Annotated in this window: 411 protein-coding genes, 3 pseudogenes and 4 riboswitches (1 of these 418 only partly in view); of the genes and pseudogenes, 230 read left to right on the top strand and 184 right to left on the bottom strand. The window is 61.4% G+C overall.

From position 1 onward, the window contains the following. From R8871_RS18105 to pyrF, 4 genes are all read left to right on the top strand, one after another. Positions 1-223, top strand: the 3' portion of a protein-coding gene (locus tag R8871_RS18105; RefSeq protein WP_175051666.1) for a type II toxin-antitoxin system Phd/YefM family antitoxin. 53 nt of this gene lie to the left of the window's left edge; 223 of the gene's 276 nt are visible here — the last part of the coding sequence; its start codon lies off the left edge, out of view; the stop codon is at positions 221-223. Between the two features lie 8 nt (positions 224-231). After that, positions 232-573: a type II toxin-antitoxin system RelE/ParE family toxin gene (locus R8871_RS18100; protein WP_175051665.1), complete on the top strand. Its 342-nt coding sequence runs from the start codon at positions 232-234 to the stop codon at positions 571-573. Positions 574-921: 348 nt separating this feature from the next. Next, on the top strand, positions 922-1,191 hold the full coding sequence (locus R8871_RS18095; protein WP_175051664.1) for a DUF1488 family protein: 270 nt from the start codon (positions 922-924) through the stop codon (positions 1,189-1,191). 528 nt (positions 1,192-1,719) lie between these two features. Beyond that, entirely contained in the window at positions 1,720-2,448 is a 729-nt protein-coding gene (gene pyrF, locus R8871_RS18090) for an orotidine-5'-phosphate decarboxylase (RefSeq protein WP_175051663.1), read from the top strand. Positions 2,449-2,771: 323 nt separating this feature from the next. Here the strand turns inward: pyrF and R8871_RS18085 are convergent, their stop codons facing one another. The 3 genes from R8871_RS18085 to R8871_RS18075 all read right to left on the bottom strand — a co-directional run bounded on the left by R8871_RS18085 (position 2,772) and on the right by R8871_RS18075 (position 5,230). Then, a complete protein-coding gene (locus R8871_RS18085; RefSeq protein WP_175051812.1) occupies positions 2,772-3,347 on the bottom strand; it encodes a helix-turn-helix domain-containing protein in 576 nt (191 codons plus the stop codon). Between the two features lie 240 nt (positions 3,348-3,587). Further along, positions 3,588-4,217, bottom strand: coding sequence for an NAD(P)-dependent oxidoreductase (locus R8871_RS18080; protein WP_175051662.1), 630 nt, complete (start codon positions 4,215-4,217; stop codon positions 3,588-3,590). A gap of 140 nt (positions 4,218-4,357) precedes the next feature. Further along, positions 4,358-5,230, bottom strand: coding sequence for an NmrA family NAD(P)-binding protein (locus R8871_RS18075; RefSeq protein ID WP_175051661.1), 873 nt, complete (start codon positions 5,228-5,230; stop codon positions 4,358-4,360). 238 nt (positions 5,231-5,468) lie between these two features. Between R8871_RS18075 and R8871_RS18070 the strand changes: the two genes are divergently transcribed. Then, entirely contained in the window at positions 5,469-6,374 is a 906-nt protein-coding gene (locus tag R8871_RS18070; protein ID WP_175051660.1) for a LysR family transcriptional regulator, read from the top strand. 286 nt (positions 6,375-6,660) lie between these two features. Here R8871_RS18070 and aroE read toward each other — a convergent pair whose 3' ends face one another. From aroE to R8871_RS18045, 5 genes are read right to left on the bottom strand one after another with little or no spacing between them, the layout of a single operon-like run. Next, entirely contained in the window at positions 6,661-7,494 is an 834-nt protein-coding gene (aroE, locus tag R8871_RS18065; protein WP_175051659.1) for a shikimate dehydrogenase, read from the bottom strand. Continuing rightward, entirely contained in the window at positions 7,494-8,714 is a 1,221-nt protein-coding gene (locus R8871_RS18060; protein ID WP_175051658.1) for a CaiB/BaiF CoA transferase family protein, read from the bottom strand. Before R8871_RS18060 ends, aroE begins: the two co-directional genes overlap by 1 nt. Next, positions 8,714-9,172, bottom strand: a complete 459-nt coding sequence (locus tag R8871_RS18055) for a MaoC family dehydratase (RefSeq protein WP_175051657.1) — start codon at positions 9,170-9,172, stop codon at positions 8,714-8,716. Before R8871_RS18055 ends, R8871_RS18060 begins: the two co-directional genes overlap by 1 nt. A 1-nt stretch (position 9,173) precedes the next feature. After that, positions 9,174-9,566: a VOC family protein gene (locus R8871_RS18050; protein WP_175051656.1), complete on the bottom strand. Its 393-nt coding sequence runs from the start codon at positions 9,564-9,566 to the stop codon at positions 9,174-9,176. After that, positions 9,563-10,513, bottom strand: a complete 951-nt coding sequence (locus R8871_RS18045; RefSeq protein ID WP_175051655.1) for a ketopantoate reductase family protein — start codon at positions 10,511-10,513, stop codon at positions 9,563-9,565. The genes R8871_RS18050 and R8871_RS18045 overlap by 4 nt, the downstream gene beginning before the upstream one ends. A 95-nt stretch (positions 10,514-10,608) precedes the next feature. Between R8871_RS18045 and R8871_RS18040 the strand changes: the two genes are divergently transcribed. Continuing rightward, entirely contained in the window at positions 10,609-11,514 is a 906-nt protein-coding gene (locus R8871_RS18040) for a LysR family transcriptional regulator (RefSeq protein WP_175051654.1), read from the top strand. 320 nt (positions 11,515-11,834) lie between these two features. Here the strand turns inward: R8871_RS18040 and R8871_RS18035 are convergent, their stop codons facing one another. Continuing rightward, positions 11,835-12,281 (bottom strand): VOC family protein, encoded by a 447-nt coding sequence (locus tag R8871_RS18035; protein ID WP_175051653.1) that lies wholly within the window; start codon positions 12,279-12,281, stop codon positions 11,835-11,837. A gap of 118 nt (positions 12,282-12,399) precedes the next feature. Between R8871_RS18035 and R8871_RS18030 the strand changes: the two genes are divergently transcribed. The 3 genes from R8871_RS18030 (at position 12,400) to R8871_RS18015 (ending at position 16,622) form a co-directional block, all read left to right on the top strand. Next, the gene (locus tag R8871_RS18030; protein ID WP_175051652.1) at positions 12,400-12,960 is read left to right on the top strand and encodes a TetR/AcrR family transcriptional regulator; all 561 of its coding nucleotides are present in this window, start codon (positions 12,400-12,402) and stop codon (positions 12,958-12,960) included. Between the two features lie 494 nt (positions 12,961-13,454). After that, on the top strand, positions 13,455-14,792 hold the full coding sequence (locus R8871_RS38465; RefSeq protein ID WP_246287614.1) for a methyl-accepting chemotaxis protein: 1,338 nt from the start codon (positions 13,455-13,457) through the stop codon (positions 14,790-14,792). Between the two features lie 306 nt (positions 14,793-15,098). Next, a complete protein-coding gene (locus R8871_RS18015) occupies positions 15,099-16,622 on the top strand; it encodes a sensor domain-containing diguanylate cyclase (protein WP_407673165.1) in 1,524 nt (507 codons plus the stop codon). 134 nt (positions 16,623-16,756) lie between these two features. On the opposite strand, the gene R8871_RS18010 is transcribed toward R8871_RS18015, so the two are convergent. Next, on the bottom strand, positions 16,757-17,047 hold the full coding sequence (locus R8871_RS18010) for a hypothetical protein (protein ID WP_246287613.1): 291 nt from the start codon (positions 17,045-17,047) through the stop codon (positions 16,757-16,759). Between the two features lie 223 nt (positions 17,048-17,270). Further along, a complete protein-coding gene (locus R8871_RS18005; protein WP_175051651.1) occupies positions 17,271-17,651 on the bottom strand; it encodes a response regulator in 381 nt (126 codons plus the stop codon). Positions 17,652-17,778: 127 nt separating this feature from the next. Here R8871_RS18005 and R8871_RS18000 point away from each other — a divergent pair, with 127 nt between their 5' ends. After that, a complete protein-coding gene (locus tag R8871_RS18000) occupies positions 17,779-18,900 on the top strand; it encodes a sensor histidine kinase (protein WP_175051650.1) in 1,122 nt (373 codons plus the stop codon). 380 nt (positions 18,901-19,280) lie between these two features. Then, positions 19,281-20,138, top strand: a complete 858-nt coding sequence (locus tag R8871_RS17995) for a DMT family transporter (RefSeq protein WP_246287612.1) — start codon at positions 19,281-19,283, stop codon at positions 20,136-20,138. 610 nt (positions 20,139-20,748) lie between these two features. Here the strand turns inward: R8871_RS17995 and R8871_RS17990 are convergent. The 4 genes from R8871_RS17990 to R8871_RS17975 all read right to left on the bottom strand — a co-directional run bounded on the left by R8871_RS17990 (position 20,749) and on the right by R8871_RS17975 (position 25,406). Next, positions 20,749-21,171 (bottom strand): NUDIX domain-containing protein, encoded by a 423-nt coding sequence (locus tag R8871_RS17990; RefSeq protein ID WP_175051808.1) that lies wholly within the window; start codon positions 21,169-21,171, stop codon positions 20,749-20,751. 1,647 nt (positions 21,172-22,818) lie between these two features. Further along, positions 22,819-23,820, bottom strand: coding sequence for an NADP-dependent oxidoreductase (locus R8871_RS17985; RefSeq protein WP_175051807.1), 1,002 nt, complete (start codon positions 23,818-23,820; stop codon positions 22,819-22,821). A gap of 49 nt (positions 23,821-23,869) precedes the next feature. After that, positions 23,870-24,679, bottom strand: a complete 810-nt coding sequence (locus tag R8871_RS17980; RefSeq protein ID WP_175051649.1) for an oxidoreductase — start codon at positions 24,677-24,679, stop codon at positions 23,870-23,872. 118 nt (positions 24,680-24,797) lie between these two features. Further along, positions 24,798-25,406, bottom strand: a complete 609-nt coding sequence (locus R8871_RS17975) for a TetR/AcrR family transcriptional regulator (RefSeq protein ID WP_175051648.1) — start codon at positions 25,404-25,406, stop codon at positions 24,798-24,800. 397 nt (positions 25,407-25,803) lie between these two features. Between R8871_RS17975 and R8871_RS17970 the strand changes: the two genes are divergently transcribed. Together R8871_RS17970 and R8871_RS17965 are read left to right on the top strand one after the other, a co-directional pair. Continuing rightward, on the top strand, positions 25,804-26,247 hold the full coding sequence (locus tag R8871_RS17970) for an SMI1/KNR4 family protein (protein WP_175051647.1): 444 nt from the start codon (positions 25,804-25,806) through the stop codon (positions 26,245-26,247). A 545-nt stretch (positions 26,248-26,792) separates the two neighbouring features. Beyond that, on the top strand, positions 26,793-27,299 hold the full coding sequence (locus R8871_RS17965) for a DUF4822 domain-containing protein (protein ID WP_217468903.1): 507 nt from the start codon (positions 26,793-26,795) through the stop codon (positions 27,297-27,299). 615 nt (positions 27,300-27,914) lie between these two features. Here the strand turns inward: R8871_RS17965 and R8871_RS17960 are convergent. From R8871_RS17960 to R8871_RS17950, 3 genes are read right to left on the bottom strand one after another with little or no spacing between them, the layout of a single operon-like run. Further along, positions 27,915-28,340 carry a YeeE/YedE family protein gene (locus tag R8871_RS17960; protein WP_175051646.1) on the bottom strand — a complete coding sequence of 142 codons (426 nt, stop codon included), beginning with the start codon at positions 28,338-28,340 and terminating at the stop codon, positions 27,915-27,917. Between the two features lies 1 nt (position 28,341). Further along, positions 28,342-28,776, bottom strand: a complete 435-nt coding sequence (locus R8871_RS17955) for a YeeE/YedE family protein (protein WP_175051645.1) — start codon at positions 28,774-28,776, stop codon at positions 28,342-28,344. Then, a complete protein-coding gene (locus R8871_RS17950) occupies positions 28,773-29,108 on the bottom strand; it encodes an ArsR/SmtB family transcription factor (protein WP_175051644.1) in 336 nt (111 codons plus the stop codon). Before R8871_RS17950 ends, R8871_RS17955 begins: the two co-directional genes overlap by 4 nt. Before the next feature lie 88 nt (positions 29,109-29,196). On the opposite strand from R8871_RS17950, the gene R8871_RS17945 reads away from it, so the two are divergent. From R8871_RS17945 to R8871_RS17925, 5 genes are all read left to right on the top strand, one after another. Further along, positions 29,197-30,057, top strand: a complete 861-nt coding sequence (locus R8871_RS17945) for an MBL fold metallo-hydrolase (protein ID WP_175051643.1) — start codon at positions 29,197-29,199, stop codon at positions 30,055-30,057. A gap of 434 nt (positions 30,058-30,491) precedes the next feature. Next, the gene (locus tag R8871_RS17940; protein WP_175051642.1) at positions 30,492-30,944 is read left to right on the top strand and encodes a DUF2000 domain-containing protein; all 453 of its coding nucleotides are present in this window, start codon (positions 30,492-30,494) and stop codon (positions 30,942-30,944) included. After that, positions 30,941-31,675 carry an enoyl-CoA hydratase-related protein gene (locus R8871_RS17935; protein ID WP_175051641.1) on the top strand — a complete coding sequence of 245 codons (735 nt, stop codon included), beginning with the start codon at positions 30,941-30,943 and terminating at the stop codon, positions 31,673-31,675. Before R8871_RS17940 ends, R8871_RS17935 begins: the two co-directional genes overlap by 4 nt. After that, on the top strand, positions 31,668-32,390 hold the full coding sequence (locus tag R8871_RS17930; RefSeq protein ID WP_175051640.1) for an NAD(P)H-dependent oxidoreductase: 723 nt from the start codon (positions 31,668-31,670) through the stop codon (positions 32,388-32,390). Before R8871_RS17935 ends, R8871_RS17930 begins: the two co-directional genes overlap by 8 nt. Then, positions 32,387-33,220, top strand: a complete 834-nt coding sequence (locus tag R8871_RS17925; RefSeq protein WP_175051639.1) for an AraC family transcriptional regulator — start codon at positions 32,387-32,389, stop codon at positions 33,218-33,220. Before R8871_RS17930 ends, R8871_RS17925 begins: the two co-directional genes overlap by 4 nt. Before the next feature lie 397 nt (positions 33,221-33,617). On the opposite strand, the gene R8871_RS17920 is transcribed toward R8871_RS17925, so the two are convergent. The 8 genes and pseudogenes from R8871_RS17920 to R8871_RS17885 form a co-directional block, all read right to left on the bottom strand. Continuing rightward, entirely contained in the window at positions 33,618-34,556 is a 939-nt protein-coding gene (locus tag R8871_RS17920) for an alpha/beta fold hydrolase (protein WP_175051638.1), read from the bottom strand. A 48-nt stretch (positions 34,557-34,604) separates the two neighbouring features. Further along, positions 34,605-34,739, bottom strand: a pseudogene (locus R8871_RS17915) (MarR family transcriptional regulator); the annotation flags it as partial. Positions 34,740-34,953: 214 nt separating this feature from the next. Further along, the gene (locus R8871_RS17910; RefSeq protein ID WP_175051637.1) at positions 34,954-36,183 is read right to left on the bottom strand and encodes a tyrosine-type recombinase/integrase; all 1,230 of its coding nucleotides are present in this window, start codon (positions 36,181-36,183) and stop codon (positions 34,954-34,956) included. Continuing rightward, entirely contained in the window at positions 36,128-37,216 is a 1,089-nt protein-coding gene (locus R8871_RS17905; protein ID WP_175051636.1) for a fatty acid desaturase, read from the bottom strand. Before R8871_RS17905 ends, R8871_RS17910 begins: the two co-directional genes overlap by 56 nt. A 212-nt stretch (positions 37,217-37,428) precedes the next feature. After that, the gene (locus tag R8871_RS17900; protein WP_175051635.1) at positions 37,429-38,205 is read right to left on the bottom strand and encodes a CDP-diacylglycerol diphosphatase; all 777 of its coding nucleotides are present in this window, start codon (positions 38,203-38,205) and stop codon (positions 37,429-37,431) included. 103 nt (positions 38,206-38,308) lie between these two features. Beyond that, a complete protein-coding gene (gene iaaH / locus R8871_RS17895) occupies positions 38,309-39,763 on the bottom strand; it encodes an indoleacetamide hydrolase (protein ID WP_175051634.1) in 1,455 nt (484 codons plus the stop codon). Between the two features lie 174 nt (positions 39,764-39,937). Then, complete coding sequence (locus R8871_RS17890; protein ID WP_093636067.1) at positions 39,938-40,153, bottom strand: transcriptional regulator; 216 nt, start codon at positions 40,151-40,153, stop codon at positions 39,938-39,940. Between the two features lie 476 nt (positions 40,154-40,629). Then, on the bottom strand, positions 40,630-41,289 hold the full coding sequence (locus R8871_RS17885; protein WP_054035960.1) for an NADPH-dependent FMN reductase: 660 nt from the start codon (positions 41,287-41,289) through the stop codon (positions 40,630-40,632). Positions 41,290-41,763: 474 nt separating this feature from the next. Between R8871_RS17885 and R8871_RS17880 the strand changes: the two genes are divergently transcribed. From R8871_RS17880 to R8871_RS17870, 3 genes are all read left to right on the top strand, one after another. Beyond that, positions 41,764-42,444, top strand: a complete 681-nt coding sequence (locus R8871_RS17880) for a J domain-containing protein (protein WP_175051633.1) — start codon at positions 41,764-41,766, stop codon at positions 42,442-42,444. 300 nt (positions 42,445-42,744) lie between these two features. Continuing rightward, the gene (locus tag R8871_RS17875; RefSeq protein WP_175051632.1) at positions 42,745-42,945 is read left to right on the top strand and encodes a hypothetical protein; all 201 of its coding nucleotides are present in this window, start codon (positions 42,745-42,747) and stop codon (positions 42,943-42,945) included. A 211-nt stretch (positions 42,946-43,156) separates the two neighbouring features. Next, positions 43,157-43,678 (top strand): arsenate reductase/protein-tyrosine-phosphatase family protein, encoded by a 522-nt coding sequence (locus R8871_RS17870; RefSeq protein WP_175051631.1) that lies wholly within the window; start codon positions 43,157-43,159, stop codon positions 43,676-43,678. Positions 43,679-43,757: 79 nt separating this feature from the next. On the opposite strand, the gene R8871_RS17865 is transcribed toward R8871_RS17870, so the two are convergent. Together R8871_RS17865 and R8871_RS17860 are read right to left on the bottom strand one after the other, a co-directional pair. Beyond that, positions 43,758-44,084, bottom strand: coding sequence for an H-NS histone family protein (locus R8871_RS17865; protein WP_093636065.1), 327 nt, complete (start codon positions 44,082-44,084; stop codon positions 43,758-43,760). 137 nt (positions 44,085-44,221) lie between these two features. After that, positions 44,222-44,407, bottom strand: a complete 186-nt coding sequence (locus tag R8871_RS17860) for a hypothetical protein (RefSeq protein ID WP_175051630.1) — start codon at positions 44,405-44,407, stop codon at positions 44,222-44,224. Between the two features lie 464 nt (positions 44,408-44,871). Between R8871_RS17860 and R8871_RS17855 the strand changes: the two genes are divergently transcribed. From R8871_RS17855 to R8871_RS17830, 6 genes are all read left to right on the top strand, one after another. Beyond that, a complete protein-coding gene (locus R8871_RS17855; protein WP_175051629.1) occupies positions 44,872-45,180 on the top strand; it encodes a hypothetical protein in 309 nt (102 codons plus the stop codon). Between the two features lie 301 nt (positions 45,181-45,481). After that, positions 45,482-46,729 carry an MFS transporter gene (locus R8871_RS17850; RefSeq protein WP_175051628.1) on the top strand — a complete coding sequence of 416 codons (1,248 nt, stop codon included), beginning with the start codon at positions 45,482-45,484 and terminating at the stop codon, positions 46,727-46,729. A 170-nt stretch (positions 46,730-46,899) separates the two neighbouring features. Next, the gene (locus tag R8871_RS17845) at positions 46,900-47,652 is read left to right on the top strand and encodes an SDR family NAD(P)-dependent oxidoreductase (protein WP_175051627.1); all 753 of its coding nucleotides are present in this window, start codon (positions 46,900-46,902) and stop codon (positions 47,650-47,652) included. 109 nt (positions 47,653-47,761) lie between these two features. Further along, positions 47,762-49,090 (top strand): MFS transporter, encoded by a 1,329-nt coding sequence (locus R8871_RS17840; protein WP_175051626.1) that lies wholly within the window; start codon positions 47,762-47,764, stop codon positions 49,088-49,090. A gap of 49 nt (positions 49,091-49,139) precedes the next feature. After that, positions 49,140-50,318 (top strand): L-rhamnonate dehydratase, encoded by a 1,179-nt coding sequence (gene rhmD / locus R8871_RS17835; protein ID WP_054035971.1) that lies wholly within the window; start codon positions 49,140-49,142, stop codon positions 50,316-50,318. An 84-nt stretch (positions 50,319-50,402) separates the two neighbouring features. Further along, entirely contained in the window at positions 50,403-51,185 is a 783-nt protein-coding gene (locus tag R8871_RS17830) for an SDR family NAD(P)-dependent oxidoreductase (RefSeq protein ID WP_175051625.1), read from the top strand. A gap of 15 nt (positions 51,186-51,200) precedes the next feature. Here R8871_RS17830 and R8871_RS17825 read toward each other — a convergent pair whose 3' ends face one another. Continuing rightward, positions 51,201-52,199 carry a LysR family transcriptional regulator gene (locus R8871_RS17825; protein WP_175051624.1) on the bottom strand — a complete coding sequence of 333 codons (999 nt, stop codon included), beginning with the start codon at positions 52,197-52,199 and terminating at the stop codon, positions 51,201-51,203. Positions 52,200-52,339: 140 nt separating this feature from the next. Here R8871_RS17825 and rhaM point away from each other — a divergent pair, with 140 nt between their 5' ends. The 7 genes from rhaM to R8871_RS17790 all read left to right on the top strand — a co-directional run bounded on the left by rhaM (position 52,340) and on the right by R8871_RS17790 (position 58,989). Further along, complete coding sequence (rhaM, locus tag R8871_RS17820) at positions 52,340-52,663, top strand: L-rhamnose mutarotase (protein ID WP_054035975.1); 324 nt, start codon at positions 52,340-52,342, stop codon at positions 52,661-52,663. A 31-nt stretch (positions 52,664-52,694) separates the two neighbouring features. After that, positions 52,695-53,588: an amidohydrolase family protein gene (locus R8871_RS17815; protein ID WP_175051623.1), complete on the top strand. Its 894-nt coding sequence runs from the start codon at positions 52,695-52,697 to the stop codon at positions 53,586-53,588. Positions 53,589-53,641: 53 nt separating this feature from the next. Continuing rightward, positions 53,642-55,171, top strand: coding sequence for a sugar ABC transporter ATP-binding protein (locus R8871_RS17810; protein ID WP_175051622.1), 1,530 nt, complete (start codon positions 53,642-53,644; stop codon positions 55,169-55,171). Further along, positions 55,168-56,226 (top strand): ABC transporter permease, encoded by a 1,059-nt coding sequence (locus R8871_RS17805; protein ID WP_175051621.1) that lies wholly within the window; start codon positions 55,168-55,170, stop codon positions 56,224-56,226. The genes R8871_RS17810 and R8871_RS17805 overlap by 4 nt, the downstream gene beginning before the upstream one ends. Then, positions 56,219-57,235, top strand: a complete 1,017-nt coding sequence (locus R8871_RS17800; RefSeq protein WP_175051620.1) for an ABC transporter permease — start codon at positions 56,219-56,221, stop codon at positions 57,233-57,235. Before R8871_RS17805 ends, R8871_RS17800 begins: the two co-directional genes overlap by 8 nt. 94 nt (positions 57,236-57,329) lie before the next feature. After that, a complete protein-coding gene (gene rhaS / locus R8871_RS17795; RefSeq protein WP_175051619.1) occupies positions 57,330-58,337 on the top strand; it encodes a rhamnose ABC transporter substrate-binding protein in 1,008 nt (335 codons plus the stop codon). Positions 58,338-58,629: 292 nt separating this feature from the next. Continuing rightward, positions 58,630-58,989, top strand: coding sequence for a host attachment protein (locus tag R8871_RS17790; protein ID WP_244179394.1), 360 nt, complete (start codon positions 58,630-58,632; stop codon positions 58,987-58,989). 72 nt (positions 58,990-59,061) lie between these two features. Here the strand turns inward: R8871_RS17790 and R8871_RS17785 are convergent, their stop codons facing one another. Beyond that, positions 59,062-59,400: a DUF6566 family protein gene (locus R8871_RS17785; protein ID WP_246287611.1), complete on the bottom strand. Its 339-nt coding sequence runs from the start codon at positions 59,398-59,400 to the stop codon at positions 59,062-59,064. Positions 59,401-59,629: 229 nt separating this feature from the next. Between R8871_RS17785 and R8871_RS17780 the strand changes: the two genes are divergently transcribed. Continuing rightward, complete coding sequence (locus tag R8871_RS17780) at positions 59,630-59,881, top strand: hypothetical protein (RefSeq protein ID WP_175051618.1); 252 nt, start codon at positions 59,630-59,632, stop codon at positions 59,879-59,881. A 28-nt stretch (positions 59,882-59,909) separates the two neighbouring features. Next, a complete protein-coding gene (locus R8871_RS17775) occupies positions 59,910-60,110 on the top strand; it encodes a hypothetical protein (protein ID WP_171928835.1) in 201 nt (66 codons plus the stop codon). A 71-nt stretch (positions 60,111-60,181) separates the two neighbouring features. Here R8871_RS17775 and R8871_RS17770 read toward each other — a convergent pair whose 3' ends face one another. Next, complete coding sequence (locus tag R8871_RS17770) at positions 60,182-60,607, bottom strand: TOBE domain-containing protein (RefSeq protein ID WP_175051617.1); 426 nt, start codon at positions 60,605-60,607, stop codon at positions 60,182-60,184. 224 nt (positions 60,608-60,831) lie between these two features. Between R8871_RS17770 and R8871_RS17765 the strand changes: the two genes are divergently transcribed. The 9 genes from R8871_RS17765 to R8871_RS17725 all read left to right on the top strand — a co-directional run bounded on the left by R8871_RS17765 (position 60,832) and on the right by R8871_RS17725 (position 72,713). Then, positions 60,832-61,212, top strand: coding sequence for a TraR/DksA family transcriptional regulator (locus R8871_RS17765; protein ID WP_175051616.1), 381 nt, complete (start codon positions 60,832-60,834; stop codon positions 61,210-61,212). A 452-nt stretch (positions 61,213-61,664) separates the two neighbouring features. Next, on the top strand, positions 61,665-64,460 hold the full coding sequence (locus R8871_RS17760) for an ATP-dependent Clp protease ATP-binding subunit (RefSeq protein ID WP_175051615.1): 2,796 nt from the start codon (positions 61,665-61,667) through the stop codon (positions 64,458-64,460). A 241-nt stretch (positions 64,461-64,701) separates the two neighbouring features. Further along, positions 64,702-66,984: an FdhF/YdeP family oxidoreductase gene (locus R8871_RS17755; protein WP_175051614.1), complete on the top strand. Its 2,283-nt coding sequence runs from the start codon at positions 64,702-64,704 to the stop codon at positions 66,982-66,984. Between the two features lie 120 nt (positions 66,985-67,104). Beyond that, the gene (locus R8871_RS17750; protein ID WP_175051613.1) at positions 67,105-68,493 is read left to right on the top strand and encodes a cytochrome ubiquinol oxidase subunit I; all 1,389 of its coding nucleotides are present in this window, start codon (positions 67,105-67,107) and stop codon (positions 68,491-68,493) included. A gap of 4 nt (positions 68,494-68,497) precedes the next feature. Continuing rightward, positions 68,498-69,505, top strand: a complete 1,008-nt coding sequence (gene cydB, locus R8871_RS17745) for a cytochrome d ubiquinol oxidase subunit II (RefSeq protein WP_175051612.1) — start codon at positions 68,498-68,500, stop codon at positions 69,503-69,505. 37 nt (positions 69,506-69,542) lie between these two features. Continuing rightward, the gene (locus R8871_RS17740) at positions 69,543-70,454 is read left to right on the top strand and encodes a bestrophin family protein (RefSeq protein WP_175051611.1); all 912 of its coding nucleotides are present in this window, start codon (positions 69,543-69,545) and stop codon (positions 70,452-70,454) included. Between the two features lie 245 nt (positions 70,455-70,699). After that, positions 70,700-71,803 (top strand): GTP 3',8-cyclase MoaA, encoded by a 1,104-nt coding sequence (gene moaA / locus R8871_RS17735; RefSeq protein WP_175051610.1) that lies wholly within the window; start codon positions 70,700-70,702, stop codon positions 71,801-71,803. Between the two features lie 45 nt (positions 71,804-71,848). Next, positions 71,849-72,400 (top strand): molybdenum cofactor biosynthesis protein MoaE, encoded by a 552-nt coding sequence (locus tag R8871_RS17730; RefSeq protein ID WP_175051609.1) that lies wholly within the window; start codon positions 71,849-71,851, stop codon positions 72,398-72,400. 55 nt (positions 72,401-72,455) lie between these two features. After that, positions 72,456-72,713, top strand: a complete 258-nt coding sequence (locus R8871_RS17725; RefSeq protein WP_175051608.1) for a MoaD/ThiS family protein — start codon at positions 72,456-72,458, stop codon at positions 72,711-72,713. Positions 72,714-72,789: 76 nt separating this feature from the next. On the opposite strand, the gene R8871_RS17720 is transcribed toward R8871_RS17725, so the two are convergent. Further along, on the bottom strand, positions 72,790-74,217 hold the full coding sequence (locus R8871_RS17720) for an aminotransferase-like domain-containing protein (RefSeq protein WP_175051607.1): 1,428 nt from the start codon (positions 74,215-74,217) through the stop codon (positions 72,790-72,792). A gap of 273 nt (positions 74,218-74,490) precedes the next feature. Between R8871_RS17720 and R8871_RS17715 the strand changes: the two genes are divergently transcribed. Then, positions 74,491-75,480, top strand: a complete 990-nt coding sequence (locus R8871_RS17715) for a LysR family transcriptional regulator (protein WP_175051606.1) — start codon at positions 74,491-74,493, stop codon at positions 75,478-75,480. An 81-nt stretch (positions 75,481-75,561) separates the two neighbouring features. On the opposite strand, the gene R8871_RS17710 is transcribed toward R8871_RS17715, so the two are convergent. Then, on the bottom strand, positions 75,562-76,365 hold the full coding sequence (locus tag R8871_RS17710; protein WP_175051605.1) for a family 1 encapsulin nanocompartment shell protein: 804 nt from the start codon (positions 76,363-76,365) through the stop codon (positions 75,562-75,564). After that, entirely contained in the window at positions 76,358-77,416 is a 1,059-nt protein-coding gene (locus tag R8871_RS17705; RefSeq protein WP_175051604.1) for a Dyp-type peroxidase, read from the bottom strand. The genes R8871_RS17710 and R8871_RS17705 overlap by 8 nt, the downstream gene beginning before the upstream one ends. Positions 77,417-77,959: 543 nt before the next feature. Here R8871_RS17705 and R8871_RS17700 point away from each other — a divergent pair. From R8871_RS17700 to R8871_RS17690, 3 genes and pseudogenes are all read left to right on the top strand, one after another. Then, positions 77,960-78,868, top strand: a pseudogene (locus R8871_RS17700) (LysR family transcriptional regulator); the annotation flags it as partial. Positions 78,869-78,922: 54 nt separating this feature from the next. After that, entirely contained in the window at positions 78,923-79,429 is a 507-nt protein-coding gene (locus tag R8871_RS38715; protein WP_322789518.1) for a DUF1269 domain-containing protein, read from the top strand. 29 nt (positions 79,430-79,458) lie between these two features. Continuing rightward, on the top strand, positions 79,459-79,893 hold the full coding sequence (locus R8871_RS17690) for an ester cyclase (RefSeq protein ID WP_175051603.1): 435 nt from the start codon (positions 79,459-79,461) through the stop codon (positions 79,891-79,893). Positions 79,894-79,943: 50 nt separating this feature from the next. Here the strand turns inward: R8871_RS17690 and R8871_RS17685 are convergent, their stop codons facing one another. From R8871_RS17685 to R8871_RS17665, 5 genes are all read right to left on the bottom strand, one after another. Next, positions 79,944-80,087 (bottom strand): hypothetical protein, encoded by a 144-nt coding sequence (locus tag R8871_RS17685; protein WP_175051602.1) that lies wholly within the window; start codon positions 80,085-80,087, stop codon positions 79,944-79,946. Positions 80,088-80,259: 172 nt separating this feature from the next. After that, entirely contained in the window at positions 80,260-81,336 is a 1,077-nt protein-coding gene (locus tag R8871_RS17680) for a porin (RefSeq protein ID WP_175051601.1), read from the bottom strand. Positions 81,337-81,416: 80 nt separating this feature from the next. Next, positions 81,417-82,484 (bottom strand): ABC transporter ATP-binding protein, encoded by a 1,068-nt coding sequence (locus R8871_RS17675; protein ID WP_175051600.1) that lies wholly within the window; start codon positions 82,482-82,484, stop codon positions 81,417-81,419. After that, positions 82,477-84,246 (bottom strand): ABC transporter permease, encoded by a 1,770-nt coding sequence (locus tag R8871_RS17670; RefSeq protein WP_175051599.1) that lies wholly within the window; start codon positions 84,244-84,246, stop codon positions 82,477-82,479. Before R8871_RS17670 ends, R8871_RS17675 begins: the two co-directional genes overlap by 8 nt. A gap of 100 nt (positions 84,247-84,346) precedes the next feature. Then, complete coding sequence (locus tag R8871_RS17665; RefSeq protein ID WP_175051598.1) at positions 84,347-85,435, bottom strand: ABC transporter substrate-binding protein; 1,089 nt, start codon at positions 85,433-85,435, stop codon at positions 84,347-84,349. A gap of 139 nt (positions 85,436-85,574) precedes the next feature. Between R8871_RS17665 and R8871_RS17660 the strand changes: the two genes are divergently transcribed. Beyond that, positions 85,575-86,246, top strand: a complete 672-nt coding sequence (locus R8871_RS17660; protein ID WP_120345163.1) for a response regulator — start codon at positions 85,575-85,577, stop codon at positions 86,244-86,246. Next, a complete protein-coding gene (locus R8871_RS17655) occupies positions 86,243-87,667 on the top strand; it encodes a sensor histidine kinase (protein ID WP_175051597.1) in 1,425 nt (474 codons plus the stop codon). The genes R8871_RS17660 and R8871_RS17655 overlap by 4 nt, the downstream gene beginning before the upstream one ends. 27 nt (positions 87,668-87,694) lie before the next feature. Here the strand turns inward: R8871_RS17655 and R8871_RS17650 are convergent, their stop codons facing one another. The 5 genes from R8871_RS17650 to R8871_RS17630 form a co-directional block, all read right to left on the bottom strand. After that, positions 87,695-88,846, bottom strand: coding sequence for a CmpA/NrtA family ABC transporter substrate-binding protein (locus R8871_RS17650; protein ID WP_175051596.1), 1,152 nt, complete (start codon positions 88,844-88,846; stop codon positions 87,695-87,697). A 10-nt stretch (positions 88,847-88,856) separates the two neighbouring features. Then, on the bottom strand, positions 88,857-89,432 hold the full coding sequence (locus R8871_RS17645; protein ID WP_175051595.1) for an ANTAR domain-containing response regulator: 576 nt from the start codon (positions 89,430-89,432) through the stop codon (positions 88,857-88,859). 269 nt (positions 89,433-89,701) lie between these two features. Then, positions 89,702-91,519, bottom strand: a complete 1,818-nt coding sequence (locus R8871_RS17640; RefSeq protein ID WP_175051594.1) for a tetratricopeptide repeat protein — start codon at positions 91,517-91,519, stop codon at positions 89,702-89,704. Between the two features lie 80 nt (positions 91,520-91,599). Continuing rightward, positions 91,600-93,720, bottom strand: coding sequence for a S8 family serine peptidase (locus tag R8871_RS17635; RefSeq protein WP_217468902.1), 2,121 nt, complete (start codon positions 93,718-93,720; stop codon positions 91,600-91,602). 474 nt (positions 93,721-94,194) lie between these two features. Then, positions 94,195-95,433: a cyanate transporter gene (locus R8871_RS17630; protein WP_175051593.1), complete on the bottom strand. Its 1,239-nt coding sequence runs from the start codon at positions 95,431-95,433 to the stop codon at positions 94,195-94,197. A gap of 269 nt (positions 95,434-95,702) precedes the next feature. Between R8871_RS17630 and R8871_RS17625 the strand changes: the two genes are divergently transcribed. Next, positions 95,703-96,446 (top strand): GntR family transcriptional regulator, encoded by a 744-nt coding sequence (locus R8871_RS17625; protein WP_246287610.1) that lies wholly within the window; start codon positions 95,703-95,705, stop codon positions 96,444-96,446. Positions 96,447-96,615: 169 nt separating this feature from the next. Here R8871_RS17625 and infA read toward each other — a convergent pair whose 3' ends face one another. The 3 genes from infA to R8871_RS17610 form a co-directional block, all read right to left on the bottom strand. After that, a complete protein-coding gene (gene infA, locus R8871_RS17620; protein WP_012427521.1) occupies positions 96,616-96,888 on the bottom strand; it encodes a translation initiation factor IF-1 in 273 nt (90 codons plus the stop codon). A 132-nt stretch (positions 96,889-97,020) separates the two neighbouring features. Then, the gene (locus R8871_RS17615) at positions 97,021-97,302 is read right to left on the bottom strand and encodes a hypothetical protein (RefSeq protein WP_093635985.1); all 282 of its coding nucleotides are present in this window, start codon (positions 97,300-97,302) and stop codon (positions 97,021-97,023) included. Positions 97,303-97,869: 567 nt separating this feature from the next. Next, positions 97,870-98,088: a hypothetical protein gene (locus tag R8871_RS17610; protein ID WP_028194708.1), complete on the bottom strand. Its 219-nt coding sequence runs from the start codon at positions 98,086-98,088 to the stop codon at positions 97,870-97,872. Positions 98,089-98,438: 350 nt separating this feature from the next. On the opposite strand from R8871_RS17610, the gene R8871_RS17605 reads away from it, so the two are divergent. Beyond that, positions 98,439-99,083: a helix-turn-helix transcriptional regulator gene (locus tag R8871_RS17605; protein WP_054036018.1), complete on the top strand. Its 645-nt coding sequence runs from the start codon at positions 98,439-98,441 to the stop codon at positions 99,081-99,083. A 153-nt stretch (positions 99,084-99,236) separates the two neighbouring features. On the opposite strand, the gene R8871_RS17600 is transcribed toward R8871_RS17605, so the two are convergent. Continuing rightward, the gene (locus R8871_RS17600) at positions 99,237-99,641 is read right to left on the bottom strand and encodes an OsmC family protein (protein WP_175051800.1); all 405 of its coding nucleotides are present in this window, start codon (positions 99,639-99,641) and stop codon (positions 99,237-99,239) included. Between the two features lie 249 nt (positions 99,642-99,890). Here R8871_RS17600 and R8871_RS17595 point away from each other — a divergent pair, with 249 nt between their 5' ends. Further along, positions 99,891-100,085, top strand: a complete 195-nt coding sequence (locus R8871_RS17595; protein WP_175051592.1) for a DUF1653 domain-containing protein — start codon at positions 99,891-99,893, stop codon at positions 100,083-100,085. Positions 100,086-100,165: 80 nt separating this feature from the next. Next, positions 100,166-100,360 carry a YqaE/Pmp3 family membrane protein gene (locus R8871_RS17590; protein ID WP_028194701.1) on the top strand — a complete coding sequence of 65 codons (195 nt, stop codon included), beginning with the start codon at positions 100,166-100,168 and terminating at the stop codon, positions 100,358-100,360. A 44-nt stretch (positions 100,361-100,404) separates the two neighbouring features. Here the strand turns inward: R8871_RS17590 and R8871_RS17585 are convergent, their stop codons facing one another. Together R8871_RS17585 and R8871_RS17580 are read right to left on the bottom strand one after the other, a co-directional pair. Next, positions 100,405-100,704, bottom strand: coding sequence for a 2Fe-2S iron-sulfur cluster-binding protein (locus R8871_RS17585; RefSeq protein WP_171928766.1), 300 nt, complete (start codon positions 100,702-100,704; stop codon positions 100,405-100,407). Positions 100,705-100,777: 73 nt separating this feature from the next. Then, the gene (locus tag R8871_RS17580) at positions 100,778-102,778 is read right to left on the bottom strand and encodes a sigma-54-dependent Fis family transcriptional regulator (protein WP_175051591.1); all 2,001 of its coding nucleotides are present in this window, start codon (positions 102,776-102,778) and stop codon (positions 100,778-100,780) included. A 417-nt stretch (positions 102,779-103,195) separates the two neighbouring features. Between R8871_RS17580 and R8871_RS17575 the strand changes: the two genes are divergently transcribed. Continuing rightward, positions 103,196-103,486: a DUF1488 family protein gene (locus R8871_RS17575; RefSeq protein ID WP_074287282.1), complete on the top strand. Its 291-nt coding sequence runs from the start codon at positions 103,196-103,198 to the stop codon at positions 103,484-103,486. 273 nt (positions 103,487-103,759) lie between these two features. Here R8871_RS17575 and R8871_RS17570 read toward each other — a convergent pair whose 3' ends face one another. From R8871_RS17570 to R8871_RS17545, 6 genes are all read right to left on the bottom strand, one after another. Further along, the gene (locus R8871_RS17570) at positions 103,760-104,299 is read right to left on the bottom strand and encodes a cytochrome b (RefSeq protein ID WP_175051590.1); all 540 of its coding nucleotides are present in this window, start codon (positions 104,297-104,299) and stop codon (positions 103,760-103,762) included. A 258-nt stretch (positions 104,300-104,557) separates the two neighbouring features. Continuing rightward, positions 104,558-105,859 (bottom strand): NCS2 family permease, encoded by a 1,302-nt coding sequence (locus R8871_RS17565; protein ID WP_169484647.1) that lies wholly within the window; start codon positions 105,857-105,859, stop codon positions 104,558-104,560. Positions 105,860-106,339: 480 nt separating this feature from the next. Next, complete coding sequence (locus R8871_RS17560; RefSeq protein ID WP_175051589.1) at positions 106,340-106,597, bottom strand: DUF4148 domain-containing protein; 258 nt, start codon at positions 106,595-106,597, stop codon at positions 106,340-106,342. A 150-nt stretch (positions 106,598-106,747) separates the two neighbouring features. Further along, positions 106,748-107,521: a slipin family protein gene (locus R8871_RS17555; protein ID WP_054036028.1), complete on the bottom strand. Its 774-nt coding sequence runs from the start codon at positions 107,519-107,521 to the stop codon at positions 106,748-106,750. Continuing rightward, on the bottom strand, positions 107,518-109,206 hold the full coding sequence (locus R8871_RS17550; RefSeq protein WP_175051588.1) for an NfeD family protein: 1,689 nt from the start codon (positions 109,204-109,206) through the stop codon (positions 107,518-107,520). Before R8871_RS17550 ends, R8871_RS17555 begins: the two co-directional genes overlap by 4 nt. 82 nt (positions 109,207-109,288) lie before the next feature. Continuing rightward, on the bottom strand, positions 109,289-110,335 hold the full coding sequence (locus R8871_RS17545) for an AraC family transcriptional regulator (protein WP_175051799.1): 1,047 nt from the start codon (positions 110,333-110,335) through the stop codon (positions 109,289-109,291). Positions 110,336-110,634: 299 nt separating this feature from the next. On the opposite strand from R8871_RS17545, the gene R8871_RS17540 reads away from it, so the two are divergent. The 6 genes from R8871_RS17540 (at position 110,635) to R8871_RS17515 (ending at position 118,090) form a co-directional block, all read left to right on the top strand. Further along, positions 110,635-111,768: an acyl-CoA dehydrogenase gene (locus tag R8871_RS17540; RefSeq protein ID WP_175051587.1), complete on the top strand. Its 1,134-nt coding sequence runs from the start codon at positions 110,635-110,637 to the stop codon at positions 111,766-111,768. Between the two features lie 107 nt (positions 111,769-111,875). Next, on the top strand, positions 111,876-113,567 hold the full coding sequence (locus R8871_RS17535; protein WP_175051586.1) for an AMP-binding protein: 1,692 nt from the start codon (positions 111,876-111,878) through the stop codon (positions 113,565-113,567). 92 nt (positions 113,568-113,659) lie between these two features. Further along, the gene (locus R8871_RS17530; protein WP_175051585.1) at positions 113,660-115,177 is read left to right on the top strand and encodes a CoA-acylating methylmalonate-semialdehyde dehydrogenase; all 1,518 of its coding nucleotides are present in this window, start codon (positions 113,660-113,662) and stop codon (positions 115,175-115,177) included. Between the two features lie 38 nt (positions 115,178-115,215). Continuing rightward, positions 115,216-116,127, top strand: a complete 912-nt coding sequence (gene mmsB, locus R8871_RS17525; RefSeq protein ID WP_175051584.1) for a 3-hydroxyisobutyrate dehydrogenase — start codon at positions 115,216-115,218, stop codon at positions 116,125-116,127. Continuing rightward, complete coding sequence (locus R8871_RS17520; RefSeq protein WP_175051583.1) at positions 116,127-116,945, top strand: enoyl-CoA hydratase; 819 nt, start codon at positions 116,127-116,129, stop codon at positions 116,943-116,945. Before mmsB ends, R8871_RS17520 begins: the two co-directional genes overlap by 1 nt. Continuing rightward, positions 116,942-118,090 (top strand): enoyl-CoA hydratase/isomerase family protein, encoded by a 1,149-nt coding sequence (locus R8871_RS17515; protein WP_175051582.1) that lies wholly within the window; start codon positions 116,942-116,944, stop codon positions 118,088-118,090. Before R8871_RS17520 ends, R8871_RS17515 begins: the two co-directional genes overlap by 4 nt. Before the next feature lie 51 nt (positions 118,091-118,141). On the opposite strand, the gene R8871_RS17510 is transcribed toward R8871_RS17515, so the two are convergent. The 3 genes from R8871_RS17510 to R8871_RS17500 all read right to left on the bottom strand — a co-directional run bounded on the left by R8871_RS17510 (position 118,142) and on the right by R8871_RS17500 (position 121,357). Next, a complete protein-coding gene (locus R8871_RS17510) occupies positions 118,142-119,398 on the bottom strand; it encodes an MFS transporter (protein WP_175051581.1) in 1,257 nt (418 codons plus the stop codon). Positions 119,399-119,475: 77 nt separating this feature from the next. Further along, positions 119,476-120,303 carry a siderophore-interacting protein gene (locus R8871_RS17505; RefSeq protein WP_175051580.1) on the bottom strand — a complete coding sequence of 276 codons (828 nt, stop codon included), beginning with the start codon at positions 120,301-120,303 and terminating at the stop codon, positions 119,476-119,478. An 82-nt stretch (positions 120,304-120,385) separates the two neighbouring features. Continuing rightward, positions 120,386-121,357, bottom strand: coding sequence for a PadR family transcriptional regulator (locus R8871_RS17500; RefSeq protein WP_175051579.1), 972 nt, complete (start codon positions 121,355-121,357; stop codon positions 120,386-120,388). Between the two features lie 213 nt (positions 121,358-121,570). Here R8871_RS17500 and R8871_RS17495 point away from each other — a divergent pair, with 213 nt between their 5' ends. From R8871_RS17495 to R8871_RS17485, 3 genes are all read left to right on the top strand, one after another. Next, positions 121,571-122,440 carry an NmrA family NAD(P)-binding protein gene (locus R8871_RS17495; protein WP_175051578.1) on the top strand — a complete coding sequence of 290 codons (870 nt, stop codon included), beginning with the start codon at positions 121,571-121,573 and terminating at the stop codon, positions 122,438-122,440. An 85-nt stretch (positions 122,441-122,525) separates the two neighbouring features. Beyond that, complete coding sequence (locus tag R8871_RS17490) at positions 122,526-122,828, top strand: type II toxin-antitoxin system HigB family toxin (protein WP_175051577.1); 303 nt, start codon at positions 122,526-122,528, stop codon at positions 122,826-122,828. Positions 122,829-122,833: 5 nt separating this feature from the next. Then, positions 122,834-123,196, top strand: a complete 363-nt coding sequence (locus R8871_RS17485) for a helix-turn-helix domain-containing protein (RefSeq protein WP_175051798.1) — start codon at positions 122,834-122,836, stop codon at positions 123,194-123,196. Positions 123,197-123,277: 81 nt separating this feature from the next. On the opposite strand, the gene R8871_RS17480 is transcribed toward R8871_RS17485, so the two are convergent. Beyond that, positions 123,278-124,192: a glutaminase gene (locus R8871_RS17480; RefSeq protein ID WP_175051576.1), complete on the bottom strand. Its 915-nt coding sequence runs from the start codon at positions 124,190-124,192 to the stop codon at positions 123,278-123,280. A 149-nt stretch (positions 124,193-124,341) separates the two neighbouring features. Here R8871_RS17480 and R8871_RS17475 point away from each other — a divergent pair, with 149 nt between their 5' ends. Beyond that, positions 124,342-125,094, top strand: a complete 753-nt coding sequence (locus R8871_RS17475) for an AraC family transcriptional regulator (RefSeq protein WP_175051575.1) — start codon at positions 124,342-124,344, stop codon at positions 125,092-125,094. A gap of 31 nt (positions 125,095-125,125) precedes the next feature. Here R8871_RS17475 and R8871_RS17470 read toward each other — a convergent pair whose 3' ends face one another. Beyond that, the gene (locus R8871_RS17470) at positions 125,126-126,709 is read right to left on the bottom strand and encodes a DHA2 family efflux MFS transporter permease subunit (RefSeq protein ID WP_175051574.1); all 1,584 of its coding nucleotides are present in this window, start codon (positions 126,707-126,709) and stop codon (positions 125,126-125,128) included. A gap of 249 nt (positions 126,710-126,958) precedes the next feature. Between R8871_RS17470 and R8871_RS17465 the strand changes: the two genes are divergently transcribed. The 3 genes from R8871_RS17465 to R8871_RS17455 all read left to right on the top strand — a co-directional run bounded on the left by R8871_RS17465 (position 126,959) and on the right by R8871_RS17455 (position 129,918). After that, the gene (locus tag R8871_RS17465; protein WP_175051573.1) at positions 126,959-127,618 is read left to right on the top strand and encodes an alpha/beta hydrolase; all 660 of its coding nucleotides are present in this window, start codon (positions 126,959-126,961) and stop codon (positions 127,616-127,618) included. A gap of 191 nt (positions 127,619-127,809) precedes the next feature. Beyond that, on the top strand, positions 127,810-128,862 hold the full coding sequence (mreB, locus tag R8871_RS17460; protein WP_175051572.1) for a rod shape-determining protein: 1,053 nt from the start codon (positions 127,810-127,812) through the stop codon (positions 128,860-128,862). 270 nt (positions 128,863-129,132) lie between these two features. Continuing rightward, entirely contained in the window at positions 129,133-129,918 is a 786-nt protein-coding gene (locus R8871_RS17455; RefSeq protein ID WP_175051797.1) for an alpha/beta fold hydrolase, read from the top strand. A 14-nt stretch (positions 129,919-129,932) separates the two neighbouring features. Here the strand turns inward: R8871_RS17455 and R8871_RS17450 are convergent, their stop codons facing one another. Further along, on the bottom strand, positions 129,933-130,334 hold the full coding sequence (locus R8871_RS17450) for a hypothetical protein (RefSeq protein WP_175051571.1): 402 nt from the start codon (positions 130,332-130,334) through the stop codon (positions 129,933-129,935). Between the two features lie 433 nt (positions 130,335-130,767). On the opposite strand from R8871_RS17450, the gene gltA reads away from it, so the two are divergent. The 11 genes from gltA to R8871_RS17395 all read left to right on the top strand — a co-directional run bounded on the left by gltA (position 130,768) and on the right by R8871_RS17395 (position 144,380). Beyond that, complete coding sequence (gene gltA / locus R8871_RS17445; RefSeq protein ID WP_175051570.1) at positions 130,768-132,066, top strand: citrate synthase; 1,299 nt, start codon at positions 130,768-130,770, stop codon at positions 132,064-132,066. 1,108 nt (positions 132,067-133,174) lie between these two features. Further along, a complete protein-coding gene (locus R8871_RS17440) occupies positions 133,175-135,457 on the top strand; it encodes an amylo-alpha-1,6-glucosidase (protein WP_175051569.1) in 2,283 nt (760 codons plus the stop codon). 110 nt (positions 135,458-135,567) lie between these two features. After that, positions 135,568-136,422: a MurR/RpiR family transcriptional regulator gene (locus R8871_RS17435; RefSeq protein ID WP_175051568.1), complete on the top strand. Its 855-nt coding sequence runs from the start codon at positions 135,568-135,570 to the stop codon at positions 136,420-136,422. 132 nt (positions 136,423-136,554) lie between these two features. Beyond that, positions 136,555-137,613, top strand: a complete 1,059-nt coding sequence (locus R8871_RS17430) for a C45 family autoproteolytic acyltransferase/hydolase (protein WP_175051567.1) — start codon at positions 136,555-136,557, stop codon at positions 137,611-137,613. Between the two features lie 33 nt (positions 137,614-137,646). Next, entirely contained in the window at positions 137,647-138,975 is a 1,329-nt protein-coding gene (locus R8871_RS17425) for an aspartate aminotransferase family protein (RefSeq protein ID WP_175051566.1), read from the top strand. Between the two features lie 28 nt (positions 138,976-139,003). Continuing rightward, complete coding sequence (locus tag R8871_RS17420; protein WP_175051565.1) at positions 139,004-139,558, top strand: carboxymuconolactone decarboxylase family protein; 555 nt, start codon at positions 139,004-139,006, stop codon at positions 139,556-139,558. Between the two features lie 302 nt (positions 139,559-139,860). After that, positions 139,861-140,286 (top strand): OsmC family protein, encoded by a 426-nt coding sequence (locus R8871_RS17415; RefSeq protein WP_175051564.1) that lies wholly within the window; start codon positions 139,861-139,863, stop codon positions 140,284-140,286. A gap of 181 nt (positions 140,287-140,467) precedes the next feature. Continuing rightward, positions 140,468-141,310, top strand: coding sequence for an isocitrate lyase/PEP mutase family protein (locus R8871_RS17410; RefSeq protein WP_175051563.1), 843 nt, complete (start codon positions 140,468-140,470; stop codon positions 141,308-141,310). Positions 141,311-141,373: 63 nt separating this feature from the next. Further along, positions 141,374-142,012, top strand: coding sequence for a TetR/AcrR family transcriptional regulator (locus tag R8871_RS17405; RefSeq protein WP_175051562.1), 639 nt, complete (start codon positions 141,374-141,376; stop codon positions 142,010-142,012). A 30-nt stretch (positions 142,013-142,042) separates the two neighbouring features. Then, complete coding sequence (locus tag R8871_RS17400) at positions 142,043-143,620, top strand: MFS transporter (RefSeq protein WP_175051561.1); 1,578 nt, start codon at positions 142,043-142,045, stop codon at positions 143,618-143,620. A gap of 487 nt (positions 143,621-144,107) precedes the next feature. Next, positions 144,108-144,380: a YodC family protein gene (locus R8871_RS17395; RefSeq protein ID WP_175051560.1), complete on the top strand. Its 273-nt coding sequence runs from the start codon at positions 144,108-144,110 to the stop codon at positions 144,378-144,380. 40 nt (positions 144,381-144,420) lie between these two features. On the opposite strand, the gene R8871_RS17390 is transcribed toward R8871_RS17395, so the two are convergent. Further along, positions 144,421-144,738, bottom strand: a complete 318-nt coding sequence (locus tag R8871_RS17390; RefSeq protein ID WP_175051559.1) for a DMT family transporter — start codon at positions 144,736-144,738, stop codon at positions 144,421-144,423. A gap of 84 nt (positions 144,739-144,822) precedes the next feature. Between R8871_RS17390 and R8871_RS17385 the strand changes: the two genes are divergently transcribed. Then, a complete protein-coding gene (locus R8871_RS17385; protein ID WP_175051558.1) occupies positions 144,823-145,242 on the top strand; it encodes a winged helix-turn-helix transcriptional regulator in 420 nt (139 codons plus the stop codon). 65 nt (positions 145,243-145,307) lie between these two features. Here the strand turns inward: R8871_RS17385 and R8871_RS17380 are convergent, their stop codons facing one another. Beyond that, positions 145,308-145,628 carry a superinfection immunity protein gene (locus R8871_RS17380; RefSeq protein ID WP_175051557.1) on the bottom strand — a complete coding sequence of 107 codons (321 nt, stop codon included), beginning with the start codon at positions 145,626-145,628 and terminating at the stop codon, positions 145,308-145,310. A 163-nt stretch (positions 145,629-145,791) separates the two neighbouring features. Here R8871_RS17380 and R8871_RS17375 point away from each other — a divergent pair, with 163 nt between their 5' ends. Together R8871_RS17375 and R8871_RS17370 are read left to right on the top strand one after the other, a co-directional pair. After that, complete coding sequence (locus R8871_RS17375; RefSeq protein WP_154561795.1) at positions 145,792-147,255, top strand: M20 family metallopeptidase; 1,464 nt, start codon at positions 145,792-145,794, stop codon at positions 147,253-147,255. Positions 147,256-147,708: 453 nt separating this feature from the next. Then, positions 147,709-148,596 (top strand): crotonase/enoyl-CoA hydratase family protein, encoded by an 888-nt coding sequence (locus tag R8871_RS17370; RefSeq protein WP_175051556.1) that lies wholly within the window; start codon positions 147,709-147,711, stop codon positions 148,594-148,596. 86 nt (positions 148,597-148,682) lie between these two features. On the opposite strand, the gene pdeR is transcribed toward R8871_RS17370, so the two are convergent. The 3 genes from pdeR to R8871_RS17355 all read right to left on the bottom strand — a co-directional run bounded on the left by pdeR (position 148,683) and on the right by R8871_RS17355 (position 158,882). Further along, a complete protein-coding gene (pdeR, locus tag R8871_RS17365) occupies positions 148,683-150,686 on the bottom strand; it encodes a cyclic di-GMP phosphodiesterase (RefSeq protein ID WP_175051555.1) in 2,004 nt (667 codons plus the stop codon). 251 nt (positions 150,687-150,937) lie between these two features. Beyond that, a complete protein-coding gene (locus R8871_RS17360) occupies positions 150,938-155,434 on the bottom strand; it encodes a DEAD/DEAH box helicase (RefSeq protein ID WP_175051554.1) in 4,497 nt (1,498 codons plus the stop codon). 130 nt (positions 155,435-155,564) lie between these two features. Further along, positions 155,565-158,882, bottom strand: a complete 3,318-nt coding sequence (locus tag R8871_RS17355) for an autotransporter outer membrane beta-barrel domain-containing protein (protein ID WP_175051553.1) — start codon at positions 158,880-158,882, stop codon at positions 155,565-155,567. Positions 158,883-159,226: 344 nt separating this feature from the next. Between R8871_RS17355 and R8871_RS17350 the strand changes: the two genes are divergently transcribed. Next, a complete protein-coding gene (locus tag R8871_RS17350; RefSeq protein WP_175051552.1) occupies positions 159,227-160,276 on the top strand; it encodes an aldo/keto reductase in 1,050 nt (349 codons plus the stop codon). Between the two features lie 85 nt (positions 160,277-160,361). On the opposite strand, the gene R8871_RS17345 is transcribed toward R8871_RS17350, so the two are convergent. Then, on the bottom strand, positions 160,362-160,718 hold the full coding sequence (locus R8871_RS17345; RefSeq protein ID WP_175051551.1) for a carboxymuconolactone decarboxylase family protein: 357 nt from the start codon (positions 160,716-160,718) through the stop codon (positions 160,362-160,364). A 117-nt stretch (positions 160,719-160,835) separates the two neighbouring features. Between R8871_RS17345 and R8871_RS17340 the strand changes: the two genes are divergently transcribed. Then, positions 160,836-161,777, top strand: a complete 942-nt coding sequence (locus R8871_RS17340) for a cupin domain-containing protein (protein ID WP_175051550.1) — start codon at positions 160,836-160,838, stop codon at positions 161,775-161,777. Here R8871_RS17340 and R8871_RS17335 read toward each other — a convergent pair. From R8871_RS17335 to R8871_RS17325, 3 genes are all read right to left on the bottom strand, one after another. Continuing rightward, on the bottom strand, positions 161,774-162,343 hold the full coding sequence (locus R8871_RS17335; protein ID WP_175051796.1) for an FUSC family protein: 570 nt from the start codon (positions 162,341-162,343) through the stop codon (positions 161,774-161,776). The two genes, R8871_RS17340 and R8871_RS17335, sit on opposite strands and share 4 nt — an antisense overlap. Before the next feature lie 49 nt (positions 162,344-162,392). Next, complete coding sequence (locus R8871_RS17330; protein WP_175051549.1) at positions 162,393-163,727, bottom strand: cation:proton antiporter; 1,335 nt, start codon at positions 163,725-163,727, stop codon at positions 162,393-162,395. Positions 163,728-163,855: 128 nt separating this feature from the next. Beyond that, positions 163,856-164,383 carry a PRC-barrel domain-containing protein gene (locus tag R8871_RS17325; RefSeq protein WP_175051548.1) on the bottom strand — a complete coding sequence of 176 codons (528 nt, stop codon included), beginning with the start codon at positions 164,381-164,383 and terminating at the stop codon, positions 163,856-163,858. A gap of 411 nt (positions 164,384-164,794) precedes the next feature. Between R8871_RS17325 and R8871_RS17320 the strand changes: the two genes are divergently transcribed. Next, on the top strand, positions 164,795-165,085 hold the full coding sequence (locus tag R8871_RS17320) for a hypothetical protein (RefSeq protein WP_175051547.1): 291 nt from the start codon (positions 164,795-164,797) through the stop codon (positions 165,083-165,085). A gap of 88 nt (positions 165,086-165,173) precedes the next feature. Continuing rightward, positions 165,174-165,449 carry a hypothetical protein gene (locus R8871_RS17315; RefSeq protein ID WP_175051546.1) on the top strand — a complete coding sequence of 92 codons (276 nt, stop codon included), beginning with the start codon at positions 165,174-165,176 and terminating at the stop codon, positions 165,447-165,449. 34 nt (positions 165,450-165,483) lie between these two features. Here R8871_RS17315 and R8871_RS17310 read toward each other — a convergent pair whose 3' ends face one another. Then, entirely contained in the window at positions 165,484-166,767 is a 1,284-nt protein-coding gene (locus R8871_RS17310) for a DNA topoisomerase IB (protein WP_246287609.1), read from the bottom strand. Positions 166,768-167,078: 311 nt separating this feature from the next. Here R8871_RS17310 and R8871_RS17305 point away from each other — a divergent pair, with 311 nt between their 5' ends. From R8871_RS17305 to R8871_RS17290, 4 genes are all read left to right on the top strand, one after another. Further along, positions 167,079-167,642, top strand: coding sequence for a DUF4142 domain-containing protein (locus R8871_RS17305; protein ID WP_175051545.1), 564 nt, complete (start codon positions 167,079-167,081; stop codon positions 167,640-167,642). Further along, positions 167,639-167,983, top strand: a complete 345-nt coding sequence (locus R8871_RS17300) for a DUF1488 family protein (RefSeq protein ID WP_175051544.1) — start codon at positions 167,639-167,641, stop codon at positions 167,981-167,983. The genes R8871_RS17305 and R8871_RS17300 overlap by 4 nt, the downstream gene beginning before the upstream one ends. A gap of 98 nt (positions 167,984-168,081) precedes the next feature. Continuing rightward, complete coding sequence (locus tag R8871_RS17295) at positions 168,082-168,675, top strand: hypothetical protein (RefSeq protein ID WP_175051543.1); 594 nt, start codon at positions 168,082-168,084, stop codon at positions 168,673-168,675. A 205-nt stretch (positions 168,676-168,880) separates the two neighbouring features. Then, a complete protein-coding gene (locus tag R8871_RS17290; RefSeq protein WP_054035359.1) occupies positions 168,881-169,333 on the top strand; it encodes a ferritin-like domain-containing protein in 453 nt (150 codons plus the stop codon). 121 nt (positions 169,334-169,454) lie between these two features. On the opposite strand, the gene R8871_RS17285 is transcribed toward R8871_RS17290, so the two are convergent. Beyond that, the gene (locus R8871_RS17285; protein ID WP_175051542.1) at positions 169,455-169,793 is read right to left on the bottom strand and encodes a BON domain-containing protein; all 339 of its coding nucleotides are present in this window, start codon (positions 169,791-169,793) and stop codon (positions 169,455-169,457) included. Positions 169,794-170,349: 556 nt separating this feature from the next. On the opposite strand from R8871_RS17285, the gene R8871_RS17280 reads away from it, so the two are divergent. The 10 genes from R8871_RS17280 (at position 170,350) to R8871_RS17235 (ending at position 184,439) form a co-directional block, all read left to right on the top strand. Further along, complete coding sequence (locus R8871_RS17280) at positions 170,350-171,831, top strand: RNA polymerase factor sigma-54 (RefSeq protein WP_175051541.1); 1,482 nt, start codon at positions 170,350-170,352, stop codon at positions 171,829-171,831. A 136-nt stretch (positions 171,832-171,967) separates the two neighbouring features. After that, positions 171,968-173,155, top strand: a complete 1,188-nt coding sequence (locus R8871_RS17275; protein ID WP_175051540.1) for a pyridoxal phosphate-dependent aminotransferase — start codon at positions 171,968-171,970, stop codon at positions 173,153-173,155. 257 nt (positions 173,156-173,412) lie between these two features. Beyond that, positions 173,413-175,209 (top strand): S10 family peptidase, encoded by a 1,797-nt coding sequence (locus R8871_RS17270; protein ID WP_175051539.1) that lies wholly within the window; start codon positions 173,413-173,415, stop codon positions 175,207-175,209. Positions 175,210-175,357: 148 nt separating this feature from the next. After that, positions 175,358-176,104, top strand: coding sequence for a FadR/GntR family transcriptional regulator (locus R8871_RS17265; protein ID WP_175051538.1), 747 nt, complete (start codon positions 175,358-175,360; stop codon positions 176,102-176,104). 302 nt (positions 176,105-176,406) lie between these two features. After that, positions 176,407-177,150, top strand: coding sequence for a (Fe-S)-binding protein (locus R8871_RS17260; RefSeq protein ID WP_175051537.1), 744 nt, complete (start codon positions 176,407-176,409; stop codon positions 177,148-177,150). Further along, positions 177,147-178,538 (top strand): lactate utilization protein B, encoded by a 1,392-nt coding sequence (locus R8871_RS17255; RefSeq protein ID WP_175051536.1) that lies wholly within the window; start codon positions 177,147-177,149, stop codon positions 178,536-178,538. The genes R8871_RS17260 and R8871_RS17255 overlap by 4 nt, the downstream gene beginning before the upstream one ends. Beyond that, a complete protein-coding gene (locus R8871_RS17250; protein WP_175051535.1) occupies positions 178,525-179,112 on the top strand; it encodes a LutC/YkgG family protein in 588 nt (195 codons plus the stop codon). The genes R8871_RS17255 and R8871_RS17250 overlap by 14 nt, the downstream gene beginning before the upstream one ends. 199 nt (positions 179,113-179,311) lie before the next feature. Next, a complete protein-coding gene (locus R8871_RS17245) occupies positions 179,312-181,147 on the top strand; it encodes a VRR-NUC domain-containing protein (protein WP_175051534.1) in 1,836 nt (611 codons plus the stop codon). Further along, positions 181,144-183,420 carry an ATP-dependent DNA helicase gene (locus tag R8871_RS17240; protein WP_175051533.1) on the top strand — a complete coding sequence of 759 codons (2,277 nt, stop codon included), beginning with the start codon at positions 181,144-181,146 and terminating at the stop codon, positions 183,418-183,420. Before R8871_RS17245 ends, R8871_RS17240 begins: the two co-directional genes overlap by 4 nt. A gap of 167 nt (positions 183,421-183,587) precedes the next feature. Further along, positions 183,588-184,439 carry an alpha/beta fold hydrolase gene (locus tag R8871_RS17235; RefSeq protein ID WP_175051532.1) on the top strand — a complete coding sequence of 284 codons (852 nt, stop codon included), beginning with the start codon at positions 183,588-183,590 and terminating at the stop codon, positions 184,437-184,439. Here R8871_RS17235 and R8871_RS17230 read toward each other — a convergent pair. From R8871_RS17230 to R8871_RS17215, 4 genes are all read right to left on the bottom strand, one after another. Then, positions 184,378-187,047 (bottom strand): mechanosensitive ion channel family protein, encoded by a 2,670-nt coding sequence (locus R8871_RS17230; protein WP_175051531.1) that lies wholly within the window; start codon positions 187,045-187,047, stop codon positions 184,378-184,380. The two genes, R8871_RS17235 and R8871_RS17230, sit on opposite strands and share 62 nt — an antisense overlap. A gap of 407 nt (positions 187,048-187,454) precedes the next feature. After that, the gene (locus R8871_RS17225) at positions 187,455-187,805 is read right to left on the bottom strand and encodes an NIPSNAP family protein (protein ID WP_175051530.1); all 351 of its coding nucleotides are present in this window, start codon (positions 187,803-187,805) and stop codon (positions 187,455-187,457) included. Between the two features lie 176 nt (positions 187,806-187,981). Beyond that, on the bottom strand, positions 187,982-189,658 hold the full coding sequence (locus tag R8871_RS17220) for an MFS transporter (protein ID WP_175051529.1): 1,677 nt from the start codon (positions 189,656-189,658) through the stop codon (positions 187,982-187,984). A 184-nt stretch (positions 189,659-189,842) separates the two neighbouring features. Further along, complete coding sequence (locus tag R8871_RS17215; protein WP_175051528.1) at positions 189,843-191,279, bottom strand: sigma-54-dependent transcriptional regulator; 1,437 nt, start codon at positions 191,277-191,279, stop codon at positions 189,843-189,845. A 1,241-nt stretch (positions 191,280-192,520) separates the two neighbouring features. Here R8871_RS17215 and R8871_RS17210 point away from each other — a divergent pair. The 3 genes from R8871_RS17210 to R8871_RS17200 all read left to right on the top strand — a co-directional run bounded on the left by R8871_RS17210 (position 192,521) and on the right by R8871_RS17200 (position 195,438). Then, positions 192,521-192,808, top strand: coding sequence for a hypothetical protein (locus tag R8871_RS17210; protein WP_246287608.1), 288 nt, complete (start codon positions 192,521-192,523; stop codon positions 192,806-192,808). Positions 192,809-193,251: 443 nt separating this feature from the next. Then, positions 193,252-193,863, top strand: coding sequence for a methyltransferase family protein (locus R8871_RS17205; protein WP_172737663.1), 612 nt, complete (start codon positions 193,252-193,254; stop codon positions 193,861-193,863). 132 nt (positions 193,864-193,995) lie between these two features. Further along, positions 193,996-195,438, top strand: coding sequence for a nicotinate phosphoribosyltransferase (locus R8871_RS17200; protein ID WP_175051527.1), 1,443 nt, complete (start codon positions 193,996-193,998; stop codon positions 195,436-195,438). 21 nt (positions 195,439-195,459) lie between these two features. Here the strand turns inward: R8871_RS17200 and R8871_RS17195 are convergent, their stop codons facing one another. The 3 genes from R8871_RS17195 to R8871_RS17185 all read right to left on the bottom strand — a co-directional run bounded on the left by R8871_RS17195 (position 195,460) and on the right by R8871_RS17185 (position 199,231). Continuing rightward, the gene (locus R8871_RS17195) at positions 195,460-197,298 is read right to left on the bottom strand and encodes an ABC transporter ATP-binding protein/permease (protein ID WP_175051793.1); all 1,839 of its coding nucleotides are present in this window, start codon (positions 197,296-197,298) and stop codon (positions 195,460-195,462) included. Between the two features lie 28 nt (positions 197,299-197,326). After that, complete coding sequence (locus tag R8871_RS17190) at positions 197,327-198,205, bottom strand: extracellular solute-binding protein (protein WP_175051526.1); 879 nt, start codon at positions 198,203-198,205, stop codon at positions 197,327-197,329. An 87-nt stretch (positions 198,206-198,292) separates the two neighbouring features. Next, complete coding sequence (locus tag R8871_RS17185) at positions 198,293-199,231, bottom strand: NHL repeat-containing protein (RefSeq protein ID WP_175051525.1); 939 nt, start codon at positions 199,229-199,231, stop codon at positions 198,293-198,295. A 227-nt stretch (positions 199,232-199,458) separates the two neighbouring features. Here R8871_RS17185 and R8871_RS17180 point away from each other — a divergent pair, with 227 nt between their 5' ends. From R8871_RS17180 to R8871_RS17170, 3 genes are all read left to right on the top strand, one after another. Continuing rightward, complete coding sequence (locus R8871_RS17180) at positions 199,459-199,947, top strand: molybdopterin-dependent oxidoreductase (RefSeq protein WP_175051524.1); 489 nt, start codon at positions 199,459-199,461, stop codon at positions 199,945-199,947. Between the two features lie 54 nt (positions 199,948-200,001). Next, complete coding sequence (locus R8871_RS17175) at positions 200,002-200,643, top strand: nitrogen fixation protein NifQ (RefSeq protein ID WP_175051792.1); 642 nt, start codon at positions 200,002-200,004, stop codon at positions 200,641-200,643. A gap of 127 nt (positions 200,644-200,770) precedes the next feature. Further along, entirely contained in the window at positions 200,771-201,094 is a 324-nt protein-coding gene (locus tag R8871_RS17170; protein ID WP_175051523.1) for a winged helix-turn-helix domain-containing protein, read from the top strand. 23 nt (positions 201,095-201,117) lie between these two features. Here R8871_RS17170 and R8871_RS17165 read toward each other — a convergent pair whose 3' ends face one another. Together R8871_RS17165 and R8871_RS17160 are read right to left on the bottom strand one after the other, a co-directional pair. Beyond that, complete coding sequence (locus R8871_RS17165) at positions 201,118-202,470, bottom strand: DUF2325 domain-containing protein (RefSeq protein ID WP_175051522.1); 1,353 nt, start codon at positions 202,468-202,470, stop codon at positions 201,118-201,120. Positions 202,471-202,610: 140 nt separating this feature from the next. Continuing rightward, positions 202,611-203,156 carry a hypothetical protein gene (locus R8871_RS17160; RefSeq protein ID WP_246287606.1) on the bottom strand — a complete coding sequence of 182 codons (546 nt, stop codon included), beginning with the start codon at positions 203,154-203,156 and terminating at the stop codon, positions 202,611-202,613. A gap of 368 nt (positions 203,157-203,524) precedes the next feature. Here R8871_RS17160 and R8871_RS17155 point away from each other — a divergent pair, with 368 nt between their 5' ends. Then, complete coding sequence (locus tag R8871_RS17155; protein WP_175051521.1) at positions 203,525-204,004, top strand: nuclear transport factor 2 family protein; 480 nt, start codon at positions 203,525-203,527, stop codon at positions 204,002-204,004. Between the two features lie 108 nt (positions 204,005-204,112). Further along, the gene (locus tag R8871_RS17150) at positions 204,113-204,994 is read left to right on the top strand and encodes a 2OG-Fe(II) oxygenase (protein WP_175051520.1); all 882 of its coding nucleotides are present in this window, start codon (positions 204,113-204,115) and stop codon (positions 204,992-204,994) included. An 8-nt stretch (positions 204,995-205,002) separates the two neighbouring features. Here R8871_RS17150 and R8871_RS17145 read toward each other — a convergent pair whose 3' ends face one another. The 4 genes from R8871_RS17145 to R8871_RS17130 form a co-directional block, all read right to left on the bottom strand. Further along, positions 205,003-205,647 carry a cation diffusion facilitator family transporter gene (locus R8871_RS17145; protein ID WP_175051519.1) on the bottom strand — a complete coding sequence of 215 codons (645 nt, stop codon included), beginning with the start codon at positions 205,645-205,647 and terminating at the stop codon, positions 205,003-205,005. Between the two features lie 244 nt (positions 205,648-205,891). After that, positions 205,892-206,326, bottom strand: a complete 435-nt coding sequence (locus R8871_RS17140) for a GNAT family N-acetyltransferase (protein ID WP_175051518.1) — start codon at positions 206,324-206,326, stop codon at positions 205,892-205,894. A 114-nt stretch (positions 206,327-206,440) separates the two neighbouring features. Next, positions 206,441-207,877 (bottom strand): MFS transporter, encoded by a 1,437-nt coding sequence (locus R8871_RS17135; RefSeq protein ID WP_175051517.1) that lies wholly within the window; start codon positions 207,875-207,877, stop codon positions 206,441-206,443. Positions 207,878-208,151: 274 nt separating this feature from the next. Then, positions 208,152-209,033, bottom strand: coding sequence for an isocitrate lyase/PEP mutase family protein (locus R8871_RS17130; protein ID WP_175051516.1), 882 nt, complete (start codon positions 209,031-209,033; stop codon positions 208,152-208,154). A 170-nt stretch (positions 209,034-209,203) separates the two neighbouring features. Here R8871_RS17130 and prpR point away from each other — a divergent pair, with 170 nt between their 5' ends. From prpR to R8871_RS17110, 4 genes are all read left to right on the top strand, one after another. Beyond that, the gene (gene prpR, locus R8871_RS17125) at positions 209,204-211,201 is read left to right on the top strand and encodes a propionate catabolism operon regulatory protein PrpR (protein WP_175051515.1); all 1,998 of its coding nucleotides are present in this window, start codon (positions 209,204-209,206) and stop codon (positions 211,199-211,201) included. A gap of 148 nt (positions 211,202-211,349) precedes the next feature. After that, entirely contained in the window at positions 211,350-211,913 is a 564-nt protein-coding gene (ahpC, locus tag R8871_RS17120; RefSeq protein WP_054035375.1) for an alkyl hydroperoxide reductase subunit C, read from the top strand. A gap of 150 nt (positions 211,914-212,063) precedes the next feature. Then, positions 212,064-213,656: an alkyl hydroperoxide reductase subunit F gene (gene ahpF / locus R8871_RS17115; RefSeq protein ID WP_175051514.1), complete on the top strand. Its 1,593-nt coding sequence runs from the start codon at positions 212,064-212,066 to the stop codon at positions 213,654-213,656. A 359-nt stretch (positions 213,657-214,015) separates the two neighbouring features. Further along, a complete protein-coding gene (locus tag R8871_RS17110) occupies positions 214,016-215,170 on the top strand; it encodes an alkane 1-monooxygenase (protein WP_175051513.1) in 1,155 nt (384 codons plus the stop codon). An 87-nt stretch (positions 215,171-215,257) separates the two neighbouring features. On the opposite strand, the gene R8871_RS17105 is transcribed toward R8871_RS17110, so the two are convergent. Further along, positions 215,258-215,671: a DoxX family protein gene (locus R8871_RS17105; RefSeq protein WP_175051512.1), complete on the bottom strand. Its 414-nt coding sequence runs from the start codon at positions 215,669-215,671 to the stop codon at positions 215,258-215,260. 96 nt (positions 215,672-215,767) lie between these two features. After that, complete coding sequence (locus tag R8871_RS17100) at positions 215,768-216,493, bottom strand: pirin family protein (protein WP_175051511.1); 726 nt, start codon at positions 216,491-216,493, stop codon at positions 215,768-215,770. A gap of 136 nt (positions 216,494-216,629) precedes the next feature. Between R8871_RS17100 and R8871_RS17095 the strand changes: the two genes are divergently transcribed. Then, positions 216,630-217,520 carry a LysR family transcriptional regulator gene (locus R8871_RS17095; protein ID WP_175051510.1) on the top strand — a complete coding sequence of 297 codons (891 nt, stop codon included), beginning with the start codon at positions 216,630-216,632 and terminating at the stop codon, positions 217,518-217,520. A 426-nt stretch (positions 217,521-217,946) separates the two neighbouring features. Here the strand turns inward: R8871_RS17095 and R8871_RS17090 are convergent, their stop codons facing one another. Next, complete coding sequence (locus tag R8871_RS17090; protein ID WP_175051509.1) at positions 217,947-218,963, bottom strand: 1-aminocyclopropane-1-carboxylate deaminase; 1,017 nt, start codon at positions 218,961-218,963, stop codon at positions 217,947-217,949. Positions 218,964-219,124: 161 nt separating this feature from the next. Here R8871_RS17090 and R8871_RS17085 point away from each other — a divergent pair, with 161 nt between their 5' ends. From R8871_RS17085 to katE, 5 genes are all read left to right on the top strand, one after another. Next, positions 219,125-219,664, top strand: a complete 540-nt coding sequence (locus R8871_RS17085; protein ID WP_175051508.1) for an Lrp/AsnC family transcriptional regulator — start codon at positions 219,125-219,127, stop codon at positions 219,662-219,664. Between the two features lie 135 nt (positions 219,665-219,799). Beyond that, positions 219,800-220,312: a peptide-methionine (R)-S-oxide reductase MsrB gene (gene msrB / locus R8871_RS17080; RefSeq protein ID WP_175051507.1), complete on the top strand. Its 513-nt coding sequence runs from the start codon at positions 219,800-219,802 to the stop codon at positions 220,310-220,312. Between the two features lie 19 nt (positions 220,313-220,331). After that, positions 220,332-221,075, top strand: a complete 744-nt coding sequence (msrA, locus tag R8871_RS17075) for a peptide-methionine (S)-S-oxide reductase MsrA (protein WP_175051506.1) — start codon at positions 220,332-220,334, stop codon at positions 221,073-221,075. A gap of 429 nt (positions 221,076-221,504) precedes the next feature. Then, a complete protein-coding gene (locus R8871_RS17070) occupies positions 221,505-222,401 on the top strand; it encodes a MipA/OmpV family protein (RefSeq protein ID WP_175051505.1) in 897 nt (298 codons plus the stop codon). Between the two features lie 227 nt (positions 222,402-222,628). Beyond that, positions 222,629-224,752: a catalase HPII gene (gene katE, locus R8871_RS17065; protein ID WP_175051504.1), complete on the top strand. Its 2,124-nt coding sequence runs from the start codon at positions 222,629-222,631 to the stop codon at positions 224,750-224,752. Positions 224,753-224,954: 202 nt separating this feature from the next. On the opposite strand, the gene R8871_RS17060 is transcribed toward katE, so the two are convergent. Next, entirely contained in the window at positions 224,955-226,178 is a 1,224-nt protein-coding gene (locus tag R8871_RS17060; RefSeq protein ID WP_175051503.1) for an MFS transporter, read from the bottom strand. Between the two features lie 107 nt (positions 226,179-226,285). Here R8871_RS17060 and R8871_RS17055 point away from each other — a divergent pair, with 107 nt between their 5' ends. Both R8871_RS17055 and R8871_RS17050 read left to right on the top strand, forming a co-directional pair. Continuing rightward, a complete protein-coding gene (locus R8871_RS17055) occupies positions 226,286-227,176 on the top strand; it encodes a LysR family transcriptional regulator (protein WP_175051502.1) in 891 nt (296 codons plus the stop codon). 141 nt (positions 227,177-227,317) lie between these two features. Beyond that, on the top strand, positions 227,318-228,136 hold the full coding sequence (locus R8871_RS17050) for a helix-turn-helix transcriptional regulator (RefSeq protein WP_175051501.1): 819 nt from the start codon (positions 227,318-227,320) through the stop codon (positions 228,134-228,136). Positions 228,137-228,201: 65 nt separating this feature from the next. Here the strand turns inward: R8871_RS17050 and R8871_RS17045 are convergent, their stop codons facing one another. Continuing rightward, complete coding sequence (locus R8871_RS17045; protein ID WP_175051500.1) at positions 228,202-229,143, bottom strand: LysR family transcriptional regulator; 942 nt, start codon at positions 229,141-229,143, stop codon at positions 228,202-228,204. 216 nt (positions 229,144-229,359) lie between these two features. On the opposite strand from R8871_RS17045, the gene R8871_RS17040 reads away from it, so the two are divergent. From R8871_RS17040 to R8871_RS17030, 3 genes are read left to right on the top strand one after another with little or no spacing between them, the layout of a single operon-like run. Beyond that, positions 229,360-230,559: an amino acid aminotransferase gene (locus tag R8871_RS17040; RefSeq protein WP_175051499.1), complete on the top strand. Its 1,200-nt coding sequence runs from the start codon at positions 229,360-229,362 to the stop codon at positions 230,557-230,559. 54 nt (positions 230,560-230,613) lie between these two features. Then, positions 230,614-231,405 (top strand): class II aldolase/adducin family protein, encoded by a 792-nt coding sequence (locus R8871_RS17035; RefSeq protein ID WP_175051498.1) that lies wholly within the window; start codon positions 230,614-230,616, stop codon positions 231,403-231,405. A 53-nt stretch (positions 231,406-231,458) separates the two neighbouring features. Next, positions 231,459-232,442: a 2-dehydropantoate 2-reductase gene (locus tag R8871_RS17030; protein WP_175051497.1), complete on the top strand. Its 984-nt coding sequence runs from the start codon at positions 231,459-231,461 to the stop codon at positions 232,440-232,442. A gap of 97 nt (positions 232,443-232,539) precedes the next feature. On the opposite strand, the gene R8871_RS17025 is transcribed toward R8871_RS17030, so the two are convergent. The 4 genes from R8871_RS17025 to R8871_RS17010 form a co-directional block, all read right to left on the bottom strand. Next, the gene (locus R8871_RS17025) at positions 232,540-232,731 is read right to left on the bottom strand and encodes a hypothetical protein (protein ID WP_175051496.1); all 192 of its coding nucleotides are present in this window, start codon (positions 232,729-232,731) and stop codon (positions 232,540-232,542) included. A gap of 19 nt (positions 232,732-232,750) precedes the next feature. Further along, a complete protein-coding gene (locus R8871_RS17020) occupies positions 232,751-234,460 on the bottom strand; it encodes an FAD-dependent oxidoreductase (protein WP_175051495.1) in 1,710 nt (569 codons plus the stop codon). A 229-nt stretch (positions 234,461-234,689) separates the two neighbouring features. Then, entirely contained in the window at positions 234,690-236,642 is a 1,953-nt protein-coding gene (locus tag R8871_RS17015) for an AI-2E family transporter (RefSeq protein WP_175051494.1), read from the bottom strand. Positions 236,643-236,778: 136 nt separating this feature from the next. After that, positions 236,779-238,059, bottom strand: coding sequence for a DUF445 domain-containing protein (locus R8871_RS17010; RefSeq protein WP_175051493.1), 1,281 nt, complete (start codon positions 238,057-238,059; stop codon positions 236,779-236,781). A gap of 194 nt (positions 238,060-238,253) precedes the next feature. On the opposite strand from R8871_RS17010, the gene R8871_RS17005 reads away from it, so the two are divergent. The 3 genes from R8871_RS17005 to R8871_RS16995 are packed head-to-tail and all read left to right on the top strand — an operon-like array spanning position 238,254 to position 242,890. Continuing rightward, complete coding sequence (locus R8871_RS17005; protein WP_175051492.1) at positions 238,254-239,396, top strand: metallophosphoesterase family protein; 1,143 nt, start codon at positions 238,254-238,256, stop codon at positions 239,394-239,396. After that, positions 239,393-242,017: an AAA family ATPase gene (locus R8871_RS17000; protein ID WP_175051491.1), complete on the top strand. Its 2,625-nt coding sequence runs from the start codon at positions 239,393-239,395 to the stop codon at positions 242,015-242,017. Before R8871_RS17005 ends, R8871_RS17000 begins: the two co-directional genes overlap by 4 nt. Before the next feature lie 45 nt (positions 242,018-242,062). Continuing rightward, the gene (locus tag R8871_RS16995) at positions 242,063-242,890 is read left to right on the top strand and encodes an alpha/beta hydrolase (RefSeq protein WP_175051490.1); all 828 of its coding nucleotides are present in this window, start codon (positions 242,063-242,065) and stop codon (positions 242,888-242,890) included. Positions 242,891-242,900: 10 nt separating this feature from the next. On the opposite strand, the gene cobJ is transcribed toward R8871_RS16995, so the two are convergent. Genes cobJ through R8871_RS16975 form a run of 4 tightly spaced genes read right to left on the bottom strand, consistent with a single transcriptional unit; the run spans position 242,901 to position 247,634 of the window. Continuing rightward, on the bottom strand, positions 242,901-244,697 hold the full coding sequence (cobJ, locus tag R8871_RS16990; protein ID WP_175051489.1) for a precorrin-3B C(17)-methyltransferase: 1,797 nt from the start codon (positions 244,695-244,697) through the stop codon (positions 242,901-242,903). Further along, a complete protein-coding gene (locus R8871_RS16985) occupies positions 244,685-245,416 on the bottom strand; it encodes a precorrin-2 C(20)-methyltransferase (RefSeq protein ID WP_054035389.1) in 732 nt (243 codons plus the stop codon). Before R8871_RS16985 ends, cobJ begins: the two co-directional genes overlap by 13 nt. Further along, a complete protein-coding gene (locus R8871_RS16980) occupies positions 245,417-246,043 on the bottom strand; it encodes a precorrin-8X methylmutase (protein ID WP_175051488.1) in 627 nt (208 codons plus the stop codon). Beyond that, a complete protein-coding gene (locus R8871_RS16975) occupies positions 246,036-247,634 on the bottom strand; it encodes an oxidoreductase (protein WP_175051487.1) in 1,599 nt (532 codons plus the stop codon). Before R8871_RS16975 ends, R8871_RS16980 begins: the two co-directional genes overlap by 8 nt. An 84-nt stretch (positions 247,635-247,718) precedes the next feature. After that, a riboswitch (cobalamin riboswitch) is annotated at positions 247,719-247,897 on the bottom strand. An 84-nt stretch (positions 247,898-247,981) separates the two neighbouring features. On the opposite strand from R8871_RS16975, the gene cbiE reads away from it, so the two are divergent. The 4 genes from cbiE to cobM are packed head-to-tail and all read left to right on the top strand — an operon-like array spanning position 247,982 to position 251,873. Beyond that, on the top strand, positions 247,982-249,292 hold the full coding sequence (cbiE, locus tag R8871_RS16970; RefSeq protein ID WP_175051486.1) for a precorrin-6y C5,15-methyltransferase (decarboxylating) subunit CbiE: 1,311 nt from the start codon (positions 247,982-247,984) through the stop codon (positions 249,290-249,292). Beyond that, positions 249,292-250,380, top strand: coding sequence for a cobalt-precorrin-5B (C(1))-methyltransferase (locus R8871_RS16965; RefSeq protein ID WP_175051485.1), 1,089 nt, complete (start codon positions 249,292-249,294; stop codon positions 250,378-250,380). The genes cbiE and R8871_RS16965 overlap by 1 nt, the downstream gene beginning before the upstream one ends. Then, positions 250,377-251,099 carry a cobalt-precorrin-6A reductase gene (locus R8871_RS16960; RefSeq protein ID WP_175051484.1) on the top strand — a complete coding sequence of 241 codons (723 nt, stop codon included), beginning with the start codon at positions 250,377-250,379 and terminating at the stop codon, positions 251,097-251,099. The genes R8871_RS16965 and R8871_RS16960 overlap by 4 nt, the downstream gene beginning before the upstream one ends. Before the next feature lie 45 nt (positions 251,100-251,144). Beyond that, positions 251,145-251,873, top strand: a complete 729-nt coding sequence (gene cobM / locus R8871_RS16955; protein WP_175051483.1) for a precorrin-4 C(11)-methyltransferase — start codon at positions 251,145-251,147, stop codon at positions 251,871-251,873. Positions 251,874-251,901: 28 nt separating this feature from the next. Here the strand turns inward: cobM and R8871_RS16950 are convergent, their stop codons facing one another. Further along, on the bottom strand, positions 251,902-253,011 hold the full coding sequence (locus tag R8871_RS16950; RefSeq protein WP_175051791.1) for a polyamine ABC transporter substrate-binding protein: 1,110 nt from the start codon (positions 253,009-253,011) through the stop codon (positions 251,902-251,904). A gap of 55 nt (positions 253,012-253,066) precedes the next feature. Beyond that, positions 253,067-254,053, bottom strand: a complete 987-nt coding sequence (gene speB, locus R8871_RS16945) for an agmatinase (protein ID WP_175051482.1) — start codon at positions 254,051-254,053, stop codon at positions 253,067-253,069. Between the two features lie 217 nt (positions 254,054-254,270). Between speB and R8871_RS16940 the strand changes: the two genes are divergently transcribed. The 3 genes from R8871_RS16940 (at position 254,271) to R8871_RS16930 (ending at position 257,235) form a co-directional block, all read left to right on the top strand. Further along, a complete protein-coding gene (locus tag R8871_RS16940; RefSeq protein ID WP_175051481.1) occupies positions 254,271-255,131 on the top strand; it encodes a LysR substrate-binding domain-containing protein in 861 nt (286 codons plus the stop codon). Positions 255,132-255,214: 83 nt separating this feature from the next. Then, positions 255,215-256,111, top strand: coding sequence for an AraC family transcriptional regulator (locus tag R8871_RS16935; RefSeq protein WP_407673163.1), 897 nt, complete (start codon positions 255,215-255,217; stop codon positions 256,109-256,111). Positions 256,112-256,113: 2 nt separating this feature from the next. Continuing rightward, positions 256,114-257,235, top strand: a complete 1,122-nt coding sequence (locus tag R8871_RS16930; protein WP_175051480.1) for an alpha/beta hydrolase family protein — start codon at positions 256,114-256,116, stop codon at positions 257,233-257,235. A 6-nt stretch (positions 257,236-257,241) separates the two neighbouring features. Here R8871_RS16930 and R8871_RS16925 read toward each other — a convergent pair whose 3' ends face one another. Then, positions 257,242-258,735: an MDR family MFS transporter gene (locus R8871_RS16925; protein ID WP_175051479.1), complete on the bottom strand. Its 1,494-nt coding sequence runs from the start codon at positions 258,733-258,735 to the stop codon at positions 257,242-257,244. Positions 258,736-258,973: 238 nt separating this feature from the next. On the opposite strand from R8871_RS16925, the gene R8871_RS16920 reads away from it, so the two are divergent. The 5 genes from R8871_RS16920 (at position 258,974) to R8871_RS16900 (ending at position 262,806) form a co-directional block, all read left to right on the top strand. After that, a complete protein-coding gene (locus R8871_RS16920; RefSeq protein ID WP_169490214.1) occupies positions 258,974-259,234 on the top strand; it encodes a DUF1488 family protein in 261 nt (86 codons plus the stop codon). A 183-nt stretch (positions 259,235-259,417) separates the two neighbouring features. Next, a complete protein-coding gene (locus R8871_RS16915) occupies positions 259,418-259,921 on the top strand; it encodes a lipocalin-like domain-containing protein (protein WP_175051478.1) in 504 nt (167 codons plus the stop codon). Positions 259,922-260,140: 219 nt separating this feature from the next. Continuing rightward, on the top strand, positions 260,141-260,776 hold the full coding sequence (locus R8871_RS16910) for a carbonic anhydrase (protein ID WP_175051477.1): 636 nt from the start codon (positions 260,141-260,143) through the stop codon (positions 260,774-260,776). Positions 260,777-260,964: 188 nt separating this feature from the next. After that, positions 260,965-261,648: a type 1 glutamine amidotransferase domain-containing protein gene (locus R8871_RS16905; RefSeq protein ID WP_175051476.1), complete on the top strand. Its 684-nt coding sequence runs from the start codon at positions 260,965-260,967 to the stop codon at positions 261,646-261,648. Positions 261,649-261,690: 42 nt separating this feature from the next. Continuing rightward, positions 261,691-262,806: an alkene reductase gene (locus R8871_RS16900; protein ID WP_175051475.1), complete on the top strand. Its 1,116-nt coding sequence runs from the start codon at positions 261,691-261,693 to the stop codon at positions 262,804-262,806. Positions 262,807-262,922: 116 nt separating this feature from the next. Here R8871_RS16900 and treA read toward each other — a convergent pair whose 3' ends face one another. Together treA and R8871_RS16890 are read right to left on the bottom strand one after the other, a co-directional pair. After that, positions 262,923-264,590, bottom strand: coding sequence for an alpha,alpha-trehalase TreA (treA, locus tag R8871_RS16895; RefSeq protein ID WP_175051474.1), 1,668 nt, complete (start codon positions 264,588-264,590; stop codon positions 262,923-262,925). Between the two features lie 233 nt (positions 264,591-264,823). After that, positions 264,824-267,130 (bottom strand): PA14 domain-containing protein, encoded by a 2,307-nt coding sequence (locus tag R8871_RS16890; protein WP_246287604.1) that lies wholly within the window; start codon positions 267,128-267,130, stop codon positions 264,824-264,826. Positions 267,131-267,477: 347 nt separating this feature from the next. Here R8871_RS16890 and R8871_RS16885 point away from each other — a divergent pair, with 347 nt between their 5' ends. From R8871_RS16885 to R8871_RS16860, 6 genes are all read left to right on the top strand, one after another. Continuing rightward, positions 267,478-268,377, top strand: a complete 900-nt coding sequence (locus R8871_RS16885) for a DMT family transporter (RefSeq protein WP_175051473.1) — start codon at positions 267,478-267,480, stop codon at positions 268,375-268,377. 349 nt (positions 268,378-268,726) lie between these two features. Then, positions 268,727-269,707, top strand: coding sequence for a DUF4148 domain-containing protein (locus tag R8871_RS16880; protein WP_175051472.1), 981 nt, complete (start codon positions 268,727-268,729; stop codon positions 269,705-269,707). Positions 269,708-270,188: 481 nt separating this feature from the next. Next, a complete protein-coding gene (locus R8871_RS16875; protein ID WP_175051471.1) occupies positions 270,189-271,334 on the top strand; it encodes a porin in 1,146 nt (381 codons plus the stop codon). 292 nt (positions 271,335-271,626) lie between these two features. Further along, positions 271,627-272,781, top strand: a complete 1,155-nt coding sequence (locus R8871_RS16870) for an epoxide hydrolase family protein (protein ID WP_175051470.1) — start codon at positions 271,627-271,629, stop codon at positions 272,779-272,781. 326 nt (positions 272,782-273,107) lie between these two features. Further along, the gene (locus R8871_RS16865) at positions 273,108-274,463 is read left to right on the top strand and encodes a sigma-54 dependent transcriptional regulator (protein WP_175051788.1); all 1,356 of its coding nucleotides are present in this window, start codon (positions 273,108-273,110) and stop codon (positions 274,461-274,463) included. A 399-nt stretch (positions 274,464-274,862) separates the two neighbouring features. Further along, positions 274,863-275,837 carry a hypothetical protein gene (locus tag R8871_RS16860; protein ID WP_175051469.1) on the top strand — a complete coding sequence of 325 codons (975 nt, stop codon included), beginning with the start codon at positions 274,863-274,865 and terminating at the stop codon, positions 275,835-275,837. Between the two features lie 4 nt (positions 275,838-275,841). On the opposite strand, the gene R8871_RS16855 is transcribed toward R8871_RS16860, so the two are convergent. After that, complete coding sequence (locus R8871_RS16855) at positions 275,842-276,927, bottom strand: TIGR03118 family protein (protein WP_175051468.1); 1,086 nt, start codon at positions 276,925-276,927, stop codon at positions 275,842-275,844. Between the two features lie 122 nt (positions 276,928-277,049). Then, positions 277,050-278,453, bottom strand: coding sequence for an aminotransferase-like domain-containing protein (locus R8871_RS16850; protein WP_175051467.1), 1,404 nt, complete (start codon positions 278,451-278,453; stop codon positions 277,050-277,052). A gap of 306 nt (positions 278,454-278,759) precedes the next feature. Here R8871_RS16850 and R8871_RS16845 point away from each other — a divergent pair, with 306 nt between their 5' ends. From R8871_RS16845 to R8871_RS16835, 3 genes are all read left to right on the top strand, one after another. Further along, a complete protein-coding gene (locus R8871_RS16845) occupies positions 278,760-278,900 on the top strand; it encodes a hypothetical protein (RefSeq protein ID WP_175051466.1) in 141 nt (46 codons plus the stop codon). Further along, positions 278,900-280,129 carry an NAD(P)/FAD-dependent oxidoreductase gene (locus tag R8871_RS16840; protein ID WP_175051465.1) on the top strand — a complete coding sequence of 410 codons (1,230 nt, stop codon included), beginning with the start codon at positions 278,900-278,902 and terminating at the stop codon, positions 280,127-280,129. The genes R8871_RS16845 and R8871_RS16840 overlap by 1 nt, the downstream gene beginning before the upstream one ends. Before the next feature lie 130 nt (positions 280,130-280,259). Continuing rightward, on the top strand, positions 280,260-281,408 hold the full coding sequence (locus R8871_RS16835) for a branched-chain amino acid ABC transporter substrate-binding protein (RefSeq protein ID WP_175051464.1): 1,149 nt from the start codon (positions 280,260-280,262) through the stop codon (positions 281,406-281,408). Between the two features lie 31 nt (positions 281,409-281,439). Here the strand turns inward: R8871_RS16835 and R8871_RS16830 are convergent, their stop codons facing one another. After that, on the bottom strand, positions 281,440-282,207 hold the full coding sequence (locus R8871_RS16830) for a YkgJ family cysteine cluster protein (RefSeq protein WP_175051463.1): 768 nt from the start codon (positions 282,205-282,207) through the stop codon (positions 281,440-281,442). 275 nt (positions 282,208-282,482) lie between these two features. On the opposite strand from R8871_RS16830, the gene R8871_RS16825 reads away from it, so the two are divergent. Further along, on the top strand, positions 282,483-283,106 hold the full coding sequence (locus R8871_RS16825) for an HAD family hydrolase (protein ID WP_175051462.1): 624 nt from the start codon (positions 282,483-282,485) through the stop codon (positions 283,104-283,106). 47 nt (positions 283,107-283,153) lie between these two features. Here R8871_RS16825 and R8871_RS16820 read toward each other — a convergent pair whose 3' ends face one another. Beyond that, positions 283,154-284,059, bottom strand: coding sequence for a LysR family transcriptional regulator (locus R8871_RS16820; protein ID WP_175051461.1), 906 nt, complete (start codon positions 284,057-284,059; stop codon positions 283,154-283,156). 136 nt (positions 284,060-284,195) lie between these two features. Here R8871_RS16820 and R8871_RS16815 point away from each other — a divergent pair, with 136 nt between their 5' ends. From R8871_RS16815 to R8871_RS16800, 4 genes are all read left to right on the top strand, one after another. Then, a complete protein-coding gene (locus tag R8871_RS16815; RefSeq protein ID WP_175051460.1) occupies positions 284,196-284,531 on the top strand; it encodes an ArsR/SmtB family transcription factor in 336 nt (111 codons plus the stop codon). After that, the gene (locus R8871_RS16810; protein ID WP_175051459.1) at positions 284,528-284,968 is read left to right on the top strand and encodes an SRPBCC family protein; all 441 of its coding nucleotides are present in this window, start codon (positions 284,528-284,530) and stop codon (positions 284,966-284,968) included. Before R8871_RS16815 ends, R8871_RS16810 begins: the two co-directional genes overlap by 4 nt. 10 nt (positions 284,969-284,978) lie before the next feature. Beyond that, on the top strand, positions 284,979-285,215 hold the full coding sequence (locus R8871_RS16805) for a hypothetical protein (RefSeq protein ID WP_175051458.1): 237 nt from the start codon (positions 284,979-284,981) through the stop codon (positions 285,213-285,215). Between the two features lie 560 nt (positions 285,216-285,775). Next, positions 285,776-287,950: a M1 family metallopeptidase gene (locus tag R8871_RS16800; RefSeq protein WP_175051457.1), complete on the top strand. Its 2,175-nt coding sequence runs from the start codon at positions 285,776-285,778 to the stop codon at positions 287,948-287,950. Positions 287,951-288,119: 169 nt separating this feature from the next. On the opposite strand, the gene R8871_RS16795 is transcribed toward R8871_RS16800, so the two are convergent. Further along, positions 288,120-288,812, bottom strand: coding sequence for a hypothetical protein (locus R8871_RS16795; protein ID WP_246287621.1), 693 nt, complete (start codon positions 288,810-288,812; stop codon positions 288,120-288,122). A gap of 66 nt (positions 288,813-288,878) precedes the next feature. After that, positions 288,879-289,169 carry a hypothetical protein gene (locus R8871_RS16790; protein WP_175051333.1) on the bottom strand — a complete coding sequence of 97 codons (291 nt, stop codon included), beginning with the start codon at positions 289,167-289,169 and terminating at the stop codon, positions 288,879-288,881. A gap of 234 nt (positions 289,170-289,403) precedes the next feature. On the opposite strand from R8871_RS16790, the gene R8871_RS16785 reads away from it, so the two are divergent. From R8871_RS16785 to R8871_RS16770, 4 genes are all read left to right on the top strand, one after another. Next, positions 289,404-290,360 (top strand): metallophosphoesterase family protein, encoded by a 957-nt coding sequence (locus R8871_RS16785; protein ID WP_175051456.1) that lies wholly within the window; start codon positions 289,404-289,406, stop codon positions 290,358-290,360. Positions 290,361-290,393: 33 nt separating this feature from the next. Beyond that, a complete protein-coding gene (locus R8871_RS16780; RefSeq protein WP_175051455.1) occupies positions 290,394-290,738 on the top strand; it encodes a cupredoxin domain-containing protein in 345 nt (114 codons plus the stop codon). Between the two features lie 396 nt (positions 290,739-291,134). After that, complete coding sequence (locus R8871_RS16775) at positions 291,135-291,947, top strand: hypothetical protein (protein ID WP_175051454.1); 813 nt, start codon at positions 291,135-291,137, stop codon at positions 291,945-291,947. Then, entirely contained in the window at positions 291,907-293,052 is a 1,146-nt protein-coding gene (locus tag R8871_RS16770) for a GGDEF domain-containing protein (protein WP_175051453.1), read from the top strand. The genes R8871_RS16775 and R8871_RS16770 overlap by 41 nt, the downstream gene beginning before the upstream one ends. A gap of 9 nt (positions 293,053-293,061) precedes the next feature. Here R8871_RS16770 and R8871_RS16765 read toward each other — a convergent pair whose 3' ends face one another. From R8871_RS16765 to R8871_RS16755, 3 genes are read right to left on the bottom strand one after another with little or no spacing between them, the layout of a single operon-like run. Next, positions 293,062-293,286: a DUF1289 domain-containing protein gene (locus R8871_RS16765; protein WP_175051452.1), complete on the bottom strand. Its 225-nt coding sequence runs from the start codon at positions 293,284-293,286 to the stop codon at positions 293,062-293,064. A gap of 2 nt (positions 293,287-293,288) precedes the next feature. Next, the gene (gene dmeF, locus R8871_RS16760) at positions 293,289-294,356 is read right to left on the bottom strand and encodes a CDF family Co(II)/Ni(II) efflux transporter DmeF (RefSeq protein ID WP_175051451.1); all 1,068 of its coding nucleotides are present in this window, start codon (positions 294,354-294,356) and stop codon (positions 293,289-293,291) included. 13 nt (positions 294,357-294,369) lie between these two features. Beyond that, entirely contained in the window at positions 294,370-294,645 is a 276-nt protein-coding gene (locus tag R8871_RS16755) for a metal/formaldehyde-sensitive transcriptional repressor (RefSeq protein WP_054035422.1), read from the bottom strand. A gap of 194 nt (positions 294,646-294,839) precedes the next feature. On the opposite strand from R8871_RS16755, the gene R8871_RS16750 reads away from it, so the two are divergent. Continuing rightward, complete coding sequence (locus tag R8871_RS16750) at positions 294,840-295,685, top strand: phytochelatin synthase family protein (protein WP_175051450.1); 846 nt, start codon at positions 294,840-294,842, stop codon at positions 295,683-295,685. Between the two features lie 70 nt (positions 295,686-295,755). On the opposite strand, the gene R8871_RS16745 is transcribed toward R8871_RS16750, so the two are convergent. The 3 genes from R8871_RS16745 to R8871_RS16735 form a co-directional block, all read right to left on the bottom strand. Then, positions 295,756-296,403, bottom strand: coding sequence for a glutathione S-transferase family protein (locus tag R8871_RS16745; protein WP_175051449.1), 648 nt, complete (start codon positions 296,401-296,403; stop codon positions 295,756-295,758). Positions 296,404-296,543: 140 nt separating this feature from the next. Next, complete coding sequence (locus R8871_RS16740) at positions 296,544-298,016, bottom strand: sodium:solute symporter family protein (protein WP_175051448.1); 1,473 nt, start codon at positions 298,014-298,016, stop codon at positions 296,544-296,546. Further along, positions 298,013-298,228, bottom strand: coding sequence for a DUF3311 domain-containing protein (locus R8871_RS16735; RefSeq protein ID WP_154560458.1), 216 nt, complete (start codon positions 298,226-298,228; stop codon positions 298,013-298,015). The genes R8871_RS16740 and R8871_RS16735 overlap by 4 nt, the downstream gene beginning before the upstream one ends. A gap of 347 nt (positions 298,229-298,575) precedes the next feature. Between R8871_RS16735 and R8871_RS16730 the strand changes: the two genes are divergently transcribed. Both R8871_RS16730 and R8871_RS16725 read left to right on the top strand, forming a co-directional pair. Continuing rightward, a complete protein-coding gene (locus R8871_RS16730) occupies positions 298,576-299,253 on the top strand; it encodes a MarC family protein (protein WP_175051447.1) in 678 nt (225 codons plus the stop codon). Between the two features lie 85 nt (positions 299,254-299,338). After that, positions 299,339-300,172: a class II glutamine amidotransferase gene (locus R8871_RS16725; RefSeq protein WP_175051446.1), complete on the top strand. Its 834-nt coding sequence runs from the start codon at positions 299,339-299,341 to the stop codon at positions 300,170-300,172. Positions 300,173-300,177: 5 nt separating this feature from the next. On the opposite strand, the gene R8871_RS16720 is transcribed toward R8871_RS16725, so the two are convergent. Continuing rightward, a complete protein-coding gene (locus R8871_RS16720; protein WP_175051445.1) occupies positions 300,178-301,929 on the bottom strand; it encodes a cobaltochelatase CobT-related protein in 1,752 nt (583 codons plus the stop codon). A 41-nt stretch (positions 301,930-301,970) separates the two neighbouring features. Further along, positions 301,971-303,203: an AAA family ATPase gene (locus R8871_RS16715; protein ID WP_175051444.1), complete on the bottom strand. Its 1,233-nt coding sequence runs from the start codon at positions 303,201-303,203 to the stop codon at positions 301,971-301,973. Positions 303,204-303,488: 285 nt separating this feature from the next. On the opposite strand from R8871_RS16715, the gene R8871_RS16710 reads away from it, so the two are divergent. From R8871_RS16710 to tkt, 3 genes are all read left to right on the top strand, one after another. Then, positions 303,489-304,595: a porin gene (locus R8871_RS16710; protein ID WP_175051786.1), complete on the top strand. Its 1,107-nt coding sequence runs from the start codon at positions 303,489-303,491 to the stop codon at positions 304,593-304,595. 347 nt (positions 304,596-304,942) lie between these two features. Next, the gene (locus R8871_RS16705; RefSeq protein ID WP_175051443.1) at positions 304,943-305,188 is read left to right on the top strand and encodes a DUF6723 family protein; all 246 of its coding nucleotides are present in this window, start codon (positions 304,943-304,945) and stop codon (positions 305,186-305,188) included. Between the two features lie 228 nt (positions 305,189-305,416). Beyond that, positions 305,417-307,501 carry a transketolase gene (gene tkt, locus R8871_RS16700; RefSeq protein WP_175051442.1) on the top strand — a complete coding sequence of 695 codons (2,085 nt, stop codon included), beginning with the start codon at positions 305,417-305,419 and terminating at the stop codon, positions 307,499-307,501. Positions 307,502-307,533: 32 nt separating this feature from the next. Here tkt and zapE read toward each other — a convergent pair whose 3' ends face one another. From zapE to R8871_RS16680, 4 genes are all read right to left on the bottom strand, one after another. After that, positions 307,534-308,640: a cell division protein ZapE gene (gene zapE / locus R8871_RS16695; RefSeq protein ID WP_175051441.1), complete on the bottom strand. Its 1,107-nt coding sequence runs from the start codon at positions 308,638-308,640 to the stop codon at positions 307,534-307,536. Between the two features lie 19 nt (positions 308,641-308,659). Beyond that, complete coding sequence (locus R8871_RS16690; protein WP_175051440.1) at positions 308,660-310,981, bottom strand: PAS domain S-box protein; 2,322 nt, start codon at positions 310,979-310,981, stop codon at positions 308,660-308,662. Positions 310,982-310,985: 4 nt separating this feature from the next. Then, the gene (locus tag R8871_RS16685; protein WP_175051439.1) at positions 310,986-311,792 is read right to left on the bottom strand and encodes an alpha/beta fold hydrolase; all 807 of its coding nucleotides are present in this window, start codon (positions 311,790-311,792) and stop codon (positions 310,986-310,988) included. Between the two features lie 125 nt (positions 311,793-311,917). After that, entirely contained in the window at positions 311,918-312,820 is a 903-nt protein-coding gene (locus R8871_RS16680) for a YihY/virulence factor BrkB family protein (protein ID WP_175051438.1), read from the bottom strand. A 578-nt stretch (positions 312,821-313,398) separates the two neighbouring features. On the opposite strand from R8871_RS16680, the gene R8871_RS16675 reads away from it, so the two are divergent. The 4 genes from R8871_RS16675 (at position 313,399) to R8871_RS16660 (ending at position 319,294) form a co-directional block, all read left to right on the top strand. Beyond that, positions 313,399-313,857 (top strand): response regulator, encoded by a 459-nt coding sequence (locus R8871_RS16675; RefSeq protein ID WP_175051437.1) that lies wholly within the window; start codon positions 313,399-313,401, stop codon positions 313,855-313,857. A 291-nt stretch (positions 313,858-314,148) separates the two neighbouring features. Next, a complete protein-coding gene (glgX, locus tag R8871_RS16670) occupies positions 314,149-316,365 on the top strand; it encodes a glycogen debranching protein GlgX (protein WP_175051436.1) in 2,217 nt (738 codons plus the stop codon). A 161-nt stretch (positions 316,366-316,526) separates the two neighbouring features. Next, on the top strand, positions 316,527-316,706 hold the full coding sequence (locus tag R8871_RS16665) for a DUF2934 domain-containing protein (RefSeq protein ID WP_175051435.1): 180 nt from the start codon (positions 316,527-316,529) through the stop codon (positions 316,704-316,706). 434 nt (positions 316,707-317,140) lie between these two features. Beyond that, positions 317,141-319,294 carry a hybrid sensor histidine kinase/response regulator gene (locus tag R8871_RS16660; protein WP_175051785.1) on the top strand — a complete coding sequence of 718 codons (2,154 nt, stop codon included), beginning with the start codon at positions 317,141-317,143 and terminating at the stop codon, positions 319,292-319,294. A gap of 45 nt (positions 319,295-319,339) precedes the next feature. Here R8871_RS16660 and R8871_RS16655 read toward each other — a convergent pair whose 3' ends face one another. The 4 genes from R8871_RS16655 to R8871_RS16640 all read right to left on the bottom strand — a co-directional run bounded on the left by R8871_RS16655 (position 319,340) and on the right by R8871_RS16640 (position 321,766). Beyond that, on the bottom strand, positions 319,340-320,359 hold the full coding sequence (locus R8871_RS16655) for a class I fructose-bisphosphate aldolase (protein WP_175051434.1): 1,020 nt from the start codon (positions 320,357-320,359) through the stop codon (positions 319,340-319,342). Between the two features lie 41 nt (positions 320,360-320,400). Then, positions 320,401-320,721: a thioredoxin family protein gene (locus R8871_RS16650; protein WP_054035427.1), complete on the bottom strand. Its 321-nt coding sequence runs from the start codon at positions 320,719-320,721 to the stop codon at positions 320,401-320,403. A 168-nt stretch (positions 320,722-320,889) separates the two neighbouring features. Beyond that, on the bottom strand, positions 320,890-321,177 hold the full coding sequence (locus tag R8871_RS16645) for a hypothetical protein (protein WP_175051433.1): 288 nt from the start codon (positions 321,175-321,177) through the stop codon (positions 320,890-320,892). A 58-nt stretch (positions 321,178-321,235) separates the two neighbouring features. Next, positions 321,236-321,766, bottom strand: a complete 531-nt coding sequence (locus R8871_RS16640; RefSeq protein ID WP_246287603.1) for a MarR family winged helix-turn-helix transcriptional regulator — start codon at positions 321,764-321,766, stop codon at positions 321,236-321,238. A gap of 69 nt (positions 321,767-321,835) precedes the next feature. Between R8871_RS16640 and R8871_RS16635 the strand changes: the two genes are divergently transcribed. From R8871_RS16635 to R8871_RS16615, 5 genes are all read left to right on the top strand, one after another. Continuing rightward, positions 321,836-322,216, top strand: a complete 381-nt coding sequence (locus R8871_RS16635) for a DUF2628 domain-containing protein (protein ID WP_175051432.1) — start codon at positions 321,836-321,838, stop codon at positions 322,214-322,216. A 132-nt stretch (positions 322,217-322,348) separates the two neighbouring features. Continuing rightward, complete coding sequence (locus R8871_RS16630) at positions 322,349-322,819, top strand: hypothetical protein (protein WP_175051783.1); 471 nt, start codon at positions 322,349-322,351, stop codon at positions 322,817-322,819. A 173-nt stretch (positions 322,820-322,992) separates the two neighbouring features. Beyond that, positions 322,993-324,315 carry a sugar efflux transporter gene (locus R8871_RS16625; protein WP_175051431.1) on the top strand — a complete coding sequence of 441 codons (1,323 nt, stop codon included), beginning with the start codon at positions 322,993-322,995 and terminating at the stop codon, positions 324,313-324,315. 345 nt (positions 324,316-324,660) lie between these two features. Continuing rightward, positions 324,661-325,758 carry a phosphogluconate dehydrogenase (NAD(+)-dependent, decarboxylating) gene (gene gnd, locus R8871_RS16620; RefSeq protein ID WP_175051430.1) on the top strand — a complete coding sequence of 366 codons (1,098 nt, stop codon included), beginning with the start codon at positions 324,661-324,663 and terminating at the stop codon, positions 325,756-325,758. A gap of 15 nt (positions 325,759-325,773) precedes the next feature. Further along, positions 325,774-326,478 carry an HAD family hydrolase gene (locus tag R8871_RS16615; protein ID WP_175051429.1) on the top strand — a complete coding sequence of 235 codons (705 nt, stop codon included), beginning with the start codon at positions 325,774-325,776 and terminating at the stop codon, positions 326,476-326,478. Between the two features lie 37 nt (positions 326,479-326,515). Here R8871_RS16615 and R8871_RS38710 read toward each other — a convergent pair whose 3' ends face one another. Then, positions 326,516-326,641 (bottom strand): hypothetical protein, encoded by a 126-nt coding sequence (locus tag R8871_RS38710; protein WP_281370236.1) that lies wholly within the window; start codon positions 326,639-326,641, stop codon positions 326,516-326,518. Between the two features lie 323 nt (positions 326,642-326,964). On the opposite strand from R8871_RS38710, the gene R8871_RS38705 reads away from it, so the two are divergent. From R8871_RS38705 to R8871_RS16600, 4 genes are all read left to right on the top strand, one after another. Continuing rightward, positions 326,965-327,087 carry a hypothetical protein gene (locus R8871_RS38705; protein WP_268959032.1) on the top strand — a complete coding sequence of 41 codons (123 nt, stop codon included), beginning with the start codon at positions 326,965-326,967 and terminating at the stop codon, positions 327,085-327,087. A 31-nt stretch (positions 327,088-327,118) separates the two neighbouring features. After that, positions 327,119-327,325, top strand: coding sequence for a hypothetical protein (locus R8871_RS16610; RefSeq protein ID WP_093644221.1), 207 nt, complete (start codon positions 327,119-327,121; stop codon positions 327,323-327,325). Between the two features lie 375 nt (positions 327,326-327,700). After that, a complete protein-coding gene (locus tag R8871_RS16605; RefSeq protein ID WP_175051428.1) occupies positions 327,701-330,094 on the top strand; it encodes a phosphoketolase family protein in 2,394 nt (797 codons plus the stop codon). A 12-nt stretch (positions 330,095-330,106) separates the two neighbouring features. Beyond that, complete coding sequence (locus R8871_RS16600; RefSeq protein ID WP_175051427.1) at positions 330,107-331,279, top strand: acetate/propionate family kinase; 1,173 nt, start codon at positions 330,107-330,109, stop codon at positions 331,277-331,279. A gap of 2 nt (positions 331,280-331,281) precedes the next feature. Here R8871_RS16600 and R8871_RS16595 read toward each other — a convergent pair whose 3' ends face one another. Continuing rightward, complete coding sequence (locus R8871_RS16595) at positions 331,282-331,551, bottom strand: BON domain-containing protein (RefSeq protein ID WP_175051426.1); 270 nt, start codon at positions 331,549-331,551, stop codon at positions 331,282-331,284. Positions 331,552-331,869: 318 nt separating this feature from the next. Between R8871_RS16595 and R8871_RS16590 the strand changes: the two genes are divergently transcribed. From R8871_RS16590 to R8871_RS16575, 4 genes are read left to right on the top strand one after another with little or no spacing between them, the layout of a single operon-like run. Further along, a complete protein-coding gene (locus R8871_RS16590) occupies positions 331,870-334,002 on the top strand; it encodes a type VI secretion system Vgr family protein (protein WP_175051425.1) in 2,133 nt (710 codons plus the stop codon). Positions 334,003-334,043: 41 nt separating this feature from the next. Beyond that, a complete protein-coding gene (locus tag R8871_RS16585; protein ID WP_175051424.1) occupies positions 334,044-334,466 on the top strand; it encodes a DUF1795 domain-containing protein in 423 nt (140 codons plus the stop codon). 13 nt (positions 334,467-334,479) lie between these two features. Next, the gene (locus tag R8871_RS16580) at positions 334,480-338,937 is read left to right on the top strand and encodes a DUF6531 domain-containing protein (protein WP_175051423.1); all 4,458 of its coding nucleotides are present in this window, start codon (positions 334,480-334,482) and stop codon (positions 338,935-338,937) included. After that, positions 338,915-339,745: a hypothetical protein gene (locus R8871_RS16575; RefSeq protein WP_175051422.1), complete on the top strand. Its 831-nt coding sequence runs from the start codon at positions 338,915-338,917 to the stop codon at positions 339,743-339,745. The genes R8871_RS16580 and R8871_RS16575 overlap by 23 nt, the downstream gene beginning before the upstream one ends. A 67-nt stretch (positions 339,746-339,812) precedes the next feature. On the opposite strand, the gene R8871_RS16570 is transcribed toward R8871_RS16575, so the two are convergent. From R8871_RS16570 to R8871_RS16560, 3 genes are all read right to left on the bottom strand, one after another. Next, positions 339,813-341,024: a D-amino acid dehydrogenase gene (locus R8871_RS16570; protein ID WP_175051421.1), complete on the bottom strand. Its 1,212-nt coding sequence runs from the start codon at positions 341,022-341,024 to the stop codon at positions 339,813-339,815. Between the two features lie 175 nt (positions 341,025-341,199). Next, positions 341,200-341,293, bottom strand: a riboswitch (glycine riboswitch). Positions 341,294-341,474: 181 nt separating this feature from the next. Beyond that, positions 341,475-342,053: an S-(hydroxymethyl)glutathione synthase gene (gene gfa / locus R8871_RS16565; RefSeq protein ID WP_175051420.1), complete on the bottom strand. Its 579-nt coding sequence runs from the start codon at positions 342,051-342,053 to the stop codon at positions 341,475-341,477. Between the two features lie 73 nt (positions 342,054-342,126). After that, positions 342,127-343,236 (bottom strand): S-(hydroxymethyl)glutathione dehydrogenase/class III alcohol dehydrogenase, encoded by a 1,110-nt coding sequence (locus R8871_RS16560; RefSeq protein ID WP_175051419.1) that lies wholly within the window; start codon positions 343,234-343,236, stop codon positions 342,127-342,129. Positions 343,237-343,655: 419 nt separating this feature from the next. On the opposite strand from R8871_RS16560, the gene R8871_RS16555 reads away from it, so the two are divergent. The 3 genes from R8871_RS16555 to R8871_RS16545 all read left to right on the top strand — a co-directional run bounded on the left by R8871_RS16555 (position 343,656) and on the right by R8871_RS16545 (position 346,593). After that, positions 343,656-344,693, top strand: a complete 1,038-nt coding sequence (locus tag R8871_RS16555; RefSeq protein ID WP_175051418.1) for an aromatic ring-hydroxylating dioxygenase subunit alpha — start codon at positions 343,656-343,658, stop codon at positions 344,691-344,693. 19 nt (positions 344,694-344,712) lie between these two features. Continuing rightward, a complete protein-coding gene (locus R8871_RS16550) occupies positions 344,713-345,687 on the top strand; it encodes a PDR/VanB family oxidoreductase (RefSeq protein WP_175051417.1) in 975 nt (324 codons plus the stop codon). Positions 345,688-345,786: 99 nt separating this feature from the next. Further along, complete coding sequence (locus tag R8871_RS16545; RefSeq protein ID WP_246287619.1) at positions 345,787-346,593, top strand: transporter substrate-binding domain-containing protein; 807 nt, start codon at positions 345,787-345,789, stop codon at positions 346,591-346,593. A gap of 97 nt (positions 346,594-346,690) precedes the next feature. Here the strand turns inward: R8871_RS16545 and hutH are convergent, their stop codons facing one another. Together hutH and R8871_RS16535 are read right to left on the bottom strand one after the other, a co-directional pair. After that, positions 346,691-348,265: a histidine ammonia-lyase gene (gene hutH / locus R8871_RS16540; protein WP_175051415.1), complete on the bottom strand. Its 1,575-nt coding sequence runs from the start codon at positions 348,263-348,265 to the stop codon at positions 346,691-346,693. A gap of 198 nt (positions 348,266-348,463) precedes the next feature. Then, complete coding sequence (locus tag R8871_RS16535; RefSeq protein ID WP_175051414.1) at positions 348,464-349,393, bottom strand: LysR substrate-binding domain-containing protein; 930 nt, start codon at positions 349,391-349,393, stop codon at positions 348,464-348,466. Between the two features lie 313 nt (positions 349,394-349,706). Here R8871_RS16535 and R8871_RS16530 point away from each other — a divergent pair, with 313 nt between their 5' ends. Continuing rightward, on the top strand, positions 349,707-350,339 hold the full coding sequence (locus R8871_RS16530; protein WP_175051413.1) for a LysE family translocator: 633 nt from the start codon (positions 349,707-349,709) through the stop codon (positions 350,337-350,339). 24 nt (positions 350,340-350,363) lie between these two features. On the opposite strand, the gene R8871_RS16525 is transcribed toward R8871_RS16530, so the two are convergent. Both R8871_RS16525 and R8871_RS16520 read right to left on the bottom strand, forming a co-directional pair. Beyond that, positions 350,364-350,897: a GNAT family N-acetyltransferase gene (locus R8871_RS16525; RefSeq protein WP_175051412.1), complete on the bottom strand. Its 534-nt coding sequence runs from the start codon at positions 350,895-350,897 to the stop codon at positions 350,364-350,366. Between the two features lie 12 nt (positions 350,898-350,909). Next, complete coding sequence (locus R8871_RS16520; RefSeq protein ID WP_175051411.1) at positions 350,910-351,482, bottom strand: helix-turn-helix domain-containing protein; 573 nt, start codon at positions 351,480-351,482, stop codon at positions 350,910-350,912. Between the two features lie 229 nt (positions 351,483-351,711). Between R8871_RS16520 and R8871_RS16515 the strand changes: the two genes are divergently transcribed. Beyond that, on the top strand, positions 351,712-352,416 hold the full coding sequence (locus R8871_RS16515; protein WP_054035438.1) for a YceH family protein: 705 nt from the start codon (positions 351,712-351,714) through the stop codon (positions 352,414-352,416). A 70-nt stretch (positions 352,417-352,486) separates the two neighbouring features. On the opposite strand, the gene R8871_RS16510 is transcribed toward R8871_RS16515, so the two are convergent. Genes R8871_RS16510 through R8871_RS16500 form a run of 3 tightly spaced genes read right to left on the bottom strand, consistent with a single transcriptional unit; the run spans position 352,487 to position 354,981 of the window. Next, on the bottom strand, positions 352,487-353,326 hold the full coding sequence (locus tag R8871_RS16510) for a MipA/OmpV family protein (protein WP_175051410.1): 840 nt from the start codon (positions 353,324-353,326) through the stop codon (positions 352,487-352,489). After that, positions 353,323-354,207, bottom strand: coding sequence for an alpha/beta hydrolase (locus R8871_RS16505; protein ID WP_175051409.1), 885 nt, complete (start codon positions 354,205-354,207; stop codon positions 353,323-353,325). Before R8871_RS16505 ends, R8871_RS16510 begins: the two co-directional genes overlap by 4 nt. Before the next feature lie 3 nt (positions 354,208-354,210). Next, entirely contained in the window at positions 354,211-354,981 is a 771-nt protein-coding gene (locus R8871_RS16500; RefSeq protein WP_175051782.1) for a DUF4118 domain-containing protein, read from the bottom strand. Between the two features lie 390 nt (positions 354,982-355,371). Here R8871_RS16500 and R8871_RS16495 point away from each other — a divergent pair, with 390 nt between their 5' ends. Next, on the top strand, positions 355,372-356,100 hold the full coding sequence (locus tag R8871_RS16495; RefSeq protein ID WP_175051408.1) for a class I SAM-dependent methyltransferase: 729 nt from the start codon (positions 355,372-355,374) through the stop codon (positions 356,098-356,100). A 28-nt stretch (positions 356,101-356,128) separates the two neighbouring features. On the opposite strand, the gene R8871_RS16490 is transcribed toward R8871_RS16495, so the two are convergent. Further along, positions 356,129-356,647: an SLATT domain-containing protein gene (locus R8871_RS16490; protein WP_175051781.1), complete on the bottom strand. Its 519-nt coding sequence runs from the start codon at positions 356,645-356,647 to the stop codon at positions 356,129-356,131. Between the two features lie 102 nt (positions 356,648-356,749). After that, entirely contained in the window at positions 356,750-357,808 is a 1,059-nt protein-coding gene (locus R8871_RS16485; protein ID WP_175051407.1) for an LLM class flavin-dependent oxidoreductase, read from the bottom strand. Positions 357,809-357,993: 185 nt separating this feature from the next. Between R8871_RS16485 and R8871_RS16480 the strand changes: the two genes are divergently transcribed. Continuing rightward, on the top strand, positions 357,994-358,968 hold the full coding sequence (locus tag R8871_RS16480; protein ID WP_175051406.1) for an aliphatic sulfonate ABC transporter substrate-binding protein: 975 nt from the start codon (positions 357,994-357,996) through the stop codon (positions 358,966-358,968). A 124-nt stretch (positions 358,969-359,092) separates the two neighbouring features. Here R8871_RS16480 and R8871_RS16475 read toward each other — a convergent pair whose 3' ends face one another. From R8871_RS16475 to R8871_RS16455, 5 genes are all read right to left on the bottom strand, one after another. Then, positions 359,093-360,367: an acyl-CoA dehydrogenase family protein gene (locus R8871_RS16475; protein WP_175051405.1), complete on the bottom strand. Its 1,275-nt coding sequence runs from the start codon at positions 360,365-360,367 to the stop codon at positions 359,093-359,095. A gap of 1,010 nt (positions 360,368-361,377) precedes the next feature. Next, positions 361,378-362,271 carry an ABC transporter permease gene (locus tag R8871_RS16470; RefSeq protein WP_175051404.1) on the bottom strand — a complete coding sequence of 298 codons (894 nt, stop codon included), beginning with the start codon at positions 362,269-362,271 and terminating at the stop codon, positions 361,378-361,380. 2 nt (positions 362,272-362,273) lie between these two features. Further along, a complete protein-coding gene (locus tag R8871_RS16465) occupies positions 362,274-363,188 on the bottom strand; it encodes an ABC transporter permease (protein ID WP_175051403.1) in 915 nt (304 codons plus the stop codon). Positions 363,189-363,318: 130 nt separating this feature from the next. Continuing rightward, entirely contained in the window at positions 363,319-364,614 is a 1,296-nt protein-coding gene (locus R8871_RS16460; RefSeq protein WP_054042307.1) for an ABC transporter substrate-binding protein, read from the bottom strand. 151 nt (positions 364,615-364,765) lie between these two features. Next, a complete protein-coding gene (locus tag R8871_RS16455) occupies positions 364,766-365,824 on the bottom strand; it encodes an ABC transporter ATP-binding protein (protein ID WP_175051402.1) in 1,059 nt (352 codons plus the stop codon). Positions 365,825-366,140: 316 nt separating this feature from the next. Here R8871_RS16455 and R8871_RS16450 point away from each other — a divergent pair, with 316 nt between their 5' ends. Next, positions 366,141-367,106, top strand: coding sequence for a polysaccharide deacetylase family protein (locus R8871_RS16450; RefSeq protein ID WP_175051401.1), 966 nt, complete (start codon positions 366,141-366,143; stop codon positions 367,104-367,106). Next, on the top strand, positions 367,103-367,876 hold the full coding sequence (locus R8871_RS16445) for a GntR family transcriptional regulator (RefSeq protein ID WP_175051400.1): 774 nt from the start codon (positions 367,103-367,105) through the stop codon (positions 367,874-367,876). Before R8871_RS16450 ends, R8871_RS16445 begins: the two co-directional genes overlap by 4 nt. 34 nt (positions 367,877-367,910) lie before the next feature. Here R8871_RS16445 and ggt read toward each other — a convergent pair whose 3' ends face one another. Next, a complete protein-coding gene (gene ggt / locus R8871_RS16440; RefSeq protein WP_175051399.1) occupies positions 367,911-369,497 on the bottom strand; it encodes a gamma-glutamyltransferase in 1,587 nt (528 codons plus the stop codon). A gap of 349 nt (positions 369,498-369,846) precedes the next feature. Here ggt and atzF point away from each other — a divergent pair, with 349 nt between their 5' ends. The 9 genes from atzF (at position 369,847) to R8871_RS16395 (ending at position 379,252) form a co-directional block, all read left to right on the top strand. Further along, positions 369,847-371,706: an allophanate hydrolase gene (atzF, locus tag R8871_RS16435; RefSeq protein ID WP_175051398.1), complete on the top strand. Its 1,860-nt coding sequence runs from the start codon at positions 369,847-369,849 to the stop codon at positions 371,704-371,706. 40 nt (positions 371,707-371,746) lie between these two features. Continuing rightward, positions 371,747-372,844, top strand: a complete 1,098-nt coding sequence (locus R8871_RS16430) for a BMP family ABC transporter substrate-binding protein (protein WP_175051397.1) — start codon at positions 371,747-371,749, stop codon at positions 372,842-372,844. A gap of 57 nt (positions 372,845-372,901) precedes the next feature. Next, positions 372,902-374,017: an ABC transporter permease gene (locus tag R8871_RS16425; protein WP_175051780.1), complete on the top strand. Its 1,116-nt coding sequence runs from the start codon at positions 372,902-372,904 to the stop codon at positions 374,015-374,017. Next, a complete protein-coding gene (locus tag R8871_RS16420; protein WP_175051396.1) occupies positions 374,010-374,936 on the top strand; it encodes an ABC transporter permease in 927 nt (308 codons plus the stop codon). The genes R8871_RS16425 and R8871_RS16420 overlap by 8 nt, the downstream gene beginning before the upstream one ends. A 76-nt stretch (positions 374,937-375,012) precedes the next feature. After that, positions 375,013-375,747 (top strand): biuret amidohydrolase, encoded by a 735-nt coding sequence (gene biuH / locus R8871_RS16415; protein WP_175051395.1) that lies wholly within the window; start codon positions 375,013-375,015, stop codon positions 375,745-375,747. A 3-nt stretch (positions 375,748-375,750) separates the two neighbouring features. Next, a complete protein-coding gene (locus R8871_RS16410; RefSeq protein ID WP_175051394.1) occupies positions 375,751-377,388 on the top strand; it encodes an ABC transporter ATP-binding protein in 1,638 nt (545 codons plus the stop codon). After that, positions 377,385-378,080, top strand: a complete 696-nt coding sequence (locus tag R8871_RS16405) for a cysteine hydrolase family protein (protein WP_175051393.1) — start codon at positions 377,385-377,387, stop codon at positions 378,078-378,080. Before R8871_RS16410 ends, R8871_RS16405 begins: the two co-directional genes overlap by 4 nt. Next, complete coding sequence (hpxZ, locus tag R8871_RS16400) at positions 378,071-378,457, top strand: oxalurate catabolism protein HpxZ (RefSeq protein WP_175051392.1); 387 nt, start codon at positions 378,071-378,073, stop codon at positions 378,455-378,457. Before R8871_RS16405 ends, hpxZ begins: the two co-directional genes overlap by 10 nt. Before the next feature lie 36 nt (positions 378,458-378,493). Next, complete coding sequence (locus R8871_RS16395; protein WP_175051391.1) at positions 378,494-379,252, top strand: GntR family transcriptional regulator; 759 nt, start codon at positions 378,494-378,496, stop codon at positions 379,250-379,252. Between the two features lie 41 nt (positions 379,253-379,293). Here R8871_RS16395 and R8871_RS16390 read toward each other — a convergent pair whose 3' ends face one another. The 4 genes from R8871_RS16390 to R8871_RS16375 are packed head-to-tail and all read right to left on the bottom strand — an operon-like array spanning position 379,294 to position 383,675. Further along, the gene (locus R8871_RS16390) at positions 379,294-380,403 is read right to left on the bottom strand and encodes an alkene reductase (RefSeq protein ID WP_175051390.1); all 1,110 of its coding nucleotides are present in this window, start codon (positions 380,401-380,403) and stop codon (positions 379,294-379,296) included. A 45-nt stretch (positions 380,404-380,448) separates the two neighbouring features. Next, positions 380,449-381,315: an aldo/keto reductase gene (locus R8871_RS16385; RefSeq protein ID WP_175051389.1), complete on the bottom strand. Its 867-nt coding sequence runs from the start codon at positions 381,313-381,315 to the stop codon at positions 380,449-380,451. An 8-nt stretch (positions 381,316-381,323) separates the two neighbouring features. After that, positions 381,324-382,544 carry an MFS transporter gene (locus tag R8871_RS16380; RefSeq protein ID WP_175051388.1) on the bottom strand — a complete coding sequence of 407 codons (1,221 nt, stop codon included), beginning with the start codon at positions 382,542-382,544 and terminating at the stop codon, positions 381,324-381,326. Positions 382,545-382,556: 12 nt separating this feature from the next. Continuing rightward, positions 382,557-383,675 (bottom strand): alkene reductase, encoded by a 1,119-nt coding sequence (locus tag R8871_RS16375; protein ID WP_175051387.1) that lies wholly within the window; start codon positions 383,673-383,675, stop codon positions 382,557-382,559. Positions 383,676-383,888: 213 nt separating this feature from the next. Between R8871_RS16375 and R8871_RS16370 the strand changes: the two genes are divergently transcribed. From R8871_RS16370 to R8871_RS16360, 3 genes are all read left to right on the top strand, one after another. Next, positions 383,889-384,773: a LysR substrate-binding domain-containing protein gene (locus R8871_RS16370; RefSeq protein WP_175051386.1), complete on the top strand. Its 885-nt coding sequence runs from the start codon at positions 383,889-383,891 to the stop codon at positions 384,771-384,773. Between the two features lie 154 nt (positions 384,774-384,927). After that, entirely contained in the window at positions 384,928-386,064 is a 1,137-nt protein-coding gene (locus R8871_RS16365; RefSeq protein WP_281370234.1) for a Gfo/Idh/MocA family protein, read from the top strand. A 70-nt stretch (positions 386,065-386,134) separates the two neighbouring features. Next, on the top strand, positions 386,135-386,884 hold the full coding sequence (locus tag R8871_RS16360; RefSeq protein ID WP_175051385.1) for an SDR family NAD(P)-dependent oxidoreductase: 750 nt from the start codon (positions 386,135-386,137) through the stop codon (positions 386,882-386,884). Positions 386,885-386,926: 42 nt separating this feature from the next. Here R8871_RS16360 and R8871_RS16355 read toward each other — a convergent pair whose 3' ends face one another. The 4 genes from R8871_RS16355 to R8871_RS16340 all read right to left on the bottom strand — a co-directional run bounded on the left by R8871_RS16355 (position 386,927) and on the right by R8871_RS16340 (position 390,451). Next, positions 386,927-387,970 carry a rod shape-determining protein gene (locus R8871_RS16355; protein WP_028194510.1) on the bottom strand — a complete coding sequence of 348 codons (1,044 nt, stop codon included), beginning with the start codon at positions 387,968-387,970 and terminating at the stop codon, positions 386,927-386,929. Positions 387,971-388,090: 120 nt separating this feature from the next. Beyond that, positions 388,091-388,576, bottom strand: a complete 486-nt coding sequence (locus tag R8871_RS16350; RefSeq protein ID WP_246287600.1) for a hypothetical protein — start codon at positions 388,574-388,576, stop codon at positions 388,091-388,093. Between the two features lie 38 nt (positions 388,577-388,614). Continuing rightward, positions 388,615-389,658 (bottom strand): ABC transporter substrate-binding protein, encoded by a 1,044-nt coding sequence (locus R8871_RS16345; protein ID WP_175051384.1) that lies wholly within the window; start codon positions 389,656-389,658, stop codon positions 388,615-388,617. Positions 389,659-389,831: 173 nt separating this feature from the next. Then, a riboswitch (guanidine-I (ykkC/yxkD leader) is annotated at positions 389,832-389,965 on the bottom strand. A gap of 117 nt (positions 389,966-390,082) precedes the next feature. Then, the gene (locus tag R8871_RS16340) at positions 390,083-390,451 is read right to left on the bottom strand and encodes a helix-turn-helix domain-containing protein (protein ID WP_175051383.1); all 369 of its coding nucleotides are present in this window, start codon (positions 390,449-390,451) and stop codon (positions 390,083-390,085) included. 156 nt (positions 390,452-390,607) lie between these two features. On the opposite strand from R8871_RS16340, the gene R8871_RS16335 reads away from it, so the two are divergent. From R8871_RS16335 to R8871_RS16295, 9 genes are all read left to right on the top strand, one after another. Beyond that, positions 390,608-391,546, top strand: coding sequence for a sugar phosphate isomerase/epimerase family protein (locus R8871_RS16335; protein WP_175051382.1), 939 nt, complete (start codon positions 390,608-390,610; stop codon positions 391,544-391,546). A gap of 9 nt (positions 391,547-391,555) precedes the next feature. After that, on the top strand, positions 391,556-392,614 hold the full coding sequence (locus R8871_RS16330) for an isopenicillin N synthase family dioxygenase (protein WP_175051381.1): 1,059 nt from the start codon (positions 391,556-391,558) through the stop codon (positions 392,612-392,614). 435 nt (positions 392,615-393,049) lie between these two features. Then, a riboswitch (guanidine-I (ykkC/yxkD leader) is annotated at positions 393,050-393,207 on the top strand. Positions 393,208-393,264: 57 nt separating this feature from the next. Beyond that, complete coding sequence (locus tag R8871_RS16325; RefSeq protein ID WP_175051380.1) at positions 393,265-394,020, top strand: urea amidolyase associated protein UAAP1; 756 nt, start codon at positions 393,265-393,267, stop codon at positions 394,018-394,020. An 11-nt stretch (positions 394,021-394,031) separates the two neighbouring features. Beyond that, positions 394,032-394,688: an urea amidolyase associated protein UAAP2 gene (locus R8871_RS16320; protein ID WP_175051379.1), complete on the top strand. Its 657-nt coding sequence runs from the start codon at positions 394,032-394,034 to the stop codon at positions 394,686-394,688. Next, positions 394,685-398,308, top strand: coding sequence for an urea carboxylase (gene uca / locus R8871_RS16315; RefSeq protein WP_175051378.1), 3,624 nt, complete (start codon positions 394,685-394,687; stop codon positions 398,306-398,308). The genes R8871_RS16320 and uca overlap by 4 nt, the downstream gene beginning before the upstream one ends. A 105-nt stretch (positions 398,309-398,413) precedes the next feature. After that, complete coding sequence (locus R8871_RS16310) at positions 398,414-399,385, top strand: ABC transporter permease (RefSeq protein ID WP_175051377.1); 972 nt, start codon at positions 398,414-398,416, stop codon at positions 399,383-399,385. Positions 399,386-399,465: 80 nt separating this feature from the next. Continuing rightward, positions 399,466-400,377 carry an ABC transporter ATP-binding protein gene (locus tag R8871_RS16305; RefSeq protein WP_175051376.1) on the top strand — a complete coding sequence of 304 codons (912 nt, stop codon included), beginning with the start codon at positions 399,466-399,468 and terminating at the stop codon, positions 400,375-400,377. 153 nt (positions 400,378-400,530) lie between these two features. Then, positions 400,531-401,208, top strand: a complete 678-nt coding sequence (locus R8871_RS16300; protein ID WP_054042345.1) for a heavy metal response regulator transcription factor — start codon at positions 400,531-400,533, stop codon at positions 401,206-401,208. After that, a complete protein-coding gene (locus R8871_RS16295; protein ID WP_175051375.1) occupies positions 401,208-402,791 on the top strand; it encodes a heavy metal sensor histidine kinase in 1,584 nt (527 codons plus the stop codon). The genes R8871_RS16300 and R8871_RS16295 overlap by 1 nt, the downstream gene beginning before the upstream one ends. Here the strand turns inward: R8871_RS16295 and R8871_RS16290 are convergent. The 3 genes from R8871_RS16290 to R8871_RS16280 are packed head-to-tail and all read right to left on the bottom strand — an operon-like array spanning position 402,772 to position 408,859. Beyond that, on the bottom strand, positions 402,772-404,220 hold the full coding sequence (locus tag R8871_RS16290) for an efflux transporter outer membrane subunit (RefSeq protein ID WP_175051374.1): 1,449 nt from the start codon (positions 404,218-404,220) through the stop codon (positions 402,772-402,774). The genes R8871_RS16295 and R8871_RS16290 overlap by 20 nt on opposite strands. 27 nt (positions 404,221-404,247) lie before the next feature. Next, positions 404,248-405,600 (bottom strand): efflux RND transporter periplasmic adaptor subunit, encoded by a 1,353-nt coding sequence (locus tag R8871_RS16285; protein ID WP_175051373.1) that lies wholly within the window; start codon positions 405,598-405,600, stop codon positions 404,248-404,250. A gap of 19 nt (positions 405,601-405,619) precedes the next feature. Further along, entirely contained in the window at positions 405,620-408,859 is a 3,240-nt protein-coding gene (locus R8871_RS16280) for an efflux RND transporter permease subunit (protein WP_175051372.1), read from the bottom strand. 285 nt (positions 408,860-409,144) lie between these two features. On the opposite strand from R8871_RS16280, the gene R8871_RS16275 reads away from it, so the two are divergent. Further along, positions 409,145-409,435, top strand: a complete 291-nt coding sequence (locus R8871_RS16275; protein ID WP_175051371.1) for a DUF4148 domain-containing protein — start codon at positions 409,145-409,147, stop codon at positions 409,433-409,435. A 325-nt stretch (positions 409,436-409,760) separates the two neighbouring features. On the opposite strand, the gene R8871_RS16270 is transcribed toward R8871_RS16275, so the two are convergent. The 8 genes from R8871_RS16270 to R8871_RS16235 form a co-directional block, all read right to left on the bottom strand. Then, on the bottom strand, positions 409,761-410,522 hold the full coding sequence (locus R8871_RS16270) for a hypothetical protein (RefSeq protein WP_175051370.1): 762 nt from the start codon (positions 410,520-410,522) through the stop codon (positions 409,761-409,763). 68 nt (positions 410,523-410,590) lie between these two features. After that, positions 410,591-413,092: a TonB-dependent siderophore receptor gene (locus R8871_RS16265; protein WP_175051369.1), complete on the bottom strand. Its 2,502-nt coding sequence runs from the start codon at positions 413,090-413,092 to the stop codon at positions 410,591-410,593. A 116-nt stretch (positions 413,093-413,208) separates the two neighbouring features. Further along, on the bottom strand, positions 413,209-414,213 hold the full coding sequence (locus R8871_RS16260; protein ID WP_175051368.1) for a FecR domain-containing protein: 1,005 nt from the start codon (positions 414,211-414,213) through the stop codon (positions 413,209-413,211). A gap of 11 nt (positions 414,214-414,224) precedes the next feature. Next, a complete protein-coding gene (locus tag R8871_RS16255) occupies positions 414,225-414,737 on the bottom strand; it encodes a sigma-70 family RNA polymerase sigma factor (RefSeq protein WP_171928377.1) in 513 nt (170 codons plus the stop codon). 106 nt (positions 414,738-414,843) lie between these two features. Next, the gene (locus R8871_RS16250) at positions 414,844-415,014 is read right to left on the bottom strand and encodes a hypothetical protein (protein WP_171928376.1); all 171 of its coding nucleotides are present in this window, start codon (positions 415,012-415,014) and stop codon (positions 414,844-414,846) included. A gap of 227 nt (positions 415,015-415,241) precedes the next feature. Next, positions 415,242-416,459 carry a chromate efflux transporter gene (chrA, locus tag R8871_RS16245; RefSeq protein ID WP_175051367.1) on the bottom strand — a complete coding sequence of 406 codons (1,218 nt, stop codon included), beginning with the start codon at positions 416,457-416,459 and terminating at the stop codon, positions 415,242-415,244. Positions 416,460-416,478: 19 nt separating this feature from the next. Continuing rightward, on the bottom strand, positions 416,479-416,937 hold the full coding sequence (locus R8871_RS16240; RefSeq protein ID WP_175051366.1) for a DUF2501 domain-containing protein: 459 nt from the start codon (positions 416,935-416,937) through the stop codon (positions 416,479-416,481). Between the two features lie 172 nt (positions 416,938-417,109). Further along, entirely contained in the window at positions 417,110-417,343 is a 234-nt protein-coding gene (locus R8871_RS16235) for a flagellar transcriptional regulator FlhD (protein WP_246287599.1), read from the bottom strand. 431 nt (positions 417,344-417,774) lie between these two features. Between R8871_RS16235 and galU the strand changes: the two genes are divergently transcribed. Then, positions 417,775-418,656 (top strand): UTP--glucose-1-phosphate uridylyltransferase GalU, encoded by an 882-nt coding sequence (gene galU / locus R8871_RS16230; RefSeq protein WP_175051364.1) that lies wholly within the window; start codon positions 417,775-417,777, stop codon positions 418,654-418,656. 68 nt (positions 418,657-418,724) lie between these two features. Here galU and R8871_RS16225 read toward each other — a convergent pair whose 3' ends face one another. From R8871_RS16225 to R8871_RS16180, 10 genes are all read right to left on the bottom strand, one after another. Continuing rightward, positions 418,725-419,906 carry a polysaccharide pyruvyl transferase family protein gene (locus tag R8871_RS16225; RefSeq protein ID WP_175051363.1) on the bottom strand — a complete coding sequence of 394 codons (1,182 nt, stop codon included), beginning with the start codon at positions 419,904-419,906 and terminating at the stop codon, positions 418,725-418,727. Beyond that, complete coding sequence (locus R8871_RS16220; protein ID WP_175051362.1) at positions 419,903-421,066, bottom strand: glycosyltransferase; 1,164 nt, start codon at positions 421,064-421,066, stop codon at positions 419,903-419,905. Before R8871_RS16220 ends, R8871_RS16225 begins: the two co-directional genes overlap by 4 nt. A gap of 6 nt (positions 421,067-421,072) precedes the next feature. Further along, positions 421,073-422,113 carry an EpsG family protein gene (locus R8871_RS16215; protein WP_175051361.1) on the bottom strand — a complete coding sequence of 347 codons (1,041 nt, stop codon included), beginning with the start codon at positions 422,111-422,113 and terminating at the stop codon, positions 421,073-421,075. Between the two features lie 64 nt (positions 422,114-422,177). Next, positions 422,178-424,331: a glycosyltransferase gene (locus R8871_RS16210; protein WP_175051360.1), complete on the bottom strand. Its 2,154-nt coding sequence runs from the start codon at positions 424,329-424,331 to the stop codon at positions 422,178-422,180. Then, positions 424,328-426,592, bottom strand: coding sequence for a polysaccharide biosynthesis tyrosine autokinase (locus R8871_RS16205; RefSeq protein ID WP_175051359.1), 2,265 nt, complete (start codon positions 426,590-426,592; stop codon positions 424,328-424,330). Before R8871_RS16205 ends, R8871_RS16210 begins: the two co-directional genes overlap by 4 nt. Next, complete coding sequence (locus R8871_RS16200) at positions 426,589-427,083, bottom strand: arsenate reductase/protein-tyrosine-phosphatase family protein (protein ID WP_175051358.1); 495 nt, start codon at positions 427,081-427,083, stop codon at positions 426,589-426,591. The genes R8871_RS16205 and R8871_RS16200 overlap by 4 nt, the downstream gene beginning before the upstream one ends. 61 nt (positions 427,084-427,144) lie before the next feature. Continuing rightward, positions 427,145-428,803: a hypothetical protein gene (locus R8871_RS16195; protein WP_175051357.1), complete on the bottom strand. Its 1,659-nt coding sequence runs from the start codon at positions 428,801-428,803 to the stop codon at positions 427,145-427,147. Between the two features lie 46 nt (positions 428,804-428,849). Next, positions 428,850-429,965, bottom strand: a complete 1,116-nt coding sequence (locus R8871_RS16190) for a polysaccharide biosynthesis/export family protein (RefSeq protein WP_175051777.1) — start codon at positions 429,963-429,965, stop codon at positions 428,850-428,852. 121 nt (positions 429,966-430,086) lie between these two features. Further along, the gene (locus R8871_RS16185) at positions 430,087-431,469 is read right to left on the bottom strand and encodes an undecaprenyl-phosphate glucose phosphotransferase (protein ID WP_175051356.1); all 1,383 of its coding nucleotides are present in this window, start codon (positions 431,467-431,469) and stop codon (positions 430,087-430,089) included. A gap of 50 nt (positions 431,470-431,519) precedes the next feature. Beyond that, positions 431,520-432,539, bottom strand: a complete 1,020-nt coding sequence (locus R8871_RS16180) for a GlxA family transcriptional regulator (RefSeq protein WP_246287618.1) — start codon at positions 432,537-432,539, stop codon at positions 431,520-431,522. Between the two features lie 138 nt (positions 432,540-432,677). On the opposite strand from R8871_RS16180, the gene R8871_RS16175 reads away from it, so the two are divergent. Then, entirely contained in the window at positions 432,678-433,034 is a 357-nt protein-coding gene (locus R8871_RS16175; RefSeq protein ID WP_175051355.1) for a hypothetical protein, read from the top strand. Positions 433,035-433,359: 325 nt separating this feature from the next. Here R8871_RS16175 and R8871_RS16170 read toward each other — a convergent pair whose 3' ends face one another. Next, positions 433,360-434,355, bottom strand: coding sequence for a GlxA family transcriptional regulator (locus R8871_RS16170; protein WP_175051354.1), 996 nt, complete (start codon positions 434,353-434,355; stop codon positions 433,360-433,362). A gap of 856 nt (positions 434,356-435,211) precedes the next feature. On the opposite strand from R8871_RS16170, the gene R8871_RS16165 reads away from it, so the two are divergent. Further along, positions 435,212-435,397, top strand: a complete 186-nt coding sequence (locus R8871_RS16165) for a hypothetical protein (protein ID WP_175051353.1) — start codon at positions 435,212-435,214, stop codon at positions 435,395-435,397. 67 nt (positions 435,398-435,464) lie between these two features. Here the strand turns inward: R8871_RS16165 and R8871_RS16160 are convergent, their stop codons facing one another. The 3 genes from R8871_RS16160 to R8871_RS16150 all read right to left on the bottom strand — a co-directional run bounded on the left by R8871_RS16160 (position 435,465) and on the right by R8871_RS16150 (position 436,356). Beyond that, entirely contained in the window at positions 435,465-435,662 is a 198-nt protein-coding gene (locus tag R8871_RS16160) for a hypothetical protein (protein ID WP_175051352.1), read from the bottom strand. Between the two features lie 106 nt (positions 435,663-435,768). Next, positions 435,769-436,023: a hypothetical protein gene (locus R8871_RS16155; protein WP_175051351.1), complete on the bottom strand. Its 255-nt coding sequence runs from the start codon at positions 436,021-436,023 to the stop codon at positions 435,769-435,771. Positions 436,024-436,077: 54 nt separating this feature from the next. Continuing rightward, on the bottom strand, positions 436,078-436,356 hold the full coding sequence (locus R8871_RS16150; protein ID WP_246287598.1) for a hypothetical protein: 279 nt from the start codon (positions 436,354-436,356) through the stop codon (positions 436,078-436,080). 1,188 nt (positions 436,357-437,544) lie between these two features. On the opposite strand from R8871_RS16150, the gene R8871_RS16145 reads away from it, so the two are divergent. From R8871_RS16145 to R8871_RS16120, 6 genes are all read left to right on the top strand, one after another. Next, positions 437,545-439,743: a LamG-like jellyroll fold domain-containing protein gene (locus R8871_RS16145; RefSeq protein ID WP_175051350.1), complete on the top strand. Its 2,199-nt coding sequence runs from the start codon at positions 437,545-437,547 to the stop codon at positions 439,741-439,743. Between the two features lie 543 nt (positions 439,744-440,286). Continuing rightward, entirely contained in the window at positions 440,287-441,318 is a 1,032-nt protein-coding gene (locus R8871_RS16140; RefSeq protein WP_175051349.1) for a CDP-6-deoxy-delta-3,4-glucoseen reductase, read from the top strand. 44 nt (positions 441,319-441,362) lie between these two features. Continuing rightward, a complete protein-coding gene (locus tag R8871_RS16135) occupies positions 441,363-441,836 on the top strand; it encodes a VOC family protein (RefSeq protein ID WP_175051348.1) in 474 nt (157 codons plus the stop codon). 18 nt (positions 441,837-441,854) lie between these two features. Next, positions 441,855-442,835 (top strand): fumarylacetoacetate hydrolase family protein, encoded by a 981-nt coding sequence (locus R8871_RS16130; protein WP_175051347.1) that lies wholly within the window; start codon positions 441,855-441,857, stop codon positions 442,833-442,835. A 427-nt stretch (positions 442,836-443,262) separates the two neighbouring features. Further along, positions 443,263-444,354, top strand: coding sequence for a porin (locus R8871_RS16125; RefSeq protein WP_175051346.1), 1,092 nt, complete (start codon positions 443,263-443,265; stop codon positions 444,352-444,354). Between the two features lie 31 nt (positions 444,355-444,385). Beyond that, on the top strand, positions 444,386-445,021 hold the full coding sequence (locus R8871_RS16120; protein ID WP_175051345.1) for a malonic semialdehyde reductase: 636 nt from the start codon (positions 444,386-444,388) through the stop codon (positions 445,019-445,021). Positions 445,022-445,180: 159 nt separating this feature from the next. Here R8871_RS16120 and R8871_RS16115 read toward each other — a convergent pair whose 3' ends face one another. Continuing rightward, the gene (locus R8871_RS16115) at positions 445,181-446,203 is read right to left on the bottom strand and encodes an amidohydrolase family protein (RefSeq protein WP_175051344.1); all 1,023 of its coding nucleotides are present in this window, start codon (positions 446,201-446,203) and stop codon (positions 445,181-445,183) included. A gap of 113 nt (positions 446,204-446,316) precedes the next feature. Here R8871_RS16115 and R8871_RS16110 point away from each other — a divergent pair, with 113 nt between their 5' ends. The 5 genes from R8871_RS16110 (at position 446,317) to R8871_RS16090 (ending at position 451,202) form a co-directional block, all read left to right on the top strand. Then, on the top strand, positions 446,317-447,561 hold the full coding sequence (locus R8871_RS16110) for an acyl-CoA dehydrogenase family protein (RefSeq protein ID WP_175051343.1): 1,245 nt from the start codon (positions 446,317-446,319) through the stop codon (positions 447,559-447,561). Continuing rightward, entirely contained in the window at positions 447,518-448,489 is a 972-nt protein-coding gene (locus tag R8871_RS16105; protein ID WP_322789516.1) for a VOC family protein, read from the top strand. The genes R8871_RS16110 and R8871_RS16105 overlap by 44 nt, the downstream gene beginning before the upstream one ends. Further along, on the top strand, positions 448,486-448,983 hold the full coding sequence (locus R8871_RS16100; RefSeq protein ID WP_175051342.1) for a flavin reductase family protein: 498 nt from the start codon (positions 448,486-448,488) through the stop codon (positions 448,981-448,983). Before R8871_RS16105 ends, R8871_RS16100 begins: the two co-directional genes overlap by 4 nt. Before the next feature lie 78 nt (positions 448,984-449,061). Continuing rightward, positions 449,062-450,318 (top strand): MFS transporter, encoded by a 1,257-nt coding sequence (locus R8871_RS16095; RefSeq protein ID WP_175051773.1) that lies wholly within the window; start codon positions 449,062-449,064, stop codon positions 450,316-450,318. A gap of 20 nt (positions 450,319-450,338) precedes the next feature. Further along, positions 450,339-451,202, top strand: a complete 864-nt coding sequence (locus tag R8871_RS16090; RefSeq protein WP_175051341.1) for a fumarylacetoacetate hydrolase family protein — start codon at positions 450,339-450,341, stop codon at positions 451,200-451,202. Between the two features lie 106 nt (positions 451,203-451,308). Here the strand turns inward: R8871_RS16090 and R8871_RS16085 are convergent, their stop codons facing one another. Beyond that, positions 451,309-451,899 (bottom strand): MarR family winged helix-turn-helix transcriptional regulator, encoded by a 591-nt coding sequence (locus R8871_RS16085; protein WP_175051340.1) that lies wholly within the window; start codon positions 451,897-451,899, stop codon positions 451,309-451,311. Positions 451,900-452,593: 694 nt separating this feature from the next. After that, positions 452,594-453,139, bottom strand: coding sequence for a tyrosine-type recombinase/integrase (locus R8871_RS38455; RefSeq protein WP_246287596.1), 546 nt, complete (start codon positions 453,137-453,139; stop codon positions 452,594-452,596). Positions 453,140-453,980: 841 nt separating this feature from the next. Here R8871_RS38455 and R8871_RS38450 point away from each other — a divergent pair. Together R8871_RS38450 and R8871_RS16070 are read left to right on the top strand one after the other, a co-directional pair. After that, on the top strand, positions 453,981-454,895 hold the full coding sequence (locus tag R8871_RS38450) for a hypothetical protein (protein WP_246287595.1): 915 nt from the start codon (positions 453,981-453,983) through the stop codon (positions 454,893-454,895). Positions 454,896-455,100: 205 nt separating this feature from the next. Next, entirely contained in the window at positions 455,101-455,874 is a 774-nt protein-coding gene (locus R8871_RS16070) for a hypothetical protein (protein ID WP_175051338.1), read from the top strand. Here the strand turns inward: R8871_RS16070 and R8871_RS16065 are convergent. Both R8871_RS16065 and R8871_RS16060 read right to left on the bottom strand, forming a co-directional pair. After that, positions 455,871-456,473 carry a hypothetical protein gene (locus R8871_RS16065; protein ID WP_175051337.1) on the bottom strand — a complete coding sequence of 201 codons (603 nt, stop codon included), beginning with the start codon at positions 456,471-456,473 and terminating at the stop codon, positions 455,871-455,873. The genes R8871_RS16070 and R8871_RS16065 overlap by 4 nt on opposite strands. After that, on the bottom strand, positions 456,470-457,201 hold the full coding sequence (locus R8871_RS16060; RefSeq protein WP_175051336.1) for an AbiU2 domain-containing protein: 732 nt from the start codon (positions 457,199-457,201) through the stop codon (positions 456,470-456,472). Before R8871_RS16060 ends, R8871_RS16065 begins: the two co-directional genes overlap by 4 nt. A gap of 1,100 nt (positions 457,202-458,301) precedes the next feature. Here R8871_RS16060 and R8871_RS16055 point away from each other — a divergent pair. From R8871_RS16055 to R8871_RS16045, 3 genes and pseudogenes are all read left to right on the top strand, one after another. Beyond that, positions 458,302-458,499 (top strand): annotated as a pseudogene (locus R8871_RS16055) (type IV toxin-antitoxin system AbiEi family antitoxin domain-containing protein); the annotation flags it as partial. Positions 458,500-458,533: 34 nt separating this feature from the next. Next, a complete protein-coding gene (locus R8871_RS16050; protein ID WP_175051335.1) occupies positions 458,534-458,725 on the top strand; it encodes a type II toxin-antitoxin system VapB family antitoxin in 192 nt (63 codons plus the stop codon). Positions 458,726-458,797: 72 nt separating this feature from the next. Beyond that, on the top strand, positions 458,798-460,945 hold the full coding sequence (locus tag R8871_RS16045; protein ID WP_175051334.1) for an ATP-dependent nuclease: 2,148 nt from the start codon (positions 458,798-458,800) through the stop codon (positions 460,943-460,945). Positions 460,946-461,373: the final 428 nt, after the last annotated feature.

Below are 461,373 nucleotides of genomic sequence, written 5' to 3'. Positions count from 1 at the left end.
GCAGATCGTCAAGGATTTGACGGTTTCTGGCGAGCCGCTGCTTATCACGCAGAATGGCGAGGCGAAGCTCGTCGTGCAGGACGTGCAGAGCTACGAAGACACCCAGCAAACGCTGGCGTTGCTCAAGATCCTGGTCTTAGGCCAGAAGGACATCGAGCAGGGAAAATTCAAGGGTGCTGATGAGTTTCTTGCCGAGCTCGCCGACCTTGATCGGAAGGAGTAAATACGCTGATGGGGCAGGCGAAGCTGAAGCTCCTGATTCTCGAAGAGGCGCAGGAGGATACGAAGGATTTGTGTCGTTACATCCTCAGAAGCTTCAGTGCAGAGACGTGGAAACAAACGTCCGCGGAATTGGCTGTCACGTTTGGCAATATCAGACAGTTCCCGCAGAGCGGTTATGTCCCGGCGGAGCTTTCAGACTTCGGCTGTCTGAATTTCCGGGAAGCGTTGAGCGGCAGGAATCGGGCTATCTATGGGGTGTGCGACGACGCGATTTACATTCACTTCGTCACCGATACACGCCGTGATCTACGAACGCTTCTTCAGAAACGACTATTGCGTTCACGCTGGTAAATTCAGCCTTGTTTGTGTTTTCACGCTGAAGTGCCGGGCCACTCGCCCGATGGCGACACATCCTTGCTTCCCAAAAAGCTCACCATAACGAGGAGTGTTAATTTCCGATACGCGGCTAACCGTCTGTCCCGACTGCATACACAACAGAACACAAACCCTTCTACAACACGACGATCGCCTGCAAAATAACGAGCACATACGTCGCCTGACGGATATCGGTATCAGACGCCGGGTGAGGCTGAACCTTTGCCTCATTGACGATTGCGCCGCTTTCGAATTCTGGTAGATTTATCGCTGAGCGGCGCAGTACAAATACAAAGACCGCGAATGATATTGTCGAGGTACGTCATGGAAGTACTTGATCATGCGCCCGCCGTCTCGCCGGACGGACGCGCCGTGGTTTTCATACTGTCGATCCGCGGCCGCGAGGTTGAGGGCGCAATTGCGTGTGACGCACTCGAACAGCACTTCTGGCTACCGCGTGGCGCCGACGTGACGCGTACGCTCAAAACATTTGAAAACGGCCGCAATCGCATCGTCGCGGTCGCACAAAGAAAGTTGCTTGCCCGGCCAGACGAGCCACTGTGGCTGACTGTCAACGACTTCCTGACCCGGTAACTGACGTTTGACTGACGATGACTGTCACGTCGACATGCGCCCGACAAACACATAAAAAAACACAACTGTTTACTCTCAACGCATAAGTGCTGCCCGTCGCTCCGCTCGGGAAGGCAGGGACAGGGCGGTCCCATACAATCGATAATAAGTAGCGCGTGCACAAGTGGGCACCGCAGCAACATGCCGATGATAGTTCGTGCACACATCCTCTTAGGTGAGTGACAAGCAGCTAAGACGGCGTCATAACGACTGTTTCCAATGGACACGTGTCGGCCACAAAGGGACATTCGACACTGCTACAGAAATCGTCGACAATCGGCAAGTCGACATAACCGGCACCTACGCTTGGTCAGCGCCTAACGTGCGGTCGTCGGAGCTCATCCGATAGTGTCTATTCCAACGATCCCTTTGGGGCGGCCTTTTCTTGCCACTGGCTTGCCGCGGAAGAGGGGCACCGCGACGATCAAGCACCGCGGTAATGGAGCAATTCCGACGTAAAAAAGCGATTTTTTGGGGGGCGGTGATCAAATGACGATTGAAGAGAACATCATCATCGCGTTGGATGTGTCGACGGAAGACGAAGCACGCAAGATAGTCAAACTGGTCGGCGCTCGTGCGAAGCTATATAAGATAGGCTTGCAGCTCCTTACCTCGTCTGGGCCCGGAATTATTCATGCGCTAACTGCCGCGGGAAAGGGTGTTTTCCTCGACCTGAAACTCCTTGAGATTCCCAATTCTGTCGGAAGCGCGGTTAAGGCTGCGGGACTTCATGGCGTGCAGATGGTGACTGTTCACGCTTTGGGTGGACTGGATATTCTCCGCGCCGCGGTAAAGGCCGCCGAACCGTTCCCGGAAATGAAAGTCCTAGCTGTCACGGTCGTCACGAGTCTACAGGACGTTGATTTGAAGCAGGTTGGGATACTGTCAACAGTCGATGAGCAGGTAGTCCGTCTTGCTCAACTCGCGGACATCGCGGGTTGTCATGGCGTGGTCGCATCAGCGCGCGAAGCCAAACTCCTGAAGGGAAAAATTCGATCAGACATGTCCATCGTTACGCCAGGCATTCAGCTTGAGGGTGATGCCGGGACTGATCAAGTTCGCGTAACGACCCCTCGTAACGCCTTCGAAGCCGGTGCAACGCATATTGTGATTGGTCGTTCGATAACGAAAACTGAAAATCCAGGTGCGGTATTTGATCGCATTTGCGTGGAACTCGGGTCTATCCAGCGTCCGGCATCCGCGGGTTCCCCAACCTGATCTCACCCCTCTCCGATGCAGCGCGTAACGATGTGATCAGATTTCTGTCGCTGTCCGTCCCAGTTCGGCCACTTACGGACGTTCAACGCTGGCCCCTAGATTGTCGACAATCGTCGCTCCGCAACTTTGCTGGAAAACACACAAGTTGCCTATTGGACGTGGACCGCGAACGCACCCTGGTCATTGTGCGCGCTGAGTGCAGCCTGGCGAACGGCGATTATTCTTCGATCGGGTTGCGCAGCGTTACGATTCAAGGTCACGAAATCGTTGGCTCCCAGACGATCGTACTAAATTGGTGGCTTGCGATTACTCTGTTTCAACATTTAAAGTAGGTTCGGCGTCCCGACCCAGATCGCAAGCGCCTCAGTGGATTGGTTATTCAACCATCCTTGGGGCAGCGTCGATTGGTAATGCGCACTGTCCCCTGTTTTGAGCACAAATGTCTTGCCCTCAAGAGTCAACGAAATTTCACCTGAAGTGACGTAAAGAAACTCTTCTTCTGCGCTGGTTGGCATATCGGCAGGTCCGCTCTGATAGGGCGGGAATCTCACAAGGATGGCCTCAAGCCGCCGGCCTCCAGACTTATGCGTAAGTCTGGCGAACGAGTTTGCGGTATCCGCGAACTCGAAGAAACTCACTTCCTCACCCCGACACACAAATTTCTGCTCGCTTGGAGCGTCAACAAAGTATTGCACGGCAACACCAAGCGCGTCGGCAATGCCTTTCAACGAGGCAATCGAGGGCATGGCCAAGCCGCGCTCTATCTGTGACAGGAAAGGTTTCGAAATCCCTGCGGCCCGTGCCGTACAGTCAAGAGTGAGCTTTAGCCGCTGTCTCAGCGCGCGGATCTTGCCGCCGAATTGCGCCGATGGAATATTTTTTTTCATTTCGGTGAACATAGAAAATGAAGTGGACTTCGAGGCCCATGGTTCCTTCTTGGCCTTCTCCAGTGTTTCCGGGTTGGCGCCCGTGGCGATCACCGTGGCCCCTTCTGTCTGGAATCGTTTCGCGATCGCCGCCCCCATCCCGGTTGTGCCCCCCCGAGATGAGCGCAATCTTGCCTTCCTATTTGTTCATTCGTGACCTCTTGTACGCCTGACTACCAGGTGGTTGAAGAACGTGATCCACGAGATCCGTCCTCACCATAGGAGTACGGGTGTCTGTTTCAACCACGTATCCTTCGCCAGTTGCTCCACCACGAACTGAGCGACATCCGCGCGTGCGACCTTGCCGCCGTTGACGTCGGCGAGGTCAACGATGGCCCTGACGCTTCCGCGGGCTGGGTCGTTGGTGAGCATCGCGGGCCGGACTAAGACCCAATCGAGTGAGCTGGTGCGAATCGCGGCTTCCTGGCGCCCCTTGTCTTTGTAGGCATGGCGAAGCAGCAACGGCTGGAATAGACGGTCGAACACGAAGCCGCCGTGGCCGCGGCTATCTCCCACCCCCAGGGCGGAGATGCAGACCAGACGGCGGACGCCGCTGCGACTCATCGCCGGGAGCAACGCGCGTGTCGCTTCGGTCAGAACGCTGACTTCGCTGAAAGGGCTAACGCCCGTGCCCAGCGAGCTGACGACGGCATCGCAGCCTTTCAAGGCGCGCATCAGGGCGCCTTCGTCGCAGGCATCCCCTTCAATGAGGTCTGTGCCTGGGAAGTCGGGCGCGCGCGCCTTCGAGCGAACTAACGCGACTACGGAATGACCCTTCTCCAAGGCGTCGTGGACGATCAGCCGCCCGGTTCCGCCCGTTGCACCCAAAACAAGAACCTTCATAGTCGATCTCGACAGTTGTTGGTGTGAACGCCGCATTTCATATGGAAGTGGGCTCTTCTGGTTGCTCTGCCAGAATCACGATGGAGTACGAATACCCGGAGTAGATTTCCAAAGTCGTATCCCATCGCTGATCCGCTGACCTATTCTGTAGCGGCCTTCAGGGCCGCCGCGAAGACATCGCGGGCAGACGTCGCGCCCGGGACGTGCTCTGTACCCTCGACGCCGAGGTCCATCCAGCCCGAGTTGACGGCGTCATACACCGCTTCGGCCGGTCCCGTCTGGCCCTTCGGAACGCCGAGCTGCTCGAACGCTGCCGGCCACCCGGCCCGCGGTACAGCAAAGGCGTTGACGTCGACCTTCAGAACTTCACCCAATTGCGTCGCTACTTCATCCGCACTGACCATCGAACCGAGCTCGATGGCGAGATGCCCTGACCATGCCGGCCCGGTCAGAAGCGCTGTGACTTCGGCGCCGATGTCGCTGGTCGCGACCATGGTCGATTTCCGATCGGTCGGGTTGTAGCAGACGGGAAGCGTGCCGCCTTGGGCAACATGCAAGCCGTAAAGGAAGTTTTCGAAAAATCCGCCGGCGCGCACATAAGCGATCGGCAATGTCAGGTCGCGAAATCCTTGCTCCAGAAGCGACAGCGCCGTGATCATCCCGAGCCCGCTGGTTCTGTTCGCCCCCATCGACGAAAGCGCAACCACTCGCGGCGGCGATGCCCTGGTGAGAGCCTCGACATAGTTTGCAATCACGCCCCTGGCCTCTTTGAAATCGGGCGACGGCGCCCAGACAGCCGGCAACATGACGAACGCGCCTTCGACGCCTTTGAGCGCGTGCCCGATGGCTGCCGAATCATTCCAATCGCCGTCTACCAGTTCCACGCCCCGGTTTGCCCAGTGAGCCGCCTTCTCGCGATTGCGGACCAGCGCGCGTACTTTCTTACCGTGCGCCAACAGATGTTCTGCCGTTGCGCCGCCTACTTTTCCCGTGATTCCCGTTACTAAAAACATATGCTTTCTCCGGATATTGAGGGACAGTCGACTGCCCCGATTGGCTTAACGAATGGCGGCAGAATGGCTCGGATACCCGGCCGGCCCACAGGGCGCGATGCAAGGTCATAGTTTCAGTCACTTGCTGTTCTCCGATGTGGGTCTCAATTTCGAAGGTTATTGTGTTTTTCAGATATGGTAAACGCCGGTAAAATGAACTGACTGTTCTCCACGGGATGAACAATACCAAGGCGCGAAAATGCAGAATCTCGAACCCCTCCTCATATTCGTAACGGTCGCGGAAATGGGGAGCTTCACCCGCGCGGCCGACAGCTTGGGCATCCAGAAAGGGAGGGTCTCAACGGTTGTCAGGAAGCTGGAAGAAGATGTCGGTGTCAGACTCCTGCACCGGACGACGCGCAGCGTGCAGTTGACAGAGGACGGACGTGCGTTTCATGCGCGCGCCCGCGATCTGCTTGCTGAAGTCGATGACCTGCACTCGATGTTCGCAGGCGAGCACGTGGCACTTCGCGGGCGTCTAAGGGTGGATCTTCCGTCCGAAGTGGCGCGCACCACGATCATGCCCGCCTTGCCGGAGTTCATGGCGACTCACCCCGAGTTGGAGCTGGAGGTGTCGAGTACGGATCGGCAAGTCGATCTGGTTCAAGAGGGATTCGACTGTGTATTGCGGCTTGGACCGATACGGGACGAGACGCTGATTGCCCGCCCACTGGGCCTGCTGCGCATGGTCAACGCTGCCAGTCCCGCCTATCTGGCGCTCCACGGCGTCCCTCGATCGCTAGAGGATCTCCAGCGTCAGGAACATCGGGCAATTCATTTTTCGCCGATGCTCGGCTCAAGACCTTATGGATGGGAATATCCGAGCGGCGACAGCTACGCGACGCTTCAGTTGCCGGGTACGCTACACGTCAACAACGCGCAGATCTACGAAGCCGCTGCGCTCGCCGGCCTCGGCCTGATTCAGGCGCCACTCCTGGGGATTGGCCGATACCTGAAAAGTGGGGCGCTTGTGGAGGTTATTCCCGACTATCGTCGCCGGGCGCTCGCGGTGTCCCTCGTCGTAGCACATCGGAGCAATCTGTCGCGCCGGGTCCGCGCATTCATGAAATGGATCGAAGTTGTGCTGACGCCGTATCTGGAATGAGGGTTGGTGGATAAACATTGATCGAGAGTGCCCTAAAATTGACTGCTCCGAAGCTGCCACTCGGCAGGGGCTGCAACGGGTCGAACTGAGCCGATCACCATCCGGCTGAGTTCGGCCAGTTTCGGACAATCGCCCGTGATTTCGGGTGGACATTCGAACGGCCGCTCCGCACTTTGAAACGGGCAATCGAGCCCATTACCACCGTTCAGGTACCACGTGCGAAAGCGCAAACGCAGAGCGGGTCAAAGGGATGCCACTCAGCGTAAGGACGGTCTCCGCTGCGCGATCAGTCGAGTGACACGGTGAGTCGTTCGATCACGGCCCGCGTCTCGGGTTGCACGCCGCGCCACCAGGTGAAGGCTGCCGCGGCCTGTTCCACTAGCATGCCGACACCGTCCGCGACGCTCTCCACGCCCGCATTGCGTGCGAGTCTCAGGAAAGGCGTCAGTCGCTTGCCGTAGGCGAGTTCATAAGCCACACCCGTGGGGCTGAAAACGCTCGGCGTAACCGGCGGCAACTCGCCGGTAAGGCTGGCCGATGTCGCATTGACCACCAGGTCGAAGCGTCCCATCGCTTCAAGCTCGCTGTAGCCGCAGGCGATCAGGGGCCCCCCGGCGGCGACTTGCGCCGCCAGGGCCTTTACCTTGGCGATGTCCCTGTTTGCGATGACCAGTTCAGCAGGGCGAGCCGCGATGAACGGTAGCAATGCGCCACGCACCGCGCCCCCCGCTCCAAGAACCAGCACGCGCTTGCCGGCCATCGGCAGGTTCAGGTTGACTTCAATGTCGCGCAGCAGGCCGACACCGTCGAAGTTCTCGGCAACGATCCGGCCGTCCTTGAAGCTCAGCGCGTTGGCCGCGCCAGCGAGTGCGGCGCGCTCGCTGCGCTCATCGGCGATCGCGAACGCCTTAAGCTTGAATGGCGCGGTCACGTTCATGCCCTTGCCGCCCGCCGCAGCGAACGCATGTACGGTCCCGGCGAAGGCATCCTGCGGCTCAACGGAACCCTCGATGGCCGTATAGGACATGTCCTGCTGTGTCTCTTGCGCAAAGAGGCCGTGAATCAGCGGAGATTTCGTATGGCCGATTGGATTACCGATCACGGCGTACTGGTCAGTCATCACGGCCTCAGCTTTGAATACAGCACACCATCGGTTTGCATTGCGTCGATTTCGGCGGCGCTGAAGCCCAGCGACCGCGCGACTTCCGCGTTGTGTTGACCGAGATCGGGCGCAACCTCGCGAATCGTCGTGTCGCAATCGGAGAATCGGAACGGCAGGTTCGGCAGACGCAACTTCCCGTAACGCGGGTGCTCCTGCTCGACAACCATGCCTCGCGCGACGATCTGTGGATCGCTGAGCACTTCGTCGATGCGTTGCACTTTCGCACAAGGCACGTCAATGCCATCGAGGAGAGCCAGCACCTGCGCGACCGGCTTGTCGGCCACCCAGGGCTTCACGATGGACAGAATCTCCAGCCGGTTCGTATTGCGTCCCGCGAGGGTGTGAAAACGCGCATCGGTGCCGAAGCCAGCGGGGCCGCCATGCGCTTCGATCAGCGCTGCGAAGCGCTTCCACGCGTCGTCTACTTGCGCGGCGATCACAAGGTCGCCGTCAGCCGCACGGAAGACACCATAGAGCGTCGACGTCGGCATGTCGTGGCCGGTCTGCTCGGGGACGATGCCTTGCATCGTATAGCACTGCACCGCGTATTCGTGCATCGACACCAGCGTGTCATACAGCGCCATATCGATGTGCTGGCCCCGGCCGCTCGTAACGCGGCCGAGCAGTGCTGCGTTGATCGCCGCCACCGCGTGAATGCCGGTGTACATGTCGCCAAGCGAGATGCGCATCAGCGGTGGTGGCTCGCCGGGATTGCCGATCATCTGCATGATCCCGCTCTTCGCTTCGGCAATCAGGCCGAAGCCGGCGCGATGCGCGTCCGGTCCCGTATGGCCGTATGCCGAGATCGAGCAGTAGACGAGGCCCGGATTGCGTGCGGACAACTCGTCATAGCCGAGCCCGAGCTTGTTCAGCGCGCCGGGCCGATAGTTCTCGACAAACACGTCCGCCGAGTCGCACAGACGCTGGATGAATTCCCTGCCGCGAGCGTCCTTCATGTTGACGCTAACGCCGCGCTTGCCCATGTTGAGCTGCAGGAAGTAGCCGCTCTGCTCATCATCGAGCACGGTGGCGTGTTGACGTCCAGCGTCGCCGCTGACCGGACGTTCGACCTTGATGACTTCGGCGCCGAGCGCCGCGAGGCAGCGCCCCACGTACGGGCCGGCCAGAAAGTGGCTGTAGTCGACGACGCGAATACCTTCGAGAGGACGGGCTTGCATCAGAACGCTCCCGGTCGGCGTGGCACCATCAGACGATGTTCGCCGTGCTGGACAACCTGGCCATCCTGATTGATCAGTTCGGAGGGCAGCACGACGATGCCCCAGTCTGGACGGCTTTTGCTCGCGCGCATCGTGCCCACGCGGAATTTCACGTGCAGCAGATCGTTGACCTTGATCGGCAGGTTGAAATCCCACGTCCAGCCGAGCGACATACCCGGCAGGAAACGGTAGGTGCTTTGAGTCTTGAGGCCATCGGCGATAGACAAGCCGAACAGGCCGTGTGCGACGATCGATCCGAAGTGGCTCGCGTTCGCGTATGCCTCGTCTACGTGGACCGGTGTGTGATCGCCCGTGAGATCGGCGTAAGCCAGAATGCGTTCCTTGGTCACCGTGTAAGTCGGGCTTACGCATTCGTCGCCTTCGCGGGCATCGTCCCAGTATTTATCGACGATCGTCATGTCACGCCTCCGCGCGCGGGTTGATGTCCAGTGCACGCGCCACGCACGAGGCTGGCTTGGCCTGGATCAGCTCGACGGCGAGTCCGTCCGGCAGGCGCAACCAGTTGCGTCCCTGCGGCATTTCGCTGACGTCGTATCGATGCGCGGCGGCGAGCGCCGCCTCCATGTCTTCGCACATCACGCCGAGATGGCCGAGCCGGCCTTCAGGCGCGTCATGGTTCGGGTTATGGATGAATTGCAGACCGCCGAGCGTCCAGTACTGCCGGGGTTCGTCGACCGTGCCGTCGACTTCGCGCATCGTCATGCCGAGCACGTCTTCGAAAAAACGGATATGCCAGTGAATATCTTTCACCCAGATGGCGACGTGCTCCAGATAGGCCTTGCTGCCGTTCATGTGGTTGTCTCCTTATGTTGTCGGTCGGTCATGGCACGCTCGATGCCCTTGATGCAGGCGACCAGCGTCGCGTTGACCGGGGTCGGCACGCCGTGCCGTTGTCCCCAGCGCACAACCGCGCCGTTGATAAAGTCGATTTCGGTGATGGAGCCCTTCTCGAGGCTTTGCAACATCGAGGTCTTGAAGGCGGGGGAGAGTCCTTCTCCGGCGAGCGTCCACGGGCGTTCGGGATCAGTGGTGGAGAGCTTCACACCGGCTGCGTGCGCGACCGCCATCGCCTCGGCGACCGCTGCGAGCGCGGTCGTCTTCAGAAGCGCTTCGTCGTAGAGTTGGCCGTACGTGAGGCCGGTGATACCGGTCAGCGCGCCAGTCGCGACATTGACCAGCAACTTGTCCCACATCGTGCCGACGATGTTGTCGCTGACCGTGGTGGCCAGTCCGGCGGCGTTGAAGGTTTCGGCGAGCGCCGTCGCGCGGGAGGTAATCCGGCCGTCGAGTTCGCCGATGTAGGTGGCCTTGCCGGTAACGCCTGACTCGATGTGGCCCGGGTTGCGCATCACGCCGCCAACGTACGTCTTGCCAGCCAGCACGCGCTCGCGTCCCACGATGCCGGCGAGCACATCTTCGTGCCCCAGGCCGTTCTGCAACGACAGGACCAGCGTTTCGGGTCCGATCAGCTCCAGTGCGCCGCGCATCGCTGCATCGGTATGAAATGATTTGACCAGCACGACGACCAGATCGACAACACCGGCCTCGGTCGCCTGCGTTGCCGCGCGGACCTTCACGCGACGGGAGCCATTCGCATGGTCCACCTGTAGACCATTGCGCCTCATCGCCTCGACATGCACTAGCGAACGGTTCAGCAACCAGACCTCGTTGCCGCCTTCGGTCAGCGCCGCCCCAATGGCACAGCCCAGCGCCCCCGCACCCAGAATCGCAATCTTCACCACTGTCTCCTTAACATGGTGAACAAGATACGAGCGGGCGTTCATTCGCGCAATTCAATGGATACAATGATGTCATTGCCATAGACAATATTGCTATGAACTCGACCGAACTTCCTGATCTGAAGCTACTGCAGCTTTTCGACCTCCTGTACGACGTCCGCAGCGTCACACGTGTGGCCGAGCAGCTCGGACAAAGTCAGCCGACAATTAGCATCTGGCTCGGGCGTCTGCGGGAGCATCTAAAGGACCCGTTGTTCATACGTACACCGGGCGGCATGGCGCCGACGCCGCAAGCCGATGCCCTGATCGGTCCGTGTCGGGAGATTCTCGAATCGCTGCGGCGTTTCGCGGCCTGGGAGATCGCGTTCGATCCAGCCACCGCGAAGCGGCGGTTCCGTATCTGCATGAGCGACGCCAGCCACATAACGCTGCTTCCACGAATGCTGGCGCACGTGCGCGCGCAGGCGCCGGGCGTACGCCTGGAAGCGACGAGGATTGACGGCAATACGGAACGGGCGCTGGAATCCGGTGAGGCCGATCTTGTGATCGGCCATGTGCCCTGGCTTGGCGGTGGAATTTACCAGCAGCAGCTATACACCCAGGACTGGGTCTGTCTGGCGAATCGCCGTCACCCAAGGTTAGGCGCCAAACTCGGCCTGAAGCACTATCGCACTGAGGGACATGTCGCGATCACGGCTGGGACGGGAGCGCAACTGCTCGAACAGGCGCTGGTGCGTGAGCATATCGATCGCGACGTGGTGCTGGAGTTACCTGGCTTCCTCGGGCTCGGAGCGATCATCAAGAGTACCGACCTGATCGCCACGCTGCCGCGACACATCGGTGAGACGCTTGCAAAGGTCAATGATCTGGCGGTCCACCCGTGCCCGGTTCCTGTGGATGGTTTCGCGGTTCGACAGCACTGGCACGCCAGATATCACCACGAAGCGGGCAACCGTTGGCTGCGTGGCCTGATGGTGCAATTGTTTGGAGCCTCGGACTAATCAGGCGCATACCTCGAAGGCTCTCGAATCGATCTATTTTCGATGCGCCGGCGTGTGAGCGGAGGTCTGCTTCACTTTAAAAACAGACCTCCGATTTCAGCAGATCGATCGACCGCTCGAGGTCGAATTGAGACAAACAAATACCGGCCCACGACGCTGGTCACCGACCTGCGCCGAACTTCCGTACCCGACCCCTTACGGCCCTTCAGGTCCCCAGGAAGCGGCCGTTCTACGTTGATAAGGCGAGACGCCGAGCGCGGGTTAGGTGAGGAGAAATAAAGCGAAATGGGCGGATGCTGCGCGACTAGCCAGCTGTAATATCAAACGGGCTTATCGCTGCAGTGGCTGGTATAGAAACTGATGCCATTGCCATCGGGATCCTGCATCGAGAAATAGTGGTGACCGTATAGTTCGCCATCCGCGATAGCTGACGGTGAATATCCTTTACAGATCAGGCCGACCCTGTAGGATTCCAGATCCGCTTTTGTACGCCCCGCGATCATCAGGTCTATTTTTTCGCTGCTGAAATCAGGCCTCTGGCCATTCTGACTGTTCAGCAAAGCGCCAGCCTGATCATCGCCCTTTTGGAACAGCAGCAAATGCGTGCCACCACGCATTTCAACGACCCCCATTCCTGGAAAGGTGCCGAATGCGCGCAGGCCTAAACCAATATAAAAGCGATAGCTCGCCTCGGCATCTTGCACTTTCATAACAAAGTGACCAAGGGTCACGGCAGGCAATAGATCTTCCTGTTCATGTTCGTTCATAACGTACCCCAGAGAGTTAGCTGAGAAACAATCTTGCGCCGCGAGCGTCGCTGCGCTAATCTGACTGGCCAGTCGAAAATATTATCCGACTGGCCAGTCAGAAAAGCAAGGGGTTGTTGTGACGCGAAAAAAGGAAATCGACAAAGACAGGGTTTTAGATGCAGCCGAGGCCGTAATCCTCGAATCTGGCGGCCGAAATTTCACGCTCGATGCCGTCGCCGAGCGCGCAGGAATCAGCAAGGGCGGTCTCGTCTATAGCTTTGCAACTAAGGATGGATTGATACACGCTGCGCTAGAACGAGAAATTGCTCGGTTTCAGGAGGCAGTGTGTCGGCGACTTGGCAGCGGGCCAACTGGGCCGGTCGAATTGGTCCTCGCGCATATCGAGGAAGCACTGGACGAGGACGACGCCTCGACGCAAATGGCGGCTTTTCTCGTAACCGCCCTGGTGCACGCGCCTGACATGCTGGGGCCGGTCCGAAACCTTTACCATGCACTGCTCGATCCGCTTCGATCCGAACATGGCGGGGTTGCGGAAGTACGTCACGCACTGCTGGCTGTTGAAGGTATCTTTCTGCTCCGAGGACTCGGGTTTGCAGAGGTCTCCTCAGACGAGCTCAAATCTGTCCTGCTCCACGCGCGCAAAGTCGTCCTTGCGGCGTTGGATAGACCCGCATAGCGCCCGCTCGGAGAATCAGAAGGTCAACGATGAGCGCGACGATCGCCCAATTCTGGCGGGCAGTTCTGATAGGAAGGGCGGGTCTTAATTTCGAGCGCCAAGAGTCCTTCGCAAACCGGGACGCGAACGCAGTGTTGCCAGCGAAATGAAGGTCGATTGTTGACAATGCAGGTCGCGTAATCGAGTGTCCCTTCATGGCCGAACCTGGCCGGATGGTGACCGGCTCAGTTCGGCCAGGAACGGCCACTGGTCCTGAGTTGCCGAGCGTCCGCATCGAGCCCCAAGGCGATCGGTCACTCGACTCTTCCAACAGTTCCTGTCCTGTTATCGTTCGGATCTTTGACTTTGGGGCGAGACCTACTCAGCAGCCGCTACGATGAAGCGACCGACCGTCGCATCGTCGGGGCTGGCTGGCGCCGGGAGTACCGTCGCTCATCCCTCAGGTATGAATCTTGGCCGCCGAAGTCCCGCCCCAGTTTCCTTGCAGGCTCCTCATGCCGAGACCTTCGTTTTCCACCCAGCTTTACGCGCTGTGGATCCTTATCGCCGTACTGTGCAGCCTGCTGACCGCAAGCGTGTGGCTGATGCTGTCGTCGGCACTCGGGGAGCGCGTCGCCGATGCGAAGCAGCAGGCCGCCACGGCCTGCGCGGCGGTCGCGTCGCGCGACGACATGTCGGTGCAGCGGCCGGGCGAAACGAATGTCGATCTCATGCACGCCGTGCTCGACCTCATCCTGATCCGCACGGAGGGTATCGAAGGCGGGTTCTGGACTTCCGCTTCCGCGCCCGGTGCACCGAGCGGTTTTCTCGCCTACGCGTTTCCCACCTACGAAGGTAGCGGTGTCAAACGCGATATACCCGAGGCTGAGACGCCGCTCATTCTTCGCACGCTGCGAAACGTGGTCAGCACCGGTCAGATGCGTGCCGACGTCGTCTCTGGAGGCGCCGACGCGGTAGTGGCCGTCGCCTGTCCGGTTCCGCGTCATGCCGGCCTGTTCGCCTGGATGCTCACTCGCGCGCGGCCGCCGCTTGGGCCGTATGGGGAGCGGGCCGCGACTTTCCTCGCAAGCGTGCTCGCGATCATCGTGGCGCTGGCGCTGCTGCTCGCGATGGCGCTCAGACGCTGGAAGCGCAACCTCACGCGGCTCGAGCAGAACGCCGAAAACGCTCAGCAGGCAAGCTCGCTCTCCGCCAACGCGTCCGAAGTGGCGCTAAAGGGCAACGAGGTAGTGAGTCAGGTAGTCGGTACGATGGGCGAGATCAGCACGAGTTCGACCAAGATCGCGGAGATCACGGGAATTATTGAAGGGATCGCGTTCCAGACCAATATCCTGGCGCTGAACGCGGCGGTGGAAGCGGCGCGGGCAGGGGAGCAGGGCCGCGGGTTCGCGGTGGTTGCAAGCGAGGTGCGCAGCCTTGCGCAGCGTTCGTCGAGCGCGGCGAAGGAAATCAAGGATCTGATCAACGCGTCCGTCCAGAAAATCCACGATGGATCATTACTCGCGAATCAGGCGGGAAAGACGATGTCGGAGGTCACGCAGGCCGTCGCGCGGGTGACCGACATCATGGGTGAAATCGCCGCCGCGTCGACGGAACAAAGCAGGGGCATCGAACAGGTCAACCAGTCGATCACGCAGATGGACGAGGTCGCGCAGCAGAACGCTGCGCTGGTGGAGGAAGCGGCGGCCGCATCCAAGTCGCTCGAAGACCAGGGGCGGCAACTTAATGCGGCTATTTCGTTCTTTCGTCTGGATGCCAGTTCCGCTTCGCTGGTACTAGATGGACAGGCATCCGCCGCCAATCGTCAAATGCCACGTTTTCTTTCGGCGTGAGGTCATAGTATCTGGCCGTGCTCTGCAAGCTAGAGTCCGTGACGTGCCTTAGCCGAAGGACCGCGCGAGGCGCCAAACTACCCCGCCGTTCGGAAGAAGGACCGTGCTTCAGGTGCAGCAGAAAAATTGCCCACCGTATGGACCCGAGGGTCCATTTTTTTCGGACGCTGCCGTTAACCGGGTCATCGGCTATCCGCGAAACCTTGGCAATTCTTCGACGCTGAATCCGTTTACCCCAACACGACTCTACCGCTGCGACTATGAGACAACGTTGTTAAGACCGGGTGCAACCATTAGAGCATTACCGTGTCTCTTTCCATAACCACCGGAAGACTGGCTGTTCTCGCAGGCCGACATCCTTTGATTGTCGGTGCACTAGGTAGCCTGATGGCATTAGGCGTGATGGCAATCAGTTTGGTCACACTTCTGGCCTCTCGTGACGCCGCTGTCGAACATGCTCATGAAACGTCCAGAAACGTTACCGCCGTTCTGGTCAGCAACATCGCCCGGACGATTGAAACGTCAGACAATTCACTTCGTGCCTTGATTGCCGCGCTGGATAAGCCGGCCGTCCAGGCTCTGGACCCGGACCTGCGTCACGAATTGCTGTTTGACCGGACCGCTGCCGAGTACGTTACCGGTATGGGGGTGACGGATAACAAGGGACGACTAATCGACGGCTGCTGCTCCAGTTCCCATATTTGGGATTTCAGCGACCGGGATTACTTCATTGCTCATCGCCAGTCGGCGAATGTCGGACTGTATGTGTCATCAGTCTACCGGGCACGGTCGCGGCCTGGCGCGCAGTCAATTGCGATGACGAGAAGGGTGAGCCAGCCCGACGGGTCATTCGGCGGAGTAGCGATTGTTGCCATTGACGTCGAATACTTTAAACGACTTCTTGCAAAACTGAACGTGGGGCCAAACGGCATCACTGCGATCGTTCGTACAGACGGTACGCTGGTGGCCAGAAATCCCCCAATCAGCCAGGCAAGGCTGGTCAATCTGGGTAACTCACCGACGTTTCCGCGTATGGTGAACCATGATTCCGGGTTCTATTCTGCGCCCTCGATCTCGGACGGGGTCCTGCGCCTGTATACATTTCAACGTGTTCCCGGGACGCCGCTCATCGCCGTTGTCGCGCCGGCGGAAATCGACGTGCTGTCGTCCTGGAAGCGACTGTCATGGATTGTCGGAGTTTCAGCCTCGTCGGTTAGCCTTGCGTTCTGCACGGTGGTCTGGCTCCTTGCTTTTGCGCTGCGGGACCACGCAAAGACTCAGGTGCTGCTTACCGAGCTAACGCAAACCGATCCGCTGACAGGGCTCAGGAACCGCCGCGCCCTCGACGAGGTCCTCGAAAACGAGTGGCGAAGACTGCAACGCGGCGATGGTTCCTTGTCGCTGCTGTTCGTCGATGCGGACAACTTCAAACAGTACAACGACAGGCATGGTCACGCTCAAGGTGACATTGCGCTGAAACATCTCGCGGAATGCATCAATCGACACGTGCGTCGTCATGGCGATCTCGCCGCACGATACGGCGGGGAAGAGTTTGTTGTCGTGCTGCCCGATACGGACAAAACGGGAGCGGCTCAGATCGCTGAAGCTATACGTCAGGAAGTTGAGCATGGGCGACCGACAGTACCATCCGGGGCAATTCCGCCGTTCACGGTTAGTATTGGGTGCGCGACCGGTCGACGCTCACTTCCATCGTCACTGGATGAATTGACGAATTCAGCTGATCTGGCGCTGTACGCGGCCAAAAGGAGTGGAAGGAACGCTGTCGTCTCCGCAGACGATACTGCTGCATCGCCTCAGCCGCAGAACTGATTGCACTCGTTGACTGTGCCTGTCTCAGTCTGACGTCCGAGCGTTCAGTCATGGAAGAATCGCGACCGGCCGATTGGGGGCGAACTGAGCCGGTCACCATCCGACTGAGTTCGGCCATCAAAAGTCGGTTAATGTCAGGACGTGGATGTCCGCTTCGCCCACTTTTCTGGACTAAAACTGCGCACAGCGGAAGCGGCGCCCTGATTACCCCGTCGCTCGACGTCCTGTGCGAGGATCTCCTGGAAAACGCCTAATCCCGGCACGCCATGCAATTGGCAGAACCCCTCAAGCACTTCAGCGATTGCACCGTTCAACGTTTCCGGTTTGCGCGTACTGGCGATATACGAACTACCCCTTACCAGTTCCAGCATGTATGTCATACGGCCCAGCGCCATCGCGGCACCGGAGATAGTTTTCTTTGCCATCCAGCTCTCCCGCTCTATTTCTGACGAGTCACTATCACCGATACAACGTACCGGCAGTGGTCCAAATTTTCCGCGCGTTGCACGCAGCATTTTCGCCAACAGCCGCCATCATCCAGACCGACTATGCACTTACGAAACGCCTGGGCCGGGCATGCGGTCGGTCAGATGTCCGTCGCAAGCAGTCGCGCGACGCAGCTTGCGATTTACCCTAAAACGTTCCGTCTCAAATGGATGGGTGGTCGGATATTGCAGCCAGAATCGACGGTAGTTGGGCAGGTTTAACAAAATGGTGATCGAAACCTGCTCTGAACGATTGGATTCTTTCGTAGGGGCCATGTAGTGCGGTTACCGCCAGCAGCAACGGGCGCGGAAGGGCGCCCATGCGCCGGATCTCTTTCGCAACCGCGTGACCGTCCATAGTGGGCATCTGGATATCGAGCATCACCACGTCGGGACGCCAGACGCAGTAAATCGCGAGCGCGCCTGGACCGTCTATTGCTGTTCGAATGTCGTAACCGTAAGCCTCGAAGAACAGCACGTAGGCATTGACCAGGTCCGGGTCGTCGTCCGCGATGAGTAAGCGCTCGGCTTTCGCAGTGGACATTGGGTTCCTGTAGGTTGCCCTATGTCACGCAATTTAGGGACCCGATAGAATCAAGGCGGCTACTTGCGCGTAATATAGATTCAGGGATCTGCCCCTACTGATTGTTTCCGTTTCTTCGAGGGTAAACATGCGATTGGCTGACTTCATCCTGCGCGACATGGAAACGATTCTGGTGCAGTGGGAGAGCTTCGCCGCTACGCTATTGCCGGCAGCCGGGGACATGAAATCGCTCGCTCTGCGAGACCATGCGCAACAGATTCTGCATGCCGTAGCGAAGGATCTGTCGACGGCCCAGACAAGGAAGGCGCAAGCCGAAAAGTCGATGGGACGAGCCCCTGTGTTGATTGGGGCTCCAGAAACAGCTGCGCAGACGCATGCCCTTGTACGGGCACGAGGCGGGTTCGACATTAACCAGTTGGCTGCGGAGTACCGAGCCTTGCGCGCGAGCGTCCTGCGCCTCTGGATGGATGAATGTCAGCCCGAAGCACCACATCCGGACGATGTCATCCGGTTCAACGAGGCGATCGACCAGGCACTTGCCGAATCGGTCGGGTTTTTCAGTGCGCAGGTAGATCAGGCTCGCAATCTTTTGCTCGGCATGCTCGGGCACGACATGCGCAGCCCACTTCAGACTATTCTGATGACGGCCCAGTATCTGGCAGCATTGAACGCCGGGGAGCAGGTTTCCGTAGCCGCATCCCGCTTGATCAGGAGCGGCGCTCGCATGCAGGCCCTTCTGAACGATATGCTTGATTTCAATCGGACCAGGCTGGGTTTGGGGATCAATATCGCGCCGACAGATGCCGACCTGGAGACACTGCTTGCCGACGAGCTCGACCAGTTGCGCGCAGCGCACCCAGACTGTCAGATCGATCTGGAAGTGGAAGGGGACTGCCGGGGAGTTTGGGACGGCCGCCGATTGCAGCAGCTGCTCGGCAACCTGGTGACGAATGCGATGAAATACGGATCGCCCCAAGCGCCCGTGCGGGTGGTAATGACCGGCGAAGAAGGGAAAGTTCGTTTCGAGGTCAGAAACCAGGGACCTGCCATCGATCGAACGACTCTGCAACGGATCTTCGACCCGCTTCAGCGTGGCCTGAATCAACAAGACTCATATAACGCCGACGGCAACCTGGGGCTCGGTCTGTATATCGCGCGAGAGATTGCCAAGGCCCATGGAGGCGAGATCGAGGCACAATCCGATGAGACAGAAACCGTGTTTGCTGTGCGCCTGCCGCGTCGCCAATAGCGCTCGTGATGCCCTTGAATATACGGTCATCCGAATGTCTCGCTCGCGCGCTTAACATTGCCGTAAAAGTACTGCTGAAGCACCTTATTTTGGGATGACCTGAAACACCCGAGAACCAGACGTTGGGCGCGCGTTGAGTTGGACGGCAGCTCAGGGTCGACGTGAGCCGATTGCAAAAGGCCGAGGCCGGACAAGAGACAATCGGTCACTGACGCCCATCAACGATCGCTGGTCGATCAGATCGCATTCAGTGCCGCCTTTCCAAACACAATCAGTCGCTCCAACCGCCGCTGTGGATCGCTCCGCCAGCATCATCGCTCGTACTGGCCGTGCAATGGCCGGATACTGGCGGAAGATTCGGGGCTTTTTTGGGGATTTCTGTGTCGCCCGTGCGTGTCACTGTGCTGACGCTGCTTGCAATGGTGGCGTTTGCAGCGAATTCGTTGCTATGCCGGCTGGCCCTCAAGGGCACCAGCATCGATGCAGCGAGTTTTACGTCGGTCCGTATCGCGTCGGGCGCCCTCGTGCTCTCGATGATAGCGCGGCTCCGGGGCGGCAGGCTGGGCGGTGCCGGAAACTGGCTGTCGGCGCTGGCGCTGTTCACCTATGCGGCCGCATTCTCGTTTGCATACCTGAGCCTGCCGGCGTCCACTGGAGCCCTGCTTCTGTTCGGCGCCGTGCAGACGACGATGATCGGCTACGGTATCCGAAAGGGCGAGCGCTTCCATAGGTGGCAGTGGGTCGGATTGACATGCGCGTTGGCAGGCCTTGCCGGGCTGCTGCTTCCAGGTGTCTCTGCGCCATCTCCCGGAGGCGCAGTCCTTATGCTCGCCGCCGGCGTCGCCTGGGGCATCTATTCGTTGCGCGGCAAGGGCGCAGGAAATCCCACCGCGGTAACGGCCGGCAACTTCCTGCGCGCAGTCCCACTTGCCGCTGCGCTCAGCGCCGCCATGTCCGCCCACGCTTCGATTGATTGCGCCGGTTTCTGGTACGCAACGGGTTCGGGCGCAGTGGCCTCCGGCATTGGCTACGCCATCTGGTACACAGCGTTGCCCAGTCTGAAAGCTGGCAATGCGGCCACGGTGCAGTTGAGCGTGCCGGTCATCGCGACGCTCGGCGCAGTCGCATTTCTTGGAGAGAGCGTGACCATCCGAATCGTGTTGGCCTCGGCTGCAATCCTCGGAGGTATTGCCTTGGTTGTGGTGCCTCGGGGAACCCAGCACGACAGGCGGGCGTAAGAGGGCGGTTGACGACGTGGATGTATTGGGACTGACGATCGCGCTTGCCTGCTTCAACGCTCCTTCATCGGCCTTATGCGAAGCTTTCCATAAGGCGGAACCCCCGTCTCCCTATGCGGGGCGACGAACGGCCGTTGTACCTTGAAAGCCGCCGGAGATGCCGCGCCGGGTCGGCGGTCCGCAATGGGTCGAACTGAGTCGCTCGCTATCTGGCAGAGTTCGGCCATGAAGTGACAATCGCGAGGCGTAGCAAGACGGCCGGTCATAGACTCACTTCAGTTATTCGGCGTTGAACGAACATAAGAGTGAATCACCCGAGGCTCCGATTCGGTTTGTGCGCCGATCGACTGACTATGAATGGAACAGACCATCGACTATTCGACGCCCCGCGCTATAACCGCCCATGAGCGCATCTTCTTCGCTGAGAAATGGCTTACCTTGTGATTCGCCAAAACGCAGGGGGAGAAAACGGCTACTGCGTCGCCAGCCTTGCAGATCCTCACCACCGCGACATATCCAGTTTCTCCGGTTGCGGTGCGCCCGCCAGTCCGATTGAAGTCGGCCTCAACGGCCACTTCGATGTCGAATCCTTGATATTGGTATGTGCAGTTCATGGCGCCACATCTACGACCTGCTCCGACATCCGCCGCAAGCCGCCGAGTTCCACAGCGGCCACGTGCTGGAAGAAAAGCTCAACGATTTCCCGGGTCGGCACACTCGTGGAAAGCGTTCCGATCTTGACGGGCGCGAACCATTTGCATCTCGCGATTTCGTTGCTTGGCTGCGCGATCGATTGATGCACCACCTCGGCGAAGAATGCATAGTGCTGTGTGTTGAATCCGCTGAACTGAAAAAGGTAAGTCAGTTCGGTCGCAGTGAGTGTCGTTTCCTCCTCCAGTTCACGCAATGCAGCTTCGTGAGGCGCTTCGCCTCGACGGATTCGCCCGCCCGGAAGCGCCCATCGCGACCTCAGCCTGGCAACCAGCAAGATACGGTTGTCTCGGACACACAAAACGGTTGCCCTCTCTTTCATGGATGCCTGTCCGTTTGATCGCAAGACTCGAAAAGATCCTAATGATAATTTAGCCTGTTGATGACGTCTTTTTGGCCGCGTACGCTATCGCAATAGCATGCCAATGTGGAACTCACAGGCTGCGACAATCAGGAAAAATGTCGGTGCAGGACGGGGAGTATAACGATGAAAATGTCACACAGATTTGGAAGCCCCGATACGGCGGGGCCGGTGTGGGGGCTTGTCTTTGGCATGTTCATGACGGCAATCGGAATAGGCCTCTGGTTTTATGCGACGTCGTTGGCCCCCTCCAGACGACAGGATGAATCGTTGGCCGTAGCGGCCGTCATGGTCGGCCTGTTTTCTGCGGTCTACGCGGGGCGCGAACTCTGTCACAAACGTCGGTAGATCACCTGTCAGGACTATGGATGTTCTCGATCAAGTGGCGCTACCAGGTATGGCGGAGCGCGGATTTTGCCGGCGCGCGCGTCACGCTAACACTCGTGTGATCCGTTTGCTCCTTCAACACCGTACAAGGCCACTGATCTGCATGTCTTGACGGTCGAGCACGCCAGGGCGCGTCTGCCATCACCATGCGCCTAACCGCAATCGATATTAATTGACATGCGACCTGGACATTCCCCGACGCTGGTCACCGGTCCGCGCTGGCGATAGCGGCGGCAAGGCAGTCTCGCTGCGACTGAAGATTTGACCAAGAGATGATAAGCGCGTCGAGGGACGCTAGCTCCTTGTCACGAGATCCCAAAAGTAGAACGTCAAGTGGCCCGATAAATGGTCCTCCAGATCCGCTCCGGCGCACTGCCCACGAACTGCCGGTGCATAACTGCGCCGCATCGGCTGCAACGGTAGTGCTCGATTGCCACTACGCCTTCGCATTCACCGATACCGACCAACGTCATGCCACTGGCACGGGACTGGTCGGCGGAACATCCTTGAAGCTTGTCGCACTCGTCGCAGATTTCCATGATGTCATCGCATCTGTGCTTGAGCAGCACCGCAGTACTGCGGGATAAAGGAATGGGCCTGTGCTACCAGCTATCCGTGATCAGTCTGGAAACGGACAACCGACATGCCAATGCATCATTGTTTCTTTGGATATGTAGCTTAGCCTCCCTTCGCGCGCTCGATCGGCACGCCAGACGGGGCCGGCGTTTGAAAATCTGGCGCGCGTCAGAGAAAAGAACCGGCCGCGAACCGAGCCGGGCCGAAGCCATGCAGGGAAGCATGGAGGAGACGTGAAATTCATTCTAGATCGCTCCATTCCGCATTGCAACATGGTAGTAAAAACCACAAGCGTGGCAGCGACATTGCGCCTGCGTCCACTGATTGAATCCATGATGAACAGATGTCGTTCGAAACACACTGAGGAATGGCGGTTGCACCTCAGGAGCAGCCGTTGCGGTCGCGCTAGGTCGGCCGGCCGAAGTGGGTAGGTTTATGCCGTTCGCATATTGATTGCGATCTGCGATTGATCGAGGTCCGTGTCGGACCGGGTTCGGCCAACAGCGGGCATTCCCGTTGATTATTCTGAGGACATTTGAAGGTTGGCTCCACATCGACAACGGACGGTGACGTTCCACGTCGCAAGAAATTCACGTCGAACGATCGCCGTTGCCTCTGCGAGGAGACAAACAGAGATATCTCCTTCTATCGGATCTTGATGACGACCTTACCCTTTGCACGTCTCGTTTCGACGTAACCCAAAGCCTCTCGGGTTGACTCGAATGGGAAAACCCGATCGATCACGGGCTTTATTGCACCTGCCTCGATGAGCTTGGCGATCTGGCCTAGCTGGTCTCCATTGGCACGCATAAAAAGGAATGAATAGCTGACGTCATGACGTCTCGCGGCCTTTCGGATGCGACGGCTTAGAAAGCGCACCGCCGTTTTCAGGAACCAGGAGGCACCCATCTGTTTAGCAAATTCAGGATCGGGTGGGCCGGCGATCCCGATGAGCTTCCCACCCGCCGTGAGCACTCGCAGTGATCTTTCGAGCGTCTTTCCGCCCTGCGTATCCAGCACCAGGTCGCAGTCTTTCAGCACGGCGGCAAAGTCGTCTTTCTTGTAGTCGATAACGATATCGGCGCCGAGTTGCTTCATCAGTCCGGCATTCGCGGCGCTCGCTGTCGTCGCGACTGTTGCGCCCAGATGCTTGGCCAGTTGAATGGCAAAGGTGCCAACGCCGCCCGAGCCGGCATGTATCAGTACCTTTTGCCCTTTCTTCACTTGCCCTTTTTCGACCAGCGCTTGCCAGGCGGTCAAGCCCACCAGCGGGATTGAAGCCGCTTCTTCCATAGTGAGTGTTTTGGGCTTGAGGGCTACGCCGTCTTCCCTGACCGCAATGAATTCCGCGAAGGTGCCGATCCGATCTTTGTGCGGTCGCGCATAGACCTCATCGCCTGGTTTGAATCGCCGCACGCGCGATCCGACGCGGGCAACAACTCCGGCCAGATCATTGCCCAGAATCAGCGGCAAACGATAGGGCAAAATGAGCTTGAACTCTCCATGCCTGATCTTTGAATCGAGCGGGTTCACGCCAGCGGCGTGAATCTGGATCAATACGTCGTCCTCACGCAATTCCGGAACCGGCATATCGCCGGCCCGTACACCATTCTTGCGCCCATATCGATCGACGACGAATGCCTTCATCATGGTTCGTTGTTCCTTGCCAGTTTCACGTTGCGTTAAGTAATTCTGTCTACGTTGTGAGCCGCAGATCTTTGCGAATGCCGGCGTCTACCACGCCCGCGGGCGCAAATCTGCGTAGCAAACGCAGGCGGCTGGCGAGTCCGCCGGCTGTATAGCGGAGCTTCGGGCGAGCCGCGAGAGCGGCCTGCAGCACTGTCTCGGCCACGACCTCCGGACCGTCAGCACCCTCGACCACCTCTTTGACTCGCTTATTCACAGCCGAGCGTACTTCGCGGTACGCGTCGAGGGGAACGTCCGGCGCCATGAAGTTCGCGTCGAAAGGCGTCTTGATGTAGGCGGGCTCAATAACCGATACCCGGATGCCCATTGTGCGCAACTCGTGGTCGAGCGATTCCGAGTAGCCCGCGACCGCATGCTTGGTGGCGGAATAGAGCGCCATATAGGGCATGGGTAAGAAACCCAGCACGGAGCCGATGTTGATGATGCGGCCGCTGCCTTGTTGCCGCATATGGGGCAGCACGGCGCGCGTCATGCGGACGATACCGAAGAAGTTCGTATCGAAGATCGCGCGAGCCTGGTCAAGCGAACTCTCTTCAGCAGCTGCAGGGGAGACGCCGAAGCCAGCGTTGTTCACCAGCAGGTCGATGCGGCCCTGCAGGCGCAGTACTTCTTTGACGGCAGCTTCGACGGACTCTTCGCTAGTCACGTCAAGTGGCAGCATCTCGAACGTCCTCTGGCCGGCTTGTGCGCCGCGTCGGCTCGTGCCATAGACCTTGTATCCGGCCTTCGCAAGGCGGTTTGCCGTGGCTTCGCCGATGCCTGAAGAGGCACCTGTAACAAGCGCTATTCCGGTTTTCATGATGTCCTTCGGGGAGTGAGAAATGGTCTTCAGGTCTTTGGTCGAGCATTCATTCTGCCGTAAATATGATGTTAATCATATTTACGGCCCAGCAAAAACGCACGCCGGATACGCGCAGTTACTCGTCTGCGGGTGCGAATTTTTTCAATGCGGTGTCAAGAAAACTGTCCGACAGCGTGGGGTCGTCGACGGCGCGTGCCAGCACCATAGTGCCGACCATGGTGGCAAGGATCATAAGTGCCTGTTCATGCGAGCCGGTTTGCCCCCAATCGGGCAATTGGCGCGCAACGACATCGATCATCTCCTTGATGCGGCGGGTGGCCGCGCGCCGCACGACCGGCGCTTGGCGCGGCATCTCCGAGCCAAGGGCGGAGACCGGGCAGCCAGTCTCTATGGCTTCACGATGCTCCTTCGACAGATAGGCGCGCACCATCGACGGCAATGCCTGCTCCGGTGGCACAGACGCTGCGATTTGCTCCGACAGGGCCACGGCCTCAGAGCCTGCGCGATCGGCAGCTTCGGCAAGCAGCGCCTCGCGCGATGGAAAGTGCGCATAGAAGCCGCCATGAGTCAGACCAGCCTCCTTCATGATGTCGGCCACGCCTGTCCCGTCATAGCCGCTGCGCCGAATCGCGCGCGCGGCAACCTCGACGATGCGCTCGTGTGTGATTTCCTTGCGGCTGGCGGGTTTCCGATTGATCGATGGCTTTTTCATGATGATCATCATATATCACTTCGGCGCAATTTGCAGAACGGTGCAATCTCGATGCAGATTAAGCCTCCACTAGGCAGCGTCAGCGCGCAGGTCGCGTCAAGACACTGAGCCCGAGCTCGGTGTTTCATGTCCGTGGTCTTGTGGGGCCTGGTGGGTCTTGCGGTCGCGCGCTTCGCGGCTACCGCAAGCGAACTGACGATTTATTGTTGGGCTTACCCTTGGATGACCGGTTTGCCTCGGAGGCGGACGTATAGACTACGCGGTACCGAACGGCTGCTTGGGGTCGAAGAGGGAAATTCGCGTCGAGACCGAGCCGGTGACTGACGGGCGCTGGCCGAACTTCAGGGTTCGGGCCGGTTCCGGTCGTTCGACATCACGCCATCAATCCACGACAATCGTGGCTCCTTTAATGAGTAGTCTGAAAAGATTGACCGGGGCACAGATGCAGGATTTCGTCGTAAAGAAATGGTCCAAAGCGCAAGGGGCGTCGGAAGCAGCGATCAGTGCTCTTCAAGATGCGGTCGGATTCGAACTTCCCAAGGAGTACGTCGAGCTTCTTGAGTTCAGCAACGGGGGAGAAGGGCCAATGCCCGATCCGTTTGGCGTGTTTTACCTGGATCGTGTTGAGGACGCCAGCAACCCAGGACAAATCGGTCTTTATCCAGGCTGGTTTATATTCGGCGGAGATGGCGGCCTTGAGCTTTTCGCCTTTGATTTAACGGGCACCTCTCCATGGCCCGTGCTGGCATTTGATGGCGTAGATCCCAAGGGCTCTGTCCGGAAGGTGGCTGACGATTTCACCCAATTTCTCCTACTAATCGGCTCTTCGAACAAGAACCGTCATTGCGGCTAGTGCATTCGAGCGCGAATGACCGTTCCTGGAAGTCCCGGCGGGCCGCTCAGGGTCGAACTGGGCCGGTCGTCATCAGGCACGGTTCGGCCAACTTGAGACCTTTGATTCGGGCCTCGCGAACGGCCGCTTCGGATGCGAGCCGGCCAGAACTCGTGGCACCCTGGCAGTACAGCCGCTACCTCACCTCACGAATGTTGCACGACTCGTCGGCATGGCAGCCCGACGGTATGCGGCCTTCACCAGGCGCTCTTTCGGTAAAGGTCTGTCACCAATTTGCGTGTAGCATAAGTGCGCTGACCGAGCGCGCTGGCTAAACGTCTGGTTCGGGTTCACACCGTGCTAGCGGACGACAGTAGATAACGATTCGCCTGGCGTTAGCGTCTTCCGCGCAATTGCAATTTTCCTATGCCGTGCGCCGACGCCCCCATTGCCGGCGGGAAGTATCTCCCATGTCCAGGCACGGCCCGAGAAATGACGCAGGTCAGTTGACACAATGCCGTCTTGCAACTGCTACGAATAGACAACTTGTCGCGGAGGAGTAACCCATGAAACACTTGTCGATGCGCGGCTTGTTTTTATCGCTCGTCGTGGTCACGTTGCCGGTCGTTGAGGCCGAACCGGTTGCCGCAAAGAGTATCGATCCCAAAGCGCTAACCTCGACGGTCTGGCAGACCACCGCCGTATATGAGGAAAATGACCGGTCCCACAACGTGATCGAACGTTACCCCAGCGTCGTGGGCATCTCGATCTGGGACGCGGGAAGCAACCGGTTCGAATACTTCGACCCGGCCACCGGACAGTCGCGGCTTACTCAGGGCGGCGCTGGCTACTTCTTCATAACCGGCGACAGGCGCTACCAGATCAATGTCTTCGACGGGGGTGGCAACGCGCTGGTGCGCCGTCTGGAAATACTGAACCGGCACGAATTTACCTACTCAAGGGTCGTGCCGCAAAACATGGCGAACGGTAGTCAGGTCAGAATCTATGTTGTCCATACCCCATATACGGGACCGTTCAAGATTCGGCTCAGTGAACGACATCCCACACCGTGATTGCTGCCGTATTGTCCTTGTGCGTTGTGGCTCTGGTGCAAATTCTGTGTGCAAGCGAAAAACGGCGTATTTAACGCTACATCATCGTGCTGAGAGGACCGCCTCGTGCGCAGGAAGACCGGGCATAGATGAGCAGCGGTTTATGTAATGGTGTTCTCCCCAGCGAACCAGCAGTCCGCAACGCGTGGTAGAGCAAAGCGAACGGACATAAAGATCAGTGCTCGAATTGTCGGATGGCGATGCAGCGCGATGATTAGATAGTTGCCGGCAGGAACTGGCTGGCGGCCCAATGACTCGGGGCCAGACGCGTTAGCGGAAATAAAGTCGAGGCTCCGTTTAGCAGCGGCCGACAATCCTATGCATGCGGGCTCGACGCAACACAAGAGAGAGCGGTGGTGTCGGCTTTAACTCCGGTTTCGGCCACTCAAATTTATTGTCCGACTGACTCGTGTGGGTCGAACTGAGCCGATCGTCGCCGGGCCGAGTTCGGCCAGAAGCAGCCACCCAGACAAGCGTCTTGGCCGTCCGGATTTGGGCTGATATGAGACGGCCGCCGTAACGTTTCGCGTTCAACTCATCGGGCGGCAGTACACGCGAATGTGTGCGAGGTTACCGTCAGTTGGTCTGGGTAGCGTGTTGCTCGGCCAGAGCGAAAATCTTCATGCCAACGAGCATGGCGATAACGAACAGCATCGCTTTAAACTCGCCGCTGCCCGCGCTCACGAGGGCCGGTCCCGGGCAGAATCCTGCTAGGCCCCAGCCGGCACCGAACATGGCGCTGCCAGCAAGCAGGCGGCGGTCAATGCGCGTCGCGGCCGGCAGCGACATGGGCGCGTTGAACAGGCTCCGCTTGAGCCTGCGTGCAATCGCGAAGCCGACACTGCCAACTGCGACCGCGCCGGCCATGACGAATGCCAGTGACGGGTCCCAGTTGCCTGCGATATCGAGAAAGCCCAGCACCTTCGCAGGGTTGGCCATGCCGGAAACGATCAGTCCCGTGGCGAATATCAGACCGGCCAGCAGTGCGTTGAGAATCAGCATGTCAAAGCCCCAGCAGATGACGGGTAACGAAAGCGGTCAAAAAGCCCATTGCCATGAATGTTGCGGTGGCGGCAAGCGAGCGGATCGAACCGCGTGAGAGACCGCATACACCGTGACCGCTGGTGCAACCGGATGCGTAGCGGGTGCCGATGCCAACGAGCAGACCGGCCACAACGAGCACCGGCGGCGATGACGCGATCGTAACAACCGGCAGTGTCGTGAAAAGCCTGAATATCCAGGGCGCGGCAAAGAGGCCAAGCATGAATGCAGCGCGCCAGGCATGATCGCTGGATGTTGTGTCGACCAGTTCGCCAAGAATCCCGCTGATGCCGGCGATACGGCCGTTCCCGAGCACAAGCAGCGTTACTGCGAGACCGATCAGCACGCCACCGGCGAGGGCGGGAAGCGGCGCGAAGTGGATGAAGTCGATTCTCATTTCAGGCGTCCTTTGACCTTGCCGCAATAGAGATTCGACAACGTCTGCATGATGCTCAAGACTTCGACGCCAGCGAGACTGTAATAGATGTACTTTCCCTCGCGCCGCGCAGTGACGAGACCTTCTTCGCGCAGCACGCCAAGATGCTGCGAGAGGCTCGGTTGATGAAGGCCGACCGCCGCTTCCAGCTCTCCGACGTTGTGTTCACCTTCGGTCAACTGGCACAACAACAAAAGACGGTCCTCCTGTGCCATGGCTTTGAGAAGGGCACAGCATTTCGTCGCGGATTGCCGCAGCGCGTCGCGCGCGGCGGGAGATAACGGTGTACTCATCGATCAGTGTCCTTCTACCTGGCAATCAGGTTGACCTACAGTATATTAAAATATATATTGTTTTTCAATGTATTGACTGGAGCGTGCGATGAAACCACTGGTGGAAGCGTTCTTTGATCGGATTACCTGTACCGTTACCTATGTCGTTCACGCCGGAGATGGCTCTGCGTGCGCCGTGATCGATTCGCTGCTTGACTACGACCCGAAGGCCGGCCGTACCTCGACCCAATCGGCCGACAGGGTCGTGGAATTTGTGCAGGCACACGGGCTGAAAGTTGAATGGCTGCTGGAAACGCACGCCCACGCGGACCATCTGTCGGCCGCGCAATATCTGAGGACACGACTGGGAGGAAGAATCGCCATCGGCGAAAGCATTCGTGGAGTGCAGGGTGTATTCAAGCGCGTCTTTAACCTGGGTGTGGACGTGCCGGACGACGGTCAGCAGTTCGATCATCTGTTCGCTGCAGGCGAGACGTTCCAGATCGGCGAGTTGGGTGCGCACGCCATACACGTGCCCGGACATACGCCGGCTGACGTGGCGTATCAGATCGGAGACGCGGTTTTTGTCGGTGACACGATGTTCATGCCGGACGTAGGCAGCGCACGGTGCGATTTTCCGGGTGGTGACGCGCATACGCTTTATCGCTCAGCACGCAAACTGCTGTCGCTACCTGACGAGACCCGGCTTTATATGTGTCACGACTACCCGCCGCAGTCGCGTCAACCACAATGGCAAACCACCGTGGCGGAACAGCGCAAGCGCAATATTCATCTGCATGACGGCAACTCGGAAGATGCGTTCGTCGCGATGCGCACAGCACGCGACCGGACGCTTGATATGCCCACGCTCATTCTTCCCGCTGTCCAGGTCAACATTCGTGCAGGCTTATTACCTGAGCCTGAAGACAACGGCACTCGTTATCTGAAAATCCCGCTCGGCGCGTTGTAGAGCGCGCATTTACGCAGAACAGCGCGAATTTTCTGACCGTTCAGGAGAACATTGCCGAGTGGTGATTGAAGGCTGAACGGCAAGTATCTGACCGATTGGGGACGTTCATGGCCTCGCCCGAGAAGGTCGGCTCAGGGTCGATTGCGGAAGTTCGCTGTCGGACCGAGATCGGCCATCAAGAGCCGTTCGTGCACGATTTGCGAACGTCTGTTACCGGGCCGGCACGAGACAATCGCTGAAGTCGCTTGCCCCCGCTCGTCGGTGTCGATCTACCAGAAATGTTACTGGCGTTGAGATGTTCTCGACAATTGAGGTGCAGGTTCAAGCGTGTCATCGTCGCCGACACGACCTCGGGTCGCTGCAAGATCGTTCAATACTTTTGGCCTGGATCTATCTAGCATTCCCTCCACCGCTTCTTTTTCTGGAGAGATGCTTTGTTATTACAAAACGAACCAAGCGACGCTAACGCCATTGAAGCGCCGCCCGAGCCGGAGCGTTGTGTCATCGTCGTGGACGAAGCGCTCCCGCCGGGCAAAGCCTCGAACGCCGCTGCAGTGGTCGCGTTCACGCTGGGCCAGCGCCACAGCCGTCTCGTCGGAGAGCCCTTGCGAGAGCAGGACGGCACGGCGCACCCTGGTCTCATTCCCATCGGCATCCCGATTCTCAAAGCCACGGCTGATCAGTTGAGCGCCCTGCGCCTGAAATCGCTGGCGCACTGCGACGTGGTTGACTTTCCTGTGCAAGGACAGGCCACCGTCGACTACGACGCCTTTCTACGCGCGGTGCGCGTGCTGCCAGGTGAGTCCCTCCAGTACCTGGCAGTTGGGCTGGTAGGGCCAAGGAAGAAGGTCGGCAAACTGGTTGGCGGCTTCGCCCTGTTCGCATGATCGGTGCACACCTTACCGCGGAGCTCGACGGCCAGGTCTGGTCTGTGGGCATAGACCGTCCGGAAAAGCGCAATGCACTGAACGGCCCTCTGTTCGAAGCGTTGGCAAACACCTTGCGCCTGGCGCAAGGAGACGTGCGCGTTCATTGCCTGCTGCTGCACGGAACCAGCGAATGTTTTTGCTCAGGCCACGACACGGCCGAATTCGGCTCCTTGTGGCCGCAGGCGGCCGACGGCGCGGTCGCGCGCTGCATCGAGGCCCTCGTGGACCAGCCCAAGCCGCTCGTGGCAGCTGTTAACGGCGCGGCGGTTGGGTTTGGCGCCACGATGCTGTTGCACGCCGACTGGGTAGTCGCCGGCGAGGGGGCCACGTTCCGCTTTCCGTTTGCCGATCTCGGTATCGTGCCTGAAGCCGGCGCAACCGCATTGGCGGCCCGCCGGATGGGCGATCTGTGCGCACGCGACTGGCTCATGAGCGGCCGGCCGATAACAGCCGCTGAGGCATTGCAGCAGGGCTTCCTTTCGCGCGTGGTGCCAGACGCGGATGTGCGTGCGACTGCCGACGAATACTGCGCACTGCTATCCGCCAAGCCGCCGACAGCGTTGCAAAGTATGCGGCGCCTGTTGCAGGAGGGCGCCACGCTGTCAGCCAGCGAAGCCATCCAGCGCGAGCTTGCCCATCTGAACAGCTTCATTCCTGCAGCTACCTGGCGCTCGATCCCTCATGCATAAAGTTCACATTGTCCATGCCCACCCGGAGCCGCGCTCCTTCTGCACGGCTATGGCCCATGAGGCCCGACGCCTGCTGGAGTCGCGCGGCGACAACGTGAGTTTTTCCGACCTCTACGCACTCAACTTCGATCCTGTGGTGCGCGCCAGCGATTTCGCCCAGCGCGCCAACAGCGACTACCTCGTCTACGCCAAGGAGCAGCGCCACGCACTTGAGCGCAATGCCCTTGCGCCCGACATCCAGCGCGAGGTTGACGCGCTGCTGGCCAGCGATACGCTGATGCTGGTGTTCCCGCTCTACTGGTTTTCGGTGCCCGCGCTTATCAAGGGGTGGATCGACCGCTGCTTCCTGTCCGGCGCCCTTTACGGTGGTAAGCGCATCTATGGCCGCGGCGGCATGGTCGGCAAGCGCGCGGTGGTCGGGGTAAGCCTGGGTGGCCGGGAGCACATGTTCGGGCAGCAAGGAATACACGGCGAACTTGCCAGCGGCATGCTGCGTCACCTGCTACAGGGGACCCTGGGTTACGTCGGTTATGAGGTGCTCGAGCCGTTCTTTGCCTGGCACATTCCGTACTGTTCGCACGCCCAGCGAGTCGACACGCTCAAGCGTTGGGGCGACTTCATCGCTCACCTCGACGAGCAGCCGCGCGTGCCGATGCCGCGGCTGGAGGAATATGATGAAGTCTTCCAGCCACTTCTGGGAGGAGCCTCACCATGAACACCAATGGACCGACGAAGACGATCAAGCTCTGGCACGCGCCGGACGTCATGGACGCCGTCATGCTCAAGGGTCAATTCGTCGGTCACCGCTATCCGCCGCACGCGCACGATACGCATTGCCTTGCGGTGATTACGGGTGGGGCGCTGGCCGTCGAAGTTCAGGACCAACGACGCGTGTGCCGCCGTGGCGACGTGATTATCATCGACGCCGACGTGGTGCACGCCGGTTTGGCTGCGGGCGATGGACAATGGAAGATGCGCGTGGCCCATGTGCAACCCGCAGCGCTCGCCGCCTATTGTGAGAGGCTTGGCATTCCCCGGCGCGAGCGGTTCGACATGCCGAGCCCGTTCGTCGCTGACGCTGAACTGTCACAGCAGCTCTACGGTGTGAACTGGTGTTCCGAGGTGGATGAGGACCGCTTCAAACGCAGTGAAACACTGGCCCGCGCCGTCATCGGCCTGCATGCCCGGCACGCGGGCCGGTCTGCCGCACTCCCCGTAGTGCGCAGCGAGCCGGCGTTGGTGCGCGCGGTCAAATCCCGCCTGCGCGACGAACTGCACGCACATTCGACCTTGTCGACACTTGCGTGCGAGTTTGGCGTGACGCCTTTCGTGCTGCTGCGTGCCTTTGTGCGCGATGCGGGGTTGAGCCCGCATGCTTTCCTGCAACAGGAGCGCGTGCGCCGTGCGATGCCGTTGTTGCGAGCCGGCAAGCCCATTGCGGAAGTAAGCGTGCGAATGGGTTTTGCCGACCAATCGCACTTCACACGCGTGTTCAAGCAGCAGACTGGCGTAACGCCGAAGGTCTATCAGGCCGCCTTCTCGTGATGCGGAGTGTCTGCCACCGTCTTCGTGTGTTGCAGGTCGACGGCCCCGATCACCGATCGTTACGATTGCCGTGATCTCGTGAGCATGTAGGATTCGCCCCGTTCTGTGCGTGGTAGGCCAAGCCGTAGCTTGCGAACGTCTTGTGAGAATACAAGAACAGACATTGGCAAAATCGGACGGAGTGACTCAAGCGGGTCGAACTGGGCCGCTCATCATCGGGCAGAATCCGGCCATGAAGCTAGGCGATACCCCTGAACGGAGTTCTCACTGGCGCTGCATTAGATGCTCGGGGCACACCTCAAGCAGCATGCCCACATCCGCGCCGACTCCAAGAGGTTCGCCAGTCAGCAACCAATCGCCGGTGCTGGCGTACCCGACCAATACCCGGAGTCGATGGTCATTCATCCGCTTGTCGCAAATAGAACGCGTCGAGAAACTCATTCATCAGTGCCGCTATGTCATCCACTTTCTCATCAAGTGCGAAGTGGCCTGCGTCGAGCAGATGGACTTGCGCATTTGGCAAATCACGCTGGTAGGCAGCAGCTCCGGCCGCAATGAACGATCTGTCGTAGCGTCCCCACAGGATGAGCGCGGCAGGCTGTTGCGTTCTCATCCATTCTTGCCAGGCTCCATAGGCCGCAACATTCGTACGGTAGTCATAAAGCAGCGCAGCCTGGATTTCTGGCTGGCCCGGACGATTGAGAAATGCGTACTCGTCTGTCCAGGTGTCCGGGCTGTAACGTTCGGCGTTCGGGCTCTCACCGTCGTGACGATATCTTGTACTGTCGAACGATGTGAACGCGGTGAACACCTCTGGACGCGCGGCAGGATCAGCCCAGTACTCCTTGATGGCCGTCCACTTTTGCCCGAGACTTTCCTCGTGGCTATTGGCGTTCTGGATCACTAGCGCTTCAAGACGCTCGGGATGTGCCAGCATGATCCGGAATCCGATCGGACCACCGTAGTCCTGCAGATAAAAGCTATAACGGTCGATGCGAAGCTGTTCGAGTAGGCCATTGATCGTTTCGGCGAGGTGATCGAACGTGTAGGCGAACTGCGAAGGCGGCGGTGCGTCGCTGTGGCCGAAGCCAGGATAGTCCGGTGCGATAAGGTGGTAGTGTGTCGCGAGCAGCGGAATGAGGCTATCAAACATCCGCGACGACGACGGAAACCCGTGAAGAAGCACGATGGTTGGTGCATCTTTGGGGCCCGCCTCTCGATAGAAGACGCCAACCCCTTTAATTTCCGCTCGGTGATAAGTGAGGGTCGATGAGGACGATTCTCCCTGACCAGTCCTGCGTGGGCGGGAATCGGTAGGCGGACTCTTTGTATTCATGGTGACTCCGATATCAGTCAACGTTGGAGCGGCAAGTTATTCGCTTGAGCGGTTGACGCACCCAGCCGCTTCCAGACGTTTCAGAAGTGGGGTAAGCGTGGCGGAGTTCAGGAACGCTATCTCGGCGACGGTCCTCAACGTTATGCCGTCGTGCTCCCACAGCGCCGGCATGACCAGATGCTGCAAATCCTAGCTTATATTTGCGGACCAAACATTCCAGGCCGCCCCTCTGGCTAGCAGTACAGGGCGCGTAGGGCGTTAGCTAGAGCATGGCCGGGCAGAGAGATGAAATCCGGCAGCGCATGCCAAGCGAGCATTGGAGTCTTCCGGCCTTCCCATGGGTCTGAAGAATCGAGGCGCAGAGACGGATAGGACGCAAGCAACGTGCTCCGGAGAATCAACCACCCATGCTCTGCAGATAGTCGCCCCAATCCTGCATCATCCTCTGTCTCTCGGGAAGAAATTCGGCCTTGTTATACGCGCGACTCACGCGATTTCTCTCGACGTGAGCCAACTGCCGTTCAATCGCCATTGGGGAGAATCCCTCTTCGTGCGCCCACGTGCTAAATGTACCTCGAGCGCCGTGTGCCCTGAACAGACGTTCCTTGTTGAATCCAGCACGGACTAAGACCGCATTGATTGTGGTAGCTGCCATAGGGCGCGATTTGTCTCTGATGTTAGGGAACAGGTAGTCGTCAGCGCCTTTAGCCCGTGTAATTTGCCGAACTTCTTTCAAGACCTCAATTGCTTGGGCGCTTAGCGGAACGACATGCAGATGTCCCATCTTCATGCGCTCGCCGGGAATGGCCCACATCGCTGATTCCAAGTCGAACTCCTTCCACGTCGCACCTCGCAACTCGACAGTACGCACCGAGGTAAGCAATAGCAGACGCATTGCTAATCGGGTGAGCGGAGTTCCCGCAGCCGAGAGCACAGCCAGCAATTGCTTGAGTTCATTAGCTTCCAGAGCCCGATTGTGGCGCGTAGGCGGCAGCGTCACTACATCCGACGGTTTAAGTGCTGTGACAGGATTCGCGTCTACGCGGCCGCTAATAATCGCCCGCCTGAATATTGCATCAAGATGCTGACGCAGACGTATTGCGATATGTGGGGCACCCTCGGCCTTGCGTTCATCGCCTGAAAGAGTTCTGCGCTTTGCAATCGATTGGATCAGGTCATACAGGTGTGCCACTGTGATGTCACGAATTGGCATCCCACCGAGCTGCGAGTCCTTCACGTAGCGTGCAAGGAAGCGCGTGGCTTGACCGTGATAGTAGGCGGTCCAGTTTCCTCGGTTGTCGCTCAGCCATTCCTCACACACCGGCCAGAGCGTGTTCTTGTAATGGGCAACATTCTGCTGTTGAAGATGTTTTTCGTGTGCCTTCGGATGGACGCCGGACGCGACAAGCTTGGCTGCAGCGTTGCGAAGTTGACGAGCATCCGCAATAGAGAGATCGGGAAATCGCCCGAGGGTATAACTGCAATCCTTGCCATCCAACCGGTAATCAAATTTCCACACCTTCGAACCTGAGACCGACACCCGTAGATACATGGAATCGCGGTCGCGAATCTTATAGGGCTGGTCTTGCGGTTTGGCGTTCAGCAAGAGCGGGTAGGTCAGCCTCATGGAATTCTCCTTGACGGACAACTACCATGAATTTTACCCGCAATTTACCCGCAAAACTGTCGGAAGCAGGTGGATTGTCCAAGACCAAACTGGATAAGTCCCCATAAACCGGATGGGCTGTCCACGCGAACGAATAGCGCCTCAACCATTCGCTGTAACCCTTTACCAGAAAGCCTCCTGAGCGTTCTATGTACTGCTGCCGGGACGCCTCATAGACTTTCCGAATCGCAAACCACGGCACATGCGGCAAGTCGTGATGCACCAGATGATAGTTGTTGTTGAGGAACAGAAGCCGCCAGAACCAACCCGCTTCGTTGATGACGGTGCGATGCTCGTGAGCATGTGCCACCCGATGTTCCTGAAACGAGCGGATCGAACCTAACGACAACGATCCATAACCCGTGCCGACGATAAAAGTCCAGGCAGGGATTCCGCAGACACGTTGAAGCCACACCGTCAGTGCGGCTAACGCAGCCAGATGCGCGAGCCACATCGGCACATGGCGCCAATCGCCGCGTTTAATACTACGGAGTTCATCGACACCCGTTGCCGCTATGGAAAATGCCGGTCCGACGATCAGTCGGCCGATAAACGTATTGCGGAAAGTCAGCAACGCGCGAATCGCCAGGCCCGCACGTTGCCACACGCGCTGGCTGACGAAGTAGCTTTCGGGATCGCGCTCAGGAAGTGTCAGATGCGGGTCGTCGTGATGCTGAAGATGCGAATCACGATAAACGCTGTACGGAAACCACACCGCGAGCGGCGCGAATCCTAATAGTGCGTTGACGAACGGCGAACGCGTCGGATGGCCGTGCAGCAACTCATGTTGCAGAGACATATACCACGCACCCAGCAACGCCAGCAGCGCGATGGTCAGCGGCAGACCGAGTACGCGCGTATGCGTCGCCACAGCGAACCATCCACTGTAGATCGTGACGATCAGCAGCCATGTCGGCCATTGCGTGCGCCATGTCCAGCCTGAAGCCTGTTGGGCGAGTGCTTTGCGTTGCGTGTCGTCGAGGTAAATCGCCATTGGCTGGGTCGGTCGGAGTGCAGGTTTAGACCGATCCTACGGACCAATTCACGCGACTAGAACCATTTTGTTCAGCAATGCATCTGCGCATATGTGCAAAAGCGGGGGGCCATATCGCCAGCCCTTACGCTGCGCGAGGCCGCTATCACCCGGCGCGCAGAACGCCTTGCAAGATCCTCGCGGATCCTGTCCGGGCAATCAGTAAAAGAGGCTTATTTATCGTCCGCCACGCGGCACGCATGATCGAGCAGGCCTTCCGCCGAGCCGCTACCGTTGTCGACATCGAGGCCGCTATTAACGACGAGCCAGCCGTCTTTCTCCGCCGATGGTCCCGCACCCGTCACGAGGATGGTTTGCATGGCCATCGCCGCAGCGTCTTTGTTATCACGCGCGACGATGCGAAACGGATTGCTTGCCTGATCGAGCGAGGTGACGCGCATGATCCGGTAACGCTGACCGTCGAGCGTATCCCAGCGCCACTCGCCAGGCGTGTCCTTCGCGTGACGCGCCAAGGCGTCGCTCACCTTGCTGTGCATGCAATCGATATGGATATGCAGCTGGTTTTGCGTGCGGCGGAATTGCGAGTTGATCTCGAGGCCGAGTTGATTGTCGGGCAAGGATCGCTTGACTGACTTCTCGACGTACAGCCGCGATACCCACGCATCGTCCCAGTAGTCCGGTGCATTCGGCGCAAGTACGAACGGACTTTCTATGCCGGTGACGCGGTCGGTCGGAATCAGCAGATGCTGCGAGCGGCCGACAATATCCTTCAGGATCGCATAGCGTTTGTCGAGATCGACGACCGTGCATTGGCCCGGCGTGCCGGTGGCTTGTTGCGACGGCACGCAGCGCAGATCGACGATTTTCCAGAGCGCGTTCGAATCGACAGCAGCAAGGCGCGCGCAGGAGGCGGCGGTGAAGGCGACCGCCAAAGCGGCGGTGGCGCGCAGAATAGTTTGGCGAAGGTGGGCGGGTTTGGGCACTGTCATCGGCATGCGGATCGGCATTTCTTTACTGGCGTGTTTAGCGACATCTTCAATGGCACTTTCAGTGGCACCTGCAGTGGCATCTTCAGCGGTATTTTCAAACCCGTCACAGCACCGGCGCCGGCAGCACGCCGAGCACTTGCTCGAAGGCGACGCCGATCGCCAGCAGCCGCCGGTCCTCGCCGAGCGGGCCATCCAGTTCCAGCCCAACCGGCAGGCCGCCGGCGGTCATTCCCGCCGCCAGCGACAAGCCCGGAATGCCGGACGTGCTGGCCGGATCGGTATTGCGCAGGAACGCGTCCATCGTATCGATTGGCGCGGCGCCATCGATCGACACCGTCGACGAGCCGTTCAGGTCGTCGATCGGCACCGCGGCGAGGCGCGTGGTTGGGAACAGCAGCGCATCGAGACGTTCATCCGTGAAGGTCGCCGCGACATACTGCTGCAAACGCGGCCGCCATTGCTTCAGCGCTGCGTCGTAATGAGCGCCGAGTACGTCGGCGAGCACGCCGTCGTAGATCGCGCGCACGTCCGGGCTCGCGATGCGGGCCGCCATTTCGGCGACGGTCTTTACCGGCGCGTTATTGGCGACGAGCCAGGCGAGCACATCCTCGCGCGGCTCGTGGATTGCGATCGGTCCGCCAACATGACCGTTCAAGGTCTCTAGCTCGCTCATCGCGACAGGCACGAAGGTTACGCCCGCGGATTCGAGGCGGCGCAATGCGGCGTGCGCGACGTCTTCCACCTGCTTTTCGAGCCCTTCCCAGAGCGGCTCGGGCAGGCCGATGCGCAACCCATTGAGCGTGAGTGTGGGTAACGCTCCAGCTCCGGTGATCACGCCGTCGAGCAAAGCGATATCGGCAACCGTGCGCGCCATCGGCCCGACCGTATCGCGCGTATGGCTGATCGGCACGACGGCATCCGGGTCGTGATAGCGCCGTTCGGCGCCACCGTTACCGACAGAAGGACGAAATCCGGCGGTGCCGGTCAACGCAGCCGGAATGCGAGTCGAGCCGCCGGTGTCGGTGCCCAGACCCGCGGGCACGATGCGCGCGGCGATCGCGGCGGCGGTGCCGCCCGACGAGCCGCCGGGGATCAGCGTGGGGTCGTACGGATTGCGCACCGGTCCGGCGTGCGTGGCGAAGTTCGTGCTGGTGATGCCGAACGCGAGTTCGTGCATGTTGGCTTTGCCGAGAATGATCGCGCCGGCATCGAGAAGCCGTTGTACCGAAGGTGCGTTCGTCTTCGGTACGAAGCCTTCCAGCGCGGGCGTGCCCGCCGAGGTCTGCAAGCCGGCCGTGTTGATGTTGTCCTTCACGACGATAGGCAAACCGGCGAGCGGCAATTGCGCTTTTGCTTCGGGCGGCAAGGCATCGATGCGCTGCGCGGCGGCCAGCGCGCCGTCGAGGTCGAGCGTGGTGAGCGCATTGAGGCTCGAGAGCGACGCCGCGCGCGCCAGCAGCGTGGCCATATAGTCAGCGGCTTTGAGGCGCCCGGACTGGATCGCGGCGACCGCTTCGGTTGCGGTTAGGGCCAACTGTTGATCGACGGTCCATGTCATCGCAGGCGTCTCCTTTAAACGAGGTGTCGCCTATTCTGGCACAGCCGCTTAAAAACCGACGCCGCGTGGCGCAACGTGGCCCACATTTGCCGGCTCGCAAGCCAACCGGCCTTCAGGTTCTGCGTGCGAGACCAGGCGTGACCGCCTGAGTGCTATCGAATGAGCCTGCCGACGTTATTGCCGGCTGTCGATCCACATGCGTCCCCAGCGGAACGCATAGGCGAGTGCGTGCTCTTCGTCGAAGAAATAATCGAGTGCGTCGAACGAGTAAGCCTGACCTTGACTTGCAGACGTTTTCTCGATGGTCAGGTTGGCGGCGAACAGGCCGTTGGGGAGTCGTTGCGCAGCCGGTGCGACTTCGTAGCCCTTGTAGCGGATATTTGAATTCATGGTCGTGGCAGTGAGTGTGCCCGCGTGTATTGCTAAGGAGCCGGCGCGCGGGACGCAACCCTGTGCGTCAGGCAACCGGTGGGTGAGCGGGCAGGATCAAGCGTAGGCCGCGCCGCGCAGCGGGTGAACCAATCTTTCGTCGTAAGCAAATCAGCGAGGTCCGGGAACGGTCTTCAGGAGACAGGATCGGACGATAGTCGCAGTGTTCGAACACACTATCCGGCGTTGTGGGATAGCGGTCTGTTGTGTGGCGCACGGTTTGAGCGAGCGGAAACACGAACGCGTTCGAAAGCGCATCGCGTGGCCTGTCGGCCTTAAAAGTATTGTCGGAGGATGCTGCGATTAGCGGGGAGAGGGGCAAGCGCACGCATGCGTCGAATTGTTGATTCAGGCGACGGGATGGTCGCCGATCTAGCGCAAACGCGGATGCGTCGGGGACCCACAAGCGCAGGTCCTCGACGTCGTACGTAAATGCCTTAAACCGCGTGCAACAACCGCGCGGGTTGCGCTTCCTTGACCGCGTTGCCGAGCGGCGCGGCTGTCGGCGTGCGATGCGCGTTGAACGCGAGGGCGAATTGCGCGGCCTGCTGGCCGACCGTGGCGAGCTGATCGACCACCTTGGCGTCGGAACAGCTGTCGACGGTGTCGAAACGGGTTTCCAGCGTGTTGATCCCGGCGCCGAACGGCGTCGGCCAGCCGCGCAACGCGTGGACGATCGAGCGCAGCGACGTCAGCACCGAGCCGGCGGCCTGCCAGCCGTAAGCGGTGACGATACAGCCGACCGCGCGGCCATCCAGATACGGGCGTTCATCGGCGCGCAGCTCCTCGAGGGTGTCGAGTGCGTTCTTGACGAGGCCCGAGACGCCGCCGTGATAACCGGGTGTCGCGATGATCAGCGCGTCCGCATGGCGCACGGCTTCGATCAGCTCGAGCTGTTCGGCGGTGCGTTGCGGGTTTTCCGGGGCGTAGTGGGGGAGGCTATGCAGGAACGTGCCGCCGAACAGGCGGGTATTCGCGCCCGCGGCTTCCGCGCCACGCAGCGCAAAGCCGAGCGCGCGCTCGGTCGACGACGCCGCGCGTGTCGTGCCGCCGATGCCGATTACGAGCGGCCGGCGATGATGGTCGAAACTGGTCAACGAAATGCTCCTTCGGTAGCGGCTCACGGAACGCTGGCGCGGGGCTGCGCGTAGACGAACCGGGGCGAACCGGACTTTGAAGTGTCATCTTAATGACCGCCGCGAGCCGGGCGAAGCGACTTTTTGTTCTAACGATATAACCGTGCGGGGTTATCGGCGGCCCAGCGGGCTGTCCGGAGGATGCTTTGAAGCCGTTTCAGATCCCCACGCGCGGCCCTGTGCAATGCAGTTGAGGCGGCCCTCGATAAGCATATGGCGAACCATTGTTTGGGGGCGCGATGACACGCGGCTATGATCGAGTCGTCTCCTCCATGACATCTCCTTGACATGGGACTCGGCCTCGCTACGTTAGTGGCGAGGCCTTTTTTTTCGTCTGGACTTTCAGTGGCGCCCGCGCTTGCCGCTTCACGATAAAGCCGTTTTTTGCATGCTACGATGGTCCGCAACGCGAATCACGGCGAGGTCGAACAAGCAATGGCAACCCTGTATGACACGCTTGGTGTGCACGCGCACGCCACGGACGAAGAAATCAAGCGGGCTTACCGCAAGGCCGCGATGAAATGGCATCCGGATCGCAACAACGGCGCCGAAGAAGTTGCGCGCGCTACCTTCCAGGAAATCAAGGACGCGTACGCGATTCTCTCCGATGCCGCGCAGCGCAAGGTGTATGACGCCGTCTACGCCGAGCAGATGCGCGGCTGGGAAACGCAGCACGCCCGCCAGCAAAAAGCGCAGGCCGAACGTGAAGCTGCAGCACGTGCCGCAGACGAGGCGGCCTACGCCGAGATGGTGTCGCTCGCCATGCGTTTCGCCGACGACGGCCACAATCGCGATGTGCTCTTCGGCGTACTGCTAGGACGTCGATGCGAGGCGCAGCGGGCCGCGCAGATCGCCGACAGTGTCTCGGCCTTGCAAGCGGCGCGGCGCGAGGCTGAGAAGGCGGCGGCTGCCGCCGAAGCGGCAGCAAAAGCGGAGGACGTCGCCGACGTTTCAGCCGCAGCGAAGGCGACTACCGCGAGCGACGATGCCGCTAATCACGACGCCCCAGGTAAGCCCGCCAACTCAGGCAAGCGCGAAGAAAATGCCGGCGATGCTCATCCGGCCGGCGTACTGGGTGGACTCTGGTTCCAGTTCCTGAACGGCTTGCGGTTTTGAACAGACGGTAATGGCCGTTAGACCCGAGACGTAGGCTGAATTGATATAGAAGGCGGCCTTCGGCGTCGGTCTATCCGCTTCTAGAATCGAAGACACGTCCGTGACATGTGTCGCTCGAGCGCCGGAATGACGCGCGACGATTCCTCATTGCCACGCATGCGGGTGGCGAACGCATCAGCAGGCCGGGCACAGGTTGTACGTGTGCCCGCTGCTCCTCCCCTTGTTGCCGACTCTACTTCCCCCGCGAATGACCCGCTTCGCTTGACCTCCACGTTGCAGATTCCGAGAGGCTCGACGGCCATGGTTACTTTTATTTTTGTCGTTGCGGTGGCGGCGTTTATTCCGTACGTCGCGGCGCCCGGCATTGCGAACGGCGTCAAGTCGATCAGTGCGCAGCCGACGGCGATGCTGTTCGAACCCTCACCAACTGCGTCTGACGGCGCAAGCGACGCCGCAAATCGTATCGTGTCCGAGCAGCGCGACAGCGGCGCTTCCGTATGAGGAGATCCCGGCACGGAATTGTCGGCATAATGAAAGATTCGACTTGGCGCTGCTAAACTTCGTCGCCAATGCAGCGCGCGATATCCGTGGGTTGACCGCCCTGGTACAAATTCTTGTGGCGCAACAAATTACGTCATCGTAGTGTCACGAGGACGCAAGACTGGGCTGGCACAATTGCGCATAGAGAGAGATAAAAAAACTCGGGGTGAGCGTGACCAAAAAATACAAGGTGCTGTTTCTCTGTCGCGAGAATTCAGCACGCAGCATCATTGCCGAAGCTTTACTGCGCGAACTGGCTGGACACCGGTTCGACGCGTTCAGCGCGGGGCCGGAGCCAGCCCCGCGCGTTCATCCCATTGCGATCGCACAATTGCGGCCCGGTATATCGGACCTCGGCGTGCTCTGCCCGAAAAGCTGGCTGGAATTCACCGGCGAATGGGCGCCGCGGATGGACCTCGTCATCGCCCTCGACGCGTGCGTTGCCGGGCATCATGCGCCGCGCTTTCCGGGAGAGCCTGCGTTGAGTAGCTGGGTCTTTGCCGATCCGCTCGCCGATGGCATGCTCGAACCGGAGCGCGTCCGTTCCTTCGAAAAGGTCTTCTGGCAGATCGTCCGGCAGGTCAGCACGTTTATCGAATTGCCGCAGTACGCGGCGGCGCCGGCTCGTACCGGCGACGCGTCGTGTGCATCGGTGAACGACACAACCACTCCCGCCATTCAGTGCAACGTGTGAACGGCCCCGGCGCGTCAGCCAGTACGGGGTTAGGGCTCGGGGTTATGCCTTTGCTCTGGCGCATTGGCGATCAGACGGCCTAGCGGTTGTTCGGGCGCGCAAGCGGACTTCCCGCGAAGGGGTCGTTTAGCCAATCCACCTGTTTTTTCGGCTGCGGGGCAGGTGCCGGCGTGGCCGATAATTCGAAGTGGTCGATTGATTGACCAGCGCTAATTGCCTGTTTAAGCCATTGGGGCATTTCACCCTGGCCGTCCCAGCTATCTCCCGTTGCGCTGCGGTAGCGTTCAGCTTTTTGCCCCTTCGGTTCGGCCGCCAGCACGGCGGCGAGGTCTTCTGGTTTGATACCAAACTCTTCCATGCGGTGGCGGAGATACGCAATCATGCTATCTCGCTTCCTTTCGTCCATAAGATATTCGTCCTTCTAAAGCGTCCGGCGTTCTGTCAGTTACAGATTGCAAGGGGAAGCCGCGAAAGCATCGAGCCCATGTATATGGGGTCCGCTCGCGGTCAGGTTATTGATCGAAGGAAATTCCAGTGGCTGCGTCAAAAAACGTCGCCCCATACATTGCGGTACAGCATATGTCCAATAAGCCCGCCAATAAGGCTGACTGTGCCAATCAGTGAATATTCAAGCGCTCCGCCGCGCGGCAGGTACGGCTGGGTAAGCCCTACGGCCGCAATGGAAAAAACGGTGATGACAATGCAATGATTGCGAACAGTCGGTCTCATGTCCACGCTCCGTCTCTCGCCGGTGCCTCGCGCGGGGCCGATTTTTGTACGTTATGCCAGCATCATAACGCACTGTTCGGGTAACGCACGCGCCTGCCGGCCTGATTTTGTTGTTGCGTGCCGCTGATCGAGCAGCGGCGGGTGTCACCAAGGCCGCCGGCACCGCCGGGATTGCAATCCTGAGTGGCCGAGCTATAACGAAACAGCGGAGCAACAATCTGCGTTTCCAGCCTGGTGGCGACCGTTTCCGGCAAGCCGCGCGCGCACGCCCGACATCGGTTTCAGGTCTGGCAACTATTTACTCATTTAGTTCGGTGACTCGCCGCAGCAGTCCCGCATAGGCATTCGCCCGTTTGTCATTTTTCAGTTCGGCAGTTCGATTTCATGACACGACGTTTTTTCGCGGATCAATTCTTTTTTTGAAGGGGATAAGTACTGCTGCGCCGGATTCGAGGAGTCTGGACATGAAACTACGTTTACTGATGGCGTTGGCAAGCGCTGCTCTGTTTCTGGCGCCGAGCACAGCCGGCGCACTGGATAGCCAGCAGGGCCAGGCCGTATCGGGCCAGGCGCTCATGCAGAACGCAAACGAATCAGCGCAAGCCACCACCGACATGTCGTTTGGTGACACTGCGCGGACCGTGATGCCGGGCGGGCAAGCGGTGCAGAACGTCTCCTATGGCGGAGTGGCTGCAGGCGCGACGGAAGTAGGAGGCCGACAGGAGCGGCCGTGCGCTTCCGGGCCGCAATGCAGGATATATTTTGGCCAGTAGCAGGCCAGCAGTTCAGGAGGCGGTGGGGACAGAGCGCACCGCTTCCAATTCCATCCACGCACGGCACCCTGATCGGAATACCCACACGCCCGAGTGCAATTTTACGGCGTCGTCAGCGGGCGATTTAATACGATGTTAAGGTATGTTCCATTCAGGTTTTCACCCGCTGTCTTTTCCGATCGCAATCATAAGCAGGCCAATACCGCCTGCTTTTTTATTCTTGATTTGCCGTCTGCGATTTGATTAGTCCGGTGTGACTGCTCCAATCCCACCCGTTGTTTAGTTACTCGCAAACAATACTATGTTGATGGAAGATAATCTGCCGGCGAGCATTGCTTCGCCGGACGATGGGGCTTCGTCGTCCCTGCGTTCCTGGCTCGCCGTTGTGGCCGTTGCAATCGGTGCGTTCGCATTCGTGACCACGGAATTCTTACCTGTTGGCCTGCTGCCGCGCATAGCGGCGGATCTGGGTGTGTTGCCTGGCACCGCCGGGCTGATGGTCACCGTGCCGGGCGTGATTGCCGCCATCTCCGCGCCCGGTTTGATGCTGGTGGCCGGCCGGATGGATCGTCGGCGCGTGTTTTTGCTGCTCACGGCTTTGTTGCTGGCGTCGAATCTGATTTCCGCCTTCGCGCCCGATTTCCTGATCATGCTGGTCGGACGCGCGTTACTCGGCGCGGCGCTGGGCGGCTTCTGGACCCTGGCGACCGCGGCATCGGGGCGCCTCGTACAGCCGAAAGATTCGGCCAAAGCGATGGCGACGATCCTCACCGGCGTAACCTGCGCGACAGTGATCGGTGTACCGCTCGGCACCTTCATCGCCAGCTTCGCGTCGTGGCGTGCTTCGTTTATGGCAACCGGCGTGCTTGTCGCGATCGCGCTCGTGGCGCAGTTCGTTTTCGTGCCGTCCTTGCCGTCGACCACCGCATTGCGGCTGCGTGATCTGGTGGCGCTGCTGCGCCGCCCGCATCCGCGTAGAAGCATGCTGATGGTGGCGCTCGTATTCGGCGCGCATTTCTCCTCGTACACGTACATCACGCCGTTCCTGCTGCATAACGCGAGTTTCTCGATGTCGACGATTACCTGGTTGCTGCTCGGCTTCGGCATTATTGGCTTCTTCTCGAACTTCGCCGTTTCGTCGACGGTCACGCATAACCTGAAAGTGTCTCTGGGCGTGATGATTTCACTGCTCATGTCCGCGCTGCTGGCAATGCCATTGCTGGAACAATCGTCGATCGGAGTCGCTGCGCTCGTACTCGCGTGGGGTGTTTCGTTCGGCGCGCTGCCGCTGTGTTTCAGCATCTGGATTCAGCGCGCCACGCCGGATTCGCCCGAAGCGGGCTCGGCACTGTTTGTCAGCATCATTCAGGTTGCCATCGCGCTCGGGTCGCTCATTGGCGGCGTGGTGGTCGACCATGTCGGCATTTCCGCCGACTTTCTCTTCGGCAGCGGTTTGGCACTGCTGGGGCTCGCGGCGCTCGCAAGTTTCGGACGAAGCAGGCAGGAAGTGCCAGCGAAAGCGATGGCGTGTCCGGCGTGTACTGACTAGCCGGTAAGCTTCCGGCGTCACGTCAATCGATCCGCTTTTGTTATCGGCCCCTCCAATACACGGATTGTTAGCGCATCGCACCGCTCGTATATTTGCTGGACGAAAGCAGAGACAGCAGAAATACAACAACTGAACGGCAGGCCTCTCGGGCCTGCTACAGGAGCGCAGCGATGAATCGAATCGATCTGGAGGGGCGTGTTGTTGCCATTACCGGCGGCGCGCGCGGCATTGGCTACGCAGTGGCCCAACGGGCGCTGAACTCGGGCGCCTCGGTCGCGCTATGGGACATCGACGCAGAGCGGCTTGCGCGCAGCGAGCGCGAACTCAGCGAACTGGGCAAAGTCACCGCCGTCACGGTCGAACTCACTCAGGAAGCGTCAGTGGTTCAGGCGGTGGCGCAAACGGTCGCCGCCCATGGCGCGATCGACGTGCTGATCAACTGCGCCGGCATCACCGGCGGCAACGGCACAACGTGGGAGCTGGAGCCCGAGGTCTGGCGCCGCGTGATCGACGTGAATCTGATCGGCCCGTATCTCACCTGCCGCGCGGTCGTGCCGCAGATGCTCAAGCAGGGCTACGGCCGGATCGTCAATATCGCTTCGGTGGCCGGCAAGGAGGGCAACCCGAATGCCTCGCACTACAGCGCCTCCAAAGCCGGGCTCATCGGCTTGACCAAATCCCTCGGCAAAGAACTTGCGACGAAGAACATCCTCGTCAATGCGGTCACGCCCGCGGCGGCGAAAACAGAGATCTTCGACTCGATGTCGCAGCAGCATATCGACTACATGCTCTCGAAGATTCCAATGAACCGGTTCCTGTTGCCCGAAGAAGCGGCGTCGCTGATTCTCTGGCTCTCTTCCGAAGACTGCGCGTTCAGCACCGGCTCGGTATTCGACCTGTCCGGCGGCCGCGCCACGTATTGAGCCGTCATGGCGTCGCTCAAGCCGTAGCAGTTGCAGTGGCCGTTGCAGTTGCGAGCAAAAGGTAGAAAAAACGCAGAGCGCGACCCGCATGTTCTGCGAAGGAGACAAGATGAATCCGCATTCGCCCGCTTTGCTGGAGGCGATCAACAGCAAGGTCATGCGCCGGCTGTTGCCGTTTCTGTTGCTGATGTATGTGCTGGCGTTTCTCGATCGCGCCAATATCGGCTTCGCGCAGAAAGCGTTGCAGCACGATACGGGTTTGTCCAATGCGGCTTTTGCGTTCGGCGCGGGCGTGTTCTTCGTCGGTTATGCATTGTTCGAAGTACCGAGCAATCTTCTGCTGCATAAAGTCGGCGCGCGCGCGTGGATGTGCCGGATCATGGTGACATGGGGGCTCGTCTCGGCAGCGATGTGTCTTGCGCATACGCCGACGGCTTTCTATTCGTTGCGTTTTCTGCTCGGCGTCGCCGAAGCGGGGTTTTTCCCCGGCGTGATCTACTACCTGACGCATTGGTTTCCGCAAGCGGCGCGAGCTCGTGCGGTGGGCGTGTTTTATTTCGGTGCGCCGCTGGCGTTCATCTTCGGCAGTCCGCTGTCGGGGTCCTTGCTCGAGTTGCATGGCGCGATGGGTTTGGCCGGCTGGCAGTGGCTGTTTCTGATCGAGGGAACGTTGGCCTCGGTGGTCGGCGTGTGGGCGTTCTGGTATCTCGACAACCGCCCTGAAGACGCCCGTTGGCTCGATGCGCAGGAGCGCACCACTTTGCGCCGCGCGCTCGATGACGATGCGCTCGCCGCATCGGCGCATGGGCCTCGTCATATTCTCGCAGCGCTGGTTGACCGCCGTGTGTTGCTGCTCTCGGCGATCTATCTGCTGATTCAGATGAGCGTCTACGGGGTGATCTTTTATTTGCCGCAGCAGGTGGCGGCTTTGCTCGGCACGACGGTCGGTTTGCGCGTGGGCCTCGTCGGCGCGTTGCCATGGCTGTGTGCGTTGGCCGTGACGTGGTATGTGCCGCGTCGAGCGGATCGCACGGGTGGACACCGGCGCTGGGCAGTTGCGCTGCTGGTGCTCGCCGGCCTCGGCATCGGCGCCTCGGGGCTCGCGCATAACCCGTCGATCGGACTGATCGCGCTGTGCTGCGCGGCCAGCGGTTTCATCGCGGCGCAGCCGCTGTTCTGGACGTTTCCGACGCGCTACCTCACGGGTGCCGCAGCGGCGGGCGGGATCGCACTGATCAATTCGCTCGGCGGCCTCGGTGGATTTATTGCGCCGAGCCTGCGCACCGCGGCGGAACGCGTGTTTTCGTCGACCTCGGCGGGGCTGATTGTATTGGGCGCGTCGAGTCTGCTGGCGGCGCTCATGATCGGCACGCTGTTGCGTCGTGACGGCGCCGAATCAAGCGGGTCTTTCCAACATTTACTGCACCGCGCCCGCTAGGCGCATTTTCTGGCTGCACGTTCGACGCACCCATAACGGAGCCCTTTTCATGGCCATGCCTACTATCCGGCACGTGCGTGCCTTCATCGTTCGCGGTGGCGGCGCGGACTATCACGATCAACCCGACGGACACTGGATCGACGATCACATTTCCACGCCGATGGCGCGTTATCCGGAGTATCGCCAGAGCCGCCAGTCGTTCGGCATCAATGTGCTTGGCACGTTGGTGGTCGAGATCGAAGCAAGCGATGGCACGGTGGGTTTTGCGGTGACGACGGGCGGAGAGATCGGCGCGTTCATCGTTGAAAAACATCTCGCACGTTTTCTCGAAGGCCAGCTCGTCACCGACATCGAGAAGATGTGGGATCAAATGTATTTCTCGACGCTGTACTACGGCCGCAAAGGCGTGGTGCTGAATACGATCTCGGGCGTCGATCTCGCGTTGTGGGATTTGCTTGCGAAAGTGCGCAAGGAGCCGGTGTACCAACTATTGGGCGGCCCGGTGCGCGACGAACTCGTGTTCTACGCGACCGGCGCACGTCCGGACCTCGCGAAGGAGATGGGATTCATCGGCGGCAAATTGCCGTTGCAACACGGTCCTGCTGAAGGCGAGGCGGGTCTCAAGAAGAATCTGGAGAAGCTCGCCGAGATGCGCAGCCGCGTTGGCGATGACTTCTGGCTGATGTACGACTGCTGGATGAGTCTCGACGTACCGTATGCAACGCGGCTCGCGCAGGCGGCGCACGAGTACGGTCTGAAGTGGATCGAAGAGTGCCTGCCGCCGGACGACTACTGGGGTTACGCCGAACTGCGCCGCAACGTGCCGCGCGGCATGATGGTGTCGACCGGCGAACACGAAGCGACGCGTTGGGGTTTTCGCATGCTGCTGGAGATGCAGTGCTGCGATCTGATTCAGCCGGATGTGGGCTGGTGCGGCGGCATCACCGAACTCATCAAGATCTCCGCGCTCGCCGATGCCCACAATGTGATGGTGGTGCCGCATGGTTCGTCGGTGTATAGCTATCACTTCGTCGTCACGCGCCACAACTCACCGTTCGCCGAGTTTCTGATGATGGCGCCGAAGGCGGATGAAGTCGTGCCGATGTTCACGCCGCTTCTGCTCGATGAACCGGTTCCCGTGAATGGACGGATGAAAGTGCCGGACACACCGGGCTTCGGTGTGCGGCTCAATCCGGAGTGCGCGCTGGTGCGGCCTTATCCACGCTGAACGCGTTGAATGCTTGTTGAAGATGGGTTGGACCAGGTTTCAACCCGCAAGACATCTTATCGATCCAGCTATCAGGAGAATGACGTGTTGCTCAAGGACAAGGTCGTGATCGTTACCGGCGGCTCACGTGGCATCGGTCGCGCGATAGCCGTTGCGTGCGCAACCGAAGGTGCGGATGTGGCGATCAACTACTGGGGCGATAACGACGCATCGTATGGGCGCCGTTCGGCGGTTGCGGAAGTGGTCGGTGAAATTGAAGCCTTGGGGCGGCGCGTGATCGCGGTCGAAGGGAATGTCGCTTTACGCGAAACCGGTCAGGAACTCGTCCGCCGCACTGTGGAAGCCTTCGGCAAAGTCGACGTGCTCGCGAGCAACGCAGGCATCTGCCCGTTTCACGCCTTTCTCGACATGCCGCCCGAAGTATTGGAGTCGACGGTGGCCGTGAATCTGAACGGGGCGTTCTACGTCACGCAGGCCGCTGCGCAGCAGATGAAAGCGCAGGGCACAGGTGGTGCGATCGTAGCGACGAGTTCGATCAGCGCGCTGGTGGGCGGCGGCATGCAAACGCACTACACGCCGACCAAGGCCGGGGTGCATTCGTTGATGCAGTCATGCGCGGTGGCGCTGGGGCCGTACGGCATTCGCTGCAATTCGGTGATGCCCGGCACAATCGCGACCGACCTGAACGCGGAAGATCTCGCCGACGAAGCCAAAAAAGCCTACTTCGAAAAGCGTATTCCGCTGGGCAGACTGGGCCGTCCGGAGGACGTTGCCGATTGCGTGGTATTCCTTGCCTCCGACCGCGCGCGTTATGTGACAGGCGCCGCGCTGCTGGTGGACGGCGGCCTGTTCGTCAACTTGCAATAACGGGCGATGCCGACTTCAATGAACCGGTGTGGATACGATCACAGGCTCAGTCGCGGTCGCGGTGGAATCGTCGCGTGCGAGCTTGCGCGAGAAGCCACGCAGCAAATCGATAAAGCGCAGTGCGGGTTCGGCGAGGGCTTCTTCCTTGCGCGTGAGAATGCCGAAACCGGAGAGGCTCTTGCCGATTTCGAGCGGCAGCGCGACCAGCAGTTTGCCGCGCACATGATCACGCACCACCGACTCGGGCAGCATGGCCACGGCGTCGTAGTTCTCGAGCAATTGCAGCGTGGCGAAGATCGACGCGCACTCGGTCAGGTTGACGGGTGTCGCCAGACCCGCACGCGCGAGTTCCTCTTCGAACAGCACGCGTGCTGGACTGGTAACCGGTTGTGCGACCCACGGCCAGTCGATCAGCTCGTGCAACGTGATGCGCGAGCGCTGCGCCAGCGGATGTACCGAGCGCACCACCAGCATCAAAGTCTCGCGCGCGAGCGGCTCGAAACTGAAATCGTTGTGTTGCAACGGACTCGTCAGGCGTCCAAGCGCCAGGTCGACTTCGCGGCGATGCAGCAATTGCACGACCTGGTCGCTGGTTTCGCCAAGAATGCGCACGTTCAGCAGAGGGCTCTCGGTTTTCAGGGCGGCGACCGCCATGGCCAGCAGATCGGGCGCGGCGCCCATGATCGCGCCCACGGTCAACTGTCCATGTCCGCCGCGGCGTTTGACGTCGAGGTCTTCGGCGAAACGGGTCAGCTCAGCGAGTGCACGCCGCGCATACGCCAGCGTGACCACGCCGAGTGGCGTGGGCGTCATGCCGCGCGCGTTGCGCTCGAACAGCAGGAAGCCGAACGCTTCCTCGATATCGCCGAGCATGCGGCTCGCGCTGGGTTGCGCGACGTTGATGGCCTCGGCGGCCTGGTGGAGATTGCGCGCGTCGTCGAGCGCGACGAGCAGCGCCAGATGCTTGAACTTGAGCCGATTGACGAGTGCGATGACAGCTGAGTGTTGGCTCATGGTTCCGGGTGCGATTCGGTTTGTGGATCGCCCAATCCCAAACACGGATTGAGATGCTATCGACGCAGGAATTATAGTCGTACCAGACGCTTCTACGCTGCTCAGGGAAAGCGCCCGGATACGACGGGAGACAGGCCGCAATGGAAACAATCGCTTTCCGGATGGTGCTCAACCCTGGCATGCGCGAGGAATACGAACGACGTCATGCGCAAATCTGGCCTGAGCTGGTTGATGCATTGCACAACGCCGGTGTGCGCGACTATCGGATCTTCTTCGACGCAGACTCGCATCACCTGTTCGCCATTCTGACGCGCAGCACGAATCACACCATGAACGCGCTGCCGCAACTCGACGTGATGCGCAAATGGTGGGATTACATGGCCGACATCATGCAGACGGCTCCTGACCATACGCCGCTTCAGCAACCGCTGGAGCCGGTCTTTCATCTGAATTCGCTTAGCTGACTGTGCTTGCCCAATGGGCGGAGGGTGTCGCATGCAGGTTGTCGATTCGCATATCCATCTGTGGGATCTGAAGACGCATCGCTATCCGTGGCTGGAAAACCCGGGCGTGTCGTTTGTGGGGGACGCGCGCGACCTGAAGCACGACTATCTGCTCGACGATCTGCTTCGCGAAGCCGGCGATATCGAGGTGCTGAAACTGGTGCACGTGGAAGCGAATCACGATCCTGCCGATCCAGTCGAGGAAACACGCTGGTTGCAATCCATTGCGGATCGTCCGGCGTCGCGCGGCATGCCGGATGCGATTGTCGCCGCCGTGGATCTGTCCGCGGCGAACGCACCCGAACTGCTGGAAGCGCACGCGTCGTTTGCCAACACACGTGGCATCAGGCAGATCCTGAACGTGCACGAGAACAGGTTGTTCGATTACGTAGGCCGTCATTTCATGCGCGAATCGAAGTGGCGCGAACATTTTGCCCTGCTGCGCCGTCACGACATGTCGTTCGATCTGCAACTGTATCCGTCGCAGATGGAGGAGGCGGCTGCGTTGGCGCGCGCGCATGCCGATACGATTTTTATCGTCAACCATGCGGGCATGTTCGTGGATCGCAGCAGCGTTGCCGGTTATCGCGCGTGGCGTGACGGCATGCGAATGCTCGCGGGTTGCAGGAACGTGGCTGTAAAGATCAGCGGACTCGCCATGTTCGATCATCAGTGGAGCGTTGAGAGCCTGCGGCCTTACGTGCTTGAGACGATCGATACGTTCGGCGTCGAGCGCGCAATGTTCGCATCGAACTTTCCGGTCGATCGGTTGTTCGGCTCTTACCAGGACTTGTGGCACGCGTACGCAGCGATTGTCGACGGTGCAAGTGTTGCCGAAAAAGAAGCCCTGTTTTGCCGTAACGCGGAGCGTTTCTATCGTATCTGACGTACCGGTCGCGTCTGACGCATTCCCAAAAGCAAAAGAGAAGGAGACACGTAGTGCAGCAATCCCCATCCGCGGTGCCCAGGCTCGAACTACGGCACGCGAGCAAATCATTCGGCCGGGTCCGTGCGTTATCCGACGGCGATCTCGCGTTGTGGCCGGGCGAAGTGCATGCATTGCTCGGCGAAAATGGCGCGGGCAAGTCGACGGTTGTGAAGATTCTCGCGGGTGTGCATCAGCCGGATACCGGCGAACTGCTGGTCGACGGCGTGGCGCGCCGGTTCGCCACGCCTGCCGAAGCGCGCGACGCGGGGCTGGCCGTGATCTATCAGGAGCCGACGCTGTTCTTCGATCTCTCGATCGCGGAGAACATCTTCATGGGGCGGCAGCCGGTCGACCGGATCGGCCGCATTCAGTACGACGCCATGCGCCGTGAGGTGGATGGTTTGCTGGCCTCGCTCGGGGTCGATCTGCGTGCGGATCAACTGGTGCGTGGGCTCTCGATTGCCGATCAGCAGGTGATCGAAATTGCGAAGGCGTTGTCGTTGAACGCGAATGTGCTGATCATGGACGAGCCGACCGCCGCCTTGTCGCTGCCCGAAGTGGAGCGGCTCTTTGCGATCGTGCGCAAGCTGCGTGAGCGCGACGTGGCGATTCTGTTCATCACGCACCGGCTCGATGAAGTGTTTACGTTGACGCAGCGCGTGACGATCATGCGCGACGGCGCGAAAGTATTCGATGGGCTCACTGCCGATCTCACCACCGAATCCATCGTCGCGAAGATGGTGGGTCGCGATCTGGAAACGTTCTATCCCAAGGCCGACCGGCCACCGGGCGAAGTGCGATTGTCCGTGCGCGGACTCACGCGCATCGGCGTATTCAAGGACATTTCCTTCGACGTCCGCGCAGGTGAGATTGTCGCGCTGGCGGGACTCGTCGGTGCGGGACGCAGTGAAGTGGCACGCGCGATCTTTGGCATCGATCCCCTCGATTCGGGTGAAATTTCGATTGGTGGAAAACCGCTCGCCGCCGGCAGCCCGGCCGCCGCGGTGCGTGCCGGCCTCGCGCTGGTTCCGGAGGATCGTCGTCAGCAAGGGTTGGCACTGGAGTTGAGCATCGCGCGCAATGCCTCGATGACGGTGCTCGGACGTCTGGTCAAACATGGCCTGATTTCCACGCGAAGCGAAACGCAACTGGCCAATCAGTGGGGCACGCGTTTGCGTCTAAAGGCAGGGGACCCGAATGCGCCGGTCGGCACGCTGTCCGGTGGCAATCAGCAAAAGGTCGTGCTGGGTAAGTGGCTTGCCACGAATCCCAAGGTCCTGATCATCGACGAACCCACGCGCGGCATCGACGTCGGCGCCAAGGCCGAGGTGTACGGCGCGCTGGCGGAACTGGTGCGTGACGGCATGGCCGTGCTGATGATTTCGAGCGAACTGCCGGAAGTACTCGGCATGGCCGATCGCGTGCTGGTTATGCACGAGGGACGTATCAGCGCGGACATAGCGCGCGCCGAAGCCGATGAAGAACGCATCATGGGTGCGGCGCTCGGCCAACCGATTCCACCGTTGGGGAACGCGGCATGATGCGCCATTCGACGACCCATCCCGCGCCGGTTCAGGCGTCAGCTCCCAAGCGCGGCGGCAGCGCGCCGGGCGGCTTCATCGCGGGCATTGCGAAGAGCCGCGAAACCACGCTCTTCGTCGTGCTGATTCTGCTGATCGCGGGCACGGGGCTCGCGAAACCGCAGTTTCTGAATCTGCAGAATCTGCGCGACGTGCTCCTTAATGTATCGATCATCAGCTTGCTGACGGCCGGCATGACCGTGGTCATCCTGATGCGGCATATCGATCTGTCGGTGGGATCGACGGTCGGCATCAGCGCCTACGCGGTCGGCAGTCTGTACGTTGCGTTTCCGCATATGCCGGTAATCGTCGCGTTGCTTGCGGGACTGGCAATCGGTCTGGTGGCAGGCAGTATCAATGCATTGCTCGTGGCCGTAGGCCGCGTGCCTTCGCTGGTAGCGACGCTTTCCACGCTCTACATCTTCCGCGGCGCGGACTATGCGTGGGTACACGGCGGCCAGATCAACGCAACCAGTTTGCCTGACGCGTTTTCCCGCCTTGCTACCGGCACGTTCTTCGGCATACCGACGCTCGCGCTGATCGCGATCGTCGTGCTGGCCGGGCTGGCTGTCTATCTGAAGCAGTTTCGCGGCGGACGCGAACACTATGCCATCGGCTCGAATCCGGAGGCGGCGCGGCTTGCCGGCGTGAACGTCGAACGTCGCGTGATGGCGGGTTTTTTGCTGTCCGGCGCGATTGCCGGTTTCGCGGGCGCATTGTGGCTCGCACGTTTCGGCACCGTCGATGCAAGCACCGCAAAGGGCATCGAATTGCAGGTCGTTGCTGCCGCCGTGGTGGGCAGCGTGGCGATCACCGGTGGGGTAGGCACCATCCTCGGCGCCACACTCGGCGCGCTCGTGCTGGGGGTGATCAGCATTGCGCTCGTCGTGCTGCATGTCTCGCCATTCTGGGAGCAGGCGATCCAGGGCGCGCTGATCGTCGCCGCGATTACCGCCGATACCTTGCTGGCCCGCTCCGTCGCCAAACGCATGATGAGGAAACGCGATCATGGCTAAACCCGATTCCGCGCTGCTCACGCGCAAACGCGAAACGCCGTTGCAATGGGAAGTGTTGCTGGTCATCGTGCTGGCCCTGTCGCTCGTGCTCGGGCGCTTGTTGTCGCCGGTGTTTCTCACCGGTGCAAATGTCAGCAACATCCTCGCCGATCTGACCGAGATCGCGTTGATGGCGCTGCCGATGACACTGATTATCGTCGCCGCGGAAATTGATCTTTCGGTGGCGTCGGTGCTGGGTGCGTCGAGTGCGCTGATGGGTGTGCTGTGGCACATGGGCTTGCCGATGCCGGTCGTGATCGTGCTGGTATTGATTGCCGGCGCGCTGGCGGGGCTGCTGAACGGCCTCGTAATCGTCAAGCTCAATCTGCCTTCGCTCGCGGTCACCATCGGCACGTTGGCGCTGTTTCGTGGTCTGGCTTATGTGTTGCTTGGCGATCAGGCGGTCGCGGATTTTCCCGCCGCTTATACGGCGTTCGGCATGGATACGGTCGGCGCGACTTTCATTCCGTTGCCGTTTGCGATCGTGATCGTCGGCGCAGTGCTGTTTACTGTGCTGCTGCAGTCCACGGCGTTCGGCCGCAGCCTCTACGCGATCGGTGCGAATCCGACCGCGGCGGCTTTCTCCGGTATCGAAGTCGCGAAGATCAGGCTGCGTCTATTCGTGCTGTCCGGCGCGATGAGCGCACTGGCCGGAGTCGTTTACACGCTGCGCTTCACGAGCGCGCGCGGCGATAACGGCGAAGGCTTCGAATTGTCCGTGATCGCGGCGGTGCTGTTCGGCGGTATGAGTATTTTCGGCGGGCGCGGCTCGATGTTCGGCGTCCTGCTGTCGCTGCTGATTATCGGCGTGCTGAAAAACGCGCTGACGCTCGACGATGTATCGAGCGAAACGCTGACGATCGTCACCGGCGTGCTGTTGCTGGCATCGGTGCTGATTCCCAATCTGGTGGCGCGCTGGCGTGCGGCGCGTGACCGGCGTTTCATCGCGAAGTCCGCTTCTTCCTTATAACGTTCTCGTATAACCGGCTCCACAAGCAATACCCAATACCAAATACCGACAACCCGGACAGCATGTCGTCCAACAACAAGGCAGGAGACACCTCATGTTCAATCCTCTACGTCACACCGGCAAGACTGCGCTATGCATTGCGCTGGTCGCGATCAGTTGTGCTGCATCCGCGGCGGGCCTGAAAAGCGGTCTGAAGATTGCCTTCGTGCCGAAGCAGATCAACAACCCCTATGAAGTGATTGCCGACGACGGCGGCATGGCCGCGATCAAGGAATTCAACGGGGCAGGCAAGGTTGTGGGGCCGTCGGATGCAGGCGCATCGTCGCAAGTGCAATACATCAATACGTTGATCACGCAGCGGCAGGACGCAATCGTGATTGCGGCCAACGACGCGAACGCGGTCGTGCCGTATCTGAAGAAAGCGATGTCGCAAGGCATCAAGGTCGTGACCTTCGATTCAGACACGGCGCCTGAAGGCCGTCAGCTTTTCGTCAACCAGGCGAACGCCGAGGGTATCGGCCGGGGCCAGATCCAGCTGGTCGCGAAACTGATGGGCGGGGAGGGCGAGTTTGCCGTGCTGTCGGCTACGCCCAATGCGACCAATCAGAATACGTGGATCAAGTGGATGCAGGAGGAGTTGAAAAAGCCCGAGTACTCGAAGATCAAGCTCGTGAAGATCGCTTACGGTAACGACGACGACCAGAAGTCGTTCGTTGAAACGCAGGGCTTGCTGCAGGCGTATCCGAATCTGAAGGCGATCGTTGCGCCGACCACGGTGGGCATTGCAGCGGCAGCGCGTTATATCTCGTCCTCGTCGAGCAAAGGCAAGGTGCAGGTGACCGGCCTGGGTACGCCGAATCAGATGCGTGCGTTCGTGAAGAATGGGACCGTCAAGGCATTCCAGTTGTGGGATCCGAATCAGCTTGGCTATCTGGCGGCCTATGCGGCAGCGGCGCTGTCCTCGGGGACGATTGCCGGCAAGGAAGGCGAATCGTTTGATGCCGGCAAGCTCGGCAAGCGCACGATCGGACCGCAAGGCGAAATCATTCTCGGACCGCCGACCACGTTCGACGCAAGCAATATCGACAACTTCAATTTCTAGCCAGCGAGCGAGGCCCCGCAATTCGGGTACGGGATATGCGTGTGCCTCCCGGCCAAACCGGAAGCCGCTGCGCATACGCGCGGGAGGCGTCGGCGTGAACTTTAAGACCTATACTATGAATCGGTAAATCGACCGTGGGCGTGGTGGTTCCGAACTGCTATCTTGAGTGAACGCCGTTCGGACCACAGATGATCATTGACGCAGCGGTTGGCGGTCGCGATTTTCGGTGAGGACGGAGGCGAGCAGTCAGAACGGATGCCGTACACGCAGATAAATCCCTGCTTAGAGGTGCATGATGATCGGAATGACGTGGCTTGTTGTGGCTGACGGAGGCCGTGCGCGTGTTTTCCAGACGCCGGGGCTCACACTCGACTTGCATGAAAAAGAAAGTCTGATCAACACTGAATATACCGGCACGATGCTGACCGAAAAGGACCGCGAGAAATTCGCGAAGCGCGTGGCCGAGTATCTGGAGGCAGGGCGGCTCCATCAACTCTACAATCGGCTAAGACTTGCCATCGAGCCGAAATTTCTCGGCATGGTCAAAGCGGATCTCAGCGAGGAAACCCGTCGATTGATATTCGAGCAAACCAGCGAGGATCTCTCAACGCTCAATGCCCGGGAAATCGAGGCACACCTGCGGCGACACTGATCGGCTTTCACACGGACAACCCGACCTGGCCACGGATCGTGGCCTCGCAGCGCGTCTGTGTTGACGTGTTATCTACGCGCTGGTTTCCGAGCTACCCGATTCTTCGGCATCACGGAACCAGGTTTCCGCATGAGAGCGCTCGGCAACCCAGGAGCGGGACGGCGGCGTGTTGAACTCGCGATCGATAAACCGGCATCCCCATTCGACCCCGTCTCTTGCCGCCTCTTCTTCGGTCAGCCACTCGGGTTGAACGGTCATCGGACGAATATCGACGACTGTTCGGGCGCCGTGACTCACACTCACACTTGCGATCCAGGCGCCGAGCTTGTTGCGCTCAGGGCGCACGGCGATTTCGAATTCGCCGTAAGAAACAGTGCGTGTTGGCATCGTTCTCTCCTTTGCAGCGATCATGATCGATATCCGCCCGCAATGCAGCGTGCGGACTTCTCTTCTAGCGTCATCATGCCGTAACTCCAGCAGTCCGACACGCGGATTATTGAGGCTAAGTGACAATCCGGTAGGCGTATTTCACCAATATCTAGCATCGGAGAAACCCATGTTCACAGGAGCATGACTTGCTCATAGACTTCGAGTACAAAAGAATCTTGAGGCTCAAACTTTTCGGTTGACGGGAGGTTTCATGGCACAGAATGAACTTTCATACCGGCGGTTCCAGATCGCCGCAACGATCGCACCTCTGCAGGGTAACCGGGGGATCGTCACAGTCGATGTCACAACCTCGGATCAGGCGCGCATTGCCGATCTGGGAACGGCACGCTTTCTCCATGTGGAACGATGGGTTGAAAGAAATGAGCCCGCTTTCCTTCAGGTCGTTGTGGACGAATGCAAGGTGGCTATCGACCACTATGCGGACAACGTCGACGATAGTTGATTCCCCGTATCTCGCATGAGGTGCTGCCATGCAGCAGGAATTCGATTTCTACATCAACCTGAAGAAGCCGACACTCGGTCTCTATGTACGCGCGGGAGCGGGCCTCCCCGACCTCGTCGACACAAGTGACTGGCAACTCAATGGACACGTGTGGCAAAGCGAGCTGACGCCAGACATTCTGAAAGGGCTCGAGGCCAACGGCCATGCGTTTCAGGAACTGGGTGCCTGATCGTTCATGCCCCGGTGAATCAATGAGGTGAGCGCACCGTTTCGCAACGGCCGCGCACCGATTCGTTTCTGTCATTCAATCCCGATGATCACACTTGAGGCTTTGAAAATCGCAGTGGCGGATTTTCCGGCGGCGAGCCCGAGGCGCTCAACGCTATCGTTGGTGACGATGGCCACAATCTGGGCGCCGCCTGGCGCGGTGATCGACACTTCAGCGTTGACCGATCCTTTCGTGACTGACGAAACGGTACCCGCGATGCAATTTCGCGCCGACACCTTGCTGCTGTCGAAATCGACCAACAGGATCACCGAAGACGCCTTGACTAGTGCAAATGCGTCAGTACCCCGTGCGAGCCCTAGCGAGTTGGCGCTTCCGCGCGTAATCATGGCGATAATATCCAGACCGCCTCGCGTTCGAAGCGTGATTTCGTCACTGACGGCACCGGTCTTGATTTCGGCGATCTGACCGACGAAATGGTTACGCGCGCTGGTGAGCATATCGATCTCCGCTGGGCGGGTTTGCGTCCAATTGAGCAGGGAAACGAGGGTGGCGGGGGAGATGCCAATCAGTGTAGTGCCGATTCGTGAATCCACAAGATTGCCAGCCTCGCGATTCCTTGTATCGGCCGAGATAGCACTTTGATCTCTACAAATTCGTACTATTCTTGCCTTAGGCTGGCTGAAAGCGCGCTGTCGAATGATATAGGGCGAGGGAGAGAACCATGTCGGAGCCGCAGGGTACGTTGAGTGACGAGTTCATCGCGCAGCAGCGCAAGCGCCTCCTCGCGTTACGCCAGGAACTGCTGGGTGGGGAGGAGAATACGATCGCCGACGAGCGAACGGACGAGGAGGAGCACGGCGACGAAGCGCACGAGTTCGAGGACGAGGCGCAGGGCATGGCGCAGAACGAGGTCAACCAGGCGCTGCACGACGTAAACGACCAGCGCATCAGCGATATCGAACGAGCGCTGCAGAAGATCGACGAGGGGACATACGGTCTCTCCGATGAGAGTGGTGACCCGATACCGAAAGCCCGGCTCGAAGTCGCCCCGGAAGCGATCCTGACTGTTGAAGAGCAGAGCCGTCGCGAGACCGGCAAATAATGGCGTTCAACGCCGCTGTGATGTCAGAAAAACGCCGTAATGCGGTTCTGAAGCCGGGACCGCGAAATCCTGTTCCATGAGGCCCCACTGGCAGATTGCGCCAATGCCTATCATCGGAAAAACCAATGTTCCATTATTCACAAGCCCCTCATAGAATCCAATGGCGGATTCAGGGTTTCGTTATGCTAATCATGTTGATATCGACGTTGTAACCAATCCGTATTGTTCAGACAGTGCTCGTCGAGCACGAACACGTGCTCCGCGCCGATGCTTAAACCGCGCTCGATGCGCTATCACTATCACGGGTCCCCGGTTATTGAGCCAGACAAACGGACCATGAGCAGTAACGCAAGTGACATGTTGACGAAACCCGCCAAGCCTTCGCCACTCACATGACCGCGCCCCATGACCTTTTACGTAGCCGGATGCCTTAACCGAAAAGGTGACTCCCGATGCCAGCCCTCTGCGAAATCTGTAATGCCCGTCCCGCTGTCGCCCGTGTAACCGTTGTGCAAAACGGGGAGCGGAAATCCCTATCGATCTGCGACTACGACTATCGGCAATTAATGCGGCATCAAAGCATGCAGAACCCATTCGATTCACTGCTAGGGGGCGGTGGCCTGTCGCGCTTCTTCGGCGGCATGGAGGATGGGGACGAGGACGATGACGCTGACGCTGGATACGCCGAAGTGCCGCGCGAATCGGTCGATGCCACTGATGCTTTCAGCGAGCAGACACTCGAATTGTTGCAGCGCGCTGCTGAAAAGGCACACGAACTTGGCCGCAACGAACTCGACACCGAGCATTTGTTGTACGTGCTTGCGGACACCGACGTGTGTGCGGCGTTGCTGAAGGAGCTCAAGCTCTCGCCGCAGGACATCAAGGCTTACATCGATCAGCATGCGCAGAAGGGCAAGGGTGATCCTGACTCACCAGTCGACAAGATGACCGTGTCGCCTCGGTTGAAAAAGGCCTTCCAGTATGCGTTCCAGGCGTCGCGCGATCTGGGGCATTCATACGTCGGTCCGGAACATCTGCTCATTGGGCTTGCTGCCGTGCCGGACAGTATCGCGGGCACACTGCTGAAGAAATATGGCGTGACGCCGGAAGCGTTGCGGCAGAAGGTTGTGAAAGTAGTCGGCAAAGGGGCGGAAGACGGCCGCGTCGACACGCCAACCGGCACGCCCACGCTCGACAAGTTCGGGCGCGACCTCACGGCTATGGCGCGTCAGGGCAAGCTCGACCCGGTGCTCGGCCGCGCGCAGGAAATCGAAAGCACGATCGAGGTGCTCGCGCGGCGCAAGAAGAACAACCCCGTGCTGATCGGTGAGCCGGGTGTCGGCAAGACGGCGATCGTCGAAGGGTTGGCGCAACGCATCATTAACGGCGACGTACCCGAAGTACTGCGCGGCAAACGGCTCGTCGAAGTCAACATTAACTCGATGGTGGCAGGCGCGAAGTATCGCGGCGAATTCGAGGAGCGCGCCAAGCAGCTGATTGATGAGGTCACCGCGAAGCAGGATGAGCTGATTCTGTTCATCGACGAACTGCACACGATCGTGGGCGCGGGACAAGGCGGGGGCGAGGGCGGCCTCGATATTGCGAACGTGCTCAAACCCGCGCTTGCGCGTGGCGAGCTCAGTCTGATCGGCGCGACGACACTCAACGAATATCAGAAGTACATTGAAAAAGATGCCGCGCTCGAGCGGCGTTTCCAGCCGGTGTTGGTGCCGGAACCGACGGTCGAGCAGACCATCGTCATCCTGCGTGGCCTTCGCGACAAGCTCGAGGCGCACCACCAGGTGACGTTCGCCGACGATGCGTTCGTTGCAGCAGCCGAACTGTCGGATCGCTACATTACGTCGCGCTTTTTGCCTGACAAGGCCATCGACCTGATTGATCAGGCGGCGGCACGCGTGCGCATCGGTGCGACCTCGCGCCCCGCAGCCATCCAGGAACTCGAAGCCGAAATTGCCCAGATGAAGCGCGAGCAGGACTATGCGTCCTCGCGCAAACGCTTCGATGAAGCGAAGGCTTTCGAGGCGACTATCGGCGAAAAGCAGGCGAAGCTCGACGAGCAGATGGAAGCATGGCAGCGCAAGACCGGTTCGGAGACGCTCGAAGTGACGGTGCAGTCAATCGCCGAAGTGGTGTCGCGTCTTACCGGTATTCCAGTCACGGAGCTCACGCAGGAAGAGCGCCAGAAGCTGCTGGATATGGAGAAGAAGCTGCGCGAACGCGTGGTCGGCCAGGACGATGCGGTGATTGCCGTGAGCGATGCCGTACGCCTGTCACGTGCCGGACTCGGCCAGACGAACCGGCCGATCGCGACGTTCCTGTTTCTCGGACCCACGGGCGTCGGCAAGACCGAACTCGCGAAGGCGCTGGCAGAAACGGTGTTCGGCGACGAGCAGGCGGTCGTTCGTATCGATATGTCGGAGTACATGGAGCGCCACGCGGTTGCACGGTTGATCGGCGCGCCTCCGGGCTACGTCGGATACGACGAGGGCGGGCAACTGACCGAGCGCGTGCGGCGGCGCCCTTACAGCGTGATCCTGCTTGATGAGATCGAGAAGGCGCACCCCGACGTGTACAACGTGTTGCTGCAGGTGTTCGACGACGGACGGCTGACCGACGGTAAGGGTCGCGTGGTGGACTTCAGCAACACGATCATCATTGCGACGAGCAATCTTGGCGCATCGATCATCATGGACAACCTCGAAAAATCCGAGGGAGACCGCCAGACCGAGAAAGCAATCCGCGAGGAATTGATGGGCGTGCTCAAGGGCCACTTCCGGCCCGAGTTCCTGAACCGGATCGACGAGATCATCGTCTTCCACGGGCTCTCGCGCGACAACATCCGCTCGATCGTGCAGATCCAGCTTGAACGGGTCGTGCGCACTGCCGCCGCGCAGGACATTACCCTCAAGATAGACGAATCGGTTGTCGATCACCTCGCCGATGCCGGTTACCGGCCGGAGTTCGGTGCACGCGAGTTGAAGCGCCAGATTCGCCAGGAACTGGAAACGCGGCTTGCGAAGGAGATTCTCAGCGACGCCTTGAAGTCGGGTGACAGCGTCGAGGTCAGTTACGACAAGGATAGTGACGAAGTGAAATTCAGCAAGAGCGAGGCGCCACCCACGCCCAAGGCAGCGAGCGCGAAGGGTAGCAACGGACGTGCGAAGAAGAAACCGTCCAAAGAGGTCAGCAGTTCCGAGGCAACTGAAAGCGCACACTCGAAGCAATGAGGTGCATAAACAGCTGGGAGCCGTCGCTACGTCATGACTGATGGTGTGCCGGCTCCCGGCCCGGGCAATGCAGACGGGTGTGGGGCACACGTACTGTGCACGCCCGCCACGTGTCGATCTGTACCTTTCGCCGCGTATCAATCCAGCTAGACTGAATCCGTGTCCAGCTTTATGCCGTGATGCGACGTAACCTCAATCCGGATAGCCATCAGGCATCCTAATAAAGGCCATGGAGTTTGAAATGACCACACGACGCGAAGTGCCTGGAATCCGACCGTATGACGGACCCGCTGGCGGGTGGGGAGCGCTCCGGGCGACAGCTCAGGCTGTCCGAACCCAAATGGAAAACATCGAGGCGCCGATCACGTTGATGCGGACTAATCAGCCTGATGGTTTCGATTGTCCAGGTTGCGCGTGGCCTGACAAGGAACACAAGTCCACCTTCCAGTTCTGCGAGAACGGCGCCAAAGCGGTCACATGGGAAGCGACGACCAAACGGGTGACACCGGAGTTCTTCGAGAGCAACACGGTGTCGTCGCTGCTGCAACGGACGGATTACGAACTGGAAGATCTCGGCCGGCTGACGCATCCGCTCGTCTACGACCGCGCCACGGACAAATTCCGGGCGGTCGAATGGGAGGACGCATTTGCTCGCATTGGTGAAGTGCTGCGCGGCTTGTCGTCGCCCGACGAAGCCGAGTTCTATACCTCAGGCAGAGCGTCGAACGAGGCCGCCTATCTCTTTCAGTTGCTTGCGCGGGAATACGGTACCAACAATTTCCCGGATTGTTCGAACATGTGCCACGAGCCGACCAGCGTTGGTTTGCCCCAGTCGATCGGGATCGGCAAAGGCACGGTGTCGCTGGATGATTTCGACAAGACCGAACTGATCCTCTCCATCGGCCACAACCCCGGCACGAATCATCCCCGCATGATGGGGACGCTCCACGAATGCTCGCGGCGCAACGTCCCAATCATCGTGTTCAATCCGCTGCGCGAGCGCGCGCTGGAGCGCTTCGCCGATCCGCAGAGCGTCTTTGAAATGGCGACCTTCGCGTCGACTCGAATCGCGTCGACCTATTTTCAGCTCGACGCTGGTGGCGATGCAGCCGCGCTCAAAGGCATCATGAAAGCGCTTCTGCAGATGGACGCGGAACAGGGCAACACGGTGCTGGACCACGAGTTCATTGCCACGCATACCCAGGGGTTCGACGCGTTTGCCGCCGATCTGGAAGCAACGTCATGGGACGATATCGAAAAGGCCAGCGGACTCACGCGTGAGGATATCGACGAGGTTGCGATTGCCTACGCAAAATCGAACGCGACGATTGTCACGTATGGCATGGGTATTACCCAGCATAACAAAGGCACCGCCAATGTCCGTCTGATTGCTGATCTGTTGCTATTGCGCGGCAACATCGGCAAACCCGGCGCGGGTATCTGCCCCTTGCGCGGACATTCCAACGTGCAGGGGAACCGCACGGTCGGCATCACCGAAAAACCGTCCGCGACTTTCCTTAAACAGATCGAAGATGTATTCGGCTTCAAGCCGCCCGCCGCGCATGGACACGATGCCGTCCAGGCAATGCAGGCGATGATCGACGGTACGGCCAAGGCACTGATTTGCCTCGGCGGAAACTTCGCCGTGGCATTACCCGATTCGGAGCAGTGCTTTCCGGCAATGGGCAAGCTCGATCTGAGCGTCCACCTCGGCACCAAGCTCAATCGTTCGCATTTGTTGGTGGCAAAAGAGACGTACGTGCTGCCTGTTGTGGGGCGCACGGAACTGGATATTCAGGCGACCGGCCGGCAATCCATTACGGTCGAGGATTCCATGTCGATGGTCCACGCTTCTTCGGGCAAGCTGAAACCTGCTTCGGAACACCTGCTATCCGAGCCCGCGATCGTCGCCGGTATTGCGAAAGCTGCGTTACCGAACAGCAAGGTCGCATGGTCGGAACTGGTTGCCGACTACGACAAGATCCGGGATCTGATCGAGCAAACCGTGCCGGGATTCGAGGCATTCAATGCGCGAATCAGGGTGCCCGGAGGATTCCGTATGCCGCTTCCCCCGACCGAGCGCGTGTGGCCCACCCCGTCAGGCAAGGCGATCTTCTCGGTGTACGGTGGGGTGAAGGAAGATGCAGACGTTTTCGGCGCTGAAAATGTGCTGCGCCTCATCACGATCCGCAGCCACGACCAGTACAACACCACCATCTATGCGATGGACGATCGTTACCGGGGCGTGTTCGGCCGGCGTGACGTGCTGTTCATGAACGAAGACGATCTTGCCGCACGCGGCCTCGAGCATGGCGATCTGGTCGACATTGAAACGATTTCAGCGAGCAGGCAGAGAAGCCTGAAGAAAATAACGGTAATTGCTTACAACATCGCACCCGGTTCCGTGGCGGCATACTATCCTGAAGCCAACGTGCTGGTGCCGCTCGACTTCATCGACAAGGAGAGTGGCACGCCTTCGTATAAGTCTGTTCCGGTTCATGTTGTGCGCTCGGCACAAGCCTGACTTTGAGCGATAGCGGGTCGATCAACCAGACGTGCGCGTCCAGTTGACCGGCCTGCAGGATAGCGGGCGTGAACGCCGCTTTACGCAAATTCTGTTGTTACCTGGAGCCATTGATCGATCATGGAAATCTTCGATGCATTCCACCTTGCCAGGCTGCAGTTTGCGTTCACCGTTTCATTTCACATTATTTTTCCCGCGATCAGTATCGGCATGGCGAGTTTCCTCGCAGTGCTGGAGTGGCGCTGGCTGCTCACCGGCGACGTCGCTTACAAGGACATGTTCCAGTTCTGGTCGAAGATCTTCGCGGTCGGCTTCGGAATGGGGGTGGTCTCGGGCGTGGTGATGGCCTATGAGTTCGGCACCAACTGGAGTGGATTTTCCAGCGTGGCCGGCAACGTCACGGGCCCGCTTCTGACTTACGAAGTACTGACGGCATTCTTTCTGGAGGCCGGCTTTCTCGGCGTCATGCTGTTTGGCTGGCAACGCGTCAGTCCACGCGCGCACTTCTTCGCCACGCTCATGGTTGCGGTGGGCACGCTCATTTCCACGTTCTGGATTCTCGCGTCGAATAGCTTCATGCAGACGCCGCAGGGATTCGTCATCGAGAATGGCCGGATCGTACCGGTCGACTGGATGAAGGTGATTTTCAATCCGTCGTTTCCGTATCGCCTCGCGCATATGACCATCGCCGCGTTCATCGTCGCGGGCTTCATTGTTGCCGCGTGCGGTGCGTGGCATCTGTTGCAGGGCCGGCGCGACAAACCCGTCACGCGCAGTTTTTCGATGGCATTGTGGATCCTGCTTTTCCTGACGCCGATACAGATCTTTGTAGGCGATGCGCACGGACTCAACACGCGCAAATATCAGCCGGCCAAGATCGCGGCAATTGAAGGGTTGTGGGAAACCGAGCACGGAGGCACCGCGCTCAATCTGGTCGGTCTGCCCGACATGGATGCGGAAGTAACGCGATACACGATCCAGATACCGCATCTTGGAAGCCTGATCCTGACTCACAGTTGGGACGGCGAAATCCGCGGGCTGAAAGAGTTTCCACCCGAGGACCGTCCGTATTCGCCGATCGTGTTCTGGACTTTCCGGATCATGGCGGGTCTCGGCATGTTGATGCTGTTGACGGCATTGCTTGGCTTACTGCTCAGACTGCGTGGCCGGCTCTACGAGACGCGCTGGTATCAGGGTTTCGTCCTGTGCATGGGGCCTTCTGGCATCGTGGCGCTGTTGGCGGGATGGGTAACGACCGAGGTTGGTCGCCAACCCTGGACGGTCTACGGTGTCCTGCGTACTGCGGACTCCGTTTCGCCAGTCAGTTCCCAGCAGGTCGGCGTGTCCTTGCTGATCTTTGTGCTGGTGTATTTCCTGGTGTTCGGCATGGGTTTCTATTACATGATGAAGATGATGAAGCGCGGGCCTGAGGAGCACGTCGAGCGCCGCGATTCCCGCCGGCATCCGGTCCTGCGTAATCGTCCGTTGGACGCACTGGAAGGGGAGTGACGCCATGCAAATCGATCTTCCTGTTGTGTGGGCCGCGATCATCGGACTCGGCGTTTTCATCTACGTGATGCTGGACGGTTTCGATCTCGGCATCGGCTTGCTGTTTCCGTTTTTCGAGGAGAAGGGCGACCGGCAAGTGATGCTCAATACCATTGCGCCGGTCTGGGACGGTAACGAGACCTTCCTCGTGCTCGGCGGCGCCGGGCTGTACGGGGCGTTCCCGGTGGTCTATTCGACGCTGCTGCCGGCGAACTATCTGCCGCTGATCCTGATGGTCATCGGTCTGATCTTCCGCGGCGCGGCCTTCGAATTGCGCGCCAAGGCCGTCAGGACCCAGCACGCGTGGGACCTCGCCTTCATCGGCGGCTCCGCGCTTGCGGGGCTCTGCCAGGGCATCGTGCTGGGGTCGCTGCTGCAGGGCATCAAGATCGTCGATGGCCGCTTTGCCGGCGGCGCGTTCGACTGGCTCTCACCGTTCAGCCTGTTCTGCGGAATCGGCGTGCTCACCACGTATGCGACGCTCGGCTGCGGCTGGCTTGTCCTGAAGACGGATGGCGAATTGCAGCGCAAGATGCGTGAAGTGATGCGGCCGCTCGTGAGCATCCTGCTGGGGGTGATGGTTGTCGTGAGTCTATGGACGGTAATCGGTTTGCCGGCGGTTGCACATCGCTGGTTCGGAAGCGGCAATCTCGGCTGGTTCCTGCCGGTGCCGATTCTTGTCGTCGCCTGTGTGTGGGGCGTCTTCCGATCGCTTCGCCAGAAGCACGAGGCGACGCCGTTCCTGCTCACGCTCGCGCTGTGCTTTCTCGGCTATAGCGGCCTGCTCATCAGCATCTGGCCGAATATCGTTCCGCCGTCGCTGACAATCTGGGAAGCCTCGTCGAGCCACTCGAGCCAGCTATTCGCGCTGGTCGGCACGGTGATCGTGCTGCCGGTCATTCTTGTCTACAACCTCATGCAGTATCGCGTGTTCCGGGGCAAGGTGCGCGAAGGGGATGCCGGTTACCACTGAGGGTGACGGCGCAGTCAGACCATTAAAAGAGCACATTATGATTGTGAGGCCAGGGCAGAACTGGTTCCGGCTGCTGTTTGTCTGGAACGGTTCGGTGTTGCAGTCGATTATTCCGCAGCTGGTTTTTATGGCCGCTGTCAGCAGTCTCGCCGTGGTGACGCAAGGGCGCATTTTTGGCGAAAAAATCCCGCTTAATACGGCGCCTTTCACGTTGTTCGGTTTGGCGCTTGCGATCTTCCTTGCGTTTCGCAACAACGCAAGTTACGAGCGCTTCAATGAGGCGCGCCATCTCTGGGGCAGCATTCTGATTTCGGCGCGCGCGCTGACTTCACAGATGCTGTGCTACGTCCCGCGGAGCGATCACCACGTTCAAATGGCTCATACGCTGATTGCGAGTGTGTACGCGTTGAAGCATCAACTGCGTGGGACCGACCCGACTTCGGATCTCGTTCGCTTTCTCGGACGCACGCGTACAGAGGCATTGCGGCACACCTGCTACAAACCGACTGCGCTGCTCAACGAGCTTCGTCGCGACTTCGCCGATCTGCAAGTTCGGGGCTTGATGTCGGACACCCAGCTCTGGATGCTGGATGCGCAGATCAACGAATTGGGAAGAACCGTGGGAGGCTGCGAACGGATCGCATCGACGCCCATTCCGTTTGCCTACAGTGTGTTGCTGCACCGCACCGTCTACGCCTATTGTGTTTTGCTGCCGTTCGGTCTGGTCGATTCGACGGAGTTCTTCACGCCGCTTCTTTGCGTTTTCATTTCCTATACGCTCATTGCGCTTGAGGCGATTGCGAGCGAAGTCGCGGAGCCTTTTACAGTCGCGCCGAATGCGCTGGCGCTCGACGCCATGACGCGCAACATCGAACGATCGGTTCTCGAGCTGTGTGGCTGCGAACTTCCCGAGGAGGTTGTGCCGGTGCGCGCGTATCAACTGACTTAGGGTGGGGTTTTCTCGAGGCATCCGGTCAGCCTGCTCAACACAATAGTGCGTCAGCCTCACCGTCGCACCCGACACGGCGCGCGAACTGTACTCCTGAAATTCGACACAGACTGTGCGTCCCGTGGGTGAGCCCAACGCACTATCCTGCCAGCAGGTCATTGACGGACCGGCGGCTCTCCCGGTCGGACAGTTCGACTACCGCCTCGCCCTTGCTCCGTTTGCCGCCGCCCACCTTCGGATAGATCGTGAACATCATCCACCAGCCCATACTCGCCGACACAGCATCCCGCCATGGCGTATCCGCCGGTGACGTCACGACCACGCTCGACACGCTCAATCGTCCACTGCGGGATTTACGCCTGTCCGTCATCGATCAATGCAATTTCCGCTGTACGTATTGCATGCCGCGGGAGACCTTCGGCGCGGACTACCGCTTCCTGCCGTCTTCGGAACGCCTGTCGTTCGAGCAGATGGTTAAGCTCGCGAAAGCGTTTTCGCTGCTTGGGGTCGAGAAGATCCGCATCACGGGCGGCGAGCCGCTCCTGCGGCGTGGGCTCGAATCCCTGATCGAGCAACTCGCGAAACTGACCACACCCAGCGGCAAACCGCTGGAGCTTGCGCTGACGACAAACGGTTCCCTGCTTGCCGCCAAGGCGCGTTCGTTGCGCGATGCCGGCCTCGGTCGCGTGACGGTGAGCCTCGACGCCGTGGACGACGCCGTATTTCGCCGGATGAGTGACGTCGACATGCCCGTGTCGCGCATCCTGGACGGGATCGAGGCCGCGCGCGCCGTGGGACTCGAGCCGATCAAGGTCAATGCGGTGATCGAGCGAGGCGTCAACGACAGCCAGATCCTCCCGCTCGTGCGGCAGTTCAAGGGCACCGGTGTGGCCCTACGCTTCATCGAATTTATGGACGTTGGCGGCGCAGGCGGCTGGTCGAACACGAAAGTGATCACGGCGCGCGAGACGCGTGACATTGTCGAGTCGGCGTTTCCGTTGGTCCCCGTCGTCGTTCGCGAACAGACGGGCACTGCGGTCAACTATCGCCATGCCGACGGCACAGGCGAAGTCGGCTTCATCGCGAGCGTATCGAAGCCCTTCTGCGGGTCGTGTTCGCGCGCTCGCGTATCGGCCGACGGTCAACTTTATTCATGTCTTTTCGCCACACACGGCACGGACCTCAGGCCCTGGCTCAATGAGGCCGCATCAGTCGAGCAACTGGCAGACGTCGTTCGCAGCCGGTGGATCCAACGCGACGATCGCTACTCCGAGCTTCGTTCGACACCGCGCCGGCCAGGATCGGGGAAAGCCTATCCCACCGTCCGCATGTCGCTGGTCGGCGGTTGAGGCCTGACGAGTCCTTGCGAAGCAGACACAGACCGGAGTTCTGCCATGACAACACCGTCATCCCGCGATCGCACACAGCCTGACAGAGCGAGCGCCAATGAGCATGCAAGCGATCCAGCGTCTCTCCAGGTCACTATCGCGTCGGGCTTCGAAGTGCGGGTCCAGCTTCAGCCGATCGACATCCAGTCGGAGATCATGCCGATCACGCGTAATCCGAATGTGGGCGCCATCGTGAACTTCCTCGGCGTGGTGCGTAACTGTGGCGATTTCGATGACGTAGTCGCACTCGAACTCGAGCACTATCCGGGGATGACGGAGCAGTCGTTCAGCAGCATCGTCGAAGAAGCCATCGCACGATGGTGCCTGGAGGCCGTGAAGATCGTGCACCGGGTGGGCCGTGTCGCGCTTGGCGAGGCGGTGGTGCTGGTAGTGGTCGCTGCACCGCATCGAAGAGCGGCATTCGACGCGTGCGAATTCCTGATGGACTTCCTGAAAGCCCACGCACCGTTGTGGAAGAAGGAAATCCGCCGTGACGGCGAAGTCAGATGGGTCGAGGCCAAGACGCGCGACGAACAATCGATGCTGCGGTGGGGCTGATGCGCGTTTCGCTCACAACGTGTGCCCACATCGCGCCGGCAACAGGAACAGACGAATGAAACTCACCATCAAATATTTCGCAAGCGTTCGTGAACAACTCGGCATCTCGCAGGAGATTGTGCACATTGACGCGCCCGAACTCCCCGTTGACTCCTTGCGCGTCAGGCTCGCGTCAAGAGACGAGCGGACGGCCGAGGCCCTGCGCGCGGGACGGCCGCTCCGCACAGCCGTCAATCACGAGATGGTCGCGGACACGTTCGTCGTGCGCGAGGACAGCGAGATAGCGTTCTTCCCGCCGGTCACGGGGGGCTGAGGCTCGTGCTCTCAAGATCGAGCCGCGCCCCGTGCCCCACACGCGCTAAGGCCGTGGCCAGCGTATCAGCGAGCCGCTACTTGGCGCACATCGCGACAAGCTTGCCCACCGTAATCACAGCCTGTTCGATCTCACTCGACCACGGGCTGCTGTAATTGAGGCGGATGAAGTTCCGATAGGTCGTCTCCGAGACCGAGAACATGTAGCCCGGTCCGATGGTGATACCTTGATCGAGCGCGAGGTTATAAAGCCGCATGGCGTCGACCTTGGGCGGCAATTCGATCCACAGCACGTATCCTCCCGCGGGGTTGGACATGCGCGTGCCTTCAGGAAAGAAACGCGAGACGGTTGCCTTCATCAGATTGGCCTGCTGCGCATACGCTCTGCGAACCCTTCGCAGGTGATGCTCATAGCCATCGCGTTCGAGGAATTCCGCAATCGCCATTTGCGGAATCGACGGAGAGGTCAGCGTATTCAGGAACTTGAGTTTCTCCACCTGATCGCGATATCGGCCCGGCAGCGCCCAACCGATCCGGTAGGCTGCCGTGAGAGTCTTCGAAAACGACCCACAGTGCAGCACCAGCCCCTTCGTGTCGAATGACTTCAACGTGCTGGGGTGCGTGCTGTCATAGTGAAGCTCGTTGTAGACGCCATTCTCGATGACCGGAATATCCCACTTCGTCAGGAATTCCACGAGTTCGCGCTTGCGCTCGTCAGGCATCAGAAAACCCAGCGGATTCTGGAAGTTCGGCATGACCATGCAGGCCGTAATGGTCTGCGACTTTACGATGGCGGCGAGCGCTTCAATATCGATGCCATGCTCGGGATGAGTCGACACCTCGATCGCTTTCATGCCCATCCGTTCGATTGCATGAAGCATCGCGTAGAACGTCGGTGATTCCACCGCGATCACGTCGCCGGGCTTCGCGACCGCCTGAAGGCACAGATTGATCGCCTCAGTCGCGCCGACCGTGATGATGATCTCGTTCGGATCGACGGCCATGCCGTTCTCGAGGTAGCGTCGCGCAATCTGCCGCACAAGGGCCGCATTGCCAGGCGGCAGTGCGTCGGTCACGCCCCAGCGCGTTTTGCCGCGTCCCGCGTCGTAAGCGTAGCGGTTGATCCTTTCGAAGGGAAAGAGGCCAGGGTCGGGGTAGGGCGAGCCGAGCGGCACGGCATCGTCGACGCCGATCGAGCGCAAGGTGGACAGCACCAACCGGCTGACGTCGACCGGCGACGAAATCGGAATCGGTTTCGATGGCCGGAGTTCGAGCGTTTTCCGTTCGCCCCCGTCGCCCCGGAAATTGACGAAATAGCCCGACTGAGGCCTCGCCGTCAGCAAGCCACGGCTTTCGAGCAGCAAATAGGCGCGGATGACCGTTGTCACGCTGAGCCGATGCTGCTGGCTGGTCTGCCGTACGGATGGGAGGCGCTCGCCATGCCCGTACACGCCTTGCCGGATCAGCTTCTCGATGTCATCTGCCAGCTTCTCATAGAGATTCATCGGACGATTCCCTTAGCGTTCCGCCGCGGCACGTTGTATCGACTTCTCACCCGGCTGGCACGCGTTCGCCTCGCCGTGCCGCCGCCCGGTGCAGGGAGCGTAGCAGAACTGTACTGACCCAAGTCGGCCCGATGTGTGCACTCAGCGACCGATGGCCCGCCCTTAACCTGTTCTCCATCGAATGCGCATTGCCAGGTCGCCCCGTAAGGAGCTTCCGATGCGCAAAAACTGGTTCGAATGACACGAGATCGGCATACAGGGAGGTTGGGCACCATGAATCTGCTAGAAGCCATGCGGATTTACGTCAGGGTGGTTGAGCGAGAGAGTATCTCCGGCGCGGCGCGGGACCTCAATATGGGGCAGCCGGCCACGAGCGAACGCATCGAGCGGCTGGAGAAATACCTGGGCTGTAGGCTCCTGCTCCGTAGCGCACGCGCTTTCAATTGCACGCCCGAGGGCGTCACGTTCTACGAGCGTAGCAAAGCGATTCTGCTCGCCGTGGAGCAGGCTATCGCTGAAGTATCGAACGACGAGGAGGGTCTCAAGGGGACGATTCGTATCGCGGCGCCTCATTGTTTTGGCGAGACGGTGGTGCCGGAAGCGTTGACGCTGGTGCGTGCAGCCTATCCGCAACTGGATCTGGAACTGGTTCTGAACGACCGGGTCGTGGACCTCGTGACGGAGGGCGTCGATATTTCGTTTCGTCTTGGGCAACTTGGCGAAGGGGCATTCATTGCGCGTCAACTTGGCCAGGTTGGGCGTGTTCTCGTCGCCTCGCCAGGCTATCTGAGTCAGCACGGTCCAATCACGGAGCCATCCGAGCTGGTCAAGCATCCGTTCATCCGGGTCCAGGGCATGTTCGGCACCGACCAGTTGCCGCTCAGGCACATGGCGACCGTTGTGGAGAGCGCACCGATCCGTACTGCGATCAAGACCAGTCATTGGCGGCCCATGTATGAAATGATCCTTTCGGGTGCCGGCATCGGCGTGCTGGAAGAGCCGGCGTGCGTCGATGCGCTTGCAGAGGGTCGGCTCGTGCGCATACTGCCGGAATTCGAGGTGCTGCCCTTCGATCTGAACCTGTTGATTCAGGCGCAACGTCCGGTGCCGCCACGGGTACGGATGCTGGTCACGATGTTGAGAAAGTGCGCGTCGGAAATTCTGGAGAGGGTGCACGTCGACTGTGGCGAAGCGACGAATCGCTTGGAAATACTTCCCGACGATGACGTGTCCGCACTTCTAACGCCATCGTTGCGGGCCTGAGCACGCAACGATGGCTGAGGCCGGGAGATCTGGCAACCCCCGGGCAACCTTCAGCAACCGATAGCAGGAATCGGAAGGCGCTTACTCTGCCTGCGTCAACGACACCGACGCTTCGCTCGTCAGCATCAGGAATGTCAGCGTCTCGCACAGATAGAGGCGCACGACGGTGTCGGTATGGCTCACGTATCCGATCGACAACTCTTCGCCGAGATGTAACTCGAAGTCGCCGCCGCGTGTGGACAACACGCTGCCGCCCGCAAGCGCGGGCGCCCAGATGATGTCGCCGTTCACGATCCGCTTGATGTGCTCGATCACCGGATAACCCTGATCGCGCGCCTCGCCGAGCGCTGTATACGCGTCAGCGCCGAGCAGCACGGAATAGGGCCCGTCGACGCCGGCAAGCCGCAGTTCTTCGAGCGCATTGCTGATCGTGTTCGGATAATCGCTGATGTCGGCCGGCAGTGCGAGCGACGGATTCGACGAGCCTTCACGAAGCCCGCCAATGCCCGCAGCCTTATATCCATCGAAAATCGCGCGATCTTCGGCGTAGGCGAGCTGTTTGGCGGCTTCCTTCGCGGGCTGCCAGTCGGCATCTTTCGCACCGCGCACGACGCTGTCGATCGCTTCGCGCTGCAGCTCGAACGGCACGGTCAACTGCACGAGGCTCTTGACCTCAGCCAGCTTCGCCACCACGCCCTGCTGCGGCGCGGCGATCGCGATCTGATGCCCAGTGCCGACGCCGGACAGTTCGGTTCCACCAGGACCCTTGACGTCGACCACACGACGGCCGGCGACGCTGCGCTTGAACGTGCGGGCCACTTCATCTTCGAGTTGCGACCAGGCGGCACGGGAGATGGGGGCAAGCTCGCGATGCAGATTATTCATGTTGAGAGATTCCCTTGAGAGAGCCAATATTCAGCGAGCCGTCGTGACGCGGCTCAGCGGATGAAGACGGTTCAGGCGATTGCTCGACAACGGCCGCGGCCGCTTGCGGATCGCGATCCGCAAGCGCCTCGAGCAAGGTGGCCGAGGGGATGAAGAAGAGGTTGCCCGTGACCGCGCGGCTATAGTCGAGCAGCCTGTCATAGTTGCCCGGCGGGCGCCCGACGAACATGTTTTTCATCATTTGCTCGATAGGCTCGGGCGAACGCGCATAACCGATAAAGTAGGTGCCGAACTCGCCCATGCCGGGGCGGCCGAATGGCATGTTGTCGCGGAGGATTTTCACTTCCTCGCCGTTCTCGGTGATCGTGGTGAGCGAGCTATGTGAACAGGTCGGTTTGACCGCTGCGTCGAGCTCGATGTCGGCCAGTTTCGTGCGGCCGATAATGCGCTCCTGGGTCTCGACGGAGAGCGAGTTCCAGCCGTTCATGTCGTGCATGTACTTCTGCACGATGACATAACTGCCGGCCTCGAACTCCGGGTCCTCGTCACCGATGCGGGTGAAATCGACAGCCTCGCGACCCTGCGGATTCTCGGTGCCGTCGACGAAGCCCACCATGCTGCGCAGATCGAAGTTGCGAAAACCGTGTACTTCGTCGATGACCGAGACGGCGGTACCGAGCCGTCCTGTCAACTGCGTGGCGAGCTCGAAGCAGAGATCCATCTGGTCCGCGCGGATGTGCAGCAGGATATCCCCCGGCGTACTCACGGCGCGACGCTCGCCTGCGCCGAATTCGCGGAACGGATGCAGGCTCGCCGGGCGCGGGGCGCCGAACAACGTGTCCCACACGTCGGAGCCAAAGCCGACCACGCACGACAGGTTGCCGGAGGGGACGCGCTTGCCGACTGAGCGCACCAGGGCAGCAACGTCCCCGCACCACGCGCGCACCTGTTCAGCGGGCTCCTGGCCTGCCGCGAGGGTCGCGACGATGAAGATCGCGCTACGTGTGATGTCATTACAAACGGCTTGCGATTCTGGGATGTCTTTGGGCATCGGATTAAATATTGATGAACCGTTATTGATTCCGGGGATGGAGCGAATGCCTTTCCGCCTTCGTCATCATCTGTCTAAGGCGCGCGCAAATTTTTCGTCCGCGTGAAGGAAGTACGTGTGCTGCTGCAATCGCCGCAAGTACACATAAAGCGTTGCTTCGTCATCAGGAGGTGCGCGGAGATACGTGACATTGTCGATGTTCAACTATGCGTCCAGAGATGTTATACCGCCCAGGCACATTATGGAAACAGTGCAAAGGATCTGGACGAGTCCGAATGCGGCATCCCGAAGCCGGGCGGGCGACCCGATTGCGTTTTGCATGCTTGCCGGCGGGGCAACGTATCAAGCGGCGTGCGGCGAGATCATGCGCCGATAAGGTTCGACATTGTTTTGTCGTAAATCTCTGCTTCTCATTCGATACTTTATATCGGACCCGGTGGTCTTTTATTCTCCTGTCATATCGTTACCATCCGTTCAAGGCTGTCTATCGCAGCAAGAAAGGCGGCGCCTGATAATTCGCATTGCGAATGGAGGTGAGGTGCGGTGAATCTGCTCGAAGCCATGCGCATCTACGTCAGAGTGGTTGAGCGTGGGAGTATCTCCGGCGCGGCGCGAGACCTCAATATCGGGCAGCCGGCCGCGAGCGAACGTATCGAGCGGCTGGAGAAGTATCTTGGCTGCCGGCTCCTGCGCCGAAGTGCGCGCGCATTCAATCGTACGCCCGAAGGCGTTAAATTCTACGACTGTAGCAAGAGGATCCTGCACGCAGTGGAAGAGGCGGTCGCTGAAGTGTCGAGCGACGAGCATGCGCTCAAAGGAACGATTCGTATCGCGGCGCCTCATTGTTTTGGCGAGACAGTTGTGCCGGAAGCGTTGACGCTGGTGCGTGCAGCCTATCCGCAACTGGATCTGGAACTGGTCCTGAACGACCGGGTCGTCGACCTCGTGACGGAGGGTGTCGATATCTCGTTTCGTCTTGGGCAACTTGGAGAAGGGGCATTCACTGCCTATCAGCTGGGGCAGGTTGGGCGCGTTCTTGTTGCCGCGCCAGGCTATATCAGCCAGCATGGTCCGATCACCGATCCATCTGAGCTGGTCAAGCACCCGTTCATCCGGGTCCAGGGCATGTTCGGCACCGACCAGTTGCCGCTCAGGCACATGGCGACTGTCGTGGAGAGCGCGCCGATCCGTACGGCGGTCAGGACCAGTCATTGGCGGCCCATGCATGAAATGATCGTTTCGGGCGTCGGCATCGGGGTACTGGAAGAACCGGCATGCGTCGATGCGCTTACAGAGGGCCGGCTCGTGCGCATACTGCCGGAATTCGAGCTGCCGCCATTCGAACTGAATCTCCTGAGCCGGACCCAACGCCAGATACCCGTGCGGGTACAGCTGATTGCGACGATGCTAAACCATTGCACGCCGGAAATCCTCGGCAGAGCACACGCTGAGGTCAAGGCGCACTTCGACCGATACCATGAATCGGAAATAAACAAATGGCGCGCGATGCGAAAGTCACTATCTTTGATAGACAACGTTGGCAGATCAAGGAGCTATCAAATGGCACAACAGTTGATCGTCGCCGTTTTCGACAGTGTGGACGTCGCCGAAAGAGCCGGTCGGGATTTCCGGAATTTTGAGGAAAAAGACCTTGGTTTCAAAATCGAGAGCGGCGTGCTGGTTCAAAAAGACGCAACAGGTAAGCTGATCCTGCTCGACAAGCAAACCCGGCCGTTTTGGGGCACAGTGATCGGTGCGCTGACGGGCGGTTTGATCGGGATGCTTGGCGGACCGGCAGGGGCGCTACTTGGCTTCACGATAGGGGCGAGCGGTGGGCTGGCCGAGCATGCGATCAGGGACACGTTCGACGACGACCTGGTCGCATCGATATCCGGCAAACTGACCCCTGGCCACGTGGCATTCATCCTCGAGGCGCAGGAGGCGTCACCGTTTGAAGTCGACAATATCGTGCTCGGTTATGGCGGGAGCGTTTTTCGCAAGCCACTTGCCTGACCGGGTGCATTCTTCAGGAGTAACCGGACATGGCCGTATCTACCGAAGAAGCGATCACCCGTGAAGCGATTGAAGGACTCTATCGCGCCTTCGAGCAGAAAAGCGTCGCGTTGTTACGAAAGGTCGTTACCCCAGATTGGGAATATATTCCCGAACCTGCCGGGGCGGCGCCGGGACCTGAGCAGATGGTTCAAATATTTGCCAACATCGCCACAGCGCTGCCGGATATGAAAATCACCATTCTCGACGTGCTGATTCATGGAGACCGGGTGGGCGTTCGCGCAGAGATCACGGGCACGCAAACCGGAAAACTACTGGGCATTGCTGCAAGTTCCAAACACATCAGTTTCGCGATTCACTCTTTCCATCAGATGCGCGGAAATCTGATTGCGAAGACGTGGCACCTCGAAGATTGGTTATCGGTGTTCCGGCAACTTGGACAGTTGCCGCCTACGCTTGAGTAATCTTGAGTTGCGCGAGGATGGACGTATAAGCGCCGCGCAAGGTGCCGATGCTAGTGACGCATTGCTGCAGCGACGAGAAGATGAAACGGGAGCACGAGTAGCGCCGTTCCGCCGACGCCAAGCAGCCACAATGCAACGAACCACAGCAGGCCATGGCGAGGTGTTTTACGGGTATCACGGCTTACTTGGGGCATGGCGTGGCTCCTGTCGGCGAGTGCTCCATTTGCCTGATTCATTCTAGGCGAATGGATTGCCCGAATCCATCTTAAAGCAAACGAGCGAGGCGCGGCGAAGGATTGACCTTCGCCGCGCCTCGCTCCGCTTTGAATGCCTGCACGCTTCGATGCGTTACCCGTTCCTGATGCTTCAGAACCGGTGCTGAATCCCCGCCGTGACACCCGTTTGCGTATCCGCCGCGCCGGTCAGATCACGCGACAGACTGACCGCATTGTCATGCTTGGCCATCGCATAACCGCCCGCCATATACAGCACCGTGCGCTTCGACAAGGCGTACTGCGCGCGCAGCGAGAACAGCGTCGGATCGGCGTCGCTCGCGTCCTTGATGTCCTGATGGTAGACCGCGGCAAACAGCGAAACGAACGGCGTCACATCGTATTGACCGCCGACCCAGTACATATCGCTGCGCAACGTCGGTGCGGCAGTGTGGAACGTGCGCCGATAGTTGCGATAGCCGGCCATTGCCTTCACCGTGCCGAAGTCGTAGCTCAAGCCTGCGTGAATGCCTTGAATGTAGTTGGTGGTATCTGCTGGCGTCACGCTGTCGTTGGCGCCGTTCTGCCGGTCGAATGTGGCGACGACGGCGAACGGACCGTTCTCGTAGCCGAGACCAAAGTCGTACTTGGAACTCGACTTCATGCTGCCCGGCACATTGCCGAAGCCGTACATGGCACCGAGCTTGAAGCCGGAGAACGTGCCGTCATAGCGCACGGAATTGGCCGAGCGCGAGAACAGACCGTCCTTACGTCCCCCGGTGGCGGTGGATGACGTCGCCCACGAGTAGTTCGGCGCGTAACCCATCGGGTCGAACTGCAGCATGTAGTCGTAGGTGGTCGTGAAATTGCGGCCGAGCGTGATTTGCCCGAAGCGGTTTTTCAGACCGATCGTGGCGCGGCGGTCGAAGATGGCGCCGGGACCGTCGTCGAACTGACCGTTCGCGACGTTGATGCCGCTCTCCAACTGGAAGACCGCCTTCAATCCGCCGCCGAGGTCCTCGACGCCACGCAGGCCCCAGCGCGAGGTGTTCTTGCCGCCCGAGACGAGACGCGTAGCGCTGCCGTCCTTGCTCGCGTGATTCACGTATTCGACGCCCGCGTCGACGATGCCGTACAGGGTCACGCTCGATTGCGCGTGCGCGGTTGCTGCCAGTCCGGCGAGGCTGGCGCATGTTACGCCGAGGGACGCCTTCGTCATACTCCACTTCATCAACAGTCTCCTGTGGTTGGTTTATTCACTTCGGTTGGGGATGCGGTGTGGCTGGGCCTATCAGCACGTTTGAACTTGCTTCAGCTCGCCTGTGCGAATGCCCAGCAATCGTTGGCGGGGAATTCGATCCAGTGACGGCCTGCCGCGCGCGGCACATGTCCGAAGGCGCGCAGGCGCAGATCGCCGCAATGGAACAGGTATTCCCAGCGATCGCCGAGATACATCGACGTGATGAGCTCCGCCTCGAGGCGGTTCGCGCCAGGGCCATCGGCGACCTGCACGCGTTCGAGGCGAATTACGGCCTGCGCGTTTTGCCCAGTGGTGAGCGCTTCGCGCGCTTGCGCCTGCAATTGCCAGCCGTCGCCGGCCAGCGTCACGCGTTCGCCGTCGACTGCGGCAACACGCGCGTCGATCCGGTTATTGCTGCCCATAAATTCGGCGGTATAGAGCGAGCGGGGCGCGCCATACAGTTCAGCGGGTGTGCCTTCCTGTTCGATGCGGCCGTTGCGCAATAGCAGGATGCGGTCGGACATCGCCATCGCTTCGGTCTGGTCGTGCGTGACGCACAATGCAGATAAGCCGAGCGATACGATCAGTTCGCGCAGCCAGGCGCGCGCTTCTTCACGCAGCTTGGCGTCGAGATTCGACAGCGGTTCGTCGAGCAGAATGACAGGCGGGTTGTAGACCAACGCCCGCGCAATTGCCACCCGCTGTTGCTGGCCGCCGGAAAGCTGATACGGATAACGCGCTGCGAGATGACCGAGGCCGAGTTGGTCGAGCGCCGACTGCACACGCTTTTTTTGTTCAGCGCTCGACACACGCCGCAACTTCAATCCATAGCCCACGTTGTCCGCCACCGTGCGATGCGGCCACAGCGCATACGACTGAAACACCAGCCCAAGCGAACGTTGTTCGACCGGCAGATCGACTTTGGAAGCACCGTCGAAAAACACCTTGCCGTCCAGTTCGATACGGCCCGAGGAAGGTTGTTCGAGTCCTGCGACCGCGCGCAGCAGGGTGGTCTTGCCGCTGCCCGACGCGCCCAGCAGGCACACCACTTCGCCGGGGTTCAGTTCGAACGACACGCCCTTCAGGATCGGGTTGTCGCCATAGCTGAGAAACAGGTTGTCGACCGAGAGCTTATCCATGCAATTTCACTCCGAAGCGCAGAGCGACGCCGAGTCCGACGCCGACCATCGCGATGTTGATGACAGAAAGCGCCGCGACCTGATCGACCGCGCCGGTCGCCCACAGCGACACGAGTAGCGCGCCGATCACTTCCGTGCCGGGCGAGAGCAGATAGACGGCAGTCGAGTATTCGCGCTCGAAGATCATGAAGATGAGCAGCCATGCCGCGAGCAGACCGAAACGCACGAGCGGCAGCGTCACGTCGAGACTGACGCGTGCCCGCGTGCCGCCGACGCTGCGTCCCGCTTCTTCGAGTTCCGGCCCGACTTGCAACAGCGCGCTTTGAATCAGGCGCATGCCGTACGCGAGCCACACGACCGTGTACGCGATCCAGATACTCCACATGGAGTTCTTCAGTTCCTTCAGGCCGGGCACGAAGAGGAAGATCCATAGGAAAGCGAGACCGGCGAGCAGGCCGGGCACCGCACGCGGCAGCAGCACGAGGTAGTCGAGCAGACGCGTAGCCCAATCGTTGCGGCGGTGGCCCGCAAATGCGACCAGCGAATAGAAGCCCACTGCAAGCGCGCCACCGATCACGCCGATGCCGAGCGTATTGAGAATCGCGCGGACCAGGTTGTCCTGTTCGAACAGTTCGGTGAAGTTGGCGAGCGTCAGTACTTCGGCCAGATTCACGCCTTCGCCCCAGTTGGTGACGAACGCGCGCAGCGTGATGCCGGAGAGCGGCACGAACACCGTGAGCAGCAGCCACAGCGCGACGATTGCCAGCGCAACCCAACGCCATGCGCCGAGCGGCAATACGGTCTGACGTCCCGCTTTACCTTTGACTGTGACGAAGCGGTTGGCGCTCTTCAGCAGGCGCCGTTGTAGCAGCACCAGCGGGAACGTAATCGCGACGATGCACACGGCCACCGCGGCCATCAGGTGATACGAGGGCACGCCGAGTTTGTTGGTGAGCTTGTACAGATACGTCGCCAGCACGAGGTGTCCTTCAGGGTCGCCGAGCACGAGCGGCAGGCCGAACACTTCGAAGCCGAGGAAGAACACCAGCACGCCGGCGAATAGCAGGGCGGGCAGCGTCATCGGCAAGCTGACGTCGAGCGCGACACGGAACGGCCGCGCACCCGCAACGCGCGCCGCTTCTTCAACATCCGAGCCGAGATTGCGCAGCGCCGCCGACGAATACAGGTACACGTGCGGCACATGCGTGAGTCCGACGATGATCGTGATCGCGAGAATCGAGTACACGCTCCATGGCGCCTCGGCGGCACCGAACAGTTCCTTCCACCAGACCGAATAGAAGCCGACCGGTCCGGCCGCGACGACATAGCCGAATGCGAGCACCATCGGCGAAACGAATACGGGGGTGAGCAGCAGCGGTTCGAGCCAGCGGCGGCCCGGCAGATCGGTGCGCACCATCAGGAACGCGAGAATGCCGCCGAGCGGGATCGAGATGAACAGCATCCCGGCCGCGATGACGAAAGAGTTTTTCAGCGCGGACCAGAAGTCGGGGTCGCTGAAAATGAATTCGAATCCGGCAAGACCGAGCGTGCGTTTAGCGTCGAAGAACGGCGCGTTCAGCACGCTCTGGAACAGAATGAAGCCGAGCGGCAGCGCCACCGCGACGGTCAGCACCGCGACGACGAGCCAGCGCAGCAGCCCCGCCAACGGCTGCAGACCGCCGCGCGGCAGCGCGCCTATCGTGCCGCCGTCGGCCGCGAGAGGTGGTGCGTCGCGGTGTCCGGTTGCGCTAGTGGAAAGCATGAGTGTCCCCCTGCAGCGTGAAAGCCGCATATCGACAGGTAGTGAAAGAAGGCGTGGTGCCCGCGTGTTTCGGCGCGGACACCGTCAGATCAGTGGAGGTTTAGCGCTTGATCGACTGTTGCCATTGCTTGAGGAATTCAAGCCGCTTGGACTGGTCGAGATAGACCAGCAGGCCGGCGCCGATCGGGATCGGTTTGAGCGAGTCGCCGAGTTGTTTCGTGAGACCCGCCATCGACGTTTCCCCGTCCACGTCCGCGCGAATCGAGAACAGGCTGGCCTGGTTCGCGAGCAAGGTCTGACCGCGTTGCGACAGCAGGTAATCGACCCACAGCTTCGCGGCGTTCGGGCTTTGCGCCTTCTTCGAAATCGTCACGAGGCGGCTTACCACCAGCGTGTAGTCCTTCGGATAGACGTAGCCGATCGACGGGTCTTTCTTCGCTTTGGTGAGCGCGTACGAACCGAGAATGTTGTAGCCGATCAGGTTTTCACCCGAAGAAATACGCTCCATCATCGCGCCGGTACTCGATTGCAGTTTCGGGCCGGTTGCGCCCATTGCTTTCACGAGATCCCACGTGACTTGCGGATTGACGCGCGCATCCTGCGTCAGATAGTTGAAGCCGACGCCGGATTTTTCGATGTCGTACGTGGTGACCTTGCCTTTGAACTGATCCGGCTTGCCTTGCAGCAGCTTGATCAGATCGGCGCGCGTTTGCGGCACTTCGCCGGCCGGCAGAAGGCGCTTGTTGTAGACGATCGCCAGCGGCTCGTACGTGGTGCCGTACGCCTGCTTCTGGTACTGCGCCCATTGCGGCAACTGCTTCGCTTCGGGCGATTCGTAGCTGGCCATCAGGCCGTCGTTGACGAGCTTGACCTGCAGGTCCATCGCCGAGCTCCACAACACGTCGGCGCTGGTGCTGCTGGCCGCGTTTTCGCTGATGTAGCGGTTGTACAGCTCTGTGCTGTTCATGTCGTTGTACTCGACCTTGATGCCATACAAGCTTTCAAAATCCTTGATGAGCGGGCGCACCAGAGCGGTGTCCGTGACCGAATACACGATCAGCTTGCCTTCCTTCTTTGCCCCGTCGACGGTGGCCTGGTAATCGCTGGGATAACCAGCCGGAAAGGCCGCCCATGCTGAGTTTGCGGCGAATGCAACAGCTACGGCGAGATACTTCAAAGAGATTTGCACGTCTTCCTCCAGAAAACATTGTGTTTGTTTTGTGTAGGCGAATGGTAAGAGACGCGTGCTTTCTGAATGCTTTCAGTTTTCGAAAGAAATGCGTCACAATGGTCGAATTCGCCTCATGGATTTCCCTGGGATTCTGTTTATGCGTGTGCTGCTCGTCGAAGACAATCCAATCCTTTCCCGCTCGCTAACCGATGCGCTGACCAGCGCGAAACTCACCGTCGACTGCATGCATGACGGCGAGTCCGCCGACCACGTGTTGCGCACGCAGGACTACGCGCTGGTGATTCTCGATATCGGCTTGCCGAAGCTCGACGGCCTCGAAGTTTTGCGTCGTCTGCGCGCGCGGCGCAACGCGGTGCCGGTATTGATGCTGACCGCGCATGGTTCGGTGGAAGAGCGCGTGCGCGGCCTCGATCTCGGCGCCGACGATTACCTCGCCAAACCCTTCGCGCTCACCGAACTCGAAGCGCGTGCTCGGGCGCTGCTGCGTCGCAGTCACGGCCAGGAACCGCTGCATGCGCAATGCGGCACGCTGCTTTACGACAGCGTCGACCGCGGCTTCACGCTCGATGGCGAGCCGCTCGCGTTGACGCCGCGCGAACGTTCGGTACTCGAGGTGCTGATCCTGCGCAACGGCCGCGCGATCAACAAGGACACGCTCTCGGAGAAAATCTTCGGACTCGATGAATCGGTGAATGCCGATGCCATCGAGATCTACGTGCACCGCTTGCGCAAGAAACTCGAGCGCAGTTCGGTCGGCATCGTCACGCTGCGCGGGCTCGGCTATCTGCTGGAAGCGAAAGACGCATGAGGCGGCCGAATCTGCGCGTTCGCGTCGCGCTCTGGTTGTTGCTGCCGCTGCTTCTGCTGCTCGCCTTCGATGCATGGCTCACTTATCAACGCGCAATGAACGCGGCGCATGCGGCCTTCGATCGCACGTTGGAGTTTTCGCTGCGCTCGATACGCGACGGCATCCGTTTGCGTGAAGGAGAGATCGAAGTCGATCTGCCGTATCTCGCGCTGGAGATGTTCGAATCGAACGGTGGCGGCAACATCTACTATCAGATCCGCGAGGAAGGTGGCCGGGTGGTGACCGGTTATCCGGATCTGCCGTCGGGTACGAAGGCGCTGGCAGAGCCCTACAGCGTGCAGTTCTACGACGACGTGTTTCGTGGGCGTCCGCTGCGCATCGCCATGCTGAGATTGCCGGTGCACGACGTGCCGTCGGCGCAGACACGCGTGGTTATGGTGCGGGTCGGCGAAACGATTGAGCAGCGCCAGGCGTTGGCGCGCGAGATTCTGACCGGCTCGCTGCAACAGGAGTTCTTGCTGGTCGTGCTTGCGCTCGGCATCGTATGGTTGGGTGTTGCGCGTGGCTTGCGGCCGCTGAACCGCTTGTCGGCGAAAGTTGCGGCGCGTGCTGAAGACGATCCGACGCCGCTTGATACCGTGGGCCTGCCGAGCGAAGTCGCGCCGCTGGTCGATTCGATCAATCAGTACATTGGGCGCACGCAGTTGATGCAGTTGTCGCGCAGGCGATTTTTTAACGACGCCGCGCATCAGTTGAAGACACCGCTTGCGGTCATTCAGGCGGAGTCAGAGCTGGCGTTGCGCGATATCGACGGCGGCGAAGAGATATCGAACGGCAATCGCCGCCAAGGCGTGCATTTGCGGCGGCTGAATCGCGCGGTGCAGCAGGCGGTGCGCATCGTGCAGCAATTGCTGTCGCTCTCGCGGCTCGATGCGGACAGCGGTTATACGGTCAAGCATGCCGCTGTGCCGCTGCATAAAGTGGCGCGCAACGTGACACTCGACTGGTCGCCGGTAGCGCGCTCGCGTGGTATCGATCTCGGCTTCGAACAGGACGTGCGTATCGACGTGATGGGTCAGGCCGATCTGCTGGCGGAACTGGTCGGTAATCTGATCGACAACGCGATTCGCTATTCGGGCGATGGGGCGGTGATTACCGTACGCGTTGCATGCGAAGCTGAGCAACCGTTGTTGCAGGTGATCGATAACGGGCCGGGGATCGCAGCAGGTGAACGCGATGCGGTGTTCGAACGGTTCTATCGCAGCGAAGCGACGCAGGCGGTCGAGGGTAGCGGGCTGGGTTTGTCGATCGTGCGGGAAGTCGCGCGGGTGCATGGCGCGCTGATCGCGTTGAGCGATGCGCCCGGCGGCGGGCTGGTGGTTAGCGCGCTGTTCCCGACGGTAAAGGCAAAGTCCGCATGACGGTGGCGCCGCAACCGCAACCGCACGCTATGCGCGGATAGTGAAGCTCTGCGCGTAAGCCTCGGATGCCGTGTCGCTACCCCACACCTTACCGTCGATTAGCACTTGAGAACCCTCATCTCCTGGCACCGCGATGCCGACGCGTGCGGCTGCCTCACGATACAACTGCGTCTGGTTGATTTGCGCGGCGATTTCAGCGTAATCCGTGCGTGAGTCGATCATGCCCCAGCGTTCGAACTGCGTAAGGAACCAGGCACCGTCGGCGGCGCGGGGGTAGTTCACCGCGCCGTTGTCGAAGAACCGCATTGGCAGGCCGCGTGGCGCCGAGGCGGCAATCTCGTTGCCAAGCCGCGCCGCGATCAACGCTTCATCGATGCCGATAAATTCAGGACGCGCGAGCCAGCGTGCAATTTCCTCGCGATGTCCCGCGCCGTCGAGCCATCTGCAGGCTTCAAGCATCGTTCGCACCAGCGCTTGCGCCGCATTCGGATTGGCACGAACAAAATCGCGCCGGCACGCCAGCACTTTCTCGGGATGATCCGGCCACACTTCGCTCGTGTAAGCGACGGTTCTGCCGACGCCTTCCGCTTCGGCCATTGCGTTCCACGGCTCACCGACGCAGAAGCCATCGAGCCTTTCTTCCGCAAGCGCGGCGACCATTTGCGGCGGCGGAATCGCGACACTTTCGATATCGCGCAACGGATGCACGCCTTGCGACGCGAGCCAGTAGTACAGCCACATCGCATGCGTGCCGGTGGGGAAGGTCTGTGCGAACACCGGCTTGCGGTCAAGCGTCGCCAGAGCCTTGGGCAGCGTGCCATGTTCGGCTAATGCGTCGGCGAGACGGTTTGACAGGGTGATCGCCTGGCCGTTGCGATTGAGCACCATCAGCACGGCCATATCCGTTTGCGGGCCGCCGAGGCCCAACTGCACGCCGTAGACGAGACCGTAGAGCACATGCGCTGCATCGAGATCGCCCGACAGCAGTTTGTCGCGCACGGCGGCCCATGACGGCTGCCGGCACAATTCCAGCGTCAAGCCGTGGGCGTGGCCGAATTCGAGCAGCTTCGCGGCGACGAGCGGCGCGACATCGGCTAGTGCAACGAAACCGAGCCGCAGATGGGTTTTCTCGAGCGGCGCAGGCGCGGACGATGGAGCGAGGGAGTTGGGAGAGTTCATGTGCGGCGCTTCATTTGAGCGAGTCGGCCGCCGCGACGACGGCGCGTGCGACTTCGGCGAGTTTGACGCCCTGGTTCATTGCGCGCTTGCGCAGATTGGCATAGGCGGCGTGTTCCGTGATCTTCAGTTGATCCATCAGCAGACGTTTGGCGCGATCGATCAGCTTGCGTTCGGCGAGTTCGTTTTCGACTTGCGCGAGGCGTTCGCGCAACTCCGATTCCTGTGCGAATCGTGCGAGTGCGACTTCGAGGATCGGCGCCAGCCGTTCCGTGGCGAGCCCTTCGACGAGATAGGCCGTGACCCCGGCGCCGACCGCGTCGCGGATCAACTGCTGGTTCGTGTCGTGACTGAACATCAGCACCGGACGTGGCGCCGTGGCGTTCATCACTGCGAGTTGCTCGAGCGTGTCGCGCGAAGGCGATTCCGTATCGATGATGATGACGTCGGGCCGCTCGCTCTGAACCACGCGATGCAATGCTTGCGGCGTCGCCGTACCGGCCAGCATCTCGTAGCCGAGTCGTGCGAGGGCATCGCGCAGATCGCCTATCGGCTTGTCGGTATCGGTTACGAGGAGAACACGCAGCATGGAGTGTGGGTTATGGGCGGCTGGATACTGATAAAGCAACCTGTATGCCAGAAGACGGGCGCTGCGATGAAAGTAGTGCAATCACGGACTTATGGATCGTGCAGAGAACGGGGGCCGCACCCGAACGGGGCATGCGAACGGGATGCACCTAAGCGGCGCATGAGGTCTGAACATTGAGCGGACAACTCGCCGTGGCTTGGGTGTCACGGCTCTGGGGCCGCCCGTTCAGGAATCCCCGGCTTTGACACCACCGGTCGTGAGGTCCAATCTCAAGGAACACCAGGTTGGGCTGTCGGGGCGTCACCCCACAGTTGCAGCGCGGCCTGCACTTCTTCGACAACAGGATCCCACTCACCCAGTTCCCGCTGCCGGAACAGGCGCATTGACGGATACCATGGACTATCGGTTCTGCTGGTCAACCATCGCCACTCGGCGTAGGCCGGGATGAGTACCCAAACGGGAAGCCCTGCCGCACCGGCAAGATGGGCGGCCGACGTGTCGACGGTAATAAGAAGATCAAGCGTCTGCAGTATTGCCAGCGTGTCGGTAAAGTCGTCGATTGCGGGTCCCAGCGTGTGCAAGTGGTAGTCACGTGCGAGGTCTTTGCTCTCGCCCTCGCGGGGGCCTTTCTGTACCGAATACCACGTTGTACCCGCAAGTGCGAACAGGGGCTTTAACGCATCAATCCGAACTGACCGGAAACGGTCGAGCGCATGATGAGGGCTGCCTGCCCAGACGATGCCGATGTGCTTGGTTTTTGTCTGCGTTTTACCTCGCGAGATGGTTTCGATTTGATCTCGCCAGCGCTGCACCTTTTGCGGCGTGGCCGTGAGGTACGGCATTGCAACAGGGAGCATGGGCAAATCGAGTTTCATATGCTCCGGCATCCTTAGCATATGGCACCAGTAGTTGTAGTGGCCGGATGGCAGGGCGGTGAATACGGATCGCACGCTCTTCATACAGGCAGCCAGTTCCGCTATTGGCCGGCTAACCAGCACATCAACCGTTGCTCCCTGCCGATGCAGCCAATCAGAGAATCTTAGGCACTGGATTTCATCGCCGTGTCCCTGCTCGCCAACAAGCAGGAACCGGCACCCGGCTACCGATTCGCCGTTCCACTCAGGGAAGGTCGGTCGAAACTGTTCTTCTGCTTTGCCGGGTAGGGCGTAGAACCATCGGTACCGTTTCCAGCCTTCTTCATATTCGCCCAGCCCAAGTTGCACGCCCGCAAGTTGAAATTGCAGGTATGGGTTGTCGGGCAGGAGGCGTGCCGCTTCCATGCTGTGCGGCCGGCTTTCCGCAAGCTTGCCCCGTATGCTGAGTGCGCGAGCCGCGTTGTGATGCAGGAGAGTGTGGTGTGGATCGATCGCGAGACCTTGCCTCGCGACACTGAGCGCGTCGTTGAAACGATCGTGGGTGTTCAATACGAAAGCGAGTGACTTGAGTGCTTCGGCGTCGCCGGCAAAGCGGATTCTGATCTGGTTGATAACGCCATCGAGTTCGCGAGTGCGGTTGGCAATTGCCAGGGCCGCGACCAGCTCAAGCGCGTCTTGCAGGCTGGCGGGGTCGAGCGCCCACGCGCGCAGCCAGTAGTTCGCGGCCTCGTCGATCCGCCCGATTTGCGCAGTGATCCGGGCCAGGGCGCGAGTCGCATGATGCAATCGCGGTTCGATTTCAAGGGACTTCTGATAGTGGATGATTGCCTCATTGATGCGACCGGTCGCGCGCAGACAGTCGGCCAGGTTTCTGCGAAGACTCGCGGTGTCGCCGGTCAAATGCAGCGCGCGACGATAGAACGCTTCAGCCGACGCATGGTCACGCTTCAATGCGGCCAGTAGTCCTGCGTGTTCCCACAACTCCGCCCGCTCAGGGGCGGCTTGCAGTGCCTGCTTCACGTAGTCGCGCGCCCGATCTATTTCGTCCGTGTGGACACAGATGAGGCACAGACGGTGCAGCGCGTGAGCGTCGCGTGGGCGCACGGTTAGCACTTGCCGATATGCGATCATCGCTTCCGTCATTCGCCGCGCGGAGAAATGCGCATCCGCACGCGCGACGACAGCGTGCACGTCTGTGTCATCGTGATTCATTGCTTGGCTCGGGGGATGGTAGTCATACGCCCCTGCGATCCGCAGCCACGACGCAGGGGCATGATTCTGGCGCAGGCGACTTATTGCGTGTAGGTAGCCAGGAGAGAAACGCCACTCAACTGTGTGCTGGCAGTAAGAATGGCGTAGTAGGTGCCAGGCGTCGGGTTGGAGATCGTGCAGGTGGCGGCGCCTCCTCTCACCATGATTGACTGGCAGTCCGGGTAGAGCTTGGAGGGTGTGCCCGCGCGTATGTACAGGCCGGCGGTTTGGCTGGCTGTCCCGGGTGTCAATGTAAAGGTCAGGCTCCTGGTGCCTGCCGGTACAGCCAGGCCATAGTGCAGCATTTCGCCGCCGCTGGCCGAGAGCATCAGCGGGGTATTGGCGCTCAGGTCCGTGACATTCGGAGGCAGCACCTGGAACGGACGCGTCAGCGTACTTGCCGCTCCGGTGCTATCCGTCACGGTGAACGTGATTTCGTAAGTGCCAGGATAGTCATAGTTCGCATATGGCGTGACCGATTGGGTGCGTACCATATCAGGACCACCCATGCCGAAATTCCAGATCCATGACTTGATTGGTGCGCCTCTGGCAGTGGACAGGTCTTTACACGTCACCTGCATGATCATGCGCGATTGCGAACATGTGAAGTCCGCTACCGCTGGAATTTTCCCGGACCTGGCGGCCATGACGGTTGCGGTCGCATCCAGAATGCCCGCCCCGATCGGCTGATCCGGCTTGCCCTTGGGAAACGGTTGCACGCTCTGCGTGAGCAGGGTTCGTATTTCCGCCGGCGTTAAGGGCGTAGGTGCCACTGACTGGACAAGCGCGGCAACGCCGCTGACCATCGGCGCGGCCATCGACGTGCCGGAACTGTATCCATACCCTTCATTGCCCGGGGCGGCGTTTCCGTTGTTATACGTTGACCAGATCGAGTCGCCAGGCGCAGCAAGATCCACGGCCGGCCCGAAGTTCGACACGACATACCTTAAGCCAGGCCGGTTATTCGCGCCGACGTTGATCACGTTCCGGCAGTTCGCCGGCGAGAAATTCGTCGCGCTGGAGCTATTATTTCCAGCTGCTGCGACGACTACCGCGCCTCGACTGGTGGCGTAATCGATGGCATTCTGAAACGTCGTGCCGCAGGCGCCGCTGCCGCCAAGACTCACATTGATCACCTTTGCGGGGTAAGCGTTACCAGGGACTCCTGCGACACTTCCACCCGCTGCCCACACAATGCCGTCAGTGATGTCAGAGGTAAAGCCAATTCCGCACGCATTCATTACCCGGACCGGGACGACCTTTGCCGCGGGCGCAACACCGGCAATGCCGCCGCCGTTGTTAGTCAGCGCAGCGGCGATGCCCGCCACGTGGGTGCCATGCCACTGGACCGAACAATTCTCCGTCGTGATGCCGGGATTGGTGCCGTTGCCGCCCCGGTTGTTCGCGGTGAAATCGTAACCGGGCAGCACGTTGGCATTCAGATCGCTGTGACTGGTGACGCCGTTGTCCACCACTGCGATCACGGAACCGGCGCCGTTTGCCACATCCCATGCACCTTCTGCCCGTATGCCCGCCGTCGCGATGCCGGGTTTCTGGTTGGAGGTTAAGCCCCATTGCTTGCTGTATTCCGGATCGTTCGGAACCATCGTCGTGGACATTTCCGTGTCGGGTTCTATGTATTCGACGTTTGGGTCCGAGGCAATGGCGCGCATGAACGCCCTCGCATCTTTGCCGTTCAGTTTTCTCCCGGTTGTCACCAGGTCGGAACCGATGCCCATGCGGCGCAAATGGCGTGCTCTCGCAGGGAATGCATTCTCCAGCCGGTCCAGTTTCGACTGAACGGCCGAGGTGGATCTGTCTTCGGCGGTGCCGGTTTTATATTTGATAATGAAGCGGTCGTTGGACCCTTCTGATGACAAACCGCTCGTGTTCATCTTCAACGACATCGGTAGTGGAACGCTGTCGGACGAAGCCGCCAACGCCGCGGTTTGTTCAAGTGTCGGTGTTGTCGTGGCGGCAGCCGTATTGGTGTAGTTGTCGCTGCCGTTGTTGCCGCCACACGCTGTGAGTACCAGCGAAAAGGATAGACAGGCCGCACTGCTCAACAAGCGGCGCGTTTTTATGTTTGACCACAGCGTGCCGATACCTGTTACGGCGTTGAGGGCGCTGTTCCGCTTGCCCCCGTGTTTCTCTTTCTGCATCTCTTTTCTACCTCGTACGACATAGAAATGATTGCCCCTGTTTGTGAGTAGTCGTACCGCGGACATAAGCCCGGATCCACGAGCGCGCGCCTATCTTTGCGCTTCTCGCACCGGCTATGTTTCGACTGTTTCAAGATTCCTGACTAACCATCGTGGGTGGCGTCTTGTGCTGTGCGCCATCCTCCGCCGTTGTCAGTTAGCTCTCTGATTTCTTGTAGTTACGCTCGTTGAATGGCGCGGACAGGATAATAAATAGCTTGAGCGATATAAGCTATCGGGCTTTTCTATTTGTTCGTCGGATAGTTTGCCGGGTGTGTAGGACCGCCGACGCGGGTTAGTCGCGCGGTCGGGCGGTCTCGCAAATCTCGCAATCTCGTAAGTCGGGGCAGGCTAACCGACCGACTCAGGTCGTCTGGCCGAGAGCGGAATTACGCCTGATCGGGCAAGGTGGCGGAAGGAAAGAAGCGCACCAGATCAATACCATTCCCCGTAACTCCGGGGCGAAAACAAACCGCTGACGGCAATCATGGCGGCGACGCCGACCGCCAGCATGACCCAGACGGCCCAGAATCCGCCGCTCCAGATCCGAGCGATCGCTGCCAGAACGGGTGTGACGGCGGCCACAATAAATCCGACTCCCTGAGTAAACGCGACCAGTTTTCCCGCGACGCGATGATCGGCCGAATGATCCATGGCCGTGACGAGCGTCAGCGAGAACGTCCCGCCAAGTCCTGCGCCGGCAACGCCGGCCCAGAGCAATGGCGCTGCATCGGGCCACAGGATCAACCCGAGCAACCCGGTGAATTGAGCGGATAACCCCATAACCAGCCACGGCCGTCGATCCCGAAACGACGCTGCGGCCAGCGGAAGCAATAAAGCCGACGCGGCCTGAAACACCGTCATGCCCGCAAGCAACGAACCGCTATCCGCGACACTCACGCCGCGTTGCTGATAGAACGCCGGCAACCACGCGATGAGCGTCGTATATCCACCGTTGACGATTCCGAAGTAGAGGCCAAGCGTCCACGCGCGCCGTTTGCGCCACAGCGGACGAGTCATCGCGTTTGCCGGAGTGGTTTGCACCGCGGTGCCGGGTGATGATCCGCGGTTCAACCCCAGCCAGCACAGCAGTGCAGCGACAGCGGGAATAGCCCATGCCGCAAGCCCGGCATGCCACGATCCCATTGCTGCGCTCACCCATGGACTCAAGCGCGCCCCGAGCCCACCGCCCCCCATGATCGATGCCGAGAAAACCCCCATCGCCAGCGGCACGCGTGCCGGGAAACGCTGCTTCATGACGGCGGGCAGCAGCGCCTGGATTGCGGCAACACCGACACCCGCGAGTGCCGCCGTCGCAAGGAGTGCTGCGCCGCTCGTGGTCGACCAGCGTGCCCCGCAGGCAAGCGCGATCGCCAGCAAACCGAGCGCAACGCCGCGCGTTTCGCCGATCGACCGGGTTAGCGCACCCGCGCCGAACGCCCCGATGCCCATTGCGACGACCGGCAGGCTGGTCAACAGCGATGCGCCGTAAAAGCTCAAGCCGGTCGCGTCGCGGATCGTCGTCATCAAGGGGCTGATCGACGTCAGCAGGGGCCGTAGGTTGATGCCGATCACCACAATCGCACACAGCCATAGCGCGTCTCGCCACTTGAGCGCGTGGGATGCGTCGTCGGTATGGGCTGGGGTCGGGCTGGCGCTGGAGTGCGAATTCACAATGGACCTGAAGGCGAGAGTGGGCGACACCTTGCAAGCGGGAAGAGGACGCTGCGGGGCGCTGCGCGACCGGCGGCGGCAAGGCGGATGACGAGGCGCGAACAGGCTGAAAAATACCGTGCGCGACTATTTTGGTTAACCATAATATCATGGCATGGTTAACCATTTTTCTGATGCCCGGTATAAGTCCGAGCGCTCGCGGATGGCGCCTGCTATCGCGCGTCGCTACAATGCCGGGCGATATCGCTCCGTTCTCCATTACTGAACTCATGGCCTCCCGTTCCTCGCGTACGCCGTCCGTCTACACCGGCACACCTATCCGCAGCGCGCCCGAAGACGACTCGATCAGCGTCGAAGAGCGCATTTATGCGTCGATCACCGCAGCCTTGCTGCAAGGCCGTCTGCGGCCGGGCGCGCAACTGGTCGAGCGTGATCTTGCCGCGGCGTTCGGTTGCACGCGCGGCGCATTGCGCAAGGTGCTTGCGCGGCTGGGTTTCGAGGGCAAGCTGGTGCTCGAGGCGAATCGCGGCGCGTTCGTGCCGTCGCCATCGGAGGAAGACATTCGTCAGGTGTATCGCGCCCGGCAGATTGTCGAGGCGGGTATCGTCGCGGCTTTGTGCGGGAGCTTGAGCGCGGCTCACAAGCGCCGCCTGCGCGCCCATGTGCGCGGCGAAGAGAAGGCATCACGCGCCGGCACCGTCGAGGAATCCGTGCGGCTCGCGGGCCAGTTTCATGTGTTGTTGACGGAACTGGCGGGCGGGACGGAATTACTCGGCCTTGTCGGGCAGCTCGTCGCGAAGACGGAGTTGTACAAGGCGTTGTTCGACCCGTCGAAGGGTTCGGCCTGCTCGGCAGACGAGCACATGCAGATTATCGAAGCGCTCGATGCGGGAGACCTGCATGCAGCTCTCGCGGCCATGCGTGAGCATCTGTGGGAGCTGGAGGAGCGGGTGGTCGAACAGGTGCGCAAAAGCGCCGCAGGAGCAGATCTCGGTGCGGTGTTCGGGGTGTAAGAAGGGAGGGGTAACGCATGCGACGCCGCGGCGCGCCGCTCAGGCTCGAGTCAACGAATCAAGCCGGAGAAGGCGCGCGAAAGGCTTCGCGAACAACCAGATAGCAACAATTGACCACGCCCGGACCGGTCATGAAACAACTCAGGAAACGGTCAGCGTGCCGCCCGCCTTAACGGCGACGGAATTGCGTATTGCGTGCGCCGCCACCACCGGTGGCGCGCTCGTCTTTGTGACGGAAATTGATCCGACCTTTGGTCAGATCGTAAACCGACAGTTCCAGCGTCACGCGGTCGCCCGCGAGAATACGAATGTGATTCTTGCGCATGCGGCCCGACGCGTAAGCGCCAACCACGACGCCGTTGTCGAGCGTCACGCGGTAACGACTGTCCGGAAGTACTTCGTCGACGATACCGTCAAGTTCAAGCAGTTCTTCTTTCGCCATGCATAACTCCTGGTCGATGGGATAAGTGGGTGTTGGCCGCGCAGTTAAGCTCGGCGCAACATCTGATACGGTTGACAGTTGGCTTTCAGGCCAGCTGCGCTGCGATAACAGCTGATTCGCTGATAGTACCGCTCAAAGATCGGCGACGGACTGGCCGTCTACACGGCCGTCGATCAATTGCTCGGCGTGGGCCATGCACGCAATGCGCGCCTTGCCCGTGCCGTCGAACGGAAACAGGTACTGCAGACGGAACACACGCCCGTCGGCTGCCGGATTGGCGCCCACGCGGCAGATGCGCACCGACGCGTCGTAACCTGCGTCCGGATTGCGGCCCGTCTGACCGTCCGCCGGGCGGCGCGGATAGACGAGCGGGTGAATTTCGTAACCCTTATACGTCTTGACAACTGAATTCATGAAGCACGTGTCCTGTATTACGTGGTCGCCGTGTCACGCGTGTTACGCGCGGCACGACAGACCCGGCAGCGCAGCACCTTGGGGCGCGCCGCCATGGAAAAAGGTTGGCACAGGCCCGATGGCAAGGGCATGAGCGCGGCCGCGCAAAATCGCGGATTCGATGGAGAAGAAACACGCTGATGTCGCGCAGACATCGGGCGCGTAAATGAACCACTCAGCTGCACAACTCGCGACGGCGAATGCAGGCGGCGCATTGCCGGAGTGACGGGATCGCTGACAGGCAGCGGTCGAACAGTCGGGGGTGGTGCGGAGACGCCGATTGATACTGTGCTTGGTACTGCCGCTTGTGTTCCCGCGCTGTATTCCCCGATAACGCGGATGCGGAATACAGCTATTCCAATATGATGCACTAAATGGGGCTAATTGGATAGCAAAAAGTTCCGCGCGCGGGCAAACCGCCCAGCCGGCGGGGCTTTGGGCGAAAAAGGGCTACCGCGAACGGTGCGCCGCGGTATGAGCGGCGCGCCGGGTGTGAATTCGCCTTGTGAGGGCGGTGGCGGGCGGGCTTCAGCGGGTGGTTTCGGCGACGCGCTTTTGCAGCTCGCGTGAAGCGGCGAGCGGGATGCGCGCATCATCCCAGCCGGCGAGCCATTCGACTTCCTTCGAGGTAAAAATCTGTCCGTGATTGCGCAGCGTGTATTGCAGCGAATCGATGATGTGATTGCGGATGATTTCGGGCGTGCCTTCGTCATCGAGCACGGCGCGAAACGCTTCGAGCGTAGCCATCTGTTGCTCCGTGAAATAGTTGGTTCTTTTATCGCACGAAAAAAAAGCGCCCGCCAAGCGAACAAAAATCCCTGGGTGCGGATGCAACAACTGGAGCGGGGCGGCGGCGCGTCGTCGGGCGCCCATCAAGGCCGGTGGCGTGATGCGGCCCCGCAATAAAATAATGGCTGCGCTGGTGCCGAGCCGTTGCGGTCGTCGCCGGCGATTGGGGTCGTTACAATGGCGAGTTGCAGCGCGCGGCCGTCCGCCATTGTTGTGCTTGCCTCGCCTGCCGGCCATAACCTCGGCGTCCCTTTTTAGCTCAATCAGGCTAAAGCGGGGCCGCTTCCCTGGAACACTGCGATTTCTCAATGCGCAAGACAACCGTCTCTCCTGTGAAAGACCTGCTGCTGGACCGCTACGCACCCATCGCAGACGGCATCGCGGCCTTGTTCTATCCGTGTGCCGAAGTCGTGATTCACGACTTGCGCGATCAAACCATCGCGTATCTCGTGAACAACCTGTCGAAGCTCGAAGTCGGTGGTCCCTCGGTGCTCGATGAAGTCCACTACGCGGCACGCGGCCGGACGATTGGGCCGTACGAGAAGCTCAACTGGGATGGCCGCCGCATGCGCTGCGTGAGCAACATCCTGTTCGACGACGAGGGCAAGCCGGCTGGCATGCTGTGCGTCAACTTCAACATCGCAGTGTTCGAAGATGTACGCTCCACGCTCGATCTGTTCATCAAAGGCGGCAATCTGACGGACGCGCCCGCGGAGGAACTGTTTCGCGACGACTGGCAGGACCGCATCAATACGTTCTTGCACACCTGGCTGCGCGAGCGGCAAATCGGCATCAATGCACTCACGCGTGAACACAAGCGGGAAATCGTTGAGGCGCTGCATGCGCAGGGCGCGTTTCGCGGCCGTAGTTCAGCGAACTACGTGGCCGCCGTGCTGACGATGGGACGCGCTACCGTCTATAAGATTCTGAAGCAGATGAAAGAGGGCGGCTGAGGGCTCTGATCACCGGTCGGCTAGTGCTGCCTACCGCGTGGCCCGGCAATGAGCCGATGATTGAACAGAGCTGCAAGCCGATACGCCCCGGAGATCAAGCTCGCACTGCGGGAAGAATCACCGCGTCCAGCTGTGCAGTCCCATTTGGGCGCCTTACCACTGCATCGTCGTGTCGATTCGTGTTCCCCGTTTGATGAACAGGGTGACCGGCGTTTTCTCGCAGATCTCGCCAAGGCGTTTGCGCTGGCTATCGTCGAGAGGCCCATCGACGGATACTGTGCGCCGAATGTATTGACCGCCGTCGCGCTCGACGTGCAATTGTGTGTCGACCTTGATCCGGCCGCCCGGCCATGCTTTCTTCTGCATGTACATCCTGAGTGTTGCAGCGGTGCATGCCGCGAGACCTGAAAGGACGAATTGAAAGGGCGCCGGGCCGCTATCCTGTCCCCCTTCGCGGGGCCCTTCATCGCCGAGCAGGCTATGTGTGCCTGCATCGATTTTGACGACATAGTTGGGTGAATCGGCGTCTGAGGTGGCGGTTGCGATTGCGAGAGTCATCATTGTCCTCAAGGGTGTCACGTCAAAAGATTGAGCGCATGCACATCCCACGGCCTGGATGGACGCGCGTAGAAATGCGCCGGGCGAAGGTTTCTCTGCAAGTGTTGGCGACAACGTAAGCCTGCATCAGTGATCTATCGCGGTCCAGCACAGGTTTACAATGGCAGCCGCAATAAAACCACGTGCTCCGCTTCGGAGGACGTCGGCCCGTTTATCAAAGATTCCGTTGATCGGGACAGGAGTAGTTGAATGGTGCGTTATCGACACTACAAAGGCGGCATTTACGAACTGGTTTGCGAGGCCACGCTCGAGTCCGATCCCACGGTCACGATGATCGTCTACACAGCCAGCAATGGTACGATCTGGACCCGTCCGGCTTCGGTATTTTTCGAGCTGGTCGAAGTCGACGGCGCCAAGGTACCGCGCTTCGCGCCGATCAACTAGGCTGCCTCGTTCAAGCAATCGGCATCACGCTTGCGCTCGAAGAACGTGTGCCGCCAGGTCAATACAAACAGGAAATCCGAATGCGTCTCTTGCTTGCCATCATTCTGCCGTGGTTCCAGTTCTTTACGATCGGCCGGCCTTTTGCCGGGATCATCTGTCTGATCCTGCAGATCACCCTGATTGGCTGGATTCCGGCCGCGATCTGGTCGGTGTATGCGCTGAGTCAGTACAACACCGACAAGAAAATCGCCCGGGCGATGGGCAACGGGCGGTAAGGCCGAATGCTATGCCGGCGGCGCGAGGCACTGTCCTCGCGCTGCTAAATTTCGACCGCGTCCGGCGCCTCGATCACCACGTCTGTTTCCGCGATCGCCACACACGGCAGGATGTAGCCTTCCGCCTTTTCTTCCCGGCTGAGACCCGGCCATTCGATCGTATAGCGCACGCGTCCCGCCGTCATTTTGCATAGGCAGGTGCGGCATGTGCCGTTGCGGCACGAGCGCGGCAGACGCAGATTCGCAAAGCCGGCGGCTTCGAGGATCGTCAGCGAATCGGGCGCTTCGAAGCTTTGGCCGAGCGGCTCGACGCGAACGAGAGGTGGGCGGGTAGAGTCGGACATCGTGTGAATCGGTGACGGATTGCGCCACACTTTACACGTTCACACCAAACGCCCAGGCTCCGGCATCGTCATTTCAATGCGTTGTGTTCCCACGCCGCAAATACCGATAGACCGTATTTCGCGCAAGCCCCAACTCGCGTGCGGCCGCGGATACATTACCGTCGAGTCGCGCGAGCGTTTGCGCGATCAGCGTGGCCTGCCATTCCTCCATCCTCGCGGGTGACGCATTCGCGGGCTCGGCTGCTGGTTTGTCGCGTCCGTTGCCGCCATTGCCACTGCCATTGCGTGATAGCGCCTCGTGCGGCTGGGCGCGGACATCGACCGGCGAAGCCTCGCAATCCTGCAGAAAGTCTTCCGGCAAATCCTCGAGTTCAATCTGCTGCGCGCCTTCAGCCATGATGCTCGCTGTGCGCAGCACGTTAGCCAATTGCCGCAGATTGCCCGGCCAGCGGCATTGTGCAAAGCGTTCCAGCACCTCATCGGACACGCGGCGCGGCAACCGCTCGCCATCCGGCTGCAATGCCAGCATGCGCTCGACGAGCGCCGCCAGATCGCTGCGCTCACGCAACGCCGGCAGGGTGACGACGAGACCATTGATCCGGTAATACAGGTCTTCGCGGAAGGTGCCGGCTTCGATCATCTCGCGCAGGTTGCGGTGCGTTGCGCAGACAATGCGCAGATCGACCGGAATCGCCCGCGTGCCGCCGAGCGGCACGACAGTGCGCTCCTGCAACACGCGCATCAGGCGCACTTGCTGGGCGAGCGGCATGTCGCCGATTTCGTCGAGAAACAGCGTACCGCCATCGGCCTGCACGATCTTGCCGACGCTTCCGCGTTTCTTCGCGCCAGTGAAGGCACCGTCTTCGTAGCCGAACAACTCCGCCTCGATCAGCGTGTCAGGCAACGACGCGCAATTCAGCGCGACGAAGGGCGCAGCCCGCCGCGGCGAATCGTGATGGATCGCGCGGGCGAGCCATTCCTTGCCGGTGCCGGTTTTGCCGAGCACGAGAATGGGAATATCGCGTCCGCGCAGCTTGGCGACTCTTCGCAGGATCGCGGAGACCGTCGCATCGCCGGTATCGAGGGTTTCGAGTGTGGCGAGCGATGCCGTCTCGCAGGCCTGAGCCGCAGCACGCGCGCCGCTGGACGTGACCGTACGCGCCGCGTCAGACAAGCCATCTGATGAGCCGACATAACGTGGCGCCGCAAATTCACCGCGTGCGACTACACGTACGCCGCTCGGCAGCGTCAGCTCGATACTTTCGCCTGGCGCGCGGGCAACCTGCTGCAGCACTCTGGCAAAGGCGACTCCGAACAGCGCGTCGAACGGTTGCCGTAACAGCTCGCCAAGCGGCTGCCCGAATTGAAACAGTGCGCTGCGATTCGCGGACAGGAAGGTGCCGTCCGGCGCGAACGCGGCGAGCCCTTCATACAGCGTGCCGATAAATTCCGCGCGCGCGTGAAAGTGAATGCGAATGGCGTCGACGAATTGATTGGAGAACAGATGATTTTCGATCATCTGCGCCGACATCCGCACGAGCGCAAGCGTGTGCTTGTGGAAGCCGCGCGTGTCGCCACTGACGTCGAGCGCGCCGATGGTGCGCCCGAACGGATCGGCGATAGGCGCGCACGAACACGTGAGAATCCGGTTCGCGTGCAGGAAGTGCTCGCCGGCATGCACGACGGTTGGCTGCCCGTCGATCAGGGCGGTGCCGATCGCGTTCGTGCCGCGATCCGCTTCGGCCCATGACACGCCTGGACACAACGCGACGCGATTGGCTTTTTCAACAAAGTCGCTATCACCGAGACTGTGGAGAATTACGCCGTGATTGTCGGTGAGCAGCACCATGCTCTGCGTGTCGACGATCTGCGCGTGCAGCGTCTCCATGACGGGGAGCGCGTGGGTATAGAGAGACTGATTGCGTTCGAGGAGTTCACGCAGGGCGGGGCGGCGCAGCGGATGGAAGTCCGGCGTTTCCGACGCTCGCAGGCCGACTTCGAGCGAGCGGGCATGAGCTTGCGCGATGACATCTGGCCGACCAACGGTGGGCGGCGTGGCAGAACGATGGCTCAAAGCATGTCTCCGGTGATCGGACCCGGCGGGTGCGTTGCCCGCCGTTGCGTTCCGCAGTGCAACATACCTGTCTGCGGCCGAACACCGATATTACAGGACGAATCAGGACCCTGGCGAAAGCCGCGCAGCACGAACAAACCGGGTCGCGTGGGAGAGAAAAAACACCTCAAAAGACCACGTCAGGCACCAAAATCAAGCAAACAAAAAGGAAAACTTGCGCAGCGGCCGAACTCGTCTACAGTGAATCAAATCACCTCCGCGGGGCGCGAAGTACGGCGCCCGCGAAACTATGGGGTGACGGACCCGCGCCACCAGCATTCGAAAAGGGGGCAAGCGCTGCAGGTGCGACCAGTCTTAACCAGCGTGCGCAGTACCAATTGACCCATGCGCAGCACCCAACCTTTCAGGTGAACTCCCATGCAGATCCTATTCCCGAACGAAACTCCTGAATATTCAGGTCGCGAACTTACCTTGGCGTTCCCGGCGATGGTTGATGGGCAAAGGGTGGAGTGCATGATCACGGCTGAGGCCCTGGAAGATCACTTCGGCGCCGCGTCGCCGCGTCTGGAGGACATGGTCGATGCATTCGACGCACACCGGGCCCGGATCGAAGCGGCCACACGGCGTCTGTTATCGGAAACTCGGGCGCAATGTCTGGTGCTGAGGAGCGGCTACGTGCGTTTCTATGAGGCGAACTGGCGGAACTGAGCGAATCCGCGCCTGGCCGGCCTCAGCCCGGAAAAGAGCGCGGAAGTCAGTCCCAAAGTAAGCCCAAAGGTGGGTCCAACGAGCGGGCAGAGCAGGAAAGCAGAATCAGCCGCGCAAGAGCAACACGAGACGCAAACCCAGGCGCGGCGTCCGCAACTCAACGGGTCTACAACTGGCCGCGGCCCTTCGCGCCGCCCAGGTCTGCACTCGCGCGGCTGTAAGTTCCAGAGACGGCAAACGCCAACGCCGCAAGCGCCGAAGACCGGAAGCCGATCAAACCATCCGCCGCAGCGTCCGATCCTTGAACACCACGTGATGCGCAATCGCCGCAAGCGCGTGCAATCCGATCACCCAGTAAAACGCATTGCCGAGCCACTCGTGCGCTGTCTTGAGCAGTGGCCGCGCAAGTGGATCCGCGCCGACCAGCGTGAAGCTGAAGTTGACCCAGGCCAGCGTGACCGGATGCCCGCCTGTGTTGATCATCAGCATGCCCAGCAGCGGCTGCGCGATGATAAAGATGTACAAGGCGAGATGCGCAGCGCGCGCCAGAAAGGCGAGCAGGCGATTGCCCACGATTTCCGCAGGCGCGCCGGCCCACAGCCGCCATAGCACGCGCAGGACCGCCAGGCCCAGCACGAGGGTACCGGCGCAAAAATGCACGCTGCTCCAGAAGGCCCGGCTGTCCGAGCCTTTCGGTCCGCGGATTTCGATTGCCAGATAAGCGAGCGCGATCAGCAGAAAGATCGCCCAGTGGAAGAAGATGGCGGGCGACGAATAACGGTCCGTGGCGCGGCTGTGGCTGTAAGAAGACATGCAGGGGACTCCCGTGTCCGGTTCGTTGGTTTTTATCAATCATCAGATGATAAAGGGTGCCCGACCAGAACGGGCCCCATCAATAAAATGATTGTTGATCCAGACCGAACCGTGACCGGACACAGCGACGATGCCGCAGTGCTTTCAGTCAGGCTGTGACGCATGGGGTTGCGCTGCGCTGTATCGCGTATCGCCAGCCGAGTCACGTGCTGTCCCGCGCTTTCACCCCAGTGCCTTCACGTTAATCGCCGCCGCAGCTCATTCGCTGCCGAGGTAGAAATAGCGGAACAGGAAAATCGCCGCGATGATCCATACCACCAGTTTCACTTTGCGCGCCTGCCCGGTCAGCAGTTTCAGACCGGCATACGAGATGAAACCGAACGCCACGCCATTGGCGATCGAGTAGGTGAAGGGCATCAACAATGCGGTCAGAGCAGCCGGTACGACTTCGGTGGCGTCGTCCCATGGCAGATCGAGCATTTCGCGCAGCATCAGGCAGGACACGTACAGCAGGGCCGGCGCGGTCGCGTAGCCAGGCACCACGCCCGCCAGCGGCGCAAAAAACAGCGCCGCGAGAAACAGCACGGCGACGGTAATCGCGGTCACGCCCGTGCGGCCGCCGGCCTGCACGCCCGACGCGCTTTCGATATACGCCGTGGTCGACGAGGTGCCCAGCATCGAGCCGGCCAGAATCGCCGTGCTATCGGCGAGCAGCGCGCGGTTGAGCCGGAACATCTTGCCTTCGACCAGCAGCCCGGCGCGATTGGCCACGCCCATCAGCGTGCCGGTCGCGTCGAACAGTTCGACGAGGAAAAACACCAGGATCACGTTCAGCACGCCGCCGGAAAGCGCGCCGCGAATGTCGAGCTGGAACAGCGTCGGTGCGATCGATGGCGGCGCGGAAACGATCCCATGAAACTGATTGCCGCCGAAGAAAAAGCTCAGCACCGTCACGCCGACAATGCCGATCAGGATCGCACCACGCACCCGCAGATAGTCGAGCGTGACAATCGCGAAGAAGCCGATCACCGCGAGAATCACATGCGGGTTATGCAGATCGCCGAGCGTGACGAGCGTGGCCGGATTGCCGACCACCACACCGGCCGATTTCAGCGAAATGATCGCGAGAAAGAGGCCAATGCCGCCGGTGATGGCAATGCGTATGGAATGCGGAATGCCGTTGACGATCACCTCGCGCACGCGAAACAGCGTAACGATCAGGAACAGGCAGCCGGAGATGAACACCGCGCCGAGTGCGGCTTGCCACGTGAAGCCCATGCCTTTCACGACGGTGTACGCGAAGTACGCGTTCAGACCCATGCCGGGTGCGAGGGCGATCGGGTAGTTAGCGTAGAGACCCATGATCAGCGAGGCCAGCGCGGCCACGATGCAGGTCGCGACGAACACCGCGTCCTTCGGCATGCCGGCGTCGCCGAGAATCGCCGGATTGACGAAGATGATGTAGGCCATCGTCAGGAAGGTGGTCAGCCCGGCGAGCACCTCGGTGCGCAGGTTGGTGCCGGCGGCTTCGAAGCCGAAGTATCGTTTTATGGAGTCCATGAGGCGGGTCTCTCGTTGTTCAAAAGCGTTTCTTGTGGTTGATACGGGCAATGCGTCGCGAATAGGCGGGCGACTCTGCCGTCCGACACGGCACCGATGCACCTCGCCAGCGCAGCCTACGGGCGGATTGTAATCATGATTGGCGGTGGCGGACCGGTTTGCGTGAGTTTGCGCGACGGTGGGCTGTGCCGAAGGGGCGAGATGATACCTTGCCAGCGCGCGGGGCGGTGCGGCAAGCGAATTTACGATGTTGCGGCGGGAGACGGTGAGCTTGCGGAAGCAAGGGGACAGGCGGAGCCTGGCGGGACGGCGTGAATTGAAACGATTCGGGCTAAAGCTGCAGCAACAAAGAGCAGGCGGGGAAAGGGCGAGGCAGACAGTTCTTGCAGGGATCTGTAGCGCAACCAAGGCCGGCGCTGCCTACGACCTTTGCAGTCGCGAGCAGCCCGGCCTGCCGCTCCAAGGCCAGGATCAGACGGATTACTGCGCCGTGCTCCCACCCATCTGCTGCGCCCGCCGCGCGGCGACGATGCGGCCCGCGCGTTGCGCGTTGTCCGGATAGTCGATCCAGTCCAGCGGATCGTAGCCGGCGGCGCGCCAGGCGGCCAGATCGGCTTTCACCTGCGCACGCGTGAGCGGCGCCGACGGGTCGTAAGGCCGCGAGGTCTGCGCAAACGCGCTGCTCATACTCACGGCGGCTAACAACGCGCCGAGTCCAACGAGAGAGACGATTTTCATGATTAGCTCCTATGGAGCGGTTAAAGACGACCCTTAAATTTTAAATTTCATGGGCATTCCGAGTAAGTCGATTGCAGGCAATGCACCATTTCACCCCGCGATCCAAAGCGGGCTAAAGTGAAGCGGCGGTGAAGCGGCGCGCCCCCCGGTTCAGGAGGCCGACGGCTTGCTGAAGCGATCCAGCACCGCGCTCAGCAGATCGATCGGCAGTGGGAAAACGATCGTCGAATTCTTGTCGGCGGCGATCGTCGTGAGGGTTTGCAGGTAACGCAACTGCATGGCCTGCGGTTGTTTCGACAGCGTCTGCGCTGCCTCCAGCAAATGCTGCGAGGCCTGCAATTCGCCTTCCGCATGAATCACCTTGGCGCGCCGTTCGCGTTCGGCTTCGGCCTGACGGGCGATCGCGCGGATCATCGTTTCGTTGATGTCCACATGCTTGATCTCGACGATCGCCACCTTGATGCCCCACGCGTCGGTTTGTGCATCGAGCACTTTCTGGATATCGGCGTTCAGTTGCTCGCGAGCCGCCAGCAGGTCATCGAGTTCGTGTTTGCCGAGCACCGCACGCAGCGTGGTCTGCGATAACTGGCTGGTCGCCTCGAAATAACGCGCCACCTGAATCACCGCCTTTTCCGGATCGACCACGCGGAAATACACCACCGCGTTGACCTTCACCGACACGTTGTCGCGCGTAATCACGTCTTGCGGCGGCACGTCGAACACGACAGTGCGCAGATCCATGCGTACCACCTGCTGCACGATTGGAATGATCAGCACGAGGCCCGGCCCCTTGACCTTCCAGAAGCGCCCAAGCATGAACACCACGCCGCGTTCGTACTCGCGAAAAATCCGTATCGATGAAGCAATCAGCGCGGCCACCAGCAGAATCAGAATGCTGCTGAAGCCGAATGTGAAACCGATCATGAGCGTTCTCCTTGTTGTTGTGCTTCCGCAGGCACCACAGTCAGCGTCAGTCCGCGGCGCGCCGTGACGCGCACCGCATGGCCGGCCGCGACCGGGTCCGTGCTGGACACCCGCCAGCGTTCACCGTGTATCTGAGCCCAGCCGGCCAGCGTGCCGCCCGCTGCGGTGTCTGCTGTTGCGCCCGCTGTTGCATCCCCCTGCAACGGACCTCCGTCGGGCGACAGGCCGCCGTCGAGCACGACGCCGAGACTGCCGATCAGCCCTTCAGAGCCCGTCACCACGGGCCGGCGGCGCGCCCGCAGCGCGAGCCTCGACACGCCGAACACGAACGCGACGCTGAACACGGTCACAGCCGCGATCAGGGGCAGCGGAATGCCGTAACCGGGCACGTCGGTATCGATCAGCATCAAGGCGCCGATCACGAACGCGACGACGCCGCCGAAGCCGAGCGAGCCGAAGGTCGGCAGAAATGCCTCGCCGATCAGGAATGCGATGCCGAGAAAGATCAGGCCGAGTCCGACGTAATTGACGGGCAGCATCTGCATCGCGAAGAGTCCCATCAGCAGACTGATCGCGCCGACCACGCCGGGCAGCACGAAGCCGGGGTTGGCGAATTCGAAGAAGAGGCCGTACATGCCGATCATGAGAAGCACCAGCGCGACGTTCGGATCGGTAATCACCGCGAGAAACTGACTGCGCCAGTCGGCCTCCAGCGTGACCACCGGTGCGTTGGCGGTGCTGAGTTTGACGTCGCCGTGGCTTGTGTTGATCGTGCGGCCGTCTACCTGGCGCAGCAGGTCGGGAATGTCGCGCGCATTTAGATCGACCACGTGCTGCGCGAGCGCTTCGCTGGCCGACAGGCTGACGGCTTCGCGTACGGCGCGCTCGGCCCAGTCGGCGTTGCGTCCGCGCATTTGCGCAAGGCCGCGGATGTAGGCGGCGGCGTCATGGACCTGCTTGCGCAGTTCGGTGGATTGGGTGTCGAGCGGAAGGGCTCCACTGGAAGCGCTGGCGAAGTTGCCAGCGCTCGCCGGCGCTGCTGAGTTGGCAGAATTCACTGGCGACGCCGGGTTCGCCGAATCCCCTGCGGTCTGTGTTCCGGGCCCGTTCTTCGGCGCGCCAGAGCCGCCTCCAGTGCCGGGCAAACCGGGCATCCCGCCGCCGCCCGCAGGTGGCTCCGCACCGCCGATACCCATCTGAATCGGCGTCGCCGCGCCGAGATTGGTGCCAGGCGCCATCGCCGCAATATGGCTGGCGTAGACGATATAGGTACCGGCGCTCGCCGCTCGCGCGCCACTCGGGGCAATAAAGGTGGCGACAGGCACCGGCGAGCCGAGGATCGCCTTGATGATCTGCCGCATCGATGTATCCAGCCCGCCTGGCGTATCGAGTTGCAGCACGGCGAGTTGCGCGCGTTCGTCGGCGGCGCGCTGCAGGCTGCGCACGATGAAGTCGGCGCTGGCCGGACTGATCGCGCCGTTCACCGGGATCACGACAACGCTATTCGGCGCGACGGCGGCCTCGGCCACGCCAACCTGCGGCGCGTTTTCGCACAATGCAAACCCGAGCGCCAACAGGGCGCCGAACGCGGTCATGCCGCGCATCAACCGGCCCACGACTCCGCCACGGATAAGCGCAAAGCGCGGACCAGACTGCCGGAACGGGAGGCGCGGATACGTGCTCATCGCTGACGGCTGCCGCGCCATGCCGACGGGTATCGGCCGGCGCGGGCCGATACCCCAAAAAGGCTGGCCTGCTCCTTACAGCTTAGTCCGATTCCGCGCGGCGCGTGAAATCCGCACGCGCTGGCCGGTAATCGGTCGGCCGCATCCCGGTCCACTTGCGAAACGCGCGATGAAACGCGCTCGGCTCGGCAAAACCCACGGTGGTGGCAATGTCGGCAATCGTGCGATCGGTGTCCTGCAGTTCGCCGATTGCGATGTCGCGCCGCAAGTCGTCCTTGATCGACTGATAGGTATAGCCTTCCTGTTTCAAACGCCGCCGCATCGTCGCTTCGGCAACGTGCAGGCGCAGCGCCATCTGGTCGGCGGCCGGCCAGCCGGCCATCGGCAGCGCGCGCAGCATCTTGCGCACGCGCGCGGCAAGCGAGCCAGGATTGCGGTATTTGACGATGAAGCTGCCGGGCGCATCGCGCAGGAACGGCTTGACCGACTTCGTAGTCTGGATCACCGGCAATTCGAGAAACGCCGGCGACAGATCGACATACGATCCGGTTTGATCGAACGCCATGTCGTCGCAGAACATCAGACGGTATTCATGCGCGGCAGGCGGTTCGGCGCAGCGAAAGCGCGCCTCGATCAGCGGAATGCGCCGCCCGACCAGCCAGCACAGCAGGCCGTAAACCACGATGAAGTAGGTCGCATAAGCGAACATGGCCGGCGGCCTCGCCCCTTCGCGTTCGACAAACCGCAAGCGCACGCGCTGCGCATCCGTTTCGATCTCTGCGCCGAGGTCGTCGAGTACGAGCCGCATGAAGCCGACCGCCCGCGCAAGCGCTTGCGCGCCGTTGCGCGCGCTCAGCGCCGTCTGGGTCATCGCGATGAAGCTGCCGCTCTTCATCCGGTGCGAGTCCTGGCCGAAGAACTCGTCGTCCAGCGCGCGGGCGATGCCGGCCCACAACGCGCCGTACTGCGCCGACGAGACCCGGCTTTTTGGCGACGCCAGCATGGTTGCCGCGATGCCGGCGGCTTCGGCGAGCGGCAGCGCCTCGAACCCGCGCGCTCGCGCCAGCGTCAGGGCCTCCTCGACAAGACTGACGGAAATCGTGCCCTTGTCGTCCCTGGCGTTCTTCATGTTTTTCATGGTTCTCTGGCAAATGCGCTCAACATTTTCCTTGGGGCGATTCGCTAAGCCCTTGAAACTGTGGCTTGAATCAGGTTTGCATGATACCGGTATGGCAAATGCGCTCAATCAGAATGATCGGGCTGAGCATCGAACCTGTCCAGTAGCTTGCCTACACTTGGCCTGAACCCATCGCGAGACGCCTTGCCCCGGAGACATCCCGGCGAGGCCGGTCATCTCCCCGCGATGAGTCGCAAATGACGAGGCAGCGCCTCGTCGCTGCGACGCGATGCATACAACAGGATCGAGCCATGGATAGCTTCTACACCGACGAACAGCGGATGATCCGCGACGCCGCCCGCGACTTCGCCACCGAACGTCTCGCGCCCTACGCCGGACAGTGGGATCGCGACGCGAAGCTGCCCTCAGAAGTCGTGACGCAAATGGGCGAGCTGGGCTTTCTCGGCATGATCGTGCCATCCGAGTGGGGTGGTTCCTATACCGACTACGTGGCCTACGCGCTCGCACTCGAAGAGATCGCCGCGGGCTGCGCCGCCTGCGCCACGTTGATGAGCGTGCATAACTCGGTCGGCTGCGGGCCGATCCTGAACTTCGGCACAGACGCGCAAAAAGACCGCTATCTGCAAGACCTCGCCACCGGCCGCCGCATCGGCGCGTTCTGCCTGACCGAGCCGCAAGCCGGCTCCGAGGCGAACAATCTGCGCACGCGCGCGGTGCTGCGCGACGGCAAATGGATTCTCAACGGCAACAAGCAGTTCGTGACCAACGGGGCGCGCGCGGACATCGCGATCGTGTTCGCCGTCACCGATCCCGACCGCGGCAAGCGCGGCCTGTCAGCCTTCATCGTGCCCACCGATACGCCGGGCTTCAACGTCGGCAAGCCTGAGCACAAGCTGGGCATTCGCGCCTCGGACACCTGCCCGATCTCGTTCGACGATTGCGCGGTGCCCGAAGCCAATCTGCTCGGCGAACCGGGCGAAGGTCTGCGCATCGCCTTGTCGAATCTCGAGGGCGGGCGCATTGGTATTGCGGCGCAGGCGGTTGGCATCGCGCGAGCCGCATTCGATGCCGCGCGTCTCTATGCGAACGAACGCATCCAGTTCGGCAAGGCGCTGAAGGACCACCAGACCATCGCCAATATGCTCGCCGACATGGCGACCCGCCTGAACGCGGCGCGTCTGCTCGTGCACCACGCGGCGCGTCTGCGCACGGAGGGCAAACCGTGTTTGTCCGAGGCATCGCAGGCCAAACTGTTTGCGTCGGAACTGGCCGAAGAGATCTGTTCGAATGCCATCCAGATTCACGGCGGCTACGGCTATCTCGAGGACTATGCGGTGGAACGCCACTATCGCGACGCCCGCATCACGCAGATTTACGAAGGAACCAGCGAAGTGCAGCGGATGGTTATTGCGCGGCATGTTTAAACGCAAGTTAGACGGCGTTTGAGCGCAAAATAGCCTGCCGGCAAGGCAATTGCACAGGTAAAAATCAGAGCGCATACCGCGCCACCAGCATGGCAATGGAGACGACGATGACTGCAGCGAAGGGCTTTCTCGAAGCGCGTGACCTGTTATTGCGCCATCGAACCGACTACGACCGCGCCTACCGCGAATTCGCGTGGCCGACGCTGGGCCAGTTCAACTGGGCGCTCGACTATTTCGACGTGATCGCGCGAGGCAACGACAACCCGGCGCTGTGGATCGTCGACGATCCGGCAAGCGAGGGTTTGCGTCTCTCATACGCGCAGATGTCGGAGCGCTCGTCGCGCATGGCGAACTTCCTGCGTGGTCTCGGCGTGGGGCGTGGCGACCGCTTGCTGCTGATGCTGCCGAATCGCGTCGAACTCTGGGACGTGATGCTTGCCGCCATGAAGCTCGGCGCGATCGTGCTGCCGGCCACCACCCAGCTTTCCGCCGATGACGTGCGCGACCGCGTGCAGATCGGTGGGGCACAGTTCGTAGTGGTCGATAGCGCGGAGCTCGCCAAGTTCGACTCACTCGACGTGCCGCTCACGCGCATCTCAGTCGGCACGCCGCGCGACGGCTGGATCGATCTTGCAGCGGCCTATGACGCATCGCCGCAATTCACGCCCGACGGCGTCACGCACGCCACCGACCCGATGCTGCTGTACTTCACTTCGGGCACGACCTCGAAGCCGAAACTGGTCGAGCATACGCATCAAAGTTACCCGATCGGCCATCTGTCGACCATGTACTGGATCGGGCTGCAACCGAACGACATCCATTGGAACATCAGCTCGCCGGGCTGGGCCAAGCACGCGTGGAGCTGCTTCTACGCGCCGTGGAATGCGCAGGCCTGCGTGTTCGTTTTCAACTTTCCGCGCTTCGTGCCGAAAGACACGCTCGACGTGCTGGTCCGTTTCAACGTCACCACGCTGTGCGCGCCGCCGACCGTGTGGCGCATGCTCGTACAGGAGCATCTCGCCGACTATCCGGTGAAGCTGCGCGAGATCGTCGGCGCGGGCGAGCCCTTGAATCCGGAGATCATCGAACGCGTCAAACATGCGTGGGGTATCACGATACGCGACGGTTTCGGTCAGACCGAAACGACCTGCCAGATCGGCAATCCGCCCGGCCAACCGGTTGTGCCGGGTTCGATGGGCCGTCCGTTGCCGGGCTACAAAATCGAGCTCCTCGATGCGGACGATCAACCCGTCACCGAAGGCGAAATCTCGCTGCCTCTGGCCGAACGTCCGCTCGGTTTGATGACCGGCTACGCGAACAATGCCAACGCGACCGCGCAAGCCATGCGCAACGGCTTCTACCACACCTCCGACGTCGCTTTGCGCCGTGATGACGGCTACTACGTCTACGTCGGCCGCGCCGATGACGTTTTCAAATCGTCCGATTACAGGCTGAGCCCCTTCGAACTCGAAAGCGTGCTGATCGAACACGAAGCGATCGGCGAAGCTGCAGTGGTGCCGAGCGCCGATGCATTGCGTCTGTCGGTGCCCAAAGCATTCGTCACCGTGCGCCAGGGCTATGAAGCCAGCCCCGAACTCGCGCGCGCGGTCTTCGCGTTCTCGCGCGAAAAACTCGCACCGTACAAACGGATTCGCCGCCTGCAATTCAGCGAGCTGCCGAAAACCATCTCCGGCAAGATCCGCCGCGTCGAATTGCGGCGCCGCGAAATGGAGCGCGAAGCCGAACCCGCGCGCCTGCCGGGCGAGTATTGGGAAGAGGACTTCCCGGATCTGCGTTGATTTTGCGTTGATCCTGCGTTGATCCTGCGTTGATCATTTTTATTCCACATCACTGTCCGGCCGCCACGCGGCCACTGCACAGGAGTTCCAGCATGAGCGCAACTGCATCGAACCAGCCCGCCACCGTCAAGCTGCTGATCAACGGCGAATTCGTCGAATCCAAAACCACCGAATGGCGCGACATCGTCAACCCGGCCACGCAAGAGGTGCTCGCACGCGTGCCGTTCGCCACCGCCGATGAAGTGAACGAAGCGATCCGCTCCGCACACGCCGCCTTCAAGACATGGAAGGACACGCCGATCGGCGCGCGCATGCGCATCATGCTGAAGTTCCAGGCGCTGATTCGCGAGCATTCGCCGCGCATCGCCAGGACCTTGAGCGCCGAGCAGGGCAAGACGATTCCTGACGCGGAAGGCGATATCTTCCGCGGACTCGAAGTGGTCGAGCACGCCTGCTCGATCGGCACCTTGCAACAGGGCGAATTCGCCGAGAACGTGGCAGGTGGCGTGGATACCTACACGTTGCGTCAGCCGATCGGCGTATGCGCCGGCATCACGCCGTTCAATTTCCCCGCGATGATCCCGTTGTGGATGTTCCCGATGGCGATCGTCTGCGGCAATACGTTCGTGCTGAAGCCGTCCGAGCAGGATCCGCTGTCGACGATGCAACTGGTCGAACTGGCGCTCGAAGCCGGTGTGCCGAAGGGCGTGCTGAACGTCGTGCATGGCGGCAAGGACGTGGTCGACGCGCTCTGCACGCACGATCTGGTGAAGGCGATTTCCTTCGTCGGCTCGACCGCGGTGGGCACGCACGTTTATCGCCTCGGCAGCGAACACGGCAAGCGCGTGCAATCGATGATGGGCGCAAAGAATCACGCGGTGGTGTTGCCCGATGCGAATCGCGAGCAGACCTTGAATGCTCTCGCCGGTGCAGGGTTTGGCGCAGCGGGACAACGTTGCATGGCGACTTCGGTGGTCGTGCTCGTCGGCGCGGCGCAGCAATGGCTGCCGGATCTGGTGGCGAAGGCGAAGACGCTGAAGGTCAACGCGGGTAATGAGCCGGGTACGGACGTTGGCCCGGTCGTCTCGCGCGCCGCGAAGCAACGCATTCTCGGCCTGATCGAAACGGGTGTGAAAGAGGGCGCAACGCTGGCGCTCGACGGCCGCGACGTGAAGGTGCCGGGCTACGAGCAAGGCAACTTTATCGGCCCAACGGTATTCACCGATGTCACCACCGGGATGGAAATCTATAAACAGGAAATCTTCGGCCCGGTGCTGGTGGTGCTGACTGCCGCGACGCTCGATGACGCGATCGCGCTCGTCAATAGCAATCCGTTCGGCAACGGCGTGGGTCTTTTCACGCAAAGCGGCGCGGCGGCGCGCAAGTTCCAGAGCGAGATCGATATCGGCCAGGTCGGCATCAATATTCCGATTCCGGTGCCCGTGCCGTTCTTCAGTTTCACCGGCTCGCGCGGCTCGAAACTGGGCGACCTCGGGCCGTACGGTAAGCAGGTTGTGCAGTTCTACACGCAGACCAAGACGGTTACCGCGCGTTGGTTCGACGACGATACCGTCAACGACGGCGTCAACACGACCATCAGCCTGCGCTGATGACCTAAGGTCGATTGCTTTGCATGGGAAATGACATCATGAAAATAGGCTTTATCGGACTCGGCAACATGGGCGCGCCGATGGCGCTCAACCTGCTGAAGGCCGGTCACGCGGTCAACGTATTCGATCTCAACGCGCAAGCGGTCCAGACACTCGTCGATGCGGGCGCCAAAGCCGCGAGTTCGCCGAAAGCCGCGGTGACCGACGCCGAATGTGTGGTGACGATGCTGCCTGCGGCCACTCACGTGCGCAGCGTGCTGATCGCGGATGACGGCGTTTTCGCCGGCATCGCGGAAGGCGTGACGATCATCGATTCGAGCACCATCGATCCGGCGAGTGTGAAGGCGTTTGCCGAACTGGCCGAGCAACGCGGCAACACCTTCGTCGACGCGCCTGTTTCGGGCGGCACCGGCGGCGCGGCGGCAGGCACCTTGACCTTCATGGTCGGCGGCAGCGCGGATGCGTATGAGCAGGTCAAGCCGGTGTTGTCGGCCATGGGCAAGAACATCGTCCATTGCGGCGACACCGGCACCGGTCAGGTTGCGAAGATCTGCAACAACCTCGTGCTCGGCATCACCATGGCAGGCGTGGCAGAGGCGATGTCATTGGGCGAGGCGCTCGGCATCGACGCGAAAGTGCTGGGTGGCATCATCAACACCTCGACGGGCCGCTGCTGGAGTTCGGACACGTATAACCCGATGCCCGGCGTAATCGAAACCGCGCCGTCCACGCGCGGCTATACCGGCGGCTTTGGCACCGATCTGATGTTGAAGGACCTGGGCCTCGCCACTGACGCCGCGAAATTCGCGCGTCAACCGGTGTATCTCGGCGCTTTGGCCCAACAGCTTTATCAGACGATGAGCACGAAGGGCGCGGGACGTCTGGACTTCTCGGCGGTGATCAAGCTTTATCGTAAGGACGGCAAGGACAGCAAGGACGGAGGCGCGTAATGATCGAACTCGACTACGCACACGACGGCGCCGTTGCGCTGCTGACGCTCAAACGGCCGCCCGCGAACGCGTTCACGCCGGACGGTTTGCTGCTATTGCAGCAAACGGTGGAGCGGCTGAATGGCGAAGCGCGCGTGCGGGCCATCGTGATTACGGGCGACGGACCCAAGTTCTTCAGCGCTGGCGCCGATCTGAACACGTTTGCTGACGGTAATCGCGAAGTCGCGCGCACGGCGGCAACGCGCTTCGGCGCGGCGTTCGAGACTCTGCAGAACGCACGACCGGTGGTGATCGCCGCGATCAATGGTTATGCGATGGGCGGTGGGCTCGAATGCGCGCTGGCCTGCGATATCCGCATCGCCGAGCAACACGCGTTGATGGCTCTGCCCGAAACGGCGGTGGGTCTGCTGCCGTGCGGCTGCGGCACGCAGACACTGCCGTGGCTGGTCGGCGAAGGTTGGGCCAAACGGATGATTCTGACCGGCGAACGCGTCGACGCCGCGACCGCATTGCGTATCGGCCTCGTCGAAGAAGTCGTGGAAAAGGGCGCCGCGCGCGAGGCCGCGCTGACGATGGCGGCGCGTGTCGCGAACCTCAGCCCGCAAGCGGTCGGCTTCAGCAAGACGCTGATTCACCAGGGCCGCAACGGCGTGCCGCGTGCGGCGGCGTTGGCGGTGGAGCGGGAACGCTTTGTCGATCTGTTCGACGGCGTCGATCAGCGCGAAGGCGTCAATGCGTTTCTCGAGAAGCGCGCGCCGCGCTGGCAGGTGACGCAAACTGAGCCGGCGGCTAACGCCGGGGAGGAGACGCATCGATGAGCGCCTTGCAGAGCGTCGCGATCGATACGGGCGTCGAAGCGGAGCGCGAGATTCTGTTTCGGGTCGTCAACCGCGTGGCGATCATCACGCTGAACCGGCCTGCCGCGCTCAATGCGCTATCGCACGCGATGGTGCGCGAGCTTGCCGTACTGGTCGAACATTGCCGTACCGACGAGGGCATCGTTGCGCTCGTGCTGAAAGGCGCAGGCGCCAAGGGCTTTTGCGCCGGCGGCGACGTGCGCGAAGTGCACCGGCTTGCGAAGAATGGCGACAGCCGGTGGCTTGCGTTCTTTGTCGACGAATACCGGCTCGACTACGCGCTGCATAAGTTTCCGAAGCCGGTGGTCGCCCTGCTCGACGGTGTCTCGATGGGCGGTGGCATGGGGCTCGGTCAAGGGGCGCGGCTGCGCATCGTCACGGAGCGCAGCAAGATCGCGATGCCGGAGACGCGCATCGGCTTTCTGCCTGATGTCGGTGCGACGCGTTTCCTGAGCGTGATGCCGGCGGAGGTCGAGTTGTATGTCGGGCTTACCGGCGTGACCTTATCCGGCGCCGATGCGTTGCGCCTGCAACTGGCGGATCTGTGCGTGCCGGCCGAGTGGCTTGGCACCTTCGAAGAGCGTCTACAGCGCATGTCGCACGCAGGAGACTTGATGGTTGCCTTGCGCGGCGTGTTCGAGCCGCCATGCAACATCATCCCGCACGCTGCATTGGGGCCGTTTACGCAGTTGATCCTGCGGCATTTCGACCGGCGCTCGAGCATCGAGCGGATCGTCGCGACGTTGCGCCACGACCTGGAGCGCGAGCCCGCGCGTGAGGTGAAACAGTGGTTGCAGTCGGCCTATGACGCGATGATTGGACACTCGCCCACGATGCTATATGTCACGCGCGAGGCGCTCCTGCGAGGCCGGCAGATGACCTTGGCGGAATGCTTCCGGATGGAACTGGGCATCGTCAAGCGGGTGATCGAGGAAGGCGATTTCTGCGAAGGCGTGAGGGCGCAGTTGATCGATAAGGATCGCAAGAGCCGCTGGGCGCCGGCGACGCTTGCTGAAGTGCGCTCGGAACGCGTCCGGCATTTTCTGAGCTCACCGTGGAAGCGGGAAACACATCCGCTGGTTGGGCTGGGGGTTGAAGAAGGCTAAGGGCCGCGCGCGCCGGCTCGGTTTTTCAGACCGCGTCGGCACGCTTGAACGTCAACCTTCTCCTACGGTGTCGCCGCTGAATACACCTGTTGGCGGCACGCTGCTTTGCGCCCCCCGAACCCGGGAAATCCAAAGCACGCCGATCAGCGCGACGGCGACTGCCACCCATCCGACGGTCCCATATCCCTCGATCTGTCCCGTCGGCGAACTGCTTAGCATCAAGCCGCCGATCCACGCGCCGCACCCCGTGCCCAATGCCTGCAGCGCACTGTTGGCGCTAAGAAAAGCACCCCGGCGGGCGGGCTCCGGCACGGTGGTCAGCAGTGCCTGCATCGGCACCATCCGTCCGGACATCAGCACCATGAAAAACGGGAAAAACATCACGAGCGCGTAGAAAGGCAGATTCGGCAGATGGGTCACAAACAGGACTGGCAGAAACGACAGTACCGCCGCAATCCGGAATACGAGCCGCGTGCCGAACCGGTCTGCCAGCCGGCCGACCCGGCGCGACGTGAAGAACGTTGCCGCGCCACCTGCCATATACAGCCACGACAATTGCGCGGGAGCCACACCATGATTAGCGACCAGCACCGGTGAGATGAAGGGGATCACCAGCATGTGCGCGATCATCATCATGAAAGTCAGCGCAAACGCATTCATATGCCGTGGGTTGCTCAACAGCCGCCACAAATCAGGCAGTACCTCGCCAAGCGCCGGCTGCCGACGGCTCAGATGCTCCGCAAGCGAAGGGACCAGTTGCCACCCCACAACCCAGACGATCACCGACAACACCACCAGCAAATAGAACGGTGCTGCCCAGGTGAAGTGCGCGCCTAGCATCACGCCAGCCGGCACGCCGGCAATCGCGGCCAATGAAAAGGCAGTCATGATCGTGCCCGTCGCGGCGCCGCGGCGCTGCACCGGGATCACGTCGCCGACAATCGCCATGATCACCGAGCCCAACACGCCACCCGTAATGCCCGCAAACGCACGCGCGACCAGCAGAAGGGGAAAGCTGCTCGCCAGTGCGCACGCCAGGTTCGACAGCGCGAACAGCGCATACATCGTCAGCAACAGACGCCGCCGGTCGAAGCGGTCGATATAGGTCGCGGCGAATAAGCCCGACAGGCCCGAACACCATGAATACGCCGATACGGCTGTCGCAAATGCTGCAGGTGTGATGCTGAACGAGTGCATGATCTGCGGGCCGAGCGGCATCATCACCATGAAGTCCATGATGATGGTGAACTGCGTCAGCGCAAGCAGCCACAGCAATCGTCGCTCGTGCTTTGTGCTAATTGAATACATCGGTCAAATCCTTGTTTTTGTTCGACGCACGCCGCTTGCAGGGCTCGCGCAGTTCATGGCGAGCAGGCTGCGGACAGTCAGTCGTCGAACGTTTCATGTACTGCTTCGGCGCCCTGTTTCCAGTAGCTGGCCGCGCGAATGCGCGACTTGTCGACGCCACGTTCAGTGCACAGGTGATAGCGCACCGCACGCATCGTCGCGGATTCGCCGGCGGCCCATACGTAGCCTTCACCGTCCTCGGGCAGATAGATTTCGCGTACCGCTTGCAGCAAGGCCTCGCCGCGATAGCCCGATTCGCTGCGATGGCGCCAGACTATGTGCAGTTCAGCCTGCGTTGCGAATTCGATCTGCGCCGACGGGTCGGCCACTTCGATCACTGCCGCGACGCGTGTGCCGGCCGGCAGCTCTTCAAGGCGGCGAGCAATGGCCGGCAAGGCGGTGTCGTCGCCGATCAGCAGATGCCAGTCGAAGCCTGTCGGTATCACCAGCGAGCCGCGCGGGCCGCCGATGCCGAGGTACTGGCCCACTTTGGCTTGCGCCGCCCACGTCGCAGCAGGGCCGGCCTCGTGCATGGCGAACTCGATGTCAAGTTCGCGCGCTTGAGCGTCGAAGCGGCGCGGCGTGAAATCGCGGGCAATCGGGCGCGGCTGGCCGGCGGGAAACACGGGACCGTTAGGCCCGGCTTCCGGCAGCACGGGTTTGTCGGCGCCGGGTTCGGGGAAGAACACTTTGATGTGATCGTCGAACGAAGCGGAGACAAAGTCGTGCAGATCCTCGCCCGTGAAGGTCACGCGAATCAGATGCGGGTTCAGCGCGTGGACCTTCCTGACCTGCAACAGACGGAATTTCAGCGGATGCCGCACGCGATGGACTGCCAGATCGGCTCGGTTGTCATTTGTCAGCATAAGGGTGCTACTCCTGTCGATTTGATTGGCATTCAAAAGCGCGCATGGGCGCCTTCGAACGCGGGTGTCGGATAGCGCGATCTCAAGCGGTCGGCTCGCCACCTTGATCACTGCCCTGGTCGCTGGCGGGTTTGCCTTCACCTTCGATTTCATTTGCCGCACGCATCAGGATCGCGGCGATGCGGCGCTGTTCGGCGGCCGGCACGTTGTCACGGCGCAGGAGCGCATGCTTTAGCGCGCGGCGTGCTTCGCTCAGTTCGGGCAGCCAGCCGCCTTCGCTAATGTCGGCGGGCTCCTCGCCGGCAAACGCGCGGCGCACGGAATCCATCTTCCGGGCGATATGCGACAGTTTGGCGAGCATCAATTCGACGCGGTCACGGTTGGTGGCCAGGTACTCGCGGCCCGCTTCCGACAGCTCGTAACGCTTGCGATTGCCTTCGAGTTGCACGGTCACGTAGCCGAGTTCTTCCAGATACGTGAGTGCCGGGTAGACCATGCCCGGGCTGGGACTGTAGAAGCCGTTCGAACGCGTTTCGAGCGCCTTGATCAGCTCGTAACCGTGGCTCGGCTGCGCGTCGATCATCGAAAGCAGCAGCAATTGCAGGTCGTCGGAGCTGAATTTGCGACCGCGCGGAAAACCGTCGCCGTCGCCGCCGAAGCCGCCTGGGCCACCGCCGCCGAAGCGTCCGCCGCGGCTGCCGCCGCGATAGTCGTCATGGCGGCCGATTGCGTGCCACAGTGCGTGAAACGAGAAGCGCTCGTAGCCGTGGTGACCGAAGCGGTGACCGTGGCCGAAGCCGTCGCGGTCGCCGTGTTCATTGCGTTCGCCGTGGCGGCCATGGTCGCGCTCGCGGCCGTGGAACTCGTGCCGGCCGCCGCGGCCGCCATGACGGCGGTCGAAGTCTTCGCCGCGTTGTTCGCCGCCGCGCTCGCCGCGAAACTCGTAGTGACGAGCGAACGCATGCCAAAGCGCATGCAGTGACGGGCGGTCATGCCCTGCGAAGAAACCTTCGTCCGCGCCACGCGAACGGGAAAAGCGATGGTGATGACGCATGTTGGGTACTCCCATTTGTGTCTTAAGATGTGTCGTAAGATATATATCTAAAGATAGTTTGTCAAACTCATTTTTTGCGTCGCTGAGGTTCGGACGGGGCTTTTCATGCCATGGAGTCATTGAGTAAATGACATTCATGCTCTCGTGAAATCATCGGAGAACGCCGAGAATCACGCTCAGAACGGCATTGGCCGTATTCAAGGAGCGATGAAGATGTATGCAATTACCGGTGTGACAGGGAAGGTGGGCGGCGCGGCGGCACGCGCGTTACTGGACGCGGGACACGCAGTGCGTGCCGTCTTACGCGACAAAAATAAGGCGGCGGAGTGGGTGGAGCGGGGCGCCGAAGTGGCGATCGCGTCCTTCGAGGACGCGGATGCGCTCACCGCCGCGTTCAGCGGTGCGGCGGGCGTCTTCGTAATGGTGGCGCCGAACTTCGCGCCGCAGCCGGGCTATCCGCGCGCCCGCACGGCGGTGGCTGCGCTGAAAGAGGCACTGGTGAAGGCCAGGCCGCAGCGCGTCGTGGCGCTCTCGTCGATTGGCGGGCAGCGCGAGTCGGGTCTCGGTCTCATCACGCAAGTACATATTCTCGAAGAAGCGCTCGCGGACCTGCCGATTCCAACGGCGATTTTGCGGCCTGCATGGTTTATGGAGAATTCGCTGTGGGATATCGCGCCGGCGCGCGAGACGGGCGTGATGTCGAGCTTCCTGCAGCCGCTCGATCGCGCGTATCCGATGATTGCAACCGCGGATATCGGCCGGGTGATCGCTGAAACGCTTGTTCAGTCGTGGCAGGGGCGCCGCGTGATCGAGATTGAAGGGCCGCAGCGCTATACGCAAAATGAAATCGCAGCGATGCTGGGCGGCGTGCTGGGCCGTTCAGTGAAGGCTCAAGCGGTGCCACGTGATCAGTGGGAAGCGCTGTTCCAGGCACAAGGCACGGCGTGGCCCGTGCCTCGCATCGAGATGATCGACGGCTTCAATTCAGGTTGGATTGATTTCGAAGACGGTGTGCACGAGCGGGTGATTGGCAGCACCGGGTATCAGACGGTGTTGGCGGAGTTGGTTGAGCGGGCGGGTTAGGCGGTCGGTCAATGGGACGGATCGCCAAGGCTGTATCTCAATGCGCTGGTTGCGTTAGTCCCAATTTGGGACTAAAATGCCACACATGCGAATCGTTGCCAAAAAAACCATTCTTTCCTTCATCGAAGGGCACGCTCAAGCCGGGCAATCTCTGTTGGCGTGGCACGCGGAAGCTTCCAAAGCGAGCTGGAAAACGCCACAGGACATCAAGGATCAATATGGCTCGGCAAGTTTCATCGGGAAAAACAGAGTGGTGTTTAACATCAAAGGCAACGATTTTCGATTGATAGTTGCGATCGCGTATCGAATCGGTGTGGTCTATGTCAAATTCGTTGGCACTCACGCCGAGTATGACAAGATCGACGCTGAAACCGTGGAATTGGAGTAATGAACATGGATATCCGCCCCCTGCATACTGAGGATGATTACAAGGCTGCGCTCGCGACCGTATCCGAACTCGTCGATGCCGACCCAGCGCCTGGCACACCGGATGGTGATCGCCTCGATATTCTGTCGATCCTGGTAGAGCGCTACGAAGCCGAAACCTTCCCGCTGCAAAGCCCGGATCCTGTTGAGGCCATCAAATTCCGGATGGAGCAGGCCGGCTTGTCGGTCCCGGATATGCAGCCGTACATCGGTAACGCGAACCGGGTTTACGAGGTTTTGAACCGCAAACGCGCCCTCAGTCTGACGATGATTCGCCGCCTTCACGCGGGATTGCACATTCCTGCTGATGTGCTGATCGGAGTGGTGTGACCGCAAAGGGAGCGGCGCCTCGCCGCGACCGGGATCGACTGTATAGATCGCATACGTCGCCTAAACGTCCACCCGACAAAATCAAAAAATCGACCGCCCAGTAATCGTGGTCAACAATTCCAGTGCCTTCGCGCCGGCAAGCGAGTTGCCGTTCGCGTCGAGCCCGGGTGACCACACGCAGACCGCCATCTCGCCCGGCAGCACCGCGACGATGCCGCCACCCACGCCGCTCTTCGCCGGCAAGCCGACGCGAAAGACGAAGTCGCCCGCGGCGTCGTAAGTGCCGCAAGTCAGCATCAGAGCCGACAAACGCTTGGTCGAACTGCTGTCGAGGATGCGTTCCCCGGTCGAAGGCACAACGCCCCCATTACTCAGAAACAACGCCGCCTTCGCCAGCTCGACACAGCTCATCGAGATCGCGCATTGCCGGCAATACGCCTCGACCACCGCGTGGACGGGCATGTCCATGTTGCCGAAGCTCGCGATGAAATGCGCCATCGCCTGGTTGCGGTCTGCATGTTGAAGCTCTGACTGCGCGACGCGCGAATCGTAGTCGATCGTGATCTCACCGGTCAGCCGCCGCATAAACTCCACCAGCGCTGTCTCGGCACGCACGAAGCGGCGGCACAGCACATCGGTGACGACCAATGCCCCAGCGTTGATAAACGGGTTGCGCGGCTTGCCTTGCTCCGCTTCAAGCTGCACCAGCGAATTGAACGGCGTGCCCGACGGCTCGCGGCCGACGCGCTGCCACAGTTCGTCGCCGAGCAGCCGGAAAGCCATGGTGCAGGCGAACAACTTGGAGATACTCTGGATCGAGAAGCGCGTATCGGCCTGGCCGATGCGGAAGACTTCGCCGGACGGCGTGACGATTGCCATGCCAAAGCTGTCAGCCGGGACTTTGGCCAGTTCCGGAATGTAATCGGCGACCTTGCCGGTACCCAGATATGGCTGAAGATCGCGTTGAATCTGTTCGAGGATGGATGCGTAGTTCATTGGGCTCGGACCGTTTGAAGCCGCGATTCTACTGGCAACCTGGCGCGAATTGTTCGTGCGGCGAGGCGCTGCCGGGTTCGAACAGCGTTTCGCGAAGGCTATGCTAGTCTTGCTGTGTTTCTTACAGTAACCGGGTAAAACAGACACTCATGGCGCAAACCTTCGATCCGGACGGCGTCGGGCGTTCGGTCTTCGTGGTCGATGAGCGTTACAGCGCGCTGGACGAACCGTGGCGCGCCTACAGCCGCGCGCGGCTGATCCACGTGAGCGCCGGCGTGCTGACCGTGCGCACCGAAACCGTGCGTTGGGTCGTGCCGCCAGGGCACGCGCTCTGGCTGATGGCGAACGTGCAGCATTACCTGTCGGCCGCCGAGCCGGTGCAATTCCATTCGCTGTATGCCGACGCGGACGCTGCGCCGCTACCCGCGCAAGGCGTCGCCCTGGCGCTCGACCCTCTGGTGGAAGCTTTGCTGGGTGCCGCAGTCGATCTGCCGCACGACAAACCGCTCGACGAGCCCGCCGAGCGTCTTCTGCAAGTCTTGCTGGACCGTCTGTCGGGGTTGCCCTCGGCCCCTCTGGCGCTGCACTGGCCGCAAGATCCGCGGATTCAGCGGATGGCCGATGCGCTGAGCGCCAACCCGGCGGAACCGGCGGTGCTCGACGATCTGGCCCGGGCCGCGGGCGTAACCGCCCGCACCGCCGCGCGCCTTTTCGTCAAGGAGACCGGACAGACATTCGGCCAGTGGCGGCAGCAACTGCGCTTGCTGGTCGCGCTGGAGCACCTCGGTGCGGGGGAGAGCGTCACGCAGGTGGCGCTCGAAGTCGGCTACAACGACGTGTCCTCGTTTATCGCGGTGTTCCGCGATGCCTTTGGCGACACCCCCGCCCGCTATTTCCGCTGACACCGCTGAAGCAGCGCCGAAAACACTGTAATCAGTGCGCGCCCGACGCGGCCGCTCCGCCGCCGCCCTTGGCCGGCTTCGTAATCCAGATCAGCGGAATGATCAGAATGAAAATGATCGCCGACACAAAGAAGATGTCGTTCAGGCCCATCATCGCAGCCTGAGTGTTCACCGTGAAATCGAACAGCGCGTGCGCCGATTGCGTATTCAAATTCAGCAACGACTGGGTCGAATCGATCTGCTGATTAAACAGCGGGTTGTTCACGGTGGCCTGTTCGGTGAGACGTTCGTGGTGCAGCACCGTGCGGTTGTTCCACTCGTTGCCGGCGATCGAGGTGCCCACCGCGCCGCAAAACACCCGCGCGAAATTCGACAGGCCAGCAGCCGCCGGAATCTTGTTCGGCGGCTGGCCGGACAGAATGATCGCCGTCAGCGGCACGAAGAACAGCGCCATCGGAATGCCTTGCAGCAGCGTGGGGAGCACGAGGTGCCACGTGTCGATTTCGATCACGTACTTCGAGCGCATATAGAACACGATCGCAAAGCCGATAAATGCGAGCGTGGCGATGATGCGCGCGTCCGAGCGCGGCAGCACGCGGCCCATCACCGGCGCGAGCAGCACGGCGAAGACGCCGAGCGGCGCGGTGACGAGGCCGGCATCCACGGAACGGTAGTTCAGATACTCCTGCATCCATTGCGGCAGCAGCACCAGATTGCCGAAGAACACGCCGTACGCCACCGAAATCGCAATCGTGCCGCCGAGAAAATTGCGCTGCTGGAACAGCCGTAAATCGACGATCGGGTTTTCTTCAGTCAATTCCCATACGAGGAAGAACGCGAAGCTGATCACCGCAGTGATGCCGAGAATCACGATCACCGGCGACGAAAACCAGTCGAGATCCTTGCCCTTGTCGAGCATGATCTGCAGTGACGCGACCCACGTCACCAGCAGGCCGAGGCCGACCACGTCGATGGGTGGCTTGCGGGTTGCCGACTCGCGGGTGCGATAGATCATCCACGTCACGCCGGCCGCGAAAATGCCGACCGGAATGTTGATGTAGAAGATCCACGACCAGCTGTAGCTATCCGTGATCCAGCCGCCGAGCGCGGGGCCGGCAATCGGGCCGACGGTGGCCGTCATGGCCCATAGCGCGAGCGCGGTCGACGATTTCTCCTTGGGATACGAACCGAGCAGAATCGCTTGCGAGAGAGGAATCAGCGGGCCGGCCACCGCGCCCTGGAACACCCGGGCGACCAGCAGGATCGGCAGCGTGGGCGCAATGCCGCACAACCACGAAGCCAGCACGAACATCAGAATCGCGCCGACGAACAGCTTGACCTGGCCGATGCGTTGCGTGAGCCAGCCGGTCAGTGGAATCGAGACCGCATTGGCCGCGGCGAACACCGTGATGACCCATGTGCCTTCGTCGACCGAGACGCCAAGGTTGCCCGAAATGGTGGGAATCGCGACGTTCGCAATCGACGTGTCGAGCACGTTCATGAAGGTGGCGAGCGCAACGGCGATGGTCGCCAGAACCAGTTTGCCGCCTTGCAGCGGCGGCGGTGTAGGTGGCGCAGGCGGGGCAGCGGCGGGCGGGGAAGAGGGCTGGCTCAAACTATTCTCCGGATGGCGATGCGACGGACGTTCTCACGGCGTTCTATTCACCCCCCGGGCAATGAGCCGGGCGGTCCATCGAATGCTCGCAAAAAAGCATACCTGTATTCACGTTTTGGCGTCGTCGAACCATGCAGATCGGACGACAGAACCGAATCCGGCAGCGTATGCTCCCGCCTGAGGCCGCATGGAGCGACACCACGCGCGGTGAAACCTAAAGTACAGCGGGTACAGAGAGAGGAATTGAATATGGCTTGGGAGCAATTCGAACACGGCTGGCGGCGCGCGCCGGCGATCACGCCGGCCAAGGCGCTCGTGGTGCTGATGCACGGCGTAGGCAGTAATGCGCGCGATCTGATGCCGCTCGCGGACATCTGGAGCGAGAGCCTGCCGGACGTGGCGTTTACTTCGCTCGACGGCACGGATGCTTTCGACGGCGGCTTTGGCGGACGCCAGTGGTTCAGTCTGCGCGATGTCAACGAGGGCAATCGGGAGACGCGTGTGGCTGCCGCCTATCCGGCATTGCGGCAGATGCTCGAGGCGGAACTGGCGCACTGGCAGCTTTCTTTCGATCGCCTTGCATTGGTCGGTTTCTCGCAAGGCTCGATCATGGCGATGCATCACGTGGCGACTAGCGCGGAAGGCGCTGCGGCCGTCGTCGCGTATTCCGGTCGGCTCGCCTCGGTGATCGTCGCGCAGAACGGTACGCCGCTCACGCTCGTGCACGGCGAAGACGACGAAGTGATCCCGGTAGAGGAACTGGAATACGCCGCGGACGCCTTCAGCAACACCGGCTACACGGTCGATGCCTACGCCTTGCCCGGCATCGGCCACACGATCAACGCGGACGGCGTCGAACTCGGCAAACAGGCGCTGGAGCATGCGCTCGGCACTTTGTCGCGCGACTGACACGGTCCCAATTGAAAAGTGGCCCTAAAGATTCTGATCTGCTTGCCGTTAACTGCTCATTAGCATGAAAATCACTCCCGCCGCGCGGATCGCGCAACGCCCATCTGGGCGTGCCAAGCGGTTCGGGTGACCGGGGGCGCATTTTCCATATTGCCCTGCAAGGGCGGATAACGACACATCAGAGCCTTCCTATGGCCAGACCGACGCCGCATTACCCGCTTTTCGATCGACTGTTCCGTCATTCCGTGGCGGTGGACCTCGGCACGGCCAACACCCTTATCTATACCGACAACGGCGGCATCGTGCTGAACGAGCCGTCCGTTGTGGCCTTCCAGAAAGAGTCCGCCGCCGGGCAGAAACGCGTGGCGGCCGTGGGTACCGAAGCGCGCCAGTTGCTCGGCCGCACGCCGGGCAACGTCGAAGCTATACGGCCAATGCGGCACGGCGTGATCGCCAATTTTTCCGCTGCCGAGCAGATGATCCGGCAATTCGTCGACATGGCCCGGCCGCGGCCGCTGTTCAGCCGGCGCGCCGCATTCACCTTGTGCGTGCCGGCGGGCGCGACCCAGGTCGAGCGTCGCGCGATCAAGGAAGCAGCCGTGGCGGCCGGCGCGTGGAAGGTCAGTCTGATCGGTGAATCGCTGGCGTCGGCGGTCGGCGCGGGCCTGCCGGTCTCGGAGGCGACGGGTTCGATGGTGGTCGACATCGGCGGCGGCACGACCGAAGTCGGCGTGATCTCGCTCGGCGGCCTCGCCTATAGCGGCTCGATTCGCGTGGGCGGCGACAGTTTCGACATGGCGATCGTCAGTTATGTGCGCAATCTGTATGGCGTGCTGCTCGGCGAACAAACCGCCGAACACGTCAAGAAGGGCATCGGTACGGCCTTGCGCGAGGTGCCGGTCGAACATATGAACGCGACCGGGCGCAGCGTCGACGACGGTTTGCCGCGCACGGTTCAGCTGAGCAATCACGATATCGCCGATGCGATCGAGGGTCCGCTGCGTCAGGTGATCGGCGCGGTGAAACGTGCGCTTGAAACGGCGCCGGCCGAACTGGTGACCGATATCGCACACAGCGGCATTGTGCTGACCGGCGGTGGCGCGCTGCTCGGCAATCTGGGCCGCCGCCTGACCAATGAACTCGGACTCGAGGTCCGCGTTGCCGACGAACCGCTCACTTGCGCGGTGCGTGGCGCGGGCGCCGCTGCGGCCGCGGGTTTGCTCGACGACTCTGCCTACGAATGATTTGATGCTGGACGTCCCGCGTTGCAGGTGACCTGGACCCGGGCCGGGCGCATCAGCCTCGGCGGATATTGAATGGCTGTGTGACAATACGTCCCTCGTCCCACTTTCAGGGACGCGAACACGCTTTGTTCTTCGAATCCATTTCTAGCCGGCACCACTGATGGTTTCAGTTGTTGCCGCGCCGTCCGTGAACCACCTGTGAATCAATCCGTTTCCGCTTCGTCCTCTCCCGCATCCCCGTCCTTTATCGAACTGCATAGCGGCTTGCGCATGCCCTATGTGGAAGCCGGGGAGGGGGAACTGCTGCTTTTCGTGCATGGCTCGCTGTGCGATTACCGCTATTGGCAACCGCAACTCGCGGGTCTGTCGAAGCAATACCGCTGCGTCACGGTGAGTCTCACGCATTACTGGCCGGTGACGGATACCGAACCCGATCAGCCGTTCAGCTGGAGCGAACATGCGGATGACGTGGCCGAATTCATCGATCTTTTCGGCGCCGGACCGGCGCACGTGGTGGGCCATTCGCGCGGCGGCTGCGTGGCCTTTCATTTCGCGCGGCGCCATCCACAGTACGTGCGCACGCTGACGCTCGCCGATCCGGGCGGACCGTTGCAGATTGCCGGGCGACCGCCCGCGACTTTGCCGGAGACCGTGAATGCATTGCGTGCAAAAGCCGCGCAGCTGATCGAAACGGGAGAGGTGGAAGCGGGCTTGCAGCTGTTTGTCGATTCGGTGAGCCGCCCTGGTTTCTGGGCGATGAGCACGCCGGGTTTTCGCAGGATGGCGACCGACAACGCACACACGCTCGCGCGGCAATTTCGCGACCCGTTGCCGGCTTATGTGCCTGAGCAGGCGGCTGAGGTGCGCTGCCCGGTGCTGCTGATTGACGGAGAGAAGAGTCCCGACATGTTCCGCCGCACCGCGACGGCGCTGCAAACATGGCTGCCGGATGCACGCCGCGAAACTGTGCGTGGCGCCTCGCACGGGATGAATCTCGCGCATCCTGCAGCATTCAATCGTTACGTCGACGAGTTCATTCGCTCAGTCGACGTTTGAATGACCGGCGCAGTTCAGGCCTTGCGATGCGCGTCTTTATCGAGCGCGAGTTCGGCGGCTTCGCCGACGAGGCCGTGGTAATACAGATGCACGCCGATTGCGAGCGAGTCGTTGCGGATTTCGTGGAAGGCTTTCCATGCCTTCACCGGGTCTTTGAACAGCAGATAGTGCGCTTCCTGCGCGATCAGATCCGCCACTTCATGCAGGCCATGACCGTGCAGCACATTCACCAGCGTATCGAGGCTGTGATGAGTGCGCGCGTCGGTACGCGGGTAAAGCATATGCAGCACTGCCACGTTTTGCGTCGTCAGCGCCGCAGACAATGCCACGACGATGTCCTGATGATTCAGCGCGGTGACGATGTTGTCTTCGGTATGGACGTGATCCGGAAACAGTGTTTCGAGTGAGGCGTTCATCTGGTCCTTCCTGTTCTTCTGGCTGATTAAAAAGGCCCGCCGTAGAACGGCGGGCCAAAGACAGCGATGTGTTCGCAGGGGAAGCAAAACACGGATTCAGTATCGCAGAGCAGCGGCGCTTGTGCAGCCTGGCGGCCGCAAAACATTGTTGCAGTAAGCGTGCTAACTTTCATTTGGCTGGCAGCGTCGCCTGACGGACTCAGCGCGTTTGCGTGCTGCGCACTTCCGCTTATTTTCGTGTGTTTCCGGCGATTACGCTCATCTTTCAGACAACGAATGTTGCGCTAGCCGAGATGGATTGTTGCTGTCAATCGCCGCAATCAAAGCACCTTCGAACCGTAGAATGCGAATCGGAGCCTGAGCATGCCACGCGGCGATCCGACGATCGAGCATGCCGGCATGTGTGCGATGTGAAAGTAAAAGGAACGTGTAGATGAACTCGAAGACACACGCAACGCTGAGCTTTTCCGACAGCGATCAGACGATTGATTTGCCGATTTATCAGGGCACGCTCGGGCCGGATGTCATCGACATTCGCAAGCTATATGGCCAGACTGGCAAGTTCACTTACGACCCGGGTTTCATGTCCACGGCGGCATGCAATTCCGAAATCACGTATATCGACGGTGACAAAGGCGAGCTGCTGTACCGCGGTTATCCGATCGACAATCTAGCGCAAAACGCCGACTTCCTCGAAACCTGCTACCTGTTGCTGAAAGGCGAACTGCCGAATGCGGAGCAGAAGGAAGAGTTCGTCAACACTGTCACGCTGCACACGATGGTGCATGAGCAGATGCATTTCTTTTTCCGCGGTTTTCGCCGCGACGCGCACCCGATGGCGATTCTGGTCGCTGCAGTGGGCGCACTTTCGGCGTTCTATCACGACTCGCTCGACATCACGAATCAGCAGCACCGTGACGTATCCGCGATCCGCATGATCGCGAAGCTGCCGACGCTGGTGGCGATGGCGTACAAGTACACCGTGGGCCAGCCCTTCGTTTATCCGAAGAACGACCTGTCGTACAGCGCGAATTTCATGCGGATGATGTTCGCTAATCCGGCGGAAGAGTACGAGGTCAACGACGTGCTGGTGCGCGCGCTCGATCGCATTCTGATTCTGCATGCGGATCATGAGCAGAATGCGTCGACGTCGACGGTGCGTCTCGCGGGTTCGTCGGGCGCCAATCCGTTCGCGTGTATCGCAGCGGGTATTGCATGCCTGTGGGGTCCGGCGCACGGTGGCGCGAATGAAGCCGCATTGAACATGCTGGAGGAGATCGGTTCGGTCGACAACATTCCTGAGTTTATTGCGAAGGTGAAGGACAAGAACTCCGGCGTGAAGCTGATGGGGTTTGGTCATCGTGTGTACAAGAACTACGATCCGCGCGCGAAGCTGATGCGTGAGACCTGTCACGAAGTGCTCGAAGAACTGGGTCTGCATGACGACCCGTTGTTCAAGCTCGCTATGGCGCTCGAGAAGATTGCGCTTGAGGACGAATACTTCGTTTCGCGGAAGCTTTATCCGAATGTCGATTTCTACTCGGGGATTGTGCAGCGTGCGTTGGGGATTCCGACTGCGATGTTTACCTGTATCTTCGCGATGGCGCGGACGGTGGGGTGGATTGCGCAGTGGAATGAGATGATTGCTGATCCGGAGCAGAAGATTGGGAGGCCGCGGCAATTGTTTGTTGGGGAGACTCAGCGGGAGGCTTTGCCGCTTTCCAAGCGGTGAAGGTTTTTTGCCTTTGGGGTGCTTGTTTGTCCGTGTTCCTGGGGCTTTGGCCTTTCCTTGATTTGTTAGTGGTCTATTAGCGTTGCCCCTGTGCGGGGCGGCACCTACTTTTCTTTGCTTGCCGCAAAGAAAAGTAGGCAAAAGAAAGCGGCTCAAACCGCTAATGCTAAGTGGGCACCTTTGTCTGCTGCGGGTAGTGGTGCATCTGGAATCTGGGTTCGTGCACCGGCATGCGTTAGTGACAAGGGCGTCATACTTCCGGCGGCGCTGCGCGCGCCGAAGAGCCGTTCATAAAACCACCCGCTACGCTTTGACGTTTGCGCCTCATCACCGGACCGTGGCTCATCATTGCTCCGCCTCCGCCTCCGCCTCCGCCTCCGCCTCCGCCTCCGCCTCCGCAATTGTGATTGTGATTGCAACCGCAACCGCAACCGCAACCGCAACCGCAACCGCAACCGCAACGGTGATCGTGACCGTGATTGCAGCACACCGACAAATCATTTGAAGAGGGGGTTCCCGGCTGAGCGCAGGGGCGCGTCGCCGAGGCGAAGCCGACGGCCCCCACAAACCTCAACCGAAGCCCGTGGTTTCCCTTGTAGACCCGTCCGCGATGCACGCAGTGCGGAGTGGGAGCTGATGAGTCCTTTGTCACTAGCGCGGAATGTGCGAGAACACGGATTCCAGTCGCACCACTACCCGCAGCAGACCACGGCCCCCACTTAGCATTAGCGGTTTAAGCCGCTTTCTTTTGCCTACTTTTCTTTGCGGCAAGCAAAGAAAAGTAGGTGCCGCCCCGCACAGGGGCAACGCTAATAGACCACTAACAAAGCAAGGAAAGGCACCAAAGCCAGAACAAGAAAAAAACCAAAACCCCAAGAACACCCCCCAAAAGCGCCGCGCAGGCAACCCCCTTGCACTTGGTGCAAAAAAAACACCCCTGCACATCCCATGCCAAACCAAAAACAAGAAACTCCTCTGTGATAAGTTCGTCTGACGCGGACAGACCCTCTACAATCGGAATCGACCAGCAGCCCTAGCAGCATCCGAACCCGAAAGCCACCGCGAAAGCGAAAGTCAACGCGAACCCGAACACATAGGAGCGACCCTGATGCAGCAGCCAGAAGCCCTCGGCGGCCTGTCCCACTCGGGCGGAATCGACCACCGCGAACCCGAGCCGGACGGCGCATTCATCCCGACGGAAAATCTCAACGTCGCGAGCGCCACCCAGCATGTGCTCAAGTCTGGCGACACCTTTATCGTCAACGACCCCCTCGGCGATATCACCGGCCACGACGACGGCCTGTTCGTCAACGACACCCGCGTTCTGTCAAACCTGCGTCTCACCTTCGGCGGCCGCGCACCTTCGTTGCTGTCGGGCAGCGTCAGCAGCGACAACACCTCGTTCACCGCACACCTGACCAACCGCCCCCTGCCGCCGCTCGGCGGCGACAGCACCCCGGAAGGCGTAATCCACGTCGAACGCGTGCGCGTGCTATCGGGCACTGTGCTCAACGAAGCAATCGAACTCACCAACTACGGCACGAGCGATGCAGTCGTGCCGTTGTCCATCTCCTTCGCCAGCGACTTTCGCGACATGTTCGAAGTGCGCGGCCTCAAGCGCGACAAACAGGGTCGCGTCGAACCGGCGCGCGTCGAGAACCGCGAAGTGCTCCTCGGTTATGTCGGTCTCGATGACGTGGCGCGCAATGTGCAGATCGCCTTCTCGCCGGAACCGGACAAACTCTTCGCCGATCGCGCGGACTACACCGTCAAGCTGCCGGCGCAAGCGTGTGTATCGATCTATCTGTCCGTCTCGGTGCAAGTGGTCGCGCAAACTGACAAGCCCGTCGCGGGCGTCGCGCAACCCTCGCACACAGTGAGCGAAGCCCATCTTTCGCAAATCGATGCGGAGCGCCCACGCGTCGGCCGCGCTGCTGTGCGCGCGGCACTGGTCGACGCCCACCTGGTGATGCGTGAGCGCCGCCGCGTCACCGCGCGTGTGCGTTCGAGCAATCCGCTCTTCAACGCGTGGATCGACCGCTCGCTGGCCGATCTCGGTTTGCTGACAACCGATCTCGCCACCGGCCCGTATCCCTACGCCGGCATCCCGTGGTTTTCAACGCCGTTCGGCCGCGATGCGATCATCACGTCGCTGCAGACACTGTGGCTGCAACCGAATCTGGCCGCGGGCGTGCTGCGCTTTCTCGCCGAACATCAGGCACGCGAGAATTCGCCGTTTCGTGACGCCGCGCCCGGCAAGATCATGCACGAGATGCGCAAGGGCGAAATGGCCGCCACCGGCGAAGTGCCGTTCGCGCTGTACTACGGCGGCGTCGACAGCACGCCGCTCTTCATCGTGCTGGCCGGCGCCTATGCGGCACGCACGGGCGATCTCGCACTGGTCGACGAGCTGTGGCCGGCGCTGGAGCGCGCGGCGCAGTGGGTCGCGGGTGTGTGCGACAAGAATCGCTATGGTCTGCTGGACTATCAGCGCGAGTCCGATGGCGGTCTCGCCAATCAAGGCTGGAAAGACAGCCACGATTCGGTCTTCCACGCCGACGGCCGGTTTCCCGACGGCCCGATCGCACTCGTCGAAGTGCAGGCGTATGCGAGTGCCGCCTTCGACACGATGGCTCACTTCGCCAAGCTACGCGGCTTGCACGATCAGGCGAAGCAATACAGTGAGCGCGCGAAGAAAATCCGTCAGTGCGTCGAAGAAAAGTACTGGATGGAAGAGTCCGGCTTCTACGGCATCGCGCTCGATGGCCACGGCGAGCTGTGCCGCGTGATGGCGTCGAATGCGGGCCACTTGCTGGCCTTCGGTCTGCCTTCGCGCGAGCGCGGCGAAGCGGTCGTGCACGCGCTCGACTCCACGCTGTTCCATACGGGTTGGGGCGTGCGTACGCTGGCCGCAAGCCAGGCGCGCTTCAACCCGATGGCGTACCACAACGGCTCGGTCTGGCCGCATGACAACGCGCTCTGCGCACGCGGCCTGTCACGCTACGGCGGCAAGGCGGCGGCCGTGCGGCTGTTGCAGGCGCTGTTCCAGGCGGCGGTCAATTTCGACATGCGTCTGCCCGAACTGTTCTGCGGTTTCCCGCGGCGACGGGGCGAGCCGCCTACCGCCTATCCGGTTGCCTGTCTGCCGCAAGCCTGGGCGGCGGGCTCGCCGTTCATGATGCTCGAAGCCTGTCTGGGTATCACGATCGATGCGGAACGGCGCGAAGTCGTCATCGAGCAGCCTATGCTGCCGGAGGGCATCGACTGGCTCGAAGTCGGCGATCTCAGGGTGGGCGATTCGTCAGTGTCGATCACGTTCAGGCGGATCGGCGACAAGGTGGTCGCGTCGGCAGCCGAGCAGGGCGACGTGCGGGTGGTCGCGCTGCTGTAGAAGCGCCTCTTCGCGAGGCACGAAGCGCACGCTGGAAGTTCTGTTGGATGCGATGCACCGGGTGGTAACATTTGTTGTCATTCTTATCGACCGTTCGCCCGGTATATCGCATGCCAGACAGTTTTGACCAGCTCGCCGCCCTGATCCGGGCGCGCTTCTCCGAACTGAGTCCGCAGTTCCAGATGGGAGCAGGGTTCCTGCTCGATCATCCCGACGAAGTCGCGGTCTCGTCCATGCGCAAAGTGGCCGAGCGGGCGCAGGTGCAACCGGCCTCGCTCGTTCGCCTGTCGCAGCAACTGGGTTTTCCCGGCTGGAATGAATTGCGCAACCTGTTCGTCGCGCGCGTGCGCACGCGGCCCGAGCCGCTCACGAGCCGCGCCCGGTCGCTCGTCAAATCGAAAGATGCGCTCGCCAACGACCTGCTGGTCGCGCAACAACACAACCTTGAGGTCACCGCCGCGCATAACGGCCGCGCAATCGTGGAAGCGGCGCGTCTGTTGCGGCGCGCGCCGCATGTGCATGTAGCAGGCTTTCGCTCCTGCTACGCGGTGGCGTTTGGTCTTGTCTACGGCTACCGGTTGTTTCGTTCGTCGGTGTCGCTGCTCAACGGCGAAGCCGGCACGCTCGAGATGCAGTTGCGCACGCTCGCGCGCGACAGCGCCACCATCGTCATCAGTTTCGCCCCCTATTCAGTCGAAGCCGCACGCGTGGCCGAAGCCGCGTTGGAAAAGGGCAGCAAGCTGATCGCGATCACGGATAGCGCGGTTTCGCCGATCGCGCTGAATGCCGACAAGGTGCTGATTTTTTCGCACGAAAGCCCGTCGTTCTTTCCATCGCTGGTGGCGGCCACGGCGATTGCCGAATCGCTGGTCGCGCATCTGCTCGCGCTGGAAGGGGCGGGCGCCGTCGAGCAACTCGGCATTGCCGAGCAGTCGTTACACGAAAAGGGCGCGTACGTACCCTGACGTTTTTCCTCTGAACTACACCACAGCGTGTCACGGAGCGCGGACGCTCCGTTTGTTTCATCATTGCATTGTTTGACAACAAATGTTGTTTAGAAGTATAAATACGTACCGATTGTTGAATGGGTGCGAGCCGTGGCGTCGAAGCAGGATTTAAGTCTCTTTCAGGTGAGCGGTGAGCCGTATGACATCGGCTACCGGCTGGGTGAACTCGCCAGGCCGGTGTTCACCGGATACATGGAGCAAAGCAGTGCGTGGCAGGCGGTTCGACACTGGCGCGGCGCTCCGTTCGTGCAGCAACTGCGCGAAGCGGCCCAGACCCATTTTCCGGCGCTGCTGGTCGAACTCGAGGGCATGGCGGCAGGACTGGGCTGGTCGGCGGAAGATATCTTTTTGTGGAATTGCCGCGGCGAGTTGATTCACAACGCGCCGGACGGTTGCACGACGTTGGCCGCCGTGGCAGGCCATGCGCGTTTCATTGCCCACAATGAAGACGGCGATCCCTTTCTGCGCGAGCGTTGCTCGCTGGTCGAGGTTCAACCTGCCGGCAAGCCCGGCTTCGTGAGCTTCTATTACCCGGGATCGCTGCCGGGTCACACCTTCGCGGCTAACCGTGCCGGTCTCGTGCAAGCCATCAACAACCTGCGCATTCGCCTGCCTGCAGCCGGCGTGCCGCGGATGATCCTCGCGCGCGCGGTACTCGATGCGGGTTCGCTCGACGAGGGGCTGCATATCCTGCGCGACACACCGGCTGCGAGCGGCTTTCATCACACGCTCGGTTGTGCGGGAGACGAGCGTCTCCTGAGCGTCGAAGCAAGCGCGCAGCGATGTTCAGTGCAAGAGGTGTCGGCTATTGCCGGCCATGCAAACCACCTGATCCATCCTGGCTGCGAAGCCGAGTCGCAAATCGTCACCGATTCTTCGCGTGACAGGCAGACGCGCGTCGAACATTTGCTGCCCAGGCTCGCCAGTCCAATTACGCCCGCCAGATTGCTCGACGTGTTGCAGGATCGTGCGCCTGCAGGTCTGCCCATCTGCCGCGACGACCCGCTCGATCCCGATGACGAAAACACGCTTGCCACGGCGCTCTTCGAAATCGGCCGCGCCGATGTCTCGATGAAAGTCTATCGACACGGGCAATGCGCGTTCGACACCGTCATCGCAAGCGTGCCGTCCGCGCAGCACCGCGTCTGAGCTGCCGTCGCTAACAGAAAGGAAAGGGAAACCATGTCCACCGTATTCCATCGTTCGCCGAAGCAGTCGCTGCCGGTAGCTATCGCCGGCGACGGCATCGAAATCATCGATTCCACCGGCAAGCGCTATATCGATGCCTCGGGCGGCGCAGCCGTCTCGTGCCTCGGCCACAGCAACCAGCGTGTAATCGATGCGATCAAGCGGCAATCCCAGCAATTGCCGTATGCGCACACGTCGTTCTTCACCACCCATGTCGCCGAGGAACTCGCCGACCGGCTGGTGGCGAGTGCACCGCAAGGGCTCGAGCATGTGTACTTCGTGTCGGGCGGCTCGGAAGCGATCGAGGCGGCGTTGAAACTGGCGCGGCAGTATTTTGTGGAGAAGGGCGAGTTGCAACGCCGACACTTCATCGCGCGGCGCCAGAGCTATCACGGCAACACGCTGGGGGCGCTGGCGATTGGCGGTAATGCGTGGCGGCGCGAACCGTTTCTGCCGATTCTGATCGAAGCGCATCACGTGAGCCCGTGTTACGCGTATCGCGAGCAGCGCATCGACGAAACCGAAGAGCAGTTCGCGCAGCGTCTCGCGGATGAACTCGAACAGAAGATTCTCGAACTCGGCGCTGACACGGTGGCCGCATTCGTTGCGGAAACCGTGGTGGGCGCAACGGCCGGCGCCGTGCCGCCGGTGCGCGAATACTTCCGCAAGATCCGTGCGGTGTGCGATCGCTACGGCGTGCTGCTGATCCTCGACGAGATCATGTCGGGCATGGGCCGTACAGGCTACCTGTATGCCTGTGAAGAAGACGGCATCGCGCCGGACATCCTCACGATCGCCAAGGGGCTCGGCGCCGGGTATCAGCCGATCGGCGCAACGCTGGTCAGCGACCGGATTTATCAGGCGATCGTCGGCGGCTCCGGCTTCTTTCAGCACGGACATACCTATATCGGCCACGCCACCGCCTGCGCCGCGGCGCTCGAAGTACAACGCGTGATTGCCGACGACAAGCTTCTGGCGAACGTGCAGGCCCGCGGCGAACAATTACGTGGCCGGCTGCGTGAACACTACGCGCAGCATCCGCATATCGGTGACGTGCGCGGGCGAGGGCTCTTTGTCGGCGTCGAACTCGTACAGGACCGCGTCACTAAAGCACCGTTCGACGCAAGGTTGAAACTGCACGCGGCGATCCGGCGCGAAGCATTCGAGCGTGGTTTGATGGTGTATCCGATGGGCGGCACGGTCGACGGCAAGATCGGCGATCATGTGCTGCTGGCGCCGCCGTTCATCTGCACCGCGCGCGACATCGACGAGATCGTCGGCCGTTTGACCGACGCGGTCGAAGGCGCGCTGACCGCCATCTGACACCCTTTCCATCTCTGCGAGATCTGCGATGACCGAGCGTTTGCCTCACTTTGAACTAGCTGATGCCACAGCCGAACAAAAGGCCGTACTCGACGAGATTCTGTCCGGTCCACGCGGCAATCTGAACGGGCCGTTTCTGGGCTGGATTCATAGCCCGGAGCTGGCGCAGCAGGCGCAGCGGCTTGGCGCGTTCTGCCGCTATCGCACCGGCTTGCCGCTGCGTTTGTCGGAGCTGGCCATTCTGGTGACCGCGGCGCGCTGGCAGGCGCAGGCCGAGTGGTATATCCACTATCCGATCGCCCTCGATGCCGGGGTGGCCGAAGCGGATGCCGAGGCGATTCGCCAGGGGCATCGCCCGTCCTTCGCGGATGCTGACGACGCACTGATCCACGACTTCGCGAGCGAACTGTACGACACCAAACGGGTGTCGGATGTCACCTATAGAAAGGCGGTCGAGCGCTTCGGCCACCAGGTGGTGATCAACCTTGTGGGCTTGCTTGGCTACTATGCCCTGGTGGCGATGACGCTGAACGTGTTCGACATGCGCGCTGTGGGGCAGGAGAGCTTGCCGTTCGCCGAGTAGCGACTGCGCCCTGGGTCCGCGGCATGGACCGCTGCACGGACCGCTGCATGAGCTGTGGCACGGACTGTGGCCCGCATCAGCGAACCGTATCCCGGCGTCGTCACGACACTGGCACACGGAAGCGCCTATGATGAAGTTCGGTCCACGCCCGCACCTCTTGCGCCGCGCGGCACGCCCCGAAGGAAGTTCCTTGGGGCACTCGCGACCGATGCCGATACTACGAATACCCGGGCTGGACCGTTGTGGGCGGCATCACGTAGGGTTGAGGAAGCGGTGCGAAGCAGGGCAAACAGGAGAGAGCAATGAAGCGCAAGGCATCAGCAGTCTGGCAAGGCGGCCTGCAAGACGGCAAGGGCTCGATTTCCACCGACAGCGGCGTCCTCAAGGACACCCAATACTCGTTTGCCACGCGCTTCGCGGACGGCATCGGCACGAATCCGGAAGAGCTGATCGCGGCTGCGCACGCGGGTTGTTTCTCGATGGCGCTTTCGGCTGAACTGAGCAAGGCCGGCATCACGCCGGAACGTATCGCCACGGCGGCCACCGTCACGCTCGACAAGGACGGCGGCGGTTTTTCGATTACCGCGGTGCATCTGGATGTGGCCGTGAAAATCCCCGGCGGCGATAAAGCCGCGTTCGAGAAGGCGACCGCGGACGCCAAGGCAGGCTGCCCGGTTTCCAAGGTACTGAACGCCACCATCACGATGGACGCGAAGCTCGAAACCTGAGTCCGCGGGTTATCTATTGCGGAGAGATGAAGGGCTGGCTGGCGGGGGTAGCGAGACCGCTGGCTGTCACTCTCCGTACATTTCCTTCATTTGCTGCTTGTTTGCCATTTAACGAACACACGACGACGATCCGGCAGCGCGTGGGCGCAAACGCGGGTCGCCGTCTTCAATGGGACGGTCGATGACAACGCAAACCGAAAAAGCACGGCAATTCCAGTCTTATCACACAGAGGGCGAGGCCTTCATCATCCCGAACCCTTGGGACATCGGTACTGCGCGGCTACTCGCGCTGACTGGTTTCAAGGCGCTCGCCACCAGTAGCGCAGGCTATGCGTTTTCGCGTGGCCTGCCGGATAACGCCATTGGCCGCGAGCAGATGATGGTGCACCTCGCCGAAATCGCGGGTGCGACCGATTTGCCAGTCAGCGCCGATCTGGAAAACGGCTTCGGCGACGCCCCGGAAGACTGCGCCGAGACGATCATCCAGGCGGCGGCTGCGGGCGTAGTCGGCGGCTCGATCGAGGATGCAACCGGTCGTGCGGACGAACCGATCTACTCGTTTGACGTTGCCGTGGAGCGGGTGCGCGCAGCAGTTGTCGCGGCGCGGGGTCTGCCGTTTCCCTTCACGCTGACGGCGCGTGCCGAGAATTACCTGGCGGGCAGGCCCGATCTCGACGACACGATCCGGCGTCTGCAGGCTTACCAGGAGGCTGGGGCTGACGTGCTTTACGCGCCCGGCCTGAAGACGCGCGAGGAGATCGCTGCGGTGGTCAGCTCGCTTGACCGGCCGGTCAATGTGCTGATGGGCTTGCAGGGTGTGCTGCTCAGTTTCGAGGATCTGCAGGCGCTGGGTGTGCGGCGAGTCAGCGTGGGCGGCTCGTTGGCGCGCGCGGCCTTGGGGGCATTTCTGCGCGCCGCGCACGAAATGCGCGATCACGGCACCTTCAACTACACGAAAGAAGCCGCCAGCGGCAATGAGATGAACCAGCTCTTCACGAGCGCCGCGCAGAAGTGGGGCAAATAGACGGCCATACCCGTTTCGAATCTCGCCTTGCTTTCTTGAACGGTTAGTCATAATATCCGTCACATGAAGCAATCTGGCAATTCGAAGCAATTCGCGAAAAAAGACGGTGAGGCCTGCCCTCGGGGGCGGCCGCGCGAGTTCGACACGGACACCGTCTTAAGCAGCGCGAGCCAGGTTTTCTGGAATCACGGCTATCACGCCACCTCGATCGACGACCTCTGCAAGGCGACCGGCCTGTTGAGGGGCAGTCTGTACGGGGTATTTGGCGACAAGCACGGCATCATGCTCGCCGCGCTCGATCACTACGCGGAAGGTTCGGTCGCGCGGCTCGCCGAACGGCTGAACGCGCCGGTGCCGGCGGAAGAGGCACTGCGCAACGCTTTGCTGCATTACGCCCGGGTCGCATGCGCGCTGACCGGCGAGCGCAGCTGCTTCATCACCAACACCACGCTGGAGATGCAACCCGGGGACGAGGAACTGCGCACCCGCGTCGCGGCGATTCAGCGCCGCATGGCGACGCTTCTGGCGGCCTCGGTGATTCGCGGCCAGGCGAGCGGCGCCTTCAATTCCACACTCGACGAAAAAGCCGTTGGCGATTTCCTCCTGTGCGTGATGCAAGGACTGCGCGTATTGGGGCGAGTCGCCCACAAGGAAGATGCGCTGATCGGAATCGTGGACGTCGCCATGCGCGCGCTCGTCTAATTTTTTTACCTAATTTTTGAACGAACGGTCATGAATAGAGATCCGATCAAGTCCGCTCCGGCGGCATTTGGTGGACCGGCAGGCGGAGCCGCCGCCGCTGTTTGTCCAGGCGTGGGTGCGGTGGCGGCCGGCGGGGCTGCCACCGGGGTTGCCACCGGAACGAAGGCCACCAGCGCTGCAAAAGCCGCGTCCGGCTTCGAGCGCCAGGGGCTCGCGCTCGCCGTGCTGTTCGTCGGCGCCTTCCTCGCGCCGCTCGACTATTTCATCGTCAACCTCGCGCTGCCGTCGATTCACACCGGCCTGAACGCCACCGATGCCCAATTGCAACTCGTGGTGTCCGCCTATGCATCCGCTTATGCTGTGCTGCTGATCACGGGCGGGCGTCTCGGCGATCTCTTTGGCCGGCGTCGCATGTTCATGACGGGCATGGCGGCCTTCGTGGTGGCCTCGGCGCTGTGCGGTTTCGCCACCAGCGGCCATATGCTGGTGATCTCGCGGATCGTGCAGGGCATCGCCGCCGCGGTCATGGCGCCGCAAGTGCTGGCCACCATCCGCGCGGTCGTGCCGCTGCATCGGCAGACCAAGGTCATGAGCCTCTATGGGTTCGTCTTCGGTCTTTCGTCGATCGTCGGACAACTGGGCGGCGGCGCGCTGATCACCTATCACCCGTTCGGACTCGACTGGCGCATCATTTTTCTGATCAACATTCCAATCGGCATCGTGGCCTTCATCGGTACGTGGAAGTTCGTGCCGGAAAATCAGCCGGCCACCAACACCGGCATCGACCTGAAGGGCGTCGCGCTGCTCTCGATGGTGCTGCTGCTGGTCATCTATCCGATGACGCACGGCCGTGAAGCCGGCTGGCCCGCGTGGACCTTCGTGATGTTCGCGCTGGCAGTTCCCGTGTTCGCGCTATTCGTGGCGACCGAGCGGCGCGTGGAGCGCGGCGGCGGCCATCCTCTGGTGGATCTGCAATTGTTCCGCAACCCGGCCTTTGCCTTAGGTCTCGTGCTCGCGTTCCTGTTCTACTGCAACAGCGCGTTTTTCCTGACCTATGGGATCTTCCTGCAAACCGGCCTGCATTGGACGCCGCTCGCCTCGGGCATGGCGATCATGCCGTTCGCGATCGGCTTCGTGATCGGGCCGTTGACGTCGCCCGCGGTTGTCAGGCGCATCGGCGGTCATGTGCTGGCGCTCGGTTTCTCGATGATGACCGTCGGCTTCACGGTCACGGGCTGGTCCGCGACCCATGCTGCTACGCCTGATCTGCTGTTCTATTGCGGATTGGTGTGCGCGGGCGTCGGTCACGGTCTGCTCCTGCCGTCGATCATGCGCATCGTGCTGCTGGAAGTCGCGCCGGAGAAGGCGGGGCTTGCCTCGGGCGTGGTGTCGTCGACTTTGCAGATCGGCTCGGCGTTCGGCACGGCAGCTATTAGCGGCGCATTTTTCGGTGTGATCGGTGGCCGCGACACGCCGGCTGTCTATGCGCACGCGTTCCAGTACAGCCTTGCGATCAACGCGTGTCTGATGTTCGTTTGTATCGGTTTGAGCGTGTTGCTGGTGCGGCATCAGCAACTTGCATTGCGCCGGGCAGCACAGCCGGTTTGAAAATAGCGGGCGCGAGATCGTTTTCAACGGTGGTCGCTAAAAACTATTATGCACTTTAAACAAAACTGGTTTTTGGAGTGGGTGCATTTACCGATGAGTTTCCCGTTCATAGGTAATTCCGAGTGTGAGTGATCGGAATAAACCCGAATCGGGTTTGTCGGTGGCAGTTTAGATATGACAAATCCAGTGCGCATTTTCTACTTGCGGACCGGGTTTGCCGCCGTAAGTTTTGCGATCGTGCAATGCCGCACGGGTGGTGGCCTGGCGTCGTTATAGAGGGTTTTCCCAGGCTTTACCCATCGACTGTCGGGACGGCAAACCTATTCCAGTCCCAATGAAAACGGTATCAATAAAAAGCGCTTGCCGTAGTTAATTTCGATTGTTAATCTTGGCCAACTTTTTAGAGTTTTCATTCGGCAGGGTTCTATGTTGCAAAGCACGGTGCGATGACTTTATTCCGCTCAACGGGTTCCGTAGGGGATTGAATATGCTGACCGCTACCATTGACGTATTCGAAACACCGGCAGCCGCACGCTTCAATGTCGGCGATGTCGTCACGCTGAAGGAAGGTGGTCCGCGCATGACGGTGACGTATGCGGGACCGGTGGCGCTCAATCCGGGCGACTGGCTGATTTGCGAGTGGTTCGACGAGCATGGCGAACTGCGCCGCGAGATGTTCGCGCACGAGAGCGTGCGGGCTGAGCCGCGCTCGATTCCCGCCGGCTCGGTGACGTGGGGCAGAATGGGCCGGGCGGCCTGAGAGAAGCGGCCCGGCGCACGTACTCGCCCCGCAAGCCGGTTTATCCATCGATCAGTTTCAATCCCGCCACTGACAGCACGATCAAGGTCATGCAGATCACGCGGGGTGTCGAAACCGGATCGTTGAACAGCATCACGCCAAGCACCGTGATGCCAAAAGATCCGATCCCTGTCCATACCACGTAGGCCGTACCGGCCGGCAAATGCTTCATCGCCAGCGTCAGGAGAAACACACTGCCGAGCGCGGCCGCAACGCCGCCGATGCTCGGCCACAGGCGTGTCCATCCGTTTGCATATTTCAACGCCAACGCCATCAGGATTTCGACCGCGCTTGCGGCGAGCAGAATGAGCCATGCCATCGTGAGCCCCATCGGTGAGTGGTGAATGAGCGGCCAGCTTAGGGCTATAGTGATGCGCTCACCATTACTTACCCACTGGTAACCATGGCATTTCCCGAGCCCGCCAACGCGTCCCTCGCCTCGACCGAACAGCCCTATCGCGGTGACGTTTTCGACGCCGCCTGTTCGTCGCGCCTCGCGCTCGAACTGATCGCGGGAAAGTGGACGTTGCTGATCATGCCGGCGCTGCTGCCCGGCCCGATGCGCAATAACGCGTTGCTGCGCAAGATCGGCGGCATTTCACAAAAGGTGCTGACGCAGACGCTCAAGGAACTCGAGCGTAACGGGCTAGTGATCCGCGAGGAGCAGCCGGGCGCGGTGGCGCACGTGGAGTATCGGTTGAGCGATCTGGGGCGAACGCTCAGTGACGCGCTGGTGACGCTCGATCATTGGGCCGAGGAAAACGCGGCTGAACTCGACGCCGCGCGTGAGCGCTATGACGCGCGGCAGCAAACGCACCGCTAGTTTGCTGTCTGAAGTTGCTACGTGAAGTTACTACCTGAAGTTGCTGCATAAGATCGTTGTTGAAATCAAGGCTGCTTGTTTTCCGGGCGATCACGCGCCGCAGACCGCCTTTGCACGCGCACCAGAAGCGCCGATGAAAACGCACGCATCCGCACGATCTTGCGCGTCTCGACCACTTCGCCGGCCACGTTCTTCGGTGGGTTGGGCTGTAGCGACCAGTAGAGGGCGAGCAGCCAGCCAAAGCCGGTCCAACCGAGGCACGCGTTGAAGAGCGCAAGCGTCAGCACGTCATGACGCTTGCGCCGGTCCGCAAGAATGCTCGGCAGAAAATACAGCGCCAGCGCGAGCACCGCGGCGATGGCCTGTACCACGACGTTGCCACCCATAGCCTGGCTCCTCAGTACGCGATCTATCCCCCGATTGTCGCGCGATTGTTTTCTTTGCGCTGCGTCGCTCTGAAACCGCATGCGAGGCGAGGGGGTTCAGCGCGTCGCGCATCAGGACTATCATGGACGTTTCGACTGAACAGAACCGCCACGGACCGCCACCATGATCTCCGACGATACGACCCAGCAGACCCAGCGCATCAACCAGGACACGCTACGTGAATTCGTAGACCGTAAATGGAATGACGAGATTGTTCCTGCGCTCACGGACTACATCGCCGTGCCGGCCAAGAGTCCGGCGTTCGACCCCGAGTGGGTCAAGCACGGCTATCTCGAGCGCGTGATTACCGACGCGGCGCAGTGGGCCGAACAGCAACCCGTGCGTGGCCTGAAACTCGAAGTGATCCGCTTGCCGGGCCGCACGCCGGTGATTTTCTTCGAAACGGCCGCGACCCGATCGGGCAGCGAAGAAACCATTGTCCTGTACGGCCACCTCGACAAGCAGCCTGAATTCGACGGCTGGCGCAACGACCTCGGCCCCTGGACGCCGAAGCTCGAAAACGACAAGCTGTACGGCCGCGGCGGCGCCGACGACGGCTACGCGATCTACGCGAGCATCACGGCACTCGCCGCGCTGGACGCGCAAGGCATCGAGCGTCCGCGCTGTGTCGGCCTGATCGAAACCTGCGAGGAATCGGGCAGCTACGATCTGCTGCCGTACGTCGACGCATTGCGCGAACGGCTCGGCAAAGTCGGGCTTGTGGTGTGCCTCGACTCGGGTGCGGGCAACTACGATCAACTGTGGCTCACTACGTCGTTGCGCGGTCTCGTTGCCGGCGACCTCGAAGTCCAGGTGCTCGACGAAGGCATTCACTCGGGAGGTTACGGCGGCATCGCGCCGTCGAGCTTCCGCATCATGCGGCAACTGTTCGACCGTCTCGAAGACTCCGCTAACGGCACCCTGTTGCCGAAGGGTTTCCACGTTCAGATTCCGGCGGATCGCCTGCGCGAAGCAGAAGCGACCGCGCAGATTCTTGGCGACGACGTCTGGAAGAAGCTGCCGTGGGCGTGCGGCCAGGACGGCCGTCAGGTGCTGCCCACCACGACCGATCCGCAGGAAGCCTTGCTCAACTCGACATGGCGTCCATCGTTGTCGGTGACCGGCGCGGCCGGCTTGCCGGCGCTTGCCGACGCCGGCAACGTGCTGCGCCCGCGCACGGCATTCAAGCTGTCGCTGCGCCTGCCGCCGCTGATCGAAGCGGAAAAGGCTGTCGCCGAACTGAAGGCGTTGCTCGAATTCGATCCGCCGTACAACGCCAAGGTCACCTTCAAACCGGACGCCGGCGCCGCGAGCGGCTGGAGCGCGCCCGATCTCGCACCGTGGCTTGCCACCGCGCTCAACGACGCGTCGCGCACGCACTACGGCGCGGACGTTGCCTATATGGGGCAGGGCGGCACGATCCCGTTGATGAACGTATTGAAGTCGGGCTTCCCGAAGTCGCAGTTCATGGTGTGTGGCGTGCTGGGGCCGAAGTCGAACGCACACGGACCGAACGAGTTCCTGCACGTGCCGTATGGCAAGAAGCTCACTGCAGCCGTTGCTCAGGTGATCGCGGCCGCGCCGTGATGAGTGTTTCGCCTTGAGCTTGCCTGCAATAACGTAGCAGGCGAATTAGCGGGCGCCCCGGGGCGCCCGCGTTTGATTATGCGGATTGAATAGTCCGTCTGTTAGCCCACAAATAAAAAACAAGCCTCTACAAGCTATATTTTCGATTGCATTACCTAATCGAAGACTATTTCTTTTCCTTTCGAATCCGGCAAGAAATTCAAGCTTTGTTCGTTCGCTAATTTATTGCGGCCGGATGCCCATTTGCGGGCTAATTTCGCCCTTCCTCAGTGCGCAAGCGTTTGCGTCCGCAGGATCTTTTACCCATCCGTTCGCCTCCCCGCAGAGCGCCGTCTGGCGGGGCTTTACGCGCGTGTTGCATTCATCTGTTGGTTACCCCGCTCCCATCCGATTCCGGTCTGCTTTAGGCTCGCATTGCTATGCCAGTGTTTAACTTTAAAAGGACCGTTCAAAATGAATCTGCATAACCACCACGCCTGCCGCCCGTTCCTTGAAGCCGGCAATTTGTCGCAAGTCTCCGCCTACTATGAAGAAGGCCGCAACATCATGTGGATGATGCTGCGGGCGCAGCCGCGTCCCTGTTTCAATCTCGATCTGGTGCATGACATTCTGGGTCTCGCGCAGGCAGCACGGGAATCCGGTTTGCCAATCGACTTCTGGGTGACCGGCTCGTTGATTCCAACCATGTTCAACGTCGGGGGCGACCTCGATTTCTTCGCCGACACGATTCGCTCCGGCAAGCGTCAGGCGTTGATGGCGTATGCGCGCGCCTGCGTCGATTGCGTGCATGCGGCGGCGCGCGGTTTCGATACGGGGGCAATTTCGATAGCGATGGTGGAGGGCACGGCGCTTGGGGGAGGGTTCGAAGCGGCCCTTGCGCATCATTTCCTGCTGGCGCAGAACGACGCTCGCATGGGCTTTCCGGAGATCGCATTCAATCTGTTCCCAGGCATGGGCGGCTATTCGCTGGTCGCGCGCAAGGTCGGGATGCGTCTGGCCGAAGAACTGATCGGCATGGGCGAGTCGCACACGGCGGAGTGGCACTACGGCAAGGGACTGGTCGATCAGCTGTTCGAGCCGGGCGACGCCTATATGGCGACGCGCACCTTCATCGATACGCTTCGGCCGAAGATGAACGGGATCCGCGCGATGCTGCGGGCGCGCCAACGGGTGCTGCAACTCTCGCGCGCCGAGCTGATGGAAATTACCGAAGACTGGGTGGATGCCGCGTTCACGATCGAGGAGAAGGACCTCGTCTTTATGGAGCGGCTGGTGATGCTGCAGAATCGCCGTACTTCGAACCTGCGCCAGACGGCCTCCAGCGCGGCCAATTTCGCCTGAATCGCTCAGAGTCTCGACCCTATCGAGCGGCAGCGGGCGTGTCCCTCAATCTCCCCGGGGGACGTGCTTTTCGGGCGCCTGGAAGCTCAGGCAATCAGTCTGAGCTTCTGCCTGTCCTGCAACCAGCGTTCGAATTCCGCGACCGGCATGGCCTGACCGTACAGGAAGCCCTGTACGTACTCGACGCCCAGCCCCCTCATGAACACTTCTTCCGATTCGGTTTCGATGCCTTCGGCGACCACCTTGAAATTCAGTTCCTGCGCGACCACGACCATGGAGCGCACGAGTGCTTGCGCTTTGGTGTCGGCATTGATCGAACGGACGAAACTGCGATCGAGCTTGATGACGTCGAGCGGAATGCGGCCCAACTGCGAGAGCGACGAATAGCCGGTGCCGAAGTCGTCCAAATGAACCTGCGCGCCGAGCTGGCGGAACTGCTTGATCAGATCGATTGCCGCCGCTTCGTCCTCGATCAGGCAACTCTCGGTGAGTTCCAGGTCGATCAGACACGGATCGAGGTTCGCGCGCTGCAGCGCTTCGCTGAAATGCCGCACTACGGCCGTGTCCACGAGTTGCCGTGCCGACACATTGATCGCGATGCGCAGGTTGTAGCCGTCCGCCTTCCATTTGGCCGCCTGCTTCGCGGCCGTTTCCATGACCCAGCGGCCGAGCACGCCGATCAGCCCGGATTCTTCCGCATAGCGAATGAATTCCACTGGCATGATCTGGCCGCGCTCCGGCGAGTTCCAGCGGACCAGCGCCTCCACGCCCTGCACCGCGCCGGTGGCGAGTACGAGTTTGGGTTGGTAGTGCAGCGTCAGCTGGCCCTCTTCGAGACCGCGACGCAGGTTGGTGTCGAGCCACATGTACTCGGCGACCTTGCGGTTCATGTCGGGCGAGAACACGCGGTAGGTACGCTTGCCTTCGTCTTTGGCAACGTACATGGCCGTGTCCGCCGAACGGATCAGCGATTCGAGGTCGTTGCCGTGTTCCGGATAGCGCGCGATGCCGATCGAGCAGCCGGTGTAGACCTCGACGAGCCCCAGGCTGAACGGCGTGCGCATGCGCTCGAGAATGCACTGCGCGGTGGCTTCCAGATCGTGGGCGGTGCCCTGGGCGGCGAGCACGATGAACTCGTCGCCGCCAAGGCGCGCAAGCACGTCGCCTTCGTTCAGGCACGTACTGATGGCCGACGACACATCGCGGATCAGCCGGTCGCCGAAGACATGGCCGTAGTGGTCGTTGACCTTCTTGAAGTTGTCGAGATCGAGGAACAGCACGCCGACCGATTCACGTGGGGCAGCCGCTTCGATCGCCGCTCTGATCTTGTCCTGGATCGCGTTGCGATTGGCGAGACCGGTGAGCGAATCGGTGTTCGCCAGTTCGGTGAGACGCTCCTGAGCGAGCCGCTCTTCGGTGATGTCGGTGCCGGAGCAGATCAGAAACTGTTCTTCGACGCCGCTGCCGCTTTGAACGAACTTGTTGCGAAACAGGAATAGCCGTTCGCCGCGAAGGGTTTTCACGCGCCGCTCGACTTCGTACGAGACGCCGCGATTGAAGAACCCCGTGATGTTCTGGCTCGACGCCGCGCCGGACTCGGTGCTCATAAACAGCGCCCACACATTGCGGCCGACGATGTCTTCTTCCTTGACCCCGGTGAGTTCCTCGGCAAGACGGTTGAAGCGCTGTATTCGACCGTGCCTGTCGACGATGACCACGACCGAATTGACTTCGGAGACGACCTGTTCGGCGAAAGAGAGACCGTGGACGAGGTCGCGTGCGACGGACTCCGTATCGTCGTAGGCCGAAGCGGTGCCTGCCCAGGTATTGCTGGCGAGTTTTTTGCCGACGAGATGCAGGCGCAGCGGTTCGCCGAACAGCCGTACGTCGAGAACGAGGTGCGAGGTGATGCCGGTGAGGCAGCGGATTTGCGAGGCCTGTTGGGGATTCAGCGGAATGGCGACATTAGCCGGCACGTCACCGGTGACGGGCGTGAGTTCCAGCGCGTTGCTGTCGTTCGACAGACGCCAGCAAGGGCTGCTTGTGCCGAACTGGGCAAACAGCACCTGATCGTGTTGGTCGTCGTTCATGAAATCCCCGGGCGGTGTGCCGATGAGCCAACCATAAAGGGTGGGGCGGCGGCAAACAGTCTTCATCATACTTAAAGACTGACCCCCATTGTAGCGAAGCGGCTGGCGTTCGGGCCTATAAACATTAACGGTCGTGATGGCCTTCGTCTTAAGACTTTTGTTTTGGCGTACGCACCGGCTTGAAGCCTCGAAATTGCATAGAAACCGCATTAAAGCGCATTAAACTGCCGCGCAATTAGCTCAGGACTGCCTCAAAACCGCCTGGTCAACGCGCTTCGGGTGTGTTCCCGCTCTATGGGAATCGCTTCCACCGAGGGGTCAAACCAGAAAATCCCCGCAACCAGCGTCGCGATAACGATTCCATCGCGATAGAGAACGCGATTCCCGGCAACAGCAGGCACACGTTCACCCACCAGCAACGTACCGGCCAGATTCAAAGGATCGGTTCCTGCGACACACACAAAAGCACCATCGTTCGCATGCCGTCGAACTTCGCGCAAGATTGGAATGGCTTCCGGTAAAGCAAACTGTTCGCCGGCGAGGCCATTCACGAATCGCCCGCCGCGAATGACGCCGCGCGCTTCGAGCCGTTGAAACACGCGCAACAGGTCCCGCCATGGCGGCAGCCACTCGGCCTCGCGTTCGAGCAAACGCCAGAACACCACGCCATAACGGCGTAGCAACGTCATGGCGACATGCTCGAGTACTTCGGCGGGCAATTGTTGACGGCGTGCCGGCGAGGCTTCGGTTGCAGCAACAACGGGTTGCCGGCTGACGAGAGCCCAGCGCCCGGCGTCGTCCATTCCTCCGATCAATGCACTCGACCTGACCCGCCGGCTACTGGAATAAGCACTGCGTTTGGCGACGGGTTTCAACAACGCCCGCAAGCCGGCGAAACTGTCGGAATTCACGAGGCCCGCCGCAACCAGTTCGCCCAGCGCGTTTTCCAGTTCCATGCGCAAGCCGTGTACTTCGGTGAGCAATTCATCGAAGAACATCGCGCCATGCTGGGATAACGTGTCATGGACACTCTGCGCGCGCGCCGATAGCTCCGGTTGCTTCGACGGGTCGATCAGCGCACGCCAGATGCGTACCTGTGCGCGCGGCAGGAGCACGATCGGCGTGCTGCGTACCGGTCCCGTTGCACCGCGTGCCCGCTCGGTCAGGCGGGTCCACACGATCTTGCCGGCGCGGCATAGTTCGTCGAGCGAAATGTTCGCGTACGCCTTTACGCGCGCTGGCAGAATATCTTCTTCCCATGCGCCCGCCGCGGCCTGAAAACCCTCCATCTGGTCGAGAACGGCGGCTAACGCGTCGCGTCCTTCGCTGCGGGTGTCAGGCGTTAAATGCTGCCACTCGAACAGAAACCGCATGAAGTCGTGCCGTTCCACCGGCTCGATTTCACGTCGCAAGCGTTTGACCGTGTAACGGTGAATCCGCGCAAGCAGATGACGTTCGCACCATTCTTCTTCGGTTGCGCCGGGCGAGAAGCGGCCGCGCATCACATAGCCTTCCGCTTCGAGGCGCGTCAGCGTGTGTTCGACCGACGTTGCGGGCAAGCTCAGTGCCTGTGCGATCGCACGCACAGGCAGCGGGCCAAAGCCGGTGAGCCGGGCGCGCAGCACGTCGAGCAGGGCGTCGTCGGCGCTCCAGGTATCGGTGTAGCCCTTCGGTGCGGTGAGCGGCGGTTCAAACCGGGCGTCAGGGTAGAGCGCCTGGAAACAGGTCAGGCGCTCGGCGGGCAGCCACAGCGCGGCGTCGGCGGCAATCCGCAGGCGGGTCGCGCGGCCGGATTCGGCAAGCGACGCGAGCCATGCCGGCCAGCCTTCGACACTGCGCGCTTCGGCCTCGGTGATGCAGGCGAGACCTGTTAGCGCTTCGTGCATCTCGTCGGCGGTGCGCGCCTGCGGCCATGCCTCGTCGCGTACGCTGTCGATCGCGTCGGCATCGAGTGCGCCGAGGTCGTCGGCGCTGGACGGATCGGTCCAGCGGCGGTTCTGCACGGCTTGCGTGCGGCGCTCTTCGATCGGCGCATCGTCGAGATAGGCGTAGGGCTTGGCGGTGAGGATTTCGGCGGCAAGCGGCGAGGGCGCCGGCAGATCGCGGGCGATCAGTTGCACCTCGCCCTGTTCGATACGACGCAGCAAGGCGATCCAGCTTTCGCTATCCATCGCGTCGTGCAGGCAATCGTCGACGGTTTGGTCCACTAAGGGATGACGCGGCAATTCGCGCTCGCCGACGATGTTTTCCAGGCACGCGGCCTGTTCGGGAAACACGCTGGCCAGCAGATCTTCGCTACGCATGCGCTGCAATTGCGGCGGGGTTTTGCGCCCGCCGGTATAACGCGGCAGGCCGAGCGAGGTGGTCGCGTTCCAGCGCCAGCGCACGCCAAAGAGCGGCGCGTCGAGTAGCGCCTGGATCAGCAGATGCTCGGCACTGTTCGAATGGAGGTATCGCCATACTTCGTCGAGTACGAAGGAATGGCTGCCGGTCAGCGAGAGGATGATCGCGTCTTCGGTGGCGGCGGCCTGCAGTTCGAAGTTGAAGGTCCGGCAAAAACGTTTGCGCAACGCGAGGCCCCACGCGCGGTTCACACGACTGCCGAAGGGCGCATGGATCACGAGTTGTGTGCCGCCGGATTCGTCGAAGAAGCGCTCCATCACGAGCGTGTTTTGCGTCGGCAGCACGCCGAGTGCGGCGCGTGCGCGGGCGAGATAGTCGGCGATCTGCCGCGCGGCGGCTTCGTCGAGGCCGAGGGTGTCGACGAGCCAGTCGATTGCGCGTTGGATGCGCACCGTCATGGGCTCTTCCCCATCGAGCAGGCGCCCGATCTGCTCACGCAAGCGTGCTACGCCGAACGACAGTTCATCGCTGCGCCCCGGCGCCTCGCCGAGCCAGAACGGAATATTCGGCGGCTGCCCCTGCGCGTCCTCGACCCGCACGCGGCCGCTCTCGATCCGCAGAATCCGGTATGACGCATTGCCGAGCTGGAACACGTCGCCAGCCAGACTCTCGACGGCGAAATCCTCGTTGACGGTGCCGATATTGATCGCCTGCGGTTCGAGCACCACCGCATAGTCGGCGTTCTCGGGAATCGTGCCGCCTGAGGTCACGGCGACCAGTTTGCCGCCGCGCCGGCCGCGCAAGGTGCCGCTCACCACGTCGCGATGAATATAGGCGCCACGCGGTCCGTTGCGGCTGGTATAGCCTTCAGCGAGCATGCGCAGCACGGCGTCGTATTGCTCGCGTTCGAGGCCCGCGTAGGGGGCCGCGCGCCGTAGCATCTCGAACAGTGCGTCTTCGCTCCATTCGGCGCTCGACACCTCGGCCACGATCTGTTGTGCCAGCACATCGAGCGGCGCGCGCGGAATCCGCAACGCGTCGAGTTCGCCACGCCGCACGCAATCAAGCAGCGCGGCGCACTCGATCAGATCGTCGCGCGAAGCCGGAAAGAGCCGGCCCTTCGGCATGCCGCCCACATGGTGGCCCGAGCGTCCCACGCGTTGCAGGAACGGCGCGATCGCGCGCGGCGAACCCATCTGGCAGACCAGATCGACATCGCCGATATCGATGCCGAGTTCCAGCGAAGCGGTCGCGATCAGCACCCGCAACTCGCCGCGTTTCAGGCGCTGCTCGGCGTCGAAGCGATGCTCCTTGGCGAGACTGCCATGATGCGCGGCGACTGCGTCCTTGCCGAGCCGCTCGGTCAGATGACGCGCCGCGCGTTCGGCCATGCGGCGCGTGTTGACGAAAATCAGCGTGGTGCGATGCATCGCGATCAATTCGGCGAGGCGATCGTATACGCGCTCCCACACTTCGTTCGGCATGACCGCTTCGAGCGGCACGGGCGGAATCTCCAGCGCGAGATCGCGCTCGCGAATGTGGCCTACGTCGACGATCGCGCAGTCCGCCGGGATGTCGCTTTCAATGCTGGCGCCGCCCACCAGAAAGCGCGCGACCGCGCTGACGGGTTTTTGCGTCGCCGACAGGCCGATTCGTGGCAGGCGCCGCTGACATAGCGCGTCGAGCCGTTCGAGACTGAGCGCCAGATGACTGCCGCGCTTGCTGCCGGCAAGCGCATGAATTTCGTCAACGATCACCGTGCGCACCGTCGACAGCATGCGTCGGCCGGAATCCGAACCGAGCAGGACGTATAGCGATTCCGGCGTGGTGACGAGAATATGCGGCGCGCGTTTTTTCAGCGCGCTGCGCTCCTGCTGCGTGGTGTCGCCTGTGCGCACCGCGGTGCGGATGTCGAGCGGCGGCAGGCCGCGCGCCTCAAGCTCCGTGGCGATGCCTTGCAAGGGCACTTGCAGATTGATGCGGATATCGTTGGAAAGCGCTTTTAACGGCGAGACATAGACCACCAGGGTTTCGTCGGGCAATGTGCCGCCGTTGGCGAGGCCCTGCTGGACGAGTTCGTCGAGCGCGGACAGGAAGGCGGTGAGGGTTTTGCCCGAACCGGTGGGCGCGGCCACCAGGGTCGAGCGCCCGCTGCGAATCTGCGGCCAGGCGGCAGCCTGGGCGTCGGTGGGGGCGGGGAAGGTCTTCAGGAACCAGCTGGCCACTGCCGGATGGAAGTCATCCAGCGCGCCGGGCGTGAAGGTACCCGAAGCGTGGGCCGGCGCAGCGTCTGAAGTCGCCCGCAATGCTGGATCGACGCCCGAAGAATCAGGGCGCTCGTCTAACGCGGCGGTGGATGTCGAGGACGAAGTCATGCCGGCATAGATGGGGACGCGATGTGCCATATCCAGAGGACGGCAAGCGCCGGCCCGTTTCGAGGATCAATGATCAGTCTGGCAGGTTTTCGGCGGTTTTGCCGATGCCTGGGTGGCGGCTATCGCGCGAAATAAAGCGGCAGCACAGTCCGGTGCAGAACTACCAGACCCAGCGCACGCCTGCGTCGCCCGTCACCGTTCTCTGGTGCGCGCCACCCAGATTCGTCACCCAGCCGAGCGTCGCGAACACGCTGCCCGACGTGCTGAATTTGCCGACCACGCCCGCGCCGAGTTGCGCCGCCGTTTGCCCGACGGTGCCCGGAATCACGGTCCCGCCGCCGAAGGTGACTTTGTCGTCGGAGCCGAATTCGCGCAGGAAACTGACGCGCAGATAGGGCCGCCAGGCGATCGCGAAGGCATCGAACTGAGCTTGCAGGCGTGCGCCGATTCGTCCGACGAAAGTATTGCCGCTATTGAAGCCAACGCTCGATACGCCATCGTTGAAATCGGACAGCGAGAGGTGCTGCCACACGAGTTGCGCTTGCGGCTCGAGCGTGAGCCCCGCGCCGAGCGGAATCGGCAGACCGCCTTCGAGCGAACCGGTCACTGCGTTGCCATGTGTCGTCGTATTGAGGCCGTCGCGCGAGACCGGATCGACGGTCAGCGAACTTCCCATCAGCACGGCGTCCGTGTACCAGCCGCTCGGGCCGATATGCGTCCAGTAGCCGCCGAGGCTGTATGCATTGATCGCCAGGTGGCCGACGGCGAGATTGGGCATGCCGAGCGCGAAGCCGTCGACGTCGCCGGTGGCCCGCGCAAAGCCGACGAACAAACCGTAGTGATTGCGCTGACCGCTCGCGCTGCGATCCGCGTAGAGATCTTGCCCGGCCTGGATGCCATACACGGAGCCGTCGAATTGCGGACTGACCGCGCCGTTCTGGCTCAACACGCTATGGCCGCCCCACACGCGACCCCATGCGGCAGGTAGTTTGCCGCTTTCGCTCAACAAGGCCTGATCGCCTTGCCGGTCATGAAACGTATCGATCTGCATCAGGCCGAGTTCACGCGCGACGCCGGGCGCTGCGGCGTACACCGGCACTTCGACGCGATACAGCGGCGTGGCGGCCGAGCCCGCAGGCGGCGCGGGAGGCAAGGGTGGCGTGCCCTCGGCCGCAATCGGCACGCCGGTCTCGCCAGGGGCGCCCGGCGTCGTGACCGGCTGGCCGGGTGTGGTTGCGGGCGGCAGCGGCGCAACCGTATTGCGCAGATACCAATTGTCCGTCGTGCCGTTGCTCACACCGCCTTTGGCGAGATAGTAGGAATACGCACCGGCCTTCACCGGCGCGGCCAGCGTAAAAGCGCTCGCGGCGGTGGTGGCGCCGTTGGTCGCCTGAATCACCTGAATGCCGTCCGCTACCGTTTGTGCGCCCTGGCCGCCGACGTTCGTGACTTGCAGATGCGTTGAGCCAGTCGCCGTTCCGCCGCTCAGCACGAGGCGATCGGACGCCGCGCCGTCGCCGGCGACGACCGTGTTCAGGCCGATGGTGCCGTCCTGGCCGGTGTAGTTGCCCGTCACATTCAAGCGGTTGCCCACACCGCCTGCAGCAGGGCCGCCGATCTGCACGAGTCCGGCATTCACGAGCGAACCGTTGATCGAAAAGGCGCCGTTGACCGCGCTGGCAAACGACGGCAATGCATTCGCCACCGCGAGCGTGCCGTTATTCGTGACCGCGCCCGTTACGCTGCCATAGCCGCCGAGCGTCGCGCCCGAGGCCACCGTGGTGGCGCCGCCGCCCGTCAGCGCGGCGCTGGCATGAGTGGCGTCGCCGATTGCGAGGGTGCCCGCCGCGACCGTCGTTGCGCCGCTATAGGTGCTCACGCCGGTCATCAGCAAGCTGCCGCTGCCGGCTTTCGTCAACGCGCCGGGTCCGCTCACCGCCTGGGAGAGCGTGGTATTGAACGATTGCGTATCGATCGTGCCGCCGCCCGCGGCCAAGGTGATGGCGCGCGTGCCGGCGAGGTCGAAGCTCGTTGTCAATTGCAGCGTGCCGGTGTTGAACGTGAGGCCGCCCGTGCTCGCGCCGAGCGCATTGTCCGCACCGGCGGCGATGGTGCCTTGATCGATCGTCGTGCCACCCGAGTAGGTGTTGCCGCTCGCCGCAGCCGGTGCAAGCGTCAACACGCCGGCACCGGTTTTGTCGACTGCGCCTGTGCCGCTGATCGATCCAGTGTAGGTGCCCGCACTATCCTGGGCAAACCGCACGAGTCCGTTGTCGGTCACGGTGGAGGGCAGATTCTGCGCGGTCGCCTGCAAGGTCGCGCCGCTATCGACGAGCGCTGTTGCACTCGCGCCTAACGTGCCGGTGAGATTGAGCGTGCCGGTTTGCACATGCGCGAGCGTGAAGGTCCCGCTGCCGGTCCAGTTCCACAGCGCGCCTTGCATCAGCAAGGTCTGAAAGTTGGTAAACGCGTTCGACGCGGTGCCCGAGCCTTGCAAGGTCACCGTATTCGATCCTGCGCCGCCGTCGGCCGTACCGTTGATCACCGAACCGGTTTGCAGAATCAGCGAATCGTTACCGTTGCCCATCGTGATGGCCGTGCCGATGCCGCTCTGCACGAGCCCGGCATTGATGATGGTGCTGTTGCCGTTGAGCGTGCGGATGCCGGAGCCGTTCTGGCTGATGATGCTGCCACCCGCGAGGTTCTGGATCGTCGCCACGAAGCTCGATCCCGCGGTGTTGGAAAACACCGCATCCGAACCGCTGCCGCTCGCGCTTATCGTGCCGCTGTTGATCAACTGGTCGTTATTGCCCTGCAGATAAGCGGTTGGACTGGCCGAGCCCGTGGTAGTCAACGTGCCGCTGTTGTTGATGGTGCCGCTGCCGCCCAGAATCGATGCCGCGCGCGCGTTGCTGCCCGAGGTCGTCACGCTGCCGCTGTTGATCAACGTGTTGTTCAACTGGCCGACGTTCGTTTGTCCCCACGCGGCCGTCATGCCGTATGCGTTGGGGCCGCTGGTGGTGATCGAGCCGCGATTGATCAGCGTGTTGCCGCTGCCGTTGGCGGCCATGCCGTCGTTGAAGGCGCCGGTCGTGGTGATGACCGCGCCGCTCGCATTGGTGATCTGATTGCCGTTGCCCACGCCGAGCAACACGGCGCCGCGTGCGGTGCCCGTACCGCCGCCGCCTGTCAATGACAGGTTGCCGCTGCTATTGATCGTGCTGTTGGTGTCGACGCTGAAGACAACTGCATTGGTGCTGTGCACGAAGCTGCCGGAGGCGGTGCTGTCTGCATTGATCGTCACACCGGTGCTGCCGGTTTGCGCAATGACGGCGGCAAGGCCGCTGCCCGTGCAGGTGACTGTGGTGTTGCTCGGCGGTGCGGTATTGCTGCACGCGGCCATCGCGGAAGGGGTGAATGCCTTTGTGAGCAGCACAACGCTGCCGAGGCCGATTCCAAACCTTTTCTTCTTCTTCATACGCACGGTCCTTGTTAAAGGCACTGCACCATACGAGAGCGGAATGGTCCGACTTATACACGCCTTACCGAAACTTTCCAAATGACTCCGGCATAGCATTACGAATATGTTGCGCATCGCCGACGCTTGCCGGAGACCCGCATGGAGCCTCGCTCCTGGCAGGAGAAGGCATTTTTTCCGAACCGAAAAAAGCGCTGCGGTAACTACTGCGCGAACCGTAAGTGGTTTGAAACATTCGTTCGCCGGCCGATTGACCGGGACTCGCGCCGGGCCCTGCCGAAATTTGCCAGGTGCAGTACTCTGTACGGCTCACCGATCCACGAATCCACGATGGAGTTTCGACGATGCGATACAACCAGTTAGGCCGTACCGGTGTGTTTGTTTCGGAGCTGTGCCTGGGCACGATGACCTTCGGCGGTGGCGAGGGCATCTGGAAGCAGATCGGCGATCTGCAGCAGGGGGACGCGGAGCGGCTGGTCGGCCGGGCGCTCGACGCGGGCATCAATTTCATCGACACGGCCGACGTTTATGCCGATGGCCTGTCCGAACAGATCACCGGTCAGGCGTTGAAGAACCTGAAAGTGCCGCGCGACAAGGTTGTCGTCGCAACCAAAGTTTTCGGTCAGACGGCGGAGTTTCCAAACGCGCGTGGCGCGTCGCGCTATCACATCATCGACGGGATCAAGGCGAGCCTGAAGCGCCTGCAACTCGATCACGTCGACCTGTATCAGATCCACGGTTTCGATCCGGCCACGCCGATTGAAGAAACCGTGCGCGCGCTCGACACGCTGGTTCAGCATGGCCATGTGCGCTATGTCGGCGTGTCGAACTGGGCCGCGTGGCAGATCGCGAAGGCGCTGGGCATTGCGGAGCGTCTCGGCCTCGCGCGCTTTGAATCGCTACAGGCGTACTACACGCTGGCGGGCCGCGATCTCGAACGCGAACTCGTGCCGATGCTGCACAGCGAAGGGCTTGGACTGATGGTATGGAGTCCGCTCGCGGGCGGCTTGCTGAGCGGCAAATATGGACGCGAGCAGCAGGGCGAGGCGGGCAGCCGTCGCACGACATTCGATTTCCCGCCGGTCAATCGCGAGCGCGCTTATGACTGTATCGACGTGATGCGCGATATCGCGGAAACGAAGAAAGTGTCCGTGGCGCAGATCGCGCTTGCGTGGCTGCTGCATCAACGCGTGGTGAGCTCGGTGATCGTCGGCGCGAAGAAAGTCGAGCAACTCGACGACAACATTGCCGCCACGGAGGTCACGTTAACCGCCGATGAGCTTGCGAAGCTCGATAAGGTCAGCACGCTGCCGGCTGAGTACCCGGGCTGGATGCTGGAACGTCAGGGCGAGGTGCGCCGCAAGCAGCTTCAAGAGGCGCGTCATCCGGCGTAACGCCAGGTGCGGGCTGCGGCGCGCGCCGGATAAGTCGTGGGTGAATGGTGTAACGGCGTGCCATCACGTCGCTACACCGCGCGCCTCACGCTGCTGGCTTGCTGTCCGCCTGATAAGCGGCGACGGCGTCCATCGTGCGTGCCGAGTACACCATGGTCGCGCCCGCGTTCATCGCGACTGCCACGCCGAGCGCTTCGGCGATCTCTTCACGTGTCGCGCCGTGTTTCAGCGCTTCAGCGGTGTGCACGGTAATACAGCCGTCGCATCGCAAGCTCACGGCCACCGCGAGCGAAATCAGCTCGCGCGTCTTCGCGCCGAGAAGGTCGGCCTTCTGGCCCGCGCTCGACATGGTCTGATAGGCCTTCACCGTATCCGGCGACAGTTTGGCGATTTCGCCGATGCGGCCGAACAGTTCTTTGCGGTAGTCGATCCAGTTCAACATGACAGTGCTCCTTGGTTTGTGACGCCCCGGCGGGTGCCGGTGTCGTTAGGCAAAGTATTGCGCTGTGCCGCGATATCCTGAATACTCGATTCGCTCAACTTTTAGCGCGACCGTCTCATGGATACGCTCAGCCGACTGATCGACCTCGCCCGGCCGCAAGCCAGCCTCGATCTGCGTTGCCTGCTCACTGGGGGCTTCGACATCGATCACACGCCGATGGAGGCCGGCATTGCACCGTTTCATCTGGTGCTGGACGGCGAATGCGTCGTTGAGACTGCGGGTGGCGCGCAGCTTGCGCTGCACGCGGGGGATTTCATGCTGTTCCCGCGTGGCGCCGCGCATCGGGTGCGCGATATCGGGCGGGCAACGGCCACCGCGCCGCTGACGTTGAGTCATGACGGCATGCTGCCGTTGCGCCGCAATGGTGAGCACCCGGGCAGTGCCGATCTCGATCTTCTATGCGGCCGGTTCGTCTACGCGCCCGGCTCCTCGGCGTTGCTGCTCAACGCGCTGCCGGATCCCTTGCATGTATCGCTCGGCGGCGTGCAAACGCTCGGCGCGTTGCAGACGGTGATCGCGCTAATGCGAACCGAAGCCGAACAACGTCAGCCCGGCGCGCTCGCGATCGTCACGGCATTGAGCCACGCGCTCTTCGCGATGGCCTTGCGCGTGCATGGCGAACGGAATGCATCGGGCGCAGGCGTGCTGGCGCTGCTGGCCGATGCGCGTCTGGGTGCGTCCGTGCAGAGCATGCTGAGCGCCCCCGAACGGGCGTGGACGATAGCCGAGCTCGGCGAACGCGCGGCGATGTCCCGCGCGACTTACGCACGCCATTTCAACGAGCGCGCGGGTATGACGGTGATGGACTTCCTCACGCAGATTCGTATGACGATCGCGTGCGATCTGCTGCTACGCACGCAGCGCAGCGCCGCGGAGATCGGCGAGGCCGTGGGGTATCAATCGGAAGCCGCCTTCGGCAAGGCGTTTCAGCAGAGCGTCGGCGCGACGCCGGGACGTTACCGGCGTCAACCGCAAGAGAACGACCAGGAATCCGGCTAGGCTTTATCGGGGCGGCCGAACCAGTGCTTCTCTATCCGCGACATGATCAAGGTCACCAGCAGCGCGCAGACGGTGCCCAACGTCACTTCGCCGAGGCGCAGCAAGGCCCTGTCCCACGGCGAACCGACGCCCGGCACCAGCAGCATGATGGTCGCCGTAATGCCGCCCAGACGCGCGGCGCTGCCCACGTTGACCACCCAGCAGATCACGATCGCCGCGGCAACCGTGGCCGCGTAAGCGGCAAGATAGCCACCGCCAAGGGTCGCGCCGACAAGCCCGCAAACGGCCCCGACCATCGCACCGATGAACTGATCACGCGACAGATTGCGGGTGTCGATATAACTGTGCTGGCTGACCGCAATCGCTGTGATCGCAGCCCAGAAGGCTTGCTCCGTATGCAGCCAACGGCCGATCACGAAGGCGAGGCTGGCGCCGGCCACCGCCTGCGCGGCCATCACGCTGCCTTCGGCCAGCCGGTCGCCCAGCGGCAGCGCCTTAAGAAAAGCGAACAGCGAATTGGCGGCGTTCGTCCGCGCTTCACGTCTTGATTCGTCGGGAGCGGTCATCGAATGGGGAGGAGCTTGTCGCAGCACGAGGGATTCGTATTCTAGCGAGTCAACGGCGGACATCCTGCTTTTCGCTGCTGCGCAGGCTGTGGTACCAGCTCATCAGAGGCGTAGCCGAGACGCCGTGAATCACGACCGAAGCCGCAACGACTGCCAGCGCGAGGGGCACCAGCGGCACGACGTCGGACGCGGCACCGTGTTCGAGCGCGTATGCGAGGTAGTAAAACGAACCGATGCCGCGGATGCCGAACCAGCTCATCAAACGCCGCTGTGCGGGCGTCGCGCTCGACCCCAGCAGTGACAATTCGACTGACACCGGCCGTACGAGCACGAACAGAGCGACCGTGAGTGCGGCTGTCTGCCAGGTGAAAAGCGGTGCTTGCAACGTGGCGAGCACATTGCCGACCATCGCCATCACCGCCACCTCGGCGATGCGTTCGAGTTCGATCGTGAAGCCCATCACCGACTCCGTCATAAACGCGTGGGCTTTGCTCGGGTTTGCCGCGGTTGCTTCGACGTCTTCGGAATCGACCGTGCCGATCGCCTCGCGAGGTGAAGCGCCGCCGCTCGCGCGATGCTCGGCGCGGCGCATCGCGACGCCCGCGGCAAACACCGCCAGAAAGCCGTACGTATGTACGAGTTGCGCGGCGCCAAACGAGAGTTCGATCAGGCCCAACGCGAAGAAGCCCTCCAGACCGAGCGCCTGCGCATGGCGCGTACGCAGCCAGGTAACGGTATGCGTCGTGACCCAGCCGAGCAGGCCGCCGATCGCGATTGCGCCGACCACGCCCCATACGATGCTGCCGGCGAGCTGGAAACTCAGTACGTCGCCGACTGGAGCGGCAGGCGCCGCGCATATCGCGAGGCCGAGCATGACGAAGGGGAGTGCGACGCCGTCGTTCAGGCCGCCTTCGCCGGAGAGCGCGAAGCGCAGCAGGTCGTGGTCGCCGGGATTGTGCACCTGGACGTCATGGGCCAGCACCGGATCGGTCGGGGCGAGGATTGCCGCGAGCAGCAGCGAGGGCCCCCAGCCAAGATGCAATACGTAGACGCCGAACAGCGTGAGCAGCGGAATGGTCGCCAGCATGGCGAGGAAGCCGAGGCGCAGCGGCACGGTCCAGAGCTTCTCGAATACGCCGAGCCGCAAACGCAGGCCGATGGCGAACAGGGAGACCAGCAGCGCGACTTCGGTGACGATTCGCAGCAAATGTGCATCGGCGACGATATCGAGGCGCAACAGGTCGATGCCGGACGGCCCGAGGGCGTAGCCGATCGCGAGGTAGAACATGGCGGCGCTAACGGGCAGGCGCCGCAGCGTCGTCGCTGCCACGCCCATAAAAACAAGCACGACGCCGACGATGAGAAACCACAGTGTTTCGTGCATGAGGATCCGGTTGGGGCCGGCATGCGGGTGAGGCATGCGCGGCCGGCACATCACGGCAGATTCGGCTCGAAACAGGGAGCCGGATCTGTCCGCAACCTGTGTGCGAATGACAGGATCTGAAGCTGGATCTACAGCTTCAGCCCGCCGGCCTCCGGTGCATCCGACGAGCCTGCGGGAATGTCGCCAACGCCCAGGTCGTCGCGCCGGTCATACGGATCACGCCCCCAGTAGGGCTCGCTGCCGTAGTACTGATGTACCGACGTGGCCCATGTCTGGTCCGCCATGGCAGGCCAGTGGTCCTTGTCGAAGCCCGGTGCGTTTTTCACGCGCTCGGCGATCATGTCGAGGACGAAACACTTCTCTTGTGTATCGAGCGTGAGGGCGCTCCACGGAATCGCCAGCAGTTTGTCACCAATGCCGAGAAAGCCGCCGCTCGACAGCACCGCGTAGGCGATACGGCCAGAGCCGACGTCGAGCATGATGTCCTTGATCTTGCCGATGTCTTCGCCATCGCTGCTGATCACTTTGTCGCCATCGAGGGTGGCCGCCGCCATGACGTCCGGGCCGGGACCGTCGGCGCTCGCGCTGCCTTTGCCGACGATACGCGCACCTTGGCCCTGCCGCATGCCGCCTTGGGTTTGTGTCTGGTTGATCATGATGTTTCTCCTTACCGGTTCGATGTAGGGAGAACTGAGCAACCGGCGTTCCTTCGATTTTCGGCACTGCTTTATAGGCGGTATTGGTGCGGCGCGGGCTTCGGTCGAACGATGCGTCCGACGATGCGCTTAAGCAGCACATAAGCGGCACGTAAAAGGTGCTGAGCGTTTGAAATAGTTTGGTCAGTATCGGCGAGGACAACTGAAACCGTGCGACGGAGCCCGTTGGAATGCTCAGCCCGGTCATGAATGGATCGCGCGGCATAGCCCTTGCTGCGCCTTTCGCCGACAGCATGAGTCCCTGCGCTCATCTCGAGCGGCAACGCCGAAGCCTGAATCGAGCAACAGCACGGATTGGACAAGCTCGCGCTGCAAGCGGCAAACGCCGTCCATTCACTTAGGGAGATTTCAATGAACTATTCAAAGGCATTGCTAGTGTCGGCATTGGTCGCGATGTCAGGCGCCGCTTTCGCGCAAGCGGGCGGCAACGGTAACGGCGGCGCGGGCGGAGGCGGATCCGCTGGCTCGGGCAACAACGCCGCACATGATGCGGCATCCGCAGGGGCGACTACGGGGGCGATGAGTGCCGGTGGCTCGAAAATGCATCACATGTCCAAGTCGAAGGCGAAGACGAAGAAACCGATGAGCGATTCGACCAATACGTCGGGTGCGGACGCAAGCAGCGGCACGAACGGCCAATAACGCAGGCGATGAATGACAGCGATGACAGGCGAATCCGAGCTCGCATCCTGCGGTCGAGGATTCACCTGTCCGATGAGGGAGGAGAAAGATGAACTATCTATCCAGACAGAGCGCGAGCAAGCAGGCGCTCATCGTGGCGGCGGTGGTGTTATTGACCGCTGCCGCAGGCTGCAAACGTTCCGATAGCACTGGTGCGGATACGTCCACTGCCGCCAGTTCCGCGCTGGCCAGTAGTGGGGTAATGAACGGCAACGCCGCCACCGGCAGCATGGCGGATACGAGCAGCGGCGCGGCGGCCGCTGCGGCCACCGAAGCGGCGAGTATGCCGGGCGCGGCCTCAGCGGCCTCCGGCGCCAGTCAATAAGGCCAGATCTAAGATCCGCGATCTTCAGTTTTGCTCAGCGAGCCGCGTGCTTGACGTCACGCGATGCGGCGACCTCTCGCGACGCAGCCGACCGTCGTGCGGTTTGCGTGCCGGACTTCGCCACGGCGTCCTTACGCGCCACTACGCGCGATTTTCTCAACAGGCTGGTGAGCGAGCCGTTGATGCTGTCCGTCACCGCCGTCTCACGTACCTTGCGGCCCTTGGCTCCGGCCGTGCGCGCCAGCTTCGCCGCACGTTTTTCCGCATGAGCAAGCAGCGCGGCAAACGCCACTTCGTCCACTTTCAATCCACGGCGTGCCTGACCGGGTGGCAAGCTCTGCAACTCCGCCGCCTCGAACGCACTGATCACCGCCGGATGGATGTAGCAGCGCCGGCAAACCGCGGGGGTATTGCGCAATAACGCCGCCACATCCTTGACGGTCGCAACGACATGCCGGCGCGCCTCCGTTGCGCTGCTGCACACCAGCCGCCGCAGCGCGGCCAACGCGTAGACGCTGCCGGCCCACGTCCGATAGTCCTTCGCGGTGAAGTCGGCGTCGCTCGCGCGGCGCAGATAGTCGTTGATGTCGGCTGACCCGACCGTGCGGCGTGTGCCGTCTTCGTCGAGGTACTGGAACAGGTCGTGGCCCGGCAGTTCGGCGCAGCGGCGCACGATGCGTTTGATGCGTGGGTTGTCCACGGTGACGTCGTGCTCGATGCCGCTTTTGCCGCGAAATTTGAAGCGCAACTGGCCGGCTTCGATCTTCACATGCTTCTTGCGCAGCGTCGTCAAACCGTACGACTGGTTCTCGCGCGCATATTCCACACTGCCGATGCGAATCAGCGTCGTATCGAGCAACTGCACGATCGCGGCGACGACTTTGTCGCACGGCATGCCCGGCAGCTTCAGGTCGCGTGCGACGCGCGCGCGGATTTTCGGTAACGCGCGACCGAACTCTGCCATGCGTTCGTACTTGTCGGCGTCGCGTGTCTCGCGCCAGCGCGGGTGATACCGGTATTGCTTGCGGCCGCGTGCGTCGCGGCCCGTTGCCTGGATATGGCCACGCGCGTCGGGACAGATCCAGACGTCTTCGTAAGCGGGCGGAATGGCGAGGGCATTGATGCGTTTGATTTCATCTTCATCGTCGATGCGCTTGCCGCCTGAATCGACGTAGATGAAGCCGTCTTTTTCACGCTTGCGTGTGTAGCCGGGTTTGGTGTCGTCGGCGTGGCGCAAGCCTCGCGGCATGTCGGCGGGAGACGCTTGTTGGGCGACGGTCTCGTCCTCGCGACCAGTGCGTTCCGTGCGGCGTTGCATCGAATGGGTCGTGGCAGCCATGGTTGCAGGTAGAAGTTTCAAGCATGAAGCGCGTATGCGCCGATGACTGGCCGTGAGCAAAAGCGATGCCCGCAGCGCGCGTTGCGCATGGTGGATTGCGCCGGCGGAACAGTTTTCGCGGGTCTTGCTACGGGCACTGGGGGCGGCGGTCAGGCATGGGCACGTCTTTTGCTGACCAGGAACGTAACGAACGGACAGGCACAAGGCACAGGGACGCTAAAGCGGTTCTGAAATAGCGCATCTCGTCGCTCAGCCCGCTTCGGTAGACAGGTCGATCAGGGAGAAAACGTATGAAATGCCGATATTCCGTACAAGTGATGGCGATTGCGCTGGGGCTCGGCGCGGCGTCGATCGGAGCTGCCTACGCGCAAGCCAGCGATGCCCCCGCGAGCGATGCGCCGATGAGCGGCACGAAGCTCTCGCCGGCGGACCAGCAGTTCGTGCAGGATGCCTCGCAGGCCGACGCCACCGAAATCGCGGCAAGCAAAATCGCGCTCACGAATTCGAGTGATCCGCACGTCAAGAAATTCGCGCAGCAAATGATCGCCGACCATACGAAACTCTCGCACGGCATGACCGCACTCGTCGCGAAGAAGGGGTTTGCCACGGCGCCCGCCGCCGATTCGGCGCTGGTCGGCAAACTGCAGACGCTCAAGGGCAGCGAATTCGATCAGGCCTACGTCGAGCAGATCGGTGTGGAAGCGCATCAACGAGCGGTCGACCTGTTCCAGCAGGAGAGCCGGAGCGGCACGGATTCGCAGTTGAAAGCGGCCGCCGCGCACGCGCTGCCGATTATCAAACATCACCTCGCGATGGCGCAGCAACTGGCCGGTTCAATGAAAGGTGCGTCATGAACGCGATCCTGCCCCGGCCGGCCTATGAGGATTCTCTTATGCAGATCACTTTTCCCGACGACAAGCCGTTCTTCGACGGAGCGAATCTGACTGTGCGCTTTATGGCGCGCGTCGACGGTGAAGCAGTTGTGTGCGCAATCACGGCTGAGGCGCTGGAAGATCACTTTGGCGCCGATTCCGCGCTCGAATCCACATTGATGGCCGCTTTCGACAAGGGGCGCAATCGCATCCGCTCGGTTTGCGCGGAAGCACTCGACCAGAGCGCCGGGGAAGGCGTAGTGTTGCATAGTGGACTGTTCAGAGTGGAAGGCATGGAGCCCGATCGCGGCACCGCCGCGTAGTCCGGGCGCACGCCTACTGCCCGCGCGTATTTTTTGCAGCGCGATGCCGTGCGGCGGCAGGGTCCGCAAAACGCGATTCAACGATGTAAGGAGGCCTTATGTCACTCATCGTCGCAGCACGGTTTACAACTTTCCCCGCCGCCGAAGACGCGGCGCAAAAGCTCTTCAACGCAGGTTTCGTCGAAGAAGACGTCACGCTGTTTTTTGTCAATCCGCGTGGCCAGCACGCGCGTTATCCGATCGGCGGCGATACCGGCACGGACCCGGGCGCGAGAGAAGCGCCTAAGGGCGCCGGCATGGGCGTGACGATCGGCGCGGTAGTGGGGGCCGTCGTCGGCGTCGGGATATTCGCAGCGTTTTCGGCGCCGATTCTCGTCTCGCTGATCGCGGCCGGCGTCGGCGCATATGTCGGCTCTCTTGCCGGGGCGATGGCGCGTACGCGTGAAGGGGGCGAGGCCGGCCACCCCCATTTGCGCTTCCATCAGGAAATGCGCGACTCCGGCGTGCTGGTTGCCGTGCATGTTTCGCCCGACAATCAGTTCCACGCTGCTAGCGTATTGCGTGAAGCGGGAGGCCTCGCGATCGAACGCGCGAGCGGGCGCTGGCAGCAAGGACGCTGGGCCGACTTCGACCCGCTCAAAACGCCCGAACCGCTCAACGAATTCGGCGAATTCAGCGAACGGCATGCTTGAGTGAGGCGATGGTTTTCGTTTGAGTGAAGACGTTGCAAACCACAGAGCGGCCCGGCAAATGTCGGGCCGTTTTGCATTGATGCCGGACTATTCGTACGCCGGCCACGCCGGGCACGCCTCATGCGCATAGACATATGAACCCCGTAGCTACATGGAAGTACGTAGCGGCGGATTCCTCGATTAACGAAACCCCTGGAGGTATTGAATGGCTACGAACGTTGTTTCCGTGCTGAACGATCTGGTCGAAACGTCGAAGGACGGCGAGAAGGGCTTTCGCAAGGCGGCAGAAGACGCGCATGACGCGCAACTGAAATCGCTGTTTCTGTCGCGCGCCGAAGACTGTTCGCGTGGTGCGCGTGAATTGCAGGATGCGGTTCAAACGTTGGGCGGCAAGCCTGAAACCGGCGGCAGTATGAGCGGTGCGCTGCATCGCGGCTGGGTCGACGTGAAGTCGGCCGTGTCGGATCGCAGTGATCACGAGATCCTCGCCGAATGCGAAAAGGGCGAAGACGTTGCGAAAAAACGCTATCACGACGCGCTCGAAAAGGAGTTGCCGCTGGACGTGCGGACGCTGGTTGAGCGTCAGTACCAGGGCGTTCTGCAAAACCACGACCGTGTGCGTGACCTGCGCGATCAGTACGCTGCGGCCAGGCCGTAAATACAGGTAGAAAACTGCGGGTAGAACTGCAGGTAGAAAAGGAAACCGGCGCTCTTACGAGCGCCGGTTTTTCGAAGCGGGACAATAACAGCAGCGAAGACGCTGCTGTTATTCCGTTGCCTTATTCCGCAGCGACCTTCAGATGGTTCTTCACGCTGGAGACGCCATCGACGCCTTTCACGACTTCTCCTGCTGCGGCCTTGTCATCAGACGAAGGCACCGAACCCGTGAGCCACACCACGCCCTTGCGGGTCTTCACGTGGATGTGAGTCGATTTGACGTTTTTCGCGCTGAGCAGTTCGGCCTTGGCCTTGGTGGTGATGGTGCCGTCGTCGACGTGCTGACCGATGGTTTCGGATGCTGCCGACGGGGCCGAAGCGCTGGTTTGCGCCGTAGCGTTCAGTGCGAATGCGACACAAGCAATGCTGCCTGCGGTCTTCAGAAGTTGGATGGTCTTCATGGTTTCTCCTTCGGGTGTTGATAAAAAATGCGGTCTTGTTACCTGCGGTCGATCGCGGCTAAAGCCGTTGATGACTCGCGTGGGATCGTTGCCGCTACGGTTCCGTCAGGGCCCGTTATCGACACCGGACGACGGCCTATGCATGCGTTTCGTTTGCGTGGCTAAGTCGCGACATGAGTCGCGACCTGAGTTGCTACTTGCGCCACCTCGCGATCGATTCGCGTGCAAAGACCCACGTCCGTCCACATTGTGTTGATCCGCAAGCTGTGTGCCCGCTACGGCGCACGAATGCCCGATGTCGGGACAAGCCGTTGCTGCACATGCGTTTAGGCTGAGGAATAGCGGGGCGCTCACGTGCGGCGTGCTGTGCGAAGGCCCGTCAGGCCGGCGGCCGGAAATTGCCGGGTCCTTGTAAAAAGGGCGCGCGCCCCCTGCGCAATTGGCGGGCCTGAAAAGGCAAAACTTAGAAAAAACAGTGTGTTGGGCGAGCTGGTATGACAGTTGCTCTATTGGAGGCCAGATACCTTTTCTCAGCTTTTAACGGGACCTCACTACAATGCCGTCAATCGAACTACGCGCAAGGCAGTCCCTCGCACTCACGCCGCGTCTGCAGCAATCAGTGCGTCTGTTGCAGTTGTCGTCTCTTGAGTTCCAGCAGGAGTTGCGCACCGCGCTCGACACCAATCCGTTCCTCGAGTACGACTCGACCGATACGGAAGACGTCGCGCTCGCCACCGCAACGCCGGGCGATGACGCCGGCATGACGCCCGCCACGGACACGGTCGCCACGGCCGAAGCCGAATCGTCACCAGTCGACAACAGCGCTGGCGACACAATGGAAAGCGCGGGGCAGGACGACGTACCCGGCGACTTTTCGGGCGACTACAGCAGCCGTAGTTCGACGCGCCAGAACGGTGACTCCGACAGTAGCGATCCCGCGGAATGGGCGCGTTCCCAACCGACCTTGCGCGAGCAGTTGCACGACTCGCTGCGTCTCTATCGACTCGACGACCGTGACCGCGCGGTGGCCCGCTTCATCATCGAGGCGCTCGACGACGACGGCTATCTGCGTCAGGAACTCGCCGAGCTCGCCGATAGTGTCGACCTCGAACCCGAACTGACCGAAGAAGAATTGCTGGTGGCGCTGCGCCTCGTGCAATCGCTCGATCGTCCTGGTCTGGGCGCCCGTTCGCTATCTGAGTGTCTGTCGCTGCAAGTCAACGCCTTGCCCGCTGACACGCCGGGACGCGATGTGGCGCGGCAAATCGTCGACCATCATCTGGAGCGACTCGCACGCCGCGAACAGGCTGAACTGCAAAAGCAGATCGGCTGCAGCGCCGAGGAACTGCGGGTAGCCTGCGCGCTGGTGCGCAAGCTCGATCCGAAACCGGGCAACAACTACGGACGCACCGAAGACAACTACGTGGTGCCGGACGTGATCGTGCGTCAGGTGCGCAACAAATGGGCGGTGACGATCAACCCGGCCGTGCAGCCGCGCGCCCGCATCCATCGCATGTATGCCGAGCTGTTCGCGCAGTCGGCCGGTGCAAGCCGCTCTCCGCTCGCGCAGCAATTGCAGGAAGCGCGCTGGCTGATCCGCAATGCGCAGCAGCGCTTCGATACGATTCAACGCGTGGCCGAATGCATCGTCGCGCATCAACGAGCCTTCTTCCAGTACGGTGAAATCGCGCTCAAGCCAATGGTGTTGCGCGATGTGGCTGAGGAGCTCGGTCTGCACGAGTCCACCATCTCGCGCGCGACCGGCAACAAATATATGGCCACGCCGCGCGGCATTTTTGAATTCAAGCACTTCTTCCCGCGTGAGCTCGGCACGGAAAGCGGCGGCACCTGTTCGGCCGCGGCGGTGCGCGCGCTGTTGAAGGAGATGATCGCCGCGGAGAACACGCACGATCCGCTCTCGGACGTGACGCTTGCAAAAATGCTCGCGGATCAGGGCGTGCTGGTGGCACGGCGTACCGTGGCGAAATATCGTCACTTGATGAAAGTGCCGCCGGCGGAATTGCGCCGCCAGGTTTAAACGCGTTGCCCTTCGGGGCCAGGGCTTCAGCGAAGCGCCACGCGAGACTCAGTGCTCGCGTGGCGCTTTTTCGTATCTGGACGTTTCGCACGCGCCCCATTACATTGGCGGCTCAAGTCGACACGGGGTGAGTTCCATGAAGTATTCGAATCTGGTTGAGCGTTTGCAGGGCAGGCGTACGTCGGCGTGGGAAATCCATCGTGTCGCCCAACAGGCGCTCGCCAACGGCGAAGACGTGATCGTGCTGAGCGTCGGTGACCCCGATTTTGCGACGCCCGCGCCGATCGTCGAGCGCGCCATCGAGGCGTTGCGTAGCGGCGATACGCATTACAGCGCCGTGTCCGGGCGTGAGCCGGTGCGCGCGGTGATTGCCGAAGACCATGCGCGCACCACCGGTTGCGCCGTAAGCGCGGCCAATGTGATCCTGACGGCAGGAGCGCAGAACGGCGTGTTCGCCACCTCGTTGTGCCTGCTGGAAGCGGGCGACGAAGTGATCGTCCCCGAGCCGATGTACCTCACATACGAAGCCTGTGTGCGCGCCGCGGGCGCCACGCTCGTGCCGGTGCCGGTCGATCCGGCGCGGGCATTCCACCTCGATTGCGATGCGCTCGAAGCGGCCGTCACGCCGCGCACTCAGGCCATTTTCTTCGCGACACCGTGTAACCCGACCGGCGTGGTGATGCCGCGCGCCGATCTGGAACGCATCGCGCGGATCGCGTGCGAGCACGATCTGTGGGTGCTCTCGGACGAGGTCTATGCGGATCTCACATTCGAGCGCGAGCACGTGAGCATCGCCGCGTTGCCGGGCATGGCGGAGCGCACGGTGACGCTGGGTAGTCTGTCGAAATCGCATGCCATGGCGGGGTGGCGCGTGGGTTGGGCGATTGGGCCTGCCACGCTGATCGAGCATATGGGGCGGCTCGCGCTGGCGATGCTGTATGGCTTGCCCGGTTTCATCCAGGAGTCTGCAGTGACGGCGCTGCAGAACAAAGCGCCAATCGTTGCCGAGATGCGCGAGATTTACCGGCGCCGCCGCGACGTCGTGTTCGAGCGCTTGCACCGCGTGCCGGGCTTGCGTTGCCTGTTGCCGGAAGCCGGCATGTTCATGATGGTCGACGTCAGCGGCACGGGCCTCGATACGGTCGATTTCACCTGGCAACTGTTTCGCGCAAAAGGCGTGTCGTTACTCGACGCCAGCGCCTTCGGCGAGACCGCGAATGGTTTCGTGCGGCTGGGTTTCGTGGTCGACGAGGCGAGCCTGATCGACGCGTGCGAACGGATTGCGGCGTTCGTCGGCGGATTGCCGGTGCGCGCGACGGCGTAGACCGGGAACAAGGAAGGCCGCCTCAATCGTGAACGCCAGAAGAGGTTCTCGCGGCGTCGCGATAGCAGAGCGGCTTTCTTAAGTATTTCGTATTGCTTTCGTTTTCCTCGAGGAAACGATGCGGCTTGGGAGCGGTGCGCGTTAGAGCCCGTTTTCGATTGACGTCTTCGATGCTTGCGTCAAGAATCGGTCGCCTGATTCGTCTTAAGCAGGACAATCAGGACATCGACGCCTATCGACCCGCAGCCGGATACTCCATGGCCATTCGCTTCTACCTCTCGTTGCGCCGATCACTGATGGCCGGATCCATGGCGGCCGCGCTGGTGGCAATGGCGCTGGTCCTTGCCGTCATCGCCACGTTCAGTCAGATGTGCGCGGCGGCGGAACTGGACGACTCATCCGCTGAACCTGCCAGCACGGAAACAGGTTCCGCGCCGGCGAGCTCGGTGAGCGTGCCCGGCGCGCGCGGCGTTCAGGCAAAGACTTCCAGCCAGTCCGTCGATGCAAACGGCCAGCCAGTCACCGAGCCGCGCGCAAATCCACCTCGTACCGGGCATTCGCCACGGGTTGCCGCAGTCGCCCAGAACGACACGCCAGACAACCCGCCGCACACGGCCAAACCCGAGACCGCGCCGATTCCCGTACCGCCGGAAAGCACTGCCGTGACGCAGCATTCGATCCGGCTCGGCGGCCGCAAGATCGACTACACGGCGACGGCGGGCAACCTGCTGCTGCGTGACAAATCCGGGCAGGCCAACGCGAGCGTCTTCTATACGGCCTACACGGTCCCCACCAAGTCGCCTTCGACACGTCCCGTCACGTTCCTTTTCAACGGCGGACCGGGTGCGGGCAGCGTGTTCCTGATGATCGGCTCGTTCGGGCCGAAGCGGGTGCGCACGGCGAGTCCCGCGATCACACCGCCCGCGCCGTATGTGCTGGAGGACAACCCCGATAGCCTGCTCGACACCACCGATCTGGTCTTTATCGATGCAGTCGGCGCGGGCCTGTCGAGAGTTGTCGGGCATGGCACGGGGAAAGACTTCTGGGGTGTCGACAAGGACCTTGACGCGTTCGCACAATTCATTGACCGCTATCTGACGGTCAACCAGCGCTGGAATTCACCCAAATACCTGCTCGGCGAATCGTACGGCACCGCGCGCGCCGCGATGCTCGCGTATCAGTTGGGGCAAAACAATATCGCGCTGAATGGCGTGATCCTGATGTCGTCGGTGCTCGATTCCTCGGCGTTTTCACCCGGCTTCGATTTCCAGAGCGAAAGCTACTTGCCGAGCTTCGCGGCGATCGCTTGGTATCACGACAAGCTCGTGCCGAAGCCGGCCAGTCTGCCGGCCTTTCTCGACGAGGCCCGCGCGTTTGCCCGCGGGCCTTATGCGCAAGCGCTCGCGCAGGGCGACGCGTTGCCCGATGCGCAGCGCGACGAAATCGCCGCACGCGTCGCGCAGTTCACCGGGCTCGACGTCGATTACGTGAAGCGAAGCCGTCTGCGTCTCTATCCGTCGCGTTTTCGCGATCAATTGCTGCGCGATCAATCGCGCAGCATTGGCCGTTTCGATGCACGCTTCAAAGGACTCGAGTACGACGGCGTGTCCGAGCGCCCCGATTACGACGCATCGGTGAGCAGCGTGGCGAGCGCTTTCGACGCTGCGCTTCATCAGCACTTTGCGCAGGACCTGCACTTCACGCCTGCTGACCGCTATCGCGTCTTCGATGACGACGCGTTGAAACAATGGGACTGGAAACACCGTGAGTGGTGGGGCGAACAATTGTCCGTGCCGTATGCGGCGGGCGATCTCGCCGAAGCGATGCGGCAGAATCCGCACCTGCGCGTGATGTCGGTGAATGGCTATTTCGACCTCGCCACGCCGTTCTATGCGACCGAGTACGCGCTCGCGCACCTGGGCATTGATGCGTCGCTGCGCGCCAATGTGCGCATTGCCTACTACCCGACCGGGCACATGATCTATCTCGACGATGCCGCGTTGCATGCGCTCAAGCGGGACCTGGCGAGCTTCTATGCGGCGGACGGAGGCTAGCCTGGCAGGCCGCGGCAAGTCGTTGAACGGTATAATTCTTGCACTTTGACGCACCCGCTCGAAGGTGCGTCCATGCCGATGTCCACGGCTTCGCCAACCAGAGTGCAGTAACCAGGCTTCATCAACCAGGATTCGCCCCGCGCCGCCCATGCCATTTCTCCCGATCCAGTCCTTCACGCGCAAACGACTTTCCGACGTGGTGTCCGACCAGATCAAGCAACTGATCTCGGACGGCGCGCTGATGCCCGGCGACCGCTTGCCGGCCGAACGCGATCTGGCCACGCAGCTCGGGGTGTCGCGGCCGTCGTTGCGGGAAGCGCTGATCAGGCTGGAAGCGGACGGTTATATCGAAACCTCGGGGCGTGGCGGCTTCACGGTCGTCGACGTCACCGCGCCGATCATCTCCAAGCCGCTCGCCGAGCTGCTGCTGCAAAATCCGCGCACCAGTGCCGATATTCTCGAACTGCGCCAGGGTCTCGAATCGATTTCGACGGTATACGCGGCCGAGCGCGCCACGGCAGCCGATCGGCAGAAGATCACCGAGGCGTTCGAGGCATTGAAGGCCGGTTCGCAGTCGCAAGACCGCGTGAACCTCGCAGAACTGGACGCCGCGTTTCACCTCGCCATCGCGGACTCCACGCATAACATCGCGCTCGCGCATGTGATGCACGGTATCCATACGCTGATTCGCGAAGGCATGCGCCAATACCACCGTCTGATCGACTACGACGACGCGATGGAAAAGCAGTTGATGAGCCAGCATCAGGCTATCTACGACGCGGTCATGGCACGCGACGCGCAAAAGGCGCGCAAGGCCGCCGAGCGTCATCTGGCCTATGTGCGCGAGATGTACAAGGAAGACGCGGCGAGACCTTCGCCGAGCGTGGTTTCCTGAGTTGCTGTTTTCCGACCGCCCCCGATTCCCTGATTCGCTGATTCCCTGACCGCCGCTTGCGCCCACGGGCGGGCGGCGGGGCGCGCGTACCCATTGCCGCGCCAAAGCCTGCGCAGTCCGCTTCACTAACGTTTTCGCGGTTGACACCGCCCGGCGACTTCCTTATATTTCGTGGTCAGACCAACAAGACCAGTCTTACTGACCGGCCGCGAACACGCTGCCGGCAGGAAACGCCTGCGCCGCCACGATTCCGCACTAAAGTAAGTGAATCAGCGGCCGCCGCTTTTCATTTCAACGAGCCTATGAAAGTCGCCCTGTTTATCCCGTGCTTCATCGACGCGTTCTATCCCGAAGTGGGGATCGCCACGCTCGAATTGCTTGAACGCTTCGGCATCGAGGTCGACTATCCGCAGGAGCAAACCTGTTGCGGCCAACCGATGGCCAACAGTGGCGCGCACACTGAGGCAGCCGGCGCCGAGCGTGTGTTTGCGCGCAACTTCGCCGGCTACGACTACATCGTTGGACCGTCGGCGAGCTGCATCCATCACGTGCGCGAGCATTTGACCGCGCTCGAGCAGACCGATGACGTGAGAAAGGTCCGCGCCAACGCCTACGAACTCGTCGAGTTTCTGCATGACGTGGTCGGCGCGCGTGAGTTTCCGTGGGCTGAGTTTCCGCATCGCGTCGGTCTGCATAACAGTTGCAGCGCGCTGCGGCATCTGAAGGAAGCGTCGGTCTCCGAGATTGGCGCGCCGCCGTTTTCGAAGCCGCGCACTTTACTCGAAGGCGTGAAAGGCATCGAGTTCGTCAAACCGTCTCGGCCCGACGAATGCTGCGGTTTCGGCGGCACGTTCTCGGTGACCGAAGAGCCGGTGTCGGTGCGCATGGGGCAGGATAAGGTTCGCGATCATCTCAACGCGGGTGCGGAATACATCGTATCGGGCGACATGTCGTGCCTGATGCACCAGCAAGGCTGTGCGGAGCGGATGAAGGCCGACGCACGCTTCATCCATATCGCGCAGGTTCTCAACGGAGCACGCGCATGAGCCGCATCGATCACGCGAAAGCCGCGGGCGCTTTCATCAGGAAGACGGAGCACGTCGCGTTTCACGACAAACGTCTGTGGGATTTGCGTGAGAAGCGCGATGCGCAGGCGCACGGCATCCCGGAATGGGAGACGCTGCGCGAACTCGCATCGGGCATCAAGGAACACACGCTGTCGCATCTGTCCGACTACCTTGAGCAGTTCGCTGCCGCGGCTGAAGCAAATGGGGTCGTGGTGCATTGGGCCGCGACCGCCGAAGAGCACAATGCGCTGGTCCACAAGATCATGTCCGGGCGTGGCATGACCACGCTCGTCAAAAGCAAGTCGATGCTCACCGACGAATGCAAGATGCGCGAGTATCTCGAACCGCGCGGCATCACGGTGATGGAGACCGATCTCGGTGAGCGCATCCAGCAGCTCGATCATCAGGACCCGAGCCATATGGTGGTGCCCGCGGTTCATAAACTGCGCGCCGATGTAGCCGAACTGTTCGGCCGAACCATCGGCACCGATCCGCAAAACAGCGATATTCACTACCTCGCGGAAAGCCAGCGGATGAACACGCGGCCGTACTTCGTGCGCGAGAAAACGGCAGGCATGACGGGCTGCAATTTCGCGGTGGCGGAGACCGGCACGGTGGTGGTGTGTACGAACGAAGGCAATGCCGATCTCTCGGCGAACGTGCCGCCGTTGCATATCGCGTCGATCGGTATCGAGAAGCTGATTCCAAAGGTGGCGGACCTCGGCGTATTTATCCGCATGCTGTCGCGCAGTGCGCTCGGTTCGCCGATTACCCAGTACACCTCGCATTTTCGTGCGCCGCGTCCGGGCGCCGAGATGCATTTCATCCTCGTCGATCATGGCCGCTCGGAGCGGCTTGCGATGGAGGACTTCTGGTATTCGCTCAAATGCATCCGCTGCGGCGCCTGCATGAATACGTGCCCCGTGTACCGGCGCAGCGGCGGCTTGTCATATGGCGGCACGTATTCGGGGCCGATCGGCGCGATCATCAATCCGACCTTCGACCTGAAGCGTTATAGCGCGTTGCCGTTCGCGTCGACGCTGAACGGCAGTTGCACGAATGTATGTCCGGTAAAGATCAATATTCACGAGCAGATCTATAAATGGCGCACGGTGATCGCCGAGCGTCACGAGGTGCCGTTCGTGAAACAGGAAGTGTTGAAGATGGCGGGGCGTCTGCTCGCGAGTCCGACGCTGTATCGGGCGACGGTGTCGTCGATGGGCGGCGCGCTGCGGCGCTTGCCGAATTTCATGCTGTATAACCCGCTCAACATCTGGGGCCGGCAGCGTGAATTGCCGGAGGCGCCGAAGCTGACCTTCCACGCCTGGTACAAGAAAAATCGTGGAGGTGGCGATGGCAACGCGTGAAGCTTTTCTGGCGAAGGTGCGAGAGGCTCAGCCGTCGGCGCGTCCGCGGCCCGATGTGCCGTTGTTTGCTTCGGCGGCTGGGGACTTGCGGGCGCGCTTCACGACAGCATTGCAGGCGATGGGCGGCACGTGCGTCGAAGCGTCGGCTGCGGGTGACGTGCTTGCGCTGATCCGTGAGCGGTTCGGCGATGCGGCGTCGGTGGCGTCGGCGACGCCCGAAGTGCCCGGCACGCGCGAAATCACTTCCGAAACCGAACCGGCTTCGTTGCAGGATATCGAGGTGGGCGTAGTGCGGGGTCGCTTCGGCGTGGCAGAAACCGGCTCGGTGTGGTTCAGCGAGCGCGAGTATGTGGTCAACTCGCTGGGGTACATTGTGCAGCATCTGGTGGTGCTGCTCGATCCGGCGCAGTTGCTCGACGGCTTGCAGGACGTGTACCGTCGCGACGACTTCCGCGATGCGCGCTATGCGGCGCTGGTCACAGGCCCTTCGGCCACCGCGGATATCGAAGGCGTGCTGATTCGCGGCGCGCAGGGCGTGCGCTCGTTGACGGTGGTGTGGATGGCGGCGCCGTAAGGAACCTGGCGAGTGAGCGGGCTCACGCTGCCTTGGCTTTCGCCGATCTCAGCAGGACCTCTGCGGCAGCCCCCCGCCTGCAAAGCCGGCTCAGGATCACTGATGAGCGAATCCTCCATGCGCATACCGTGCGGGTATCAACGTGTAGTTATATTTTGATATCATCACTGTATAAGCATACAGGTTTCGTGAAAACGCCGTGGCGACAGATGCTCCGTCAGACCTCCGTTCTGATGTCCCTTATTACCTGCAGAACTTCGAGCGTGCGCTGGCATGGCTAACCGAGCGCTACGACGATCTGCTGGACGCACACGAACACGGCTTCCTGCGCGATTTCGCGGCTTTGCCACAGCCTTCGCGCGCGTTGCTGGTTCGCATGCTGATGAGGAAGGGCACGTTGTTCCGCGCGAGCCGCCTTTCTTATGACGAGATCGGTTGCCCTTTGCAGGCGGTCGCACCCCTGGCAATGCTCGGTTGGGTCGACACAGAACCCGTTCTGACGCTTGACGATCTGTTCGCGCTCACCACGCGCCCCGAATTGCTGCTGATCTTTGCGGACGCCATTGCGTTGATACCCGGCGCGAAAGGCTTGCGCAAACCCGATCTGCTGGAAACGCTGCGGCCGTTTTACGAAGCCGCAGAGGAGGGTGAGGGCGACGACCGAGGCCCTGTCGCGCATCCGTTGTCCACATGGCACGCCCAGACCGCCGACCGCGTCTTCCACGTCGCCATCGCGCCCCTTTGCGAGCGTCTGCGCCTGATGTTCTTCGGTAATCTGCAGCAGGACTGGTCGGAGTTCGTACTCGCCGATCTCGGCGTGTTCCAGTACGAGACGGTTGCGTTTGCGCCGTCGTCGCGCGCATTCCAGCAACGCGCGGACGTCGACGTCTATCTTGCGTTGCATGCATGCCGCGAAGCGCTCGAATGGCTCTCCACGGGTGACGCGCAGTCAGAGGCGGTAGACGCGATAGACGCGATAGTCGCCGCGATTGCTGCGATCGAAACCTCGAACCCCTGGCTCGAAACACGTCGCGCGAAACTGCTGTTTCGTATCGGCCAGCATTGCGAACGTCAACAGAACTGGGCTGCAGCACTCGCTGTCTATGAGCGTTGTGCGTGGCCCGGCGCACGCCATCGGTGCTTGCGTGTGCTGGAGCGCAGCGAACGATTCGACGAAGCCTTCGCCCTCGCTTCGCAAGCCGCGGCCAAACCTGAAAGCGAAGAGGAAGCGCAGCGCATCGAGCGCATGTTGCCGCGCTTGCAGCGCAAGCGTGGCGAGCGGGTGGCGCGTGTGGCTGCCGCTCGCCCGGTCGAGCGCAGCACGCTGGTTCTGCCGAGGCCAGAGGCGCCACAGCCGGTCGAATACGTCGCCCGCGACCATTTGACTTGCGACGCGACGCCGGTTCATTACGTCGAAAACGCGCTGATCAACTCGCTGTTTGGCTTGCTGTGCTGGGAGCCGGTGTTCGCGGCGCTGCCCGGGGCGTTTTTTCATCCGTTCCAGCGCGGACCGGCCGATCTGCATGCACCGGATTTTCATGCGCGCCGTGCCGCGCAATTCGCCGCATGTCTTGCGCAACTCGAGAGCAGTGCCTACCGCGAGACGATTCTGCGGCATCTGCAAAGCAAGGCAGGATTGCAATCGCCGTTCGTATTCTGGGGCTTGCTGACGCCGGAACTGGTTGAGTTGGCGCTCGATTGTCTGCCTGCCGCGCATCTGAAACTATGGTTCGAGCGTCTGCTGCGCGACATCCGCGGCAACCGCTCGGGTTTGCCGGACCTGATCCGGTTCTGGCCGGCCGAGCGCCGTTATGAATTGATCGAAGTGAAAGGCCCCGGCGACCGCTTGCAGGACAACCAGATCCGCTGGCTCGCGTATTGTGCGCAGCACGGCATGCCGGTGCGCGTGCTCGACGTGCGATGGGCTGATGAAGAAATCGTCGCGTCCGAAGCTGCGATGGGCGTGGCCGCAGCAGTCGCCGCCGAGGTCACCCCAGTGACCACAAAAGAAGCCGCCACCGAGGCCCGCACGTGACCTACGTGGTCGCCGTCCGGGCGATGTGCGAATTCACCGCGCGGCGCGGCGATCTGGATCTGCGCTTCACACCCGCGCCTACCTCGCTGGAAGGCATGGCCGGCCATGTGACGGTCGCCGGGCGGCGCGCGAGCGGCTATGAAGCTGAAGTGACGTTGACCGGCACGCATCGTGGTTTGACCGTGCGTGGCCGCGCCGACGGTTACGACCCGGTATCGAACCGGCTGGAGGAGATCAAGACCCATCGTGGCGCGCTCGAACGGATGCCGGCCAATCACCGCACCCTACATTGGGCGCAGGCGCTGGTGTACGGTCACCTGTTGTGCCAGGCCCGCGGGCTCGCTGGATTGACGGTTGCTCTGGTGTACTTCGATGTCGGCAGTCAGAAGGAAACCTTGCTGACCGAAACGCACACTGCGCGTGAGCTGGAGATTTTTTTCGTCGAGCAGTGCGAGCGTTTTCTCGATTGGGCCGTGCAGGAAGAGGCTCATCGCGCCGCGCGCAATGCCGCGCTCAGTGCGTTGCAGTTTCCGCATGGCCGGTTCCGCAGTGGTCAGCGCGAGCTGGCTGTGTCGGTGTATCGCGCGGCGCGTGACGGCAAGCCCTTGATGGCGCAGGCGCCAACCGGCATCGGCAAAACGCTGGCGACGATTTTTCCGCTGCTCAAAGCATGCGCGTCGGATCAGATCGACCGCGTGTTCTTCCTGACCGCGAAGACGCCGGGCCGCGCGCTTGCCCTCGATGCCATCGAAACGCTCCATCGAAGCGCCGAGGCGACTTCTGCGCGCTTGCCGCTGAGAACCCTGGAACTGGTCGCGCGCGACAAGGCCTGCGAGCATCCCGACAAGGCGTGCAACGGTGAGTCCTGTCCGCTCGCACGCGGCTTCTACGACCGGCTCGACGCAGCCCGCAGCGCGGCGTTGGCCGGGCCGAGGCTCGACCGGGCGTCGGTGCGCGAAGCGGCGCTCAGGCACGACGTCTGCCCGTACTATCTCGCGCAGGAATTGGCGCGCTGGTCCGACGTGGTGGTCGGCGATTACAACTACTACTACGACAGCAGCGCGATGCTGTACGCGCTTACGCAGATCAATCAATGGCGTGTCGGCGTACTGGTCGACGAGGCGCACAACCTGCTCGAGCGGGCACGGCGCATGTACAGCGCGTCGCTCGATCAGGCGGCGTTCCGGCTCGCCCGCAAAACCGCGCCCGCCACGCTGAAGAAACCGCTTGAACGGCTTCAGCGCGAGTGGAATGCGGTGAAGCGCGCCCAGACCGACGCGTATCAGGTCTACCCCGACGTCCCCGGCAAACTGCTTTCGGCCGCACAGAATCTGATCGGTGCGGTGACGGATCAACTTGCCGAAGCACCGCTTTCCATCGACGAAGCATCGCTGCGATTTTTCTTCGACGCCATGCATTTCGTCGCGCTGGCGGAGCAATTCGGCGAGCATTCGATTTTCGACATCACGCTCACCACGGATCGCTACGCGCCGCGCGGCAAAAGCAGCAGCACGCTGTGCGTGCGCAACGTGATCCCGGCGCCGTTTCTCGCAGGGCGTTATGCGGCCGCGCGCACCACGGTGATGTTTTCAGGCACGCTCAATCCGCATCATTTCTATCGCGACACGCTGGGTCTGCCGGAGCAGACGAACTGGCTCGAGGTCGTTGGGCCGTTTCGCGCCGAGCAGTTGCAGGTGCGGGTGGCCGGCAACGTATCCACGCGCTGGCGTGATCGCGAACGCTCGCTCGTGCCCATCGTCGATCTGATCGCCACGCAATACGCCGCGCAGCCAGGCAATTATCTTGGGTTCCTGAGCAGCTTCGAGTATCTGCAACAGGTAATGGGCCTGATGCGCTCGCGTCATCCGGAACTGCCGGTATGGGCGCAGGAACAGGGTATGGACGAGGCGGCGCGCGACGCGTTCCTCGCGCGCTTTCGCACCACGAACCAGGGCGTCGGCTTCGCGGTGCTAGGGGGCGCGTTCTCCGAGGGTATCGATCTGGTCGGTCAGCAGCTGATTGGCGCCTTCATCGCGACGCTCGGCCTGCCGCAGATGAACGACGTCAACGAGCAGATGCGCCGCACGATGGACGCGAAGTTCGGCAACGGCTACGACTACATGTATCTGTATCCTGGCTTGCAGAAGGTCGTGCAGGCCGCCGGCCGCGTGATTCGCACGGAGCAGGATCAGGGGGTGGTGCATCTGATCGACGACCGGTATCGGCGGCCGGAAGTGCGACGGCTGTTGCCGCGCTGGTGGCAGGTGCAATAAGCCGTTGCGCTGGTGCAGTAAGTCGTTGCAATAAGCCGGTACAACAAGCCGTTCATCGCCGGCTCGCGAGCCCATCTCTTTACCTCCTGGGTAATCGACCTGCCTACACCCGCCAGGCAAAGTGGCGGCACGGCACAACGATTCCCACCCAAGGTAAGGAGGCTTCCATGAACGCGACCGCACCGTATCTCACCGACGACCCCAACACGATCCGCACCGCCGACCACACGCGCCTGTTCTATCGCGACTGGGGGCAAGGCGCGCCGGTGGTGTTCCTGTCCGGCTGGACGCTGAATTCCGACATGTGGTCTTATCAGATGGAGCCGCTGTCGCGCCTCGGCTGCCGCTGCATTGCTTATGACCGCCGCGGCCACGGCCGTTCGAGCGATCCCGGACGTGGCTACGACTTCGACACGCTCGCCGACGATCTCGACAGCGTGCTCAGCACACTCGATCTGAGCAATGTGACACTGGTCGCACATTCGATCGCGAGCGGCGAAGCGGTGCGTTATCTGACGCGGCACGGTTCGGAACGCGTGGCCCGGATCGCGTTCATCGCGCCCGCAGCCACGCCGTATCTGCTGAAAACTGAAGACAACCCGAACGGGATCGACGCCGCATTGTTCGAGCAAGGCCGCCTCGCGCTGAGCCGTTCCTTCCCCGACTGGATCGAGGCAAATGCCGCACCGTACTTCGGTCCGGGTGTGTCGCGCGCGCCGCTCGACTGGACGATCCGTATGATGCTGCAAACCTCGCATCAGGCCATGCTCGAGCTCGCTCGAATCCAGACCATTACCGATTTCCGCGCAGAGCTGGCCCGCATCCGGGTGCCGTCGCTAGTCGTGCAAGGCGACCGGGACGCCTCTGCGCCGCTCGAGCTGACCGGACGGCCGACCGCGGCGCTGATCGAAGGCGCTTCACTGAACGTCTACGAAGGCGCCGGCCACGGCCTGTACTTCACTCATGCGGAGAAGTTGAACCTGGATTTGCTGGCGTTCCTGGGCCACCGGCCGGCTTAGGGTCGACCGGCACCTGATCTTCAACCGGCGCGTCGGCCTTGCCGGCCGCGGCCTTCAGCGAGGCGTCGGCAGGCGCCGTTGAAGGCGGTTCGGCCTTCGCTGCAACGTTGGGGCCGTCATCCGGCGCACCGCTCGATTCGACTCTGGCCGGTACGCTCTCCGGGTCCCACGTCAGCAGATGCCGCTGCGGGTTCGCGATTTCGATGCCGCGCGCGCTGAACTGGTCGAGAATGCGCCGGTTGAATTCGCGCTGCACGCCCCAGCGCGCGGTGTCGCGGCATTGGATCTGGCCGGCCAGCGTGACCGCCGAGCCATCCACGCCATCCACGCCCCAGAAGCTGAAGTCGGACAGAATGCCGTCCTTGAACTTCTCGTCTTCGCGCAGTGCTGCGCCGATTTCCTTCAGCGTGGCGATCGCCAGATCGACGTCCTCGCCGAACACGATGTTCACCTTCACCGCCGCATTGCCGAGTCCGCGATTGGTGTTGTTCACCGTCGTGACCGAACTGAACGGCACCGTGAAGAGCGAACCGTCGCTGCCGCGCAGGCGTACGGTGCGGATCGACAGATATTCGACCGTACCGGATACGCCCGCGAGCGTGACCCAGTCGCCGACCTGCATGGCGTTTTCCATCAGCAGGAACATGCCGGTGATGAAATCCTGCACCAGTTTTTGCGAGCCGAAGCCGAGCGCCACGCCGAAAATACTCGCGCCCGCCAGCAGCGGCCCGATGTTCACACCGAGTTCGCTCAGGCCGGTGAGCACCACCACCAGTGCGATCACGCAGAAGAGCGCGCTGCGCAGCATCGGCAGCAGGGTACGCAGACGTGCGGCGCGCACGAGGTCGCCGCTGGTGGTCCAGCGGTCCAGCCGCCGTTCGATCGACACGTTGGCGCCTTCCCACACTACCAGTGCGATTACCGCGGCGACCCCGATCGTAACTAGCGCCGAAGCCAGCCGATGGCCGATCGACCCGCTCCGGAACAGCTCGCCCACGTCGACGCCCCAAACCTGCAGCAGCGCAAGCGCGGTGACAATGCCGATGATCCACGCGACGACCCGCCGCAGCAGCGGGTAATAGCGGTAGGCGTGCTGTTGTACGAGCGACTTCTCCGCATCGCCCTTTACGTTGAAGAGCCGCGCCATGGCGCCGAAAATCACGATCGCGACGACCCGCGCGCCCACCAGGATCGCCAGCGAGATGCCGCCGAGATGCAGCAGGGTGCGATAGCCGTTCTGCACGTCGAGCGCCCAGATGAACCACAGCGCCATCACCACGAACGCCGCGAATCCGGCCCACGCATCGGCGAGCGCGTTGCCGAACATTTCCAGCGATTCGCTCGCGGCAAAGCGTCTGCGGATCAATTCGCCGACCGGCTTCCTGCATTTCAGAATCAGAATCGAGATCATGATGTGGCCGGCGAGCGCGACCACTTTCATTAGCGCGAGATGCGCCGCGTCGTTCAGGCCGAGCGACTGCGCGATCTCCGCGATCGCCGAACCGGCGCCGACCACGGCCACGATCCGTACGATCCAGCGGTGCACGAATGCGGCCCACGCATCGCTCATGCGCAACAGGCGCAGGCGCGGCGCGCTCGGCTGCAGGAAGAAGCCGCTGACGATCACGATCAGGCGGCACAGCACGTAGATGTCGATCAGCGAATCGAGCGCGCGGTCTTGCGGCGTGCCGTCTTCGGTGAAGATCGACATCAGCGCGCTCGCCGCGCCGACGAACACCGCCAGCGGCAACAGGCGCAACACCATCGTCAGGAGCGCGCGCGGCAGGCGCTGCAGCAGCGTCAAGTGATGCACGGCTTTCTGCTCGACTTTGGCGTCGGTGGTTTTGCCGACAATGGGCGCGGCCGTTGTGATGGACGCGCTGGGCTTCGCCGCCTGGGCCGTTGCATTGGGCGACGCGGGAGAGGTGGGAGAAACGGGCAGCGGCGGTGCGGCATTCGGCGTATCGGCCGGTTGCGGCAGGACATCGACGGGCAGGTCGGCTTGCGCTGCACTGTCTTCCTCGTCACGTTCGCGGCGCGCGGCAAGGGCCGCGTATGCGCGGCGCAACAGGCGGCGCGCGAGCCATTCGAGCGCGAGCGCGGGCAGCAGTGCCGCCAGCAGCGACCATGCGACCTGGCCGAGCACACCGCGCGCTTGCGGGCTGGTCGATTGCCAATGCCACCAGGCACGCACCGAAGCGACGTCGAGCAGCGCGGCGACCGAACTGCGTAATGACTTGCCGAGATGCACGGCCCAATGCGCGCCCTGACGCGCCAGTTGCGAGGCGAGGCCATTGGACTGGAAGGCGGCTGGGACGAGCGCGCTGGCGCTGCTGGCGGCGGCGGGCGCCGACGCAGCCGCGGCCGCCGAGGCAGGTGGAGCGCTGAGTGCGCCCGCTGCGGCGATCGCCTGTAGCGTGTCGCTGACTTGCGCGCGGCGTGTGGGGTCGTTGAGGACGCTGAGCGCTTGGCGGGCCTGCTCGGGCGTCAGGGTGGGCACGGCGCCGGATGCAGCGGACGCGGCGGTGGGGTGCGCCGCGGCGGCGAAGACCGGCGAGGCGCTCAGAAGGAGAAAAATGACAAGCCAGGCGTGGAGTTTTTTGCGCATAGGGTGTAAGGCGGGGTACCAGGTGCGGACGGCGGTGCCGGGACGCGTGGGTCGACGCGAAGGTCGATTCGGCGGCGTGACCTTGGACCGACACGCGTTTAGTCGTACAAGTTCCATCCGCGGCGGCTATTGGTGTTCAAGCGGTGTTCACGCCGTGTTCACGCGGAGGTTCGGCCAGTTGGCCCGAATTGTAACGTCAGGTAGCAGAAAGCTTGCCTGGTAGAGGCGCCGGTGAAGGCGTAGCGCGCAAGATCGCGCGGCTTGCGGCCTATAGAGGCTGCGGGCGCTATATGACAGGGGGCTATGGGCGATGCAAGGACGCAGCCCCGTGGGGGCTGCGTCGGCAAAAGGGCGGGCGCGAAAGCGCTCTGGCCCCGCACCACAGGGGCGCTCAGGCCCGGCAATACCTATTCCGTTGCTTCCACCGAATCCCTCGCCGCCACGCCGAGCGTGCCTTCGACCACCTCGGTGAACGTGCGCTCCTCGCGCAGGATGAAGCGCTTCGTCTGCGCAAACAGGAAATTCTCGCGGGCTTCGGCGTCGGAGCGCAGCCGCGCCCGATATGTTTCGTACGCGGCGAGGCTGTCGAATGCGATCAATCCCCAGGCAACGTCGTTGGTCCCTTCGTGGGGCAGAAAGTAGCCGATCAGATGGCCGCCGCAGCGCGGAATAATGCGGCCCCAGTTGCGAGCGTAATCGTTGAAGGCTTCGCGTTGGAACGGGTCGATCTGATAGCGGATGAAGCAGGTAATCGTCATGTGCAAGCTCCCGATCGGGTGGGGTGGTTTGAAGCAGATGAGTATCAGTATGAAGACTGCTCGACTGCGACGTTTCATTGCGTTCTGAACTGTCGTTGAGCGGGGCGGGCGGCATTCAATGGCGGTATGAAGGCCCGCGCAGATCGCAAGCAACGCCATGCCTCCGGGCCTACCTCTTAACCTGGTGCAGCCGTTTTTCCACTAGCTTCGCGGATCGTCAAAACCGCGAGCGCCGCGCCGGCCAGTGCGCACATCGCCGATACCAGCGCAACCGCCCGCAAAGCCGCCCCGAGTGCCTCGGCTTGCGCGCGCGCTACTTCGTCTCGTGTCGCGGCGTCCGTTGCGCCCGCCGCCGCCGGGCTCTCATTCATCGTGTCCTGCGTCAATCGCGCCGTCGCACGCGCCGCTTGCGGCACGTTCAATGCATCGAGCCGCGCGTCGAGCGCCGCGTCGTGCGACCACACGAACACAATCCCGAGCACAGCGATCGCCAGCAGACTCGCCACCCGGGCGACGGCGTTATTGATGCCCGAGGCGACACCCGTGCGGGCGGCGGAGACGGATGTCATCACCGTCGTCGTCAACGGTGCGACGGTAATCGTCATGCCGAGCCCGAGCACGACCAGCGCCGGAAAGAAGCCGCGCCAGTATTCGCCGCGGACCCAGGGCAGCGCGAGCATTGCAAAACCGACCGCCGCGATCACCGGCCCAGCGCCCAGCAAGGCCCGTGCGCCGTAGCGGCTGGTCAGGCCGCCGGTGAAACGCGACAACAGGCCGATCGTCACCGGCACCGGCAGCAGCGCGGCGCCTGCCTCGGTCGCGCTATAGTCATATGCGCGGATCAGCGTGAACGGCAGGAAGAACAGCGCGCCGCCGAGCCCGAAATAGAGCAGCAGCGTGACGAGATTCGCGCCGACGAAGTCGCGCGAATGGAACACATCGAGCGGCATCATCGGATTGCGGGTCTTTGCTTCGAGCACGACAAAGCCGGACAGCACGACGAGGCCGCCGAGGATCGACGCCAGCACCCAGCGGTCGCCGAAGCCGCGCGCCGAGGCGATGGTCAGGCCGTAGGTCAGCGCGGCGAGCCCTGCGGCTGCTGTGACGGCGCCCGGCCAGTCGAGCCTCTGCAGCGCTTGCTCCTTGTGCGCCGGGTCCGGGTCCGATGGATCGTCTTCCTGCCGGCTGTCCGGCACGGCGACGACCGCCAGCGCGATGGTTGCGCACGCGATCGGTACGTTCAGAAAGAAAATCGCCCGCCAGGAAAACGCGTCAACGAGCCAGCCGCCCGCCACCGGCCCGACCGCCGACGTGATCGCGCCGACGCCGGCCCAGGTGCCGATCGCCTTGCCGCGCTCCTTGTCGTCGAATACCGAGCCGATGATGGAGAGACTGCTCGGCACCAGCAGCGCCGCGCCGATGCCTTGCACGGCGCGTGCCGCGATCAGGGCGCCGACGCCTGGCGCCACGCCGCAGCCAATCGAGGCGAGCGTGAACAGGCCGATTCCCGCGATGAACACGGTGCGCCGGCCGAGCTTGTCGCCCAGCGAGCCGCCCACCAGCACCAGCGAGCCGAGAAACAGCAGATACGCGTTGACCACCCACTGGATTGCCGCGACGCTCGCGCCCAGTTCGGTCTGGATCGACGGCAGCGCGACGTTGACCACCGAGCCGTCGATGAACGCCATGCTCGAACCGAGGATGGTCGCGGCGAGCGCGAGCTTTTTACGTCGGCACGGGTGAGCGAAGCTGAGGGGCTGAGCGCGGATGGCGAGCGCGTCGCACGGGCTCGCCTGGGCGGGGAGCGTGGAGGAAGGGCGGCGCACGGGCGCCGGGGCGTGCTGATCGGCCAAGTCCACTCCGGGGTGGATGAACGGCTTTCAGCATAGCAACGCCGGGAGAGAACCGATAGGCGGTTACAACGCCAGGCCGGCCGCGCCGCGCGAGGCGGCGGGGTTGCGGCACTATTTGCGGCCCTGTTTGCGGCTGTTTACCGCCGTTTGCCCGTTCAGACGGCCTCAGGTCAAACCAGCGAAGTCAAACCAGTGAAGGCGCCTGCCGCTCCGCCTCGTCGTCGGCATCCGCACCGCCGTCGGCGTTCGACGCGCGTCCGGCCGCCGGATCCTGATGCAGCCGGCTCGCATGCATCAGGCGATACAGCGTAGCCCGCGAAATGCCGAGTTCGGCCGCGGCCTCGGACAATTTGTAGCCGTGCCGCTGCAGCGCGTGCTCGATGGCGTCCTTTTCAGCCTTGCTGCGGATTTCCGCCAGCGTCACGGCCGGCCCGTTGTCGGTTTCCGGCAGGCCGAGGTCGCTTGCGGTGATAAAGCGGCCCTCGCTCATCACTACGGCCCGGCGCACGCAGTTGATCAGCTCGCGTACATTGCCCGGCCAGGGATAGTTCGACATGGCGACGATCGCGTCGCTCGACAGCCCGCGCAATTTGCGTGCGCCGTCCTGCCGGTACATGCTGAGCGCGTAGTTGGCGAGCAGCTTGATGTCGCCGCCGCGCTCGCGCAAGGGCGGCTCGACGAGCCGCAGCACGCACAGGCGGTGATACAGGTCAGAGCGGAAGCGGCCGTCTTCGACGGCTTTGTCCAGATCGACGTGGGTCGCCGAAATCACCCGCACGTCGACGTTGATCGGCCCATTGCCGCCCAGCCGTTCGATCGTGCCTTCCTGCAGGAAGCGCAGCAGCACCGCCTGGCATTCGTGCGGCATGTCGCCGATTTCATCCAGAAACAGGGTGCCTTCGTTGGCGCTTTCGATCCGGCCGATCTTGCGTTGCAACGCGCCGGTAAAGGCGCCGCGCTCATGGCCGAACAATTCGGCTTGCAGCAGGCTCGGCGGAATGGCCGCGCAATTGATCGCGACGAAGGCCCGCCCGGCGCGCGGCGAGCGCTCGTGAATCGCACGGGCGGTCAGTTCCTTGCCGGTGCCCGATTCGCCGGCGACGAACACTGGCGCATCGGTCACGCCGCATTTGTCGATGCGCCGGTACAACTGCTGCATCGCCTCGCATTGCCCGACCATGCCGTGCCGGCCGAGCGAAGGCTCGGGGGCGGCTGGCGCATGCCGCAGGCTCGACAGCCCGTGCGCGTGGCCAAGCGCGAATACCAGCCGCTCGTTCAGCCAGGGCCGGGTCACGAAATCGAAGCAATAATCGAGGATGAAGCGGCTGACCAGTTCGTCGTCCGACTGGCCCGGCGCGATCTGCGCGACCCAGTTGGTTTCGACGCGGCGCATGCAGGAGGCGAGAGCGGACAAATGCTGGGACGTGCACTCACCCGGCAACTCCACGAGGCCGACCTTGATATTGTCGCGCTCGATCATGCGTTCGGCGATTGCCGTGCTTTTGGCGTGCACCGCTTGCCAGCCGGATGCAGCCAGGAAGCTGGCCAGATCCCGGTCGGGCGAGTTCGACACGTAGAGAACGGTGCGTTCGGTGTCGACAGGCGTGCAAGTCGTGTTCATGTAACCCCCGGATTGTTGCTGCCCTCAGAACTGCTCTTCGACGAACTGGAAGACCGGCAATGATAAATCCACGGTAGCGGCAATGGCGGGGACGTAGAGCGGCGGTATGAACCGCGAGGTGCTACACGTCGGACAGATAGCAGGATGGCATTTAACGGTGAGACCGCCTGACTATTTCATCCCCGAATCACAAAAGCCGTTTTCTACCCTGGTGGTCTGGCAGACGCGCTCTACGTGGCGCATGGCTTAACGATAAGCGAAAGTGATTTCGAGCGCCATACAAACAAATCTGGATTCAGAAACGTTTTTCCGCTTTAGCGTGCGTATTTGCCGTTCAAAAATGGCCGGTCAACCGCGGATATGTGCGAAATCCCACACAGCATTGCAAATCGCATGGCGGTCATCCTGCAACGGATGCCGCGCCGTCGAATCACCGTGTCTCAGGCTTGCGACATTTTGGGCGACGGCTGCGGGAGCCGTTTCGTGGCCCGAAGCATCGGCACATTTGACCGGGCCACACCGCAAAGCGCGGCCGGATCGGGGCCGACCGGGCGTGCGTCCAGGCCCGCCAGCAGGTAGATCCTTCTGCAACGCGTTGGAGGGTGAACGCAACGCGTGTCAAATCCGAATCAACGTGTGCCGCAAGGCAGGATCGGGTGCCGTGCGCTGCAGCGAAATTCACCGTGCATCAAGGGGTTGAGAGGACATGGCACAGCCATTGCAATAGGAGCGTTACAAGCGAATGCATTGCCGCCCGCGCCGGTAGCACGGGGAAAGCAGCCGGAGCCCGGCGGCAAACATCGTCTTCGTAAGCGCGGCCGGGGAAGCCAATGTGTCTTACGAGGGTGCGGCGGGGCCACTAAAAAAACGGACGTCAAAAAAGCGGGCTGAATGGTCGATGCGGCGCATCGGTCATTCTTCACCGGACGACACAAAAAAGCTGACCTCGCCATTTTTCCGTCCGACTGGACGGACCTGGCGTTGATGGCCGAAATTAAATTGATCGCGATAGCGACAGGTACCGTGCTCGAGCAGATTGCGGGCGCGCGACGCACAGCACAGGACAGGGGCGGGGCAGCGTACGGTCAGGACCAGCCGGCGCGACGATGCGGGGAGGGATGGCCTTAGTCTCCATAGAGGGGCGCGCTTTGCGAGGTGGACCGGGCGCCGTGCCGGCGCGATTGCGCGGGCACGGCCTACCTGGACGTAGCCTTGAAATGGCTCACCATTCGGGGGTTGTCATGAAAACGATTCGCAAGTTGGCCGCAGCGCGGCTGGACCGCAACACCACGGCGCACGGCGCCGTTCTCTCCTATCAGCGCCTTGTCGCCGGGCCACGCAGCCTGTTCGCCGCGCCGCCGGTCGATCTGCTCACGCTGGTGATCGCCGAGGCGGTAAAACGCAAGGCTCAGCCTGAAATTCAGCGCGATGCGCTGCGCGACGCGATCCATGAGATGCCGCCGTCGCCCGAACGAGGCTACGAGCGCGGCGTGGACGTCGATCCAGCCGGACCGGACGATTACATCTGACTGCCGACCGCGGTTGACGTGGCGTTGCCGGCCGGATAATTTCAGGCCGGCCGTCGCCGCGCTCTACGAGGGCATGTCCGGCCGCCTGCTGTTTACCAGGCGGTCGAATTGCCAGGCGGTCGACTGCGTCGCCGCAACTCAAGTCCAGCCGCTGAACCCGCCCAATCACTGGGGTTAGTCCGCCAGAATCGAATCCAGGCGGGCGTGGCATGATATGGACATTCGTCCGGTGTGACTGCTACGCTGCGACACTGACGGACCGCAAGCCTTCATGCAGCAGGCTTGAAAAATAATTCGCATATCGAAATGAGCGTGCCATGACAAAGACCACACCCTCGCGGGAATTCGATGGTGAAGGCCGTCTCCAGGATGCCACGATCGTGGACCCGGCGAGCGTGACGTCCCGCGCCGATGGCGGAGAGGGCGTGGCGCCGGCCGGCGGCATGCGCGAGGCGTTGACCGAAATCCTCGCGCGCGTCGCCGCGGCGCTCATGTTGAGCATCTTCACTTACGCCGCGGTCAAGCAATGGCTCGCGGCGCCCACCCGCATCACCTTGCTGCTGCTGGTGGTAAGCGCGTTCATGACCTTGGGGTTGTCGCTATTTGCGCGGGTACCCATCCACCGTGACTGGACGCCTTTCGCTTTTATCTGCTCGGTGGGCGGCACGTTCTATTTTCTTGCTGTGCGGCTTTCGCCCGGCACCCAGCTTATTCCGGAGGCGGCCGGCGCGTCGTTGCAACTGCTGGGGATTTTCTGGCAACTGTTCGCGAAGGTGTCGCTGCGCAGGTCGTTCGGCATTTTGCCCGCCAATCGCGGGGTTGTTTCCCGCGGCGCTTACCGGTTCGTGCGTCATCCCATGTACCTGGGGTATTTCGTGACGGACGTCGGGTTTTTGCTGGCGAACTTCGGGATCCAGAACGTGATTGTCTACGGATGCCAGTTTGCGCTGCAGGTCGGACGCATTGTGCGGGAGGAGCGACTCCTTTCCGATGACGAGCGGTATCGGACCTACAGGGGTAAGGTGCGGTTTCGGGTAATTCCGGGCGTGTTTTGACGGTGTATCGTGTAGTTTTTCTTACGGTATGAACCGAAGTGAGCCGCAATGAGCCGCAACGAGCGGCGCTAAACGGCAAACCCCAACCTGCCGGATTACCTTTGATCGATCCGCAAGCGCGCCACATCATCCATGCAAAGCGATACAAACCCGTTCCACGACATGGCGTCGATTCTGTCCAATCCGATACTCAACACGGATTCGTACAAGGCGTCGCACTACCTGCAATATCCGCCGGAAGCGTCGGCGATGTTTTCATACATCGAGTCGCGCGGAGGACGCTACGACCGCACGCTGTTTTTCGGCCTGCAGATGCTGATCAAGGAGTATCTGTGCCGCCCCATTACGCCGGCCATGATCGACCAGGCGAAGGCGTTTTTCACAGCGCATGGCGAGCCGTTCAACGAAGCAGGCTGGCGCTACATCGTCGAGCACCATCGGGGCTATCTGCCCGTGCGGATTCGCGCGGTGCCGGAAGGCTCGGTCGTGCCCACGCACAACGTTCTGGTCACGGTCGAATGCAACGATCCCGAGGTGTTCTGGCTGGCCTCGTATCTGGAAACAATGTTGCTGCGCGTGTGGTATCCGATTACGGTCGCGACGCAAAGCTGGCATCTGCGCAACACGATTCGCGCTTATCTGGAGAAGAGTAGCGACGACCTCTCTCAATTGCCGTTCAAGCTGCACGATTTCGGCGCGCGCGGCGTATCGAGTGCCGAGTCGGCGGCGATTGGCGGCGCGGCGCATCTGGTCAGTTTCATGGGCTCGGATACGGTGCTCGGTGTGGTTGCGGCAAACCACTACTACAACGAACCGATGGCGGCGTTTTCCGTGCCGGCCGCGGAGCACAGCACGATCACGTCATGGGGGCGCGAGCGCGAGACAGACGCATTCCGCAACATGATCGCGAAGTTCGGCAAACCGGGCGCGATCGTTTCGGTAGTGTCCGATTCCTACGACCTGTTCGCCGCGCTCGAGGTATGGGGCACGACGTTGAAGCAGGCGGTGCTCGACTCCGGCGGCACACTGGTGATCCGGCCTGATTCCGGCGATCCGCTGACGATCGTTCTGCAGACCATGCGAGCGCTCGAGGTGTCGTTCGGTTCGACGGTGAACGGCAAGGGGCGGCGCGTGCTCAACAACGTGCGCGTGATTCAGGGCGACGGCGTGAATCCGGATTCCATTCAGGACATTCTTGCGGCCATGGATGAGGCCGGCTTTGCGGCGGACAACATTGTCTTCGGCATGGGCGGCGCGTTGTTGCAGCAGATCAATCGCGATACACAGCGCTTCGCCATGAAGTGTTCGGCCATCCGGCTCGGCGATGAATGGCACGACGTACGCAAGGACCCGGTCACGGATGCCGGCAAACGTTCGATGAAAGGGCGGCTTACCTTGCTGGTGAATCGTCACTCAGGCGAGTATCGGACGGTGACGCTGCCGGTGGTGTGGGACGACCGTACCGTTGCAGGGGATTGGGACGAGGCGCTCGTCACGGTTTTCGATTCTGGAAAATTGCTCGTCGACGCGGCGTTTTCTGAAATCAGGAAGAGGGCTCACGCGGCCGAGGGTTAGTCGGCTGTTCAGCCCAACGTGTCAGTGCACATGCCAGACCGACACGCCGCCGGCATCAACGTCAATCCGGCAAGGGCTGCCTTCCCGCAACCGGGCATCTTCGTTCGCGACGTCGAAGCGCACCCCCGCGATATTCAGACGGACATACCGCTCGCCGCGCCGTAATTCGACCGCATCGACCATGCCCGCATAGGCGCCACCGGGCGAAATAACCACGGCGTGGGACGAGATGCGCCACATCACCCGTTGCCCCGCAGGAATCGCAAATCCGCTATCGCCGGTCGCGATCGTCAACCCTTCGCCAATCTCGACTCGCCCAGGCGCAGTCATCAAACCTTCGCCGACGTTGTGCAAGCCGAGCAACTCCGCAACCCGCATCGAAGCCGGCCGCTCGAACACTTCATCGATGGAACCCGCCTGCAGCACGCGCCCCTGTTCGACAACCAGCACTTCATCAGCGAGTAAAGCCGCTTCGTCGGGATCGTGCGTGACGATGATCGTCACCGCCGCAATCTCGCGCTGCAACGCACGCAGCGACTGCTGCAAACGCCGTCGCCGGGGCGTATCGAGCGCCGCGAACGGCTCATCGAACAGCAGCAATTCGCTATGACGCGTGAGCGCTCGCGCCAGCGCCACGCGTTGCCGCTGACCGAACGACAATTGATGCGGCAAGCGCGCAACCAGTTGCGCGAGGCCGAGATGATCGAGCCAGTAACGCGCACTGGCGACGTCGGCGTCGACGGGAAACGCGAGTTGCTGCGCCACCGTCATGTGCGGGAACAGGCCGTAGTCTTGCGGCATGTAGCCGATCTGGCGGCGCTCGGGTGGCAGTGTGCTCAAGTCAGTTGTACCGAGCCGGACGGAACACGCTGCGTTGGATTCGAGCCCTGCGATCAGACGCAGCGCGAGGGATTTGCCGGAGCCCGACGGGCCGATGATCGCAAGCCGCCGCGTCGCAGGGGACCATGCGATGTCCAGTTCGAAGGCGCCTAATCGGCGCTGCAAACGAAAGGCGAGGCGAAGGTCGGAAGTTTCGCCCCGGCTCGCGGTCAGATCGGTGCCGGGTTCCAGCGCGTCGTCGCCGTTTTCGGTCTCTTCGAGCGAGGTTTTCTGCCGAAGGCTGTATATCGACAACGCCGCGCAGACAATCGCAATCGCGAGCGTCGGCAGCAATAACGGCATCATCGCCGGCAGGCCCTGGCCACCGAATACGACGTATGTGTACACCGGCAGCGAATACGGGTGATAGGCCACCATCACCGTTGCGCCGAATTCGCCGAATGCACGCAACCACGCCAGCGCGAGTCCCGCGCGAATCGCCGGCCACGCAACCGGCAGCATCACGCGGAAGAAGCGGCTGCTGGCATGATGGCCGAGCGTCGCGGCCACGTCGTCGAGCACGGGGTCGACGGCGGCGAACGCCGATTTCGCGGCGATGATCAGGAAGGGCGCGGCCACGAAGATTTCCGCGAGCACGATGCCGGCAAACGAATCCGTCAGCGCCCCGTTAGTGAAGCGGCCGACCCAGCTATAGGGCCCAAGCAGAAACAGCAGCAGCACGCCGCTCGTGAGTGGCGGCAAGGCGAGCGGTAACTGCACGACGAAGCCGAGCAGCGCCATCTTGCGCGAGTTCGAGCGCGCCAGAAGATAGCCGAGCGGCACGCCGCCGAGCAGAATCACGAACGAGGCCACGCTGGCGCTCGCCGCCGAGATGCCGACCGCCGACCACACCGCGCGCCAATCGACATTCGGCCAATCGGCCGCGCCGAGTTGCGGCACGCTCGCGATAAACGGCGCGCACAAATAGACGGCAAGCAACGCGGCCAGCCACAGCAGCGGCCGCGCGGCCGATCGCTTCACCGCCTGTTCTACAGCCTGTTCCACCGCCTTATTGCGCGGCGGCGTCGATCACGGCTTGCACCGAAGGCGGCATGGCTTGCACATTGCCGGTAATGGTCGGTTTGACGACGTCCACGCCGTGTTGCTTGAGCAACGTGCGGCCTTGCGCGCTCAGCAGGAAGTCGACAAAACTGCTTGCGCCCGCACGGTTCGGTGCGTCGCTGAGAATCGTCAACGTGTAGCTCGCTTTGGCCTGCAATTCGGGCGCCGGACGGAGCGCCGGAATCTTCAGGTCGGACGTTTCTGTCGAATAGAAGAAGCCGGCATCGAGCTGGCCGGATTGCAGGCGGCCCACCAGCGTTTCTTCAGGCAAAACCTGCGCGGGATTTTCCGCGTCACCCAGCGTCTTCTCGACGAGATCCGGCTGATGGTAAAGCTCCGCAGCCTTCGTCATCATCTCGACGGTGAATGCACCCTTCGGATCGAGCTTCGGATCGGTGCGGCCGATGCGGATGCCCGGCTCCTGCAACACCTGATCCCAGCGCTTGCTCTTGAAGTCCGCCGCGAATCTGCTTTGCGGGTTGTAGCCGATCATCAACGGCGATTCGGCGAAGTTCACGTACCACGTGACGTGATCGCCATTCGCCTGACCCATCAGGCTGGTGTTCACTTTCGGGCTCGCGCTGATGAACACGTCGCCGCGACGCAGCTTGCCCTTGATTTCGTTGGCGATCTTGTTCGAGCCCGCCGCATAGCCGCGGAAGTGCTGGCCGGTGGCCTTTTCAAAGGCCGGCCCCACGCTGCGTTCCATCAGATTGACGAGCGAACCGGCGTACAGCACGTTGACCGTGTCGTCCTGCGCGAAGGCGGGCGCGGCTGTCACCACGCCAGCGACGACCACGAAAGAAGCAAGCAGCTTGCGAATCATGCGATTAACCCCGATGCGTTATTAAGAGCGATATATTACGACGCCATCGCATTGCGTTGTGGGCCGCTACGCGCTCCGTGTGATCAATTAATTGAGCGGGAAAATCCGTACGTAGCTCGTGCCGCCCGTGCTGCCGGCGCGGTCGATGGCGTACAGCAGGTGCCGGGGCGTGTCGACGGCCACGCCGCGCGCGTCCTGAAAGTCGTTTGCAAGCACGCTGATGGTGCCGTCCGGCGCGATCCTGCACAGACCCGTGGCGTTGCATTTCGTGTAGAGGGTGCCGCTCGTGTCGACGGCCATGAGGTCGGGGCTGTTGATCTGCGCGAGCGTCGCGCTCGGCGCCACGGCTTGCGATCCACCGAGCAGCGTGCTCAGACTCGCTTTGACGATGTTGTTGTTCGCCTGATCGGAGACGTACACAGTGTCGCCCGACACCGCAACGCCGACCGGTTTGCCGAGGCCTGTCAGCAGATCGCGCTCGAGCGCGGTGTGGGCATTCGGATCGTAAGTGATCAGGCTCAGACCACCCTGCGGCGGCGCGCTGCCGTTTTTGATGAACCACGTCGACAGCAAGCGATTCGCGCCGATCGAGATCAGACCGAGGCGGCGTCGCGCCGGATTGGGGCCGCTCAGCGGCACGATCGTGTCCACACCCGTGATGCTGAACACCGCGCTCGCGGTGCCGAAGCCGAAGCGTTCGATCATCAGCGCGCCGGCGTCGGCGAAGCTCAACTGACTGAGACTGTTGGCCTGGCCAGCTACGACCGGCACAGTGGCGTAATGCGAGAAAGTGTGGCCATCGGGCGAGGAGAGCACGCCGTTGGTTTGATCGTCGGTAATGAAGAGGGCGCCATCCGCCGCGCGCACCGCGATGCCGTTCGGCGAAGCGCTGACGGCGACCCGCTGCGGGACAGCCGTGACGCTATCGCCGCCGCAACTCGCCAGCAAGGCGATCAGGCCACAGCTAACGAGCGCGAGCCGGGTGCTGCGTCGCAGAGCGGGCGAGAGAGCGGGTGAAAAGCGCATGTGATCTCCTGAGCGGCCGGGTTGAAGGCCGGCCGCGAAGCCGGCGTGTCGACGCGAGCCGTGGATTTTTATAGAGGTGGACGCCAACCGGCGCAGCGGCCGATATGCCTGGCGATATATTGCGTATCGATGCGCTTTTGCACCGAGGCGGCCATCGCAGCGTAATATACACACGGAAATAACGGGTGAACAGTCTGGTCAGGCTGCAATGCTGGAGATAACCGCGTATGGATAGTGTGAATATGATTGCCGCGCCTGCTGTCGAAAGCGCGCTCGTCCTGAGCGGACGGTTCCAGCGGACGCTGTCTTTCGACCTCGAGCGGCTCAAGAGTTACGAAAGCGTGCTGGCCAGACCATTCGATCTGCGTTGCTACACGACGAATCGTTTCATTCGCAGCGTTGAGCCATACCGCGGCGTGCGTCTGACGACCTTGATCTCGGAAGCGGGTTTGCCGAACGAGGTGCCGGGCGAGTTCAAGCGGACGGTGTTCGTGGCGGTCGGGCACGATGGCTACGTCGTGACATTCTCGTGGCACGAACTGTTCAACACGCCGATCGGCGAGAACGTGCTGGTTGCGTATGAATGCGATGGCCGCGCGCTCGATGCTGAAGACGGTGCGCCGATTCTGTTTTCCGGTTCGGACATTCTGCCCGCGCCACGCCACGTCAAACGGCTCGCGCGCATCGAGGCTCATGTTTTGGAGCCCTTGGCATAGGGGATTCGAATGACGGGCGTAATATGGTTCGATGTTCTGCATCGTGCTGCCGCCATGTCTGACGAACCGCTTTCGCCTATTGCGGCACTTGCCGCGCCCAGCCCCGAACCGCTGTCGGCGTCGCTCGATGCGCGGGTTGCCGAGCGCACGGCGAAGTGGCTGGCTGCGGCCACGGACTCCGCGTCACCCGATACTCGATTGTTCGCCAGGCTGATTGCCGCGCGCGATGTCCGGGACGAACTGGTGTTGCTTGGGTTGCCGCGACCTGCGTGGCGTGCGCTACTGGAGCGGCACTTTGGGCGCGCACCTGAGCCCGTGTTTGCGTCCTTGCCCGCATTGCCACCCGTCGACACCAGCGAACACGCGGCATTCGTCGAAACGCTGAACGCACTCCTGCTCACTTACGCCAGCGCCGCCGTCGACACGAACGACGCTCGCTGCCTCGCCTCAATCATCGCTCACGCGTGCTTGCGGCCGGATCACCTCTGGCGTGACCTTGGTCTTGCGGGTCGGGAAGAGGTCACATGGATGCTGACGCGCTACTTCCCCACGCTCGTGCTGCTGAATGTCGATAATCTGCGCTGGAAGAAATTCCTCGCCCAGCAACGCGCGCTTTCCTTAGGGCTTCAGCCCGGCCCGGCGCCCGGTTGCCCGGGCTGTGAAGACTACGGGCATTGCTTTCCCGGCCACCCCTGAAAGCCATTCGGCCAGGGTGGCAGCGCGAGGCGGTTCGTGTATGCTTTCGCGCATGGCTGATACCGCTAAAACCAAACCAAGCCCCGCGACAAAATCCGCGAAACCACGCCCCGAAGTGCGCTTCAGAATGCGCATCCGCAGTGGCGACGCTGTCGCGCTCGGACCGGGCAAAGTCGAACTGCTGGAAGCCGTGCGGGAGTACGGCTCGATCTCGGCTGCGGCGCGCAGCCTCGGCATGTCGTACCGGCGCGCCTGGCTACTGATCGACGAGCTGAACCGCTCGCTCAAAACGCCGGCCACGCACTCGGAGCAGGGCGGTCAAAGCGGCGGCGGTTGTACGTTGACGCCCGTCGGCGAACGCATCATTCATCTGTACCGCAATGTTGAAGATGAGGCCCAGCGAAGCTGCGCGAAACAGATCGCCGAATTGACCCGGCTGATTCGTTCCTGAGCACGGCCGCTCGCACGCGCCGCTCAGCCGTGGCGCAGGCAAAACGCCGAGGGCGGCGGATTGCCCAACTGGGCAAGATGCTCGGGCCGCAGCCGGTCCACCAATTCCACAAAGCTCGCCACGCTTGCCGTGCGCAACGGGTGATAGTCGATCTGATGACGCTCGCACACCCGCTTGAGCGTATTCATCGAATCAAGATCGACGCAGTCGACCGGAAACACAACGATATCGGCGCCCGGCAGCGCGGCGGCCAGCAGACCTTTCCGGTCTTCCACGCCGCCGTCGTGCACCACGAAATCGCCGCCGGCGGCCTCCACCAGCCGCTTGAGCGCGGCATTCGAGCCGGGGCGGCCGCCCACGTAGACAATCCGTTTGCCGCGCACGCTGTCGAGGCTGGCTTGCCGCATCTGCGCGCTATGACTGCTGTCCGCTGAATCCACCGTCGCGCGTTCCAGCGCGTCGCATTCGTTCTGCACCAACAGGAGCTGCGCCAACGCCTCATCACGGCTCTTGCGCAACGCGAGTGCGGCGCCCTGTTCTTGCAGCACCCGCTGTTCAGCGGCCTCACGGCGGCTCGTATGCAGCGCCACCCGCTGGTCGCTGTCGGCGAGCTTGTCGCGCAGCCTCGATATCTCCGCTTCGAGATCGGAAGGATCCGTCGGCGTCTGGCGCATGGCCAAGGCGGTGAGTTGCGCGATCTGCTCGTTGAGCGCGGCGATCGCTGCGTCGCGCTGCGTGCTGAGTTGCTGCAAGCGGCTTTGCTGCCGCTCGACTTTCTCTTTCAACTCGGCGTTCTCTGCTTCGAGCGCGACCAGCCTGCGGATGTCCGCGCGATTCGCCGCACCGACCAGATGCGACAGCATGTGCAATTCGCCGAACGCTTTCTGACGCACATGCAGGGTCGCGCACGGATGTGTCATCAGAGCCCAGTAAGCGGGCGGGATCTCGCCGCTTTTCAGCGCTTCGTCCCAGAGCTTCAGCAGCTCGACGTCGTCGGCGGCTTTGTCGAAGCGGCGGATCGCCACCGCATAGTGCTCGTCGAGCAACTTGTGCAGGGCCTTGGCGCCTGCGCCACCATCGATCGCGAGTTCGACTGCCGAGTGATGAATCTCCAGATCGCTCGCGTCCCTGCGATCGAGACCGGTGAATTTAGGCACCAGCTTGCGCAGTTCGTGCGTGCTGAGACAGGTGCCGATGATCGAGCAATGCAGTTGGCCATCGAGCTCGGCGAGGCGCGCGCGGCGTTTGGTGTTCGAGGACGACTCTCTCGCGGGTGTGCAGCACGGACTGGCCACGCGCAAGCCGGTGCCGGCAAGCTCGTCGCCGGACAGTTTGAGACGCGAAGGCTGGGCGAGACGAAAAGGCGGCGTGTGCATGAGGACCTCGAATCCGGATCTGGCGTCAGGCTGACTGAATGTGCGTGCTGGACATCTGCGCCATGCGGGCGCTGCTGGCGATATATTCAAAAAGATATAGCGATCGGCAAAAGAAAACGTTCATATGTAGCAGTGACGAATTAGTCGTTCGGGTGGACGAGCGTGCGCTCAGCGCGTGATTTACGCTGAGTGATCGTGGTAGACGCGGCGGCAGAAACTGTGACAGACGCAGTGGCGGGAACTGCTGCGATGGTGCGGCCGGCGGCGCGACGGACGACGGCCGGCGTCGTACCGCCGGTTGTCCGTGCATGCTGATCCAGAACATGGCCGACGCACAGGCCGACGAACGCGGTATCGAGCCGTTCGAGTTCCGCCACCACCTTGCGTAACGCGGCGAGGTCGTTGCTTAGCGCATCCGAAAAGATCGCGTCGCGAACCTGCTCGGCCGAGCGCGCTTCTTCAATCGACGCTTTGAGATCGCGCAGACGGGCAAAAGCCGCCGTCCTGGCCTGTTCCGCCAGGATCGACAGCAGCTGGTTCAACGAGTGCGAACCCGACGTGCCCACCGACGCGAAGTTCAACTGGTCGCCCGTCAGCATCAGTACGAAGCGCTGCACGCTCCCGTAAAGCCGCCGGTAAGCATCGACGACGTCGCGGATCAATTCGGCGCGGCCACGTTCGGACACCGGTTTCACCGCGACGATGGTTGACGGAGGTCCTTTCGGGCGGCGTCCCGTCGGGGCGGACGAGGTGGGTCGCACTGTGGATCGACTAGGCACTGCTGCTGGCTCCTGCTTGCTTGTTTCGCTTGGTCGTATGCGATTGACGGGCGGGTCGCTGCGCTGCACAAAAGCATACCGTGATATTCGACAGGATATAACGAAAGGCGGCGTGAGGGTAGCGCGAGCGGTTTTACCGGGCGCAGCGCGCCGCCCCGGCGGCCCCATTTTCCGATATCGTGTGCGGCGTGCGCGCCCAACTCAAATTCCGGCGCGCGCTCCTTTCCGGGCCGTTTCCATGACCGGCCGACCGGGTAACGCATACGCACAAGAAAATGAGCCATCCCAACACCGAACTGATCGAGCGTTTTTACACCGCGTTCCAGCAGCGCGACGCCGAAACGATGGCTGCCTGCTATGCCGACGACGTGGTCTTCAGCGATCCGGCCTTTGGCGAGCTGCGCGGCGAAGAGGCCCGCGACATGTGGCGCATGCTGGTGTCGCGCGCGCAGGATTTCTCGCTGACGTTTGAAGGCGTCGAAGCGGACGAACTCAACGGCCGCGCCCATTGGGTGGCCCGTTACACATTCAGTCAGACGGGCCGCACGGTGGTGAACAGCATCGACGCCCGCTTCGTGTTCCGCGACGGCCGCATCGTCGAACACCGCGATACCTTCGACCTGTGGCGTTGGGCCCGTCAGGCTTTGGGGCTCAAGGGCCTGCTGCTCGGCTGGACACCGTTCGTGCAGGGCGCGATCAGGGCGCAGGCGAGAAAAGGCCTCGACCTTTATCGACGCCGGCAGGGCCGCGCATAACGAGTCGACCTGGGTTCAACCCGGGGGCAGCCCGGCGCATTCCCCCAGTCTTGCTATGAACCGGCCAGTTGATGCAGTATTTCGTGATATCGACAAGCGGGGAGTTCTATGCCGGTAGTGGATGCGTCTTGGGAAGCGTGGCTGAGCAGCAACGTAGCGCGCGGTTGCAGCGTCGACTCGATGATCGACGCGATGGTGCAAGCCGGCTTCGCCACGGAAGCCGCGCGCGCGGAAGTGCGCAGAGCGTTCGGCATGAACCCGGCCGACGCAGGAGCGGCCCCGGCGGCCGAAGCGACCGAGGCCGCCCTGGTCAAAACCGCGCCGCAAACCTACCAGTACGACGAGTCGCCCGTTGCGCGCGGCAATGTGATCCGTGCGCACGATCGCGACGTCCGCGTGTTGATGCGCTGCGAGCGGCCCCAGGTGATCGTGTTCGGTGATGTGCTTTCGCCTGACGAATGCGATGAGATGATCGAGCGCTCGCGCCATCGGTTGAAACGTTCAACCACGGTCAATCCCGCCACCGGCAAGGAAGACGTGATCCGCAACCGCACCAGCGAAGGTATCTGGTACCAGCGCGGGGAAGACGCGTTCATCGAAAAGATGGACCGCCGCATCTCGAGTCTGATGAACTGGCCGGTTGAAAACGGCGAGGGGCTGCAGATTCTGCATTACGGCACGACCGGCGAATATCGCCCGCACTTCGATTATTTCCCGCCCGATCAACCCGGCAGTGCGGTGCACACCGCTCAGGGCGGCCAGCGCGTGTCGACTCTGGTGATCTATCTGAACGACGTGCCCGACGGCGGCGAGACGATCTTCCCGGAAGCGGGCATGTCGGTCGCCGCGGTGAAGGGTGGCGCAGTGTATTTCCGCTATATGAACGGCCAGCGTCAACTCGATCCACTGACCTTGCACGGCGGCGCGCCGGTGCTCGGCGGCGACAAATGGATCATGACGAAGTGGATGCGCGAGCGCGCCTACGGCTGAGGCGCGCGCTATTCAGCGGCGTGCGGTGCGGCGGTTTTCCCATGAGCACCGGCTGACAGTTGCTTCAATGCGCTGCGCGCGCCGACACAGCCCATGCGCATGATCATCAGGCCGATTGCCGCGCCGGCCACGTGGTCGAGCATCGGCATGCCCGCGATGCTGCCGGCCACTCCCAATGTTGCAACCAGCGCCGACACCGCATCCATCCGCGCGTGCCATGCACTTGCCAGCAGAATCGCCGAGCCGGTGCGCTGGCCTTCGGCGCGCATGTAACGGAACAACGCCTCCTTGGCGATCGTGACGAAGCCGCTAATGGCGAGCGCACCGACTTGCATCGTCGTGTTGCCGCTCAATGCGGCGGTTTGCCCGATGCTGTGCCAGAGCATTTCGGCTGCCGTGACAATCAGCAGGGCGGCAATGAAGAGAGATGCAAAGGCTTGCGTGGTGCTGCCGTCCCCTTCGCGCGGCGCTGCGTTCAGGTGTTTCGAGCTGAGATACAGCGCGATCAGCACGACGCCGTCTGCGGCTAGGTCGCTGAAGGTGTGGACGCCGTCCGCCACCAGCCCGTCCGAATGCGCTGTCAGGCCGATGGCAATCTGCAGCGCCATGAGAAAGGCGTTGAGCAGCGCGCTGGTGGAGGCGGCTTTAAGCAAGGCGGCCGCCTTGTGTGGTGCGGCTGTAGCTGTCGCTCTCGCGCGCGGAAGGCTGTGGCATCGGGTCGGGACGGGTTATGTTGTCGCAGAAAATTACCCGTCGAACGTGGCGCGCAGATGACAGTGCTGTAACGGCTGCCGGCGATCAGGATCACCTCGTCAGCCCGGACGTAGGCGAGCAGGTCGCTCGGCCTACACGTGCTACATCGACAGGCGGCTCCGTCACCAGCCGCCCGCGCCGCACTCAAGCCGTTTTGTAAACGTCCGGATTGTGCATTTCCATGTAACGCTCCGGCGTTGTCAGTCCCTTGAAGCCGTGCGGTTCGTAGACGTGGTGAGCGTCGCTCGTCACGAGCACGATTCTGCGCAAACCGGTCAGCGATGGGCTGCCGAATATATGCTTCATCAACGCCGAGGCGTATCCCTTGCCACGGTATGGCGGCAGCACGAATACATCGCACAGGTACGCGAATGTCGCCTGGTCCGTGATCAGGCGGGCAAATGCGATCTGCCTGCCTTCGATATATGCGCCGAAACATAGCGACCCCGCTATTGCCCGGTCGAACGTCTCGCGCGGCATACCCTTCGCCCACGCCGTTTCCTGCGACAGAAACGCGTAGACCATCTCTATGTCGAGGTCGGCCGTGTTGCTCGAAATCGTCAGATTGTTTGCTTGCACTGCGTGTCCCCGCCTGTTCTGATCAAGCCATCAAAGGATGCGGCGCCGGTTGGGCACCGCGCCGCTGCTTCAACTCCGCTTCAAACCTTGCCACCCTTTCAGCCCGCGACGAGCTCAACCCTTCGCCGGATCTTCGGTGCCGCGCGAACCGCCGCCAATGCTCTGTCCGGCATCGCGCGCGAGACCGAGGTAGCCGGTCACGGACACCAGCGTCAGCACGCCGGCAAACAGGAACGCGAGGCGGAAATCGTCCAGGGTGAAGACACGGCCGGTCGTCTCGCCGTTGAAGAACGCCGCTGCGCGCAGCGAGACGGCGCCGAACGCGATGCCCAGACCGATCGTCATTTGCGCGGCGGCGCTCCATAGCGTGCTCGCCGCGCTCATCTGCGGCTGTGCGACGTCGGCGTAGGCGAGGGTGGCAAGCGTCGAGAATTGCATCGAGCGCGCCACGCCGTAAATGAACACGACGAACAGCACCAGCGCGAGCGGCACGTTCGGCGTTAACAGCCCGCAGGCAATGATGAAAACGCCGGCCACCGCCACGTCGATAATCGACACCATGCGGAAACCGTAGCGTTGCAGAATGCGCGTGGTCAGCGCCTTCATGCCGAGATTGCCGAGCGCGCTCGCGAGCAGCAACAGGCCGGACTTGAACGCCGACAAGCCGAAACCAACCTGGAACAGCAGCGGCATCAGATACGGCACCGCGCCAATGCCGATCCGGGTGAACGAGCCGGTCACCACTGTCACGGAGAAGGTCGGAATTTTTAGCGTGGAGACGTCGATCAGCGGATGCGGATGACGCTTCGCATGCTGGAACGCCACCACGCCCATCAGCAATCCGCCGACGATGAACGCGCCCGCCACCCAGGGATTTTCGCCGGGCTGGCTCGCCAGTTCAGCGCCATACAGAATCGCCGTGAGCGTCGTGGCGCTCAGCAGGAGGCCGACGATGTCGAGTGGCTTGCGTTCGGTGCCACGCAGGTTCGGCACCAGCGCGAGCGCAACGGCCATCGCCGCCAGGCCGAACGGCACGTTCAGCAGAAAGATCCAGCGCCAGGATGCATAGGTGGTGATGAACCCGCCCACCGGCGGACCAACCACCGGCGCGGCGATGGCCGGCCAGGTGATGGTCGAGATCGCCTGCATCATCCGGCTCTTTTCCGTGCTGCGGACCACGATCAAACGGCCCACCGGCACCATCATCGCGCCACCCATGCCTTGCAGCAGCCGCGCGGCGGTAAATTCGGTCACGTTCTGCGACAAGCCGCACAACACCGAAGCCACCGTGAAGACACCGATCGCGCTGAAGAACACCGTGCGCGAGCCGCAGCGGTCGGCAACCCAGCCGCTCACGGGGATGAAAATTGCCAGCGCCAGCATGTAGGCCGTCATGCCGAGACTCAGGCTGTTCGGCCCGACGCCGAACGAGTGCGCCATCTGCGGCAAGGCAGTGGCGATCACCGTGGTGTCGAGATACTCCATGAAGAAGGTGGCCGCGACGATGTACGGCAGCCAGCCGACATGTGAATTGCGTGTGTCGGCGGTCATGGCGCCGTCCTCGAGACCTGGCCGTTGCGGGTGGATTCGATGACGCCGTTGGCGTCTTTAGCGTGCCGGCGTGTCCCGCGCGATTGTGATGACTTCATGTTCTTGCGACAACCTTTCGAAAACGTGTTTCCGGCATCCCTCGATGGACGGGCAACGAGGTCGCGGCCTGTCTGGCGTCGGCCAGCTCTGCATCGTAACGCAACAAGCCGCTGCAGACAGCGGCGCGCCACGCCAACGTAGCGAGGCCGCGCCGGAAACACGGCTTTCTTGCCGCTCAGTCCTTTGCCGCGTATTCGCGATCGAGCTTGTCGTACAGCGGTTTGTTCACAAGACGCTGGCGTTCGCTGAACGGCGCGACCAGCGTCGCGTCTTCATCGAGACGCCCATTGCTCTTCAACGTGCCGAGCGCGCGTTGCATGCCGAGCACCGCGCCTTGCAGTGCCGCGTTGGCATATAGCACGATGCCGTAGCCGAGCTTGGCGAGCGCTTCACGCGATTGCACCGGCGTCTTGCCGCCGATCACGATGTTGATCAATTGCGGCTTGTCGAACAGTCCCGGCAGACGCTCGATGTCGGCAAGCGATTCGGTCGCTTCGATAAACAGAATGTCCGCGCCGGCTTCGATGAAGCGATGACCGCGCTCGATCGCGTCTTCGATGCCGTGGACGGCGGCCGCATCGGTGCGCGCCATGATCTGCAGGTTGCCGTCTTCGCGGGCGTCGACGGCGGCGCGGATCTTGCCGACCATCTCGCTCGTGCTGACGACTTCCTTGCCGGAGAAGTGGCCGCATTTCTTCGGCATGATCTGGTCTTCGAACTGGATCACGTCGGCGCCGCTGCGCTCGAGCACGCGCACGGTCTGGCGTACGTTCAGTGCGTTGCCGAAGCCGGTGTCGGCGTCGACGATCAGCGGCAGCGCGACCGCGTCGCGAATCCGTGCGCAGTGCTCGGCAACTTCAGCGAGACCGATGAAGCCAAGATCGGGCAGCCCGAGCGACATATTCGTGACGCCCGCGCCCGTGATGTAGATCGCCTCGAAGCCGGCGTCTTCAATCACGCGCGCACTCATCGCATTGAAGGCGCCCGGCACGAGCAGGCCCTGGCGTTGGTTGACTTTGGCGCGGAACGCGGCGCGGCGATTAGCGGAAGTGCTCATGACGATGTGTCTCCAGACGGAAAGTGGGTGATAGAACGCTGAGCTGAATTTGCAGGAAGCATGCCATTTGCCGCGCTTCACGGTTTGTGCCGAACAATCAAAAGCTTAGGCGGAAAGGGGCCGCGCCGCGGTTCATGGCAAAATAGCCAGTATGTTCCATGAAACGTTTCATGGAACGTTTCAGCTACGAGCGGAGTGTCGCAGTGTCCACGTTCACGTCATCCCTTGCCAATTCCAATTCCGGCCGCCCAGGTGTCGCTCTCGTCAGTATCAGCCGGTTGCAATCGCTTTGCGAGACGGTCGCGCCGCGCTATACCGAACGGGCCAGATTTTTTTCGGTCCGGGAGGGCTACGGCGCCGCCGTCACCGCCTTGCAAGCCTATGTGGACGCGGGTTCGGTCGATGTCGTGCTGGCAGCCGGGTCGAACGGCGCCTATCTGCGCGACAACCTGAGCGTGCCGGTGGTGATGGTCAAGGTGAACGGCTTCGACGTACTGAGCGCGATCACCCGCGCTACGACGACCTGGCCCGGTGCAAAGATCGGCCTTGTCCTGCACGAAACCATCTCGCACGAACTCGCGGACCTGAGCGCGTGGCTGAATGTCAGCCTGAAACAGCGCGCCTACCAGTCAATCGATGAAGTGCGGCTCGCGGTCGCGGGCCTCGCCGCTGAGGGCTGCAGCGTCATCATCGGCCCGGGCATGGCTTGCGATTTTGCCCAGCAAGCCGGTCTTGATAGTGTGTTTCTGTACTCGCTGGGCGCCGTCGAAGAAGCGTTCGAGCGCTCGGTCGAGCTGGCGCGCGTGAGTCGTCAGAAGGAATCGAAGCGGGTACGCCTGAACACGATCGTCGCCCATCTGCGCGACGGCGTGGCTGCTTTCGACGACGCCGGTCAACTCGAAGCAGTCAATCCGGCCATGCTCGATCTGCTCGGCCTCGACCGCGAACAGGACGTCCCGGCGCAGCTGACGCGCGCTGTCGGCCCGTTGCTGCGCGAGACGCTTGAGCATGACATGCCGGTCGAGGAGCGTATCGAACAGATCGGCGGCCGCGCGCTGATCGTCAATTGTGTGCCGATCCTCGAGCAGGGCGCGCGTTCGGGCTCGGTCGTCACGGTGCAGGACGCGCTGGTCGCGCAACGTATCGACCGCTCGCTGCGCACCAGCCAGCGGCCGAAGCACCTGGTCGCGCGGCACCATCTGGATGATCTGATCGGCAGTTCGGCGGTGCTCGAGCGGGTTCGGCGGTTGGCGCGCGCAGGCGCGGCTCACGACGCCACCGTGCTGCTGAGCGGCGAAAGCGGCACTGGCAAGGAGCTGGTCGCGCAGGGCATCCACAATGCCAGCCGGCGGCGCGGCAATCCGTTTGTCGCCTTCAATTGCGCGGCACTCCCTGAAGGGCTGATCGAGAGCGAACTGTTCGGTCACGAGGAAGGCGCGTTCACCGGCGCGCGCCGGGGCGGCAAGCCGGGGCTCTTCGAAATCGCCCACACCGGGACGATCTTCCTCGACGAAATCGGCGAAATGCCGGCGGCGCTGCAAAGCCGGCTGCTGCGGGTGTTGCAGGAGCGCGAAGTCATGAAGCTCGGCTCCGGGCGTGCGACCCCCGTCGACGTGCGGGTGATTGCCGCCACGCATCGCGATCTGCACGCGCTGGTCGAGCAGGGTGCGTTCCGCGCGGACCTGTATTTTCGGCTGAATCTGCTTCAGATAGAATTGCCGCCGCTGCGCGAAAGACGCGGCGATGTCGCGCAACTGGCGCGGCACTTGTTGAACCGCAGCGCGCTCCAATATGGGCTGTCGGGCGCCGCGCTCGAGCGAGTATTGGCGTTCCTCACGCCTTTGTTCGAGCACTATGCGTGGCCCGGCAATGTGCGGGAACTGGAAAATCTGCTGGCGCGCGCCGCGATTTATCTGAGCGATTCGGCCGGCGAGGGGTGGCAGGACCTGCAGGCAGTGTTTCCGGAGTTCGGGCGGATGCGGCAGACAGCCGCGGACGTGCGGGGGGCCGTTGTTCCCGCCCACGCCGCCGGTGATCCCTCAGCCCGTCGCTCACTCACCCGCGAGGATGTCGTTCGCGCCCTTGAACAGGCTGGCGGCAATCGCGCTGCAGCAAGCCGGGCGCTGGGAATCGGCCGCACGACCCTCTGGCGGCTCATGAGAGACTGATCCCGGAATTGGTGCGACGCAATAGTCGCCGGTAGTCAGTCAAATAGTAATAAACTATCGAAATAATTTAAACACACCGCTTTACCTATTAAGTAACGTCTGACATACTGACTCCACTTTCCAACCACTCCGAAAGAGGACTCAGTAAATGCCGATCATCAACAGTCAAGTCAAACCGTTCAAGGCGCAGGCTTATCACAATGGCGACTTCCAGACCGTCACTGAAGAGAGCCTGAAGGGCAAGTGGTCGGTTTTCGTTTTCTACCCGGCTGACTTCACGTTTGTTTGCCCGACCGAACTGGGCGACCTGGCAGATCGTTACGCCGAATTCAAGAAGCTCGGCGTCGAAATCTACAGCGTTTCGACCGATACGCACTTCACGCACAAGGCATGGCACGACACGTCGGACACGATCCAGAAGATCAAGTACCCGATGATCGCTGACCCGACCCTGGCAATTTCACGCAACTTCGACGTGCTGATCGAAGAAGAAGGCCTGGCACTGCGTGGCACGTTCGTGATCAACCCGGAAGGCGAGATCAAGCTGGCCGAAATTCACGACAACGGCATTGGCCGTGACGCTGGCGAGTTGCTGCGCAAGGTGCAAGCAGCGCAATACATCGCGGCTCACCCGGGTGAAGTTTGCCCCGCCAAGTGGACGCCGGGCGCAGAAACGCTGACCCCGTCGCTCGACCTGATCGGCAAGATCTAAGGTCTAAGCCTCACGCAGTACGCGCCTCACGGCGCATTGCCGTGCGGACCGCTTGATACAGCGGTTCGCGCGTGCCCGGACTGCGCGCCTCCCATCCGGATGCGCGCGGCGCCCGGGATCCAACACCCCTCGTCACGGAATCGAATAGCCATGCTGGACGCCAATCTCAAGACTCAGTTGAAATCCTACCTCGAAAAGGTTAGCAGGCCTATCGAGATCGTCGCCTCGCTCGACGACAGCGCGAAATCGCAAGAGCTGCTGGCATTGCTGAGCGATATCGCGACGTTGTCGGAACGCGTCACCGTGATCGAACGTCGTGGCGACAGCGAACGCAAGCCGTCGTTTTCGATCGGCGAGCCGGGCAAGGAAACCGGTATCCGTTTCGCTGGCATTCCGATGGGGCATGAATTCACATCGCTCGTCCTCGCGCTTTTGCAGGTCGGCGGTCATCCGGTCAAACTCGAAGACGCAGTGATCGAACAGATCCGCAGCCTCGACGGCGACTATCAATTCGAAACGTATTTTTCGCTGTCATGCCAGAACTGCCCGGAAGTCGTCCAGGCACTGAACGTGATGGCGCTGATCAACCCGCGCATCCGCCACGTGGCGATCGACGGCGCATTGTTCCAGAACGAAGTCGAAGCGCGCCAGATCATGGCGGTACCGACGATGTTCATGAACGGCGAAGTGTTCGGCCAGGGCCGCAGCGGTGTGAAGGAAATCCTCGCGAAGCTCGACACCAATGCGGGTGCGCGTGCGGCGAAGGAACTGGAAAAGAAGCCGGTGTTCGATACGCTGATCGTGGGCGGTGGCCCGGCAGGCGCGGCTGCGGCGATCTACTCGGCGCGCAAGGGTATTGCGACGGGTGTGGTGGCGGAACGCTTCGGCGGCCAGGTGCTCGATACGCTGGCGATCGAGAACTTCGTCTCCGTAACGGAAACCGAAGGACCGAAGTTCGCCACGGCGCTCGAACAGCACGTGAAGAGTTACGAAGTCGACATCATGGACGTGCAGCGCGCTGAAGCGCTGATTCCGGGCCGCATCAACGAAGTGCGTCTGGCGAACGGCGCGGTGCTGAAGGCGAAGACGATCATTCTGGCGACGGGTGCCCGTTGGCGCGAAATCAACGTGCCGGGCGAGCGCGAATACCGCAACCACGGCGTGGCGTACTGCCCGCACTGCGATGGTCCGCTGTTCAAGGGCAAGCGCGTTGCGGTGATCGGCGGCGGTAATTCCGGCGTCGAAGCGGCGATTGATCTCGCGGGTATCGTGCGTGAAGTGACGTTGTTCGAATTCGGCGCGCAATTGCGTGCCGATGAAGTGCTGCAACGCAAGCTGCGCAGCCTTGCCAACGTGACGATCGTCACGCAGGCACAGACTACGGAAATCACCGGCGACGGCAAGAAGGTCAACGGTCTGGTCTACAAGGACCTGCGTTCAGGCGAAACGAAGAACATCGAACTCGAAGGCGTGTTCGTGCAGATCGGTCTCGTGCCGAATACCGAATGGCTGAAGGGCACGGTGGAATTGTCGAAACACGGCGAGATCGTCGTCGATGCACGCGGCGCAACGTCGGTGCCGGGCGTGTTTGCTGCCGGCGACGTGACCACGGTTCCGTTCAAGCAGATCGTGATTGCAGTGGGCGAGGGCGCGAAGGCATCGCTCTCCGCTTTCGATCATTTGATCCGCAGCAGTGATGTGGATGAAGTGGTGAGCGAAGTGGAAACTGAAGCGACAGCTTGATGGTGTTGCGTGCGTAGTGGACGGCGGCCTGCGGGCCGCCGTTTTTGTTTGTAGTTGGGACCGGAGCGCGTCAATGCGAGCTGAGCCATTTGGGGAGCAAGACTGATCACAAAGCTGGCGCCCTGGGGTGCACTGCAGCAAACTACCCAACACCCGTTTTATTCACCCGCTCGACGCCCACCCCAAATGCCCCACCAACAGTCCCTTCGTTTGGAGCCTCCCCCCTAGGCTAATTCCTTGGCTATCCACCCGTCAGGCCATATAAATCTGGAAGTCGGGCACGGTCCTGCCGACATGCGCATTGGCTCGCGAGCGCGCAGCTTGCCGATACCAGGCGACATAAAACAAGGAGGGAGACAATGGCAACATCGCAGGCGGCCCCCGCTCGGTGGGTCGACAGCAAGCGCTATCTGTGGCTGCTGGGCGCACTCACCATCACTTTGCCGCTGCATGCGGCCAATCTTGCGTTGCAGACTGGCTGGCATATTTTCTGGTGGTTCGGGCCGATTTTTGTGTTCGGCATTATCCCGGTGCTCGACTATCTGATCGGCGACGATCCGAGCAATCCGCCCGAGGAAGTCGTCCCCACGCTCGAACGGGAGCGCTATTACCGCCGCGTCGTCTATCTGGCCACCTTCATCGAATACGTGTCGTTCTTCGGCGCGCTGTGGATCGTCGGCACGCACGCTTTGACGTGGTACGACTATCTGGGTTTTGCGCTATCGCTGGGCGCCGCGACTGGCGTATCGATCAATACCGCGCACGAACTGGGTCACAAGACGGATGGTTTCGAACGATGGCTCGCCAAGATCACGCTGGCGCCGGTCGCCTACGGCCATTTCTTCGTCGAACATAATCGTGGACACCACGTGCGTGTCGCTACGCCGCCCGATCCGGCGAGCGCGCGCTATGGCGAATCATTCTGGCGGTTTCTGCCGCGCACGGTATTCGGCAGTATCGCGTCGGCGTGGCGCCTTGAGAAACATCGGCTCGAACGCCTCGGCAAATCGCCCTGGACATGGCGCAATGAAGTCCTGCACTCGTGGGCCATGACCGTGGTGCTGTGGGGCGCGATGATCGCGCTGTTCGGAAAAACGGTGATTCCGTTTCTGCTGATTCAGGCAGCGTACGGGGCCTCGCTGCTCGAAGTGGTCAACTATCTCGAGCATTACGGGCTCGGCCGCAAGCAGCTCGCGAGCGGCCGTTACGAGCGCTGCCAGCCGCAGCACTCATGGAACAGCAATCGTATCGTGACGAATCTGTTTCTGTACCAGCTGCAGCGTCATGCCGATCATCATGCGAATCCGACGCGCTCTTATCAGGCGCTGCGTCATTTCGATGGTGCACCGCAATTGCCTTCCGGTTACGCGACGATGATCATGCTCGCGTATGTGCCGCCACTGTGGTTCCGCGTGATGAACCCGCGGGTGGTCGCGCATTATCAAGGCAACATGGCGCAGTCGAATATCCGGCCGGCCATTCGTGAGCGCGTGCTGGCGCAGTTTGCCGGCTAACGTGGATTGCTTCTTGCAAGGAAAAAGCCGCCCGGGCAGTGCCGGGCGGCTTTTTTATCGTGCTTGTCGAACAGCGGCAGTCTGGCCTTAACGTCGATCGATCGAGTACTTGCCCGCACCGGTCACGCACAACAACAGCAGTCCGCCCATGATGCTGATGTTCTTGTAGAAGTGGATCATGTTGTCGTACTGAACCGCACCTGTCATGTTCCAGTAGTGATGGCCGATAATTGCCGTGCCGAGCGTATAGAGCGCCAGCAGCAGCGCAAGCGGACGCGTATAGAAGCCCACCAGCAGCGCAATGCCCACAACAAACTCCATCACGACGGCGATGGCCGCTGACAACTCAGGCGCAGGCGCGCCGGTCGACGTCATATAAGCGACAGTGCCGGAAAAGCCGGTCAGCTTCGACCAGCCGAACATCACGAACAGCACCATCAACAGGATACGGGCGACGAGAATGACTGTGTCTTTCTGGTTTTCAAATAGCGTATAGCGCATGATTTTTCTCTGTAGGTAAGGAAGGGTGCGGTTCGCCGCAAACTTCGCGGCGAGCCACGCCTAAGCCGGACAGATCTAACGACCCGATCGAGCCGCTTAAGCCCACAACTCCGATACTTCAATGTTACGCAGATCGAACACCAACACCTCCGCGTCGTGACCTTGCGTGAAGGTCAGGGCTTCTTCGCCGCGGACCCGCGCGCCGTCGCCTTCGCCAAGCTCGACGCCGTTCACCGTGACACTGCCGCGCGCCACGTGGATATAAGCATAGCGATTACTGGCCAGTTCGAGGCGCGCAGTTTCGTCACCGTCGAAAAGACCGGCATAGACCCGCGCATCCTGTTGCAGCACCAGCGAATCGTTCGCACCGTCCGGCGACATCACGAGGCGCAGCGCGCCGCGTTTCTCGGCCGCGCCAAAGCGACGTTGCTGATAGCGCGGCGTGGTGCCCTTTTGCGCCGGCGCAATCCAGATTTGCATGAAGTGCACCGGGTCGGTCTTCGAATGGTTGTATTCGCTATGCGCAACGCCTGTTCCTGCGCTCATCAACTGGATGTCGCCAGGCACGATCACCGAGCCGGTTCCCATCGTGTCCTTATGTTCCAGCGCGCCTTCCAGCACGTACGAAAAGATCTCCATGTCGCGGTGCGGGTGCTTGCCGAAACCCTGCGCGGGTGCGACGCGGTCGTCGTTGATCACAAGCAGATCGGAAAAACCGTTCTGCTTCGGATCGTGATAATTCGCGAAAGAAAACGTATGACGCGAGCTAAGCCAGCCGTGCTCCGCGCGGCCGCGTTGATTGGCGTGTCTGATTTCGAGCATCGTATTTCTCCTTGTTTCCGGTTGTGCGGTCCGGCCGGATGTTTGGCCGCGATCCATGAATGACAGTGTAGGTCAATCAGATTGCTTATAATCGGTTGCAAATAGGAAACACTGTCTCTACATGGTGGACAATGCGATGCAACTCGATGATATGCGGATCTTTGTCGCCACGGTCGACGCTCATAACTTCACCGCCGCGGCAAAGCGGCTGGCGCTGTCAAAGCAGTTCGTGAGCCGACGCGTGATGGCGCTGGAAGAGGCGCTTGGCGTGCAATTGCTGATCCGCAATACGCGCAAGCTGGCGGTGACCGAACTCGGGCAAGAGTTCTATGAACGGGCGCGGCGCATTCTCGGTGAGGTGGAAGACGCCGAGCAGGCAATGTCGTTGCGGCGTGCCGGGCCACGGGGGCTCTTGCGGATCAGTGCGCCGATGTCGTTTGGGATGACGCATTTGTCGCCCCTGGTGGCGGCCTTTCTGCGCGAGCATGGGGATGTGCGCTTCGATATGGAGTTGAGCGATCGTACTGTCGATGTGGTGGGAGAGGGGTTCGATATGGCGATTCGGATTGGCGCGTTGCCGGATTCCACGTTGATTGCGCAGAAGCTGGTGGATGTGAGGATGGTGGTGTGTTGTAGTCCGGGGTATGTGCGGCGGCGGGGCGCGCCTGTGGTGCCTGCTGACCTTGCTCGGCACTCATGTCTGTTGTATGGACATGGTGGGGTTGTGAGTTGGGATTTTGTTGTCGATGGAGTCTCGAAGGGGGTGGAGGTTAATGGGCCGCTTCGGGCTAATAATGGCGAATTGATTCGCGATGCGGCCGTGGCGGGGTTGGGGATTGTTCGGCTTCCTGATTTTATTGTTGCTGAGGCGGTTCAGGTTGGGAAGCTGGTGGCTGTGTTGGAAGAGTTTTTGCCTGCGGCGACTACTGTTTATGCTGTTTATCCGCAGCATCGGCAGAGCTCTGTTGGTATTCGGGTTTTTGTTGAGTTTTTACGGGGGGAGTTGAGGAAGAGGTTTGTTGCTTGATGTTTTTGCCTGGCCGGCGCTTGTTTGGCCGTGTTCCTGGGGTTTTGGCCTTTCCTTGATTTGCTAGTGGTCTATTAGCGTTGCCCCTGTGCGGGGCGGCACCTACTTTTCTTTGCTTGCCGCAAAGAAAAGTAGGCAAAAGAAAGCGGCTCAAACCACGCCTGCTAAGTGGGCACCGTAGCCGGCTACGGGTAGTGGTGCATCTGGAATCTGGGTTGGTGCACCTGCATACGCCAGTGACAAGGGTGTCATTCTTCCGGCGGCGCTTCGCGCGCCGAAGCGTATTTCTTTAAACCGATCGCTGCGGTTTAGTCTTCGGGGGCGCACGCTGTTTCGCGACATTTCGCGGAGCGGCGGCGGAGTTTGTCGCGGCAGTTTGACTGCCGTCCGCCACTCGCCGCTCACCACTCGCGGGCTTGCCGCTGCTTAGCCGTTCCGGAAAATGAAGCTGTAGCCGTTCAGTGCGGGCACGCCGCCCAAGTGTGCGTACAGCACCCGTGAGCCTTCCGGGAATTCGCCGTTTCGTACCATGTCGATCATGCCGTGCATCGATTTGCCCTCGTATACCGGGTCGGTCAGTACGCCCTCGAGGCGGGCGCACAGGCGGATTGCTTCCAGCGTTCCTTCGTTCGGCAAGCCGTATTCGGGGCCGGCGTAGCGTTCCTCCAGAACCACGTCCTTGCTCGTGATGTCGCGCTCCAGGCCGACTTTTTCGGCGGTCTGCCGGGCGATTCGGGTGATCTGCTCGCGCGTTTGTGCCGGTTTTGCGGAGGCGTCAATGCCGATCACGCGCTCGGCGCGGCCGTCGGCGGCGAAACCCACTACCATGCCGGCCTGGGTGCTGCCCGTCACGGAACACACGACGATGTAGTCGAATTTGAAGCCCAGCTCGGCTTCCTGCTGGCGTACTTCTTCGGCAAAGCCGACGAAGCCGAGGCCGCCCAGCGGATGGTCGGAACAGCCGGCCGGGATCGGGTAGGGCTTGCCGCCCGCAGCGCGCACGCTCTCCAATGCATCCTCCCAGCTCTTGCGAATGCCAATGTCGAAACCGTCGGCAACCAGGCGGACGTCCGCGCCCAGAATGCGCGACATCTGGATGTTGCCAACCCGGTCGTACACGGCGTCCGAATAGTTGACCCAGTTCTCCTGTACCAGCACGCACTTCATCCCCAGATGCGCCGCTACCGCCGCCACCTGGCGGGTCTGGTTCGACTGGATGCCGCCAATCGACACCAGCGTGTCACAACCCTGCGCCAACGCCTCCGGAATCAGATACTCCAGCTTGCGCGTCTTGTTGCCGCCGAAGGCAAAGCCGCTGTTGCAGTCCTCACGCTTCGCATAGAGATGCACCTTGCCGCCCAGGTGGTCGCTCAAACGTTTCAGCGGTTGGATCGGCGTGGGCCCGAAAGTCAGCGGGTAGCGAGGGAAACGTTGCAGGTTCATGGCAGCTCCGAATTTGTAGGTTTGACGCGCGCAGCAAGCAGTCGCGTTACAACAAATGGTAGGGAAAAGCGCTAGAAATGAGCTTGCAAATAAATTCTGTTCCGCATACTTTTAAAACTATCCAATCAAGAATGACCTAATAAAAATCCGGACAGGAACCCATGAGTGCAACAAAAGTTCGTAGAGCATCTATGACTGCCACCGGGGCTGCCGCCGCCTCATCCGCGGAAGCCGATCCGCTTCACGCGCTCGATCGCATCGACCGGGCGATCCTGCGTCAACTGCAAACCGATGCGTCGATCTCGAACGTCGCGTTAGCGGCCAAAGTCAAACTGAGTGCGCCCGCATGTCTGCGGCGCGTCGAGCGGCTGAAGGAATCGGGGCTGATTCGCGGCGTCGTCGCGCTGATCGACCCGAAGGCGGCGGGGGCGGGCATGCTGGTCATCATCGGCGTGGTGCTGGATCGGTCCACGCCGGAGTCGTTTGCCGAGTTCGAGAAAGCGGCGCAGAAGGTGGCGGGGTGCATGGAATGCCACGTCGTGACCGGCGAGTTCGACTATTTCATGACGATCCGCACGCGCGATAGCGACAGCTTCAACCGTTTGCATGCGGAACAGTTGCTCTATTTGCCGGGCGTCCGGCAAATCCGCTCGTTTATGGTGCTCAAGGAAATCCTGTCGACCACGAAATTTCCGCTGTAGTCGCTGCCGTCACCGAAAAAGACGAGCATGCTGTCATAAATGCGCTGGCCGGACGACTAAGTGTCGGGACCACTCGTGGGCGGTGCGCTTGGCGCCTGAACGGGCGGACAGTACGGACTTTCCGGGGCGATCATCATGGCGTGCAACAGACGGACATTCTTCAGGTTAATCGGCGCGGCTTCGCTTGCCGGCAGCACCGCGGCATGGCGTACGGCAGGCGCGGCGGAGTTAGGCACAGCAGCGGCCTACGAGGTCGCGCACAGCGACGCCGAATGGCACAAGCTGCTCACGGACGCGCAATTCCGCGTGTTGCGCGAAGCGGGCACGGAGCGCCCATTCAGCAGCCCGCTGAACGACGAGCACCGCGTCGGCACATTCGCGTGCGCCGGCTGCGCGCTGCCGCTGTTTTCGTCGAAAACAAAGTTCGATAGCGGCACCGGCTGGCCGAGTTTCTGGCAGCCGATGGATCACGCGGTCATCACGCATACCGACAAGTCGTTCGGCATGACGCGCGACGAAGTGCTGTGCCGGCGCTGCGGCGGCCATCTGGGTCACGTATTCGACGACGGCCCCAAACCGACCGGCCTGCGCTATTGCATGAACGGCCTCGCGTTGACTTTCACGCCTGCCGCGCACGGCACGAGTTGATCGGATCAGGACGGACATCATGAACATCGAGAAACGTATCACCGGCAAACCGGCCCGCTCGCGCGGGGCGGCCATCGCGATTTCGGTCGGGCTTGGCGCGCTGGCGCTGCTGCTGGCGCAGCGCATGGCATTCTCGTCGGAAGCCGGGGTTGTCATTGCGCCGCCCGCAGTTGACGAACCGATCTCCGCCACGACCGCGCACGAAGAAACCGCCGTATTCGCGGGCGGCTGTTTCTGGGGCGTGCAGGGCGTGTTCCAGCACGTACGGGGCGTCACCAGGGCCGTGTCGGGCTATTCGGGCGGCCAGCGCGACACCGCACAGTACGAGACCGTCAGTGGTGGCGAAACCGGCCATGCGGAATCCGTGCAGGTCACGTTCGACCCCACCAAGGTCACCTATGGACAGTTGCTACAGGTCTACTTTTCAGTGATTCAGGACCCGACCGAGTTGAACCGTCAGGGGCCGGACAGCGGCACGCAATACCGCTCGGCCGTGTTTCCGTTGAATGACACGCAGCGGCACGTCGCGCAAGGCTACATCGCGCAACTCGAGAAGGCGCATGCCTTCCCGGCGCCGATCGTCACGAAAACCGAGACGTTCAAGGGCTTCTATCCGGCCGAGTCCTACCATCAGAACTACCTGACCTTGCATCCAAACTCAGCGTATATCGCCATCAACGACATGCCGAAGGTCGCCAACCTGAAGCGTCTGTTTCCGAATCTCTATCGCGACAAGGCCGTGCTGGTCGAAGCGGCGCAGTAAAAGACGAGCGCCGCACCGGCGGTTATCTTCCCTTGCTTTGCTTGCCGGCGCCGCATCGCGCGGCGCCGGCCACTCTTTTTTTGTGGTTGTATTCTGCCTGTCATCATTGCCACGGCACGCTTGTCAGCGTCCGTCGGTCCGTCCTTCCGTATCTCCGATCAGAGTCGACTCCCCAGCGACCAGGCCCGCATTTTGCACAGGAGCGTGCGTCGGCAAATCTTTCGCACGTATCTGTTCATACAATTGCCCCATTGACAGGGCGGCATCAGGACCGAGCGGTGCGTTTTGCCGGGCAATGTGTGTCGTTTGCTGAAAAAATTACATGCCGTGCGTAGTAATGCGGCGGTTGCCCGAATGGTGTTCAATCCGTTGTGGACTTCGGGCGGGAACATAAACCTCTTCGCGATACGCGAGAAACGGAGGCTTCTGGTGTTGATCAGCCGTAGAAAGCGAATTGGCAAGATTCGCAATAAACAAACAAGCATCGCGGCAACATCTCTGGTCGCCGTGACCCTCGGCGGTATTGGCATTCTGCCGGGTTCGGCTCAGGCCCAAACCCCTTCGCCACTGGGCGAATGGCAGTACTCCGTGGGTATTCCGCTGCAGAAGATGTGGCAGCCCGACATTCCGGACTGGCAACTGCGTGTCGGCGCGGCGACGTCGTTCCAGCCGCGTTACGAGGGCTCCGACCGGTATCACGTGATGGGCGGTCCGAGCATCGACGTGCGCTACAAGGATCTGTTCTTCTTTTCGAGCGGCGAAGGCCTCGGGGTCAACTTCGCCCAGGGGCAGAACTGGCGCGCAAGTCTCGCAGCCGTCTACGATCTCGGACGTCGTGCGCACGACGATCCGCAGGAGTTGAACGGCCTCGGCAACATCAATCCGGCGCCGGGCGTCAAACTCTCTGGCGAATACGTCATATCGAAAGACTTTCCGCTCGTGCTGCGCGCCGACGTGCGGCGCTATTTCGGCGGTTCGAACGGCTGGATCGGCGATCTGGGCGCCTACCTGCCGATGCCGGGCAGCACCAAGAAATTCTTCTGGTTCGCCGGGCCGAACGTAACGCTCGCGGACTCCAACTATATGAACAGCTGGTACGGCGTGAATCAGAACCAGGCGGCGCACTCGCAATACTCGCAGTATCACGCGAGTGCCGGTTTCAAGTCGGTGGGTTTTGGCATTAGCGCGGTGTGGCTGTTCGACAAGCACTGGTTTGCGACTGCCGACGGCGCATTCGAACAACTGGTCGGCAGCGCGGGCAATAGTCCGATCACGCACACGAGGGCCACCGGCGTGGCAGACATCTCCATCAACTATCGCTTCTGATTCAGCGGTTCTCTGGTTCTCTGGTTCTCTATTTGACGATGTTGACGGTATGGACGCAGGCGCGCGATTCCGGCGCGCCGCCTCTTCTTTAGTTCCTCAGTCATCAGTCTGCTCCAGCAGCAAATCCAATCCGCGATCGAGTGTTCGCGGGTACATCGCTTGCTGCCTTCTTCGGGTGCGTTAAACCGGACATTCCCCGGCGCGCCCGAACGCGAGGAGCAGATCTCATGGCAGGAAAGACGAACACGCAGAAGACCGCAACGAAGCCCGCAACGAAGCCCGGACAAGCCAACGATCCGAAGTCGAAGGATCTCGAACAGTTTCGCGTCAGTCCCGAAGGTGAGGCGCTGCGAACCAATCAGGGCGTGAAGATCGCCGACAATCAGAACACCTTGCGCGCCGGTCCGCGCGGCCCCTCGCTGCTTGAAGATTTCATCATGCGCGAGAAGATCACGCACTTCGACCACGAACGTATCCCCGAGCGCATCGTCCATGCGCGAGGATCGGCAGCCCACGGCGTGTTCCAGGTGTACGAGTCGATGAGCGAGTTCACCAAGGCTGCGTTCCTGCAGAACCCGAACGAGCAGACGCCGGTCTATGTCCGTTTCTCGACGGTGCAGGGCCCGCGCGGTTCGGCCGATACCGTCCGCGACGTACGCGGCTTCGCGGTGAAGTTCTACACGCAGGAAGGTAATTACGATCTGGTCGGCAACAACATGCCGGTCTTCTTCATTCAGGACGCCATCAAATTTCCGGACTTCGTGCATGCGGTAAAACCGGAAGCGCCAAATGAAATGCCGACCGGCGGCTCCGCGCACGATACCTTCTGGGACTTCGTATCGCTCGTGCCTGAGTCCGCGCATATGGTGTTGTGGACCATGTCGGACCGTGCGATTCCGCGCAGCCTTCGCACTATGGAAGGCTTCGGCATTCACACGTTCCGTTTCGTGAATGCGCAAGGCAAGGGGCGTTTCGTCAAATTCCACTGGCGCCCGGTGCTGGGCTCGTATTCGCTGCTGTGGGACGAAGCGCAGAAGCTGGCCGGCAAGGATCCGGATTTCCACAGGCGCGACTTGTGGGAATCGATTGAAAGAGGCGACTTCCCCGAGTTCGAACTCGGCGTGCAGATTGTCGAGGAAAAGGATGAGCACAAGTTCGACTTCGACCTGCTCGATCCAACCAAGTTGATTCCGGAGGAACTGGTGCCGGTGAAGATCATCGGCAAGATGACGCTCAATCGCAATCCGGACAATTTCTTCGCCGAAACCGAGCAGGTTGCGTTCCATCCGGGGCACATCGTGCCGGGTCTGGACTTCTCGAACGATCCGCTATTGCAAGGCCGTTTGTTCTCGTACACCGACACGCAGATCAGCCGCCTCGGCGGACCGAATTTCCACGAGATTCCGATCAACCGGCCGGTATGTCCGTTCAATAACAATCAGCGCGATGCGATGCACCGCCAGACGATCAACGTCGGGCAGGCTTCGTACGAGCCGAATTCGGTGAGTGGCGGCTGGCCGAAGGAAACCGACCCGGCGCCGTCGGATGGTGGCTTCGAAAGCTATCCGGAGCGCGTGGAAGGTAACAAGATTCGTGTGCGTAGCGAGTCGTTCGCCGATCATTTCTCGCAGGCCGCAATGTTCTACAACAGCATGTCTGAACCAGAGAAAGACCATATCGCCGCGGCTTACCAGTTCGAACTCGGCAAGGTCACCAAGCCGGAGATTCGCGCGCGCGTGGTCAACGAGATTCTGGCCAATTTCGACGCGGGGCTTGCTGCGAAGGTGGCCGAAGGTCTCGGCTTGCCCGCGCCGAAGAAGGGCACGGCGAAGCTCAAGGGGACTAAAGCGTCGGCTGCACTGAGTCTGCTCAATCGCGTGAAGCCCGGCATCAAGACCTGCAAGATCGCTTTGCTGGCTGCGCCGGGTTCCGATGGCGCGGCGATCAAAAAGCTGCAGCAGGCGTTGCAAGGCGAGGGCGCGGCGCCGATGTTGATCGCGCCGACCCTTGCCGCCATCGACGGCATGGCGCCGGACGCAACGATTGCCGGCTTGCCGTCGATCATGTTCGACGCAGTGATCGTGGTGGGTGGTGAGGCGGGCGCGAAGAAGCTGGCGCAATCGGGCGACGCACGGCATTTCGTGCTCGAAGCGTTCAGGCACCTGAAGGCGATTGCGGCCATCGGCGCGGGGCGTGACGTGCTGGCTGCGGCGCACTTGCCGGCCAATGCCGATGGCGTGGCAACCGGCGACGACAAGCAGGCTGCCGAGGTGCTGAAGACCTTCATCAAGGTGGCGGGACAGCATCGCGTGTGGTCGCGTGCCGCACAGGCGGAGACGGTGCCGGCGTAATTCAGCCAGCCCCGTCCTGCATCTGCACGGCGGGAATGTCAGCGTCAGCGCTGACGAAACGATCAGGGCTGTGTTTACGATTGGATTGCCGAGGATGGTGATGTTGGTGCGCGGGTCCTTCAACGGGCGAGAGTGAATCCTTTCTGCAGTCGTTGTGCATACAACGAGGCCACCGTCTGGTTCACGAGATCGATGATGCGCCTCATCCGCGCGAACTGTCGCGCAGATGCAGCCCCGCTGCCGCCGCGAAAAAGCCTAGCGCAGCGACACAGACACCCGGCCATCCCCAATGCGCGAGCGCCGGCCCGGCGATGGTGGCGCCTGCCGCGCTGCCGACAAAAAAGAGGCCCGTATAGAGCCCATTCACCCGGCCACGCGATTCGGGTGCGAGCAGATTGATTGCGCGCCTGCCGAGCGCCTGATCGGCAATCACGCCACCGTCGATAAAGAAGGCAGCCACGGCCAGCATGGCGATCGATGCGACGCGCGACACACCCGAAGTCAGCGCCAATGCCGCCAGCAGCGCGGCCACGATGGTGACCGCATGAGCGAGCAGGGTAGCGGGCTTCGACCAGCCCCTGTCGCCGGCACGGCCCGCCAATGGCGCGATGAACACGCTGCCGCCGCCGGCTAACGCGAACAGCGCGACAGAGGTGCTGTTCAACCCGAGCGGCGCACGCGTCAGGACGATGGCAACGCTGCTCCAGAATGCATTGAAGCCGGCCATGAGCAGGCCCTGATACAGCGCCCGGCGGCGCAGCACCGGCTCATGCGCCACCAGTCGCACCATCGACGCCAATAACGCGGCATAGGGCGGCGCGCCGACAGGGCGGCTATCCGGCAACCGTGGCAGCACGGCAAGCGTGACTGCGGCGAGCAGCATCGCATCGGCTGCGTAGAACGCGCGCCAGCCGAGTGCGCCGCCGATCACACTGGCAAGCGGGCGCGACAACAGAATGCCGAGCATCAAACCGCTCATCACATTACCGACGACCTTGCCCCGCGAAGCCGGCGGCGCAAGCGCCGCTGCTGCGGGCACCAGCATCTGCACGACACTCGATGTGACGCCGACGGCGAACGACGCCGCCAGAAACACCGGTGCGAGCGGCGCAACAGCGGCCAGCGCAAGGCACGCGATCTGGGCGAACAACGTCGCCGCAATCAGAGGCCGATTGGGCAAGCGGTCGATCAGCGGTACAAGCCCGACGAGGCCGACCGCATAGCCAAACAGCGTCAATGCGGTGACGAGCGTGGTCCATGCGCCGAGATGCAGCGAGACGTCGAGCGGGCCGATCAACGTTTGTGACGCATACAGGGGCAGCACGGCGACCGCGACCATGGCGGCGAAGCGCGCGGTCGGAACGCTCTCAGCCGGCGGCGTGGCCGTTTGGGCGGCCGTCGGGCATTGAATCGTGGATGAGTCCATCGTCGCGCTACCCGTAAAGTCGAAGTGAATCGATGCTACTCTCACGTCAGACAAACACAATTCGCACTGAATTGGATACATCCTCACGATAAATGGGAGAATCGCCGATGGATGCATTGCGCGATCTGGAAACCTTGGTGGCAGTGGTCGAGGAAGGCAGTCTGACGAACGCCGCGCGCCGGCTTGGCCGGTCGCTGCAGGCTGTCAGCCGTTCGCTTCAGGTGCTCGAACGGGCGCACGGATCGACCCTGATCGTGCGAACCACCCGCACTTCCCAGCCGAGCGAGGCCGGTATGCGTTTTTACGAGCGAGTCAAAGGCGCGCTGACCGAACTCGAACTGGCGCGCACCGAACTCGCGGAGGAATTGCACAGGCTCACCGGGCGATTGCGCATCAATGCGCCCACGCTGTTCGGACCCAAATTCGTCGCGCCGCTTGCCGCGGAGTTTTTGCAGCGTCATCCGCAACTGGCGTTGTCGCTCGATCTGAGCGACGAGTATCGCGATCCTGCAGAGACCGGCGCAGACGTGACGATCCGCATTGGCGAAATACCTGATTCACGGCTGGTGGCGCGACGGATCGGCACGCTTCGGCGGGTGGTGTTCGCCGCGCCGGCTTATCTTGCGGAACGCGGTAGGCCATCCCATCCGCGGGATCTGGCGAGACACGATTGTGTCGTTCGAACGGGCGCGCGGCATCCCGTGCGGTGGATATTCATGTCGCCGGAGGGCAACGAAATTGCGGTGAACGTGGCGGGGCGCTTTGACAGCAATCAGGTTGCGGCGGTGAATGCGGGCGTGCTGGGTGGTATGGGGGTTGGGATCGCTGCCTTCTGGCAGATTCAGGAGTGGATCGAAGCAGGCAGGGTTGAGGTTCTGCTCACGGATTTTCCGCTGACACCTTTGCCCTTGCATGCGATGTGGACGAGGACGCGGCGGCTGCCACAGCGGACGCGGCTACTGGTCGATTTCCTCGCCGTCAAGTTGGGGACGTTGTAGTTTTATCGGCAGCCGAAGGCTTTGCGAGGACTCGGCGGCGTGAGAAGGTTTCGCCGCGAAGGCAGCGCGGCATCAGGTGTAATGCTCCATTGTGCTACGCTTGCCGGACCAAACTCCATGTAGCGTGACCTCGCCATTATCATGCGTTCCTGGCGTATATCCACACCGGCCCGCAGCGGGCAAATCAACACGTCGCGTGTTACCGACCTCGTCGTGTCGATCTCACATGACGACCCGGATGCGCTTGCTGCAAGCATTCTGAAGACGGTTGGCGACACGCTTCCTGTTTCGCAGTGCACCATCTTCGCCTATGAGTTCGATGCGAGGCCGCGCACCGTCTCCGCCGCCGACCATCGCGGCGGCCGCTTCCTGCGCGATGTCGCCGATCGCTACGCCACACACTTCTATGCGCTCGACGGAAACCGAGCGATCGTCGGCCGCCCGCAAGCGAAGCAGGCGCACGCGGCGTTAGTGCTGCATCAGCAGCAAAGCGAAGAAATCGAAAACGAGGCCTACCGCGCCGCCTGCTACGCGCAGCCCAACGTGTCTGACCGGCTGTCGCTGCTTTTGCAACCCATGGAAAGCGTCTGGCTGTCGATCAATCTGTATCGTGACAGCGCATACGGCATGTTTCAGCCAGGCGAACTGGAGCATGTGGAAAGCATGGCGCACTTGTTCGCGCACGCTGCAAAAAGCCATTACGCGCTCAATGGGCAGCATCATCAAGGCACGGCAGCCGCGATGCTGGCACGGGTGAGACGTGCCTGCCCGGCGCTGACGCCGCGCGAGATCGACGTGCTGCGCGGCACGCTCGAAGGCGCAAACGCTGCCGAGATCGCGGAGCAAATGGGCGTCAAAGCTACCAGCGTAATTACGTATCAGAAGCGTGCTTACGCGCGGTTGGGGATTTCCAGCCAGCGCCAGTTGTTCGCGCTATGTCTGCAGCCTGAGCAGTCTTGAGCGGGCGCGCCGAAATTGCAGCCGTAGAAGAACAGCCGAAGCGCCGTGGAACTCGCACCAAACGATCATCCGCGCTTTGCCCGTGCATCAGCCTGTGTCTCGCGATCCCAGCGCTTCAGCCACGGCATGATGAATTCCGCGAATCCGTCCGCGGGCGGTGACAGCGCACGTTCGGTCGAACGATACACACACACTTCACGGATCGTTTCAGGATCGACGATCCGCTTCATCACCAGCCCGAAGGTTCGCGCGAGCGGCGCCACGTACGCAGGCGCGAGTGTCACGGCAAGCCCCTGCGACGCCAGACCGAACGCTGTCGTCACGTTATCCACCACGTCCACCGGAATGATGCGCGCCTCGGCCGGCAGATTAGCCAGCATCTGTTCGACCGCACGCTCGTGGTCGCGGCCGGTGGCAACAATGGGCACGCCGCGCAGGTGCTGCCACTCCACCCGGCGCCGTGTGCTCAACGGATGTGCCGGTGCGCACCACATCACCCATGGACTCGCGAAGGCTGGATCGCAACGCACTCGCGTACCGCTCTGACGATCCGGGCCGATCGCGAGATCCACGTCGCCACTTTCCACACGTTCCACCAATTGCTCGACCACGGTGTCGCAAATGCGCACGACCACTTTCGGTTTATCGCGCGCATATTCGGCGATGGCCGCCGGCAGCGCGGTCGCCGCGAGTACCAGCGGCGCGCCGACTCGCACGATCCCGGCCGCGCGATTGCGGATGTCGTCGGCGGATTGGGCGGCGGCGCGCACATAGCGCAACACCGACTCGGCCGACGACAGAAAATCCTGCCCCGCACTCGACAGATTGACGCGCCGCGTCGTACGGTCGAAGAGGCGAAAGCCCAGTTCCGTTTCCAGTTCGGCCAGCAACTGACTGACCGCTGACGAGGTCAGCCCGAGCCGTTCCGCCGCCGCGCCGATGCTGTGCAAATCGACGATGGCGAGAAACGCTTCGAACTGACGGATGGTGACGCGTGTGAGTGGCATCAGGCGATTCTAAAGAAAAACTTACGAATCGTGAAAAATCGATTGATTGTGCGCAGCGAGCCATTGACCGACACTCGTCCCCATCGACGCGAAGCTGGAAACCCGCTTAGACTTCCGACTCGCCCACGCTGCTACGACCAGGCTGCGCCGGTTCACACTCAGGGTATACGCAGGCCGCAATCAAGCCGCATGCAGGGCTCCACTCAAGGAATTGCCATGTTCGACCACATTCCCGCCTATCCGGGCGACCCGATTCTGAGCCTGAACGAAGATTTCCAACTCGATCCGCGGCCCAACAAGGTCAACCTGAGCATCGGCATCTATTTCGACGACGCCGGCAAGCTGCCGGTGATGGACGCCGTGCGGCGCGCGGAAACCGCGCTGCTCGATTCGATCGGCCCGCGCTCCTACCTGCCGATGGCGGGCCTGCCGCTCTACCGCGACGCAGCACAGGCGCTGGTGTTCGGCGCGGACAACCAAGCGCGCGCCGCAGGCCGCATTGCAACCTTGCAAACTATTGGCGGTTCGGGTGCGCTGAAAGTCGGCGCGGATTTTCTGAAGCGTTATTTCCCGGCCTCGCAGATCTGGATCAGCGATCCGAGCTGGGAAAACCATCGCGTGGTGTTTGAAGGTGCAGGTCTCACGGTCAACACCTATCCGTATTACGACGAACACACCGGCGGCTTGCGTTTCGCCGACATGCTCGACACGATTAGCCGCTTGCCGGAACAGAGCGTCGTGCTGCTGCATGCGTGCTGTCACAACCCGACCGGCGTTGATCTGAGCCCGGCACAATGGGCGGAACTGGTGCCGGTATTGCAGCGCCGCAAACTGATTGCGTTTGTCGATATGGCGTATCAGGGTTTCGGCGCGGGCCTCGAGGAGGACGCGGCCTGCGTGCGCCTGCTCGCCGATGCGGGTGTGCCGTTGATCGCTGCGAATTCGTTTTCGAAGAACTTCTCGCTGTACGGCGAGCGCTGCGGTGCGCTGAGCGTGGTGTGCAAGAGCAAGGAAGAGGCGGCCCGCGTGCTCGGTCAATTGATGTCGACGGTGCGCGCCAACTACAGCAATCCGCCGACGCATGGCGCGCGCCTCGTCGCCAACGTACTGTCCGACGCGTCCTTGCGTGCCTTGTGGGAAGCAGAACTCGCCACCATGCGCGAACGGATTCTCGCCATGCGCGGCACGATTCACGAAGGCCTCGCAGGCCGTGTGGATGAAGTGATGCGCGCGCGTTACGTCGCGCAGCGCGGCATGTTCACGTACACGGGCTTGAGCGAAGCTCAGGTGGAGCGTTTGCGCAACGAATACGCTGTGTACGTACTGCGTTCGGGGCGCATGTGCGTCGCCGGATTGAATGCGCGCAACGCCGGCTATGTGGCGTCGTCAATCGCCGCTGTGGTGGCGGGCGCATAACGGCTGCGATTCGCAACGGCTTGACGATAACGAATGATAAATACGGAGACCCTGATGACGACTCTTGAAATGCAGGCGGCGAGCCCAGCGAAGGCCGCCGCGATGCACCCCGACGAATGGCAGGCGCGCGCGCAATTAGCCGCGTGCTACCGGATCTTCGACATGCTCGGTTGGACCGAGATGATCTACAACCACATCACATTGCGCGTGCCGGCGAGCGTGAGCGGCGGCGAGCGGCATTTCCTGATCAATCCGTTCGGCCTGCACTACAGCGAAGTGACGGCGAGCAACCTCGTGAAGATCGACGCGCAAGGCCGCGTGCTCGATAACTCGCCGTATCCGGTGAACCCCGCGGGTTTCGTCGTGCATGCGGCGATTCACGAAGGCCTGGCTGATGCGCACTGCGTGATGCACACGCACACCACGGCAGGCGTCGCGGTGGCCTGCCTCGAAAATGGCCTTGAGCAAACCAACTTCTATAGCGCGCAATTGCATGATCGCATTGCGTATCACGACTTCGAAGGCATCACGGTGCATGCGGAGGAAGGGCCGCGTCTGCTCGAACACATCGGCCACAGGCAGGCGGTGATCTTGCGCAATCATGGCCTGCTGGCATGGGGCCACACGTTGCCGCAGACTTTCGCTATTCTGTGGACACTCAACCGCGCGTGCGAAATCCAGATGGCCACGTTCTCGATGGGCCGCGCACGGCCGGTGCCGGAAGACGTGGCGATCCGTTGCTCGCGCGACTCCTTGCAATTCGATCCACGTCACGGTGCGGGGCAGGATGTATTCGATGCGCTGGTGCGGCGGGTGGATCGCATCGACGCGAGCTACAAGGATTGACGCGGATATTGAGGCGAAGCATTGACCGAGGGATTAACGCAAGGATTGAAGCAATGAAAGTAGGTATCTACGGTGCCGGCGCGATCGGCGGCTGGATGGGGGTGAAGCTCGCACAGGCCGGCCACGACGTGAGCGTGGTGGCGCGCGGCGCGACACTCGGTGCTTTGCAGCAGCACGGCTTGCGTCTGATCGAAGGCGGCGTGACGCACACGGTGAAGGTAAGGGCAAGCGAACAGCCGGCGGATCTCGGCGTGCAGGATCTCGTCGTGGTGGCGGTCAAGGGACCGGCAATGGCGTCGGTCGCCGCGCATATTGCACCGCTGCTAAGCCCGCAGACGATTGTGCTCACAGCCATGAACGGTGTGCCATGGTGGTTCTGCGAAGGACTCGGCCGTGATTTCGCCGGCAAGCGGTTGAAGTCGATCGATCCTGAAGGCGCGATCGCCGCCGCGATTCCGACTGCGCAGACAGTGGGCTGCGTGGTGCATGCCAGTTGTCTGATCGAGTCGCCGGGCGTCATCAGGCATCACCAGGGCAATGGGCTGATCATCGGCGAAGCGTCGGGGCAAGCGAGTGAGCGCGTCAAAACGCTCACCGCCACGCTGGCCGCAGCGGGATTCAATGCGTCGATGTCGGAGCAGATTCAGCGCGACGTCTGGTACAAGCTGTGGGGCAACATGACGATGAATCCGATCAGCGCCATCACCGGTGCGACCACCGACCGGATTCTCAGCGATGAACTGGTGCGCAACTTCGTCACGAGCATCATGCTGGAAGCGAAGGAGATCGGCGCGCGCTTCGGTATTCCGATCGAACAGGCGCCGGCGGATCGTCACGAGGTCACGCTCAAACTGGGCGCGATGAAAACCTCGATGCTGCAGGATGTACAGGCGGGCAAGGCGGTCGAGCTCGACGCGCTGGTGGCTGCGGTGCGTGAGCTCGGGCAGCTTACCGACGTGCCGACCCCTTGCACCGACGCGTTGCTCGGCCTCGCGCGCCTGCATGCGAGTACGTTGGGGTTGTATCCCCGGCAGTAAAGGTTGCGACGACCTCCGAAAAGAAGCCGCCCCACGTGATCAACGGGGCGGGTTTTTTCGTCTTACGTTTTGCGTCTTGAGCACAGGGCTTTCAGCATCACGCAGTCACTGCCGAAGAGGCCGGCAGCTTTGCCGCTTCGATCAACGACAGCGCGCGCTGCGTATCGCCGAGTTCCGTCATGCACAGCAGCGCAAGGCGGGCGAGATACAAGGGTGCTTGCGCTTCGCCTTCAGCGGTCAGTGTCTTGCAGAGCGTCGTGTAGACGAGGTCGAGTTCGCTATCGGTCATGGTGTGGATTCCTCTTGCGTCAAATCGTCAGGCTGGCCGTCACGGCGCTTTGCACGTTCGTCGCGTTGCCGTTGCGCCAGCGGGCGAGCACATGACCGTCCGGCCTGATCAGATAGACGGTGCCCGGCGTGGCATCGAGCATCTCGTGCAGGCGTCCTGCCGGATCGAGCACATGCGGGACGCTGGCGCGCGGCACATCGCCTTTGACCAGCGTGATCGCTTTGAACGGAATGCTATGTTCGCCGAGCGCGTGGTGCAATTGCTGCCATGCTTCGTCTTGCGCCGTGTCCGCGCCGAAGCGAAGTGCAGTGAAGCAGGGCCCTAGCAGATCGGTGAGATGGATATCGACTGGTACGCCGTCGCACAGACGTTGAAGTCGGCACTCGGGTAGTACCGTGCCCGGCCCCGGACCCTTGGCGAACGCGCCGGATGCAACAGCGGCGATCCGATTGAGCGGCGACTCGGCATACGCAATCGCGTGCGTCTGCCGCGGATTGATCAGTGGCCGCACGGCCGGATGATGCAAGGCAAGTCCCAGCACTGCCTGGCGCATCAGGTCGAACGCGAACGAAGGCGGCGCCATGAATTCGGTGCTCTTCATGCCGTAGCTCAGGTTCTCACGCGCCGCGAACACGCGCTCGTCGCTATAGCTGTCGAGCAGACGATCCGACGCAATGCCGTTGACCACGCAACTGAGTTTCCAGCCGAGATTGTCGGCGTCGTCGATGCCGGAATTCGCGCCGCGCACGCCGAAAATTGGCACGAGATGCGCGGCATCGCCAGCGAACAGCACCGAGCCATGGCGGTAGCGTTCGAGCGTCAATGCGTTGGCCTTGTAGACCGTAATCCAGATCGGCGACCATTCGCCCGTTTCGCCCATCGAGTCGAGCACGCTCTGCACGCGTGGCATCACGTTCTCAGGTTTGACCGCGGCCTCCGGATCTTCATCGTCGCGAAGCTGATAGTCGATGCGCCAGACGTTGTCGGGCTGCTTGTGCACCAGCACCGTCGAGCCGGGATTGGAAGGCGGATCGAAATAGGCGAGGCGCTCGGTGGCGCGTTCGCTTTCCAGTTCGATATCGACAATCACGTAGCGTCCCTCGTACGTGGTGCCGGTGAGCTTGAGGCCGAGCGCCTCGCGAATCGTGCTGCGGCCGCCGTCGCACGCGACGACCCAATCCGCGTGCATTTGCCAGGCGGCGTCGCCGGTGCTCAGGTCAAGCGTGGCGCCGTTGCCGGTATGGTGTTCAATGCCGGTCACGCGGGTTTGCCAGCGGATGTCGATCAGATCGGCATGTTGTTCCACTTCGTCGAGCAGCAACTGTTCGATCTGGTACTGCGCGATGTTGATCATCGGCGGCAGCGATTGCTCGTCGTCCTGATGCATGGCGAAGCGGAACACTTCGGCATCGCGGTAGAAACTGCGCCCGCCGGTCCATGGCAAACCCTTTTGCAGGAAGCCCTGCACCACGCCCAGGCGTTTGAAAATCTCCAGGCTGCGGCGTGAGATGCAGATCGCGCGGCTGCCGGTGCATACGCCGTCGTCGGCTTCGATCAGCACCGAGCGTACGCCCTGGCGCGCCAGCGCAAGCGCTAGCGTCATGCCGACCGGACCGCCGCCGACAATCGCCACGGCGCGCCGTACAGGGTCACACCCGTCGACCAGCTGCGGCACCTCGCCCGCATAGTGACGCGGCGTGAATGGATAGGGTTTGAAACTGCGGCTCATGCGTGTCTCCTGGCTCTTCGTTACCGATGGATTGCCCGCCGCGGCTTGAGTGCTCTCTGGAGGCGGTGCGAATCGATAGGTGAAGTATGAAGGAGGGGTAGCGCGTGGCTGTCCTCATTTTGGGTACAAGAACTGGGCGTTCCGGCGATAAAAAACCAGCAGGGCGCTTACGCACCCTGCGGGTTTTCTGATTCGTGCAACGCAATGCAATGCAGACCGCGCAGACCTGCTAATCCGCCCCGGCCAGATGCGAAGCCTGGCGCGAGTGCTGAACGCTCGCGCCGACCTGACATTCCTCGATCATCGCGCGGAACGTCGGCGCCGCGTGCGAAGCGCCGGTCGCCCCCATCTCCGGCCCGCTTTCCGGTGCGCCGCCCACGCCCACCACCAGCGTCGCTCGCGGCCGCCATTCCCGCGTGCGCCGCAGCATGTTGCGCAGATACGGCGGCGATTCCGGCGCGTCGAGCGAGATGATGCAGATGATCGGCGCGTCCTTGAAGCTCGGCTCGTCGGCATGTGCGCTGCGATAGCCCGAATGCGTAGCCATCATTGGCGCGAGACCCTGGCGGCCGAGCAATTGCACGGCGATTGCGGCGGTGACTTCGTCGAATGCGCCGCGTCCCGGCACGCATAGCACCGACGTCTTGTCGGTTTCATGTCGCTTCGCCGGATGGGCCGCAATGTGGCTGTCGTGGCGATCTGAAAGATCGGCTGTCGCCGATGCCGAGATTATCCCGGCGGAGTCGGCCGGTTCCGTGCGCGACAGGCGATCGGGCAGTCCGTCGGCGATTTCCAGGTTTTCGACGATATCGACCAGCGCGTCATTGATTCGCGCAAGTTGCTCAGGCATCAGCACCCCGCGCATCGCATCGTTGCGCGCAAGCTTGAGGCCTTCCAGCGCGACATTGTCGTAGTAGTCGATCAGCGACATCTCGCGCAGCAGGCGCTCGGCCTGCACGATGGCTTCATGCGGATCGTCCGCCAGCAGCCGTTGATAGAAGTTCTGCGCAGGCGTGAGAGCAGGCTGGTCGCCGAGCAGCACCGTGAGAAAGTTCAGACGATCCGCGTAGCGGCCCAGCGTGACGACGCACAGCGTGAGCGGCGTGGACAGTACAAGGCCGATCGGCCCCCACAGCCAGCTCCAGAAAATCGCCGCCACGACCACGGCCAGCGGCGACAACCCCGAGCGATGACCGTACAGCAGCGGCTCGGCGATCTGCCCGGCTACTACATCGACCACGATAAACAGGATCAGCGTATAGACCGCCATGGTCCATTGCGGCTGGATGGCGGCCGCGAGAAACACGGCGAGAATCGCGGCGATCCAGATGCCGATGTACGGCACGAAGCGCAGCAACGCAGCAATCACGCCGAACAGCAACGCACCCGGCACGCCGATGATCGCGAGACCGATGGCGATGATCCCGCCCGCGCTGAGATTCACGCCCAGTTGTGCGACGAAATAGCGGCTCAGCCGCCCGGCGGCGTCGTTGATCGCGGTGGTGGTGCGGTGCAGATCGCGCGAGCCGAAAAGACTGATCAAACGGTCGCGCAGATCTTCGCGCTGCAGCAGGATGAAGATCGTGACGACCAGCACGATAAAGGTGGTCTCGATCGGCGCAATGGCCGGTGACAGCGCGCGTTGAGCGAGTTGGATCGGCGTGGGCGACGGCTCGTGCACTTCCACAGGCGTCGGCACAGCGGGTGCGTTGCGCGCGGCGCGTCCGGTGAGGCGCGGCGGGCTCGGCTTGGTCGGCGCGACGCGTTGTAGCGTGGCGGCGGCGCGGCTCATCAGCGAATCGGCCCGGCCGACGGTTTTCTCCTGCACCGTCTCGATCTTTTGCTCGATCGCTGCCTGATACTGCGGCAGATCGCCCGCCAGTTGCACCAGTTGCGCTCCGATCAGCCCGCCGACGGCCAGCAAGGTGGCGAGGGCGAACAGCACCGCGATAAAGATGGATGGCAACTGGCCCATATGCAAGCGCCGCAGCGCCTGCACCAGCGGTGCGAGCAGAAAGCTGAGCAGCACGGAGAGCGTGATCGGGATCAGCACCTCGCGGGCGAAGTACAGCGCGCAGACCACCACGACGCCGGTGATGACCGAGGCCAGCCCATGCAGACTGGGCGTGCCCGGTGGGTATACGCGGTTCGGCCGCCCGGGTGGCGGTAACGATATTTTCATGGACACACTTCTCGATGTGGTGGCGCTGACGCTTTTACTGAGGGTTCGCGCGGCTGGAACGGCGGCGGTCAGTTAAAGCGGCCGAGCAATTCATATGCCCGGATTGTAGGCGCTTTGGCGTGCGGCGGCCGTATCCTTAGCCCATGTGCAAACGCAACAGCTCGAACAGCTGTGAGCTCGCATACAGCAGCAAGCCGATAAAGCCGCCCACAATCGTCCCGTTGATGCGGATGTACTGCAAATCCTTACCGATGTTCAACTCGATTTGCCGTGACATTTCGCGTGCATCCCAGTTCTTCACTGTATCGCTGATGTGGCGCGTGAGGAACTGGGCAAAATCCGGCGCCATGGCGCGCGCCGCTTCTTCCAGATGGTCGTTCAGCGACTGACGCAGCGCGGGATCGTGCGCCAGTTCGCGACCTACCCACTGGCCCATCGCCATCACCCGCGCGTGCAGGGCCGAATCGCTGCTTTGCAGATCGCGTTTGAGCCACGCGCGCAATTCGCCCCACATGTCCTTCACATACGTACTGAGTGCTTCGCCTTCCACCAGATAACGCTTCAGTTCCTCGCCTTTCTGCAGGAATGCCGGATCGGTCTTGAGTTTGACGATCAGCTTCTGCGCCGCGTCGTCGAATTTCTGGCGCAACTGATGAGCGGGGTTCTCGCTGATCTGTTCGAGCATCCGGTTCACCGCGTTGGCGATCGCTTCGGCGCCTTTTTCGCCGAGCCATGCCGACGGCAGGATCATCTCCATCTTCGGATATTCGCTCTTCACCCAGTCGACGATGCGCTCAGCGATAAACTCGCGCGCCTGCGGTTCGCGCAACAGCGCCACGACCTGCTCGATGCCGGCGTCGAGCAGCTCCTGATGGCGGCCGTCCCTGGTGAGCGTGTCGAGAATCGAACCCATGGATTGCGACAGATCGACCTTGGCCAGCACGTCGCGCAAGGCGTCCTTGATGAAGACCTGGATGCGCACGTCGTCGGTCAGTTCGAGAATTCCGCCCGTCAGTTTGACCACGTAGTCACCCAGACGGGCGGTATTGGCCGGTTTCGTCAGCCAGCCGGTGATGCTTTGCGCCGGGTCGTGTTTCTGGATCAGGCCGACCAGCGACGGCACGTCCAGAAATTTGTCCTGCACGAATACGGCGAGGTTGTCGGCGATCTTGTGCTTGTTCTTCGGAATGATCGCGGTATGCGCGGAGACGATCGGGATCGGCACGCGGCGAAACAGTGCGACCACGGCGAACCAGTCGGCGAGCGCGCCGACCATGGCGGCCTCGGCTACCGCTTTGATGCCGTCCACCCAGAGACCGCGCGGCATGAAGGCGGTCACGAGGAAAACGCAGGCGGCGGCCGCCAGCAGCAGTAGCGGGGTGCGCTTGGCCTTCTTCAGTTCGGTTTCTTTGTTCATCGGCAGCAGGGCAGCGGGGTTCGATTCGATTGGAATGGTGCGGCGCGATTGGCGTGCTGGTCCAGAAACGCGAGTGTAGCGCCGCTGTTCCGGCCGTGTGGCGTTGGCGTAGGACGTTCTTTAAGCGCAGGCGCGGTAACATGAGCGCCGAATGAACATTGAGCGACGACGCAATTGAACAGAATGGAGGCACAGTGATCAGGTTTCTGCACACCGCGGACTGGCAGATAGGCACGCAATTCGGCCAGTTCGAGCCGGACGAAGCCGCGCATCTCGCGGAAGCGCGCTTCGAAACCGTGCGCCGGATCGCTGAGGAAGCGGCGGCGCGCAAGGTCGACGCCGTGCTGGTTGCCGGCGACGTATTCGACCTGCAGACCGTCTCGGATACGGTGATCCGCCGCTTGTTCGGTGCGTTGCAGGCGTTCTCCGGACCCTGGATCATGCTGCCGGGCAATCACGATGCCGCGCTGGTCGAGAGCGTCTGGACCCGTGCGCAACGGCTGAACTGCGTCGCGCCGAATGTGCGGCTGGTGCTCGAACCCGGTGTGGTGACGCTCGACGCCTGCCAGTGCGCGTTGCTCTGCGCGCCGCTCACGCAACGCATCACTTACGACGACACGACGGGCTTCTTCGACACGACGGAGACACCACCCGGCTATCACCGCATCGGACTCGCGCATGGCAGCGTGAGCGGAATCCTGCAGGAGGGCATCGATTCGTCGAACCCGATCGCGCCGACGCGCGCAGCGAGCGCGCGTCTGGACTATCTCGCGCTCGGCGACTGGCACGGGCATTTGCGCGTCGACGAACGCACCTGGTATGCCGGCACGCACGAGCAGGACCGTTTCCGCGCGAACGATCCAGGCTTCATGCTCGACGTCACGCTAGCTGAGCCCGGCGCCGTGCCGTCCGTTGAAGCGGTGCGGGTCGGCAAATATCAATGGCATCGTTGGGAAGAGACGATCTCCGTGCCGACCGACGTCGATTCGCTCAAGCTGCGGCTCAGCGCGTTAGGCAGCCACGACGTGCTACGGGTGACCGTAAGCGGCTCGACCGCACTGGCCGAGGCCGAAGCGATTCACGTCGCGGTGGAAGAAACACGTGCGCGGGTGCGTGCGCTACGCGTCGATCTGAGTGGCCTGCAGGTGCTGCCCACCGCCGACGACCTCGCCGAACTCGGCGCGCAGAGCGGCTACCTTGCCAAGGTGGTAGCACGCCTGCGAGGCTTGCAGGAGGACCCGCAGTCCGACCCGCAACAGGTTAAGCGCGCGGCAGAGGCGTTATTGCTTCTGGCTCGTTTTCAACGTGAACTGCCGCGCGAAGCGAGGTCCGCATGAAGCTGGAAAGCATCGCGATTCAGGAGTTCAAGCAGTTCACCGGACGGCTCGTCATCGACGATCTGCAGCCTGGACTCAATCTGTTCACCGGCCCGAACGAGGCCGGCAAGAGCACGATCGCCGAAGCCGTGCGGGCGGTGTTTCTCGAGCGCTACAAGGCTTCGCATCTGAAAGACCTGCTGCCTTGGGGCAAGGCGAGCGGGCAGCCGTCGGTTGAAGTGACGTTCGATATGGACGGCACGGCATGCAGGTTGTCGAAGCAGTTCGTCACCCGGCAGCGCTGCGAATTGAAGATCGGTCAGACGGTGTTCGGCGAGGACGAAGCAGAAGACAAGCTCGCCGCGCTGCTCGGTTTTTCGCGTGCCGCACGTGGGCCGCTGAAGGCGGAAAACGCCGGTGTTCCCGGATTGTTGTGGGTGCAACAAGGCGGCACGCAGGAGGTGCGCGATTCCACGGGACATGCTGCGCAGTATCTACGTGATGCGTTGTCGCAACTGTCGGGCGGCCATGAATCGGCCGGTGAGGATGCGCTGATCGCCGCGGTGCAGCGCGAACTCCGGCAACTGCTCACGGCGCGTACGCAGAAGTCCACCGGCCCATTGGCCGAAGCCGAACAGGCGTTGACGGCGCTGATCGAAGAGCGCGATGAGCTGGAGCAGCAGCGCCAGCAGTTCGACGAGAACATCGTGCGGCTTGCCACGCAGCAGGAAGCCTTCGACGACGCGCAACGCAAGCGCCCCTGGGAGCTTCATGAGCAGAAGGCCGTGCAGGCGCAACAGCGCGCCGCCGCCGCGGCCGAACTCGAACGCAGTCTTCAAGGGTTGGCGCAATCGCTGCAATTGAAGGACGCCGAGTTAGCGCTTTCGTTACAGCAGGAACAGGCGGCGACTGAACTGGAAGCCGCTGTTACGCGCGAGCGGCAGCAACTTGATGCCGCACGAGCCAATGTTTCAACGGTTCAGAACGAACATGCACAGGCTCAGGCGAGCGTGGCGCAATTTGAGCAGGCGTCTGCCGATGCTAACCGTGCGCACGAACTGGCGAACGCCGCGGTAACCGCGGGCGATTTGCGCAGTCAGATTGCTCTGCACCGCACCGAGAGCGAGCGGCTCGAAGCGTCGATCACGGCCGCCGGCAAGGCGAACGAAGCCGTGCTGGAAGCGACGCGCGCAGCGGCCGCGCTCGAGATCGACGGGGCGCAACTGAAGCGGCTCCAGTCGCTCGATGCAGAATTGACCGTGCTGCGTGCCCGGACCGAAGCGGCGATGACGCGCATCGAATACCGGTTGAATGGCGCGATCACCGTCGGCGATGCGAAGGTGAGTGGCGAGGGCGTGCTGCGGCTCGACGAGGAGAAATTGATCGGTCTTGGCGAGATCGGTGAGTTGCGCGTGATTCCGGGCGTTTCCGATCTTTCGGCGCGATTGTCCGAGTTGGCGTCGCTCGAAGCCCAGCATGCGCAGCTGTTGCAGACGCTGGGCGTGGCGTCGCTGGGTGAGGCGGAGGCCAGGCACGAGCAGTGGAAGGCGCTGGTCGCGCAGCAGAAAAGCCAGGCGAAGATTCTCGAGGTGCATGCGCCGCAGGGTATCGACGCGCTGCGGGCCGCGTTGGCTTCGGCGGATGCGCGATTGCAATCGGCTAACGGACGCCTCGCGGCCTTGCCTGATGTCTCCGCCGCGCCCCCGCTCGACGAGGCCCGCCGCAACGCCGACATCGCGCGTGATGCGCGGGAGGCCGCCAGAAAAGCATTGGAGCAAGCGGCGGAAAAGCGGTCGACGGCTACGGCCACGACAGAATCGCTCGCCGCGCAGCTGCAGCGCAAGGAAGCGCAACTGGCCGACGAAGCGTTCTGCCGCAACCGCGCGCTGTGGCAGACGAAAATCGTAGAGCAGCGCGTGCAAGTCGAGGCATTGAAGAAACAGCTTGAAGGGCGCGAGCGTGAGTTGGAAGCTGTGCGTCTCGACGACCCGGCGGCTGAGGCGAAGCGCTATCGGGCGTCGGCGGAACTTGCGCGCAACGAGCAGCACGAACGGCAACTGCGGATCGCGCAGTTGCGCAGTCAGCTTGAGACGGTCGGCGCGTCCGGGCTCGGCGAGCGTCTCGCGGCAGTGAACGCTTCAGTGGAGCAAGCCACGCGTCGTAAGGAAGAACTCAGCTTGCGAGCAAGCGCTTTGAGCCTGCTCGACGAAGTGCTTGTCGACGAACGTGATGCGGCGGTGGCGCAACTGCGTGCGCCGTTGACCGAGCGGCTCGGGCACTATCTGAAGCGGATTTTCCCGCAGTCGACAATTGCGCTCGGCGACGATCTGAGTCCGGCGACACTAGACCGTTATGGCCGGGCGGATACGCTCGATGCGTTGAGCTTCGGTACGCGGGAGCAACTCGGCATTCTGACCCGGCTGGCCTATGCGGATCTTTTGAAGGCGTCGGGCCGCCCAACCTTGCTGATGCTCGACGACGCGGCCGTGCATACCGATGCGACTCGGCGCGATGCGATCAAGCGCGCGCTGATCGATGCGGCTACGCGTCACCAGATTCTGGTGTTCACGTGCCACCCGGAGCTTTGGGACGATCTTGGCGTCAGGCAGCGGGCGATTGAGGATTTGAAGGTGGCGGCATAGAGCGCCTTGCGACGCTTTGATTTGGTTGAATGACTCGGGAACGTCATGACTCAACTCTTTCGCGGCATGGATCAGGCGGCGCTGCGTGCGGCCTACGACAACGTGGCGGCTGTGGCCGACGTCGCTGAACGCATGCTCGGCTTTCAGGAACGCAGCGCGGCGTTGTATGCCGCTCTACCGTGCAGGCGTGATGTAGCGTACGGTCCACGGCCCCGGCAACGTTTCGACTGGTTTCCGTGCGAAAGGCCTGACGCGCCGATTTTCGTGTTCATACACGGCGGCTACTGGCAGGCACGTAGCAAGGAAGATTTCGCGTTTGTCGCCAGTGGGCCACTTGGGCGTGGCTTCAATGTTGTGCTCGCGGAGTACACGTTGGCACCGGATGCGTCGATGACGCAGATCGTCGACGAGGTCGATGCGCTGCTGGCCGTACTGGCGGCCAATCGTGATGGGCTCGGCACGCGTGGTCCCGTTTGCCTTGCAGGGCATTCTGCGGGCGGGCAGTTGAGTGCGCATTATCGTACGCATGAGTCTGTCGTACATGCCATGCCGATCAGCGCATTGGTGGACCTGGAGCCGATTGCGATGTCATGGCTCAATGAGAAGTTGCAGCTAACGCAGATGGAGATCGATGCGTATAGCCCAATGCGGCATATCGGCAAAGGTGTGCCGATGACGGTCAGCGTCGGCACGGCCGAGTTACCTGAACTGGTTCGGCATTCGGAGGAGTACGTGGCGGCGTGCCGGCAAGCGGGTGAACAGGTGGAGTTCGTGCCGCTTGCCGGGTGTAATCACTTTACGATTCTTGAGGACCTCGCGCGGGCCGATGGCGTGCAAATGGAGGCGTTGGTCAGCGGGATGGGGCGAAAATAACCCACGGTGCTCACTCATACCACCGTGGCGTGTAAACCCATTCACCGCCATCGATGCCATTAGCAAACGCGCGTGTCGTCGACGACCCCACGATCACCATCGTGCGCATGTCCACATCGGAAGAACGCAGTTCACCGAGCGCGATCGTGCGTAGTGTGCTGCCCGCTCTGCCGATATCGCGGCCGAGCACGACTTTCGTAGTCGCAGCGCGGAATTCCCGCACGATGTCCAGCGCTTTATCCAGCTGGCACGGGCGTGCGCGAGAGATCGGGTTGTAGAACGCCATCACCAGATCCGCTTCGGCCGCATGCCGAAGGCGTTTTTCGATGATGCTCCACGGTTTCAGATTGTCGGATAACGACAGCATGCAGAAGTCATGGCCCAACGGCGCGCCGGCTTGCGCTGCGGTTGCCATGGCCGCGGACACCCCTGGCACGATGGCGAGCTGGACCGCGCGCCAGTCAGCGTTCGTCGACGCGCCTTCTTCGAGCGCCTCAAGCACCGCGGCCGCCATCGCGAACACGCCGGGGTCGCCCGACGACACCATCACCACAGAACGTCCTGTGCTCGCAAGTTCGAACGCGTGGCGCGCGCGCTGCATCTCTTCGCGATTGTCCGTGCCGTGTACGCGTTGGTCGGCACGCAGGGGGCCGGCCATTTTCACGTAGGTTTCGTAGCCGAGAATATCGGTGGCTTCGTTCAGTGCCGTTCGAGCGGCGGGCACCATCAGGTCCGCGCTGCCGGGGCCGAGGCCGATCACGGTCAAGCGGCCGCGTGCACGGCCAATCGTGTGCGGGTCGATTGCCAATGCTGCCAATGCGAGCGCGACGCCTGCGTCCGCGTCGTCATGCAAGGTTTGATAAGGGACGCGCAGCGCGGCGTGCAGCAAATTGCTCGGCGGCTCGCCGTCCTCCGGGCCCGGCTGGGCAAAACGCAGCGGCACGTTCAGGTTAGCTGCGGCAGAGGCAAGCGCCGGGTTCGCCATGTGTTCGGAAGGAACCAGCAATGCTGCGAGTGACAGCGGGGCGAGACCGTGCGCGTCCAATGCCTCGCGCACAACCGCGGCGATTCGCGCGCCGGAAGCTGTCTGCCTATCAGCACTGGAATTTGCGCCGGAGTCCGTATTCGTATCTGTATTCGATTGCTCACCGGCAGCCGGAACGGTCACGGCCGCCACCACACTCCGCGGATGAATCACCAACTCATCGTCGCGCCCATCCCACGCACGCGGCGTCACGCGGATCGCGAGACGTGCCGATTCCGAGCGAGGCAATTGCGCATCATCGAGCCACGGCGCCTCACCCTCGATGCGCGTGCTTTCTCCGGCAAGCAGATCGGACACGAAGCGCTTACCTTGCGCTATATCGGCAAGCGCATATCCCTCAGGCGGATTGAGCACACATGTGCCGAAACGCAATTCTCCACTCGTCGTAATCGCCGGCGATACGGTCAACGCAGCCGCAATTTCGCGAGCCATCACGTTGACGCCAGCAAGGCCGCCGAGCAAGGGCACGACCGCGCTGCCGTCTTCTGCAACGGCCAGCACCGGCGGCTCGACGCCCTTATTCGACAACAAGGGCGCGACGCAACGAATCACGATTCCGGCAGCGCACAACGCGATGATCGGCGTGCCGCGCGCGTACAGATCACACAGATGCGCGCGGAGTTCCGTGTACGGGACGTCAGCCTCGACTCGGCCCTGCAAGGCATGAACCTGGCAGCCTGCATACAGCATCTGGATACGCCGTGCGGTCTCCAACGCGCCCGCACCGAGAATCACGATTGCGGGTGGCGTCAACCTTGCCATTTTTCCCCCGGCACCACGAGCAGCGAAAAATATGGCGAGGCCATCGGGTCGACCTCGTCGAGCGGCACGATGCGCTGATTGCCCATCGTCGCGCGTTCCACGTAGAGCGCACGATGCGCGAGCCCGAGTTCACCCAGCACGCGCCGCACCTTATCGAAGTTGCGGCCGAGTTTCATGATGACCGCGGCGTCGGCATCGGCGAGACGCCGGCGCAGTTCGTCTTCGGGCAACACGCCGGAGAGCACCGACAGACTCTGATTGCGATACACCAGCGGCGAGCCGAGTACCGCTGCACCGCCGAGCATCGAGCACACACCGGGCACGACTTCGGCTTCGAAACGCGCCGCGAGGCGGTCGTGCAAATACATATACGAGCCGTAGAAGAACGGATCGCCTTCGCAAATCACCGCGACGTCGCGGCCCGCATCGAGATGGCCGGCGACGATCTCCGCAGCGGTGTCGTAGAAGTCGGCGATGATCGCCTCATACGAAAGCGGCGGTTCGAGCGCTTCGGTCGTGACGGGATAGACGAGCGGCAGATGCTGTTGAGCGTCATGCAAATGCGCCTCGATGATGCTGAAGGCGTTGCCCTTCTTACCCTTCGCGACGAAATACGCGACTACGGGTGCCGCTTTCAGCAAACGCAGCGCTTTCAGCGTGATGAGTTCCGGGTCGCCGGGGCCGACGCCGAGTCCGAACAAACGTCCTTGCACCGTCATTTATTCGACCTCCGTCGCGAGCGCGTTTACAGCAGCGGCGGCCATTGCGCTGCCGCCGCGTCGCCCGTGAACCACGACGAAGGGCACGCCGCGGCTGTCTTCGGCAAGCATCGCTTTCGATTCGGCCGCGCCGACAAAACCGACCGGAAAACCGAGGATCAGCGCAGGCTTCGGCGCACCGGCATCGAGCATGTCGAGTAGATGAAAGAGGGCGGTCGGCGCATTGCCGATCACGACGACGCTGCCGGCCAGCTGCGGTCGCCACAATTCGAGCGCGGCAGCCGAGCGCGTATTACCGAGTTCGCGTGCGAGCGCGGGCACGTCCTGATGCGTCAGCGTGCAGATCACCTCGTTGTTGGCAGGCAGCCGTGCGCGCGTGATGCCTTGCGCCACCATGCCGGCATCGCACAGAATCGGCGCGCCTTGCGCCAGCGCCGTACGGCCCGCTGTGCCTGCGCCTTCGGAAAACTGAAGATCGTCAACGACGTCGACCATGCCGCAGGCGTGGATCACGCGCACCGCGAGTTTCTCGAGGTCGACGGGGATGCGCGATAAGTCCGCCTCCGCACGTATTGTCGCGAAGGATTGGCGATAGATCTCCTGACCGTCGCGAATGTAATCAAGCATCTGAGGGGCTCCGGGCCGGGTGTGCCGAGTGTGCCAGTAGGTCGAGCATATCGGCGGCCTGTTCGATCGTGAGTTGGTGCGCGACGCACGAGCCGAAACCCGGCTGGCCGTCGCGGCGATAAAGGTCGTAGATGCCGGGCGCCGCGGCCAGCAGCGTGTACGGCGCGCAATGTGCGGCGGCGCATGAGCGCGGACAGCCGCTCAGATGGACATCGACGCCATCGGGTAAGCGATCCGCCAGAAGCAACGCGTCGGCTTTGGTGTCGGCGAGGCTTTTCGCGCATCCTGTGGAACCGGCGCAGGCGATCAGGCGTGTCATCGGCTGGGTGGGATCGCAGGCGAGGCCCAGCGCGTTCATTTCAGCGAGCACGGCGGCCGCGGTATCGGCGGCGATATCGGGCAACAACACGCTTTGCCACGGCGTCATGCGCAGCGTGCCGTTGCCGTGCTGTTGCGAGAGCGTGGCGAGGCCGCGCAAAGTCGCGGCGTCGAGGCGTCCGAGCGGCGGTTGGCCGCCTACGTGCAGCATTCCCATGACCCGCTGTGGATGCGCGCCGAGTCGCAACGTGGCGTCGGCAGGCGTGGGGCGCTGCCAGTTTGCGAGCGACGTGTCGCGTGACAGCGGGAAATCGACATACGTTTGAGCGTGCTGCAACAGCGCGTCGATGGAATGCGTGGCGAGCAGGTGACGCATGCGCGTGGCGTCCGGGGCGGCCAGATCGAGAAACGTGTGCAGCAGCGCGCGGACGAGGTCGGCGACTTGCGAAGGCAGCACTGCGGCGAGAGCGCCGGTGTCGTTCGGACTAGGATGGTCAGCGAAGCCATGCGAGCCGGTACGCGCGATATGCTGGAAGGCATCGGCATCGGCATCGGCATCGGCATCGGCATCGGCATCGGCATCGGCATCGGCATTCGCGCCTGTGTTCGCGTCGGCCATCACAGGCGGACAACCCGCCATTCCGAACACAAACCGCACGCCGTCTTCGGCCTGCGTGGCTGCCAGCCAGACATCATGCGGATGATCCAGCCTCGCAAGACGCTCACCACCATCGAGCAGAAGCGCGAATTTCGGCGATAGCGCCGCGAATCGCGCTTCGGATTGCAGCAAGGTGAGCAGTTCGACGCAAAGCGGCCTCGTATCGAACAGCGCAAATGGATCGCGTCCGGCAGTCGGGCTCACCATCACATTGCGCACATCGTCCGCAGCGGATGCAGAAATTGAGTCAGGCGCGTGTTGTGACGTCGCGAGCAGCGAGTTGTCAACGTCTACCACACCGCCCGCTGGAATCGGCCCAAGCCCCGCATCGACCAACGCCGCGATCAACGCCGCCTCATGCCCGCTTCGCACGCCACGCACCTGCAGATTCGCGCGATTGGTCACTTCAACCACACCCGCCGCATGCCGCTCGCTTACGTCGGCAATCACCGCCGCCTGGGCCGCGCTCAACTCGCCGCCTGGCAATTTGATCCGGCAAATCCCTCCATCGCGCGCGGCAACGATGCGCAGCAGCCCCGGACACGCCGAAGGCCGCGGCACGAGAGCCGCGTCATGCAAAGCAGTGGAGGGCGAAGCTTGATTCAAGACGGACACCGGGTTGAGCGTCGCGCGACGGCCCGAGCAAGCCGCAAAACGGGCATTGCTGCGGCATCGGTACACCCCGCCCGATGTAGGCTGGCACGAACAGTCTGGCCGGCAGGTCTCCTGGCTGGCAGGTCGTGGTCCGCCGCGGCCTTCCCGGTCTAACCAGTGGCGCGGAGCGCAGGCGGACTCGCTGCATACAGTTGCGGGGGCAGCCACAGCGACACTGTGTTCCCTCTTCGGCCCCGAAGGGCACCGGCGGCTGTATTATGCCTTTTTTCGAACAGCACAACGAGGCTGGACGCTTTGATCGGCGTGGCACAGCGCAATATTTGACGATACAGAATGAGGATGGATGCATGCCGGCGTGGCTGACCGTGGTGGGCATAGGCGATGACGGCTTCGCCGGCTTGGGCAGGCCCGCGCGGCGTGCTTTGCTGGAAGCATCGGTGGTTTATGGCGGTGAGCGTCATCTGGCGATGCTGCCCGCACGCCTCGCCGCGCGCCGTGCGGCATGGCCGAAGCCGTTCGATCTCGCGCCTTTGCTGGCGGAGCGTAAGGGGCCGGTGTGTGTGCTGGCGAGTGGGGACCCGATGCTGTTCGGCGTAGGCGCGACGCTCGCGCGGCAGTTGCCGGCAGGTGAGTTGCGGGTACTGCCCGCGCCCTCGTCGTTGTCGCTGGCGGCGGCGCGGCTTGGCTGGCCGTTGCAGGATGTCGCCGCGGTTTCGCTGGTGGGACGGCCGTTGCCGACGCTGAATGCTCATCTGCACGACGGCGCGCGCGTCTTCGTGCTGAGTGCCGACGGGCGGACGCCCGCAGCGCTGGCCGAACTGCTGAATGCGCGCGGTTTCGGCGCGACCCGGATGACCGTGCTGGAGCATTTGGGTGGCGATCTGGAGCGGTGTATCGATGGCCGGGCGGACCAGTGGCCCGCGAGCGAAGTGGCGGCGCTGAACCTGATCGCGCTCGAATGCCGTGCAACGGAAGGCGCCCCGCGTTTGCCGCTGACCGTCGGCTTGCCCGACGATGCCTTTCGCCACGATGGTCAGTTGACCAAGCGCGACGTCCGCGCGATCACGCTGGCGCGCCTTGCGCCGACGCCCGGCGAATTGCTCTGGGATGTGGGCGCGGGCAGCGGCTCGATCGGCATCGAATGGATGCGCGCACACCCGACCTGCCGCGCGATCGCGATCGAAGGGCACGCGGAGCGGCAGCGGTTCATTGAGCACAATCGCGATGCGTTGGGCGTGCCGGGTTTGCAACTGGTGGCCGGCCGCGCACCCGATGCGTTGGAGGGGTTGGCTGTGCCGGACGCCGTATTCATCGGCGGTGGCGTGACGGTGCCGGGCGTGCTCGACGCCTGCTGGGCGCGCTTGCGCGACGGCGGGAGGCTGGTTGCCAATGCCGTGACCTTGCAAGGCGAGGCAGCGCTGGCGGCGTGGCGTGAGCAACACGGCGGCACGTTGACACGCATCGCGCTGGCCGATGCACAGCCGCTTGGCGGCTTCGATACGTGGCGCCAGGCGCTGCCGATTACGCTGCTGGAGGTTACCAAGCTGGCCAGCGGCACGAGCGGCACGAGCGGCATGAGCGGCACCGACGGCACCTCAGTCACGAGCGCCACATCCAGCAAGTCAGCCAGTTCAGCCGGCTCACCACCTCACCCGTAATGCGCGAAGAAACGCCCGAACAACCCGCGCCGCTGCGTAGCGGCTACACGACCGGCAGTTGCGCCACCGCGACGTCGCTCGCGGCCGCGCGTCTGTTGCTCGCGGGTATTGTCAGCGAGGTCGCGGAGATCGTGTTGCCGAAGGGCCAGCATGTGCCGATGCCGCTGGTGTTCTGCCGCTTGACCGCCGATGGCGCGGAAGCCGGCACAGTAAAAGACGCAGGCGACGACCCCGACGTGACACACGGCGCGATCGTATTTGCCCGCGTGCGCCTGCTTGCCGAACCGGGTGTGATATTCCGTGCGGGGCCAGGCGTTGGCACGGTGACGCGCGCCGGTCTCACGCTGCCCGTCGGCGAACCGGCGATCAATCCCGTCCCGCGCAAGATGATGACCGAGCATCTGACCGAGCTCGCAGCGGAACATGGGTACACCGGCGGCTTCGAAGTAACGATCGGCGTGGAAGGCGGCGAAGCACTCGCACTGAAAACGATGAATCCGCGCCTCGGCATTCTCGGCGGCCTGTCGATTCTCGGCACCACCGGCATCGTGCGGCCGTTCTCGTGCTCGGCCTATATCGCGTCGATTCATCAGGGCATCGACGTCGCGCGTGCGAACGGTTACCTGCATCTCGCGGCCTGCACCGGCAACGCAAGCGAAGACGCGATGCGCGCGCATTACAGTCTGCCGGACATCGCACTGATCGAAATGGGCGACTTCGTCGGCGCGGTGCTCAAGCATATGAAGCGCGCACCGGTCGAGCGTTTGAGCGTGTGCGGCGGCTTCGGCAAACTCAGCAAGCTGGCAGCCGGCCATCTCGATCTGCATAGCCGGAATTCGAGCATCGATCTGGAACGGCTCGCAACGTGGGCCGCCGAATATGGCGCCGACGACGCATTGCAGGCGGCGATCCTCGCCGCCAATACGAGCCAGCAGGCGGTCGCGTTGGCGCACGCGCAGCACGTGCCGCTCGGCAACATTGTCTGCCAGCATGCGCTCGCCGTAGCGCGCGATATCGTGCCGCCACAGGTTACCGTCGAAATGTTCGCGATCGACCGCCAGGGCAATCTGATCGGGGTCGCGCAATGACGCGAGTCCTGCTGCTCGGCGGTACAGGCGACGCTTTGCGGATCGCCAGACAACTCGGCCCTGAGCACGTGTACAGTCTCGCGGGCCTTGGCAAGGTGCCGGACGATCTGTCATGCGAGGTGCGCGTGGGCGGCTTCGGCGGTAGCGAAGGGTTGGCGCGTTATATCGAGGACCAACGCATCAGCCTCGTGATCGACGCGACACATCCGTACGCCGCGCAGATCAGTGCCAATGCCGCGAAAGCAAGCAATGCGGCGCGCGTACCGTGCTGGGCGCTGCGTCGCGCGGGATGGCAGCCGCAAGCCGGCGACGACTGGCGCATGGTCGACGATTGGACCGAACTCACGGCCGCGCTCGTTGCATTCAAGCGACCGCTGTTCACACTCGGACGCGAACCGCTCGCGCATCTCGACGAAATCCCCTCGCAGCAATTCTGGACGGTACGCTGCCTCGATGCACGCGAAGCCCATCCACGTGCGCGGATTCTGGCGACACGCGGCCCGTTTACGCTTGAGGGCGAGCGAGCGTTGTTCAGCGCTGAAGCATTCGATGTCGTCGTCAGTAAAAACAGCGGCGGCAACGCCACCGAAGCGAAACTCGAAGTCGCGCGTGAACGCGGCTTGCCGGTCGTCATGCTGCGGCGTCCTGCATTGCCCGCAGTCGATCGCGAGTTTGCAACGGTGGCCGACTTGCTGGAAGCATTGCAAGTCTCAGGTTAAATGGCGCATGCATGTCATGCCGGCCAACGAATCATGGAGTAGTGAATGACGGTGTTTTTTATCGGCGCGGGTCCCGGCGATCCGGAACTGATCACAGTGAAAGGGCAGCGCCTTGTACGCGGGTGCCCGGTGATCCTGTACGCCGGCTCGCTGGTGCCGGCCGCTGTGCTCGAGGGGCATAGCGCGGAGCAGGTCGTAAATACCGCCGAGCTCGACCTCGATCAGATCGTTGCCTTACTCAAGGCCGCACACGACAAAGACCAGGACGTGGCGCGTGTGCATTCCGGCGACCCGTCGTTGTACGGCGCGATCGGCGAGCAGATCCGCAGACTTCGCGAACTCGACATTCCCTACGAGATCGTGCCTGGCGTCACAGCAACCGCGGCATGCGCGGCCACACTCGGCTGCGAACTTACGCTGCCCAACATTTCGCAGACGCTGATCCTCACGCGCTTCGCAAGCAAAACGACCATGCCGGAAGGCGAGCAACTCGCCGACCTCGCGAGACATCGCGCGACGATGGCAATTCACCTCGGTGTGCGCCATCTCGCTCGCATCGTCGATGAACTACGGCCGCATTACGGCGGCGCGTGTCCGATCGCGGTGATCTATCGCGCTAGCTGGCCGGATGAAGAAAAAATCACCGGCACGCTCGACGATATCGTCAGCAAAGTGCAGTCCACCAACATCGAGCGGACTGCGCTGATCCTGGTGGGACAGGTGCTGGCGGCAGAAGGATTCGCGGAGTCGACGTTGTACGCGAAAGGCGACTGACCCGCACGCCGCCGACTCAGCCGATCCGTTATCCGCCAGTCTTCAACTGTGCCCATAGCCTGCCCTCCAGGCGTTTGATCTGGGCAGGCAAGGGCTTGAGCAGAAACAAGGTTTTCAGCACGGACTCAGGCGGATACACAGTCGGATCGTTGAGAATTTCCGGTCGCACGAATTTGCGTGCGGCGGCGTCTGCATTCGGATAGAACACCGCATTGGTGATCCCGGCATGAACCTCCGGGCGCTCGATGTAGTTGATCCAGTCGAGCGCCGCCTCCGGATGCGGCGCATCTTTGGGGATCGCCATCATGTCGAACCACACCGGCGCCCCGCCTTGAGGAATGAAGTATTTGACCTCGTAGCTCTTGTTGGCCTCGCGCGCGCGATGGCTCGCCATCGACACGTCGCCCGACCAGCTCAACGCGAAACAGATGTCGTCGCCGGCGAGATCGTTGATATAACTCGTCGCATTGAACTGCGTGACGTACGGACGGATTTTCTTCAGCGCGTCGTACGCGGCCTGGTAGTCGGCCGGATTCACGCTGTTCGGATCGCGGCCGAGATAGTGCAGCGTGACCGCGAACACATCGGTTGGCGCATCGAGTATCGACACACCGCAACTCTTCAGCTTGCTCAGATATTCGGGCTTGAAGAGGATGTCCCAGTTGTCGAGCGGCGCATCGTTGCCGAGAATCTTTTTGACCCGCGTGACGTTGTAGCCGAACCCCGTGGTGCCCCATGCCCACGGCACCGCGTACTGATTGCCGGGGTCCGCATCGGCGACCAGCTTGAGCAGACTGCGGTCGAGATTCACCAGGTTCGGCAGTTTCGATTTGTCGAGCTTCTGGTAGATGCCGGCTTCGATCTGCTTGGCGAGAAAGTTTGAGGTCGGCACCACGACGTCGTAGCCGGTCGAACCCGTCAGCAGTTTTGCCTGCAAGGTTTCGTCGCCGTCGTAGACATCGTATTGCACATGAATGCCGGACTCCTTCTCGAAGTTCGGCACGGTGTCTTTCGCGATGTAGTCGGCCCAGTTGTACAGATTGAGCTGCTTTTCGTCGGCGTGCGCGGCGGTGCCGAACGCGCAGAGCGCGCAGAACAACGGCGCTGCGAGCAGCGGCGCGGCCGGCCTCGGCTTCATGAAGGTGTGGGGCATGATGGTCGTCCAGAGAGGGTTCAACAAAGCGGTCGCGGCCTTACATACGCTGATGGCGTTGCAGCTTCTGATTGCGCATCAGGCACAGCATGTCGGCGGCAAGATGGGCCGCGGCGAGCGCGGTGACGTCGCTGTGGTCGTAGGGCGGCGACACTTCCACCACGTCCGCGCCGATCAGATTCACCGCGCCCAGCGCGCGAACGATTTCCAGCGCCTGTGCCGAGCTCAGGCCGCCCGCCACCGGCGTGCCCGTACCGGGCGCGAAAGCCGGATCGAGACAGTCGATGTCGAAGGTGAGGTAGGTGGGCGCATCGCCGACAATCGACAGCACTTCGTCGATGGTTGCCTGTGTGCCATTGCGATGGACCCACGGCGCGTCGAGAATGCGCACGCCCATGAAATCCTCGTTCCAGGTGCGAATGCCGATCTGCACCGAGCGCGCCGGATCGATCAGCCCCTCACGGATCGCCTTGTAGAACATCGTGCCGTGATTGAGCGAATCGGGGTTGTCGTCCGGCCACGTGTCGCAATGCGCGTCGAAGTGGATCAGGCTCAACGGTTTGCCGTACTTTTCAGCGTGCGCGACCAGCAGCGGGTAGGTGATGTAGTGGTCGCCGCCGAGTGTCAGCATGCGGGTGCCCGTGGCGAGAATCTCGCGAGCGTGGGCGATGATCGCGTCGCGAATGCCGAGCGGGTTGTGGGCGTCGAACCAGCAGTCGCCGTAGTCGACCACGTTCAGATGATCGAAAGGGTCGATACCCCACGGAAACGCGCCCAGTTCGGCCAGTTGCACCGAGGCTGCGCGCATACCCGCCGGGCCGAAGCGCGTGCCGGGCCGGAAGGTGGTCGCGAGATCGAGCGGAATGCCCGATACGGCGACGTCGACGCCGGTGAGATCGCGTGTGTAGGGGCGGCGCATGAAAGACAGCACGCCTGCGTAGGTGGGCGGATGAGGTTGGCCGGCCACGTCAGTGCTCGCGGCAGGCGTGGTCGAGGCGGGGTGCAAAGCGGTCAGATTCAGGGTCATACACGTCGATCCGGTCAGTTTCGATAAGCGCCGTCACACAAATATTTCTCATGTCTGCGGAAACAGCATGCGGTGTGTGTAGGGCAACTGGCGCTATCATTGCGAGGCAATATTCCGGCGAAAAGCGAAGAATCTTGCTGGAAGTATCGATATTTTTAATATCTGTCCGTGCCCACGACCCTGGCGACCGATGCGTAGACTTCCCCCTCTGCAGGCCTTGCTCGCTTTCGACGCCGCCGCGCGCCTCGGCAGCTTCACGCGCGCGGCGCAAGAACTCGCGCTGACCCAGTCGGCGATCAGCCATCAGATCCAGCAACTCGAGGAGTGGGCAGGCGTCCCGCTGTTCCGGCGGATCGGGCGCGGCGTGGCGCTGACGGCTGCCGGCGCGCTGTTCGCGCAGACCGTGACGTCGGCGATGACAACCCTCGCGGATGGGCGCGATCGCATCGAGCCCTATGGCAACCCCGACTCGGTGATCATCTATTGCGCGCCGCAGTTTGCGACGGGCTGGATCATGCCGCGCATGCCGGCGTTTTCGGAGGCCATGCCGAACATCGAGATCTGGCTCGTCACCGGGGACGAGGTCAACGAGATCGATCGCGTCGATGTCGACCTGATCGTTTCCGCGAAGGAGATCCGCACGCCCGAAGTGATCTGCGAGCCTTTGCTTGACGAGGAGGCGGTCGCCATCTGCGGACCGGTGACCGCGCGCCGTCTGCGTTCAATGCCCTTTCCCGAGGTGTTGACGCAGGCGCCTTTGCTGGTGCTGGAGCAGCGTCCGGAATGGGCGCCGTGGTTGCCTGAGCTAAGGCGCGGCGGTTTGCGCACGCGGCGCGCGATGACGGTCGACGACCCCCGCATCCTTGTGGCGGCAGCCGAGCAGGAAGCGGGCATCGCGATGGTGTCCCGGCTCACCGCCGGCGACGCGTTGACGAGCGGGCGGGTCGAGGTCTTGCCGCAGGTGCCGGGCTTCGCACTCGCGCCGCTGTGGCTGATGCGCTCCGCCCAGCCGGCGCGTTCCGCTGCGGTGGATGCGGTTTATGCGTGGATGGTGAGGCTCTGCCGGGATGGTGGTTGAGGCGCGTCTCACGCGCGCAGCACCCCGGAAAATATCGCAAGCTCTGCACCATCTTCCGTCATTGAGGCAGCTATCCTAGCGCGATGATGAAGCCCAGCACCGAACGCGATTACCGTCGACGGATTGCCCGCGTAATCGAGGCGATCCTGGTGGAGCCCGGCGCGCCGCACACGCTCGAGAGCCTTGCCGCGGTGGCGCATCTGTCGCCATATCACTTCCATCGCATCTATCGCGCATTGACCGGCGAGAGCGTGGTCGAGACCGTGCAACGCCTGCGGCTCGCTCAGGCCGCGCAAAGGCTTACCGATGCTGCGGCGCTGGTCACCACCGTCGCGCACGACGCCGGTTACAACAGTCCACAGGCCTTTGCACGCGCGTTTCGCGGTTTCACCGGGGTTACGCCGAGTGAATTCAAGGCGCGGCAGAAACGCCTCGCCGCGCCGTCCAAGGCGCGCCGCACAAGTGAGCTATGCGAGGCCGCCGCGACTGAAAGCCGGATGTCGGTTTTGCCTGCCGTCGAACTCGCCGAGATCGCACCGATCGATCTCATGTGCCTTCGCCACGATGGCCCCATCGCGACAATCGGGCAGACCTACCGGTCGCTGATGGACATGCTGCGCTGCGAAGGGAATTCGGCGAAGGGGCAACGCGTTGGCCTCTGTATGCACGATCCCGCGCTAAGCGGTGGCTTCCAGTATTACGCCGGCATCGTCGCCAAGTCTCCTAGCGTGCCGCGAACGGTGGAGGGCGAGGCAATCGAGGCGGTGCGCGTGGAGGGCGGCCTGTATGCGGTCCATAGGCTGATCGGTCCGTATGCGTTGATCGCGCCGACCTTCCGGGCTCTCTACGGTGGCTGGCTGCCGCAAAGCGGCTATGCGCACGACGACCGTCCGGGGCTCGAGGTGTACCGGAACCTCATGGTTGCCGGATTGCAGCACGCCTGCGTCACGGATCTGATGATCCCCATTCGCAAGGACTGAACATGTTTCGTCGTTACTGCGCCGCCTTCGCAAGCGCGGCTGCGTTGTGGTCGGCGGCGGTTGCCGCGCCGGCAGATCAGACCTTGCATGTGGGCGAGGCGACGCGTGTCTTTCATCCTGCTGTGGCGCGTTATTGGCGTGGGGCCCAGACGCAGGCGCTTGTGACGACCATCTGGTATCCGGCCGATCTGACAAACCCGGAAGTCACGCATGACATTGGCGCGCACGATCGTCCGTTTTTCCACGGACATCCTGCTGCTGTCGATGCGCCTCTGTCGAGCGCGCGCGCAAAATATCCTCTGCTCGTACTCTCACACGGCACCGGCGGCACGGCGGACAGTCTCGACTGGCTGGCATCGGCGCTCGCGGCCGAAGGCTATATCGTCGCCGGTACCAACCATCCAGGTAACAACGCATTCGAGCCGATGACCCTCGACGGCTTCATGCTCTGGTGGGAACGCGCCACGGACGCAAGCGAGGTGCTCGATGGCGTGCTTGCCGACCCGATGCTGGGTCCGCATGTCGACCGGGACCGGATCGGCGCGGTGGGTTTCTCGCTCGGTGGATACACGGTGCTTGAACTGGCGGGCGCGCGCACCAATCTGGCGGCGTTCGAGCGCTTCTGCGCGTCACCGCAGGCCGATGCCATCTGTCATCCGCCGGAAGCCGCCAGGATCCATGAGGACCCAGGCGCGCCTGCCTTGACGCTCGCCACGCTTTCTCCTGAGACGAAGGCGTCACGAGCACGCGCCGGCAACTCGTATCGCGACCCGCGCATCAAGGCAGTCTTTGCGATCGCGCCGGCCTTGGGCGAGGCGTTCGATAGCACTTCGTTTGCCGACGTCAGCATCCCCGTGTCATTACTCGCAGGCGAGGCCGATGTGACCGCGCCGGTGGATACCAACATCCACCGCATCGCGGGTTTTATGCCGAAGGCAAAGGTCACGATGGTGCCGGGCGCGGCGCACTACACCTTTCTCGATACCTGCTTGCCCGCAGGCTTCGAACGTCTTGCGACCATCTGCAAGGACAATCCGGGCGTGGATCGCGACGCGATCCACGCGCAGACGGCCCAACGGGCGATCGATTTCTTCGCAGTCACGTTGCCTGCCGGCGGCACGTAGCGGAGCTCAGTCCTCAAGCGGCGACAACGCTTCAAGTGGCACCTGCTTCGCCGGCCCGATGTTGATCGCCGGCACGAAGCCCAGCAGCACGACCACAAAAATCGCAATCGCGAAGATCGAGATAAAGGTCAGGTGCAGCGATTGATGCAGCACCATGCGGATCATGTCGCTATCGGCAAGACTCGCTACCTGATTCTGCAACAGTGCCTTCAGTTGATCGGACGTGACCACGGCGACGTCCTTCGAGTGACTGAGCCCGAAGTTGAGCACCGCGCCAAATAACGTCGCGCCCAGTGTGCTGCCAAGATTGCGCGAAAAGAGATTCGATGCGGTGGCGCTCCCGCGCTCGTCCATCTTGACGATCTCCTGGATCAGCACCAGCGAACTGACGCTCGACGTGCCCATGCCGAAACCCATGATGAGCGAGCCGAACGCCGCGATGAGCGGCGAGCCGCCAGGCTGCAGGAACAGCAACAGCACCGCGCCGATCGGGATAAACGCGCTGCCGCCGATCAGAATGCGCCGCAAGCCGATCCGGTGAAACGTTTTTGCCGCGAGCGTCGCGCCTGCGGGCCAGCCCACCATCATCATCGTGAGCGCAAGGCCGGCGACCACCGGCGAGCGGTGCAGCACGCCCTGAACGTACATCGGCAGGAAGGTGGTGGAGCCCATCAGGATCATGCCGGACAGCACGGTTGCTGCATTGCACGCGGCAATCGGCCGGCGGCTCCAGAGCGCGAAGGATATCATCGGCTCAGTTGCGCGGCGTTCCTGAAACACGAACAACAGCAGGCACAGCGTGAACGCGCCACCGGAAAGCAATGCCTTGGCGATGTCGTCGTCGCCTGCATAAGTCAGCGCCATCATCAGCGCCGCGATCGCCGCCATGAACAGCGCCGCGCCCGCGAAGTCGATCGACGGACGCGCATGCCGTTCCGATTCGCGCAGGAACGCGATGAAGCCGGCTGCCGAGGCAAGACCGATCGGCACGTTCATCCAGAAGATCCATGCCCACGACAGGTTGTGAATGATGAAGCCGCCGACCATCGGGCCGACCACCGCTGAAATGGCCCATACGCTGGCGAGATAGCCTTGCACCTTGCCGCGTTCGCGCGCCGGATAGAGATCGGCGACGACGGTCAGCGTGACCGGCTGGATCGCACCCGCGCCGACGCCCTGGATCAGACGGAACACGATCATGGCCGGCATCGACCATGCGAAGCCGGCCAGCACCGAGCCGAGCAGAAAGATGGCGATGCCGGCGAGTATGACCGGCTTGCGCCCATACAGATCGGCAAGCTTGCCGAACACCACGGTCATCGCGGTTTGCGTCAGCAGGAACGACGAAAAGACCCAGCTATACAGATGCAGATCGCCGAGTTGAGCGACGATCTGCGGCATGGCGGTGGAAACGATGGTGGCTTCGATGGCGACCATCGCCATTGATGCCATGACTGCGGCAATGACTAAGGGACGCGACGATTGCGGGCTGCGGGACATGGGGCGGGTAGTATTAGGATGTTGGAGGCGTCTGATGGCGTGACAGGTGGCAGGCATGCCGCGACGCAAAAGCGCGGCCGCACGAAGGCGGCCGATGTCGAGTATGCACCTTGCGGAGAATGTGTGCTGAACACGCTCGGCGATGGTCAGGCTTAAGCGGTTTTGATCCGGCTTCAAAGCCTCAGCCTGGCACAGCCTTTGCGCGTTCACCGCTACTTTCGCCAAATGGAGGGTCATTATGAGGATCGAATTCACCGGACGCCGTGAAGTGGTGGCAGCGGCGCGCGTAGCCTTCGAAGCTAATGTCGATGGGGCTGACGTCTGGTGCAGCGTGTCGCTGGATGCGCTGAACGACCATTTCGGCAACGAGGGCCCGTCGGCCCACAATCTGGTCGGTACCTTCGAGGCCAATCGCGCGCGGATTGAAAATGCTACGCGGCGGGTCCTCGAAAAAAACGGGGGACAATCCGTGGAGCTAGAAACCGGGGATTTTAATTGAGGCCTGAACGTCCCAGGCCCTGACCTGGGAGGGCGGTCCGGCATCTGCGCGCCGGGCCTGCTCCGATAGCTTTTCACCCGCAAACCACCTACGCTTCAAAGCACTCGATCCAATCCGCACTAGCGAAGCGCAATGGATTCGTCTGACCTCACGTCTCACGTCCTCGCGCGCGTGGAGAGTGTCATGAAATCAACTTGCCAGGTTCTCGCCGTCATCGTGATCGCGCTTGCAGCATGGTGCGCGCCAGTGCGAAGCGCTTTTGCTCAAGCCGCGGACAGCCTCGTGGGGTCGTGGTCGCTTGTCTCGCTGACGGTGGCGAGGAGCGGCAACGAAGTGGAATTGCTCGGTCCGCATCCGCAAGGGCAACTCATCTTCGGCAATGACGGCCGTTACGTGTTGCTCGTGCTGAGTTCCGACCTGCCGAAGTTCGCTTCTGGTGACAGGCAGCAAAGCACGCCGGAAGAAAACGCGAAGATCGCGCGCGGCAACGTCGCGCATTTCGGCACGTATAGCGTGGACCCGGCGGCGCGGATTATCGCCTTTCATATTCAGAAGAGCACGTTTCCGAACTGGGACGCGGATGTTCAGCAACGGCCATTTACGCTCGACGGTGACCGGCTGACGTACATCACGCCCGGCGCCTTCGGCTATGGATCGTCGAAAGTGGTGTGGCAACGAATCAGATAGCGTGCCTTGCCCGCAATCACAGCGATAATCTGGACTGCCCCGATGTGCATGAGCAATGCCATCGAGTACGACACAATCAATTGCAACGCCGTCAGGTACATGAACGTGAGCTACGGCTTTTTTATGTGCTGCGGTATAGTCGCGCCAACCGATCGCAGACACGCCTTGAACCTTGCCGCACACTGGGCAGGGTGAGGCTTTGACTATCCGGAGAATGTCGTGCAGGAAATCATAGAAGGGCTCATCCGCTTTCAACGCGAGGTCTTCCCGCAGCAAAGCGCATTGTTCAAACGCTTATCGGTCGCGCAAAGTCCGCGCACGCTGTTCGTGACCTGCTCGGACAGCCGTGTCGTTCCCGAGCTATTGACTCAGGTGGAACCCGGTGCGCTGTTCGTGATCCGCAACGCGGGCAACATCGTGCCGTCTTACGGTCCGGAGCCGGGCGGCGTATCGGCTACCGTCGAATATGCGGTGGCGGTGCTGGGTGTGCGGGATATCGTGATTTGCGGTCACTCCAACTGCGGGGCGATGACGGCGATCTGCACGTGCACGAACCTCGACCATCTGCCGGCCGTGGCGGGTTGGCTCCGTCACGCCGACGCGGCGAAAGCGATCAACGCATCGCGAACGTATGCGTCGGATGCAGAGCGGCTCGACGCGCTGGTCAAAGATAATGTGATGGCGCAACTCGCGAACATTCGCACGCATCCGTCAGTGGCTGTGGGCCTCACGAACAAATCGTTGCGACTGCACGGCTGGATCTTCAATATCGAAAGCGGCGTGATGCTCGCACTCGATGGGCGCACAGGAGAGTTTTTGCCGTTGGCGGACAACACTGAAATTTACGCTGTCTAGCCGCGCACGGCTGTCCCACGAAGAGCGGGTGCGGTAAGCCGGAAACATCTTCGGCGTTCCAGATAGCCGCCTATACTGCCAGAGCGCCTGGAGCCGGCGGCATCGCTCCAGCCTGTGTTGCAACACGCGCCTCTAACGCCGCTCGATGGCCCGGTGCAACGCGAATTGAATCTGCTCGCGAGGTTGCCATGAAGATTCTGGTGGTACTGACTTCACATGACCAGCTCGGCAATACAGGCCGGAAAACCGGCTTCTGGCTCGAGGAGTTTGCCGCGCCGTATTACGTGTTCAAGGATGCAGGCGTCGAGATGACGCTCGCTTCGCCCAAAGGCGGCCAGCCGCCGCTCGATCCGAAGAGCGACGACCCCGATGCGCAGACCGACGCGACCCGGCGATTCAAAAAGGATCCGGACGCACAAGCCGCGCTGGCGAGTACCGTGAAGCTTTCAACCGTGTCGGCTGCGGACTATGACGCGGTGTTCTATCCGGGTGGTCACGGTCCGCTATGGGATCTCGCCGAAGACACACATTCCATTGCCCTGATCGACGCGCTCTATGCCGCCGGAAAGCCCGTCGCCGCGGTATGCCATGCGCCGGGTGTGCTACGCCATGCAAAGGGCCCGGACGGGACGCCACTCGTGCGCGATAAGCCTGTCACCGGTTTTACCAACTCCGAAGAAGCGGCGGTAGGTCTGACCGACGTCGTGCCTTTCCTCGTTGAAGACGTGTTGAAGAAGAGCGGGGGTCGGTATTCGAAGGGGCCGGATTGGCAGTCGCATGTTGTGGTCGCGGGCAATCTGATTACGGGGCAGAACCCGGCGTCGTCCGAAGCCGCGGCTAAAGCGTTGCTCTCGAAACTCGGCGTGACGTGAAAGGCCGGCGAAACTCGATTGGATCTTTTTCAAGGAGCCGTCATGTCTACCGAATCCGCGCACATCGATAGTTACCTGTTCGAACCGGTCGCGCTCGGGCCGCTGCAGTTGCCCAATCGCATCGTGATGGCGCCGCTGACGCGCAGTCGCGCGAAGGAAGCCGACGTGCCGAGCGAACTGGCCATCGAGTATTACGCGCAACGTGCAACGGCCGGTCTCATCATCGCCGAGGCGACGCAGATTTCGCCGCAAGGCAAGGGCTATGTGTTCACGCCTGGTATTTATGACGACGCTCAGGTGCAGGCGTGGAAACTTATTACCGATGCCGTGCATGCGAAGGGCGGCCATATCTACCTGCAACTGTGGCATGTGGGCCGTATTTCTCATCCGTCGCTGCAGCCGGGTAATGCGTTGCCCGTAGCGCCTTCTGCGATCAAACCTGAAGGCCAGGCCTACACCGACGAAGGCTTCGTGCCGCTCGTCACGCCGCGCGCACTTGAAACCTCGGAAATGCCGGGCATCGTTGACCAATATCGTCTGGCCGCGCACAACGCGAAGGCCGCCGGTTTCGATGGTGTGGAAATCCATGCGGCAAACGGCTATCTGCTCGATCAGTTTCTGCGCGACAGGACCAATCAACGAACCGATCAATATGGCGGCTCGATTGAGAATCGCGCGCGCCTGTTGCTGGAAGTGGCCGATGCCGTGACGGAGGTCTGGGGCGGTGAGCACGTCGGTGTGCGTATTTCTCCGCTCAGCAGCTTCGGCGATATCGCCGACAGCGATCCCGAACCCCTTTTTACCTATGTGGTGAAGCAACTCAATGCCCGCAAGCTCGTCTACCTGCATGTCATCGAAGGCGACACGGGCGGCACGCGTGACGTCGAGGGCGGCTTTGATCTGCAGGTGTTACGCCAGGCATTCGATGGATTGTTCATGGCGAACAATGGCTATGACAGGGAGCTCGCGCAGAAGACGCTCAAGGCAAAACGGGCGGATCTGATCGCGTTTGGCCGGCCTTTTATTTCGAATCCGGATCTGGTCGAGCGGCTCCGGGTCGGCGCGGCGCTGAACGAGCCGGATCAGAGCACGATGTACGGCGGTGGCGCAGAAGGCTACACCGATTACCCGACACTGGACGAAGACGCGATGCGCTGAGTGGACTCACGCTTCGTCACGCAACGAATCATAAGGCCGATTTCGTAATTCGCACTTGCGCGCACACGCCGCTATGAGCGACGTGTGCGCCTTTCTGTATTGCTACACCATGCCGGTCAGTCGCCCGGGCTATACAGATCGAGTAGCTTGAGCGTCACGCCGTTGGTCCATCCAAAGCCGTCCTGCAGCGGATATTCGCCACCTCCGCCACCGCCGGTGCCCGCGCCTTCCACCACGTACTTTTCGACCAGCTTGTTTTCCGACGCGTAAACGCCTTTCACGTCAGCCAGAAAGCGCGTGCCGATCTGCTGCGCAAGCGCATCCTGACCATAGCGCTTCAGGCCTTCGATCGCGACCCAGTGCAAAGGCGCCCAGCCGTTCGGCGCATCCCATTGCTGCGTGGTGTTGTAGGTGGTCGTCGCAAGGCCGCCCGGCTGCAGCAGGACGGACTGCACCTGCTGAGCCGTCTTCTGCGCGCGATCCGGCCACGCCGCACCGACCCACAACGGAAACACCATCGCCGCAGTCTTGTTGTCGCGCGGCTTCGCAAGCGTCCAGTCGTAATCGCCGTAGTAGCCCTTGGCGTTCCACAAGTACCGGTTGATGCCGAGCGCCCGTTTGGCGGCGCGCTCAGCGAACTCGCCGACACAACGGAAATCGCGCGTCTCGCCGCAGCCTTTCGCAATGGTGATTTCAAGGTGGAACATGAGGCTGTTCAGATCGACCGGGATGATCGACGTGGTGCGCACCGTCGCGAGCGTCATGTTGTCGCCGAACCAGCGGGAGCTGAAATCCCAGCCGCTCTCGGCGGTCGCCCGCAATTCGCGGTAGACGTCGTTCGGATTGCGGCCCGTTGCCTGCTGGGCGGTCTGAATGTCCTCCAGATAGGACTCGTCACGCGGCGTATCGAGTTCATCCCAGTAGCGGTTGAGCACCGTGCGATCCGGCATCACGACGACGTTGCGGGTTGCCTGACCGGGCTGCGTCGAGCTTTCTCCCTGCATCCAGTACGCGTACTCCTTGCGCAGGGCAGGCAAATACTTCTGATAGACGCTGCGGCCTTCAACTTTCGCCGCGAGTGCCACCATGTACGAGAAGAACGGCGGCTGGGAACGGTCGAGATAGTAGGTCCGGTTGCCGTTGGGGATATGGCCGAACGTATCGATCTCATAGGCGAAGTTGTCGAGCATGTTGTCGACGAGATCCTCATGCCCCGACTCCTGCAAGCCTAGCATCGTGAAGTACGTGTCCCAGTAGTAGCCCTCGCGGAAGCGGCCGCCAGGCACCACGTATGGCTTCGGTAACGGGATCAGCGAACTGTTTGCCGGCGCGCTCGTCGTGGTGCGGGTGAGGGCAGGCCACAGCCAGTTGATGTGCTCGCGCAGCGTCTGATTCGCGGGCGGCGTGATGACGGGTTCACTCGGCGGCGTGAAGTACTGGTTGACGAAGTTCGCCAGCGAAAAACCGGGATTGTTCTTCTGCTGTTCGTACAGTTGCACGATCGCGGCAGGATCGGCGTTCGGCGTTGCGTCGACGAAAGTCTTCTGATCCGGATAGATCTGCGCGGTTTGCACGGCTACGAAAAGATCGCCGTATAGCTTGTCGGGAGCGGGGGGAAGGGTGCCGCCGACCTGGGTGTCGGCGTGACACACGCCGCTGAGACTGGTGAGGAAAACGAAGCTGGAAACGGCGCCTGCTTTTCTTAAGCTGGCAGCGCCCAACGGCGGGGCGAATGACAGACGGGGGGCGAGGCCGATGCGGCGCAATTGCGATGACACAATCATGTCTCCTCCTGAGGAATGGACAACAGGATTGGTCTGCCTCGCGCCCGTGTTCTTCTCGTGATTGCCGTGGCGCGGCTAGCATCGCACAAAACGGAGGGTGGTTCAAACTATGCGCGAGGAATGCGCCGAGGTGCGCTGCGCAAGCCGATGGCTTACGGCTATGACCAAGCGCCCGGCAGCTTGCGTGCTGCCGGGCGCTTAATCAAGCCTTCTCAAGCCACTTCAAGCCTCCGTCAGTTCGACGTCACAAGCGAATCCGACGGCACGATTCTCAGTGCCCCGGGGCCCTGCGCTGCCGGGCTCGACCACGACAGATGCATGCTGGCCGGACCCGTGCCGTGCACGTACTCCACCTTGATCGCGGCGCGCTGCTTCGCGTTGAGCCAGGTCGTGCCGCTCACGGTGGCGAGCGTCGAGGTCTTCTTGTTGATGACCTGCACCCCATTGATCCACAGACGCGCAACGTTGTCGCTATTGATCGAGAACGTGTAGAGCCCGGTTCTGGCGGCCTCTATCGCGCCGGTCCATCGCACGCCATAACCGGTCGCGTTGACGCCAGCGGAGGCGTCAGGCGAATCGGTGCCGCGTTCGGTGTTCAGGTCGAAGTCGATCAACGGCGCAATCGATGTCTTGACCGGCGCGCTGCTGAAGGTCGGATCGTTGTAGTAACCGACCTGCAGCACCGGCAGCTTCACATCGAATCCACCCGTCAATGCCTGAGTCTCCGACGTCTGCCACGGGTGACCGTCCGGATAGATCGTCCCCTGGAAGGGCGTTGCCGGTTCGACGGTGGCAGGCGCGCTCGGCACCTGGCCCCAGTGGAAGCGCGTATTGGTGCGACCGATCATCAGTTCCCACACGATGAAGCCCGTCGTGCCGCCGTAGTTCGACACAATGCCCGGCATCGTCTGCCCCGTTGTGCCGGGGAAGCCACGCTGCAGCGTTTCGGAATTCAGCGCGCTGACATTGCTGCCGTTCACCGGACCCGTGTACGGGTTGTTGTACGGATGGAATGCATAGAAGTCCGAGAAATACGTGCCTTCGTCTTCCTGCACCTGCGGCGAATTGATCGGCTGCGTCGCACCCGCATTCAGAATTGCGATGCGCGCGTCGTTCATCATCACGGCGCGTGTTTGCTGTAAGGAGCCGTTGCCGCTGCAGCCCGGTTCGTTCATCGGCTCCCAGAAAATGATGCGCGGGTCGTTGCGGTGCGGCGCGACGAAGTCGGTGATGTAGCTCGCGAGACTCGCCTTGTACGTGGTGCCGGCATTAGCCGCCGTCGGCTGGAAATACGCCTGCTCGACCGGTGTGCCCGGCGACTGCACCCACTGGCTGTTATGCACGCCCCAGACCGGCGCGGGCTGCGGACCATACGCGGGCGTCGGGTTCCAGCAGTCGTCGTAGAAGATCGGCGAGACCTTGATGCCATGCCGCGCGGCGATCTTCAGCAGGTTCTCGAACTTGCTCAGGAATGCGACGCGATCGTTCGCCCACACGAGGTAGTGCAGATACACGGCAATCGTGTTCATACCGTACGTTTGCGCGTAGGTCAGCTCACGATTGACGATCTCGGGATCGTAGTTCTCCCAGAAGTCGATCGCATTCACCGCGTTGGACGGCGTGTAGACCGCACCGACAACCTTGGAGAAATCGAAGCTGGGCGACGTAACGGTCGGATACGTGTGGATCGTGATGTTGCTGAAGGTCGCGCCGACGCCGAATCGCCGCAGCCCGAAGCTGCCCGACTGGAAGGCCACCGGGAGCGCGTTGGTGGCGTCGTTGACGCTGATTACGCGCTGCTGGTCGAAATCGACGGTGATGGCCGTGCCGCTCGTTGTGACCTTCAGGTGGTGCGTGCTGCCGCCCACGATCGAGCTCATCGGATACGCGATGAAGTTCGTCCAGTTGTTGTTTTCGCGGCCGACCTGCAACACGTGCGAGCCGGTGTCGAGGCCGATGTAGTAGCCGGTCAGGCTATCGGGGCCGCCGGCGGTGGGGTTTGTCGTGCGCACGATAAAGCCTGCGTTAGCGGCGCCGTTCCCGACGGGCGCACTCACCGTCACATCCGCTTCATAAGACGCCGTGGCGTAGGTGCTTGCGAGCGCAACGGTTTTGTCGCCGGCGCCCGTGCCGTTGGTGGCCGGTGGGGCAATCGTGATGGTCGAGCTGCTCGTGCCGGGCTGCCAGCCTTGTGTCGATCCGGGCGCGAGGTAGCTCGTGAAGTCGCCGAAGTTGAGCGTCGTCGTGGAAACCGGGGTGGGCGGCGGTGGCGGAGTGTACGGCGGAAGGTTGAGGGTGGGGTCGGCGATCACGAGCGGCGGTGTCGTCGTTTTCATCCCCAATGGAATGGTCTTCGCGGCCCTGAATTCGGCTTCGACGTTGGCGGTGTCCGCGAGAGCCGCCGCCGACGCTGCCGATGCCGCTGCGGAATCGACTGCCGCGATCTGCTTGTTCGCTGACGCGGTCGCGCCCGGTGAACCGTCATTGCCGCCGCACGCGCCCAACATGGCGAGCGCCGCTAGCACAAAGTAATTGCGCACCTGTATCTCCTGATGTCCCCGCTTAATTGATGGTCATAATTATTATTAAATCTGCATAGGGCCGTAGAAAGCTCGTCTTGGCCCTATGGATACGGAAATCGATATGAATAATATTATTAGTTGACGAGACCTGTATCGGTACTTACCCGGAATGGCGAAAACGAAGGGCAGGGTGTGAGGCGGGGACGCGGGCCCACCTGGCGGTGCGGATGCGGAATGGGTGAGCGCAGTTTTTCCAGTCGATCGCGCGAGGCGCAGCAGGCATAATCCGTTCTCCGATTACGCCTCCCTTTCACCGGAGGCGGAACCTAAGCGACGCGCTGCTTCGCGCGTTCCCAGGAAAACTCATGCCGCCCATCACCGCCGTCCGGAGTGCCGGCGTGCCGCTGCGTAGCGTCGCGCTGATTCTTGTTTCGATGTTCTGCTTCGCCGTCGTCGATGCCCTTGCGAAATCCGTGGCGCTCGCCTATCCGGCCAATGAAGTGACGTTCTTCCGGATGCTGTTCGGCCTGTTGCCCGCGGTGGCGGTTTGCTTGCGCGGCAAGCCGCTGATCGAGCGTTTCAGGCAGATGGATGTGCGTGGACAGACCTTGCGCGCGTTGACGTTGCTCGGCGCGTCGGGGCTGTTCTTTGCCGGGCTGCCCTATGTGCCGCTCAGCGAAGCGGTGGCGATCGTGTACTCGGAGACCTTGCTGGTGATCGTGCTGGCACCGCTGCTTCTGAAGGAAACGCTCAAGCCGCGCGATGCGCTTGCCGCTGCGGTCGGTTTTGTCGGCGTGCTGTTCGTGGTACGTCCGGACGGTTCACATTCGAACTGGCTCGGTCCGGTGTTGCTGATTTCGAGCGCGTTTTTCGGTGCTTTGTCGATCATTCAGATCAAGCGGATTCGCGCCACCGACGATTCGGGCACCACGGTGCTGTACTTCACGATGATCGGCACGATCGTCACGGGCGCATCGCTCTATTTTGCGTGGCGCGCGCCTTCGATCGAAGCACTCGGGGTGATGGCGCTGCTCGGTGGGTTTGCCACGGCAGGCCAGTTGCTGATGACGATGGCATTTCGACAGGCCGACGCCGGCGCGCTCGCGCCGTATAACTACACGAGCATCGTGTGGGCTGCACTGTTCGGCTACATCGTGTGGGGCGAGACGATCGGCAGCATGTCGCTGTTCGGCATTGCGCTGATTGTCGGCAGCTCGATTGCGGTCGCCGTGCGCGGCAAGCAGACTGAAGGTCCGCTCGTATAGGCGCGCGCCGCCTTTGTCGAATTCAAACGGCGGATTAAAACCCACCTTCATTGCTTCGCAGTTCAAACAATCGTCCTAGGAAAGCGTGGTCAGTAAGCTGGCTTTTTCGGACAACACACCCTGCATGCGCGGACTAATCGACGTTTGGCGACTATAAATGGTGGATAGCACGCATCCAGTTTGCACTCTTATTCGTACGTGACTGCACCGGCCCGAATTCGCGGTCGTTGCGGCGGCATCGATTGATTCGCTGCGAACCCTCTGATGAATTCGGGCCCGTTTGCGTTGAGGCAAACGCGGGGCAAGCACGCGGCAAACGCGTATGTCCACGATTTGAGAGGGAGACGTCATGGTTGTCGAACCCAGGAAGATAGTTCTCACGAGCCTCTTGGTCGGCGCGGTTGCGATCGCGGCTTATATTTCGCAGTCGGACAAAGGCTGGCTGCCGACGGACGAACTCGGCCTGGAGCGCGACAATGCATCTCACGCCACACGCGGCGACACGATAACGGGCTCAGTAAGTTCCGGGCCGGTCGTTGCACGCAGCGATTCGGCGGCGGCAATCGCAGGGGATCTGCAGGCGGCGCGCAAAAGTCTACAGCGCAACGATCTTGTTTCCGCGCAGGCACAACTGGACGCGGTGCGTTCAGCACATCGGGACGACGATCAGGTTCTTGCGCTGCAAAGAGAAGTCGAAGCACGCGCGAAGCAGACGCAGCACGCGCTCGCCGTTGTGCATGGGGATAGGCCGACGCAGCACGGGGCGAAATCGGCGCTATCTTCGGCGACGTCTTCCGGGAAAACAAGCCGCTCGCACGAAAGCTACGTAGCGACGCGCGAACATTCGAACCGTGCGTCTTCCCGCTACTCGACGACCCAACATCCTCCCGAAACCGCAGTAGCTGCCGTTAGCGCGGGTAGCCTGCTGAGCGGGAAAACGGGTGGCGTTGGCACACCTGTTGGTGCGGGTTCGGTGTCATCTGTTCCGGCGGAGGTGAAGGTGCGCTCCAACGTAACCAGCGTAACCAGCGTGCCTGCCGTGTCAGCGCCGATACGGCTGATACAGCCAACAGAGCCGACTGAGCCGATATCAGCGCCACCAGGCCCGCAAGCCCAGCAAACCCCGCAAGTCATACCGACGCCATCGGCACCTCAGCTCGCGTCCTCTGCCGGCACGCTGGTTAAATCGACGAGCGGGCCAAAAACCCGCGCAGAAGTCCGTGCGGAAATCGCCCGCGCTCGCGCCGACGGCAGCCTTCCCGCGTTCGGCAATCCGGACCCGGCAGGACCCGGCGGCGCACCGAGCATGACGGTCGTGCCGCGCCCCTGAAACTGCGCAGACGGCCAGCTAGCGCAGCGATGCAGCGAGCCGGGCAGAACGGAGTTTCTCCAGGCAATGCGATTTCTGCGTGGCTTTTAAAACTAACAATAACTATTTTCAATTATCGCAATAATGGATTGAATTGCTTTGTTTTCCTATCAAGATATTCCAATTAATTTCCATTTGAATTAATTGGAATTATAAATCGACCATGATTCGTTGTTGGCAGAGATTTGCCATGCTATTCTGCGTCGGCTTGATTCTCCGAGAGAAGCATTAAATCAGGCACTTGGGGCGTACTCGCGAGAGGAGTACGCCCCATTTCGTTTTTTGGCGGCAGATCGGCCATTACATGAAATGATCGGCAATCTGAAGAATTAGCGGCGTCGCATAAACACAACGTCGTAATTAACTGAAAAACAGTCTTGTGATTAGTGAGATATTCTCGGCCGCTCGATAGCATCCGCTATTCGAATCAGGAGAGAAATCCATGAATAAATTCGTATTGTCGGGCCTCTCGCTCGCACTCATCGGCGCCGCGGGTGCCGCCCACGCGCAAAGCTCGGTCACCCTGTACGGTTTGATCGATACGGGCCTCACCTACACCAGCAATTCGGGCGGCAGCAGCAACTTTCAGCAAGCTAGCGGCATGCTGAACGGCAACCGCTGGGGCCTGCGCGGTTCGGAAGATCTGGGTAACGGTCTGAAAGCGATTTTCGTGCTGGAAAACGGCTTTAATCTGTCGAACGGCAAGCTGGGACAGAACAGCCGTGAGTTCGGGCGTCAGGCCTTCGTCGGTCTGTCGAGCGACCAGTTCGGCTCGGTCACGCTGGGTCGCCAGTACGACAGCCTGGTCGACTATCTCGCCCCGCTCGCGCTGAACGGCACGCAATACGGCGGCACGCTCGCCTCGCACCCGTACGACAACGACAACCTGAACAACTCCGTGCGTATCAACAACTCGGTGAAGTTCCAGAGTGTCAACTACGGCGGCTTCAAGTTCGGTGCGTTGTACGGCTTCTCGAACGCAGCGGGCAGCTTCGCGGATAGCCGTGCCTACAGCGTCGGCACGTCGTACGCATTCGGCGGCCTGAAATTCGCTGCAGGCTACCTGCAACTGAACGGCGGCGGCTCGACGACCAACACGAGCGGCGCCGTGGCAAGCGGCGATTCCACGTTCAACGCGGGCCTTCAGCGCACCTATGGCGCCGGTGTGAACTATTCGTTCGGCGCGGCCAACGTCGGCCTCGTGTTCACGCAGACGCAACTGCACAACGCAACGTCGATCGGATCGTCGGCGTCGGGCACGACGAGCGGATTCGCGCTGACCAGCGGCAGCGCGCGCTTCACGAACTACGAAGTGAACGCACGTTACGCATTCACGCCGGCATGGACGGTGTCGGGCGCGTACACGTTCACCGATGCACGTCTGAACGGCGCGAGCCCGAAGTATCAACAGCTTACGTTGCAGACCGACTACGCGTTGTCCAAGCGTACCGACGTGTATGTTGAAGCGGCATATCAGCATGTCGGCAGTGTGGGTGACTCGGGCATCACGGCGGATATCGTCGGTGTGAGCCGCTCGGCGACCGATTCGCAAGTGGTCGGCACGGTGGGTATCCGTCACCGCTTCTAAGCGGCTGGTGTAGGCAGTAAGCTGAAAAAAAGCCCGCATTTCGCGGGCTTTTTTGTTTGCCGTAGAGCCACAGGGGCTGCGACCATGATGGTCTTGGTCACGGTCTTAGCCGCGTCAAACGAGAATCGCGTTCATTGTGTACCATGCAGATTGCTCCGTGCTTGCCGTGGGCTTCGTGCGCTCCGTGCGCTTCATGCGCGCTTCGCACCTTGGCCCCTGCTGGATTGCCGTGAACAGCGCTATCGAATCCGAAGCGCCTGTTATCCCCACACCCTGTGCCGGATGAACTGACATGCAGATAGAGCCGTTTCAGATTGCCGTGCCTGACGCTGACATAGACGATCTTCGCCGGCGGATCCACGCGACACGTTGGGCACCGGCGACGCCGTCGCCTGCCTGGCAGCAGGGCGCCGACTCCACCTGGCTGCGCGAGCTTGCGCAGTACTGGGCCGAGCGTTTCGATTGGCGCGAGGCTGAGCGCAAGTTGAATCTGCAGCCGCAATTCCTCGCCGAGGTCGACGGCCAGCGCGTGCACTTCGTGCATCGGCGTGGTGTCGGTCCTACGACTTATCCGCTCGTGATCACGCATGGCTGGCCGGGATCGTTTTTCGAGTTCCACGCGCTGCTCGACCGCTTATGCGACCCGGCCGCGTTCGGCTGTGATCCCGCCGATGCGTTCGACGTCGTCGCTCCATCGCTGCCCGGTTTTGGTTTCTCGCAGGCTCCGGCGGAGCCCGGTACTTCGGCGTTTCAGGTGGCGGATTTGTGGGCTTCGCTGATGCGTGGTCTCGGTTATGAGCACTTTGGGGCCCAGGGCGGCGATCTGGGCGCCGGTGTCTCGATCGCGCTCGCGGCACGGCATCACGAGCATGTCGACGGCATTCATCTCAACTTCCTGCCAAGTTCATACGAGCCCGCGAGCGGTGCCGCGCAAACACCGCTTACGCCCGCGGAAGAAGCCTATCTGCGCGAGAAGAACGATTGGGTCGCCCTGGAGGGCGGCTATGCTCATATGCACGCCACGAAACCGCAAACCGCGGCGGCGTCGCTGAACGATTCGCCGGTGGGCCTCGCGGCATGGATCGGTGAGAAGTTTCGCGCGTGGAGCGATTGCGACGGCGATATCGAGCGGGTGTTTTCGAAAGACGAGTTGCTCACCAACATTTCGCTCTACTGGCACACGCAGAGTATCGGCACGTCGATGCAGATGTATTGGGAAAACCGTCTGCAGCCGATGCGCTTCGCTGAGGGGCAACGCGTCGTGCCGCCGGTGGGCTTCGCACGTTTCCCGAAGGAGATCAATCACCCGCCGCGCACGTGGCTCGAACGGACCTTCGACGTCGTGCAATGGACCGATATGCCGGGCGGTGGCCATTTCGCCGCGATGGAAAAGCCTGATCTGCTCGCTGCCGAGATTCGCAAGTTTTTCAGGAAGTTTAGGCGCTAGGCCGATAGCGACGGTAGCGACTCCGATACGCCGCGCGGTGCGCTTGCGAACTTAATATTCAAATAAGGTCAGGACCCACCACGGCGACCGTGCAGCCGCGTATGATCGACGGTCGTTGTCGCATCCGTTTTTTCGTCAGCCGACGTCTGCAGCGCCGCCGGCTCGCCGAAACCCGATGCACCATCAAATGGCAGCTCCCGGTACGCGCCTGATTCGCGAGGACAGGCATCCGCGGCCATGGAGCAACAAGAACAATGTCGCGCGAGGGGCCTGGCCACACCAGGTTTCAGAGCAGGCCTGGCGGGAAAACAAAAACAATGCAGAAAATGAAGGCCATCAAGCGGCGTGTCATCTACTTCACGCGCGATCCTTCGCCGGCGCTATTGGCGAGCTTCGAGGAGCGCGATTGGGACGTTGACGTCATCGGCTCGGTTCGTGACGTGCGCCAGGCCGTGGATGACGGCTCGCTGGCGGCCGGGCTGGCCGATCTGTCGAGCGTGTTCGATCCCGCTGACATCGCCGCGCTGGAAGCCTGCCTCGCGATGCCGAACATCGGCTGGGTCGCGATGACCGCAGCGCCGGAACTCGATGACGCCGTCATCCGCAGGCTGGTGCGCGACTACTGCTTCGATTACGTGACGCTGCCCACCGCGAACGCCAGAGTGATCGATACGGTAGGCCATGCCTGCGGCATGATCTCGCTCGGCGAACCGGTGTTCGTGGATACGTCTACCGCAGAAGACGAGATGATCGGCACCTGCGACGCCATGCTCGCGTTATTCCGCTCGATTCGCAAAGTGGCCGCAAACGATGCACCCGTTTTTGTCTCCGGTGAATCGGGTACGGGCAAGGAGCTGACAGCGGCGGCGATTCACGCGCACTCGCCGCGCCGCAATGCGCCGTTCGTCGCCATCAACTGCGGTGCGATTCCGCCGCACCTGTTGCAGTCCGAGTTGTTCGGCTACGAGCGCGGCGCCTTCACAGGGGCGAATCAACGCAGAATAGGGCGCGTCGAAGCCGCTCACGGCGGCACGGTGTTTCTCGATGAGATCGGCGATCTGCCGTTCGAAAGTCAGGCGAGCCTGCTGCGCTTCCTGCAGGAAAGCACCATCGACCGCCTGGGCGGCAACGGTTCGATCGATGTCGACGTGCGCATCATCTCCGCCACGCACGTCGATATGGAGGCCGCGATCGAAGACGGACGCTTCCGTGCCGACCTGTATCACCGCTTGTGCGTACTGAGAATCGACGAGCCGCCGCTTCGCGCACGCGGCAAGGACATCGAACTGCTCGCGCTGTACACACTGGATCGCTACAGGAAAGATGCGAGCCGCCGGTTATATGGTTTTTCTCCCGATGCGATCGCGGCGATGCATCAGTATGACTGGCCCGGCAACGTGCGGGAATTGATCAACCGGGTTCGTCGCGCCATTGTGATGTCGGAGGGGCGCACGATTACCGCGGACGATCTCGAACTGGCGAGTTACGTTGCGACCGCGCCCTTGACGCTTGCACAGGCACGTGAGACAGCGGAGCGGCAGGCCATCGAACTCGCGCTGCTGCGCCATCGCGGGCGGCCCGGCGACGCCGCGCGCGAGCTCAGCATTTCACGCGCGACGTTGTACCGTTTGCTTGGCGCGCATGGCATGCGATACGGGGAAGACAGCGCCGCTGAAATGTGACATCTGACGCAAAGATTGCGTACGGCAGTCAGGTAACTTGTTCACTCGAATGTTAAAGCGCCGGATATTTTGGCGTACTTTCGACCGGCCGAAAGCCGATTGACGGCAGCCGCGTTGCGTCTTGCTGACTCTTGCTGAGTTTTGGCGGAAAGGCAATGCAGGGACGTGAAACGATAGCCCATACCTGATATCCGCGCCCCGGTTCATCCGATTCCATCGCCGCGGATCATCACCCGGCTCGAGCGTGACGCAATGAACGCGCGAGCCGCGGCACGATGGCTGCGCGTCTCGCGCGGACTTCTGACTTAGCCCATGAAAGGAGAGGCGGATCAATCCGCAAAAAAATAGCGGCAACGCTGGAAAAAAGCGAACCGTCTCTCACGCATGGTGAGGAGCAACGTGAATCTTTTTCCTTGCACGCTGGTTTATGTGGATGTCGACGCGAGTCCGGGTCCCAACTCGACGAATCGCGATCCGCTGTCGTATGTGAGTCAGGCGATCTGCCTGAACAACAGCTTGCGCCAGGCCGGCATGCCGACGCTGACCATCATGACCAACGCGCCGGCGGTGGTCGCGCAACGGCTCGAAAGCCTCGCGAAGGCGCACCGTCCCGCACTGATGACGTTGAAGGCGACGATCGAGTTGCCGAAGAGCACGCCATTCTATGCCGCGCATTTCAAGCTGGATCTGATGGACCAGATGGCCGATTCGCTGCCGGCCGACACGATGCTGTTGCTGCTCGACGCCGACATGGTCGCGCTGCGTCCGCTCGAGCGTAATCTGATCGAGCGTTGTGCTGAAGCAGGGCTCGGCGCATTCGATATTTCGGATCAGGTGTTTCCTCCGTACGGCAGCGAATGTGTTGCTGCGGATCTCGAGATCGTGGCGGATAGGCGGCTCAGAAATCCGCGTTGGTACGGTGGCGAGTTTCTTCTGGCGACGCCCGCCGCATTACGCCGGCTGGTTCCGCGCGCGCGTGCCAGTTACGCGCGCTACGTCACCGAAATTGGTCGCCTGAGACATCACGGTGACGAAGCGTTCATTTCCGCGGCACTCAATGTGCTGGTCGACGAAGGGCAGAGCCTGATCGAGGTGGGGGCTTATCAGGCTGTCGGCCGTCATTGGCCCGGCAATAATTATCGCGACCTGCGCTGGTTTCGCTGCTGTTCGTTCGTTCACCTGCCAGGCGGTAAAGCGTTGCTGGAACGCGAGGCGCGTTTTGCTGAATTCGCACCGGACCGTTTCTGGCGCCAGATGCGCGTGGCGCATCTGCGCGGCCGTGTGCGTCACGCGTTGAAACGGATCGCGCGGTTGCTCAGTGTCGAGCGCCTCGCGACGCTGTCTGCTTACGCCTTGCGCAGCGTAAAGAGCTAGGCGTTCACATTTTTACGTCGATGCGTCCGTAGACTCCATCTGCTTCGTCGTTAGGCCCCGCAGCAAAAAACAGCGTGTTGGTCGGCTGATTATCGAGTCCGTTGCCGAATGCGATACCCCAAAGCCCCGGTTGCACGAACGTAGTTCCGTTCGACAGGTTGACGGCGCCGAGCGATTGCCCGCTTGCCGGATCGAAAGCGTTGATCGTGCCGTCGCCGAAATTCCCGACCAGTATGTCGCCGCTGAAGCGGCCGAAATTGCCCGGCGCCTGTGCGACGCCCCACGGCGCGTTCAACGCGCCCGCTGAGGCAAAGTGCTGCAGCAGATTGCCGGCCGTATCGAATACGTCGACGAAGCCCAGGCCGGAACCGTCGACATTGTCATGCGCGGCCGCGTCCTGTTTGGCGTAGGTCACGAAGAGTTTTGAGCCGATCGCCTGAATGCCGAACGGCGCAAAGCCTGCCGGCAGCGTTGCGTCCTGAAACTTGCCGGGCATCGCAACTTTCGTGAAGTTCGTGTCGAATACGTCGATCCTGTTGTTGTGGAAATCGGTGGCATAGAGGAAGTTCGCCGAGCCATTGCTTGCGAGGGCGAGGCCTTTATAGACCGCGCCGGCACTGCCGCCGTCGAACATGACGATCGCGTTCGTGGGCGCGACCGCCGGCGCCCATGCGGTGATCGTGCCGCCTTCGCCGGAGAAGATAAAGGCGCCTACACCGGACTTGCCACCCTGAGTGACCGTGAAATTCGTCGTGCCGTTGAATACGATGCCGGTCGGATTCGCCGGGCCGCTAGTTCCGTTCGGAATGCTGACGACCAGCGATTGCGGCACACCGTTGCCGTCATAGAGCGTGGCGACGGAGGTCCCGTTATCGGCGACCCAGACGAAGCCCTTTGGATTGAAGGCGACACCCCATCCGTTTTTCAGATTAGGGTCGGTGTGCGGCGCGGAGACCGCGCCGTCGGAAACCAGCACTGACGAGGTAAACGACTGCGCGTTGATAGATCCGGAACTGCCGCCGCATGCGACAAGACTCGTCAAAGCCGCGGCGCCCACCACAGCGCTCAATACCTTAAGCACAGAATTCATGACCGCACCTCTCTCAAGACCGATGGTCGTTGCGGTTATTGAACGAGGCAGGTGGTGGGTTTATTCCTTTGGTGCTTGAACAATTTTGATTTGATCTGAGGCGGTATTCAGTTGGCCTTCTTTCAGATCGTGCCGAACAGTGCCCGGGGGCGATCCTTCAGCGTGCCCGTCAACAGCCGTAACGCACTCACCAGTTGATCGCGGCTGGTCGCGCATGCGAGGTTGATCCGCACGCCGTGCTCGATCTCCGACCGGTCAACCGCAAACGCCGACGACGGCATCACCACCACGCCACGCGCCTTCGCATTCGCCGCAAAGTCATCGGCACGCCATGGCGGCGGCAGCTTGAGCCACACGAACATGCACGCCGGGTCGGTCTGCAGCAATTCCTGTGGCAACAGCTCGCGCGCCAGATCCTGTCGTGCGCGGATTTCGGCAAGCTGTGCATCCATGATGTGGCGCGCGGTGCCGTCTTCGATCCAGATTGAAGCGATCAGCATCGACATCGGCGCGGGCATCCATGCGGTGGTGCGCACCGCCTCCGCACATAGCGCGGAACTGTCCGGCGGACTCAGCAGGTAACCGAGCCGCAAACCGGGCGCGAGAATTTTCGAGGTTGCCGCGAGATGGAACGTCAGTTCTGGACACAGGCTCGCAATGGTCGGCAGCCGCTGCGAAACCAGTGGCCCATACACGTCGTCTTCGATGATGGCTACGCCATGCCGGCGTGCAATGTCGACGAGCGCCATGCGGCGTTCGAGACTCATTGTCGTCACCGTCGGGTTTTGCAGATTCGGAACGGTAAAGATCGCCTTCACCGGCATACGGCGGCAGGCACGCTCCACCTCGTCGGTCAGCAAGCCGTCACGGTCGCTCGGAATACCGACGATCTCGAACTGGAACACGGGAGCCAGCGCTTTCAACCCGTAGTAGGTGAGTTGATCGGCGAGGATGACGCCATCAGTGCCGATCAGGCTGTTCAGCACCGCATATAAGCCGTGCTGCGCGCCGCTCGTGACCACCACGTGGTCGGGCGCCGGCGCGAAGCCCGGCGCGGCCATCCAGCGTGCGCCGGCGGCGCGCGCCCAGGCGGGGCCTTGCGGCGGCTGGTACTCCTGCAATTGCGGGTAACGCGGATCGCGCGGCAATTCCGCCAGCGTGCGCGCGAGGCAGTTCAGGAATTCGCCGGTGGCCGGCCGGTTGACGGTCAGGTCGATCGCCGCGTTGCTGGCCGGCTGGGCCGGTTCGACGCTCGGCATGGCGCCCCCGGTCACGAGCGAGCCGCGCCGTTTGCTGCCGATCACCAATCCGCGCAACTGCAGTTCCTTGTACGCACGGGACACCGTCGACACGTTGATGCCCAGTTCGGTGGCCAGTTGCCGCTGCGGCGGCAGGCGGCTGCCCGGCGGATAGATGCCGCTGCGAATCTCGTTCTCGATCGAGCTGGACACCTCGACATACGTGGAGCGTTTCGCCTGCGCCGGCGCGCCGTTGGCCCCACGCGCTGTGTCTTTGCCAGAAGCCATAAGAACTGATGTCTCCATACAAAATCGACTTTGTCCGCAATTGTGCGGAATTTTGCCGATTCTATACCAGACAAGCGCCGCCGCAATGCCTAAAAACGGCGCGCCGTAACGGTTGGCGTCCGGCGCGCCCCTGTTTGCAAGGACTGCGCCATAGACCATCCAGGGAAAATGCCAGGGCCACACAATGTGAGTTTTAATTGCACACAAAAAAATATTGTGTGATTCTGATTGCCAGAGTTTGTCTGGTGGCGAGTGCGCCCAGATGTCGCCGGACAGTGTCCGGATTCTGTCCCCAGGAGTTTCCCGATGAGTTTTCCGCAGTTTCCTCAGGCCCCATCCGCGCCGAAACCCGGCGCGCTGGCGAGCGAGCGGCATGCCACGATGCACGCGCTCACCGGCGACGGCTGCAACGGCTGCGGCGGCTACGACTTGCAAGGACGCAAGTGATGCCGGAGATTGCCATCATCGGTGCGGGATTCATCGGCCTCGCGAGCGCTGCGGCGCTGATGCGCGACGGCCATCGAGTCACGCTGTTCGATCCGGCAGGCGTTGGGCAGGGCGCGTCGTTCGGCAACGCGGGGACCTTCGCGCACTACGCGTGCATTCCGGTCAACAACCCGTCCGTGTTCCGCGATCTGCCGCGTTTTCTGCTATCGAATGACAGCCCGTTCAGATTGCGTTGGGGGTACCTGCCGCACCTTGCCCCGTGGCTTGCGCGTTTCATGATGAGCTCGCTGCCGCGACGTTACGCGGCGAGCGCCACCGCACTCGCGGCGTTGCTCGATCGCGCGCAAGACGGCTATGCGCCGCTGCTGGCAGACGCGGAACTGGCGCGTTTCGTCCGGCCCCGCGAATGTCTCTATCTGTATTCGAATGCGGCTTCGTTCGATGCCGCGCGTCCTGCACTCGATCTGCGCCGGCAATTAGGCGTTGCCTTCGACGTGCTGGGCGGCAACGACATCCGTGCGCTCGAACCGTCGCTCGCACCGATATTCGAGCGCGGAGTGTTGTTCAGTGACAGTTGGCATTTCTCTAATCCACAAGGCTTTCTGCAGACGCTTTATCTGCAGCTTGCCGATCAGGGGCTGACACTGCAGCGTTCGAGCGTCGACGCGGTGCAGCCTTCGGCCGACGGCGCGAGTGTGACGATCGAAGGCGCGACGCGCCGCTTCAGTCACGTTGTGATCGCCACTGGCGCGCGCTCGGCTCAATTCGCGAAACAATGCGGCGATCCGGTTCCGCTCGACACGGAGCGCGGCTATCACGTCCGCTTTCCAGGCGCGCAACAACTGGTCTCGCGACCGGTCGGCTGGGCCGAGCGCGGCTTCTACATGACGCCGATGAGCGACGGCCTGCGCGTCGCGGGCACGGTCGAACTGGCGGGTTTCGGTGACACGCGCAACCGCTCGCTGATCGATCTGCTGACGTTTTCTTCGAAACGCGCGTTACCCGCGCTCGATACGCCGGATAGCAACTGGCTCGGGTTCCGGCCGACGTTGCCGGACGGTGTGCCGGTACTCGGACGCTCGCGCGCGAGCGAACGGGTGATCTACGCATTCGGCCACCAGCATCTCGGACTGACGTTAGCCGGGGTGAGCGGGCGCATCGTCGCCGATCTGATCGCGCAGCGTGCGCCCCCGCTTGATCTCGCGCCTTACTCGGCTACGCGTTTTTGATTTCGTAGAGGTTTTGACCGCACCGATTTTCCTGTTTCACCACTAGCACCGCAGGACAGATTCGACGCGTCGCGCATCGGATCGGCCAACCTACACATCGCGCGACGTTACATCTCGCAAGGAGCGCATCATGAATCGCCGCAATTGGCTGTTGAGTGCCACAGTTTGCGCACTCGTCACATATCTACCGTCTGCGTGGGCGGCCGATCCTGAAGTCGTCAAGATCGGTTTTGTCGGACCGTTGACCGGACCGGTCGCGCGAGTCGGGAAAGACTTGCAGTACGGAGCGCAACTCGCGCTCGATGAGGAGAATGCGAAACATCCGGTGATCGGCGGAAAGCCGGTCAAGTTCGAGCTCGATGTGCAGGACGATCAGGCAGACCCGCGCGTCGCGATTCAGGTCGCGCAGAAACTGGTCGACGACGGCGTGGTTGGCGTGATCGGCCACTACAACTCAGGGTGCAGCATTCCTGCTTCGACGGTCTATCACCAGGCGAACGTTGCGATGATCACGCCGGGGTCCACCAATCCGCAACTCACCAAGCAAGGCTACAAGAACGTGTTTCGCACCATGGGGCACGACGGCATCGGCGGTGTCGTGGCGGGGCACTTCGTGGTAGAGCAGATGAAGGCGAAGCGCATCGGCATCATCGATGACCGTACGGCATTCGGACAAGGGCTCGCAGATGCGTTCGAAAAAGGCGCTAAGGAAGCGAACGGCAACATCGTTGATCGTGAGTTCACGAATGACAAGGCCGTGGATTTTCGCGCCATCCTCACGACGCTCAAGAGCAAGAACGTCGATCTGATTTTCTTCGGCGGCCTGGATGAACAGGGCGCGATGCTGGTCAAACAGATGCGTTCGCTCGGCATGCAAGCGCAACTGTTCGGCGCGGGCGCGTTGAAGAGCAATGCGTTCCTGCAGATCGCCGGCACGGCGGGTGATGGCACGCAGGATCTCGAGCCCGGTCCGGCGCTCGACAAGCTGCCTGCCGCGCAGGAGTTCGGCAAGCGCTACAAGGCGCGCTTCAATCAGGATGTCGAACTGTACGCGCCGTTTGCCTACGACGCCGCGCTCGCCATGATCAAGGCGATTCACGGCGCCGACTCGCTCGATCGCGCGAAGATCGTCGACAGCCTGTCGAAAGTGAAGGTTACCGGTGTGACCGGCAATATCACCTTCGACCCGTATGGAGATCTGATCAAGCCGCCGTACACGCTGTTTCAGGTCCAGCAAGGACAATGGAAGAGCATCAAGACAGTGGGCGGCGGAGCGTAGTCTCTGTGAGACGCAGCGGGCGGTTCTGCGTCTATGAGGGCAGGAAAAATCCGTGATACCGGGAATTGCCGGCAGCGGTGGGCTCAGCGAGGTGACCGGTGGCGCCCACCGAAAGAAGCGTCTCAAGGGTTCCCGCCCGATTCGACACAAATGTCCACTGTGCGTTTGCGTCTTGCGATTCCGGCGCCGCGTGAACATGGCGCAGGGCAGTCAACAGCGCATCGCTATCCGGCGAAATCATGACAAAGCCTTCGTTCGCGAGCGCGGCATGATTTAGTCCCAGCTCGAGGCATACCTGCATGCGCAGCGGCGCCTCGAGCTGATTCGCGCGACGCGACTGCCCGACCTGTTCGACGGTCGCAGCATCGACAAGAATTCCGTGTCTTTGCAGCGGCGTCTTCTGCCACGCATCTGAAGGACACGCCTTGTTTTCCGGTGTCAGGACGACGAAAGGATTGATTTCAGCGGGATAAATCCGGCATACCAGTGGTCTTTCTTCGTAGATGCCGCAGCGCATGTCGGCGCCCAGATTAGGGCAGGCTCCATTGAACGCCGCGGCGAGAACGATCGAGATACGGACCGGCAGGCTTCCGCTCATTGCAGGCGAAGAACGCGCCCGTTTGTACTCAGCTTGCGCATTGCCCGGCTCGGGTTCGACCGGCCACGGTATGGCCTCGCAGATGAGTTCCATGTGCCCGCCGCGCTCCAGCCAGACGATCGCCTCGGCAATCGTCAGTGCCAGGCGCAGATCGTGGCAGCATTTGCCGCACGTAGTGCATTCGAAATTAATGTCGTTCACGCTAAATCCCTTGTCACAAAAGTCTACGCGGGTCTTAGTCGAGGCAAAGGGGAAATTCTGACTGCGAATCCGATAATTTTTTTGCTGCGGACTCGCCGCGCTGCCTAAGCTCTCCGCCTGGCGGCGGTTTGCGTCCGTACGCTTGATCTCTTTTCGTTCATGCGGCGCATGGCGTCGCCGGCTGGCCGAGGCACAATAGAAACAGATCGTCGTCCGATGGCCTACAGTCGGATGGCATGTTCATTTCTAGAAGCTTTCGATGCGAGGCCGACAGCATGACTGCATCCATCACGCTGGTCCTGTTCGACATGGAAGGTGTTCTGTCCCACTACGATCGTTCGGCGCGGGTCGATCGTCTGGCGGCGATTTGCGGGCAAACGCCCGAGGCCGTGCGGCACGCGATCTGGGGATCAGGGCTCGAAGCGCGTGCCGACGCGGGGCAGATCAGCGACGACGACTATCTGGCCGCGCTCGGCGAACTGCTGAATTATCCCGTCAGTCGGGAAGACTGGCTGAGCGCGCGCCACGCATCGATCACGCCGAATAAAGAAGTGCTCGCGCTCGCTGAACGCGTCGCCGAACACCGCCGGATCGCCGTGCTCACCAACAATTGCCGTCTGCTCACCGACCATATCGGCTTTCTCAATCCACCCGTCGCGCAACTGTTCGGTCCGCACGTGTATGCGTCCGCTGCGTTTGGCGCAGCGAAGCCGGCCGCTCAGACCTATCTTCGCTGTGTGGAGCAACTGGGTGTTCCCGCGTCCGAAACGCTCTTCATCGACGATACGGATGCCAACGTGGCCGGTGCGCGCCACGCCGGTCTGCAGGGATATCAGTTTGTTAGTACAGCAGCGTTGTACGCGGAGCTGGAGCGTTGTGGATTGATCGAACCGATGTGAAGTGATGTGACTCGGGCGCGATGCATGGTGCGCGGTTAAGCGTGCAGCTAACCGTTGAGGTCCGGATTATTCTGCGCGAGTTCGTGAATCCACTCGCTGAATACCCGCACGCACATGCTCAGCCGACGGTGCGGATACAGCAAGGAAAGGGGCAAGGACGGACATTGGTAAGCGCTAAAGAGTTCACGCAACGCGCCGGCCTCAATTGCCTTGGCGACCATGAAACGGGGAACCTGAATGATGCCCATGCCTGCGGTTGCTGACATGACATACACCAGCCCTTCGTTGACCGCGATGATGCCGTTCACGGTTTTTCTGATTCGCGTTCCATCCACTTCAAACTCGAATGGATAGACACGTCCGGTGCGCGCGGAAAAATAATTGACCGCACGATGGCGGTCGAGATCGTCGGGCGTGGTGGGTTCGCCCATTTGCTCGAGATACGCGGGCGCCGCGCAGATGGTTGTGCGCACACTGCCGATCGGTCGCGCGACGAGGTTCGAGTCGTCGAGAACACCGATCCGTATCACGCAATCGACGCCTTCCTGCACGAGATCGACGTTGCGATCGGCCAGCCCAAGCTTCACCGTGATTTCGGGGTAGCGCGCATTGAAATCGGGCATGGCGGGCAACAGCACATTGGCCGCGAACGTGGCGGACGTGTCGACACGAATCGTGCCGCGTGGGTTGAGCCGCTTGTTCGATAACGCGGATTCCGCGTCGGAGACCTCAGCCAGAATGCGCGAGCAGTACTCGTAGTAGAGCGCGCCGTCCTCCGTAACCTGCACGCTGCGTGTCGTGCGATTCAGCAGGCGCACCCCCAGATGGCTTTCCAGATTCTGCACGAGGGTCGACACCGACGCGCGCGGCATCTCCAGTGAATCGGCCGCCTTCGAGAAGCTCGATGCATCGACGACGCGCTTGAACACTGCCATGCCTTGAAGAATGTCCATACCGGCTTGCCCCCTCGAATGTGGCCGATCCGCAGTCTAGAACGGACTGGCGATGCGCCGCAAACCGGAGTGCGCGCGCTGTGGCTCGCTCACAAAAAATCTTGACACCGTTTGTTCACTGCCTATAGTTCACCATATGGCAAAGTCTCCAGTCAGTCAACTCGACCGCACGTTTTCCGCCCTCGTGGACCCGACACGCCGGGCGATCCTCGCTCGCCTGGAGCGGGAGCCCGGCCTGTCGATTACGGAAATCGCGCGGCCGCTGCCGCTCAAGCTTCCGGCGGTCATGAAGCACCTCGACGTGTTGAGCGACGCGGGTCTGGTGGCGCGCACCAAGAACGGACGGACCGTTTCGGTCGACCTGATCGCAGGGCCGATGGAGGAGGCGATGGCATGGTTGAGACGCTATGAGCGCTTCTGGTCCGCGAGCCTCGACCGGCTTGCCGATTTTGTGGAGGGACACGAGGAATGACCCAGGAAAAGCCGAGCCTGACTATCGTGCGGCGCATGAAAGCCCCGCCAGCCCGAGTTTATGCAGCGTGGACGAGACCCGAACTGATGGCGCGCTGGTGGGGGCCTGACGCGGGGCCGGTGCTCAGCGCCGAAGCCGATCCGCGCGTGGGCGGCCACTTTCGCGTGGTGTTCCAGACCCTGGACGGCAAAACGCACGACTGCCGCGGCGAATACCTGGAAGTCGAAACGGATCGCAAGCTCGTCTTCACGTGGGAATGGGTCAGCATTCCCGAGTGGCTCTCGCTCGTCACCGTCAGGCTGCGGCCCATTGACGGCGGCACCGAGCTCACTCTCACGCATGCGCAGTTCCTCGACGAGGCCGAACGCGACGCTCATCAGAACGGCTGGAGCCCCGCACTGGACAAGCTCGACGCATTCGTGGCTCAACCGGACTGAAGGCGCGACCATGTGCTGCGCGATCGTTGCACTCGCCATGACCTTGCTTGCCAGTTGGCGTAGCGTGTCGGGCACACTGATTGGCCGTGCCGGGCGTCTGCGCCGCATCGCAATCGTGTTGATTGCGATCGGCGCCGCTGCCGGCTCCGCGTTGGCGGCCGATCAATTCGCGGACGTTCGCGGCGGACAGTTATCGTTCTATGCGGGCCTGAATGCCATGCCGATTTGCGGTCACTTCATTCGCTAGTGGTTTATTTTCTTTCGCGAACTCAACAGCGGGTTAATTTTAAAGACATTGGCTGCCGCCGCGTCTGATAGCACACTCCGCACTGCAATAAAATAAAGTTTCTCGTAGAAATGTGCGCGTATCCCGTCTTTAGAGTATTAACTCTGCCGATTACTCCATCCATTCGATCTGCATACGCCATGCGCTTATTTCGGAAAGATTGTGAAAGGAAGTTGACACGATAACGTTTGCCAATCTAGGCTACGCACTGTCGCTAAAAACTGACCCGGTTTTAGTCCACCTGCTCGGAGACGCAGGCAAGCCGCCGCTTTGTCCGTCAGCCAGGCGATCGCATGCAACTGCAGAAAGAGGGCTTATGTCGTCTTTCTGAAAGTATTGTAATAATCAGGAAGCGTAATTCGAAAATCAGCCACAAGTGCTGAGGTAGTAACACGTCCATTTATTCTCGCTAGCAATCCGGCGCTAGTGCGGGAGACCTTTTGTGCTGAAAAAACAGAGAAACACAGCTTAAGCACTCATCGCACTTTCTTTATGCCGATTTTGTCAGTCGAGGATTAACTATGCGTATAAATTTCCGATTGCAGATACAGTGCCTGGCGTTAGCCGGAATAATGGTCCTGGCGGGCTGCGGCGGTTCAGATGGCTCGTCGACGCTCTCGAGCAAGTCCGCCCAGACGCCGTCCGCTGCCTCTGAAGTGGCGCTTGCGCCGCCCACGGCGCCGATCGTTGCGGACGCATCGATCAACAAGAGCGTGCCGCCGGTCGAATTGCCCGATACGGTCACACCGATCAACTACAAGCTATGGTTCCGGCCGAACCCGGCGCTCTCTTCATTCGATGGCCGGGCAGATGTCCAGATCAAGGTGCTGAAGGCCGTCAATGCGATCACGATTGCCGGGCACCGCATCAAGTTCACGAACGGCACGATCACCCTGCAGCCAGGCAACATCCAGCTGATCGCCACGCCGCAGGATGACGGTGATTTCTACCAGCTTCGGCCAGTGAGCGGGCAGATCGCTGCCGGCAACTATTCGCTCCACATGGAGTGGAGCGGCATCATCAACTTCAAGACCTACGACGATCCGGTCGCCAAGACCGGCGGCAGTTGCGGCGACGATCCCTATCCGGGTTGCTCCGCAGCGGAGGGCGTGTTCCGCGTCGATCTCAAGTCGACCGACGGCACGACAAGCGGTGCGATTCTCACGCAAGGTGAGTCGAACCTGGCGCGCCAATGGTTCCCGGGTTGGGACGAACCGGCTTTCCGGCCGACCTATGAGGTGAGTGCGGAAGTCCCGCAGAACTGGAACGTCGTCTCGAACGCGGCGGAAAAGTCGGCGGTGAACGTGGACAGCGGCTACAAACTGGTGTCGTTCGAAAAGACCCCGCCGATGCCTTCGTATCTGCTCTTCTTCGGCGGCGGCCAGTTCGACATTCTTGAAGACGACTTCTCGAGCCCGCTGCCTGATCACAAAGGTCTGCATCTGCGCATCTTCACGCCGCCCGGCATGCGCGACTGGGCGAAACCGGCCATGCAGCAGACCAAGCAGGCACTCGATTACTACTATCGCTACACCGGCATTCCGCTGCCGCTCACCAAGTTCGACACGATCGCCGCCAACGACGCGTTCAAGGAGCAGAAGGACCTGAACTTCGGCGGCATGGAGAACTGGGGCGCGATTCTCGAATTCGCCGACGATATTCTGCCGGCGCCCGGCACCTCCATGTCCGACTACGGCGTGACGGTTTTGACGCATGAGGCCGCGCACCAATGGTTCGGCGATCTGGTCACGCTCGACTGGTGGGACGACGTGTGGCTGAACGAATCGTTCGCGACGTTCTTCGAGAACAAGACCAAGGTGCGCTTCTTCCCGGACCGCTTCAGCTGGGTCGATGACGTGAAGAACAAGTACGCGGTCATCAACGCCGATCTGAAATCCACAGCGTTCCCGGTGCAGCCGAACTTCAACGGTTGGGCCTCGAACGACTTCGTGCTGAGCGCAAGCGCCTTTACCTACGACAAGGGCGGCCACGTGCTGAAGATGCTGGAGAATTATCTGGGCGAGGACGTATTGCGCAAAGGGCTGCAGTCGTATCTGGCCGACTATGCACTCGGCAACGGCACGCCGAAGCGGTTGTGGGACGAACTGGCCAAGGCGAGCGGCGAGCCGATGGTCGCGATCGGCGACAGTTTCGTGCGGCAAACCGGCGTACCTTTGCTCTCGCTCGACACCCAGTGCGATCTGACGACCAATCAGACCGTGGTCACACTCAAGCAGCAGCCGTTCCCGAACCAGAACCAGTATCCCGGCACGCAATGGACCATTCCGTTGACACTCGCCTATGGCGACGGACTGACATCGCGCAAGACGGTTGCGATGAAGGACACGCAAATGCAGGTGCGCCTGAACGGCTGCTCCGCTGTGCTCGCGGATCCGAGCGGTCTCGACTACTACGTGACGAACTACAGCAACAACGCGTGGAGTCAGTTGCTGGCGCAGGGGAACGCGCTGAAGGATCCGGTTTTGCTGACCAGCCTGCAACTCGAGGCCAAGCTGCTGGTGAAGAACGGTCTGGCGGATCCGTCGCGGGCAACCAGTATCGGCTCGCTTAGCCCGACGGCTACGCCGCTTGCGCGTCAATTGTTGATGACCGCGCCGACGACACAGTCGCTGCGTCCGACGATCCGCTATCAAGGTAAGTTCAAGCTGAAGCCGCAAGCGCAGCAAGGGCAATAAACCTGGTAAGCCCGTAGTTGTACCGGGCCGGAGAAAAGGGCAGGGACGTGGCCCGCATCGTCATACGATGCGGGCCACGGCACGTCTGATGGAACGAGCAGGCGCCGCTTCTTCAACCATGCTTTGGCATCTGCATCCGGGTAGACAAGCGAGCGAATGCCGGTGTCGTTCAGGCTGAACTCGGTCGACGCTCCAGCCAATTCCGCAACAGACCCGCTAAAAGCGCGCTGACGATCACGGCCAGGTAAAGCGAGACGAGACTGTGGCGCCACGTATCGAGTGCAAGCTGGTGCATCACCAGTTTCGAATCAGGCGCGGGGAGAACGACGTGCATTGCCACGACGGCTTGCTTCATCCGCAGAAAACCCACGGCGGATAGCAATGGCAAACCAACGAGCAGGGCCAGCAGGGCGGGCCTCGCGCGTTGCATCGCCGGATAGTGACGCAATCGGAACCACACGCCGAGGCAGCCATGAATCCAGCCTGGCGCGAGCAGCGCAAGTTGCAGACCCTGCGTGCCACTCGTGATCAGCGATATGACGATGCGCTCGTAGTTCGGCTCGAAGCCATACAGCGATGTCGCGAGGCGCGTTGCTACGGCATGCCGGATGAGCAGCAGGGGCAGGCTGAGTCCTGCCCACAGCCGGATCCATTCAGCGGGCGGGAGCACCCAGTGACGACGTCCGTAAATCGTACGCACAGCCAACGCGAAATGGATCAGGGCCGCACCGTACAACATGATCGTGCCGGGCACGCTGTGCCAGATCCACAGGGCGAACGTCAGTCCGCGCCCGGCAAGATCGAGTGACCAGATTCCGAGCGCGTGATTGACCAGGTGCAAAAACAGATAAATGAGCAGCATCACCCCCGATGCGAGTTGCAGGCGGCGCAGAACGGGCCACAATTCCGGTCGCACATTATTCTCCTTTCAATTTGTATGCTCGGAAGCGGCATGGGCGGCCGCACTCGAATCGCGTCGGGCATGCGGCCGCGCCGGCCTTTTCAAGTTCCTCACGCTCCTCATGCTCCTCATGCTCTGCGAGTGGGCGGCGGTGCGTGCCTGATGTCCGCTTTGTTGTGCCGCGCCCTGACGCACCGCTTCGGCAAATCGCTGTAACGCGGATAGCGAGCCGCACACGCTCTGGTATTCCTCGCGGCCAATCCTGCCGTCGAGGGTGATTGCCATGCCCGAGGCGCGGGCCATGTCGATGATGTCCATGTTAGCTACTCCTTTCAGGTTCTCTCACCTGCATGACCGCCGCCGTGGCGCGGCTATTCCCGCATTTACTCTGGCAGGCGTCACATCGGCGTGCGCGGTTGGATTGGCCTGCCCGCACTATTTTTCTGTGCCGGGAATAAAACCGGCGGCACGCCAGTATTCCTGATGAACCGAGTCGTGTGGCCCGCCGGATGATCCTGCGGTTTGCCTGCGAATCCTTATCGTGAGGTCAACATGTCGTCACATCATTCATCCGATCCTGCATTTAACCCGTCACGGCGTGGCGCCTTGAAGTGTCTCGCTTTCGGCGGCGTCGGCACGGTGTTCGTTCTTGCCGGCGGCATTCTCACACCGGTGGAACTGGCGCTCGCGGCCGACGCGAAATCATCCGCGACGTCAATGGGCGTGCCGCTTTTCCTCCAGATCAGCGATTCGCACATCGGCTTCAATAAAGAAGCCAACCCGGACGTCGCGGGCACACTCAAACAGACGATTGACTACGTCAATGCCATGCCGGTCAAGCCCGCGCTGACCATCCACACGGGCGACATCACGCATCTTTCCAAGCCGGCGGAGTTCGATCTGGCGGCGCAGTTGATGTCCGGTCTGAATATCACGGAACTCCATACCGTACCCGGCGAGCACGACGTGACGGACGGCCCCGGAACCGAATACTTCAGCCGCTTCGGCAAGGCTTCGGACAACAAAGGCTATTACAGCTTCGACCACAATGGCGTGCATTTCGTGGCACTCGTCAACGTGATGCATTTCAAGCCTAACGGCCTGGGCGGTCTCGGCGACGATCAACTCGCCTGGCTCGAAAATGACCTGAAGGGCCGTTCGTCCAGCACGCCGATCGTCGTCTTTGCCCATATGCCGATGTGGACGATCTACGAACCGTGGGGGTGGGGCACGGGCGATGCCGGTCAGGCCATGAGCTATCTGAAGCGCTTCGGCTCGGTGACCGTGCTGAACGGCCATATTCACCAGATCGTGTCGAAGGTCGAAGGCAATATCACTTTCCACACGGCCCGCTCGACAGCCTATCCGCAGCCGACCGCCGGCAACGGTCCCGGCCCGGGGCCGCTCACCGTAGCGAGCGATGAACTGCCGAAGATGCTAGGGGTGACCAGCATCAAGATTGTGCGTCATCCGCTCAAGGCGACGCTTGCCGATACGACACTTGTTTGATTTCAGAATTTTTTCTTTCGCAGGAGATCAGTTATGCAAACTAAAATTATTCGCCGCACGTTTTTCGTGTTGCTCGGGAGTTCGATGCTGATCGCAGCGTCGGCCGGATTATCCGTTGCGCGGGCAGAAACGCCGAACGCCGTGGTCATCAAGAACTTCATGTTCAATCCGATGGCGATAACGGTCAAAGCCGGCTCGACGGTGACGTGGAAAAATCTCGACGGCGAACCGCATACGGTTGTGAACGACGCGGGCATGTTCCGCTCCGCCGCGCTCGATCAGAACGACACGTTCCAGTTCAAGTTCGACAAGCCAGGCGTCTACAAGGTGTTTTGCGGTATCCACCCGAATATGAAAGAAACGATCACCGTGCAATAGGTGACGGATCGGGTGCGGGGCGTTCTGCGCCCCACCTGGCATGCATGGCGTTTTAAGCGCTCGCTGCCGATAAGCACGCGCCACATAGGCGTGTTTATTGCGTGACGCAGAACTGCCGTGCATGCCTTCATCGTCGCCTCCAGCCCCCGCGTGGAAGCGCCCTGCAAGCGCTAGTGGCATAGCCCGCGGATACGCGCGGCGTTGAATCTTTTACCTGTCTCATCGACGCAAAAGCGGACTCGCAAAGCCGGCGTTTAAAGCGCAGCATTAGCGTGTTGTCGCTACCCGTCGAGCGGGAAAAGTTCTTCCGACAATAACGTCAGATCGACCTCGCTGAATCGTATGAACAATGTCTGCCGACCTGCCAGACATGTGAGGATTCCGGAGAGTATTGCGATGCTCAACGATACCGAATTTTCAAAACCTGCCGTAGAGAACCCGGATACTGACTTCAACGCGGGCGCTGAGCCGCCGGCTGCGGCGCCGCCCATCCGGTTCGGACGTCTTGCCCTGTGTGTCGCAACGGCAAGCGCGTTGGCTCTGGGCGTAGTGGGTACGGTCGCTTACGGTGTCTGGTTCAACCACGATCAACAGGCGTATGCGGACGCCATGGCGCGTGCGCGGCAAGCGCTCGGCACAGCTGCGTCAGCGGCAGCAGGGCCGGCGTTGGCAAAATCGATTGCACTGCCACGATCGGCAGCTTTCGCGGCAGCGCCGCAATCGGCGCCCGCAGCGGGCAGTATGCAAGCCCCCGCAGTTAAACCGGTGGCAACCGGAGCGCAGGTAACAGCAATTGCGTCGGCAACCACGGGTGCGCAGGCAACAGCAGATCCACCGGCAACAACCCAAACCCAGGCAGCAGCCGCAGCGCCGGACGGAGAAGAGGGCGGAAAACTGGCTTCCTGGTCCGGTCCAGTCACGCGACTCCCGGAGCCTACGGTTACTGAAACCGTCGTGGCGGATGCAACAACCGCTCTGGCCGCGTCGTCTGCCCCTGCGGTGGCACCGTCCAGTCCTGCTCCGCAGCAGTTGGCGTCCAGCCGTCCCAGCAGAGATGCGCGTCTCGCGCAGCAGGATCGTCGTGCGACTTCGGCGGCAAATGCCAGGCACAAAGGCAGTCTGTTTGCCCGGATGGGTTCGTTCTTTCGTCGCGTGAGCTACCGCCAGCATGACACCGGAAGCCGGCAAGACATCTATTCCCATCCCTGAGCGGACGCGTACCCAGCGCGCCGCTCGCGGGCGCGCTCTCGCGAACCGCTTCAGGCTGGGCCCGGCTGCGATCGCCGCCGCCGCGCTGGTTTGTCTGCTGGTCGGCCTTCTGTATCTGGCGCTGCAAATCCGAACGATCTTTTCCGATCAGTTGAAGCAGGAATACGCGGGGCTCGTTCTCGAAGCGGTCGATCGGGCGGAAGGCGCGCGGGATCTGGTCAACGTCTGGCAGCAACTGCCCGACGCCACGCAAGCCAAGGCCGCCGGGTATCGGCATGCGCGAACCGAATTCGCCCATCGCCTCGCGTCACTTGCGGCGCTGGTGGATGCGAGCCCGTCGTCGGCGCCGCGTCTGCCGCCAGCTTCGCTAACGCCCGACGCCGATCTGCGCGACACGGACGCCATGCTCATTACCGTGTCGGCCTGGTGGAGGGCGCAGCGCGACGCCGATAGCGCCGATGTGCGCGTGCGGATCGCCCACGTCGCGCGCACGCTGATCGCGTCGGCGGCATTGCTGTTCTGCATGCTGATCACCGCGCTGGGGATGTATGCCAAGCGGAATCGTCTGCTGGCAGGGCAGTCGCATGAATTCGAATGGGCGGCGCTGCACGACGCGATGACCGGCTTGCCGAACCGGCGCAAGCTGTTTGCCACGCTCGAAGCGGCGGCGACGAAACTGTCCGCACGCACCGCGCCTTCCAAAATTGCCGTGCTGTATATCGATCTGGATGGATTCAAGCAGGTCAACGACTCGCTTGGTCACCGCGTCGGCGATGAATTTCTGATCGCGGTGTCGAAACGCTTTCGCGAGTCGGTACGCAAAGTCGATGTGGTTGCCCGGATCGGCGGCGACGAATTCGCTGTTCTGGTCCGTGAATTTTCGACGAATGCGGAGCTCGGTGAAATCGCCCGGCGGCTCATCGCCTGCGTGGTTCAGACTGACCAGGCGATGGGCGTCGGGCTGGTGCGCGCCAGCATCGGTATCGCCAGTTTTCCGGATTCAGTCGACGATTACCATCGCCTCGTGGCCGCAGCCGACGAGGCGATGTACAGGGTCAAGCGCAATGGCAAGAACAGTTATGCGTTCGCTGATCAGGCGAACTGACTGGCGTCTTTACGACGTTTGCGTTTCCGGTGTTTCAGGCGTTTCAGGCGTTTCCGGCACCGGCGGTTTCACCTTGGCCTTGCGGCGCAAAGCGTCATTGATAACCTGATGGCGCCGGTAGTCGGTCATGTTTTTCCACTCACGAATCTCGTCACGGGTGCGCAGGCACCCGATGCAGAAGCCCGTTTTGCCGTCGATTTTGCAAATGTCGATACAGGGTGATTGAATTGCCATCTTCAGGCGATCAGCTCCGTTGGGTTGACTTCGACGGTAACGTGCGAGAGTCCGTTAAAGCGCTTTAGCAACGCATGATAGAAACGCGAGTCATGCCGCGTTTCCTGGGTCGCGACGGATATTACCGCACTCATATGACCGGGACCCACGCGCCAGACGTGCAGGTCGAGCACCTTGTCGCCGTTGTCTTCGATAGCGTGACGCACATTCTCCGTCATGCGCTGGTCGGGGTTGATATCGAGCAGGATCGCGCCCGTGTCGCGCATCAGCCCGTATGACCAGTTTGCAATCACCAGCGCACCGATGATGCCGGCGAGCGGGTCCATCCAGAGCCAGCCGAATTCACGCGCGAGAACGAGACCGATGATGGCCAGTACCGACACCGCGGCGTCCGCAATCACGTGAATGTAGGCCGAGCGGATGTTGTGATCCCGCTGCGCTGCGCTTTCGGCATCGTGATGGGCCGCGTGAGCGTGGTTGTCGTGCGCGCCGTGAGCATGGCCTTCTGCGTGAGCGTGATCCTCGTGGCCGTGAGCGTGTTCGTCGTGCTCGTGACCGTGACCGTGATGTCCGTGTTCATGACCATGCCCATGACTGTGCCCGTGATGATCGCCACGCAACAGCCACACGCTGGCCAGATTCACCAGCAGCCCGGCCACGGCAATCGGAATCGCTTCACCGAAATGAATGGGCACCGGCGAGAGAAAGCGCGACACGGCTTCGTAACCGATCAGCAGCGCAATCATGGCGAGCGCAATGGCGCTCGTGAATCCCGCGAGGTCGCCCAGTTTGCCGGTACCGAATACAAAGCGTGAGTCGCTCGCATGCTTGCGCGCATACGTATAGGCGAGCGCCGCGATCAGCATCGCCCCCGCGTGCGTCGACATGTGCAGGCCATCCGCCACGAGCGCCAGTGAGCCGAACAGGCTGCCGCCAACGATTTCGGCAACCATCATCACGGCACACAAAGCGATCACCGCCCATGTTCTACGTTCGTTCTGTTCATGGGCCGCGCCCAGAAAAATATGATCGTGTCCCGCGCCGAAAGCAGCGTTTCTGAAGTCACTCATGTCCTGCTCCGGTTTACTTGAAATAGCTGTGAACAACTTCGATGAGTTGTTCGGTTGCGCTGCCAGCAGGGTCTTCGTCTGTATGCGCATCTACCAGGTGATTTCTGATGTGGTCCTCGAGCACGACCGCCAGCAGACCATTCATCGCGCCGCGGCAACTGGTGATCTGCTGAAGGACGTCGGCGCAGCCGCGTTCGTCTTCGAGTGCGCGTTCTATGGCCTCGATCTGCCCCTTGATGCGGCGAACGCGGTTGAGAAGTTTCTGTTTTTCCCGAATCGTGTGACCCATGACTGTTCCAGAAAATACCCTAGGGGGGTATATGTTATCAGATCGAGCGGAGACGATTCAGTTCGTCTGCTTCCGGGCCGCACATTCACGCGCCAATCCGTTTCGTGTTAAAAAATCGAAGCTTGCCGACGCAGGGTGAAAAACGCGTTGGTACGGCCGAAGTCGTTCCGAAGTCATCCGCAGCGGAAGGGTTAATGTCCAGATATTCGTTGATGCGCGCCATCGAGCGCGTAAGCCGGCCTGAGTGGATTGTTGTTGTGCTGACGGCAACACTGGCGGCCTGCGCGCCGCTGCCACCAGCCGCAAATCAAGTCACGGATCAAACCGCGCATCAAGATACGCATCAAGCCGCCGCAGCGGGCATGGCGCGCGCAGCCGACGGGCCGCTGCCCGTCCCGCCGAACCTGATCGCGCTGACGCAGTCAACTGGCCAGACGCGCTTGATAGCCGCCACCCATAACCAGTCGTACTGGCCGCTGTCGCAGTACTTCGAAACGCAGCGCAACGAAGCCTATTGTTCGGTCGCGACTTCGGTGATGGCGCTCAATGCATTGGGCATTCGGCGTCCCGAGTCGACGCAGTACCCGGATTTCCCCTTCTTCTCGCAAGAGGATTTTTTTCGCAGCATCGATCCGCAGGTGGCCAACGCCGCGCGAGTATCGAGGGAGGGCATGACGCTCGACCAGCTCGGCACAGCGCTAAGCGCGTTTCCTGTCGAGGTGAGGAAATTCCATGCCGGCGACCTGACACTCGGTCAGTTTCGCGATCTGATTCGTGACACGACGAGTCACAGCGACCGCTTTGCGTTATTGAACTTCAGGCGAGTGGAGATAGGCGAAGCAGGGGGCGGTCACTGGTCGCCACTTGCCGCCTACGACGCGGCGAGCGACAGCGCGCTGCTTCTCGACGTGGCGCGCTACAAGTATCCGGCGGTCTGGGTACCGGTCACGCAACTGTACGCAGCGGCGCAAGCGGTCGACAACGTGAGCGGGCTGTCACGCGGCATCGTGATCGTCGGCACGCGGGCGAACTCGAACTAATCGACGCTGTTCACACCCGCGCAGTCATGCCAACCCAACCGCCGGCGAGCGCAAACTGGTCGCGCTCGCATCAATCATCCTGGTTGCGCCATTCGGTAAGCCCTTCTCGCGCATTCAATTCGATGAACGAGGGCAGCGCCCGCAACCCGCGGATATAGCGCGCAAGATGTGGCCAGCCGAGTGCGGGGCGCGGCATATTGCGTGTCCAGCGCATTATCACGACCGCGAGGAAATCGGCCGTGCTGAGCTTGCCGCCGATCAGATAGTCACGTCCGTCGGCGAGACCGGCGTCGAGCTGGTCACAGGCTTCTTCGATGCGGCGCCGCGCAAGCGCTTGAACGCCTGCGGCACCGGCAGGGTCCCCGTCGACGTCTGCGTAGAACCAGTCACGCATGGCGGGCAGCAACGTGTTGGCCAGATAGATCATCAGTTCCAGCCACGCAGCCCGGTCGGCGGAACCCGGCACTGGCGCGAGGGCGGCTTCAGGATGCCGCTCGGCGAGCAGCATCAGCAATGCGGTTGACTCGTGGCGCGGCGCTCCGTCGACCACCAGCGTGGGCACGCGGCCTGCGGGATTCAGCTGCAGATAGTCGGGGTTCCGCTGATTGCCGGCGTCGATGTCGACAAGCTGGACGTCGAACGGAATGCCCATTTCAATCAGCATCCAGTGAACGGCCATGCTTGCCGCGCCCGGCGAGTAGTAAAGACGATAGTCCATTCATTCGCTCCGCATACTCATTCGATTCGATCGACTTCAATTCGGGCGAAGTCTAACGCGATTCGTGAAAAAAAGGGGCTGGCGCCCAAAGCGACCAGCCCCTTCAACTGCTATTCAGGACAACAGCTACAAAGAAACCCTCAATGCACCGGCGCGTGGGTCTGCTCAACCGAGCGCGGCTGCGTCACAGCGCTCACCAGGGCAAAGACAATCACGTTCACGGCCAATGCGAGGAAGCCGATATTGATGTCCTTCAGCGCGTCGGGCAGGAACGGCATTATCTGCCCGATACTCAGATGCATGGTCGTCGTTACCGTGACGACTGCAACGCCTGCAAGAATGCCGCAAAACGCGCCGTACTTGGTCGCCCGGTTGTGCGGCAGCAAACTGCAGATCACCGCTGGAAACAGCTGGGTCACGAAGCTATAACCCATCAGCAGCAACGCCACGATCGTCTCGCCGCCATGCAACGTAAAGCCCACCGCCACCAGCGCCACCACCGGCACCAGGAGGCGTGCGAGGTTCGCCACCGTTGCATCCGAGGCATTGCGGCTCACCATGCCGCGGTACACGTCGTTGGCGAGCAGCGTGGACGCCGACGTCAGAATCATCGAGCCCGGCACCAGCGCGGTCAGAATCCCGGCCGCGCCAATCACGCCGACAAACCACGGATCGAAGGTCTGCAAGGACAAACGGAACAGCGAGAGGTCGATGTCGCCACCCTTCAGGCCCGGCACCTTCAGCGTCGCCGCGAAGCCCACGAAGAACACGAACAGCAGAATCAACTGGTACAGCGGCAGCACCATCGCGTTGCGCCGGAAAATACGCTCGTCCTTCGCTGTGAAAATCGAACCGAACGTATGCGGCCACATGAAGAAGCCCAACGCGGTCAGAAGCACGGTCGACTGGAACCAGGTCACGCTCGAACCCTTCGCCGGGAAGGTCAGGAAGCCCGGGCGCGCGGCGTCGATGGCATGGAACATCTCGCCGAAGCCGCCGTAGTAGTGCAAGGGCAGATAAATGCCGAGGAACAGCACGATCGCCAGAATCAGCAGATCCTTCACCACCGAATTCCACGCGGAGCCGCGCACGCCGGAGACGATCACGTAAGCCGTCACCACCGCGGCGCCGATCCATATAGCCGCCGTCGATGAAATCGCGCCATACGAGGCGGTCGCGACGATGATGCCGAGTCCCTTGAGTTGCAGCACGAGGTACGGAATCAACGCCGCCACGCCGACCAGCGCAACCAGGGTGCCGAGCGCAGGGCTATCGTATTTGCGCGCGAAGAAGTGCGGCTGCGAGACGAGATGGTGATTCTTCGCGTAACGCCAGATGGGCGGCAGCATCCAGTACGAGAGGATGTACGCGAGCGTGCCGTAGGCAAGAATGTAGTAGACCGGCGCGCCCTTGCCATAAGCAAAGCCACTGCCGCCGAGGAAGGTGAAGGTGGTGTAGATTTCGCCCGCCATCAGCAGGAACACGAACGCGGTGCCGAAACTGCGGCCGCCCACGGTCCATTGTTCGAGACTCATGTCGTGGCCGCGCCGCGCGCGCACGCCCAGGTACAGCGCAAACAGCGTAATGGCCGCAATGATGACGAGTGCGCTCATGACCGGACCTCCTCGGCATCAGTGGCAAGCTGCCGGTTGCTCGGGTCCAGACGGTAGATGATCGCCATGATGATCGAGCTCAGCACCACCCACATGACGATCCAGGCCAGCACGAACGGCATGCCGAGCACCAGCGGCTCGACACGATTCACAAACGGGACGCCGAGCAGAATGCCGATGAACGGCAGCGCGGCGAGTACACGAAGCAACATAGGGGCGACTCCTCGAACCGGTAAGTACGTCTCGTTGAAAGTGCGGCTTCGCTGGGGACTGTATGCCTGATGGTTCTGTTACGTAAAGTAAGTCAAAAAAGTGTAGGCTTTTCGAAAGTTGCGCGCGCATCTTTCGGCGCTCGTCTGCTGCGGTGCAGCGCCGCGCGCTGTTTGCATCGCCCTGTTTTTCGCCAATTTGCGTGCCGCGCCGCGATATCATCTGAGCCACGCAACGCGAGCAACAATCTGGACCGCCCGAAGGCGTCCGGCATTTCAACCTGGCGTGGCGCGCCGGTGGGCAGTCAGTCGATCAGCCCGCCCGCGCCGCTGCCCGAAACGGATTGCATATGGTCGAAAGTCTGATCTCGGACATTCTCTTTGGCTTTACCGGGCTGATCAGCATCATCAACCCAATCGGCATGGCGTTCGTCTTTCTCGACCGGACAGCATCGCTCACTACGGAAGACCGCACGGCGCTCGCCAAGAAAATCGCCTTCAACGTCATGTGCGTGTTGCTTGTCGCCTTCTTTGTCGGCACCCCGATTCTTCATTTCTTCGGCATCTCCATGGAGGCCTTGCGCATCGGCGGGGGCCTCGCGGTCGCGGTCGGCGGCTGGCAGATGCTCAACGCGCCCGACACGCAACCGGCCGAGCAGCCGGCGGTCAAACGCGTGGACGCGGATAACGCCATGTCGAAGGCGTTCTTCCCACTCACCATTCCACTCACCACCGGGCCGGGTTCGATCGCCACGGCGGTCGCGCTGACCGCGAACCGCACGCATAAGCTCTCGGCGTTCGTGCTGTCGAGCATCGCATCGGTGGTGATCTCGCTGCTGGTGGCGGCCACCGTGTATCTGATTTACAGCCGCGCGGTGGTGTTCGCCAAGTATCTCGGCGTGGACGGCACCAAGGTCGCGATGCGTGTCTCGTCGTTTCTGCTGCTGTGCATTGGCGTGCAGATTATCCTGACCGGTTTTTCGGAGTTCCTGATACCGATCGCGCAGATGCAACCCGTGGTCAAATAGCGGTCGGCGGCACGCGAGCCCGGTCGAGGCTGTGCGAGCTTCGTCAGACATTTCGTCGCCTTACGTCGCAACCGGAGGGGAACTCATGTGCCGCTGGCTCGCTTATACCGGTAACGCGCTGCAACTCGAAACCGTGCTGTTCAACGCCAAACACTCCCTGATCGACCAGAGCCTGCATTCGCGGCTCGGCCAGACCACCACGAACGGCGATGGGTTCGGCATCGGCTGGTACGGTCATCCCACCGACATCCCGTTTCGCTATCGCTGCATCCAGCCCGCGTGGAGCGACCGCAATCTGCGCGAGGCGGCGCGGGCGATCCGTGCGCCGCTGTTCGTCGCGCACATCCGGGCGGCCACCGGCACGCCGTCGCAGGAGACCAACTGTCATCCGTTCCGTTACGGCCGATGGCTGTTCATGCATAACGGGCTGGTGCGCAACTTTCCGCTCGTACGCCGCGATCTGATGCTGGCGATCGATCCCGAGCTGTTCCCGTCAATCGAAGGGTCAACGGATTCCGAGGTGCTGTTTTTTCTCGCGCTGACTTTCGGTCTCGAACTCGCGCCGGTTACCGCGCTTGAGCGGATGGTGGGTTTTGTCGAGGACATCGGGCGCAAACACGATGTCGATGAGCCGCTGAACATGACCGTGTGCGCCACGGACGGCGAGCAGATCGTCGCGGTTCGCTATTCGAGCGAAGGGCAGTCGCGCTCGCTTTTCCACAGCACCTCGTTCCGGCATCTGCACGAGCTGTATCCAGACGACCCGCGCATCGCGGCGGCGGGTGAAGATGCGTTCCTGGTGTTGTCGGAACCGCTCTCGGATCTGCCGGACTGGTGGGAAGAGATTCCGGAGAGCACGGTCGTGGTCGCGCGGAACGGGGAGATCGATCAGTATCCGTTCGAGCCGCAACTGGCGTAGGCGCGTTAGCGCGTCAGCAGCATCGAACTCAACACCGAGAAAACGGTCGACGGCAATTCGGCCAGGCGGCTCACCACCACGTTGTGCGGATAGAAGTCCTCGACCGCATCGGTCAGCACGCCGATCCCCAGCAGTTCGATGCCGCGTTTCTGGATCGCCGCGACGCGTTCGCGCAGATCGTGGCGCAATACCTGTGGATCGCCGTCGCCGGTCGACGGATAGCCATCCGAGAACACGATCAGGATGCGCCGTTCGGCCTGCTGGTCCGCGAGCCGCGTCGCAGCCCAGGCGAGCGCCTCGCCGTCCGGATTCTCGTGACCGCAATCGATCGTGGCGATCCCGCTTGGATCGATCGAACCAAAGCGTTTGTAGACTTTCAGATCGAGTCGCTCGACAAAGCGGTTATAGCGCTGCAGATCCGCGCCGGCCGCGAGTTGCCGCTCATACAGTTGCTTCATCGGCGCGGACTCGAGCGAGCAATAGCCAAGCACTTCGCAGTCGAACGATAACTGCGTCAACGCATCGCACAGCGCGGTCGCGCACAGGCGCGCGAGCTCGATCTTGCGCCCGGCCATCGAGCCGCTGCGATCGATCAGCAAGCTCACGGCAACGTCGCGCCCTTTGGCTGCCCGCTGCGTGCGAAACGGCGTGCGGTAACCGGGCGAGGTCGCCAGTTTGGCGAGCGCGGTGCGGTCGATCTCGCCGCGTTCCTGTTCGCGGCGCCAACGAATGCGTTCGTCGGCGCTCAGCGCACGCTCCAGTTTCTCCTTGAGGGGCGCGGTGTCTGCCCGGGCCTGCGCGCGAAGCTCGCGCCACGTCGCGCTGTCGCCTTGACCGGTGACGTCGGTGATCTCGTCGAATTCGGTGGCGAGCGGAATCGATAGCCGCGCGCGGGTGGTGTCCGGTACCACACCGGCTTCGCCTTCGGAACGTGCCGACGCCTGCTGTGCATCGGCCAGCGATTGCCCCATGCCCACCGCATTTTCCGCTTGCGCGCCACCGCCTTTATCGGAGGGCGGTGAGGCAGCGTTGTCCTGGTCGGGCAGGGCCGCGTCGTCATCGTTGAGTGGCGCTGAGGAAGACGCGGCGGTTTCCGTGTCGATATCTTCAACCGGATCCGCGGTGAACACCATGCTGTTGACGTCGCCCGCCGATAAAGCCCGCACGCGCGCCACCAGGGCCTGCGCTGCGGCAATGCTTTGCTCGGTCGAACGGCTTCTGCGCGACTCGTCCAGCAGATCCTGGGCGGCGTGCAGCGCGGCCAGCAGGGAGTGGCTCGCTTCGGTACGGGTCGGCTGTTCGTCCCACAGCGCTCGCTCCACCAGCCAGACCAGCCGGTCACGCCAATGCAGCTTCGGCCAGCGCTGCCGCGCCTGCTCGGCGGCATGCACACGCAGTTTGCCGACGAACCAGCGCGCGCCCGGATACTCGTCGAGCAGTTGAGCGCAAACGCGGCGATCCTCGATGACCTGCGCGAGATTCGCCTCAACGCCTGGCGGCAGCGCGTCCATCTGCGCGAGCGACGAATGCTTGGCGCGTGCCACCAGCAGATCCAGGTAGCCGATCAGCACGTCGCGCTCGACGCCGCCGCTCAACTCGTAGTCGGGAATCACGATGCGACCGGGTTCCACACGCGGGCCATCCGGACTGAAAACGACCGTCACGCCGTATTGCCCGGTCAGCACGCGCGCCACTTTGCTGAGCGTCGATTCAAACGCAAAGCCTCGCGTGTCGCGCACCTGGTGCATGGCGTTCATGTGGGTGTTGTGGGTGTTGTGGGTGTCGTGGTCAGCGACCGTCAGGCGGCCGGCGCAATGTGATGGCGAACGATGCCGCGAATCAGCGCCGCGTCTTCGGGACTGACCTTCGCGTAGATCGCCGGGCCGGCGGCGCGTTCGGGGTCGCCGGTGCGCAGCATCAGCTCGGCCCAGTCGAGCAGGCGCCGTGTGGAGAATGCGCTCGACAGGTCTTCGCGGGCGAACGCCGCACGGCAGTCGGCGGCAATCGCGGCGAGCGTGGTGGCGAGCGCGCGTGTCATATGCGGGGCGAGGGTGCGCATCAGCACGTCAGCTTCTTCGGCGGGCGTCAGGTAGTCCAGCATGTACACGCGCCAGCGATCGAGAAACGCTTCGTTCATCAGATTCGCGCCCTGATACAGATGACGGAACTGGCTCATCGCACCGACCGCGTTCGCCGTAGCGAAGAGCCGGAACGCGGGATGCGGGGCGACGATCTCATTGCCTTTCTCTTTCAGCACGAGACGCCCGTGCGGTTCAAGCACGGCGGTGAGGGCGGCGAGAATCGACGGTTCGGCGAAATCGATTTCATCGACGATCAGCCAAAGGCCCTCGCGCATCGCCGTGGGCAGCACGCCGTCCACCCAGATCGTCTCGCCGCCCTTGACTGTCCAGAAGCCGACAAAATCGCCGACGGTGGTTTGCCCGTTCATGTTCGAGCGCAACACGCCATGATGCGAGCGCGCGGCAACCTGTTCGATCAGGCTCGTCTTGCCGGCGCCGGTATGACCGATCAGCATGACGCGCCGGTTCTCCACGATATCTTCGACGATGTCGTTAAAGCGCTCGGAAAACAGATAGGCCGGATTGATGCGCGGCACAAGCGGATTGTCGACACCGCACGGCACGTCGACACGGCCGATGCGCACCGTTTCGCCCGCGCCCGCGCCCTCTACCTGCGAATGGCGCTTCGCCGCCGAGGCCAGCGCCGCGACGCGCTGCAATTCCGGCATGAAGGCCACCCGTTTTGCCGCACCGGCTTCGTCCGCGGCATCGGGCGTATCGATCGCGAAGCCTTCGCGTCGCCACTTCTTCAGCTTCGCGCGCAGGTTTTCCGCATCGACCACCAGATCGATATCGACCGATCCGGTGCCGTTGCTGTCATCGACACCATGTTCGAGCCGATAGTTCTCCGGCCGGTCCGCCACGCTGACGCGCCACCATTCCGCGCCGTTCTCCGTCGCACGTTGGTAAAGGCCAAGGTTTTCGTCTTCGGTCAGTTCAGGCACGTTCATGGCGAGTGGCAAAGAATGAATGGGCAAACGATCAATGCGTTTCTATTTGGCTGATGCCGAATGACCGACTATCTTATCGTGAGTACCTTTCGATCTCATCGATGAGGATTTCTTTTGAGGCGCGCCAATTCCACTGCGGATTTTCAAAGCCGGGCGCGCAGCCCGCAAAAGCTTATTGCGTCAAACGGATAGGCCAGGAAGCACCGATCACCTATAGTTCGTGCGCGAAACGTGTAGTTTTACAACATTCTATTCTCGACAGAAGAAACTCACGGCAAAACAATGATGAGACTACATACAAAATTAGTGGCCGCTCTGGCGGTGATCAGTCCGCTGGCATATGGTCAAACCAGCGTGTCGTTATATGGCCGTCTCGACGGCGGCGTGGAATATCTGAATCACATCAATAATGGCGCGGGCGGCAGTTCGACCCGTTGGAGTGCTGAAGGCGGCGATTGGGGCACCAGTATGCTGGGCCTCAAAGGCAATGAAGATCTGGGTGGTGGGTTGAATGCGATCTTCAACCTCGAAACCGGTCTGCAAATCATGAACGGCACCACCAGTGGCGGACGGTTGTGGTCACGGCGCGCCTTCGTCGGCCTGAAGAGCGACCAATGGGGCACGCTGCAAGCCGGGCGCAATCTGTTTATCGATAGCGACGGCGTGTGGGAATTCGACCCGTTCGTGCAGCAGGCGTTTTCGTCGGCATCGCTCGTGCGCGGACGCAACTGGCAGCAGACCAGCAACAACGTCGAGTATCACAGCCCGGTGTTCTGGGGCTTCGACGTGCAGGCGCAATACGCCTTCGGCAATCAGGCGGGCGCGTTCAACAGCGGTGCATCGGGCGAGTTTGGCCGCTCCGACGGCATCATGCTGAGCTATCACTCACCGCTCTTCGACGTGCGCGGCATCTACGACGAACTGCGTGACAGCAACGGCCGCTTCACCAACATCTTCCAGGCCTCGCGCGAATATTTCGCCGGTGCGAATGTGCATTTCGATGCATGGAAGATCCAGGGTGCGTATACGCATTACTCGGCGCCGGATTCACCAGTGGGCGTGGCCGACACTGCCGATCACTACTGGCTCGGCGCCACGTACAACGTCCAGTCGCGCTGGGCGGTAACGGCGGGCGGCTATTACATCAAGGTCGGCGACGGCGGCAGCGATGCCGCGCACGACCCGTCCGGCCACGCGCTGATGTACGTGCTCGGCACGACCTACAACCTCTCGAAGCGGACCTTCGTGTACGGCACGGTGGGCTACGTGCACAACGGCAGCAACTCGAATTTTTCGCTTGAAGCGTCGCCACGCGATGCCACCAATAACACGAGTCCGCTTGCGGGCGAGTCGCAAACCGGCGCGTATGTCGGGATGCTGCATCAGTTTTGACGCAGCTTTAGCGGCACGTTCGGACGCAGGTCGGCAAGCTGCATCATCAACGCTTTCGACTCGCGTTATCACGTCGTGACCGAACCGGTCGCGCGTAACGGCTGTGCACGCGACAGCCGCCGCAACCCGTTGCGGCATCAACAACCGCATGTCGATTTTCCCTGGCGCACTGGAACCGGGTTCACCGGATTTCCAGTGCGCGCCGTTTTATTCCCCCGATCCCCCCGACTCTCGCGCTGAACCCATCCCGCTTCGGGTGGAACAGGTATTGCTCAACGCCGGTACGCAGCTTGCTGCCATTGGAATTGACGCACCGGACCACAGGTGCAGGGATAAGGGACATGCACATGGCGCGCCATAAGGCCGACGTGGCTGACGACGACTTCGAGATTTACGCCAGCTATCACGGAACAGGCGACGGCCGTTACATAGGTGGATTGAAGGTCGTCAGAAAAGCTGACAGGCGGATTCTGTTTCCATTCGATGGCGCACCCGAGATCGGCCCCTATGCGACTGCCGATGAGGCGCGCCGCGCGGCGATCGACTACGGCCGCGAGATCGTGGCCGCAGATCGTGCGGCCCCCGAAAAGTAACGGCAGGTAAAGCCGCAAGCCGTTTGAAAGAACTACCTCCAGTCATCAGCGCAACGCGGCACAGGATGTAACGCGCCGTGCAGATTTACGCGCATCGGCGCATTATCGATGAGCCTTGTGGTCCTCAAGCGTTCTTCCACGTTCTTCCAGATGAACACCGGTCGCCGACCACGCCGTTTCGATACGCGTCCCGGCGATGCCTCCAACCGCCGAACAAGGAGTGTCCCCATGCAAAACGATCCCGCCCTCGACCAGTTGTGCATCAACACGATTCGCACGCTGTCGATGGACGCTGTGCAAAAGGCCAATTCCGGTCACCCCGGCACGCCGATGGCCTTGGCGCCGGTCGCCTACCATCTGTGGCAAAACCACCTTGTTTATGATCCGGACGAGCCGCTGTGGCCGAATCGCGACCGCTTCGTGCTCTCGGTGGGACACGCGTCGATGTTGTTGTATTCGCTGCTGCACCTGGCGAACGTCAAGGCCGTGGACCACGACGGCAAGCCGACCGGTTCGCCTGCCGTCTCGCTCGACGACATCGAACATTTCCGCCAACTCGACAGCAACACGCCTGGCCACCCCGAATACCGCATGACTACCGGCGTGGAAACGACCACCGGGCCGCTCGGCCAGGGCTTGGGCAATAGCGTCGGCATGGCGATGGCGGCACGTTGGCACGAAAGCCACTTCAACAAGCCCGATGCGCCGCTGTTCGATTACCGCGTCTACGCGCTATGCGGCGACGGCGACATGATGGAAGGCATCTCGCACGAAGCGGCGTCGCTGGCAGGGCATCTGAAGCTGTCGAATCTGATCTGGATTTACGACAGCAACCGCATCACCATTGAGGGCCACACCGACCTCGCTTATAGCGACGACGTGGAGAGCCGTTTCCGTGGCTACAACTGGCATACGCTGCACGTGAACGACGCCAACGACGCCGCGGCGCTCGAAGCCGCGTTTGTCGAAGCGAAAAGCATCACGGACCGGCCGACGCTGATCGTGGTCCATAGCATCATCGGATGGGGCGCACCGCACAAGCAGGACACGTCCGCCGCGCATGGCGAGGCGCTCGGTGTCGAAGAAGTGGCGCTGACGAAGAAGTTCTATGGCTGGCCCGAAGACAAGTTTTTCTATGTGCCGGACGGCGTGCATGAACGCTTCGCCGAGGGTATCGGCGCGCGCGGCAAGGCGGCGCGCGAGGCATGGCTCGCGAAGTACGACGCATACAACAAGCAATACCCGGAACTGTCACGCGAATTCGCGCAGATGGAAGCGCACGAATTGCCGGAGGGCTGGGACAGCGGCATCCCCACGTTCGATGCCGATCCGAAGGGCATCGCCTCACGTGATTCCTCAGGCAAGGTGCTCAACGCAATTGCCGCGCGCGTGCCGTGGATGATCGGCGGTGCGGCCGATCTTTCGCCGTCTACGAAGACCAATCTGAAATTCGAAGGTGCGGGCAGTTTCGAAGCCGACAACTATGGCGGGTGCAATCTGCACTTCGGGATTCGCGAGCACGGCATGGGCGCGGCAGTGAACGGCCTCGCGTTGTCGAATATGCGGCCGTTCGGTTCGACCTTCCTGATTTTCAGCGACTACATGAAGCCGCCGATTCGCCTTTCCGCAATCATGGAAGTGCCGGCGATCTATGTGTTCACACACGATTCGATCGGCGTCGGCGAAGACGGTCCGACCCATCAGCCGATCGAGCAACTGGCTTCGCTGCGTGGCGTGCCGGGACTGACCGTGCTGCGTCCGGGCGACGCGAATGAGGTCGCCGAAGCGTGGCGCGTGGCGATGTCGCATCCGCGGCGGCCGTCGTGCATCATCGTGTCGCGTCAGGCGCTGCCGACCCTGGATCGTACGCGCTATGCGTCGGCGAAAGGCGTGCAGAAGGGCGCTTATGTGCTTGCCGATGCGCCTGACGGGAAGAAGCCTGAAGTGATTCTGCTCACCACGGGCAGTGAATTGTCGCTATGCGCCGACGTCTACGAGAAGCTCAAGAGCGAAGGAATCGCGGCGCGGGTGGTGTCGATGCCGTCGTGGGACATCTTCGAGCAACAGGACGAGGCCTATCAGGATTCCGTGCTGCCGCCCGATGTGGATGCGCGCGTGGCGGTCGAGCAGGCGGGAACGCTCGGTTGGGACCGCTATGTCGGGCGCCACGGCGCGCAGGTGGTGATGCATACGTTCGGCGCGTCCGCGCCGCTTGCCGATCTGAAGAAGAAGTTCGGCTTCACGCCAGACCATGTGTATGACGCGGCGAAGCAGCAGATCGCGCGGGTGAGGGGCAAGAGCGGCAAGGCGTAGGGTGTGTCTGCAGAGGGTCGTTCACGCCGTTGTCACGGCTGGGCGACCGTCTGCGTTGCCGCGATTTCGATCCTGCCGGCCATGTTGTCGAGTGTGCTGCGATAGCTGCGCGATTGCATTTCGGCGAGCCTGCTGAGCGTTCTCGACAGATCGTGCGCGCCTTCGAGTCCGCTCAGCGCTGCCTCGATCGGCTGATCGGACGCGATGAACAGCGCGCATTTGCGGTCGTAGAAGATATCGACAAGCCATATGAGACGCTGCAGCGTATGCGCCTGAGCAAGCCGCTCAGTGTGCACATGGTCGAGAATCAGGCCGTGCCAATGCTCGGCGAGGTCCAGGTAGTCAAGGTGCGAACGGCTCGCCACGCACAGGTTTTCGAAGTCCGCCCATAGCAACGCGGCTCCCGCTGCGCGCACGGCGAGCGGCCTGCCTGCCGCGCTGACGGTGGCAGGCTCCAGTGTCTCGTTGCCTTCATAGCGCTCGAAAATTTGCAGGAGCGCGTCGCCGGTTGCCGCGTCGAGCGGCGCAAAAAAGTGCGACAGCGCGGCTTCTTCGCCGCCGAAACGGTAATCGCGTGCGCCGTCGAAGTGAATCACCGTGAAGCAGCGTTTGATCTGCTCGATCGTCGGCAGGAAGCGCTCGTGAAACTCCGGGTCGGACAGCAGGCCATCCGGTGCGTAGTTCGAGGTCAGCACGATGCGTGTGCCCAAACTGATCGCGGTATCGAGAAACCGGCCCATCAGGAACGCGTCAGCGATATCGTGCACGTGAAATTCGTCGAAGCACAGTAACTCCACGCCATCGAGCCATTGTCGCGAGACCGACCCCAGCCGGTCGTCGCCGCGCGGCTCATTTACCAGGCGCCGGTTCATCTCGCGTAGAAATTCGTGGAAATGCAGGCGCCGCTTCCGGCAGCTTGCCAGCTCGAATACCGTGTCGCTTTTGCCCCGGCCGGGCAAGCCGTGGCAGTAGACGCCCTGATGTGCCGGCGTGGCGCTGTGTTTTGTGCGACGCCCGTGTGGCCCGCTTGTCCCATTTGCGCCCAGTAACGTGACGAGCGCCGCGATGGCATCGCGTTGGGTTGCATCGGGAACGATGTCGCGCGCGGCGAGGGCACTGACTACCTGAGCATCGAGCATAGGCTGAAGGTTCTTTTCATTAACGGCTCAATACGCGTTGTAATTCCCGCGGATCGACAGGCTTGGTGAAATGATGGTCGAAGCCCGCTTCTTCAGCGGTTTGTTTGTCCTGCTGCTGACCCCAACCAGTAACGGCGATCAGCAGAATGCCGGCGTCATGGTGCTCGTGGCGAATGCGCCGCGCCAATTCATAGCCGTTCAGGCGCGGCAGGCCGATGTCGAGAATCACCGCCTGCGGCGCGAATTCGCCGATCAGTTCCAGCCCGGCGATGCCGTCGCCGGCAGTGCGCACCTCGTGGCCTTCGAGTTCGAGCACCATGGCGAGGCTATCGGCGGCGTCCGCATTGTCGTCGACGATCACGACGCGCAAGCCTGCCGTGCGTGGCATCTCGGCCGGCGCATTCTCCGATTGCTGCGGGGTCGCTTTCGATAGCGGCAGACGGATTACGAACTCGCTGCCGCTGCCTGGACCGCTGCTGAATGCGGCGACCGTGCCGCCGTGCAGTTCGGCGAGACCGCGTACCAATGCGAGACCGATACCGAGACCGCCTTGCGAGCGATCGAGCGCCGGGGCGAGTTGCGAGAACATTTCGAACACGCTGTCCAGATGCTCACGCGGAATACCGATGCCGGAATCGCGTACGACAATCACCGCTTCATCGCCTTCGCGCTCCGCGGCGAGCGAGATGCTGCCGCCGGGCGGCGTGTACTTCGCAGCGTTGTTCAGCAGGTTCAGGATCATCTGCGACAGGCGCGTGGGGTCGGCGTCGAGATAGAGCGGCTCGCGCGGCAAGGTCATACTCAGATGATGCGCCGAGGCCTGCACGGTGGGCTGCGCCGCTTCCATGGCGGATTGCATCGCACGCGCGAGTTCGAGCCGCTGCTTGCGCAATTCGAGCTTGCCCTGCGTGATGCGCGACACCTCCAGCAGGTCGTCGACCAGATGCGTCATGTGCTGCAATTGCCGGTCGAACACGTCGCGAGACCAGCTCAATTGCGGGTCGGCGAATTCTTTCAGACGCAAAATTTCCAGCACGTTGCGCATCGGCGCGAGCGGATTGCGCAGCTCATGCGCGAGCGTGGCGAGAAATTCGTCCTTGCGGCGGTCGGCCTTTGAGAGTTCCAGATTCAGACGCTGCAATTGCTGTTCGGCACGCCTGCGCCCGGTGATGTCGCGGCTTACGCTGACCGCGCCATAGGTGTCGCCGCGCGCATTTGCCAGCGGCTTGACCACCGTTTCGCACACGCCACGCGAGCCGTCGCGCCGCACGAAGGTCAGCTCGCTGCGCCAGGTGCCGTCTGCAGCGAGGCCGGCGAACGCTTCTCGCCGGATGCGTAGCGCATCTTCCGGCGGATGGAACATCGAGATCGGCTTGCCGAGAATCTCGCGCATGCGATAACCCAGCATGCGTTCTCCACCAACGTTGAAATCAGTGATGTTCCCCCTGAGGTCGGTGATCACGATCGCGTCGCTCAGATGCTCGAAAATCGCCGCCTGGCGCAGCAGCACGGTCTGTGCTTCCTTGCGCTCGGTCACGTCGATGCCGAGACCATAGATCATCATCGGCTCGCCGTGGCTGTCATAAGTGGCGCGGCCGCGGCCTTCCATCCAGCACCAGTCGCCGCTCGCATGCAGGAAGCGGAACTCGGCGACGTAGTCGTCACCGCTTTTCACCGCATGATCGACCGCCTCGTTGAGCGCAATCAGGTCGCCGGGATGAATCAGTTCGAAAAAGCCATCGGGTATTTTCGCAAACCGTCCCTCGGCGTAGCCCGCGAGCGCTTCGAGCTCGCGGCTCCACCAGAACTTGCCCGACTTCGGCTCGTGCGACCAGGCACCCATACGCGCGCCGCGCATGGCGAGGCTCAGCACATCGCGGCTTTCCTGCAACTCTTTCTGCGCGAGCTGATGCGCGGCGACAGACGCTTCCGCATTGCGACGCGCGAGCAACAACTCCTGCTCGTACTTGTGGCGATCCGCAACGATCAGCACCGCCACTTCGACATAGGTGGCTTCGCCATGACAACGGCGTACGGCGTTGAGCAGCATCGGCACCACGTGGCCTTCGCGATGCATCATGTTCAGTTTGACCTCGGCCACCGAGCCTTGCATCTGCAGAAGCGGCGCCCAGTGCGTCTGGTAGAACACTTTGCCGCCGGTGGTCAGAAGGTCCTGAATGTGCTTTGTGGTGGCGAGTTCAACCGCCTGATAGCCGAGCCAACCGCAGAACGTCGCGTTCACGCGCAGGATGCAGCCGTCGGTGTCGGTCACGAGCAGGCCGCAGGCGGCGTGCTCGAACAACGCATCGGCAGACGGCAGCGGACGGTCCGTGGTTTGCATTGTCTTACAGACTCATCGGCTCGAGGAAGGCGCGCATGGCCGCGGCGCTAGCGCTGGGGGAACTCAGATGCGGGCAATGGCCGACGTTCTCGATGATGTGCAGCGTGCTGGCGGGCATCATTCGTTTCATGTATTCGCCGACCGAGCGTGGCGCGATGATGTCGTCGCTACATTGCAGGATCAGCGCAGGCGTGACGATGCGCGGTAGTAGCGCGCGGTGATCGGAGAGAAACGTGACACGGGCGAAGTGCCTCGCGATCTCAGGGTCGGTGCGACAGAAACTGTTGGTCAGCTCGACGCCGAGTTCGGGCTGCTCGGGCGCGCCCATGATAGCCGGCGCCATTGTGCTCGACCAGCCGAGGTAATTGCTTTCGAGCGTGCGCAACAGGTCTTCGATATCTTCGCGCGAAAAGCCGCCGACATAGTCGCCTTCATTCACATAGCATGGCGACGGACCTACCAGGATGTGCGCGGCAAAGAGGTCCGGCGCTTCGAGACCGGCGATCAGGCCGATCATTGCGCTGACCGAGTGGCCGACGAACACCACGGGCCCCTCGGCGGCGACATCATTGACGATCTCGATCAGGTCGGCTGCATAGCCGTTCAGCGAGCCGTACTTGTCGAAGTCATAGGCGGACAGATCAGAAGCGCCACTGCCGACGAGGTCGAACATCACGGTTCTGTATTGGCCATGGAACGACGGCGCGAGGTAGCGCCACATGCTCTGATCGCAGCCGAAGCCGTGCGCCATCACCATGGTCCGTTGGCCGGAACCGGAAACTTTCACGTTATTGCGCTTGCCGATGCTCATTACCGAGTCCTGAGGCCTGCGGGCCTAAGCGGCGGATACGCCAGGCCCCGCAGGTAATGGGGCAATGTTACCGCAGTCTTGCCGTTAGGCCGCGCAGGATGTGCAACTGCAAGCGGCGATATCCCTCACGCCGTTTTGATTTCCTGGGGCGGTGCGTCAGCCGGCTCAAGCCCAAATCGTTCGTATTGCGAAATCACCTGCGCGCCGAACAGCAGCAAGGTAGCGAGCCACTCCAGGCTGAACAGGATCACGATGGCCATGGTCAGCGACCCATACACCACACTGACCTGCGACAGCGTTGCAAAATACCAGACCAGCACATGCCGGGTGATCTCCCACAGCACGGCGGCAACGATTCCGCCGAACAGCGCATGCTTGAGGGAAGGTCTTCCAACGGGCATGACCATATAGATCGACGTCAACACGAAAACCTCGCCCGCGAGGCCGAGCAGATACAACACCACGCGCGACAATCCCTGCAATGAAACATGCAGGCCGAATAGTTCGACACCTTCGGCCCCGACGGCCTCCAGACCACTCGACACAAACGTTACGATCAATAATCCAATGCCGAGAAAGAGAATGTAGCAATAGGGCAGCAGCGCAGAGAGCAGGAAGTGTCGTCGCCGAACCACCACCCGGTGTACGAAAATCAACGACATTGCATTCTCGAGCACCGTGAATGCGAGCGAGCTGAAAAAAATCATGGTCAGCAACAACACCCAGCCGATCACCGCGCGATGTGCCAGAAAATTGGCCAGCTCGCGTACCAGCGCAGTGGATTGCCCCGGCACCAGCCACTGCAACAGATGCCCTAGCGCTGCAAGCAGCACGTGCTGCGGCACGAGCCGCGACAATACGATCACGATAAGAATCATCAGCGGCACAATCGACAATAGCGCGTAATACGCGACCGCCCCCGCGAGCAGCAAACCCTGGTTCGCGCGGAAGGCTTTCAACGTCTGCAGCACAAACGTGCCGGGATGTTTCGCCACATACAGCGCGTGCTCATCGATGATGGTTGGCATGGGTCCTCACGGTGTGCGTATCGGGCTTGCGGCGGGCTTTCCGCGGACCTGCCGGCAAGGTCAGCACCTACCGTATATTCGTAGCAAGAACGCAGCCACCCCGGCGACCGTGCGGGATAACCCGCAGCCAGGGTTATCAATGCGACGCCGTTTTCCGACAAAATTTCGCGTTTTTCTTCAACTCAGGCTTGCGTGTTTTCCCCAACTCGACGTGACTATATTCGATCGTATACAACGGGCCGATGATGTCGCGGTGAATACGAAGCTACGCGCAATGCACGCAGCAAGGGCGGCATGCACGGGGGAAGTGCGTTTCATCTGTATTTCAACGCAATATCCCGTGCTTGCGCACGATGTGTCGGGGGGCGTCAAGACAGCATAAATCAGGAAGCGGCATTTCGCCCGTTGCGCTATGGTGAGGTGGTAGCGCATGAGCAGCGGCGAATCGGGCGCGGCGTGGCGAAAACCGAAGCGTATGCCTGGCGAGCGATAAGCGTTTGCCGCGCGGTGGGAGCGAATCTTGCTCCCATATTCCTCGATGCCCAGAAGCGGCACCAGAAAGAAGCCAGGAGACCAGGGTGACGTTCGACGACAGGATGGACGAGAGCGATGACGTCGTGGTTTGGCGGACTATTCAGTATGCGATGGCGTCAAACCGTCGCGTGCTCGTGGTCGACGATTACCGGGAAGCGGCCGAAGCTTTGCAGATGCTGTTGAACGCCGACGGCTTCGAGTGCCGCGCGCTCTGCGATCCGCTCGCCGTTTGCGGCATGGCCTGCGAGTGGCAACCGTTCGCCGTTCTGCTCGACATCAAGATGCCCGGCCTCGATGGCCTCGAGCTGGCTCGCCGCCTGCGGGCCAACCCGTTGACTTCGGACATGCTGCTGGTGGCCTGTACGGCGTTTGCTTCGCGTGAAGACAAGGTGCGCGCGAAGGCCGCTGGTTTCGACGCCCATTGTGCCAAACCGCTGACACCGGAGCGGCTCTTGCGCGTGCTCGAGTCGGCTGCCGCGTTGCATACTGTGGGACCGCAGTAAAGACGGTGCAATCATGCCCGTTGCGTTATTTTCTCTTCGAAGTTCTCGCCGGTTAACCGGTTCTGCGGCCGCTCTTTAGTCCGCGTCATTCCCGTCTCCATTCATGCACGGCAAACGCGTCGTGTGCCGTGCTTGCACACGACGTCCCTGCGTTTTTCCGTAGTCGCCTGAAGGGCGCCTTGTTCCAGCTGCGTTCCGCTGCACAACGCTCGGGTCCATAACTTGCTGACGAAGCACGCTCGCGCATTCAAAACGCGTATCCGAGCGCCCTAAGCTTTTACAGGAATCCCTATGTCATCCCAAGCCAGCTATTCGACGCGCATCGCGGAAGGCACGCCTTTCCCGCTTGGTGCGACGTGGAACGGAAGCGGCGTGAACTTCGCGCTGTTCTCAGCGCATGCAACCGCCGTCGAACTCTGTCTGTTCGACGAAACCGGCGAGACGGAAATCGAACGCATCGAGCTTCCGGAATACACCGACGAGGTCTGGCACGTGTTTGTGCCGAACCTGAAACCGGGTGCGGTGTACGGCTATCGGGTCCACGGTCCCTATGAACCGGAAAACGGACATCGCTTCAATCCGAACAAACTCCTGCTCGATCCCTACGCGAAAGCTCATATTGGGGAGCTCAAATGGGCGCCGGAAATTTTCGGTTATACGCTCGATTCGGAGGAGGGCGATTTGTCATTCGACGAGCGCGACAGCGCGCCCTTTGTGCCGAAGTGCAAGGTGGTCGATGCCAACTTTTCGTGGAGTCACCCGGAACGCAACGCGCTGCCCTGGGAGCGCGTGATCTTCTATGAAACGCACGTGCGCGGTTTTACCAAACGTCATCCCGATGTACCGGAGAATTTGCGTGGCACATTCGCAGGACTCGGCCAGCAAGTGGTGCTCGATTACATCAGGAGCCTCGGCGTTACGTCGGTCGAACTGATGCCGATTCAGACCTTCGTCAACGACAGCCATCTGCTCGACAAAGGCCTTACCAATTACTGGGGCTACAACACGATTGGCTTCTTCGCGGCCGATCCGCGCTTCTTCGCATCGTCGATCGATTCGGTCGGCGAATTCAAGGAGATGGTGGACCGTTTTCACAATGCCAACCTCGAAGTCATTCTCGACGTGGTCTACAACCACACCGCGGAAGGCAACGAGCGTGGTCCGACGATCTCCTTCAAAGGCATCGACAACGCGTCTTACTATCGCCTGATGCCCGACGAGCCGCGTTACTACATCAACGATACCGGCACCGGCAACACGCTCAATCTGTCTCATCCACGCGTGCTGCAGATGGTTACCGACAGCCTGCGCTACTGGGTGACGGAGATGAAGATCGATGGTTTCCGTTTCGACCTCGCCACGATTCTCGGCCGTGAAACGCACGGCTTCGACGAAGGCGGCGGCTTTCTCGACAGTTGCAGGCAGGACCCGGTGCTCTCCGCCGTGCGCCTGGTCGCCGAGCCGTGGGACTGCGGCCCGGGTGGCTATCAGGTGGGCGGCTTTCCGCCCGGCTGGGCCGAATGGAACGATCGCTTTCGCGATACGGTGCGCGGCTACTGGAAGGGCGACGAAGGGGAGGTCCCCGACCTTGCCAAACGCCTCACCGGTTCGGGCGACAAGTTCAACCATCGCGGGCGCCGTCCGTGGGCCAGCGTCAACTTCGTCGCCGCGCACGACGGCTTCACGCTCAACGATATGGTCTCGTACAACGACAAGCACAACGAGGCCAACGGCGAAGACAACAAAGACGGCCACTCCGACAACAAGTCATGGAACATGGGCAGCGAAGGGCCGACGGACGATCCGGAAATCCGGCAGCAACGCGAGCGCCAGAAACGCAATCTGCTGGCTACGTTGCTGCTCTCCCAAGGCACGCCGATGATCCTCGCGGGCGACGAATTCGGCCGCACGCAGAAGGGCAATAACAATGCATATTGTCAGGACAACGAGATCAGTTGGGTCGATTGGGAGGGCATCGACGACGACGGCCGCACACTGATCGAGTTCGTCAAGAATCTGACCACGCTGCGCCATCGACTGCCGGTACTGCGTCGCGGTCGTTTTCTCAGCGGCGAATATAACGAGGCGCTCGACGTGACCGACGCGCGTTGGCTTTCGCCGGACGGCACGGATCTTTCGCAGGAACAGTGGGACGATCCGTCGATGCGCTGCTTCGGCCTCGTGATCGACGGACGTGCTCAGGAGAGCGGCATTCGACGTCCCGCGTCGGATGCGACCTTGCTGCTAGTGCTGAACGCGCATCACGACGTGGTCAATTTCACGCTGCCCGACGTTCCCGAGGGCGATGTGTGGACCTGTCTGCTGGATACGAATATGCCGGTGCGCGCAGAGTTGCCGCAATTCAGCGCCGGCGACGCGTATCAGGTGACAGGCCGTTCATTGCTGCTGTTCGCACTTGACGCGCCAAGCCGCGCAACACAACGCGTGTTTGATCGCCTGGAAGAACAACTTACCACTGACGAAAGCGAACATCCGCCCGGAACGTGACGAGGCTGGAGCTTCGCTTAAGTGGTCGTACCCAGGTATAGCGCTTGCTCGATTCCGGATAGCTGTGCGCCCGTCGTTCCCCTCGACGGGCGCGCGGTACAGCCGATATCGGTCTTCGTCAGCTCTAACCGAGGGGTGATCAAATGGAACAGGAAACACAAATGGAACAGGAAGCAACGTCTAAAGAAGAACAGATTCGCACACGCGCTTACTATCTTTGGCAGCAGGCGAGCGATCCGAAGGGCACGCCTGACGAGTACTGGGAACAGGCGCGCGATGAGATCGAGAAGGAAGCGCCGCCGACAGAAAGCGGGCCGGTGACTGGGGCGTCGAAGAAGTGACAATGCGCCGGTTTACACGTCAACGCGGAAGTGGCATTGAAACACAATGCTGAGATACAGAAGCGAGTTGCATCGTCGACGCCCCGCGGACGTCGACGCGTGCGACTTACGTGATTTGTTACGTCTGACTAAATGAGATCTACCCGGAATCAACCACCTGAATGTTCCGCGCACCGTTGCCAGCTATATCGGCAAACACCCTATATTCGCCGCGCTGCAGCACGCCGTGAACGGCCTACCAATGGATGCCCCCCGTGAGCAATGCGTGTGCCTGACTATCGCTAACCGTACGTGCGTCGTTTTCGACATGAGCCACGCTATGGAGAACGGCGGAAGTGCGGTAAATTCCGGGAGATGAAATAGCGCACGAACAACGCGGGGCGTGTTGTGCGCGACCGCCCGACCTGTACTCATTTTTCATGGAGATCGTGACCTTGCAACGTGCCGAACGTGTCGCAGTCGATTTCCCCATGCCGTCGCGTAATTTCGCGGCGACACGGCGCGTGCTTCTGATCGTGCTCGCGGTTTCGATTGCGTTTCCTTTGGCATGCCTCGCGGGTTACGGGTATTTCGATTATCAGCGCCGGATTGCCGATTCGAATGACATGATCGACCGGCTCGCGCGCGTCACCGAGGAACAGGCCGTCAAGGTGCTGGACCTCAACCAGCAGATGGCCTCGCGCATCGTCGATTTGCTCGGCAACGACAATGACGCGCAGATTCGCACGCAGGAGGCCGGTTTGCACGACCGTCTGCGGCAGATCGGCGGCGACTTTCCGCAGGTCGCGTCGATCTATCTGCTCGGTGCGGATGGAAAGTTGCTGGTGTCGAGCCGCGCTTATCCGGCGCCGGCCATGTCGAATAGTCAACGTGAAGATTTCACTGCTGCCAAGGCCATGCGGCCGCAACCCTATTTCTCACTACCCTTATTCGGGCCGCTGTCGCAAACCAATGTGTTCAACACCGCAACCGGTCGCTCAGGCGAGAACGGACAATTCCTGGGCGTGGTATCCGTCGCGTTGCGCACCGATTATTTTTCACGCTTCTACCGTGAACTGACGAATGGCGATACGTCGCTCTCGTTAGGGCTGTACCGCCAGGACGGCAGCTTGCTGGTGCGTTATCCGGCATGGCCGAGCGGCGCCAAACCTACCCATCAGAGCGCGTTCTCCGCGGCATTGCGCGACAAACAGCTATTCGGCCACATCCGTCTGACGTCAACCGTGGATGGCGTCGAACGGCTGCTGGCATTTCGGCGCGTCGGCGACTACCCGCTCTATGTGATGAGCGCGTACGAAACAGGCTCAATCGGCGCCGCGTGGCGCGAACACTTCATGGCGATCGCGGCGATCACGGCCGTGCCTTGCGTCGCGATCTGGTTGCTGGTGTTTTTCTCATTGCGCCAACTTGCCGACGAGCGCCGCGCATGGGAGCGCTGGCAAGGCGAAGTGGCCATGCGTCTTTCGGCCGAAGCGTCGAGCCGGCAATTGCAGCGCATGGGTGCGCTCGGCAATCTCGTCGCAAACGTCGCGCACGATTTCAACAATCTACTGATGGTGGTGTCGGCCAACACCGAACTCGCGCGTTTGAAGCGCTATAACAACCTGGAAAAAGAAGTGCAAGCCGTTGAGCGCGCCACCGCCACGGCGGAATCGTTGACGCGGCGGCTTCTGAGCGTGGCGAAAAAACAGCCGCTCAAGCAGGAACCGGTCAACCTTGCCAGATGGTTGCCGAGCGCCGCGCCACTCATCGACGCGGCGCTCGGCGACAACATCGAAATGGCCTTGAACATGGTCGATAACGTCTGGCAGGTGCTGGCCGACCCGACCGACCTCGAATTCGCAATCATGAATCTGGCGGTCAACGCACGCGATGCGATGCCGCGCGGTGGCCGGTTTGTGATCCGTTGCCAGAACAACCGTCTGGTGGGCAGCGACACCTTGCTGCCTGACGGCGAATACGTGCTGATTGCCTGTTCCGACGACGGCGAAGGAATGCCCGAAGGCGTCGCGCGTCGCGCGTTCGAGCCGCTGTTCACCACCAAGCTGCGCGGCTCGGGCTCGGGCCTTGGCCTCGCCCAGGTCCTTGCCATGTGCGAACAGGCCGGCGGCACGGCCAAAATCGACAGCGTGCCGGGCAGCGGCACAACGGTCAGACTGTATTTGCCGCGCTATCGCGATCGGCAGAAGGCGACAGTGCCCGACGTAGAAACGGCGCAACAGCCGGCACCTGCGCCAATGGGCGTCGTGTTGCTGGTGGAAGACAACGAAGATGTGGCGGCCGGCGTAGCCGCCGTGCTGGAAACCTTCGGTTGCGAGGTGCGGCACGAACCGACCGCCGACCAGGCGCTCGACGTGCTGAGCGGCGGCGCGACGTTCGAACTCGTGCTGTCCGACATACAGATGCCGGGCAAGCTCAACGGCATCGACCTCGCGGAGAAAGTACGCAGCGCGTGGCCGGCGCAGAAGATCGCGCTGATGACCGGCTACGCCGACGAACTCGAACGGGCGCGCCGGCTCGGCGTAGCAATACTCGCCAAACCCTTCAATATCGACGAGCTGCACGCGCTGGTTGTTTGCGAACCGTAGGGCCGCTTTGACAAGCGCGGCACTGGCGGACCGCTCGTCGTGGGACTAGCTCTTTTCCTGCGAAGCGTCGTACTTGCCGAGCGCCGCCGCGCTGTTCAGACGGGCGCGCTTGAGCAGTGCCGCCTGGGCTTCCTTGACGTTACTCGCTTGTCCTTTCCACGCTTGCAGCGGCGGTTCCTGCAACGCGCGACCATACGAAAAGCTCAGATTCCACGGCAGCGGCCCGAGGCGATTCATTGCATCGAGATTGGCCGTTGCTTCTTCCGGCGTTTGCCCGCCGGACAGGAACACGATGCCCGGCACCGCCGAGGGCACCGTGCGCTTGAGTATCCGCACCGTGTGCGCGGCGATGTCCGCGGTCGACGATTGCTGCGCGTGTTCAGAACCCGCCAGCACCATGCTCGGCTTCAGCAGAATGTGTTCGAGCACCACGCGATGCCGGTGCAGTGCGTTGAAGACCTCGTGCAACACGGCCTCGGTCACTTCAGCGCTGCGCCCGATGGTGTGATCGCCGTCCATCAATACTTCGGGTTCGACTATCGGCACGATGCCCGCTTCCTGCGAGATGGCCGCATAGCGCGCGAGCGAGTCGGCGTTCGCTTCGATGGCGAGGCGGCTCGGCAGGCTCGCCGTGATGTTGTAGACCGCGCGCCATTTCGCAAAGCGCGCGCCTTGCCGCTTGTAATCGACGAAACGTCTGGCAAGGCCGTCGAGGCCCTCCGTGATTTCGTCGCCCGGGGCAAGCGCGAGCGGAATCTTGCCGAGGTCCACCTTGATACCGGGCACGATGCCGTTCCTGGCGGAGAGTTGCGGAAAAGGCGTACCGTCGTCCGCTTTCTGGCCGAGCGTTTCTTCGTAAAGGATCACGCCGCTCACGAATTCGCCGAGACCCGGCGTGGTCAGCAGCAGGTTGCGATAGGCACGGCGGTTTTCCTCGCTGGATTCGAGGCCGATCGTCTTGAAGCGTTTGGCGATGGTCGGGCCGCTTTCGTCGGCGGCGAGAAGACCTTTGCCGGGTTGGGCCATTGCATCGACGGTGGCTTGCAGCTCGCTACGGGTATCCATGAAGTGTGCTCCCAGTAATCCGGTTAGCGGATGAAGTCTTGTCAGACCGACGCGAAAGCCTCGGCTATCTCGGTGGCGTTCGCCGGGCGCACAATGCGTGCGACTTCGGCGCCGTCGCGCATGAAGATCAGCGTGGGCCAGAGTTTCACCTTGAAGGACCGGCCCAGCGGGCGGCCAGGACCGTCTTCGATTTTCAGATGCCTGATGCCGGCATGCGGTTCGAAAGCTTTCGCGATCGATGCTTGTGCGCCCTGGCAGTAGCCGCACCAGTCCGTGCCGAATTCTATGACCGTGACGCCCGGGAAGGCGTCGACCTCGGCTCGTGCGGGCGCTTTGGGGGAATAGGCGGTTCGGGTTGCCATGAGTGCTCCGGTGCTTTTTTACCTGTGCCGGCAGGGCTTTCCACTGTCGCGGAGTTTCGCTGCCCGTCGATTTTTGTAAGAGTAGCAGCTATGGTCAGGATCGTCAGTGCGGGTGGCAGTTCTCTGTGCGCAGGCAAACCCACGAAGCCGCCCGAAGCGCAGAACCTGTTACCTCGTGCATTGCGTGACCGCCTGAGCCAAAGCGTCCTGACCCGCGGGGTTCTGGAAAAAGTCCTCGACGCTTACGTGTTGTTCCTCGGCTAGCGCCTGCAAACAACGCTCATTGTTGCTGCGTACTGCAGCGGGCGCGCAGGCAATCGCAATACCGAGCAGGACACAGAGCGCAATCCCGATCACGCCGCCAAAAATCCAGTTTGCCGGCCACCGCACATGGCCGGCAGAAACCCTTGCACCCTTACGGATCGCTGTGCAGTGCTGACTCGCCAGATCATCCATTTACGCCTCTCGTTATAGTTAGCAAGACAACTATCTGGTTAAAAAAAAGCGCCTTACCTTATCCAAGCGCTTTTCGCACGCCGTGCATGGAGCTAACGGCCGCTCCAAACAACTCGGGCCCAATCTTCGCCCGAAGATTCTTGGCTATTTGCGCGCTGGCCTCGTTGATCGGCCGGTCCAGCGCCTTGCCGGCCCGCGTGGCATACACGCGCCATTCGCGGCCGTCGGTTTCGCCCTGACGGCGCTCGATCAAGCCCTTGTCGCTCAGGTTATCGATCAGCCGCGTGGCAGTGGGGCGGGCGATGCCCAGCAGATCCGCGACCTGGCTGCTCAGGCAACCGGGCGTGGCCAGCACGACGCGCAGCACGAAACCCTGCGGCGGCGTCAGCCCGAATTCGGCGTACACCAGACCCCATTCGCGCTCGGCAAGCCGCGCCAATGCGGATGAATTGAAGTAAAGGCAATGATCGAACATGGCGCTATTGAAACTCAATATGGTTAGCAAGGCAACTAAAATTTGGTGAGATGTATCTCGCTGTTTGAGAGCGACCTGCGGGTGCTTCTTCGCGCAAATTTCACACAAACGCATATTCTTGCAAGCGTGACATGTTAAACGTCATGATTCGCTCTCAAGGCATCATCGTATTCAGGAAAGGACATGGCAGAAAAGATCTACCTTCGGCACCCCGGCAAGGATGAAACCGTCGCGCTCGCCACGGGTTTCAGTTGGGGCGCGTTGCTGCTGGGCTTCGTCTGGGCCATGTCGAAGAGAATGTGGTTTGCCACTTTCATCATGCTGGCGGTCAACACGTTGCTGTTTTTTTCGGGCTTGTGGGGTGAAACGATCGGCACGATCGGGCTGGTGCTGTCGGTGCTGTTCGGCGTTGCCTGTGGTGCTTATGGCAACCAGTGGCACCGTTGGACGCTCGAGCAGCGCGGATACGTTGTTGTGCGTCCGGCGGGCGAGGGCGGTTCGGTGGGAGCAGATAGTGCTCAAGCTCAAACCACTCATGCACGTCCCCCTGAGCAGATCCCCTGAGGCAGGCCGCCAGGACTTCTCACCCTGTCATGGAGATATTCGATGCAGATCGGAATTGCCGTAAGGACCTCCACCCCGTTGGCCATGTCTGCCATGTTTGCCACGTTTGCCCCGTCTGCCACACCTCGCGCCATGCTCCGCCGCGGCCTGTTATGCGCGGCGCTTATCTCGTCGCTTTGTGCCGCGCCGTTCGCGCACAGCGCCGATCCGGCGGTCGCACCAACGGCTGACCCTGGCACAGCGGTCGCGTCAGGCGCACAAGCTGCCATGCCATCCGCCGCGTCGGCCGCCACTCCCGACGACACCTTTCTGCTCACCATCTTCCTGCGTCACGACGAATCCAGGCCGCTGCCGAAAATCAACGATCAGTTGCGCGCGCAAGGATTTTTCAAGACCTTTCCGCCACCCGGTATCGAGGTGGTGTCGTGGTACGTCATGATGGGCATCGGCCAGGTCGTCACGCTGCGCGTGCCGGCAAGGCGTCTGCGTGAAGTCAACCGGGCCATCGAGACGACAGCGTGGGGCGGCTATCGCACCGAGTTTTATCCGACCTACGATTACAAGGCGCAAGCACAGCAAATGCGCTCAACGGACGGCAAGTAGCGTCGTCCATGCCTTCAGCGTGTCCGCAACGGCGCGCAACACAGATTTGGGATGCGGAGGCGCAGGTTTACGCGTCCGCAAGCTAGGCCGATAATGCCCCGGTTGTTCCGGCCACGAGGTCTGCGCCGCACACCACGCGTCGCAGACTCGCTTTCCCTGATCCACCGCCACCCGTGTTGAAAACCTCCCGTTTTTTCGACCTGCTGCATATTCCTGGCTTCAAGCCGCTGGCCGCCGCCACGCTCATGCTCGGTGTGGCCATGTCGTTCACCGCGCCGTATCTGTCGCTGTTCGGCGTAGAGCGCGCCGGTATGACGCCGCTCAAACTTGGCATCTTCATGACGCTGATCGCGGCCAGCGGCGTGCTCGCCAGCACCTTCGCCGGCCGCTGGAGCGACGCGAGCGGACGGCATCGGCCGTTGCTGCTGGCAGCACTGGTGGCCGCCGCTCTCGGTTATCTCTGTCTATGCGTAGTGCGTGACTACCGGCTGCTGCTGGTGGTCGGCATTGTCTTCATCGGCGCGGGCGGCTCGGCTATCTCGATGGTGTTCTCGTTCAGCCGCGCGGCGCTGCCGGTGCCGGACCCTGCGGAGCGCGCGTTCGCCAGCGCCACCTTGCGGACCATCCTCTCCGCGGCGTGGGTGTTCGGGCCGTCGGTGGGCGCACTGGTGCTCGCCGGCGCCGGCTTCTATGGGCTCTTCCTGTTCGCCGCGGCAAGTTTCGCGGCCTGCGCAACCATCGTCTGGCGCATGCGGGAGCCGCAAGGCCATCTGGGCGATCACACGGTGGAAGACACGGCCTCGGAGCCGTCGGCCTCGATCACGGTGCCGCCGTTGACCGCGCCCGGTGAAGAGGCGCATGAGGACTTGCCGGGCGTCGCCTCGCAGAACGACATCCGCCGTGCCGTGGCCGCGCTCACCTTGCTCGGGCTTGCCGCGAACGCCACCATGATCGTGCTGCCGCTCTACATCGTGCACGGCCTGAACGGCACGCATCTCGACGTGTCGGTGATGCTCGGCCTTGGCGCCTTGACGGAAATTCCGATGATGCTCGCGCTCGGCGCGAAGTCGTCGACGCTGCACAAGCCGAACTGGCTGGCTGCCTGCGCAGCGGTTCACGCGCTGTATTTCGTCGCAATGTCGATGGCGGGGAGCGTCCACGTGCTGATTCCGATGCAGATACTCAACGCGTTCGTGGTTGCGGTGACGTCGTGCCTCGGCATGGTCTATGTGCAGGATCTGATGCCGCACGCGCCGGGCCGCGCGACGGCGTTGTTCTTCAACGCAGCGCGGGTCGGCTCGATTCTCTCAGGCGTGTTGTCGGGTTTGCTGGTCGAGGCATTCAGCTATCGCGGCACCTTCCTGTTCTGCGGATTGCTGGCGCTTTGTGCGCTGGTGCTGTTTGCCGTGCCGGGTTATCGTTATCCGCTCATGTGGCGAGCGGTGCGGCGTTTTGCGCGCCAGCAGTACGAGAAGGTCCAGGCGCGGCGGCGATAGGGCTTGCCGTTCGCACGTGCCACGCCCTTCGTGCGCTCAAACCGATCCGATCCATTGCCCACATGCGACGACGCCCGCGAGAGCATCCCGCTTCATCCTGTGTCAGAAGTGTAAGAAGGCAGTTAGCTAAATCCAAGCCTGCGCGATGACTACAGCGCGCACCGATGCACGTCCGGAACTTCTGGCCGCGCAAAACCTCTGCAAAGAAGCGTATCGTCGTTCGATGCACACGGGCAAGCGCGATTCACTGCATGAACGGTGCGACCCTGCTACCGTGTGTCCGTCGCATCACCCGAAACGCAACTACAGTTAGGAGAGCCACTTGCCGCATGCCAAGCGCGCGGCATGGCCGCAGCACACCGAGCCAGATCGAGCAGCGCAACGAGACACTTTCCGGAGCGAGATATGCAGCTAGGCATGATTGGATTGGGACGCATGGGCGCGGACATGGTGCGCCGCCTGACAAAGGGCGGTCAGCAATGCATCGCTTACGACGTGCAACCGGCGGCGGTGGAAAAGCTGAAACAGGACGGCGTCGCGGGTGCCGCCTCGCTGGAAGACCTCGTCGCGCAACTGCAAAAGCCGCGCGCGGTGTGGCTGATGGTGCCCGCCGCGGTGGTCGACAAAACGCTCGAGAACCTCGTGCCCTTGCTGGAGCCCGGGGACATTGTGATCGACGGCGGCAACTCCTATTACCATGACGACATTCGCCGCAGCGCAGAACTGGCGAAGCGTCAGCTTCACTATGTGGACGTGGGCACGAGCGGCGGGGTTGCGGGACGTGAGCGCGGCTACTGTCTGATGATCGGCGGCGAGCCTGAGGTGGTGAAACGGCTCGAACCGATTTTCTCGACGCTTGCGCCTGGCGCAGGCGCGGCGCCGGCCACGCCGGGGCGTACAGCCGGCAGCAGCACGGCCGATCAGGGCTTCCTGCATTGCGGCCCGCAGGGCGCGGGGCACTTCGTCAAGATGGTCCACAACGGTATCGAATACGGCATGATGGCCGCTTATGCCGAAGGCCTGAACATTCTGCGTCACGCCGATGCCGGCAAACACGCGCGCGAAGCCGATGCCGAAACGTCGCCGCTGCGCCGTCCCGAGCTTTACCAATACGATCTGAATCTCGCCGAGGTCACGGAGGTGTGGCGGCGCGGCAGCGTGATCGGTTCGTGGCTGCTGGACCTGATCGCAGGATCGCTTGTCAGCGACGCCGATCTGCAGAGCTACGCAGGGCGCGTATCGGATTCGGGCGAAGGGCGCTGGACGGTGGCGGCAGCGATCGACGAAGGCGTGCCCACGCCGGTCCTGAGCGCGGCGCTATTCGCGCGTTTCAGTTCGCGGGGCGAGGCGGATTTTGCGAACCGGGTGTTGTCGGCCATGCGGCACGACTTCGGCGGCCACGTCGAGAAAGCGGCCACGCCGGCCGATGGACACAAGAGCTAATTCAGGGGAGCCGCGATGCCAGCCTCCAATACCAAGCCTCACGACGTCGTCTTTCTGTTCGATTGCGATAACACGTTGCTGGACAACGATCATGTGCTGGCCGATTTACGTGCTCACATGATCCGGGAGTTCGGTGCGCAGAACAGCGCGCGTTACTGGGAAATCTTTGAAGATTTGCGCAAGGAACTGGGCTACGCCGATTACCTTGGGGCGTTGCAGCGCTACCGGCAGGAGCACACCCGGGATACCCGTCTGTTGTTGATGTCGTCGTTTCTGATCGAGTATCCGTTTGCGAACCGGCTGTATCCCGGCGCACTGGATGCGATCAAACATGTGTCGCAATGGGGCCCTGCGGTGATTCTGTCCGACGGCGATGTGGTGTTCCAGCCGCGTAAGATCGCCCGCTCGGGCCTATGGGAAGAGGTCGGGGGGCGGGTTTTGATCTACATCCATAAGGAGCAGATGCTCGATCAGGTGATGGAGTGCTATCCGGCCCGGCACTATGTGATGGTGGACGACAAATTGCGGATTTTGACCGCCATGAAGAAGGCCTGGGGCGAGACGCTGACTACGGTTTTTCCTCGCCAGGGGCACTACGCATTCGATTCCAGGGAGATTTCCAGCAATCCGCCCGCGGATGTGACCATCGAAAGGATTGGGGAATTAGCTGATATCGACGTCGATATGCTTCTCAGCGGCGGGGCAGTTGGGGGCGCCTAGACTTTCTGCCTTTCAGCGCCCCCCCTTCAGTGGCTTGCTAGCCAAGGCCCGTAAGTTTGACCAGCAGGCCGAATATGCCCACCAGAACGGCGACGCCGGCACACAACAACACGAGCGAAAGAAGGAGAATCAGGGGCCCTTTGAGGCGGCTGGATGTCGACATGATGGCCGTTCAGATAAAGGGCGAGCAGCAGGGCACGCGCCAGATGCGGCTCGCCGTCGCGCATTTAGCGTAAAGAGCTTAATCGCATTCACTTAATGCTCACTTAAAGCCTGGCGCAAGAGCGGCAAGTTCCGCCGCGCCAGCGCGCCCGTCAGCCGGACGGTCCAACATCGTACAGACACGGCGGCCAATTGAGCGCATGATCCTTGCTTGGCACGCGTCATAACCCTATTTGATCAAAATCGGCTGCGTGCTCAATCGGATGCCCAGTTTCACGTCGCAGGCGATCAAACGCAGTGCGGCCGGCGGGGCAAGGAAAAATCATGACATCCGCAATCTGGGGCATCGTAGCAGGCATGGCGCTGATGTTCGGCGCTTCGATGTACCTGCGTCAGCTTCGTCTCCTGCACCGCCCAGACCGCCGTTGGACTGGCAAGAAACGTTGATTTGTTCCACATCCTCGAAAAGGGAGGCACCATGTCACCAGTACCTGCTCCGCGACGCTCGCCGTCGCCGTTGCGTCAGTCCGATTCGCCTGGCGCCGTGCGCGACCGCCGCGCTGAGCTGGGCCGCGCCGATGAAGCGCGCGCCGAGCAACGCGAACGCGACGACACGCGCAACGATCCCAATGCGAGCAAATGGCGCTACCAGCCACCACAGCGGAAAGAGAAAGAGCCGGTCTAAGGCCTTCAACTGGAACATCCGCGAAAGAACGAACACACCATCGAACGGGCGCTAGCCAACGTTCGGGTCGGCAATCGGATCGGCCATTTCCCTATCGACGCTTCGTGTGCCTACACGAAAGCGACGCATACGTGTCGCAAGCTCATGCTTTGGACGATTGCGCCGAACCATGACGCGCGCTTCCTGTCACACCCCTGACGATCACCGGCACGCCCCTCCAGAGCCTTGCACAACGGATCTTCGCCCTACGCCTGCGTTATGTCATGAGCATGACAATGCGGCCGCCATTGCCGGTTTTTCTTCACTGATCGCATCTCGAACCATCGCTGCAGCACCCGCTAACCTGCCTGACAGTCCTTTTCAAGGAGTGGCGCCATGGCCGAAGCAACCTCCCGTCCGACCCCGCCGAAAACATTGGAGCCCGAAACGTTGCGCAAGATGGACCGCTACTGGCGTGCCTGCAACTACCTCTCGGCCGGCATGATCTACCTGCGCGACAACCCGCTGTTGCGTGAACCGCTCAAACCCGAACACATCAAGAACCGCCTGCTGGGCCACTGGGGCTCAGACCCAGGGCAAAGCTTCCTGCTGGTGCATCTGAACCGGCTGATCAAAAAACTCGACCTGAACGTAATCTATATCGCCGGCCCGGGTCACGGCGCGCCTGCCACGCTGGCCCATTGTTACCTCGAAGGCCATTACTCGGAAATCTATCCCGACCGCAGTGAAGACGAAGCCGGCATGCGGCGCTTCTTCCGCCAGTTTTCGTTTCCCGGCGGCATCGGTTCGCATTGCACGCCCGAAACGCCGGGTTCGATTCACGAAGGCGGCGAGCTCGGTTATAGCCTGTCGCACGGCTACGGCGCTGCGTTCGACAACCCCGACCTGATTGTCACGGTGATGATCGGCGACGGCGAGGCGGAAACCGGACCGCTCGCCACCTCATGGCACTCGAACAAATTTCTCAACCCGATTCGCGATGGCGCAGTGCTGCCGGTTCTGCATCTGAACGGCTACAAGATCGCTAATCCGACCATCCTCGCGCGGATTCCCCGCGAGGAACTCGAAGCCTTGCTGACTGGCTATGGCCACAAGCCGTATTTTGTCGAAGGCGACGATCCGGACACCATGCATCAGCAGATGGCCGCGACGCTCGAACAATGCGTCGGCGAAATCCGCGCGATCCAGCAGCATGCACGTGAGGCCAATGACGCAACGCGGCCGCGCTGGCCGATGATCGTGCTGCGCTCGCCGAAAGGTTGGACTGGGCCTAAGGAAGTCGACGGCCATCAGGTGGAAGGCTCGTGGCGCGCGCACCAGGTGCCGGTGCTCGATCCGGTCACCAATGGCAAGAGCCTGAAGCTGGTCGAGAGCTGGCTGCGCAGCTATGAACCGGAATCGCTATTCGACAAAGCAGGGCGTCTGGTCGACGAACTGCGCGAACTCGCGCCCGAAGGCACGCGCCGCATCAGCGCCAATCCGCATGCGAATGGCGGCCTGCTGTGCAAAACGCTCGACCTGCCGGCGTTCTGCGACTACGCGATGGCGGTGAAGAAGCCTGCCGGCTCGTACACGTCGCCCACTGAGGTACTCGGCACGTTTCTGCGCGATGTGATGCGCAACAACATGACGAACTTCCGCGTATTCGGCCCCGACGAAACCGCGAGCAACAAGCTGACGGCCATCTACGAGGCCTCCGAGAAAACCTGGCTCGCCGAAACCATGGCTAGCGATGCCGACGGCGGCGAACTCTCGGTGGACGGCCGCGTGATGGAGATGCTGAGCGAGCACACGCTCGAAGGCTGGTTCGAAGGTTACGTGCTGACCGGACGCCATGGACTTTTCGCGACCTATGAAGCGTTCGTCCACGTGATCGATTCGATGTTCAACCAGCACGCCAAGTGGCTGGAGAAAGCGAAGCGCGATCTCGGCTGGCGGCAACCGGTGCCCTCGATCAACCTGCTGATCACTTCGCTGGTATGGCGTCAGGATCACAATGGCTTCACGCACCAGGACCCGGGGTTTCTCGATGTCGTGACGAACAAAAGCCCGGACGTGGTGCGTATTTATCTGCCGCCGGACGCGAATTGTTTGCTGAGCGTCGCGGATCATTGTTTGCGTTCGCGTGACTACGTCAACGTGATCGTGGCCGACAAGCAGCCGCATCTCCAGTATCTCGACATGGATTCGGCCGTCACGCATTGCACCAAGGGCATCGGCATCTGGGATTGGGCGTCGACGGATCAGGGCGTCGAGCCGGACGTGGTGATGGCGTGCGCGGGCGACATCGCGACCATGGAAGCGCTTGCCGCCGTGCAGATTCTGAAGGAGCGCTTTCCTGAGTTGAAGATCCGCTTCATCAACGTGGTCGATCTGTTCCGCCTGATGCCTGAACATGCGCATCCACACGGTCTGTCGGATCGCGATTTCGATTCCTTGTTCACCACCAGCACGCCGGTGATTTTCAATTTCCATTCGTATGCGTCGCTGGTGCATAAGCTCACGTACAACCGCACCAATCACGCCAATCTGCATGTGCACGGCTACCACGAGAAAGGCAACATCAATACGCCGCTCGAACTGGCGATCATCAATCAGGTCGACCGTTTCTCGCTGGCAATCGACGTGATCGATCGCGTGCCGGCGCTGCGCGGCGTTGGCGACCACGCGAAAGAGTGGCTGCGTGGACAGATCATCGAGCATCTTGCTTATGCGCATGCCGAGGGCATCGACAAGGAAGAGATCCGCAACTGGACGTGGAAGGGCTGAGCGGAGCGTGCTATGGCGACTCATGAGAAGACCGACGACGCGACTTCGACGATTCTGGTGTTGAACAGCGGTTCGTCGTCGCTGAAATTCGGACTGTTTGCGCGCTCCCTGCATGCTGGCGGCGATGAAACCTTGCTGCTGGAAGGGAGTGCCGAAGGTATCGGACGGGGCGACGGAAGCTTGCGAATCAAGTCGCCTGACGGCCGCGTGCTGGTGCAGGAGGAGCATGTGCTGGAGTCGCAGACCGACGCGTTGCAGAAGCTCGCAACCGTGCTTGCGGAGCAGAAGCACGGGCGTCCTGCTGCGGTGGGGCATCGCGTCGTGCATGGCGGGCCGCATTTGCGAACGCATCAACGCTTGACACCTGAAGTCCGGCAGCGCTTGCAGGACGCCGTGCACTTCGCGCCCTTGCACATTCCGCCGGCGCTGGCATTGATCGACGAGGCAACCAGGATTTTCGGCGATGCGGAGCATTTCGCCTGCTTTGATACGGCGTTTCATTCCACTTTACCGGCGCGTGCGGCGCAGCTTGCGCTGCCGCGCCGTTACGCTGAGGCCGGTGTGATTCGCTATGGCTTTCACGGGCTGTCGTATGAATCTCTGGTGACGCGGCTCGGCGCTGACTTGCCGCCGCGAGCGGTGTTCGCCCATCTGGGCAACGGCTCGAGTTTATGTGCATTGCAGAACGGCAAATCCGTCGATACGTCGATGGGTCTCACGCCGACCGGCGGGGTGCCGATGGGCACACGTAGCGGCGATCTAGACCCGGGCGTGCTGCTGTATCTGATGCGCGTGGAGAAGCTCGATGCCGATGCGCTGGAGAGGCTGTTAAATCGCGAGAGCGGTCTTGCCGGTTACGCCGATGGCGAAAGCGATATGCAGGCGCTGGAAAAGCGCGCTGCGGCGGGCGATGAGAATGCTTCGCTGGCGCTGGATGCGTTTGCTACCGCCGTGCGAAAGACGGTTGGCAGCTATGCGGCTTTGTTGGGCGGGATCGATTTGCTGGTGTTCACGGGTGGAATCGGTGAACACAGTGAAGAGATTCGTAAGCGGGTGTGCGAGGGGCTTGAGTTTTTGGGGCTAACGGAAGGGGATTCAGCGGGGAAGGTGAGGGCGATTCGTACCGAGGAGGAGAAGCAGATCGCGAGGCATTGCCGGAGACTGTTGCAAGCCAGCTCCGGCTGAAGTTATTCGGTTTTGATCGTGGTGAGGTCCGAGACGCCGGTTACGCCGAACAGGCGGGTGACATCTTCGAGTGCCGCGGTTCTTTGCTGCTCACGATGAAGCTCGCCTAGCAGCGTGATGCGGCCGTGCGAGACCTTTACCTTTATCGCGTCTTTAGGCACAGCAGCGTCCCACGCTAGTCGCGTTCTGGCTTCAGCCGCGACCTGTCCATCACTCAGGCGTGAACTGCCAGTAACGCCTGCGCTGTGCGCCGCCTGGCGGGATTTACGCATGTGAGCTCCATCGAGGTGCCAAGTCAGAGAACACTAACAGATGCGGACGACTCTGCCTTTGGCCGCCGCGATGGAAACTGCCACCTGATACCGCCCTTAAAATCGCCGCAAGTATTCAGGCAATAGCACAATCAATAGTGAATCCAATGTGAATTGATTATGAAATTGTTAAAAATTGCGACATCGCGTTCGTTAATTCACAAGGCCTTGCTATAGTGACCGCCGTCATGCGGTGTCAGATTAACTCCTGAAAAAGAAACCTCCTGTGTATCGCTTTTATTGGCGATAAGGCTCCCCAATAACCTGGTGGGGTAAATCATGAGTTTTGCATCAATTGGAAGTGGTAATGGCGCCGGTGGCAGTCCCATCGGATCGCTTGCGGCGGGTAGTGTGCTGGGCGATATCGGCTCGATCGCAGGCCTCGCCGGTCAGGCGGGTTCGCTCGCCGGCGTGCCCGGCGCGGGCTTGATGGGCAGCGCCGCACGCGCTGTGCAGCTTGCCCAGACAGGCATGTCGTTGCTCGGGCGCACGCCTGCATCGATTGCCGATTCGATCAACGGTGCTTCCGGTGTGCGGCCCCAGCTGACGCAGGAGAACCGCTTTATCAAAATCGAGTCGCCGCTTGGCGGCAACGTGTTGCTGGTCAGTGCGCTGGTAGCCGATGAATTCGTCAGCCAGCTTCCGGAAATTCATCTCGATCTGCTATCCCACCAGAATAATATCGAGATTGAAAAGATCGTCGGCCAGCGCGTGAAGATTACGCTGGATCCGCAGAGCGCCAATACGAATATTCTGACAACGACCGTTGCGTCTCCCGACAGCAGTCGCCGGTATTTTCATGGATATTCGGCATCGTTCAGCCGTGTGGGCAATTCCGGCACGGTCACCCGTTACGAAATGACGGTGGTGCCGTGGTTCTGGTTTCTCACCCGTTCGTCGGACTGCCGGATTTTCCAGAACGAGACCGCGCAGGACATTCTGACGTCGATCTTCAAGGAGCTGGGATTTTCGGATTTCGAGTTCCATATCCAGAGCGGGCGTCCGCAGCTCGAGTATGTGGTGATGTACCAGGAGTCGTACTACAACTTCTGCGCACGTCTGATGGAGCAGGAGGGTTTGTTCTGGACCTTCCGCTATGAAAAAGACAAGCACGTGCTTGTGATCGGCGACTCGAATTCGACGTTTGCGCCGATCGACAATCTGAAGACGATTCCTTACTACGCAGACAGCTCCGCCAGCGAGTTGAACGGCATCGACCGCTGGGACGAAGCATTCAGTTTCCGCGTGGGGAAAGTCACGTTCCGCGACTTCAACTACAACGCACCGTCATCACCGTTGATGCACGTCGAAGTGCCGACCGCCGCGTTGAAGAATCCGAACATCGGCAGCACGGAACGGTACGAGTATCACTCGCTCTACGATCAGGGCAACGACGGCGAGCGCTACGCCCGCTATGCGATGGAGGCCGAAGAGGCGCAGGCCCGCCAGTTCACCGGTAGTGGCTACGCTTCCCGCATGACCACGATGGGCCGCTTCACGTTGGTGAACCACCCGGTGTCCACGTACAACAAGGATTTCGCGATCCTGCACGTGCGGCACCAGGCGGTGAACGACTACTCGCGGCATGAGGCCGAGATGCCTTATCGCAACACCTTTACGTGCCTGCCGCTCGATGTGCCATTCCGTCCCGAGCGACGTACGCCCAAGCCCTACATGCACGGCACCCAGGCGGCGATCGTGGTCGGACCGAAGGGCGAAGAAATCTACACGGACGGCAGCCGCGTGAAACTTCACTTCATGTGGGACCGGCGCGGCAAACAGGATGGTTCCGATTCGATGTGGGTCCGTGTGTCGCAGCCGTGGGCCGGGAAAGGCTGGGGTGGCTCGGCGATTCCCCGCATCGGTCAGGAAGTGATCGTGGCATTCAACGAGGGCGACCCGGATAACCCCGTCATCGTTGGGCGTGTGTTCAATGGCGAGTCAGGCAATCCGTACCACGGCAGCAGCGGGCAGACGATGGGCCTCAAAAGCCAGACGCACAAAGGGGACGGCTCGAACGAACTGCGCTTCTCGGACGTGAACGGTGCGCAGGAATTCTTCATGCATGCGCAGAAGGACATGAATACCGTGGTGGAAAACGCCCAGAGTACTCAGGTGCTGAAGGGCGACAGGTCGATTGCCGTGGCTAAGGGCGACCACCTTACGACGGTGTCGGTTGGCAATCTGCAGGACGCTGTGACGAAGGGGAATACGACCCAGCAGACGCCTGCGGGGGTGCATACGATCGAGGCGAAGGAGTTGTGGATCAAGGTGGGTGGGGAGGGTGGGACGAAGATTCACATGACAGCTGATGCGATTGAAATCTACAAGGGTTCGTCAGTCATCCACATCGACGACGGGCAAATCAAGGTTCAGGCCGGTAACACACACATCAATCCCGATAACGGCTGATTCCCGACGCTTACCAATCTCTGTGTCACTGGAAGAACAACATGTATCAGATACAGGAAGGCTCACTGTCGTTGCCGGCCGACTGGCATGACAAGACGATGAACGTGTTTGTGTCAGCCTCCACGGGAACGGAAGGCGTGAGCTTTGTCGTGACCCGGGAGAGCCTGCCATGGGGGATGAAGTTTCACGAGTACACAGCCAACGAAATTCAGAAACTCTCGAAACAGGTAGCGGGTTACGAGCTGGTTGCCGGCGCGGAGTCCGAGGTGTCGGGCCGTGCTGCCTACACGCACGAATTCAGATGGCTCAATAACGGCAAGCCGATCCAGCAACTGCTTACGATGGTCGAGTATGGCAAGCGGGTCCTCATGCTGACGTTTACCGCTCCGGGCACGATAAGCGAAACGCAGAAAACTCAGGTACACGCGATGATCGAGAGTTTTTCGCTTAACGAGCCAAACTGAGCACCGCAAGACCATGGCCGACCAGGACAGCGACATTCCCGTTAGCAGCGGCGAACCAACTGGTACCGCTAGTGAACGGCTGGCACATCTGCAGACACTGGAGGATGGCGAAGCCGTCAAGCAGCGGCAGATGGAGTGGGTCGACGGCGCGAACTATGGGATGCTCGGCGCCGACGTTGGTTACGGCGCATACGCCGCAGGTTCGGCAGCCATTGGGGCCGGCGCGACCGGGGCGGCGGCAGCAGGCGCCGCTGCGCTTGCTGCGGTACCCGCGGTCGTCGCTCTGGCGGGGTCATGGGCGCTGGGTAAGCTGGGCGTCACTGGAGCGATTGCCGAGGGTGTGACGAAAGTTGGCGATGCGCTCGGCCTGACCATCGGTCGCGGCGATCCCCACCCGGCGTGCGTCGGCGACGATATTGCACACTCGTCCGGTTTCCTCGGAATGATGGCTGGACTCGCGGTGGGCATCGCCATTGGAGCAATGGTCGCCGCGACGGTGGCGACCGGGGGACTTGCAGGGGCACTTATCGTTGGCGTCTGCATGGCCGGTGGGTTGAGCCTGGGCAGCGCACTCGCCTCGGCAAGTCAGAGTATGGGTAGCAATTGCGGGAAGATCACGAGCGGATCGAGAAACGTCACATTTGAGGGAAAAGCTGCCGCTCGCGTCACCGATGTTGCGTCATGCTCCAAACATTCGAGCTCCCCGGAGCCACTGGTCGAAGGCAGCAGGACCATCACGATCAATAGCCTGCCGCTCGTGCGCATCGGCCATTCGACTCATTGCAGCGCCAAGGTCAATTCGGGTCGTAAAAGCGTTTGGGTTGACCGAACGACGGGGCAGTACGGGCCGAAAAATCCCGAGCTTACGGCCGGTGAAGAGTTCTTCGCGGGTTTGCTTGGCGGCCTGCTTGGCGCAAAGCTAGGCGGCATGCTCGGGGATGCGCTCCCGAAACGGGAGCCAACCCAATCTGCTGAGGTGTCTGGAAAGAAGGACGAAGTCTCCACGTGCAAGGAAGACCCGGTCGACGTAGCGACCGGTGAAGTGGTCGACGTCCGCACTGACATTTCAATTCCGGGTGTGCTGCCTTTGCAGCTCACGCGGCGTTACCGCACGCGCTCGGAAGACAAAGGGCTTCTCGGACCTAAGTGGTCGAACAACTGGTCGCAGCGCCTGTCGTTCGACGGCGGACACCTCGTGCGATTCCATAACGCGGGCGGACAGACGATTACCTTCGTTGCATCGGAGGTCGGTCTCGATGGCATTAACCTGCGCGAGCCTCGTTATCGCCTGATCGGCAAGCGGGACGAACCGCGGATTTTCGATCACGAGACACGACAGGTATTGGTGTTTGCGCCGCTTGCCGAAGCTCAAACTTCGAGGCTCGAGCGGATCGAGGACCTGAGCGGCAATGCTTGTACCTTTACGTACGCTGCGGACGGCCGTCTCGAGGGGCTTGTGCATACGGACGGCTACAGGCTCGATATTCTGTATCGCGGTGCGAAGCGCGAGGTCGACCAGATTGTCCTTTACGATGTGTCGGGCAAGCCTCGAACGCTCGTCGAATACGGATATGACGGGGCGATGCTGGCACGCGTCGCGAGCTTCCAGCACGGCCATTTCAATTACACGTACGACCGCAATGGATGGATGACTGCCTGGCGGGACACCGATCAGACCGACGTCCACTACCTGTACGACGAAGTTGGCCGTGTGGTCGAAACGGGTACGCGGCAGGGGTATCACACCGGGCAATTTGTCTACGAGGACGGTCGCACGCGCGTCATCGACGGCGACGGCGAATGGGTCTACGACTACAACGCCGACGGCCTGGTCACTGTGGAGACAAATCCGCTCGGCCACACCACCGTACGGGAGTGGAGACTCGGACGGCTGTTGACTCAGGTGGATGCGCTCGGCCGACGCACTCAATTTCTCTACGACGATACGGGCGATCTCGTGTCTGTCGAGGAACCAACCGGCCGCACGACACGGTTTGAATATGACGACACCCGTCTGATGACCGCGGTCGTACTGCACGATGGAGTGCGCATCAAGTTTGAATACGACCATCTGCAGCGCCTGATAGCTCGCACGGAGCCCGGCGGGACGATCAAGTGTTACCGATATGGAGAGCGCGGCGAACTCTTGCGTGTCATCGATGGCGTTGGCGAAGTGCGGCTCGACTACGACGCGCAGTTGCGGCTGACCATGACTCGACTGCCGACCGGCGCGGAATTCCGTACGGCATTTGATGTCCTTGGGCGTCTCATCGAAGAAGTTGATCCAGACGGTAACGTCACTCGGTATGACCATTCGGTGGGCGATGAAAATCCACGTGGCTCGGTCGCAAAGATTATCCAGCCGGACGGCGCCATTGTCCGTGCGCGGTACAACACCGAAGGTCTGCTCGTCGAGCAGAACGATCAACTCGGACGCGTTACCCGGCGCGAGTACGGACCGTTTGACCTTGTTACGGCGTCGATCGATGCTTCAGGGCACATTACTCGCTTTGAGTACGACCACGCTACGAGGCTGACCAAGGTCGTTAATGCGCTGCGCGAGACGTGGGAATATCGTTACGACGGCGCAGGTCGGCTCGTTACTGAGATCGACTGGGGCGGCCGCACGACGCACTACGAACGGGATGCGATTGGTCGTTTACTTGTAAAGACGCTGCCTGACGGAGGTAAATGGCGTTACGAGTACGACCCGTCTGGGCGCCTGACAACGGTCGACGCCGGCGACGTAGAGCTGGTCTATACCTATGACGATGCGGGTCGGCTCGCTACGGCCGAAGTTCGGGGAGAGTCCGCCCACGTTACGCGCTTCAGCTATGACCGACAGGGGCGTCTGATTGGAGAGGACCAGCACGGTGATCTCCTGAAACACATGTACGACGCCGAAGGTCGACGCAGTGCGCGAGTAACGCCACATCGGCAAACGCAGTATGAATACGACGCGCTCGGCGCACTGACTAAGGTCGGCCCGATATCGATCCTGCGCGATAGTCAGGGGCGGGAGACCAGCCGGCAGGCTGGCGAGTTCGTCATGCAGCGGCAATACGATGCGTTGGGCCGTGTGCGCCGGCAGGTCGCGGGGCCGCGATCGGCGTTCGACGAGATGCAGTCGAACCCGGTTCACGCGTTGGAAAACCTCACGCGTCAACTGTATTCGTACGACGCGGCCGGGCAGTTGGAGCGGATAGACACTGATTCTGACAGCGTGACGTATCAACGCGACTTACGTGGGCAGATAGCGTCCGTGCATGGCCTCCGTCAGCCACCGGAGCATTACCGCTATGACGCGAACCTCAACATTGCAGCGCACGGCCAGCAGGGGCCAACCGACGCTCATCGCTACCTGCCAGGCGGGCTCCCAGAACGTGTCGGCTACGCACGCTATCGTTACGATGCACGCGGGCGGGCGATCGAAAAGACGGTGGAGCAGCCTGGGTTCAGGCCGAAGACCTGGCAATACACGTGGGATGGGTTGAACCGGCTGGTGAAGGTGAGTACACCAGAGAGAGGGGTTTGGATCTATCGGTACGACGCGTTCGGCAGGCGGGTAGAAAAGAGGCTGGTTGGTGCGCGAACAGCGATTCGCTTTCTTTGGGACTGTGGACAGCTCGCGGAACAGTGGCAAGACAAGGACGGAACTTGTGCGTTTGTTAAGAGCTGGCACTTTTCTGAGAACTTTGACCCGCTAGCACATGAAACAGATCGTGGTGTCTTTCCAATTCTGTCGGATCAGTCCGGCTTACCCAAGGCCATATTTGACGGCAGTGGCGCGAAAATCTGGGACGCTTCCTACACGATTTGGGGGCGGCATCTCACGTTAGATCGGATCAACAATCATGTTGGGAACGACGAGCCGGCAGAAGTAAACCTCAGATTTCCCGGGCAATGGGACGATGAGGAAAGCGATCTGTTCTACAACCTGCACCGATTCTACGATCCTCAAACAGGGCAGTACCTGACGGTCGACCCGCTTGGACTCGCTGGTGGCCTGCGCACCCATGCTTATGTGACGGTCCCGGACACGTTGATTGATCCGTTCGGGTTAGCATGCTGTCCGGTTCGAGAAGTCAACGGAGCGAAAATACATGGCACCGGACAAAAAGACGGAACGCCAGGCCACGATCAATTTTCCGAGGTCATAGCAAACAAACTCGCAATGAGCGGAAAATTCACGGATATCTATTTGAATCGCTCGTACAATTACGCGAACGGTGGGGATGTGTCGCTCAGACGCCCCGATATTATGGCGGTCGATGTCAACGGCCAGACGCATGCAATAGAGCTCGCGTCGAGAACTGATATGGGAGCCAAGCTCCCAACGTTGACTGCTCGAAACAGGGCTGCCATGGGCAATCTGCCGGCGTCAAATCGCGGCGAAATTATCGTTCTCGATCATCCGTACAACGCGTCCGATATCAAGAGCGTTTTGGATGACCTTATTTCCGGAATTTAGTGGGCGAATCATGTGCACAGGAATGGCGTTATATGGGACAGATCGAATAAGTCCGCTTGAGGCATACAGGGCCGGCCATGAGTTCTTTTCAGAGATGTCGGTCGGCATAACGACCGCGGGATATACGCGTTACATTGAAGTAGCAGGCGAAAGGGACGTCGAACTTGTAGAGGTTCCTTTCGATGAACTCAAGAGCCTGATTGAATCTGGAGTCGCAACCGATTTCCGGATATACAACAACTCAGGTGGCCATGTACCCTGGCTCGCTTCGTTCGGCTACAACACGCCGTCCTTTGGTGGTTTTTTTAGTATTGATGCACAGCTCGACGTTCAACTTGCGGATAATGCCGGCAAGCTTACCGACTGCATCAAGCGAATAGCCACGAGTCTGCATGCCTCTTATGGAATAGCATATGAAGCGCCGAAGATGACCTCCGCGTTTTACTATGCAGCCGGAACCAATCTCGCAAAACTGAAACCGTACGAGAATCCGTCAGCCTTCGGCAAGGAGGTGCCAGGCGGGTCTTATGGAGCGGCTCGCTATCAAGAAAGCATGCTAAGGATGGTGTATCCGATCAATGTTATAAACGATCGTCATCTGAACATCGTGGTTGGTGGGGTTCCGCTTAAAGAATGGATTGTCGCGGAAGACAGTCGTGGATCCCTGCAGCCCATAGGGAATGACCTTTGGCTTTGGCTGGTGCCGGAAGCCGCGGTGGATTCAATCAATCAACTATGCGGGGAAGCGGGGATCCTGATTTCATGGAAGCCGCAAGCAGTTCAGCGTGCAGGTCGAAAATTGCCGTGAAGACATTGGAAACGGTAGAAAAAGCAGCCGATGTCCTTGCGGACACCGGGCCTGCCGCAAAAAGCACCTACTGAATCACCCCCGCCAAAACCTGCGCCGTAGCCGCCGACAACGTCCACCCCAAATGCCCATGCCCGGTGTTATAAAAAACCCCACGCCGTTTTCCACGCCCAACCTTCGGCAACATACTCGGCAACATAGGCCGTAACCCCGCCCACGGAATCACCTTCGAAGTCGACACCTCAGGAAAATACCGTCGAGTCCAGTCGACCAGCGGCGCAATCCGATCCGACCGGATATCCCGATTGAAACCATTGATCTCCGCCGTCCCCGCAACCCTGAACCGATCCACACCGAGCCGGCTCGTCACGATCTTCGCGCTGTCGTCGAGCAAACTGACCCACGGCGCGTTCTGCTGACTCACTTCATCGTCGAGACATACGGTGATCGAATAGCCTTTAACCGGGTAGACGTTCACGTGATCGCCAAGCATCGCCGCGAAGTCGCGGCTCTTCACGCCGGCGCACACCACGATCCGCTCGAAAGCAAACCGTTGCGACTCGCCTTCCAGATTGACCATCAACGAAAAGCGTCCCTCGGCCGGCTGCTCGATTGCGGTAATTTCCGCGTCGTAGTGAAACTCGACACCGTGCCGCACGCAAGCTTCAGCCAACCCGCGAGTGAACTTGTGAATATCGCCAGTGGAGTCGGATGGCGTAAAAAACCCGCCAAAAAAATCGCCGTGCAGCGTGGGCTCGATCGCGCGCAACTCGCTCGACGTCACCGGATTGCGCTCCAGTCCACCTTCGCGCAGCAATTCATTCACCTTGCTGGCCGCATCGAATTCCTTGCGCGTCTTGTAGATGTGCAAAATGCCGCGCCGCTCCAGATCGAAGTCGATCCCTTCGCGCTCGGCAATCGAAAACAGATGCTCGCGCGCCGCAATCGCGAGCCGCACCGTTTCGACCGTGTTCGTCCGGTAATGCGGGATCTGCCGTAGAAACTCACCCATCCACGAATACTTGTGCCAGGTGGGCATCGGATTGAGCAGCAGCGGGGCGTCGCGCGTGAGCATCCAGCGCAAGCCCTTCAGCACCGTGGCCGCGCTGTTCCAGACTTCGGCATTGCTGGCAGACAACTGGCCACCATTGGCGAACGAGGTTTCCATCGCCGCATAGCGATGGCGTTCGAACACGGTGACGTGGTGGCCGCGCTGCGCCAGGGCGTGCGCAGTCGTAACGCCGGTAATGCCGGCGCCGATAATGGCGATTCGTGACATGACATGGTCCAGAGTAGTTGAGCATCACCGGTGTCGATTTCGTGTCGAAACCGGCGTCGATGCCCCATCTGTCCATGTACCTGAGAGTTTCTTCCTGTGAGCATACGCATCGCGATGCATGCGGTATGCAGGGAATCCCCTTCGGTGGGCGCGCATGGCGCCGCTCTCCAGATGTTCCAGCTGCGCGGTCCTTTTGCCTGAGAGTTTCCGGGGCGGTTGCTCCGTCGGCGTCGTCACAATCCTCTGACGATCTCTCCCGCGCTGCATTGCAGAACGGCTAGACGATACCGGGCAATAAATTTCGCCGCAAGTGTTTCCTGCGATGCAACGCACAATCGACCCACCAGGGGTGGGAGCAAGGCGCAGTCCGGCGAACTCGAATAGCGCGGCAGCCCTTGTGGTGAAATTCCTGCAGGCGGGCGGATCGGCATCAGCGATCCGCCCTGATTTTCACGACTTCAGCACACCATTGCGCTTGGCAATATGTGTGGCGATCGCATCCATCAATGGCGGGTTGAGCGCGTCGTACGGTGGGAGTCCAAGCTCAGTGAGCCGGGCGCGCACGCCGTCCATCTGTTCCGGTTTCGCGCCACCGCCTTCGATTACCGACGAGACGTAAGCCGCAAAACGTGGCTCTTCCCAGCCGCTCTCGTCAGAGAGTTCGACGTGAATGAAATCAAGACCGTAGAACGGATGGTCACGGTTTTCTATCCGGCAATACATGTGCGCTCCGCACCCCTTGCAGGCATGACGCTGGATTGCCGCATTCTCGTCGACGATCTGGAGCTTCTCGGCATGAGCGGTAACCGTAACCTTATCGCGCGGGGCCACGGCGATCATCGCAAAAGCCGAACCAGCCGGTTTCCAGCACTTCGTGCAGCCGCAAACGTGGTTGTGCGCGACGTTGCTCTCCACCCGGACTTCGACTTTGTCGCTCTTGCATTGGCAGTGGAGCGTACCTCCGGTGAAACCAGGCGTGCCCTTCCTGACACCAGCGTCCACTGACGGGTGTATTGTCAAGGTACTCATTCTGTATCCTCCAATGTTTCTGAATCAAAGTCGGCGCAATGACGTTGCACCGAAGACGGCGCACGGTCGTGTTTTAGTAGTTGATCACCGTGCGAATCGATTTGCCGTCGTGCATCAGATCGAATGCTTCGTTAATCTGATCGAGCGGCAATTTGTGCGTGACGAAAGGGGCAAGCTGGATGTCGCCTCGCATGGCGTCTTCCACCATGCCCGGCAGTTGTGAGCGCCCCTTCACGCCACCAAATGCCGAGCCTTTCCATGTGCGGCCCGTCACCAGCTGGAACGGGCGTGTCGAGATTTCCTGGCCGGCCCCCGCGACACCGATGACGACGGACTGTCCCCAGCCGCGGTGTGCGCACTCGAGCGCCGCACGCATGACATTGACGTTGCCGATGCATTCGAACGAATGGTCGACGCCCCAACCGGTCATCTCAACAATGACCTGCTGGATCGGCTTTTCATGGTCTTTCGGGTTGATGCAATCGGTGGCGCCGAAGACTTTCGCCAGATCGAACTTCGAAGGATTGGTATCGATCGCAATGATCCGACCGGCCTTGGCCTGGCGAGCGCCCTGAATGACAGCGAGCCCAATGCCACCGAGCCCGAACACGGCGACGCTGTCGCCTGGCTGCACCTTCGCGGTATTGTGCACAGCACCGATACCCGTCGTGACGCCGCAACCCAGCAGGCAGACCTGTTCGTGATTGGCCGCCGGATTGATCTTGGCAAGGGAGACTTCGGCGACAACGGTGTACTCGCTAAACGTCGAGCAGCCCATGTAGTGGTAGATCGGCTGGCCGTTATAGGAGAAGCGGGTTGTACCGTCAGGCATCACGCCCTTGCCCTGGGTGGCACGCACGGCGACGCACAGGTTCGTCTTGCCCGACTTGCAGAACAGGCATTCGCCGCACTCCGCGGTGTAGAGCGGGATCACATGGTCGCCTGGCTGAACTGACGTGACGCCTTCGCCGATTTCCACTACAACGCCTGCGCCTTCATGCCCGAGCACGCAGGGAAACAGGCCTTCCGGGTCGTCGCCCGAAAGCGTAAAGGCGTCCGTGTGGCATACACCTGTATGGGTGATTTTTACCAGCACTTCCCCTTTCTTAGGCGGCGCAACGTCGATCTCGACGACTTCCAGGGGCGTTCCTGGGGCGAATGCAACTGCAGCACGTGATTTCATGACGGATCTCTCGATTGATCGACGAAGGCAAGGAATCTCTTTGGTCTGCCAATTCGTCATGCTCTGGTTCATATCAGTAGTCCGACCGAATGCCGGGCTACGGCGAGTTCACCTTCTGGTGCAGGCGCATCACGCGGTTCGATATGCGCGAAGAATTTGTATAGACAAGTTTGCACAATTAGAAAATGCATCGCAAGCGGTTTTGATCAGAATTGGCCAATCCTCGGGAAACTCCTTATGTATTAAGAGTACTGATCATCATGTTGGGATGCGTTACGCGAAGCGAACTGAAGTTCTCTCGAGTGAGACTTTAGAAAAACTAAGCCTTGCCTGTAGTTCTAATCGTTTGATGATCCGCTGCTGTTTTTCCTATCCTAGTGCCGACTGGACGATTGATTGAACACGAAAGGGGGCAGGGAATGTATTTGCGGAACGCGTGGTATGTCGCTGCCTGGAGCGACGAGATCGAAGACAAGCCGGTGAGGCGAATTATTCTGGAGGAGCCGGTCGTACTCTATCGCGGCCTGGGGCATGCGGTGATCGCGCTTGAGGATGCGTGTCCGCATCGCAAGCTGCCTTTGTCGATGGGCCAGGTTACGGGCGACAACCTGCGCTGTGGCTATCATGGACTGGAGTTCAGTCCTGACGGCGTTTGCGTACATGCGCCGGGTCTTGCGAGGATTCCGCCGAAGGCCTGCGTGCGGCGCTATCCGGTAGCCGAACGCTACGGATTGGTCTGGATCTGGACGGGAAATCCTGAGTTGGCCGATCCGGACGAAATACTGACGGTTGCGCACTACGACGATCCGGCATGGGGCGTCAATCTCGGCCCTGCGATGGACGTCAGCTGCGGCTATCAGTACATGACGGACAACCTGCTCGATCCGTCTCACGTCACATATGTCCACAAGACTTCGCTGGGTAACGCCGCCACCGCGGATGTGCCGGTCAGGATGACTATCCTCGATAACGGCGTGCTCGCCTCGCGATGGATGCTGGACTGCGAACTTGCACCGTTCTTCCGCCCGTATGTGAGCTTCGCCGGTCATGCAGACCGCCTGCAGCATTACGAGGTGCGCTACCCGTCGCACGCGATTATTCGCGACATCATTGCGCCGGCGAATTCAGGCGCGCCGCAGGGGCAATTGCATCCGGATGTGTTCCTCCTCGATTCATATAACTTCGTTACACCGGTGACGGAACATAGCTGTCGCTACTTCTGGTTTCAGGTGCGCAACTTCCGCCCTGATTGCGAAGCAACTGATCAGGCGCTCACCAACGATTTCATCAGCGCATTCAATGAAGATCTGATCGTGCTATCCGCAGTTGATTACGGCATGACGAACAAGCGAACGCCCAATACGGACATCGAAACCGATGCGGCGCCGCTGCGTTTTCGCCGCATGCTGCAAAAGATGATAGAAGCCGAACATGCGCCAGAGCATCTCGTTTCGTGACTTCCCGGGAGATATTGCCATGAGCGCCGGTACAGATACGATAGAAGTGCACATCACGGACGTTAGTGCAGCCGCCGACGACACCCGCGTGTTCTGGCTGGCCCGCACAGACGGCACGGCGTTGCCGACGTATGCGCCGGGCTCGCATATCGACGTTCGTCTTCCGATTGGACTGGTGCGCCAATATTCCTTGTGCGGCGCCGACGCCAGTGCACCGGTGTACCGGATCGCCGTCAAACGCGAACCTGCGTCCCGCGGCGGATCCGCATGGCTGCATAGCGCCGCGCAAGTCGGCACGAGACTGCGGATCGGGACGCCGCGCAACGCGTTTTCGTTGAGCGATACGGCAGATCAGCACCTCCTGATTGCTGGCGGAATTGGCGTCACGCCGATTCTCTCGATGGCGTATGCGCTCGCGGCATCGCGCAGGCGTTACACGCTCGCGTATTTTGCGCGCAGTGACGCGTCGGTGGTATTCCGTACAGAGTTTGGACGGTCACCTCTTGCAGACGAGGCACATATCCACGTCGGCCTCTCGCCGACCGCGACTCGCGGGCGCATTGCCGGTCTGCTGTCTGCAGCGCTGCCCAACACGCATCTCTATGTTTGCGGACCGCCAGCCTTCATGGAGATGACGGTAAGCCTTGCTCGCAACATGTTGGGCGAACAGTTCGTGCATCAGGAGTCGTTCGACCCAGTGGTGCGGGTTGCCGGCGACGAGCACGAGTTTTCGGTGCGGCTCAAAGGCAGGAGCGACGCAATACCCGTCCCGGCAGGCAAGACCGTACTGGCGTCTCTGCGCGAGGCGGGATTCGACCTCCCATCGTCGTGCGAAGTGGGTGTGTGCGGGACTTGCATGATGCGCGTTGTCGCGGGCGAGCCCGATCATCGCGACACCTATCTGACCGATGACGAGCGCGCGGCCGGGACCTGTTTCCTGCCGTGCGTATCGAGGTCGAATTCATCGGTGCTGGTACTCGACGAGTTGGCGTGAGCAGCACATGTTTTTTCATTCAAATCATAGGTACGGAGGCATCAAATGAACCTCAGTCGTCGGGACCTTGTAAAGGCGGTGGCTTGTGCGGCGTCCGTCATGGCCGTCGCGTTTTCTTCAACCGGCTACGCGAAGGAGTGGAAGACCGTCACCATTGCCCTCGAAGGCAGCTATGAACCGTGGAATCTGACGCGTCCGGACGGCACGCTGGACGGCTTCGAACCAGAGCTGGCGAAAAATCTCTGCACGCGTATGCACGTCCAGTGCAAACTGATCGCGCAAGACTGGGACGGGTTGATTCCCGGGCTGACCTCCGGAAAATTCGACGTGATCATGGATGCCCTGTCGATCAGTGAAGAGCGTAAGAAGGCGATCACCTTCTCGAAGCCGTACGCGAATACACCGGCTGCTTTTGTCTCGGTTGGGTCGGGGGTGTTGCCGAAGCTGCCGCCGGGCACGGTACCCGTCAAGCTGACCGGCAATCCGGCGGTCGACAAGCCGACCGTCGACCTGTTGCGCGTCAGCCTGAAGGGTAAATCGATCGGGATCGTCACGGGGACGGTCTATAGCAAGTTCATCAACGAGAACTTCAAGGATATTGCGAACATTCGCGAATACAAGAACGCACCCGAACACGACATCGACCTGATTGCAGGACGTATCGACGTGGCGTTCGACGACGCGTCCTACTATGCATCCGCCTTGTCGAAACCCGCCAACGCGACGCTGGGATTCACCGGTCCGAAGATTGGCGGTCCAATCTGGGGGGATGGTGAAGCGCTCGGTTTGCGCAAAACCGACACGGACCTGAAAGCCATGTTCGATCAGGCAATTGCCGCGGCGCTCGCTGACGGGACCGTGCACACGCTCAGTCAGAAGTGGTTCAAAACGGACGTCACGCCCTGAGGCCGGAATTTCTGGTCGCTACGTAGTTTAGTGTTACTGATTGAATGAGCCGTCGATATCAACGAAATCGACGGCTCATTTGCTATTGGTGAGGCGATTATTCGTGCAGCGCGCCAGTGATGTTTTCGACGATGCTCAACAGGTCGCCTTGCGTGACCAGTTCGTGAATGTGCACCATGTCCGGATGGAAGAAGCGATCGTCCTCCACTTCAGGCACCGTCTGCCTGATCCGGGCGTAGACTGCTGCCGTCGCAGGCGAGGCATCTGCCGGGTCGAAGAAATCCAGCGCCTGCGTTGCAACCATCAGTTCGATAGCGAGGACATGCTGGAGTTTCTGCGACGTTTCGTAGGCCTTGCGCGCGGCAAGATACGCAAAGCTCACGGGGTCTTCCTGATTGCCACTGGTGGAGACGCTATCCACGGTCGCAGGATGAGACAGAATGCGCATTTCTCCGAGCAGGCCCGCGGCGGTGTACTGAACGATCATGTAGCCGCTATTCAGGCCGGGACGCGGCGCGAGGAACGCCGGGAGTTCGCTGAAGTGCGGATTCACCAGCCGATCGGTCCGGCGTTCGGAGATTTTGGCCAGATTGGTCATCGCGATACAGAGCAGGTCGCTCGCGATGCCAACGAACGTGCCATCGAAATTCGCGCCTGAAATGGCGAGGCCGTCGCCCTCGTGGGGATAGATGACTGGGTTGTCGCCGCAGGATCCGATCTCGTCGAGAATGGCCTCGCGTGCGTCGTTGATGGCCCGCTTCGAGGCACCATGGACTTGCGCCATGGCTCGCAGACTGTAGGTATCCTGCAGCCGGTAATCGACAAAGCGTTCGGTCAATGCGCTGCCGGCGAGAATTCGTCGCAGATTGTCTGCCGCGTTGGACTGGTCCTGGTGTTTCTTGACCGAGTGGTAGCGCGCGTCGAGCGCGCGCGTTGTGCCTTTGAGCGGCTGCAAAGACATGGCAGCTGCAATGTCGGCGACTTTAGACGCTTCCAGCGCGTTATGCAGCGCGAGCATTCCGATAGCGGTCACCGAGGTCGTGCCGTTGACCAGTGCAAGCCCTTCCTTGCAACGCAGGGTATGAGGTTTCAGGCCGGCTTTCTCGAGCGCCGCCCGGCCGCTCATCCGCTCGTCGCGATAGGTCGCTTCACCTTCGCCAATCAGGACGAGGGCCATGTGCGCTTCGGGTCCGAGGTAGCCGACCGAGCCGTCACCTGGCGCAACCGGCGTAATGCCGTTATTGAGCAATTCTGCAATCTGCTGCAGCAAAGCGAGCGTGACACCGGAATAGCCTTTCCCAAGGCTTATCAGAATCATGAGCTGGGTGGCCCGGACTACCTCACGCGGCAGCGGAGCGCCCACCGAGACCGCGTGCGAGCGCACGATATTGCGTTGTAGTGCCTCTGCTTCTGCCGGTCGGATCACGCGGGTGGAGTTGTCGCCGAATCCGGTCGTGACACCGTAGACGAGGCGATTTTCCTCGAGAAACCGCTCGACCAGCAGGCGGGAGTGCGACACGCGCTCGCAATACTTTTGCGAGAGGCGGATCTTCGCACCATCTCTGGCTACCGCGATAAATTCCTCGATCGATATTTCGTCATCGCCGAGCAGCACGTCGCTAATGTGCTTTGGACGAGCCCGCAGGCTATCGTGCCCTGTGTTCATGTTCATGCGTGATCCCTATGATTTGGCTGGTTAGCTGAAACCATGCGGCAGGCATGCACCGGCAAACACCTACGGCTGGTGCGCATGGATTCGCTTTCGAGCATAGGGTGGCGCATAGACGCCGACAAACCATTTAATCTGCGCAGTCTCTGTAGTTTTTCTAAAACTCGCACGGCGCCGTCGGGGTGCGTAACGACGCGGAGGTCAACCCAATATTGCGTTGATTTCGCGTTGTGTCTGTGCGGCTTCCTCAGTCAGCCAGTCAAGGAATTGCCGTGCGTCCGGCGTATCGAGCGCACCGGGTTGCCACACCAGGTAGTACGGGTACGGCATGGGCAGCGAGATCTTCAATGGTGCAATCAGCAGTCCCTGCTTCAGGCTATCGGCAGTGAAGAGACCCTGACCGAGCGATATGCCTCTGCCACGTAGTGTCGCGTCGACGGCCATTCCCGAAAGCGAGTAGGTCAACGGAGCAAGTGTGTCTGGCACAGCGACGCCGGCTGCGCGCAACCAGTCGTCCCAGGCCGGCGGCGACCTCTCGTCCCAGCCCCACTCGACATGGACAAGGGGGTAGTGCAGCAAATCTGCGGGCTGCTCGATCGGGCTGTCCGCCCGCAGCAGTGACGGCGAGCACACGGGTGTCACCCGGTCAGTGAAGAGGGGGCGGCAGTGGGCTCCGTCTGCAGGCGGCGATCCATACGTCATACGGATATCCCAATTGCTTTCCCCGCGCTTCGGCTCGCGATCGGTGGCCTCGACATGGACGCGCACGCCGGGTGATAGCGCGTGCCACTTATCCAGCCGGGACGCAAACCAATGCGTTGCAACCGAAGGAAACGTGCTGAGTGTCAGGTGGGTACCATGCTGCGCCGCCTCCAGGGCCGTGTGCGCAGCATGAAAGCATTCGAAGCCGCGGGCCACGTGCTCGTGGTAGATCTGGCCGAGCGCAGTGGGGCGCAGGCCGGTACTCTCGCGGTCGAACAGCGCGACGCCGACGAATTCTTCGAGCTGGCGGATCTGTTGACTAACTGCTCCGGGCGTCACGTGCAGTGATTCGGCGGCGGCGACTACATTCTTGTTGCGAACCACGGCATCGAATGCCTGGAGGGCGCGCAGTGGCGGCAAACGGTTCATCTTCAGGGTTCCGGAACTGGCAGCACGCTGGTCATTCGGATCTGACGCCAGCTGCCCGATATTAGTGCAAAAAGACGGCCCGAAACTGCTTGCCAAAATAATCAGGATGCAGCTCGCGGATGTCCTTATCGTCGGCCTGGATCGTTCGTCTCCTACCACTGCGCCATATGCGACGGAGCGTCGGCCCCACTGGCGCAATCAAAACCATCCAACTGCCTATAGGGACTTTTCACGTGTGGGTTTAAGGTCTGAACCGGTGGCATCGGCTATATTTGGCGGCATTGCCCGACTTCAATTCCCACAGGAGACTGCCGTGCCCGCTGCCACAACGTTGCTCGCCTTTGCCCTGGTCTCGCTCGGCATGGTGCTCACGCCCGGCCCGAACATGATCTATCTGATCTCCCGATCGCTCTGCCAGGGGCGGCGAGCCGGGCTCGTGTCGCTCGGCGGCGTCGCGCTCGGCTTTGTGTTCTACATGTTTTGCGCGGCGTTCGGTATCACCGCATTGCTGTTGACGGTGCCCTACGCGTACGACGCGCTGCGTTTCGGCGGCGCACTCTACCTGCTGTATCTGGCGTGGCAGGCGGTCAAGCCGGGAGGCCGCTCGCCGTTTCAGGTGCGCGACCTGCCGCACGACAGCCGCCGCAAGCTCTTCACCATGGGCCTCGTCACGAACCTTGCGAATCCGAAGATCGCGGTGATGTATCTGTCGCTGCTGCCGCAATTTATTTCACCGGAGCACGGCAGCGTGCTCACGCAGTCGATCGCGTTGGGCTGCGTGCAAATCGTCGTTTCCGTCACGATCAACGCGTTGATTGCGACCATGGCAGGTTCGATCGCCGGGTTTCTCGCTGGGCGGCCGGTGTGGTTGCAGGTACAACGTTGGTTGATGGGCACCGTGCTTGCCGGTCTGGCTGTACGGATCGCGCTCGATTCGCGCCGTTAAACCACGCAATGCAGACTCGCTGCGTCACGCTCCTAGCGTCTTGTACATGATGGTGGTTGAATCAAGCCGCTCCTCCAGCGTGTCGCGGCAAAACTGCGGAATCACACCAGCCGTCTGATAACCGAGCGCGGCATAGAGCGGCTCGGCCTTGTCGCCGGTGCGCGTATCGAGCGTCAGCAGGCTGCGCTGCAACTGGTGCGCACGATGTTCCAGTTCCGTCATCAACGCTTTGGCGATACCCTGGCGTCGGAACGACGGATGGACCAGCAGCTTGCGCACCTCGGCGCGATGACGCTGGTTCGGCATCGTGTCGTAATCCAGTTGCACGGTGCCGGCGATCGCTTCGCCATGACGAGCAACAAAAAGCACCAGCGCGCCCGCACGCAGCGACGGCAGCACCTTGCCACTCCAGAACGCTTCACTTTCCTCGACGCTATACGGCAATACAAAGCCCACGCTCGCACCGTCATGGACGCAGGCACGCAGCAGCGCGCCGAGTTCAGGCAGATGACGAACGAGGTCGTCGGCGGAAAAAGTCGTGATGATGGTCGCGGTCATGGTGGCTCGAACTCAGACGATGAAGAGGATGTAGCGCGCCGCGCTATGCGAGGGCGTGACGAACGCGCTGGCGCCGAACAGCTGGTAGCGCAGACAGTCGCCGGGTTGCAGATCGTGACTTCGGCCGTCGACGGTGATCTGCAGTTGCCCTTCAAGCAGGATCAGATGATGTTCGAGGCCGGCTCTCGGCGACGCGTCGTAGGTGATGCGCACACCTGCATCGAGTTCGCACTCCAGCGCCTCGCCGCTCAGCGCCTGCGCCGGTGGCGACACGGAGCGGCGCCGGAAGCCGACACTCGGGTCGGTCCAGACCGACTGCTCGTCGCGCGGCACCAGCGGCGCAAAGTCTTCTTCGACCATGTGCATGAGACGCGACATAGGCAAGCCGTAGGCAACGCAGAGCTTGCCCAGCACGCTCGCCGTGGGGCTTACGGCGGCATTCTCGAGGCGCGAGAGGGTGGCGCGGCTGACGTTGCTCAGCCTGGCGAGATCGTCGAGCGACCAGTTACGTTCGGCGCGTAATCCGCGCAGACGCTGGGCGATGCGACGATCGATGGCGTTGTCATCGGTTGGCGTGTTTTCCATATTCGGGAAATTATCTCGAATATGGGAATTCGTCAACGAAACAAAAATGCGCCGACGCGAGTGCGAATGCGAATACGCTCCGGGCAAGCGTTGCCATTGCTGAGATTCGTACACTGCGGGCGGCCGGCCCGTTTATCATAGTGGCCACAAACTAAAACCTGCCGCCCGGCTGTGCAACGGTAAGGCACACCATTCACGAGACCCGGCGGCGCATGCCGCGACATCTTCTATGAACTCCACTCCCGACGCTGTTTCCCGTCCCTCCATCCGCGCTTTGACCTTGCTTGAAGGGCGCGTGCTCGGCGTGCTCGTCGAAAAGCAGCACACCGTGCCGGACAGTTATCCGCTTTCGCTGAACGCGCTGACCTTGGGTTGCAATCAGAAAACCGGCCGCGCGCCGGTGATGAATGCGACTGAAGCCGAAGTGCTGACCGCCGTCGACGGATTGAAGCGGCTAAGCCTCGTGATGGAAGGCAGCAGCAGCCGCGTGCCGCGCTTCGAGCACAACATGAATCGGGTGCTGGGCTTGCCGAGCCAGTCGGCAGCGTTACTGACCACGTTGCTGCTGCGCGGTCCGCAGACCGCGGCCGAGTTGCGCCTGAACAGCGCGCGCCTGCATGGATTTGCCGACATCTCGTCGGTCGAGGCGTTTCTCGACGAACTGGCTGCCAACGATCCGCCGCGCGTGGCGAAGCTGGCCCGCACGCCGGGCGAGCGCGAAAATCGCTGGATGCATCTGCTATGCGGCGAAGTCAGCGCAAGCGATCTTGCGCAGCCGGGCGGAGACGATGAGGTCGTGCCGCTGTCGGCGTTCGAGGCCGTCAAAGCTGAACAGAAGCGGCTTGCCGACGAGGTGAGCCGGCTTCAGGTCGTCGTGCGACGCATGGCTGCGGAGTTGGGGATTGAAGTTGAAGAGTTGCGTACGGAGGATTGAAGCGCGATTTGCGTCTGGTTTCTCGCACGGTGCGAGCGTGGGAACGTGCAAGCGCGCGAGAAACCAGAAACTAGAACTTGTAGTTCACCGAAGCGAGCGTATTGAGCTCGAATCTCTTTTCGGTAATCGGGCTATTCGCCGCATCGTGCTCCAGTCGCCCGAAGGTTGCGGAAACCGACCCATTCCAGTGCTTCGAAAAGTCGTAAGTCACCTGGGCGTTCATATGGACGTCGCGCACGCCTGCACTGGTGCTGTACGTAGGCAATCCTGACGCCGCGCTCTGCTGCCCGGACACGCCGAAAAACGTCCGCGTATAAGTGCCATTCGCCCACGTGAATCCTGGTCCCACCGAGAACAGCCAGCCGCCAACCGGCGCGGACGCTACGAAATCCGTGCTGACTGTGGTCCCCTGGTGGTGCCCGGCGATATCCTGGTACAAGGCCACCGATCCGGTAAACGCCCACCACGTGTAGTCGGCGAAGAGCTTCAGTTTGGGCCCGCCATTCACATTGCCCAGTCCATGCAGGCGTGGATCGTCCGACTCCTTGCGCGTCTGGAAATCGAAACTCAATGCCGCACCCACGTGATAGGCAGGACCGCGCAGCACGTTCACGCCGAGCACGTCAGGGCCCTGCGAGAAAATCCGGTCGTCGTATGAGATGTCCAGCGCAGGGAACGGGAATACGCTCAACTGGCGGGACCCCGGGTACTTCGGCGTAATCACCACGCCAGGGCCCACGCCGATTTTCCATTTGCTGTCGGTGGCCGCGCCGGTGCTGGTGTCAGTGGTCGTGTTCGGAGTCGCATCGTCCGCGTAGGCAGCGCGTGCAGCGCAAAGGCCGAGCGCAGCGGCGAGCAGCAGCGAAGCGCGAGCGGGCTTGCCGAATCTCGGCCTGGTATCCGCCGTCATGCGCGCTCCTTGCCAAGCGCCGCAAGTTGCCTGAGGCGTCGCGCCAAAGCCTTCGAGACGACCTGTTGTTTGCCGTCGTCGCCGCTATGGACGGCTTCGCTTTCGCGCAGGAACAGGGCGGTTTCGCGCGCGACGATTTCGCGTTCGTTGTCCGACGTAATCATGTGATACGAATCATCCAGCCAGATTGTGCGTAAGAAGGCAGCGCCGATATTCGTGGCGACAAAGCGGGCATTGCGCGGGCTCGACGTCTCGTCGTCGATCGCGTGAACAATCAGGCAATCGGTTTTGATGTCACGTACCTGCGTGCGCACGCTCGCGGCGAGGCGGCTTGCCTGGTGCAATGCCGGCAATGAAATTGTCGACGGACCGACCTCACTGAAGTCGCTGCGCTGCATCGCGCGGGCGATCTTTGCCCGAAGCGCTTCGTTGCGCAGGCCGAACGGCGCCTCCTCGCGGTAGCGCCAGCGTTTGCGCATCGGCGTGAAGTACGCCCAGTTAAGCAGGAAACGATACCAGGGGATCGCCCACCCGTCGTACGAGAGCGTGAGCGACAGCAACACGAGCGACTGCGCCCCTGGACGGCGATGCGCCAGCGCCAGCGCCAGGGCCGCGCCAATCGACAGGCCGCAGATCGAGACACGGGCAAAGCGCTCGGCCAAAGCGTCGTACTCGCGCACGGCGGCTTCGAGCCACATCTCCATTGCCTGTTCTTCCGAGCCGGCGCTGTAGCCCGGCAGGACAGGTGCGCAGGCAGTGAAGCCTTCAGCGTTCAGAAAGCGGGCGAGAAAACGCAATTCGAGCGGCGAACTCGACAGGCCGTGCAACATGAGCACGGCGTGATCGTCGCCGGGTAAGAAGAGACTCGTCGGTTGACTCATGGATCAGGCTCCGATCCGAAGGACGAGAAACTCGCCGGCATGGGTAGTGAACCGTTCGCACATGCACTCAGTCAGCTTCGACGGACCATCGCCACTTTTCAGGCGCACGCGATGGTGGCCGGGCCACATCGCCTTGCTAAGCCGCTGGATGTCCTCGGGATGGACATCGGCGAAGCGCGGGCCTGGTGCAATCTCGTTGGGCAGGCGCGGCAGCAAGCCTTGTGGCTTGACTTCGTTGCCCGGCTGCAGGGCATTGCGCTCGAGCGCCTGAATAAAAATGAACGTCCGGTGGTGATGGGACAGGTGGCGCAGCAGCCGGTGCGTTTCGTCGACGCCGCGGCGTGCCAGCATGCGTTCGTTATCGTGACGCAGCAGCATTTCATAGCGCGACTGCGCAACCGACGCGATCAGTTCGGCACGAAACTGCGAGCGGCGCAGGCGTTCGATCAGCACGATGACAATCAGCGTCACCAATGGATACGAGACCAGCAGGACGAGGTCGGCGCGATCGAACACGGCGATGGTGGCGTAGGGCGGGACGAACAGATAGTCGGCGATACCCAGGCCGAGCACCATGACGGTGAGCGCCGGGGCCAGCCCGCAAAAGTACTCAACCAGCGCCGCCGCGATACAGAACGCGGTACCTGGCATGATCGGTCCCAGCAACGGATGGAGCAACAGGCGTACTCCGCTCGCGATCGCCAATGCAGCGGCCGCGGTGAGCCAGACGCGAGTTCCCCGTGGTGCCCAACGACGGGCGTTTTGGACTTCCATAATCTTTTTTTTAGGGAGCGATTGCGCTTCCCGATTGAGTGTGGCAATGCGCATCAAAGCGCAGGTCGGACGATACCATAATCGGGCGGAAGCAAAGGCCCGGAAAGACGTAAATACCGGAAGGCCGGGCGGGACTATCGTGTTTCGAATGCGCGGTGGAAAAACATACCCGTGAATAGGGGTATTCTCATCACCATGTATTGTGCAGGCAATGTCCTTAAGTGAGGCTTAAGCGCCGCGAGGTGCGGCCCATATGGGCTGCGAGGCACCTGACCAGAAATAGTGGCCGATTCCTGCAATCCAGATTGCATGGGCAAATGACACGCTGCGGGCTTCGTGCATATACATCAGCGGCTACGTCGCTTCAATTGAAGTTAATGCCATTTACAAATGACACAGAACATTTACGACGACCCCGCATTCTTCGACAACTACAGCCAGTTGGGTCGCTCGAAACAGGGCCTTGAAGGCGCCGCCGAATGGCCCGCGTTGCGCGCGATGCTGCCGCGAATGCGCGGCCTGAATGTGGTCGATCTTGGCTGCGGGTATGGCTGGTTCTGCCGATGGGCGCGCGAGGCGGGCGCCGCCGCGGTACTCGGTGTCGATGTCTCGGAGAAGATGCTGGAACGGGCGCGATCGTCGTCGAACGATCCTGCCATGACCTATGTGAGAGCCGATCTCGAGCATCTCGACTTGCCCGAAGCAAGCTTCGATCTCGCCTATAGCTCCCTCGCGTTTCACTACATCGCCAATCTGCGTGGCCTGTTCGACACGGTGCACCGCGCGCTGGTGCCGGGCGGGCGCCTCGTGTTCTCCATCGAGCATCCGATTTTCATGGCGCCGCAGCAGCCCGGCTGGTCGGTCGATGCGGACGGCCGCAAGCACTGGCCGCTCGACAGCTACCAACTGGAAGGGCCACGCGTCACGAACTGGCTCGCCGAAGGCGTCGTCAAGCAGCACCGCACGATCGGCACCTTGTTGAACCATCTGATCGGTGCAGGCTTCACCATTGCCCATGTCGACGAGTGGGGGCCGACCGACGCCGATCTTGCCGCGCGCCCTGAACTGGCCGAAGAGCGCGAACGGCCGATGATGTTGCTGGTGTCCGCCACACGCTGATTATTAGGCGAGTGGCGTGGCGGGTCGCTCAGGCGTCGCGGCTTCTTCGCGGTTCGGCGGACAGGGTTCGCTGGGTGCGATAGAAAATGCGCGGCGGCACGTTGGGTGAATCTTCCGCAAGCCGGTCGAGCTCGTCGCGGATCGCGGTGAGATAGTGGCCATCGCGTGCGTCGGCGTCACCTGCGAAAATCGCTTCCAGCCTGCGCCGCACAGCGCCATAACGGGCTCCCGCCGCGCGATGCTTTTCCGCACGCTCCGCGTATCTGAGGAAGGTTTGCAGCGCGGCTGAGACCGCCGCCGCAACGCTCACGAAGCCCACAAAGATTCTAAGCGCCGGCGAGACAGCGGGCGAACTCAGCGACGCAAACACGGCCGTCCCCACGAACGCGGTCAACGCAGTGACCAGCCAGCCGACGCTGCGATCCCGCGCCGATAACAGGTCGGCCATGTCGTAATGGCTCATCTGGGATTCACGCGCGCGCCGGATCCACTTCAGCAGAAGCTGGTCTTCGTCGACCGGGGGCTCGTACGCAGTCGGATTTTTCATCTCGCTCATCGGGGCTGTCCAGTATCGCAAGCGTAGCGCATGCGTTTGACGATACTGTGCCACATGAGGATGGCGTGCTGGAAGCCGCAGACCTCGCCCGGATCAACCGAGCAGGCGGCGTACCCGCGGAATCACTTCTTCGGCAAAAATGCGCATGTCAGTCTCGAACGGCTGGAATTGCAACATGAACAACTCGATCCCGGCACGATGAAAATCGGCGATCCGCTGCGCGACCGTGTCATAGCTGCCGACCAGTCCAGCCGCCGTGCCGCCGTTCGAACCCACGCGCGGCGTTTGCGCGAAGGTCTGGAACATCACTGCCTTGGGGTCGATATTCGATTTCTGTTGCTCACGCAGCGGAGCATCTTTTGCGGCCAGTGCGAACAGATGGGCGAGGTGCTGATCAGCGGCCTCGCCGGATTCGCGAGCGATGACAAAGGCCGACAAACCAAAACGCAACGGTTCGTGCGGAGTGGGGCGCTTGCGGCCCGAGACATCCGCGATCAACGTTTTGACGGCGTCCAGTGGCTGGCCGTTGATGAACCACACGTCGCCCATGTCGGCGACCAGCTCCCGCGCCGGTTCCGATTCGCCGCCCACATAGATGCGCGGACGGCTGCGAAACGGATCCGCGGGACGCAATAGATAGTCATCCACATTAAAATGCTCGCCGCGAAAACGCGTACGCTCGCCGCGCAACAAGGAGTCCACCACCGTGATCCACTCACGTCCGTATGCATAACGCGCGTCGTGCTCTGCAAATCCGATACCGGCGCGCTCCAGCTCCGGACGATTCCATGCGTTGACAAGATTGATCGCGAAGCGCCCGCCACTGATGTGTTCGATCTGCTGCGCCATCTTCGCCAGCACGACAGGGTGATACAGATACGGCTTGATGGCGGCGATGATCTCGATGCGCTCGGTCAGCGCCGCGAGCGCGGCCGAGGCGGACCACGCTTCGAGCTGATCGAAGTCGGGATTGTGCGGATTGATCGTGTGCTGCGCGACCAGCACGGAGTCGTAGCCGAGTCGCTCGGCTTCGAAAACGAGGGTTTTGTTTCGCGCCCACGACGCGTCGTACGGTTCATCGGGGTCCTGCAGCGCGGCGCGGCTGCCATGAACCAGCGCCCAGATACCGAAGCGGGGAGGGAGTGTCGACATAACGCAGAAATCTCCACGGTGAAAGCGTGCGCTTCAACTCGCATAAAACCTCGAATGATGAGCGATACCGCCGCCGTGCGTTCCAATTTCTACCCATATCGATCGATGAAATCAGTCTTTGACCGTGTGTCGTTCTTTTATATATTCAGCGATTCCGCATACCCCCATCACATGGATCTCGATCGATGCCCCTCGCTTTCTCCGGCTCCCGAAGCCTGCGACGCCTCTGCGTATGCCTGACGTTGATCGGCGGCGCGCTGTCGACCGACGTGGCGTATGCCAACGAAACGGTGTCGATCAGCTACCAGCGTTCCTCGACGCTATTTATTCTATTGAAGCGAACTGGCGCACTCGAGAAGAAGCTCAATGCGCTCGGCTATGACGTGAGCTGGCACGAGTTCTCGACGGGCCTGCTGCAGTCGTTGAACGCCGGCAGCGTCGATCTGCATGCGGATGTGGCGGACGCCTTTGCGCTCTTTACGCAGGCCGCCAACGCGCCGCTGACCTACTACGCAGAAGAGACTTCTGCGCCGACCGCCCAGGCGATCATCGTGCCGCCGGATTCGCCGATTCATTCGGTGGCGGACCTGAAGGGCAAACGCGTGGCGGTTTCCAAGGGATCGGGTTGCAACTTCCTGTTGCTGAGCGCGTTGGCTAAAGCGGGTCTGACGATCAACGATATACAGGTGCGCTATCTGGAGGCGCCGGATGCGCTTGCCGCTTTCCGCGGCGGCAATATCGATGCATGGGCCATATGGGATCCCTTTCTCGCCGCCCAGCAACGTGAGGCGCATGTTCGCGTGATCGCGGACGGCAGCGGCGGCGTTGCTCAATACAACCGTTTTTACACGGCGACAACTGCCTTTGCCGATAAGCATCCGGATGTGCTGCGCGTCGTATTCGACGAATTGAACACTACGGGCAAGTGGATCAAGGCGCATCCCCAGGAGGCCGCACAGATTCTCGGGCCGGTGTGGGGCAACATTCCTGGACCGACGGTCGAGTTAGCCAATAGCCGCCGCAGCTACGACATCGTGCCGGTGAAACGCGATCAATTGGCGGAGCAGCAGCGCATCGCCGACACGTATCGCGCGGCAGGGCTGATCCCCGCCACCTTGAAAGCGACGGACATCCGTATCTGGACGCCCTCGGCGAAATGATCCGGAGAACCCGCTGCATTTAGCAGCGGCGGTGCAACTAGTAACTAAGGCCGCGTGAGCGGCCTTTTCATTTCAGCGCGCCGAGTGCGCCGCGGCATGCGCGGGCACCTCGACCTGATACTTTTTACAGCTGGGCAACCGCCGTGAGAACTTCGGGATTCCGCGCCACACCAAACCGCTCCTTGTGCGCCGTCCCATTCAGATAGAAGTCGCCGATTGCGGCTTCGCGGATGATTGCCGGATTGTGCGATGCCAGCACACGTGCATTGCGCCAGTAGCGATCGAAGCGGCGCGTCTCGCTGGTTGCCGATGCACCGCCCACTTCGAACAACAACGTCGCCGCTTGCAGAGTTTGTTCGATGACGATTTGCTGCGCCTGAAAAGTCTGGATGTCGAGGCGCACATAGGTCTGCTCGTCAGTACGGCCTTCCTGGCGCGCGACCGACACTTCATCGATCGCACTGGCTAGCGAAGCGCTGATGCTCTGCGTCGAGTAAGCCAGGCTCGCGAGCCGGCCGACTACACGATGCACCAAGGGATTGTCGCGCGGGTTCGATTCACCCGGAATACCGAAGGTCCGTGTTTTACGCTGCGTGAACGCCACCGCATCGCGCAGCGCCGCACGACTGATACCGGCAAGGTTCGCCACATGCAGCGCCTGATAGTACGCAGTAAGCAGACTATTGCGGCGTGGTTCGGAGGCGTTATACCGGCGGTACAGATTGTCGAGTGAGACCGGCACGTGATCGAAACGCGCCGTACCGCTACCGGTCAGACGCTGCCCGAAACCATCCCAATCGTCGATGCGAGCGAGACCTGGCGCATCGGTTTTGACGAGTACGCGGACGTCGCTTTCGCCGTCGTGCGCGGTAACGTCGACCCAATCCGCGTAGAGCGTGCCCGTGGTGTAGTACTTCTCACCGTCGAGATACCACGTACCGTCGTTCTGGGTGAGACGTACGCTGTTGTTGGTCACGCCGGTGCGTTCCGAAACGGCGCCGCCGATAATCTGACCTTGTGCGATACGCGTGAACCATCGATCGCGCAAGGATTCATCGCCGTTTTCCAGCAGCGATTCAATAAACCCGCCGTGCACGCGCAGGATTTGCGGAAGGTTCGAGTCTGCTTCGCCGAGACGCGTGACTAACGCAAAGAACGCTTTTAGCGAGATGCCTTCGCCGCCGTAGCGTTTGGGCACGCGCAGTTTGGTGTAGCCGGCTTCGCGGAGCCATTCTACTGGCGCGTAGGCCAGCTCCCGATTCTGTTCGCGTTCTACCGCACCTTCGGCGATGCGGGCGAATATGGGTGCGAAGCGGTGGGTTAGTTCGTTTTCGTTGAATGGGTTTGCTGCGTCTGCGGTTGTTTGATTTGCGGATGCGTGCGATTCGGATGTTGACATGAGTTCTCCATAGCGGGGCGGGCGCCGGGCGCAATCTGAGAACGGTACGGGAGGGGGAAGGGGTGGGCAACCAAGTATTTGGTTGATTCTTAGAAGGTTTAGTGAAATGGGGGCTTTGCCTGCTCGGCGGTTGTTCCTCTGTTTGCCCTTGCCCCCTTGGGCTTTGGTTTTTCCTTGTTCTGGCTTTCGTGCCTTTCCTTGCATTGTTAGTGGTCTATTAGCGTTGCCCCTGTGCGGGGCGGCACCTACTTCTCTTTGCCGGCTGCAAAGAGAAGTAGGCAAGAGAAAGCAGCTTAAACCGCTAATGCTAAGTGGGCACCGTGGTCCGCCACGGGTAGTGGTGCATCTGGAATCTGTGTTCGTGCACCTGCATGCGCCAGTGACAAGGGCGTCATACTTCCGGCGGCGCTGCGCGCGCCGAAGAGTAGTTCATAAAACCGATTGCTTCGTTTTGGCGCTCACGCCGCGACACCGACCCGCAGCTCGTCACTGCATCGCCGCCGCGATTGTGATTGGAACAGCAACTGCAACCGCCTACTGCAACTGTGAATGTGAATGTGAATGTGGCCGGGACTGTGGTTGCAGTACACCGACATATGATTTGAAGTGGGGTTCCGGGTGAGTGCAGGGCGCCTCGCCGAGGCGAAGCCGACGGCACCCGCAAACCTCAACCGAAGCCGGCGGTTTCCCACGCAGACCCGTCCGCGACGCACGCAGTGCGGAGTGGGAGCTGATGAGTCCTTTGTCACTAGCGCGGAGTGCGCGAGAACACAGATTCCAGATGCACCACTACCCATAGCAGACCACGGTGCCCACTTAGCATTAGCGGTTTAAGCTGCTTTCTCTTGCCTACTTCTCTTTGCAGCCGGCAAAGAGAAGTAGGTGCCGCCCCGCACAGGGGCAACACTAATAGACCACTAACAAAACAAGGAAAGGCACCAAAGCCAGAACAAGGAAAGGCCAAAGCCCCAAGAACACGAACAAAGAGCGCCGCGCAGGCAAAAAACCCGTTAATTTACCCTCCGTCGCCCCAACCCCCGCACGACAAACAAACAAAAAACCATAACCGAAAGCGACAAAACCGTAGTCATCGTCCCAAGCGCATAAATAACAGGCGTCGTCACCGACGTAGTAAGCCCCTGCAATTCGAGCGGCAAGGTATTCTGATCCCCAATAGCCTGCGAGGTACGAGCAATCTCATCCCATGAAAGCGTGAACCCAAACATCGCGACGCCGACAACCGAAGGTCCGATGATAGGCAAAACAACATGCCGGAAGCTTTGCCACGGCGTGGCGCCCAGATCCCGCGAAGCCTCCTCATAAGCAGGATTGAACCGGTTGAAAACCGCAAACATCACGAGCAAACCAAACGGCAGCGTCCACGTCAAATGCGCCCCCAACGCCGACGTGAACAAGCCCATCGACGTCGTATACGTATCGGCAAACGACTGATACCCCCACGCGGAAGCGAGATACTTCACCCCGTTATCGAGCAACCGGAACGTCAACCCGATCCCCAGCGAAACAATAATGGACGGCATGATCAAACTGGCAACCGACACGTAAAAAACCGCCGTATCCCCGCGAAACCGCCGGCGAAATGCTAATCCGGCCGCCACCGAGAACAGCACCGTCAAAACGGTTACAGCGAACGCGAGCCGCACTGATCGCCAAAATGCCCCCCAGATGTCGACGTCGCCGACGCCGTCACGCAGCGCGGCAAACCAGTGCAACGACACGCCTCGCATCGGAAACGTCAGCCCGCCCTCGGGTCCCTGAAACGAGAGAATGAAAATCGTAATGACCGGTCCATACAGGAACAGCACGAACAAGCCGAACAGCAGCGCGAGCCAGTAAAAGCTGGCCGGCCGGCGCTCCCGATGTTTGTGGCGAATGGCCTGCATCTTTACAGCTCCTTGCGGATGTCGACGACCCGCGTCAAACCCCACACGATCATCAACACGACAGCCAGCAGAATGATCGCGTTGGCCGCCGCGGCAGGAAACTGCAGGTAGCCGGTCTGCACCTGAATGATCTTGCCGACTGATGCGATCTGCTGGCCACCCATCACACCGACGGTCAGGAAATCGCCCATCACGATCGTGATCACGAAGATCGAGCCGATCACGATGCCGGTCTTCGACAGCGGCAACACCACGTCGCGAATCACTTGCCAGCCGCTCGCGCCGGCATCGCGCGCCGCTTCGAGCAAGGAACGGTCGATTCGCATCATCGCGTTGAAAATTGGCACGATCATGAAGAACGTGTAGAGATGCACGAACGCCAGCACGACCGAGAAGTTCGAATACAGCAGCCATTCGAGCGGCTGATCGATCAGATGCGCGCCCAGCAGTGCCTGATTGACGAGCCCGTTACGGCCCAGCAATGGCATCCACGAAATCATGCGGATTACGTTCGACGTCCAGAACGGAATCGTGCAGACGAGGAACAGGATTGTCTGCATGCTCGTCGTGCACACGTGGAACGCGAGGAAGTAAGCGATCGAAAAACCCAGCAGCAAGGTCACGGTCCATACGATTGCGCAGAACTTGAGCGTCGACCAGTACGTTTTCAAGGTCACGCAGACGTCCGTCATCGACGAACAGCCGTTGAAAATCGCGGCGTAGTTTTTCAGTGTGAAGGCCGGGATGATCTGGTATTCGTTGAAGTCCCAGAAACTGACGATCAACGTGATGACCAGCGGCACGATGAAAAACAGCAGGAATGTGAGCGAAAGCGGCGTCGCCTGCAACCATGCAGGCGCGCGCCGGTGTTTGACGGGCTCATCCTGCGCGTGAGAGGAAAGGTCGATCGTTGCCATGGGCGGATATCAGTGGAAGCACTTTTGCGGCATGACCGCGTCATCGAAGAACTGCCGGCATGTCATGCACCGGCAGTCCGGCATGCGATTCAGTCGCCCAAGTCGCGCTCAAGCCACACTCAAGTTACATTCATGCCGCGATGAACTCGTTCCACTTCTGAACCATGTAGATGTTCTCGTCCATCACCGCGTTCCAGCAGGCAATCGCGCCCATGCGCTGGTTGTACGAGCCGCCGTCGCGCACGGTGCCGGCTTTTTCGAGCAACTGGCCATCGGGGGCCTTGATGTCCTGCGCGGCAGCTTTGCCTTCGATCCAGTAGTCCCATTCGTAAGGCTGCATGTGAGTTTTCGCCGTCTCGAGGACGCCGGAATAATAGCCCTGGCGCATCAGATAAGCGCCGGCCCAACCGTCCTGAAACCAGTTGACGAACTCGTACGCAGCGTCGAGTTTCTTGCCCTGCAGCGAGCGCGGAAAGCCGAAACCTGACGCCCACGAGCGATAGCCTTCCTTGAGCGGCTGGAACTTGCAGGCGACACCCATGGTGCGCACCTTGGTCACGGCCGGCGACCACATCGACTGGATCACCACTTCGCCCGACGCCATCAGGTTCACGCTTTCGTTGAAGTCTTTCCAGAACGCGCGGAACTGGCCGGCACGCTTGGCTTCGATCAGGATCTTGATGGTCTGGTCGATTTCGGCCTTGGTCATGTTGCCTTTGTCGCCGTACTTCACATGACCCATTGCCTCGATCGCCATTGCCGAATCCATGATGCCGATCGCGGGAATGTTCAACAGCGCCGCCTTGCCCTTGAATTGCGGATTGAGCAGTTCGGCCCAACTGTCGATCGGCCGCTTGATAAGGTCGGGACGGATGCCGAGGGTGTCCGCGTTGTATGTGGTCGGGATCAACGTCATCCACTCGGTCGGCGTTGCGGAAAACTCGGTGGAGCGCGGGCCGGTCAGGAACATCACCTTCTTCGGCGCGGTGCCCTGATCGCCGATCTTCTTGCCGTTCACTTCACCGCGCGTCAGTACCGGCGTGATTTTGTCGGCGAGCTTGATGCGTTTCGCGTCCATGCCCGCGAGTGTGCCGGCCGGAATCAGTTTCTTGAGCGCGAAATATTCTGTGTCGACGATGTCGAACGAGTTGGGCTGCGTAATGATGCGCTTGGCCACGTCGTCAGTCGTCACCGGCACATATTGAATGTCGATGCCTGTGTCTTCCTTGAATTTCTTCGCGATGTCGGCGCTCTGATTCACTGCCGTGCCGAGGTAGCGCAACGTGATTTTCTCCTGCGCATGCACGTACGGAAAGCCGGCAATGCCAGCCGCCGCCACAGCGCCCTTGATGAACGTGCGGCGCGACAGGCCCTTTTCCTTCAGATCGGATGCGGCCGCTGCCGGGCTCTCGTTCGCTTCACTCATTGCCTTCTCCTCAGTTGACGTTCGTTTGATCTGCGCCTGATGTTCGATCAGCGCCTGTTTGTCGTTCAGTTGAAGCTCAGTTCACGTTTCTCGTTCAGAGACGTTCTTTGCGCCGCCATGTCGCGCAAGGCAGAACACAACCGCTCACCGCTCACGCCGCCAGCGGATGCGCGTCCTGTTCGTTCCACCAGACCACCACGCGCGCGTCGGGGCCGAGTCGCGCCGGGTCGTAATCGCCGTCGCTCACCAGCGAGATCAGTTCAGGCGAGCCGTCGAGCGGATCGAGCGTCATGCGTAAATGGGTGCCCTGGTACTCCGCTTCGCGTACCTTGCAGGGCACGCCGCCGATCCGCGTCAGGCCACTCTCACCGGTTGCCGTCTGGACAGGCGTGACGCCGTGCGGCACCACCCGCAGATGATCGGCGCGCACGGTAAACGCGCGGCCGTTCGTATTGAATACGTTGTGGCCGCCGAGAAAACGCGCGACGAATTCAGTACGCGGTCGATTGAAGACTTCGTGCGGCGTGCCGCTTTGTTCGATCCGCCCGTGGCTCATCACGACCACCAGATCGGCAAGCGCCATCGCTTCTTCCTGCGAGTGCGTGACGTGTACGAACGTGATGCCAAGTTCTTTCTGCCAGCGTTTGAGTTCCGCACGCATCTGCACGCGCAGGAAGGGGTCGAGCGCAGATAGCGGCTCGTCGAGCAATAGACAGCCGGGTTGATTCAGCAGCGCCCGAGCGAGCGCCACACGTTGCTGCTGGCCACCCGACAGTTGCGCCGGTTTGCGCTCTGCATACGCGGACATCGCGACCAGTTCCAGCAACTCACCGGCACGCTTGCGGCGCACATCCTTCGGGACGCCGCGCATCTTCAGGCTGAATGCGACGTTATCCAGCGCGTTCAGATGCGGGAACAGCGCGTAGTTCTGAAAGACCATTGCCGTGCCGCGGGCAGCGGGTTCTTCCCGTGTAACGTTGCGCCCCGCAATCAGAATGTCACCCTCGGTGACCGATTCATGCCCGGCGATCATGCGCAAGGTCGAGGTCTTACCGCATCCCGAAGGCCCGAGCAGGCAGCAATACTGGCCGCCGGCAATGCGCAGATCGATGGCGTCGACGGCAAGCGAGTCGCCGTACTGCTTCGACACGTGCACCAGTTCGATATCGGCGGCTGTAGTTTCGAGCACCGTTGAAGCAGGCTGAATCATGGAGTGGATGTCCTCGTGAACGGCGAAGTGCTGACGCAGGCTAAACCACACGCGATGCCTCGGCGAAGTCATCCAAATGCAAGACATGTGCCATCCGTCGATTCGTGACGGTCGAGGATTGCAAACACGCCGGTGTGCTTAACGTCGACGAGTTGGCTCACATATTGCAAACGATCTGCAGCATCGATCGTCAGCGATCAAAGCGTTTCTTTTGCGCAATCGCGGTGCGTCTTCGGTCCGTCCCGGGGCATGATCCGGCCAACTCGGTTCATGCGGGGCGCCACGCGTCGCCTTTCGTCACCTACGGCTTCTTTACATGAACGACACACGGAACATGCCCGCAGCAAAGAATCGCGCCCGTCAATCGATCGCCGCCCATGGCCGCTTTTCCTATCGCCCGATCACGGATAGCGACGCGTTCCGCTGGCCCGGCGATAGCGGGCTCGCGGTCTATCTCGGCTTCAATATCGAACACTTTGCGTTCGGCGAGGGACTCGGCGCCGCGCTCGGCCCGATTTCGCCGCAACCGGATGTGCTGAACCATAGCTGGCGCGAGTATGGCAACCGGGTGGGCGCGTGGCGCTGCATCGAACTGTTCGACCAGCTTGAAATGCCTGCGGGCACGCTCATCAATACCGCGCTCTACGACCATTGCCCGGAGCTGATTGCGGCCTGCGTGGCGCGCGGCGACGAACTGATCGGTCACGGGCACACCAATGCGCATCGGCAAAGCGACCTCGACGAAAATGGCGAACGCGAACTGCTTCTGCATTGCCGCGAACGTATCGCCGAAGCGTCCGGCACGCCGCCGCAGGGCTGGCTCTCACCGTGGATCTCCGAATCGCACCTGACGCCCGATCTGCTGGCTGAGACCGGTTATCGCTATACGCTGAACTGGTGTCACGACGATCGTCCGGTACGCATGGCTACGCGCAGTGGGTCGTTATGGTCGATTCCGTACCCGCAGGAACTCAACGATCTGCCGATGATGGTGGGCCGCCATATGGACGGCCGCGCGTTCGCCGACATGATCGTCGATCAGTTCGACGAGATGCTCGAACAGGCTAATCGCGGTACGCAGCCGCAGGCGCTGGTGATGGGTATCGCACTGCATCCTTATCTGGTGGGGCAGCCATATCGACTACGGCATCTTCGTCGCGCGCTCGAACACGTCGCCGCGGCACGAGCAAAAGGCGATGTGTGGATCACGACGCCGGGTGCTATCGCGCATCACATGGACGAACTGGAGCGGGACGGCGTGCTGCGCCCGGAGGTCGCATGAGCACGAGTGCGCGCACGAGCACCAAGCCGAAAGCCGGCCCAGCCAGCGCCAGAAAAACGCCCAAGGAAGAAGCGGACGTCGACGCGCGTATCTATCAGTCGATCTTCGACGGCGTGCTGAACCATCGTTTGACGCCCGGCACGAAACTGCCGGAGCCTGAGCTGTGTCAACTGTTCGGTGTGGGCCGCGCGGTCGTGCGGCGGGTGCTGGAGAAGCTCGCCTACGACGGCATCGTCGTGCTGCGGCCGAACAAGGGCGCGGTGATCGCCGAGCCGACACCGGAGGAAACGCGCGAGATCTTCGAGGCGCGGCGCTCCGTTGAACGCATGCTGGTCGAGCTGGCCGTACAGCGCGCGAGCGCCCAGGACATCAAGGCCTTGCGCCAGCAACTGGCGAGCGAGCACGAGGCGATGCATCGCTTCGACCAACCTTCGTGGGCTACGCTCGCCAGTGGCTTTCATATGCGCATCGCCGCGCTCGCGGGCAACTCGATTCTGCAAAACTATCTGAAGGAACTGGTTTCGCGCTGCTCGCTCATTGTCGGTGTGTATGAACCGCCTGGGCACGCGCCATGCGAGCACGCGGAGCATGCGACGATTGTCGATTGCATCGAAGCACGCGATGCAGCGGGCGCAATGGCCCACATGGAAGCGCATCTTCGCGACATTCAGGAGCGGATCGAAACCTCGCGGATGCGCGGCGAGAAAAGCCTGGGCCAGTTGCTCGGCATCACGAGCTATGCCAATGCGTCAGCGCGGGAAACTACGTGAGTACCGACACGTGACCGCTTGACGCCTGGCCGACTCAAACCCCAAGCGCACGACCATCGCTGCGTGGATCATGCGCGCCTGATGCAGCACCGTCCGGCTCGATGCGGATCACGCCTGGATGGCCCGCCAAAGGACTCTGCGCCGGAATGACACTCACCTCATGCCCACGTGCAGCGAGTTCGACGAACACGTCGGCGCCGGCGTCCTCTTCGAGCTTCAACGCATCGCGTGTATCGGAGAAGGTCTTGCCAAGCAGAAAGCGCGGACGGGCGAGGGCAGTGAGCGGGTCCATCCCGTAGTCGATCAGCCGCGTGAGAATCGCGGCCAGCGTTTGTGGCTGACCGTCGGCGCCTTGCGTGCCGAATAGCAGATGTGGCCGGCCATCCTTCAGATACATGCCGGGGTTGAGCGTGTGGAACGGCCGCTTGCCCGGTTGCAGCGCGTTGTGATGCCGGGGATTCGTGCTGAATGAAGCGCCGCGGTTGTGCCACAGAATCCCCGTATCGCCCGCCACCACGCCGCTGCCCCAGTCGAAGTAAACCGTTTGCAGAACACTGACGCTGCGGCCTTCGCTATCCGTCGCGCCGATAAACACTGTGTCGCCCGGGCGGAACACGTGGGGCCATGCGCGCGCTTCATGCCGATCGATCGAGCGTGCATGCGCATCGAGCGCGGCGGGCGACAGCATGTCGTCGACCGGCACCCAGTTGAACTCAGGATCGGACACGAAGCGGTCGCGGTCTACGAACGCGCACTTCACCGCTTCCACCAGCAGGTGGTAGTAGTCGCCGCTGCCCTCGGCAATCTGCGCAATATCGAAACGATCGAGCATGCCCATGATCTGCAGCGTCGTCACCCCTTGAGTCGGCGGCCGCATGCTGACCAGTTCGCCACCACGATAGGCCACCCGCAATGGCGCCTCATCACGTGCTTGGGTTCGCGCCAGATCGCTCAACGTCAGCGGCGAACCGGCTTCACGCAAACCGTGCGCGATCCGCTCTGCAAGCTCGCCCTCATAGAATTCGCGCGCACCGAAGCGGGCAATTCGCTCGATGCTCTTCGTCAGCGCAGGTTGCACGAAGCGTTCGCCGATGGCAGGAATTTGGCCGTGCGGCGCGAAAGTTGCCGCAAAGCCGGGCAGGGCGTGCAATTCGTCCACCCGCATGCTTTGCCAGAAATGCTGCGAGGGCGTGACCGGGAAGCCATCGGATGCGTATTCCAGCGCACGGTCGAACAGCGACGACCACGATTGCGTGCCGCCCCATGCCTCTTCACTGATCTCGTAGGCCTGACGCCATGTATCGACGGTCGCGGCCGTGGTGAGTGTCGAGGCAGCGCCGCGCAGTGGAATGGCGCCGGTGAACGCAGGCAGTTGCTGCGCGGCCTGGCCGATGCCCGACACCGTGCGCAACATCCCTTGCCGGTCGCCGATCACCCAGAAAGCGTCGCCGCCGAGTCCGGTGAAATGCGGATACGTCACGCAGAGCGCCGCGCCGATGGCAATCGCGGCCTCGATCGCGTTGCCGCCCGCACGCAATACGTCGCGCCCCGCCTCGCTCGCCAATGCATGAGGGCTGGTGACCATGCCGGCGGTCGAACGGGCGAGTCGGGTGTCGTGCATCGATGCTCCGCTACGGGGATGAGCAGTGAGTGAGGTCGTCGGAGTAGCGAGTATAGGTTCGCGCACGGCGCCGAAAAAAATCGGCGCATGGCGGCAACGTGCGATCGCGACGCGCCACTCCTGGCCAGGCTCAAATGCAGGGCGCAGGAGCCCCGAGTTGGGGAGCGCTGCACCATGACGCATTGATCGAAGGGCGGCAGCGCGGCCCGTCCACGCCGCCGGAAACCTGCCAAAAAACCAGACCTGGTAAGGCTGACAGCGTGTTCGGGCGGCCCTGAAATACACCTGGCATAGCTCCTGCTTATTTGAGTCCAAACTTGTATTCAAGATTGAACTCAAGGAAAAACCAGTGCCAATTTCGTCGCCCCTGAAGGTCCGCAGTCTCCTCTCGGCGTATGCCGCCAAACGTCTCACGCCGACCGAGGTCGTGACGTCGGCGCTTGCTCGTATTGCCGAAATCGACCGGCCGGAAGTCTGGATCCTGCGCGTGCCCGCTGCAGACCTGAAGGCTCGCGCCCACGCGCTCGAAGCGCTTTATGAAGCACAGGGCTGCGCCGTCTTCGAGCGGATGCCGCTGTTCGGCGTACCGTTCGCGGTCAAAGACAATATCGACGTTGCCGGCCTGCCGACTACTGCCGCGTGCGAGCCTTTCAGCTATACGCCGGAGATCTCGGCATTCGCCGTACAGCGCCTCATCGACGCCGGCGCGATCCTGATCGGCAAGACCAATCTTGACCAGTTCGCAACCGGCCTCGTCGGCACGCGTTCGCCTTACGGCGCAGTGCGGAACACAGCGTTTCCCGAGCGCGTGTCGGGCGGGTCGAGCTCAGGCTCGGCGGTTGCCGTGGCCGCAGGTTGCGTGGCATTTTCGCTTGGCACCGATACCGCCGGGTCTGGGCGCGTGCCGGCCGGGTTCAATGGACTGGTCGGCCTGAAACCGTCGCTTGGACTCGTCAGCAAGCGCGGTGTCGTGCCGGCGTGCCGCAGTCTCGACACGATCTCGGTGTTCGCGCACGACGTTGACGACGCATGGCGCGTGTTCAACGAAATCGCGTGCTTCGATCCGTTCGACGGCTATTCGCGCAAGGTCCCGGGACTCGGGCTCCTGCGTGGCGCGCCGCGGATCGGCGTGCCGGATCATCTCGAGTTCTACGGGGACGCAGCGGCGAATCAGGCCTTCTCGGCCGCACTCGATACGCTCTCAACCCATCTGCATCTCGCGCCCACGCCGATCGACTTTCAGCCGCTCAAGCAGGTCTCCGCGCTGCTCTACGACGGCCCCTGGGTGGCGGAAAGGCGCGCCGCGCTCGGTTCATTCTTCGAGACGCATCACGAAGCGGTCGATCCGGTCGTCGCCACGGTGATCGGCAAAGCGGATCGCTACAGTGCCGCTGACGCATTCAACGGCCAGTACGCGCTCGCCGATCTGAAGCGGCACGCCGAGCAGCTCTTCGAGACGATCGACATCCTGATCGTCCCGACCACGCCTACTCATCCGCTGATTGCCGACGTGCAGGCTAATCCCGTCGAGTTGAACAGCCAGCTTGGTTACTACACGAACTTCGTCAACCTGCTCGACCTGTGCGCGCTGGCCGTGCCGTGCCAGCGTCGCCAGGACGGCTTGCCCGCCGGCGTCACACTGATCGCACCGAGCGGCGCGGACCGGCGCCTCGCCGAGCTGGGCGCGCGGATTCAGGCGTTGTTCGCGAGCGAGGGTGCGGACGCGGACGGGACCATGACCGTGACCGACAAGAAAACCGCGCCCGTGGCAAACACGATCGCGCCATTGCCGTTTCAGGAGCCGACTGTCGCGCTTGCCGTGGTCGGTGCGCATCTGCGTGGCCTGCCGCTGAACTGGCAGCTTCAGGAAGCCGGCGCGCGTTTTGTTGTGGCGACACAAACCGCCGCCGATTACACGCTTTACGCGCTTGCCAATACGCAGCCGCCGAAACCAGGCCTGGTGCGCGTCACCGGCCAGCAAGGCGCACCCATCGCCGTGGAAGTCTGGGAAATGCCGCTGCGCAGCTTCGGCAAATTTGTCGCCGACGTGCCCGCACCGCTCGGTATCGGCTCAGTGCAACTCGCTAACGGCCTCACGGTGAAGGGCTTCATCTGCGAGCCGTCGGCGGTGAGCAACGGCAGCGGCGCACTAGACATCACCTCGTTTGGCGGCTGGCTCGCTTATCTCGACAGCCTGAATGTCAACTGAGGGCCAACGCTCTTCACCTCTCCACAAGGAATTGGACACCATGACCAGTCGCCGCAATTTCATCAAGAGCGCCAGCCTGTTGACGCTCGGCAATATCCTGCCGATTCAATCGGTGTTTGCCGCGCCGAAGACGACAGTCGGCGTGATCTACGTCGGCGCGCGCAGCGACTACGGGTACAACCAGGCCCAGGCGACCGCTGCCGCCGTCATCAAGAAGATACCTGACGTCAAGGTGGTGGAAGAGGAGAACGTGCCGGAAACCATCGCCGTGCAGAAAACCATGGAAGCGATGATCGAACAGGACGGCGCGACGCTGATTTTCGCGACCTCGTTTGGTTACTTCGATCCGCACGTGCTGAAGATGGCGGCTAAATATCCGAAAGTGCGTTTCGCGCATTGCGGCGGATTGTGGAAACAGGGCAACCCGTCGAACATCACCAGCTACTTCGGTTATATCGACGAATGCCAGTATCTGAACGGCGTCGTCGCGGGCCACATGACGAAGAGTAAGAAGCTTGGCTTCGTCGCAGCCAAACCGATTCCGCAGGTGCTGCGCAACATCAATTCGTTCACGCTCGGCGCGCAGTCCGTCGATCCGTCGATCACCACGCAGGTGATTTTTACGGGCGATTGGTCAATGCCGGTGAAGGAAGCGGAAGCCACCAACAGTCTCATCGATCAGGGTTGCGATGTGCTGACCTGTCACGTCGACGGTCCGAAGGTCGTCGTCGAAACGGCGGAAAAGCGCGGGGCGATGAGTTGCGGTTACCACGCGAGCCAGGCAGCGCTCGCGCCGAAAGGCTATCTGACCGGCGCGGAATGGGACTGGGCGACGCCGTACAAGCAACTGGTCACGGGCGCACAGGCTGGCACGCCACAACCGAATGTGTTGCGCGGCGGCTTGAAAGAAGGCTTCGTGAAGATGTCGCCGTACGGCGCGAAAGTCACCGCGCCGGCTAAGCAGAACGCCGACTCGATCAAAGGCAGCATGGTGGCCGGCAATTTCGTGATCTTCAAAGGACCGATGAAGGACAACAAGGGCGGAACGGCGATCGCCTCCGGCGCGAGTCACATACAGACCGACTACACGCTCGAAAGCATGAACTATCTGGTGGCGGGCGTCGTTGGCCAGATCTGATCGTGGCCTGCGTGATTGTGTGAGTGTGCGTGAGTTTGCATGAGCGAAGGAGCCGTGATGCGCCTCAATGCTTCTACCGCAAGAGTGATGCTTTCGCTCTTGCCCGCGCTGCCGACCGCGTTGGCGGTGCTCGGCACGCTGTTGCTGTTTTCGCTATTCCTGCTGGTTCAGGGGCAGCCGGCGCTCGATGCAATCGGGCTGATTTTTGAAGGCGCTTTTGGCTCGTCGTTCGCGTGGCAGAGCACCTTGCTGCGCGCGTCGCCGTTGATGCTGACCGCGTTATGCGTCGCGCTGCCCGCTCAGGTCGGGTTGATCGTGATCGGCGGCGAGGGCGCGCTCGCACTCGGCGGCATGTGCGCGGCAATCGTCCCGCAGATGCTGCCGAGCGGCACGCCGTGGCTGGTCGCCACGCCGTTGATGGCGGTGGCCGGCATGCTGGCCGGCGGGTTCTGGATCGGTGCGGTGGGCGCATTGCGACAGTGGCGAGGCGTCAACGAGACGATCAGCAGCCTGTTGATGTCGTATATCGCAATCGCGCTTTTCAAACATCTGGTGGAAGGGCCGCTACGCGACCCGGCGAGCCTGAACAAGCCGTCTACCTATCCCGTGCCCGACGCGATGATGATCGGCTCGATCCCCGGACTCGACACACACTGGGGACTGTTCTGGGGCGTCGTCGCTTGCATCGCGGCGTGGGTGTTCGTGAAGTTCAGCACCAAGGGCTTTGCGATGCGCGTGGTGGGCGGCAGTCATCGCGCGGCACGCCTGGTCGGCTTGCCGGTCAATCTGCTGGCTCTTGCCGCTTGCGTGTTGGGTGGCGCCGCAGCCGGCCTCGGCGGCATGTTCGAAGTGGCGGCGGTGCAGGGCAGCGCAAATGCGTCCTTGCTCGCGGGTTATGGCTATGCGGGCATCCTGGTCGCGTTCGCCGCCCGGCAGAATCCGCTCGCGATCATCGCGTGTGCGCTGATGATCGGGGGCATCGAGGCGAGCGGCTCTCTGCTGCAACGCCGGCTCGATCTGCCCGACGCCACTACGCTCGTCTTGCAAGGTCTGCTGTTCGCGAACCTGCTCGCGTGGGAAGCGCTTGGTGGGCGTATCGCCGCATGGCGCGTCAAATTGCAGGCCGCAGCGCTTGCCGATCTTCCCGTGCAACTGGAGCAGACCCATGCCTGATATGCACTCGCCCATCGTGATCCTGTTGCTGTCGCTGTTCGCCGGTGCGATTCGCGTCAGCACGCCTTATCTGTTCGTCAGTCTCGGTGAGTGCTTAACCGAGAAGGGCGGGCGCGTGAATCTCGGCCTCGAAGGCATCCTCGTGTCGGGCGCGATGAGCGGCTATGCCGGTGCTTTTCTGAGCGGCTCGCCGTGGGCCGGTGTGCTTGCTGCCGGTTTCGTCGGCTTGCTGCTCGGTTGTCTGCACGGTCTCGTGTGCTCGTTGCCGCGCGTGTCGGACATTGCGTTCGGCATCGCGTTGATGCTGCTCGGCACCGGACTCGCGTTCTATCTCGGCAAGCCTTTCATCGAACCGCAGGCGCCGATGCTGCCGTTCATCGATCTCGGCACGTGGACCTCGTCGCCACAATTGCATAACGCGCTGCATATCAACCTGCTGTTCGTGATCGGCGTGGTGTTGTCCTTCGTTCTGCAGTGGGGCTTGCGCAATACCCGTTGGGGGATGGTGCTGCGGCTTGTCGGCGATCACGCCGAGACGGCGCGCGCCATGGGCTATCCGCTCACACGCGTGCGCATCGCCGCGACGGCGGTGGGCGGTGTGTTCGCGGGCATCGGCGGTGCGTATCTGTCGCTGGTGTATCCGGGGAGCTGGAATGAAGGGCTCTCCAGCGGGCAAGGACTGATGGCGGTCGCACTGGTGATCTTCGCGCGCTGGCAGCCCCTGCGTTGCCTGTGGGCCGCGTTGCTATTCGGTGCGGCCGGCGCGCTCGGGCCGGCGTTGCAGGCGATCGGCGTGACGAGCGGCTATTACCTCTACAACGCGGCGCCGTATGTGCTGACGCTCGCGATCATGATCGTCAATTGCCGTCCGGATCGCACGCTGGCTGGCGCGCCGGGCGAGTTGAGCCTGACTCGCTGATTTTGCACCACTGATTTTTGCCCTGCCATGCGTGCCTTCAAAGACCCCGCCAGGACCTAACAAGGATCTCACCGCCATGAACCGATTCATCGAAGCGAAACCCTACCCGTGGCCGTACGACGGCGACCTGCGCCCGGACAACACGGCGCTCGTGATCATCGACATGCAGACGGATTTCTGCGGCCACGGCGGCTATGTCGACAAAATGGGCTATGACCTGTCGCTGACGCGCGCGCCGATCGAACCAATCAAAAGCGTGCTGAAACCGATGCGCGAACTGGGTTTCACGATCATTCACACGCGTGAAGGGCATCGCCCGGACCTCTCCGACCTGCCCGCGAATAAACGCTGGCGCAGCCGGCGTGCGGGCACCGACGGCGTAGGCATCGGCGACGACGGCCCCTGCGGCAAGATCCTCGTGCGCGGCGAACCGGGCTGGGACATCATCGACGAACTGAAGCCGCTGCCAGGCGAGATCATTATCGACAAACCCGGCAAGGGCTCCTTCTGCGCGACGGATCTCGAACTGATCCTGCGCACGCGCGGCATCGTCAATCTGGTGCTGAGCGGCATCACCACCGACGTCTGCGTCCACACGACGATGCGCGAAGCCAACGATCGCGGTTTCGAATGCACAGTGCTGGCCGATTGCTGCGGCGCGACCGACAAGGGCAATCACGACGCCGCGTTGCACATGATCACCATGCAAGGCGGCGTGTTCGGCACGGTGTCGGATTCGCACGCGCTGCTGGCTACGCTACTGGCCAGGACGGCTGCGCCAACAGCGGCGCTCGCCACTTCAGGCAGATAAATCATGACCACGGCGCCGAAGGCATTGGGTGTGGAAGTGCTGAACGCAAGCAAATCGTTCGGCGCGTTTCGCGCATTGGATAGCGTCTCGATCAAGGTCAAGGCCGGCACGATTCACGCGCTGCTCGGCGAGAACGGGGCGGGCAAGAGCACGCTCGTGAAGGGACTGGTCGGCTACGGCGTGCTCGACGACGGGCAGATCGTCGCCGACGATCGTGAAGTCCACATCGCATCGCCGCGCGATGCACAGGCGCTCGGCATCGGCATGGTGTATCAGCATTTCACGCTGGCGTCCGGCCTCTCAGTCGAAGAAAACCTGTTGCTTGCGCGCGGGCGTATGCCGTGGAAAATCGACTGGAAAGGCGAGCGCGCTGCGCTTGCTGCGTTCATGCAGCGCATGCCGTTTCGCTTGCCGCTCGACGCACCGGTGGCCATGCTTGCCGCCGGTGAAAAGCAGAAACTCGAGATTCTGAAACAGCTTTATTTGCAGCAGCGCTTTCTGATTCTCGACGAACCCACTTCGGTACTGACACCACAAGAAGCGGACGAAGTGCTCGGCCTGATGCGCGATCTGACGTCGCGAGGCGAGTTGACGGTGCTGATGATCACGCACAAGTTCCGCGAAGTGATGGCCTATGCCGACGACGTCACCGTGTTGCGCAAGGGCAAGCAAGTCGGCACGAGCGCGGTTGCCAACACCAGCCGCGACGAACTCGCAGCATGGATGATGGGCACCGTCGCCACCCATGCGCCGAACGACGTTTCCTTGAAGGACGAAGCGCCGGTGCTGGCCGCGGTGAGCGTGGAACGCCTGCCGCGCAGACCCGTCGACGACACGGCGCAAGTGCGTCTCGCGCTGCGCGACGTTTCAGTCGAAGACGATCGCGGCCACACAGCAGTCAAGCACGCGACCCTGTCCGTGCGCGCGGGCGAAATCCTCGGGCTTGCGGGCGTTTCCGGCAACGGGCAGAAAGAACTGGTGGAAGCGCTGGTCGGTCAACGTCGCGTGAAAACCGGCGACATGGAGGTGGCAGGCAAGGCCTATCATGCAACGCGCGAGGAGATGACCCAAAGGCGCGTGTTCGCGATTCCCGAGGAGCCGCTGAAAAACGCCTGCGTCGCTGCGATGAGCGTGGCGCAGAATCTCGCGCTGCGCGATTTCGATCGCGAGCCGTTGCGGCGCGGCGGCTGGTGGCTCGACCGGCGCGCCGTGCGTGAGCGCGCCGCGCAACTGATCGCCGAGTTCAACGTGCGTCCGCCGCTACCCGAACGAACCATCGGCACGCTGTCGGGCGGCAATGTGCAGCGCGCGGTGCTGGCGCGCGAACTCGGACAACCGGTGGATGTGCTGATCGTCGCGAATCCTGTGTTCGGTCTGGATTTCGCGTCGGTCGCCGATATCCATGCACGTTTGATGGCCGCGCGCGATGCCGGCGCGGCGGTGTTGCTGGTTAGCGAAGACCTCGACGAACTGCTCGAACTGGCGGACCGCATCGTGGTGATCGCGGAAGGCAAGCTGGTATTCGAGACGCCGGCGGCGCGCGCGGATCGGGCCGTGCTCGGTCAGCATATGGCAGGGCACGGCGACACTCCGGCGCATCGCACCGTGCCCGCAGAAAGAATGAAGGAAGCCATCGGATGACACAGCCAACCCCGTTGACGATCGACGCCCAACCGGCCCCCTTCACATTGGACCCCGCGAAAACCGCGCTGGTCGTGATCGACATGCAGCGCGATTTCATCGAACCGGGCGGCTTCGGCGAATCGCTTGGCAACGACGTGTCGCTGCTGGCTGAGATCGTGCCGACTGTCGTGGCGTTGCTGGCTTTCGCGCGCAGGCATCAATGGCTCGTGGTGCACACGCGTGAATCGCATGCGGCGGATCTGTCGGACTGCCCGCCGGCGAAACGGCTCAGAGGCGCGCCCAATGCCCGCATCGGCGATGCGGGACCTATGGGGCGCATCCTGATTCGCGGCGAGCCCGGCAATGCGATCATCGAGCCGCTCGCGCCGCTTGCCGGCGAACTCGTGATCGACAAACCCGGCAAAGGCGCGTTCTACGCCACACGCCTCGGCGAAGAGCTTGCGATGCGCAGCGTCACGCATCTCGTGTTCGCTGGTGTGACCACTGAAGTGTGCGTGCAGACCTCGATGCGTGAAGCCAACGACCGCGGCTACGACAGTCTGCTGATCGAAGACGCAACCGCGAGCTATTTCCCCGCGTTCAAGCAGGCGACGCTCGAGATGGTGCGCTCGCAAGGCGGTATTGTCGGCTGGACTGCGCCGCTCTCTTCATTGACGAAACTCGACGAGACGATCCCGGCATGGAGATAAATCAACCCGAAGTGGTCGCTCAAGTGCAGGCAGCCTTTATCGAATACGAGCGGGCGCTGGTCGACAACGATGTCGCGGCAATGAACGCGCTTTTCTGGCACACGCCGGAGACGGTCCGCTATGGCATCGCCGAAATCCAGCATGGCGGCGAAGCGATCCGCGCATGGCGCGAAACCTGCGAGCCGGTGCCGAAGTCGCGCAAACTGCATCGCACTGTGGTGACGACGTTCGGCATCGACTTCGCCACGGTCAGCACTGAATTCACCAGCGATGCAACGCCTTTGATCGGCCGTCAGATGCAGACATGGGCGAGGCTAAGTCCCGCCGACGGCTGGAAGATCGTCGCGGCTCACGTCAGCCTTATCGCCATGCCATGAAACGCCGATAATAAGAAAAAAGGGGATGTGGCATCAATGAACGACGATACGACGAATCTGCTCGAGACTCCCGCAGCGCCTGACACGCCAGGCATGCCTGCCGTTCCAGCCGCCGCCAATCCGCTCGCCGAGCAGGTGTACCAGCAATTGAAGAACGATATCTTCAGCTTCCGCCTGTTTCCCGGCGACCGGTTTTCCGAAAACGGCATCGCGCAGCACTATGGCGTGTCGCGCACGCCGATGCGCGACGGCCTGTTTCGTTTGCAGCGCGAGGGCTATCTGGAAGTCGGCTTCCGGCGAGGCTGGAAAGTCTCGCCGATCAATTTCGACCAGCTCGATCAGCTCTACGATCTGCGCATCGTGCTGGAGGTGGCGGCCGTCGAACGCGTGGGGGCGGGCGGCGATGTCGCGCATGCGGCCGTCGAAGCGTTAAAGGCGATATGGTGCGTCGAGCCCGAATTGCGCGAGAGCGATCCGGTGAAGATGTTCGGCATGGACGAGAACTTCCACCGTCAACTGGTCGCGGCGACCGGCAACGCAGAGATGCTGCGTGTGCATAACGAGGTGACCGAGCGCATCCGCATCGTGCGTCGACTGGACTTCCTCAAACCGCACCGCACGAGCGCCACCTACGACGAGCATTCCACCATGCTGAACCTGATCGAACGCAACCGGGTGACGGAGGCGATCATCCTGCTGCGCGCGCATATCACGCAGAGCAAGCTGGAAGTGCGCAAGATCACACTTTCCATGCTGGCCGCCGCGCGCGATAGCAAGTTGCCGTTTGTGTCATGAGTGTCGTGAGTGGCCTCAGTAAATAGCAATCAACGCGGCCGTCAGGCAGAGCGCCTGTTTTCCTCGTCCTGGTAGCACGGGTAGTCGATGTAACCGACGTGCGTGCCTCCCCAGAACGCCGCGCGATCATAGGGGGTGAGCGGGAGCCCATGTTGCAAACGACGCGGCAGATCGGGATTCGATGTGAAATGCCGGCCAAATGCGACCAGGTCGGCATCACCCTTGTGCAGAATTTCTTCTGCGCTGTCGCCATTGAAGCCGCCTGCGGCAATGATCGGGCCATCGAAAACGCGGCGTAGCAGAGCGGCCGCCACGGGCTTCTGGTGTTCGTCGAGCGTTTCGACGCCTTTGACGCGCGGCTCGATAACGTGCAGATAGGCGAGGCCAAACCGGTTCAATTGCTCTGCCGCATAGGTAAAGGTTGCTTCGGGATTCGAGTCGGATATTGAACCCCACTGTCCGCTTGGCGATAAGCGCACGCCCACGCGGTTCGCGCCCCACACCGATACGAGAGCGGTAACGACTTCGATCAGGAAGCGCGCGCGTTTTTCGATGGTGCCGCCGTACGCATCCGTACGCTTGTTGGTGCCGTCCTGCAGGAACGTATCGGCCAGGTAGCCATTCGCCGAGTGCAGTTCAACCCCATCGAGACCAGCAGCCAATGCGCGCTCGGCGCTCTTCCGGTAATACTCGATCACGGTCTGGATTTCGGCGACATCGATCGCGCGGTGCATCGAGACCGGCACCCAGCCGTTCTGCGTCAACGCTTCGCCTTCGAACGGCACTTCCGACGGCGCGATCGGCGCCGCGCCGCCTGTCAGGTCGACGTGCGACTGGCGTCCGTCGTGCCCCAACTGCATGAAGATGCGGCCGCCCTTTGCATGAACGGCGTCCGCGATTTTCCGCCAGCCCGCGATGTGTGAGTCTTCATAGATGCCAGGTGCACCGAGGTAGCCGCGGCTGTCGTAGGACACATGTGTCGATTCCGTGATGATGAGGCCACCGTCGGAAGCGCGTTGGCTGTAGTACTCCAGCATCATCTCGCTGGGACTGTCGTCGCTGTTTGCGCGAAGGCGCGTGGTGGGTGCGTGCACCACGCGGTGATTCAATGTGTAAGGGCCGAGTTGAAGCGGCGAGAAGAGTCTGGTCATCGTCAATCCTTGATGAATGTCGAGTGCAATTGGCGTCGCGCTGAATTAGCGCTGCTGCCGTTGTGAGGTAGCGCGATCCAGCTCGCAAAATTCGCGGTCGGACAAGGTGATCGCGCCGGCTGCCACGTTCTCTTCCAGATGCGCGACGCGGGAGGTCCCCGGTATCGGCAGGATCACGGGACTGCGCTGCAATAGCCACGCGAGGGCGATCTGTCCAACGCTCGCCTGATGGTTGCGCGCAATGGTGTCGAGTAACGAGCCGGGGCGGGTCAGCTCGCCGGCGGCCAGCGGAAACCACGGGATAAAGCCAATGCCGTGAGCCGTGCAGTAATCCAGCACGTCTTCACTGCCGCGGTCACCGAGGTTGAAGCGGTTTTGCACGGTCGCCACCTTGAAATGTTTCGATGCCGCCTTGATGTCGGCCACCGAAACTTCACTCAGGCCGGCGTGACGGATCACGCCGCTGTCGATCAGGTGACGCACGGCGCCAAACTGCTCATCGCGCGGCACCACTGGGTCGATGCGATGCAACTGCCACAGACCGATCTGTTCGATACCGAGCCGCTGCAGGCTGCCGTGCGCTTGCTGAATCAGGTACTCAGGCCGGCCGTGCGGGGTCCACTGGTTCGGACCTGCGCGCGCGAATCCCGCCTTGGTCGCCACGAGCATCCCGGCGCCATATGGGTGCAGCGCTTCGCGGATCAACTCCTCCGAGACGTTCGGTCCATACGAGTCCGCCGTGTCGATGAAATTCACCCCGAGTTCGGGCAGACGGCGCAGCACGCGAATGGCTTCGGTACGATCGGTGGGCGTGCCCCAGATGCCCGGGCCGGTGATTCGCATTGCGCCAAAGCCTAGCCGGCGGATTTCAGCATCGCCGCCAATTTTGAAAGTACGGCGAGAGATAGTCATGCTTCACCTCATGCGGCAGTGACCGCACCGTTTTGCGCCCGAACCAGGTGCTTGCCGATGCTGGCGGTCAGGATCAGCGCCGCGACTTCGCAGAGCGCGGCGGTCCAACCGAGGTTGTTCACCGAGGTGAAACCCAAGGTCAGGGAGCCGAGTGCGGCGCCGAGCGAAAACCCGAGATACATGAACGAGGCGTTCAATGACAGGGCAATCGGCGTGCCGCGCAACCCGGCGAGATTGATCAGTCCTGCTTGCTGGGCAGGGTAGAAAGACCAGTGAGCAACGCCCCAGGCCACGACACCGATCAGAACGGGCACCAGCGCCAGCGTCACTGGCAGCCAATGCGCGCTCGCCGACATGAGGGAGAACGCGAGAATCGACACGCTCAGGCAGGGAATGATCACGCGGCTGGGACCGAGGCGATCCACCGCCTTGCCGCCGATGAACACGCCGATCGCTGCCGCAACGCCCCACGTGAACAGCACGTAGCCGATTTGCGCACCGTGCAACGGCGTGGTCTTCGCAACGAACAGCGCCAGGTACGTATAGACCGTGTAGGCGCCCATCGCCCAAAGCGTGGTGACGAGCAGGGTCATCAGGATGACCGGCTGACGCGCAACCTGAATACGCTCGCGCAGCGTGGCAACCGGCAATCCTGCGCCGATGCTCCGTGGCAGGCCGAGCAGCAAACCTGCCGTAGCCGCAGCGGATAGGGCGGCGACGCCCGCAAAGGTCATGCGCCAGCCAAGCCGGTCACCGACGAATGCGCCCAGCGGCACACCAAATGCAACCGCGATCGTGATCCCGCCGTTGACGATAGCGAGCGCCGTGCCGCGCCTCTGCGGGCCAGCGATGGCGCCGGCCAGCGCGTTGGCGCCGGGCACATACAGACCGGCGGCCGCGGCGAGCAGGATGCGGGCCGCCATCAATTCCCAATAGTTATGGGCAGCCCAGGCGATAAGATTCGCCACCGTGAAGGCAGAGAGCGACAGGATCATCAGCGTGCGCCGATGGAACGCGCCGGTCAGTGCCGTCAGAACGGGCGAGCTAAGTGCGTAGGCTAAGGCGAACACCGTGACGAGCTGGCCTGTAGCGACAATGCTGGTATGCAGGTCCGTGGCAATGTCGGGCAACAGGCCGGCAATCATGAAACTCTCGGTGCCGACCGCGAATGTCCCTAACGCCAGCCAGTAGAGTGGCGCAAGAGAAGTTGGCTGGGTGGTGCTGTTCATCGTGTGCTCCGCTTACGCTGCAACAGCGTCCGTGGTTTCGGTGCTGTAGAACGGGTAGTCGGTATAGCCGACATCGGTGCCGCCAAAGAAGGTGGGGCGGTCATATGGATTCAGCGGCAGTTGAAGGCGCAGGCGTTCGGGCAGATCCGGGTTGGCGATGAAGTCACGGCCAAATGCGACCAGGTCGGCGTCGCCTGCCTGCAGGACGGCTTCGGCGCTAGCGGCCTTGAAGCCGCCCGCGGCGATGATGACGCCCTTGTAGTGCTTGCGGATCAGTTGCGCGGCGACCGGGTTCGGGTCCTTGCTGTCGTCGTCGACGTTGCCCAGCACGCGCGGCTCGATCAGGTGCAGATAGGCGAGGTTCAGTTTCGCCAGTTCCTGCGCGACGTAGCTAAAGAGTCCTTCCGGATTGCTGTCCGACATATCGCCCCACGTGCCGCTCGGGCCGAGGCGCACAGCCACGCGGTCGCTGCTCCACACCGAGATGACGGCACGGGTGGCTTCGATCAGGAAGCGGGCGCGGTTTTCGAACGAGCCGCCGTAGATGTCGGTGCGCTTGTTGCTGCCGTCCTGCAGGAATTGATCGAACAGGTAGCCATTGGCGGCGTGCAGTTCGACGCCGTCGAAGCCGGCTTCCTTGCCGCGAATCGCCGCGGTACGAAAGCTCTCCACCAGTCCGGCGATCTCGGAGATGGTCAGCGCGCGACTCGGCGTGTTCGGGATCCAGCCCGCTTCGGTGTAGGCAACGCCGCCATGCTGCACGGCAGAAGGCGCAACCGGCTCCACGCCGCCAGGCTGCAACTGGCTGTTGGACTGGCGCCCGGCGTGATACAGCTGCAGGAAGATGCGGCCGCCTTTGGCATGCACGGCGTCTGTCACCTGCTTCCAGCCGGCGATCTGGCTATCGTCGTAGAGACCCGGCGCGCCGAGGTAGCCGTTGCCGTTGGGTGCGGCGATGGTGGCTTCGCCGATCAGGAAACCGCCTTCCGAGGCGCGCTGCGCATAGTACTGGGCCATCAAGGGGCCGGGCTTGGCGCCTTCTTCGGCGCGCATGCGGGTGAGCGGCGCCAGCACCACACGATGGGAAAATTCGTAAGGACCGACTTTGACTGCGGAATGGAGCTTGGACATGATTTCCTCGAGATTGAGTGGCTGGTGACTTTCAATCAACAGCGGGCTTTCGACCTTGAGGAGCAGTGTATGGACAGACGGAGATAAGAAAAATAGGCTAAGGTTCCGAATATATCGGACATAAAAGTCCGCAATTGAGTCGTCACCGGGTCTCGAACGCTCGCCTGCGTCGACCGGCCGGCGCAAATCGGCCTCGGGCCTCGGGAAGCGGCAATGGACAGCCTCAGCGGTATTTCGGTCTTTGTGCAGGTGGCGGAAACGCGCAGCTTTACCGAGGCGGGCCGGCTGCTTGGCGTATCGTCTTCGGCGGTCGGCAAAAGCGTTGCGCGTACCGAGCAGCGCCTCGGCGTGCGGCTCTTTCACCGCAGCACGCGCAGCATCACGCTGACGGCCGAAGGCGCGTTGTTCCTCGAACGATGCCGGCGCATCCTCGGCGAGCTCGAAGCGGCGGAGGCCGAACTGTCCGACGCCGCCGGCAGTCCACGCGGCAGGCTGCGGATCAGTACGCCGCAACTGTCCGAGCTGATCATGCCGGCGCTGGACGGCTTCATGCTGCAATACCCGGATATCGAACTCGAGGTCGATCTCTCCGATCGCATGGTGGACATCATCGAAGAAGGCTTCGACGCAGTGATACGCACGGGTGAGCAGCACGATTCGAGGCTGGTGTCGCGGCGCCTCGGTTCCTGCGGGCAGGTGCTGGTCGCTTCGCCCGGCTATCTGGAGAAGTACGGCGTACCCAGGCATCCGTCCGAACTCGTGCAGCATGCCTGTCTGCTACATAAATTTCCCGCCAGCGGCAAACTGGAACGCTGGCCGTTCCAGCTCGCTGCGTCGGAAGCGGAGCCGGAGTTGCCGCAAACCTTCGTCGCCAACACGATTGAGGTGCTGGGCTTTCTGGCGCTTCGGAACAAGGGGCTTGCCTTCGTGCCGACCTTCCTTGTGCGCGATGCGCTGGCGAGCGGCGCGTTACAGATCGTGCTCGACGATTTTATCGACCAGACCGTCACCTTCTGGATCTTATGGCCGGCAAGCCGCTACGCGTCGCCGAAGCTGCGCGTCTTTATCGACTACGTTAGCCAGAATCTGCAGATCTGATAGCGCCAGCAAAGAATCGTCCGGGAGTCGCAATATCGGACTCAAGTGTCCTGAATGATCGGATTCACAGCCCGTTTATCTTCAATCGCCTGAACTCTACTATTCGCCTGTCGCTGGGCAGATTGGCTGCGCAGCCTCGATCTGGAGAGTTCTTGTGAACAGTATCGTCAGGCGAGCTACAGGCTCCGGCAAAATCAGGGTAGGCGTTGTTGGGCTAGGCAACTGGTCGGAATATGGACACGTGCCTTCACTGAAACTGCTGCCGGAATACGAACTGACGGCGGTATATAGCCGTAGCGCGGAAAAGGCGGCAGCGCTGGTCGCGCGTCATGGATTCAAGTACGCGGCAGCCTCGTTGCAGGAACTGGTATCGCATCCGGAAGTCGATCTCGTGCTCGTATTGACGCCCGCGTTCCAGCACGAAGAGGGCATCCGCGCGGCCATCGGGGCCGCTAAGGACGTCTACTGCGAATGGCCGCTGACGCCGAGTACAGCGTTGTCGAAGGAGTTGCTCGCGTTGGCTGACAAGGCGGGCGTGCGCACCATCGTCGGCCTGCAACGACGCCTCAATCCCGGCTACCGCTATGTACGCGATCTGCTGGAGCAGGGCGAAATTGGCGAAGTGCGTTCGGTGCGCCTGCACGTGAGCGTCGAATACTTCCAGCGCGAACGGCCCGCTTCGCTGTACTTCACGATCCCCGAAGAGAATTTCTCCAGTCTGCTGTCGATCTACGGCGGCCACTTCCTCGACGCCTTGTTCACGACGATGGTTGGCTATCCGCAGAGCTTGTCGGCGCTGACCGTCAACCAGTTCAAGGAAGTCACGCTGATCGAAACCGGCGAAACATTGCCGCATACGAGTGCCGACCAGGTCGTGCTGGCAGGGACTTTCGCCAATGGCGCCGTGCTGACAGTCCATATCGAGGCGGGAAAGCGCAACAACTTCGGTATGCAACTCGACGTGACAGGCAGCAAGGGCGACCTGAAAATCTGGAATACCACCAGCTTTGGCGACGCCTTCAACCGCTTCGAAATCGCGCGCGGCGACCGCCAGCCGCTGACTCAACTGACGATTCCTGCGGAATATGACTGGCTGCCGCCAAGCGAACTTGGCGCGAGTGTGCTGGAATTGGCGAACCTGTACGCCGCCCATGCACGCGACGTCAAGACCGGTTCAACGCTTGCGCCCACTTTCGCGGACGCGATCCGGATGCATGAGCTGATGGACCAGATCGCAGAGTCGAATCGCACGGGCCAGCGTGTCCCGCTTTCGTTCAGCACGCCTGGTTAAGCGGGGCGGCCGGTTTCAGTCTCTGAGCGGCTCTGTCGTCCGCTTTCGCAAACTTCATCGAGGAAACGCAATGTCTACCCATCCCGTCGTTCTGATCACTGGCGCGTTGACAGGCATCGGCCGCGCCACCGCGCTGGCTTTTGCCCGTGAAGGCGCCCATGTCGTCGTCTCCGGACGTCGCGCGGACCAAGGCCAGAAGCTGGCTGAAGAGCTTCGCACACTCGGCGCGCAAGCCGAGTTCATCCAGTCCGACGTCCGGTTCGAAAACGAGGTGCGCGAGCTCGTCGACAAGACTGTTACGCGCTTTGGCCGGCTCGACGTCGCGGTCAATTCCGCGGGTACCGAAGGCCAGAACGGGCCGGTAACGGAGCGCACCCCTGAGGGCTATGCGGCCGTATTCGATACCAATGTGCTCGGCACGTTGCTCAGCATGAAGCACGAGATGCGCGTGATGCTGGCGCAGGGCAGCGGCAGCATCGTCAATATTTCATCGACGATGGGTTCGCGCGGCGCGGCGAACGCATCGCTTTACGTGGCAAGCAAGCACGCGGTGGAAGGTCTGACCAAATCGGCGGCGATCGAAGGTGCCGCGTCAGGCGTACGCGTCAACGCCATCGCGCCGGGTCCGGTCGAGACCGCGATGCTCGAGCGGCTAACCGGCACCGCCGAGCGAAAAGCCGCTTTTCTCACGAACGTTCCGCTCAGGCGCGCGGGAACGCCCGAAGAGATCGCCGACGCGATCGTGTTCGTCGCGTCTGACAAGGCGAGCTTTATCACGGGCGAAATCATCCGGGTCAACGGCGGGAAAACGGCCTCGTAGGCCGTCGTTCGCGAGCCGGGGCTTACGCGCACTTACTCGTACTTACTCGTAAGAGAAGGCCCCGCCGAACTTGTCCATCCGCTCCAGCGCCATGCCCGAGCCGCGCACCACGCAGGTCAACGGCGCTTCGGCGACGAACACCGGCAGCCCGGTTTCTTCCGCGAGCAGGCGGTCGAGATCGCGCAGCAGCGCACCGCCGCCCGCGAGCATGATGCCGCGCTCGGCGATGTCGGCGCCCAGTTCCGGCGGTGTCTGTTCCAGCGCGATCTTCACTGCGGAGACGATCTGGTTCAGCGGATCGGTGAGCGCTTCGAGAATCTCGTTGCTGGACACCGTGAAGCTGCGCGGAATGCCTTCGGACATATTGCGGCCCTTGACCTCCATCTCCTTGACTTCGGAGCCCGGAAACGCGGAGCCGATTTCCTTCTTGATGGCCTCGGCGGTCTGCTCGCCGATCAGCATCCCGTAGTTGCGGCGGATGTAGTTGACGATCGCGTCGTCGAACTTGTCGCCGCCTACGCGCACCGAGCCTTTATAGACGACACCGCCGAGCGAGATCACGCCCACTTCGGTCGTGCCGCCGCCAATATCGACCACCATCGAGCCGGTGGCTTCCGAAACAGGCAGGCCGGCGCCGGTCGCGGCCGCCATCGGCTCTTCGATCAGATAGACCTGCGAGGCGCCCGCGCTATGCGCGGCTTCCTTGATCGCGCGGCGCTCGACCTGAGTCGACCCGCAGGGGACGCAGATGATGATCCGCGGCGACGGCGCGAACATCCGCGACTCGTGCGCCATCTGGATGAAGCGCTTGATCATCTGCTGGGTGATGTTGAAGTCGGCGATCACGCCGTCTTTCATCGGGCGGATCGCCTCGATATTGCCCGGCACCTTGCCGAGCATCTGTTTCGCTTCCTTGCCGACGGCCAGAATGATCTTCTTACCGTTCGGGCCGCCTTCCTGACGAATCGAGACCACCGAGGGTTCGTCCAGCACGATGCCCTTGCCACGCATATAGATCAGCGTGTTCGACGTGCCGAGGTCGATTGCCAGGTCGTTGGAAAAATAGCCACGCAAAAAACCGAACATGCAAATTCCTGTCTCGCTGATGCCGGGCGCGTGAACGCGCCGCTTGGGATGCCGCCCGGAGGCGGCAGGCGACCGGGTGATGGCCGGAGAGAGGGAAGAATAACAGCTTCGGGCGCCGGGCTACTTCGGCGGGCGTGCGCGCAGCAGATTGTCGGCCTGCCATTTGATGCGGTCGCAGTTGCTTTTGACCCGCACTGCGAATTCCGGTGGGGAGTTGAGTTGCAGCGAGCGCATCTGGATCGCATCGCTATCGCCGCGCTGCCAACCCGCCTGCCAGCGCGTATCGAACTGGCTGGCTTCAGTGAGGATCTTCCTGAGTTTGTCCTTGTATTCGACCACGTCCTGCTCGGAACCTCCGCAGAATTCCCTGGCAAAGCGGGCACGCTGGCCCGCGGCTTCCGCGCTGGCGTTGTCGCTATCTTCGCTGGCGAATACGGGTCGTGGATGGGCCAGCAGCAGAAGCGACAAAAGCAGCGCCAGTATGGGCGCCAGCGCGAGCAGGGCGTGATAGCGAGACTGTTTTTTATACACGATTGCCTCCTGGTGGCCGTCCTCCGGCGCCGCAAAGAAGCGCTTGTGTGCAGCGACGGAGCGTGCTGCCCCCATATTACCGTGTATAGCTATAGACGCCCGGCTGGCGCTACTTACGGCGCATTGGTCAGCGCCGGATCGAGATAGGCGCTCACGTTCTGCGATTGCTTGTAGACCGCGTTGCGTACATTGAACTTGTCCGCGTTCACGCTCGAACCGTAGACCGAGTCCAGCCCGTCACCCTTGACGAAGGCCTTTCTCGCCGCCGCTGCGTCGAGCAGGTGCGTGCCTTTCAGCAACGGCAGATACTGGGCCGGCGTCAGGCCGACGCGCGCGGACATGATCTTGACGGCATCCGGTTGCGTCTTCGGATCGTTGATGTAGGCCACGCAGCGATACCAGACCTTGATCACCTTGGCCCAGTCGGCTTTGCGTGACTGCAGACTGACCGGATTGACCGTGATCGCGTCGTAGATCAGGCCCGGCGCGTCGGCCGAGGTGAAGATCGGACGTGAACCCGGCACACGCTTGAGTGCTTCGCCCGCGTTCGGTTGCCATGCGCCGACCGCGGCGACATCGCCGGACGACGCCAGCACTTGCGGCAACTCGTTCGTCTTCGCGTTGACGAGTGTGATGTCCGATTCCTTGAGCGCGTGCTTTTCGAGCGCCGTGTCCAGCAGCAGGTGATCGACCAGACCCATTTCGACACCGACCTTCTTGCCCTTGAGTCCCGCCACGGTACGAATGGGCGGCTTGGCCACGATCATGTCGTTGCCGCTCGAGTAGTCGGTCAGAAGGATCATCACGTTTTTGGCGCCGCTTGCGCCGGTGACCAGCGCATCGCCGTTGGTCGCGCCGACTGCGTCGAGCTTGCCGGCGGAGAACGCGTCGAGCGAGGCCGAGTAGTCGAACCATTGGAAATTGACATCCACGCCGGCTTCCTTGAACCAGCCTTTGTCGATGGCAATCTGGAACGCGACGAAGCCGGGCCAGTCGCTATAGCCGATGGCGAGGGGCGTGGCCGCTTGTGCAGGCGCGGCGGCGAAGCCGATAGCAACTGCAGCGGCAGCGCAGGCGATCGCGCCACGCACGCGGCGCGACGAGGCCAGGCTGTTCAGTAAGGTGAGGGACGTACGGGCGGATTCGAAGCGTTTCATCGTTTTCTCCAGGAGACCGGTCAATTGCGATTGTTGAGTTGGATCGCGCGGCGACTGCGCGATAAAACAACGTGACCGGTTCCCGCGAGAATCCGAATGATGCGGACACTGCGCGAAAACTGCGGGAGACAAACGCCGGCCACGGAGAGGCACGATAGGCATCGCTATCGCCAATCTCCCGGGCTTTTGTCCCGCCGTGTAGTGCGGCCAGCTCGTTCCCGGATCAAGTCCGGATCGAACGAACGGGTGCACCGGGCTGCTCTCGGACCAGACATTCTCGCGAACCGGAACCCTAGCATCCCTAAGATGCGACGCTGCCGCACCTCTCGGAATTTAATCTAGCGAGAAATATGCCAGCCGGATTGCGCGATGCGCCGAGATGCCTGTTATGCGAATGCCTCAACGTAGACATGACGCTAAAGGCTCAATCCAGGGTGGCAAAACGCTGATGCACATAGGCGAGAAACTGCTCCAGACGTTCCTCGATCGAGACCGCGAGACTGACCCGTTTGATGCGGCGATCCGCCTCTGAACCCGTCTCCAGCAGCCAGCCGGCGTCGATCAGTTCCTGCACGTAGCGCACCGCCGTGCGGCGGCTCACGCCAGGCATGAACTCGTAGAGCGCCGTCTTGGCGAAGTCATCTTCCGGCTCCACCCACATCCGGCAAAACAGATCGCTGTAGTTGAGATCGTTCAGCCCCAGGTCGCCGAAATGCGAGGACCATTGCCAGTCCATGTCGAGAATGGCGCGCGCGACGGCTTGCCCCTTGTGACGCGCAAGTTTCTTCTTCATCGATTCACCACGAGGAGGAGGGGTGCACAGTTTAAGTGCTAATCGCGCCGGAAATCGGGCGCGCCGGAATTATGCATGGCGAGGTCGAGATATTTTATTGGCGAAGGAATTTCGTGTGTACCATTGCATGCAATTTTGCATGCACTTGGAGCGGCGATGAAATTCGAACTGTTCAAGACGTTCTGGGGATTCGATGGCGGTCCGCACGATGCGGCGCCACTGGTACGCGCCGCCGGGTTCGACGGTATCGAAGCGCCCGTTCCGGCCGATGGAGTTGAGCGTGAAGCGTTTGCGCAGGCAATTGCGGATGAACGTCTCGAGTTCATCGCGGAAATTACGACTGCGGGCAGTTATGTGCCGGAACGGTCCGCCACACCCGCGGACCACCTGCGCGACTTCGAAGAAAAGATCGCGTGGGGCAAGCCGCTCAAGCCACGCTTTTTCAATGTGATGGCGGGGTGCGACGCATGGCCGGCCGCCACCCAGGTGGATTTCTTCGCGCGCGCAGTGGAGATTGCCGCGAAGCACGAGGTGACCTGCAGCTTCGAGACGCACCGCGGCCGCTCGTTCTACAACCCGTGGATTACCCGCGACGTCGCGCGTGCTGTGCCGGACCTCAGGCTGACTTGCGATTTCAGCCATTGGGTGTCGGTGTGTGAGCGTCTGCTCGACGGCGAGTGGGAGACGATTCTTGAGCTTGCGCCGCATGCGCACCATCTGCACGGGCGTGTTGGCTATCCGCAAGGTCCGCAGGTTCCGCATCCGGCTGCACCCGAATACGCGGACTGCCTCGCCTCGCACCAGCGGATCTGGGAGGCGTTGTGGAGCGCACAGATCGAGAAGGGCTATACGACAACGACGATGACACCCGAATTCGGCCCCGACGGTTATCTGCACACTTTGCCGTTCACGAATGCGCCGGTGGCCGATCTGTGGGAGATCAATACGTGGATGGGGCGTGAGGAGCGACGTCACATCGCGGCGTTTCTCGCCGGACGCGAGGCGCGTGGCGGCCTGCAAGCCGAATCGCAAACGAACCTGCCCGCGCAAACGCATTCGCCGATTCAATCGCCCGCTGAACCACTGCACGCATAGGCCAAACTCATGAGCCAATCCCACACCTGTTTCGACCGTTTACCGGTTGTCGACGTCAGCGGCCTCTTTAGCGACGACCCGGACCAGCGTCTTGCAACTGCACGCGAACTCGACCGCGCGGCGCGTGACGCGGGCTTTTTCTATGTCACTGGCCATCAGATCTCACGCGCACAGCAAGCGGCGCTCATAGAACAGGCCAAGCAGTTTTTCGCCGCCCCCGACGATTGGAAAATGCGCTACTACATCGGCAAATCGATTGCGCATCGCGGCTATGTACCCGAAGGCGAAGAGGTTTTTGCAGGCGGCAAGCGCGACAGGAAGGAAGGCTTCGACACGGGCCGGGAGTTGCCGCTCGACGACCCGGATGTCCAGGCCGGCACGCCGATGCTCGGGCCGAATATGTGGCCCGAGCAGCCGGGCTTTCGTGAAGCCGTCAGCGGCTATTACGAGGCGGCGTTCGCGCTCGGCCGCGCGTTGTTCCGTGGCTTCTCGCTCGCACTCGGCTTGCCGGAGACGCATTTCGACAGCTACTTGCAGAAGCCCCCGAGTCAATTGCGCCTGCTTCACTATCCCTTCGACCCGTCCGCGGAAGACCGGCCGGGCATCGGCGCGCACACGGACTACGAGTGCTTCACGATCCTGCTGCCGACAGCCCCCGGCCTCGAAGTGATGAACGGCGAAGGTGAGTGGATCGACGCGCCACCGGTCGACAACGCATTCGTCGTGAACATCGGCGACATGCTGGAGGTGTGGACGGGTGGCACGTATGTGGCGACGTCACATCGCGTGCGCAAGGTGAGGGAAGAGCGCTATTCGTTTCCGCTCTTTTTTGCCTGCGACTACCCCACCGTGGTCGCGCCACTGCGGCAGTTCGCGACACCCGAAGCGGTAGCGAAATACCCGCCGGTTTCAGCGGGCGATCATCTGTTTGCGCAGACGGCGCAGAGTTTTACCTATTTGAAGCAGCGTCTCGAACGCGGTGAGTTGACGCTGCCGGAGGGATCGAAGGGGTTGGCGAGCTTTGGGCAACAGGCTCGTTATGCGGGCACCGAGCAGGATGTTGTCTAGCAGGAACCGCCTGCACTAGAACTACGCCGCCGCCTCGTCTACGAGCGGCGCCGTTGCTTTTGCAATTCGATGAAACGTGCCGACATCAGCGTGTAGAGCGTGCGGCGAAGCGTGGCAAGCGTGAGCATGGTCAGATGAGGGAATGGTGAGTGTGGCGTAATAGCTTGCACACACCGTGCCATCGTGCCGAGCGCCTACACATCGTCAGACACGTGATTACGCAGCCCAATCATGGTGCTTCACGCATTTAACTGGTGCCGATTTGCCATCAGCCGTGGTGCGTGTGCCATCACGCCAATGAACCTCTGCATGCTGCATTGAGCCGCCAATACCATTCAAACCCTTGCGCACAATGCGCCGGCGGCATCAGCCACATCACGCTGGCACGCAACTCGCTTAGCTATGCAGCGAGAGGTGCGAAGTAATTTGCATCATCTTCAGGATCGCTAGGGTTCCGGTCGTATCGCGTTAGAGGCTTCCAGAAGGCTTAAAAGCGCGCACACGATGTCTGGTCCGAGAGCAATCCGGTCTTGCCGTTCACCTTCTTTCAAGGCGCCGGCGAGGCTCCACGGAGGGATAAAAGCCCGGGAGGTCGCGATGTCGGTCAATCGCCCTCTCATGCTTTTTCCCAACCGATACCTGGAGCCTCCATGTCGACGCAAATCTCAGTCGATCTCGCACCGATCCCGCATGTGTTGTGGGAAACCGTGATTCCTGCCGGCACGCATTGGTCCGGCGTGCTGCGCCGTGGCATGGCGCTGCGCATCGTCGATCCCGAGGGCGGCGCCAATCTGGCCGCCGTGTTCTACCGGCACGACGAACCGCTCGAACGCTACAACATGGCCGATACCTTGAAGGCGCAGCACACCGCGCATCTCACGCGCGGCCACGTGCTCTATTCGGATATGGGCCGCGTGATGGCGTCGATCACCGCCGATACGCTCGGCTGGCACGATCCGCTGGGCGGCCTCGGCGACGCCGAACTGTTCGCCGACAAATACGGTGCGGCGCGCTATCAGCAACATCGCAATGCGATGGTCCGCAACGGCCGCGACAGCCTGTTGCTCGAACTGGCCAAGCACGGTCTGGGCACGCGCGATCTCGTCGCCAATATCAACTTTTTCAGCAAGCTCGCGATCGGTGAAGATGGCTCGCTCGACTTCGTAGCGGGACATTCCGCTGCCGGCGCCGCCTTCGATCTGCGTTTCGAAATGGACACGCTCGCCGCGTTTTCGAGCGCACCGCATCCATTGAACCCTTCCTCCGAATACGAACCGGGCCCCGTCAAGCTGATCGCGTATCGCGCGTACGCCGCCGACGCCTCCGTACCGGCCGACGATCCTTGCCGCGCCGCCTGCCCAGAGAACGGGCGCGGCTTCGTCAACACCGATCGTCTGTTCGTTTAAGGAGACCCGCGATGCCTATCATTGAAAGCAAACTCGACATCCGTCACGCGGTCTACGACCTCACGCTGCCGTCAGGCGAGCCGTGGCTGCATGAAATCAAACGCGGCCAGCTGTTCCGCATTCTCGACCTGGAAGGCAATCAGGCCGTCGACACGCTGTTCTATAACAGCGGCGATCCGCTCGAACGCTACAGCGCGCAGGACACGATTCGCGCGCAACGCAATCTCTATCTGTCCGCGGGCAGCGTGCTGATGTCGAACCTGGGCAAGCCGATGCTGACCATTGTCGCGGACACCTGCGGTCGCCACGATACGCTCGGCGGCGCCTGCGCCGCAGAGAGCAACACAGTGCGTTACGCGCTCGACAAACGCTATATGCACAGCTGCCGCGACAGTTTCCTACATGCGATTACGCATTGCACTTGCGGCGTTGGCACGCAACTCACCAAGCGCGACATCGTCAGCAATATCAACTTTTTCATGAACGTGCCGGTGACACCGCTCGGCAAACTGACTTTCGAAGACGGCATCTCGGCACCGGGCAAATATGTCGAAATGCGCGCCGAGATGGACGTGACGGTACTGATCTCGAACTGTCCGCAGTTGAACAATCCGTGCAACGGCTACAACCCTACGCCCGTGCGGCTGACAATCTGGGACGCCCAATGACATTCGATAAAGTCCTGATTGCCAATCGCGGTGAAATTGCCTGCCGCGTGATTCGCACGCTTAAACGCCTCGGCATTGCGTCGGTGGCAGTCTATTCAGAGGCCGATCGCCATGCCATGCACGTGATGCTCGCCGACGAAGCGGTCTGCATCGGCCCGGCGGTGGCGGCCGCCAGCTATCTGAATAGCGCGGCGATTCTCGAAGCGGTGCGTGCGACCGGCGCGAACGCCGTACATCCCGGCTACGGTTTTCTCTCGGAAAATGCGGCTTTCGCGCAGGCATGCGAAGACGCGGGCGTCCGTTTTATCGGGCCACGCCCCGCGCAGATGCGCGAATTCGGCCTGAAGCACACCGCACGCGAGCTGGCACGAGCGAACGACGTGGCGCTGCTCCCCGGCACCGGTTTACTGCCTGACGTGACTACCGCGCTAGGTGCGGCCGAGTCGATCGGCTATCCCGTGATGCTGAAAAGCACCGCAGGCGGCGGCGGCATCGGCATGTCGCTGTGCCGCGATGCGGGGCAACTGGAGAGCGTGTTCGCATCGGTTGCGCGGCTTGGCGAGGCTAACTTCGCGAACGCGGGCGTCTACATTGAGAAATTCGTCGAGAACGCGCGTCACATCGAAGTACAGATTTTCGGCGACGGCCAGGGCGGCGTGATCGCGCTCGGCGAACGCGACTGCTCGGTGCAGCGCCGCAATCAGAAAGTGATCGAGGAGACGCCCGCGCCGGGTTTGACCCACGCAGAACGCACGGCATTGCACGCAAGCGCCGTGCGCCTCGCGCAGGCCGTGAAATATGAATCCGCCGGCACGGTCGAATTCGTATTCGACGCTGATACGCGGCACTTCTATTTCCTCGAGGTGAACACGCGGCTGCAGGTCGAACATTGCGTCACGGAGGAGGTGACGGGCGTCGACCTGGTCGAGTGGATGATCCGTCAGGCTGAGGGCGCGCTTGCGCCGCTCGACACGCTGGCTCCGACGCCCAGTGGTGCGAGCATCCAGGTCCGCTTATACGCTGAAGATCCCCACAAACAGTTTCAGCCGAGCGCGGGCGTGCTGACCCACGTCGCTTTCGCCGCCGATGCGCGGGTCGACACCTGGGTCGACGCCGGCACCGAAGTCAGCGCGTTCTACGACCCGCTGCTCGCGAAGATCATCGTCAAGGGCGCAACACGCGATGCCGCACTCGCCGCCATGCGCGCCGCGTTGGCGCAAACCCAGCTTTACGGCATCGAGACGAACCTCGACTATCTGCGCGCCATCGCCGGTTCGGCGACCTTCGCACGCGGCGAGCAAACCACCGCCTTCCTCACGCGCTTCATGTTCGCGCCGCACACCATCGACGTGCTCGACGGCGGCGTGCAGACCACCGTGCAGCAGACGCCGGGACGGGTTGGTTACTGGGACATCGGCGTGCCGCCGTCGGGCCCCATGGACGATCTGTCGTTCCGGCTCGCCAATGAACTGCTCGGCAATCCGGCCGACGCGGCGGGACTCGAATGCGCGATGGTCGGCGCGACGCTGCGCTTTAACACCGCGACGCTGTTCGTGCTGGGCGGCGCGCCGCTCGCCGCCACACTCGACGGCCAGCCGGTCACGCTCTGGCAGGTCACGCGGGCACCGGCGGGCTCGGTGCTCAAGCTCGGCGGCGTGACCGGTGCGGGCATGCGTGCCTGTCTCGCGCTCAAGGGCGGCTTGCAGGTGCCGGATTATCTTGGCAGCAAGGCCACCTTCACGCTGGGCCAGTTCGGCGGCCACGCGGGGCGCGCCTTGCGCAAGGGCGACGTGCTGCATCTTGCCGCCGACGCAGGGCGCGGCGAACCTGGTGCGCAACTCGATCCGGCGCGTGTGCCGACGCTGACGCACGATTGGACCCTCAGTGTGCTCGACGGTCCCCACGGTGCGCCGGACTTCTTCACGCACGACGACATTGCGATGCTGTACGGCACGCGCTGGACGGTTCACTACAACTCCAGCCGCACAGGAGTCCGCCTGATCGGCCCGAAGCCACAATGGGCGCGTACGGACGGCGGCGAGGCCGGGCTGCATCCGTCGAATATTCACGACAACGCGTATGCGGTCGGCGCGGTCGATTTCACGGGCGACATGCCGGTGATTCTCGGCCCGGACGGTCCGAGCCTTGGAGGCTTTGTCTGTCCGGTGACGGTTGTGGGCGATGAACTATGGAAGCTCGGGCAACTTCGGCCGGGGGATACGGTGCGGTTCGAACCGGTGCGCTTGCAAACGTCGTTGACGGCGTCGGCAGCAACCGAAGCAACCGCGGCGACGATGGACCGCAACACTCACGACTGCATTCTCTACAGCGATCCATCAGCGGGTGAGGGCACAGGCGTGGTCTACCGCCGCTCCGGCGATCAGAACGTGCTGGTCGAATACGGCCCGCTCATGCTGGACCTGAACCTGCGTTTTCGCGTGCATGCGTTGATGAACTGGCTCGATGCACACCGGCTGCCCGGCATCGTCGATCTCACGCCGGGCATTCGCTCGCTGCAGGTGCATTTCGATCCGCGCACGCTGTCGCACGACACCTTGCTCGCGCATCTTCAGCAGGCCGAGCGCGAACTGCCCGCCGTCGACGAGATGCGCGTGCCGAACCGCATCGTGCATCTGCCGCTGTCGTGGGACGACCCGTCGACGCGAATCGCGATCGAACGCTATATGCAATCGGTGCGGCCCGATGCGCCCTGGTGTCCGAGCAATATCGAGTTCATTCGCCGCATCAACGGTCTGGATAGTATCGACGACGTGAAGCGCATCGTGTTCGACGCGCGTTACCTGGTTATGGGCCTCGGCGACGTCTATCTCGGCGCGCCGGTGGCGACGCCGCTCGATCCGCGTCACCGGCTCGTCACGACCAAATACAACCCGGCGCGCACCTGGACGCCGGAAAACGCGGTCGGGATCGGCGGCGCCTATCTGTGCGTGTATGGCATGGAAGGGCCGGGCGGCTATCAGTTCGTGGGCCGCACCGTGCAGATGTGGAACCGCTATCGCACCACGCGCGAATTCGAAGCCGGCAAGCCGTGGTTATTGCGGTTTTTCGACGAGATTCGCTTCTACGAAGTCAGCGAGGCCGAGCTGGCTGAGCTGCGCGCCGACTTCATTGCGGGTCGCACGAGTCTGAAAATCGAGGAATCGGTCTTCGACCTCGGCGCGTACAACCGCTTCCTGAACGATGAAGCCGAATCGATCTCCGCGTTCAAGCGCCTGCAACAGGCAGCGTTCGACGAAGAGCGCGAACGCTGGAATGCCGCGGGCCACGCCGAGTATGTCGGCGAGTCGGGTAGTGGTGCGGGTTCGGCCACCGGCAACGGGGCGGACGACGCACTGGCGGCCGGTCAGCAGAGCATCGTCGCCGATGTCTCGGGCAGCGTCTGGAAACTGCTCGTCAGCGAAGGCGAGCGTGTGAGCGAAGGCCAGGTGGTGGCAATCGTCGAATCGATGAAGATGGAAGTGTCCGTTGCCGTCACCGAAGACGGTGTGATCGAAACGATCGATTGTGCGACCGGTGCGGCGGTTGTCGCGGGTCAGCGTTTGATGGTGCTGCGTGCCGACGTGGCGGCCGGGACCACCAAGGAGGCGACGTGCAAATGAAGCAAGCCGACGAACTGTTCAAATCGATGTTGCTTGTGGCACTGCAGTCACGCCGCAACTCAGGCGCATCGACTTCCGATACCGAACGCTGCCCCGGAGAACCCCATGACCGTCATTAACAGAAGCGACTGGTTCGCAGTGCGCCGCGAACTCTCCTCACGCGGCAAGTGGCTATTGGGCTTCGGCTCGTTTTTGCTGCCGGTTCTCGTGTGGTGCATCGTCAGCTACGTGCCGTTCGTCTGGCATCCGCAGGTGCTCGTCGAAAGTCCGGGCAGCGTCGACTATTTTCAGCCCGGCATGCGGGTCGACAAAGAGGTGTTCGCCGATGAACTGAGCCACGCGCAAGCCTGCCACACGTCGTTGCCGACGGGCGAGCCGGTCAACCCGGTGTACCTGCCCGCGCCCCACGAAGTGCTGCGTGCGTTCTACACCGCGTTCACGACGCCGCCCGCCTCGCGCGACGGCGTATGGCTGCATCAAAGCCTGTGGCACAGCATCCAGGTGATCTTCTGGGGTTTTGTGCTGTCGTCTGTGATCGGCGTGCCGATCGGCATTGTCTGCGGGACTTACAGCGCGATTGCGCGGCTGCAGGAGCCGTTTTTCGAGTTCTTCCGCTACTTGCCGGCACCCGCGTTCGGTGCGTTGATGGTAGCGATCCTCGGCATTTATGACGGTCCGAAGATTGCCATCATCGTGATCGGCACGCTGTTCCAGCAGGTGCTGATCGTGGCTAACACCACGCGCAAGCTGGAGTACGGCCTGTTCGAAGCGGCGATGACGCTTGGCACGAAGAAACTCAAACTGCTCACGCACGTAGTGATTCCCGGCATCCTGCCTGATCTGTACCGCGATCAGCGCATTCTGCTCGGCTGGGCGTGGACTTATCTGATCGTGGCGGAACTGGTCGGCACCAGCTCCGGTATCACGTGGTACATCACGCAACAGGCGCGCTATGAGCATTTCGACAACGTCTACGCGGCGATCATGATGATCGGGATCATTGGACTAGGTACCGACCTAGTGCTCGCCTATGTCGGTCGGAAGCTGTTTCCGTGGGACCGGACGCTCAAAGCGTAGCGGGACCGTTCGGGCGACGGCCTGTCGCCGTACATCGCACAGCACAGCACCACACTGCACCGCATTCAAGGGATTCAATCATGTTAAATCCGCAACCGATTCCGTCGTACCTTATCCAGTCCGAAGCGGTGCGTGAGCGTTTCGACCGTCTGAAATCGCGCGAGGTGATTCTCGAAGTTCGCGATCTCGACAAGCGCTTCGAGAGCGCGCAGGGCGAGTGCACCGCATTGAACGGCATCAACTTCAAAACGCACCGGCGCGAGTTCGTCTGCGTGATCGGGCCGTCGGGCTGCGGCAAGTCGACCTTGATCCGCATTCTTGCGGGCCTTGAGCGGCAAACGAGCGGCAGTGTGTTGCTCGACGGTAAGCCGGTGGAGGGGCCGGGCGCCGATCGAGGCATGGTGTTTCAGGGCTATACGCTCTTTCCCTGGCTGACGGTCAAGAAGAACGTTATGTTCGGTTTGAAGATGAACGGCCACAGCACCATGCACGCCGAGCGCGACGCGCTGCAATGGCTCGATCTGGTCGGTCTGACGAAGTTCGCCAACGCGTATCCGCATCAATTGTCCGGCGGGATGAAGCAGCGCGTGGCGATTGCTCGCGCGCTCGCGAACCGGCCGCGGATTCTGCTGATGGACGAACCGTTCGGCGCGCTCGATGCGCAGACCCGCGCGAAGATGCAGACGCACCTGCTCGATATCTGGCGCAACATCGACGTGACCGTGCTATTCATTACGCACGATCTGGACGAAGCGATTTTTCTCGCCGACCGCATCCTGGTGCTGAAGGCCAATCCCGGCGAGGTCCAGGAATTGATCGAAGTGCCGGTGCCGCGTCCGCGCGACTATTCGCAGGCCACGTCGCCGGAATTTCTGGCCACCAAGGCGCGGCTCGAAGCGCTGATTCATCCGCCCACGGCCGTCGACGAGGAAGACGATGTCGTCAGGCCGCATATGGTCCGGATGACGGATGTGACGGACAACGTGGAGTAGGAACGAGGCGCGTTTGAGCCGGGAAGGGGCCATTCGCCGTTGTGCGAACGGGTATGACCGGCCGCTCGCCGCACCCAACATTACCGAATCGTAATCATCAGACGCTCCGCTTGCCGGTATGATTTAAGGGTCAAGCACAGCGGAGCACTCCCCATGCGAATCCTGGTGATCGAGGATGAGCTCAAAACAGCGGCTTATCTGAAGAAAGGCCTGGAAGAATCCGGCTACGCGGTCGATGTCGCGAACGACGGCCCACAAGGGCTCCTCCTCGCGCAGGAAGAAGAATACGACGTGATCGTGCTCGACGTGATGCTGCCCGGCATGGACGGCTGGACCATCGTCAAGACCTTGCGTAGCACGCGTACCACACCGGTTCTGTTTCTCACCGCCCGTGACGACGTCGACGACCGCGTGCGTGGCCTCGAACTCGGCGCAGACGATTACCTCGTCAAGCCCTTCGCCTTCGTCGAATTGCTGGCCCGGGTGCGCACGTTGGCGCGCCGTGGGCCACCGCGCGAAAGCGAACTGATCAAGGTGGGCGATCTGGAAATGGACGTCAACCGCCGGCGCGTGAAACGCGGCGGCGTGCGTATCGATCTCACGCCGCGCGAGTTTTCGCTGTTGCAACTGCTTGCGCGCCGCCAGGGCGAAGTACTGAGCCGCACGCAGATTGCGTCGTATGTGTGGGATATGAATTTCGACAGCGACACCAACGTCGTCGAAGTCGCGATCCGCCGGCTGCGCACCAAGATCGACGATAACTTTCCGGTCAAGCTGATTCATACGGTGCGCGGCGTCGGCTATGTGCTCGAAGTGAAGGACGCCGGGTGATGCGCGGCCGCTCGCTGGCCGCGACGCTCGCGCTGGCCTTCGGCGTCACCACGCTCGCGGTGTTCGTGCTCATCGGGAGCTTCTTGTATCTTGCGCTGGAGAAACAGATCAAGGCGCAGGACGACCTCGACATCGTGTTAGCCGCACGGCATGCGCGGCGGCTCGCCGAGGAGCTCGATACGTCGAAAGGGATTCGCGAACATGGCGACCGGTTGACCAGTACCGTGCTGGGCAATGAAGCGATGTCGATGGAGGTGTTCGGTCCCGACGGGCGCATGGCGATCGAGCACAACGCCGGTGAGACTTTCGCGACTCAGGGCGGTGCTGCTGGCGCCGCCGCCTCGGCAGCTTCAAATGCGTCTAATACTGCTATTGCGGCGAATGGCGCAAGCGAAACGGACGAAGCAGGCACGCCAGACGATTTTCACGACCCCGGCGAGACCGCTGAAGCGGGCGGTGTGGAGACGATTGCCGCGCTACCGCCGCTCACGCGCATTCCCGCTGCGGCACGCATCACCGACGTGGATATCGGCAACTGGACCGGCCGCAACGGCGCGCCGATCCGCGGCATCCTCGCGGACGCGCGGCTGCGCGACGGCGATACGGCGACCGTGCTGATCGCGCGCAATATGAGCGACCGCTGGCGGCTGCTTGACCGCTATCGCGACAAGCTCAACCTGGCAGGCACAGCCGGCGTCATGCTGGCGATGCTCCTGAGCTATCTGCTGATTCGCACCGCCCTGCGGCCCTTGCGCGATATCGCGGCGAGTGCGGGCCTCGTCACGGTCAATCGCCTGAACACGCGGATTACGGTGGCGCGCGTGCCGAGCGAACTCGAAGCGCTGGTAAGCTCGCTCAATGCGATGCTCGAACGCGTCGAGCACGGCTTTCAACGTCTGTCGCGCTTCACTGCCGACCTTGCGCACGATATGCGCACACCGATCAGCAACATGCGTGGCGCTGCCGAAGTCGCACTCGCCCGGCCACGCTCCACCGACGAATATGAATCCCTGCTCGCATCGAATCTGGAAGAGTGCGACCGGCTCTCGCGAATGATCGAAAACGTGCTGTTTCTTGCGCGCGCCGAGCATCCGCAGTTCGTCAAACATATGCGCGCGTTCGACGCGGCGCAGGAACTAACGCGGATCGCCGAATACTTCGAGGGCATCGCAGACGATGCGAACGTCAAGGTTCAGGTCACCGGTGCGGCGACGCTGACGGCGGATCTCGAACTGTTTCGTCGCGCCGTCAGCAATCTGCTGGCCAACGCGATCCGCTATACGCCAGGCGGCGGCGAGATCGGGCTTGATGTTCAAGCATCCGCGGACGCGGTGCGCGTCACCGTGTCGAACCAGGGGCAGCCGATCGCCGCCGAGCATCTTGAACGGATCTTCGACCGTTTCTATCGCGTCGATCCTTCGCGCAGCGCCTTGCCTTCGTCCGGTATGTCGCAAGGGTCCACAGGTTCGACGGGGCTCGGGCTTGCCATCGTCCGCACGATCATGGAGCTGCATGGCGGCACGGTGCATGCGGAGAGCGATGTGCAGAGCACGCGGTTTGTGCTTACGTTCCGGCGGGTTTAGGGCCATTCCACGTCCCGCCCAACGCCTTCAACAACAGCACGCTGGACTCCAACCGCCGTGCCGCAATCTGATCCGCGGTGCGCTCGTTCGTGAGCGCAATCGTCTGTGCCGTCACCACGTCGAGATAACTGACCGCGCCCGCGTTGAAGCGGTTTGTCGTCAGCCGTAGCGACAGATCCGCGGCCGTGGTCGCGCGCTGCTGGCTGGCGGCTTCGTCGGCGAGCGAATGCAAGGCGGACAGATTGTCTTCGACCTGCTGGAACGCGACCAACACCGATTGCCGGTAATCCGCCACCGCGCCGTCATACTGCGCCGTCGCGCCATGCAGTGTGGCCGTGCGCTTACCGCCGTCGAACAACGTGCCGACCAGTTGCGGGCCGAGCGACCAGAACAAACTCGGCGCGCTTAGCCACGGCGCGAAGAAGGTGCTTTCCAGCCCCGCGCTCGCCGACAATATCAGATCGGGGAAGAAGGCCGCGTGCGCCTCGCCGATCTGTGCATTCGCCGACGCCACGCGCCGTTCGGCGGCGGCAATGTCGGGGCGTCGTTCGAGCAGTTGCGACGGCACGCCGACGGGGATCGCAGGCGGCGTCGCAGCCGAGCCGTTCGGCGGCAGTGTGAAGGTGGAGGCCGGCTCGCCGATCAGCGTGGCAATCGCATGCTGCATCTGCGCGCGCGTCACGTCGATGTCCGTGTCCTGGGTGCGCGTCGCTTCGAGTTGCGTGGTGGCCTGAGCGACCGCGGACGCATCGATCGCGCCGTCTTTCAGTTGCTGCTGCAGCAGCTTCAAAGCGGCGGCGTAGGCGGTCACGCTGTCGTCGAGCAGTTTCTTTTGCGTGTCGAGCGAGCGAAGCGAAAAATAGTCGACGGCGAGGTCGGCGCTCATCGACAGGCGCACGGCTTCGAGATCCGCTTCGCTCGCCTGGGCGTCGGCCTTCGCGCTGGTCACGCTATCGCGCACGCGGCCGAACAGATCCGGCTCCCAGCTCGCCGACACGCCGGCCGAGTAGTCCGGCACGGTCTTGCCCGCGAGCGATTTGCCTTCGACGTTCTGCGAGGTCCGGAAGCGGTCCTGCGCAGCGCCGGCGGTGATGGTCGGGAAGAAACCGGCACGCTGATAGTCGACCATCGAGCGCGCTTGCTGGACCTGCGCCACCGCCTTGCGCACGGTCTGGTTCGAGACGTCGATGCGCGCCTCGAGCTGGTTCAGCACGGGATCGTTGAAGATGGTCCACCACGGACCCCGCGGTGCGGCGTCGGCGGGTGCCGCCTGGGCCCAGCCGGGTGCCGCGCCGGCGTATTGCGCGGGAATTTCAGCGCTGGGGCGCTGGTACGGCGGCAGTGTCGAGCAGGCGCTCAGCAGCGCGCCGATCAACGTGGCCACAATCGAACGCCGCAACAACGGGCGTGGAAGAGATAGGGGAGACATTCGGCTCATCCTTTCGATGACTGGCGCTCAGCTATGCGCGGCCGGTGCGATCTGCACCAACTGGCCGGTACTCAGCGAATCGCCGGGGTTATCGATCACGCGGTCGGTCGTCGCGAGGCCCGTGGTGATTTCCACATGCGTGCCGAAATCGCGGCCAATGTGCACCGTCCTGAGCGCTGCACGGCCATTGCCATCGACCACCGCGACCGTCACGCCGTCGGGACGGAAGAGCAGCGCGCTCACCGGCAGATCGAGCGCCGGTGTGCTCGACTGCAACTGCAGATGCACCTGCACGTAGGCGCCCGGCATCAGAGCGCCATCCTTGTTATCGACGTCCACCTCCACGCGCAGCGTGCGGCTCGACGGATCGATCGAACCGGTCGTACGCGCCACCTTTGCGGCGATGTGCCGCCCGGGATATTGCTGCGCGCTCAGATACACGCTGGTCGCGGGTGTGACGTAGGGCGCGTCGTTCTGCGGCACGTCGACGAACACGCGCAGCACGCCGGTCTGCTGGATATGAAACAGCTCGCCCGACATGCCTGCCGTGCCGGGCGTGCCGCCGGCCGTCACCAGTGCACCGACATCGACGTTGCGCGCAGTGATCGTGCCGTCGAACGGCGCGGTGATCTTCTCGTACGACACCAGCTCGGCAAGATGCGCGACATTGGCCTGCGCCGAGGCCAGCATCGCGCGACGCGCCTCCATGTCGCTCACTTTGGTATCGGCGTCCTGCTGCGCGACCGATTGGGTTTTCAGCATCTCCTGCCAGCGCTGCGCGGTCGTCTTCGCGTAGTCGAAATTGGCCTGCGCCGTGGCTTCGTCGGCACGGGCCTGGCGAAGTTGTGCGTCGAGATCGGGCGCGTCGATCGTGGCGAGCGTCTGGCCGCTTTTCACCTGGGCGCCGATGTCGGTGTTCCAGTGCGCAAGATAGCCGCTCGTCCGTGCATAAATCGATGCTTCGGCGAATGGCGTCACCGCGCCCGGTAGCAGTAGCTCGTTGACGGCCGGCGCGGGGCGGGGCATGACTACGGATACGCTGAGCACGCTTTGCGCTTGCGTCTGTTGTGTCAGCGCGGCGCTTGCGTGCAGACGCGGCACGATACCGACGATCAGCAACGCCGCGGCGAGGCCGGCCAACGCGAACGGCCACACGCGGCGGCGCGGCTTCGGGCCTGGCGCCGTGTCGGCGGAGCGTGCGGTTCCGGCGGTGTTGGAATGCGAGTCGTTGCCGCTCGCGGGCTGAGCGGACGGAGCCGCTTGAGCGGTCTCAGTGGCATGCACGGTATCGGTGGCTCGGGCTGCTTCTGCGGCTCGATCAACCTCAACAGCCGGTTCAGACCTGTCGCCGAGGTCCGGCGGAAGTGATGGATTGTTCATGAGCTAGTTCTCGTCGGAGTCAAAGTGTGCGGGCGGGAACGCGGGATTCTTCTGCGGCGGTGCGAGCTGCGCGGCGTTTGTCGAGCCACGCATGCACCATTCCGTAGACGACCGGAACGAACAGCAGCGTGGACACCGTGCCAAGCGCAAGGCCGCCGATCACCGCGCGGCCGAGCGGGGCATTCTGTTCGCCGCCGTCGCCGAGACCGAGCGCCATCGGCAGCATGCCGATCAGCATGGCGAGCGCGGTCATCAGCACCGGACGGAAGCGGCTGAAGCCCGCCTCGAGCGCGGCCTGCAGCGGCGGCCTGCCGCCGTGATGGAATTCACGCGCGGTGTTGATCACGAGAATGCTGTTGGCCGTGGCAATGCCGATACACAGAATGGTGCCGGTCAGCGCCGGCACGCTCACGGTCGTGCCTGTGCTGAACAACATCCACGCGATGCCCGCGAGCGAACCCGGCAGGCCGCTGATGATGATGAACGGATCGAGCCACGACTGAAAATTGACGACCATCAGCAGATAGACGAGGGCGATCGCGAACACGAGACCGCTTGCGAGGCCGCCGAACGAGTCGTGCATCGCCTGCACCTGGCCGCGCACCACGATCGATGCGCCCGGCGGCAATTGCGGCCGGATCTGATCGACGAGGCGATTCACGTCGGTCGCCACGCCACCAAGATCGCGCCCTTGCGCAGACGCGAAAATATCGAGCACCGGTTGGACGTTGTAGTGCGAGACGACGGCTTGCTGGGTGGCGCGTGTCAGCGTGCTCATCGCGCCGAGCAGGTTCTGCGGAGCGGGGCCATTGCCGTTGGCCGCAGCGGACGCCGTTGCGCCACCCGCACCTGCGCTCTGCGCGACCGGAATATTGGCCAGCGCCTGAAGCGAGTTGATGTCGTACTGCGGCATCATCGCCATCAGCGGATAGCTGACGCCGTTGTGCGGATCGAGCCAGAAATTCGGCGTGGTCTGGGAGCTGCCTGAGAGCGCAATCAGCAGGTTCTGCGACACGTCACGTTGCAACAGGCCGGCCTGAATGGCGCGCGTACGGTCGACATTCACGTTGATCGCCGGTTCGTCGCCCGGTTGCTGGATGCGTGCGTCGCCGAGGCCGCGCACACCGCGCAGTTGAGCGAGCAAGCGGTTCGCCACGACGCGATTGGCGTCGAGCTTGTTGCCGACGATCTGGATATCGATCGGCGCAGGCAAGCCGAAGTTGAGAATCTGACTGACGATATCGGCGGGCAGGAAGGCAAACGTAACGCCGGGGAAATCTTTGGAGAGCGTGGTGCGCAGCGTGGCCACATAGGCGGCGGTGGGCTTGTGTCCGGCTGCGAGCGTGATCATCACGTCAGCGTCTTCCGGGCCGATCGGGTCGGAGGAATCGTAGGTCAGGTTGATGCCGCTCACCGGCACACCGATGTTGTCGAGCATGGCCGCGAGTTCCTGCTTCGGGATCACGCTGCGCACACGGGCTTCAACTTCATCGGTAATGCGTGCGGTGTCTTCGATACGCGTGCCGGTCGGCGCACGCAGATGCAGGCGGATCTCGCCAGTATCGACAGCAGGGAAGAAATCGCGGCCGGAGAATGGCACCAGCGCGAGCGAGCCGATACACAGCAGCAGAAAGATCGCGATGAAACGGCGCGGGCTGGCGATAGCCGACGCGAGCACGCCGCGATAGCGTTCACGCAACAGCTCGAAACGATGTTCGAAGGCAGCCTGAAAGCGGATCAGGCGCGCAATCGGACCGTTTCCCGTGACGGGCGCGTTGCTGCGCGCACGCATCAGATACATCGCGAGGGTCGGTACCAGAGTACGCGAGAAGAAATACGACGCGATCATCGCGAACACCACCGCTTCAGCGAGTGGCACGAACAGATAGCGTGCTACGCCGGAGAGCAGAAACATCGGCACGAACACGATGCAGATGGACAATGTCGAGACGAACGTCGGCACCGCGATTTCGCCCGAACCGTTCAGAATCGCGTCGTGCAGCGGCTCGCCGTTCTCCAGATGATGCGTGATGTTTTCGATGGCGACGGTGGCGTCGTCGACGAGAATACCTACCGCGAGCGCGAGCCCGCCAAGCGTCATGATGTTGATGGTCTGGCCGAGTGCGGACAACGCGATCAGTGAGGTCAGCACCGCGAGCGGAATCGACACCGCGATGATCAGCGTGGCGCGCCAGCTGCCGAGAAACAGCAGGATCATCACCGCGGTCAGGGCCGCGGCGATTACGGCCTCGCGCGCTACACCCACAACCGCCGACTTCACGAACACCGATTGATCGGACAGCGCGGTGATATGCAATGCGCTCGGCAAACCCGCCGCGATATGCGGCAGCATCGCCTTGACCTGCTGGATGATGGTCAACGTGGACGTGCTGCCTGATTTCTCGATGGTGAGGAGCGCCGCGCGTTTGCCGTCGCTGCGCACAATGTTGGTTTGCGGCGCATAACCGTCGCGCACGTGGGCAACGTCCCGCACATACACCACGCCGCCGGCTACCGTCTTGATCGGCAAGTCGTTCAGCGCGGCCACCGTGTCGGTGCTGCCGTTCATCTGCACGTTGTATTCCTTCGTGCCGATCTTGGCGGTGCCGCCAGGGAGAATCAGGTTCTGCGCGTTGACGGCGTTGACCACGTCGAGCGGGGAAAGGCCTTTGGCTTGCAGCGCGCGCGGATCGATATCGACCATGATCTGTCGCACCTTGCCGCCGAACGGCAGCGGCACTGAGGCGCCTTGCACCGTTGCGAGTTGCGTGCGGATCTGGCTGTTGCCGAGGTCGTAGAGCTGCTGTTCGGAGAGCGTGTCGCTGGAGAGTCCGAGCTGCAGGATAGGCACCGTCGACGCGTTGTACGTGATGATGTTCGGCGGCAGCGTGCCCGGCGGCAATACGCGCAGGATCGACGCGGAATTGGAGGCTGCTTCGGCAATCGCGCGATTGATGTCCGCGCCCGGGTGGAAAAAGATCTTCACCACCGAGACACCGTTCAGCGATTGCGACTCGATATGCTCGATATCGTCGACGTCGGAGGTCAGCGCGCGCTCGTAGTTCGACGTAATGCGGTTGGCCATGTCCTGCGCGGAAAAGCCGTTATACGTCCAGACGATGCTGACCACCGGGATGTCGATGTTCGGAAAAATATCGGTCGGCGTGCGCAGTATCGCGAGGGGGCCGACGATAAAGATCAACACCGCGAGAACCACGAATGTATATGGGCGGCGCAGCGCGAGCTTGACGATCCACATGACGTTTTCCTGAAAAGAGGCAGAGGGAGGCGCGCGGTTTCCGACGCGTCTGGTAGCGCGGGGCGCGGGCTTCTTCGTTGGTCAGGAGTGTGGGGGTTGGGCACTTACCGGGTGTGGTCCGGTAGATTACCGTTCTGTTATCTCGGCGTTTTTGGGTTTGCGGTCAGGCCCGGTGTGTAGATAACAGAACGGTAATCTCCGGGTCAGTGCTCCGACAGCTGAAATGACAAGAATGGGAAGCGTGGTTCAAGCCACTCACTTCTTGCACTTCATCGGAGAGACATCATGAAATTACTTACCGCTATTGCTGTTGCTGCTCTTAGCCTGCCGTTTGGGGCTACTGCGTTTGCTCAATCAAATCCGTCAGGGTTGACCAGGGCTGATGTTATTGCTCAGTTGAAGCAGGCTCAGGCTGAAGGGGTCGTGCCTACGTCTAATAATGACTATCCGCCTACGGCTAAGGAGATTGCCCGGAATCGGGAGATTTATGCTATTCAGCATGGTGACGATGGCGCTGGCGCTTTGAAGACTGCTGGGGCTTCTGTGGCTGATCAGGCTGCTGCGGCTTCTAATTGATGTTGTGTCCGGACTTCTGCGGTGTTGGCCTTTCCTTGATTTGTTATTGGTCTATTAGCGTTGCCCCTGTGCGGGGCGGCACCTACTTTTCTTTGCTTGCCGCAAAGAAAAGTAGGCAAAAGAAAGCGGCTCAAACCACTCCTGCTAAGTGGGCACCATGGTCTGCTACGGGTAGTGGTGCATCTGGAATCTGGGTTCGTGCCCGTGCGCCTGCTTGTGACAAGCGTGTCATGCTTCCGGCGGCGCTGCGCGCGCCGAAGAGGCGTTCGTAAAACCGGTTGTGCGGTTTTGTGCTCGTTTTTTCCGGCGCTTTGGTTTTTGTTCTTCAACTTAGGCCGGTCGCCCAGTCCACTGCTGCGTCGAAGAGGTTGTTTCCCGTCGGCGACAAGTTGGTGAAGGTGTCGTTGTTCAGGAAAAACATCACGCGGCGCGCGGGGGCCAGTGATTCGTAGTCCATCGTCGCGCCTTTCTCGTACGCGAAGATCGCCGCCTTTTCCGGTTGGCCATACAGCGTTGCAATCGTCGTTGCGCCCAAGCCTGGTTTGCCCCAACTCATCGCGGCCTGTTTGACATAGACGTTCGTTACGCCTGCCGGCAAACCAGCCGCGATCGGGTGCGGTGCGTTGACCAGCCACAAGTAACGCTCCTTCTCCGCTTCGCCGAAATCGACGTCGTGACGCTTGCCCGTCATCGCGAAGTCGTCAAGTAAATCGTTCTCCCATGTCAACAACGGTTTGGCCAGGTAGCGCCAGCCTCCCACGACCTGTTTCGATGAGACCGTGGATGAAATGACGACGAGATCCGCGTCGCCAACTACCTCCGGCGGTTGTGCCTGGTCCAGCATGCGCACGTTATAACCTCGCGCTTCCAGGTGTGCCGCGATCTTTTGGTCGATAGCCAGGCTCGGTCCGTTGAGTTGCACGACCATCACGATCTTCTTGCCCGTGCGTGGGCCGCTCGTTGTCGCGCGCGCCGCAGGTGTCGTGACAGCCAGCAGGGCGCCAAGGCCCGCTGCTGCGGTGAGAAATGTCCGGCGTTTACGTTTGGGCGCTGAGCTTTGTTCAGCGCGGTGATTCTGATGTTTCATGACGATTCCTGTCCCGTGCCGATCAAGTGAATGCGTGTATTGCGTGTGAGGCGCGATGTCGGCGTGGCCTAGAACTCGAGCGTCGATAGTAAAGAGACCTGACGTGCGTCGCCAACCGATACGAAATACTTGTTCACGCTCGACGGGTAATAGGTCTTGTTGAACAGATTTTTCACGTTGAGCTGGAACGACAGATGCCGATTGCCAAGTTTCGTCTCGTACGTGGCGAAAGCGTCGGCGACGGTGTAAGCCGGTAGCGTAAAGCTGTTGGCCGAATCGCCCGGGCGCGGGCCGACGTAATGCGCGCCGGCGCCGACTCGCAACTGATCGCCGCCGAAGATCGTGCCGAAGTCGTACACGGCCGCAAGCGATGCGGTATTCTGCGGCGCATTCCATAAACGCTTGCCGGCGTAAAGCGGGTCCTCTGTGGTCTTCGCGTCGATGTACGCGTAGCTCGCGATCAGGCTCCAGTGCTGCCCGATCTGGCCGGCCACGTCGAGTTCCACGCCGCGCGAACGCGCTTTGCCCGCCGTACGCCAGTCGGTCTGCTTGGTGGCGTCGTTGTACTGCTGGACCAGCACGTTCTTTTTGTCGATATTGAACAACGCCAGCGTGCCGCTCAGGCCGTTGGGCATCGCCACTTTGGCGCCGAGCTCCCACGAAGTGGCTTCCTCAGGCAGCACCGATGAATCGATCACGACGCCCGAAGACAGCGGCGCGATTGTCGAAGTGGGTTTGAGCGACTGCGTATAGCTGCCGTAGAGCGACACCGTGTCGGTCCATTTGTAAACTACGCCCGCGCGCGGCAGCCATTTGGTGCCGTTAATGTCCGTATTGACGACAAAGGGCCGGCCCTTTCCCGCAATCTGGTTGTAGCTTAGAAAGCGCGCGCCGCCGATCAGAATCCATTTGTCGGTGAGGTGCAAACTGTCCTGGAAGAAGAGCGAGCGGTCGTGCAGCGTGTCGGTCTGATCGCTGTCGCTCGCCGACACCGTGGTCGACGGACTCTCCAGCCCGTAGACCGGATGGAAATAGTTGAACGGATATTTCGTGGCCTGGCGCAGCAGATCTTTGCGATAGATGCGGCGGTATTCGTCGTCGACACCGACCTGCAAATCGTTGCGCAAACCGGCAATGTCGAAATGGCCGTCCACATAGGCGATCGCGTAGCTGTCCGTGCTGAGCGCGCCATGCGTCGCATCGTTGCTGCGCGACACGGCGCCGGTCGTGCTGTTGATCCCTTGCACGCGTAACTGTCCCGCATCGTAGGTCTCGCGGTTGTAGCTGTAGCCGAAGTGCGCCTTCCAGTTGGCGTTGATCTGATGGTCGACGCTGATCTGTGCGAGGTTCGATTCGCCGTCCATTTCGTTGAACGGTTCGTCGAGACGTTCGCGGCTCGAGATGGCGAGCGGCTTGTTGGTCTTTGGGTCGAGCGCTGTGCCGCGGTCGAACGGATAGAGAAACTTTCGATATTCGTACGACACCACCACCTGCGTATCGCGCCCATACCAAGCGAGCGACGGTGCCACGAGTGTCTCGCGATGTTCGCCGAAGTTGCGCCAGTATTGTTCGTCGGTCTGATCGACGACCAGCCGGTAGGCGAGGCCGGAGTCGCCGATCGGCCCGGTCGTATCGAACGTCGCGCCGGCTCCATTGCGGCCATGCCCGTAGGTCGAGCCGAGCACGGAGATCGCGTGATACGGTTTGAGCAAGGGTTGCTTGCTCACCACGTTGACAACGCCGCCCGGATCCATGATTCCGTACAGCAACGAAGTCGGGCCTTTGAGTACTTCGACACTATCGGCGGCTGCGTTCAGCGCGCGTCCCTGCACGAGCGGCATGCCGTTGTGCATGATCGAACCGTCGCGATTGCCGCCAAAGCCGCGCTTGAGCAAGGTGTCCTGGGTGCCGGCCAGCGTATTGCCTTGTACGATCCCGCTCACGTTCGCGAGCGCATCGTCCAGATTGCGCGGACGCTGATCGTGCAATACCTGGGCCGGCACGATATTGACGGCCTGCGCCGTGTCGAGCACCGGCGTATCCGAACGCGTCACCACTGCGTCGACAGGTGGGCGGTAGCTGCCGGCTTTCACGGTCGACGAACTGACGGTCACGGCGGGGAGGGTGGGGCCGCTCCCGTTGCCAGTGTCCGCCGACGGCTCAACGCGCTGCACCAGCGTATAGCTGCCATTGGACTGCTGCACCGCGACGAGCCCCGTGCCACGCAGGATTCGATCGAAGCCGTCCCCTATGCCGTACTCGCCGCGCAGACCCTCACTCGTGCGGCCGTCCGTCAGCGCCGCTGGAAACGACAGCAGCAGTCCGCTCTCGCGTCCGAAGCGATTGAGCGCGGCTTCTAGCGGACCAGCCGGGATGTCGTAGCTCTTGCGCGGCGACGCTGCCGAAGCGGATGGCGCATCGGCGGCCAGCGCGATATTGAACGGCAGTCCCGCCGAGATCAGAGCGGCCGTTGCAATATGCCGCGCGAAGTGTGCCGGCTGTCGCCCGCGCAACGCGCCACGGCTGCTACGGCTGCCATTGCCGGCGCCGGTCTTTCGATGCTGTCCCATGTTCAAAGCTCGCAGGAAGGTAGACGATGTGTTGCTCTCATCTCCCTTGTCACGCGAGATTCGAAAACAGCTCACAACAGACGAAAAAATTTCGGCGCCGGTAGCGCAAGCCGGTTTTAAGAGCGAGCCGCGCGCACGGTGCCCCAGTAGCGTGTGATGAATACGACCTGAACCGGCAAGGTTCTCGCCAGGGTGTCGAGCACGAGGTCGGTGTCGGCGAGCGGGAAGGTGCCCGAAAGCCGCAAACCGGCCACAGAGGGATCGCAGCTCAGATGCCCCGCGCGGTAACGGTCGAGCTCGTTCACGAAGTCGCCGAGCCGCATGCCGCTCGCGACGATCAGGCCATCCGTCCATGCTGCATCGTTCTCGTTGATTGGTTCGACCGCGCTGATGTCATCACGTGTAAAGCGGGCGCGTTGGCCGGCATGGACGACCGGCGCGAGACCGGGCGCGTCGAATGGATTGATCCGCACGGCGCCTTCGAACACATCGAGGCGGCAGAGCGCACTCTGTTGTCTGACGGCGAAGCGTGTGCCCAACGGCTGCAAACTGCCTTGCGCGGTCTCGACGATGAAGGGCCGCCGCTCACGCTCGCTGTGACCGGTCGCGATCATGATTTCACCTTGGATCAGGTGCACGCGGCGCTCGGCATTGCTGAAACGGATATCGACAGCGCTGTCAGTGTTCAGTGTCAGGCGGGTGCCGTCGGCAAGCGTCATGGTGCGGCGTTCACCGAGCGCCGTGCGCGCATCCGCGTTCCATGCGCGCCACGGCACGTGTTCACCGGCAATCCATGTCGCGCCGCCGGCGAACAGCAGCGTCGCGAGGACTTTGACACTTGCGCGGCGCTTCGCCGAGCCGGGACGCGTCAGCGCAGCGCGTGCGGCCGCCGCGCGACCTGCGCCTGCGTTGCCCTCGCCGGTTTCAGCGAGGCCCCGGAAGCGGCTGCTGACGCTGCAGATGTGTTGCCAGGCACGCTCATGATCGGGATGCTCCGCGCGCCAGCGCGTCAGCGCGAGTTGCTGCGCGCGCGTGGTCGCGCCGGATTGCAGTTCCATCCACCACTCTACGGCGCGCAGGGCGATGTGCTGCGGAATATCGGGTCGCGCGCTCGCGTTCATCTGTCGATCCGTCAGGCCGCGCTGAGTGCAAAAAAGCACTGCGCGCCGGCGCGCACCAGATGGCGTTTCACGGTCGAGACGGACAGCTTCAGTTGCGCGGCGATCTCGGCATGGCTCAAGCCGTCGAGTTGGGCGAGCAGAAACGCACGCTTGACGGCGACCGGCAGCCGTTCCAGCAGACTGTCGATTTCACACAGCGCTTCAAGAAGCAGCGCGCGGTCTTCCGGTGAGGGCGCAAAACTTTCGGGGGCGAGCGCCAATGCTTCCAGATAAGCGCGCTCGATCTGCTCGCGACGCCAGTAGTTGGCTATCACGCGTTGCGCGACGGTCGTCAGGAACGCACGCGGTTCTTCCAGGGCGAGCGGTTCATCGCGGGCGAGCAGACGAACGAAGGTGTCGTGCGCAAGGTCGGCCGCACGATGCGCGCAGCCGAGCTTCTTACGCAGCCATGCGTGGAGCCAGCCGTGATGATTGCTGTAGAGCGCCTGCATCTCGTGATGCAGAGCCGATTCGTTTGCCGCCATGGCCTACCGGACGCGCCGGATCGATGGATGCGGCGTCTTTGTAAATGAGAATGATTCGCATCATAGCATGACAAAATGTAAGGCGGGAATGAGACCGTGCACGGCGCTACGACCGGTCGCGGTTACGGGCCCGCGTGGCGCCCGTGATCACCGCAAGGCCGAGCATGATGACCGCGACGATCGCGATCGTATGTTGTGCAACATGCAGCGCCATCAGTCCCCACGCCACGCCGCCTATCAGAATGATCCAACCTACGAGATAAATGAGCAGGGTCATCGTTTTTCTCCTTTTCGTTCGACGGACGGGACCCGCTTGCCTGCTAGGGAAAGCGTTACCGGTCGCCCCGTTTGGGCCGTTGAAGTCGCGTGCCTGAACCGGCCTGCAGCAGGGCGAATCCGGCCTATGCGATCAACGGGTCTATCGAGCAGCAGATTTCGCGCCTGAGGTCGATGCATCCGCGTTTTTTCCACCGGTTCACGCCGGTAATGATGGTGGACGAGGACTCAGACGACCCACCACGCGAGCAGCGCCGTGAGCAGCACCACGGCCCATGAAGGAAGGCGCCACCAGCCGAGCAACGCGAGCGCCACGATAACCAGCGCGAAATCGCGCCCACTGTGCACCGCGCTGGTCCATACGGGATCGTAGAGCGCGGCGAGCAGAATGCCGACCACGGCAGCGTTGATGCCGGCCATCGCCCGGCGCATCGAAGCGAATGCCCGCAGTTCGCCCCACAGCGGCAACGCGGCGCCGACCAGTAGAAACGACGGCAGAAAAATTGCGACAGTGGCGATCAGCGCGCCGGTTATACCCGCCGGATAACCGGTGCTGGCGGCGCCTAGAAACGCCGCGAAAGTGAACAGCGGCCCCGGTATCGCCTGGGCTGCACCGTAGCCGGCCATGAAAGAATTGGTCGAGAGCCAGCCGCGCGGCACGACGACCGCTTCGAGCAAAGGCAGCACGACATGGCCGCCGCCGAACACCAGCGAGCCGACCCGGTAGAACGCCGCGAACAGGTCGAGTGGATACGCATGCAGCAAGGCGGCCGCGGCGGGCAGGCCGAACAGCAACAGCCCGAAAACGGTGAGGCAAATAGCAGCGCCGGTCTTCGTGCCGGGCATGCCTAGCGGTGCGCGCGGCACCTCGGTCGACGATTTCAGAAGCAGGGCGCCGGCGACGCCCGCCACGACGATCGATGCGATCTGTCCATAGGTTGCGCCGAGCACGATCACCGCAATGGCCGACGCCACCGCGATCGTGACGCGGGCACGGTCGGGGCAGAGCGTACGTCCCATCGACCAGACTGCCTGTGCAACGACAGCTACCGCTGCAAGCTTGAGGCCGCGCAGCAGATGAAGTCCGTTCGCCTCTGCCAGATGGGTAAAACCGTAGGCAAACGCGACCATCAACAGCACTGACGGCAGCGTGAAGCCTAGCCAGGCCGCGAGCGCCCCCGCGATGCCGCCACGAAAGCGGCCGATCGCGATACCGACCTGGCTGCTGCCGGGACCCGGCAGAAACTGGCACAGCGCGACCAGATCGCTAAACGTGTGTTCGTCGAGCCAACGACGGCGCTTGACGAACTCGTCGCGGAAGTAGCCAAGATGTGCGGCAGGGCCGCCGAACGAGGTCAGGCCGAGCCGCAGGAAAATGCAGAAGAGGGTCCATGGCGAACTGTGTGTGGGCAGATCGAGGGGCGTATCGGATTCCGTGTTCTGCATCAACATGTTCCACACCCGCTCACAGCAAGGATTTTCCCTGGGCGAGAATCTTGTCGCAGACCTGTTTCGTGACCTGTTCTTTCAGACCGCCACCGCTCAGGTCCAGTTGCTTGCCGTCGCCGCTGCTCAGAATGCCCTTGGCGCCGCTGGTATAGCCGCTGTCCGTCGAGGCCGAACTGGAACCGCCGGGAAGTTTGCTCATCAGCGAGTCCTTGACTGAAGACGCGCTGCCGCCGCTGAGATAGTTGTTCTTGATGCAGAACTCCAGCACACCCGCGACGTTGCTGGTGCTGCCGGAAGTCAATGACTGGCCTGACAAGGCACTGCCCATGCCGCCGAGGCTCCCGAGGCCACCGGACGACCCACCACCCGAGCCCTGATTAAGCAGGTTACCGAGCTGCGCCTGGGCGGCCGGGACAGGTAGCAATGCTGCGATCAGCATCCCCGTAGCTGCGATGCGATAGGTGCGTGCTTTCATACTCGAACTCCTTCTGCTGGCTGGAAGTCCTCTCTACTATAGTGCCTTTCAGACGGACGGCAGACGGGGTTGTCAGGTTAAATGTTGTCATGCGCGGTGGATCATCCGCGGCAGTTTCCCGAGATTGTCATGTTGATCGAGCAGACGTACGAGGTAGGTCGGCGGGCAGCTGTCACGCCCGTCCGGGCGCTGCGTCAACTCGGAATTGACAGATCACGTCCGAGCTCTCGGCGAGGACTTCGATCTCGGACGCTGTCAACGAACAGATCCGTGTTGCCATCGAATCGGATAGTCCGAGTGCACGTTTTGCCTGCTCACGATCTTCCGCAAGCATCCGCTGCGCGAGCAGGAGATACGACTGGTTGAATGCGGCGATCGCCTGCAGGCTATCTGATTTCTTGGTCAATGTTCTGTCTTGCATGCGAAGGTTGACGTTTCATCACCGACCACTTCCCGGCGATATACCTATGCGAAGCTTACCCGCGCGGACATGCTCGTCTGTGACAAAAGCTTGATTCATTCCGCCAATGTTCGGTATCAGCCGTGCCTGTTTCACGGGTCGATTTGCGAGCGAATTTTTTTGAGCGCAATTAGCGGCTCTGTTAAATGACATTACTGTAGCGTTCCGTCAATTGCTCAGTGTGATCCGACAAGACCCCACACGATCCGGCTACTGGCAGACGATACTTGTCCGGGGTTTGCCGCGCCCGGCGAACTCTACATGCCTCGGTTAAACCTGCCCGGATTCTGGCTTCATGCGGGCAGGTTCTTTTTACGGCCGGGCGCCCATATTCCCGAATTAACGCCTGATCATTCCACACGCGAGATTCAAGTCCCATGCTTAAAGTAACGAAAGCCGTTTTTCCCGTGGCGGGACTCGGCACCCGCTTTCTTCCTGCAACAAAAGCAAGCCCGAAAGAGATGTTGCCCATTGTCGATAAACCGTTGATTCAATATGCAGTCGAAGAAGCGATAGCGGCAGGGATCACCGAAATGATCTTTGTGACGGGGCGCAGCAAGCGGGCCATCGAGGATCATTTCGACAAGTCCTACGAGATCGAAGCGGAGCTCGAGGCACGTGGAAAGGAGAAACTGCTGTCGCTCGTGCGTAGCATCAAGCCAAGCCATGTCGACTGTTTCTATGTTCGCCAGGCCGAAGCGCTGGGTCTGGGGCATGCCGTACTGTGTGCCGAAAAGCTCGTCGGCGACAGTCCGTTTGCCGTCGTGCTAGCCGACGACCTGCTGGACGGCAAACCGCCTGTCCTGCGGCAGATGATCGACGTATTCGACCATTACCATACGTCGGTACTGGGTGTCGAAGAGATTGCGCCGGACGAGTCGAAGTCTTATGGCGTGATCGACGGCAAACAATGGGAGGAGAATATCTTCAAGCTGTCGGGTATCGTCGAGAAGCCCGCACCCGCGGACGCGCCCTCGCGTTACGGCGTGGTGGGCCGCTATGTGCTGAAGCCCAGGATTTTTGAGCATCTGCGTGCATTGCGGCCAGGCAGCGGCGGCGAGTTGCAACTGACGGATGCGATCCAGTCATTGCTCCACGATGAGCAGGTTTTAGCCTATCGATATGAGGGTGCGCGCTTCGATTGCGGCAGCAAGCTCGGCTACTTGAAGGCGACCGTGGAGTTCGCACTGCGCCATCCCGAGGTCTCGGCAGACTTCAGCGATTATCTCGCCAGCCGTATGGCCGAACTGCAAGTATAAAAGTCGCTGGAGTGGCGATGCTGGGGAGAGAACCATACGCTCCCCTGCGTCGCCACGTTTTCGATCCTTCAGCCAGTGTGTTTCTTTGCGTTGCCGATAGCGGAGATGAACTGCGTGAACTGGTCGAGATGCCATCCAGCGTTCGAATATCGTTGCTTACGGCCGTCACGCGAAAGAAGCTCCGTGACGTGTCTCACGCATACGTCCTCCGGCGGTTGCGGTTCCTGAGGTCCCGGCAATGCATTGTCCAGCAGGAATTCCACACACTTGCGCTGATAGCAGAACAGCATGACAGGAACGTCGTACACGAAGCTGACAATAGCGCCGTGCAACTTCGAGGTAACGACACACGTGGCCGCGGCAAATAGATCGACAACCTCGGTAATCGAATCGCCGTATTGAAAGCGGCTCACAGAGACGTTCGAAGGCGAGAACAGGCGAGCAATGTCTCCAGTTACCGCAACGCTCTCGTCGTCCAGCGAGACGAACAGTACTTCATCAACGAGGTGCAGGCTGTCGACCCTGGCGAGGATGGCCAGCGCTGCGTCCATATACTGCCGCAGATGAATGGACACGATCAGGGTACGTCGATCCTGCTGACTTCGCTTTGGCGCATAGAGCGCCGGCAACGCGAACGCAAGGTCCTTAAGGTTGGCAGGCGGCGATCCCGTCGCGTCGGCGACCGCCCGGACCGAGGCTTCGTCGCGGACCGCAATGGACGGCATCGCGTCAAGAACACGCGCAAACGCGTGGCGCCGCTCCGCCGATTCGAATGGTCCAACCGACACCCCGAGCGCGGCGACGGGCCTGTTGAGCCGCCGCCCCGCATTGACGATCAGTTTCGCAAAGGGCAGCGACGCATTGGCGCCGAATAACGAGCCGCCGCCGAAGATCGCCGCCCGGGCTCGCAGGATGGCCGCCACATAGGTCACCGACCGTGCCACCGCGCCGATTGCCCCGGGGCGCGCCCACAATGCTCGCGCAACCGGCAAGTGGAACGGATGCGTCAATTCACACGCGGGCGATGCGCCGACTATCAGTGGGCGAATCCCCGGTGTTCTGATCGACATCGATTGCAGCAGATATCCGAACAGGTCGTCGCCGAAGTTGTGCCGTCCATAGAATCCGAAGAACGCGATGCATGTCTCGCGACGGACGGTCGCAAGTGGCACGTTGCCGACCTGGGACGATCGAATAGGAGGAGAACTTGATGCGACGACGGGAGCGGCTTCGGTTTCACGCGCGTTCATTTTGGAACCTCATGGGAAAGACCATGCGTCACGGCCGGTAAGCTGTGACCTTGTATCGGCGTCAGCAGTCGCCGGTAGATCCCCACGTAAGAGCGGAAGAGCTGCGAGTCGCCAAAGCGGGCCCGGGCGTGCGCGCTCGCGGCGGCACCCATCCGTTGCCGCAGATCTGCATCGTCGATTAAACGTTGGGTGTAGTGCGCCAGCTCTTCATCATCGTTCGCGAGAAAACCCGTCACGCCGTGGACGATGACATCGCGGTTGCCGACGATGCGACTCGCCACCGCAGGGAGTCCGGCCGCCTGCGCTTCGATCAGTGCGATCGGCATGCCTTCCCATAGCGAAGGCAGCACGAAGATATCGCACTGCAGAAGTCGTCGTCGAAGGTCCGCTGCGGGAATCCAGCCACTCAACTCAACGGCGTCACGGTCGATCCAGTTGTCGATCGCGTCGGCCTCACCGTCGCCAAACCACATGAAGCGAGCCTTCGATGTGCCAGAGAAGCGTTGAGCCAGGCGCGTGAATCGCCATGGCGCCTTCTGATAAGTGACGCGCGCCGACGTGCATACGACCACCTGTTCATCCGCCTTTCTGCGACCGTCCAGACGGAATTCATCGAGCTTCACCGCGTTCTCGACAAGGCTCGTGCGTTCTGCACGCAACAGCAACATCCGCGCATAACGCAATTCACTCTTCGAACAGGCAACGATGTGGCCACCCGCTGCATGCAGCATCCGTTCGATCAGCAAAAACAGCGAGATCTTGAGCGGCGAGATGTCTTCCTTGAGAAAGGCGAATCCGTGCGGCGAATAGATGGTGCGCGACGTGATGCCGAGAACGCACGCCGCGATCCGCCCCAATGCGGCGGCTTTCGACGAGTGAAGATGAACGATGTCCGGGCGTTCCCGAAACAGTTCGATAAGGACCCGGAACACGCTCACAATATCGTGAGCGCCGATACGGGTGCGCATGTCCACGACCTGCCGCCGCACTCTCGGATCGAACAATTCATTCAGCTTCGCAGCCGGCGGCGTGTCCTGCCGCACGGAATGCAGCACGACGACATCGTCGCCTGCCGCTGCCTGACGATTGGCCAGCAGAGCAACGCAATGCAGCACACCGCCGCCCAGTGCTTCCGTTACGTGTACGATTTTCTGTCGCATGATCGCTCACCCTAGTTGCTGGATTGCTGGAGCCGTCTGATACGGCAGGAATGGAGACTCGCCGTGTCCTTCTTCATCGGTCATGTTGTGGATGCGTCCCGCGAGCGCGATCAGTCCGATGAGGAACAGCCACGTCGCGAGATTGGTCCGCATGCGTCCCGTCGATGGAGAAAACTGACGCCAGAGCACGACCAACATGAGGAACACGAGGATCAGCTGGAAGCGGATGCCTGCATAGGTCACCTGAGTCATGCCGTACAGCGCGGCTGCCAGCACCGTACAGATCAGCCAACCGATGGGCGGAATGGCGAATTGCCGCCGGTACACGATCATCACGCCCAGCATCAGTATCTGGATCAGCAGAAAGAGCAATCCCGACGTGGCGTTCGGGGCCGATATGCCGGTGTAGAGACTGGTCTTGTCGGCGAAGTAGTCGGGCATCAACAGTGAGCCGGCGATGACGGCAACCGCCACGCCGACAAACATCAGCGTGTGACCGCGCCGGGTCGTTGCAATGAAAAGCAGAAACAGCAGCGCCGAAGAAAAATGCACACAGGTACCAATCAATGCGTAAATGACGTATCGAAGCGGCTTCTGGTGAGGCGAAACGCGAGTCGCAAGCAGAAAGATTGCCGACGCCAGACCGAATCGCATGACATTCATGGTCAACTCGTAGAACATGCCGGGTACGAGCACGAGTCCGCCGAACCAGATGCCAAAGCGGCTGCTGGAGATGGACCACAGCAATAGCAGCGCCGTCGTCATGGAAATGCTGTTGACGACAAAGCGCGGGTCGGGATCGATGGCCCAGAGAAACTGCGCATACGCGTTGAATAGCGGTTCAGCGCCGTAACCGTTGCCCTGGCCGAGGTCCGTGAACGCCTGGTAATACGCTGCCGTGTCGGTACCGGTATGGCCGCGCAAAACGGCCAGCGCCACCATCGGAAACGCACACGTGAGAACAACGGCGGGATTGGTCCCGCCATAGGCGATGCATAGCGCCACGCCGAAGTAAAAGATCAGCAGGGGAATGAGGTAGTAAGTCATTTCGCTCGCCCGGCCGGTTGATGCGTTGCGGTGCCTGCGGGTGCGTGGGTTGCGGGACGATTCCTCACGTGAACCTCCGCGCCACCAGGCAACGTCGAAAATATTTGACTGCGCTCAATAGGGAAAAACACAGCCATTCGACATTGCTGATCGCTCTGCGTCTGCGGAACTGGAGGTAGTTGTCCTGTTCGCCTTTCTGGATTTTCCAGAGCTGAGCGCTCAGGCCTGTTCGCGCGCCGAACTGCGCCTTGTAGATGTACGAAAACGGCGTTGAAAACAGGTAGGCCTGGCCTGCATCCACCAGCACGACTTCGAGCAGCATGAAATAGTCTTCGGCATGTCGCTTCGTCTCATCGAAGCGGGCGCCGACATCTGCGCGCATCAGAATGCTCGACGGTGTGAAGCGGTTCGAAAACAGGACACGCTGACGCGATACACGGTGCGGCGCGAAGACTGAGGGCCGTGGTTGAGATTCAGGGCGTTCGCCGGATTCGAGGTACGCCACGGGATGACCGGTGATCGTCGCCTTTGGATGAGCGCGCATCCATCCGTACTGGATCTCCATCTTTGCGGGATGCCAACTGTCATCCGAGTCGAGAAACGCGATGTAGGGCTGTGTCGCTGCTGTCCACGCCGCATTACGCGCCGCGCCCGGTCCGGCATTGCGCGGCTGCAACAGCACGTGGATCCAGTTGGCCGGATACATCCGTACCAGGTCGGCGAGAATTTCACGTGTGCCGTCGGTGCTGCAATCGTCGACGAGGATCAGCTCCCGTGGCCGGCACGTCTGCTGGAATACCGATTGGACAGCTCGCTCGACCGTATCGCGGCAGTTGAAACATGGAATGATCACGCTGACCGGAATCTGTTCGGATAGCAAGGGAGCCGCATCATCGGCGTCCCGCTCAACCTCGGCGACACGCGCCGGCTCGCTCCGTGCACGAGCCAGGAAGTGACGGGCGCACAGCACGGACAGCACAGCCCACACAACTTCGCCTGCAATCGATGCAAGCGCCGCACCTACGATGCCCGCGAACGAAACACCAATGACCCCGGCAATCACGCTGAAAAGCAGGGCGGCGAATGCACACCGGTTGCGCACGCGAATCAGATTGCGGGTTGTCATCACCGAGGAGGCGCTGACCGTCAGAAATCTGAACGGGGTGCTCAACGTCATGAGCACGACCACATCGACCGATTGCCCGTATTGCTTGCCAAATACCAGTGGAATCACGACCGGCGCGAGCAATGCCGCGATGCCGGCCAATACAACGCCCGAGACGAACATCCATTTATTGCCGTCCCGGTACATCCGTTCGAGACGCTCATCGCCCGACGCGGCCCAACGATGAAGGCGCGGCATCAGGAGCTTCTGGAACAGAACGGTTGGCAACAGATAGAGCGCGGTCAGAATGGTTACAGCGACGCTGTAGACGCCGACGTCCTGCGGCGCGCCGAGGTGCGAAACGATCACAAGCCCGCTTTGCCCGTATGCATAAAAGAGGAGGCTAGCCATACCGAAGGGCATGGCGTTGAGCCAGAGTTCATTGATCGACGGTGCCGGCACACTCCCGCTCGTGCTTCGCGCTGGGGATTCCGGCCCGTGTCCGATCAACGCCACCGCGCCACGGCGCAGCGCGGCGACCGAGCGCCAGGCGCCGAGTGTCACGATTGCGCCAATGCAGCCGAAACCAAGCGCAATCGCCTCGCTGCTGGCTCCCAACTGCCAGCAAGCCAGCACCAGGGCGAGACGCCCCGCATGTTGCAGCGCCTGCCACATGGCAACCCGCCCGAACCTTTCTTCGAGCTGTAGTTTCGCCGAGGCCATTTCGATGGCACCCTGGGTCAGCACCACGGGAAGCATCGACAGCAGTAGTTGGGCGGTGTGCGTGTCGGCCGTGCCGATCCATGCCCAGAGCGCGGCGGCGACGAGACACATGAGTGCGCTGCGGGCGATGAAACGAACCGACGCCTCCATCCAGCGCTTCGCCGCCCATCCTTCGGTGCCGTATGCCTTCAGCCAGAAGGACGGCACGCCAAAGCCGACCGCCGGTGCAATGATCGTCACCACCGCGAGCGCGGCGGCGAACTGCCCGTATTCCGAAGGTGACAGCGAACGCGCCAGCGTCGCCTGCACAGCGAACGCCAGCCCGGCTGATCCGAGCGCACTGACGGACAGCAACGATGCCGCCCAGGCGTCGCGGCGTCGCTGCGTCATTGCGCCACCTCGTCCATCACAGGGCGCGCGTCTTCGCCTCGCGAGCGTGCGTAGCGATAGCTCCCGTAGGTCGTGCCGTAACGGAAACGTCCTGCGTGCCGGTCGATTCCGTTGAGCACCACGCCTTTCACGTCGACGCCAACCTGCCGCAGGCGGCGCGCACATTCTTCGAGTTCCGCCGGCTTGGTGATGGAGGCGCGCGCCACCAGAAACACATTGCCGCTGGAATAGGGCGCGAGAATGGCGGCGTCGGGCACCGGGAGGAGCGGGGCGGTGTCGACGATCACTACGTCGTAGCGCGAGGCGAGTGCGCTGAAAAGTTCGGGCACGCCCGGACTGCTCAGATGGTCGGCCGCATTCGGCGGCATTGATCCGCTCGGGAGAAAGTCGAGCGTCGACCGCTCGATCTTACGGATCGATGCGTCCAGCTGGCTGACATCGGCGATCACATCAGATAGTCCGACAGCCGAGTGGCATCCGTAGGCACGGCTCAAGCCGCAGCGCCTGAGGTCACCGTCGATCAACAGGACGCGTTTGCCGGTCCGCGCGAGAACCGCGGCCACATTCGACGCGATAAACGATTTGCCGATGTTGGGTGACGGTCCGGTGAACATCACGACCTTGTTGCCCGAGTCGGCCAGCGAAAACTGCAAGGCCGTGCGAAGACTGCGCAAACTCTCGATCGCGGGGTCGGCTGGATCGACGAACGCCAGTGGGCGCCGCGCAGGCGTTTTGCGGCGCAGGTAGCCCGTCCATCGGAAGCCCCGGCGGTTCGCCATCGGCACCACCGAGAACACGCTGAGATCGGTCTGTTCTTCGATCTCGTGTGAATCGGAAATCCCACGGAACAGCAGATCGCGGATAAACGCGGCGGCGGCCGCTGCAAACATGGCGAGCACGATCACGACGAGGCACAACACGGGGCGCCACAAGCGGATCGGCTGGTCAGGCAGCAACGCGTTATCGAGAACGCGGACGTTCCCGATTCGTCCCACCTCCAGAATCTGCAGTTGCTCGATGTTGTTCAGCAAGCCGACGTACAGGTCATTGCTGATCTTGACGTCACGTTGTGCCGTGACCACTTGACGTTGGGTCTCCGGCAAACGGTCGATGCGTTGATTAAACCCGGCCGATTGCGACTGGAGCACCTTGATCTGATGATCGAGGGCGACCACCGTCGGATTGGTCGGTTCAAAGCGGGTCAGTGCCTCAGCGCGTTTTTGCAGAAGTGCGCTGATCTGCGTCTCATTGTCGGCTGATTGCTGCAGGATGGCGCGCGCCTCACCATCGAGATCCACCGATCCCAGCTTGCTCCGAACCACGGCATAAGCACTTTCCGTCGTATCGAGTTTCTGACGCAAGTCGGGCACCTGACTGCGCAGAAACGTTAGCGAGCGCGCGGCCTGTTCCGCCTTGCGATCCTCGTTCTGGCCGACATAGTGGCGCGCGATATCGTTCAGGATCGCCGTGATCAGCACCGGATCGCTGCCACGCAGTTTCACCTGCAGAACGTTGGAATCCTTGCCCAATTCACTGATGGATAGACTGCGTTGAAGCGTGTCGATCGTTTCCAGACGCGATTGCCGCGTGAGCTTGAAGCGGGCGCCCGGGGCCGCGTGGATTGCACTTACCTGCAAGGTGATCGGGCCATCGTCGGTGACGAAGGTCTCGGTCTTGCCGATCCGGCCCACAACGTCCTGGTCGAGACCGGTTCCTGAAAGCCGGTAGGTTCCGGCGTCCAGAATCGTCATGCGATAGTGTTCTCCCTCGAATTCCGGAGGAACGTCAAAGCGTTCGACGCGCGCGTTCTCGTCACCCCACGTATAGCCGCCCATGCCCAGAAATCCCGGGTGAGACAGCCCCTTGCTGGATCTTGCGATGGCGCGGCCGATGATCGGAAAACGGGCGGGCTCCGCCTCGATATCGAGGCGCAGGTTGTCGACTGCCGAAGCCACCACAAGCCGTGACTGGAGCACCTGCATTTCCGTATCGGCCGACGACTTGACGTCGAGCATCGACGAAAGATCCTGACCCAGCAGCGACGACGCGGTGGTCGCGGCCGAACCCTCGTCGACCTGCGTGATGATGTTGACCTGGTATTGCGGATCCGACAGCAGTACCGCCGCGATGCCGAGAACCGCCAGGGTTCCAAAAATCCACAGCATCATATGCCGGTAAAGCACGAAGACATCGAGCATCGCCGCCAGGTTGAACTCTTTCTCGGTGGCGGCGACTTCCTGCGGCGCATAGGGCGGGTTCACTGTGCACCTCCGCCAACGCAGAGCGCTTCCGGATACGCGCGCTCGCCTGAAGATCCGTTCAGGTTTTTCAGTCGCCGTGCCCAGTAATCGATGCCGTCTTTCAGGGCGTCGAGACACACGCGGAATGCGGAGATGGGCAAACCCATCGGGTCGTCGATATCCGCATCGTCGAAGCCGCGGATGGAGAAGATACGGCCGCGCATCAGCGGATAGAGCGACTGCAGACTTCGTGTCTGCGCCGCGGTCATCGTCAGAATCAGCTCCGCGTCGTTCGCGAGCTGTTGGGTCAACTGCGTGGCGCGATGCGCCTGAATGTCGATACCCATTTCGGACAGTACCGCGACGGCCTCGGTCGCCGCCGGTTGCCCCACCTCAGCCGCAAGGCCGGCAGAACAGACGCGTAGCCCCTCGACGCGTTGCTGAAGAAGCGCCGCGGCCATCGGGCTGCGGCAAAGGTTTCCGTGGCAAACCATTAGAACGTTGGAAATCATCTGGTTGTCTTTCTATGTGTTGAGACGTTGCTGACTCGGATGGATGTCTGCGCACCCAGGCTCATGACGAGCGCCATACCGCCAGTTCGTTGATCTCGAGCTTTCCCGTCCAGCCGATGAAGGTCGTCTTGAGGACGGCCTGAACGGCACCGGCAGGAACGGCTGCTTGTGCAGATGGAAGTTCATTCGCCGTGCTCTGCGATTCGCTCACGCTTAGCGGGACGCCCCCCGCGGCGTAGAACTGGAACGCGAATGCCGTACGACCTGTTGTGCCCGCGGAGGTCGCCGCGCAGGCGGCAAGGACGGTTTCGCCCGCGTTCACCGGGAAAGGTGTTCGCGTGGTCACCGAGAAGGGTGCGTTGTCCTGATCCGGCGAGGCCAGCCGCAATGCTTGCCTCGATCGGGTCGTTGCGCCGTTTCCCGTAGCCATGTCCATCGCGACGATTTCGCCTGCGGCTCGCCCGGATGCAGCGGATGACATGCTCCAGTGCGTAAGTGAGCCCACTGGTGTGCCCGGGCTATCCAGCGTGAAGAGACTGTCCGCGTTGATCACGCTTCCGCGCCACGGCAGAGCCTGAACTTTCTGGAAGCTCATTGCACTCACCGATTCGACCGGCACCTCGTCGCCGATCAGCGCCGTCAACGCGCCCTGTTGCGGAGACTCGAAACGCCACTCGACGCCGGAAGCAGAGAATTTCGCCGTGCCGGCTACCAGTTGACGCGGCGCATTGTCGAGATCCTTGCGTTTCCAGCGCCTCGGCAGCACGATCGAGTCGCGGAACACGGTGCGAAGGTTCTTGCCCGCGGCCGTCCCGTTGACGAGCAGTCCGTCGATACCTTCGATGTGACAGTGGTTGAACGCCACCGTACCGAAACGCGCCTGACGGCCGAAATACACCACGTCACCGTTGAAATCGAACGAGCAGGCATCAAAGACGAAATCCATGCTGTCCGAATTGATGTCGATGGCGCGGGCTGAGCCTGCAAACGTGCAATCGAAGAAGGTCATCCGTTCGCCGCTATTCACGCTTCTGCCAACGCCTGGCGCCACGTAAATGCCATCCTCGCGGTTCTGTTCGAAGCGCGACGAAAACCACGCAGTCAGATACGTATTGACCGGATCGATCCGCAGCGCACCACGCCAGCCCGTGACCACGACATTGCGGCCGCCCGCGTCTCTCACCGCGCCCGAAAATCCGGCTTGCCGGTTGCCCATCACGATGCCCCATCCCTCGGACTGTGCCTTGCCGGGGCCAAGTATCGAGATCGTGCCGCCTGTGCCGTCGAGAAATGGCGAACGGTCCCCCGGAAAACGCAACTCGGTCGCGGGGAGGGTGGTTTCGTTTCTGCAGGTCAAACCGTTCCAACCGACGGGCAACAGGGAGAAGTCGAGCAGGACGCCGCCCACCGAGCACAACTTGATCCAGGGCGCGGTGTCGATCGTTTCCGTGAGAACGTAGCGGCCCGCCGGAATCAGCAATGCGGGTAAACAGGACGTGTCGCGCGTACGCAGTGCGATATTGCGTACGTAGTCGATCGCGCGCTGGAACGTGCCGGTGTCGTCGCTCGCACCCTTGCCCCTGGTGGCGAAATCGCTGAGCCAGCGAAATCCGTTCTGCGATTGATTCCCGGTGGATTCGCCCCATCCACGCGAGACCGCACCGGCACCCAGTATTGCCGCGCCGGCCGAGAGGCCCATGACCGAACGGCGATTCACCATGTCGTCACCGTCATGCGCTGGTTTCGGAGAAGTTGCAATGTCATGCTCATTTCGTCACCAGGCCGGCAGTGAGGCCGGCGTTGATGCCCGGAAGCAGCAAGCTCAACACACGGCTGAAGCGGACCAGCCCGTTGCCGTCGACATAGACGATGTCCTTCGGTTGCAGCTCAAAGCGATTGGCGAGGATCATCGAGACGGGCGACGCCGCATCGAGGTGAAACACGCGCGCGTCCTTGCCCAGTCCGCGGATCACATACAGTTGCGCGGCGTCCGCGGTTGCCGAATTGATGCTGCCCGCCTGAGAAAGCGCGTCGCTCAACGTCAACTGACCGTTGCGTAGCGGCAGGGCGGTAACCGGTTTTGTCACTTCGCCCAGTACGAACACGCCGTTTTCTTCGCGGGCGGAGACGCGAATCAGATCGCCGGGGCGCAGCATGATGTTCGAAGGATTCAACCCACGCTGCAGCATCCCCGTGAAGTTGATGTCGTACGAACGGCCGTTGCGCGTCAGCGTAATGCGGCTCTGGTCCGCGGCCGGGCTGAAACCGCCGGCATGACTGATCGCGTCGTACAGCGTCGTCGGGATATCGTTGATGGATTGCGCGCCCGCAGTGCGGACTTCGCCGTCGACGTACACCTGCTTCGCGCGATACGACGCAACGCGCACTGTCACCTGAGGATCGTGGAATGACTTGCCCAGTTCCGCCGCAAGCTTGTGCTGGACTTCGTCGACTTTCATGCCTTCGACGCGGATATTGCCGACGAAGGGAAACCGCAGATAGCCGGTGTCATCCACGATGAATCCCGGCGGCGGGTCGTAGACGCGTGCATTCGCAGGCGGCTGCGAGCCCAAAGCCGCGGCCAGCTCCGGGTGGTCCCAGACCGTGATCTGGAGCACATCGCCAACACCGATCGTATAAGCCTGGCTGCGGCCGAGCAGGGCGCTTGCGCTCTCATCGCTGCGCCGCTCAGCTTCGCTTCTGATCTCGTCGATTGACGACAAGGTCACTTCGGTCATCGGCACAGGCAGTTGCTCAGCCGGCGCTTGCTCAGTCGCACTGGTGATCGGCAACGTAGCCGTCCCTTGCATTTTCATGCCGGGCGCAACCGAACAGGCTGACATAACGAGTGGGAGCGCCGCAATCCATGCAAGCCGACTCATCGAAAACACGTTGACACCGTCGCGACGCAGCGCGTTGGACCTGACTTTCAATTGCTTCACTCCGATTCCTTTTATTGGGCTCGCCGACCTCCGTCTCGCGGTCCGCGGCTCCACATGGTGATTAGTACGCCTGCTTGCTGAAGAACCCGCGAACTACGGTGCGCAACACGATCTTGATATCCATCCAGAACGATCGATGACGCAGGTAATACAGGTCGTACTCGACACGGCCCGCCATCTTCTCGAGCGCATCCGTTTCACCTCGATAGCCGTTGATCTGCGCCCAGCCGGTAATGCCCGGTTTGATGCGATAGCGGTCGAGGTAACCCGAGATCAATGGCTCATACAGGTCGTCGTGTTCAAGCGCGTGGGGCCGGGGGCCGACGATCGACATTTCGCCGCGCAGAACGTTGATGAACTGCGGAATCTCGTCGAGACTCGTTCGGCGCAGAAAGCGCCCCACCTGCGTGATCCGGTTATCGTTGCGGGTTGCCTGACGCACGACACCACGCTCTTCCGAATGAACCCGCATTGAACGAAACTTGTAGATCGAAAACGGGAGTCCTTTTAGTCCCTTGCGACGCTGCCGGAAAAAGACCGGGCCGGGCGAAGAGAGCTTGATGGCGATGGCGATCACCGCGAATAGCGGCGCAAGCCCGATCAGCGCAACCAGTGCGAAAGCCCTGTCGAAGATCTCCTTGCCCGTCATCGCCTCGCCCGAGATGGCCGACGGAGAAAGACTCAGCGAAGGGATGTCGAGTGCGTCGAGCGACGCTACGCCGGCGTATAGCCCGAGCGGCATGAAATCCGGCATGAGCCGTATTTCCACCAGCGTGCTCCTGAGCGCTTCGATGCAATGTGCCGCCACCGCATGCGCGGACAACGGTAAGGCGAGCCATACCTCGTGAATGCCACCGGACTCCACCAGCCGCGCGAGGCGGGCGAGTTCCGTCTTGCCATGCTCTCCCATGCCTGCGCTGAGGCGTCCGTCTGCGGTCTGCAACTCGACAACATCTGCAACACGAAAATTCTGATGATTACTGGAGTCGACCTTTGCAACGATTTGCTTGAAGTATTCGCCGCTACCCACGACGACGACATTGCGCGCGCTCAGTCCGAACAGCCGCAAAGAGGAACGTGTCGCGTAAGCAGCCAGTCGCCATGACGCGAGCAGCACGACGCCAACACATGTCCACCAGGCGATCCAGGACACGAGCGTGGCGTCCTGGCGGTGAATCGAAAGCAGAAGCAGAAGGCCCGCGAATTGCAAGGCCAGCCATGCCGGCAGAAGCCGGGTACATAGGCGATATATCGAGCGCATAGGCAATACGGCGTAAGCACGGACAGCCGGCAACAGAGCCGCTGACGACAACATGATGACGATGGTGAACAGCAACTGAAGTGGACCGTTTTCATGGCCCTGCACAGGCGCGATGTAGGCCGCGATGACAGCCGCGAGCGCAATGCACCCGCTATCGATCAGGCGTGCGACAGCTTGTTTCATGAGAATCTCCGTAGAGCCGGGTGAGGAACGATCCAGCTAACTCCGCCCCGTTACGAAACGGGGCGACGTGCCCGCTTGATGACGCCCGGTTCCGCCAATCCGTTCTCGGCCAGACGGTTGCGCTCGAGCGTCCGGTACTCCGTGGGTGACATTGATAAGTGCTGGCGGAACAGTTTGGCCAGTCGGTCGCCGCTACCCAGGCCCGTGCGCCGGGCTATCTTGTCGGCGGGCAGGTCGGTATCCACCAGCATGTGGCAGGCTTTTTCGAGGCGGACTCGCAGCACAAACTCCGTCGGTGTCACGCCGATCTCCTGCTTGAAGCGACGCAGGAAGTTGCGTTCACTCATCGCTACAGCCTGAGCGGCATCCGCAATCGATACGCGGTTCTCGCTGCTGACCCGCAACTGATGCGCCGATGTGCGAATCAGGTCACTGGCGCGCGCCTCGCGGGAATTGAATACCGAATGAGTGAACTGTTTTGGCGTGACGGGCAACAGGTCGTGGGCAACCTGGCTGGCTGTCTCGTAGCCACAGTCACGTTTCACAACGGACAACGCACTGGTTAGCGCAGCGCCGGCGTCGGCGTCGATACCAGCCGTTCTGGTTGCAGATAGCGCACCCGTCGTCATCGCGCCGCCCGTTGTGTCCGTCACCGCAACATCTTTCGACTCAAGTCCGGCCAATTCGAGAACGCCATACGCTCCGCCGATCCCCTGTACCACCTGCGCATGCGGGTGGGTGTGACGCAACCACGAGAGCAGCCGTTCGTCGCTTTCGACAGGCACGTTCGCTGCGCCGAGCGCAAACAAGGCATGGACGTCTTTGGCGTAGTGAGAGTCGACCGCGTCGGTCCAGATCAGCACACCCGAGGAAGACCGTATCGCGCCGCCGCTGGCGGACACGAGGCGCAGGTCGTAATAGTTGTGTAGCGCGTTGTCCGGATGACGCAAACGGTTAGCAAGGCTGAATGTTTCCGCCAGGCGCCCCATATGAATCAGCGAAAAACCCTCGAACAGGAGAATCACCACCTGTCTGCGGCGGCGCGCTAACCCAACGCTCCCGCCCACCATGAGATGAATTGTTTTCCTCGTTATATCAGTCGCACATTCCATACCGCTGGCCCCCGGCACTATTAGCGAAATTGAGTTTTCTGCAGCGCATCATATTCGCGAGGGCGCGCCGATCAGACTGCGGCGTCCGATTCAACCATGCTCTTGGCGGAATCGATCAAGACCATCCGGAGCGGTAATTTTTATGCACCCAATGCGGTGCTTTGCGACCAGTGCACGCCAAAGAATTTCCTGTTCGTTGTGCATCCGGAAATTGAATGTTTTTCGAACGTTTTTGGCGCGGAGAGTCTTCGGTACGGTGATTTTTTCGTGTCCGCAGCCCGCCTTCCAATCGATTCAAATGTGGGCAAATCGTGGCGAAATGATGATCTTTCTGGATATCTCCGCGCGTGTGGGCACCAGTCCATTTATACGCAATGCATCATTTATGACGCGATAACGGAATCATGCGAATCATTCTTCGATGTGGAAAGCGCATGGCACGGAACGGCGTGATTAATTGACGTCCGCTATTGCGTCGATTGGAGTTCGCTATTGATGGCTTAAAATAAAAAATGGAAGTCGTAAATTTTTTAATAAATTACGAATTATTTCGAATGCGACCTGTTTGACGAATGCCCACGGCGGGGTCTCATCGATGTGACGGACCCAACCGTTTCCTGGCTGCTGGAGTGTGCGTGACGTGTGTGAGGAGGGCGCAGTGTCGAACAGGATCGCTTGTGGCGACGTATCGATGCATCTGCGATGCGTGGCCAGTTTCTCCGTGAGGCGGTACCGCCGCGCGCGGATAGTCGCTTTGAGGGTGAGCCGGACTGCGCGCTCAGATGAGACTGATAGGCGAGGCTTTTTTGCTCAGCCGATAGTCGGTGGGCGTGGTCGCCAGATGTTTTCTGAACAGCTTGGCCAACTGGCCGCCGCTGCCAATTCCGCAGTGCCGCGCGATCTTGTCGATCGGCAAGCGCGATTCGACGAGCATCCGACAACTCAGGTTCAGACGCGCGCGAAGCAGAAAGTCAGAGGGCGTCATGCCGATCTCGTTCTTGAAGCGCCGTAAGAAGTTGCGCTCGCTCATGGCTGCGAGACGCGCCGCATCGTCGATAGAAATGGGACGATCGACGTTCGCCTCCAGCCAACGGACCGACGCCATGATTTTCTCGCTAACGTGCGGCGCGGTGCTGCCCGCGACTGAAGCACTGAAGGGGGTCTTGTGCTGTGGCGCAACGGATTCGGCAACTTGACGCGCCAGTTCGGGCCCGAGGTCTTCTTCAATGACTTGCAATGCCGTACGCACGGCCGCCGGCGCTTCGCCACGCGAGCGCGCCGGGCGACTCCCGCATGCTTCGGTGCCGCTACGCAGTAGCGGGCAATAGCGGCTGGGAAGCCCGGCCGCTTCCAGAAGCAGCCGGCCCTCCGCGATAGGGTGAACGATTTCGCTGAGCGGATGCCTGTGACGCAGCCAGTTGCGCAGGCGCTCATCGCAGCGCGCTTGCTGCGCGCCCGCGCCGCCTGCGACGAATATCAGGTGCTTGTCGTTCGTGCCTTTGTGTGTGTCAACGCTTTCCGTCCAGACGAACACCGACGACGAGCTCGCAATGCGGCCGCCCGCGGCCGAAAGCAGCGACACGGCGTAGCGCGCGCGCCCCGATCGTTGCGACACGGCAAGCGCGTTGGCCTTATGGAATATCTCGATGAGCGCTGCGACCTTCGGCAGCGCAAAGCCATTGAACAGCGCTATGTCGACGCGAGTCATTGCGCTCGCTTGCGTCGGCACGGCACTGTGCCGCGAACTGAGCGGCGCAGTATGTACCAGCTGCATTGGTTTTTCCCCGGAATGTTGTGGCCTGCAAAGCCTCTCTCAAGACCCTGTGTTTTTTTGTTGACGCATGTTATGCGAATGATCCTGGCGCCATTATTATATGGCCGAATTAGCCAGGACATTGTCAGCTGGAGACATTGAGCGGGCAAAGGCGCGGCCAGTTGGGCGGGCGAATTTTAAACGACAAATTCGAATACGGCGAGGAGATAACCCGAGGGAAACTGAGACTGGAGGTATAGAAGAATTGCGAAAATCGTTTATATCGAACACAGAAAAGTCGCATGTGAGGTGTCGATACTACCGCAGCACGCGCACATTGGGTAAGGTACGGTAAGAATTTCATCTCAACGCAATGTCCGATCCGATCTCCCCCGATAGCAGAATGAGCAATCGACCGTCTGTCTGTGATTTCTGAAATCGGCACAAAAATGATGAAGAAAACGTTGTCGTGGCGTGGCAAGTTTTGAATTGAACGGGATATGCGTCCGTCAAGCGATTTAGTGATGGGGGTATGCGCAGACAGAATCTTTCCGATAGCCGCCACAATGTGGTAGCTCAAGCCGACATTGATAGAATCATATCGGCAATTGGCGCGCGGCTTCATCCTGATTTCGGCTTGCTGTTGCGCAGCGCTAGTGCGTTTGCCATTGATCCGGGATTGTCGAGAGAGGCTCGCCTGGGTCATCTTTGAAAGGTGAGACCCGTATCATGCTGTTCGTCACCTGGGGCACGTTTGCCTCACGGGACCGGTCGCAGCAGCGAGATTCAGACAGGATTGTGCCGAGCTCGGTCACACTTCAAGCAAACGATTGCGCGAAAGCCTAAATAAGCCCGCCGCGCAGCCGATAACCCGTTCATGCACAAACAAGACATTAAGACAATCGTTGATGCCGCCAGCGAAACCGCCGACTCCATCGTCGGCGCGAGACAGTGGACGACGGCCGAAGACGCAAGCGCGATGCACGATGTGATCTTTTGGGACGTGATCTCCAAGCAATTGCCCAATATGAGCATTGCCGATCTGCTTTCGATCCTGAATTAGATGCCTGGTGCGGGGCTTTAGCTGGACTCGCGTCGGCTATCCCCATCGGCCGCCGAAATCACGCGGGTTACCCGTCATTCAGCCCGATTACTGAAAAGATTTTGACGACCGCGCCTTGCCGCGGTTGACGGCCGCCTTGTTGTTGAATAAAGACTTGCACGGCGCGCATCATCTCTTCCCGGGACAGTTCGCGATAGGCACAGATGTTGTATGTGATGCCGTAATGCTGGTCTTTGACAAAATTATCAACGCTCGGTAGCTGCATGGTTTCCTCGAATGCGGCGCGCGATTTTCCAGCTGGGACGAATATCCTTTAACCATGGCAATGGCCGGCAGATGCGCTGCAAGACCACGCCCGCTAACGCCTCTCACTAAGACGCAGTCGGTGGTTCCCCAAGATCCTGAATGGCGAGCGACGCAGACAGAAATACGTCTTCAATCGTTGCGGCGTACTCGCCCGCTGAAGCGCGACTCTGTTCATCCATCGGGTGGAACGTGGCGCTGCGTCGAATCGCCCGCCGCATAAATTCCAGTTCCTTGATGGTAGGAGAGGTTCTCGCGAGGAGCGCTGCAATTAGCGTCTGGTACGCGAGAAGTTGCATCCGCATCTGTTGAATGTCTTCCATGAGTGGCTCTTTCATAAAAGTGAAGTGCAGGAACAGGTTAGTCGCTGAGCGATCCTAAACGACCGTATGAGACAGACTCAGAATGACGGTCAATGCGCCCGATCTGTCATAGTCGAAGAGTCGTGACTTCACCTTCAGAACGCCATCGAATCCCAGTTCGTCGACCTTCATGGTTACGTTGTCGCCGACAAGGGGAAGTTGATGCGCGGCCCGTGTACCGGTAGTACGGTATGTGCCAAAGCCACCTGTGTACTCGTACACATAAGTCACTTTCTCGTCCATGTGCGCCCCGCCCGTGTGAATCATGTGTTCAATCTGATAGAAGTCTCGCACAACTGCGTCCGATTCCGCTGGGCTTCACTGGGTCGCGTCGAAAGGGTGTTGCGATCACGTCGACACGACCTGAAGAAAGATGTGAAGAGGAGGGAATGCCTTGCCTATCAAGACATGGGCCGGGACGGGCACTTCGCATGGCGTGCTCCATTGGCTCGACGGACCATTCGCTCAAGGCCGAAACACGCCTGTCGCGTGGCGGATGCAACCATGCTTTTGGCAGTTCCGCCCAACAAAAAACGTGACGCGGTCAATTGCCGACGAGATGGGGAGCGCGTCGACGAAATCGACGAAAAAGAGCCTGCCGCCCGAGGGAGCGACAGGCTTAAAGATCGAGGGGTGGGGTTGCTTGAGAGAAGCCCCCTCGAAAGACCGGACCTGAGTTTAGTCAATCGAGAGAGGCAGCGAACGCAGACGGCGGATTGGGTCAAGTTGTTGACTGAACAGGATGTGAAAAAGGGGGCTGGCTGAGTCGTTGGCCGACGTTTGATGAGCGTTGCGCGCGTAGTGACCAGAACGACATTGCGTCGTTCGAAAGCTCGTGACACTTCTCAGCCTTCTGCCGACAGTCAGACCCGACAACAGTCGTGGTACTCATCGCCGTATGGTAATGCCTACATTATGAAATTTCTATTTTTTGCTGTAAGCAAATCCTGATTTACATATAGGGATTTCCTTATTTTTTATTGAATATTTTTTCTCCGTGCATCTCTCTAAATAAATTATCTTCATCTATAGAAGCAACCTGCATTTCACCCTTCAGACTGAATTAAATCGGCCGTATACCTTGAGGATGCTGGGATAATCGGTAGGCGTGGTGCCCTGGTCGATACCAATTTCATTCCGCATTCTTTTCATCATCGATCGAAATTAATCAGATAGCGACGACGCATGTTTCACGAGGCGCGCGAAGTCTTTAATAGCGCTCATTGAACTGCAGCAGGGAAAAAGGCCGCAATGATGTTATCGGCACTATGAGTGCGGACGGCACACATCGCGGTCGCAAAAGCAAACGTTTGCCAACCACTGACGGCCCCGGAATGGCTCCATAAATCAACCATCGGGTCCGTCTCATCCGGAGAGAAGAAGCGCATGACGAGGTCGAAATCGAGCAAGGTCGATACACAACGAGTACACATAAATTCAAACGCGCCTGAAACACGGTCCGAACATTCCAACACCATAGCGATGCAGGAGCAAATCGCTGAGGGCATCTCGCGCCGCACATTTCTCTACAGCCTGGGCGCGTTGGCTCTGTCCGCCTGCGGCGGCGACGGTGGGGGAACGTCGTCGGCTCAGGCGTCCCAGTCGTCACTATCGGCGGCCGCATCACGAGCTGCTGTGCTGAGCAGTTCGTCGTCCAGCGCGTTTGTGCATCCAGGTCTGCTGCATACCCAGGCCGACTTTGATCGGATGAGCCAGAAGGTGGCGGCACAAGCGTCTCCCTGGATCGATAGCTGGAACATCCTGACCTCGAACAGTCATGCAAGCCTGTCGTGGACACCGCGCCCGCAAGCGGTCGTCTATCGGGGTAGCGACGGCGTGCATTCGCAGAACTACTCCTTGCTGTTCAATGACGTCGCGGCGGCATACGCATGCGCATTGCGCTGGAAAGTCTCAGGCAACACCGCTTATGCCGACAAGGCGGTGCAGATCATGAACGCCTGGTCGTCGACGTTGACCGGGATCGGCGGCGATACCAACGCCGATCTCGCGGCCGGCATCTATGGCTATGAATTCGCCAACGCCGGTGAAATCATGCGCGGTTATTCAGGCTGGGCGGCGGCCGACTTCGCGCGCTTTCAGAGCATGATGCGCAGCGTGTTCTATCCGATCAATCACGATTTCATTAATCGGCACAACAACACCGAGGTGACTCACTACTGGGCCAACTGGGATCTGTGCAACGTGGCATCCATCATGGCTATCGGTGTGCTATGCGACGACCAGTCTCTATTCGACGAGGCTGTCACTTACTTCAGGAGCGGCGCGGGCAACGGCGCGATCCTGCAGGCCGTCTACTATGTCCACCCGGGCTACCTGGGCCAATGGCAAGAGTCGGGACGCGACCAGGGACACGCCACGCTCGGCATCGCGCTGGGCGGAGCGATCTGCGAAATGGCCTGGAATCAGGGTGTCGATCTCTACGGCTACGACAACAACCGGTTCCTTATGGGGGCGGAGTACGTTGCGAAGAGCAACCTGATCGAGTCGGGCACGACCTTTTACACCGTGCCTTATGTCCGCTACAACAATGTAGACAACGTGAACCAGACGGTGTTTTCGACTTCGGCTCAAGGGACGTTGCGACCTTGCTGGGCACTCGTCTACAACCACTACGTCAATCGCAGGGGATTGGCCGCGCCTTACACGCAGAAGTTCGCGACACTGGTCCAGCCCGAAGGTGGCGGAGGCAACTATGGACCGAACAGCGGCGGCTACGATCAACTGGGCTACGGGACGCTGACCTGCACGCTGGATGCGATCGCAAGCGGTGTAGCGCCTGGCGCGCTCGTTGCAATTGCAAGCGCAGGGGCGGTTGTCCTGTCGTGGTGGGGCACGGCGTACGCGACGAGCTATAACGTCAAACGCGGCACTACGTCCGGTGGGCCCTACACGTCCATTGCGAGTGGCGTTACCGATCCGCTCAGCTACACGGACAGCGGACTTGCGGCCGGGACCTATTACTACGTAGTGACTGCTGTGACACCGGCCGGCGAATCAGCCGCGTCCAACGAGGCCGTTGCGATCACTGCGGTGCAACTGCAGACCTACCTGGCATTCGACGAAAGCAGTGGCATCAGTGCGGTGGATTCGAGCGGAAATGGGCATTCCGGCACGCTGGTCGGCGGTGCGAGCAGGGCGGTTGGCAAGAAGGGCAATGCCGTGTCGCTCGACGGCAGCACGGGTTATGTCAGCCTGCCGGACAACATCGTGGCCGACGTATCGGACTTTACGATCGCGACGTGGGTGTACTGGAACGCAGCGAAGACCTGGGAACGTGTATTCGATTTCGGTTCCGGCACGGGCCGCTACATGATGCTGACCCCGCGCGCCAATAACGGACTCGCGCGCTTCGCCATCACGCTTAACGGTGGTGCGGGCGAGCAGGACATCAACGGCAATGTGGCCCTGCCTACCGGGCAGTGGGTGCACGTCGCGGTAACGTTATCGGGGAGCGTCGGAACGCTGTATCTGAACGGTGCGGAGATCGGCTCCAACACGGCGATGTCGTTTGCGCCGTTCCGTGTGGAAAGCACGAGCCAGAACTGGATTGGGCGATCGCAATTTTCAGCGGATCCGTATTTCAATGGATTGATCGACGAGTTTCGCATCTACCGGAATGCGCTTGGTGCGGAGCAGATTGCGGCGTTGATTTCGGCGTAGTGATGGGTTGGCGGATGCTGATGTGCTTGTGGGTACGTTGGCATCCGTGCACCCGAACTTCAGTCTCAACTCCATGTCACCTGGATCACCTTTAAACGGTCGCGTTCGCGCATCGTCACGGTGATCGTCCCGGATCTCCTCGTGCGAGCCGCGTGCGCTCTGTCCGGCCGCGCGCGGCTAGGGCTGGGAAGCAGGCGAGCTCGCCCTGTAAATCGACCCCGCACCTGATTTCAGCCCGTTTGACCTCGGCGCCCTCGTCGAACCGTTCAAAGCAGCGGTGTTTATCCGGGTAACTCCTAATCCCGCGGCCATCCAGAATAGGTTGCAAAAACAACTGTTGTGGAGTTTAATTCACCCATGGTTTGGTTGCTTTTGCAATAATTGTAGAGGTGGCAGGGGTGACGTCGATTTTCGGTGTCATCGAGTCGCAGCCCGCATCGGCCGTCTTGGACGTGTTCGCGCGTCGGCCGCATGCCGCCAAACAACTGCGGCCGCGCCACGCAAAGCGCGCGCAAGGTTGGACTCAAGAATGGAGACGCGAGAGTGAGTTTTGAAATACTACTGAAGCCAAGCGGCAATCGATATGTCGCCGAAGAAGGCGAAACGGTATTGGCTGCAGCCATGAAGGCGGGTCTGTTCGTTCCATATAGCTGCCGTTCCGGCGCTTGCAGCGCATGCAAGGGGCGCGTCGTGGAGGGGCGGGTCGCGCATGGGCACATACTCGAACGAGCCTTGCCGCCCAAGGAGCAGGAGGACGGCTATGCATTGCTATGCTCCGCGAAGCCGCTTTCCGATCTGACCATCGAGGTGGAGGAGTTGACCGGCGTCGATGTGGTCAAGGCCTCGACCTACCCCTGTCGCGTGACTGACATTACGAGGCCCGCGCCCGATGTAGCCGTTCTGAGGTTGCGCCTCCCGCCGAACGAGAATCTCTTCTTCCGCGCGGGTCAATACATAGACGTACTGTTGCCGGACGGCGTGCGCCGTAGCTATTCGATCGCGGTACCGCCCGATCCGGTGTCGCTGACGCATATCGAGTTGCACATTCGCCATCACCCCGGTGGTCGCTTCACGGAGCACGTTTTCTCGGCGCTCGCCCCGCGCGAGATGCTTCGTTTCGAAGGGCCCTTCGGTGCGTTCTTCCTGCGCGAGGCTACCGAAAAGCCGGTCATTCTGCTCGCGGGCGGCACCGGCTTCGCGCCCGTAAAAGCCATCGTCGAGTATGCACTGCAACGCGGGAGCGCTCGTGAATTCCACATCTACTGGGGCGGCCGTCGACGGCGCGACCTGTATCTGGCGGATCTGCCGCGCAAGTGGGCGGAGGATCATCCGAACGTCCATTTCGTGCCGGTGCTGTCCGAACCGGAAACGGATTGCGACTGGACCGGGCGCACGGGCTGGGTTCACAAGGCGGTGGTCGACGATTTTCCGGACCTCTCCGGATATGAGGTCTATGCGTGCGGCGCGCCTGCAATGGTCAACGCAGCGCGGGAAGACTTCACGAGCACGTGCGGTCTTCCGCCAGCGGCTTTCCACGCTGATGCGTTCCTGACGCAGGCCGAGACCGCAGCGTAAAGGCACGCAATAGCCGATCGATATCGACACAACGGAGACATTTTATGACGCTTGAAATCCCTGACAATGCGGTCGTACCGCTGAAAAACAGCAACGCGATCAATCGACCCTACGTGCTCGGACACGGCACGCTGGAGTGCCGTGACATTGCCGAAACGCGGCGCTTCTACGAGGAGTTCCTGGGCCTGGAAACCGTGCGCCATGCAGCCCCCGCATTCGCGTTCCGGCTGGGTTTGAAGTTCCACGTGTTCTGCGTCGAAGTGGGCGACAAGATCCATGACGTCTCGTTCCTGACCCACTGGGGACTGGACGTGCGCAGTCGTGAAGAAGTCGACGCTGCTTATCGTTCGGCGCATGAGTACAAGGATCACTACAAGATTCGCCAGATCACTGAAACGACGCTGCAACACGGCGTGTACTCCTTCTATCTGCAGGACCTCGACTACAACTGGTGGGAATTTCAGTATTACGAGGGGTTCCAGGACGAGGACATCTTCGATTTCGGCGACCGCTTCTGAATACCAGGATCTTTCGAAATGAACGACCGTTACCATCTGCTGAGTTTCAACGACGAAGGGCGGGCGCGTTCCGGCCTGCTGATTGGCGAGCGTGTTTATCCATATGGTCCGGAGCTTGGCGCGTTGCTGCAGCTCGACATGCAGGACCTGACGGTCACTGAACTTATCGGCCGTTGGGACAAATCTGGTTCGCAATTGCGCGAAGCCGTCGCTCGCATCAATGCATCGACGACATCGTTGCCGAGCCTCGCGCTCGATGCGGCAAACCTGCTGGCGCCGCTGCTACCCGGAACCATCTACGGTGCGGGCGCGAATTACTATGATCATGTCGCGGAGATGGACCGCGCGTTCAATATGCCGCCGTCACCCGATCCGCACTCGGTATCGGGATCGCCCTGGCATTTCATCAAGGCGCCCGCGTGTTCGGTGGTCACGGGTACCGGCGCGCAAGTCACGTTGCCGCCGTACAGCCGCAACGTTGATTGGGAAGCAGAGCTCGCGGTGGTAATCGGACGTCCGGCACGCAACGTCGCCGTCGAGGACGCGCTGTCATATGTTGCCGGCTACACCGTGGCCAACGATCTCTCCCTGCGCGACGTATTCGTACGCGACTACATTGGCGTGCATTCACCGTTCCACTTCGACTGGATCTCGCAGAAATGCTGGGAGGGGAGTTGTCCGCTTGGACCCTGGATCACACCAGCAGAAAACATTCCGGATGTTCAGTCACTTGGAATCCGTCTCTGGCGCAATGGCGAGTTGCGTCAGGATTCGAGCACAGCGGAAATGATCTTTAGCGTTGCCGAGCAGATCGCTTTCCTGAGTAGCCGGGTAACGCTGCACCCTGGCGACGTGATCCTGTCCGGAACGCCCGCTGGAGTCGGCATGCCGCATAAGCAGTTCATCGAGTCCGGCGACGAGATCGAAGTTTGGGTCGAAAACATTGGCACGCTCAAAAACACGTTCACGACTCACGACACCTCAAGAACGGATAGCTGAGGGGAGAAGGCAATGAAGGTTGGCTCGGCTTTCCGCCGGCGAGGGGCCGCTGGTTACGCAGCCGCCACCTTTGCCTGCTGAGCGGCAACCCAGGTTGCGGGCGATACCGTTCACGCCTTACCCTTCCTGCACTCGTAGTACGGTCGCCGCTCAGCCCTCGCGCTAAACGCCGCGCCCTGAGGCATGTCTTGCGTGATTGCCGCGAAATGTCGCTATAGCTGCACACTCACGCGCTGCGCAACAGCCACATTGAGACGCAGGCGGGCGTGTGACAGCCGATCGTGATGACACATGTTCAGACCCTTGCTGCATCTTCCTGAGATTTAAAAGATAAGTTTTCCTAATAATAAAACAAGCTTACTTGTCTGCGCTTTCCTTAGTTTTTTATAACCAGGCATTGCGCCACAAAAATGGAGATTTGATCGTCATGGAAACGAAATGGAGCGCGGCGTTGCTCGTCGCAGTGTCGGGGTTCGCGTGTGCCCAAAGCAGTGTCACGCTATATGGAATCATCGATACGGGGCTTTCGTACTACAACCACGCGACAGCCCACGGTGGATCGGAGGTTGGGGTGCCAACTCTGACTGGTGAAGTACCGTCACGCTGGGGCTTGAAGGGTATCGAGGACCTCGGCGGCGGCTACAAGGCATTCTTTGTCCTGGAGAACGGCTTTCAGCCGGGCACCGGCGCGTTGAACTATGGCGGGCGTCTCTTCGGCCGTCAGGCGAATGTGGGGATAAGCAGCGACTACGGCTCACTCACGCTCGGCCGGCAAATGAACATGACGATGTACGCGCTGACGAACGCGGACGTGATTGGCCCTTCGATTCATTCGATGGCGAGCTTCGACCCGTATCTGCCGAACTCGCGCAGCGACAATGCGATTGGTTATCTCGGCAAATTCCATGGCGTCACTGTCGGTGGTACATACAGCTTTGGTCGTGACGCGGCCGGTCCCGCGGGCCCGGCGGCGACCAATTGCGGCGGACAGGTGCCGGGCGACTTCGTTGCGTGCCGGCAATACACCGCGCTGCTTGCCTATGATTCGGCGAGTTTCGGTGTGGCAGCATCGTACGACGTGATACGCGGTGGTGCGGGCGCCTCTGCGCCGCTGAACAACAGCGCGTACACCGATACGCACAACATCGTCGACGGCTACGTGATTTTAGGTCCAACCAAGATCGGTGCTGGCTGGATCAGAAACAATCTGGCAGCCGCGACACATTTGCAGACCGATATCTTCTTCGTAGGGGCAACGTACTATGCCACGCCAGCGCTTTCCTTCGACGCTGAGGGCGTACGCAATCTGCAACGCGGACCGGCGGGAAAGAACGACTCGAGCGCGACTTTGCTGATCGGACGCGTAAATTACCTGCTGTCGAAGCGCACGATGGTGTACACGTCGGTCGGGTATATGTTCAACAGTGCGCTGGCTGCTAACCCGGTTGCAGCTGGGGGCACTGTCGAAACTGGCACGAATCAGCTTGGTGTCATGATCGGACTGCAGCAGAAGTTCTAACTTCAATTTACTGCGCTTGTCAGGAGGATTTATGAGTAACGCTATAGCGGATGTTGCGCTCGATGTTCTGTTTCGTGAGGCTCGTTCGTACCGGGCGTGGCTGGCCGAGCCCGTGTCGGACGAAATCCTGCGTGAGGTTTACAACTTGATGAGATGGGCTCCAACCAGCGCCAACGGCAATCCCGCACGGATCCTTTTCTTGCGCACCAAGGAGGCGAAGGAGCGACTGTTGCCGGCACTTGCTCCCGGGAACGTGGACAAGACAATGAGCGCTCCGGTGACCGCCATCATCGCTCACGACCTGAAATTCTACGAGAAGCTGCCGCAGCTATTGCCTCACGATCCTGGCATGCGTGACCTCTTCGCCAATGCGCCGGAACTCGTCGACGCTACGGCGAAACGCAACTCCAGCTTGCAAGGCGCTTACATGATTCTGGCTGCGCGTGCGTTAGGACTGGATTGCGGACCGATGTCGGGGTTCGACAACGCGAAGGTCGACGAGGAATTCTTTGGTGCTGGAAAGAGCGAGCCGAATTCCACTCAGGAATTTTTTCCCGAAGGTCATATTAAATCGAACTTCCTTTGCAATCTCGGGTACGGCGACAAATCAAAGCTGTTTGCGCGCTCGCCGCGCCTCGAATTCGACCAGGCCTGTACGCTTTTATAGGTCTGTTCGTCGGCCGCACAAAACCAGAAAAACCAGACTGCCGCTCGCCGTCTTGCCGGGATTTGGCCCGAAGGCGACGCGGCAGTTCTGCTCGGTAGCGTTCGATGTGGCTCCCACGTCAAACCCATGTCAAACGCTAGCCAGGTTTTCGGCAATCTGTCACTTCAGACCGAGCCATGCGGCCGCGTTTTTCCATCGTAAGGCGTCCTGCGTTGCGGCGCTCAAGCCGAGGCTGGCGACGCGCGCTGCCGGATCGGCGTCCATGATCGCAAACGGGTAGTCAGTTCCGATCATGACGCGATCCTCGCCGACGGTGTCGATGAGGGCGTGGATAGTGGTGGCGCTGTAGAGCAGATCGTCGTAATAGAGTGTCCGTGCCGCTTCGACCGGCGCTACGGGCATGACCTCCCGCAGTGCGTCCAGTGTCTCCCAGGCAAACTGCATGCGTGGCAGCAACGTCTGGATCGCACCGCCGCCGTGGCTCAGAGCAATGCGCAGGCGAGGGAATTTTTTCAGCAAGCCACCTGTGATCAACGATGCCGCGGCAAGACCAATCTCGCCGGGGAACGCGACGATCTGCTCCAGCGATGCAGGCCCAACCAGCCGGTCCATCCCGGCCGGGCGCAGCGGGTGCACGAAGATCGCCGCATTGAGTGCTTCGGCAGCCTCGAAGAACGGGAAGAAGCGTGGATCACCGATCGGCACGCCGCCCACATTGCTACCCACCTCAATCCCGGCCAACCCCAGTGTGCTGACCGCAAATTCAAGCTCCTGAATCGCGCGGTCGATGTCCTGCAGCGGCGCGGCTCCGAGTGCGCTGAAGCGGTCGGGGGCGTGGACCACCATGTTCGCCAGCGTCTCGTTCAGATAACGCGCCAGTGTTGCGCCATCCGCGGGATCAAGCCAGTACGACAGTAGCTCAGGCATCGGGGAGAGCACTTGCCGCTCAACGTCGAGCCGGTTCATGTCGGCGCGTCGGACATCGATGGCCCACGCCTGATGCGAGACCGTCCGATACACCCTCGATGACACCACCACGTGCCGGTGGCAAGCGTGGCCTTCGCGCATCGAGGGCCATAGTGCGTCTGGATGACGCCCCACGTAGGCGGGGAAGTCGTGCGGAACGACGTGGGTATGGATGTCGATGCATCCGCATGGCGAAGGCTGGCGAGGCGTGTTCATAAGGGTAACTCCTGGTATTTGCAGACCTCAAAAACAGTTGCAAAAACAACTTTAGTGAGCTTTAATTCGATCACAGATTAGTTGTTTTTGCAATAAATATGGAGGTGACAGAAATGACCACGACTTCGAGTGTTATCGAGCGACAGTCCGCATCGTTGAGCGATGCGGGATCTGACGACGCCTTGTTTGCGCGTTTGCTGGAGGCTGCTTTAGAACTGCGGCCGCTGGTCGCCAAACGCGCCCGCCAGACCGAGCAGGATCGACGCGTTTCGTCTGACGTGACGGATCTGCTCAGGGACGCGGGGCTCTACCGTGTGGTGCAGCCGCGGCGTTTTGGAGGATATGAGTTGAGCCTGGAAGCGTTGCGCCGGCTCGCGTTCGAGCTCGGTCAGGGATGCGCCTCGACCGGCTGGTGTTACGGATTGAGTGCCGCGGCGTCGTGGGTGGTCGGCATGTTTCCGGAACAGGCGCAAATCGATGTATGGGGTGAATCGCAGGACGCGCTGATTGCCTCCTGCATTGCACCGACGGGCAAGGCCACGCCAACCGAGGGCGGCTTCCGCCTGAAGGGCCGTTGGAGCTTCGGTAGCAATAGCGATAACGCTCAGTGGCTGTCGCTCGGCGCGATGGTCGAACAGCCCGAAGGGGCGCCCCCCCGGCCGATCTTCCTGTTGGTACCGCAGGGCGAATACAAGATCGTCGACACGTGGTTCACGGTGGGTCTCGCAGGCACCGGCAGCAAGGACATCCTGATCGATGAGGAAGTGTTCGTTCCTGCGCATCGCACCGTCGCGTTTTCGGAGGTGCTTGAACAGGAAGCACCGGGCGCAGACGTTCACGGTTCGGCGCTTTACCGGGTGCCTTTCCTGAGCGGCTTCCCGCCGCTGTTGGCGAACCCGGCTGTGGCGGCCTTGCGCGGCGCAATCGATGAATTCGTCGAGAGCATCGCTGCACGCTCCACGCGCGGAGCCTTTACGGGTGGCGGCGCTTCGATCGCCCAGTTCGGGCATGTCCAGTCCGCGGTGGCGCAGGCCGAAGCTGCGGTCGACGCCGCACAACTCATTTTGCAACGTGACCTGCAACAGATTACCGAGTGGGTGGACGGCGGCCTCAAGTTGAGCAAGGAGCAACGCATCACGCTACGGCGCGGCCACGCATACGCAGTGCATCTATGTGTTGACGCCATCAACGGACTGTACGACGTAGTAGGGGGAACGGGCATCCAGTTGGACAGCGGCATCCAGCGTGCGTGGCGCGATATCAACGCCGTTGCGCACCACATCAGCGTCAACTGGCACGCGGTGTCCACGATGTATGGGCAGATGCGGCTCGGCCTGCCGCCGCGCGGCCAGTACTGAAGGGGAGGGTGTAATGGTCCGATACGGGAAGCTGGGGCGCGTGGAACTTAACGTGACTCATCTGGAAAAATCGCGCCGGTTCTATGAAGAAGTGGTGGGGCTCCAATACGTAGACACGGGTGTCGATGGCGAGATCCGGTTGCGCTGCGATCACGATCACCATAACGTGGTGTTGCATGCGGCACCGGAAGCAGGGCTGCGGTGCGCCGGTTTCGTGCTGGAGGATGTGGCGCAGTTCAAGCCGCTGATCGAACGGCTGACGCGCGCCGGCCTCGAAGTGCACGAAACGGCGACGAAGATCTGCCGGGAACGGGCGCAGTTGCGGGCCATACGGGTATTCGAACCGCTGATCGGTGCAACGGTAGAGTTTTACGTCCCGTTGCCAGACGTGGAGCGTCCATTCCGGCCATCGGTCACGCGCATCCAGCGGATCGGGCATGTCGTCTTCAACACCCCTGATGCGGCGCGTGCTATCGAATTCTGGCGCGATGTACTGAATTTCCGGGAGTCGGACTCGATCGGTGAATTCGTCACCTTCATGCGTGTCTGGCCAAACCCCTATCACCACGGAATAGGTATCGCACGCTTCGATCGCCACTGTCTGCACCACGTCAATTACATGGTGACGGAGATTGATGACATCGGTAAAGCGCTAACGCGCCTGAAGACTGCGAACTCCGACGTGGTGTTTGGACCTGGCCGGCATCCCGCTTCCGACAGCGTCTTTCTGTATTTCCTTGACCCCGATGGATTGACCATGGAGTACAGCTTCGGGATGGAAACATTTACTGAAGCCCATCCGCGTGAGCCACGGCGGATGGAGCCGTCTCCCAGCAATCTCGACTCCTGGGGTTCCGTGCGCGATCCGCGCTGTTTCACGGGTGCCGGTGCGAACACCACGCCCACTTTGACAGGACAAAAATCATGAGCGCAGTCTCTATCGATGGCCGCGAACTCCGCAACGCAATGGGACGTTTTGCGACGGGTGTTTGTGTTGTCACGACGCGTACCGAGGACGGCCGGCAGGCGGCACTCACTGTCAATTCGTTTTGTTCAGTTTCGCTCGATCCACCGCTGGTGGCGTGGTATCTGAATGACAGGTCGCCCAGCCTGCCGTTGTTCAGGGAATCGGGATATTTCGCCGTGCATGTCCTGGCCGCCGACCAGCAGGACCTCGCGACGCACTTTGCGAGGTTCGCGGAAGACAAGTTCGCGCCGTTCGGCGAACGCTTGCAGGCGGGGCTCGGCGACGTGCCGGTGCTCGGCGACGTACTGGCCTGCTTCGAATGCAAGACGTCGCGCATCGAGCCTTACGGCGACCACGTCATGATTCTGGGCCACGTCGAGCGTTTCGCGTACGGCAGTGAATCGCCGCTGCTGTTCCATGCCGGCCGCTTCCTTGAGCACAGTGCCGCCGCATGACAGCGAACCCGGATTCGCCGCCACGGGTCGGTGGATACCCGAAGACAACAAAGACAACTGGAGACGATCGTGCAATGGATGTTCAGAAGCCGCTGGTGGATCGTGTTTGGCTCGCTCCTTGGACTGACGGTCGGTAACGTCACCGTCCTGCAGTTTTCGACATCGGTGCTGATGAAACCCATCATGGCCGAGTTCGGCTGGAATCGCAGCGTGATGTCCGTCGCAGTCATGCTGGGGTCGATCTTCGCCGCGATCGCCACTCCCGTCGCCGGCAGGCTGATCGATAGGCGAGGAATCAGGCGGGTCACGCTGATTGCCATTGCGCTCTTTGCGCTGGCGATCGCCGCCATGTCGCTGGCGCCGGCCATTCCCGCGGCATTTGCGGCCATGTTCGCGGTGATGGGCCTGTTTAGCGGCGGACAGGCGCCGCTGCCTTATGCCAAAGCGATCGCCGCGGCATTCGATCGGCGGCGCGGTCTCGCAATGGGCATCGCCATGACGGGCGTAGGTCTGGGTGCCGCACTCGTGCCTCGGCTCACGCAGTTTTATCTCGACAGGTTCGGATGGCGAGGCGCGTACGTCGCGATCGGCCTGACGGTGTTCGTCATTGCGTTTCTCGCAGTCGGGCTGTTCATCCGCGATCCAGCTGGCGCGCCTGACATAACGGAGGCGCACGAGCACGGCCCCGGCTTGCCAGGGCTCGAAGCGGGTGAGGCCGTGCGCAACCAGGATTTCTGGAAGCTCGCGGTGGTGTTCCTGTGCATTCCAATCGTTGTCAACGGCACCGTCGTGCACCTTGTGCCGTTGCTGACTGACCGTGGCATTCCGGCGGGCCAGGCGGTAGCCGTGTTTTCGGGCATGGGGGCGTCGTTGATCGCAGGGCGTCTGTTGTGCGGTTTTCTGCTCGACCGGTTTTTCGGCCCTTACGTCGCGATCGCGTTCGTGATCCTGCCGGCCATAGGTGTGATTGCACTGCTGGCCAGTGCCGACGTATCGCTCACGACAATCGGTGCAGTGCTGGTCGGCCTCGGCATGGGCGCGGAAGTGGATCTCATTGCGTATCTGCAGAGTCGATATTTCGGACTGCGCGCGTTTGGACAGATCTACGGCTATCTGTTCGCAGTGTTCACTGTCGGAACCGGACTCGGGCCTTTCGCGATGGGCGCTGCCTACGATGCCACGGGCTCCTACCGCCCCGCGTTGATAGCGTTTGTGGCTGTGCTCATCTGCGCCGGATGGCTGTTGCTGAGACTGCCGCGCAGTTATCCGTATCCCGTTCAGGCTCCTGCACACGGCGACACATCAGAAGATCCACCGCGTACGCGCCTGGCCTAATCCACTTACTTTTGATATCTATGAAACTCGTTACTTACCAACACCACGCAAACATTTCGATCGGCAAGGTGGACGGCGATCTTGTGATTGACCTGCCACGCAACGATCCGAGCTTGCCCGCCACCATGAAGGCGTTGCTCGAGGCCGGTCCGCAAGCAATCGCGCGTGCACGCGCTGTGCAGGCCGGCCACGCCGTTGCGCTGTCGGAGGTCACACTGCTTGCTCCGTTGCCGAATCCGTCCAAATACCTTGCGATCGGCATGAACTATCGGAAGCATGTGGCGGAGGCGGCCAAGGTCGGAGTGCAAACGCCACCCACCCAGGTCTGGTTCAACAAGCAGGTTTCCTGTATCAACGGCCCGTTCGGCGATGTGCACCTTCCGGCAGTGTCGAATCAGCTCGATTACGAAGTCGAACTGTGCGTGGTGATCGGCCAGCGCTGCCGGCACGTGAGCCGCGAAGCAGCGAGCTCGGTTATCGCGGGCTTTATGGTGTGCAACGACGTGTCGGTGCGCGACTGGCAACTGGCCACGCAAACGATGACGATTGGCAAGTCATTCGACACCTGTGGGCCCACCGGTCCATGGATCGTCACCCCCGACGAACTTGGTGACCCACACGCCCTGCGTTTGCAGATGTGGGTGAACGGAGAGCTGCGTCAGGACGATATGACCGGCGCAATGATCCACGATATCTACGACCAGATTGCTCATCTTTCCACCGCCTTTACGCTCGAACCGGGTGATCTGCTGGCGACGGGCACGCCGTCGGGCGTGGGCGTCGCGATGAATCCTCCGGTGTACTTGAGAGCAGGCGATGTGATGCGGGCCGAAATAGAAGGAATCGGTTCAATTACCAATCGCGTCATTGCCGAACCGATGTGAAGCAGCCGCGTACGCTGAAATCGGCGGTGTCGTCGCTCAACTTTCAGATAAGACGAGATCGCCCGCATGAACCACGAAGCCGGGCAGGGCGTGTGCGGTATTAGTCTTAGTCGGGCGCTTTGCTGCCCGCTTCACGTCGGCGTACGCGACGTGCGACGGCGAGCTTACGATTGACTGCGGGCGCGTCTTCGCAGTTATCGACAAGATTGGAGTAGACCGCCCGGAGGGTATTGAGCGTGATTTCCAGTTCGCGCGCCGATACGCCCTTTACTGACGCGCGTTCGATTTGCCAGGCGCGTGGTGCGAGTTCGCTGACGATGTCAGCGCCTTCGGACGTCAGGGACAGACGGATCGTCCGGCGGTCGGAGGCCGACTCGCTACGGCAGATATAGCCCTTTGTCTCGAGGGCGCTCACAGCGCGTGAAAGATAGGATAGTTCAGACCCGGTGCGACTTGCGAGATCGGACAATGTTTGATTGTCTTCGTGGCGGAGCGCCGCGAGTACGCGCCAACCCTGAAGGTTGATCGCGTAGGACTTGAGGTCGTCGCTAAAGCGTGCGGCGATGATGCTCGCCGCGAGATTAAGCAGATATCCGACCGAGTTGTCGAGGTCGTGATCGGGACGTTCCGCAGGTAACGGCTGCGTACTCCGTTTTCGGGCGAGCGGCTGACGCGTAGTGGGATCGGAAGTGGTCATGAATCGCGTTCGTCGGTTGGATTCGAATCTGAATGATAGCTTAAGCTACTGTTTTTTAGGAGCTGGCGTGTGCAATTAAAGGTGATGTTATGTAGCTGCGTGCGATGTTGATTGCGTGGCGTGGGTTGCAAGAATCAGGCGTCGTGTCTGCTGTGTCGTCAGACTGAGCCGCTGCGTAGCGCGCCACGCTTGAGCCTGCCGTCGGCAACATCCTGAATGACCTTGAACCGGTCGAGTTCGCGCATGTTCAATGTCACCAGTGCAGCTGCATGCATCGCCGACTCCGCAGTCCCACGAGGAACCGGCAAGCATACAGAGCTCCAAACACGACATTTCTAAATGGCTAGAACACGACATTTCTATAAAGCTACTATACACAAACTGTTGATAATTTATCTTATGTCAAATAGAAAATATCCGATGACACCATCACACAGGTCCGGTCCAAGCATCCGCCATCAGCATCCCCCCGACTCATATAAGTGCTCGAGAGCAAAACTCTGTTGAAAAGACCAAAATTGAGCCGTTTTGGTATTTCGACATATCATTGCTCGGCGAATCGTTTTTCAACATATTATTGCCGGGCCGGTTTAGCTTCCTACCTTTCAACATAGTTTTGCTCCCAAGAGTCCTTACTCACATGTCAGCCTGCAGGCCGTTACTCTAGGCTTGCGCTGGGACTGATAGGCACGATTCAATGCCCATCTTTCCATTGCTGCCACGCGTGCTTCATTCGCTCCGCCGTCAATATGGTCTCAAAACCGAGTGCGGACGCAACCTCGCGCGTCGTGTGACCCGACTCAAAGAGCTCTGCCATGAAGCTGTTGCGCAATGTTTGGGGACTCGTCCGCTCCGTGCGCGAGTCGGACAACCCGCTTGCACATACGATCAATGCCGTATTCCTCAAAGGTGTGATCGGGTGTAATCGTCCGCCATATTGGTGCGCAGGAAAGAGGAACTCTGACTGATCGCCGCCATCGCGAGTCAATTCCAATCCCGTCATCCGCTCGGCCATCCAGTGCCTCAAGATCCTCACGGCAAATGGCGCAGGCAAGACGCGGCGCGAATACTGCGACCTAGGTACACCGATCTCCACCCATGCGTCTTGATCGGTTTCCGCCATACAGTGAACAGTTAGACGCGTGGCCTCGGCGACTTTCAGACCGGCCCCAAGAAATGTCGCTACTAAGGCTCTGTTACGGAGTTCTCGCCATCTGTCCTCCGGTGCCATCTTGTCCATGGGGCTCTGCAGATACCGGATCAGGACCCCGCGTTCCGCAGGCGTAAGAAAGCTAGTCGGCAAGTTGCCGGCCACCCTCGTCCATTCTGCCTCAGGCTCTTGATGCTCAAGGGCGGCAGGATTGACATAGCCCGTGGATGGATTCCCATCATGTATTGCGGCGAAGACTCGTTCAAGCAGCTGTCTGTACCTCTCTCTCTGATCTCTATTTTCCGAGTGCAGACTGCTCAAGAACGAACTTACGTCAGTGGCGGTGACTTCTGTTAGCCGGCGCCCCCTCTCCTGGTTGTACTTTACAAAGCGGCGCCACTGGACCGTATAAACCTCCAGGGACGAGCTCTTGAAATCGGTCCCTCCCCGTCCGTCAACTCTGACCAGCCAATTTCTGAAAGCCTGTTCGGGATAAGCATCCCAGACGGACGGATCGGATCGCATGAGATCGAGTGTGTCGGCGTTGCCATGGGGCCGGAGGCTGCAGTTGATCAGCGAACGCTAGCAGTCATCAGATATCGGCTGACGGAGATCAGCCTGTGCTGTCGGTCAAGCAAGATTAAGCCGCTATTGCGCTGCAATCCTTGATGGTCGACGACGAAAACCCAGTTGACCACGGCATTTACGGCCTTTGGCTGCCTCACAACAGTATTTCGTGCATGCGGCTATTCGTCTAACTGCGGTCGTCGTAGCCCATAGCGTGGTCAGACGCGTCGATGGGGCATGCTATCGTCGAACAGCCTAACCAGGATATTCTTGATAACCAGTCTATCTCGAACTGGCCTGATTAGGCGGTTGTGTGGCCTTCCGGCCGGTGGCCGCCACTGTTTCGAGTCAAGGAGGATCAACGATGTCGTCGCTTGACTTCGTCGAAATTACCAGTAGAGGCGAGATTCCCTTCGTCGCAATGGGTCACGTGAACGTTCAGGAGGTGGTCGCCGCAGAGCCACCTCGCGGCGCGCGACTGCGGGTATTCTCGCATCGGTTGCCTGGGCAACCGTCAGTTTCCTTTTCCTTGGCCTGTGTGTTCATCTCCATCGTGCGCCACATGGCCAGCCCTGATTCCGAGGTCCGGAATTATTTGACGCATTCGGACTGCGACATCGCGCGTGGGAAACATCTGCTGTTCTTTCGCGCCAAGGCCGGCGGTACTGAACGAGTTGAACCCATGGCTGTCTGCAATTGGAGCGACGTCGGGTCGCTCTGGGGGGACAGTTTTGACCGTGCGCTCTGGATTGCCGTCGAGGGGCCTCACCGCGACGTTTTGAAACTCCTCGACTCAATTCGCGAACAGGAGCAGGACTGTACCCCAGTCTCAGCTGAAGCCTCACCCCCAGCCGCAGACGACGCTCATCAGGCCGCTATCGATTTTCGCAATAAATTGTTGGCCAAGAACTGGCCGGACGGCAAACGCGTGGCTGAAATCGCTGGCAGCGGCTCGGCTAGTAACCCCCATCAGTACGCAACGCGGCTGCGGTCAAACGGAGCCCTTCTTGGAGTATGGGTGGCAGCAGAGCGGACCTATCGGCATCCGGACTTCCAATTCGATGCACACGGGACGATACGTCCAGACGTTGCCAGTTTGTTGAAGGTCCTGCCCAGCAACGGCGAAGATCCGAATGGCTGGCGCCGTGCATTTTGGCTCTATTCTCCCCATGCGATGCTTGACGGCGAAACACCGGCGGCGGTCTTTGCTCGCGCCCCACAGCAAGTAGTGGAAGTGGCAAAGAGGGAATTCTGCGAAGATCCGAGCGCACACTGGTGAGAACGACGTCCTACACGGATCGAGTTCGGGGTAATTAAAGCGGGGGACCTACTGGCACTTCTACCGTCGTCGATCGTCCGCTCGTGGCCGCACCGTTCCGAGGCAGCCCTTGATCAATTGCTGAACGCGGTAGATATACATCCGTGCGGTTTTCGTTTGTCAAATGCAGGAGTGGTAGATTTGCCAAACCACATAGGAGACCAGCATGGGGAAGCTCCAGCTTGAGCACTTCGAAATCTCTCACGATGTATGGAATGCGGAGTCAGAAGAGACACGCTATGCCGTGCTCCTGCTTGGACACATCTTCAACGAGGTGATGACCCTACAGAAGCTGGCGATAGTCTCTACACCCCATCCGGGCGATCCTGAAACGCCGGAGAAAATAGGCCGGGTTTCACGGACGCTGTTCATAACCCGCATGCTTAGCGGCAAGCTGCACGAAGCGAAAGAGCGAATCAACAAGCCCGAAATGAACAGTTTCCTGCGCGAACGGTGCTATCCGCACATGCCGAACGGCATGGGTGAAACACTAAAACGCACATTCAACAAGATGGCAGGCGACTGCAAATGGCTATCGGATGCACGAAACTCGCATGCCATGCACTATCCAAGCCTCAACGATTTTCGGCCAGCGATGGAACAGATGATGACTAAGGATAGCAGCTATGTGTTCCTCAGGGGCCGCGTTGCAGGGAACTACCTATATCAGACGTCTGCGGAAGTCGCAGTTCAGGCCTATCACATGGAGTCGGACGATGAATGGACCGAGGCCGTACGGAAGATGACGAACACCGTTAATGAGCTTTCGGCTGCGCTCGTGGAATTCATCGTTGAGAATTTGAATGCTTATCTCGGAAGTCTGTACGCGAAGCACAAGGACACACAAGCGAAAATAGAAAGTGCCGAGCCGTTCGACGCTCCGCCAATACGCGGATTCCATCTGCCTTACTTCTACACCACAGATGCCCCACCCGCTTAATCATCGTCGGTAGGTGGAACGGTAGCCTTGACTACCACAGAGAACGCTGTGATCTCACCCCAATCGGGAAACTGGTCGCCCTGCTGCAACCACATGTGGCGGGCAGCATTGTGCATCTCTAGCAAGAACCGATGGTAGCGTGTGAAGAAGTCGGAAAGACTCAACGTATAGCGATGGTGCTTGGCGTGACCGTTTGTCGTGTTGCGAGCCGTACGAAACGCCTTCGCGAACTCAATCAGCACCGGGAGGGGTTCGAAAGGGCGTGCGCCGAAGGCATGTTGGTTGTATGCCTGCCGCCTCACTCGTATGGCTCGATCAGCATGAGAAGCAATCAGTCGGTCGGCTTCATCGTTCTTCGGCTGAAATGACGTGTCGTGAAAGTCTCGCTGCGCACATGCGATGTTGAACTCGTACAGATGATGGATGAACCGGGCGTAGGCGTTATAGGTTGCGTAGGACAAGCGCCTATCATCGCCCGTCGCCATCATCTGCTCACGCAAGCGTGCGAACTCGTGCAAAGCATCATCGCAACGAAGATACTCGTGACTGATCGTCGCGCACAAGGCGCGGTCTGTATCATCTCCCGCCGTGAACTTCATTGTTCGACTCCTGTCGAGTCGAACGGTGCTCGATAGCTAGGATGCCCCGGAGTGGATTCACCTCTCACACTCTCCCAAAAGAACCGGGCATAGGTTTCGTAGACGCCTTGCGTATCGTTCATATCGAGTGCCGTAGCGTGAACGGCATGAAGCAAGCACTCCACGATAGTGCGGGTGTCTCGATAGAAAGCCTCGATTTCGTCGTCCCTTGCGTCTTTGCCCTTCACACGTTGGGGTGCGAGTTGGTTATGAGCCAGCATCGTGTTTCTGAGCACATGTAGATGTTGCATGACGTGCGAGGCTTCGCCCTTCTTCCAGTACTTGTCGAACAGATCGCCCGCTTTCTTGATGTAATCAGTACAGGAACCGGCAATATGCTCGGCCAGTATCTTGTCGAATGCTTTCGAACCCGTGCGGTCCTTTGTGCGCTTCTCAATCAGCGCATCGAGAACAGCGGGGATGCGCAACGCTTCGAAGGTACGCCGGAGACTCAAAGATTTTTGCTGATCGTCCCAGACTCGCAGCAGGGCCAAAAGCATTTCACGCCGTAAAGCCTGCCGAATCACTACGAAGGTTCCCGCCGCGAACGAATTCCCCATGCGCTTGTGCAGTTCTTCGTCGTATGCCATGGGTCGCCACGACTCATGAAAAGCAATCGCCCTGCTCGCCTCATCCATGGCGGCATTAACTTGCGCTTCTATCTCGGCAATGACCTTGGCGGAATCCATTTCGGTGTCTGGTCGTGGGACTGATGCAATCATAAGCCATGCTGGAGTTGCCCCCGTAACTCAGAGTTGCTTCTGAGCAATTCACAAGTTGGCTACTGGAGTCACAACGTCTCAAGAATAGCGTGCGTTTTGCGCTCACTAAAGGCGCCCAGCCCGGTTCGTCCAGACAGCGTTACACTGAGATCTGCAGCTTTTTATCTACAGTGGACTGTACGCGGAATCACTGATGATCCGCATGCGGCATGTGCGAGGAGTTCAAGATGGCTGACAATAAATTGACACCTGTGTCAGGCCACCACATTCGGGCAATTCTTGACGAATTGCGCTCGGACGTCGATACGGCCTTCTCCGACCTTGAAAGTAATCCCAGCTCGCAAAGCGGCCGAAGACGTGTGATCAATGCAGCGATCTCCTATTTGGAGGCAGCTTGCATACTAATCGATCAGGTGGCACAGGATCGATGTATGAAGCGACCTATTAATATTTACGAGAGGGAAGCTTTCGCCGTTCCCGAACCCGAGAGCGAGGAGCGGAGTATAAGCAGAACGCTTCTATCTGCAGCAAGGGTATCTCGCCTAGACACACAAAGCTTCTCTCCCGGTCGCAACATCTCCGAGGCGCTGGTCAGTGTAGCCACCCTACGTGCAAGGCTGCTGGCGCCTCGCACACTGTCCAGTCTAGAAATCACGAAGCACGAGTTACAGAGCACTTCGACCATTGTCACTTGGGTACACGCGAAGGCACACCAACTATTGACGGTTGCGTCCGAGAGCCCTGCGCAAGAGCTCAAGCGGAGACGCAGACTCCGCGAAGTCTATGACTTGAGACATTAAGGGTAGGCGCTACGGTCTCCGTAAGTAAGCCGCACGTGGTGACAGGCAGCCAACTCACGAATCCCCCGATTCCGCCGCGTCCGGACGTCGGAATCTGGTTCGGGCGCGCCAAAATTTCGCTCACTTTGCTTATACATAACATAACTTAAGAGACGTGACGATAAGCCACTTCGGCCGTCTGACGCCCTGCCTCAGCTCGTTGTGCGAGCCTTACCTTTGTTGGACGATCGAGCATGAGCCATGTTGCACGTGGTGAAGTGGGCGACGCGCAACCTACGCCACGACGTGCTGGACGAGTTTTTGAGCCACTGCCACCGCGTGAAGGTTGTCAGGCTCGTGCACGACCTCGGGCTTGAGGCCGATTTTTCGTGGGCTCGGGGAATTCAGAAGCATGTAGACCGTCTCGGCGCCGGCAAAAGATGGTCGAATCAGACAAAAAATGGCCGGATAACACTCAAGCCATGACGGCCACCCGCCAACCCAGCAAAGGACAAATGCCATGCGCACAACCATCAACATCGACAACCACCTCATGTCCGACGCTCTCGCCGCCACCGGCCTAAAGACAAAGCGCGAAGTGGTCGAATATGCCCTACAAAAGATCATTCAACTCAAGCGCCAAGAAAACATCCGCAACCTGCGCGGCAAGATCAAATGGCAGGGAAACCTCGACGAAACCAGAACCGACTGACCACCCTACTATCTAACAGCTAGCCGTTAGGTAACAACCAATATTAAACAACCGCCACGCGAAGGGGTGACCATGCAACTGGATGAAGTAAAAATAACGAATTTCAAGGGCTTACAGAATGTCTCGTTCAGACCGACGGCGTTCGCCTGCCTGGTCGGCGAAAACAATGCCGGAAAATCTTCTGTCCTACAGGCCATCGTCTACGCCCTGAATCGTCCCGCGCAGTTACCAGAAAACCTGTTCTACGATCCAGCAACCCCGGTGGAATTCACGCTCCGGTTCGTTGACGTGACCGTTCGCGATCTTGCCCGCCTTGCGCCGGAACATCGCGACCGAATTGTACCAATTGTAATAAATGGCGTGCTTACGCTCATCGTTCGTTACGTTCTCGGCCAGAAAGTGGATGTACGCGTTATCAGGCTATTTCCGAGAGATGTACGCTACCGTTCAGAAGCAATTGATGTCGCGTTCGCTGGCTCCCGAGGCGCGGCTGTGCTCGAAATTCTGCAACAGCAGTACCCTGAGTTTGCTGACGAAGCAGACGCGATCCGGACGATTGCTGCAGCAAAGGCGCACGTTGCGAATCAAGTATCGCGCTTACCCATCGAGTCGTTCGTTGAGGAAGATGGGCCGTTGCCGTCAGGAATCGCCACTTCCATCTCCACCCTGCTTCCCGAGGCAATCTACATCCCGGCGGTTAAGAATCTCACGGACGACCTGAAAACGACGCAATCGACGCCGTTCGGTCGCCTCCTGGGACTGCTGCTTGAAGACCTCGAACCGAGTCTTGCACAGATCAACGATGCACTGCTGCAGCTCGACCGCATTTTCAATCGCGTTGCCGCTGGCGAGGCGGATGTTGACAATCGACATCAATGTGTACGCGATCTTGAAGGCCTCGTTGAATCAATGTTGGCTCAGAATTTCCCCAGAGCCAGAATCGAACTTCGCATCCCGCCTCCAGAGCTGAAGACGATCCTCAGTTCCGCGCAAATTTACATCGATGACGGGTCACGTGACCTTATCGACAATAAGGGAGACGGAATCAAGCGATCGCTGACTTTCGCGCTTCTGCAGGCGTATGTCCATCAGTTGGAGTTGCGGCGCCAGCGGCAGCAGGAAAATCAGGAGCAGCAAGCGCAACAGGCCGGTGGAGTCGTTGTCCCCGCACACCAGCCGCTCCTTTTTCTTTTTGAAGAGCCTGAGCTCTATCTCCATCCGAAGTCGCAGAGGACCTTATTTGCGACCTTGGCGCGAATTTCAGCGGCTCACCAGGTGATGGTGACGACACACTCACCGCTTTTCTTTGAACCCGGGGTGACGGCGGCATTCGTGCGCGTGTCAAAAGAGGACCGTGCTCCAAACAAGCCGGTAGGCCGCCTCTACCCAGTGAACTTTCTACTTGACCAAGCCCTAGCAGAAACCTTCCGTCTCGCGCGGTTCGAAAACGCCGACGCTGCGTTCTTCAGTCGGCGCATCGTGCTGTTTGAGGGTGAATCGGACGATGCGTACTGCCGGCACGTCGCCAAACTCATGAACCCCCAATGGGATTTCAACGAGAAAAACGTGGCCATGGTGCGCGTCTCGGGCAAGGGAAACTTTTCGAAGTTCCGGGATTTCTTTTCCGCTTTTGGAATTGAAGTAAAACTGGTTGCAGACTTGGATGCGCTCTTCGACGGCTATCAACACCTTGGCGGTAGCCGCGCGGCCGAAGCCATCAGGGGCGCCGTCCTGCAAGCGGTTGACGCGCGGATTAACGCAGCCGAAATCAAGGCTGAGCCAAGCAAAAGACAGATTCAGTCGCGCGTCAATCAGGATTCATGGCGAAACAGATACGAAGCAGCAAAGACTACGCTGAGGACGATGCAGCAAACAAGAGTCATCGATGACGCTGCGCTCGCAAGCCTGGATGAACTGTTTACCTGGGAACAAAATATCGCGCGTGTCCGGGCATGCATGGAAGACGCCTTGGCAGCAGCGGCCCTTGTACCGTTGCTCGACGCTCTTAGACATGAAGGAATTTGCGTGCTCGCTAGGGGCGCTATCGAAGACTACTATCCCGCGAATGCCCCAATATCTGGACCGAAACCCGAGCGCGCGCTGGCTGCAGCGACAATCGTGGAAACGGCCGAAGACGCTGGCGGACTGTGCGCACCGCTTGGCCACGGACGCGAAAGTGAACTGCACGAGGTCTTCGATGAGCTATTTCGCGGCATCTGAAATGTTGTCGGCGGGGGCGCGGCGGCCGCGCGCCTCTACTCATTACAAGCAAAATCCGTCGAACATCGTCAGTCGGCCAGTAGCCAAGCAGTCAGCTCACAGAGAACGATGCAGCTATTGATCCGGATTGGGAGGGCCGCCAGGACGAGGTAGCCTGCCTAACCAGCTTCGCTACCTCAATCAGTAAAGACGTCGGGATTTTTCTTCCAGTCGTCCCAAGTCGTCCCTGCGTTGTCTGTAAGCGCGCAATTGACGACGCGGCTTGAGCTTCTGGGGGGCATACGCATTAGGCCAATCCGAGTGGCCTCGCACAGAATACCCCCGGCGTCATAGTAGTTGTCGCCTCTGAATTTCTTTATCAAGAAGAGTCAGAGGTGCAGGTTGAAGGCGAAACAAATGTATTCTGTCGAGTTCAAGGAGCAGGCGCT

This window comes from Paraburkholderia sediminicola, from assembly GCF_902859805.1.
Lineage (GTDB): Bacteria > Pseudomonadota > Gammaproteobacteria > Burkholderiales > Burkholderiaceae > Paraburkholderia > Paraburkholderia sediminicola.
Note: the sequence above shows the minus strand (reverse complement) of the source record. Positions and strands in the feature narration are given on the sequence as shown.

Bases quoted from the DNA above. Each gene is read 5' to 3' on its own strand.
- R8871_RS16950 (WP_175051791.1), bottom strand. From the start codon at position 253,011: ATGAAGCCGAGGCCGGCCGCGCCGCTGCTCGCAGCGCCGTTGTTCTGC.
- R8871_RS17985 (WP_175051807.1), bottom strand. From the start codon at position 23,820: ATGAAGGCATTCGTCGTCGATCGATATGGGCGCAAGAATGGTGTACGG.
- biuH (WP_175051395.1), top strand. From the start codon at position 375,013: ATGAACCGATTCATCGAAGCGAAACCCTACCCGTGGCCGTACGACGGC.
- R8871_RS16575 (WP_175051422.1), top strand. From the start codon at position 338,915: ATGACCTTATTTCCGGAATTTAGTGGGCGAATCATGTGCACAGGAATG.
- R8871_RS17375 (WP_154561795.1), top strand. From the start codon at position 145,792: ATGATCTCCGACGATACGACCCAGCAGACCCAGCGCATCAACCAGGAC.
- R8871_RS17660 (WP_120345163.1), top strand. From the start codon at position 85,575: ATGCGTGTGCTGCTCGTCGAAGACAATCCAATCCTTTCCCGCTCGCTA.
- R8871_RS17180 (WP_175051524.1), top strand. From the start codon at position 199,459: ATGGATAGTGTGAATATGATTGCCGCGCCTGCTGTCGAAAGCGCGCTC.
- R8871_RS17910 (WP_175051637.1), bottom strand. From the start codon at position 36,183: ATGAGGCTGACCTACCCGCTCTTGCTGAACGCCAAACCGCAAGACCAG.
- R8871_RS16320 (WP_175051379.1), top strand. From the start codon at position 394,032: ATGCCTATCATTGAAAGCAAACTCGACATCCGTCACGCGGTCTACGAC.
- R8871_RS16350 (WP_246287600.1), bottom strand. From the start codon at position 388,576: ATGGGGGCAGCACGCTCCGTCGCTGCACACAAGCGCTTCTTTGCGGCG.
- R8871_RS16590 (WP_175051425.1), top strand. From the start codon at position 331,870: ATGAGTTTTGCATCAATTGGAAGTGGTAATGGCGCCGGTGGCAGTCCC.
- R8871_RS16115 (WP_175051344.1), bottom strand. From the start codon at position 446,203: ATGAACACGCCTCGCCAGCCTTCGCCATGCGGATGCATCGACATCCAT.
- R8871_RS17255 (WP_175051536.1), top strand. From the start codon at position 177,147: ATGAGCCGCATCGATCACGCGAAAGCCGCGGGCGCTTTCATCAGGAAG.
- R8871_RS16520 (WP_175051411.1), bottom strand. From the start codon at position 351,482: ATGGAAAACACGCCAACCGATGACAACGCCATCGATCGTCGCATCGCC.
- R8871_RS16795 (WP_246287621.1), bottom strand. From the start codon at position 288,812: ATGCTGCTCATTTATCTGTTTTTGCACCTGGTCAATCACGCGCTCGGA.
- msrA (WP_175051506.1), top strand. From the start codon at position 220,332: ATGAACATCGAGAAACGTATCACCGGCAAACCGGCCCGCTCGCGCGGG.
- cydB (WP_175051612.1), top strand. From the start codon at position 68,498: ATGCAAATCGATCTTCCTGTTGTGTGGGCCGCGATCATCGGACTCGGC.
- R8871_RS18035 (WP_175051653.1), bottom strand. From the start codon at position 12,281: ATGAACGAACATGAACAGGAAGATCTATTGCCTGCCGTGACCCTTGGT.
- R8871_RS16805 (WP_175051458.1), top strand. From the start codon at position 284,979: ATGTGCTGCGCGATCGTTGCACTCGCCATGACCTTGCTTGCCAGTTGG.
- R8871_RS17090 (WP_175051509.1), bottom strand. From the start codon at position 218,963: ATGAACCTGCAACGTTTCCCTCGCTACCCGCTGACTTTCGGGCCCACG.
- R8871_RS16835 (WP_175051464.1), top strand. From the start codon at position 280,260: ATGAATCGCCGCAATTGGCTGTTGAGTGCCACAGTTTGCGCACTCGTC.
- infA (WP_012427521.1), bottom strand. From the start codon at position 96,888: ATGGCGAAAGAAGAACTGCTTGAACTTGACGGTATCGTCGACGAAGTA.
- R8871_RS17680 (WP_175051601.1), bottom strand. From the start codon at position 81,336: ATGAAGTGGAGTATGACGAAGGCGTCCCTCGGCGTAACATGCGCCAGC.
- R8871_RS17935 (WP_175051641.1), top strand. From the start codon at position 30,941: ATGATCGGTGCACACCTTACCGCGGAGCTCGACGGCCAGGTCTGGTCT.
- R8871_RS17875 (WP_175051632.1), top strand. From the start codon at position 42,745: ATGGTTACTTTTATTTTTGTCGTTGCGGTGGCGGCGTTTATTCCGTAC.
- R8871_RS16185 (WP_175051356.1), bottom strand. From the start codon at position 431,469: ATGAAACAAGCTGTCGCACGCCTGATCGATAGCGGGTGCATTGCGCTC.
- R8871_RS16145 (WP_175051350.1), top strand. From the start codon at position 437,545: ATGCAGGAGCAAATCGCTGAGGGCATCTCGCGCCGCACATTTCTCTAC.
- R8871_RS17290 (WP_054035359.1), top strand. From the start codon at position 168,881: ATGGCTACGAACGTTGTTTCCGTGCTGAACGATCTGGTCGAAACGTCG.
- R8871_RS17350 (WP_175051552.1), top strand. From the start codon at position 159,227: ATGCGATACAACCAGTTAGGCCGTACCGGTGTGTTTGTTTCGGAGCTG.
- ahpC (WP_054035375.1), top strand. From the start codon at position 211,350: ATGCCGATCATCAACAGTCAAGTCAAACCGTTCAAGGCGCAGGCTTAT.
- hutH (WP_175051415.1), bottom strand. From the start codon at position 348,265: ATGAACATGAACACAGGGCACGATAGCCTGCGGGCTCGTCCAAAGCAC.
- R8871_RS17725 (WP_175051608.1), top strand. From the start codon at position 72,456: ATGAAACTCACCATCAAATATTTCGCAAGCGTTCGTGAACAACTCGGC.
- R8871_RS17050 (WP_175051501.1), top strand. From the start codon at position 227,318: ATGCGTTCCTGGCGTATATCCACACCGGCCCGCAGCGGGCAAATCAAC.
- R8871_RS16485 (WP_175051407.1), bottom strand. From the start codon at position 357,808: ATGTCGACACTCCCTCCCCGCTTCGGTATCTGGGCGCTGGTTCATGGC.
- R8871_RS16725 (WP_175051446.1), top strand. From the start codon at position 299,339: ATGTGCCGCTGGCTCGCTTATACCGGTAACGCGCTGCAACTCGAAACC.
- R8871_RS17615 (WP_093635985.1), bottom strand. From the start codon at position 97,302: ATGAATTCAGTTGTCAAGACGTATAAGGGTTACGAAATTCACCCGCTC.
- R8871_RS16240 (WP_175051366.1), bottom strand. From the start codon at position 416,937: ATGAAAGCACGCACCTATCGCATCGCAGCTACGGGGATGCTGATCGCA.
- R8871_RS17285 (WP_175051542.1), bottom strand. From the start codon at position 169,793: ATGAAGACCATCCAACTTCTGAAGACCGCAGGCAGCATTGCTTGTGTC.
- R8871_RS17535 (WP_175051586.1), top strand. From the start codon at position 111,876: ATGACTGCAGCGAAGGGCTTTCTCGAAGCGCGTGACCTGTTATTGCGC.
- R8871_RS16865 (WP_175051788.1), top strand. From the start codon at position 273,108: ATGAAGGCCATCAAGCGGCGTGTCATCTACTTCACGCGCGATCCTTCG.
- R8871_RS17770 (WP_175051617.1), bottom strand. From the start codon at position 60,607: ATGCTCACCAGCGCGCGTAACCATTTCGTCGGTCAGATCGCCGAAATC.
- R8871_RS16280 (WP_175051372.1), bottom strand. From the start codon at position 408,859: ATGTGGATCGTCAAGCTCGCGCTGCGCCGCCCATATACATTCGTGGTT.
- R8871_RS16980 (WP_175051488.1), bottom strand. From the start codon at position 246,043: ATGCTTGATTACATTCGCGACGGTCAGGAGATCTATCGCCAATCCTTC.
- R8871_RS17170 (WP_175051523.1), top strand. From the start codon at position 200,771: ATGCGCATCCGCAGTGGCGACGCTGTCGCGCTCGGACCGGGCAAAGTC.
- R8871_RS17850 (WP_175051628.1), top strand. From the start codon at position 45,482: ATGTTGATGGAAGATAATCTGCCGGCGAGCATTGCTTCGCCGGACGAT.
- R8871_RS17475 (WP_175051575.1), top strand. From the start codon at position 124,342: ATGGCGCAAACCTTCGATCCGGACGGCGTCGGGCGTTCGGTCTTCGTG.
- R8871_RS17900 (WP_175051635.1), bottom strand. From the start codon at position 38,205: ATGACAGTGCCCAAACCCGCCCACCTTCGCCAAACTATTCTGCGCGCC.
- R8871_RS17945 (WP_175051643.1), top strand. From the start codon at position 29,197: ATGAAACCACTGGTGGAAGCGTTCTTTGATCGGATTACCTGTACCGTT.
- R8871_RS17865 (WP_093636065.1), bottom strand. From the start codon at position 44,084: ATGGACGAAAGGAAGCGAGATAGCATGATTGCGTATCTCCGCCACCGC.
- R8871_RS16165 (WP_175051353.1), top strand. From the start codon at position 435,212: ATGCACAAACAAGACATTAAGACAATCGTTGATGCCGCCAGCGAAACC.
- R8871_RS16300 (WP_054042345.1), top strand. From the start codon at position 400,531: ATGCGAATCCTGGTGATCGAGGATGAGCTCAAAACAGCGGCTTATCTG.
- R8871_RS17275 (WP_175051540.1), top strand. From the start codon at position 171,968: ATGAAGTATTCGAATCTGGTTGAGCGTTTGCAGGGCAGGCGTACGTCG.
- R8871_RS17200 (WP_175051527.1), top strand. From the start codon at position 193,996: ATGCAAAGCGATACAAACCCGTTCCACGACATGGCGTCGATTCTGTCC.
- rhmD (WP_054035971.1), top strand. From the start codon at position 49,140: ATGGCCATGCCTACTATCCGGCACGTGCGTGCCTTCATCGTTCGCGGT.
- R8871_RS38450 (WP_246287595.1), top strand. From the start codon at position 453,981: ATGTCGTCGCTTGACTTCGTCGAAATTACCAGTAGAGGCGAGATTCCC.
- R8871_RS17635 (WP_217468902.1), bottom strand. From the start codon at position 93,720: ATGCAGAAAGAGAAACACGGGGGCAAGCGGAACAGCGCCCTCAACGCC.
- R8871_RS16170 (WP_175051354.1), bottom strand. From the start codon at position 434,355: ATGCAGCTGGTACATACTGCGCCGCTCAGTTCGCGGCACAGTGCCGTG.
- R8871_RS16195 (WP_175051357.1), bottom strand. From the start codon at position 428,803: ATGGTGAATCGCCGTTCGGTCATGGGCCTCTCGGCCGGCGCGGCAATA.
- R8871_RS17860 (WP_175051630.1), bottom strand. From the start codon at position 44,407: ATGAGACCGACTGTTCGCAATCATTGCATTGTCATCACCGTTTTTTCC.
- R8871_RS17605 (WP_054036018.1), top strand. From the start codon at position 98,439: ATGCGCAAGACAACCGTCTCTCCTGTGAAAGACCTGCTGCTGGACCGC.
- R8871_RS17685 (WP_175051602.1), bottom strand. From the start codon at position 80,087: ATGCCCCAAGTAAGCCGTGATACCCGTAAAACACCTCGCCATGGCCTG.
- R8871_RS16745 (WP_175051449.1), bottom strand. From the start codon at position 296,403: ATGGACTATCGTCTTTACTACTCGCCGGGCGCGGCAAGCATGGCCGTT.
- R8871_RS16160 (WP_175051352.1), bottom strand. From the start codon at position 435,662: ATGCAGCTACCGAGCGTTGATAATTTTGTCAAAGACCAGCATTACGGC.
- R8871_RS16275 (WP_175051371.1), top strand. From the start codon at position 409,145: ATGAAATTACTTACCGCTATTGCTGTTGCTGCTCTTAGCCTGCCGTTT.
- R8871_RS17225 (WP_175051530.1), bottom strand. From the start codon at position 187,805: ATGACGATTACCTGCTTCATCCGCTATCAGATCGACCCGTTCCAACGC.
- R8871_RS17335 (WP_175051796.1), bottom strand. From the start codon at position 162,343: ATGACCGCTCCCGACGAATCAAGACGTGAAGCGCGGACGAACGCCGCC.
- msrB (WP_175051507.1), top strand. From the start codon at position 219,800: ATGGCGTGCAACAGACGGACATTCTTCAGGTTAATCGGCGCGGCTTCG.
- R8871_RS16850 (WP_175051467.1), bottom strand. From the start codon at position 278,453: ATGGCTTCTGGCAAAGACACAGCGCGTGGGGCCAACGGCGCGCCGGCG.
- mreB (WP_175051572.1), top strand. From the start codon at position 127,810: ATGGCCAGACCGACGCCGCATTACCCGCTTTTCGATCGACTGTTCCGT.
- R8871_RS17670 (WP_175051599.1), bottom strand. From the start codon at position 84,246: ATGCTTTCCACTAGCGCAACCGGACACCGCGACGCACCACCTCTCGCG.
- R8871_RS16960 (WP_175051484.1), top strand. From the start codon at position 250,377: ATGACGCGAGTCCTGCTGCTCGGCGGTACAGGCGACGCTTTGCGGATC.
- R8871_RS17570 (WP_175051590.1), bottom strand. From the start codon at position 104,299: ATGTCTTCTTACAGCCACAGCCGCGCCACGGACCGTTATTCGTCGCCC.
- gltA (WP_175051570.1), top strand. From the start codon at position 130,768: ATGAACTCGAAGACACACGCAACGCTGAGCTTTTCCGACAGCGATCAG.
- R8871_RS16385 (WP_175051389.1), bottom strand. From the start codon at position 381,315: ATGACTATCTCTCGCCGTACTTTCAAAATTGGCGGCGATGCTGAAATC.
- R8871_RS17015 (WP_175051494.1), bottom strand. From the start codon at position 236,642: ATGAAAATATCGTTACCGCCACCCGGGCGGCCGAACCGCGTATACCCA.
- R8871_RS16155 (WP_175051351.1), bottom strand. From the start codon at position 436,023: ATGGAAGACATTCAACAGATGCGGATGCAACTTCTCGCGTACCAGACG.
- R8871_RS16270 (WP_175051370.1), bottom strand. From the start codon at position 410,522: ATGAAACATCAGAATCACCGCGCTGAACAAAGCTCAGCGCCCAAACGT.
- R8871_RS16765 (WP_175051452.1), bottom strand. From the start codon at position 293,286: ATGGCAATTCAATCACCCTGTATCGACATTTGCAAAATCGACGGCAAA.
- R8871_RS17420 (WP_175051565.1), top strand. From the start codon at position 139,004: ATGACCGAGCGTTTGCCTCACTTTGAACTAGCTGATGCCACAGCCGAA.
- R8871_RS17190 (WP_175051526.1), bottom strand. From the start codon at position 198,205: ATGATTCGCAAGCTGCTTGCTTCTTTCGTGGTCGTCGCTGGCGTGGTG.
- R8871_RS17175 (WP_175051792.1), top strand. From the start codon at position 200,002: ATGTCTGACGAACCGCTTTCGCCTATTGCGGCACTTGCCGCGCCCAGC.
- R8871_RS17880 (WP_175051633.1), top strand. From the start codon at position 41,764: ATGGCAACCCTGTATGACACGCTTGGTGTGCACGCGCACGCCACGGAC.
- R8871_RS17095 (WP_175051510.1), top strand. From the start codon at position 216,630: ATGCAACTCGATGATATGCGGATCTTTGTCGCCACGGTCGACGCTCAT.
- R8871_RS16815 (WP_175051460.1), top strand. From the start codon at position 284,196: ATGGCAAAGTCTCCAGTCAGTCAACTCGACCGCACGTTTTCCGCCCTC.
- R8871_RS17130 (WP_175051516.1), bottom strand. From the start codon at position 209,033: ATGAGCACTTCCGCTAATCGCCGCGCCGCGTTCCGCGCCAAAGTCAAC.
- ggt (WP_175051399.1), bottom strand. From the start codon at position 369,497: ATGCACGACACCCGACTCGCCCGTTCGACCGCCGGCATGGTCACCAGC.
- R8871_RS17105 (WP_175051512.1), bottom strand. From the start codon at position 215,671: ATGCGCTATACGCTATTTGAAAACCAGAAAGACACAGTCATTCTCGTC.
- chrA (WP_175051367.1), bottom strand. From the start codon at position 416,459: ATGCAGAACACGGAATCCGATACGCCCCTCGATCTGCCCACACACAGT.
- R8871_RS16780 (WP_175051455.1), top strand. From the start codon at position 290,394: ATGCAAACTAAAATTATTCGCCGCACGTTTTTCGTGTTGCTCGGGAGT.
- R8871_RS17930 (WP_175051640.1), top strand. From the start codon at position 31,668: ATGCATAAAGTTCACATTGTCCATGCCCACCCGGAGCCGCGCTCCTTC.
- R8871_RS17385 (WP_175051558.1), top strand. From the start codon at position 144,823: ATGGCATTTCCCGAGCCCGCCAACGCGTCCCTCGCCTCGACCGAACAG.
- R8871_RS17690 (WP_175051603.1), top strand. From the start codon at position 79,459: ATGGCCGTATCTACCGAAGAAGCGATCACCCGTGAAGCGATTGAAGGA.
- R8871_RS17575 (WP_074287282.1), top strand. From the start codon at position 103,196: ATGCAGATCCTATTCCCGAACGAAACTCCTGAATATTCAGGTCGCGAA.
- R8871_RS17330 (WP_175051549.1), bottom strand. From the start codon at position 163,727: ATGCACGAAACACTGTGGTTTCTCATCGTCGGCGTCGTGCTTGTTTTT.
- R8871_RS16470 (WP_175051404.1), bottom strand. From the start codon at position 362,271: ATGCAGGCCATTCGCCACAAACATCGGGAGCGCCGGCCGGCCAGCTTT.
- R8871_RS16255 (WP_171928377.1), bottom strand. From the start codon at position 414,737: ATGGCGGCAAACGAATCGGCTCTGCATCACGAGATGCAGGCGCTCTAC.
- R8871_RS17675 (WP_175051600.1), bottom strand. From the start codon at position 82,484: ATGGATAAGCTCTCGGTCGACAACCTGTTTCTCAGCTATGGCGACAAC.
- R8871_RS16875 (WP_175051471.1), top strand. From the start codon at position 270,189: ATGAATAAATTCGTATTGTCGGGCCTCTCGCTCGCACTCATCGGCGCC.
- R8871_RS17565 (WP_169484647.1), bottom strand. From the start codon at position 105,859: ATGGACTCCATAAAACGATACTTCGGCTTCGAAGCCGCCGGCACCAAC.
- R8871_RS18060 (WP_175051658.1), bottom strand. From the start codon at position 8,714: ATGCAAGCCCGTCCTCTCGAAGGTATTCGCGTCGTCGACTACAGCCAC.
- R8871_RS17325 (WP_175051548.1), bottom strand. From the start codon at position 164,383: ATGATCAACCAGACACAAACCCAAGGCGGCATGCGGCAGGGCCAAGGT.
- R8871_RS16570 (WP_175051421.1), bottom strand. From the start codon at position 341,024: ATGTCACGAATCGCCATTATCGGCGCCGGCATTACCGGCGTTACGACT.
- R8871_RS16515 (WP_054035438.1), top strand. From the start codon at position 351,712: ATGAACTCCACTCCCGACGCTGTTTCCCGTCCCTCCATCCGCGCTTTG.
- R8871_RS16130 (WP_175051347.1), top strand. From the start codon at position 441,855: ATGAACGACCGTTACCATCTGCTGAGTTTCAACGACGAAGGGCGGGCG.
- R8871_RS16305 (WP_175051376.1), top strand. From the start codon at position 399,466: ATGTTAAATCCGCAACCGATTCCGTCGTACCTTATCCAGTCCGAAGCG.
- R8871_RS17655 (WP_175051597.1), top strand. From the start codon at position 86,243: ATGAGGCGGCCGAATCTGCGCGTTCGCGTCGCGCTCTGGTTGTTGCTG.
- dmeF (WP_175051451.1), bottom strand. From the start codon at position 294,356: ATGAGTGACTTCAGAAACGCTGCTTTCGGCGCGGGACACGATCATATT.
- R8871_RS16710 (WP_175051786.1), top strand. From the start codon at position 303,489: ATGAGACTACATACAAAATTAGTGGCCGCTCTGGCGGTGATCAGTCCG.
- galU (WP_175051364.1), top strand. From the start codon at position 417,775: ATGCTTAAAGTAACGAAAGCCGTTTTTCCCGTGGCGGGACTCGGCACC.
- R8871_RS17250 (WP_175051535.1), top strand. From the start codon at position 178,525: ATGGCAACGCGTGAAGCTTTTCTGGCGAAGGTGCGAGAGGCTCAGCCG.
- R8871_RS18075 (WP_175051661.1), bottom strand. From the start codon at position 5,230: ATGTTTTTAGTAACGGGAATCACGGGAAAAGTAGGCGGCGCAACGGCA.
- R8871_RS18055 (WP_175051657.1), bottom strand. From the start codon at position 9,172: ATGACGATCGTCGATAAATACTGGGACGATGCCCGCGAAGGCGACGAA.
- R8871_RS16615 (WP_175051429.1), top strand. From the start codon at position 325,774: ATGCCAGCCTCCAATACCAAGCCTCACGACGTCGTCTTTCTGTTCGAT.
- rhaS (WP_175051619.1), top strand. From the start codon at position 57,330: ATGTTCAATCCTCTACGTCACACCGGCAAGACTGCGCTATGCATTGCG.
- R8871_RS16925 (WP_175051479.1), bottom strand. From the start codon at position 258,735: ATGTCCCGCAGCCCGCAATCGTCGCGTCCCTTAGTCATTGCCGCAGTC.
- R8871_RS38705 (WP_268959032.1), top strand. From the start codon at position 326,965: ATGACATCCGCAATCTGGGGCATCGTAGCAGGCATGGCGCTGATGTTC.
- R8871_RS17965 (WP_217468903.1), top strand. From the start codon at position 26,793: ATGAAACACTTGTCGATGCGCGGCTTGTTTTTATCGCTCGTCGTGGTC.
- R8871_RS16335 (WP_175051382.1), top strand. From the start codon at position 390,608: ATGAAATTCGAACTGTTCAAGACGTTCTGGGGATTCGATGGCGGTCCG.
- zapE (WP_175051441.1), bottom strand. From the start codon at position 308,640: ATGCTCGATGCTCAGGTAGTCAGTGCCCTCGCCGCGCGCGACATCGTT.
- R8871_RS16800 (WP_175051457.1), top strand. From the start codon at position 285,776: ATGCGTATAAATTTCCGATTGCAGATACAGTGCCTGGCGTTAGCCGGA.
- R8871_RS17750 (WP_175051613.1), top strand. From the start codon at position 67,105: ATGGAAATCTTCGATGCATTCCACCTTGCCAGGCTGCAGTTTGCGTTC.
- R8871_RS17450 (WP_175051571.1), bottom strand. From the start codon at position 130,334: ATGAACGCCTCACTCGAAACACTGTTTCCGGATCACGTCCATACCGAA.
- R8871_RS17905 (WP_175051636.1), bottom strand. From the start codon at position 37,216: ATGGCGATTTACCTCGACGACACGCAACGCAAAGCACTCGCCCAACAG.
- R8871_RS17485 (WP_175051798.1), top strand. From the start codon at position 122,834: ATGGATATCCGCCCCCTGCATACTGAGGATGATTACAAGGCTGCGCTC.
- R8871_RS17340 (WP_175051550.1), top strand. From the start codon at position 160,836: ATGGATACGCTCAGCCGACTGATCGACCTCGCCCGGCCGCAAGCCAGC.
- R8871_RS17100 (WP_175051511.1), bottom strand. From the start codon at position 216,493: ATGCTCGAAATCAGACACGCCAATCAACGCGGCCGCGCGGAGCACGGC.
- prpR (WP_175051515.1), top strand. From the start codon at position 209,204: ATGGAACGTTTCAGCTACGAGCGGAGTGTCGCAGTGTCCACGTTCACG.
- R8871_RS17765 (WP_175051616.1), top strand. From the start codon at position 60,832: ATGTCGGAGCCGCAGGGTACGTTGAGTGACGAGTTCATCGCGCAGCAG.
- R8871_RS16995 (WP_175051490.1), top strand. From the start codon at position 242,063: ATGACTCAACTCTTTCGCGGCATGGATCAGGCGGCGCTGCGTGCGGCC.
- R8871_RS17405 (WP_175051562.1), top strand. From the start codon at position 141,374: ATGAAGCAATCTGGCAATTCGAAGCAATTCGCGAAAAAAGACGGTGAG.
- R8871_RS17490 (WP_175051577.1), top strand. From the start codon at position 122,526: ATGCGAATCGTTGCCAAAAAAACCATTCTTTCCTTCATCGAAGGGCAC.
- R8871_RS17730 (WP_175051609.1), top strand. From the start codon at position 71,849: ATGACAACACCGTCATCCCGCGATCGCACACAGCCTGACAGAGCGAGC.
- R8871_RS16340 (WP_175051383.1), bottom strand. From the start codon at position 390,451: ATGAAGAAGAAACTTGCGCGTCACAAGGGGCAAGCCGTCGCGCGCGCC.
- R8871_RS16715 (WP_175051444.1), bottom strand. From the start codon at position 303,203: ATGAACGTGCCTGAACTGACCGAAGACGAAAACCTTGGCCTTTACCAA.
- R8871_RS18005 (WP_175051651.1), bottom strand. From the start codon at position 17,651: ATGTCCACTGCGAAAGCCGAGCGCTTACTCATCGCGGACGACGACCCG.
- R8871_RS17845 (WP_175051627.1), top strand. From the start codon at position 46,900: ATGAATCGAATCGATCTGGAGGGGCGTGTTGTTGCCATTACCGGCGGC.
- R8871_RS18080 (WP_175051662.1), bottom strand. From the start codon at position 4,217: ATGAAGGTTCTTGTTTTGGGTGCAACGGGCGGAACCGGGCGGCTGATC.
- R8871_RS38465 (WP_246287614.1), top strand. From the start codon at position 13,455: ATGCCGAGACCTTCGTTTTCCACCCAGCTTTACGCGCTGTGGATCCTT.
- R8871_RS18095 (WP_175051664.1), top strand. From the start codon at position 922: ATGGAAGTACTTGATCATGCGCCCGCCGTCTCGCCGGACGGACGCGCC.
- R8871_RS16050 (WP_175051335.1), top strand. From the start codon at position 458,534: ATGCGCACAACCATCAACATCGACAACCACCTCATGTCCGACGCTCTC.
- R8871_RS17305 (WP_175051545.1), top strand. From the start codon at position 167,079: ATGAAATGCCGATATTCCGTACAAGTGATGGCGATTGCGCTGGGGCTC.
- R8871_RS17060 (WP_175051503.1), bottom strand. From the start codon at position 226,178: ATGGACTCATCCACGATTCAATGCCCGACGGCCGCCCAAACGGCCACG.
- R8871_RS17515 (WP_175051582.1), top strand. From the start codon at position 116,942: ATGAGCGCCTTGCAGAGCGTCGCGATCGATACGGGCGTCGAAGCGGAG.
- R8871_RS16775 (WP_175051454.1), top strand. From the start codon at position 291,135: ATGCTCAACGATACCGAATTTTCAAAACCTGCCGTAGAGAACCCGGAT.
- iaaH (WP_175051634.1), bottom strand. From the start codon at position 39,763: ATGACATGGACCGTCGATCAACAGTTGGCCCTAACCGCAACCGAAGCG.
- R8871_RS16135 (WP_175051348.1), top strand. From the start codon at position 441,363: ATGACGCTTGAAATCCCTGACAATGCGGTCGTACCGCTGAAAAACAGC.
- R8871_RS16885 (WP_175051473.1), top strand. From the start codon at position 267,478: ATGCCGCCCATCACCGCCGTCCGGAGTGCCGGCGTGCCGCTGCGTAGC.
- R8871_RS17955 (WP_175051645.1), bottom strand. From the start codon at position 28,776: ATGAGAATCGACTTCATCCACTTCGCGCCGCTTCCCGCCCTCGCCGGT.
- R8871_RS16390 (WP_175051390.1), bottom strand. From the start codon at position 380,403: ATGACCAGACTCTTCTCGCCGCTTCAACTCGGCCCTTACACATTGAAT.
- R8871_RS17410 (WP_175051563.1), top strand. From the start codon at position 140,468: ATGACAACGCAAACCGAAAAAGCACGGCAATTCCAGTCTTATCACACA.
- R8871_RS16215 (WP_175051361.1), bottom strand. From the start codon at position 422,113: ATGACTTACTACCTCATTCCCCTGCTGATCTTTTACTTCGGCGTGGCG.
- R8871_RS17975 (WP_175051648.1), bottom strand. From the start codon at position 25,406: ATGATGATCATCATGAAAAAGCCATCGATCAATCGGAAACCCGCCAGC.
- R8871_RS17600 (WP_175051800.1), bottom strand. From the start codon at position 99,641: ATGACTCTCGCAATCGCAACCGCCACCTCAGACGCCGATTCACCCAAC.
- R8871_RS16465 (WP_175051403.1), bottom strand. From the start codon at position 363,188: ATGGCAACGATCGACCTTTCCTCTCACGCGCAGGATGAGCCCGTCAAA.
- R8871_RS16500 (WP_175051782.1), bottom strand. From the start codon at position 354,981: ATGGAAGTCCAAAACGCCCGTCGTTGGGCACCACGGGGAACTCGCGTC.
- speB (WP_175051482.1), bottom strand. From the start codon at position 254,053: ATGACCCTGAATCTGACCGCTTTGCACCCCGCCTCGACCACGCCTGCC.
- R8871_RS16355 (WP_028194510.1), bottom strand. From the start codon at position 387,970: ATGTTCGGTTTTTTGCGTGGCTATTTTTCCAACGACCTGGCAATCGAC.
- R8871_RS17530 (WP_175051585.1), top strand. From the start codon at position 113,660: ATGAGCGCAACTGCATCGAACCAGCCCGCCACCGTCAAGCTGCTGATC.
- R8871_RS16190 (WP_175051777.1), bottom strand. From the start codon at position 429,965: ATGAGTCGGCTTGCATGGATTGCGGCGCTCCCACTCGTTATGTCAGCC.
- R8871_RS16785 (WP_175051456.1), top strand. From the start codon at position 289,404: ATGTCGTCACATCATTCATCCGATCCTGCATTTAACCCGTCACGGCGT.
- R8871_RS18000 (WP_175051650.1), top strand. From the start codon at position 17,779: ATGCGATTGGCTGACTTCATCCTGCGCGACATGGAAACGATTCTGGTG.
- R8871_RS18100 (WP_175051665.1), top strand. From the start codon at position 232: ATGGGGCAGGCGAAGCTGAAGCTCCTGATTCTCGAAGAGGCGCAGGAG.
- R8871_RS16935 (WP_407673163.1), top strand. From the start codon at position 255,215: ATGATGAAGCCCAGCACCGAACGCGATTACCGTCGACGGATTGCCCGC.
- R8871_RS16870 (WP_175051470.1), top strand. From the start codon at position 271,627: ATGCAGATAGAGCCGTTTCAGATTGCCGTGCCTGACGCTGACATAGAC.
- R8871_RS17370 (WP_175051556.1), top strand. From the start codon at position 147,709: ATGAATCTGCATAACCACCACGCCTGCCGCCCGTTCCTTGAAGCCGGC.
- R8871_RS17780 (WP_175051618.1), top strand. From the start codon at position 59,630: ATGGCACAGAATGAACTTTCATACCGGCGGTTCCAGATCGCCGCAACG.
- R8871_RS16545 (WP_246287619.1), top strand. From the start codon at position 345,787: ATGGCCGTCGCGTTTTCTTCAACCGGCTACGCGAAGGAGTGGAAGACC.
- R8871_RS16180 (WP_246287618.1), bottom strand. From the start codon at position 432,539: ATGGTGGGCGGGAGCGTTGGGTTAGCGCGCCGCCGCAGACAGGTGGTG.
- R8871_RS16045 (WP_175051334.1), top strand. From the start codon at position 458,798: ATGCAACTGGATGAAGTAAAAATAACGAATTTCAAGGGCTTACAGAAT.
- katE (WP_175051504.1), top strand. From the start codon at position 222,629: ATGGCAGGAAAGACGAACACGCAGAAGACCGCAACGAAGCCCGCAACG.
- R8871_RS16480 (WP_175051406.1), top strand. From the start codon at position 357,994: ATGCCCCTCGCTTTCTCCGGCTCCCGAAGCCTGCGACGCCTCTGCGTA.
- R8871_RS16175 (WP_175051355.1), top strand. From the start codon at position 432,678: ATGCTCTTGGCGGAATCGATCAAGACCATCCGGAGCGGTAATTTTTAT.
- R8871_RS17455 (WP_175051797.1), top strand. From the start codon at position 129,133: ATGCCCTATGTGGAAGCCGGGGAGGGGGAACTGCTGCTTTTCGTGCAT.
- cobM (WP_175051483.1), top strand. From the start codon at position 251,145: ATGACGGTGTTTTTTATCGGCGCGGGTCCCGGCGATCCGGAACTGATC.
- R8871_RS16915 (WP_175051478.1), top strand. From the start codon at position 259,418: ATGAAATCAACTTGCCAGGTTCTCGCCGTCATCGTGATCGCGCTTGCA.
- R8871_RS16560 (WP_175051419.1), bottom strand. From the start codon at position 343,236: ATGAAATCACGTGCTGCAGTTGCATTCGCCCCAGGAACGCCCCTGGAA.
- R8871_RS18010 (WP_246287613.1), bottom strand. From the start codon at position 17,047: ATGGCAAAGAAAACTATCTCCGGTGCCGCGATGGCGCTGGGCCGTATG.
- R8871_RS17890 (WP_093636067.1), bottom strand. From the start codon at position 40,153: ATGAATTCAAATATCCGCTACAAGGGCTACGAAGTCGCACCGGCTGCG.
- R8871_RS17855 (WP_175051629.1), top strand. From the start codon at position 44,872: ATGAAACTACGTTTACTGATGGCGTTGGCAAGCGCTGCTCTGTTTCTG.
- R8871_RS17025 (WP_175051496.1), bottom strand. From the start codon at position 232,731: ATGACCGATAGCGAACTCGACCTCGTCTACACGACGCTCTGCAAGACA.
- R8871_RS17545 (WP_175051799.1), bottom strand. From the start codon at position 110,335: ATGAAGAACGCCAGGGACGACAAGGGCACGATTTCCGTCAGTCTTGTC.
- R8871_RS16380 (WP_175051388.1), bottom strand. From the start codon at position 382,544: ATGAACAGCACCACCCAGCCAACTTCTCTTGCGCCACTCTACTGGCTG.
- R8871_RS17495 (WP_175051578.1), top strand. From the start codon at position 121,571: ATGTATGCAATTACCGGTGTGACAGGGAAGGTGGGCGGCGCGGCGGCA.
- uca (WP_175051378.1), top strand. From the start codon at position 394,685: ATGACATTCGATAAAGTCCTGATTGCCAATCGCGGTGAAATTGCCTGC.
- R8871_RS17625 (WP_246287610.1), top strand. From the start codon at position 95,703: ATGGCCTCCCGTTCCTCGCGTACGCCGTCCGTCTACACCGGCACACCT.
- R8871_RS16900 (WP_175051475.1), top strand. From the start codon at position 261,691: ATGTCTACCGAATCCGCGCACATCGATAGTTACCTGTTCGAACCGGTC.
- R8871_RS17155 (WP_175051521.1), top strand. From the start codon at position 203,525: ATGAGCCATCCCAACACCGAACTGATCGAGCGTTTTTACACCGCGTTC.
- R8871_RS16250 (WP_171928376.1), bottom strand. From the start codon at position 415,014: ATGACCCTGCTCATTTATCTCGTAGGTTGGATCATTCTGATAGGCGGC.
- R8871_RS16965 (WP_175051485.1), top strand. From the start codon at position 249,292: ATGCGCGAAGAAACGCCCGAACAACCCGCGCCGCTGCGTAGCGGCTAC.
- R8871_RS17055 (WP_175051502.1), top strand. From the start codon at position 226,286: ATGGATGCATTGCGCGATCTGGAAACCTTGGTGGCAGTGGTCGAGGAA.
- R8871_RS16655 (WP_175051434.1), bottom strand. From the start codon at position 320,359: ATGGATACCCGTAGCGAGCTGCAAGCCACCGTCGATGCAATGGCCCAA.
- R8871_RS17740 (WP_175051611.1), top strand. From the start codon at position 69,543: ATGATTGTGAGGCCAGGGCAGAACTGGTTCCGGCTGCTGTTTGTCTGG.
- R8871_RS16680 (WP_175051438.1), bottom strand. From the start codon at position 312,820: ATGCCAACCATCATCGATGAGCACGCGCTGTATGTGGCGAAACATCCC.
- R8871_RS17045 (WP_175051500.1), bottom strand. From the start codon at position 229,143: ATGCCACTCACACGCGTCACCATCCGTCAGTTCGAAGCGTTTCTCGCC.
- R8871_RS17640 (WP_175051594.1), bottom strand. From the start codon at position 91,519: ATGAATCACGATGACACAGACGTGCACGCTGTCGTCGCGCGTGCGGAT.
- R8871_RS16225 (WP_175051363.1), bottom strand. From the start codon at position 419,906: ATGAACGCGCGTGAAACCGAAGCCGCTCCCGTCGTCGCATCAAGTTCT.
- R8871_RS16220 (WP_175051362.1), bottom strand. From the start codon at position 421,066: ATGCGACAGAAAATCGTACACGTAACGGAAGCACTGGGCGGCGGTGTG.
- R8871_RS16405 (WP_175051393.1), top strand. From the start codon at position 377,385: ATGACACAGCCAACCCCGTTGACGATCGACGCCCAACCGGCCCCCTTC.
- R8871_RS17435 (WP_175051568.1), top strand. From the start codon at position 135,568: ATGCCAGACAGTTTTGACCAGCTCGCCGCCCTGATCCGGGCGCGCTTC.
- R8871_RS17040 (WP_175051499.1), top strand. From the start codon at position 229,360: ATGTTCGACCACATTCCCGCCTATCCGGGCGACCCGATTCTGAGCCTG.
- gnd (WP_175051430.1), top strand. From the start codon at position 324,661: ATGGCCGCAGCACACCGAGCCAGATCGAGCAGCGCAACGAGACACTTT.
- R8871_RS17510 (WP_175051581.1), bottom strand. From the start codon at position 119,398: ATGTATTCAATTAGCACAAAGCACGAGCGACGATTGCTGTGGCTGCTT.
- R8871_RS16110 (WP_175051343.1), top strand. From the start codon at position 446,317: ATGACCACGACTTCGAGTGTTATCGAGCGACAGTCCGCATCGTTGAGC.
- R8871_RS17650 (WP_175051596.1), bottom strand. From the start codon at position 88,846: ATGAACTCTCCCAACTCCCTCGCTCCATCGTCCGCGCCTGCGCCGCTC.
- R8871_RS17760 (WP_175051615.1), top strand. From the start codon at position 61,665: ATGCCAGCCCTCTGCGAAATCTGTAATGCCCGTCCCGCTGTCGCCCGT.
- R8871_RS17840 (WP_175051626.1), top strand. From the start codon at position 47,762: ATGAATCCGCATTCGCCCGCTTTGCTGGAGGCGATCAACAGCAAGGTC.
- R8871_RS16595 (WP_175051426.1), bottom strand. From the start codon at position 331,551: ATGCGTAAATCCCGCCAGGCGGCGCACAGCGCAGGCGTTACTGGCAGT.
- R8871_RS17790 (WP_244179394.1), top strand. From the start codon at position 58,630: ATGATGATCGGAATGACGTGGCTTGTTGTGGCTGACGGAGGCCGTGCG.
- R8871_RS16825 (WP_175051462.1), top strand. From the start codon at position 282,483: ATGACTGCATCCATCACGCTGGTCCTGTTCGACATGGAAGGTGTTCTG.
- R8871_RS16430 (WP_175051397.1), top strand. From the start codon at position 371,747: ATGACCAGTCGCCGCAATTTCATCAAGAGCGCCAGCCTGTTGACGCTC.
- R8871_RS16535 (WP_175051414.1), bottom strand. From the start codon at position 349,393: ATGAACCGTTTGCCGCCACTGCGCGCCCTCCAGGCATTCGATGCCGTG.
- R8871_RS17560 (WP_175051589.1), bottom strand. From the start codon at position 106,597: ATGAAAATCGTCTCTCTCGTTGGACTCGGCGCGTTGTTAGCCGCCGTG.
- R8871_RS16100 (WP_175051342.1), top strand. From the start codon at position 448,486: ATGAGCGCAGTCTCTATCGATGGCCGCGAACTCCGCAACGCAATGGGA.
- R8871_RS16290 (WP_175051374.1), bottom strand. From the start codon at position 404,220: ATGTCTCCCCTATCTCTTCCACGCCCGTTGTTGCGGCGTTCGATTGTG.
- R8871_RS17425 (WP_175051566.1), top strand. From the start codon at position 137,647: ATGTCCACCGTATTCCATCGTTCGCCGAAGCAGTCGCTGCCGGTAGCT.
- R8871_RS17715 (WP_175051606.1), top strand. From the start codon at position 74,491: ATGAATCTGCTAGAAGCCATGCGGATTTACGTCAGGGTGGTTGAGCGA.
- R8871_RS18050 (WP_175051656.1), bottom strand. From the start codon at position 9,566: ATGAACGGCAGCAAGGCCTATCTGGAGCACGTCGCCATCTGGGTGAAA.
- R8871_RS16200 (WP_175051358.1), bottom strand. From the start codon at position 427,083: ATGATTTCCAACGTTCTAATGGTTTGCCACGGAAACCTTTGCCGCAGC.
- R8871_RS16770 (WP_175051453.1), top strand. From the start codon at position 291,907: ATGACACCGGAAGCCGGCAAGACATCTATTCCCATCCCTGAGCGGACG.
- R8871_RS16260 (WP_175051368.1), bottom strand. From the start codon at position 414,213: ATGAACGCGAGCGCGCGACCCGATATTCCGCAGCACATCGCCCTGCGC.
- R8871_RS17165 (WP_175051522.1), bottom strand. From the start codon at position 202,470: ATGCACACGCCGCCTTTTCGTCTCGCCCAGCCTTCGCGTCTCAAACTG.
- R8871_RS17380 (WP_175051557.1), bottom strand. From the start codon at position 145,628: ATGGGTGGCAACGTCGTGGTACAGGCCATCGCCGCGGTGCTCGCGCTG.
- R8871_RS16285 (WP_175051373.1), bottom strand. From the start codon at position 405,600: ATGAACAATCCATCACTTCCGCCGGACCTCGGCGACAGGTCTGAACCG.
- R8871_RS17210 (WP_246287608.1), top strand. From the start codon at position 192,521: ATGAAAACGATTCGCAAGTTGGCCGCAGCGCGGCTGGACCGCAACACC.
- R8871_RS16640 (WP_246287603.1), bottom strand. From the start codon at position 321,766: ATGCGTTTGTGTGAAATTTGCGCGAAGAAGCACCCGCAGGTCGCTCTC.
- R8871_RS17315 (WP_175051546.1), top strand. From the start codon at position 165,174: ATGAACTATCTATCCAGACAGAGCGCGAGCAAGCAGGCGCTCATCGTG.
- R8871_RS18070 (WP_175051660.1), top strand. From the start codon at position 5,469: ATGCAGAATCTCGAACCCCTCCTCATATTCGTAACGGTCGCGGAAATG.
- R8871_RS16425 (WP_175051780.1), top strand. From the start codon at position 372,902: ATGCGCCTCAATGCTTCTACCGCAAGAGTGATGCTTTCGCTCTTGCCC.
- R8871_RS17500 (WP_175051579.1), bottom strand. From the start codon at position 121,357: ATGCGTCATCACCATCGCTTTTCCCGTTCGCGTGGCGCGGACGAAGGT.
- R8871_RS17035 (WP_175051498.1), top strand. From the start codon at position 230,614: ATGACGACTCTTGAAATGCAGGCGGCGAGCCCAGCGAAGGCCGCCGCG.
- R8871_RS16740 (WP_175051448.1), bottom strand. From the start codon at position 298,016: ATGAGCGCACTCGTCATCATTGCGGCCATTACGCTGTTTGCGCTGTAC.
- R8871_RS18085 (WP_175051812.1), bottom strand. From the start codon at position 3,347: ATGTTCACCGAAATGAAAAAAAATATTCCATCGGCGCAATTCGGCGGC.
- R8871_RS17595 (WP_175051592.1), top strand. From the start codon at position 99,891: ATGGTGCGTTATCGACACTACAAAGGCGGCATTTACGAACTGGTTTGC.
- R8871_RS17705 (WP_175051604.1), bottom strand. From the start codon at position 77,416: ATGCCCAAAGACATCCCAGAATCGCAAGCCGTTTGTAATGACATCACA.
- R8871_RS16455 (WP_175051402.1), bottom strand. From the start codon at position 365,824: ATGATTCAGCCTGCTTCAACGGTGCTCGAAACTACAGCCGCCGATATC.
- R8871_RS17465 (WP_175051573.1), top strand. From the start codon at position 126,959: ATGGCTTGGGAGCAATTCGAACACGGCTGGCGGCGCGCGCCGGCGATC.
- R8871_RS17415 (WP_175051564.1), top strand. From the start codon at position 139,861: ATGAAGCGCAAGGCATCAGCAGTCTGGCAAGGCGGCCTGCAAGACGGC.
- R8871_RS16705 (WP_175051443.1), top strand. From the start codon at position 304,943: ATGGCGCGCCATAAGGCCGACGTGGCTGACGACGACTTCGAGATTTAC.
- R8871_RS16475 (WP_175051405.1), bottom strand. From the start codon at position 360,367: ATGTCAACATCCGAATCGCACGCATCCGCAAATCAAACAACCGCAGAC.
- R8871_RS16265 (WP_175051369.1), bottom strand. From the start codon at position 413,092: ATGGGACAGCATCGAAAGACCGGCGCCGGCAATGGCAGCCGTAGCAGC.
- R8871_RS16905 (WP_175051476.1), top strand. From the start codon at position 260,965: ATGAAGATTCTGGTGGTACTGACTTCACATGACCAGCTCGGCAATACA.
- R8871_RS17135 (WP_175051517.1), bottom strand. From the start codon at position 207,877: ATGACCGCCGACACACGCAATTCACATGTCGGCTGGCTGCCGTACATC.
- cobJ (WP_175051489.1), bottom strand. From the start codon at position 244,697: ATGGCAAGGTTGACGCCACCCGCAATCGTGATTCTCGGTGCGGGCGCG.
- R8871_RS16930 (WP_175051480.1), top strand. From the start codon at position 256,114: ATGTTTCGTCGTTACTGCGCCGCCTTCGCAAGCGCGGCTGCGTTGTGG.
- R8871_RS16395 (WP_175051391.1), top strand. From the start codon at position 378,494: ATGAACGACGATACGACGAATCTGCTCGAGACTCCCGCAGCGCCTGAC.
- R8871_RS17030 (WP_175051497.1), top strand. From the start codon at position 231,459: ATGAAAGTAGGTATCTACGGTGCCGGCGCGATCGGCGGCTGGATGGGG.
- R8871_RS17390 (WP_175051559.1), bottom strand. From the start codon at position 144,738: ATGGCATGGCTCATTCTGCTCGCCGCAAGCGCGGTCGAAATCCTGATG.
- R8871_RS17590 (WP_028194701.1), top strand. From the start codon at position 100,166: ATGCGTCTCTTGCTTGCCATCATTCTGCCGTGGTTCCAGTTCTTTACG.
- R8871_RS16840 (WP_175051465.1), top strand. From the start codon at position 278,900: ATGCCGGAGATTGCCATCATCGGTGCGGGATTCATCGGCCTCGCGAGC.
- R8871_RS17395 (WP_175051560.1), top strand. From the start codon at position 144,108: ATGCTGACCGCTACCATTGACGTATTCGAAACACCGGCAGCCGCACGC.
- R8871_RS16495 (WP_175051408.1), top strand. From the start codon at position 355,372: ATGACACAGAACATTTACGACGACCCCGCATTCTTCGACAACTACAGC.
- R8871_RS17310 (WP_246287609.1), bottom strand. From the start codon at position 166,767: ATGCAACGCCGCACGGAACGCACTGGTCGCGAGGACGAGACCGTCGCC.
- R8871_RS16880 (WP_175051472.1), top strand. From the start codon at position 268,727: ATGGTTGTCGAACCCAGGAAGATAGTTCTCACGAGCCTCTTGGTCGGC.
- R8871_RS17610 (WP_028194708.1), bottom strand. From the start codon at position 98,088: ATGGCTACGCTCGAAGCGTTTCGCGCCGTGCTCGATGACGAAGGCACG.
- R8871_RS16120 (WP_175051345.1), top strand. From the start codon at position 444,386: ATGAGTAACGCTATAGCGGATGTTGCGCTCGATGTTCTGTTTCGTGAG.
- R8871_RS16505 (WP_175051409.1), bottom strand. From the start codon at position 354,207: ATGAGTCAACCGACGAGTCTCTTCTTACCCGGCGACGATCACGCCGTG.
- R8871_RS16580 (WP_175051423.1), top strand. From the start codon at position 334,480: ATGGCCGACCAGGACAGCGACATTCCCGTTAGCAGCGGCGAACCAACT.
- R8871_RS17980 (WP_175051649.1), bottom strand. From the start codon at position 24,679: ATGAAAACCGGAATAGCGCTTGTTACAGGTGCCTCTTCAGGCATCGGC.
- R8871_RS17270 (WP_175051539.1), top strand. From the start codon at position 173,413: ATGGCCATTCGCTTCTACCTCTCGTTGCGCCGATCACTGATGGCCGGA.
- R8871_RS17550 (WP_175051588.1), bottom strand. From the start codon at position 109,206: ATGAGCACGTATCCGCGCCTCCCGTTCCGGCAGTCTGGTCCGCGCTTT.
- R8871_RS16060 (WP_175051336.1), bottom strand. From the start codon at position 457,201: ATGGATTCCGCCAAGGTCATTGCCGAGATAGAAGCGCAAGTTAATGCC.
- R8871_RS16460 (WP_054042307.1), bottom strand. From the start codon at position 364,614: ATGAGTGAAGCGAACGAGAGCCCGGCAGCGGCCGCATCCGATCTGAAG.
- tkt (WP_175051442.1), top strand. From the start codon at position 305,417: ATGCAAAACGATCCCGCCCTCGACCAGTTGTGCATCAACACGATTCGC.
- R8871_RS17805 (WP_175051621.1), top strand. From the start codon at position 55,168: ATGATGCGCCATTCGACGACCCATCCCGCGCCGGTTCAGGCGTCAGCT.
- R8871_RS16085 (WP_175051340.1), bottom strand. From the start codon at position 451,899: ATGACCACTTCCGATCCCACTACGCGTCAGCCGCTCGCCCGAAAACGG.
- R8871_RS16090 (WP_175051341.1), top strand. From the start codon at position 450,339: ATGAAACTCGTTACTTACCAACACCACGCAAACATTTCGATCGGCAAG.
- R8871_RS16070 (WP_175051338.1), top strand. From the start codon at position 455,101: ATGGGGAAGCTCCAGCTTGAGCACTTCGAAATCTCTCACGATGTATGG.
- R8871_RS16445 (WP_175051400.1), top strand. From the start codon at position 367,103: ATGAGCACGAGTGCGCGCACGAGCACCAAGCCGAAAGCCGGCCCAGCC.
- R8871_RS16720 (WP_175051445.1), bottom strand. From the start codon at position 301,929: ATGAACGCCATGCACCAGGTGCGCGACACGCGAGGCTTTGCGTTTGAA.
- R8871_RS16855 (WP_175051468.1), bottom strand. From the start codon at position 276,927: ATGAATTCTGTGCTTAAGGTATTGAGCGCTGTGGTGGGCGCCGCGGCT.
- R8871_RS38715 (WP_322789518.1), top strand. From the start codon at position 78,923: ATGCGAAAGTCACTATCTTTGATAGACAACGTTGGCAGATCAAGGAGC.
- R8871_RS16605 (WP_175051428.1), top strand. From the start codon at position 327,701: ATGGCCGAAGCAACCTCCCGTCCGACCCCGCCGAAAACATTGGAGCCC.
- R8871_RS18040 (WP_175051654.1), top strand. From the start codon at position 10,609: ATGAACTCGACCGAACTTCCTGATCTGAAGCTACTGCAGCTTTTCGAC.
- R8871_RS16450 (WP_175051401.1), top strand. From the start codon at position 366,141: ATGAACGACACACGGAACATGCCCGCAGCAAAGAATCGCGCCCGTCAA.
- R8871_RS17400 (WP_175051561.1), top strand. From the start codon at position 142,043: ATGAATAGAGATCCGATCAAGTCCGCTCCGGCGGCATTTGGTGGACCG.
- R8871_RS17010 (WP_175051493.1), bottom strand. From the start codon at position 238,059: ATGAACAAAGAAACCGAACTGAAGAAGGCCAAGCGCACCCCGCTACTG.
- treA (WP_175051474.1), bottom strand. From the start codon at position 264,590: ATGATTGTGTCATCGCAATTGCGCCGCATCGGCCTCGCCCCCCGTCTG.
- R8871_RS16525 (WP_175051412.1), bottom strand. From the start codon at position 350,897: ATGACCGCGACCATCATCACGACTTTTTCCGCCGACGACCTCGTTCGT.
- R8871_RS16550 (WP_175051417.1), top strand. From the start codon at position 344,713: ATGAGCGCCGGTACAGATACGATAGAAGTGCACATCACGGACGTTAGT.
- R8871_RS17970 (WP_175051647.1), top strand. From the start codon at position 25,804: ATGAGTAGTCTGAAAAGATTGACCGGGGCACAGATGCAGGATTTCGTC.
- pyrF (WP_175051663.1), top strand. From the start codon at position 1,720: ATGACGATTGAAGAGAACATCATCATCGCGTTGGATGTGTCGACGGAA.
- R8871_RS17720 (WP_175051607.1), bottom strand. From the start codon at position 74,217: ATGAATCTCTATGAGAAGCTGGCAGATGACATCGAGAAGCTGATCCGG.
- R8871_RS16665 (WP_175051435.1), top strand. From the start codon at position 316,527: ATGGAACAGGAAGCAACGTCTAAAGAAGAACAGATTCGCACACGCGCT.
- R8871_RS16490 (WP_175051781.1), bottom strand. From the start codon at position 356,647: ATGAAAAATCCGACTGCGTACGAGCCCCCGGTCGACGAAGACCAGCTT.
- R8871_RS17085 (WP_175051508.1), top strand. From the start codon at position 219,125: ATGAGTGCAACAAAAGTTCGTAGAGCATCTATGACTGCCACCGGGGCT.
- R8871_RS16645 (WP_175051433.1), bottom strand. From the start codon at position 321,177: ATGGATGATCTGGCGAGTCAGCACTGCACAGCGATCCGTAAGGGTGCA.
- R8871_RS38455 (WP_246287596.1), bottom strand. From the start codon at position 453,139: ATGGACAAGATGGCACCGGAGGACAGATGGCGAGAACTCCGTAACAGA.
- R8871_RS17815 (WP_175051623.1), top strand. From the start codon at position 52,695: ATGCAGGTTGTCGATTCGCATATCCATCTGTGGGATCTGAAGACGCAT.
- R8871_RS16330 (WP_175051381.1), top strand. From the start codon at position 391,556: ATGAGCCAATCCCACACCTGTTTCGACCGTTTACCGGTTGTCGACGTC.
- pdeR (WP_175051555.1), bottom strand. From the start codon at position 150,686: ATGAACGACGACCAACACGATCAGGTGCTGTTTGCCCAGTTCGGCACA.
- R8871_RS38710 (WP_281370236.1), bottom strand. From the start codon at position 326,641: ATGTCGACATCCAGCCGCCTCAAAGGGCCCCTGATTCTCCTTCTTTCG.
- R8871_RS16370 (WP_175051386.1), top strand. From the start codon at position 383,889: ATGGACAGCCTCAGCGGTATTTCGGTCTTTGTGCAGGTGGCGGAAACG.
- R8871_RS16125 (WP_175051346.1), top strand. From the start codon at position 443,263: ATGGAAACGAAATGGAGCGCGGCGTTGCTCGTCGCAGTGTCGGGGTTC.
- R8871_RS17585 (WP_171928766.1), bottom strand. From the start codon at position 100,704: ATGTCCGACTCTACCCGCCCACCTCTCGTTCGCGTCGAGCCGCTCGGC.
- R8871_RS16650 (WP_054035427.1), bottom strand. From the start codon at position 320,721: ATGGCAACCCGAACCGCCTATTCCCCCAAAGCGCCCGCACGAGCCGAG.
- R8871_RS17110 (WP_175051513.1), top strand. From the start codon at position 214,016: ATGGCAACATCGCAGGCGGCCCCCGCTCGGTGGGTCGACAGCAAGCGC.
- hpxZ (WP_175051392.1), top strand. From the start codon at position 378,071: ATGGAGATAAATCAACCCGAAGTGGTCGCTCAAGTGCAGGCAGCCTTT.
- R8871_RS16820 (WP_175051461.1), bottom strand. From the start codon at position 284,059: ATGGACATTCTTCAAGGCATGGCAGTGTTCAAGCGCGTCGTCGATGCA.
- R8871_RS17000 (WP_175051491.1), top strand. From the start codon at position 239,393: ATGAAGCTGGAAAGCATCGCGATTCAGGAGTTCAAGCAGTTCACCGGA.
- R8871_RS16810 (WP_175051459.1), top strand. From the start codon at position 284,528: ATGACCCAGGAAAAGCCGAGCCTGACTATCGTGCGGCGCATGAAAGCC.
- R8871_RS17215 (WP_175051528.1), bottom strand. From the start codon at position 191,279: ATGAACACGACTTGCACGCCTGTCGACACCGAACGCACCGTTCTCTAC.
- cbiE (WP_175051486.1), top strand. From the start codon at position 247,982: ATGCCGGCGTGGCTGACCGTGGTGGGCATAGGCGATGACGGCTTCGCC.
- R8871_RS17775 (WP_171928835.1), top strand. From the start codon at position 59,910: ATGCAGCAGGAATTCGATTTCTACATCAACCTGAAGAAGCCGACACTC.
- R8871_RS17505 (WP_175051580.1), bottom strand. From the start codon at position 120,303: ATGCTGACAAATGACAACCGAGCCGATCTGGCAGTCCATCGCGTGCGG.
- R8871_RS16920 (WP_169490214.1), top strand. From the start codon at position 258,974: ATGAGGATCGAATTCACCGGACGCCGTGAAGTGGTGGCAGCGGCGCGC.
- R8871_RS16420 (WP_175051396.1), top strand. From the start codon at position 374,010: ATGCCTGATATGCACTCGCCCATCGTGATCCTGTTGCTGTCGCTGTTC.
- R8871_RS17800 (WP_175051620.1), top strand. From the start codon at position 56,219: ATGGCTAAACCCGATTCCGCGCTGCTCACGCGCAAACGCGAAACGCCG.
- R8871_RS17345 (WP_175051551.1), bottom strand. From the start codon at position 160,718: ATGTTGAACTGGATCGACTACCGCAAAGAACTGTTCGGCCGCATCGGC.
- R8871_RS16585 (WP_175051424.1), top strand. From the start codon at position 334,044: ATGTATCAGATACAGGAAGGCTCACTGTCGTTGCCGGCCGACTGGCAT.
- R8871_RS16685 (WP_175051439.1), bottom strand. From the start codon at position 311,792: ATGAGCATCGGCAAGCGCAATAACGTGAAAGTTTCCGGTTCCGGCCAA.
- R8871_RS16095 (WP_175051773.1), top strand. From the start codon at position 449,062: ATGTTCAGAAGCCGCTGGTGGATCGTGTTTGGCTCGCTCCTTGGACTG.
- R8871_RS17295 (WP_175051543.1), top strand. From the start codon at position 168,082: ATGTCACTCATCGTCGCAGCACGGTTTACAACTTTCCCCGCCGCCGAA.
- R8871_RS17950 (WP_175051644.1), bottom strand. From the start codon at position 29,108: ATGAGTACACCGTTATCTCCCGCCGCGCGCGACGCGCTGCGGCAATCC.
- R8871_RS17230 (WP_175051531.1), bottom strand. From the start codon at position 187,047: ATGCGCAAAAAACTCCACGCCTGGCTTGTCATTTTTCTCCTTCTGAGC.
- R8871_RS17150 (WP_175051520.1), top strand. From the start codon at position 204,113: ATGCCGGTAGTGGATGCGTCTTGGGAAGCGTGGCTGAGCAGCAACGTA.
- R8871_RS16555 (WP_175051418.1), top strand. From the start codon at position 343,656: ATGTATTTGCGGAACGCGTGGTATGTCGCTGCCTGGAGCGACGAGATC.
- R8871_RS17300 (WP_175051544.1), top strand. From the start codon at position 167,639: ATGAACGCGATCCTGCCCCGGCCGGCCTATGAGGATTCTCTTATGCAG.
- R8871_RS16630 (WP_175051783.1), top strand. From the start codon at position 322,349: ATGCTCCGCCGCGGCCTGTTATGCGCGGCGCTTATCTCGTCGCTTTGT.
- ahpF (WP_175051514.1), top strand. From the start codon at position 212,064: ATGCTGGACGCCAATCTCAAGACTCAGTTGAAATCCTACCTCGAAAAG.
- R8871_RS16295 (WP_175051375.1), top strand. From the start codon at position 401,208: ATGCGCGGCCGCTCGCTGGCCGCGACGCTCGCGCTGGCCTTCGGCGTC.
- mmsB (WP_175051584.1), top strand. From the start codon at position 115,216: ATGAAAATAGGCTTTATCGGACTCGGCAACATGGGCGCGCCGATGGCG.
- R8871_RS16105 (WP_322789516.1), top strand. From the start codon at position 447,518: ATGGGCAGATGCGGCTCGGCCTGCCGCCGCGCGGCCAGTACTGAAGGG.
- R8871_RS16310 (WP_175051377.1), top strand. From the start codon at position 398,414: ATGACCGTCATTAACAGAAGCGACTGGTTCGCAGTGCGCCGCGAACTC.
- R8871_RS16845 (WP_175051466.1), top strand. From the start codon at position 278,760: ATGAGTTTTCCGCAGTTTCCTCAGGCCCCATCCGCGCCGAAACCCGGC.
- R8871_RS16210 (WP_175051360.1), bottom strand. From the start codon at position 424,331: ATGACGCAGCGACGCCGCGACGCCTGGGCGGCATCGTTGCTGTCCGTC.
- R8871_RS16790 (WP_175051333.1), bottom strand. From the start codon at position 289,169: ATGGACATCATCGACATGGCCCGCGCCTCGGGCATGGCAATCACCCTC.
- R8871_RS17990 (WP_175051808.1), bottom strand. From the start codon at position 21,171: ATGAAAGAGAGGGCAACCGTTTTGTGTGTCCGAGACAACCGTATCTTG.
- R8871_RS17020 (WP_175051495.1), bottom strand. From the start codon at position 234,460: ATGAGCCGCAGTTTCAAACCCTATCCATTCACGCCGCGTCACTATGCG.
- R8871_RS17360 (WP_175051554.1), bottom strand. From the start codon at position 155,434: ATGGCACATCGCGTCCCCATCTATGCCGGCATGACTTCGTCCTCGACA.
- R8871_RS16375 (WP_175051387.1), bottom strand. From the start codon at position 383,675: ATGTCCAAGCTCCATTCCGCAGTCAAAGTCGGTCCTTACGAATTTTCC.
- R8871_RS17235 (WP_175051532.1), top strand. From the start codon at position 183,588: ATGAACGCGACCGCACCGTATCTCACCGACGACCCCAACACGATCCGC.
- R8871_RS17755 (WP_175051614.1), top strand. From the start codon at position 64,702: ATGACCACACGACGCGAAGTGCCTGGAATCCGACCGTATGACGGACCC.
- R8871_RS17320 (WP_175051547.1), top strand. From the start codon at position 164,795: ATGAACTATTCAAAGGCATTGCTAGTGTCGGCATTGGTCGCGATGTCA.
- R8871_RS16755 (WP_054035422.1), bottom strand. From the start codon at position 294,645: ATGGGTCACACGATTCGGGAAAAACAGAAACTTCTCAACCGCGTTCGC.
- R8871_RS16635 (WP_175051432.1), top strand. From the start codon at position 321,836: ATGGCAGAAAAGATCTACCTTCGGCACCCCGGCAAGGATGAAACCGTC.
- R8871_RS17355 (WP_175051553.1), bottom strand. From the start codon at position 158,882: ATGAAGAAGAAGAAAAGGTTTGGAATCGGCCTCGGCAGCGTTGTGCTG.
- R8871_RS17280 (WP_175051541.1), top strand. From the start codon at position 170,350: ATGCCGTCAATCGAACTACGCGCAAGGCAGTCCCTCGCACTCACGCCG.
- R8871_RS17920 (WP_175051638.1), bottom strand. From the start codon at position 34,556: ATGAATACAAAGAGTCCGCCTACCGATTCCCGCCCACGCAGGACTGGT.
- R8871_RS17645 (WP_175051595.1), bottom strand. From the start codon at position 89,432: ATGCTGCGTGTTCTCCTCGTAACCGATACCGACAAGCCGATAGGCGAT.
- R8871_RS16690 (WP_175051440.1), bottom strand. From the start codon at position 310,981: ATGCAAACCACGGACCGTCCGCTGCCGTCTGCCGATGCGTTGTTCGAG.
- R8871_RS17710 (WP_175051605.1), bottom strand. From the start codon at position 76,365: ATGAATAATCTGCATCGCGAGCTTGCCCCCATCTCCCGTGCCGCCTGG.
- glgX (WP_175051436.1), top strand. From the start codon at position 314,149: ATGTCATCCCAAGCCAGCTATTCGACGCGCATCGCGGAAGGCACGCCT.
- R8871_RS16750 (WP_175051450.1), top strand. From the start codon at position 294,840: ATGTCCAGATATTCGTTGATGCGCGCCATCGAGCGCGTAAGCCGGCCT.
- R8871_RS17825 (WP_175051624.1), bottom strand. From the start codon at position 52,199: ATGAGCCAACACTCAGCTGTCATCGCACTCGTCAATCGGCTCAAGTTC.
- rhaM (WP_054035975.1), top strand. From the start codon at position 52,340: ATGGAAACAATCGCTTTCCGGATGGTGCTCAACCCTGGCATGCGCGAG.
- R8871_RS16345 (WP_175051384.1), bottom strand. From the start codon at position 389,658: ATGAAACGCTTCGAATCCGCCCGTACGTCCCTCACCTTACTGAACAGC.
- R8871_RS16985 (WP_054035389.1), bottom strand. From the start codon at position 245,416: ATGACGGTGCAAGGACGTTTGTTCGGACTCGGCGTCGGCCCCGGCGAC.
- R8871_RS16410 (WP_175051394.1), top strand. From the start codon at position 375,751: ATGACCACGGCGCCGAAGGCATTGGGTGTGGAAGTGCTGAACGCAAGC.
- R8871_RS16065 (WP_175051337.1), bottom strand. From the start codon at position 456,473: ATGAAGTTCACGGCGGGAGATGATACAGACCGCGCCTTGTGCGCGACG.
- R8871_RS16600 (WP_175051427.1), top strand. From the start codon at position 330,107: ATGGCGACTCATGAGAAGACCGACGACGCGACTTCGACGATTCTGGTG.
- R8871_RS17205 (WP_172737663.1), top strand. From the start codon at position 193,252: ATGCGCGAGGCGTTGACCGAAATCCTCGCGCGCGTCGCCGCGGCGCTC.
- R8871_RS16730 (WP_175051447.1), top strand. From the start codon at position 298,576: ATGGTCGAAAGTCTGATCTCGGACATTCTCTTTGGCTTTACCGGGCTG.
- aroE (WP_175051659.1), bottom strand. From the start codon at position 7,494: ATGACTGACCAGTACGCCGTGATCGGTAATCCAATCGGCCATACGAAA.
- R8871_RS17520 (WP_175051583.1), top strand. From the start codon at position 116,127: ATGATCGAACTCGACTACGCACACGACGGCGCCGTTGCGCTGCTGACG.
- R8871_RS16610 (WP_093644221.1), top strand. From the start codon at position 327,119: ATGTCACCAGTACCTGCTCCGCGACGCTCGCCGTCGCCGTTGCGTCAG.
- R8871_RS17260 (WP_175051537.1), top strand. From the start codon at position 176,407: ATGAAAGTCGCCCTGTTTATCCCGTGCTTCATCGACGCGTTCTATCCC.
- R8871_RS17540 (WP_175051587.1), top strand. From the start codon at position 110,635: ATGGATAGCTTCTACACCGACGAACAGCGGATGATCCGCGACGCCGCC.
- R8871_RS17785 (WP_246287611.1), bottom strand. From the start codon at position 59,400: ATGATCGCTGCAAAGGAGAGAACGATGCCAACACGCACTGTTTCTTAC.
- R8871_RS16325 (WP_175051380.1), top strand. From the start codon at position 393,265: ATGTCGACGCAAATCTCAGTCGATCTCGCACCGATCCCGCATGTGTTG.
- R8871_RS17265 (WP_175051538.1), top strand. From the start codon at position 175,358: ATGCCATTTCTCCCGATCCAGTCCTTCACGCGCAAACGACTTTCCGAC.
- R8871_RS16360 (WP_175051385.1), top strand. From the start codon at position 386,135: ATGTCTACCCATCCCGTCGTTCTGATCACTGGCGCGTTGACAGGCATC.
- R8871_RS17185 (WP_175051525.1), bottom strand. From the start codon at position 199,231: ATGCGCTTTTCACCCGCTCTCTCGCCCGCTCTGCGACGCAGCACCCGG.
- R8871_RS17925 (WP_175051639.1), top strand. From the start codon at position 32,387: ATGAACACCAATGGACCGACGAAGACGATCAAGCTCTGGCACGCGCCG.
- R8871_RS17960 (WP_175051646.1), bottom strand. From the start codon at position 28,340: ATGCTGATTCTCAACGCACTGCTGGCCGGTCTGATATTCGCCACGGGA.
- R8871_RS16735 (WP_154560458.1), bottom strand. From the start codon at position 298,228: ATGTTGCTTCGTGTACTCGCCGCGCTGCCGTTCATCGGCATTCTGCTC.
- R8871_RS17480 (WP_175051576.1), bottom strand. From the start codon at position 124,192: ATGAACTACGCATCCATCCTCGAACAGATTCAACGCGATCTTCAGCCA.
- gfa (WP_175051420.1), bottom strand. From the start codon at position 342,053: ATGAGTACCTTGACAATACACCCGTCAGTGGACGCTGGTGTCAGGAAG.
- R8871_RS17440 (WP_175051569.1), top strand. From the start codon at position 133,175: ATGCAGCAGCCAGAAGCCCTCGGCGGCCTGTCCCACTCGGGCGGAATC.
- R8871_RS17555 (WP_054036028.1), bottom strand. From the start codon at position 107,521: ATGATCGGTTTCACATTCGGCTTCAGCAGCATTCTGATTCTGCTGGTG.
- R8871_RS16510 (WP_175051410.1), bottom strand. From the start codon at position 353,326: ATGACGGCGGATACCAGGCCGAGATTCGGCAAGCCCGCTCGCGCTTCG.